The sequence below is a fragment of the Tolypothrix tenuis PCC 7101 genome (assembly GCF_963874875.1).
Classification (GTDB): domain Bacteria; phylum Cyanobacteriota; class Cyanobacteriia; order Cyanobacteriales; family Nostocaceae; genus Aulosira; species Aulosira tenue.
On record NZ_CAWNJS010000001.1, the window covers coordinates 7085323 to 7465283 of the forward strand.

Genomic DNA, 379961 nt, shown 5'->3' on the forward strand with positions numbered 1-379961 from the left:
TTCCCCAGTCCCCAGTCCCCAGTCCCCAGTCCCCAGTCCCCAGTCCCCAGTCCCCATTCCCCCTTCCCCCTCCCTCTCCACCTTTTGCACAACTACTTAAAAAGATGGATCCTATCTCCGCGACAATCGGCTTTATTGTGGGCTTAATTGGCTTTATTGCTAGCACCGTGCAAGTTCTAGATTATATAGACAAACGGCGCGAAAGGCAGCCAGCAATTGCATCAGTAGAGACACCACATCCTATCCGCCAGTTAAAGCCTCAAACTGCACATCGCGTTGATTGGGGTGAAGCGGTTGATGTACTAACATTTTATGGGCGCGCTGAGGAACTTAGTAAGTTAACACAGTGGGTTGTGCAAGAACGCTGTCGTGTGGTAGCGCTGTTGGGAATGGGGGGAATTGGCAAAACTTCTCTGGCTATTAAGCTGGTACAGCAGATTCAGGATGAATTTGATTATGTGATTTGGCGTAGTCTGCAAAATGCACCACCGCTACAAGAAATTTTGGCGGAGTTAATCAAATTTCTTTCGCATCAGCAGCAAATTGATATTCCCAAGGATCATAGTGATGCTATTTCTTTATTAATTGATTATCTGCGCTCATCACGCTGTTTATTAATCTTAGATAACGCCGAATCAATTTTGCAGACTGGTGCTTTAGCATATCGCTCAGGTTATGAAGCTTATGGAGAACTAATCAGACGCATTGGTGGCATATCTCATCAAAGTTGCTTAATTTTAACGAGTAGAGAAAACCCGCCAGAAATCGCCGCCTCATCTGGAGAAAATCTGCCAGTGCGCGCTTTGCAATTAACTGGATTAAAAGCCGTAGATGGCGAAGAAATTTTCCAGACTCAAGGACTTTCAGGTACAGATGCAGAACAAATTAAACTCATCGAATTTTATAAAGGTCATCCTCTAGCGTTAAAAATTATTGCGACAACCATTAAAGAACTATTTGATGGCAGAATTGCCGAATTTTTATCACAAAATACTGTAGTCTTTGGCGGTATCCGCGAACTGTTAAATCAGCAATTTCATCGCCTATCAGATTTGGAAACAGAAGTGATGTATTGGCTGGCGATTAATCGCGAACCTGTAGGAATTGCCGAATTACGAGAAGATATAGTTGCTTTACCATCACAATCAAATTTGATGGAAGCGTTGCAGTCATTAGCTAGACGTTCGCTAATTGAGAAAAGTAACGCCCTATTTACCCTGCAACCTGTGGTGATGGAATATTTAAGCGATCGCCTAATTGCCGAAATGTCAGAAAATCTCATGAGTGGCGAAATTACTTTTGCGAATCGCTATGCTTTAATGAAGGCGACTGCGAAAGATTATATCCGCGAAGCGCAAATTAGATTAATTGTTAAACCTCTAGCAGAAAGACTACTCGATAGGCTGGGAAGTCAGAAAAAACTGGAAGCGCAGCTAAATCAAATTATCGCCACATTACAATCAAAATCTCCTCAGCAACCAGGATATATTGGCGGCAATATTTTAAATTTATTTTGTTACTTAGAAACAGATTTATGTAATTATGACTTTTCGCATTTAGCACTGTGGCAAGCATATCTCAAAGGTGCTAATTTGCAAAAAATAAAATTAAACAATGCTGCCATCGAAAGGTCAGTTTTTACGGATATATTAACCACTATTTTCTCCGTTGCCTTCAGTCCCAATGGTAAAATTATCGCTACAGGAGATGCTAATGGTGAAATCCGCCTCTGGCAAATAGATGATGGTCAACAAATTTTAATTTGTAAAGGTCATACAGGATTTGTACGGTCAGTCGCATTTAGTCCCGACGGTCAGACTTTAGCTAGCGCTAGTGTGGATAAAACCGTTAAACTCTGGTCAATCAGCGATGGTAAATGCATCAAAACTTTACAAGGACATAGCGATCGCATAGAGTCATTAGCAGTCAGTCCCGATGGTCAATTGTTAGTGACTGGCAGTATTGACAAGACTTTGAGAATCTGGTCAGTTAATGATGGTCAATGCTTGCAAGTTCTCTCAGGACATACTCATCACATTTGGTCAGTCGCCTTTAGTCCTGATAACCAAACTGTCGCCAGTGGTAGTTTTGACCAAACCGTGAGACTTTGGTCAGTTAGCGACGGTCATTGTTTGCAAGTCTTCCAGGGACATACTGATGGTTTGCGGTCAGTAGCATTTAGCCCAGATGGTAAACTACTTGCCAGTGGTAGCCATGATGAGACAGTTAGGTTATGGTCGCTGAGTGATGGTCAATGCTTACAAGTTCTAGAGGGACATAGCGACAGAGTTTTATCAGTCGCCTTTAGTCCCGATAGCCAAACTGTCGCTAGTGGTAGTTACGACCAAACTGTGAGACTGTGGTCAGTGAGTGATGGACAACGCTACCAAATTTTTCAAGGACATGGCGATCGCGTTTGGTCAGTGGCATTTAGCCCAGATGGTAAAATTCTCGCTAGTGGTGGTTATGATCAAACGGTGAGATTGTGGTCAGTGAGCGATGGTCATTGCCTGAAAGTTTTTCAAGGATACCTCAATGGTGTAGAGTCAGTAGCCTTTAGTCCCGACGGTCAAACCTTAGCCAGTGGTAGTTTCGACCAAAAAGTCAGGTTGTGGTCGCTGATTAATCACCAATGTCGGACAACTCTCACCGGACATACTCAGCAAGTCAGGTCAGTTGCTTTTAGCCCGAATGGAGAAATTTTAGCTAGTTGCAGCCATGACCGCACAATCAGATTATGGTCGGTGAAAAATTGCGAGTTTCTCCAAATCTTAGCGGAATATACCCATCGAGTCGGGTCAATCGCATTTAGCCCCGATGGTGAAATCTTAGCCAGTGGTAATTATGACAGCACAATCAGGCTATGGTCTCTTAGTACAGGTAAATGTCTGCAAGTTTTACACGAAAACACTAATCAGGTTTGGTCAGTAGCCTTTAGCCCAGATGGACAAATTTTAGCTAGTGCTGGTTATGACCTCACAGTCAGATTATGGTCAATTAACGATGGTACAATATTTAAAATCTTGCAAGGGCATACAGGGCCAGTTGGGCCAGTAGCATTCAGTCCCGATGGGCAAATTTTAGCTAGTGGTGGTAACGACCAAACAGTCAGACTGTGGTCACTCAATGATGGCAAATGTTTGCAAGTTCTCCCAGGACATACAAATTGGATTTGGTCAGTCGCATTTAGTCCCGATGGACAAACCTTAGCCAGTAGCGGCGATGACCAAACAATCAAGCTGTGGTCAGTCAGTGACGGGAAATGCATCCAGACTTTACATGGACATATCAACAGAGTTTGGTCAGTCGCATTTCATCCAGATGGACAAACCTTAGCTAGCGGTAGCGGTGATGGCACAATTAAACTCTGGAATATCAACACAGGCGAATGCTGGGAAAATCTCAGAGTAGAAAGACCTTATGAAGGTATGAATATCGCTGGAGTAACAGGCTTAACCCAAGCGCAGAAAGCCACACTCAAAGCTTTGGGTGCGGTGGAGAAATAATATTAATTGGTAATTGGTAATTGGTAATTGGTAATTGGTAATTGGTAATTGGTAATTGGTAATTGGTCATTGGGTGTTTGTTATTTTCCCTTGTCCCCAGTCCCCAGTCCCCAATCCCCAATCCCCAGTCCCCAATCCCCAGTCCCCAATCCCCAGTCCCCAGTCCCCAGTCCCCAATTTCCTAATCAAAGTTTTCTAACTTTTTGATTTTCCACAGAAATACTAGAGTTATCTTAAGTAGTAAATATAAAAATATTACTTATGCGACTACGTCTAATTACTGTCAGCATTATGCTGGCATTAGCTTACCCTACCTTACTCCTTAACACTTCCAGACAGGTTCTCGCTCAAGCACCAACACCAACTGCAGAAGAAAAGATTACAGAGGCGATTACCCTGAATAATAACGGTGAAGGTATTGTATATAAAGATTTAGTCGGTTTAAGTGACTTGCAAGCTGGGTTAGAACTGTTCCAGCAAGCCTTGGCTATCTTCAAAAAATACAACGCTAAAGCTGGGGAAGCTAACAGTCTTACCAATATTGGCTATGTTTATTTGCGGAAAGGGGAATATTCTAAAGCCTTGGACTTTTTGCAACAATCTTTAGCGATTCGCAAACAAACACGCGATCGCCAAAATGAATGGATACCTCTGTCCTATATTGGTGAAGCATACATCAATCTGGGTCAATATCCAAAAGCATTAGAGGCTTATCAAGCAACCTTAACTATTCTCAAAGAACTCCGCGCTGCTAACCCCAAAGATTCTAGCTACTCTACCAGTCAAAAAGGAATGTTGGCTAATACAGGGGCATTATATTTTAGGATGGGTCAATATCAAAAGGCGCTGGAGCTTTATCAACAAACTTTAGCAATCCAGAAAGCTGATAATGATCGCATTGGTAGCGCAGATACTCTAAATAATATTGGAGTCGTTTACATTAATTTAGGCAACTACACTCAAGCGCTAGATTCCTACCAACAAGCTTTAACCACTGTTCAAGACTTCTGCTATAAAGAAAAATTAACTTGCTATTACGGTAGCGAAGCCGCAATTCTCAATAATCTTTCCAGTGCTTACTTTAATTTAGGGCAATATCAAAAATCCTTAGAGTTAGCGGAAAAATCTGCGAATATTTATAAAAAATTCCGCACTGGGGAATATCAGGGAACTAATAAACAGGATATCCAGTTACTTTATGATGCTTTAGGACAAAATCCCCAAGCTTTACAACAAATTACCAGTCGGGCAGTTGTTGGTGATGCATTTGGTAAGGATTCTTTTCAATTTCAAGGCGAAGCACTTAACCTCAATAACATCGGTCAAATTTACTTTAGCCAAGGTAAATATGACCAAGCACTCAAACTATATCAACAAGCTTTAGATATTTACAAACAAAACAATTATCCCCCAGGTATTGCTGTCACCCAAAATAATATTGGGAATATTTACGCTAATACAGGCAAATATGCCCCAGCCATCGAATCCAATCAACAGGCTTTGACTAATTATAGAGCAGTAGGCGATCGCACTGGTGAAGGGGTGACATTCAGCAATCTGGGACAGATTTACCAAAAACAAAACCAATACGATAAGGCTTTAGGACTTTATCAGCAAGCTTTAGCCATCCATAGGGAAGTTAGCGATAAAGCCAGTGAAACCGCCACCTTGAAATATCTTGGCGATGTACTTGCAAACCAAAATCAACCACAATTAGCGATCGCATTCTACAAACAATCAGTCAATCTTACCGAAACTATTCGCCAAAGTCTGCGTGTCGTCCCTACAGATATCCAAAAATCCTATACCGAAACTGTGGCTGACAGATATCGCCGTTTAGCCGATTTACTACTCAAGCAAAATCGCCCATCGGAAGCACAACAAGTTTTAGATTTATTAAAAATACAGGAAGTTAAAGATTTTATTGGTAATAGCCCACTAAATAACCCAAAAATTGCCAATACTCCGCCCAAAATAGCCAATCCTCAACGCGGAATAGCTAATAACGATTTGCAGACAGCGCAAAACTTACCTTTCAAACCCCAAGAACAAGAAATCTCGCAAAAATATAGTGCTATTCAAGATAAAGTCATTCTTTTAGGTAAAGAACTCACAAGTCTGCGAAAAATTAATCCAAAAGAACGTACATCTGCACAAGAAAAACGGATTGCTGAACTTGTCAAACTTGAGCAGGATAGCAATGCAGAGTTTAATAAGTTTATCAAAAGTCCGGCTGTGGTAGCGCTGGCGCAACAATTATCTGTAACTTCTAACCAAGAAAATCTCAATTTACGACAACTCAATTCCATTCGAGATAACTTACGCCAGTTACATCATAAAGCTGTATTACTGTATCCCTTGGTTTTAGAAGACAGATTAGAGTTAGTGATCGTCACCGCAGATTCTCCACCTATACATCGCACAGTTAAAGTTACACAAGCAGAGTTAAATCAAACAATTCAAGAGTACAGAAAAACAATAGTATTTCCCCGTAGAAGCATTAAAGAACCAGCACTGAAATTGTATAACTGGTTAATTAAGCCGATAGAAAACGACTTAAAGCAAGCCGATGCTAAATCAATTATTTATGCTCCTGATGGACAACTAAGATATATCCCTTTAGCAGCATTATATGATGGTAAAGATTGGCTAGTACAACGTTTTGTGGTTAATAACATCACATCAGCTAGTCTGACCAAATTTGACAACAAACCAGAGAAGAATATCAATGTTTTAGCTGCAGCTTTTACCAAAGGTGATTATACAGTCAAAATCGCCAGTCGCGACGAAGTTTTTAGCGGCTTGCAGTTTGCTAAATTAGAAGTAGAAAACCTAGCTAAGACAATTCCCGGTACTAAGATAGTATTAGATAATCTTTTTAGCCCTGCTACCACAGTCCCACAAATGAACGATTACAAAATTGTGCATTTGGCAACGCATGGACTACTAGTTAAAGGTCATCCCGAAGATTCATTTATTCTCTTTGGTAATGGACAATATGTAACTCTGCGGGATATCGAAAATTGGTCTTTACCCAATGTTGATTTAGTCGTTTTGAGCGCTTGTCAAACAGGCTTGGGCGATAAATTAGGTAATGGTCAAGAAATTCTAGGATTAGGATATCAGATTCAACTCACGGGCGCAAAAGCTTCTATAGCTTCATTATGGTCTGTATCTGATGGTGGTACACAAGCTTTAATGAATGTTTTTTATCAAGTTTTGCGATCGGGTAATCTCACAAAAGCTGAAGCTTTGCAAAAAGCCCAAATTGCCTTAATCACAGGTAATTATGCTGGACTGAATAAAACACCAGAAATAGCTAGCATACGAAATAAAAGTAGTCGTAATTTAAGTGCAGGTTCTGCTAATGAATTCAGCCATCCCTTTTATTGGGCACCCTTTATCTTAATTGGTAATGGACTATAATACTAACCATAGTATGCATCAATAAAGTGTAATAATATCATGCAAGAGTAATTATATAAAAATGCGTTATAATTCCTTTTGAGGAACTTTACAACAATCATGCATTGCTCTAAATTGCAGTATAAAATTTAGGCGATACATGGGGTTATATCATGAAATTTATATTTCAGAATAATCCTTTTTAGGGTAGTAGCCCACCTGACTGTAAATCAGCTAAATTTGTGATAAATGGCTCTATAAAGTGCTATTTTTTACAAAAATTATCTTTGCGATACTAATTCAAATAATGTTGCCGATATACCAATATATTCTAGAGGGCACAGCAATGCTGTCCCCCTAAAATCTTTCACCTTGTTTTTAAAATTGGTATAACTTGTTAACAAATGTATCAGCAAAGAGGTTAATAGCTATTTCCCTAAAAATGTAGAACCAAATTTTTTATGGTGTTTTTTTAGAGTTGCTTTTCTTTAATGCTAGGATCTACGACAATAAATATTTGGAGAAAAGTGCTATAGCTGTGAAACAAAAAGCAAAACCAAGGATCGCTTTGCTTCGTGAAAAGGCAGGGCTAACCCAGCTTGAGTTGTCGCGTCTTGTGGGCGTGACTGAAAGCACTATCCAGAACTGGGAAAGTGGCAGGACTGGAACGGATCATATTGAAAGAATTGTTAGGTTTTGTAAGGCCCTTAATTGCCAAGTAGAAGACCTAATTGAGTATATGAGCGAGTCACCAGAAACACCAGGCACTCCACCAAGTTCGTTAAGTCAAATACACAATCTCTTAGGCACTGAGAACCCTGCCCCTAATCTCAGTCCTGATGCCGAAGTTGCGCCAACGCAACACGCGACAAGTAGCTGAAATCTATCTTCAGCTAACTGAGATACTTCTAGCTGTGTTGGTAAAATTCTCGTACTACATACAGCTATTTACCCTACGCTCAAGCTTTCACTTTGTCATCAAAGCTTGAAAAAAGCGTGGGCGAATTAACCGTAGGGTGGGCACTATTTATCATCAGGGTTTGCACAGAATATCTCACAGTGTCTACCCTACAACCTTATCGGTAGGTTAATTAATTTTGAATTCCCCTTGAGGACTCCTAGAAATTAAATTATCCATTTCTTGGAGCGAAGACCATAATTGTATTCTTCCTCCTCTGCATCCTCTGCTCCCTCTGCTCCCTCTGCTTGCTATAACGATTAATTATTTAATTCCCCTTAGGGATCTGCTGCCACATAGTATCCACAGTCACAAATTGATAACCTTGTTGTAATAATTTGGGAATCAAGATTTGGATGGTAGCAGCAACATCTTGACCGCCATCATAACCATCATGCAAGACAATCAGCGAGCCGTTTTGGACTTGCTGGAGAACCCGTTGCACTACGGTATTAACGCCAGGTCTGACCCAATCTTCTGGGACAACACTCCACATGACTGGGCGATAATTCCACTCAAAAAATAAATTTAAAGTTTGTGGTGTAAAAAAACCATTGGGAGGCCGAACATCCCTGACTTGTTCGGGTGGAAGATTGCACGCACTATAAATTGCAGCTTGGGTTTTAGCCAAACTTTCTCTCAGCGCCGTTGGGGATAGCATGGGGAAAGAACGATGATCATACCCATGCAATCCAATCCAATGTCCGCGATCGCATACTGCTTTAGCTATCTGTGGTGAACGATTGACACAAGCACCTAACCAAAAAAAACTCGCTGGAATCTGATAACGGTCTAAAACTGCCAATACTTCGGGTGTGTATTGGGGATGAGGCCCGTCATCAAACGTGAGTGCGATCGCTTTGCTTTTGCGATCGCCATTCCACAGACATTTAGGAAATGTCGGTTGCAGAAGGCGATAGATAACCGGAAACAAGGGAGCAAATTGCATTGTGATTTATGGGAACTAGTGCTGAGTAAAAAATACTCGTCTCTAGTCCCTAGCCTAGCCCCTATGACTCTCTTGTGAAGAAACCATAGTACAAGTTCAACAGCCTTGTTTGTCCACTACAAATTGACAGACAAGGGTGAACTTAATACCAAGTCTTTCCTTTTATCTTGGCTCATGGCAAAAACGCCGCTACACAGATTGAAAATACTCTATGAGAAGTCAGCTTATAGATTTCTACAAAATTTATAATTCAAAAACCAATGAATATAAGCTTTTCAGCCATTTTCATTCAGGTTTCGGTATATGAGTATGGATGGGCCTGGTAAATGACTTGAACAGAATTAGAAACCCTTGATCTCAACCGATAACCTTTATCAAATTCTGGCGATAACAGGAGTTAGAAGCAGTAAGCGTGGCTTTTTGAGGAGTTGGTGATGCGATTAATACAGGAGCCTGGTTAGTGTACATTCTGAACCTCAGGGTTGAATCAGATTATGTATACACACCTTACGGAGCAAATACTGGACAAATGCTGAGTTGATATATGTATGCACTGTGCTATCTTTACTAAGAGATTTATGTAAAGTATGTGAAGCACGACACCTAATTTGTCTGTAATTTAACTCCCCGAAGACAAAAAAAATTGCTGGATTTTCAAACGGCAGGATGAACATTTTTGTAGGATTCTATCAGTTCTCTACGCCCACTACCGCGATGCGGTACAGGTTTTTCTGGCTGGTTAGGCTTGGGCTTGGGTCTGGCTGAGAGCAACTGTTCTGAGCCAGATGAGGATGGTAACAAACGTGAGAATTGATTGATCGTAGCTTGACAGTTGATAGCGAAGGAAACAGCTACCAAACTGGAGGCTAAAAGTGAAACTACAGCACGCATAGCAGATGTTTATTTTAGAACTCTCTTTTGCACCTTACTTAGTTTTTATTACTGCATCCGGACAATTCCCTAAAACGTGTTTTTTTTTACTGAATAAAAATCAACTTTATTAAATCACAAGATGTTCCACTAGTATCCAATTACCAGCCGAGTTCAAGCGACCGTAAACTGTTACCAATTGCCCATCTAGACAAGCTTTTAGTTGTTCATCAATGTGCGATCGCAAGGTTACAAGCTGCCAAATCTGCTTTTGATGTGTTGTTGGTGTCATAATGCGAAATCTGTAATCTTGCTGATGCTGGCGATGAAATACACCTGTAACGCAATTACTCAACCGTGATAACACTGTATTTACTGACTCGTAATTACACGTAGATGATATTAAGCCAGGACAGTTACCATCAGGCGGATAGCTGGCAGGATTGTGGAGATAATTTATTTGCGACCGTATCCACTGAGGATGAGCCAGTGTTGAATTGAACAACGGGATAATTGCCGTAGGCGATCGCTTGTCTTCTAATAAAGCCATTTGTAGCGCCCTCACTGGTAAATTGCGCGGTTGACAGTTCAACTCAACGCACATAGCCGCAGCCATTCCCGCAGCTTGACCAATACCCATCACCACAGGTTGCAATCGAGTTGCGCCATTCGCAATATGGGAAACGGAAATGTTCTTTTCACAGACTAAAAAGCCGTCTGTAGTGACAGGAACCAGGCTGCTGTAGGGAATTGTGAAGGGTGTCCCTGTCCAACGTCCTCCCCAACGAATCGATTTAGGTTGCAGGGGAAAGTTAAAGCCTGGGTAATGGTGGTCATTAGGATAGTTAGCGATCGCGATTGCATCTATATTTAATGATGCTACTTGACCCCCAGGCACAGGCAAAATATCCAGTTCGGTAATCGTTGTCATTCCCACCAAGCGCCGACTTTCCCGGTAATAGGGATGCAAAGCAAAAGCTGTGGGTGAATGGGGAAACACCTGTTTTGCTAAACCGTAGCGCCTACCAACCTGATTTTGAATGTAATGGGCAAAATTTTGGCTATGCCAGCATGATTCTTGGATATACTCATGTCTACTCGCTTTTGACTCTATTAGCCGTCCTAACCCTTCACCATAGTCATTACCGCATATAGGCCAATTGAGCATCAATAGACCGCCAGGTAAACGCCCATAATTTAAAAATTGTTCTGCACCATAACCATCCCAAGCACCTGCAAATTGCGATGGATCGTAATTCGGCGCTGGGGGAATTTCTGGGGCGATATCTGTCCCAAAATCTTGCATTAGCACCACCCCTGTTGGCGCTTGTATAGGGTATTTTTCTGTTACAGAATTAGGCGACTCTGGGGCGCTAGGTTCTCCCCATTGCGATCGCCATTCCCAACCCCAACGAAAAGGTATTTCAGCCAAAGCCAATAAATCGCCTAATTCTGTCCCATCGAGAGTAATTTTGGCTTTAACAATAAAATCGCTAAACCGAACCCCAGTTACATAACTTCCCTCACGCAATACCTCTAAGGGAACTTCCCCCTCAATCCAATGCAGATTTGCTAATTCCTGCACCCAATCTGCGAAAATCTGCGCCCCAACTCGCGGATCGAAACTAAAAAAGCTTACCCAGCTATGATCTAAACCTTCTGGCTGACGTTGCTGCAATTCTCGTAAAAATTCGCCCCACAACCCCGTCTGAAACGCTTCTAATTCATTTCCGTCAGGAACAGATACCCCGGCTGAGGTTAACATTCCCCCCAACCAAGCAAACTCACTCACCAGGATAGTTTTCGCCCCACGCCGCGCCGCTTGAATCGCTGCTGCTGTACCGCCAACTCCCCCACCCACAACTAAAACATCAGCTTGATATACCTGATTCAGCATCGATCAACCTCACTGGAATATACCCAGTTAGGCTACATCAGATAAGGTAGTTTTAATATTTTTTACCTTTGCAGTATAGATAGGTGCTAGGGATTTGTTTCGTTTATTGCGTTTGTGTATTACAATAAAAACAAAATCTCAGCTAAGGCTCTTTATGAATACTTTCGTATCTAACCTGAGTTCGGGATAAGCTGAAACCCTCATTACACCGTTGCTTGATTCTAGGATATTTCAACGTGCTTGCGTTGTTTCAGACATTTAAGCTTGAATAAACCTCCTTAACCCGAACTGACGTTATCTAACCAGAACCTGCCTATTGATGCCAGTCTGATTAACGAAGCTGAAACTGCAGCAATTCAGAAGCTTGACAACATACTCAATCAGAAAAATAGTCAAGTGAAATTAGTTGCAGACAACGTCGAAGAAATGACTATTCCTGATTCTGTACTTCATGTATTACGTCAAGTGGCGCAAGCAATGGCATCAGGTAAAAATGTATCTATAGTTACATACAATCCCGAACTGACTACACAACAGGCGGCTGATTTGTTAAATGTGTCGCGTCCCCATCTAATTAAATTATTAGAACAGGGTGAACTTCCTTACATTATGGTAGGAACTCATAGAAGAGTGAAATTTGAGGATTTAACAAAATATAAACAGGAAAGGGATAGTAAACGTAGACAATTGCTAGATGAATTAATAGCTGAAAGCCAAGATTTAGGATTTTATGAGTAGGGTATTCTGATGATTTACTGAGTATTATGTATCTTGCTGTGCTGGATTCTTGTGTACTGTTCCCTATGTACTTACGAGACACATTATTGTGTCTGTCTTAGGCTGGGTTATATGTACCATATTGGACGCAAGAAATCCTTGATGGCGCAACTCGTAATCTGGTAAATACAGGTAGACTCACAATTACCCAAGCTATGAGACTAGAAGGGAGAATTAAACAAGCTTTTCCCTCAGCACTAATTGTAGTTCCTGAAAATATTGTTCAATTAATGACAAATCACCCTAACGATCGCCATGTTCTGGCTGCTGCTGTGGTAGCTAAGGCTAATATCATTGTCACCTCAAACTTGAAGCATTTTCAAGATCGGGATTTAGCACCTTGGCAAATCCAAGCCAAATCTCCAGATGAGTTTTTAACTGAATTATATTATCTCTATCCAGAACAAGTGATTGAGGTGTTACAGCTACAGTCTCAAAGTCTCAAAAAGCCACCTATGAGTTTTATTGAGCTTCTAGAATTACTCAGTAGAGAAGCACCAAGATTTACAAGCAATATTAAATCCCAAATTTGATAGGTTAACTTTGACCAGTAAATGTTACATCTAGTAACGTTGAGCGGTGAAAAATCAACGTGAAAGCACAGGTATTTAGAGGCGTAAATCAACTTTCCTACGAAGAAATCCCAGTACCGACTCTGGAACCGGATGAAGTGCTGGTTAAGGTGGGGGTAGTAGGGTTGTGTCAATCAGATATTAAAAAAATTCGTTATCCCTTGTACGAACCCCCGCGCATTTTTGGACATGAAACGGCGGGTACGATCGCATCTGTGGGTGCTGATGTGAAAAATTGGCAAGTAGGACAAAGGGTGGCGGTAATGCACCATATCCCCTGTATGCGTTGCGCTTACTGCCTTAATGAAAATTATTCCATGTGTGATGTTTATAAAAACATCTCGACTACGGCAGGATTTAACGCCAGTGGCGGTGGTTTTGCGGAATATGTCAAAGTACCAGGACATATTGTGCAAAATGGCGGCTTAATTCCCATCCCCGATGATATCAGTTTTGAAGCAGCGAGTTTTGTTGAGCCGACTAATTGCTGTTTAAAAGCAGTCAAAAAAGCGCAAATTGCACCGGGACAAACGGTATTAATCACAGGTGCAGGGCCGATTGGTTTAATGTTTATTATGTTGGTGAAGCATTTCGGTGGGAGGGCGATCGCTACCGATTTACTACCCTCTAGAATTGAAAAGGCTTTAAATGTCGGTGCAGAAGCGGCTTTTGATGCGCGTGATGCCGATTTACCTGCAAAAATTCAAGCTATCACTGGTGGTTTGGGTGTAGATGTTACCTTACTCGCCGTACCTAGCGAAAAAGCCTTCTTTCAAGCTTTAGATTGCACTCGTAAAGGTGGTAAAATTCTGTTTTTTGCGGAATTTCCCGACGAAATCGAAATTCCCGTCAATCCCAATATTTTATATCGCCGCGAAATCGACTTAATGGGCAGTTATAGCTCATCCTACCGCTTACAAAATCTCTCAGCCGATATCGTCTTTAATCGCCGGATTGATGTAGAAGCCTTAATTAGTGATCGCTATCCTCTACAAGATTTATCACAAGCTGTAGAACAAGCGATCGCACCCAAACCAGACACCTATAAAATTTTAATTTATCCCTAATGGTCATTAGTCAGTTGTCAGTTGTCAGTTGCCAGAGGTAACAGTCAACAGTCAACAGTCAACCGTCAACAGTCAACCGTCAACCGTCAACCGTCAACCATCAAAAATGCCCATCACCCTCATAATCGTCGCCCTACTCGCCTTCTATGTCGCCTTTAACCTTGGCGCTAACGATGTTGCTAACGCAATGGGAACTTCTGTTGGTTCTAAGGCTGTAACTTTAAAACAGGCTTTAATAATTGCTGGGGTGTTAGAGTTTGCGGGTGCGGTATTGTTTGGACAAGAGGTAACGGAAACTCTCGCCACAAAAGTGGCTAATCCGGCTTTATTTGCGGCTACACCGCAAGTTTTAGTGCTGGGGATGGTGACGGTGTTATTAGCCTCTGGGGTGTGGCTACAAATCGCCACATCGCGGGGGTTACCTGTATCTTCCTCCCATGCGGTTGTCGGTGCGATCGCAGGTTTTAGTTGGGTAGCTTTGGGAGTCGGTGCAATTGATTGGTCATCCATTGGCTCAATTACCATTGGCTGGATTTTAACGCCATTAATTAGTGGTGCGATCGCGGCTTTATTCTATAGTCAAATCAAGCGCTGGATTTTAGACCAACCAAATCAGCTGGTGCAGTTAAATGAGTGGCTTCCTTGGTTGAGTACTTTACTCATAGGCACATTTGGCGTGATTGTCTTACCATCGCTGACTCAACCTTTAAGCAATTTTTTAATTAATCAAGTTGGCTTAAAACTCCCAGCTTACGATATCCCCATCTTCACTGGTGCAGTAGCCGCAGTTGGACTCACCTTCTATAGCTGGAACCAATTAGAACATAAATCCCCAGTCCCCAGTCCCCAGTCCCCAGTCCCCAATCCCCAATCCCCAATCCCCAGTCCCCAATCCCCAATCCCCAACCCCACCGAACGCTTATTTGCTCGCTTCCAATTACTCAGCGCTTGCTTTGTCGCCTTTGCTCATGGTTCTAATGATGTGGGGAATGCGATCGCTCCTTTAGCTGCGATCGTTTATATTAATCAGACTGGCAGCGTACCGATAAATGATATTACCATCCCCTTATGGATTTTAATCCTTGGTGGTATCGGCATTGTGGGGGGTTTAGCCATCTGGGGTAAAAAAGTCATTGCCACTATTGGCGAAAATATTATTTCTTTGCAACCTAGTAGTGGCTTCTGTGCGGAACTCGCAACTGCCACGACTATATTACTTGCCTCTCGTTTAGGGTTACCTGTATCCACCTCTCACGCTCTTGTGGGTGGTGTAGTTGGCATTGGACTAGTACAAAATATCAAATCGATTCAATTCCAAACCCTCAAAGGAATTGCTGCTGCATGGGTAATTACAGTTCCCGCGAGTGCAGTTCTCAGCGCCGCTATATTTAGTCTTGTCCGGATGATTTTTCTGTGAAAATCACCCTAAATTTTCCTATTAGGCAGTTACAGTTAAATCAGATATCTCTAACTTTTAATTTGTAAATTTTTCGCAACATTTATTTTTAGTAGAATTCCCTATTTTTAGCCTTTTTTTCTAAATTTATACCTAAATTTTTAGGCATCAGGTATAAGGTATTTAATCAAAAAACTGCAAAAATTGGGATAAATATTTGTAATTTTCCTGATTGCAGGCATTCAGAAATAAATCGCGTTATAACCGATGAGATGATATCATTTAATTTTTAATAAATATAGATAAACGCTCCTGCGAGCGAATTTTTGCAGAATGGTGATTAATTCACTAAAATATATTCCAGAGGTCAGCAATAATTTTAATTTACGCCGACAAATAATTTAATCTCATTCAGAAATATAAACTGTCTCGTAAGTTACATTACACCATAATTTAGACATAACTCTAACAGTTTAGCTCGCCTGATGCTAGCCCAGTAGTCCTTCACAATTTTTTGACAATTACTAATCGCACAAAAAGAATATGTATTGATTTGGAGTAAAAATTTTTCTCCCGAAACAATCCTGCTCAAAAGCATGGATGATTGAATTAATACTTCTGTGCGGAAGTCAACAAAAGCCTGCGTGTTGAGTCGCCCAACTTAATCGTGACTTGTGACACTGATGGTTGTGGCTCATAGGATGGCAATTTAATTTACTTCCCAATGTAAAAAAACAGAGGATATTTATACTAGTAATGCTGCAAGAAACACAGTTTATTCAGCTATGAGTAAAATTATTCTCTTTGCCAACTCTGTGTTCAGCATGACAAAATTACGTTGATATGCGTAAGTCCTGTTAAAATTTTTGGTTTATCAAAGAAGGTACAAAAAATTAGTATGAGTGCCAAGCAGTTATGCGGGAAGCAGCTTTATTGTCAAGGTGTTAGAGGTTAAAAGCTCATGGGGCGATTTGAGAAGCAACCAGACAGAGCCAGAGGTGATTTATCCAGAGCAGCCGAAAATGCTCTGTGGGCTGTGGTTGAAGACTTGGAAAATCTTCAACAGCACGTACTGCGATCGTTACAGGAAGAAGTAAAGCGACTTCAGGCGGAGAAAAACCGTTTAGGAGATGACATTCAACGGCTGCAGGAAGAAAAAGAACAGTTACAACAGGTACGCCAAATCACCGAGCAGCAGGTGTTAATCCGTCAGTTAGCAGAAGCTTTGGCGAAACATATCTCTTCTCAACTGCAATCCTCTCTGACAACTTTAGCTAACGAAGCCATAGAAAGTAATTCTTCCCAAAGAGCTGCATTAGGGGCAAGCCAGACAGATAATGGTGAAAAAGTAGAGCAAATGCTTGGCTCTTTGGATGATACTCTCACCATTACTTTTAACTCATTGCAACAAGAGTTAAAGAATTATCAAAGCAATATTTCTCAGCAGTTGTCTCGGATGCAGAATCAACAACAGCAAGGGGAATACATAATAGCAGAGTTAATTAATCGGTTGCAAGGTCTGGAAAAAACCATTGCCAAAACTCCCCTCACAACAGTACAAGTATCACCACCTACTGTTTTGCAACCTGCTCAAGAGCCAGCACCTACAGTATCATTACCTACCATCCTGCAACCTGCTGAAACACCAGTAGCGAAAGTATCACCCCCCACAGTGTTGCAACCTGCCCAAGAACAAAAAAGTTCATGGGAAAGTTATTCACAACCAGCAGGAATCAATAGCCAAGCTGTCGAACCACTTAATACTATCCCTGTAGAGGGTTCACAAAATCAAACTACATCACAGTCAGAGTTTGAGGCGCAACAAGCAGACGCATCTTTAAAAGAAAACGAAAATGAAACGGAACCAATGTCTTTTCGTTCTAGTTACTTCGTTGAAAGCGAAATGACGGCGGAACCCACTGTTCCCTCACCAGAAGCTACACCTCCACCATCAACAAGTAACGCTGATGAGGAGGAAATTTCCGTTTTCTTTAATAGCTTATCGGAAAGAGAAACTCAACCAGAGGAAACACCAGCGCCATTCACCAGCAACTCAGATGAGCCAATTTCTGTGCTTTCTAATAACTTATCAGAGAGCGAAAATCAGCCGGAACCTGTGGTGCGATCGCCCAAGCAGGAAATCAAACCACCATCGCTGAATTTATCTAACTCCTCTAAGTTATCAACCATCCAAATAGGTTTCTTGCTGATAGTATTGTCAGCAGTGGTGTCATCACTTTATAACGTCGCGATTAAAGTGATTTTCCAAGATGGGGCGATATTGGGAGTAGTTGAAGTAAATCGCTTACTTGTGCCAACTTTAGGCAACACACTGTTAATTTTAATGTTGCGCTTGCTGGTGGTTGTACCATTAATGTTACTTTTAGCGCCGATGATGCATCCACCAGTCTGGCAAGACTTGCAAAATTTGTTTGCTTCATTCAAAGGAAACTCTAATCCAGATAATTCCAAAACCAGGAAGGTTTTGCAGTTATCAATTGCTAGCGGATGCTTTTTGTTTTTATCGCAAGTATTGATATATGTTGCTATCGGCCAAGTTACCACAGGGATGGCGATCGCACTTTTCTTTATCTATCCGCTAATTAGCAGTCTTTTGGCTTGGTTACTATTCCGCGATCGCCCTAATGTATTCCGTTATGGGGCAATGGGCGCGCTGTTCTGCGGAGAATTACTAGTGTTAGGTGGTGCTACTAGTTCAACTCTAGGTAATGTTCCCTTGGGAAGTACCACCGCAATTATGTCGGGAATCGCTTTTGCTGTTTACGTCATCCTCACAAGAATCTGCGCTAGTAAAGTGCATCCAGTATCTTTTACCTTAATTAACTTCGCTACCATGTTGCTGTTAAGCTTCATCGGTTTAATGCTGCCATTACCTGGAGACTTAGGTTTAGTATTTAATCCTAATAAGTTGTTAGAAATTATTTTAAGTGCATTTATTTTGGGTGTACTAACTCTCTTTGGTTATGTAGTTAATAATGTTGGTATCCGGCAACTTGGTGCTATCCGTTCTGCAATTATCGGAGCTAGTGTGCCATTCCTTACTGTAATTTTTGCTGGGTTGCTCATTCAAGAAAATTTAGAAGTAGAACAAATTTTGGGAGTGCTATTAGTGACATTTGGAGCAGCAGCTTTTAGTTTTGAGAAAATGCGAAATCAACCAAATTCTGCAAATACTGTAAATTAAATCGTAACTCTATTACTATCTAATTTCTGAAAGTTTCTTCTATATATATTCCCGAATATTAAATACTTCGGGAATTGGAGCTTGGGTTAGGTTTTAAAACTGATACATTTTGAAACCAGAACGCGACAGATGGGTAGGGCACGGCATTCACAATCTTTTGGCGTATCCAATATCTTACTGGTGCCGTGCCCCTACAAAGAATTTATCTATCGCAAAAATTATTTGAATTGGTATTACTTAAAATTATAACCAGGATATAGTTAACGTTGTTTTTTCTATGGATACCTAGCTTTTTTGTCCTTTCCTATGAAATTATTAGGACTTATGCAACTATCAAATGAGATGGCAAGATAGCCTTAGTTACGCAAATATCAACTCAACTTAATTTTACTTTTTGTATAAAAAAATCAAATAATATTTATCAATACAATTAAATTTTCTTACTTAAGATAAGTAAAAATAAATAAAATGCTAGAATCAATGAATAATATTTCCAAGCAAATAAATAAGGAACTGAAAAGCCTGATTATTCGAGCTTTATTTGTTATCTGCCATTTTTAGTAATTTGTCAATTACTAAAGCAGTCAGCAAGAACAAATTTTGCAGCTATGGAGCTAAAGCACTCCAATCTGCAAAATTAAGTAGCTTGATTTTTAAATTTCTTAATCAAAATTGAATTGTCGGTTGCTGATATTGGTTTTTCGATTACAAACCTATCTGCGGTTTCCTGTAGTAGCTAATTATATTGAATTACTGGCTTACAATTTTTTTTGAATTACTTGAATAATTATCTTCCAGTATTAAATTAATTAACTGGAGCGAAATATTATTTAGGCAAGTATAAACGTTTTTATACAGCTTGCTCGGCTGATATTTTCTAAAAACCTAGCTTTGGAATTGCATTAGAAAAATGGAGGACTAAAAAATGATAGTAATATTACGGAGATAAGTTATATAAAATACACAAAATACATCTTTCAAAACTATGTGTCGGAAATTACACCGAATTTCATTATTTTGACTAGCAAGAACTTCATACTTGGAGCATAATAAATAATCTGAGGTGAAAATATTGCCTTCAGTCAGGTGTATACTACTTACTTTCCTACGGCTAATAAATTTGTAAACGTGCTATTTAACTGTCTGTTATATGAGTAACGACATAGATCTGATCAAACGTCTCGGCCCCAGTGCGATGGATCAGATCATGCTTTATCTGGCTTTTAGTGCTATGCGGACTAGTGGGCACAGGCATGGGGCATTTTTAGATGCAGCGGCTACTGCAGCCAAATGTGCAATTTACATGACCTATCTAGAGCAGGGGCAAAACCTGCGGATGACCGGTCATTTACACCACCTAGAGCCGAAGCGGGTCAAAATCATTGTTGAGGAAGTCAGACAAGCCCTGACTGAAGGTAAATTGCTGAAAATGCTAGGTTCTCAAGAGCCTCGCTATTTGATTCAATTGCCTTATGTCTGGATGGAAAAATTTCCTTGGCGACCCGGGAAATCACGCATTCCCGGCACCAGTCTGACAACCGAGGAAAAGAAACAAATCGAGCATAAATTACCGAGTAATCTGCCTGATGCTCAGTTAATTACCTCTTTTGAGTTTCTAGAATTAATTGAATTTTTACACAAGCGATCGCAGGAGGAAATGCCTCCCGAACACCAAATGCCTCTGAGTGAAGCTTTAGCGGAGCATATCAAGCGCCGCCTGCTGTACTCTGGCACGGTGACACGCATTGATTCTCCTTGGGGAATGCCTTTCTACGCACTCACCCGTCCTTTCTATGCGCCTGCTGACGACCAAGAGCGCACCTATATCATGGTCGAAGATACCGCCCGATATTTTCGCTTAATGAAAGATTGGGCAGAAAAGCGACAAAATGCTATGCGCGCTTTGGAAGAACTAGATATTCCACCAGAACGCTTAGAGCAGGCTCTAGAAGAGTTGGATGAAGTGATTCGCGCTTGGGCGGATAGATATCACCAAGAAGGTGGCGTTCCCATGATTTTACAAATGGTGTTTGGGAAAAAAGAAGACTAATTAATTGATGTCAAGAGTTAAACTTTCCAAAACAAATTTTGAATTGGTAAGTTAATCGTCATTTAAATTGCATCATTTTCTTGTTGGTAAGAGCTGCAAACCCTCTCCCTTGCCCCTTGTTTCCCTGCAGACTCAATCTGCTTTCTTATATGCTTAACAGCTTATTATTTGCCTCTGCGGTGAAAGAAATCGTTTCTTTCCCCAGCAGAGGCACAGAAGCATATAGAACTCAATACTTGTCGGTTAAGGGGGAAAGGGGAAGGGGAAAAGGGGCAAGAAAAAACCTTTAACCCTTACCCTTTCTCCTTTTCCCCAAACCAAATTCCGAGTTGAAAATCCTTAACCGAGCAGTATTGATATAGAACTTATAGATGGTAAATGTAGCTATTTTCAATGGGAAATAGCTCTTTTCATTTTTGAAATTTGCCCTGATACACCAGTTACTAGCCAACCATAATTTTTACTTATTCACTGGTTGAGCAGGAATCGGCGTAGTTTCAAACACTGGGTTAAATTGTGTAGTTGGTTGCAGTGGTGATGTCGAGGAAGGTACAAAGCTGCTGACTCTGTCGCTACCACTAATACAAGTATCTAGGGTAGGAACCAGAGCCGATTTAGTTTCAGTTCGTAAGCCTACGACACACTGAGAAAAGCTCACAGGCAACAAACTGCGACCGCAATAATTTAAGATTGCTGGGTTAGCGGCTTCCTTACTTGGATAAAGGCTAATATCAACTACACAGGTAGCCAACTCTTCAGGACGGCGTGCTAACGTACAAGAATTAAGAGCATCTACAGCGCTGATTTGAGTTTGTCTACTAATTTTGACCACACAACGAGACAACTCCCGTGGACGTAGTGCGCCAGCACAAGCTTGTGATGCTGAGTTGACATTAATGTTAAGGCGCAAAAGCTGACCAGCACAGGCACGGTAATCATTATTACTGTAGGTGGCGGCCGCCATAGAGGGAACCATCGTTGCCAACCATCCAGCGATCGCTAAAACTGGCCCTGTCCATCTAATTGTTTTAGTTGACAACATCCTATACTTAGAACCGCCTTTTTTGCTCATAAATTTTTACTCCTGAATATTCCGTTCACCAAACACCCAATGGCTATGCTAACTCAAGAACCGCGCTCAATCCTCCTTAATATAGGGAATTTTACTAGCATAGCCAGGAGATGAGGAGGATGAGTAAGTAGCGGAGGAATTACCCATTACCCACTACCCATTACCCACTACCCATTACCCACTACCCATTACCCATTACCAATAACCTCACCCCGCTACAAGATTTATCTCATGTTGATGTGCTACGATATTTTGATCGAAGATTAAGTAGGTAACATAAAAAGTATTTCTGTGTAGAAATGCTACGTGACTCAATCTAGCGATTGAGTCGCCTACGAAACCGCAAAACAAAAACTCATGTATTCGAGTACCTAGGGGCACTGGGGAATTGACGCTTGGGAACCAATGCCTAGGGCAGGTAGCGTAGTGCTTTGAGAAACAAAGCTCAATTAACTACGGTCGGTTTTACCGACTTAAAGCCTTGGGTGTGGAAAAGATACCTCTGTTCTAATTAGATTCATTCTACTAGAGCCAGGGTTTTCAGCGAACTAAGAATCCCTCGACTTGAGAAACAAATAAGCGATCGCTTTATTTGTTAAGTTGGGGGAATGCCACAATGGTATGTCTAGGTAAAGTTGAAACAGGAATAGATTAAGGAAACACATGTCCCGATATAGAGGGCCTCGCCTCAGAATTGTACGCCGCTTAGGCGATTTACCAGGATTAACTCGTAAAAGCGCTAGACGTGCTTATCCACCTGGTCAGCATGGTCAAAACCGCAAAAAGCGTTCTGAGTATGCTGTCCGGTTAGAAGAAAAGCAAAAACTACGCTTAAACTACGGTCTAACCGAAAAGCAACTGCTACGTTATGTCCGTAAAGCCAGACGAGTTACTGGTTCTACCGGACAAGCGCTGTTGCAACTTCTCGAAATGCGCTTGGATAATACAGTTTTCCGCTTGGGTTTAGCTCCCACTATTCCCGCAGCACGACAACTAGTAAATCACGGCCATATCACTGTCAACGGACGTGTAGTTAATATTGCTAGCTATCAATGCCGTCCTGGTGAAGAAATTGCTGTTCGCAACAAAGAAGCATCCCGTAAGTTGGCAGAAAACAACCTCCAATATCCTGGATTAGCTAACCTACCCAGTCACTTGGAGTTTGATAAAACCAAGCTTGTTGGTAAAGTCAACAGTGTTATTGAAAGAGAATGGGTGGCGCTACAAGTTAACGAACTGCTGGTTGTGGAATACTACTCACGCCAAGCGTAATAGTCATTCGTCCCTTGTCCTTCTTACAAAGTTCTGAGCGGAGGTTTCCTCAGCTCAGACTTTGCGCTTTGTCCTTTGTAAATAACCAAGGACAAATGACTAAGGACAAATGACTACCCGCCAATCTGGGACATAGTACGTGAATATATGCCTGTGGTACCAGATTCGCGCCCTTTAAAGTTGATTTCGGGTTTTATTGCTAATAAATGTCTAACTTGCTCTTGCAATTGTGCGGTGCTGACACCAGACCGGAGAGCAGTTTTTAAATCTAATTGACCAGTTTCATTTAATAAACAGGGACGCAGCCAGCCATCGGCACTTAAACGCATCCGGTTACAGCGATCACAAAAACACTCTGACATCTGACTGATAAATCCCAGTGTTCCTTTGGCTCCCGGAATTTGAAAAATATCGGCTGGCCCGTTACCACGGACTTGAGAATCTGTCAATCCCCAGCGATCGCGGATTTGTTGCCGCAGTTGGGCAGAAGAAACCCATCCGCGATCGCCAAATAATTGCCAATTGCCAATCGGCATAAACTCAATAAACCGCACGTGCCAGTTGCGGTCAAGGGTGAGAGCAGCTAAATCTAGCACTTCATGGTCATTTACCCCAGGAATCACCACTACATTCAGCTTCAAGGGGTCGAAACCGACGCGATGGGCTGCTTGAATCCCTTGCCAAACTTGCTCCCAGCGTCCACGGCCGCGATTGCCAATAATTTGGTCAAAGGTGTCTGGTTCTAGAGAATCGAGGCTAATATTAATGCGTCGCAAACCCGCATCATAGAGATTTTGGGCGATAGGGGCCAGTAAAAACCCGTTGGTTGTCATCGATAAATCTTGAGTTTGGGAAAAAGATGCGATCGCCCTCACCAATTCCACCACATGGGGACGCAATAAAGGTTCCCCACCAGTTAACCGAAAACGAGTAAAGCCTACAGGGATAAATACTTCTGCAATGAGGGTAAGCAGTTCCTCATCAGTTAAAAGTTGTTGTTTGAGAATATAGTCGATTTCTGCGCCTTCTGGCATACAGTATTGACACCGGAAATTGCAGCGATCGATTAAGCTAATCCGGAGGTAGTCTACCTGGTTCATTTTTGAGTGTTTATTTCTATTTTATTTTCCCTAAGGGGGTAGCAAACCTGATAGTAGGTTGGCGATAGGTTACGGATAACCACTTTTCATTATTTCTTTGAGTTTGAGCAAAAAGACTAAGGTGAAAAGGTTAAGGGTGCATTAAACCTTTCCCTTTTACCTAAGCGTATGAAATGCGATCGCCTTCACCCAAAGCGCATAGGCCTAAAGATGGACACAAGCAGCTAGAATTAGATATTCTTTAAGCGTCTTTAGCAATTACTACATTGCTTTGTTATCTCATTACGTTGAATGCCTAAAATCAGATTTTTCCCTCAGTCTCTTGCATCTAGCAAGTTTTCAGTCTAGCGAATTTTCCACAATCAAGGTTGTGAGGGGATAGTAAATGGTAGTAAAAGTACAACATAGAAAAAATTTTAAACAATTTTCTATTGGGCGCTATTTTTCTGTATTTCTGCTTTTTGGGCAAGTTTTGCTACATTTGCTCCAAGGAAAGACTTATCACCGCAAAATTCTGGAACATATGGTAACTGCTGGGCCAGCTTCTCTGTGTCCGGTTCTTCTTGTAAGCGGCTTTGCAGGTATGATTTTCACCATCCAAACAGCCAGAGAATTAGTGCAGTTTGGTGCTGTGAGTGCCGTAGGAGGAGCTTTTGCACTGGCTTTTTGCAGAGAATTGGCTCCCATTTTGTCTGCTAGTATCATCGCCGGACAAGTAGGTTCAGCCTTCGCAGCAGAAATAGGTGCAATGCGAGTCACAGACCAAATTGATGCGCTGCATATGCTGAGAACCGATCCAATTGATTATCTAGTACTTCCTAGAGTCATTGCTTGCTGTTTGATGACACCACTATTAACAATTTTTGGGTTACTGACTGGCATTATTGGTGGAATTTTCGCCGCATCGCAGTTTTATCAGATTGTGCCAGAGACATTTTTAGAGTCAGTCAGAAGTTTTTTAACCCCTGCAGATTTATGGATTGTTTTACTCAAAGGCTTTCTGTTTGGAGCTATAGTTGCTGTCAATGGTTGTAGTTGGGGTTTAACTACTAGAGGTGGAGCAAAAGAAGTCGGAGAATCAGCCACCACAGCAGTTGTAACTACTTGGGTATCAATTTTTATGATGGATTTTTTATTGTCTGTGTTGTTTTTTGAAAAGCCAACTTTTTAAATAATTCGTAATTCGTAATTCGTAATTCGTAATTTGAATGAGTTGCGGATTTATATCCCAACTCATTCAATACCAAAATCTCAAAATTTGGTAATTGGTAATTGGTAATTGGTAATTGGTAATTGGTAATTAGGTGTTTGGTCTTTGGTGTTTGTTATTTCCCCATCTCCCTCATCCCGCAGCTACCAACGGCTTCGGTGTTTCAATTCTCCGCCGTACGGATTGTCCAGTCAGCAATTCTGCTACATCTATACCGTTACCAATTACGCCAGGTACGCTGGGATAGCCTGCACTCGCACCTACTAAGAACAGATTCGGCAATTCTGTTGTATATCCCAGGCGTTCTAAGCCTACTTGTTTGGGTACTAATTTCGCACCGTAAATATTACCCTGGGGTTGTCCGAGATAAAATTCACTGGTGGTAGGTGTACCGTAAATTTTCATCCGAGCATATTTATCTACATCGGGAATTAAATCGCGAACACTGGTCATTACTTGCTGATAAACTTCCCGCTTTTTGGCTTTATAGCCTTTAGGGTCGTGTTTGTGTAGGTATTCAAAAGGTTCATATGGGCAGACTGTAGCAATTTCTAGAATATGATGCCCTGGTGGCCCCATCCCTGCTTCCTGAGACTTCATTGTCGGACAAGAGAGGAAAATCCACGGGTGGCTGAGGTCTCCTGCTAATTGTTGTTGATATTCTCTGTTGAGGTCGCCTGTAGGATAGTACCAGATATTCCAGTTACCAATTCCATAGCGTTCTGGCTCGAAGCGGCTATCTAAACCTAAGTAGATATTAAATGCACTAGCTGAATATTCGTAGTCTGTTAAGCGTTGACGTTCCTTGTGGCTCAAGGCTTCAACATCATGCATCAACTCTACTGTTAATTTCGGGTCTAGGTCGCTGATATAAGCTTGACGCGCGCTATAGGTGATACCATCAGCAATGACGCTGTGGATGGTGTTGTGACTAACTTGAATATGTTCTACAGGCGTTGAGTATTGAATTACGCCTCCACCAGCTGTGATTGCTTCGGTAATGCTATCTACAAAGTGTTTGAAGTGGTGTTTTGGATAGTAGGCTCCCTCGGAATAGTCCCAAACTAAGGAAGTATGGGTAAGTAGAGCAATTTCTTTAGGTGGTAATGCATAATCACCACTTTGTCCTGCTAATACAGCTTGCAGTTTTGGCGACAAGCCAACATAGTTATATAAATCTTGTAGAGTCCAATTCCGCTTCCAAAAAAGATTCCAGTATTTTGGTAACTTCAACCAATCCGACCATTTACGGTCAAACCAACGTACTTCTTGGACTAAGCTGCGAATTTCTTGATGGATTTGTTTAATCTCATCACAGTAGCGGTTAATAGCTCGTTGTTCTTCAGGAAAGCTAGTCAGCAAGGCTTGACGCAGATTTTCCCATCCTAGTGGAATCGCAAAATTCGCTTCTGGTGTAATTACTCGGTCAATACAGTTTGGATCGAGACTGTTAAAGGGTACATCCCGTTCGATGTAATTGAGAAATTGGTTGATAGTCTTACCTGAACCACATTGAGAAATATAATGCACATCCGCGCAAAAGCTGTATTCTCCATAATCAAAGGTATGACAGCAGCCACCTGGTAAGTAATGTTTCTCCAAAACTACTACACGGTATCCTTGCTTGGTTAAACAGGCTGCTGCTGACAGTCCACCTAACCCAGCTCCTAAAATCACATAATCAAAGATTTCCATTTCTGACTCCTCTGGTAATCTTGATATTTCTTGATTTCGGCGATATGGTTTTTGATTGCCGTCTTTCGATGGCAAAAATATTCACATTCTCAGTATTTATTCACCTGGCTGTTAGATTTTCACTGCATCTGCATTGAAGACTGGGTAAAAAATAAAATTAGCGCTGGTGAGGTATTGAGCTTACAAACAAAATTTTTTTAATTGCCTCAGTTAGCGGTAAACAATTGCCAACTGAGCATCAATAAATTGACGGCTTTTGATGAAATCAGGCGGATTGTATTAAACAGCAATTATTAAGCGATCGCAGCAACTATTCTGAGGGTAAGTAGTCTCTTCCAAGTCAGGTAGAAACCTAACCTGAGAAAAACACATAACGTACCCTATGCTTTACCGGGTAAGGGTTACAAGAAAGCTAAAAACTCTCAATTTTCATAGTAGATGCTTAATGTCTTTAGCTTAACAAAAATAGTAAGATTTATTAGTTAAGCTTGATTATTTTTCGTTTTTCTTAACAAAAGTCCGTAAAATTCTCATGTAGTCACGCTGACAATCCGAGAGATAGCTAAATGCAAAAACTGCAAAAAAAGAGCAGATTTCTAATAGCTGAAAATCTAAAAATTTTCCTTTCACTTATAGAAAACTGTGCTAATATAATAGTGGAATTGCAGAGAACCTCTCAAATAGGTGAACGTGGCGACACCCTGATCGCAAGTCTTTGATTAAGACTCATGCCAACCCATAGCTTAGGAAGAAGCGACTACGGGAGGTTTAGGTATAAATGCAAGACCTGTAAACATAAACTCGTTATGGAGGCAATGTTGGATCAAATTGGCTCACAGATATGAGGGGTCTGGTTGCTAATAACTAGACCCCTCTACTTATTGATGGGTATCAGGCTTTAATTACAGCTACAAGTTTGAGGCGTGCTACCTTACGAGCAATACCAGCATTGTGAACAACATTAACAACACAGCTAACATCTTTGTAAGCTTGGGGTGCTTCCTCAGCTAAACCAGACATTGAACCAGCGCGAATATTGATTCCTTCTTTTTCTAGTTTTCCACGCAAGCGATCGCACACAGTACCTTGGCAGCTTGGATAAATACAGCGTATTTTGCACTTTCCAACTCTACAAAAAGCTGGTTTCTGCCAAAAACTCTACAATCGCTGCATTGACTTCCTTTGCAGAACCAATTGCGGCATCATGACGGCAGTTACGCAAAATTTTTAACTTCGCGTTGGGGAGACATCTATACAGTTTCTCTCCATGAGTTACAGGAAACCAATTATCTTGCTCACCCCATAAAACTAGAGTGGGACATTCAATATTACTTAACTTTTTTTGAATTGTACTGAGCATATTTGGTTTCTGGGTTTGCCAATGCTCAATTTCTCTCGCTGCTATTTGTAAGTCTTCTGCAACTTTTACGAGTGTCCCAGGAATTTCAATAAATGGGTAGGATATCCAATAAATATCTTCTTGGGTTAATACTGATGGATCGAATAGTACCTGTCGCCGCTCTATTGCCATAATTTCTCTAAATAGAGGTGCGAAGAAATATGCTAGCCGTAAGCTGTCAATTGTTTGGATAAGTTCTAGCGGTGTTTGTGACAATATCCACATTGCCCAATGTGGCAATTTTTCTGCAAAAATTGGCACATTTACTACTACTAATCGCCCTACTAATTCAGGATATTCTTGAGCCAGAGAAAGAGAAACTAAAGCACCTAAAGATTCTGCTACAATCACTGGCGGTTCATCACATAATTCCTGAATTATGCGTGCTAATTCTAGAACTTGATGACCGTTATCTTCTCTTCTAAATACAGGTTTTTCAGAGAAACCAAAGCCTTTGGCATCAAAACAAATTACCCGGAAATGTTTCGACAATGGGTCTATACTGTAACGCCAATTATAGCTCCAGTTGCCCATACCATGTAATAAAATGAGTGACTTACCTGTACCTTTTTCACCATAAGCAATATGTACAGGATAACCTTTAGTATCAGTAATAATTAACCTTTGTCGCCCTTGAGGAAAAGTAGCCTGCCACCAATCTTTCATTACTGTAATTAATATCTAAATTAGCCACCAGTGATGGCTTGCCACAGCAATCTAATTAGTATCACAGGTAAGACAACTAAGACAATGGCAATCACCAATAATCCAGCTACTAGAGCAAAGATAAATAATCTGTCGGCTTTTTGAGTTTGGCTAGAAAACTTTAAGTTATCTTCTAAAAGCTGAATATTCAGAGTATTTGCTTTCCAAGCAAAATCAAACAAGTCTCCCAACATGGGGAAAGAGCCTACTAACCCATCTACAATGATATTAAAAACCATTCTGCCAATGGTTGCTCTTGGTACGCCTAAGCGTGCGGCTTCCACAACAATGTAACAAGAAAGCATTACACCTAAAAAATCACCGCCAACAGGTAATAATCCTAAAATTGGATCTATCCCAACACCAACCTGTGTACCGGGAATAGTAATAGCATTATCTAAAATTCTACTTAGTTGACGCAACCGCCTTACGGTCGGATCCTTAGCATCAGGTTCAATAATCGGATAGCGAGAAGGTGAATCAGGCATGAGTGCGATCGCTTGATTGAATTTGAATAGTTAAGTATTTTACTGCTGTCTATTAAATAATTAATTTTGTTTAATCAATTTTGACGATTTGCGGAACTGCATATCTTCACCAACTGTAACGTTTAATTGGTCGCCCACCAGTAGCACAACCGCACTCATCCATAACCAAAGCATTAAGACAATCACAGCCCCAACAGCACCATATACTTTATTGTAGTTACCAAAATTAGCTACATAAAGTCGAAATAAAGCCGACAAAACTGCCCAAAAAACAGCTGCTAAACTAGCTCCTGGCATCATTGGCATACCTGGAGTCCAGATACTGGGGCCATAGCGATAGACAAAGCCAAAGGTAAAAGCAACAATACTTAAAGCTAAAGGCCAGCGTAAAAGTTGCCAAATATCAAATAAAAAGATTAAAGCATTATTTTCGCTGACTACCATTGCCAAGAGTAGGTCGCTGATAAAAACTAAAAATGAAGCCAATACTAAAAGCAACATAGTACCGACTGTCAACCCCAGAGAAACCAGCTTGGCTTTCCAAAAAGGACGCATTTTTTCTGGGGGAATTTGATGAATTTGATCTAAGGCTGTCATCGCCGTACTTACCGCACCCGAAGCAGTCCAAATTGCGATCGCAAAACTGATAGAGAACAAGCTACCATTTTTGGAGTGAGCGATTTCTCGAGAAGCAAAATCCCGAATCAGTACCAGCGCTTCTTCCGGTGCAATTTGACTAACTAGCGCTGCCAGTTGTTTAAAAGTATCTTGCAAGGATTCTGCAAATAAGCCAATAGCTGTAAAGAAAGCCAATATTGCTGGAAACAGCGATAACATGGCGTTGAAAGCAATTTCCGAGGACAGTCCTAAAAGTCGCCTTTCGAGTGTCCTAGCAAAAGTTTTCTTCAAGTTACGCCAGGTAAGGTGGCGAAAGAAGCGGATAAACCGAGATTGGTACATGATTGTTGGGGACTGGGGAACTCGGGGCCCCCTCTGGGGATAAGGGGTAATGGGGACTAGGGACTGGGGATTGGGGACTAGGGACTGGCGACAAGGGGAAATAACAAACACCAAACACCCAATTACCAATTACCCATGCCCAATGCCCAATGCCCAATGCCCTATTCCCTTTTATTTTTAACCTTTGACTCTTGACTTTTACGTTTTGCTGATAACTAATAGCTAATGACTATTAACCAATCAACAATCGCTATGAGTCAAGACTTAACAACGCAATGGTTGAGTGAAATCCAATCTCTCAAACAGCAAATGGCAGAACTTCAGCGCGATCGCGATGCAGCCTGGGAAAGTGCCCAAAAATGGCGTAAACTCTATAACACCGAAGCAGAACAACGTCGTACAGATACGCAGTTATCGCAACAGGCGATCGCATCTCTAAAAGCTGAACTACAAAGAGTTCAAGGTTTAGACACAGACGCACTCCCCGATGCTACAGCAGTCACAGCGATCCAACAGGAACTATCACAGATAAAATCGGTAGATGATTTGAAAACGAAATTAGTTACAGTCATTAAAGAACGCGATCGCTTGTTGCAAGCTTTGAAAACTGAGCAAGACAACCACGCTCAAACCCGCAATAATTTAACTACCGCCTTGGGTGATGCGATCGATAGCTGGACTAGGGAACGAGTTACTGAACATGACATACAGGAAAATCTTTCTCTGGAGTCAACAGTAAACAGCTAATAAGCTAAAACACACCAAATTTACATCTTAAATTTAATCAAACTTTTGTGGGGTGGGCCAGCCCGCCTTGATTGTGCGATACACAACCCATGCCAATACTTGTCGGTTAAAGGGAAAAGGGGAATGGGAAAAGGGAAAATAAAAAACCTTTAACCTTTTCCCCAAAACCAATTTTGAGTTCAAAACGCTATCCCTTGTAGTATTGCAACCCATCCCACAAAGGCCCTACCCAGTAGCTGATTTTTAGTTCGTCTGAGTAGGGCACAAATAACCGATGATAATAAAATTAATGTTTTAAGAATTTATACAATCTCAGCTCATGCTACGCCAAATTTCTTTGGGAACCATCGGTTTAACTGTCGGTGCTATCCTAACCATTGTTGGTTTTGTCGCTTACGCGGCTGATAATGCCACACTCAATCTTGTGGGATTTTTTTACGGCTTTCCCTTATTGTTAGGGGGATTAGCGCTCAAAGCCAATGAACTGAAGCCTATACCCTTTAGCGAAACTACTACTCCTGAAGTTTTGGCACTGCGCGAACAACAAGCCACTGTGACTCAAACTAAAATCCGTAAAGATATCACCCGCTATTGCTATGGGCAAAACGCCCATCTCGATAGGGCACTCTCTTTCCTCGGTTTAGGTAAAACAGACGAAGACACACCAATCGTTACAGGATTAAAAGAAAAGACAATCAATGGAGCTTACACTTTAATTTTAGAATTTGATTCGCCACTGCTGCCAATTGATTCTTGGCAGGAAAAACAGGAAAAAATGCTCAAATATTTTGGCCCTGGGGTTGAGATTCAAATTACACAGCCAGAGGAAGATAAAATTGAACTGGCGCTGATTACTACAACTACTAATTCATAATTTCCAGACAAGCTTTACTACATCAAAAATTTAGTGATTTTCAATCAGTGGAAGTTTACAGCTACCACTGATTTTTATTAAAAATATTGTGGCTACAACTTACTTTTCTAAGCGTACTGCATACCACTGTAAATATTTACCAGGGCCTAAATCCAATTCGCAGCTAGTATCGATTAAATACTGGGCTCGTGCCTCCACCCCATCAATTTTCTGCATATCCGGCGGTAAATCCTCAACAGAGATGTTTCGGACAACTAACTTCAATTTTTCTAATAACTCCGATGCAGTTAAAAACTGTTCTGGTTGGTTAGTTTCTAGGACAACATAATTATCCTGTAAATACATTAATGGATTGGGCATTGAGATTACTGGTGTTTGCTGTTAAAGGTTGGTTTTTTGAATAAATGGAATTAAGCCTAATGAGGCTATGAGCTATGTTATTTCATCTTTACTTTTATTTTAATTGAGTAGATTAGTGGCAATATTCAAAAGTGCATCATATTTTCAAAATACAGCAGATAGGAACTTTGTGAGGCACAGATAATTGTAGGGAACATAGCTTTACTCTTACCCTTGTACTTTATGTACCTGGAATCGGCTGTATAATCCTATCTCCTGGCGAATGTGACAAATGCTGCTGATGTGCGATCGCCTATTCTCAATCGCCCAACTATATTTGATTTGTTTGCTCTTAGTTTTTTGCGTATTTACACTTAGATAAAGCAAAATATTGGTAAATATATATATTTTTATAATCCACCTTTTATAGCAATATTACGATAAAAAACTCTGAAGAGATCATCTCAGACCTATAGACTTTGAAAACAGGTATTTTCAGGATTTATCTTGATATTTTTTTTGAAGCATTCTATGGGTTGCCAATAAATGCTGAGTGCTAAAAATTACTGTATAACTAAAAAAGAGGGTGGATATTAGAAGTTTTCCGGAAAATGGCAATTCGACTTCAGGTCTAGGGAAATATAAATAGTACGCCTAATGTGAATTAGAAACGCCTCTTATGCCATAAGGGTTTCAAGATTAGCCCACAATCATCCTTTTGTGGCTAACTACGAAATTATCAGGGTTTCAAGATTTAATTCTCATTACGTCAACAATACATTTCTGACCATGTCCTTATCTGGACAACAGATTGCAATTGCTTTTGTGTTTTTAATAAATTGTCTATGCAACCTAGTAATCTACCATTTGCTTGGCTGAAAATCATTGAACGTTTTACGCACCAACAGCAGCATACCTTGTGGCTGCAAGTATTGGCATTTATATGGAAGCAAGTATCCTTAGCTTCTATGATCACAACCTTTGTTCGTACTCATTTGCCAACTCACTACTTATACCGATTCAGCGAAAATTTGCACTACTGGAAATCTAGCAAGCTGGTACATCAACAAGCAGAACCTTACCTGTTTCTCACAATCCAGTAAAAACCAGAACACTATAAACTTTTGTTTTCTCTAATCTAATGACTACCGCAAAAACTATCGCTGACAGGCGATTCAGTTCAGAGGGGAAGTCTTTTCAAGTTCGCCTTTAGCGATACTTTTATTTTCTGTGGAACGCAACTCATGTCAGGCATAAGCCCATTTCCTCTTTCTAAGCAACCGCCACTAATTTTAGTGGCTGATGATGACAAGACCATGCGAGTGCTGTTGCGTAAAGCTATGGAACAAGAAGGCTATCGAGTGGTTGAAGTCAATGATGGCCAACAGTGTCTAGACGCTTACGATACTATCAAACCAGATATAGTCTTGCTAGATGCAGTCATGCCTGTCATGGATGGCTTTACTTGTTGTAAGCAATTGCTCAAGATTGCTAGAAATAACTTGATGTCAGCACTAGCAAGTTTTGATACAGATTCTGCTCTCGGCAATACGGTTATCTCTAAACTATGGGAGCGAACTCCCATATTGATGATCACCTGTTTAGATGACGAAGATTCTGTCAATCGTGCTTTTGAAGCTGGAGCGATGGATTACATCACTAAACCTATCCACTGGGCAGTTTTACGCCAACGCTTGCGAAGACTATTACAACAAGCACAAGTATACAAACAGTTAGAAGCAGCAAACCAAGCTTTACAGCATATTGCCAACGTTGATGGCTTAACAGGGTTGGCTAATCGTCGCCGTTTTGATGATTATCTTAATACTCAGTGGATTAATTTAGCGCAAGAGGAAGCACCTCTGTCATTAATTTTATGTGATATTGACTTTTTTAAATTTTACAATGATAAATATGGTCACCCAGCTGGAGATGTTTGTTTACAAAAAGTGGGTGCAGTTTTAAGCCATACCGCCCAAAAAAATCATGATTTAGTAGCGCGTTATGGTGGTGAGGAATTTGCTGTAATTATGCCCCATACCCATGCTTTTGGTGCAGTTCATGTGGCTGCTGCAATGCAAGCTGGGGTGAGAAATTTGCAAATAACTCATGCAGGTTCGCAAGTTAGTCAACATGTCACATTAAGTATGGGTGTAGCAACTGTTGTTCCTACTTGGGAATCTTCACCTTCAGATTTAATTGTGACTGCTGATAAGGCACTTTACCAAGCTAAAGCAGAAGGACGAAATCGTATTATTCTCAAGTGATTAATTGATAGAGAGTCTGTCAATCCTAGGCTTTGACTCTAGGATTTTGCTTTTAAATTTTAATTTAAAAATCAAATTTTAATTATCTGTTTTAATGCTGTATATCCATTAACCAATAAATATTTAAAGTTTTTACTTCATTAACTTATTGAGCGGATACCCAAATTGAATATAGACAATCCTAAGTTTCTTCTCCCAGGCCAAGCTTAAAAGGTAGACACTCAATCGCAAATTGAAATTTATATGGCTAAGAGGGATAAACTGGCAAAGTAAAGTGGAACCATGCTCCACCATTAGGGACAGAATCTACCCAAATTTGACCATAATGTGCCCGAATAATCCGTTGGCATAGGCACAAACCAATGCCATAACCTTCTGTACCTTCATCTCGCTGTAACCGGAAGTGGTTTTCAAAAATGCGATCGCGGTTTTCGTAAGGAATCCCTGGGCCAGTATCACCAATACTAATCTGAACTTTTTGGGTAGTGCGATGTAGTCCTGTAACGCTAATTTTGCCACCAGTAGGCGTATATTTAATGGCATTATCTAACAGGTTAATTAACACTTGGTGAATGCGCTCTGGATCGGCATAAACATAAGGCAAGTCTTGAGGAACATCTGTTTCTATCTGTTGGGATTTGGCAGTGTAGCGATCGCGCAATTCTTCTAATACACTGAAACAGAGTTTGCCGATTTCCATTTTTTGGGGTACTATTGGTAACTCTGTATCATTGCCCCTACCTACCTGCAAAAGATCCGTAATCATACGGTCAATTGTTTTAGTTTGAGTCCGGGCTTGCTTGAGTAAGTGCGCCGTCATTGCTGGTTTGAGGCGCTGGAATTGGCCTGTTTCGATATTGTAGTTAGATTGAAGAGTTTCTATGGCGATCGCAGCAGCAGTTAAAGGATTGCGGAGGTCATGGGCCAGTACAGAGATGACCCTGTCTTTAAATTGCAACTGCTCGTGAAGTTTCTCTTGTTCCTGTTTCAAACGAAAAATTTCGTCTGACAAACGTATAAGTTCGGCGGAAACAGCAACGGAACTAATTGTAGATTTGGGTGCTACCGCCCGGCTATTGTCCTCTAGACGTTCTTGTAAATCTTCCTGCAATTTTAAATAGGCATCGACCGAAGCTTGCCAGCGCGGCCACCAATTTTTAAGTTGACCGATGATATTACTACCAGCAATAATTTGCCTGGGTTCCGGGTGGATTTTGACTAAGGCTGGCGTTGCCACTAATTTAAAGTGTTCCGCCAAATAAGGTTGTTGTCCAACATCAATGATTTGAAGTTCAAACTGATACCCAGCCTGCAATTCTTTTAAGTAAGCACGTATTCGCTGTACCTGTTGTCGGGACTTGGGCCGTCCATCAACAAACAGCAACAGCTGGAGTGGAGCCTCAGAATAGATCGGCTGATCTTGGGAAACTGGCATGTAATCGTGTTTCAGCACTGGTAACAACCCGGCGGCGCTTGACAGAAAGTTTAAGATGGACTGACGCTGGTCGATGGTCGTTCTTTCTTTTAAATTTAATATCTATTTTAGATTTTTCCTACACCTATCAGTCCTGCATTTTTCAGATGAGACACATCTTCTTCAGCTTTTTGCTACCTATTTCCTTGGTTTCTGTTCCTGATAGCCTTTCAAACCTTGATTATCGCTCTTTATTATCAGCGAATCAAAACTTGGCAGCAGTCCCGGCAAATGAAAGCTTTTATACTGCAGCCAGCCGAATGGTACAGCAACAGATAGATTTGATTGCCCGCATTGAGCAAGCTATGACTACGCCTGATGCTAATCGGATACGATCTGTTCAAGGGCAGTTAACTGTCTACACCAAGTTTGTAGACGCTTTTCTCAACCGTCAATACAAAAGCCCCAAAACTTTATGTATTTCCAGAGTTGATGTTACGGAGAACTTATCTTTTTTAGCCGAGCCATTAACTGAGTCACAAATAAAAATTTACTGCTCTTTGTATGCTTCTAACCAAGAATTATTAAAACTTACCCCAGTATTAGATCGGTTATTATCCCGACGTGGGGAATTAGCCTTAGTCAGACCGCTACCTTTGGTTTCAGGAGAACGACAATCAGATTCTGTGCTGGCGATCGCGCCGATGCAGCTTCCTAATCTGGACAAGCTAGCGACACCTTTTGCCATCCAAGAACCAAATGTAGTTTCACCTCCACTACCTATTATCGGTAGAACTGCAAAAACTGCAATAGCAGACTATGTACCACTTGCACAACCTGCGATCGCACCTCCTGCTGAAGCGCTGACAATTTTGGCAGATGCGAAGAAATTTTTAACCGCAGCCCAGGTGGAATTCCCTCTAAAAAATCAATTTACCAATCCTCAGGAAACTTCTGCGGTACTTGACCACTTTAGTTACGACATCGATCCCCAAGAACCTCAAATTTACGCTGCCTTTTTGAAATTGCCTCGGACTGGGATTTTCCGCGTTTTACTTGATTCGGCTTACCAGCGTCCGCTTGATACTATCCAGAACCGCTTGGCACCTACTGTCAGTGAACGCTATCCTTTCCCTTTGTTGGGTGATACTCAAGGCGGATTTACTCCCAGTCTAGCACTTCAACTAGTTGGCGATCGCTTTGCCTTAGGACATCAAGGTGTAGATTACAGCTTTATGGTGGATCTGGGCGATATCCCTCTGACTAAGTTAGATTCTCGGTTGCAAACTGTGACCAAACCGACCAGAGAATTTTTCCTCAATTACCAACCGCCTAAGCAATTAGATGACTTACAAGTAGAACGGCGACGCTTTTTAACTGGTAAAGACCAGAACTGGAATTTAAACCAAGTGATTTTGGCGAGCGCTCAAGCTCAATTAAACCATACTTACTTAGTGCGATCGCTACAATTCCAGCTACCAGATATTATTTTGAACAATAGAAAACTTTCACCCCAAGAACGGCAATATTTAGGGCAAGCACCACAACTACATAGCAGTGATATACTTTTAGCCTTTCGTCCTGTTCGTCGTCGTGCTGATGGCAGTTACACTGTGCTGTGGCGAGTTTTAAATCAGTTTCCCTCACCCCAAATTAATGACTTGGACAAATACAGCAGCAATTGATGATAGCTGTTACATTTTGTAATCCTAAAGATTGCCTCAGTATTTTTGCTGGTGACATTGATATTAATAGTGACTAAAAATTTAATCAAAGATATAATTTCTGCTTAAATTTTTGGTCATTAAAATTATGATTAACTTTAGCGTGGCTATATGTACATTTAATGGCGAAAAACGTTTACCAGATGTTTTAGATAAGCTTAAAGATTGTTGTGCATATACCGCGCAATTAGCTCTAGAAACTGAACCAATAATTTGGGAAATTTTAGTTATTGATAACAATAGCAAAGATAATACAGCTAAAGTAGTTCAAGAATATCAAGCCAATTGGCCTGATGCTTACCCACTTAAATATTACTTAGAAACCCAACAAGGATTAAGCTATGCACGAGAGCGTGCTATTCAAGAAGCTGAAGGTACATTAGTTGGGTTTCTCGATGATGATAATTTACCTACTCCTAATTGGGTAGCATCTGCCTATAATTTTGGTAAAAATCACCCTCAAGCTGGAGCTTACGGTGGTCAAATCAAGGCAGATTATGAAGTAATTCCCCCGAATAATTTTGATAGAATAGCTCGTTTTTTAGCTATTGTAGAAGGTAATAAATCTTTTTGCTATAATAACCATCAAAATAATTACACTGTTAGAAAAATGTTACCTCCAGGCGCTGGATTAGTTGTTCGTCAACAAGCCTGGATGGAAAATGTTCCTAAACAACTGTTTTTTTGTGGACGTTCAGATGATTCCTTTGTTACGTCTGAAGATTTAGAAGCCCTAGTACATATTAGAAAAGCTGGCTGGGAAATTTGGTACACACCAGAAATGAAAATATACCATCGTATTCCCAAAGAGCGTCTGGAGAAAGAGTATTTAATTAAATTAATGCGAGGTATTGGTCTAAGTCGTCATCATATTAGAATGTTAGACTTTCCTGCTTGGTTAAAACCATTTGCTCTGCCAATTTATAGCGCTAATGATTTACGTAAGTTGGTTTTTTACTGGATTAAATATCGAAATTTATTGCAAACTGATATTGTAGCAGCCTGTGAAATGGAATTATTAATAGGGATTTTAATGAGTCCTTTTTATAGGAAGAAAGATATGAAATTTATCCAAAATTAATTATTTTTCTAATAACTATTTGTTTACACAGTTTATGAAAACTCATTCTAAAAAAATCAAGGTGATTAAAACATTAGGCAAGAAAGAAATTAGTCAAAATCACCTGGTTAAGCATATTAGTAAAGTCTTAATTATTGCCTATAAAGAATTTACTCAAGATTTAGAAACACTATTAACAACTGAAGGATTTACCTGCGAAGTTCTTAGACAAGAACGCAAACCAGAATATCAAAATTACTCTCGGAGTTATCTGTGTCTTTTAAACCATCGCACAGCTTGGGAAAGAGCGATGCAAGAGACTCAACCAACAATGATTATTGAAGCAGACTTTGTACCAGTAGTTAATTTTGGTAAGCTACCTTTACCCTTTAATCCTCACCAAAATAATGTAGGTATTAGCTGGCTATACACTTGTGCACCACAGATATATTACGTCTCACCTGATGGCTATGCTGAAGGGTTTTCTACTTCAGCAGTTGCATATATTGTAAATTCTGAAAGTGCGCGGTACTTACTAGAACTGGCTGAGGAAATTCGCACCAATGTAGGAGAAACTAACTATTCTAGTTGGGACTCAACTATTGATAGTTTTCTCCGAGGTAAAGGTCTGAAAAACTATATTCCTTGGCGGAACTATGGCGAACATGGAGGTTTACCAAATTTAGAGCATTACAAAAATAATCTCAGTAAAACTCATCGCGCTGATGTCCTCTACGGTAAACTTGCCTTTATGCCCTTGTATGCTGTCAAAGATAGTAAACTCAACTTGTTTAGGGTAAGATTTTGGGCAAGGCTTAAGGGTATTGCCCGTTTGGGAACTGGACGCTTTCTGCGAGTGAAAGTTATCCAAGGTTCTAACTTTCCTCTGCGGCTACTGCGGTTTGCAATTTTGAGACAGTTAAGCTGGAATTTTTAACAAAATTAACAGAGAACAGGGAAATCCCTACCTATGCATCAATAAATCAAATCTTAAAAATCTTCTCCGTGAAATTTCATACTCAAATTTGAACTGGAGTTCACAGTCTGCGCTAGGGTAGGAATTGACACTAGATTTGTGATTTCCTGTGCTGCCCTGTAAAAGTCCGGCTATATTTCTGAGTTTGGCTGTTTTACTCACTTCGTTAACAGCCTGTGCCAACAATCCCACTGCCAAAAACCTTGAGCAATCATTGGCGGCTGATCCTCAGTTGCAAAATAACCCAGTTGTGTTTGGAGAAGCTAAGGATAGCCAACAGCAAGCACAACAGAACGCATCAAAAGTTAAATTGCCAACTGATTTTCCGCAAGATATTCCGTTATATCCTAATGCCAAATTAGAAGCAGTTACACCACCTAGCGCTACAGAAAACAGAACATCTACCCGCTGGCTAAGTTCTGACCCTAGCAATTTTATTGCCAACTTCTACCGCGAACAATTGCAAGCGAATAATTGGCAAATTTCACAGCAACCCGCAGATGATTTGGGAGGTGTTTTTGAGGCGCAGCGCAATAATGTGCAGGTGAAAGTTTCTATTCAAGCTCAATCAGTAACTAACCCTACACCAAATCAGCCGCAAACAGCCACTGAATTACTAATTGAGTATCTTCCTGCAGCTACAGCCACGGCACAACCTACGGCAACTAATAATCCTAGCGATACTAGCACCACAACTTCTAACGATATTCCCCAACCTGGTAATCCAGAATTTATTGGCCCTGTACTATCTGCAAATGTGGCGACACAGCCAGCAAATACATCTAATAGCCAACAGGTGGCGACAGTTACCAGGGAAGCTCAAGAATTTAGCGATTTGAATAAAGTACCCCAAGAACTGCGGCAACACATTCAAGATTTAGCAAAATTAGGAGTTTTATCGCCAGAATCTTCAGTTAATAAGAGCAACTCCAATACGACAAGCAACCTATTTGCGCCTAGTAAAACCATCACTCGTAGGGAATATGCTCGTTGGTTAGTGGCTGCTAATAATGCCATGTATGCTAACAATCCAGCTAAACAGATTCGCTTAGTATCGGAAAGCGCTCAACCTGCTTTTAGTGATGTGTCTGCCAAAGACTCTGATTTTCCTGTGATTCAAGGATTAGCAGAAGCCGGATTAATTCCTAGTTCTTTATCTGGGGATACCACAGCAGTTTTATTCCGTCCTGACGCACCGCTAACAAGGGAGCAGTTGCTACTGTGGAAATTACCTTTAGATACCCGCCAAGCTTTACCATCAGCGAATTTAGAGGTAGTGAGGCAAACTTGGGGTTTCCAAGATGCAGGGAAAATTGACCCGAAAGCTTTAAGAGCAGTAGTTGCTGATTACCAAAATGGCGAACAATCAAATATTCGCCGTGTATTTGGCTATACAACCCTATTCCAGCCGAAAAAGCCTGTAACTCGTGCTGAAGCGGCGGCGGCTTTGTGGTACTTCGGCATTCAGGGTGAAGGAATATCGGCTGTTGATGCTTTGAAGTTAAAGCGTCCCCAAAATTGATACTTGATTGCCGATTCATGTCTTACTTAAGTAAGATGGCTCACTTTACCATGCGGGCTACAAACTGTACTGATATTTGGCATGAAAGTCTAAAAATTTTTTGTAAAAAAAATGTAGTCCGTATATAAAAATTCAGTGAATTTAGGCACTTACAGCATTTTTAGCTTATATTTTGGAAGTAATAAAAATTTTAGATTGTCTCATTAAAAACACGTAAATGAGTTTGAAGATTTGAAGTCAAAGCTGGATTTTTGCCAGACTTCAAACCTATGCCAGTAAATCTATTGAGAAACTTGGCATTTTTTAATTAAGAAGTACCAAATTATAACCAGAGTTGCACGATCATGAAAAAACGCTTTGTCGCAGCAGGCTTTATTATTTTCTCTTTTATGTTGCCGTTGAGAGCAACTGCTGCACAATTTAGTGGGATTTACGTATTTGGGGACAGTCTTTCAGATGCAGGTAATGTCTACAACTCGACTATAGACCCCAATACAGGAGTAGGATTTCCGCCACCGCCTTACGTTGACGGAAACTTTTCCAATGGGCCTATCTGGATAGATCAGCTGGCTAAGAAGCTGCAACTAGATAGTTCTCCGACTCTTGTTACTGATGTTGCCAAGGGTGTTGCGCCGAAAAACGGCATTAACTATGCTTTTGGTGGAGCTACTTCTATAGATAAAAATACTATCTCGCCTTTCCTACCTGGCTTTCAACAGCAGATTGCAGCATTTACAACACCACTTTTGCAAACTAAAAATGCTGACTCAAACGCACTTTATGTATTGTGGACTGGTGCGAATGATTATTTACCGACGAATGCTGATCCCAATTATTTCAAACCTTTTACCGATCCAACAACAACAATTAACAGTTTAAAATTAGCGATCGCATCTCTAGCTGATGTTGGTGCTAAAAATATTCTGGTAGTTAACTTACCAGATTTAGGACAGCTACCTCGCGCTCAAAATTTAGATCCAACTTTCCCTGTTGCTAATGGTACTTCCCAATCCCTGACAGATTTGACTAAAGAGCATAACTCTGATTTATCAGATGCGATCGCTGATTTAAACAAAGTCCTCAATCCTGATGTCAAACTCATCAGTCTGGATGCTAATTCTGTATTTACAGATATTATGAACGATACAAAAAATATGCAGGGTGTCAAATATGGTTTCAAAGAAGTAGCTAAACCTTGCTTAGTTGATCCATCCTGTGCAGCTGACCCAAGCATCCAAAATCAATATTTCTTTTGGGATGGGCTTCATCCCACAACTGCTGCTCATAAAGTCTTAGGAGATTACGCCTTTCAGCAAATTGAAAAATCCATGCAGCCAGTCCCCGAACCCTCTACAGCATTGGGGACTGTGGCTATTGGTGCTTTTGGTGCAGCAGCCTTGCTCAAGCGCAAACGCAAACAATCTCTGCTTAAGACAGTAAGTCTGGTTCCTGCTGGACAATCAACTCATACAAAGGTTGAAAACTAAACCAGCCTAAATCATGCCCGCCTACTTGCTGATGTGCCAAGGTAGCTGACTCTGGTCTAATCAGATGAGGTTTACCAGCAGCCTCAGCGAGTAACTGGGCTTGACAAGAACGCTCCATTGTGATGAACCACCAAGCAGTTTCATCAACTGAATGACCAACTGTTAATAAGCCATGATTCTTCAGAATTATGGCTTTATTTTGGCCTAAAGTTTCGGCTATTCGCTTACCTTCGGCAACTTCGAGAACTACCCCTGTATAGTCATCAAATAGACTATGGTCTTGGTAGAAAGCACAAGCATCTTGGGTTAAGGGGTCAAGCAGACGACCAAGGCTAGACCAACTTTTACCATAGACCGAATGGGCGTGAGCTGCGGCTACTACATCAGGACGCGCTGCATGGATTTGGGAATGAATCGCAAAAGCTGCGCCATTGATGGGGCGATCGCCTTCGACAATTTCGCCTTTCTGGTTTACTAAAATCAGGTCGCTCACGCGCATTAAACCGAAGTGTTTTCCTAAGGGATTAACCCAAAATTGCTCGGGATTTTCTGGATCGCGGACAGTGATATGACCTGCAATACCTTCATCAAATCCAAAGCGGGCGAAGAGGCGGAATGCTGCTGCTAGGCGTTGCTTGCGATGCAGACGTTCTTCTTTTACAGAAGCAAAGGTAGGCTGCTGAAAAAAGTTTGGCTTGGCCCTGGATATTGCTTGCATTTTGACCTTTGAATATGTGATTGTCCGTAAAAATCTTTATACTTAATTGTTAGCTTAAAATCATAGCTCTATGTGGGATTACGAGCATTTATTCAGAATAATTGCAGAATTGGTGATGCATCATTCTCCCAGTGGTGTAGAAACCGAAATTAACCAATTTTTACTGCAAGAATTTGCCAAACTGGGTGTAGAAGTATGGAGCGATCGCGCTGATAATATCATTGCCAAAATTCCTGGTAAAAATCCTGACAGAGCAATTGCGATTACTGCTCATAAAGACGAAATTGGTGCGATTGTCAAAAATATTGGCGATGAAGGACGCGTAGAAGTCCGCAAACTTGGTGGTTCTTACCCGTGGATTTACGGTGAAGGTGTTGTAGATTTATTGGGCGATGCCGATACTATTAGCGGTATTCTCAGCTTTGGTTCTCGTCATGTTTCTCATGAGTCGCCTCAAAAAGTCCAGCAGGAAGATACTAGCATCAAGTGGGAAAATGCTTGGATTGAAACCAAATGTACCACTGCTGAGTTAGAAGCAGCTGGCATTCGTCCCGGAACGCGAATGGTAGTTGGTAAACATCGCAAGCGCCCCATTAGATTAAAGGATCACATCGCCAGTTACACTCTGGATAATAAAGCTTCTGTAGCAATTCTGCTAGCACTAGCGCAACAACTCAAACAACCAGCAGTCGATGTTTATTTAGTCGCCTCAGCCAAAGAAGAAGTAGGCGCGATCGGGGCGCTATTTTTCACCCAAAATCAGGTATTGGATGCTTTGATTGCTTTGGAAATTTGCCCTTTATCTAGCGAATATCCGATTGAGGATGGTAAAAGCCCAGTGATTCTCTCTCAGGATGCCTATGGCATATATGATGAGGCTTTAAATGGGCAACTATGCAATTGTGCCAAGCAGATAGAGATTCCAGTGCAACTCACTATTTTGAGTCAGTTTGGTAGCGATGCTTCAATTGCCATGAAATTTGGTCATGTAGGGCGTGCGGCTTGCTTGGCATTTCCTACCCAAAACACTCATGGCTATGAAATTGCTCATTTAGGCGCGATCGCTAACTGCATATCTTTACTGCAAAACTTTTGTGAAAATTATCCTGCTTGACTATATGGGCGTGAGTGAGTGCGATCGCATAAATTCCACCAATTATGCAATACTCCAAAAGCAACAATTTTTTCGTTTAAAGCAAATACCTGATTTTTTATGATTTTTTACCCTAGGAAGACAGGATAGTTGGACGGTATAAATTTATAGTGAGTACGTCAGTTTCCAGTAGGGTTAACGCATTTTCTTGCCAAACTTGTTTCCATAAAGGATTAGGTTTACTCAATGTCAAAATTGGGTGGAATTATAATCCTTATGTATACAACCTCTAGAGTTGAGATTCGTTAGCCCTGCTGTTTTTGTTTTATTAAAAAAAATATTTTTTTCATTACTTAGCTCGATTTTTATTGTCAATTTAATTAAAAATTAATAAATAGGATAAAACATATTGGTTAACAAAAATGATTTTCTTTATGCTCGTAGTCGCTACTATGGGCAGACTAAGCCTGAAAATCTAGCTTTTAATGCTAATTTGCAAGAATTTAGCCAGCGCATTAACTATATCTCTAATTTAGTCAAAAGTGGAAAAATACCTCCCCATGAAGCTTACCAACATATAAAGGCTCTTTGGAAGATACTAAAGCGTAGTAAAAAACAATTGAACATAGGCAAATAGATTCCAGGGACAGAGAGGTTTTCTGAAGACTTATAGCTGGAATTTGAGAGTTTATGAAACATAAATTTAGATTTTATTGATGTTTATACTTCTATAGGGTAAACATCAAGTCTCACACAAAAATTTAAGCAAAGTTTTTACCCTAATTGGCTACAAGGTTCATTTATGTCACACTTTACTTAATCAAAGCCGATGACGGGATTTGAACCCGTGGCCTGCTGATTACGAATCAGCTGCTCTACCACTGAGCCACATCGGCGTACACAATCCAAGATTATAGCATATTTTTGACTCAATGGTAGAACCAAATCCTAAAAGTCGCCTTAACCCCGAACAATACGCCCGTCTCAAAGCTGAAATGGCAGCGCCTTACCGAGGCTTGCGAAAATTTATCTATGTCGCTTGTGGCGCTTCTGGGATGATTGGCGTTTTCGTATTTTTTTTTAGACTGCTTGCTGGGCGGGATGTCGATAGCAGTTTGCCTAGCCTATTACTGCAAATAGGAATTGTTGCGCTAATGGTATTTCTCTGGCGTTGGGAACAGCAAAAGCAAAAACGCTCTTAAATTTATTAGATGTTCCGAAGTTTCTAGAACATCTATATTTTTGAGATTAGCTTAAAGAAAAATAACAATTTTACTCGCAGAACCTTATTTTCAAGCACTGCTACTTCTTTATATCTCTCTATCATATTTAAGTTAATTAACGATACTTGAAATTTTGAAATATAAAGTCGGAAAAAATAAAAAAAATCTTAGGAAATCGAAAAATACAAAATTTTCTGAGAAACTAAAAATTGTTGAAACGAGGTCAGCCAATATAAAGGCCTTGAATATAAATAAGCGAATGTAAATGAGGGTCAGCTAAATTTTTAGACCCTAGATTTCAGGAAAAACACAAAATTAAAAGCGCTAAGACTAAAAAATTGTTAGTTTGGCGCTTTTAATTTTACAAATCCATAATTATGAGGAAATAAACTCGTAGTCAGGAATAATATCCTCGATTTTGAAGCAAATTTTATGCTGACTACGAACTTATCAAAATTACATTCAAGAAGCAGACTACTAGCGTTTAATCACGTCAGTGATGATACTAGAATAAATTCGGAGTTATGACGAAATTATTGTATCTTTGAGCACTCTCATCAATAACTACGAAGCTAGCAAAATTTTTGCGATCAACAACTAACATTCACCTATGGAACCTGCACTACATAAGAAGATGGAATTGCTGGGGCACGTCCAGCATTGACTAATGCTTGGTAGACAAAAGCAGCAACTTCTGCCCTCGTAGCATCACGATTAGGATTCAGTTGCTTGACTGTGGGATAGTTGATTACCAACTGCTTTGTCGTAGCAGCAGCAACTTGATTCAGTGCATATTTGGGAATCTGAGCCGCATCAGTATAAAAGGTGAGGCTATTTTGATTATCCGCAGTTAACCCAAGACCACTAACTAAAGCAACTAAAGCTTGCACTCGGGGAATTTGCTGCTGTGGTTTAAATGTACCATCAGGATACCCAGAGACAAATTGGCTTTGGTAAGCAGATTGGATAGCAGCGTAAGCCCAAAAATTACTTGGGACATCCTTAAAACTAATCGCTGGGCGTTTAGATGTTGGTGCCAAAGCTTTGGTGACAATAGTAGCGAATTGAGCACGTGTTACCGGATCGTTGGGTTTAAAAGTGCCATCAGGAAAGCCAGCAATAATTTTTTGAGATGACAAAGCTTCGATGTAGGCTTTTGCCCAGTAACCTGTGGGTACATCATTAAAGGCAGTAGCACCGCCAACGTTTGCTGCTACAAAATCTACTGAACCATTAATGCGCTTTTGATCGATATCATTGCCAACAGCGACAATCTGATTTTTAGTGGCATTATTTACGTCATAACGGGTGTTATTGCGGATGAGATTACCACCGGGACTTTCATTTGTACCCAAGTCTGGTGCAGCATTAACAGTTGCTACAACACCATCCCGCTTATTGTTCTGAATAACATTTTTACGTAGTATGGGTTTACCCGTTTCTGAGATAAAAAGACCGTCTTGGTTTTCGATAATTTGGTTTTCTGTAATTAAAGGTGTGGAAGTTCCACCAATTGCCAAACCAAAACCAGTATTCTGAAACAAGTTATTCCGAATTTCGCCTTGGGCAGTTTTAGCTACAGAAACCCCATTACCTGAGTTCTGCACGAAAACATTGTTTTCGATTTTGGGATTTCCTGTCCCCGTGACAAAAACTCCCTCTCTAAGACTTTGAGTAAACGTATTATTTGTGATCAGGGGATTAGTGGATTCAACCCACACACCTGTACCCCGTTGATTGGGGTTGGTCACAGTGACACCTGCGATCGTGGTGCTATTATCCGCCAAAATTGTAATATCTTGTCTGGCAAATGTTTTACTGGTGTAGTAACCTCCACCTGTAATTAATATTCCTTGACCTTTAGTGGCTTCATCACCTCGTAAAGTTACTCCTGGTTTAAGGATGAGTGGAAAAGTTTCTCCACTTTGTTGATTATAAGTACCAGGCGCTAATTGAATGACTGTCCCTGCTTGGGCTTTGGTCAAGGCAAAAGTAATACTTTTCAAAGCAGCAGCTTGTGTTGTACCTGCAGCAGTATTTGAACCAGTTGCTGAGTTTACATAAATTACAGTTGCAGCTGCTGGAGTTTGGGCTGTCAGAGTTGGAGTAATACCTGCTTGCCGAGTGGAATCGGCATTTACCACGCCAGGTAATAGTGTTAAACCACTGGAAACCACTAAAACAGTACTAAGTCCGGCTCTTAATGGTAGATTAGATCTGAGAAGACTGCCAAAAATAGGGCGAAAACCTTTCGCTGGAATAATGTGAAAACCCCGATATTTCATTTTTGATGTCTGTGAAGTGCTGAATGAAGTTACCTTAACAATAAGGTAGTAGGTGACAGCTATTAAGCTGCCAAACCCATGCAAAACTATACCGGATCGTCAGCAATTGATCAGCTAAATTTCACAGATAAATTACAGAACTTATATTATTTATCACTAAAAATTTTTGTAAAGCCACTTTCGAGAACTGATATCACTCAATGGTTGGTAAGTACTCTTAAGTAAGCATAAATACTTAGACAGCGCAGGATGCCGCTACTAATTGTGCAGAAATATCATTTTCACCACAGCCAGGTTTTGGGAAATCAAGAGATATGCGGTATCACTTTCTGAGCTTAGTGCAGATTTTTCTGTTGACAGTTACTACTCCTGTGTGGGCAGCAGAACAAATAGTGTTGAACTACAAAGTTTTTCGAGAATCACTTTCAGTAGAGGAAATTTCGAGATTTGCCCAAACAGGCGAACTTTCTAGTTCCCTTAAAATAAATTTTGCTTTGGCGCGGCAAAACCCCAAAGCAGTACGTCAGTATTTAACGCAACCAGTGAAAGTAAACCCAGTATTTTTAGATAGGGTTTTAAATACGCCCCTTGGTAACGTGATTTTGGATCAAATTAGTCAAGTAATTCACACACCATCCCAAAAGGCAGACAGGCAAGCTTTACGTGCTGCTTTAGTGCTTTCTGCTAGGCAAGATAGCCAGATAACGCTAATCGAAATTTTTAAAAATTATCCTACATCAGAAGTGGAAGTTGACGGGGATCGGTTAGAAAGTGCCTACCGCCAACTCCGGCGCTTGCAGACGAACATAGAAAATTTGATGGGCGTTTAGTAAGCCAGTGTTTCTAAAGTTTCCCGCAAATAGCGTTGTACTTGTTGTTCCAGACGTACTCCATCTAATTGCAAATCGCGCTCTAGTTGCCAGCGTTGGAAACCAGAACTAGCTGCGATCGCGGATTTGAGGCTGTGCCAAATTTCACTATCATCAGTAAATTGGCGATCGCTAGAAGTTGGAATTTGAGCCATAGTTTCTCATTCCTCGGTTTAAACTTCAAAATATACCGCAGGTTTCACTTCATGCAATCCGACTTGTACAGGAGAAAATAGATGATTTTTTCCTAATCTTCATCGGTGTTTTGCTCTAGGTTCTGCTGGGTGTTTGTATTCATACCTAACACGGATTTAAATAACCGGGGCAATATTTGATTAACCCGCACCCCTACAATTGTGTAATCCTGCTGAATCTTATCTAAAGGTAATGGTTCTATGGCTGCAAATTCTGTGTCATTAGTCACCAAAATTCTGGCTACACTCACGGGAATTTGCAAAAACAGATTGCTGGCAAAAAAAGCTAAAGCAGCTAGCAGCAATCCGACGCTGCGCCATTGGGGTAGAAAACTGGCAATGTCGGCTACCAGTGGAGCAGCTTGGTACATTTGCCACAGCACCCCTACTAATAATATTGCTGCCAAAACGGACAGCACGCGATTTAAATTTGTATTAATTAAACAAAGAATTTTGCGTTGCTGCTCAGTCAGATTCTCTGGTTTGAGAGCAACGCCCAAAATCGCAAATATGTAAAATGGCCGACGAAATTGCATCCACAGTAGTGGTAGCACTCCAATCGCGGCCACTAAACATAGCTCCATCCATACAGGCAAGACTGGCTCACCTACAGACAGAAACACTAGGCACAAAAACAAAAAAATCGGCAGCGTCGCCAAACCAGCGACATGAAGCCACAAGATAGGTTCAGAGCGAAATGAGGCCATAGTTACATTTCTCGATTCTGAGTTGTAGGTGCTGAGTTGTAAGTTGTGAGTATTGAGAATGAGAACTCAAAACTCAGAGCTTTTACTTAGAACTCAGCACTAGTAGACTCAGCACTACTTTGTCATGGTCAGGGTGCGACGTTTAGTCACCATTTGGTAGGCTTCGATGATGTCACCTTCAGCCCAATCATGGAATTTATCAATGCCAATACCGCATTCATAACCGGCATTGACTTCGCGGGCATCTTCTTTCATCCGTTTGAGGGAATCCAGAACGCCTTCGTAAATTACCTTACCGCTACGACGTACCCGCACTTTACAGTTACGAATGAGTTTGCCAGATTGTACATAACAACCAGCAACCGCACCGCGACCGACTGGGAATACTGCACGGACTTCGGTTTGACCTAAGGGTTCTTCCACTAATTCGGGTTCCAACAGACCTTCCAAGGCTCCTTGAATATCTTCGAGGAGTTTGTAGATGATGTTGTATTCCCGGACATCTACACCCGCTTCATCAGCAGCTTGTCTGGCTCCACTAGCGTAGGTCGTGTTAAAGCCAATAATGACGGCGTTACTAGCAGCAGCTAAGTCGATATCTGTTTCGGTGATTTCGCCAGCAGTTGCTAACAGCATCCGGATTTGAACTTCGTTTTGGGGGATTTGTCGGAGCGATCCCACAATCGCTTCCACTGAACCTTGTACGTCTGCTTTCAGGATCAAGTTGAGTTCTTTCAACTCGCCTTCTTGTGCTTGAGCTGACAAGGTTGTGAGGGTAACACGTCCCTGTAAGAGTCGGGATTGGCGTTGTTTGTCGGCGCGATCGCTGGCTAGGGCACGTGCTTCTTTTTCGTTCTCGAAGGCCTCAAATTCATCACCTGCGGCTGGCACATCGCTCAACCCTAAGACTTCGACAGCAAAGGAAGGACTAGCAACTTCTACTCTTCTACCTCTGTCATCGACCATAGCCCGCACTTTACCAAATGCCGAGCCAGCTACCAACATATCTCCGACATGCAGGGTGCCATTTTGAATCAGCAAGGTAGCAACTGCGCCCTTGGCTTTATCCAAGTGTGCTTCAATGACAGTTCCTTTTGCCTCTCTGTCTGGGTTGGCAGATAGTTCGGCAACTTCTGCGACCAGCAGAATCATTTCTAGGAGTGTATCGAGGTTTTCTCCCTTGATTGCACTCACAGGAACCATAATTGTTTCACCGCCCCAGTCTTCTGCTGTTAGACCGTAGTTGGTAAGTTCTTGTTTTACCCGCTCTGGCTGTGCGCCTTCTTTGTCAATTTTGTTAATTGCTACAACAATGGGCACTCCCGCAGCCTGAGCGTGGCTAATAGCTTCAATGGTTTGAGGACGTACACCGTCATCAGCAGCTACTACCAAAACGGCAATATCTGTGACTCTTGCTCCTCTAGCCCGCATGGCGGTGAATGCTTCGTGACCGGGGGTATCGAGGAAGACGATTTGCTGTGGCTTACCTTCATGTTCGATATCCACATGGTATGCGCCAATATGCTGAGTGATCCCACCAGCTTCGCCAGCGGCCACTTTGGTTTTGCGGATCGAGTCCAGCAAGGTGGTTTTCCCGTGGTCTACGTGACCCATAATGGTCACTACTGGTGGACGGCGATGGAGATTTTCCATGTCTGCCAGATCCAGCATTTCTGTGACTTTGCGGGCTTCTGCTTCTGGTTCGGCGGTTTCAACTGCTACTTCTAAATCGGTGCAAATTAAGGTAATGGTTGGCACATCCAGATTTTGGGTGATGCTCACTGCCATACCTTTGAGGAACAGGATTTTCACAATCTCTGTATCCGCGATCGCTAAAGCATCAGCCAGTTCCTGCACGGTCATTGGCCCAGTTACCACCAATTTTTCTGGACGTTCCCGCTTAGTCTCTACTTCTTGACGACGATTTTGGTCGCGATTGGTAGCAGCAGACTTTCTCCCTTTAGTGGTGGGGCTAGCAACAGCTATTGCAGGTTGTGGTGTAGGTCGCGTAGCTTTTGGTTTGGGAGGACGAGCAATGGAAAGGCTCACCTGGACTGTAGCTGGAATTTCCAGACCTTCTTCATCCAGTAAATCGTCTTCCTCAAAATCATCATCTAAAAGTGGCTTGACTCGCTTACCTTTAACACCAGCCTTGCCAGACTTTTCTTTGATTTCATCAATTATTTCTTCTTCTTGCCACTTTTTCCCACCCTTGGCTGGACGAGGTGGTGTGGGGCGTTTCAAATCGAGAATGTCAGCAGGAATCGCTTCATCCAGTGTTGTTGTTGCTGCGGCTTTCCCTGCACCACCTTGCATGGGTCTGGGAGGCGTAGCAATGGGCATTGCTGCTACAGGTTCGCTGGAACGAACTGGTCTGCTGGGTCGTTGAGAATCGGAGAATGGTGCTCCACCAGGAGCGCGATTTCCTCTTTGTTCCGGTTTAACTGGGCCAGGTGTAGGACGAGCCTGTTTTTGTGGTGTAGGCTGTACAGTTTGGTCTGTCCCTGGTTTGGCAGCCCTGGGCTTAATTTGCTCCCGTTCTTCTTCGCTGCGTTTGGGGCGTTCGCGTTTGAGAATTGGTTTATCTGCCTGATTCAGTGCCTCGATTGCTGGTGCTTCAGACACCGGCCTGGCTGGTGGCGCAACTAGTTGAGGTTTTTGCGGTTTTTCTGGCCTTGGTTTAGCTGAAACTGGTTTTTCTGGCTTTTCCCCAACTATTTTTTCTTTCGGTTGGGCATTAGGCGTTGTATCCGCATTTTTAACAGCTGGTTGCTGTGGGGTCTCAGATTGATTCCGGGGTACGGGTCGAGTTGGTGCCGTCGGCTGCATGGGTGAGACTGGTGTGGCGAAGGGCTTTGGAGGTGAAGGAGGATTAGCTTCAGACAAAGCAGATGGGGTACTAGTATTAACTGATGCCTCTGGGGCGTTAGAGTTAGGATTTCTCAATATTTTGGGTTTACGAATTTCCAAAATTTCTTGTTTGTGAGGTGGTGGTGCAGGTCGATTGCGAGAGCCAGCTTGTGGCCCATGTGCTTGATGTGTGTTGATGCCTGTGTCTTTTTTAGGAGTTCCATTCGTTGCTGCGAATTTTTCTGCAGCGGAACGGATGCGTTCTGCCTCCGAATCTGAAATTGTACTGCTATGGCTTTTGACCGCGATATCGAGCTGGTCGCATATTGCTAATAGCTCTTTGTTATCCAAATTTAATTCCTTTGATAATTCATAGATTCTAACTTTGCCGTTGTTCATCCACTCTTCCCCTTTAATTTACAGTTTTAGCGGATGGTTGCCTGGTTTGTGACATCTCCATCCTTTGACTACTGTTTTTTGGTTGCCGTTTAGATTTTGTCGGTGCCTCCAATCAGGAAAGAGAGATGTCTCGGTTCATTGCTGGCATCCCCACCAGTAATCATGATGTCTGGGCACCCATAAAAGTTTTTTAAATAAAAAATCTTTATAGGTGTTCTGGATGCCGAGCTGCGCCTGAGCGCTACCAGGTTGCCATTTTGTAGTTTTTTGTTTTGCTGATTCTGAGTCTTCCACAACACAATCGAGTAAAACTTGTTGGGAGTATTACTTCGTCTCTCTTAATTGTAAAAGAGGCGTTTGTCAACTACACCCATTTACTATTTTGACACTAACCCCAGCAATCAACAGAGACTGTGTTACTAGCGCTAGTTCGGCTTCTGGCACAAATACTCTAGGGATTACCGTCACAAATTTCTTAAATTAAAATTTGATTTTGGGTATTGCTATTGGCTAGACGCTGCCACAATGTTTGATACAGTGTTTCTGGCACTGTTGTATGTAGCGATCGCCCTAGTCGATTTTTTTTCTGAGCGGCTTGCAAGCAGCTCGTCTGTGGGCATATATAAGCAGAACGCCCCATGCCCTCATCTAATTGTACCTTTCCCGATGGAAAGACGCGGACAATCCGCCAAAACTCTTCTTTTAAGCCTACTTGGCGGCAACTTACACAACGCCGATAATTCGGTTTCATGAATTTTTTGCTACCTCACCTCAGCAGTTTGGTTTAGCATAGATGCTTTAATTTTCTATCTTTGCTTATCCTAACCCTGAAATACGAAGCAATTATTAATACATCTTATTAAAGTGTTATTGCTTAAATAACTGGATGTTAATAAACTACTCGTCATCGTTATCGTCAAAAGAGTCATCTTCTAATTCTAATTCTTCTTGATTGCTATCTTCTAGTTCTGGTAGATCGGATTCGTCCTCATCTTCATATTCATATTCATCATCTTCCTCTTGCTCTGCTTGGTATTTGGCACGAGCGGCAGCAAATTTAGCATCTTCTGCGGCTTGGTCATATTTAGCTTTATCTTTAATATCAATTTTCCATCCTGTCAAACGGGCTGCTAAACGGACATTTTGCCCTTCTTTACCAATAGCCAAACTCAGTTGATCCTCCGCTACTAGCACATGAGTTTGCCGCGTTTCTGGATCCATGAGGCGGACTTCGTCTACTCGTGCGGGGCTAAGAGCATTGGCAATGTAGGTTGCTGGGTCTGGAGACCAGCGAATCACGTCAATTTTTTCACCGCGTAATTCATTAACTACCACTTGAATCCGCGATCCCCGTGCGCCAATACAAGCGCCGACTGGGTCTACATCACGGTCGAGAGTATCCACAGCAATTTTAGTCCGGGGGCCGACATAACGAGAAGGAGGATTGGCTTCTCGTGCTACCGCTACAATCCGCACAACTTCATCTTCTATTTCTGGTACTTCATTGGCGAATAAATATACTACTAAGCCTGCATCAGCGCGAGAAACTAATAATTGCGGGCCGCGTTGTTGACCTTGAGAAACCTTTTTGAGATATACCTTAAAGGTGGCATTAGCTCGATAGTTATCATTAGGTAGCTGTTCCCGTTTTGGTAATTCCGCTTCTACCTCTGGTTGTCCAAAACCACTGCTAACAGCCAAAATTACTGATTGTCGCTCAAACCGCAAAACTCTGGCTTGTAGTACAGTACTTTCTAAGTCTTGGAATTCTTCTTGTACCATCTGGCGCTGTTGATCCCGCAGTTTTTGAGCGAGTACTTGCTTTGTTTGCATCGCCGCCATCCGGCCAAATTCCCCTTGGTCTGGGGTAACATCGAGGACTACAGAATCTCCCAACTGAGCTTCAGGCGCTACTTGTTGTACTTCGTCTAAAGAGATTTGGTGGTCAGAGTTACTAACTTCTTCGACAATGGTTTTAGTTGAAAGTACCCGGAAACCTTCTTCTTCGATATCGAGTTCTACTTCAAAATTCTCAAAATAATCTTCATCAAATTGTTTGCGCTCCAAATTTTGGGCACGACGATAGCGTTCATAACCTTTGAGCAGAGCTTCTCTAATTGCCGATTGCACAGCCAACCGAGGTAAATTCCGCTCACGACTTATACTTTCAATTAAATCTTTTAATCCAGGTAAAGTAACCATTGACATAAGTAATCTCCTTTAAAAATCAAGGATGGAAAAGGCTAGGGACTAGGACTAAGGGCTAGAAATTAAGGGCTAGGTAGTGAAAACAACACATTAGAGATTAAGGATTAGAGAAAAGTTTTACTCTAGTCCCTAGCCTCTAGCTCCTAGCCTCTAGCCTCTAGCCCCTAGCTCCTAGCTCCTAGCCTCTAACCTCTGGGTTATCGGCGCTCATCCAGCTGCACCTTAGTAATTAAGGCACGGGGAACTTCGACTACACGACCTTTTTGGTTTAAAAAAACCGTTTGTTCATCCCGGCGGATCAACTGACCTGTCCACTCTTGCTGTCCTTCGTAGGGTGGGGAAGTGGAAACGATGATAGGAAATCCTTTAAAAGAAATAAACTCCCTGTCTGTCACCAGTTGTCGCGATATACCGGGACTAGATATTTCCAAGACATAAGCATCTGGAATAATCTCCGCCGCATCTAAAGAAGCTTCTAAAGCTCGACTCATCCGCTCACAATCATCTAAACCAGTATCCTGTTGAGGATTGCGAATGTCTACCCGCAACACTGGTGGACGTTGGTTAGTGTGAAAAACCACACCAACAACTTCCAATCCCAGTTCTTCTGCCACTGGTGTTGCCAAATCAATAATTTGTGGGACTAAAGGATGAGCCATGCGAAAATCCAATAAAAAAAGTGGGCATCGACCCACTTCCTGCGATAGGGATATCTTCCAAGAAGTCTTGTTACGAACCAAATATGGTTCGACCTAATCTGAGTTTAGCGCATTTCTTTTGGAGGGAGTAGGAAGAAATTATTATATGGGCATGGGGCATTGGGCATTGGGCATAGGGAAGTAATAGGTAATTGGTAATTGGTATTGGGTGTTTGTTTCCTTTTACCCCTTTCCCTTTCCCCTTTTCCCCTTTTCCCCAGTCCCCAGTCCCCAGTCCCTCATCTCCCCGACTTTTCCCGGGCTGTTAGCGCACTACTACCTGTGATTGGCTGCAATGGTACTTGTGTGCGTAACTGTCTAGTTTGTTGGAGAATTTGCTCTAGATCTTCTTGAGATAAGCGCTGAACGTAATTCAGTTTGACTTCTTCTAAAAAGTCAGATAGTAAACTCTGAATTTCGGAAAGTACTTGTTTGTTCTGGACTTCTGTACCTAGGGCTTGGCTGAAGCTTTGGACTAACTGACTGGTGAGTTTTGCCCCAACTGGATCTTCTACAGCACTGACTAATACGTTATATAGACTAGTTGTGATTTGATTTACTAGCTGCTCACTAATTTGGGTTTGGGCTTGAGCTATGCCTGGAAGAGTTTGCAGGTTGCGATACATCGGTACTTGCTGTAAGGCAGTGTTGATATTGTGACGCAAAATGGCGTTAATTTCTGGTTGAATTTTGGGCAATACTTGGTAAACAACGGTTTGTACTAACAAACCTGCGATCGCTTCTACTTCATTGACATTATTAATATCTATGTAGGGGCGCAGGCTCTCTTGTTGCATCAGCCAGCGAGTAAATTCCCCACGCTGAATTGATCCCTGAATTTGGTTAATGACTCTCACCACCACAATTTCGGTGATTTCTTCGGCAAAATTGGCGACAATTCCTTGGTTAATTTGCCGCCATACTGGACGTAAATTTACTAACCGCGCTTGATCGAGGCGGATGATAACGGGGATAACTCGCAACCATCGCAAAAACGGCAACAGTAACAATAAATCGTACCAACGCCATAACACAGCATCTAACCAGCTAAAACCGGGATGACTGCGTCTGATATAAAAGCTACGTACTAATAACTCCAGCGCAAATAAACCGATAAAGGGTAAGTCAATTAGCCAAAAATCATCTAGTAATTCGCCATCTTCACCAATGCGGCGATAGTAGTTACCAGCAATTAAAGGGCGAATCTTCTGTTTAAAAAAATTAATTTCTGGGTTCCAGCCCTTTTGCGATAAATATTGCTGGCTCCAAAAAGTTCTAAAAGCTTGCTTGGCAGATTCTTGACCGACGCGATCGCGCATTCGGTTTTTGATTTTTTCTAAGGTACCACTCTTACCAACTGCGGCAAAGGGGTTAGTGTCAACCATTTCCGCGCTGAGACGGCTAATTTCTTCGAGCTTGGTTTGTACTTGAGGTGACTGTAACCCTGTCTGGCTTACCTGTTCCTCTAATGCTGTGACTGCTTGCAGGTAGCTTCTCGTTTCTCGATGGGCTTCAATGCCTTTAATTGGGTCATAAATTTGAGTAATTTGCGGTAATTTTCTGTAGTAAAAATCTCGCCAAGGTACGTAACTCAAATTAAACAAAACTAAGCATAAATTTGCCGTAGCTGTAATTGCCATAACTTTTTCAAAGTAAAGTTGTGGCCGCTGGGAAGATTTGATATTAGCCATTTTTTTAGTGTTGAATTATACAATATTTGGCTATAAGTTTTTAAATTATATAATTTTTGAGCTTTCCTAGATGACAGGACTGGTCGTTAAAAATCATTCCTGAGAATGATGAAAATTTCTTATTAAAGATTAATTAACTTAACCAATTAAAGTATTTTTAATCAAAAATAATTAATAATTAAGAAAACAGATGTTAAAGAAACTTAAAATGCACCTGTTAACCTTTATATTCTGCTGATTTAAACCAAAGGAGTTTTAATTTATGTGGTGTGGCTTTGGAAAATCAAGCGTTACCATTGCGACTGCTTGCCTAATTACAGCGAGTGTGGTGTCTGCAAGCACTTCTTTTGCTGCGCGTCAGCGTAACTATACACCCCAGCAATTTCGTGCTGTGCTTCATGGCTTAGGCTATAAAATCACCGTTAACAATTCACCCTTAACGGATAACGAAGCAAAACAAGCAATCCGTGAATTTCAAAAGGGTTACAAATTAGGCGTAGATGGGGTAGCAGGCCCAAAAACTCAAGATTGGGCTGCACAGATAGTGCAAATTTTACAAGCCAATTTAAATGTAGTAGTTAAACCCAAAACCCCCCTACCCCGGGATCAATTTTATGGGCCTCAGACAGAAGCTGCTGTTAAAGAAGCTCAGAAAAAATTGCAGCTACAAGAAACCGGAATTGCTGATTTAGCCTTCCGCCAAAAGCTGAATACGGAAGCTAAAAATGCTATTGGTAAACCAACAGCTAAACCGACAGCATCACCAACAGCTAAACCAACAGCATCACCAACACCAACAGCATCACCAACCTCTACGCCTACATCGACACCTACACCAACTTCTACAGCAACTCCCACACCAACTTCTACACCTACATCGACACCTACGCCAACATCTACAGCAACTCCCACACCAACTTCTACAGCAACACCTCAATAGATACCCTAAGTGTTACTTAAAGTATGAAGTGTAAAGTCTGAAGTCTGAAATTAACTGGCCCATACAAGTATGGGAAAGACTAAAGATAGTTGCACTGTTTGGGTGCAGCCAAATAATTCACTTTATTCTTTATTTTGCCTGAGTTGGTTCTTCTAAAGGTCTGCCTTTGGGTGTCGGTAACATTGGCCGACGGTCATCGTAAGGCATGGGAATATACTGAACTGTGGGTCTACCTCCTTGTGGTTGAGGATACAGATCCATGAGTTCATAAATAGAATGGGGCAGCCCAACAGTAACGGGTAGCCCCATTTCTGTTGCTTCTTCTACGGTAATGGGATAGTCGTGAGTGACACGTCCAGTTGTTAAAGCTTCAATAATTGGTTCAATATTTTCTGGGCTGACTTTTTGTTTAGGAATACTGTCTTTGAGCAAAGTCCGCACAAAGCGCTGTACCTGTTGAATGGCTTTACCTGCTAAGTCTGCCATGATTAATGTTTGGTCATCAATTTCGCCGATGGGTTTATCTTTTACCACCTTCAAGATACTTGCTGCGGGGAAGTTACCTAATTGGGGATCGACTGGCCCTAAGACAGCATTTGCATCCATAACAATTTCATCAGCAGCCAGCGCCAGCATTGTGCCGCCACTCATGGCATAGTGGGGTACAAAGACGGTAACTTTTGCTGGGTGGCGAATTAATGCTCTAGCAATTTGTTCGGTAGCTAAAACTAAACCGCCGGGAGTGTGCAAGATTAAATCGATGGGAACTTCTGGGGGAGTGAGGCGAATTGCGCGTAGTATTTGTTCTGAGTCTTCAATGGTAATGTAGCGTGATAAGGGTATCCCCAGTAAGCTGATAGACTCTTGACGGTGAATTAATAAAATCACCCGGCTGTTACGTCCTTGCTCAAATTCTTGTAAGGCGCGCAAACGGCGATATTCAATTTGACGCTTTTGCCAGATGGGTTGTAGGGAAGAGAGGAGAAGGAAAATCCAGAATAAATCGCCAATTCCAAATGCCATAGGATTGATTGTCTCAAAATAACTGTTGTCGTCATTAATTGTGACAATTTTCAGGCGATAGCAATTCTATCTACAGGTCTATTAAGTTATTTAAAATCACAATAATTCTTCTAAATCATCAGGATTCACGCCTAATTGCCGCAAACGTTCAGCTAGTTGTGCTGCTTTTGTTTTAGCTTGTTCCGCTTCTTGTTTAGCATCTCTAGCTTCTTGTTCTGCAATCATAGCTCGTTCGGTAGCTGCAGCCGCTTCTTCTGTAGGTTCAGGAATCAATTCTCCTGCTAAAGTGAACCACCTTAACCACAATCTTTCAATATCTCGAAATGAGCCTTGCCATAAGCCTAAACTTAATCCGATTTCTGGCATGAGTAAGCGTCCATCAGTTAAATTCATTGGTTCATAATGACCGCCTACTAACTGAAATGCTTGGAGTTCATCTGTGTAACGACTAAACACAATATAGTAAGGAACTCGCAAAATTCGTTCGTAAACTTCCCATTTAGTAGGAGGTTTATCTGTGAGATTTTGTTTATTACCTAAATCTTCATCTTCTGTTCCTGGGGATAATAATTCCACAATTACAAAAGGATTGGCTGGTTCTTGCCATGTGACATAACTTAAACGTAAATCCTCACCTTGATATTGTTTTTGCACGCCGACAACACCAAACCAATCTGGGCGTTTGTACCATAAAGGATGTTGTAAATCGTAGTAAAGATTGAGGTCAGCAGCGCTGAAAACTAGTTCGGGATTCCAGTTTATTGGTTGAAAAGTTAAGTATAAAAGTAAGGGCTGTAAAAAGTGAAAATAATCTGGCAAACCTGGCTCCTCTAGGTTATCGCTGGGTAAATCATACATTGTGGGTAGGGTTTCCCAAGGAGGAAGGGGCGGGTCGGATTGGGGGATATATTTGGGGAAAGTGGTCATAGTAAAGTTTAAAAATTTTCTTCAAGATTGTTCATAAGCTGTCAAAAATTCTTCCCGCGAGATACCTGCTTGAGTACAGATACTTCTCAACGTTGAACTTTTAATTTGTGGGTGGTTAGGTATAGTTAACGGAGTTCTCGTACCATCTTCATTTTCTCGCACCATGACAATATGTTCTCTTTCTCGGACAATACTAAATCCCAATAACTCTAATGCTTTAATCACCTTATTTTTTGGTGCATCTACGGGGAATTTTGGCATTAAATAGTCACCTCAGCTTCAGCTATAAAAGCCTCTAAAACTGGTGATTCGTCCTCCAAAACATCCTCACCAAATACTTCTATATGGCATTGGATAGCTGATTTAACATCAGCTAAAGCTTCTGCATAAGTGTTACCTTCACCAACAACAACACCTTTAATACCAAGAGGATAGGCAATATAGCCATCAGGATGCTTTTCAACAATAATTTTGATTGGTTTCATTGATTTAGTTAGTCATAGTATGAGTTGGGCTTCGCATTACACAATAATTTGTATATGCCTGTTATTCAAAGATTTGTAATATTTGATTGCTTCATCTTGAGAAAGGCGTTCATCATCTTCCGATTCTGCCATTAGCTTTACCAAGCCGTAGTTTTCTAATATTTCTGCAATTTTTTCACAGCAATAGGTTGCTGATTTTCATCCATGACGTAATTTTTATTGATTTCTAGCATTTTTGTGGTGTGTGATGAATTATTGGCAAGTCTTAATACTATTTTGACGCTATTATTCTACAACTAGCGGCGAAGTGCGATGTCTAGGATGGGCTACGCTTACAGATCTATTAATGCCAAATTTTGATATTTTCGCTACGGCTATTATCTCTATCTTTTGGGATTCATTGCGTCAAACGCCACTGACTTGCAAAGGGGAAATTTTTCCCAGGCTGGTAAGTCTGAGATATCACTTATGTAATGGTATAAAATTTTTTATCTTAATTGGTGATAAACAACTATATTTGACTAAATATCTTGGGGAATACTGAAATTTAGTCCCAATTAAAGTGTATGAAAGATGGCAGACAATCAAGTCAGCGCAAAAATTTCCACAGCAGATAGAGAAGCGGTGATGGAAGCTATTAGTACGATTCGGCAAAAGTTACCGTTTTTGATTGATTTGTCTACTGAGGAACGTAAAGCTTTACCGAAGCTGGGAGATAAGAGTCGGGCGTTTGTCAGTAAGGCGTTGGAAATAGCTGCACAAAATCCTGATTTTTTACCGCGTTCTTTTGATGTGGATGAAATGCGGCGAGATATTGAATTATTTGAGGCTTTGTATCCGATTTTGCTGTCGTTGACGCAATTGCAAGAACTGGTGGATGATACTTCTGTGGCTGTTGGCAGTGAAGCTTATGCCGCGGGTTTGCTGGTATATAACTATGCCAAAGCTAGTGGTAAAGGCGCTGGTTTAGATTCAATGGTTGATGATTTGGGGCGAAGATTTGCCCGAAAAGCGAAAAAAGTGCAACCGCAAACGTCGTACTCTTATGAAATATAAGATTTATCGTTATTTGTGAGGGATAAGAACCCCACCCCCAACCCCCTCCCCGCAAGCGAGGAGGGGGCTATGATATAACTCATGTGGTTAGGAAAGGTTATAACTCGACGTTCCTAGATAAAAACATCAACTTTGAGCTTCTGAACTTGGGTGTTTTAGTTTTCAGGGAAAAACTCCGAGTCAGAAGCTTAAATTTTGCGGTTTGAAATGAGAATGTTCTGATTTGGAACGAGAATGTTTTGGTTTGAAACGAGAACGTTTTCGTTTTAGGTGAGAATGTTCTGGTTTGGAACGAGAACGTTTTGGGTTGAAGTGAGAATGTTTTCGGTTGAAGTTAAAATTTTTGTGTTTAGAACTAAACAGTTGCTCTTTAAAGGAATTATCATGACAAAACAACCATATTGGTAGGGGCACGGCATCCACAGACTATCGGTGATAACGATAAAGTCTCGGTGCCGTGCCCTTACAAGCGGAATAATTTATTTATTGATGTTCCCTAAAGAACCATAGCTAGGGTAAGTTAAGCTAACGCCTGATATTTTTGTAGAGCAATACAGTTTATTTCAGCAACAACCCCTTGAATAAAACTGCGATCGCACCTTAATTATCTGTTTACTGTATTGACGCTGTGATTGTACAACTGGCTGCGATCGCCAAATTTTGATATTTCCGCTAGGGTCTCCCGCAGCTAGCCAATCTTTATCGGGAGTAAAGGCGACGTAATTAACCTGGCCGTCATGACCAGTAAGGGTGGTAATTTTGCTGAATTTTCTTAACTGATGTCAAAAATCTAATCTTGCGGTTCAATTCCCGCCGCCCGCAATTGTGCGGCTAATCTTTCAGTGCGTTGTCGTTCTTTTTGGGCTAATTCTGAACCCCAAAGTAGTAAATTTCCTTGTTCATCCCACCAGCGCAACCAGTTTCCGGTACGATTTTCACGAGTACCTTGCCATACAGCGAGATAAAGATTCATTTGGGCTATCCAGTAACGCTGGTTTTCGTTGGGGTTTTGGACAACGTATCTGCCAGTATTATTATCTAAGCAATAAACTTCTAAATCTCCGCTATCAGGTTCAAAAATAGCGTAGTTTGGAACTTTTAATACGCATTCGTAAAAAAACCATTTACCTGGGGGGTAGGTGGGTTTGATGGAGTATTCCCCACCTTCTGTATCAGAAAGAAATTCTATGACAATTACAGGAATGTCTCCCTGTAGCTGTGGTGTGTAACTGCGGGTGACATCTTCTCTATTAACGCTAATTTTGGGAATATACGCCCAGTCTGGGGCTTTGACGACAATTTTGCCATTTAATGTGGCACAGATACCGTAATTTGTTGGTGTGAGGGCGTTGGGTGGAAGTTTACCAGCAAGTTCTAAACTTTGTGTTAGTGCTGCAGCTAAGGCTGGTTGGTTGATGTTGTCCACTGGATCGTCTGGGAGTTTGTAATCGTCGGGTAGTTTTTCCCAAGTGATTTGATAGTCTTGGGTAAAGGCTGTCATGGCAGGTTTTCCTTTGTTTATTAGGGAAGATTACTCGTCTAGGTCAGGTTCTAAATCTTCTTCTGTCAGTTCTTGATGGGGGATAGCAGCGATAATTGCATCTATTACTTTGGAAACTGGTAAAATTTCGATATTAAGGTCGGGGAATTTTTGCCCTTTGGGGACGATCGCTCTTTTAAATCCCAACTTCGCTGCTTCTTTTAACCGCAGTTCCATCTGAGAAACCGATCGCACTTGTCCCCCTAACCCGACTTCACCAATCAAAACTGTACCTGGATCGACGATGCGATCGCGGAAACTTGCAACAATGGCGATCGCAATTCCTAAATCTACGGCTGGTTCTTCCACATTTAAACCACCAGCCGAAGCGACGTAGGAATCTAGCTTCGACATGGGAATGCCTACGCGTTTTTCTAACACCGCTAAAATTTGCACTAAGCGGTTATAGTCAATCCCGGTAGCGGCGCGTCGGGGGGAAGGGTAGCTAGTGGGGCTTACCAAAGCTTGCAATTCTACAACAATCGGGCGTGTTCCTTCGCAAGCCACAACAATCGCCGTCCCTGGCGCTGGATCGTCACGATTACCTAGAAATAACTCCGAGGGGTTAGGAACTTCACGCAATCCATGAGATACCATCTCAAAAATACCGATTTCGTGAGTTGCACCGAAGCGGTTTTTTACTGTCCGTAATAACCGATGGGATGCAAAGCGATCGCCTTCAAAATACAATACGGTATCTACTAAGTGTTCTAAAACTTTCGGCCCTGCGATCGCACCTTCTTTGGTCACGTGTCCCACAATTAACATTGTGATATCTTCGTGCTTTGCCACTTTCATCAGTGCAGCCGTACATTCCCGCACTTGCGCTACTGAACCAGGAGCAGATGTCAGTGCCGGAAAGAACACTGTTTGAATACTATCAATTACTGCCACATTTGGTTTAAGAGAGTCTATTTCTCGGAGAATTTCTTCTAAATCGGTTTCTGGCAATATATATAAATCTGCACCTATATTGTCAGGGTTTATACTTGTGGTGTCTATGGCAACAGGTATGGCTTCACTTTTAGGATCTATGGGAACAGCTGTTACTTCCTCTACAACTGTATTTTGATCGCCCACTACATTCACACCTTTTGCTACACCCAAGCGTGAAGCTCTTAATTTTACCTGTTGACCTGATTCCTCTCCTGTGACATAAAGAATGCGGTATCTCTGCGCCAATTGATTAGAGACTTGAAGCAGCAAAGTTGATTTACCAATTCCTGGATCGCCACCAATCAACACCATCGAACCAGGGACAACACCACCGCCCAAAACCCGATCTAATTCTCCATAGCCAGATTCCCAGCGCGCAATTTGGCGATCGCTAATTTGATCGAATGTTAAGGAAGAGCGCGGTTTGGCTGGTTTATTATGAGCTTTGCCATTAGTGGATGCTGATTGCCAACCACTAACTCCTCCCCGGCTGGGTATATCCACCGATGATTGGATAGAAATTTGTTCTTCTAAAGAATTGTAAGTGCCGCAAGCGGGACACTTACCAAACCATTGAGAAGATTCTGCTCCACAATCGTTACAAATGTAAAAGGTTTTGGACTTTGCCATTCTTAAATCTTATTAAATAATCTTAATTTTTCCTTAATTCTTGGCGAAAAGAAAAGTTCAATAATAGTAGTAGTTACAGCTTTTTTTCATCTAATTCATGGAATGATATCTTAATATTATGGTATTAAAAATTAATCATGAAAAATTTTAGTTAAGGAGCGTTGAGAAACTTGGAAAGTCATAAAGAAAAAATCCTGGTGGTAGACGACGAAGCCAGCATTCGCCGGATTTTGGAAACGCGCCTTTCCATGATTGGCTACGATGTAGTGACTGCTGGTGATGGAGAAGAAGCTTTGGAAACTTTTCGCAAAGCTGACCCCGACCTGGTAGTTTTGGATGTGATGATGCCAAAACTTGATGGCTACGGTGTTTGCCAAGAACTACGTAAGGAGTCAGATGTCCCTATTATTATGCTAACAGCCTTAGGGGACGTAGCCGATCGCATCACCGGATTAGAGTTAGGCGCTGATGATTATGTAGTCAAGCCGTTTTCGCCAAAGGAACTAGAAGCCCGGATTCGCTCTGTACTCAGACGGGTAGACAAAACCAGTGCTTCGGGAATTCCTAGTTCTGGAGTCATCCACGTTGCTAATATCAAAATTGATACGAATAAGCGACAAGTTTACAAAGGCGATGAGCGCATTCGCTTAACTGGTATGGAATTTAGCTTACTAGAGTTACTCGTTAGCCGCTCTGGAGAAGCTTTTTCCCGTTCGGAAATTTTGCAAGAAGTGTGGGGTTACACGCCAGAACGCCATGTAGATACCCGCGTGGTAGATGTGCATATCTCCCGTTTGCGCGCCAAATTAGAAGACGATCCCAGCAATCCTGAATTGATTCTCACCGCCCGCGGCACTGGTTATTTATTCCAACGGATAATTGAACCTGGCGAAGAATAGGGAAGATGAGGGAGATGAGGGGGATGAGGGAGACAAGGGAAACTTACCTATTGCCTTCTTGCCCAATGCCCCATGCCCAATGCCCCATAGCCAATAACAAATGAATAAACCCGATCCCAATCTAGTTTTACGCCGTCTACCCATAGTAGTTGGCTGTTTAGGCGCTGTACTTTTGCTAATTAACCGCTTGTTAACACCGGAACTGACAGAATCGCAAGCCCGTGGGGATGTACTGGGCGTGATTCTGAGTGCGGTGTTAATTTTAACTGGCTTGATTTGGCAGCAAGTACAACCGCGATCGCCTGATATTGTACAACTGATTGGGGAGGAAGGTTTTGTGTTGACTGCGGATTTACCAGAAGCCGTGAAAACAGAACTAGCTTGGGCATCCCATTTATTATTAACTAACACCGTCACGCGATCGCTCTTAGTTTTTTACCAAGGTAAGGTTCTGTTACGTCGCGGTATTCTGTCGCCTAAATCTGAAGTTGTACCAGGCCCAATTTTAAAAAGGGTATTGGAAACAAAAAAACCAGTTTATTTAGTTGCATTAAAAGTCTATCCCGGCAAAATAGAATTTGATTATTTGCCCGAAAATACTCAAGGGGTAATTTGTCAACCTATTGGTAATCAAGGTGTATTAATTTTAGGAGCAAATGCACCTCGCAGTTACACCAAACAAGATGAAAATTGGATATCTGGAATTGCTGATAAATTAGCTGTAACTCTCAGTTCCTATTTGCAAGTTGAGTCAGAAAGTTAAAACTTTATGCAAATTATCTATTGGTTACTGATTGCAGTGATGGTTGTGGGTGTTATCGGCGCTGTAGTTCCTGCCATCCCTGGAACCAGTTTAATATTAATTGCAATTATTATCTGGGGAGTTGTTAGCAGTTCCTTTGCAGCAATTAAAATACCGCTAATTGTCACGGTTATTGTGTTGCTTCTGAGTATTGGCGTAGATTTTTTAGCAGGTTATATAGGTGCAAAACAAGCTGGCGCTAGTAAGTGGGGACAAATAGGCGCATTTGTGGGTTTGCTATTGGGATTCTTCGGGTTATTACCAGCTTTACCCTTTGGCGGGCCGCTATTAGGTATTTTAATAGGGCCATTATTGGGCGCAATTATTGGTGAATACCTTTACCAACGTCAATTAGGAATAGCAATTAAGGCTGGTATCGGGATTGTCGTTGGTACAGTCGTGGGAAATTTACTGCAAGGAATATTAGCGATCGCTGCAGTGGTAGTTTTTATATTGAACACTTGGCCGCAAGTCTTTGGCAGCTAAGATTTCCTGTAGATTAAGCAAATAAAACTTTCGTAGGGTGGGCATTCATTGTCTACCCTATTTTATTGGTGATCAGAATTCGGTGAATAATACCAATTCAAATAATGTTTGCGACAGATAAATTCTTTGTAGGGGCACGGCACCAATAAGATATTTGATATGCCAAAAGATTGCGGATGCCCTGCCCTAACTATCTGTCGCATTCTTTTTTCAAAATAGTATAACAGGTGGATTTGAGAGAAATTACGATTTTTTAACCATAACAAATTCTTCATTTATAGTTTATAAATTTTTTATACTCAGCTTATACAAAAGACAAAAACAGTTCATCTGGAAAACACAATTCTTACTGAGTTATCTAAGTGCGTATCATCCACAGAATTTGTATAGAAATCTTTAAAAATGAAAACTAGCAGTTTGTTAAACATACTGAAGCCAAACATTTGCTAATCCAGGAAAATTACGTAATTTTAGAGCCTACCAAATGACGTATCTAGTAAATGCCACTATGTAATCAATAAAGTTTATATCAAGATAAATAGGTAGCTCTTGCGTATTAGTGAACAGCTATGTAATTCTGTAAGAGTGATAAATAAATCACTCGCTAAAAACCAACAGGGTCATTGTTCTACCTAATTCATTCAGAAAATAATTCTAATCTAGGTGATAAAGATAGAAGATATTAATGCTCTTTAATTGATGGTTTTCTGCATTCATCACTAGTTTTAGAATTACATCTAATTAATAAACTAATTTTTTTACAGGAACCTTAAATCACAATGTTTGCTATTAAATCTAAAGTCATCAACTCTGCCCTAGCTGCTACTGCTGTACTTCCTTTAGCTATTGCTGGAATAGTAACCTCTGCTAGTTCTGCTCAAGCTTATAGTGGTGGGTTTACATTTGACGGTTCTGGAACTGTAGCTGGTATTAGCAAGACTGGTATCACCTTTAATCCTAATCCTGGAACAATTGCATTAGGAATCAAAACTGGAGATTTTCTTGGAGATTCCACAGGCACCATTTACAGTTTCTTGAATACTAGTTTACCTTCTAAATTTATAGATGTTGGTGCAGCAGATGGCGTTAAACTTCTGAGTTTGACTAGTATTCTTTCTCCAACATTTACATCGGTTTTCGGAGGAACAGACGTTAGCTTTAATTTCACCGGATTGTTTGAAGATGGTAGCCAAGCAGTAGGAAATATTGATTTTACTACTTTACTGAATGCCACAAATGCACAGAATACATATAGTACAGGTGGAACAATTAATGCAAGTTTCAAAGGTGTGACAGTAGCCTCTGTTCCTGAACCAACTACATTACTCGGCTTAGGTGCTGTAGGTTCAGTCATGGCTATGTCTCGCCGTCGCAAAGCTCAAGCTAGTTCTTGAGCATTACCCACAAAATAAAAATTAAATTGTAGACAGAAAAGGAGTATCATTATTAATAGAAATATGTAAAAATACTTTCGATTTTGGTTTTCATTAAGTGTTATAGCTTTGTGTTCGTAGTAATCACTGAAGAAGTTACTACGAATTTTTTTATTAGGCTATTAATGGCAATGCACCTACACAATAAGGGCACAAAAATTTTGTACCCTTAAAAATTTTTATTTCACCCTTCAGACAAGTTTATGCACAATTAAACTGCCTGCAAAGATTTTTTAGCTTCATTGGCGATCGCTTCTACTTCATCATTAGCCATAGTCTCTAATACAGCTTTGGCATCTGCGCCACCCAAGTGACTCATCGCTTGCACAACTCTGTAGCGGACTTGCCAATCGGGATTTTTGGCATAAGGCGCTAAAAGTGGGACTGCATCTGTATTTCCCAATTCGCCAAAGGAACTAATCGCAGCAGTTTGAATTAACTCATTGTCAGAGGTGAGCGCTTGCTGGAGTAATTCAAAGCCTCGCGGATCACCTAACTCTCCCAAAGTAGCGATGATACTAAATTTGACTAGCCATTCAGGAGTTGCATCGTAAAGCTGCTGTAAATCATCAAAAGCTGATGTGAGTTTCAGCGCACCCAAACAATCTGCGGCGGCTGCTTGCACATCAGGCTCAGGGTCTTTCAGTAGTTCGCGTAATATATTCAATGATAATTCTGCATCTTGTGTGCCGAAGGTATCCAGTTGACTCACTGCTGAGTAACGGACACGAGCATTGCTGTCACTAACCGCAGTTTGAATTAATTCAAAAGCGATCGCAGGTTCTAAATCGCGGATTTGATTTACACCTCGCAAGCGATCGCCCAAATTTTCGGAACCGAGCAATTGCTGCACCGACTCAGGAGTAACACTCATTTATTTATCCTAAATTTTCAAAAAGGGTCAAGCGTCGTCAAGACGCAATTAATCGCGTCTGTACTCAAAAGCCAAAAGACTAATTACTTTTGACTTTTGATATTGGACTATTGACATTTAACTATTAACTAATCTTGCTCGGCGGCCATAGCGCGGATAATATCACCACGGGTAAGGATACCAATGACTTGACCTGCACTATCTAAAACTGGTAACCGATGCACACTGCGATCGTGCATAATTCTGGCTGCTTCTTGTAAAGTTTTATCAGGGCTAATAGTGATGGGATTATTGCTCATCACTTCCCCAACAGTTTGTCCCAGCGCTTTATGCAAGTCACGCTCATAATTAGCGGGATTTTGTAAATAGATGACACTATCGAGAAACATGATGTAAGCCGGAGGAGTCACACCTGTTTCTTGCCACATCAAATCAGTTTCTGAGATAATGCCCACCAATTTACCAACATCATCCACTACAGGTAATCCGCTGATGCGTCGTTCTGCAAGAATTTGTATGGCTTCTTTCAGTGGAGTTTCAGATCGGACAACCACCGGTTCACGGCTCATCACGTCGGCAACGGTTTTAGGCATTTGTCTGCTAACACCTTTTATCAAAGTCTCTGGGTTTATTTTAAAAAATTGCGGGTCGTAACCTGATGCAGTTCATACATCGTTACTTGTAATGGGCATTAGGCATGGGGCATTGGGCATTGGGTATAGGTAATTGGTAATTGGTGTTTTTTATTTTCCCCCTGCTCCCTGCTCCCTGCCCCCCTGCTTTTTCCCAGTCCCTAATCCCCAATCCCCACCCCCTGATTCAGTGCAGCGATAATTTGCACATTTGCTTTGGGAAAGGCAAACTGTTCTAAATCTGCTAAATTTACCCAGCGAATTTCATCACATTCTATAGCTTGTGGCACACCTGCTAGATGGCGACAGTGATGCACAGTTAGGGTAACGCGCAACTCTGTATAGGTGTGATCGATAGTAATGAGATGTTCTCCTACTGCAATTTCTATTCCTAGTTCTTCGTAAATTTCGCGTTTAATGCACTCTTCAACGGTTTCGCCAGGCTCAATTTTGCCGCCAGGAAATTCCCACAAACCACCCATTGCTCCTCCTGCACGGCGACGATCAATTAATATTTGGTCTTGCTCATTCCAAATTACAGCGACACCAATAATTTTATGGGGGAGGAGAGAAATAGTTTCACTCATGGTTGATGGGTACAAAATAAACTAGCAAAAAAAGGCAGAATTTCAAATCAATAAGCAAATATATAACTCGGCAAGCTTTTTTAAATGTTTGCCGAGTTTATATTGTATTATGCATTCACAATGTTTTGAATTTATTTGCCCAGATCTGACTAGCTATTCTGATTGTCTCAATTTCTGATTATATGTATGCTACCCCTAATCATAGCTATTATTTCAATCTATGCATAAGGGGTGATTTATCAGCATACTATGTAGATTTCGCAGAGTAATGTTTTTTGCTGATGTTGGCTTATATGAGTCTATATATGAACCCAACAAAATTATTATTCAATTTCGTTATTGTTGGTTTCAGTACCTTGAAGAACCATTTCAAAGTTCAATCTTTGTTCAGCATTACGCAGGAAATAACCACTAATCATGGCAGAGGCGAGAAGCCGTCCTAAACTTTCGCGGCTAGTAGTAATGCTAACGTCAAAGTGTTCTGAAGGTAGGTTACCCAAAAGACCAATAATATTGCGTTCCATTACTTGCAGAACTTCCGGAGAACTGGGTTTGGATAACTGAGAAACTGCCTCTGGACTCAAGGATTTAACATATTGCCAGAGTACATCGGTAGTTTCTGATTCACTGTCAAAAAATTCTGAAACTCGATTAGATGGGTTACTCACGTTGCATCTCCTTGATTAATACTACTAGCTACGGTTTTTATAAAGTTTAAAAATAAGTGCTTATCTCGTATTGACCTCAGCTAGTACTTTGCTGTTCATGTCAATTAATGTAACAAGTTCAATTTGATTAGTGAGTAGGTGTAACCGTACCAAACTCGGCGTGTTTTCTCACCTGATATTGATGATACTGCTAATTTCAAAAGCCAGCAGCTTGCGCCACCTTGATTTCTAATCAATTGTCTTTCGTCCTTTGTAAATAGCTCATACAAAGCACAAAGCCTGAGCGCCTGTATGAGGTGCTCAGAACTCTGTCAAAAAGGACAAAAGACAAATGACTAGCTGGCCAAATATTCATCCATGTTGGCTTTAGACTTGCGTAGTTTAGTGAGTGCTTCCCGCTCAATTTGCCGTACTCGTTCACGACTAATGTTGAGAATTTCACCAATTCTGGCTAAAGTTAGAGCTTGACCATCCATTAAACCAAAGCGCAGGGTAATTACTTCCTTTTGCTGGGGAGTCAGATCCCCCATCAGGCGCTCTAAGTCATTAGACAATGAAGATTGCATGACAAAATCTTCTGGGGAAGCACCTGGATCTTCTAACATTTCTCCCAGTTCGGTGTCGTAATTATCTCCCAACCGCAAATCCAGAGATAAAGGTAGACGAGCCTTTTCCAGGTACTCTCGCACCTGTTTAGGTGTCAATTCCAATTCTTTCGCTAACTCAGATGCAGAAGGAGCGCGTCCCAACCTTTGGGATAATTGCCGCTGTGCTTTTTTAATCTTATTCAGTTTCTCTGTAATGTGGATTGGCAACCGAATAGTACGAGCTTTTTCGGCGATCGCTCTGGTGATAGCTTGGCGTATCCACCAATAGGCATAGGTAGAAAATCTATAACCTTTTGTGGGGTCAAACTTTTCTACACCCCGTTGCATCCCGATACTGCCTTCTTGAATTAAATCTAGGAGATCGACATTGCGCTTAATATATTTTTTGGCAACAGATACAACCAATCGCAAGTTAGCTTCTACCATCTTGCGCTTGGCATATTCGCCTTCAGCGATCACTTCGTTCAACTCTGCCAATTCTAGATTTGTTGCTTTGGCCCACTCTTCTAAAGTTGGTTGATGACCTAACTGGGTGACAAGCTCATCCCTTATTTCATGCAAAGCAGTTGAACGCTGCACCTGTTTGCCATAAAAAATCTCTTCCTCGTGGGTTAAGAGTGGCACACGGCCAATCTCACGCAGGTAAGTCCGCACGAGGTCCGTGGCTGTCTGAGCGGTCTTCATGGCGCTACTCATTGGTAATGTTGGATTTGACGGTATGGTCATTTAGTGATAGATGCTTTGCCAGGGTGCTAACCAGTTTGAATGGGAACCCAGACTATGGTTTGCAATGTCACTGTCCGAAAAATTCGGCTGCTCATATTAATCTATTCAGGTTCTTAACTGCTCTAGACGTTACAGTTATTTACCCAGTTTCACAAGTATCTAGAGTTAGATAAAAGGTATTGAGTAGAACATTTTTTGGTTTTTCTCATGATTAATAATTGTAACATTTATGATAAAAATCTCATACTCTTGAGTTCGGAATTTTAAAGGCTGTTCCCATAGCCGTAACGCTGTCATATAGATGAATCTCGCTTATTAGCTGACTTCATAAATGTCTCTGGAGGAAGAAATTTGTTTCTCATAATTCTTAAAATAAATCAATGATAAGTATAAATAATGTTCTATAACAATTAATTAACTTTTGCTTTTGTTGGGAGGTTGGGGACTGGGGATTGGGGAACTCGGGGCCCCCTCTGGGGATAAGGGGTAATGGGGATTGGGGACTGGGAAAGGAGCAGGGACAGATGAGGGGGATGAGGAAGAAAAACAAATGCTGACTTCTCATTACCCATGCCCAATGCCCAATGCCCCATGCCCGTTCTTTTAACTTTTACCGTTTCCTCAGATTTGGAAAAAGTACCTTTTGCAAGAGATGATGATCAACATTCCTATTGCATCTGGCAGTATTCTTGGATGACTTTTACGTCTAAAGTGGTAGTTTGCAGCGAACGAATGGCGGCAACGGTGGCCTTTGCTCCTGCTATGGTGGTGATGATGGGGATTTTATAAGCCAAGGCTGTGCGACGGATTAACCGCGCATCAGTATGGGCTTCTTCTCCCGATGGGGTGTTGATAATTAGTTGGATTTTTTGGTTTTTGATGGCATCAAGGACATGAGGACGACCTTCATGGAGTTTTAGAACTAACTCAACAGGTAGCCCATGTTCCTGAAGGACTTTACGCGTGCCAAATGTTGCCATCACTGTAAAGCCCAAATCAATAAATTCTTTGACGACGTTTACTGCTGGGGCTTTATCGCGATCGCTCATGGACACAAATACAGTTCCCGACAATGGTAGACGCTCACCCGCAGCGATTTCGGCTTTGGCAAAGGCGCGACCAAAATCGGTGTCAATTCCCATGACTTCACCAGTGGAGCGCATTTCGGGGCCCAAAATCGTATCGGTACCGGGGAATTTATTGAATGGCAATACTGCTTCTTTAACCGCGATATGGGAGGGGATGACTTCCTGAGTGAAGTTTAGCTCCTCTAAGGTTTTGCCTGACATGATTAAGGATGCGAGTTTTGCCAATTGCACACCGGTGGCTTTAGAAACAAAGGGTACAGTCCGAGAGGCGCGGGGGTTGGCTTCTAGAATGTAAATTTGCGGTGAATAGCTACTAGCACCCACAACAGCAAATTGAATATTCATTAGCCCAACTACCGAAAGCGCCTGTGCTAGCTGCACTGTCCAGGTGCGAATTTGATTTAGCACTGCTGGCGGCAGGGAAATGGAAGGTAAAGAGCAAGCTGAATCACCAGAGTGAATCCCCGCTTGTTCAATGTGTTCCATAATACCACCAATTACGACTCGGCCTGTGTGGTCTGCGATCGCATCTACATCAACTTCGATGGCATTTTCCAAAAATTTATCAATCAAAATTGGATGATCGGGTTCTACTTGTACTGCAAAGGTCATATAGCGTTCTAGTTCCGCATCGGAGTAGACAATTTCCATCGCCCTTCCCCCCAACACATAACTAGGACGTACCACTACCGGATAGCCAATGCGTTTGGCGACAATCAGCGCATCTTCATAACTGCGGGCTGTACCATTGGGTGGTTGAGCAATACTCAACAATTGCAGAATTTTCTCAAACCGTTCCCGGTCTTCTGCCATATCGATAGAATCTGGGGATGTACCCCAAATTTTTGTGCTGAGTCCTGAGTTGGGATTGCTGAGTATTTGTTGCAGAGGTACGGCTAACTTCAACGGTGTTTGTCCACCAAACTGCACAATAATGCCTACAGGGTTCTCAGCTTCGATGATGTTGAGCACATCTTCTTTAGTTAATGGCTCAAAGTACAAGCGATCGCTGGTGTCATAATCTGTAGAAACTGTTTCTGGGTTAGAGTTGACCATCATCGTCTCATACCCTGCTTTCTTCAAAGCATAGGCTGCATGACAACAGCAATAATCAAACTCAATTCCTTGCCCGATGCGGTTGGGACCACCACCCAAAATCATCACTTTGGGTTTGTCGGTGGGTAAAACTTCGGTTTCCCCTTCGTAGGTAGAGTAGTAGTAAGGAGTAAAAGCTTCAAATTCAGCAGCGCAGGTGTCTACAGTTTTGTAAACTGGGACGACACCTAACTGTTTGCGGTATGCTCGTACCTCATCTTCGGTGGTTTTGGTAGCAAAGGCAATTTGGTGATCGCTAAATCCATCGCGTTTCACTTCATACATTTGCTCTTTTGTCAACTCTTTTAAAGGAGTGCGTTTGAGGAATTTCTCGACTTCTAACAGTTGTTGCAATTTATCGAGGAACCAGGGGTCAATACCTGTCAGTTCGTAGATTTCTTCATTAGTCAGCCCCAATTGCATCGCATGACGCACGGCAAAAATGCGCTCTGGGTTAGGTGTCCGTAACTGGGCACGAATTTGTTCGCCGCTAGGCAATTTCTCGGCTTTGTCGCAACCCCAACCTGCACGTCCAGTTTCTAGGGAACGCAGGGCTTTTTGGAAAGATTCATTAAATGTCCGAGCAATTGACATTGCTTCCCCCACAGATTTCATCTGCGTTGTCAACACTGGTTCTGAGCCAGGAAACTTCTCAAAGGCAAAGCGGGGAACTTTGGTGACTACATAGTCAATTGTCGGTTCAAAGGATGCGGGAGTTTTCTTGGTGATGTCGTTTTTAATTTCATCCAAGGTATAGCCAACAGCTAACTTCGCCGCCATCTTCGCGATGGGGAAGCCAGTTGCTTTGGAAGCCAAGGCAGAACTCCGGGACACACGGGGGTTCATTTCAATCACCACCACATCCCCAGTTACTGGATTCACCGCAAATTGGATATTAGAACCGCCAGTTTCTACGCCAATTTCGCGGATGATTTTAATTGCCATATCCCGTAGCCGTTGATATTCCTTATCGGTGAGGGTTTGGGCTGGCGCAACGGTAATTGAGTCTCCGGTGTGGATACCCATCGGGTCGAGGTTTTCAATCGAGCAGATAATCACCACGTTATCTGCCAAGTCCCGCATCACTTCTAATTCGTACTCCTTCCAACCAAGTAGGGACTGATCGATGAGAATTTGCGACACAGGGCTAGCATCAATACCCACCTGTGCCATTTCCTCAAATTCTTCCTGGTTGTAAGCAATACCGCCACCCGTACCACCCATAGTGAAAGCAGGACGAATAATTAAAGGATAAGTACCAATGCGGCGAGCGATCGCTTTTGCTTCTTCTAAAGATGAGGCGGTACCACTGGGGCATACCTGCACCCCAATCTTCTCCATTGCATCGTTGAACAGTTTTCTGTCTTCAGCTTTTTCAATAGCTGGGAGTTTCGCACCAATTAACTCAACGCCATACTCGTCTAAAACACCATTTTTCGCCAAAGCCACAGCGATATTCAGGGCAGTTTGTCCTCCCATAGTTGGCAATAAAGCATCGGGACGCTCTTTAGCAATGACTTTTGCGACCATTTCCGGTGTTAGCGGCTCAATATAAGTACGCTCGGCTGTTTCTGGATCGGTCATGATAGTCGCTGGGTTAGAGTTCACTAACACCACTTCATAACCTTCTTCTCGCAAAGCTTTACAGGCTTGAGTTCCAGAGTAGTCGAACTCACAGGCTTGTCCAATCACAATTGGGCCAGAGCCTAACAGCAGTATCTTCCGGAGGTCTTGACGGCGGGGCATAGTCTTAAGGGATGGAGTAAGAGAATACAAATCCTGATTATTTTAAGATTCTTTCTCCCTGGTCACGCTGTTTGTTAGCAAGTTTTCTAAAGTTTGATGACAGAAGGGGATTGGGGATTGGAGGCTGGGGACTAGGGATTGGGGATTGGGGGTTGGGGATTGATATTGCTCTTACTTGGTTAATCTCTGGTTTTTTGTATGTTGAAATTATTGGGAATTATCATTAGTAAATATTGCAAATAATTGGTAATATTTTTTATTGGTAGCGGTAATTGATACGATAATAATGTTAAATTTAAAATCTTTTAGAGAATGCATCTATCTTTAGATAGATTTTATTAAATAACAGTAGTTCTTAATTAGCTAATATCAAAAAAGTACTGTTGATTCTCATCATAGTTTATATAGTTATTCATTTATATAATTAAGATTAAAAATTGCAGAGATTAGTATTTCTATATCTCTGCAAGTTTTTATATTTTTTTAAGACTCACTACTGAGGAATTATTATTCAGTATTAACTGACTTAAACAGACTTATCGAAATTTATTAGGTTCTAGTTCTGAGCAGGTTGAACAAAACCTAAGGTTAAGCTGTCTTTTGCTAGGAAGTGAGACAAGTGATAAGCTCGTTCTTCAGTTTTCAAAAGAATTTTTTCGTAGAGGTAACGGGTACCACGGTCACCTAAACTCTCTGCCTGAGCAGCTTGGCGGCGAATCAAGCCAATAATAGCTTGCTCTGCTGCTAAGTCATTTTCTACCATTTTGCGCGCAGAAAATACCCCATCTGGCTCTTGTGTAAAACAGGTTAATTCTGCCAACTTGCTAAAGGTCGCTACTGGCACACCACCTAGTCCATCCAAGCGCTCTCCAATTTCATGGATATGTTCTTGTATTTCTTTATAGCTATCATTAAAAAATTCATGTAGAGAGTAAAATTCTGCACCCTCAACCACAAAATGATGTTTTTGGTATTGCAAGGAAAGAGCTTGAAAACTTGCTAAAGCAACGTTAAATCCTTCAGTAACTGGTGCAGTTACGCTGTGATCTAATAAAACTGGATTGTCATAAACATGACCAAAGTTTCTTAACACAGTAGTGGTATCAGACATTGTTCTCCTCGCTTTTAATGAGTTAAGGTTTTGAACTTCTGAAGTTTCTACATATTAACACTCTAAAAATTAAAAGCAATTCCAATTTATTTCATAGACTTTTAATTTTTTCATTACTAAAATTATGCAATTTCATTCTTATACTTAAGGGTTGCTCTGCTGAATAGGGGTCGCAGAGACGCGATTAATCGAGTCTGTACAAGAGTCAAGAGTCAACAGTCAAAGGTCAAGAGTCAAAAAAATTTATTTCCCTCATCTCCCTTATCCCAGTCCCCAGTCCCTAATCCCCAATCCCCAACCCCCATTAATAAAAGAACATTGCAAATATTAGAGATTTTTATCTAAAATAAATGAGAATTCTTTGCAGTTACGCTATGCTTATTTATAAAGCTGGACTCCTAGAGAAGGGAAACCTCAAGGAGCAAAACCAGCATAATTACTGCAAAATACTTGCATTTTGAAGGTACATCTCTTGAAATCGTTTAGCTCAGAAGTAGAAACCAGACACACTTTAGAAGTGAATTGGGCGGATCGTTGGCAAGTTTATCAACGCTTACAGGAATTAGATATTCCCTGTTGGTGTGAGTCTAACCAGCCATTGCAAGTTGAAATTACTAATCCTTTAGCAATAATTCAACTTTGGAGTGTCATGCGCCAGTTCAGTGTTTCCCGTCAAGACATAATTTCGAGTTTGGAGAAAAGCTGGCTACGTTTCAATCGCTGAAGCTATCTCGCTAACCAGGTTGTCTTATAAATAACAGGTAAAACCAACATGAGTGGATCGCACGCTACCGAAGTATCAGATTTTTGCCTTGAAGGAAGATTTCTCGATTTTGTCATTAAGGATGGCTATAAGCTCAAAGGCTTGCTTATCGGGACTGCTGAAGGCGAATCTTATGTGAAACTTGCTAAACATTTACAGTATGCTTTTGATTTGCGCTTACCGCCTGGAACTTGGCTGCAAATTGTCGGCACAAAAAAGCATGAAGTAAAAAGTGGCAAAATCACGTTGAAAGCTGAACGTGTAATGGCAGCAATCCCCGAAATCTCTCGAATTCATGACATTACGACATTAACAGCAGCGCCATCTATTAATAAAACTAAAGAGAAATCTCCGAAAAGCACTATTTTGGTTTGTCAAAAATCTGATTGCATGAAACGCGGTGGTAAAGGACTTTGCCAAGCTTTGGAAGCAGCGTTAAGCGATCGCGGTTTGGAAGACCAAGTTACGATTAAAGGTACTGGCTGTATGAAAAACTGCAAAGCCGGGCCTAACCTAGTAATGCCTGATAAAACTCGCTACAGCAGGATTCAAGCCGCACAAGTTCCTGCACTCATGGATAAGCATTTTGCCAAAAATAGCGAAAACCAGCAGCCAGAGCCTCAAAAAGAAATAGTTATACCAGTTGTCACCAATAGTTAATTAAATAGTGACAATTTCATGTGAAAATATAATTAAGAAATTTTTCGTGTTCCCTTTTCTTGATCGACTGTGAGGTTTTGCAAGATTTTTGCAAAATCAGTGTCTCATAAATTCAGATGTTACAGCCTATGTAGTAAGTACTTGAGTGCTTTTTTAGCAGTTCACTGCTTGCTACTTAATGTGTAAGATTGCCTTTGTCAACTTTGAAACTACAGATAACTACTAATGCACACAAGCAATTTATTGTGTGCCTTTTCAGTTAGAGATTATATGTAGGATGCGTTACGCTATCGCTAACGCATCCGCTAAGATTTTTTCAGAAATCAAATCCGATTGAAACTATTTAAGAATAAATTATTATTTTTTTGCTGAATAGTTTGAGAGGAATCAGGCATATAAGCTGAATATCAATCATAAATGATGATTTTCAGCTTACCAGTTTATGTGAACCGCATAATACTTGAGATTATCTGCTTGAATCAAAATTTAACCGTATATTTGCTTGACTACATCGAATCTAAACGACGACGTAATTGACTGCTAAAAGCATCAATTACTGTTACTACTACCAGCAATACCAACATCATGGTTGTAGCTTTGTTGTATTCAAAACCATCAATGTAACTCTTCAACTGAAAGCCAATTCCACCTGCACCCACGACACCTAAAACAGAAGCAGCACGGATATTGTATTCAAACATCCAGAAGGTATAACCTAATGCTAATGGCAGCACTTGGGGCAAAATTCCATATTGGGCAATTTGCAATTTGGATGCACCAATCACTTCTAAAGATTCTAAAGACCGAGGGTCAACGGCTTCAATCGCCTGTTGATAAAATTTAGCAAGGTAGCCGATGGTGTAAATTCCTAATGCTAATGTCCCGGCTGGTGCGCCTAGCCCTGTGGCGGCGACAAAAATTAAACCGAGAATAATAGACGGGACGGAACGCACAGTATTTTGGAGTAAATTCGCTAACCATTGCAACCATTGGGGCGCAACGTTGCTGGCGCTAGCTACTGCAATCGGTAAGGAAATAATTGCACCAATAGTAGTTCCCCAAAGTGACATCTGTACAGTTTCAATCAATGCTTTAACTGCGATATCTAAAACTGTCCAATCTGGGGGGAATAACCTGGAGATAAAATCAGTGATATATGGCCAGCTAGTACTCAGGACTGCATAATCGACTTTTAGCCCTTGTAATGCCCAAATATAGACGACAACAGCTATTAAGGGGATAATCAGCCAACTCACCCAAGAATAGCGCCGGAAAATAGAGGAATTAGATAAGTAATTCATGATTTATGCTGAAACTTGGGAAAATTTTGCTTGTAAGTTGTCGCAAGGGCCGTCATAAACAATGCATCCTGCATCGACAACGATCGCACGTTGGGCATATTCAGCAGCAATGCCCAAATCATGCAACACTGTAACAATGGTCATTCCTTGGGCGTGCAAGTCTGATAAAGTCTGCATTACCTGCTGACAAGCTAAGACATCTAAGCCGGTAATCGGTTCATCGGCTAATAATATTTGTGGTGATTGAATTAAAGCGCGGGCGATCGCAACTCTTTGTTGTTGTCCACCACTAAGTTGACTGGTTTTTTGGTTGGCTAATTCTCTTAAGCCCAACTGATCTAATAATTCTAATGCTAACAAGCGATCGCGGTGGGGAAATCCAAATAAAGTTTGCCAAGTGGTGCGATTACCCAGCCGTCCACATAGAACATTTTCTAGGGCTGATAATTGCTTAATCAATCCACCGCCTTGAAACAACATCCCTACATCTCGGCGAATTGCAGCTAATGTACGCTTACTGAGGGTGACACCATTGATGAGAATTTCTCCCTTCTCTAGGGGAACCAACCCAACAAGCGATCGCAATAAGCTAGACTTACCAGCACCATTGAGTCCCAGCAACACCACAAATTCACCCCGTTGAATTTGGCAATTAATCCCATTCAAAATGGGGCGATTAAGAGATGCAGCATAAGCTGTCTCCAGGTTGCGACACTCAATGATATATTCCTTCATCCCTAGTTCAATTCCACTAAACAGTTAATTGATAGTTTTCAGCTATTAAGAAGGAGAAAAGGAAAAAACCTTTACCCTTTACCCCTTCCCCCTTCATCGCTGACTAACAGCTGAATTATGGTGCAATCCCAACTCTTGTTAACGCATCCCGGACGGGTGCGAGGTGACGATTGTGATCGACTCTCACCAACTCTGTAGAGTTATACAAATTGCGTAATAACGCGTTATTTTGTGATTGATTTAACTTGAGAAGGGCGTTAATAATTTTTTCGCGTTCTGGTGCGGGAACGTCGTCATCAATAGCGATACCGTGGGCGGGTACGCCAGGAATGCGATGCAGTACGCGTAACTTGCTCTTTTCTTCTGGTGTGATATACGGTGTATTAAGTGCGTATTCTGACACTACAGCGACATCAGCTTGACCGCGTACCACCGCTTGCAAGGCTTTGCTGTAATTACCACCGTAGCTAATTTGACCAAAGAAACCATCTAAGCGATCGCTACTTTGGACAAATCCTTGTTTGACTAATTCACCTACAGGGAAAATAAACCCAGAACCCGAAGTAGGCGAAGTAAAAGCCATTCTTTTACCACGCAGTTGTTCTAGAGTCGCTTTGGCGTTATTTCTGCTTTTTAAAGGGCTATTGCTGGGGACAACAAATACTGAACTATAAGTGTGTCTTCCCGAATAATTATCACGTACTTCAGCTAGGTACAAACGAGCATTTGCTAATTGTTCCGCCTTCAACGCTGGACGGCTACTCAAGAAAGCGACATCAGCCCGATTTGCTCTCAAAGCTTCTACTGCAGCAGTATCATCGCCTACTTGCGCTTTAACCGGGATACCTAATTCTTTGGATAAAAATGCTCCCACAGCATTGGCTTTGTTTTGCAAATCTGTAGAATCAGATCTGCTAGGAAAAACTACTGTCAAAGTTTTTAATTTTTGGGCAAGCAAACTAGGTGCTTGTTGCTTAAGAGCAAAATTAGCGCTCGTTGCTTGCATTTCCCCAAACGTGCTAAATGCTAGCCCTGCAAGTGATACCAATGCAGATCCAGCAACCAACAAGCCCTTCTTGCTCACACTCATCGGTAACTCTCCATTAGGAAGTATTCTCAATATTTTTGCAAATAAATTGCAACTACTCCAAGAGTAGAATCTAGGGCTTTTAAGAATAAAAGTCAATACTATGATGTATAGCGTTTAATCAATGAAATCTATAGAGCAAATCTGCAAGTTCAGGAAATATGGTGTATTTACTTTGCTATTTTCAATAAGAATATGTAGAAAGAAAAATAATAGTAAGTCAAAAATTACACTTCTAAAAATAGCTAAATATTAACAGTAAATTTCTGCTCAAATTAACTCAGTGATAGTTACAGAGTTATTAGCATGATTCATATTGTTTATAATATTTTGTTTTATTGGTAACAATTAATGTCAGCAACACCTCATTGGATATACGGTATTTTCCCAGCCTTGTTCCTCATATTGTTCATGGTAGGAATGATTCTGACATTCCGTCATGACTGGAGTCGCCTTGCTGAACTCTATCGCACTTATGAAGAAGCACCACCAAATTTCTGGCGGATGCAAAGTGGTGCTGTAGGTTTGATATATTACAAATCAACTTTAAATGTAGGTGTAAGTCGTCAAGGGCTTTACTTGAGTATTTTTCCTTTATTTAGCTTTGGGTTACCGCCATTACTAATTCCTTGGAATGCAGTTAGGAAAATAGAAGTAGCGAATCAACTGTTTGAGAAAAGGTTGCGTTTGTATCTCAGTTCGCCAGAAATCAAGCTGATTCTAAGGGAAGATGTTTTGGAATCAGCTAAGGAATATTTAGCAGCACAGGGGTTTGAATGGGTTTAGATAAATTCAGCCACAACACCAGGAAAATTTGTAGACTATTGAACTAACTAAACTGCCAAAAATCGTTGAATTACATCTTGGCTGAGTTCATTGGTGGAACCAGAAGCCACAATCCCGCCTTTTTGCATAGCGTAATAGTAATCAGCTTGGCGGACAAAATGTAAGTGTTGTTCTACCAATAAAACAGAAATACCTGTGGTTTCAACAATGCGGCGCACTGCGGCTTCAATTTCTAGGATGATTGAGGGTTGAATACCTTCTGTAGGTTCATCTAAGACAAGTAATCGAGGCTGTCCCATTAAAGCACGTGCGATCGCCAGTTGTTGTTGCTGTCCTCCACTTAAATCACCACCCATCCGCGACAGCATGGTTTTTAAAACTGGAAATAAGCCAAAAATTTCTTCTGGAATTTCAGCTTTTTTGACTGGGTTCTTTCTAGCTTCTAACCCCAGCAGTAAGTTTTCTTTAACTGTTAATCGGGGAATAATTTCTCGTCCTTGGGGAACATAACCAATTCCCATTTTTGCCCTTTGGTCGGGTGATTTAGAATTGATTAAATTCCCTTCTAAATTAATTGTGCCACTCCGAGGTTTGAGTAAACCCATGATAGTTTTAAGTAGAGTTGTTTTACCCACTCCATTGCGTCCAATTAGGCAGATCATTTGCCCAGTTGGTACATTCAAATCTACGTTGCGAAGAATATGGCTTTCGCCGTAGTAAACATTTAGGTTAGAGATGTTTAGCATATTGTAGAGACAGAATTATCGGTTGGAGAGACGCGATTCATCGCGTCTGTACAAGATTCAAAATTTATCTATTTTTCCCAATCACCCATTACTCATTACTCATTACTCAACTTACTCTTGATGACCTAAATAAACTTCAATTACTTTTGGATCATTCTGTACTTCTTCAAAATTGCCTTCACACAATACTGAACCTTCATGTAATACTGTGACTCTGCGGGCAATTTGGCGCACAAATTCCATATCATGTTCAATGACTAAGATTGAATGATTCTGTGCGAGTGTTAACAGTAATTCACCGATATTATAGGTTTCTTCATCTGTTAAACCTGCAACAGGTTCATCAACTAGTAATAAGTCAGGAGACTGGGCTACTAACATCCCAATTTCTAAACGTTGCTTTTCTCCGTGAGATAATAAAGCTGCGGGTATATCTGCTTTGACAGTTAAGCCAATTGTTTCTAATAAACCTTTGATACTATTCTTTTCAGAACTTTCAGCACGCCCAAATAAGGTAGAAAAAACATTTTTATTGCGGTTGCTGGTAATTTCTAAATTTTCTCGTGGGGTTAAATTGAGATATACTCTCGGCGTTTGAAATTTCCGCCCAATTCCTCGCCTAGCAATTTGATGTTCCGGTATAGAACGGAGATTTTTACCTTTAAATAAAACCCGTCCGATAGTGGGTTGGACTTTCCCTGTAATTACATCTAAAAATGTGGTCTTACCAGCACCATTGGGGCCAATTACTACTCGCAATTCCCCTACATCCATACTAAAATTTAACTGGTTGAGTGCTTTAAAGCCATCAAAACTTACAGTTACGTTTTCAGTTTCCAAAATTTTGGCGTTCATGTTGCACTTCCGGGTCTTCTTCTAAGCTGGGATATGTGGAAATTTCTTGAGGAGGTTTGATAAAAGGAATCTTTTGCTGACGCAACCATCCGACTAGTCCATCAGGAAGCACTGTCACCACTATTAAAAATAGTGCGCCTTGGAAAAATAGCCAGATTTCGGCAAATTGTTCGCTTAAAAAAGCACGGGCATAATTAACTAATAAAGTACCAACAATCGCCCCAATTAAAGTAGCCCTTCCCCCCACAGCTACCCAAATTACCATTTCAATGGAAAAGGCAATATCCATTGCTCTAGGTGAAACAGAACCACTTTGTAGAGTGTAAAATGCTCCTGCAATCCCTGCGATCGCACCGGAAACTGCAAACACTAATGTTTTATATTCTGTAGGATCATAGCCAGAAAATCTCACCCGGCTTTCATCGTCGCGAATGGCGATTAATAATTTCCCAAAGCGTCCGCTAGTTAACCAGCGACAAAGTCCGTAGGTAGCTGTGAGAAAGATGACTGTAAGGGTGTAGAAAATAAATTTTGTTTTTGGATCGCTTACTGTCGCACCAAACAAAGTTGTAAAATCTATCAGCCCGTTGGTACCGTTAAAAAATTGTTGTTGACCGTTAAAGAAATTAAAAAAGACAATAATTGCGGCTTGGGTCAAAATTGAAAAATAAACGCCCTTAATCCGATTGCGAAATACTAAATATCCCAACAGTCCCGCCAGCACACCGGGAATTAACACCACCGATACTGCTGCTATGGGAAAAGAATAAAAAGGCTTCCAAAACCAGGGAAGTTCCGTTACACCATACAATCCCATGAAATCAGGTAACTCACCAGATGGAACTTGCAACTTCAGGTACATAGCTATAGCATATCCACCCAAGCCAAAGAAAATCCCATGTCCCAAACTGAGTAACCCAGTATAGCCCCAAATCAAATCAATAGCTAAAGCCACAATCGCCAGGGATAAAAATCGCCCCAGCAAATTCAAGCGAAATTCTGACAACACCACTGGCATAATCAAAATCAGGATAAGTGCGATCGCCACTACTACCCCAACTTCAATTAATATTAACTTTCCTGCCTTTCTTTTCATTTCTTACTTTGCATCCTTAGCGGTTTCTTCCCCAAAAATCCTAAGCATCAACAGTACGCCCTTTTTGCGGAAAAATCCCCGCAGGTTTCCACTGCAAAAACAGAATAATCAGGACAAATACCATCACCTTTGCCATACTTGTAGTGGCAAAAAAAGTAAAAAACTCTGCCAAAGGCTTCACAGGAGTTAATAATAAAGCCAGCGTTCCAGAACCAATTAAAAAGTTAGCTGTACCAATTCCCAAAGCAGCGACAATAGTACCTGCTAAATTACCCACACCACCAACAACCACAACCATAAAGGTGTCGATAATGTAATTTTGTCCAGTATTTGGCCCTACAGAACCTAGTAAGCTAATCGCACAACCAGCCACACCCGCCAAACCAGAACCCAACGCAAAAGTGATCGCATCCACTGTTTGAGTTGGAATACCTAAACAAGCACTCATACTACGATTTTGGGTAACCGACCTAATTCTTAATCCCCACTTAGAACGCTGTAAGAAGAGATAAATTCCCGCTACACAGATGATTGTTAAACCAATAATAAATAACCTAGCAAAAGGTAATTGCACACCAGCAACAGATATCCCAGATTGCAACCATCTTGGTGCTGTGACATCCACATTTTGCGCCCCAAACCAAGGCTGAGTTACTGCTAATTTATAGGTTTGACTTAATAAATTACCCGTAGTGATTGTAATTGCTAGAGATAGCAATAAAATTACCGCCACAACCCAGTTACGCACTCTCTCTAAATTATTGCGGGAATTTAAAAACCATAAACCTCCAAAAAATAATAGAGAAAACAAAACCAAGCAAATTATTAATACCCAATTCACACTGCGGACAAACTGCTGAAATATTAAACTCACTCCCCAAGTTGCCAACAGAGTTTCTAGCGGTCGTCCATAAAGATACCGAATTACGCCTTTTTCTAGAATTAATCCGATAAAAGCTGTGAAAATAAAAGCGATAACTAAAGCCAGAAATATATAAATCTCAAACCAAAACCCGCCCAATTGTTTACAGCCATTTTGCACAACGAATGTGGTATAAGCACCAAACATCATCAATTCGCCATGCGCCATATTAATCACGCCCATCAAGCCAAATATAATGGCTAATCCCAATGCCGCAATTAACAATACAGAACCAATACTAATTCCATTAAATACCGCATCTAAAAAACCTGTTAACACTTTTTTAACCTAATGATGAGGATTTTGTTTGGTATTTGAAAGAGTAAACAGGGAACAGGGAATAAAGCATAATTGAAATTTTGATGTTCCCTAATTATTGAAAGTAGGGTAACCAGTGCCTAAGCTACTCATAATTGGTAATTACCGATTACCGATTACCAATTACCCATTACCTAGCCTTTAGGCTTTTTTGTATTTACCACCCTTAGCTGGATCTGACCAATCACAAGCATATCCCTTAGTTTCTTTCACAAATTGATTCCAAGGAACTGGCTCAACAGGCGCAGGTGTAGCATAGACAATATTAAACAAACCATCGTCTCTCACTTCACCGATTCGCACAATTTTAGATATGTGATGATTGGCGTTGACTGTGACTTTACCTTCTGGCGCATCAATAGTTTGTCCATAAGCCGCAGCACGCACTTTCACTAAGTCAGGACTACCTGCTTTTTCTACTGCTTGCTTCCACAAATAAACAGCAATATATGCAGCTTCCATCGGGTCATTTGTTACCCGTTCTGCACCATATTCTTTCTTAAATGCTTCCACAAATTTCTTATTAGCGGGTGTATCTACAGTTTGGAAGTAATTCCAAGCTGCATAGTGACCTTTGAGATATTCCACACCAATAGCTTTCACTTCTTCTTCGGCAATACTTACCGACATCGAAGGATATTTATCTGGTGTTAAGCCTGCGCCTTTTAATTGCTTAAAGAAAGCTACATTACTATCACCATTTAAAGTGTTGTAAATTACGCCTCCATTAGGCAAAGCTTGCTTAATTTTGGTGATAATTGGTGTAACTTCTGTATTACCTAAAGGTAAGTAATCTTCACCAACTGTTTTACCACCTAGCGCTTCTAATTGCGCTTTAATAATGGTGTTAGCAGTGCGAGGAAAGACGTAGTCTGAACCGACTAAAAAGAATTGTTTACCCTTATTTTTTAACAGCCAATCAACAGAAGGTTCTATTTGTTGATTAGGTGCTGCACCTGTGTAAAAGATGTTTTTAGAACACTCTTGACCTTCGTACTGCACAGGATACCACAGCATGTGGTCTTTACTTTCAAAAACTGGCTTGACATTCTTGCGGCTAGCAGAAGTCCAACAGCCAAAAACTACCGCTACTTTATCTTGATCGATCAGCTTAGTAGCTTTTTCTCTAAAGGTATCCCAGTTAGAAGCACCATCTTCTACTACGGCTTCAATTTGCTTTCCTAAAACACCACCAGCTGCATTGATTTCCTTAATTGCTAATTTTTCAGCATCAACAACGCTTTTTTCACTAATAGCCATTGTTCCACTGAGAGAATGCAAAATACCTACTTTGATAGTGTTACCACTAGTAGCCGCCGCCGGCGCAGCAGTAGGAGATGTAGCTGGAGTATTGGTAGCAGTTGGAGTTTCAGTTGTACAAGCCTTAAGAAAAATTGTGCTACCGAGAGTTGCGGAACCGTATATTAAAAACCTGCGTCGGTTAAATCGTCTACTCATTATCTTTTTTACTTCTCCTCACAAGGATTCAGCTAACTTTTTAGGTAGCTGTAAATATCATTAAATTGTGATATTAGTGCGATATTTAACTTGTAAAAAGTTACGAATTATACAAAATCTTGATTTTGGACAATAAAAATAGAATTGCCAGCGATTAAAGTTAATAAAAATTCATGACTTTTTGTACAATTTCGTAGTAAATAAAAGTCACTTATGCAGGTAAAAAATTTAAATTGTGTTGAATATTTTACAAAGTATGTTTTGCGATGTTGAAGATGTATATTTATTCGCAAAAACATACGTAACTTACCATAAAATACTGGTTGAATTAGATATATTAATTACCGTTAATTTATATGGTACGTTATCGGGAAGTGTAACGTACTAATATCAAAACTCCACTCACAAAAGAATGGAGTTTCGATGAGAAAGAGTGAGGTACAGATAATTCTAAGGGCATAGCAATGCCATGCCCCTACCTGCCTACCTTATTTACCCGAAATACGTTGTAAATCTCAAATTACGGCTATACAGTCAATCTCTACCAATACATCTTTTGGTAACCGTGATACCTCTACACAAGCACGGGCTGGGGCTGTATCTTCGGGAAAATATTTTGCGTAAATTGCATTAACTGCCGCAAAATCATTCATATCTGCGAGAAAGACAGTGGTTTTTACCACATTTGCAAATGTTGCCCCTGCTGCGGTCAAAATAGCTTCTAAATTAGCCATTACCTGCTCAGTTTGCTTTTTCACATCATCAGTATAGACAACCTGACCGATGCGAGGATCGATCGCAATTTGTCCAGCTACAAACACCATTTGACCAGAAGCTGCGATCGCTTGATTATATGGCCCCACCGGTTCAGGTGCATTATCAGTACGAATAACTTGACGTGTCATAAATACTACTTTTTCCCAAGATGCTTTTTGCTTACCGACTTCCACCTCACAGGCGATCGGCTTGTATACTTCTCCATCAGGCATTATCGCATCAGTTAGGTCAGCATCTTTAAAGCTTGCTCCGTAGATATTCGCTCCAGTTAAATTCGCCTTCTTCAAGTTTGCACCATCAAAGTTTGCCATCATCAAGTTTGCATTTACAAAACTAGTTCTTTCTAGATTTGCTCCTTGTAAGACAGCTTTACTGAGATTTGCGTGCCCTAAGTATGCCCCAATCAAATTTGCACTAGCGAAATTAACTCCTGACAAATTACACTTCTCCAAACTCACACCCCGCAGTTTTGCTTTCTGGAGATTGGCATTTTGAAGTGAGGCGTTAGTGAAGTCTGCCTGAGTAAAGTCAGTTTCAGCAAAGTTTACACTAGTCAAATTAGCACTGTTGAGGTTTGTTCGACTTAAGTTTGCTTGATAACCACTGGCTTGACTAAAATTAGCACCGCTCAAGCTGGCTCCACTCAAGTTAGTGCTGCTAAAATCTGCTCTACAGAGAACGGTACTATTAAGGTTTGCCTGGATCAGAATAGCATCACTCAAATCTGCTCCACTTAAGTTTGCATGTCGAAGATTTATTTCACTTAGATCTACACTTTTGAGGTCTAACCCTCTCAAATTTACTTGCTCAAAATTTCTTTGCCCTTCTGCATATTGCTCTAAAAGTTCTTCAACATCCATAATGCGCCTTTAAATACCTATCAATAAGTATAATCTCGATGATTTTCTGTCACAGGTATTTAACTTCTTTCACCTTCTTCGCGCCCTTTGTGCCTTTGTGGTTCGTTCCCTTAACCCAACCTCGGACGTAACCCATAATGCCGATATTGCCAGTAATCGCGCAAAATGCGATCGTGGTCAAAACACAAATTCCCAGGTACAAGCCACGACTCAAAAATGCCGATATTCTTAGCATCATCACCAGCTTTTGGCTGTCCCTTCGCTGTCGCTAAAAATACAATGCTAATAGTATGCTGACGCGGATCGCGGTTGGGGTCAGAATAGACTAAAAACTGCTCAACCAACTCTATTTTTAAACCCGTTTCCTCTTCAGCTTCCCGTCGCGCTGCTGCTTCCACAGATTCACCGTAATCCACAAAACCACCAGGAAGTGCCCAACCTAGTGGCGGATTATGTCTTTCAATTAACACTATAGGTAGATGAGGTTGATCGATTAATTCAATAATTACATCCACAGTCGGAGCGGGATTACGGTAATTCATAGGCAATATTAAGTATTAAGTAGTAATTATGAGCTTTTATAGGGATTTATTACATTCTGTACTTATCCCACTATTGGTAGCTTCTAAACCAGTCCCTACCGTGATAGATTCGATGCGATCCCCTCCTCAAACATCATCAGGTTAAATATGCCTTTTCCCAGATCCAGCGGCATTTTGCTGCATCCAACTTCCTTTCCCAGCCGATTTGGCATTGGGGATTTAGGCTTAGAAGCTTATCGCTTTATCGATTTTCTCAAAGATAGTAACCAACAATACTGGCAAGTTCTACCTTTAGGCCCTACTGGGTACGGCAATTCACCTTATATGTCTTACTCAGCAATGGCGGGGAATCCCTTGCTGATTAGCCCAGAAAAACTGCTCAAGGATGAGCTACTAAAAGAGGAAGACTTTGCTAATTTACCAGGATTTCCGGCAAACAAAGTAGATTTCGAGCAGATTGTACCAATTAAAAATGCCTTACTGCAAAAAGCTTGCGAGAACTTTCACACCAAAGCAACATCAACTCAGCAGAAAAAATTTGCCGAATTTTGCGATCGCAAAGCTTATTGGCTAGATGATTATGCCTTATTTATGGCGCTCAAAGATACTCAAAATGGTGCTAGTTGGCATACCTGGGAACCTGAAGTTGCCAAGCGTCAACCAGAAGCGCTGGATAGGGTAAGGCGACAACTGACTCAGGAGATTTTTTATTATAAATTCATCCAATATGAGTTTTTCCAGCAGTGGTCAGAACTCAAAACCTATGCAAATAAACACGGTATAGATATTATTGGTGATATTCCGATTTACGTTGCTCATGATAGCGCTGATGTCTGGTCAAATCCTGATATCTTTGCTTTAGATGAAGAAACTGGCGAAGCCGCACAAATGGCAGGTGTACCACCAGATTACTTTAGCGCCACAGGTCAATTGTGGGGTAACCCAGTGTATAACTGGGAAGAATTACAAAAGCAAGACTTTAAGTGGTGGTTGCAACGTTTTGAAGCGATGCTAGATTATGTAGATATTATTCGTATTGACCACTTCCGAGGATTTGAAGCTTACTGGTCTGTACCCCAAGGTGAAGAAACTGCCATTAATGGTGAATGGGTAGAAGCACCAGGAGAAGCTTTTTTTGAAACTATTCGCCAAAAATTAGGCAAACTCCCAGTTTTAGCAGAAGATTTAGGCGTGATTACGCCAGAGGTAGAAGCACTACGGGACAAGTTTGAATTTCCGGGAATGAAAGTTTTACAGTTTGCCTTTGGTTCCGATCCTGGTAATCCATTTTTACCCTTCAACTACCCACGTAATGCCGTAGTTTATACCGGAACCCACGATAATGACACCACTGTTGGCTGGTTCAATCAAGCTGGCGACTGGGAAAAGGAAAACTTATTGCTTTATTTAGGTTGTGTCAGTCCTGAAGGTATCCACTGGGATTTAATTAGACTTGCTTTGAGTTCCATTGCCAATCAAGCAATTCTTCCCTTACAGGATATTTTGGGATTGGGCGGAGAAGCGCGGATGAATTTCCCCAGCGTTGCTGAAGGTAACTGGGAGTGGCGCTACCAAGAAAACGCCTTAACTCAAGAATTAAGCCACAAACTAAAACGCCTAACCACCTTGTATGGCCGTGCGCCCAAAGAGTCCAGTGCTAGATAATGTGTGTTGAGTACATAAACCAAAGGGGCGCAAGCAATGCTTGCGCCCCAAAAATAAATTTCAATAAGTTGCTAATTATCATTTTTCAGACTAGTACAGTTCGGCGGAAATAAACCAACCATTCCAAATCAACGAAACCCTTACGGCGTATTCATTTTGAATTTTGAATTTTGAATTTTGAATTCCGCCTTGCGGTACTAGTAATGTTTAATTTGTAATAGGTAAGAGTTAAGAATTTTTTCGCAATTACCAATTACCAATTATCAATTACCAAATCCAAACGTTTTATCTACGTAACTAACAACTTGGGTTAGCAATTTTCAAAACCTAGTTTTAGCCGCAATTTTGATTTCCTCAACCTTTCCTGGCTCTCCCATTTCCTTAGGTTGCTCCTGATTAACGCTCATCAGCACACCACCAGCATTATCAGTTTTCACTGTTAATTGCTCTTGAGCTTTCCAAGTACGATGAGTTCCTTGTGGTAGCGTACCTTCAAATTGTGTTTTGCCATCAGCTACTACACGAATCCAAGATGACGATTTCAAAATTACACCAATCTGCACTGGTTGACCATCTTTAGCACTCAGGAGAGTATTACTAAATGGTTTAATCTCCAGAGGCTTTGTTGATTGAGCCGGTTGTGCGAAAGACTCTTTTTGCGCGTTGGTTTGGTCAGTTTGGCTAGTACTTGCTTGTAAAGCAGCGTTATTCAGTATTTGAGATAAGCCACTCACAGAACAAACAATCACAAATATATAAAGTAAGTAAAGATGCAGAGGACGCAATTGGTTAATGGGCTTATTTGTCCAAGTAGAAGTAGAACTTACCTGTTGATAAACAATCGGAAAAGTGCTAGAAAATTCTACGCCGTTAAAGCCCAATGCATCAGCAAATTGCCTAATCAATCCTTGAATATAAATTGGTTCTGGCAGCTCGTTTAAATTACCTTCTTCAATAGCCTGTAACAGCCGCTTAGGAATTCTAGTCATCACAACTACTTCCTCTAGCGATAAACCCTGTTCTTGACGAGAAGCCCAAAGTTGTGCGCCAATTTCTGCTAACTTTTCAGCTCTTTGTTGCTCTACTGAAAGGGTTTGCGGCTGATTATTCTTTCTTCTGAACCATGTCATGGTTGATTACACTCCTTAACTCAGCTGAATCCTTAATAGGTGTGTGCTTAATTTGCTGTTGCAAAAAGCGCATCTCATCATCTTTTAGGGAACGATAGTTACCCGGTTTTAAATAGGGTTGTTTTGGTCTTTGTAATTGAATCGGGCCAATAGCAGTCCGATGTAGTTCAATCACCGGGTAGCCTAATTGTTCGGCTATACGGCGAATCTGGCGGTTGCGTCCCTCCTTTAACACAATTTCTAATCTACTGTTAGTAGAAAAACTTTCTATTAGGCGTACCTGGGCTGGTCGTGTTTTTCTCCCTTCCAACAACACACCTTGTCGCCATATTTGTAAAACTACTTCCGATGGATGTCCTTTAACCAATACACTATAAGTTTTCGGGACACTATGGCTAGGATGGGTGAGAGAAAATGTCAGTTCGCCATCGTTAGTAAGTAATAATGCTCCTGTAGAATCTGTATCTAAACGCCCTACGGGATGAATACCCGATCCCTGGCGTAATTCTTGTGGTAATAAATCTAAAACAGTTGTTCTTCCCTGAGGGTCGTAGCAAGTGGACACTACTCCCGCAGGTTTGTTCAGCAATAAATAGGTTAGAGCCGGACGTTGTTTAGTAACTACTGGCTTACCATCAACTGTAATTTTGTCAGTTTGGGGGTTAACTTTTTGACCTAAATGTGCCAATACTCCATTTATCCGCACACGCGATCGCCGAATCATTTCTTCAGCTTCACGCCGTGAGGCAATACCCCATTGGGCAAGAATTTTTTGTAACCGTACCTCCATGTGGAATTTGCTTATTCTCTCGCTAACATTTAAATCATAATATTTGCATTTTGTTGTTAATAGCCATAAATGTTACATTTAAGGCTTGTTTAACTTCCGCCAATTGTAGAGTTTTCACCCATAAACACAGGAGTTGAATGCCAGAGCAGAATTCAGACCCCAAAAGTAACGGCAAAATCCGCGTAATTACCAATATGCTGAAAACCGCACTTAAGCTGTGGTTGAAAGCACAGGTAACTCAAGTATCGCAAATTGAAGTGGACATTAGAGCAAGCGATCGCCAACTTCTCTCGGGAAAAATTCCTTGGGTATCGATTTTTGCTAGTCATGCCGTTTACCGAGGTCTCCATATAGGAAAAATTCAACTAGTGGCAGAAAACATACAAGTCAACATCGGCTCAGTCATCAAGGGCAAGCCGCTACGATTGTTAGAGACAGTACCAGTGTTTGGTGAACTGAGTATGGAAGAACAGGATCTCAATCAATCTCTGTCTTCGGAGTTATTAGCAACGGCTTTAAATGATGTACTGGTTAAACTTTTACCAGAACACTGCACAAAAACCAAGTCTACTGCTTGGCAAAAAATTATCCTGGATACCAATCAAATTATACTGAGTGGCATTCTAGCATCCGAAGGGGAATCTACGCCCATCAAGATTTGTCTGGGCTTACAGTTGATCAACGCTCAGGAGTTGCAACTAGCACCAATCCAAATCCAGTACGACATGGTAGTGCAAAACGAAAGTAATCAAGAACACAATTTTGATCTTGGCCCAGAGGTAGATATCCAAGAACTCACGCTGATCCCCGGTAAGTTAGTATGTCGCGGGCGAATTAACGTTAACCCCTGATGATTAATAATCAAAAACTCAAGAGACTTAGTATTTATAATAATTTATAATTCCTATGCCAAAGTTCGTGGAAATCACCGAAATTGGCATCAGTTCTCATCTACGAGATAATACTGAGTGCTGAGTGCTGAGTTCTGAGTATTAGAGCAGAACAGGGGATTTGGAAGCACAGGGCAGAGAAAAAGCAGAAAAATTACCCATTACCTATTACCCATTACCCCTGATTAACTCTCCGTAATTAGCGGTAACAACAAAGTCAGAAAATAATAAACGAGGGGAGCCGTAAAGATATAACTATCTGTACGATCCAAAATCCCACCATGTCCAGGTATCAACTGTCCTGAATCCTTCACTCCAGCATCACGCTTCAGGGCAGATTCAATCAGATCTCCTAACAAACTCGCAATACCAATCAACAGCCCTAATGCTAGACCAGTATAGAGCGCTCTGGGTAAGTGAAGATAATAAGCACCAGCAAGACCGATGGCAACGCTAGCGCTGATTCCAAAGACGGCTCCTTCCACTGTTTTTTTGGGGCTAATATCTGATAAACGAGTTTTGCCGAAGAATTTACCAATAGTGTAAGCACCAATATCAGCTGCCCAAATACAAAAAAAGGTTAGCACTGTTGCTGTCAAACCTTGCGGTAGTAATGCAAGATTTCTTTGGTCTAGAATATCTGTCCAACCTGTAGGCCAATAACCCCCTAAAGGTATATTACTCAGGGCCGCACTACCAAGCGATCGCAACCGTACCCAGTAACTTGGTAAGTAACCTACATAAAATAGCCCCATAATTGACGCTGATATATCAGCAATCGTCGCCATTTTGGGTTGAAACAATAGATAAAAACAAATAAATGTCCCAGCTATTGGCATCACCGCATCAGCTAACCCTCCATCCAAGGTACAAATTGCCAGTAAGATGAGGCTGACAGACATGGTGGTTTTAGCTGCGGGAGCTATGCCTCTGGCTCGCACCAAATTAAAATATTCCTGTTGTCCTAAAAAGACCACAATAGCAATCACAATGGTAAAGTACCAACCCCCCAATAGGGTTGCAAACAGAGCCAGTGCGATCGCCACAATTCCACTAATAATCCGAGACCAAGGCATAGCAATAAAGAATGAAAGAATAAGGATGTACCCCTCCGGGGAAGCAAGCTACGCGTAGCGTCTCCGCAGGAGAAGAATGAAGTTGTAAATATCAGGTTTTATGTATGAATTGCCGCATTTCCAGTAATTTAGGTGTTTACCTTGATTTTTCATACTTTAGCCTTTAGCCCTCATCCTTCGGATTTAGTCTAGTTTCTCACCACTAAGGATAAATATAGGATCTACTGCGGTAAAGGTTTGAGAAAAACCACGCATTTCTAAGCGATTCACCGCAGATTGCACAACTTCAATATTGCGAGCTCTTAATTGCGAAAAACCCTGAGAAATAGCATATAGATTTTCTAGATTAGCAGCTGTGGCAACCACTCTACCTGTAGGTGGTAGATAATTCCACACAGCTTGCAAAATTTCTTGAATGGCCTTTCCCCCTTCAATGCAAACGCGGTGAGGGGTAACTTTAATATCCTGCAAACAATCCGGCGCGCTACCTTCAATCACTTCAACATTTTTGACTTCAAAGCGATCGCAGTTGCGGCGGATGAGGTTAGCTACTTCTTCATCCCGTTCGACAGCGATAATTTTGCCACCAGGACATAAAAGTCCTACCTCTACAGGAATTGTACCTGTACCTGCACCAATATCCCATAACACTGAATCTGGTTGCAGTCGTAGTTGAGCAATCAGCAATAGCCTAACTTCTCGTTGGCTTAAAGGTATTCCCGGTAAGTACTCAAACAACTCATCGGGAATACCAGGGGTAATATAAGGCCATATTTGGGAGGACATAAAATTACATATTTATACTAAAGATATCAGCTTGTCTGTTTTGAGTGGTCGTAGGCTTTAACAAGCTTTAGGCATAGCTTTATCCGTAATCATAATGACTAAAGAAATCTTCAACAGTCGCTACGAAGTTCAGCAGCAATTGGGAAAGAAGTCTGGGCGACGGACAATATTGGCCCGTGACTTGGTAACTGAGGAACTCGTCGTTGTCAAATTACTTTCCTTTAGTGGTGACTTTGAATGGGATGATCTCAAGCTGTTTGAGCGAGAAGCTGAAACTTTAAAATCTTTATCACATCCCTTTATTCCTCGCTATTTAGACTATTTTGAGCTAAATACACCTACTATTAATGGATTTGCTCTAGTACAAACTTATATTTCAGCACAAACTTTAGAGCAATATTTAAAAGCTGGGCAGATATTTACAGAAGCAGAAGTTAAGCAGATAGCTAAAGCGCTTTTAGAAATTCTCTGTTACTTGCATGGACTGCATCCACCCGTAATTCACCGTGATATTAAGCCTAGCAATATTTTATTAGGCGATCGCTCTGGTAATAGCGTCGGTCAAGTTTATTTGGTAGATTTTGGCTCAGTACAAACTGTTTTGGCGACTGAAGGCTCTACTCGTACTATAGTGGGAACCTACGGTTATATGCCACCAGAACAATTTGGTGGACGTACTGTCCCAGCTTCGGATCTTTATAGCTTAGGGGCGACATTAATTTATTTGGTAACAGGTATCCAGCCAGCAGATTTACCCCAAAAGGATTTTCGCATTCAGTTTGAGCAAGCAGTGAATCTCAGTCCCAGCTTCACTAATTGGTTGCGGTGGTTAATTGAACCTAACTTAGAAAAGCGTGCTAGTTCTGCCTTAGAAGCACTCAAAGCCTTAGAAAAACCTGAAATTCCCCATGCTTTAGCTTTAACTACTGCTAAACCGCCTGGGAGCAAAATACAACTAACTAAACATCGAGATGCCTTAGAAATTATCATTCCACCTACTGGCTGGCAACCATCGATGATCTTCTTAGGTACGTTTGCGATCGCCTGGAATTCATTTATTCTCTTTTGGACAATTAACGCACTCGCCGCCCCTTTTCCTGTCAACCTCCCCTTTGCTTTGTTCTCTCTGCCTTTTTGGGGTGCAGGCGGCTTTATGATGTATGGTTTTATATTTAGCATTTGGGGAAGCATCCGCTTATGCCTTGATCGGCAAAAAATTGCTTTAACTTACAATTTATTAGGATTTAAATCCCATCGCCCACAGCCATCACCCAGAGAAAATATTACTAAGTTAGTTTATACGCCGCAGCATTTCACTAAAGACTCAGAAGGTACCCGCACTCAAGTTCCTGCTCAATTAGATATTTGGGCTGGTGTCCAGAAATATCAAATTGGCGGTAACGGTAGTATTAAATCGGATGCGGAACTAGAATGGTTAGCCCATGAATTAAGCGATTGGTTAGGGATAGAAATTAGTAAACAGTAGAAAATTATCCTCTGCTTCAACCCCATCATGCTCATACAAGAACTCGAACAACAACTCCTTCAGCTTTCTCCCAACGAGAAAATGTATATTATCCAAATTTTGGCTCAAAGCCTGACTACAAATAACACTAACCCAGAGTAACCAAGTAAACTCTCAGAATTTTTCCGTCAATCCCCTTTGGCTGAAGTGATTGAAGAAATCGACTTCTAAAACAAATAATCTAAACCTAATTTATGGCTCTACTAAGTGAATTTCCACAAGCGGAGTTAGTACTTTTCCAGTCCAGATATTGTTTAATTTTGTTGATTCATTCCATTGATAAAAATCTTTGATACTTTCATGAGATTCATTATATTTAAACCGAAATTGATATATGCCCGGATATAGTGGACGGAAAATATAAATATCTTCAGATGGAAATGGTATATTCAATGCCAACTTGCGTTCACGCTTTTTCTTTCGGTTTTGTATCCAAAAAAGAAAGCTATCACGAGAAAAAGTTACTGCCTCTCCTGGAATTACTAGTACATAATCAGATTCAATTCGTTTACTGAGTCTTTCAGAGTGTAAATCGGTTAACATGAGTTGATCGTCTGGTGCGATCATTTCTGGAAACATCGAATAAGCATGGGATGGAAAGTATAAGGGTGTTTGTCTATTATTGATAATCCGAATACCAAGCCTTACAAGAGTATAAACACCACGCTTCACTTCTGGGATGGTTAATACTCTATCTGATACTACAGTTTCAAACGTGACGTTATCCACTTCAACAGTCTTAATCTTATTTGATTCAAAAGATGTCATGTTAGCTTTTTAATTCCAGACTGAACTAAAAGCAATTCTATAGTTTTATAAGAATTTATGGTTGTTATATAAATGATAGGAAAAATATATCTTTGGTGTTGTCCATGAATAGTGCAAGTTTATTAGGTGAGATTGAGGCTAAACAATATTTCTTCTCTACCTACCCAACTACTCTAATCTCTTACTACTCTATGATTTAATTAAGTATCCTTGAGAGGAAGCCTATATGTTATTTGGACTAGGATGGCCAGAAGTTGCCATTATTGTGATAGTCGCTGTTGTAATTTTTGGCCCAAAAAAAATTCCCGAATTGGGAAGTGCGCTGGGTAAAACTCTACGGGGTTTTAAGGAGGAAATTAAAGGTTCTAGTGCGGATAATAACTCAGAGCAAGACCAGTAATCTGCAAAATTGGCAGCATGGCAAAGGTCAATGGTAGAGATACGAGCGATCGCATCTCTACTATTGACTAAAGCAGCGTGTTGATAATCGAAGAAGCCACACCATTTTGAGAATCTACAACAGTTGCGGGTGTATTTGATTGCTGTGTTTCTTCTTTGACTACGCCACGTGCGCGAATTAACTTAATAGCACGGCTGACGCTTTCTGGTAAAACCACAACCAGACTATTTTCCGGAGCCATATCTAAGGCTTTATTAATGGCTTGGGTTTCATCCAGAATTGATTCAAAACGACAATTAGGTTTAACTTGGGTAATGCCTTTAGTAATCAACTCTGAGGCGGAACCTCTAGGACGACCTCTAGTGTCATCATCTTCTTTGACAATGATGTAATCAAAAATATCGGCTGCTAACCTGCCCAAGGTAACAAAATCTTCGTCACGGCGATCGCCAGGGCCCCCAACTACGCCAATGCGCTGTCCAGAAGTCCAGTTACGGACGAAAGCACCCACAGCTTCGTAACTAGCTGGGTTGTGAGCATAGTCTACCAAAGCATGATAGTTGCCCAAATTAAATAAATTCATCCGTCCTGGCGTTTGACTCACGGAAGCACGGAATGTCTTTAACCCAGCGCGAATCTGCTCAATGGTGACGTTCTGCACAAAGGCGGCCAAACTAGCTGCTAAGGCGTTAGCAATCATAAATGGCGCACGTCCACCCATTGTCAAGGGAATAGCTTCTGCTCTTTCGATGCGATGTGTCCAATCGCCTTTGACTATTGAGAGATAATTATTTTCATAAACAGCCGCGACTCCACCCTTTTGAATGTGCTTCCGCACCAGTTCTGAGTCGGGGTTCATGGTGAAGTAAGCAATATTCGCTTTGGTTTTTTCTGCCATCGCTGCTACCCGGTGATCGTCGGCATTAAGTACGGCATAACCGTCAGGGAATACAGCTTCTGCGACTACACTCTTGAGGTTAGCTAACTGATCGATGGTATCTATATCACCTATGCCTAAGTGATCGGCAGCAACATTTAATACGACACCAACATTTGCGGCTTCAAAACCCAAGCCAGAACGAAGGATACCACCACGAGCGCTCTCTAATACCGCAACTTCTACAGTAGGGTCTTGCAATATCAAATGAGCACTTTGTGGGCCAGTATTATCACCTGCTTCTACTAAATAATCACCAATATAAGTTCCATCTGTAGTTGTATAACCTACTACTTTTCCTGTTTGCTTATATATATGTGCTAGCAGTCTTGTAGTAGTGGTTTTACCATTAGTGCCCGTAATAGTGAGGATGGGAATGCGGCTAGATTGTTCGTTGGGGAACAGCATATCCATGACTGCGCCAGCAACGTTGCGGGGAATGCCTTGGCTAGGTGCAACGTGCATTCTAAAACCAGGGGCGGCGTTCACTTCCACAATTACGCCATCAACTTCTCTTAAGGGGCGACTAATATCAGTGGTGACAATATCTAGCCCTGCGATATCCAATCCAATAATTTTTACTACCCGTTGTGCCAGCCAAACGGTTTCTGGGTGGATTTCATCGGTACGATCTACAGCACAGCCTCCTGTACTTAAGTTAGCTGTTGCTCTCAGATAACAAATTGTACCTTTGGGAAGCACGCTATTTAGGGTATAACCTTGCCTTTCTAGAAGCTGGTAGCTAGTCCGGTCAAGTTCAATCTTGGTGAGCACATTATCATGTCCCTCGCCGCGATTGGGGTCTTGGTTTGTTTCCTCAATTAGTTCCGCAATGCTAGATCTACCATTACCAACTACATGAGCTGGTACACGTTCGGCAACTGCGACAACCTTGCCATCTACCACTAATACCCGATGATCGCGTCCGACGTAATACCGCTCAACAATAACTGAGCGGGAAACCTGTCTGGCGGCTTCATAGGCTGCCTCTGCTTCTTCCCAGGTTCTAATATCAATGGTGATACCCCGTCCGTGATTACCATCCAAAGGCTTAATAACTATGGGATAACCACCAACATATTCAATAGCTTCTTCCAAATCATCCAAGAAGTTTATGACTGTACCTTTAGGCACTGGTACACCAGCAGCAGCGAGGATGCGTTTGGTAGCTTCTTTATCGCAAGCTAGTTCTACTCCCAAAATGCCCGTGTTGTCGGTCATGGTTGCTTGCATCCGCTTTTGGTTCACGCCATAGCCTAGCTGAATCAAAAAGCGCGCCCCCAGAGACATCCAGGGAATACCTCGTTTTTCTGCTTCTTTGACGATCGCTTCTGTAGAGGGCCCCAAAGACGCATCTCTCCAGAAGTCTTTTAAGTCTTGGATATCTTGCTCTAGCTCTGCTTTGGGATAGCGACCGCGATCTACAATACTTTGGCACAAGCGCACAGCAGCTCGTCCCGCGTAGCGTCCCGCTTCCTCATTAAGGTACTCAATGACTACCTGGTAAATGCCGGGTGTAGCAGTTTCGCGGGTGCGACCAAAGCCTACATGCATTCCAGCTAGTTCTTGCAGTTCTAAAGCTACATGTTCGACGATATGGCCCATCATGGTGCCTTCTCGCACCCGCATTAAAAAACCACCACGACAGCCAGGGGAGCAATAGTGGCCCTCCAGACTTGGCAGCGCCTCAACTAATCCTTCGTAAAAACCAGGGATTTCATTCGAGGGCTTCTCGGCTAGGTTTTCTAAATCGAGTCGCATGACGATCAACTTGTGGCGTCGAATGCTCCAGTAGTTTGGGCCGCGTAAGGTCTGGATCTTGAGGATTCTCATGGGAATAGGTAGATGGAGATTCGGAACCAATATTCTAGTTTCTTACTGAATTTGATCGCTAAACTGTTTATGGTGAACAGTTTTTTCTTTTTAGATAGTATTACTCTGATTTTTCTACAGTAAGAAATAAATCAGCGATCAACTCAGTGTAACCTCAGATACTCTATTCCGTCAGCTGGAGATCCGGTGTACAGCAGGCAATACAGTCCGCTGGTACAGGTGAAAACGATCGCCATAGCTGAGGATATGTAAACGTAAATTATGTATTGTTAGGGGTTCGTTGGCACCTACATGGGGTTCATTGGTATGAGTTACCTCCGTGGGATCAACTATAGTCACACTACCTTTACCCATAACTTGTAACCAACCATCACGTTCAAACACCGCACAAGTGTCTTCATCAATACCAATACCTAGGCGATCGGGGTGAGCAGCGATCGCGCTAATTAAGCGCCCCATGCGATTACGGTTGTGAAAGTGTTGGTCTACAATCACTTCGGGAATAAATCCTAAACCAGTTGCCATATCGACCAGAGAACGGTTTGGGGTTTCTCCACTACCGCCCCCAGCAATCATGTGATGCCCCATCACTGCTGCCCCTGCACTTGTGCCTGCTAAGGTAAGCTGCCCCGATCTGACTCGCTGTCGGACAATGTCCATCACTGGGGTATCTGCCAATACACCACAGAGACGCAATTGATCCCCTCCTGTTAAAAATACTCCACTACAGGCTTCTAAGGATGCTTTGATATGAGATGCTTCGCACTGTTCCCGTTCGCGAATATCTAGAATTTCAACCTTTTCAGCACCCATTTCTTCAAATATACGGATATACCGACCACCAATGATGGCAGGTTCCCGGGAGGCAGATGGAATAATTGTAATATATGCCTTGCTAGCACCAGCACGGCCAAAAAAAGTTCTGAGGATATCGCGGCCATGAACTTTGTCTTCTGCGCCTCCGATAACCAGAACGGCGGTTTTAGTTGCTTGGGGTGTCCTCATTTCCAGCGATTTAGCTTGTAATTGCGGCATTATGTTTCTCCTGTCAACAACTTCAGGAACCATCGCCTGGGAAGGGTTTCCTGGCTTGTGGCGAATGGCGTGTGAATATAACAAGGTTCAGTAGCCTGATGATTTTCACGCTTTGCTTTTTGGGGAGGACACTTTTGTGAAATTTGGATTGGCATAAGCCTTCTTGCCAACTTCTCGCTTGATCCAAACAATGCCTCAGTTCTCCTATATCCCTTATCCTCTAAAGCCAGCGCCTTGTTGTTTACCTGTCCACTTTTGCTAGTTTGGCAAAATAGTGCGAGTAGGGCTAAGTGGGGGCTACGCTGCGCCCTAGAGTCGGGCGAGCAGGTTTTGACAAGCTGTTTTCTGAGGCTGGCTTGATGCATCCTGGAAGTTGTTAACTTGGACAGATTATTAATTTAAATGTAGTTGTGACAATATTTAAACATAAATTAAGTAATTAGAAAAACTTTTGATCTCACGAAAGAGCTTAGTTTTCTGGTACTTTTAGTTACTATTGACAAACCTTATCTCTAGCTTTAGCAGACATTAGCTTCTTGTTGTTCCTCAACATTCAAATTTAAGATTAGTGTTCTTGAATACGAATAACTGTGCGCTTTGATATAGTTACGCTTTTTCCTGACTGTTTTACCTCTGTTTTAAGTTCCGGATTGCTGGCTAAAGCCTTAGCCAAGCAGATTGCTCAAGTCAATCTGATTAATCCTCGGGATTTCACTACTGACAAGCACCGAAAAGTAGATGATGAACCCTATGGCGGGGGTGTGGGGATGCTCATGAAGCCAGAACCCATTTTTGCCGCTGTAGAGTCGCTGCCGATTCTACCGCAAAGAGAGGTAATTTTGATGAGTCCTCAAGGACAAACCATCAATCAACCACTTTTGCGTGAATTAGCCACAAATTATAACCAATTAATTGTAATTTGCGGACATTACGAAGGAGTTGACGATCGCGTTCTCAATTTAGTTACCCGTGAAGTCTCTTTAGGAGATTTTATTCTCACAGGTGGCGAAATTCCGGCAATGGCTTTGCTCAATGGCGTTGTGAGACTTCTACCCGGAACTGTCGGCAAGGTAGAGTCATTGACAGCAGAGAGTTTTGAGGAAGGTTTATTAGATTATCCCCAATACACCCGCCCGGCAAATTTTCGTGGCTGGAAAGTGCCAGATGTCTTACTCTCAGGAAATCATGCTGCAATCGCCAAGTGGCGTTACGAACAACAAATCAAACGTACAAGCGATCGCCGCCCGGATTTACTGGAGAAATGGCAACAACAGCAGGGAAATGGGGAATGGGGAATGGGGAATGGGGATCAGGGAGCAGAAGAAACAGGGGAAAAATAATGGAAAATGCTCAATCACAAACACCAAACACCCAACACCAAATAACAATTAACAAATGACAAACATTCGTATTGGTAACGGCTACGATATTCATCGACTGGTGAGCGATCGCGCTTTGATTTTGGGGGGAGTGAAAATTCCCCATGAACTGGGTTTACTGGGACATAGTGATGCTGATGTCCTCACCCATGCGATTATGGATGCCATGTTGGGGGCATTATCTTTAGGGGATATTGGGCATTATTTTCCGCCTACAGATCCCAAATGGGCGGGAGCAGATAGTTTAGAGCTATTAAATCAAGTACACCAGCTAATTCGCGATCGCAGTTGGCAAATCGGCAATATTGATTCTGTAGTAGTCGCAGAACGTCCAAAATTGAAACCTCATATTGAGACAATGCGCGACAAGTTAGCGGCTGTTTTAGAACTGCAACCAAATCAAGTTGGTATTAAAGCTACTACCAACGAAAAATTAGGCCCAGTAGGGCGTGAAGAAGGTATATGCGCCTATGCTGTTGTGTTGTTAGTAAATGCCAATTAACGGAAATTTATATTTAGGAGTAGTCAATGGCTAGCATAGGGATATGCAAGCAATAACTGCATCAATAAATTATTAATCTATGTTGGGAGATGAGGACAATGGAAGCTGCACAATTTCAAATTCCTAATTATGTTGCTGATATTATTGTCCTCGACAAGGATGAACAAATTGTTTTATTAGTTGAAGTTAAAAGCACAGAAGTAGAAGGAAAAGTTGCCAAACAACAAGCTATTACACAACTAAACTCATATCTGCAAAATGAAATTAAAAGTAATCATTTATTTTTAGTTGATGAAATGTTTCTCATGTTGGTTAATCTCAGAGATATTGATATTTTTAAATGGAATGGTAAAAATTTTTCTGAATCTTTGAGCGCAATTAAAACTGCTAATATACTTAGTCATTACGACCCTGAATTTAGCGACAGAAAAATCTTGGGTCTATATTTAGAAACCCTTGTAGAAGCTTGGTTGAGAGACTTAGCATATCATTGGAAATCAGAAATACCACCAGCATCAGACAATTTGGCAGCAATAGGTTTATTGCAAAAACTACAAGGAGGAACTACTCAGAAAATTTAGTAGTAATAGAATTATTGCAAAAAGCTACAAGTAGTAATTGATCATTCAGGAGGAATTTCTTATTCTTAGGTAAATCTTGATGGTAATACTTTACGTTGAAACTAACTTTTTGATGGCAATTGCAAAAGGGCAAGATTTAGAGGCAGAAAATCTATTATGTTCCTTACCTCCATCCATTCAGATAGTTATCCCAGACTTTTGTTATGTTGAAGCCTTGAATAGATGGGAAACAGAAAAATATTATGTACAAGAATTTGAAAAAAATATTGATAAACAGATAAATAACTCAAAACGCGATTTAACCTCTTCTAATGCTCAAATTTTCTTGGCTCACTTAGAACAGGCACGTATCTGGAATCAATTATTACTTAATGATATTCAAATTCGTCTTTTTAATGCTATAGATATGCTTCTGCAAAAGGCAGAAGTGATAAATTTAAACAATATAATAATTCGTAATATTTCCCAAGCAGTAATTACACAGCCAGAAACATTACTTATTAAACAAGATATTATGGATAACTTAATTTTACAGTGTATTCTTCATCATGCAAATTTGTATCATAGAGAAAACAAGGTATTTTTAAGCGATAAGAGCAAAGACTTTGGTAAACCAGAAATTAGAAATATCTTGCATAATTCTGGAATAAAGTATTTAAATAATACTCAAAAGTTTTTAGATTGGCTCAATTCCCAAAATACTTAGACTTACTATATCAATGATTAAAATTATGCTATTTGCTAAGATATGGTTTCAAATTAAGCGGTTATGGTTACTAATAATAATCGCCATAGTAACAGGCTTGACAGTAGCTGCTTGTAATCCATCTAATTTTAAAACAAATGCGGCTCAAGTTCCTCAGTTAGTAACTAGTATTCTTAGCGATCCTAAAACATTTAACTTTGCTTTAAGTTCCGAGTCACCGAATATTTTTGGACTCACTTATGAAGGTTTAATTACTGAAAGTTACGAGACGGGCAAGGTAGAGCCTGCTTTAGCAGAATCATGGCAAATTTCTGAGGATAAATTAAAAATAGTTTTTACCCTGCGTGATAATCTTAAATGGTCTGATGGACAACCACTAACAGTGGATGATGTAGTGTTTACATATAATGACATTTATCTGAATGAAGCCATTCCTACAGATGCCAGAGATGGCATGAGAATTGGCGAAAGTCGAAAGTTACCAACTGTCAGAAAAATTGATAATCGCCGGGTGGAATTTTCTGTTCCAGAACCATTTGCACCTTTTTTACGTAGCGCTACAGGTTACCCAATTTTACCCGCCCATGCATTGCGAGAATCAGTAACTACGAAAGACCAAGAAGGTAAACCAAAGTTTCTGTCAAAGTGGAGTGTAGATACACCTCCAGATCAATTAATTGTGAACGGGCCTTTTAAGTTAGAAAGATATGATACTAGCCAACGGATAGTTTTTCGACGCAATCCCTATTATTGGCGCAAGGATGCTCAAGGAAAAGCTCAACCTTATATTGAAAGAATTATTTGGCAAATTGTTGAATCCACAGATACATCTTTACTGCAATTCCGTTCTGGTGGGTTAGATACTGTTGGTGTGTCACCAGAATACTTTTCGTTGTTAAAAGTGCAAGAAGACCAGGGTAATTTCAAGATATATAATGGTGGGCCTGGTTCAGGTACAACTTTTGTACTCTTCAACTTAAATAAGGGCTCTAGAGATGGCAAACCTCTTATAGATCCTATTAAATCACGTTGGTTTAATACTGTAGAGTTTCGGCAAGCAGTAGCCTATGCCATTGATCGACAAACAATGATCAACAATACATTTCGTGGCTTAGGTCAACCTCAAGATTCACCTATTTCTGTACAAAGTCCCTATTATCTTTCACCGCAAGAAGGTTTAAAAGTCTATAATTACAATATAGATAAAGCCAAGCAATTGTTACTCAAAGCAGGCTTTAAATACAACGAAAAAAATCAATTAGTTGATTCTCAAGGTAACAATGTACGCTTCACTTTGCTGACGAATGCAGGTAATAAGATTCGCGAAGCAGTGGGGTCGCAAATTAAACGAGATTTGAGCAAAATCGGGATTACAGTAGACTTCACGCCACTAGCATGGAATACATACACAGATAAACTTTCTAATTCATTAGATTGGGAAGCTTCTTTATTAGGTTTAACCGGTGGTTTAGAACCGAATGATGGTGCTAACGTCTGGTCTCCAGAAGGGGGATTACATATGTTTAATCAAAAACCCCAAGCTGGACAAAAACCAATTACAGGTTGGGAAGTAGCACCTTGGGAAGCAGAAATTGGTGAACTTTACATCAAAGCAGCTAGAGAATTAGACGAACCCAAACGCAAAGCAATTTACGCTGATACTCAACGAATTACGCAGGAGAATTTGCCATTTATTTACTTGGTGAATGCCTATTCAATGTCAGCAGTGCGTAATCGCTTTGAAGGTATCAAATACTCTGGACTTGGTGGTGCATTCTGGAACATTCATGAAATCAAAATTGTAGATTAGTCATCGATTATTGGTCATTTGTGATTTGTTTCAAACTAAATGATCAATGACCAATAAAAAGCTTTGCGATGCCTGCGGCGGGCGTAGCCATCGCTCTTAGTGGGGTGCGTTGTTATACAGCGCACCCTAGCTAATGGCAAATGACAAATAACAAAGGACAAAGGAGAACATCACAAATGGCTAATGAGAAAGCTTTGCGATCGCTCTTAGAAGCAGTGGCTCATGGTAACGTTACCCCAGATAGGGCATTAGACTCTCTCAAAGACTTAGCCTATGAACAAGTAGGTGATTTTGCCAAAATCGATCACCATCGCAGCTTAAGAACTGGGTTCCCAGAAGTAATTTGGGGACTAGGCAAAACTCCCGATCAGATTGTTCAAATTATGGAGGTGATGCGTCACCGCAATCCGGTAGTGATGGCTACCCGAATTGAACCAGCAGTTTATGCTGTACTGCAATCGAAAGTTAGAGGTTTGCGATATTACGAAATGGCAAAGATTGCTGCCATTACTCCCGATGAACTCGAACCACAGTTTGAGGGTGTAATTAGTATTTTGTCGGCAGGAACTGCTGATTTACCCATTGCAGAAGAAGCCGCAGTCACAGCCGAACTTGCTGGTTTTCGGGTATTGCGTCTGTGGGACGTTGGCGTTGCAGGGATTCACCGCTTGTTGAATAATCGCCACCTGATTGAGTCAGCATCAGTATTAATTGTTGTCGCGGGTATGGAAGGCGCATTACCCAGCGTGGTTGCAGGTTTAGCCGATTGTCCTGTAATTGCTGTTCCTACCAGCATCGGCTATGGTGCCAGTTTTGGTGGACTAGCACCACTTTTAACAATGCTAAACTCTTGTGCCCCAGGAATCGGCGTAGTCAATATTGATAATGGCTTTGGTGCAGCAGTTTTAGCAGGACAAATTTTGCGAACAGCCAAAAAGTTGAAATTTGAGGGGTAAGTGGCAATTTATGGGGCATTGGGCATTGGTAATTGGTGTTTGGTGTCCGTTATTTGTTCCCCTTTTCCCCCTTCCCCCTTCTCCCTTACCCTTTCCCCTTATCCCCAGTCCCCAGTCCCCAGTCCCCAATCCCTTTCACTGGACATTACCGTAACTAGAGGTTATGACATAAAAGTCTTCTCGATCACACAGTATGAATTACTTCAGTGATTTACTATCTGAGTTATTTTGGCGTTTGCCTGTGAGTTCTACCCTAGCTCAAAACGTTACCGATCCAGATGTTTTGGGACAAATGCAGCATGGATGGAATCACTTTGTCAAGACAGGCCAAATTTGGGCGTTGTTGATTGGTTTGGTCATTGGCTATATGATTCGGAATCTAACTAGTTACGGTTGATTAATCCTCAAGTCCGTACCTAAATTAATCTCAGCACTGAAGCTAGGATTAGTTCAGGGTAGGACTTTTGTGGTTTTAATTAGCACGTAAGTGGTACGTTCCCACCCTTTACGTTTATGACCGAACAACAAACTTGGAGCCAGCGATTTGAATCAGCGTTACATCCAGCGATCGCACGTTTTAATGCCAGTATAAGTTTCGATATTGAGTTAATCGAATACGATATTACTGGCTCTCAAGCTCATGCCAAAATGCTGGCTCATACTGGTATCATTTCCCCAGCAGAAGGAGAGCAACTAGTTGCAGGTTTAGAACAGGTTCGCCAAGAATATCGCCAAGGTAAATTTCAGCCGGGTATTGATGCTGAAGATGTCCACTTTGCTGTGGAACGGCGATTGACAGAAATTGTTGGCGATGTGGGTAAAAAATTACATACTGCGCGATCGCGTAATGACCAAGTTGGCACTGATACTAGGCTCTATCTCCGCGACCAAATCCAACAAATTAAGAGCCAATTACGAGAATTCCAAGCAGTTTTACTAAATATAGCCGAAAAAAACGTTGAAACCCTAATTCCTGGCTATACCCACCTCCAACGCGCCCAACCCCTGAGTTTAGCCCATCATCTCTTGGCATACTTTCAGATGGCGCAACGTGACTGGGAACGTCTAGGAGATGTTGATCGCCGGGTGAATATTTCACCTTTAGGGTGTGGTGCTTTGGCAGGAACTACTTTCCCCATCGATCGCCACTACACAGCGGAACTATTGAATTTTGAGCAGATTTATGATAATAGCCTTGATGGTGTGAGCGATCGCGATTTTGCGATCGAATTTCTCTGTGCTGCCAGTTTAATTATGGTTCACCTCAGCCGCCTTTCAGAAGAGGTGATTCTTTGGTCATCAGAGGAATTTCGTTTTGTTACGCTCAAAGATACCTGTGCTACAGGTTCCAGCATCATGCCCCAAAAGAAAAACCCTGATGTGCCAGAACTTGTCAGAGGAAAAACAGGGCGTGTATTTGGTCACCTGCAAGCGATGTTGGTGATTATGAAGGGGCTACCCTTGGCATATAACAAAGATTTACAAGAAGACAAAGAAGGCCTATTTGATAGCGTCAACACCGTGAAAGCTTGCCTAGACGCGATGACTATTTTACTGCGGGAAGGCTTAGAATTTCGTCCCCAGCGTTTAGCACAAGCAGTCGCAGAAGACTTTTCTAATGCCACAGATGTGGCAGATTACTTAGCTGCAAAAGGTGTACCCTTCCGCGAAGCCTATAACATGGTGGGTAAAGTGGTAAAAACCAGCATTGCCGCAGGTAAACTCCTCAAAGATTTAACTTTAGAAGAATGGCAACAAATCCATCCAGCGTTTGCAGCCGATATCTATGAGGCAATTTCGCCTCGTCAAGTAGTTGCTGCACGTAACAGTTACGGTGGTACAGGCTTTACCCAAGTCCACAAGGCTATCCAAGCTGCCCGCGCGCAAATGGCGGAATAGGGATTGGGGAACTCGGGGCCCCCTCTGGGGATAAGGGGTAATGGGGACTGGGGATTGGGTAATGGGAATTAATACTTGTCGGTTAAGGGCAAAAGGGGAAGGGGAAAAGGCGCAAGAAAAAACCTTTAACCCTTACCCTTTCACCTTTTCCCCAAACTAAATTCCAATGTAAAAAAAATCCAAACACCAAACACCAAACCCCAATAAATAAGGGCGTACATAACTTTGTACGCCCAAAATTACAAAATTCACAGAGCAAGAATATTGTTAGATGACTTACTCAGCATCAATTGCTGCTGCGCCCTCATCTTCCTCACTCTTAGGTGGTCTTTGTTGGAACCTTCTCTGCATTCTTCCTGTAGTAGTTCGTTTACGAAACTTTCTGGCATATGCCTGGTTCCGTAGCGCCTTTTCTTTTTTCGGGTTACGGCGCTTAGCCATGTTCACCTCATTAAATAAACAACAAAAAAAGCCACTAGGCCATATCAGCTACCGTTGTTATTGATATATTTTGAGCCCAGTCTAGCTATTCACAAAGTTTGAACAGCATATGATTATAGCGTATTTAAGATGTTTGAGTCAACTTAAATATTAAATATTTTTTTAATAAATGAGAATTTGCCATTAAATATTTCTTTAGAGGTATGATTAATTGCTTTTACTAAAGTAATATTTCAAAATATTTTTTCTGGCTCAGGGTTTGAGGATTTCAAAATTAAATTTGATTGAACTCTAGAGGCAGGAAAACCAAAGTCTACTTACAATTTTTTCTTTACTTGATAAATATTATTAGTATTTATGAACTAAAATTTAGCAGTACATTTTCCAAAAGCTGATAAAGTTAACTTTTGGAAGACAAAACACAGATATCTATCCTTGTCAAGGGTTTTTGTTTCTGATTTTAAATGATAAATACAGATAAAAACAAAAAGTTAAAACATCTTTTTAATAATTTTTTGTATAAATATACACGTTGATATATTTAAACGTAATGTTACCATTGAGTAAACGCTAGAATAAAATCTCAAACCATAAACATATTTGTATAATACATAACTCAATAAATTGATATTTAAACATCTATGTTAAGTGGTGAGAACTAAATAGCATACAATAAAAACATTTGCAGATTGAACGTTCTTGCTTTGTTTACGATAGCTATCAAGTCCACACGTAACTTATGGCGCATTGGACAAACAGTATTGGGTCTGATATTTCGCCATCCCATTACTGGTACCAGTATCATTCCGATTTTACCTGATGGTCGGATTGTCCTGATTCGGAGAAGTGACAATGGCCGATGGAGTTTGCCTGGAGGTATGGTGGACTGGGGAGAAGATATTCCTAATACAGTTCGCCGAGAATTGCAAGAAGAAACTGGATTGGATTTAGTGAAGATTCGGCGGTTGGTAGGAGTTTATTCTTCGCCAACCAGAGATCCGAGAATTCATTCAATTTGTATTGCTGTGGAAGCAGAAGTACAAGGAAAAATGGAAGTTCAGGATACTTTGGAAGTCACAGATATCCAAGCATTTTCTCCAGACTCTCTACCTTTAGAACCAATGTCTCATGACCATCATCAGCAGTTGCAAGACTATTTGAATGGTTTGACAATAGTGGCATAACGAGATTTTGTTTGTCATTAGTCATTAGTTTTTTGCTAAATTTTGTTCCCTATCACTAATGACTATCAACTATTGGCTAAATTATGCTACAACTTAAAGCGGTTTACACTTGAGTGTAATGAGAATTTCGGTGTTACGGGGACAGTTCTCTGTTCTCAGTTTTTTCATACCAAAATTTAGTTACATCATCGGGTGATAATTGCTATAAATTTTAAAATTTAAGATGGATACGTTATTTCGTAACTCCCGGAGAAAACTCTCGCAAGGATTATTATTTTGGCGAGAAGCAGGTCAAGGTATTCCGGTAATTTTATTACATGGTGCATGGAACGATAGCAGTCAATGGGTGCCATTGATAGATTTGTTATCTGATAATTTCCATTGCTTGGCACCAGATTTACTAGGATTTGGAGAATCAGATAATCCAAATATTCATTACTCTATTGATTTACAAGTAGAATGTTTAGCTGAGTTTTTAACAGCCTTAAAGCTAGAAAAAGTATATTTAGTCGGCCATTCTCTTGGAGGTTGGATTGCTTCTAGCTATGCATTAAAGTATCCAGAACAAGTTCATGGTTTAGTGCTGCTATCACCAGAAGGTGTAAAGATAGAAAGACAAGAAAAGCAATGGCAGAGGATGCAGCGCCTAGCAAAATTACCACCATTTATATTTAAATTATTAAAAGTGCTGAGTCCGTTGATTAAAATTGTGGGCTTGCAGGAAAAAGTTAAACAATATTTGCAGCTACGTAATTTAATGTTGCAATATCCGACAGGTTGCCAATTGTTATTTGAGCGAAAACCCCCAGAGATTGAGGCAGAATTACTGCAAAATCAATTGTCTTTAATTGAATTTCCGGTTTTAATCTTACAAGGTGGAAAAGATACGGCAGAAGCCATTGCTAAAAGTCAAATTTATGCTCAATCGCTGCCTTACTCTGAGTTTAAAATGGTTGCTCATGCTAACAATGATTTACCAGAATCTTGTGTTGGGGTAATAGCTGAAGATATTAGGGAATATATCAAGAAATAAGCTGTTACGCATTTAACTTGCATAATTACCCAGAGTCAAATATAACCCTTTATTCCGCATTTATTAAGTGAGTGTTGCTCAATTAGTCACTGTTTCAATTATTCTCCTGCTTGTAGCCACCGCCGTAGCATTGCTATCGCGTTGGTTACGCGTTTCTTATGTTGCAGGTTTAGTTCTAGCTGGTTTAGCGTTGACAGAACTTTTACCACAGCGCATAGGTTTAAACGATTCCCTGATTTTAAATTTATTTCTACCGATTCTAGTATTCGAGGCAGCCATAAATACTGATATTAGTCGCCTTCGTAGCACTATAAAACCCATTTCTTTATTAGCTGGGCCAGGAATTGTAATTTCTTCTGGTGTGACAGCAGCACTTTTAAAATGGGGATTGGGGCTAAATTGGACAGCTGCACTACTAGCAGGAGTAATTTTGGCAATTACAGACACAGTATCGGTGATTGCTGTATTTAAAGAGGTGCTTGTCCCTTCGCGGTTGTCAACCATTGTTGAGGGTGAGAGTTTATTTAATGATGGTGTAGCCCTAGTTTTATTTAGCTTAATTGTGAAGGCGCATGAGGCTGGTTCAATCACATTTCTTGCAGGACTACAAGAATTATTTGTGGTGGTTGTTGGTGGCAGCTTAGTAGGGTTAGCTGTGGGATATTTAAGTACAGGTTTATTTGTCCGTGCAGACGAACCACTGAGTAGTATTTTGCTCACCGTAGCTGTAGCATTAGGTGCTTTTCAACTAGGGCAATCGTTTAGCGTTTCTGGGGTTGTGGCTGTAGTTGTTGCTGGCTTAATTGTCGGCAGTGTAGGTCTTTCAGATAAAGTATCAGCTTCTACAAGGTTGACCTTACTAAGCTTTTGGGAATCTATAGCTTTTGGTGTTAATAGCTTTATTTTTCTGTTAATTGGTATAGAAGTTAACCTAACAACTCTTTGGCAAATCTTACCTGCTGTACTATTAGCGATCGCAGCTTATCAAATTGCACGCATAGTTTCTGTTTATCCACTCTTAGCTATAGTACGTTGGTTTGACCGTCCAGTTCCTTGGCGCTGGCAACATGTTCTGTTTTTCGGCAATATTAAGGGTTCGCTGTCGATGGCGTTGGCGTTGAGTATCCCCGTCACCATCCCAGGACGAGAACAGCTGATTGCTATAGTCTTTGGCACAGTATTGCTGTCTGTTGTTGGGCAGGGAGTAAGTTTACCGTGGTTAGTAAAGCGGTTACAACTGTCTCAAGTATCAGCAACTCGTCAACAGGTTGAAGAATTACAAGCGCAATTAATTACAGCTAAAGCAGCACAGGATGAATTAGATACTTTATTCAAAACAGGGGTATTACCAAAAGCTGTTCATGAAGAGATGCGTGCAGCTTATCAAGTGCAAGTAGCAAGTGCAGAAAAAACATTACGAGAATTATATAATCGCCGTGCGGATGATTTAGAGGAAAAAACAGGGAACTCTAGTAAACTTGATGCTATTCGCCGTCGATTACTTTTAGCAGAAAAAGCAGCACTCAATCAGGCTATTCGTCAGCGAATTCTCTCAGAAGAAATTGTTTATGAACGATTGAAGAAACTTGATGAGCAATTGCTGCAATTGGAGGATGATTGAGTTTGGTAATGGGTAATTGGTAATGGGTAATTGGTATTTATCAAAGTCTAGTAGGGTGTGTTACGGCTATGAAAGTATTTGGGACTTAGAGACAATTAGATTTATCCGTAACGCACCATCTTGGAGAAAATCATATATTTATTTGGAAGAAGTAACTTGAGAGTTTCTTAAGTTTTTAATTACTTTACCAGAGCTTACGAAAGAAATTCCTTGCTGAAATTCAGTTGCAATCATTACTGCTTCGACTATTGGCTCAGAAATTATTTTTGGAGATACCCACTCTACAATAAAATTTGCTCCTGAACCGCCACTAGTATCTGTTCTATTGACAAAAAAATCTGTAGAACCAAGAGCATTAATTTGTATAGGTTTATCTAAATAGTTTTTAATTAATTTACCATCGGAATCATAGTAACGAACAGCAGTGATAATCATCGGATTATTTAAATCTGTATTCCGAATACTCAAGGTAGCTGCTAAATCTAAAATCTTCCGTTCATCGTTATGATAAATATGGGAATAAATAGGGACATAGATAGTTTGACCCATTGCTATTTTAAAATTTTTATCTAAAGTAACTACTTGTTGAGATGTTTGTGATGAAGTAGTTGTGGATTGCGATTTTGCTTGATTATTTAGTGATGTGCAAGATACTAAAAAAATCAAAGCAAATACTATATAAAAGCGTGGGTAAAGCTTCATTGTAAGGATGAAGGATGAATTAAAAAGAGGAATAGACCGGTTGTAAATAAGCTTGAAATCCTTACCAATGAATGACTAAGGGAAAAGCGCAAAGTCGAGCCAGTCGTGTGGGCGGGTCTCCCGACTTGAACGAACTGGCGTTGAGCGGAGGAAACCTCCGAGCAGAACTTTGTAAGAATGACAGCCTCAGCCAGTTATTTTTAATTTCGCCGTACTACTTACAACCTTCCATAAAGTCTATGACTTGATGTAATGAGCCTGGTTTAGTGACAACTAAAACTGTTGAACCAGGTTCTAAAATTGTACTACCGTTAGGAATTGTTAAATCTTCGAGGGGATGGGCTTGATAGCCAATAATGAGAGAACCTGTAGGAAAGCGAGAATCTTGAGCAATTTCGGCAAGGCTACGATTTGCAACATAGCAATTATTGGGGATGGAAAGTTTTAAAACTTCAATTTGTCCTTGCTCAAAATGCATCATTGATTCTACTAGCGGGTATTCAATAGCATTTACCATTGTGGAAACCGCTAGTTCCACAGTGCTGATAATATGATTAGCCCCCGCTAAACGAAAAGGTTCAGCGAAATCGGAATGACGCATCCGAGTCACAATATGAGGGACACCGTAGTGTTTAGCAAGAGTTACCATCGCTAAGTTCAACGCATCGCTTCGTAGCACAGCAACTAAGGCGTTAGCTTTTCGTATTCCAGCTTCTAATAAAATTTGTGTACTCACGGCGCTACCTTCAAAAGCCATTGCTCCCACCTGTTCGCGTGCATAGCGACAAGCGTTAGGATCAATGTCAATGACAGCTACGGTATGTCCTAGTTCTACCAATTTCTGCGCCAAGCTCAATCCTACTAAACCAGATCCACCAATTAGCACGTACATAGTTGCTATTTGCTACTGTTTGACTCTTACTTTACAGAAAGTCGGCGGGAAATGGGGCATAGGGCATTGATATTCTTTCCCGTCTCCAAATGAGTTTAACAAATGTAGCTTTTAAGGGATTCTGACTATTTTTTCTATGCCCCAAAAAATCAGGTTGGGTTCTACGGTCAAACGAGATGCGATCGCAGGATATAAGGCTTGAAGATAATTTAATAGTATGGTGCGATCGCCTCCTTTAATTGCAATCTTGCCCATCGGAAATAATTGCCACCAATTCTCTATAAAATCTTTTATTCCCGCCAAAATTGTGTAAATCACACCGCTTTGTATGGCTTCTGTGGTATTTAACGCAAACCGTGGCGGCAGAGATGCAATTGCTTGCGTTTCTATTAAAGGTAACTGTCCGGTTTTCTGACCAAGGGAGGTAAATTGCAAGCCTAATCCTGGTAAAATTGCACCCCCCACTAAACATTCGTCAGCATCCGCAGCCGTAAAAGTTAGTGCTGTACCCGCATCAATTACCAGCATCGGAAATCCCCAAGTTTTACCTGCACCCCACAAAGCTAAGGCGCGGTCAATTCCTAATGTGGGATAAAGTCCTTTGAGCGGTATTTGCTCTAAGGTAATTACCCGAACATTGGGGTAAGTTTGCCAAAGTGCTGTTTGACTGGGAACTACAGAGGCGATGGCGAGGGGAAGAGGGCAGGGGGCAGGGGGCAGGGGGCAGGGGGATGAGGGAGATGTGTATTTTTCCTGGTTTGCTTGTTTGTGAATAGGGGGAAGAATCTCTGGTGGTAAATCATTTAGGGTTTGGCATTGTGCTAACTGCTGTATGACTGACTCAGGTAAATAGTCAGTATTCCAAGTAGAGTCAAGCTTTGCACCGAAAAATAATGCCCAATGTAGCCGGGAATTACCAATTTCCAAGGCTAGCCAAATATTATTTTTTTTAATCACTTATTACACCAATATTTATAAAAAAATATATTTCCCAATGCCCCATCCCCCATGCCCAATGCCCAATTTAAATTTCTTAAGTTATCTATAGATTTTTTAATAAAAATTAACATTCGATACGTGTAACAATAGAGTCAGAGGAAAATATACTCATTGTGCTAAGGAAGGGAGTTATGGTAGCGCTCACCGAAAGAACTGAAAAAAGGCTCACCATACAAACTGTCGAGATTGCTCAAGATACTACAGCAATCCGCTCTTTGGATTGGGATCGCGATCGCTTCGATATTGAATTTGGTCTGCAAAATGGTACGACCTATAACTCATTTCTGATTCGCGGTGAGCAGACTGCTTTAGTTGATACTTCCCATGAAAAGTTTCGTCAGCTGTATTTTGACACGCTGACGGGGCTAATTAATCCGAAGGAGATTGATTATTTAATTGTGAGCCACACTGAGCCTGACCATAGCGGCTTGGTGAAAGATTTGCTACAAATGGCTCCTGATATCACTGTAGTCGCCTCGAAAGTGGCGATTCAATTTTTAGAAGACTTAGTACATCAGCCATTTAAACGTCGGATTGTGAAAAATGGCGATCGCTTAGATATTGGTAATGGTCATGAATTTGAATTTGTGATTGCGCCCAATCTTCACTGGCCGGATACGATCTTCAGTTTTGACCACAAAACCCAAATTCTCTACACCTGCGATGCTTTTGGGATGCACTATTGCACCGAAAGCACTTTTGATGATGATTTAAAAGCGATTGAACCAGATTTTAAATATTACTACGAATGCCTAATGGGGCCGAATGCACGCTCAGTGCTGTCAGCGTTGAAGCGGATGGGTGAACTGCCAAATGTTGGCATGATTGCAACTGGTCACGGGCCGTTACTATCTCATCATGTAGAGGAATTAACTCGACGCTACCGCACTTGGAGTCAAACTCAAGCCAAGCCAGAAACTGTAATTGGAATATTTTACGTTTCCGAATATGGCTATAGCGATCGCCTAGCCCAAGCAATTGCTAACGGTATCAGCAAAGCAGGGGTAGCTGTAGAATGGGTAGACTTGGGTTCAGGCATTGATTTACAAGAACTGCGAGAATTGGTAGGTCGTTGTGCGGGATTAGTAGTAGGTGTACCGCCAGCTTCTAGCAGTCCTAACATCCAAGCAGCCTTGAGTACCGTTTTAGGATCTGTCAAAGAAAAACAAGGTATCGGCGTATTTGAAACAGGCGGTGGCGACGACGAACCGATAGATCCGTTATTAAGTAAATTCCGTAACTTAGGATTAACCACAGCTTTCCCAGAAATTCGCATCAAACAAAACCCCACCGAAAACACCTACAAGCAATGCGAAGAAGCCGGGACAGACTTAGCCCAATGGGTAACACGCGATCGCAGTATTAAAACAATGAAAGCTCTGGGTGCTGATTTAGACAAAGCACTCGGTAGACTTAGCGGTGGCTTATATATCATCACTGCCAAAAAAGGCGATGTGAAGAGCGCCATGTTAGCCTCTTGGGTAGCCCAAGCCAGCTTCAAACCTCTAGGATTTTCCATTGCAGTCGCCAAAGACCGGGCGATTGAATCACTGATGCAAGTAGGCGATCGCTTTGTGCTGAACGTCTTAGAAGAAGGTAATTATCAACCACTGATGAAGCACTTTTTAAAACGATTCGCCCCTGGTGCAGATCGTTTTGAAGGTGTCAAAACTCAGCCAGCCGAAAACGGCGCACCCATCCTCACCGATGCATTGGCATATATAGAGTGCGAAGTCAAAAGCCGTATGGATTGCGGCGATCACTGGGCAGTATACAGCACCGTCTACGCCGGACGAGTATCTAACCCAGAAGCCTTAACTGCCGTACATCACCGTAAAGTTGGTAACCATTACTAGGGACTGGGGACTGGGTACTAGGAAGTAGGAACGCAGAGCATAAATAAAAAATTTCTATTACCCATTACCCATTACCCATTACCCATTACCCATTACCCATTACCCAATCCCCAATCCCCATCATGCCTACAAATAAACCCCGTGACGTTCAAGTTTTACCCATAGCTACAGATACAACCGTAATGCGATCGCGCAGTTGGTCAAGGTTAAGGTTTGAAATCGAATATGCTTTGGCTAAGGGTACTACTGCTAATTCTTATGTGATTCAAGGCGATAAACTCGCCCTGATTGACCCACCTGGAGAAACTTTTACAGAAATCTATTTAAAGGCTTTGCAGGAAAGATTTGATGTCGAAGCCATTGAATATGTAATTTTAGGTCACGTCAATCCTAACCGTGCTGCTACTTTAAAAGCTTTGCTGCAAGTTGCACCACAGATTACCTTTGTCTGTTCTAATCCAGGGGCGATCAATTTACGTGGGGCGCTGGAAAATCAAGACCTAAAAATTCTGGTGATGCGGGGCGAAGAAACCCTAAATTTAGGGAAGGGTCACGATTTGCAATTTATTCCTACCCCCAACCCCCGCTATGCAGACCTTCTGTGCACCTATGACCCCCAAACGGAAATTCTCTACACAGATAAGTTTTTTGGGGCGCATATTTGTGGCGATCAAGTCTTTGATGAAGGCTGGGAATCGATTAACGAAGACCGCCGCTATTATTTTGATTGCTTAATGGCTCCCCATGCGCGCCAAGTGGAAACAGCCTTAGATAAACTGGCCGATTTCCCCGCAAGAATTTACGCCACTGGACATGGGCCTTTGGTACGTTATGCGCTGATTGAACTTACCAAAGCTTACCGTGAATGGAGTCAGCAACAAACCACTGCTGACTTGACAGTAGCCTTAATTTATGCATCAGCATATGGGAACACAGCCACCTTAGCCCAAGCGATCGCGCGTGGTATCACCAAAGCTGGTGTCGCTGTTGAATCAATTAATTGCGAATTCACAGATCCAGAAGATATTCGCGCTGCTGTCGAGAAATCTGCTGGCTTTGTCATTGGTTCGCCTACCTTGGGCGGTCATGCACCCACACCCGTGCAAACAGCCTTGGGGATAGTTCTCGCCACCGCTACCACAAATAAACTAGCTGGGGTATTTGGTTCTTTTGGCTGGAGTGGTGAAGCAGTAGATTTAATTGAAGGAAAACTCAAAGACGCTGGTTATCGCTTTGGTTTTGACACCATCCGCGTCAAATTCAAACCCGACGCTGCTACCTTGCAACTGTGTGAAGAAGCCGGAACCGACTTCGCACAAGCATTGAAGAAAGCCAGAAAAGTGCGATCGCAAAGTGTCCCTGCTACCAATGTCGAACAAGCTGTAGGCAGAATAATTGGTTCTTTGTGCGTAGTCACAGCCAAGCAAGACGATATATCTAGTGCCATGTTAGCCTCTTGGGTAGCACAAGCCAGCTTTAATCCTCCAGGTTTAACCATCGCCGTTGCGAAAGACCGCGCTGTCGAAACTTTGACCCACACAGGAAATAAATTTGTCCTGAATATCCTCAAAGAAGGAAATCATTTAGGTTTGATGAAACACTTCCTCAAACCCTTTGGCCCAGCACAAGACCGATTTGAAGGTGTCGCCACCCAAGAAACTGAAAACGGTTCTCCAATTTTGAATGATGCCCTTGCATATTTAGAGTGTTCCGTCAATAATCGGCTAGAATCTGGCGATCATTGGCTCGTTTATGCAACCGTCGAGAATGGCAAAGTCCTCAATCAAGATGGTGTCACAGCAGTGCATCATCGTAAGTCGGGAACCCATTATTAAGTAGAGGGAACAGGGAATTTGAAATTTTGAATTACCCTTCAGGAGTAATACAGTTCAGTTAAGTCATACCATTTTGAAAAAAGAACGCGATAGATGGTTAGGGCACGGCATCCACAATCTTTTGGCATATCAAATATCTTACTGGTGCCGTGCCCCTACCAATAATTTATCTATCGCAAACATTATTTGAATTGGTATCAGTTAAGAAAATTAATTGACAACAAAACCAAAAAACTAGTTACTCAACAAAAAACCGAACAATAATTTTGGAGGGGGTTTGGGGGAGAATCCCCCAATTGAGCTAGCTTTTTCCACAACTGACAAATCAATTAAGTAGCTGGTTGGAATTAAATATAAGATGGACGTAGGTTGGGTTGAGGAACGAAACCCAACACCCGCATGGGTTACGCTATCGCTAACCCATCCTACAAATAATTATGCCTCCCTACTTACTAAACTGAAGGGGTTGACCCTTAATTATCATTCCATCAAAAAAGCTCAAGCATAATCGCTTGAGCTTTCACAATATTGTGATGAAGTTGATATAGCCAATGGGGTAAAAAACACCCCATCGCTTTTGACATCAATAAAACAGCTTAGTAACGGTTGCGTCCACCACCGCCGCCACCGCCGTAACCACCGCGTCCACCGCCGCCGCCAAAAGAACCTTTATTTTCTTTTGGTCTAGCCTTGTTGACTTTTAAGTCACGGCCCATCCATTCAGCACCGTCGAGTGCTTCAATAGCGGCTGTTTCTTCGTCATCTGAACTCATCTCGACAAAAGCAAAGCCGCGTACACGGCCTGTTTCGCGATCTGTGGGAATTTGAACTCGCTTTACAGAACCGTACTCTGCAAAAACCGCAGTTAAAGCGTCTTCTGTAACTTGGTAAGAAAGATTACCTACGTAAATTGACATAAAATGTCTCCAAAATCATAAACGTGTAGAGATTTAGATTTCGGAGAGAGTCTGAAAATACCAAAAGGAAAAAGCCTGTCAATACTAACAAAAACCACTATCACCGAATTAATTCTCATCTTTAATTAATGATATAGCAACTACCTCTTGAAGAGGAACGGTTAAAAAAAACTTTTAAGTAAACGCTTATAAATTAAAGTTAAATTATGAAAGTCCTGAATGCTGGTGAAAATTCAAGGGCCTAGGGTCAAAAGTCTGGTTCTAATTTGGAATTTGGAATTGTTTATCCCCCTTGCCCTGCTTAATCCCCCTATGGAATCATACTTACGCTCTCTACTCTTGTTTCCAAATACTGACCAATCATCAACTGTTCCCCAGCCCGAGAGATGATTGTCTGGCGAGTACGGTATTTACTCCCAATTAGCTTTAACTCTTCTTCAAAAACTGAGCTATTGTACTCTGTTCGCAAACACAGCGTTTTGGGATTGGGGAAATAGAATTCTGCAGTAATTGGTTTTGAGGTCGCAAAACCGCGATCGCGATACAAAATGTTTCCTAAAGCACCAAATAAAGTTGAACCTTGAGATTCTTTTTTACCTGTAACTGAATCTGTACTTTCCCAAATTACTTCAGTACCACAGACTAAACTGACTGCATCTGGTAATTCATGCAACTTAGCTAGTTGTTGTAATTCTGCGCTTCCCTGTTCTAAATACCGAATAGCGATCGCACTAACAATTTCTTTGGTAGTCCCCGATGAGAGGGTGTAATAGCGCCGTTGCGATCGCCATTCACCAACCGATTCCTGAAAAAATTCAGCAATCTCGGATTTTTCAATGGTTTTTATAAGTTTGACTGGTAATGTCACTAGTTGCCTACCTTCAGCACAATGATAGAGATTGTTAGGTTTTGAAACTTGATACATTACGTTTGTACCAAATACCAAATTTCTTTACTATTTTTAATCTAAACTAGATATTAAAAACATTACTGATAGTTTGGCTACAATGCTAAACATCGGCATTTCCAATTGTTTCTGCCCAAGGATAGAAGCAAAAAGTTAATAAAGTATTTTTGTAGTCTGGATCGGTCATATATCTTGCGGCAGATCTTAGTAAGACTAAAAATACGTATACTAAATTTACCCTTGGATTCAGTATGCTCAAATTCCCTGGCTCTGCATCAGCAGACAAGCCTAGGAAATTTTTCGGATTTTTGATTTAAAGAATAATTTCATACAGCTCGCCAGTAGAAGGTTGTTATTCAACGCCCCCTAATGACGAGCAAAATTAATGATTTTGGACGGAAATCAACCGCACAAATTCTCAAAAATGCCAAATACCATCAAAGCATCTCAGTTAATTAACTCTCAGTTACACCACACAAGTAATCAAGAACATAGGCGGAAGTTTCCTCATTTCTGTGGATCTCAGTCTAGTTTATTGATTGCTTGCTTCTTAGGCTTGAGCTTGATGACATTAGGTTGTGGTTCCTCCCCTAAAGAATCAGCCGATGCACAATCTCAAGGGCCAAGTACTGCAAGACAAGGGGGAAGCGCAACACCCGTAGATGTAGCGATCGCCCGCACAGAGAACTTGCAAACAGCACCAGAATATACAGGTACTACCACACCCTTCCGCACAGTCTCACTGCGATCGCAAGTAGAAGGAAGGCTATTAGCTTTAAATCTAGATGTCGGAGATAGAGTCAAGCAAGGACAAAACATTGGACAGTTAGATGATGTCCTCTTGCTCACAGACTTAAAGCAAGCAGAAGCAGAATTAGCATCCCTCAAATCGGAAGTAGCAAGGGCAACAAATCAGGTAAGTAATGCCCGCGCCGACGTAGAAAGGGCGCGCTTAGAATTATTGCAAGCCCAAGCCGACTCACAACGCCAGCAGCAACTAGTTAAACAAGGTGCGATCGCCGAGCAAACTGCCCAACAAGCCCGCACAACAGCCCAAACAGCCGCCCAGTCCCTTCGATCTGCTACCGAGCAAGTGCGTACAGAACAGCAAGCCGTCGCCGCCGCCCAAGGTAGAGTAGTTGCCCAACAAGCAGTAGTCGCCCAAGCTAAAGAACGCAGATCCTACAGCCGTTTGACATCTCCCATTACTGGTGTTGTTACCGAAAAGGTTACAGAACCAGGCAATTTGCTGCAAGCAGGGGGCGAAGTCTTAAAAATTGCCGACTTTAACCAAATCAAAGTTGTAGTTCAAGTTTCCGAATTAGAACTAGCACAAATTCGTATTGGGCAATCTGTGCAAGTCCGCTTAGATGCTTTTCCCAACCAAACATTAACCGGGAGAGTGACACGCATTTCCCCAACCGCCGATGCTACAGCTCGTTTGATACCAGTAGAGGTAGTAATTGCCAACAGGGACGGCAAAATTGGGAGCGGACTGCTAGCACGCGTCAATTTCGCCACCCAAGCCGCACAGCGAGTAGTCGTGCCGCAAACAGCTCTTCAGAAGCAAGCCACAAATTCCGCTTCTTCCCAACCCAAAACCAGTAAACAAGAGTCAGATAAGCAAAGCGGGACTTTGTTCGTAGTCACCAATGTTGAAGGTAAAGCCAAGGTAGCCGCCCGTTCTGTCACCCTGGGCAAAAGAGGTGATGGCAAAGTCGAAATTTTATCAGGATTACAACCAGGCGATCGCTATGTAGTGCGTAGTGGTAAGCCATTAAAAGATGGAGACGCTGTGCGTCTTTCAATTATTTCAGAAAAATCTTAGTCCGCCCCTAGGGGGAATCAACAGTAATTTTTGAAAAATCAATTAGAAAGATGCAGCAGTTAAAAAACGGCAGCGGATTCAGTCTGAGCGCCATCTCCATCCGCCAACACATTGGCACACTCATGCTGACTTTGGCGGTGATAGTAATGGGTGTCTTTTTTATCATTAATCTTCCGGTAGATTTACTACCATCCATCACCTATCCCCGCATTGGGGTGCGAGTACAAGCTCCTGGTGTCTCCCCAGAAGTAGCAGTTGATGAAGTCACCAAACCTCTAGAAGAAGCCTTTTCTGCCACAGAGGGCGTAGTACAGGTTTTTTCCCAAACACGTGAAGGACAAATCAGTATCGATTTGTTCTTCCAACCAGGAGGCAATATTGACCAGGCTTTAAATGATGCGACAGCAGCTTTTAACAGAGCCAGAAGCACCTTACCCGACACCATTGAAGAACCACGTTTATTTAAAGTCGATCCTTCCCAGTTACCTGTTTATGAGTTGGCATTAACCTCACCTTCTTTAGCAGGTGTTGATTTACGGGTTTTTGCCGAAGAAGAACTAGGCCGAGAATTGGGTGTTGTCCCCGGAGTCGCAGGGGTAGATGTATCAGGCGGAGTGCAAGAAGAGGTCAGAATTAATATTGATTTGGATCGCTTGCAAGCCTTGGGTGTAGGTTTAACCGATGTCTTAGATGAACTGAGAGACCGTAACGTCGATGTTTCTGGCGGTCGGATTTTAGGGCGCAATTCCGAACCTTTAACCCGTACTGTGGGGCGTTTTCAAAGTGCTGACGAAATTAGAAATTTATCGTTTGAAGTAGGCTCTACTCCAGCTAATGGCACAGCTACCAGTTCCCCAACTACAGTTCCTCAGCGCCGCGTCTATTTGCGAGATTTTGCCGAAGTCATTGATGGCTCAGAACAACAGCGAGTTTACGTCCTCCTTAACGGGGAAGAAGCTGTAAAAGTCAGTATTCAAAAGCAGCCAGATGCTAACACCATTGATGTTGTAGATGGTGTGAAAAAACGGTTAGAAGAATTGCGAAAATCTGGTGTCATTCCTGAGGGAACAATTTTCACACCAACTTTAGACGAATCTAGATTTATCCGTAATTCCATCTCCAATGTTACCAGTTCGGGATTGGTGGGTACTGCATTAGCTGCGATCGCAGTTTTACTATTTCTGGGTTCCCTCAGACAAACTTTTATCATCGTCGTTGCTATTCCTTTAGCCACTCTCGCGGCGATTATCTTGATGGGAATGTTTAAGTTATCCCTCAACGTTTTTAGTTTGGGTGGTTTGGCGCTGGGTGTAGGTATTGTCGTCGATAACTCCATCGTGATGTTAGAAAACATCGCCGAAGGTGCGGGGATGACTCCAGGTAAAGATACGAAAACCCGCTTGAGTTCTCAGCAACTAATTTCCCAAGCAGAACAAAGTAGCCAAGAAGTAGAATCAGCCTTAATTGCTTCCACCAGTACCAACTTAGTGGCAGTGTTACCGTTTTTGCTAATTGGTGGCTTTATTGCCTTACTCTTTAATGAGTTAATTCTCACCATTAGCTTTTCTGTCGCCGCCTCCATTTTGATTGCAGTCACCGTTGTCCCAATGCTGGCTTCGCGAATGCTAGCTTGGCGATTTTCCAGCCGATTAAGCGAATTTTGGTTTCTGCGGCAGTTTAATCGTCGTTTTGATGCAGCTACGGTTGGATATGGTCGCTTTTTATCAGGGATATTGCGCTGGCGGTTAGTGACAGTCGCCCTAGCTTTGTTGCTATTCGGTGGTGGTAGTTTATGGATGGCTCCCCAAATTCCCCAAGAAATTTTGCCCCGAATTAATACCGGACAAGCAAACTTAAATGCTCAGTTTCCTCCTGGGACTCCCTTAGAAACCAACCAAAAGGTGATGAATGCGGTGAACGAAATTCTCCGCAACCAGCCAGAAACCGAATATGTATTCTCAACAATTGGTGGTGCGCTCTTTGGTAATACTACCAATGCCAACCCCCTCAGAGGTACCAGCAACATTACTCTCAAACCCGGTAGTGATGTAGAAGCTTATACCGAAAGAGTTAGCCAAGAATTTAACAAGCTGAATTTAGCCGGAATCCGCCTGCGCCTTGCACCTGGACAAGTCCGGGGTTTGATTGTCAACAACTCTCCAGTCCGAGGCGCGGATATTGATGTAATTTTACAGGGAAATGATGCAGAAACACTGCAACAAGCTGGTCGTCAAGTATTAGCAGCCTTAGAAGAACAGGCCACCCTAGCTAGATTCCGGCCTGATGCTGATGACCGACAACCAGAAATTCAGATTCGTCCCGACTGGGAACGAGTAGCAGCCGTTGGCTTGACTGCTCAAGAAATCGGGGACACAATTCAAACTGCGATCGAAGGCAGTATTCCCACTCAACTGCAACGTGGTAATCGTTTAGTAGATGTGCGGGTGCAGTTAAATGAAAACTCTGTACAAGCACCTTCACAATTAGAAAGATTACCTTTATTTGTTGAGAACAATCGCCAAGTCCGTTTGAGCGATGTCGCCACAATTATCGAAGCTCAAGCACCAGGAGAAGTGCAACGGATTAATCAACGTCAGGTGTTCTTGATTGCTGGTAATTTGAGTGAAGGTGCAAGCTTGAGTAATGCCTTAGCTCAGGTAAATACAGTTATCAATAGTCTTGATTTACCCGAAGGTGTCAGTATTTTACCAAGTGCAGCTGTTGAATCGAATCAACAACTACAAAACTCACTACAACTGTTAGGGGGATTAGCTACCTTTTTAGTTTTTGTGGTGATGGCGGTGCAATACAATTCCTTGATTGACCCGTTAGTAATTATGTTTACAATTCCTTTAGCATTAGCTGGGGGTATTTTCGGTCTTTACATTACCAAAACCGCTATTGGTGCAACTGTGATTGTTGGTGCTGTGTTGTTGGTAGGTATTGTTGTTAACAACGCCATCATCATGGTAGAACTGGCAAATCAAATTCTAGAACGAGAGAAAGTTGACCGCAAAACAGCCATTTTACAAGCTGCACCGCAACGTTTGCGTCCAGTATTAATGACCACAATTACCACAGTTTTAGGGATGTTTCCCTTGGCTTTGGGAATTGGGGAAGGCTCAGAGTTTTTGCAACCATTAGGCGTAGTAGTGTTTTCAGGTTTGTCCTTAGCAACACTCTTGACCCTATTTATTATTCCCTGCTTTTATACCCTGCTCCACGATATTTTTAGTTGGGGTTGGACAAAGCCAATTTTTATGCAACTGCGTTTATGGAAGAAGAATTTTTCGTGACATAAACCGCAAAACATCTAAGATACAAGGTTAAATTGTTTCAAAATCTTCTAGGGTGGGACGGACAGCCTGCCCTAACTATGCAACTTTAAAGTCCGATTATGCTTTTCCATGCTCCCAAACTTTACTCACATTATTGGCTTCCCGATCATCAATCAATACAAATTTGTTGAGATGGGAATTACGGTAATTTAGACGGCGTGATAAAGTAGCAGTTACTAGAACCCACCAAGCGATAGGAGATAAAATTCCTCCATCTATCATCTTGAGGAGTTCTGTTAACTGCCTACGCTTGAGTGCCACCAATAACCAGTGTAATTTGACATAATTTCGCGTATTCTTAAGACTGGGTAGATAAGAAGAATGTTTATGGTCAACTAAAGCATAAATCTTCTCTTTCATCAAAATATTTGTATCTAACCGCTTCAATAGCGAAAATTTTTGATTATAAGCTCCAGTCCAAATTGTGCGATAGGCTAGGCATTGATTTAAGAAAATAGCATCGCCAAATTGAGCAATGCTAATCCAAGAATCAATATCATCACAGTTAGCATCAAGCTGGGGGTTCCAACCACCAGTTTTCAAGAAAGTATCACGGCAGCAAGCTACTTGCACAGGAGTGCCAAAAGGTACAAGCTCTAAGAGCATACCGTAATGAATATCAGCTTGGGGAATATAAAAGGCTAACCCTGGCCCAACTTTTGGCGTGCGGCTAAGTTCCTGTTCATTGCTATCTACTTGAGAGCCAATACAAGAACAGATAACAGCACTGGAATGGAGAGAAATTGCCTTTGCCATCTCTTCTATACAATTAGGCGCAAGATAGTCGTCATCATCCAAAAACTTAATCCAGTCGCCACTGGCTTTGGTAACTCCCGCATTGACTGTAGCTGCATGGCCTTTATTTACCTCATTGCGATGGTAAATTACCGAATTACCTAAGCTTTTCACATAAACTTCAGTTTCATCAGCAGAACAGTCATCAGCCACCACAACTTCACAGGGAATCGTTTGGTTAAGAGCGGAATTAATAGCTCGTTTAAGTAAGTCTAAGCGATTGTAAGTGCTGATAACGACACTAAATTTCATAGTTAAAACCAATAGAGGTTTACAGTGAAGCCCTGTAATCAGGGCTGTTTTTGAGATGTTGACTCCTGAGAAAAATTTGAGCAATCCAATTTGAAAAATGGTTAATTTGCTTACGCGGGTAAACAAATGTCGTAGATTACACTAGTTATCGCTCGGTGAACATCTGTTTTTACAGCTAGGAATGATTGGAAAAATCAAACTCTCAGCTTTATAGTTCACTTTTTACCTAAAATTTTTTACATTCTTGTGTAACATTTTTTCTCTAACCTAATTAACGCATCAGGAAAATCATCAGCTAAAAACTACTGGACTGTCTGGCTGGAATAGATTTATGATTGATGATCGTGAGTTTTTTAAACCAGACAGTCAATGAACGCTCAAGAGATAATCCGTTCCATTGAAGCGGAACAACTAAAAACGAATCTGCCCGAAATTTATGTGGGCGACACCGTGAAAGTAGGCGTGAAAATTAAAGAAGGCGATAAATATCGCGTGCAACCCTATGAAGGTGTAGTGATTGCTAGACGTAACGGCGGTATTAACGAAACAATTACAGTCCGCCGAGTATTTCAAGGCGTTGGCGTTGAGCGGGTATTCCTCCTGCATTCGCCTCGGATTGAAAGCATCAAAGTAATGCGTCGTGGTAAAGTGCGTCGTGCGAAACTCTACTATCTGCGTCAACGTGTGGGTAAAGCAACCCGGATCAAACAACGCTTCGATCGCGCTCTGTAATTTACAATTACAGGTATGGGAGATGTGTTAAAAAAAAGCGGCATCTGCCGCTCACTTGCCCCAGAGAAATATTTAAGGTAAGATAAGATTCTGAATTGCGTTAGAATAAAAAAGTTCAGCGCAATCACTGAATCGAAGACAGCTTGTGCGCTCTTAGTTCAGTTGGTAGAACGCAGGTCTCCAAAACCTGATGTCGGGGGTTCAAGTCCTCCAGGGCGCGCTTAAAAGCACAAAACAAAGCCCGAAATAACAACACAGCTGCTATAATTAGCGGTTAGTATTGATATTTTCGGGTATAATTATGTTTGCAGCTTTTTTGCTTCCAGATTTAAATTGGGATTGAGTCAAGCTGTAAACCTGAATTACAAAACGGGGGTATGAACGGCTGTGGCCAAAAAAAATGAAGCGGAAATCCCAGAAAACAATAATGAGTCAGCCTTAAATAACTTTTTTCAAGGAACTAAAGAAGAACTGGAGAAAGTAGTCTGGCCCAGTCGCAAACAACTGGTGAGCGAATCAGCAGCTGTTTTGTTAATGGTGACACTCTCCGCATCTTTGATATATTTGGTTGATGGATTGTTTGGGTGGGCAGCAAAACAGGTGTTCTGATGACTTTTGCAACAGACGAACCACGCGACTCCACGTTGCAGTCAGAGGAAGCCGCAGAAGCTGCGCTCAAAGAAGCACGGTGGTATGCGGTGCAAGTAGCCTCAGGCTGTGAAAAGCGCGTTAAAACAAACTTGGAACAGCGCATCCAAACCTTTGATGTAGCTGACAAAATTATCCAAGTCGAAATTCCACACACGCCAGCGGTCAAAATCCGTAAAGATGGCAGTCGCCAGCATACAGAGGAAAAAGTTTTCCCTGGTTATGTGCTGGTGCGGATGGTCATGAATGATGATACGTGGCAGGTAGTACGCAATACATCCCATGTAATTAATTTTGTGGGAGCAGAACAAAAACGTGGCACCGGTAAAGGACGTGGTCACGTTAAGCCAGTACCCCTGGGTCATTCAGAAGTTGAACGTATATTCAAACAGACTAGCGAACAAGAGCCAGTAGTCAAAATTGATATGGCGACTGGTGATAAGATAGTTGTGCTTTCTGGGCCGTTTAAAGACTTTGAAGGTGAGGTAATTGAAGTTTCTCCAGAGCGGAGTAAGCTCAAAGCCTTGCTATCGATTTTTGGACGAGATACACCAGTAGAGTTGGAATTTAATCAGGTAGAAAAACAGAGCTAAATAAAAATGGCAAAGAAAGTAGTGGCGGTCATTAAACTGGCCCTGAATGCTGGAAAAGCCAACCCAGCACCGCCAGTAGGCCCTGCTTTGGGTCAGCATGGCGTTAACATCATGATGTTCTGCAAGGAGTACAACGCCAAAACAGCAGACCAAGCTGGAATGGTAATCCCTGTAGAAATTTCGGTGTATGAAGACCGGAGTTTTACATTTGTACTCAAAACCCCACCTGCATCAGTACTGATTCGCAAGGCAGCAAAGATTGAGCGTGGCTCCAATGAACCCAACAAAAAGAAAGTTGGGAAAATCACCAGAGCACAATTACAAGAAATTGCTCAAACTAAACTACCTGACCTCAACGCCAACGATATAGAAGCGGCGATGAAGATTGTGGAAGGTACTGCCAAGAACATGGGCGTAACTATAGCAGACTAGTCAAGAGTTAAGAGTCAAGAGTCAAAAGTCAAAAGACTCAGTACTCATTACTAAAAATTATCGGGGGAGAGGCGAAGCTTCGGAATTACCCCAGGAGAGAAAAATGGGAAGGAAAATATCACGTCGCTTGCAGGCATTGCAAGCAAAAGTAGAAGATAGAGATTATGCACCCATAGAGGCGCTAAATCTCCTGAAAGAAACAGCAACAGCAAAATTTCCAGAAGCCGCTGAAGCGCATATTCGCTTGGGAATTGACCCCAAGTATACAGACCAACAATTGCGGACAACTGTAGCACTGCCCAAGGGTACAGGACAAGAAGTACGTGTGGCAGTAATTGCTAGAGGTGAAAAAGTCAACGAAGCAAGCAATGCTGGTGCTGATGTTGTTGGTTCAGAAGAGCTAATTGACGAAATCCAAAAAGGTAGAATGGATTTCGATAAGCTAATTGCCACACCAGATGTCATGCCTCAGGTAGCGAAGCTAGGTAAATTGCTTGGGCCTCGGGGTTTAATGCCATCACCTAAAGGTGGAACCGTGACATTTGATATCGCTAGTGCGATCGCAGAATTTAAAGCTGGTAAATTAGAATTCCGTGCTGACAGAACAGGTATCGTCCATGTTATGTTTGGTAAGGCATCCTTCTCGCCAGAAGATTTGTTAATTAACCTTAAGGCGTTACAAGAGACAATTGATCGTAACCGTCCTTCAGGAGCTAAAGGCCGTTATTGGCGCACAGTATACGTATCTTCCACAATGGGCCCATCGATTAAAGTCGATATCAGTGCTCTACGGGATTTGAAACTGAACGAAGCAGCATAAATAGGGTCTAAAAGCTGGCGACTAGAAGATTAAGCCGCCATAGCCAATGACCAATACCCCATCCTCAATTAAATAGACAAAGCCGGAGACAGCAGGAGCCATTGGCTTAATATCCTGCCGAGGTTGAAGCTCTAAATTGCCTGAAGTAAAACCGTTAATGGTGTATTGCTATGGCAGCAAGAGTCTTGCTATGAAACCCCGGCGCTAAGAGCTGGGGTTTGTTGTTTGGGTGGGTTAAAAATGCACAAGTAGGGGAAATTAATGATTTTGCCCTAGGAGGTGAAATAAAGATGGGAAGAACGCTAGAAAACAAACAAGAGATAGTAGCCGATCTCAAAGAAACTTTGAGTGAGTCAACATTGGCACTGGTAATTGATTATCAGGGTTTAACTGTGGCTGAAATCAGCGACCTACGGCGGCGGCTGCGTCCGAGTGGCACCGTCTGTAAGGTGACCAAGAACACCCTGATGGGTATTGCCATTCAAGATCAAGAGCAATGGCAACCACTGTCAGAACTGCTCAAAGGCTCTTCTGCCTTTTTGTTAGTTAAAGACGATTTTTCTTCTGCAATTAAGGCTTACCAAGATTTCCAAAAAGCTACCAAGAAGACAGAACTTCGTGGCGGCGTTATGGAAGGTCGCTTGCTGAGGGAACCTGATGTTAAGGCTCTAGGAGACTTGCCATCTAAGGAACAACTCATGGGTCAAATTGCTGGAGCAATCAACGCTTTGGCTACCAAGATTGCTGTTGGTATCAACGAAGTTCCTGGTTCACTGGCGCGTGCTTTGCAAGCAGTGGCTGATGCAGAAAAAAGCGGTAGCACTGATAGTGCTGGCGAATAGAAAAAAGTCAAACAGTCAATGGTCAACAGTTAATGACTAATGACTAATAACTAATAACTAAATCAAACATCACAGGAGTTATATCCATGTCTGCTACAACCGATAACATTCTGGAACAATTAAAATCCTTGACTTTGCTAGAAGCTGCTGAATTAGTTAAGCAAATTGAAGAAGCTTTTGGCGTAAGTGCAGCTGCTCCTGTTGGCGTAGCGATCGCAGCTCCTGGTGCTGCTCCTGCTGCTGAAGTAGTAGAAGAGAAGACCGAATTCGACGTGATTCTTGAATCAGTTCCTGCTGACAAGAAGATTGCTGTACTGAAGATTGTTCGCGAAATCACTGGCTTAGGTTTGAAAGAAGCCAAAGATTTGGTAGAAGCTGCGCCCAAGCCTGTTAAGGAAGGTATTGCTAAGGAAGCTGCTGAAGATGCTAAGAAGCGCATCGAAGAAGCTGGTGGTACAGTAACAGTGAAGTAAGCTGATACGCACCTATAACAAATATTTTTGCGTTAGGTTTGTCCAAGGTCAAAAGTCAAAAGTCCAAGCTAGGCTTTGACACTGGACTCTTGACAACCTTAGCGCGAAATGTAGAATCTAAATGCGTAATAGCTTAATTAATTTTTCATTACTGTGTTTGAATGAGGAGCCTAAATCAGACTCCTTTTTTTTGGTATTTCTCCACATTTAGCAATTGAGCAAATGATTAGGCGATACTTCCACGCTTACGAGCTTCTTTGTAGGAGGTACCGACATTTTTCAAGCCGGCTTTAATCATTTGTTTTTCTAGGAGAGCAAAGAAACGCGCTTTGTCACCACCACGGACTACAGCCTGATTATGTGCTTCCGCGATCGCCACTGGGTAGCCATAGCCTTTTTGTACCTGTGCTAACATCAATCCTAAAGCTTGGTCAAATATAGCTGTATTTTCTGCTACCCACGCTGGAACTTCTATCCGGGCAATTTCGGTGCCTACATGGATGTAGCAAAAGTAAATTTTTTGGTCTTCATATAAATCTAAAATTCGGGCATTACTGCGCCATAGAGGGCCACGCTGTCCTGGTTTGAGTTGAGTTGCCCAAAGGGATGTATCTCGCAAAGGCTCAAATATTTTACAAGGAATCTTTTCTAACTGGTTAGGGCAATAACTTATACAATCTGGTACGGGATGGGGACAAGCTAACAGGCGCAGAAAGTTCATACCTTCGACATTGCGTGAGGCGCTAAGATAGCCCATCAGCGGAATTTGAGCATCGCGCAGTCTTTGCCAAGCTTCAATGATTGGGGGTAAGATGCGATCGCGCGCATCAATTGGTAATTGTTCCAAAAACCAATAAATTAAGGAACCATCTACCATTGCTAGGCTTGGTGCTTCTCCCTTCACCGCACAAGCCAATTCTGCTAATACTGTGGCTTCACTAGCAGTGCGGCGATAACCCATCCATTCCTCAGTTCTAATTCCCCACTGCCGAGACATATATAAATCTTCTGGGCGGTAAAATACCTCTGGCAAGCTATCTAATATAGGATGGCGATTTTGTCCGTAATGTAAGACGACTCTGCCAATATTGAGCAAATAACAATAAGCAATTTCGTGATGGTTAGGCGCAATTTGCGAACCATCTGTAGCAATAACAGTATGAATTTTTGGGGGAACTGGAATATCAATGCAGGTTTCTAATGGCTCAATAGGAGTAGCATTAGCAAAGAGAATGCGATCGCGCCATTTTTCCTGTCGATCAATTAAATCTTTTTGAAATGCATAAGCTTGTTGCAGATGTTTTTGCGCTAATTCTAAACGCTGACGGCTAGCAGCAGCTTCTACGGTAAGATGCTGACTTAAACCTTGCATTTGTCGCGCTAGTTTTGTCAGATCAAGCATAGGATTTTATTGTAGTTGAGGACTTTGGCAAGAGTAAGTTATTTTTCATAACATTGGATGGGATTTTGAGAATTTAGAAACCCACCCAGACAATAACTAATTTATTAAAGTTCTTCTAAAGAAACTAAAATATTTTTTTGAAAATTTATCAATTACTTTTCCATAAATCATCCAGCAGTCCGCTCCATTGCACCACCAAAACTTACGGCTACATCATAACCAATTCGTATAGTAAATAACCTAGCATTAGGGTTTTTCTGTTTTAGCTTTAATGCTGCTTCTACACCAGTTTGATCAATTTCATATTCACCACTTTCTGCATTAATTACAATCATCTTGCCGATATTGTCACCATACTCAACTTTTTGACGAATATCGTTTTCATAAAAGTCCTTAGCTCTTCGGGCTACTTCTTCTAAAGTCCAGAAAATTGATTGCATAAAAATTACACCTAGATTTGCTATATTTACCAGAAATTGTCAACCTTTTATGCATAATACCCTACAGCAACCTGCACTTTGGCGTTACTGTAGGGTAGCAGAATTAAACTCAAAAATTAGCAATTACGAATTAGTAATTACTTAATGAGATACAGCTATTTTTTCATCAGTTACCTGATTATATTCAGCCACAATTTGGCGGAATAATTCACCTTCAATTGTTTCTTGATCTGATAACAAATCAACAAGACGTTCTAAGGCGATGCGGTTTTCTGTCAGAATTGTTTTTGCTGTTTGATAGCTTTGGCTAATAATGTCTCGCACTTGAGCATCTATTTTGGAGGCTATTTCTTCAGAATACTCTGATTTATTCATCCAATCGCGCCCTAAAAAGACTTCTCCTCCTTGATTTTCTAGGGACAATGGGCCTAAGCTCGACATCCCGAATCTTGTTACCATTTGACGTGCTAAGTTTGTTACTTTTTGCAAGTCATCACCTGCACCTGTGGTAACTTCTGGCTTACCAAAAACAATTTCTTCGGCAGCGCGACCACCTAAAATTGAAGTAATTTTGCCAATAATTTGGGCGCGAGAGATTAAACCCTGTTCTTCGTTGGGAGTGAACCAAGTTAATCCTAATGCTTGTCCACGGGGGATGAGGGTGACTTTTTGTACTGGGTCGTGGTCTTTAATTAAGGTGCCGACTAAAGCGTGTCCTACTTCGTGGTAGGCTATGAGGCGTTTGCTCTTGCTGTCAACCAAAGCTGTGCCTTCCATCCCTGCAACTACTCGGTCTACAGCATCATCAATTTCTAGGATGGTAACAGCTTCCTTTCTACGTCTGGCGGTGAGAATGGCAGCTTCGTTGAGTAAGTTAGCTAAATCTGCGCCTGTAAATCCTGGTGTGCGGCGAGCGATCGCATCTAAGGATACACTAGAATCAATTTTCTTATTGCGGGCATGAACTTTTAAAATTTCCAAGCGCCCTTTCAGATCCGGTGCATCAACCATTACTTGACGGTCAAAGCGTCCGGGACGGAGTAACGCTGCATCAAGGACATCGGGACGGTTGGTAGCAGCAATAATAATGATACCAGTGTTACCTTCAAAACCATCCATTTCGGTGAGCAGTTGATTGAGGGTTTGCTCCCTTTCATCGTTACCGCCACCAATTCCTGCACCTCTTTGTCTACCTACAGCGTCAATTTCATCAATAAAGATGAGACAAGGGGCATTTTCTTTAGCTTTCTTAAATAAGTCGCGAACGCGGGATGCACCTACACCCACAAACATTTCCACAAATTCCGAACCGGAAATGCTAAAGAATGGGACACCTGCTTCCCCTGCGATCGCTTTTGCCAGTAAAGTTTTACCTGTACCAGGAGGGCCAATTAACAGTACGCCTTTAGGAATCCTTGCGCCTACAGCGGTAAATCTTTCTGGTTGTTTGAGGAAAGTGACAACCTCTTGCAGTTCTTCTTTGGCTTCTTCTACCCCAGCTACATCGTCAAATTTTACGCCGGTTTTCGCCTCCATCTGGAAGCGCGCGCGAGATTTACCAAAGTTCATCGCTTGGCTAGAAGCATTAGTTGAGCGTCTGAGGAACAATAGCATTAAAGCCACGAGCGGCAAAATCCACATCAGGTTAATCAATAACCCAACAGCTGCTCTACTGTTAGCAGAGGAAACTTCAGCAAAATCCACATTTTTCTCTTTGAGTTTATTAATTAACTCTGGGTTTTGCTCTAACAGTTTTACCTGAATGGGTGAATCTGATTTTTGCCCAACTAAATAAACCTTGGCTATCTGTTCAGTTTCATCCAGCTCGACTTTTGCAACTTCTCCCCTTTCGGTTTTTTTAATCAACTCCCCATAAGTTAAAGAGTTACGCTCGGCTTTTTGCGCCAAGGCCGGGTTTCCACCTAAAATGCCTGGCAATAATATTAAGCTGGCTGCTACTGCACCAGTCCAAGGAACACGCTTTGCCGTTCGCTGTTTGTTCAATGCCTTTTTCCCTAAATTTGTCATAATAATTACCCTTTTCCTGCTGGCAAAAGCTGAACGCTGATTTTATGCCTATTCTTCTAGAAGAAATTGAAATAACTGGAAATAATTGAATTCTTATCTAGTTTAACTTCCACATAAAACCATTTCCCAAACTCTCTATCAGCTTTCAGGAATACGCTCCTATCTGCAACGGGAAATTCACCTACTAGGGGAATGAACCTGAAAACTGATCTGAAGTTTCCTGGTTTGCTAAGTGCTTACATTCCTCTAAAGGCTGCGTACATAGTAACTATTCTGACAAAATTCTCTCTGAAGTGGGGCTTTTACCCTATTAACATCAAATTTTCTTAGAGATGTAATTTGACATATTACGCAACAAATCGCTAAGATAAACATAATCGTAATGATTCCGCCTTTCAAAAATTTTGCTACTTCTGGTCATCTCTGCTGATAGCAGGATGGTTAAGAGTTTTTGGCATTTCATACTTGGTGTTTGGTAATGGGTAATGGGTAATTGGTAATTGGTAATTGCCCCAATTCCCGGTTCTCTAATTAGTAAATTTATTTAGTCTGTGGGTGGTTTTATGGTAAAAATTGTTGGCATTGGTGGTAGTTTAAGAGCTAACTCTTATACCCAAATTGCTTTACAAGTTGCAGCGCAAAGGGTAGAAGCATTAGGTGCAGAAGTAGAGATTCTTGATTTACGGCAGATGCAGCTACCATTTTGCAATGGTGGTAAAGACTATTCAGATTATCCAGATGTTCAGCGTTTGCGAGACACAGTAACTAATACTGATGGGTTAATTTTGGCTACACCTGAATATCATGGTGGCGTTAGCGGTGTACTAAAAAATACCCTAGATTTGCTCAGTTTTGACGAACTGTCTGGTAAAGTGGCAGGCGTAGTTAGCGTACTAGGTGGACAATCCAATAGCAACGCCCTCAATGAACTCAGGTTAATTTTGCGCTGGGTACATGGTTGGGTAATTCCAGAACAAATTGCGATTGGACAAGCTTGGGGCGCGTTCAATGCTGAAGGTAAGCTGTTAGATGAAAAACTCTCCCAACGCTTCGATCAATTTGCTCAAAGTTTAGTGGATAATACTCGCAAATTGCGGGGAGTACAGTAAAGTCAGCAACTAAAATTTAATTTGCATCATCAGGGTTAATACTACTAGATATTTTGTTTAAACCCTGATGATTCATATAAAAATTAGATTTATTTTAAGTAAGTTTGTTTTAAAACTGCTTCTATAGAATTGAAACGCTGATATTGTTTTATAAGTTCTTGAGCCTTTGTTTCTCCGCTCTCTAAAATATTTTTTAGTGGAGTTAAGAAATTAATATCTGAGTCGTTTTTAAGAGCTGCTGCTGCTGCTTGTAAAATCTTATTGGCATTGTCAAAAATCTCTGCATTACTAAATCCCTGTTTTGCCGAAACTTGGTGTAATTCGGCATCTGGAATAGTGGCTCTACCTGTCAAAGATTCATCTAAAACTAAACCTTTCAGTAAAGCTAATAGAGCTGCGTAAAGTGAAAAATCATCGCAACTATCAAAAGCTTTAAATTCAATTCGACCTACTTCAGCAGGTATGCGCGCTACTTTTGTTAATGAAGGTACACTGGTAATTAATTGTTCTGCTTTTTCTACAAATACTAGTGTAGCTGGTCTTTTACCAGTTCTGACAAAGGTTCTGACCGACAATCCATCCCACAAATTGCCATTATAAAAAGGCGCACTATAGCTAAAAGGAACTATATAAGGGCTGTAATAAGTTAATTTTCTGCCAATATCAATTAGTTTTTCTACAGACAAGTCTGCTATAGAAATATTTAAATCTGGCCCGTAAGTAACCATGTAAATATTAGCAGTATGTTCGTCCGGGTAAGACTGTAGCTGCTGAATTTCATAATCATTTAATGGTGGGTTAGGTTCAAAAATTGTCTTATAAGGATTAAAGCTAGCTAAAACAGGTGTGAAGCCATAATCTGCTGCTACTTCACGCAATAAGTTAAAACTTTCTGTTAATTCATCTATAGCACCTTGAATCTGAGAATGTATAGTTGTTCTAATTTCTATACCTTTAGGTAAGCAATCGATGACTTTATCAGAGTCAGCGAATCTTTCAAATCCCTCAATATACCATCTCTTCTTTTTAATCCCAGCATCACCTACGCGTAGCTGAGAATAATCATTAGGATATGTAGGTAGCCTTTCCACAATTTGATTGAATTCAGCATATTTTGTCTCTGAGAAATCAGCAAACTTTCCTGCTTGGTTCAGAAAAGCAACTTCATGTTCAATCCCGAAAAAAAACATCATTATATTCCTTAAAGATTTGGCGTTCAGCTAAACTTGAGTGCTGAGAGATCGGTGTAAACCTATTTCCACACCTATTGTTGATGAGAATAGAGTTTTGAAATCCTCATCTTTGCTAGCTATATGAGATACTTTTGCAATAGTTAGTGTAACAAATCTGTAATTAATTGCTGCAAAAATATCGGCAGATTGGTTAAATCCGATGATGAATCCGGTGTTGAAGACTCAAAAGCAATCAAGCTTTTTGGAGAGACGACCAGCTTAAATATAAAAATTATCAATACTTTTTTCTAAATGTGTTTGAACAGTGCTAAAGAGAGAAGCACTGTTGCCTATTTTGTTGAGTCATCTCAATTTTTATTAATTAGTTATAATTCCTGTGTCTGTACAAAAGCGCAAAAACGCTTTCTCCCTTGACTCCCTACATCTGTTTGATCTGAATGAAAAATCTTTCACTGAACGCGATATCAAGGGTTGATTTCTGCATTGAGGCTGACAAAAAACCAATTTTTACTGTCTCTAAAGTTAAATATGTAACAGTTTAATTACCTTGAACGTAGCTTAGTATTTAGTGTATGGACTGAGGACAGCTTGAGGCATTGTTTATGAAAAGTGTCGTTCAATCCCCCTACAGTAGTGAACAAGTTGCAGTCTGGCTGCGTGGATTGCTGACTATAGCTTGGGCTGATGGTAACTTTGACCCTCATGAACAGCAGTTAATTGCTAGTATCACAGAGGAAGAATTGGCCCCTGGGATTCAATTTGATTCGCTGGAAGTTATCACTCCAGAGGAATTAGCCAAAACTTTAGGCAAAGGTACTGCAGCAGCAGAGAACTTTTTGCGGACTGCGGTAATGGTAGCGATCGCAGATGGTACATATTCTCCCAGCGAAGACCAAGTTCTGCAAGAGTTATGTCACGCCCTGGGACAGCCAAAGGATTTAATCGAAGCTCTGCGTCATACCCTAGAACATATAGATGATGTAGATCCTGTAGAGAGTTTCCTACAGCGCGAAGCATCTGCGAATCCCTCTTTAACAATTGCGCCCTATGCACCTCCTCAGGATGCACTCACTCCCCTGCGCGATTGGATGGATGGATTAGATATTGAAGATCCTAGAGTTGCTCGCTTCTTATGTAAAATGATTCCTTCACAATGCCCTTTTGAACGGGATGTGAAGCTGTTTGGTCGTAAAATTGTACATATTCCGCCACTATGTAAAATTAATCCTTTGTATGAACAAATGGTAGGATTGCGTTTTCGCGCCCTTTCCTATCTAGCAGATGAATGTGGTGAGGATGTCTCGCCTTATATCTAAGTGCTGAGTGCTGAGTTAAAACGATAGAGTAAAGAGTGAAGGCCAATATTGTTTTGTTTAGCCCATAGATACAAACGCAAGCAAGATTGTGGTCTCAATAAAACTTATAATTTAAAACTCTAACTCAGGACTTGAGACTCAGCACTCCAAAAATATGCAATTTATCGATCAAGCAGTTATCGAAGTAGAAGCTGGTAAAGGCGGCGATGGTATTGTCGCCTTCCGTCGAGAGAAATATGTGCCTGCGGGTGGCCCTTCTGGTGGAAATGGTGGACGTGGTGGTTCAATAATTTTTGTAGCTGTGGAAAATCTGCAAACTTTGCTAGATTTTCGCTACAATCATCGATTTCAGGCAGAAAATGGGGGACGTGGTGGCCCGAATAATTGCACAGGGGCTTCAGGAAAGGATTTAATTATTGAAATTCCTTGTGGTACAGCTATTTATGATGCGACAACAGGTGCTTTATTAGAAGATTTAATTGAGCCTGGACAAAGATTTCGCGTTGCGGAAGGTGGTAAAGGCGGATTAGGAAATCAGCATTTTTTGAGTAACCGCAATCGCGCCCCAGAATATGCACTTCCCGGTTTACCTGGGGAAATGAAGGTTCTACGTTTGGAATTGAAACTTTTGGCTGAGGTAGGAATTATTGGGTTACCAAATGCTGGTAAATCCACTTTAATTTCATCTTTATCAGCTGCACGTCCTAAGATTGCTGATTATCCTTTTACTACCTTGATTCCGAATTTAGGTGTAGTACGTAAACCTTCTGGTGATGGTACAGTTTTTGCCGATATCCCCGGATTAATTGAAGGGGCTTCTCATGGTGCAGGGTTGGGATATGACTTTTTGCGCCATATTGAACGTACAAAAGTTTTGCTGCATTTAATTGATGCTACCAGCGAAGATGTATTGGGTGATTTCAAAACAATTCAGCAAGAATTAAAAGTATACGGACGGGGTTTAGCAGAACGTCCACAAATTTTGGCGCTGAATAAAATTGATGCGGTTGATCGAGAAACTGTAGACTTAGAGGCATTAGCTACTGAGTTAAATCACCTCTCTTATGCCCCAGTTTTCTTAATTTCCGCTGTTACCCGCACTGGTTTGGAACCGATGTTACAAGAAGTTTGGGGAATTCTTGACCAAATGAATGCTGTCGAAGAAGCGGAAGTATTAGGTTAGGTGAAATCCTATGACTATTGCACAGACACAAAAGTATTATTCACCCGAAGAGTATCTCGAATTAGAGGTTAATTCTGAGGAACGCCATGAATATATTGATGGTCAAATTATCCCTATGACAGGCGGAACACCAAATCATAATCAAATTGTCGGTAACTTTTATGCGGCGCTCAATTTTGCACTCAAGCGTCAACCTTATCGAGCTTTTGTAACTGACCAACGTTTATGGATTCCTAATAAGAGAATTCATACTTATCCTGATGTAATGATAGTAAAAACACCTTTGGAGTATCAAGAAGGAAGACGTGATACTCTGATTAATCCCATATTTATTGCTGAGGTGTTATCAAAATCTACTAAAAGTTATGACAGGGATGAAAAGTTTGCTGCTTATCGGACTATTCCTGGTTTTCAAGAGTATGTTTTGATTGACCAATATAGAATGCACGTTGAGCAGTATTTTAAAACAGAAAACAATAAATGGATATTTTCTGAATATGAAGATGGAGATGTAATTCTATCTCTGGCTGCTGTTTCTTTTCAAATTACACTAGCTGATATTTACGATAAAGTTGATTTTAATACTGAGGAAGAGTGAGATTAAATATCGGAATCCGATTTGATTTTTGAAAAAATTTCATTATGATCTGATGCGTTACGCGATCGCTAACGCATCCTACGTGAACTGGTATGAGTGCGATCGCCTCTGTAAAACCCTATTGTGTCGTAAAATCTAGGTGTCTAATTTTACCCACAAATCTGAATTTACAATTCATCATTGATTATTCAGTTATATTGCCTTGTAAGTGGGAATTATAAAAAGGTATTGAATATCACCTAAAGAAAGTTTCAATGATAAATGCGATCGCACCGTTTGCTTATTTTTACAGACTTTACAGTAAGAACAAAAGCAAGCTTTTCCCAAAACGCCATCTGTGGCTAGTATTAGTTGGTGGAATTTTAGCGCTGCTGGTGGTGCTAACGGGAGTTCACCCAGGACTAGCGCAAAACCCAGAACCATCACCAGCAGTAGAAGTAGCGCCAAAACCAGAAGAAGCATCAACAAATGAATTTGTAGTTGCTACAAGGGTGATAGCACCCTTTGTATTTGCGGAGAAAGGTGAACTATCTGGTTTCAGTATTGATTTATGGCGCAGTATTGCAACCAAATTAGGTATCAACTCGAAATTTGTTGAATATCCCAATGTTCAGGATTTGCTTTCTGCTGTTAAGGATGGCAAAGCAAATGCTGGAATTGCAGCTATTTCCATTACAGCAGAACGTCAGCAGAATTTTGATTTCTCTTTACCAATGTTTGCTGCTGGGCTGCAGATAATGGTCAGACCGCCAGAGACAAATGGTGGTGCTTTATCTAATATTTTGCAATTGGTTTTTTCTGCCTCACTTTTGCAAGTAGTTGGCATTGCACTACTGCTGATTGTAGTAGCAGCTCATGTTATTTGGCTGTCCGAACGCAATCACAAAGAAGGCATGATTGATAAATCATACTTCCCTGGTATTTTTAAAGCCTGTTGGTGGGCTGCAGCCACATTAGCAACCCAAGCTGATGAAATGCCTAAAGGAGTAGTAGGACGTTTTATCGCGATTATTTGGATGTTTATCGGTGTGCTGTTTGTTGCCTACTTCACAGCCGCAGCTACTACATCGCTAACTGTACAGCAGCTTCAAGGAGACATCAGAAGTGTAGATGATTTGCCTGGTAAGCTAGTAGCAACAACAGCTGGAAGTACAGCCGCAAAATATCTCAAAGAACATAATATTTCCACCCTAGAAGTTCCGAAAATTGAGGAAGCTTACAATGCTTTGCAAAATAAAAAAGCGGATGCTGTAGTATTTGATGCTCCCGTTCTCCTGTTCTATGCGGCTCATGAAGGTCAAGGTAAAGTAGAAGTTGTTGGTAGTGTCTTCCGTGAAGAAAACTACGGTATTGTCTTACCCAATAACAGTACTTACCGCAAACAAATTAATAGTGCATTGTTAAGTCTCAGAGAAGATGGCACTTATCAATCGCTTTATGATAAGTGGTTTGATGTTAAAAAATCTTAAGTTCTGCCAAACAATCACCATTTGCAGTGATGAATAAATGGAAGGCAATAATATCGCATCTACCTCTCATAGGAATTCTCCAAAATTTCGCAAAAGATTCAAACTCAGAAACCATTTTTAAATATGGCTTTTCTAATTTTGAATTTTGAATTTTGAATTTTGAATTATTATGTGCCTTCCTGTGCAATTTGAGCTTTTGCTTGTTGCCACAAACTTTCCAACTCCTGTAAGCTGTAATCCGAAAGGGGGCGGTTAACAACTGCCTCCATTTTTTGTAACCTTTGGATAAATCGCTGATTTGTACCTTGCAATCCAGCACTAGGATCGAGATTATGCCAACGGGCTAGCTGAATAATTGCAAACAGTAAATCGCCTAATTCTGCTTGTTGTGCTTCTTTTGTTTCTGCTGCTAAAGCCTGTTGAAATTCGCCTAACTCTTCATGAAATTTTTCCCATACTCCATCGATATTTTCCCATTCAAACCCTACAGCCGCAGCTTTTTGGGAAATCTTCATCGCTGCTGTTAATGGGGGAAGGCTACGCCCATAGCGGCTGAGTTTAGTACTAAGTTTTTGATTTTCTGGGGATGGTTCGCCCTTTTCTGCGGCTTTAATTTCTTCCCAATTTTGCCGCACCTCATCGACACTCGCCACTGTCACATCACCAAATACATGGGGATGACGGCGAATCAATTTTTGGGAAATACCTTCAGCAATTTCTTTGAGAGAGAATTGCCCAGCTTCACTTGCAATTTGAGCTTGCAAAACTACTTGTAAGAGTAAATCTCCTAATTCCTCTGCGATCGCATTTTGATCGCCACTCTTAATTGCATCTACCACCTCATAAGCTTCTTCAATTACATAAGGTGTCAAACTTTCCGGCGTTTGTGCCAAATCCCAAGGACAACCACCATCAGGCGATCGCAATTTTGCCACCACATCAATTAATTCTTGTAATGCTGCTAAATTTTCGTTCATAGTAATTTGTTATTGGTTAATGAGCATTGGGCATTGGGCATTATTTATTTCCTCTTGTCCCCTTTCCCCCCTGCTTCCTCTGTCTCCCTGCTCCCTCTACCCCTCTGCTTCCTCTGCTTCCTCTACTCCCCCTGCCCCCTGCCCCCTGCCCCCCTGCCCGATAGGGTTTACGTTTCTTAATTTTGCCACTAGGAAGCAACGCCCGAACACCTTGCCTTTTGACTCGCTTGTATGTGGAATTGCTCCAATCGCTGAGTGTATGGCTCATAGCACCGAGTTCCATGCCTAAGAATAAGGCGAGGAATTCAGTACCGTAACTTGTGAGCGATCGCTCGACTGTTCCACCGACGTTTTGCCAAAGAGAGGCGGTATTTAAGAGCTTTTCGGCAATGGCTACAAATATGATGGTGGCGATCGCTAGCAAGCAGCAGAGATAAACTACTCGTAGCGTCGTGCCAATAATCGGCCCGTGGGATAAAAAAGAGCGATGGCGTAAACTTTTTTGATAAGGTAGCCAAATCCAGCGCAAGAAGCCCCAGCGTTGGTATTGAATAGAGTAAATATCCAAATCTGGGCCGAACATCAGCCCACCAAACAGAAACCCGCCGGAAACGAATAAAGTCACATTGCTACTGCCAGTCTGCCAGAAAGTCACACCCGCAACAATCGGCAGAGCATACAGCGTAATGCTATCGTGGGTTCGACCAGAGGGCATTTAAAAAGTTCTCAAAAATTTTTTCTCAAAAATACTAGCGCGATTCAAAATCTTTTGCTATATTCTATAAATGTGAGTGAAAACGAGCGGGCGGTTAGCTCAGTTGGTAGAGCGCCTGCCTTACAAGCAGGATGTCATCAGTTCGAGTCTGGTACTGCCCATCACTTTAAAAAGACTAGAAGTAAGTTAAAAGCTGCTTCTAGTCTTTTTTAGTTAAGAGAAGATTTGCACAGTGTATGTAGTTAAACATAATTAATTACACAATGTCATTGCGAATGTAGCAAAGCGAAATGAAGCAATCACAGCCCTTGCGATTGCTTTGCTGCGCTCGCAATGACGTAACGAATTTTGTGTGGTTATTTATGTAACTCTCATGGCTACAGATAGACGTTATAACGTTGGTTGAGAAAATACAAGCTTTGGTCATGAAAACTTCCGCTTTGGTGACCAAGACATAAGCGTTGGTCACGAAAGAGCAAACGTTGGTGACCAAAATTATTGTTTGATAAGTAAAACTTTTGTGTTGGTGACCAAGATATAAGCGTTGGTCACGAAAGAGCAAACGTTGGTGACCAAAATTATTGTTTGATAAGTAAAACTTTTGTGTTGGTAACCAAGATATAAGCGTTGGTCACGAAAGAGCAAACGTTGGTGACCAAAATCATTGTTTAATAAGTAAAACTTTTGTGTTGGTGACCAAGACATAAGTGTTGGTCACAAAAGAGCAAACGTTGGTGACCAAAATCATTGTTTGATAAGTAAAACTTTTGTGTTGGTGACTAAAATATAAGCGTTGGTCACAAAACAATAAACGTTGGTGACCAAAATTATTGTTTGATAAGTAAAACTTTTATGTTGGTGACCAAGATATAAGCGTTGGTCACGAAACAAAAAACGTTGGTCACGAAAGCTTGTTTAAGCTCATCCTATACGTAAAAGGGAGTGGGATTTCGCGGGCATGGGACATGGAAAAGGCATCTAAGCTTCGTTGCTGCACTCAAATTTTTGTAAAGAGGATTTTTATAATGCTTTTCATTGTACGCGTAGCAAAATTATGTTGATGCCAAGCTTGATAGAAATCGGTGTAAGGCATATTCTTGGCACATTCCCAGGCTAAATTATAGAATTTATCATCCAATCGCCAATAACTACTTAAAGCTTTAACTGCTGTACACCGATGCTTATTATCTCGTATTATTTTCCCTAAGCTATATGCTGCCTGCCTACGGGTGTCTTTATCCAGATGTTGTGATTGCAGCAGTTGCACTAAAGCGGCGATCACAAATTCATTGCCTGTGCCGATTTTCTCTAACCTATATGCTGCCTGTAAACGGGTATTTTTATCCAGATGTTGTGATTGTAGCACTTGCACCAAAGCGGCGATCACAAATTCATTGCCTGTGCCGATTTTTTCTAAGCTATCTGCTGCCTGCCTACGGGTGTAGTCAGACAGATGTTGTGATTGCAGCAGTTGCACCAAGGCGGCGATCGCAAATTCATTGCCTGGGTCGATTTTCCCTAAGCTTTCTGCTGCCTGCCTACGGGTGTCTTCATCCAGATGTTGTGATTTCAGCAGTTGCACCAAGGCGGCAATCGCAAATTCATTGCCTGTGCCGATTTTTCCTAAGCTATCTGCTGCCTGCCAACGGGTGTAGTCAGACAGATGTTGTGATTGCAGCAGTTGCACCAAGGCGGTGATCGCAACTTGATTGCCTGGGTCGATTTTCCCTAAGCTTTCTGCTGCCTGCCTACGGGTGTCTTTATCCAGATGTTGTGATTGCAGCAGTTGCATCAAGGCGGCGATCGCAAATTCATTGCCTGTGCCGATTTTTCCTAAGCTTTCTGCTGCCTGCATACGGGTGTCTTCATCCAGATGTTGCGATTGCAGCAGTTGCACCAAGGCAGTGATCGCAACTTGATTGCCTGGGTCGATTTTCCCTAAGCTTTCTGCTGCCTGCCAACAGGTGTAGTCAGACAGATGTTGTGATTGCAGCAGTTGCACCAAGACGGTGATCGCAAATTCATTGCCTGTGCCGATTTTCTCTAAGCTTTCTGCTGCTTGCCTACGGGTGTCTTTATCCAGATGTTGTGATTGCAGCAGTTGCACCAAGGCGGCGATTGCAACTTGATTGCCTGTGCCGATTTTCCCTAAGCTTTCTGCTGCTTGCCTACGGGTGTCTTTATCCAGATGTTGTGATTGCAGCAGTTGCACCAAGGCGGCGATTGCAACTTGATTGCCTGTGCCGATTTTCTCTAAGCTATCTGCTGCCTGCCAACGGGTGTAGTCAGACAGATGTTGTGATTGCAGCAGTTGCACCAAGGCGGCGATTGCAACTTGATTGCCTGGGTTGATTTTTCCTAAGCTTTCTGCTGCCTGCATACGGGTGTCTTCATCCAGATGTTGCGATTGCAGCAGTTGCACCAAGGCGGCGATCGCAACTTGATTGCCTGTGCCGATTTTTCCTAAGCTTTCTGCTGCCTGCATACGGGTGTCTTCATCCAGATGTTGTGATTGCAGCAGTTGCACCAAGGCGGCGATCGCAAATTTATTGCCTGTGCTGATTTTCTCTAAGCTATATGCTGCCTGCATACGGGTGTCTTCATCCAGATGTTGCGATTGCAGCAGTTGCACCAAGGCGGCGATCGCTTTTGTCCGGTCTGTTTGCTGTAAAGCTGACTTAGCTTCCTCATTAAGAGAACTTTGACGATCAATTATCCAATTGACGATTTGCGCTATTATTTCATCTGCTCTTAAATAATCTTTAAACTCTGCAATCCCTGCGGCTGCTAGTAAATAAGCGCGATATTTATAAAATTTTTGACATCCATCTTTAAAACTAATTAAAGCATCAATAAACTGTTGCTTTTTCTGTTTGGGTATTTCTTCTTCTCTTCCTAACCAAAGCAATATTGTTTGCTTCCATTGCGGTTCAAAGATGCGATATTTTGCATCTTTAAGTTTAACAGGTTTATTTTTGTGTTTACAGGGTAAAAAAAAGTTCCAGTCATCAATTGCTTTAGCAGCAAAATACTCTTGAAATGAGGCATGAAAAAAGGCGTAAACAGGTTGTCTCTGTTCATCTATCCCTATACTGTTCAGCCAACCCAGATTTAATGCCAAACTCAGCAACGAATTTTCATCCTCAGCATTCCCTAAGAAGCGATTAACAAAATCCTGATGCAAGCGAAACCGAGTTGCTTCTTGGTCTATTGCTGTTTTAGCTAATTCCCCTAGTTGGATATTTAGTTGCTGAATCTGGTCAGGAGTTATCGCAACTTTGTCTTTTTTCCATTTGTAGAAGTCATCAACAAATTGCTGATAGAGTCCGGCTTGAGTATCTGGTAATTTACCATCTCCTGATTGCCAATTTAAACACAGCAGCGTCAACCGCAAAGGATTTTTCACTAAATCTTGAATTCGTTCTTTCCCTGATTCTTTCAAAGCATGGCATAAATGCTTCGCCTTTTCTAGATTAGTAGCGAACCAATTGTGAATAAATCTTTCTACCTGTTGTGGATAAGAAAAATTTAAAGTGCGATAGGTATCAAAATCATCAAGTACATTAATGCTACTATCCCACATATTAACCCGACAGGTCAGCACAATTCGCGCTTGAGAAATTGCGCCTGCTTCACGCAATTGACGTGAAATTTCTATTAGCGGATTACCTGAAGATGCGGACATTTCATCTAACCCATCTAGGAGTAGCCACACATGATTTTGATTAAAAAGAGCAACAAAATCATCTTTTAATTGCTTGGTGGCTTCAGCTTTACCTATTTTCTCAGCTACCTGATTTAACCAAGTCTCCAAAAGATAAGCTTTTAATTCCTTCGCGCGCAAATCTGCCAAAGATACCCAAATGACAATCGACTGCTGAATCTCACGAGATACCCAATCAGCAATCTGCTGTAACAGTGTTGTCTTTCCTGCGCCTGGTTCACCAATAATGGCAATTCGCTTACCTTGACTTTTAGGTGTATTCTTCTGTTTTAAAACTTCTTCCAAAAAAGCATCATGCTCAAAATTTTTGGTGATTTCTGTTTCTTTATAAAGTTCTGAACCCTGTTCTGGAGAAACATCATCGTGACGTTTAGATAGTTTTTTGCGCTCAACTAATCCCAGTGGTACGTAAACATCATCAACTTGCAGCGTTACGCCTTCAGTTAATGTCAAGGGATTTGTAGTCAGCTTGCGCCTGTCTGTCAATATTTCACGACAGATTTCGCGCCATTTATCGGGAGTTAATTTTACCCGATTCTCCCCGTCGGGCGGCTGTAGTCAAAACGAGAAGTTATTAGTTTGGTTATTTATCTGTCCTTGATTTACAACCCCAATTTTTTCTGCTAGCTGTGTCAGATTTTGAATGCTTGGCTGTTGAGACTTGAGAGTATTCTCTATTTCTTGAATTTTTTGAGCAAGTTTTGGTTCTGCTTTGGCTGCTGCTTCTACATCTACAACTGCTTGAGCAATTTCTGGGTCTTGTTCTGCTGCGGCTTTCAGTTCCAGAACTGCTTGTCCATAATCTAATCGTTGCGGTTCATTTCCTTCTAAAGCACTGGTGAGTAATGGCGATTTATTCTTCTGGCGGAGTAATCCTATCAACTTGCGACCTAGCGTCCATGTAGCATCACCAATATTTTCGCCAATTTTTTCTTGTGCTTTAGTCCACAGTGTAGTGGCGATCGCAGTAGCAACAGCTGTCAGTGTTACAGTCACCATAAACTCAAAGTCAATGTAGAAATTACTGATATTTGCTCTATTTTGGTATTATGATAGCAATTTTTACTGACAAGCAACGGATGGTTAATGAAGCCTAATTTGCGATCACTCACCTTTTAACTTAAATAATCAGGGCATAGCACTGCTATGCCCCTACGACAGATGATAGATATGGCAGATGTTAAGGAACTTCCAGAAAATAAATCATCCCATTTTCATATTGGCAGAGTCTTTCTCCTCTGCTTCCTCTGCTTCCTCTGCATACACAGCGTTCGCGTAGCGTCCCGCAGGGATGGAATATTTTTTTAGTTAGAAGTCCTTAAGCTGGCAATACTCTTGCAAAGGTTTGATCGTTATATTGCTTACAGCATTCTGGACGTAAAGGATTCTTAGCAGTGTACACAAAAAACAGAGTAGACCGTGATTGTGTACGAGGTTTACCGTGATGGAAAATAGCTCTAGGATCTGCAATAACTATGCTTCCAGCTTTCCCGGGGCATGATTTCCACAGTGACTTAGGCACGATTTTTTCTATCTCTGCATCATTCAGACCTACTAAACCTTTTGCGGTTTTGGGTACAATCTTAGAGCGAATTTGCAACTGTTGAATTAATGACATTTGAGATTTAGGAATATACTCAAATGGGCCATTTTCTACACTCACATCATTGAGGTAGATAATTACCTTAACCATGCGACGGTCTTCTGCATCTAAATGCCATAATTCTGTAGTTAGTTGCTCATCATTAGCAAAGTCTCGCCGTAAATGTACACCTTGAAAGGCAATAGGTAGACCGATATAGTTCTCGATAATATTCAGTAACCTTTGTTCACTTCCCCAGTTATAAAACTCAGGTAAATCTGTCACAGTAAAAATCTGCGGATAAGCTGGATTTTCTAAGCTACCAAATTTTTGCGTATTCTTGTATTTAGCGGCTAAAGCTAACTCCATATTAGCTAACTGGCTTTCCGCAGATGGAATCAATGCAGATGTTTTGGGAAGTGCTAAATCTTGTAAAGAAGTAGTAACAACTCCTTCTTTACGCAGAGTATCAACAATCAACTTATCTTCTGGAGATAGCTCAGGTAATTTCCTAGCATGGCGCATTAAATCTATTCGGTAACGCAATTCGGAGGGGATTCTGGGAATATATTTATGCAGTTGATTGAACATAGCAAAATATCAACCTTTAAATGTTGAGTAGTAATTGATGGTATTAGTTACAATTTATGCTTATTGGTTTTGGGGCAAAGGTTAAAGGTTAAGGGTTAAAGGCTTTTTTCCCTTTTCCCATTCCCCTTTTTTCCCTTAACCGACAAATATTGAGTTTGTAGCCAGGAGTTTCACTCTTAAATTTGCTGCATGGAAGTGCTTGCTACAAACTCATCAAAACTAATGCGATAGATAACTAAAAAATGACATAATTATTGTTAATTAACCAATTTATTCCTACCATAATGTGACATAATAAAAATTAGACACTTTATGGTCGGTTAAATAGGTAATTGAAGCTGACACGTAAATAATTAATGCCAAAGCTAACGGGTTGTTGTGGTATTTGAAGGGACTGACATCACGAACAGCAGATGAGTACCACTACTGATGCACCGCCAATTTGGTAGATTGCTTTTCAACTATATAACTGGAAGCGAATTATAGAAGATGCTATTAATCATTCTTAATATAATGTGGTGCGTCTGTGTGCATAGCACTTGCTGAGGAATGGGCGATCGCTCATTCCTTCACCAAAATCATGATTATTTGGACAGATAGCTGTTAAACTTGATAGCATCAAATCTGCACTAAATTTGATGCATCATCAATTCTATGCTGAACATTATTCGAGACATTCATTCACTCTCAAGCTTTAAGCGCAATACTCTGGAATTTATTCAACAGATGAAGCAGACAGGAAAACCTGTAGTGTTGACAGTGAATGGCAAAGCTGAAGTTGTGGTACAAGATGCAGATTCTTACCAAAAATTGTTGGATACATTAGAAAGGTTGGAAACTATCGCCGGAATTAAACAGGGACTAGATGATGTAGAGGCTGGTAGAACCAAGAGCCTGAGCGAATTTGAGCAAGAAATGCGTCAAAAGTATGGCATTTCAAGTTAGCCTGACTCAGACAGCAAACTCTGAAATTGAGATTGCTTATTCATGGTTGAGAGAACGTAACCCTGATTATGCCGATCGGTGGTTTCGCGGCTTAATGGATGCGATCGCCACTTTACAAGAAAAACCTCGCCGTTGCATCCTGGCTCCAGAAAACGATGCGTTTGCAGAGGAAATTCGTCAACTTATTTATGGTAAATCCAGAAATAAATACCGTATTTTGTTCACTATTCGCGAAAACACTGTTTTTGTGCTTCACGTGCGTCATAGTTCTCAGGCTCGCTTAGGAGAGGAAATTGACGAGGAAGAGAATTTTTGATTTTGATGAGTCAATAGCAACCTAATACTTGTGTCAGCTTGTGTTTTGCTGAGGGAATGGGCGATCGCATCTTTGTTGAATATTGGAGAGCGATCGCACATTTTTAATCATGGACTTTGCCATCAGGCATAATTGCGCCTTGAAAGTCTACATCTGTGAGAATCGCTCCGGTTAAGTCTGCGCCTTTTAGATTGGCGTTGCGGAGGATGGCGTTACTGAGATTGACATAGCTTAAGTCTGCATTTTGTAAACTAGCTTCAGTCAAATCTGCTGGCATATCTCCCCACTGCACTCTCCGGCTGAGGTTTGCTCGACACAATTTTGCGCCATCTAAGTTTGCATGATGCAATGAAGCGGCTCTCAAGTCGGCGTAGCTTAAGTCTGCTCCCGTTAAAATCGCATATCCTAAATCTGTACGCTGATCGGAACTGGGACGTAAATCGGCTTGAAATAACAGAGAACGAGAAAGTTGGACACCAGTTAAATTAGCGCCACATAAACTAGCTTTGATTAAATTCGCTGCTTCTAAATTAGTTTTAAGTAAGTTTGCACCAGTTAAATCTGCTTCTCTAAGGATTGCACCAGTTAAATCTGCTTCACTTAAGTTTGTTCCCCAGAGGATAGATTCACTTAAATCTGCTTCACGCAGACAACCTTGACTGAAGTTAGTTTTACCGAGCCTAGTCTGACGTAAATCAGCATAGCTAAAATCTGCACCACTGAGGTTGACGTTTGTTAGCTCTGCTTCTTGTAAATTGACTCGCTGAAAATTTCTTTCTCCAGTACCGTAACGCTTAAGAATTTCATCCAAATTCATATCACTCAACTTTTGATTAATAACTAAAGCGCGATCGCCGTTTGAGGCTGGGTTAACTCTGCCATCAGTTCGGCAATAGACATGATTCGCTCAGTGTACCTAACATTCGCGCCAGAAAAAATTAAACCATTCTCTACATCGCCTTGTCCTGCTCTAGCAAGGGCTTGTAGCAAACAATAGGTTTTACCACTATCACGGCACAGACATGATTCTAAACAATTGGCAATACATCGCCGTTCTATTGATGATGCACCAGCGATCGCATTTTCCGCAAATGCATTACGTAAAGCCCGGCTAGGTTTGCCCACGGGACTGGGTACAGTTACAATATCTGCCGCACAAGCCTGGAGATGAAATTCTTTATAACGGCGATCGGCATCACATTCTTCTGTAGTAATAAAGCGCGTACCAATTTGTACACCATCTGCTGCGATCGCTAACATTGCCTCAATATCGCCTCGATCCCAAATTCCCCCTGTGACAATCAACGGTATACTCACACCTAACTGATTTGCAAAATACTCTCGTAATTGTGCAATCACCGACGCAATTGAAAAACCTGGCGGATTAATCTGTTCGCACTGGCTAAAATGTCCGCCTACCTTCTGGCAATTTTCCACAATAAAAGCATCAGGTAAGCGATTGTAACGTTTTTGCCAAACTTGGCAGATGAACTGCGCTGCTTCCACATTAGAAACACTTGGCACCAGCGCTACATCAGGATAATCTGCGGTATACTCTGGTAAATTCAGAGGTAGTCCGGCTCCAGTAATAATTAAATCTGCTCCTTCAGCCGCAGCAGTCTGAGCCAATACTGGAAAATCTTTAGTCGCAACTAAAATATTTACGCCAATTACACCATCTGGACTGATACTGCGTGCCTTAGCTAGTTCATCAATCAAAGCGAGTTTATTCGCTGTAAAAAAGCTACCGCGTTTGCGTTGGTCAAAATCAGGAGAATACAACCCCAGTCCCAGAGAAGCAATTACACCTACTCCGCCTGCATTAGCAACAGCACCAGCCAACTTCGCACCCGCAACACGCACAGCCATTGCACCTTGAACAATAGGATAGCGGGCAATATGTTTACCAATCCGTAGCGGAGGAAGGACATGGGTCATAACAGACTTGTTCATTTATTAACTAAATAGCTGATAAGTAATTTTATCAGTGAGGTGGTCTGTTTGACAGGTTTTAATTGGGCATGGGGCATTGGGTAATTGGATTTGTCGTTGATTCTTTCTCCTCTTCCCCCTGCTCCCTGCCCCCTTGCCTCTTCCCCCTCATCCGCTGCTCCTCCTCCCAGTCTCTAGCCCCTTGAAACCAGGGTTAAATATATACTTGACAACAATATAACTCTATAGTTATATAATATGAATGTTGCAAGTGAACCTTGCACAGAGATATTTAACTAATTCATTCGCACTTATTGAACAATGACTACAACTATACAAAAGCGTACAAGCGCTAATTTGTGGGAGCGATTTTGTAACTGGGTAACCAGTACGGAAAATAGGCTGTATGTGGGTTGGTTTGGAGTAATCTTGATTCCTACAGCTTTGACTGCGGCGATTGTGTTTGTATTGGCGTTTGTAGCAGCACCTCCTGTAGATGTTGATGGGATTCGGGAACCTGTAACGGGTTCGCTGCTTTATGGCAATAACATCATCTCTGCTACTGTAGTTCCCACCTCGGCTGCTATTGGCTTGCACTTCTACCCCATCTGGGAAGCTGCTTCTTTAGATGAATGGCTTTACAATGGCGGCCCTTACGAAATGATTGTGTTCCACTTTTTACTTGCCGTTTATGCCTATATGGGTCGGCAATGGGAACTCAGCTATCGTTTAGGGATGCGTCCTTGGATTCCTGTAGCTTTTTCTGCACCTGCGGCAGCAGCAACAGCTGTATTGTTGATTTATCCCATTGGGCAGGGTAGTTTCTCTGATGGCATGATGCTGGGTATTTCTGGTACCTTCAACTTCATGATTGTGTTCTCACCAGAACATAACATCCTTATGCATCCGTTCCATATGTTAGGGGTTGCAGGTGTTTTTGGAGGCGCTTTATTTTCCGCAATGCATGGTTCTCTAGTGACTTCTAGCATCATTCGAGAAACAACAGAAGTTGAATCTGCAAATACCGGATACAAGTTTGGTCAAGAAGAAGAAACCTACAATATCGTAGCGGCACATGGTTACTTTGGACGGTTAATTTTCCAATATGCCAGCTTTAACAACTCTCGTGCGTTGCATTTCTTCCTCGCTGCTTGGCCTGTAGTCGGTATCTGGTTTGCAGCTTTAGGTGTTAGCACCATGTCATTTAACTTAAATGGTTTCAATTTCAACAGCTCTGTTTTAGATAGCGAAGGAAGAACAATTCCTACCTGGGCTGATCTTCTTAATAGAGCCAATCTAGGGATTGAGGTTATGCATGAACGCAACGCTCACAACTTCCCCTTAGATTTAGCCGCTGGTGAAGCTCAACCAATCGCTCTAGCCGCACCAAGCATCGCCAGCTAGCTTACTTGTAATTGATAGTATCTCCTCTTTTCTCTACTTATCAGCACCCTTGCGCTAAGGGTGCTTTTATTTTTGCTGTAGAAAATATGGGTAAAGGTAAAAAGTAAAAGGAGAATTACCGATATTTCTGGCATTTGTAGAGGGTTGTGTATCATCCGTGCGGTTGTTTTGAAGCAACCAGAGAATAGGGAACAAAGAATAGAAAATAGGGAACAAAAAAGCTAATCCTGTGCTGCTAGTCCGAGGCTGTCAAAAACCAGCTGTATTGCCCCTTATACCTTTGAGGCTTTCCACCTGTTGTAGAATGCGTTCACTAATACGATCGCACGCTAAATCACAGAGTTCAAAAATCATCAGATCTGCAATCTCGTAATAAGCACTGGTACCTTTAGGCTGACGAGATAAAATCCCTGCCTGAGTTAACACTTTGAGATGCTTAGACAAATTTGCCTGTCCCAAGCCAGTTGCTTCTGCAATTTCCATCACATTCATCGGCCCTGACTTTAAACAAGTTAAAATGTGTAACCGACTCACCTCTGATAGCACCTTGAAATAATCAGCAACCGCTGCAATCACAGCTGGTTCAGCCTCGGATGGCTTTGTTTCTAACATATGGAGATTTAATGTTTAGCATAAGAAGGGTGTCTTACTTAATAAGTATATTGACATTATTATGCGTTTAGCTTCATCGTCTCTCTATAGGTAGAGGAAAAGGCTATTCCTCTGGCAGAAGTCTTGCAGCAAATCACTAATTAGGTTAAAGGGCATGGGGCATAGGGCATAGGAAATTAGACAACCCTGCCCCTTTGCCTTGTCACGCAGTGCAACGCACCCTACGTTGATAAAAAAGCCTTCACTGATTAGTGAAGGCTGTGTTTTTGGCAGTAAGAAAACTATTTCACTCAAAAGGCGATCGCCTGATGCTCAGTGGCTAACCAAAACATTTCAGCGATTAATATCTTGTTGAGGAACCAGAACCTGTGACTTGATTAGGATCTGCATAAGCTTTGGGTCTTTCGCGCTTACGAGCTAAACCAGCTAAACCAGCTAACCCTAGTAAACCTAACCAACCCCAATCCGAACCGCCGCGATCGCCTCTGACATCGCTAGTTCCTTGGAATGAAGGGTTGGTTGTGGTGCCTGTGCCTGTTCCTGTAGTTCCTGTACCTGTTGTACCTGTACCATCAGTACCTGTGGTGCCAGTGCCATCAGTGCCAAGACCTGTTGAGCCAGTACCATCAGTAGCCGTGCCTGTACCTGTAGTTCCAGCACCTGTACTACCAGTACCCGTAGAACCTGTACCTGTAGTTCCTGTACCAGTTCCTGTGCTATTAATGCCGCTACCTGTGGAACCTGTGCCTGTACTATCAGTGCCAGTACCGGAAGTACCTAAACCAGTGCCGTTACCTGTAGTGCCTGTGCCTGTACCAGTACCTAAACCAGAACCGCTGCCTGTAGTGCCTGTGCCTGTACCTGTACCTAAACCAGTGCCGTTACCTGTAGTGCCAGTGCCTGTGCCAGAAGTACCCAAGCCAGAACCGCTACCTGTAGTGCCTGTACCTGTACCGGAAGTACCCAAGCCAGAACCGCTACCTGTAGTGCCTGTACCGGAAGTACCTAAACCAGAACCACTACCTGTGGTACCTGTGCCTGTACCGGAAGTACCTAAACCAGAACCGCTACCTGTGGTGCCTGTGCCACTTCCAGTGCCTGTACCACTTCCAGTGCCTGTACCTGTACCTGCACTACCACCTGAAGAACTGCCACCACCAGAAGAGCCACTTTGGGCTGAGGCAGACATACTTAAGGGTACAGCAGTAAAACTGAGAGCAAACACACCAGCCAAAACAACTTTAGATAAATTCCAACGCCTCATGATTATGGTTCCTTAATTTAATTGAGATTTTTGTGCTTGATAGATTGTCAAAATGCTGTTGCCAATGAATGTGTTACTCAATTCAGTCTTTTGAAACACGACAGATTGAGGAACCCATCAACTAATGGTGAAAGGTTTCAAAACATCCGGTAGATAAGATTGAAAGAAAGCCTGGGCAGTTTTCAGCGATAGTTAAAGAACAAGAAAGTTCTCATTATTTTCATAAGGATTTTTATCTTCTGAAAAAAGTTCTGCTTTTAGTATGATCCTGGGACTTGACTTAAGGCTGCAACATTAAAAGAACAATATTTTGTACCCTCGTAAAAACCCCCACGACGGTTTGCTATCCGTCAAGGTAACTTTGATTAAGAATAACTGCTGTCGTTTGCCTAAACGTCTATCAGAAGATTAAAATCACTTCTATCAAAAGTATTAGCCTATCCTTGCTCATAAAAGGTTTTTGTTTAAAATCAATGGTTTATGATTCTTCGAGTATTTATGATAGTTTCCATAGCCAAAAGATTGATTTTCTTAAAAAGACAATATCTATAAAATTTGACAGTTTAATATTTTTTAAATTACATCTTTAGAAATATTGTCAAAATAGCAAAGATACTATTAATTTAAGCTCTTTGTTAATGACTAATATTTCTAACTAAAGATACTCATATTTTTAGCGATCGTGATTTTAATATACAAATATGACAATAGTTACCAGGAATCGTCTGCACCAATCGGTAATAGCGCCTGAGAGTTTAGCTCAAAAACGTCTTGCAGATGAGCGAATGCAAGATGTGAAGCTATTACTACAAAATTTAGCTCATAGTGAAGAAGCGACTATTAAGCTAATTATTGATTGTCTTTATGATATTGGCTCAGTTAACTTAATTAATCAAAAGCTGCGATCGCGTATTTTAAACCGCACAGTGAAATCAATTGCCAGAATGTCTAAACCAGTGTTTAGAATTTTTGCATGGCATTGGTTTCAAAAGAACTGTCCGCAATTAATTGCTGATTGGCTAAAAATCAAGGTTGCTTTTGAAGATCCCACAGAATTACCTCAAGAAATCGCTGTAGCAGCTTCAGAAGTTAAACCTTACTCTCAGTTAGAAGTAGACAAGATGAGCCGAGAGATTAAAACTTTGCGTCAGCAAGTCCGATGGCTAGCTGGGGTTTCTGTGGCTGCGCTTTCGGCTTTGGGAGTAACAGTGACTATATTAAACCGCACTCCAGAAGCACCATTACAAAGTACACAGCAAATACAATCGATACTGCATCACTAGTTGCAAATGTGCGTGCATCTAGCTGGAGTTAGGAGGAAAAAACTTATGAAAGCAGTCTTAATGACAGCCGCAGGTAGTCCTGACGTATTAAAAGTGCAGGAAATTACAAATCCTGGTGTTCCTGTAGGAGATACGGAACTTTTAGTACGCTTGGTAGCGGCTGGTATAAATCCCATCGATACAAAACTTCGTCAACGAGGTACTTTCTACCCCGAACAAATGCCTGCTGTTTTAGGATGTGATGGTGCAGGTGTAGTGGAAGCAGTAGGTGCTGGAGTGCAGCGCTTTCGCCCAGGTGATGCGGTGTATTTTTGCTATGGCGGCTTAGGCGCACACCAAGGCAATTATGCTGAATTTACTGTTGTCGATGAGCGCTTTGTCGCCCATAAACCAAATTCTATATCTTTTGCTGAAGCAGCCGCCGCACCTTTAGTATTGATTACCGCTTGGGAAGCTTTATATGAACGGGGACGGCTAGAACCCAAGGATAATGTTTTAATTCATGCTGGTGCTGGTGGAGTTGGTCATGTGGCAATTCAACTAGCTAAACTCAAAGGTGCGAATGTCGCTACTACAGTTAGTTCTCAAGATAAGGCGAACTTTGTCAAAGAACTGGGTGCTGATGAAGTCATTTTTTACAAGCAAACTGACTTTGTGCAAGCCGCTTTAGATTGGACGAATGGCGAAGGGGTAGACTTGGCTTTTGATACTGTCGGTGGTGAAACATTTGGTAAAACTTTCCCCGCCGTGCGGATTTATGGCGATATTGTGTCAATTTTGGAACCCGATCCCAAAACTGTTTGGAAAGTAGCCAGAAACCGCAACCTCCGTATTGGTTTGGAATTGATGTTAACACCGATGGTACAAGGCTTAGTAGAAAGTCTTCAGCACCATGCAGAAATTCTCGAACAATGTGCCACTTGGATCGATCAAGGGAAGTTAAAAATCCATGTTAGTCACAAATTTCCTTTAGAAGAAGCAGCAAAAGCTCACCAATTACTTGAAAGTGGTTCTATCACAGGTAAAATTGTTCTGCTGATTAGCGATGAATAGTAAACAACAGTTTGAGTAAATTCTTTTGGAAACGCAAAGGTTCGCAAAGGAAAGCGCAAAGGCTTGCAGAGAAGCTACTCTGTGTAACTTTGCGTTTTACCTCTGCGTTTCTCTGCGTTTTATTAATTATCTTCTGCTTTTCTCTCCCAGCTTCCGCAGTTCAAACCTCTCTACAACGTACACCCTTAACTCTGGAACTTTTACAAGAAAGGGTACGTACACCCATACTGCGGGAAGGTAATTTAACAATAGATTTGCGGCAGATGGTGATTGATTTACGCCCAGAAAATGCCAACTTCCGCGATACTTTTTATCAATTGCTGCGGAAAGAATTACAAAAAACTGGCGCGAAACCTTTGGGTTTAGATCTGAGCTATTCTCTCATTCAAGGGGATTTTATGGGTAGCGAGTTGGGTTTAAGAACTCCCCTTTACGCCCAAGAAATCGCCCCAATTTTTACCCGAACTGAACAAGAACAATTAGAAAATTTGCGCCTTGTTTGCTTACAATCATTAGCAGTTTCCTTACCCAACGCTAAAGACTGTCGATCGCTATTAGGAACGCAGCCAGATACATCTAGTGAAATTACTGTATTTCGTGGCTCTTTGACACTAGTAAATACTCGCTTTAATGGCGAAGTATGGTTTCCTAATATTTTCTTTCTACAGTCTGTAGATGCCCAAGGCGCAACATTTATCCAGCCTACCAATTGGACAGAAACCAGATTCAGCCGTGCTGTCAGCTTTACTAGTGCTACCTTTCGGCAATTCAGTAACTTTCAAGAAAGTATTTTTTTTAACAAAGCTAATTTTAAACAAACTCAATTTCAGGAACCTGTTGACTTTCAAAACAGTATCTTTGAAGATATCGCCAACTTTACTCAAGCTAATTTTAAGCAGTTAGCTAAATTTAGTAATGTGCAATGGTTAGGAAATGCTGATTTTTCCGATGTGCATTTTTTCAATCAAGCACAATTTACTAAAGCTAATTTCGATCAGTTTTTGTTGTTGACAGCAGCAACTTTTGATCAAGCAGTGATTTTTCGCGAAGCACAGTTCGATCAACCTGTGAGTCTTCAAGGCGCTAGCATTCTTAATCTGGCAGATTTTAGCGATGCGAACTTTGCCAAAGCAGCTTTTTTAGGCGTATCTGGTCTGACTTTTAATTCTAATCAAGCGAAAATATTAGGTAATTCTGGCGAAATTGGTAAGAGATTTTGCGTCACTACCTTACAAGGAAATCAAAATGTCTTGCGGAATTTGGGGCAAAATTTTCGTCAGCAACAGCAAATAGCCGATGCAAATCAGCTGGAGTTTACAAAACAGCGATTGCGGCTAATGGAGTTAACTCGGCGTTTGGTAGGGACAAATATTAATAGTGCTACCGTCACCAGGTTGAATAAATTAGGTTTTTCAGCAACTCAAGCAGAAGCGATCGCACAACGTCGTCAAGTAAAACCATTCCGCAATAGTAGCGAATTACTAACTTTAGCAGATATTGATTTAGAAACCTACAGCCAATTGCGCGATCGCCTAATTGTCAGCGAACCTTTATCAATAGGTGTGTGGTTACTCCAAGCTTGGAGTTGGCTAGCTTTGAGTGTACTGCTGTTATTAAGTGGTTATGGTACAAATATTTGGCTAGTTTTTGGCGTTGGTGGTGTGGCGATCGCTTTTTTCGGCTTACTATTTTGGCTAGTGGATCGCTATCGGCGTTTGCGTCCCGTACCGATTATTCCCACTTATTATGAAACCATATCTATATTAATTAGTTTTAGCTGCTTAGAATTTTTAAGTTTATTAGCCATTTTCCGGAGTGCAGAACAACCTTGGCTAACCCTGGGGTGTCTGTTGATTATTATTGTCCCAGTACCGACAATTTTATTAACTAGACTTTACCAGCAAGGTCGTTATCACGATTTATTAGAGGTTTCCTACTTCACAGAAGACGGTACCTTTCGCCAGCTACGATTACTCATTGGACGCTTACCTGTAATTCCCCGAAATCCTACCTTTCGCGAACGCTATATGCATTTATTGTGGGATCGGCGTTGGAACTGGCTTAATTATTATGACTTTAGCCTGAATAACTTAGTCAGGTTAGGATTTAACGATATTCGGATGCGAGATGAACATCTACCCAGCATTATCGCCACATTAGGCTGGTATGAGTGGAGTCTGGGTTTACTATATATCACCTTAGTTTTGTGGACACTCTCCCGCACCATCCCCGGATTGAATTTGTTGATCTATCTCAAGTAAACTATCTATCACAAGCTTGATGAAATTAACCGCAGATAAACGCCGATACACGCGGATAAAAGAGATTTTTATTAATGCACCAAATTAGCTGTGTTAAGTAAGTCGGTGAGAATCAACTTAACTATGTAACAGAATATAAAATCGGCATAACCCTTGCGATTGCTACCCTTTGCTACGCAACGCTAACGCGAACGGGAACGCTTCTCCTGCAAAGACGCTACGCGAACGCGAACATTCCACTTCGTTTCATTCGCAATGGCATAGCGTGAATTATTTAAACCGTTCTACTCATACCACATTTACCACATTGAAAAAGGAATCCGACAGATGGATTGACAGAACTATTGTATAAAGAAATACAGTTCAGTTAAGAAAATTAATTGATAACAAAACCAAAAAACTAGTTACTCAACAAAAAAACAGAACAATAATTTTGGAGGGGGTTTGGGGGACGCAACCGTCACCCAATCGGGGGTTTGGGGGAGAATCCCCCAATTCTTCTGGCTTCTTTAATAAGTGACAAATCATCGCTAATGAGCTTAACCCAAGCGTATTGTTATATAAAGACTAATTCTCAATCTAAAATCCAAAATCGTATTAGTCCACTACTCTTGCTTACCCAATTACGAATTACAAATTATTCATCCTGTGTCTATACTGTGACAAAAAAATTGCTCATAAAAAAATCAGTTAAAGGTAGAAACCCTACCTCTAACCGAGTTGAAAGCATTTTGTAACCAAATACCATGTCCAATATCACACAGGGTTTTGACGTGAGTATTACAAAAGCGTGACAAAGATGCGTCCGTCACAAAGCTATCATTTGTCGCTAGTTAGTGACTCTATATTTGAGAGGTTGTAGCCCAGAGAAGAAAAATGCTGGCAGAAACTCCAGGTACAGTAGTAATTACAGGCGCATCCACAGGAATTGGCGAAGCGTCTGCTTTACTCTTAGATAAATTAGGCTTTTGTGTGTTTGCTGGTGTACGTCAAGAAGTTGATGCTGAAAAACTTAGGCGCAAAGCCTCACCCAGACTCACCCCAATTTTTTTGGATGTTACAGATAATGATGCGATCGCATTAGCAGTTGAAACCGTCACCAAAGCCAGCAATGGAAAGCTAGCAGGTTTAGTCAATAATGCGGGAATTGCAATTCCTGGCCCTTTAGAACTGCTACCAATTAGCGAATTTGAACATCAAATGCGAGTTAATGTCACCGGACAACTTGCAGTTACCCAAGCATTTCTGGGTTTACTCCGCCAAGGTCAAGGGCGAATTGTCAATATGGGTTCGATTTGTGGCAAAAGTGCTGCTCCCTTTCTCGGTGCTTATAATGCTTCTAAATTCGCCCTAGAAGCAATTACTGAAGTAATGCGGCTGGAATTACGACCTTGGGGAATCTCCGTCTCAATTATTCGACCAGGTACAATTGCTACACCAATTTGGGATAAATCTTTAACACAAGCTGACATCGATAGAGATAATCTTCCTGAATTCGCGCAAAATCTCTACGGACAAGCAATGAATACAGTCCGCAAACAAGTCGGGATTATGGCTAGCAAGGGAATTGCAGCGGATCTTGTCGCTCAGGCTGTTGTCCATGCATTAACTGCAAAACAGCCCAAAACGAGCTATCTCGTAGGACAAGACGCAAAAATTGCTTCATTGCTTAAGTATCTTTTACCCGGTCAAGTCTATGACCGTTTGGTTTTAGCTTCTATGGGTTTGTAAGTCTTGCTAACTCACCTTTGCTTCCAAAGACTTAAGCAACTCAGTATTCACACCAGATTCACGTGTCAGCGCAATTTTGCCAGTCCGGGCGATTTCCCTCAGACCAAATTTTTGTAACACTTGCACAATCGCCACTATTTTACCGGGATCGCCTACTACTTCCAGCGTGAGAGAATCTTCTGCGACATCTACCACTCGCGCTCGGAAAATCTGAGATAGTTCGATGACTTCAGAACGGTTGCTGCTAGTAGCATTCACCTTGATGAGCATCAATTCTCTTTCTACACAGGGAGTTTCGGTAATGTCCTGCACTTTGAGAACATTAACTAGCTTATAGAGTTGCTTGGTGATTTGTTCGATCACGCGATCGTCACCAGGTACAACCATCGTAATTCGGGATACTCCTCCCTGTTCAGCTGGCCCTACAGCCAAGCTTTCGATATTAAAGCCGCGACGCGCAAATAAACTCGAAATGCGGGAAAGAACCCCCGCCTCATCTTCTACCAAAACTGAAAGGGTATGTTTCATCTTTGCCAAAACAGGCTCAGGCATCATTTTACTAATACAAACATTAGCTAATAATTGCCCTACAAGTATTGCCTACTAAATTTATAAGGAAATCTGTTTTCTAATTTTAAACTCAAGGCTGCACTGATTACACTTTCTGATAGAACTTAAATTTCTGTACAAATCATCCTGTAAGCAGAAACCCCTGAGCATCGATATCTTTTTACTGGCAGATGTGGAGTATCTGTAAAAATTTTATCCTCAAATTGTACAGACCTCTTACAGGAGAAAAAATATTATGGGTTGGTTAAAAAGACTATTTGGTTTAGAAAAACCGCAAAATGCACAAGTAAATCCTGCTCCCCAAGCAGTACCACAATCTTCTAACGCTACCTTTGCTCCTGAGACTAGCGCTGCGTCTGCTTCTACTCAAACCATCCCCGCAGAACGGTTAGGTTTAAACGGAGAATACGACCAAAGTGGATTAGCCAAGCGCGTAGCATTAGCATTTGACCAAGACCAACAACTTGATGATGTTGATACTCTCTGGGTTGCTCAGACAGGCGGTACTGTAGTCCTCAAAGGTAAAGTTCCCAGCCAAGAGATTCTCAATCGTATGGTTTCTGTAGCGCGTTCAGTCAATGGTGCTACAGGTGTTGAGACTAACCAAGTAACGATAGGTTAAACTGTTAACCATTTAACTTGCACATTGAGGCTGCAGGGGGGCAGGGAGCAGGGGGCAAGGGAGAGGGTTTCCAGCTTTTACCAGCATGAAAATGATGCAATTTAAATGACGATTAGCTTAATAAAGCAGTTCCGTTTCTACGGTACTGAAAATCAAGACTGAAGTCTTGATTAATGACATCAATGATACCCATCAAAATTGTTGAGTTTCTGGGATAGATTCTGGATTTGGGATGATAACAGGCTGTTGGTTATCCTCAAGACACCGATTAATCCAATCTAAAATTACTTGGTTGACTTGCTCTGGTGATTCATCGTGGGGACAATGACCTACATCTTCTAAATTAAGCAGTTGCAATTTCTCATTGTATTGAGCAAATTGGCTACCGAGTATAGGAGGAACAAAGCGGTCTTTTTGTCCCCAAATCAACAGCATGGGAATTTTTAGGGTTGGTAATACTTTTTTGACACTAGGACTAAAGTTAACGCCCATAGTGGCTTTGAACAGAGCACTAAAAGCACGCGCTGAACCTCGGTCTTGAGGAGGGCCTGCTAAAATTTCTATCAGTTCATCAGTAATGGCTTCTGGGTTAGCATAAGCCAGACTCGCCCAACGACGTAGTACACTCGGTTGTCGTACAAAATTAAACACAGGTTTAAGTATCATTGGGGAGGCGACTATCTTTTTAACTGTCGTAATCAGCGGCATTAAAATTGGTCGCAGTGCAGCTGGAATAGCTTCTTGCTCTAATGAAGGATCGGGCAAGCTCATCATGACTATACCCTTTACCATTTCCGGGTGAGCAGCAGCGGCGGCTAAGGAAATCAGTGAACCAGTTGAATTACCAATTAAGATAACGGGTTGACGAATAAATGCCTTCCAAAAATCGTAAACCTGCTCTACCCACAATTCTATGCTGTAGTTAGCCGCAGCTTTTTCCGAAGCGCCAAAACCCAGCATATCCAGCGCATAGACTGTTTGGTGTGCTGCTAAAACCTCTAAATTATGCCGCCAATGACCAATAGAAGCACCAAACCCATGCAGTAAAATCAGGGGCGTTGTATTTTGGTGATTTTGGGCAGAACGGATGTAAGTATAGCGAGTTTGCCAACCTCGCCAAATCCAGTCTCTTTGATTACCAACCCGTTGCTGCCAATGTAATCCAGTGGTCACATATTCCTCCCATATCTCAAGAGCAAAACCCTCTCAACTTCCATATTAAGAGGGCGAAGAGAGCGATCGCATTTCTTGACAAATTACCCTGTTCCCTAACTTAACGATTAATTTCGCAATTCCTGCAAAAATTGCTATAAATTCAGGATTACTCCTGCAAACAGAGTAAAATCAAGAATGTCCCAAGCTCACGGCTTGACGTTCTGCCGAATTGTAAATTATTGTATAAAATATTACATTTTATTGGCGAAAAACTATTTTATGTGTAAACTTGCTATTCTGGAAATACACTTGTAAAACTCTATGTCAACCAAGTGTTAAATACTTGTTACAATACTTAACGTTTCGCTAGGTTGTGTAATTTAGATTAACGATTTTAGAGAAATTCTCTCAGAATGAGTAGAATGACAAATACAGAATCAGACACAACCATTTTATAGATTAGTTAATCTAGAACTATGGCTGATTTTTCAGTCCTCAGTAGTTTTTATATTTTAACTCTGAGGCGATACCAACCAAAACCTAGGCCAATCAAGACCAAGCCAAATTCTTAAATAAAGAGCTCCCACAAATCATAATGCCTGTGATTGAGAAAAAAAGAACTCGCGATCTGCCCCAAATTAACGAACGTATTCGATTTCCGAAAATTCGCGTTATTGATACTGACGGTAGCCAATTGGGAATTATCACTCCCTCAGAAGCACTACAGCTAGCCGAAGAAAAAGAGTTGGATCTCGTGCTGCTTAGTGACAAGGCTGACCCGCCAGTTTGTCGGATTATGGACTATGGGAAATACAAGTTTGAACAAGAGAAGAAGGCGCGGGAAGCCCGGAAGAAGCAGCACACGGCTGATGTCAAGGAAGTCAAGATGCGCTACAAAATAGAAGAACACGACTACAACGTGCGTGTCAAGCAAGCCGAGCGCTTTTTGAAAGATGGAGACAAAGTCAAAGCTACTGTTATGTTCCGGGGTCGAGAAATTCAACACAGTGACTTAGCAGAAGAATTGCTCAAGCGAATGGCTACTGATTTAGAGCCGTTTGGAGAAGTGCAGCAAGCACCGAAAAAAGAAGGCAGAAATATGATGATGCTGATTTCTCCTAAAAAGTAATCTTCCAGCTGTTTTATCCAAAAGTATAAATTACAACTGAAGATTTCACCTCGACAGATAAGTCGGTAAAATTTATCCAAAGATGATAGTCCTGAATACTGAGTGGGAAAACTAATACTCAGTCGTTCAGGACTTTTGCCATTTCTAGGTAAGTTCTGTTGGTCAGGGATTGGTGACTGGGGATGGGAGATGAGGTAGATAAGGGGGATGAGGTAGATAGGGGAGAAAAAATAGACAAATTCCCATTACCAATTACCCATTACCAATTACCCAACACGCGATAAAACTACCAGAAAGTAAAACTAAATGGAACAGAAAAATAACTGGTTGCCTACAAATAGAGGCACTGTGGCACGGCTGCTACAGTGGTTGAATCTCCGGCCTGAGGAAAGCGAACGGACATGGATGATGTTTGCTTTTTATACAACTGTATCTGTAGGTTTACGGTGGGCCGAAGATAGTACAGTAGCGCTATTTTTAGATGAATATGGAGCCGATCCGCTGCCTTTGATGTATATTGCTAGCGCGGTAATCGGTTTTGGGCTGGTTGTTTTATATTCTTGGCTACAAAAGATATTTCCCTTGCGCTGGGTAATTGTAGCGATCGCACCTTGCATGGTTACGCCATTAGTTTTATTAGTATTTTTACATTGGGAAATACATATTTCCTATTTAACGGTAGTTATTGTATTTTTAATGCGTTTATGGGTAGACGCACTTTATGTAGTCAATGACCTAAATACTTCTATAGTCGCTAATCAACTATTTAATATTCGCGAGATTAAACGCACCTATCCCCTGGTAAGCAGTGGTTTGTTAGTAGCTGATGTGATTAGCGGTTTTAGTTTGCCGTGGCTACTGCAATATGCCAAGCTCAGTAAAGTGATTGTGATTGCTTGTGCAGTAATTATTGTCGGCTCAGTTATTCTTTTATATTTAAGTCATCACTATCGCACTTCCTTTCCCGACGCACCACAGCGACTACAGGCTCCAGAAGAAGCTTCTAGACACCATCGCCTCAAAGAACCACTTAAAGTTTATATTTGGCAATTATTTGCTTTTGTTGGTCTGTTGCAAATCCTGGGATTGTTAATCGATTTTCAATATCTGCGCGAACTGAAATCTAATTTTGACGAGAAAGAACTGGCAAGTTTCTTGGGTTTATTTGGCGGGATGGTAGGACTGTGTGAGTTGATGACACAGTGGTTTATTTCCAGCCGCTTAATCGAAAGGATTGGAGTATTTTTTGCTGCGGCGTTGTTACCAATTACGGTAGGTTGTTTCATACCTGTTGGGATTGCTTTATTCAATTTATTTCCCACAATGCAATTCTCCAGCTTTTTCTGGGGGTTAATCATTCTCAAATTCTGCGATGAACTGTTGCGCTACACCTTTATTATGAGTAGCGGCCCAGCACTGTACCAACCAATCCCCGAACGCATTCGCAACAGAACGCAGATATTATCAGGAGGAACAGCAGATGCGATCGCTACAGGTTTGGCTGGTGTAATCATTTTTGTGACATTATTATTCTCCGCGCAGTATGTCCCCCAAGAGTTACAAAAGTGGGTATTTATTGCCGAAACAGTAATCGTAGCTGCTATCTGTTTAAAAGTAGTGATGTTACTGCGATCGCACTATGTTGATTTATTAGTTTTGAGTGCAGATCGGGGAGAGCTAAGTGCCACAAATGTCGGTTTACGGGTACTACAACAAGGTGTAGTCAAAGCTTTAGAAGAAAAAGGCAGTTTAGCAGATAAACGCTCTTGTATTGAACTTTTAACCCAAATTGACCTCCAGGGTGCAGTCGAAGTTTTAGCACCTCTGCTCATCAAGTTACCTTCAGATTTGCAATGTCAAAGTTTGGAAGTCATGCTGATGGCTGAGGCCAATCCTAAATATTTACCTGATGTAAAGCCTTTATTAGAATATTCCGAACAGCGTGTTACCCCAGAAGTATTTGCTTTAGCTCTGCGCTACGTTTGGCTGGCTGAACCACATCCTAATTTAGCTGCATTAGAAGACTACCTCAATCCCCGGCAACACTCGCTCATTCGTGCTACAGCCGCCGCTTTACTTTTGCGTCAAGGAACACCAATGCAAAAGGTAGCAGCTACCACAACTATGCGGAGGATGCTCACGCATAAACTAGAACGGGAACGGGTGAATGGAGTTAAAGCCTTAAGAGAAGCAGTTTATTTGCAAGCATTGCGGATTCATATCCCAAATTTATTACAGGATGAATCTTTACGGGTACGCTGTGCTGTTTTAGAAATGATTGCCTCTACTCGCTTAGAAGAATACTATTCAGCACTATTAGCCGCACTGTACTATAAATCCACCCGCAACACAGCAATGAGTGCCCTAGTGAAACTAGAAAATGAAGCCCTAGAAATGCTGTTGCAGTTGGCTACTAATAATTACAAACCAGAAATAGTGAGGATGTACGCTTGGCGTACTATTGGTCAAATAGGCACTGCAGAAGCCGTAGATTGTTTATGGCAAAACTTAGAACAATCTTGGGGTGCTACTAGATATCATATTCTGCGTAGCTTATTGAAAATACATAAACAACCAGAGATTCAGAGTTTAGAAGATAGATTTTATGAAGGTAGAGTAGGAATTTTTATTGAACAGGAATTAAAATTTTTAGGCGAAATCTATGCAGCTTTTATAGACTTTACTAAACAACAAACTAGTACAGATGAGCAGTCACAAGTAGTTTTTGACTTACTGCAACGCTCCCTAGCCGAGTTAGAAATAGATGTGAGAGAAAGAATCGTACTGTTATTAAAGCTGCTCTATTCCCCAGATAAAATGCAAGCCGCAGCCTTTAATCTCCGGTCTGATTCGGGCACGAATTTAGCACGAGGCTTAGAAATTTTAGACCATACGATAAATTTACCTTGTAAAACATTGTTGCTGAATATGTTAGATCGGCGATCGCCTGAAGAAAAACTCTATCTGTTGGGTGCAGCCGGGTTAGGAGAATATGAAAAAATGCCAATTAGCGATCGCCTGCGGCGCTTGTTGATGTTGTCTAATTTCCTTTCTGACTGGTGTTTAGCTTGCTGTTTTCACTTTGCTAAAGTTAGCCATATCCGCCTGACAATCCCCGAAATCATGATTTCTCTGCGCCATCCCACAGGCTTTGTCAGGGAAGCTGCAATTACCTATCTCAGCGTAGTTTCACGTCGTGTAGTTGTAGAACTACTTCCCCAACTACAAAAAGACAAACATCCCCTGGTAGTGGCTCAAGTTAAAAATTTGATGGCGAAATATCAGCTGCAAAATCCTAAAATTACGCAGGAGGTATAGGTGGGGATTGGGGAACTCGGGGCCCCCTCTGGGGATAAGGGGTAATGGGGACTGGGGACTGGGTAATGGGTAATGGGAAAAAATAATCCTTGACTTTTGACTCTTGACTCTTGAGTAAAGACGCGATGAATCGCGTCTCTACAAGTCTGAAAATACTTTTATTTTGCTTGGCTTTCTTCTGCACGAACTTCTTCTACCTGACCAACTTCAAAAATTAGGGTGAAGGATTGACCCATTTCGCGCTCGATAAAGTTTTCTAATAACTTCACTTGTCTAGGTGTGACTGGTTCTTGCGATCGCACAATTAAACGAACTTCTGGCGGATTTGCTAGCCAGTTGGTATTACTGTTAATTAAGCGTAAGCGTTGAAAGGTAACAGTTCGATTCAATAATGCTCTGCGTAAGCTCATTTCCAATTGCCCTTGTCGTACAAGTCGAGCAAAGCTGACACCTAAAGGAATGACCAAGACTGCGGTTAAAGCTAATGTCCAAATGAGAGGACGACGGGCACGGGAGAAAGATGTGTATCCTGCTACCAAGAATGTCAGCATACAGGATAAAGTAATCCCTAATAAGTTGGTGAGGTAAAGCAGGGTTGCGCCTATACTCAGTGACCAGTTGCCTTGCGCCAAGCCTAAACCAATCACACAGATAGGCGGCATCAGTGCGACTGCGATCGCAGTTCCCGCCACACTACCAGAAATTTTCGGCTCAACTTTGGCGTAGCCACTGATACCACCTGCGGCTACAGCAATGCCTAAATCTAATAATGTGGGTTCAGAACGAGCTAGCACTTCACTACCATAGCTGGGTATAGGTACAAGCATTCCCAAGCTGTAAGCCATGACCACCGCTAGGAACGTACCCACCACGACGGCTATTATCCCTTTGCGGAAGAGAATCACATTACCTTCTAAAGCGCCAAAAGCTAATCCCCGAATCGGTAACATCAGGGGCGCAATAATCATCGCACCGATAATGACAGCAGTACTATTGGACAATAAACCAAAAGTAGCGATCGCACAGGAACCCACAATCAAAGTTAGGTAGGATGCGTCTAAGGTTGATTCCGCCAGCAAATCCGTTTGAATTTTTTGAAGTTCCTCTGGTTGAGATCCTCGGCGACGAAAATTTTTAAAGCGGTCTCGAATGTTATTACCCAAGACCATCCTCCTTAAGTTATTAACTTTTAGTCATTGGTTCATTAAAATCCCATATTTGGCTGATGTCATCTAGAAATAGTCAGATGCAGAGTAAGTTTAAGTAAAGAACTTGTGCCTATGCTTCAAGAAGCTTTACAGAAGGGTGACTGAAAAGTATTTGGTGTTGAATGTCTAGCCTTTTTACCAATTACCAATTACCAATTACCAATTACCAAATTTCCAAAAAAACCCAACAAAGCAATTTTGGTTTTGTTGGGTTTAATAATTTATCGCAGAGAAATTACCCGCGATTGAGTTGTTAAATTTTCAGTTGCTGTTAAAACTTCTTGCCTTGCCCATTTATCTGCTGCCAAAATGTCATCTAAAGAGGGATTTTTACAGTTATCATTTTGATGGCGATCGCACACCGATTCAATACAACGGGGAATATCTAAAAAGCGAATTTTTTCTTCTAAAAATAAAGCCACAGCTTGCTCGTTGGCAGCGTTTAACACAGCCGGCATGGAACCGCCAGCGCGACCTGCTGCATAAGCTAAACGCATACAAGGATACTTTTGATGGTCTGGTTCGCGGAAGGTTAAGTTTCCAGCTTTCACCAAATCCAATCTTTCCCAATCTGTGTAAATGCGATCGGGCCAAGATAAAGCATACAGTAGGGGTAAGCGCATATCTGGCCAGCCAAGTTGAGCTAACACTGAAGTATCTTGTAGTTCAATGAGCGAGTGAATAATACTTTGGGGATGAATAACAATCTCAATTTGGTCATAATCCATACCAAAGAGAAAATGAGCTTCAATGACTTCCAAACCCTTATTCATCAAAGTCGCAGAATCGACTGTGATTTTCCGCCCCATCGACCAGTTAGGATGTTTGAGAGCATCGGCAACGGTGACTTCTGCTAACTTTTCTACTTCCCAATCTCGGAAAGCACCACCCGAAGCAGTGAGTAAAATTTTTCTTAAGCCGCCTTTAGGTACACCTTGGAGACATTGAAAAATTGCGGAATGTTCGGAATCAGCAGGTAGCAATTTTACGCCATGCTTTTCTACTAAAGGCAGAACTACAGGCCCACCAGCAATGAGAGTTTCTTTATTTGCTAAGGCAATATCTTTACCTGCTTCAATCGCCGCAATTGTTGGTAGCAAACCTGCACAACCAACAATACCAGTCACAACAGTTTCGGCATCACCATAACGCGCAACTTCTATAACTCCAGCTTCGCCACCTAGAAGAATGGGTTGCGGATCAAGGTCTTTGATTGCTGCTTGCAGCGCTGGCAATTTTTCTTCTACACAAATAGCTGCTATCTGCGGTCGAAACTGCCGAATCTGAGCAGCTAACATTTCTACATTGCTTCCCGCTGCCAATCCTACAATCCGAAACTGATCTGGGTACTGGGAGACAATATCTAAAGTCTGAGTACCAATAGAGCCAGTGGAACCAACAAGAGTAATAGCTTTCACAATTGTTTAAGGATTTACAAACAATTCTCACTATAAATTGCTGAGGACTCTTAATCACAGTCATTGGCATAATCAATGCAACTCAAGATAGAGAACTACTCTTGATTAAGAAGTCATACTGCTATCAGCCCTATTGATATCTGAACCAGGAGGACAAAAGTTTCTTGTTCAACAAATAAGCGATCGCTTTGGCAAGCAGAGGAAGCAGAGGAAGCAGAGGAGGAAGAATACAATTATGGGCTTCGCTCTAAATAAATGGATAATTTAATTTCTGGAAGTCCCTTAGCAGGGAGCAGAGAGGATCAAGAAATATCATTTGAATAAATTCCCTGATTGATTCACTGCCACTTTTGAATTCAAAATTCGGAAATATACTTGACCCGGAAATTTTGACTTTTAACTCTTGAGTACAGACGTGATTCATTCTGTGCAACTCTAGACTTATGTACAGCCCTCTCTAGTTGATTCTTCCTGAGCATTGCTCAAAACAGTGTATATAAATACTATAAATTTAATCATAATTGCCTAGAATTTGTGCAATTAGTAACCGACAGATAGTACTGATTAGGAAAGGCTAATAACATTACAAGCCTTTTTCTTTTACAGTTGATTAATTGAGTGAGTGGATGAGTGTGAGGTGTTGAATGATACTTAGAAATTTTAGAATGGTAGCCATAGTTCAAAGGATGCATCAAGGAGTCGGTTGAAAAACTCAAGTCTATGGCTAAAGTTCAAATATTTATAGCAAAATCTTTATGGAAAAATGAACTCATTTTTCCGGCAGCAGTCTGGGGTTTCAGCCGAATTTTCATCTTTATGGCCATGCTGCTGCTAGCCCCACATTTATCAGATCCAACGGACAGAACAACTCCTAACTTTGGTTGGGAAGTTGTGAATGCCTGGGATAGCGTACATTATCGCTCAATAGTCACGTCTGGCTATGAGTTTGTGGATGATGGTAACCAACATAATTTGGCTTTCTTTCCCCTATTTCCCCTAAGTATCTGGCTGTTAATGAAGCTGGGCTTATCGTTTGAATTGGCAGGAACGCTAATCAATAACATCGCATTTTGCGCCGCCCTGTACTGTGTTTACTTTTGGGTGAAGCAGCATTGTGGAATCATCGCCGCGCAGTGGGTGACTACTGTGATGGCGTGGTGTCCCCAAGCTATGTTTACCGGAGTCGTCTATACAGAGGGGCTGTATTTATTGTTGAGTACTGCGGCTTTGCGGGCTTTTGATCTACAGCAATATCGCTGGACAGCTTTGTGGGGCGCACTAGCCACAGCCACACGCCCAACGGGGATGGCGCTGATTCCAGCATTAGCGATCGCATCTTGGAAACAACGTAGACCTGCGATCGCTTATATCGCTTCTTTTGCCACTGCTATTGGTATCCTGTTATTCAGCCTTTTTTGCTGGATTAAATTTGGTCATCCATTAGCCTTTATTCAAGCGCAACGCGGCTGGCGACCTTCCCTTGGGTTTGATGGGCAAGGTTGGTGGCACATGGTGATGGAAATTGCGATCGGAACATCCAATTGGCAGGATGCTTGGGTAAAAAATCCTTGGCATCCTCTGTTGTTTAGCATCATACTTGTCAGCGCGTATCCTTTATGGCGCTTCCGCAAATACTTAATTGAGACCAAGGTATTTTATGGATTGTATGCTTTAGCTGGAATATTTTTCTTTCTGGTTAACGAACAATTCATTAATAATTTCCTGAACCTGTTTACAGTATTGGGTGGCGGCTTCATTTTGTGGCGATTACGTAAGCAACTCACCCCAGTAACCACAATCTATGGCTTTTGCGGTATAGGTTTACTGTTAGCTTCTGGGGGTACGCTCTCACTGAGCCGTCTTGCTTATGGTATTGTGCCTTTAAGCGTGGGCGTAGGTGTTTTGCTATCTCGGCATTATCGCTGGGGTTATTTAACCTTGGGCTTGTTTGCTGTCTTACTTGCCAGGCTAGCTGTAGGCTTTGCCAAGCAAATTTGGGTAGGGTAAATATTGACGATTTTAGGGTACAGCAATGCTGTACCCTATTGATTTGGCAGCAGATGCTTAGGCGTAAACAATTGTAGACATCGCCTCTACAGCATCCGAATTTTTGCAGAAAAAGAATAGAAAGATTTTATAATTTCTGAAGAATAGATAATCATTTATGGCGAAAACTTCAGAGCAGACATTTTTTAAATTTATCAAATCTCCGCTCAATTACCCCGTTAGCGTATATTTGGGTCTTGGTATTATTTTCGCTGTATTCATTCGGTGGCTTTGTATTCCCAATAAATCAGTTGATTATAAATATTTTTTAGCGCCTTGGTATGATTTCATCGCTTCCCACGGTGGATTTAGCGCTTTAAAATATGGTTTTGCTGACTATACACCACCCTATCTCTACTGGATTTTGATTGCAGCAACGCTGCTTTCTGGATTGCCAAAAATATTGGGAATTAAGCTTTTTGCCATGTCTATGGATTTTGTTTGTGCCTTTTTCACTTACAAAATCGTTAAATTAAAATATCCAGCCGGAAGAATGGCAATATTTGCTTTTTTAGCAGTTATTTTAAGCCCTACAGTTATTTACAATAGTTCCCTTTGGGGTCAATGTGACGTTATCTATACAACAGGATTAGTTGCTTGTGTTTACTTTTTATCTATTTACAAGCAAATTCCAGCTTTAATCAGTTTCGGTGTAGCAGTTTCTTTTAAATTACAAGCTATGTTTTTAGCACCTTTGCTATTAATTATGGTGCTGAAAAAAAGAATATCTTGGTATTTTCTGCCTATAGTACCCTTAGTATATGTAATTTTAATGCTACCAGCTTGGTTTGCAGGCAGACCCATGCCCGATTTGCTGTTAGTCTACTTTAACCAAGCTAATAAATATAAGGAACTAGCGAAAGGCTCACCGAATTTATATCAATGGATTCCCAATGATTTTTACAATATTGTAGTGCCGATAGGTTTAGCTTTAACAGTAGCAGCTATGTTGCTATTAGCCTATCTTGTTGTTTTCAAAAATCGGCTAGAAATTACTCAAGACAGACTGATTCATTTGGCAACTATATCAGTTTTGTTTATGCCCTATATTCTGCCTAAAATGCACGAAAGATATTTTTATCCTGCTGATATCTTATCAATTATCTTTGCATTTTACTTTCCCCAGTATCGTTGGGTAGCTATATCAGTACAACTGGCTTCATTTTTTGGTTATCTAGGAACTCCAATATATATCAAACTATTTGCTTTTCCTTTAGGTTTTACGCTTTGGTTTATTGTGCGTCATTGTGATATGATTTATCCGAAATTGAAAGCTAAAATTTCCTAGAGAATCCTCATAAATAAATTCTAGTGAAGAAAAATTTTCCTAAATTGAATACTATTGGTGCAATTATTTTGATTAGCACCATCATCTTATTTATCTCTAGTACCCTCAGACATGAATTATTTAACTCATCTGGGGATTTAGCGTTTTTTGATCAAGCAATTTACTTAATTAGTCAGGGAAAAACACCAATTTCTTCAATAATTGGTTTTCATGCTTTAGCAGATCATGCTGCTTGGATTTTATATTTTTTGGCTTTATTATACAAAATTTACCCTAGCGTTTATTGGCTGTTTGCAGTACAATCTTTCGCTTTAGCGTTAGGTGCTTTACCTACATACGTACTAGCGCTACAAGCAGGTTTAGAAAAAACTCAAGCAGTCGTCATGATGGCTGTTTACCTACTATATCCAGTAGTATATAACAGCAATTTGGCTGATTTTCACCCAGATGTAATTGCTGTTCCTGCAATTTTAACAGCAATTTTCGCAGCTAGAACCAAAAGAATAATTTGGTTTTGCATTAGTATTATTTTGGTTTTGGGTTGTAAAGCCGTACTTTCCTTAACTGTAGCGGCGATGGGGGTGTGGTTACTATTTTTTGAAAAGCAGCGACTATATGGTGCGATCGCAATTTTTAGCGGTACAGCTTGGTTTCTGATTGCGAATGAGTTGATTATCCCGTTTTTCGGTGGCGAAGCAGCATTACTCAACCGCCATCTTTATCGCTATAGCTATTTAGGAAACTCATTCTCGGAAACAGTAAAAATTTTACTATCCCACCCAGAAGTTATATTTAAAAATATTTTTTCATCTATAAATTTAGAATATTTAGTTAGTTTAATAGCGCCTATATTATGGGGTTTCAAACCTCAATATATGTTACCTGTAATAGGTGCAATTCCTTGTATAGCCTTGAATATACTTGCCGATCATCCCTCACAGAAAAATTTGGTTTTGCATTACTCCTTAGCAGCATTACCATTTTTAATGGTAGCGATAATTGCCTGCCTTGCAAGTGGTAAAGCCTGGATCAAGCAAAATCGAGTAATTATTGTATGGTCTTTAGTGGGGTTTTTAGTATTAGGAAAATGGGGATTATTTTCATCCAGATATCTCAGAAATATAGATAATTGGCAAGCCACGAAAGATGCGATCGCTTTAATTAAAACTCCAGATAGCGTTTTCACAACAGATGTAATTACGCCACATTTAACCCATAGAGAATTAATCAGTTTTAAATACAATCCCAAAGAATTAAATAATTATCATTATATATTGCTGAATCTGCGTCATCCTGGTTGGGCAGCAAGCGCAGAAGATTATCAAAATTTATACAATCAGTTGCAAACTCAGCCAGAATTCAAATTGCAATATCAGCGTGATGATGTGTATTTATTTAGTAAAAATAAATTACTGTAGGGTGTGTTACGGCTGTGCAAAAATTTTGGAATTCATGAGAGTGAGAATTAGCCGTAACGCACCATCTTTCTACAATTTAAAGTTCACTTTATAAATCATCTCTTATGGTGAAATCAAAGTAAATCCTTCAGCCTCGCCTTTAACTTTACTATTACTAATATCTATTTTCTGCATAGCATCTTTATCTAACAGTAAATAAGACTTTTTAGCTAACATTTGTTGTAAAACAGGCAAAGGTGCAGCAGTAACTTTACAATCACTATAAAAATCTACACTAGGACGACCATAAGCAAAAGAAGTGTAAATTTGCGTTCCGACTGGTACATTTGCTCGAATTAATGCGCCTACTGGCTTGGCGGGGAAAGTTTCATTTAACTCCCAAACCCAAGATTGTGAACTCATTAACAAGGCTAAAACTAAATACATCCCAGCAAATAATACTGGAATAAACTTACGATTCTGCTCTTTAATCAACCATGCTGTCATACCCATAGTGATTGCTAAAACAATACTCATGATGATTAAACTAGGCTGTGGATCGGCAATTAAAAAGTAAGCGCAACCTCCACAACCAACCACGGATAAGGCAGCAAATAATACAGTTAAGGCTTTCGCTTTTAACTTATTTTGTTGCCACATTTCGGTTAAGTTAACACCTATTGCTAAAGCTAAAAAAGGATAGATCGGCATTACATACCAAGGGAGTTTTGTTCTCATCAAGGAAATAATCCCTAAATAGACAATTGTACCGATGAGAATTAAACAACCCCAAGCAGTTTGGCGTTTTTTCCAGCTTAAATATAAACCTCCTGGCAAAAACAACAGCCAGGGAAAACCATATTTGAGAATCTCAAGTAAATAATACCAAGGCGGGCCAGTATTTCCTTCTACTGCTGTTCCCAGCCTATCTAAAGCTTGGGCTTGAAAATGCACTTGTAAGAATGCATCACCATAATGTTTATATTGGGCAACATACCATGCGATCGCAGGTGCATTACCTAATAGCATTCCTACCCATAAATAAGGATTTTTTAATAAAGTGAATTGCCTATTTAATAGGATGAATAAAGCAGCAATTCCTCCCAAAACTACAACTAACATTCCCTTAGTGAGAGTAATTAGCCCTAAGCAAAAACCTACACCCAAAGCATACTTTTGATGATGACGCGCCTTCAATAAACAAAACAGCAATAATAGAAAAAACGAAATTGTCATTCCATCTAACATTGCTAATCTACCGTGACGCACCACAGGTAGCATAGTTAAGTAAACTAAAGCAGAAAACAGCGCTGGTAAAGTTTCTAAAAAAACCAAACGCCCTACTATGTAAAGTAAAGGTACTCCCAAGGCTGTTAACAACGCACCAGGAAACCTAGTAGTAAATTCTTGCACTCCTCCGATGTGGTAATACAGTGCAATTAACCACTGCATTAAAGGTGGTTTCAATAAAAATGGTTCTCCTTGAAGAGTAGGGTAAAGCCAATTTCCATTGCGATAAATTTCTCTTGCGACAATCGCATAAGTCCCTTCATCCCAGTCTCGTAAGGGTAAATTTCCCAAAAATATCAGCCACAAAACTAGGGAAGCTGCTAATAAAGCTAATAACCATTCTTTGTCTGTGAATGGACGCATATTTTAAAAGTGAATTAACGGCAAAAATTTCATGATATTTGTGACTGTTTTTAGAGTCTTTAATTCGGGTACATCTGGTTTGAGTTTTTCTGCGATCGCTAATTTTGGTTCTGCTTGTCTAGGTTGAAAATTATATAAATAAACAAACGCTAAGTAAAGCCATGCATAAGGATTTTTGGCATCATATTTAGTTATTTCTGTTAAATTTTGAATTAATTCTGGAACTTGGCGCTGTAAAAGTTGCGATAAAGCTAGAGTATAACGCCAATTGAGGTTATTAGGTTCCTTCTGTAAATAATAATTAGCCGCGAATTCAATTTGATTTAAATAATCTTTGTTAGCATCATATTGGTTAAAATTACCAACTTGTACAAATATATTATCTAGCTTACCCTGCTGAAATTCTCCGGCTAATTGCGACATTCGAGAAACTAAGTCTAATGCTGGTGATTTTGCTATATTTCCTGTATTTGTCACATCTACACTAGCGTTAGGAACATTTAAAGGCGTAACTTTGCTGTTTCTTCTATCCAAAGACATGGCTGATAGTTGATATTTCCCGATTGGTAGCGTTTTTGGGATAAATGTAGACAGATTTTCCGTGACTTGAAAACTACCTTGGGGATGGCATTTCAGTCCACAATATAAATTACCTAAAGCAATGCCATGATCATGATACCAAGCCGATTGTTCATTTTGCCATTTTAAAAGTAATAAGCCATTTTGCAAATCATCCCATGAACCCGTTATTTGATAAGTAATAGAATTATTTTTACCCACAATTAACTGATTAGCTGCTATTACTTGCTTTAAACTAATGGCAACATTACTATCATTTAATTTTTCAACCACCACAGCCGGATTTACACGCTGATATATTCGTAATTTATCAGCATTAAGCAATCCCCATTCACCTTGTAATTTTAAATCAGCAGAGGATTCAACTAAAGATTTTAATTTGCGCTTAGTTTCCCCTCTTTCACCAGGTTCATCTGGTTCATGATCTCTAGTCACATACCAAGAAAAATTTTCTAAATCTTGCTCTACTTGAGATAAATTAGTAGTTAATTTCCTACCAGAGACGCGAAAATCAGCTAATGTACCAAAGTAATCTAATGTAAACTCATTAACTTGAGGAGTAGAAACCGGAATTACTCCTAAAGTTGTCCTTAAATAGGGATTAGTTTGGTTAATTTTATCGATTAATTGTGTTAAAGGATATTTTTTACCTTCATCATTAGGTAAATGCTTTCCTCCCCATGCTTGAATTAGGGGTAATGGAAATAAATTATTGAGTAAAACTATGCCACTTAGCCCAATAGCCGTAAATCTGATTCTATCAAACCATCTATTCTCAATTAAATGAAATAAATAAGCCGAAATCAAACTAATAACAGGAAAGACTGGCAAAATAAATCTAATATCTTTATTTGTGCCTAGGGAACAGAATATATAACTACTGAATAAAAAGATTAATAACCAATTTAAACCAGGTTGATGCCATATAGCTTTAATTGCTTCCTTTTTAAATTTATTTTTAATTAGATAAACCAATAAAATACCAATGCTAGTAAATAATATTGGTATTCCAATACTTTCAGGCAGCATATTTGGATAAACTAACCATCCAGCAAGAGTTGTGGCTGGTGGATCGCCTTCGGCTTTGCCAACATTGTTAGCATTTAATGCAGAGGTAATAATCGTTAACCAATTTAAGCCGTACCAAAAACCACAAATTAACCAAGCTACAGTTAAAGCTAAACCTGTTTGTAGAAGTTTAATATATTGGCGTTTTCTAATAAAGCTAATAAATAGCCAGATACTAGGTAATAAAATAAAAATAAATCCTGTTGGTTTAGCCAGCATAATCAACCCTACTCCTAATCCTAGGCTCAGGGTTAACATTAAAGAATAAAAACCTGTAAAACTATCTTTCCAAACAGTTAAAATTGTAAAAGTAAAGATAACAACTGCCGTTAAACCATAATCTAATAAATAATCTGTCCGCATAATTCCTAAAATAGGAAATAACAGACAAAATATGCTGGCGGTTATACCCACCTGACAACTTTTAAATAAATATTTGCCTAAATGATATACGGATACAATAATTATTGCAGTAAATAATAAATTCACTAAAGTAGCCTGATCGTATCCTTTACCAAATAAGAAGAAAAAAGGTACAGTACAAATATAAACAAAAGGTGCGCGGTAACTCTGACTGCGCTGCCATAAAGATAACCACCAATCACCAGAGAAAAGATTAAAATCTTGAAAAACTCGATAATGGTGTAATGCCATTGTTAAATGGGCACTTTGATCGTAAGCAGGTATCGATTCATCTAAGAGAAACCATGTCCTATCTATAATTAAGGCAATCAACCAAATTATGAATAATATGAAGTAATCTTTATTGACTCTAGAAAAATTGGGAGAAGTCATATTTTATTAAACAAATTTAACCAAAGGATGATTTTGTGCCCACAAACTCTCAATGCTTACATAGTTCAAACTATGAATTTATATGTTCAATTGCCCATCATCATCTTGACGTACGATTTCTAGAAACAGATTCTTAGTCAAGAATTTAGTCTGATTCCTATAGCCCTATGCTGTATATTAGTGCTGACTACTAACTCATCAATACTGTTGTTGAGCATTAACTGCTGGTATTTTTCCTCTGGAAGGTATTTTAGTACTGAAGTGACACCTGAGTGGCGATCGCATCTCATTCATCATTCCTATTCTCAGCAGTCGTGATCGGAGTATACACTGCTGAGTTTTATTTTTTACTCTAAATGTTTTCCTTAAGCAATACTGCTAACTTGGCTTTAATACTGTTTACATAGGTGCTATACTTTGTGTCATTATTAATGCCCAGCCTCAACTTTTAGTTTCAGTACTCAGCCGCAATCTGTTAGGTAAGAGGAAACTTGATCTATGCAATCAGCATCAATTTTAGGTTACGCTGTATAATCTAAAACTATCTATTTTATAAAAATACTTTAAAACTGCTGATGACAGCCATCACAGTAGAAATTATATTTAAATGAAATCAAAGTTATGATATGATTACAGCCATCTCTTTCAGCTTTTTAAGTAAAACTACGGTAATATATAGCTTTTAAATTATAGGAATATATACGTCAATTCTTAAACTTGTGCATTGATAAAGTGTGGAAATGTTTGCTGATTTTAACTATTTACCATTAGCAACAATTCTTTAGATACTTACTCTTGAAAGTATCCGGATCAAAATCCCTAACTAAGATCCAAATAAAATTTTATTTGATGTCATTAGTAAAGAGTATCTAGCTTAACGACTAAGTTTATTTAAGCAATGAGAAACTATATTCGATTGAATGTAGTCTGTTTATTTAATGGCATCAAACAGCAACAGTCAGAGAGTTGACAATTTAACTTTTTTTTAAAAAGAAAAAAATCACTCTCAGCAGTACAATATACCTGATAAACTATGAAACTGAATAATCCTTTCAATGCGAGGAGCGTATATGTAGCCTTCTATATAGGCTAATTGGGAAGTCAACCTCTTGCATAAAAGCAAAACAAAGCTTATTACTAAGAGGTAAAGAGTGTGCAAATTAATCAACTCATAAGACAATGTAGCTGAGTCAAATCAGTAATCCTGCTAGCATAAACCTTATAAAAGTGCAGTCAATCATCGGATTGTACTGTTTCTTAGATTTAACTATTGATATTTACAAGTGCAAATCCCAATCTTTGCGGTTTTGGGCTTGGGCATTCCACACTACCAAATACCCTATAGATAGGTTCTCATAAAGCCAGATTATCTGGGTTTCAGTGAAGCTTGTTATATCTATATGACCGATTGATAAATTATCTGTTAATCTTGATTCAAATTTCAGGATTACCAGTAGTTATATTTGTATCTAAGTATCTAGAGAAAATGTGTTATAACTTACCGTCAGGTACTTAACTGATGGTTCGTCCCTTGAAGGAGCTATATTAAGTGGAAAACAGTAAGTCGTTTTTTTGGCCACAAGGAATATTGATTGCATTAGTTGGCTTAGTTGGGACTTTCAGTCTGGGCTTGATGATGCTTGTCAAACCAAATGCTTCTGATGCTCAAGGTCAGCCTAGTATAAGTGAAACTACTATATCTGCTCAAGCAGGAACTCAACAGCGGATAGAAAGTTTAAAGGCGACAATGCTGACAAGCTGGCAACAACAAGCCCAAGCTAAGGGTATGGCTTATCCTTTACCAGCAAGTGTTGTAGGGGCGACCATCAAAGCAGCAAAACTCACTCAAGGACAAAAAGTCATTGCACTGACTTTTGATGACGGCCCTTGGCCTGAGAGTACTGCACAAGTATTAGATATTCTCAAAAAAAATGATATCAAAGCAACGTTTTTTGTCGTAGGACAGAATGTCAAGAATTTTCCCGACATTTTAAAGCGGGTAGCAGCGGAAGGTCATACTGTTGCTAACCATACGTGGCATCACTGGTATCATTTTATGAATGCACAAACAGCTGCTTATGAAGTTGACAACACAACAGACATAATTTTTAAAACGACGGGTGTAAAAACAAATCTGTTTAGACCACCAGGAGGCATGATGCATAATGGCGTAGCTAATTATGCGAAGAATAGTAAGTATGCAGTTATTATGTGGTCTTCAGACTCTATGGACTACTCCCGTCCAAGTGTGCCACGGTTAATCAATAATGTTTTTAGGGAAGCAAAACCAGGCGGAATCGTGTTGATGCATGATGGTGGTGGCAATCGTTCCCAAACAGTAGAAGCTTTACCAACTATTATTGCCAGATTTAAGAAAGAAGGTTACAGTTTTGTGACTATTCCAGAACTTTTAGAAATGCAAGATAAAGACCAAAAGTTAATTGCCAATAAAAAGTAAGAGTTAATTACTAATAATTTACTATTTAAGTTAACTGAATAGTTAAACTACCCCACCTTAGCTTTAGGTATTGGCGTTAGCCTTTCAAAGCTTAGGTGGGGTTTTGTTATGACCTATGAAAAAGGGCATGGGGCATAGGGCATGGGAAATATAGATTTTCATGCTTGAAAAAAAAGAGGGCGGGCTTTTCGGCCCACCCCACAAGAAGAAGTTAGATTTTGATGATGTTAGGAAATCCCTAACAATTCAACTCAAATACTAAACTGTACTCAACTGTTTTATTTGGGGATTTGCTTCCGCACTATCAGCTTCTGAAGGTGGAACTAATTGCCAGAATTTAGGTAAGAATTCTTGCCAGTTTTGCAGAATTAACTTCGCTTTTGGTGAACCAGTGCGATCGCAATGGGTTTGAATTAATTCTTGCAGTTGTTTCTCCCCGGCTTCTGTGACTATTCGCTGAATTTTGACAATATCCTTATTGACTAATTCCGGGAAAGAACCATCTTCATCCAAGAAGTAAGCTAATCCGCCAGTCATCCCCGCAGCGACGTTGCGTCCGACTTTACCCAGGACGACAATCACACCACCAGTCATATATTCACAGCAGTGATCGCCTGCGCCTTCAATGACTGCTAAACCTTTGGAGTTACGTACAGCAAAGCGTTCTCCCGCTAAACCGTTGGCAAATAGCACCCCACCAGTAGCACCGTAGAGGCAGGTATTGCCGACAATCACGTTTTGTGCAGGGTTATAAGTAGCATTAGCGGGAGGTTTGATGATGATTTCACCACCATGCATTCCTTTACCGACATAATCGTTAGCTTCTCCTTCTAGGCGGAGAATCATTCCGGGGAGGTTGAAGGCTCCAAAACTTTGCCCTACACTACCTTGGAAGTTGAGATGAATTTGTCCTGCGAAGCCACTATCGCCATATTCAGAAGCGATCGCACCTGCTAACCTCGCACCGACTGTTCTATCGGTGTTCACGATTTTCACGGTTTTAGCGATGGTAGATTGGTGGCGAATTGCCGCTTTAATATCTGGATCGGCCAGCAATTCATCATCGACAACCGGGCCGTTGCTGTGAACTTCTTCATGCACTAACCAGCTACGGTCATGTTTGGTATCTGGTAACTGCAGTAAGCAGTTGAGGTTGAGTGATTGGGTTTTGGCGAGTTTGATATCCTCGCGCTGTTTGAGCAAATCTGCGCGTCCAATTACTTCCGATAGCGAACGGTAGCCTAGTTTCGCCAACAGACTCCGCACTTCTTCTGCAATAAAGTAGAAGAAGTTAACCACGTGTTCTGGCATACCGGAGAACCGCTTGCGAAGTTCTTCTTTTTGGGAAGCAACACCGACAGGACAGTTATTGGTATGGCAAATCCGCGCCATAATACAGCCTTCAGCAATCATAGCGATGGAACCAAAGCCAAATTCTTCGCCACCCATCAATGCACCGATTAGCACATCCCAGCCACTCTTGAGACCGCCATCTACACGCAAAATGACGCGATCGCGCAGGCTATTTTGCATCAGGACGCGATGCACTTCACTTAATCCCAGTTCCCACGGTGAACCTGCGTGTTTAATCGAACTTAGCGGTGAGGCACCTGTACCGCCGTCATGTCCAGAGATTTGGATGATATCAGCGTTAGCTTTCGCTACCCCAGCCGCAATGGTACCAATACCAATTTCTGCCACTAATTTCACAGATACCTGTGCTTTCGGGTTAATTTGATGCAGGTCAAAAATTAGCTGGGCGAGGTCTTCAATGGAATAGATGTCATGGTGTGGTGGTGGGGAAATTAATGTGACACCAGGCTTGGAACGCCGCAACATCGCAATGTAAGGACTGACTTTCGGCCCTGGTAATTGTCCGCCTTCCCCAGGCTTGGCACCTTGAGCAATTTTAATTTCAATTTGTTTGGCGCTAGCTAAGTAACCAGGTGTGACACCAAATCTGCCCGATGCAACTTGCTTAATGGCGCTGGAAGCGGTGTCACCATTCCGCAACCCTTTTAAATGAGGCAGAGTAGCTGATTGGCCAGATTCATCAACATCATCTAAAACTTTGTAGCGGACTGGATCTTCGCCACCTTCCCCAGAGTTGGATTTACCGCCAATCCGGTTCATGGCGATCGCTAAAGTTTCGTGGGCTTCTCTGGACAACGCACCTAAAGACATCCCACCTGTGCAGAAGCGTTTGACAATCTCGCTAATTGATTCGACTTCTTCTAAAGGAATGGAAGCGCGATCGCTTTGGAAATCTAACAAGTCGCGCAAGGCGGTGACTGGGCGATTTTGCAGGTGTTGTTTGTAAACTTCGTAGTGGTCGTATTGCTTGCCATCTACAGCTTTATGCAATGCTTTAGCTAGTTCGGGGCTATTCATGTGGTATTCGCCACCACGACGGTACTGCACAAAGCCCAAGTTTTCTAACTTCTTAATTGTGAGTTCGGGGAAAGCTTTGTGATGGAAGGAGAGAATTTCCTGGGCTAACTCGCTGACAGTCAACCCACCAATGCGGGAAGCTGTGCCTTTAAATCCTAGTGCTAATAAATCTGCACCAATCCCAATAGCTTCAAATATTTGCGCTGCTTGATAGCTAGAAAGCAGCGAAATTCCCATTTTTGAGAGAATTTTCAGCAATCCAGAGGCGATGGCTTTGCGATAATTAGCGATCGCTTGGTCTAGGGTAATGCTAGCAATTTGACCACGAGCCATAAACTGTTGGGTTTTCGGATCGCCCCACCAATCGCGCACAGTATCTAAAGCCATATAAGGACAAACTGCACCAGCACCATAGCCAATCAAACAGCCAAAGTGATGCGTACTCCAACATTGAGCAGTATCAACAATCAGGGATGCTTTCATCCGCAACCCTTCACGGATCAGGTGATGGTGTACTGCACCTACAGCCAACAATGGTGGAATATAGCTATATTCGGTTCCTAGAGGAGAGCGATCGCTCAATATCAAAATCTTCGCACCCGCGCGCACCGATTCCGCAGCTTTGGCTTGTAAAGCCTCGACTGCTGCTTTTAAGCCTTCTGGCCCTGCGGCAATTTCAAATAAAGTTGACAATTGAGCAGTTGTAAAGCCAGAGAGTTTAATTGCTTCTAATTCTGCTTCGGTCAGGACTGGCGAATCCAGTTTGATTCTCTTAGCATATTCTGGCTTGACTTCTAATAAGTTACCCCGTTCGCCTAGTTCGACCTTCAGAGACATAACTAGCTTTTCTCTGAGGGGGTCAATAGCTGGGTTGGTGACTTGAGCAAAGCGCTGTTTGAAATAGTCATACAGCAAGTGGGGTTTTTCGGACAGCACTGCTAAGGGAATATCATCACCCATACAGAAAGTTGGCTCTGAACCTTGCATAGCCATTGGCTGAATCACCATTTCCACATCTTCTGTGGTGTAACCAAAGGCTACTTGATGTTGCAGCAAGGTTTGTCTGTCAATTTTTTCTGTGGGTATGTGTCCGTTGTTAGTTGCAGCATACCCGTTGCTGTTGGTTGCGCCATTGCCATTACCATTGCTGGCTGCAGAATTATCAGCTACCAACGATTTCAGGTCTTGGCGATACTTTTGCAACCATTCCCCATAGGGGTGTTGCTTCGCAATCCGCTGTTTAATCTCCCAATTTTTCAGCACTTCATTGGTAGTTAAATCCACGGCAATCATTTGCCCTGGGCCCAGTCTACCTTTTTCCACGATGTTAGCTTCTGGTAAGTCTACTACACCAGCTTCGGAAGCGACGACAATGTAGTCGTCTTTGGTGATTGCATAGCGAGCTGGTCTGAGACCGTTACGATCTAATGTGGCACCAACTTTTTGCCCATCACTAAATACTAAAAGTGCTGGCCCGTCCCAAGCTTCTTGCAAGCCGCTGTAGTACTCGTAGAAATCGGTAATCTCAGGATAATTCTGTAATGAAGGCTGATTTTGGTAAGCTTCTGGAACCAGCATCATCAAGCCTTCTAAGGGACTGCGTCCAGAACGCACCAATAGTTCTAAGACGTTATCTAAAGTGGCAGAGTCGCTATTGTCAATATGAACTAAGGGCTTGAATTCCTCAATGCGATCGCCCCAAACTGGATGCGCTAAACTCGCTTCTCGCGCCATCATCCAGTTAATATTACCCAACAAAGTATTGATTTCACCGTTATGTCCCAACAACCGCATTGGTTGCGCTAAGGGCCACTTGGGCATAGTGTTGGTGCTAAATCGGCGGTGATAAACAGCAAAGGCACTTTTGTAAGCTGGATTTTTTAAATCGAGATAAAACTCTCCCAACACTGCGGAACGCACCATGCCTTTATAAACAATTGTCCGGCTCGACAGCGAGCAAACATAAAAGTCATCGGAAATACTTTTCGCGGCTTTAAAAATGCGACGACGGGTAATATAAAGTGCCCTTTCTAGTTCTTCGCCACTTTTGTTGGCAGCAGCTAGAAAAATCTGCTCAATTTGAGGTTGATTTTCTTTTGCTTGTATCCCTAATGAATCAGGTTGTACTGGAACTACGCGCCAGCCCAATACAGCGAATTTTTCCTCAGCCGCAATTTCCTCAACCATTGCTCGGGATTTGGCGGCTGCTTGGGGGTCTTGGGGTAAAAAGATCATCCCCACAGCCAAATTGCCTGTAGATGAAGATTCTATCCCCCTTTGGATATACTCTTGCTGGAACAACTCCCAAGGTATAGCGGTCAATATACCTGCACCATCCCCGGAATCTTGATCGGCACTACAACCACCCCGATGTTCTAAGCAAGTTAAGGCTGTTAAGGCTTTGGCAATAATTTCGTGGCTCGCAGAATTTTGGCGATGGGCAATGAATCCCACACCACAGGCATCTCTTTCCTCAACTAACCACCTTTGACCCTGATAACTATCTTTTTCCGTATCTGCAAATGACATGTTCTGCACTTGATTCCTTGGTGTATTATTCATAGCCTAATCCTGAAATGCTGAGTTACTAATTTTGCCGCCGCCAATGAGAAAATTTCTAAGATTTAGCAGTGGAGAATATAAACATTCACCGAAATTTAGGGAAAAAAAATTTTAACTTCGGTCAGTTGTTGTTGTTCTCCCGTGTTAAAATAATCGCGTTATTTTTTTATGTGTTTATGCTGAGTTAGACAAATTACTTTTGCCCTAAATGTCTTTATATTTATATCCTGCGTGAAGCTAAGTAGTTTCTCAATTCTTGCTTTTCCAGATGATGGCTATTTTTCAAGTAAAGCTAGTAATAGCTCACCTGAAACGAAAATCAATCTGATCGCTTCACTAAATTTTGTTGCCGAAATTACCTGATTGCGGTAACAAAATCAGCCTATTACACTATATGCCCATTTGACAATTCCTAAATATTTCCGTTGTTATCTAGATTTTGGTTAATTATCGATTGCCACTTGCGTTACTACTAGCTATACCTCACTTAAGTAGCAACAGTAGCAAACATCGGTGAGGAGGGAATATTTTAATCCAGCGCTAATCTCTAAAACTACCGTTTTAGACTACTGGAAGTGCCAGTTAAAACACTTAATTGCAGTGGTTGTTTAGTCAAAAATGCCCTTTTGTGTCTGCAAGAGACAACAAGCCATCATATATATTATCACGTTTTTTCAAAGCTTTGATCGTTATTGTTTTAGATTTCTGCATCATCAGTCAACATCAATTTTGGGTGATAGCTTTCACAAGTACCAGCAAATCATGTTAAAAATGCCGCATAATTATCGACACAAATGCCATACTGCTGTGTCTAAAAGAAGTCATAGCAGGTTGGTTTTGGCTCCGATTTCGCCAATAATCGCTACAGCGCTGTGTTTATATACTACCAGTGTTACAAGGGCCCAACAGTTACCCCCAACAAATATTTCCACACCATCAATCAAGCCCCAGTCTACTCAAGCTCCCTTTTCTAGAGTAATCGCCTCTGGCAATCAAATATTGCTCAATGGTCGTACTTTATCAGGAGCTTGGTTGCAGCGACCAGGAACTGGCGATCAACTGACAACTCATCTGAGTGATGGCGTACTTAGGCAATTAATTGGCGTAGATTTGTTGAGCAGCAACAATCCAGCTAGACAACCCATAAATTGGTTTTCGTCTAGTACAGCACCATTAATTTTAGATGCTTGGTTGCAAAGAGGATATCGTTATTTAGATATTACTAATTTTGCTCAAACAGCCGGATGGCAGATACAAGCCAATGGCAACATTTTAGCAATTTCTACACCTGCTGCGAATGTCACAGAAATCTCACAAAATCAAGAAAGTTTTGGCGATCGCGTCATTATCAATTTAGACAGACCAACTCCTTGGCAAGTTACACAAGAATTACCAGCTAAAAGTCCGCAAGATCCTGACACGGCAACAGCTAAAGCTCCTAAAATTCCTCATAGAATCTGGAAAATTACTATCGATGGCATTGCTGATCCAGCTTTAATCCAAAGGTATACTCCCTTACCACCAGCACCAATACCAAATCTGCTCAAACAATTATTACCCACCCCTACATCAGAAGCATTGATCAAGCAAGTAGAAGTAGCGAACAACCAAACGGTAATTAGTTTGAGCATTCCATTTGGATTGTCTCCCCGAATTAATACTGTTACTAATCCCAACCGCTTAATTATCGAAGTTCGACCCGATGCTTTAGTAGAAAAGAATATTACTTGGGCTAGGGGATTGAACTGGCGGCAGCAGTTAGTTAATTTAGGCACAGAACGCTTTCCAGTTGTTTGGTTAGAAATTAATCCCCGTGCTTTTGGGCTAACGCTCAAACCTATTCGCGGTAATGTTAATGGTGCGGTAGGGACTGCACCGTTAATGCAAATGGCACCTAAATTCTCAGCAGCAGCAGCAATTAATGGTGGTTATTTTAACCGCAATAATCGCTTACCTTTAGGTGCTATTCGCCAAAATGGTCAGTGGATATCAGGCCCGATATTAAACCGAGGTGCGATCGCTTGGAATGACTCCGGCGAATTTTATTTTGATCGCCTCACCTTACAGGAAACTTTAATTGCTCCCAATAATTTGCGATCGCCAATTCTGTTTGTTAATAGTGCTTATGTTCAGAGTGGTGTTGCTCGTTATACGCCAACGTGGGGTCAAACCTACACTCCCCTCACAGATAACGAAATCATCTTGACTGTTCAGAAAGACCAAGTTACCAATCAATTACCAGGTGGTAAAGCTGGGCAAACTAACTTTCCTATTCCTCCAGATGGCTATCTTGTAACTTTACGAGGTAATGCTGTGAATACTGCTGCTCAACTACCCGTTGGTAGCGCAGTTAGTATTACAAGTGGCACAGTTCCTAATGAATTTAATCGTTATGCCAATATCATCGGTGCGGGGCCACTACTAATCAAAAACCGTCAAATTGTCCTCGATGCTAAGAGCGAAAAATTCAGTGATGCTTTTATTGCCGAAAAAGCCATTCGTAGTGCTATTTGCACAAATGCCACAGGTAGTTTGATGATTGCTGCTGTACATAACCGTGCTGGCGGCCCTGGCCCTACCTTAGCGGAACACGCAAGGCTAATGCAACTTCTAGGTTGTGTAGATGCACTCAATTTAGATGGTGGTAGTTCTACCAGTCTCTACTTAGGAGGGCAATTAATTGATCGTTCTCCAAGTACTGCTGCACGTGTCCACAACGGCATAGGTATTTTCTTGGAACAAAAGTGATTTAGGGCATGGGGCATGGGGCATGGGGCATGGGGCATGGGGCATTGTTATTGATTATTTCTTATTTCTGCCAATTACCGATTACCAATTACCAATTACCCAATCCTCAATCCCTTCATAAAGTTAAGAAAAAGCTGCCCTTGTGTTTGATGAAGAATTGGTATAGACGCTGTAGTTTTAGTGTCAGTCTTTTACATCCTCAAGATTGCTTTTGTTATCGTTGGCAAGGTGCGACAAGATTCTCGATTTTCGCAACTGCACGGTAACGCCAGAATTCTCATCAATGGTTCCTAGAGTACAGACGGTTTGTTATGTCTTTAAATGAGGTAACTATGGTTCAAATTTCAGAAACAACACAAACTAACACTCTGCCCTTACCTCCAGCGATCACTTCCAGAGGCGTTGCAGCAACTGAATTACGCCCTTGGGGTTCTTTTACAGTTTTAGAAGAGGGGCGGGGATATAAAATTAAACGCATTGAAGTAAAGCCTGGACATCGCCTCAGCCTGCAAATGCATCATCACCGTAGCGAACACTGGATTGTTGTGTCTGGTACAGCTAGGGTAGTTTGTGGTGATAAAGAAGTTTTGTTAAGCAATAATCAGTCTACTTATGTACCTCAATGTACAGCCCACCGCCTAGAAAATCCTGGCGTAATTCCCTTAGTGCTGATTGAAGTACAGAATGGTGAATACTTAGGTGAAGACGATATTATCCGCTATCAAGATGATTATGCCCGCACTGGCGATCAAAGCCGTTAAAATGCGATCGCTCATTTAGCCTTATTTTTGCCTTATAAGTTTTCTATACTCATCCCACCTTCTATGCGGTGGGATTTTTTATGATTTGGTGTTTGGTAATTGGTAATGGGTAATGGGTAATTGGTAACGGAAATTTCTCCTCTGCTTCCTCATCTCCCTAATCCCCAATCCCCAATCCCTAATCCCCAATCCCCAATCCCCATTCTGTAATACTGTAAATATGGAGTTGGAAATTTGTACAATAAATTCCATGATGCAATTGAGTCCAGCTGCTGCTAGTGAAATTAAGCGATTAAAGTTGAAGCAGCCGCAAAACGTTTTATTCCGTTTAGCAATTAAACCTGGAGGTTGTTCTGGGTGGTTTTATGATGTGTCTTTTGATGAGACAGTAAAGGTTGGCGATCGCGTATTTGACCTGAATGGCATCCAATTAGTTGTAGATGCAGATAGTTTAAAATACGTTGATGCATTAACAGTTGATTATTCAGAAGATCTGATGGGTGGTGGCTTTCGCTTCCAAAATCCCCAAGCAAGTTCTATTTGTGGCTGTGGTAATTCTTTTAACTTGAATCAAGATTCATTGGGCAATCATCAGTAGTAAAAACCACTATTCCTGAGCAACTGACCCAAATCACAAATAATAATTGACATGAAACCTTGAAAAAAGTTATAATTAGGATTTGTTAAAACTTAGACACTAAGCAGCTTACGCGCTGTAACTCATGCCAACAATACAGCAGCTCATCCGTAATGAACGCGAACAAGCGCGTCAGAAAACCAAATCTCCGGCTCTGAAGCAATGCCCACAACGTCGGGGTGTTTGTACCAGAGTATACACAACTACGCCTAAAAAGCCTAACTCAGCACTGCGGAAAGTGGCAAGAGTCAGGCTGACTTCTGGATTTGAAGTAACAGCTTACATTCCAGGTATTGGCCACAACTTGCAAGAACACTCAGTTGTGATGATTCGTGGCGGTCGGGTTAAAGACCTTCCTGGCGTGAGATACCACATCATTCGTGGAACTTTAGATACAGCGGGAGTCAAAGACCGTAAACAAGGCCGTTCCAAGTATGGAACCAAACGTCCCAAAGAAGCGAAAAAATAGGGAATAGGCGGTTAATCGCATGAATCACGATTAATCGTCTAGCCTAGAATAGCTGAGGGAGAAAAAACTGGCATTTGCGATCGCAGCATTAGTTATAGTTCTTGTGTCTGTATCAACAAATCAAGTCCTGCACTAAGCGAGCAAGTGTAGGATATTTTGATCCAAATCGTATTTGAGTGACAGCAACGCTTTAATCTAGATATTAAGGTTTATTAATGTTGTCCCCTTGTTTGTCTGATAGCAGGTAACAAGTAAAGTTAAGTTTGCCTGGCTGCATCTGTAAGATGAAAAAATGAGGAAGTTGGAGCGGCGTTTCCTACCGCTTTTAGTTTCCGGTGTCTGATAGCATATAATTTCGTTGCCAAAACCGAATTAAGGGTGAAGTATGTCACGTCGTGGTGTTAGTCAAAGGCGACCAGTTCCGCCTGACTCAGTTTATAATAGCCGCCTAGTTAGCATGATCATGCGGCGAGTAATGCGTCATGGTAAAAAATCACTGGCGGCACGCATTGTTTATGATGCACTCAAAACTATCGAGGAACGCACTGGTAATCCTGCTCTAGAGACCTTTGAAAGAGCAGTGCGGAATGCAACGCCTCTAGTAGAAGTAAAAGCTCGCCGAGTTGGTGGAGCAACTTACCAAGTACCAATGGAAGTGCGTTCAGAACGGGGTACTACCCTAGCGCTACGTTGGCTGGTACAATTTTCTCGTTCTAGAGCCGGACGGACAATGGCAGGCAAATTAGCTAATGAGCTAATGGATGCTGCTAATGAAACCGGCAATGCCATTCGTAAGCGGGAAGAAACACACCGCATGGCAGAAGCCAACAAAGCCTTTGCTCACTATCGTTACTAAGTCGAGAAGCGGTATATCGTGCATTAAAGAGCGATATATCGCTGATTTTCAAAAAAGACGGTTTTCCGTAAAAGTATAGAATCTTAACAAAGAGTAATATACAAGATATCATGAGGCAAAAACTATAGGAGGCTACTGTGGCACGTACGATCCCGCTAGAGAGAGTACGCAATATCGGTATTGCGGCGCATATAGATGCGGGCAAGACAACAACAACAGAGAGAATATTGTTTTACTCTGGGATAATTCATAAGATTGGCGAAGTCCATGAAGGAACAGCCGTCACAGACTGGATGGAGCAAGAGCGGGAGAGAGGAATCACCATCACCGCGGCTGCTATTAGTACCAGCTGGAAAGATCATCAAATAAACATTATCGATACTCCAGGTCACGTTGACTTCACTATTGAAGTTGAGCGCTCCATGCGTGTGTTGGATGGTGTAATCGCCGTGTTCTGTTCTGTAGGTGGCGTACAACCCCAATCAGAGACAGTATGGCGACAAGCAGACCGCTATAAAGTGCCTCGGATAGCCTTTATCAACAAGATGGATCGTACAGGCGCGAACTTCTACAGAGTTCACGAACAAATGCGCGATCGCTTGCGAGCAAATGCTATTGCCATTCAACTGCCAATTGGTAGCGAAACAGAATTTAAAGGCATCGTTGACCTGGTACGGATGCGTGCCTATATTTACAACAACGATCAAGGAACAGATATTCAGGAAACTGAAATTCCTGCCGACTTGCAAGAGCAAGCAGCAGAACACCGCACCAAACTCATCGAAGCAGTAGCAGAAACTGATGACGATCTGATGACTAAGTACTTCGAGGGCGAAGAACTTACAGAAGCGGAAATTCAGGCTGCTCTACGGAAAGGAACAATTGCAGGTACGATTGTGCCAGTGCTTTGCGGTTCAGCATTTAAAAACAAAGGCGTACAGCTAATGCTGGATGCAGTTGTAGATTACTTGCCAGCGCCAATTGATGTACCAGCCATTCAAGGTACATTGCCTAACGGTGATACCGTTGAACGTCGGGCTGATGATAACGAACCTTTATCAGCGCTGGCATTCAAGATTATGGCTGACCCATACGGTCGCTTAACCTTTGTACGCGTTTATTCTGGTGTCCTGAAGAAGGGTAGCTACATTCTCAACGCTACTAAAGGTAAGAAAGAACGTATCTCTCGCCTAGTTATTTTGAAAGCCGATGAACGACAAGATGTCGAAGAAATGCGGGCTGGGGATCTAGGCGCAGCGTTGGGTTTGAAAGATACCTTAACAGGTGACACCATTACTGATGAAGGATCACCAGTAATTCTGGAATCTCTATTCATTCCTGAGCCTGTGATCTCGGTGGCGGTTGAACCCAAAACCAAGAACGACATGGATAAACTATCCAAGGCACTGCAATCTCTCTCAGAAGAAGACCCGACCTTCCGTGTCCACGTCGATCCTGAAACCAACCAAACAGTGATTGCAGGGATGGGAGAGCTACACCTGGAAATTCTCGTAGACCGGATGTTACGCGAATTTAAAGTGGAAGCAAATGTGGGTGCACCCCAAGTAGCTTACCGCGAAACAATTCGTAAACCAGTCACTAGAGTCGAAGGTAAATTTATTCGCCAAAGTGGTGGTAAAGGTCAATACGGTCACGTTGTGATCGATTTAGAACCTGGTGAACCTGGTAGCGGCTTTGAATTTGTTTCTAAGATTGTTGGTGGTTCCGTACCCAAAGAGTACGTTGGCCCCGCAGAACAAGGAATGAAAGAATGCTGCGAATCTGGTATTTTAGCTGGCTATCCACTCATTGATGTGAAAGCTACTTTGGTTGATGGCTCTTACCATGATGTAGACTCTTCAGAAATGGCTTTCAAAATCGCCGGCTCTATGGCGATGAAAGAAGCGGCTCACAAAGCTGCGCCCGTTCTTTTAGAGCCTATGATGAAAGTCGAGGTTGAAGTTCCAGAAAACTTCCTTGGCGATGTCATGGGTGACCTCAATTCCCGTCGTGGGCAAATTGAGGGTATGGGATCTGAGCAAGGTCTTGCTAAAGTGACTGCTAAAGTCCCATTGGCAGAAATGTTTGGCTACGCCACCGATATCCGGTCGAAGACTCAGGGTCGGGGCATCTTCTCAATGGAGTTTAGCCACTACGACGAAGTGCCTCGCAACGTGGCTGAGGCAATCATTGCAAAAAGCAAAGGGAACGCTTAATTAAAAAAGGAAACGAGCATTCATGGCACGCGCAAAGTTTGAAAGGAAGAAACCCCACGTTAACATCGGTACTGTTGGACACGTTGACCACGGTAAAACAACATTAACAGCAGCCATCACCATGACCTTGGCAGCTCTTGGCCAAGCTGTAGCTAAAGGCTACGACCAAATCGACAACGCACCAGAAGAAAAGGCGCGGGGTATTACTATCAATACCGCTCACGTTGAATATGAAACCGAAAATCGCCACTATGCTCACGTAGACTGTCCAGGTCACGCTGACTATGTGAAAAACATGATCACTGGTGCAGCCCAAATGGACGGAGCGATTTTAGTAGTAGCTGCTACCGATGGACCCATGCCCCAAACCCGCGAACACATCCTGCTAGCAAAACAGGTAGGCGTTCCCAGCTTGGTTGTCTTCTTGAACAAAGAAGACTTAATGGATGACCCAGAACTGCTAGAACTAGTAGAACTAGAACTCAGAGAACTGCTTTCTAGCTACGATTTCCCTGGCGATGACATTCCCATCATCAAAGGATCTGGTCTACAAGCACTGGAAGCAATGACTGCTAACCCCAAGACCCAACGTGGTGAGAATAAGTGGGTAGATAAAATCTATGAACTGATGGATGCTGTAGACTCCTACATCCCCACTCCAGAGCGGGCTGTTGACCAACCCTTCTTGATGGCTGTAGAAGACGTATTCTCCATCACTGGTCGTGGTACTGTCGCTACCGGTCGGATTGAACGCGGTAAAGTTAAGGTTGGTGATGTGGTAGAGTTAGTGGGCATTAGAGACACCCGCAACACCACTGTTACCGGGATCGAAATGTTCAAGAAGAGCCTGGATGAAGGTCTAGCGGGTGATAACGCAGGTGTACTACTGCGTGGTATCCAAAAGACAGATATTGAACGGGGTATGGTACTAGCTAAACCCGGTTCCATTACGCCTCACACTCAATTTGAAGGTGAAGTGTACGTTCTGACAGAAAAAGAAGGCGGTCGGAAAACCCCATTTTTCTCTGGCTACCGTCCCCAGTTTTATGTACGGACAACAGATGTAACTGGCACCATCCAAGCTTTCACCGCAGATGATGGCGGCGCAGCAGAAATGGTAATGCCAGGCGATCGCATCAAGATGACTGTAGAATTGATCAACCCGATCGCAATTGAGCAAGGAATGCGCTTTGCGATTCGTGAAGGTGGTCGTACCATCGGTGCTGGTGTCGTTTCTAAGATCATCAAATAGCACCTTTTCACTTAATTCAAAAGGAGCAGAGATGCCAAACTCTCTGCTCCTTTCTCTTCCTTCCATTTAAGAGATTATCAATTGGGAATTAGGCATTAGGGATGGAAATTTTATCTCTATTACCAACTTCTCAGTCCCCAATCTCTAACCTCTGAAAGTCCCTTAAATAATCAGAACCAAGAAAACTAAAGATGGCAACTCTACAGCAGCAGAAAATTAGAATCCGCTTACAAGCTTTTGATCGTCGTTTATTGGATACATCTTGCGAGAAGATTGTAGACACCGCTAACCGCACTAACGCCACAGCTATTGGGCCTATTCCTTTACCAACAAAACGTAAGATTTATTGTGTATTGCGATCGCCTCACGTAGATAAAGATTCCCGCGAACACTTTGAAACTCGCACCCATCGCCGGATTATTGACATTTATCAACCTTCTTCTAAAACTATTGATGCTCTGATGAAGCTAGATCTGCCATCTGGTGTGGACATCGAAGTAAAACTTTAATTTTATAAATCCATAGTCCAAAGTCAAACAATTTTGGATTTTAGATTTGTTCCGCCACGCCACTTCTCTTAAGTCGAGTCAGTCGCTTGTGGAAGTTCCCGCCCTTGTGCGGATTGGCGTGGGAAACTCAACCAAGAGAGTGGCTCCAAAAGAGGCAGGGATTTTATCAGAAACAATCCAAAATCCCAAATTTAAAATCTAAAATTGGCACGGTCAAATGCATAATCACTATTGACCTTCGACTCTTGATCGTCACTTTTGTATTAATACTTACACAGCCCTGAAGAAATATCTCTCAGGGCTTTTTCTGAGCTTGAAAACAAATGATAGAATGTAAACATTGTACGGGAGAAACAGAGACTCATAAATTTTAACGATTAAATTTATACCAGAGTAACTATGACATCCTCTTCTAGAATTGCAGTTCGCGAACTACCTCTGTTCCCGTTACCTGAAGTAGTTCTTTTTCCTGGCAGACCATTACCCCTGCATATTTTTGAATTTCGCTACCGAATCATGATGAATACGATTCTTGAAAGCGATCGCAGGTTTGGGGTTTTGATGGTCGATCCAGTCAAAGGTACCATTGCTAATGTTGGTTGCTGTGCAGAGATTATTCATTACCAGCGACTGCCAGACGACCGGATGAAAATGTTAACTTTAGGTCAGCAAAGATTTCGTGTTTTAGAATATGTTCGCGAAAAACCCTACCGGGTGGCTTTGGTTGAGTGGTTTGAAGACCAAACACCAACAAAAGATTTGCGACCTTTAGCTTCAGAGGTAGAACAACTGCTACGAGATGTTGTGCGTCTTTCAGCGAAGTTAACTGAACAAAATATTGAACTACCAGAAGATGTACCCGATCTGCCTACCGAGTTATCTTATTGGGTAGCAAGTAACCTTTATGGGGTAGCCGCAGAACAGCAGTCATTGCTAGAAATGCGTGATACAGCGGCTCGGTTGGAAAGAGAATCGGAAATTTTGACTTCTACTCGCAATCACTTGGCAGCTCGTACAGTTCTCAAAGACACTTTTAATCAAAAATTATAAGTTAATCAATGGATTCTACTGACTTTAGAGTTGTAATCGGTAGGATACTGTAGCTACCAAAAATTTTTAAAATTTCTGTGTAGGTGCTAAGTTCTGCCAAAGCAGATTGCATTTTGGGTGAATTGCGGTCTGCTTCTAAATCCATAAAAAATAAATATTCCCCCAAAGAGCGCTTTGTTGGGCGAGATTCAATGCGGCTGAGGTTAATTTCTCGTTGAGCAAATATTTGCAGGGGTTTGACAAGTGCGCCTGGGAGATTAGCGGGTAAGCTGAAAGCTAAGGAAGTATGGGTATTTGTTGTGGAATATTTCTGTGGCGAAATCTCAGTTTGAGCTTGGCTAGTTACCCAAAAGCGCGTGCAGTTTTCTGGATAGTCGTTGATACCAGTGGCTAGTATTGGCAGATTGTAGAGTTCAGCTGCTCTCATAGATGCGATCGCCGCAGCTGTTAAATCTTGCGTTAGTAGTTGTAATGCTTCGGTAGTGGAATTGCTGGGAATTATCTGTACTGTTGGGAGAAATTGCCCTAACCAGCTTTGACATTGAGCCAACGCCTGTGGGTGAGAATAAACAGTTTTTATCTGCTCTAAACTTGTAGCACAGGAAATTAAAGTATGGGCGATAGGTAATACCAAAGCTAGCTGAATTTGCAAACTATCCAATAGCCACAATGTATCCATTGTCATGGTGACACTGCCTTCTATGGAATTTTCCACTGGCACAACTGCCAACTGCGTTTCTCCTTTAGCAACAGCTTGGAGTGATTGAGCAATGCTGGGATAAGGACGTAAAGTAGCTGCAACTCCTGTTGTTTGAGCCAGCCAATTGAGATAAAAAACAGCTGCTTGCTCTGCATAAGTACCGGGAGGCCCTAAATGTGCGATCGCTAGTGTCATCTTTTTAGCCTTGAGGTGCAAGTTTGATTTGTTTACAGATAGGTAAACTACACATTCTTAACAGCCATTTTCTGAAATAAATTCTGCTGATTAATCTGTATTTTAATTCCTCAGAGAATTGCTCAAAATTTTATTATTGGCAGATTTTTAGTTGCATATAATATTTAATTTGTCAATGATTAATTTTGATGATTACTAATATATTTCTCTAACTAAAGATAGTCATCAAATTATTAACTTTATTATTCATAATGTATAGTTTATGAGTCACAATAGTTTTTATAATCAATAAAGCTGAGACTTTATCTCAAAATCAATCTAATATATTAAAAAATATTAAAATTAAACAACATATATATTCATTTACTCATGGCTACCCGGTTTACGGCTTCTCAATCAGTTGAAATTGCTGTTCCAAAGCAGCCTATTCCTATTCAGCACTACTTGCGTCAACCACAACGTTTGGTTCATGCTTTAGTTGACAATAATCGCATTCAGCAAATTTCAGAAGAAGTATTTCGGTTGAAAATGCGTCCTCTGACTTTTATGTCACTTAGTTTGCAACCAACTGTAGACATGAGAGTCTGGGCAGAATCTAATGGCACTATTTGTTTGCGATCTGTAGGTTGTGAAATTCTTGGTGTTGAGTATATTAATCAACGTTTTGCTTTGAATTTAAAAGGATACTTATCACCATCACAACTCAGTACAGGTACACACCTGCAAGGCAAAGCTGATTTAGAAGTGCAGGTAGAGCTACCACCACCATTTTGCTTTACTCCCAAAACAATTTTAGAAACCACTGGTAATGGTTTACTTAAGAGTGTGCTATTGACGGTAAAACAGAGGCTACTACATCAGCTGTTAGCCGATTATCGTCGCTGGGTAATTTCTCAAACGAATGTCCAAAAGCTGAACGAAGATAGCGCAGAATTGCCCATGTTGAACATCGAGTAAATTTACTCTTAATGGGCTTTAACCAGACTAAATCACACTAGCTACTATAGAAGTCTCTGCGTTTAATTTCACCTCAACTTTGAATTTGACAAGAACGAAAGGATCTACGGTGCAACGGTGAAGGGCCGTATTTTTGCAGAGCTAGTAAATGCTTTTGACTACCATAGCCCTTGTTACTTGTTAAGTCGTACATGGGATACTTGGATGCCAAGCGCACTACTAGCTCGTCACGCCAAACTTTAGCCACAATACTCGCGGCGGCAATATTGAGCGATCGCTCGTCTCCTTTGACTATTGTTTGTTGGGGTAATAACAAGTCTTTGACTGACTGATTCCCATCTATTAAGCACAGTGCAGGCTGTACTTTCAGTTTGAGTACAGCCCGCTTCATTGCTAACAGTGTTGCCTGCAAAATGTTGATTTGGTCAATTTCCGCAGTGGAAGCGAAGCCAATTTTCCAGTCTATGGCTAATGCACAAATTTGCTGTGCTAGTTCCTTTCTGCGAGAGCTAGACAGCTTTTTACTATCTTTGATTTTAGCTGCCATCAATTCTGGCCAAGCACACTCTGGTAGCATAACGGCGGCTGCTACTACAGGGCCAAACAAAGCACCTCGTCCTACTTCATCCACACCAGCCATGCCCGCAGTACCCGCTAAGGTTGACAATTCTAACCACAGCAGTTCACTTTGAGGTATCGCAGAATTATGATTGGCGGCAGTTTGCTCTGGCTCTACCATCATCGCAGTTAGCTGTCTTCATTGTTGTCATCGATGGCCGAGGAGCGACGACGACGGCGACGGCTAGCAGCAGTACTATTAGATTCCGTGGCTTCAGGTTCTTCTGCGATCGCAGTAAATCCTGGTGATTCAATAACTGGTTGGGGTGATGGTTTTGGCTCTACTTCAAGTTGTGATGTCGGTACTTTGATGGTGCTGACAGCAGTGCTGACTTTTTCAGTAGGGGTAGAATCAGAGGTAGATTCTGTAGTGGGAAGTTGTCCTGGTTGCACAATATTGATAATTACTGATTTCGGATTTTTCACTTCCCGATCCAGCTTCACCAAGGGAGAAACACCCATCAAAGCAAAAACATCTTGTTCTTCATGGGTCATTTCTACAGTTCTAATTTCCGGTGGTTCTACCACTGGTTTGATTGGTTCTACTTTGGTAACTTTAGCCCGTTCTCCTCGATCACTCCAACCTTGTTTATTCAAGCTTGGTGGTGGTATCTCTGGTGCTGGCGCTAGTTCATTATCAGCATCTAAGTCTAAGTCGGGGTCGTTGACAAAAGCGAGTGGATTGTTGACAATCCGACCTTCATCTTTGCCATTGGGCGCACCAATCCCAATGCGACTACGACGGGTGCGGGTACGGCGCTTGTTATGATCGCTCAGTTCTTGATAGCTGGGATGATTGATTAAGTTGAGGGCACCCAAGTCAGAATCGTTATCAAATGTATCGCCAAATCCATCGTAGGTTTCCCGTGGATCGGGAATGCGGGCCACTGGCTGACGAGGTTCTCTGGCTTCCCGTGGTTCTCTCGCCTCTCTTGGTTCCCTATTCGGCAGAGGGATAAAGCGTTCTGGTACTTCTGTGGGTATGGTGGGCAATCTACCTTCTAGTTCTCCCGGTAGACGCACAGTATGCCCTAAACCTCCACAGGTCGGGCAAGTTTCACCAAATAATTCGTAAATATTTTGACCTTGGCGCTTACGGGTGAGTTCTACTAAACCCAGTTCAGTGAGTTGAGCAATTTGGGGACGAGCTTTGTCTGCTTTCAGGGCTTTGTTAAAATGCTCCAGTACTTGCAGTTGATCGCGTCGTGATTCCATGTCAATGAAATCAACCACAATTACCCCAGCAATATTCCGCAGACGCATCTGCCGGGCAATTTCTGTAGCGGCTTCGCAGTTAGTCCACAGTACTGTTTCTCTGGCTGTTGCGGAACGTGTAAAGGAGCCGGAGTTAACATCTATGACTGTTAAGGCTTCGGTTGGCTCAATGATGATATAGCCACCAGAAGGTAAGTCTACTCTTGGTTTGAGGGCTTCTCGAATCGCGGCGTTAATTCGGAAGTATTCTAAAATTGGTGAGCGATCGCGGTGATGGTCAATTAACAATCCCTGCGGTGTTTGACCCCCACTCCAGTTTTGTAAATACTGCTTGACGCGCTTCAAACCAGTACTAGAATCGACTACAATGCGATTCACATCCGCACCGTACATATCTCGCAGCACGCGTTGGATAAAGTCATCATCTCGATTCAGCAATGCTGGAGCGCGGGTGGATTGGGCTTCTTGTTGAATGGCTTCCCACTGCTTCTGCAATACTTCTAAATCTTCGATAATTGCTTCTTCTGGCTTACCTTCGGCCTCTGTGCGTACCAGTAAACCCATACCTGCGGGTTTGATCAAAATTGCTAATGCCCGCAGACGGTTACGCTCGCTTTCACTTTTAATCCGCCGAGATAAATTTACACCTCTACCATAGGGCATCAGGACTACGTAGCGTCCAGGCATGGTGATGTTACCTGTGAGCCTTGGCCCTTTTGTCCCCGTTGGCTCTTTCATTACCTGCACCAACACTTTTTGTTGTGGTGCTAATAATTCTGTGATTGCGGCGGCTGTGCGTTTCAGCTTTAATGGCCCTAAGTCAGTGACATGAATAAAGCCGTTACGCTCTGGATCGCCAATATTGACAAAAGCTGCGTCAATACCTGGTAGTACATTTTCTACCACTCCTAAGTAAATATCACCAATTTGGTGATGACCCGTGGCTACAACAAGTTCTTGTATTTGATCTTCCGAAAATACAGCAGCAATTTGATGCTGTTCCGCGATGATAATTTGCTTTGGCATTCAATTCCCTCAAAAATTCGTTGCACCGATGGGTAAAGGAGGTTTTTTTAGCCTCTCTCCCCTGCAAGCCCCAAAAGGTGCAGCTGATAATAATAATTGTGAATTTAAGCTCCCAGTTAAAGAGCTATGGATACTGTGATTGCGTTTACACGCCTGATTATTCCAGAAAGGCTGCATATGTTTAAGCAATTTCATCAACCATCTATGGTTGATTTTTGATGCTATACCTTCACCATTGAAAGATTAGGTATTCAGCAGTTGTTTAAAAAGCATAGAGGAAGAGTTGCCGACGGAGCCTATTGTGAGTTACTGATTCACACGGTAGCTATAGAGAGAGTGTGTTCTTTAACCTGCCTCAGTTTATCCGGGATAAAATCCTAGAAGTTGCACTCTCATATCTTTGCTTTTGCTCCCTGAGTATCAGGGTTGTGAACCAGCTGATTCAATGCAGCGCCAGAAAATTTCTCTTCACCCCATTCTAACGCAACCTTGCCAAAAATCAATTCCCACGATGTATGATGTCAGGGCAACTACTAGCCAGTTGCCCTTGACGGATTATATACCCAAAACGAGCCGATTGCGCTGGATATGCCAGAGATGAAATTCTGTGTTAGCTACATTTTCTAGCATAAACAGGATTTGTTCTGGACGCAACAGCACTCCATCGGGGCGACAGATACCTAGATAACGCAAGGTAACTGTAGGCTCTGGCTGATTAGTGTTAGTTACGACTAATTCTAGTTCCAACAAGCGATCGCGCAGATTTACTATTTGGTGTTTACCAGACTTGGTAATTTGTTCCCAGAGAATTTCTGTTTTGGTTTGAATTTGCTCAATCCAGCTTTGCCATTGTGTAGGTGTGGCTTCCCCGGTGACAGAAACAGTAATTAAATATTCTGCTGCTTCTATAATTTGGCTAGCTGCTGGAGCTTTTAAATCCAATTCCTTGACATCATATATAGGTATATCTGGGGGTAACTCCTTCGCTAAATTTGCTTGGAATGCCTTGACATCTACTGGCACAGTTAGCTCAAAATCCACAATTTCACCTGTGCTTGTAGCTCCTAAAGCTAAAGCATTAGCCACAGAAATCCGGGGATGAGGATGAAAACCACCAGTAAAAGAGACTGGTAAGCTGGCTCTTCGCACTACTCTATCGAATAGACGCATCAAATCTAAATGGCTGACTAAAGCCATGTCTTTCTGCTTACCGAACCAGACTCGCACGCGTTGGACTCTAGCGGTATTTGGTACAAATTCCCCAGCAAATTCTGGGACTGCTGGTGGCTCAATGACAATATTATGTCCAAAATCGGTGCCACAGACACCACAGTGAGAACACCCGTCAAAAGAGCAATCAGGAACGATTGCGGCTTCTAAGGCCCGTTGCAGGTCTTCTTTGAGCCACTTTTTGTCAATTCCTGTATCAACGTGCTCCCAGGGGAGAGGAGCATCAAGGGAAGGAGACAATCCCACTTCACTGCTTTGCTCCTGGGTGGTGGCAAATAAATTCCATTCACCCTGTTCCACTTGACGGTATTTCCAGTCTAAACCTGCTTGCGCGATCGCGCTTCCCCAAGCTGCAAACGCTTTGTCCATACTTTCATACCAGGAATCCATACCTGCACCCAATTCCCACGCTCGGCGGAGAACTTTTCCTAAACTGCGATCGCCTCTCCCTATAAAGTCTTCCATTGCCGACAGCCGCACATCAGTAAAATTTACTTTTACTCCTCTAATGCGGCGGAATTCTTGTCTGAGTAATTTTTGCTTACGTTGAAATTCAGCGGTAGAAACTGAATGCCATTGGAATGGTGTATGGGGCTTAGGGGTAAAGTTAGAAATTGTCAAGTTAAAATTTAACGGTCTTCTGCCCTGACCGCGACATTCCCTTTGTAACCAACTCACCGTTTCGGCAATACCAATCACATCGGCATCTGTCTCACCTGGTAAGCCGATCATAAAATACAACTTGATTTTATCCCAGCCTTGCTCCCAAGCTGTTTTTACACCCCTAAGCAGTTCTTCATTGGTCAAACCTTTATTGACAATGTCCCGCATTCTCTGGGTGCCGGCTTCTGGAGCAAAAGTTAGCCCTGATTGTCTGGTTCCGCCTAGAATATTGGCAATATTTTCATCAAATCTATCTACTCGTTGGCTAGGGAGAGACAGAGTAATATTTTCATTTTTTAAACGATTTTTAATTTCCATCCCTACTGCTGGTAGGGATAAATAATCTGAACAACTCAGGGATAGGAGGGAAAACTCATTGTAACCAGTCGCCCGCATTCCCTGTTCAATGGCTTCTACTACCTTGTCTGGTGCTACGTCCCGCGCTGGCCGGGTAAGCATTCCTGGTTGACAAAAGCGACAACCGCGAGTGCAACCACGGCGAATTTCAATTGTTAAGCGATCATGTACTGTCTCAACATAGGGTACTAGCCCTATGGAATAAGCAGGTATGGGTGTAGCCACCCGTCTGAGAATTCGCTTGGGGAAATGATCTGCTACAGGATGGACTGAACCATCCGCCGCCATTTGGTAAAACTGCGGGACATATACCCCTGGGATTTGAGCTAAGTCCAGCAGTAATTCTCTGCGGCTCAAAAGAGCTTGTTTACCTTCTTCCAAGACTAAACCAATTTCTGGCAGTAGTTCCTCGCCATCGCCCAGGGCAATAAAGTCGAAGAAGTCTGTGTAAGGTTCTGGATTAGAGGTTGCTGTTTGTCCTCCCGCGAAAATCAGGGGGTAATTACCTGCTGCGCGTTCTTCCCAGGTGAGGGGTATACCTGCCAAATCCAACATTTCTAAAATATTGGTGGCTCCCAGTTCGTAACTCAGACTAAACCCTAAAACGTCAAATTCTGTCAGCGATCGCTTCGACTCTACTGCAAACAATGGTGTGTTTGTTGCTCTGAGTTTAGCTGACAGATCGGTCCCAGGGAGGTATGCGCGATCGCATAACTGCCTCGGCTGGGCATTGAGGATGTTATAGAGAATGATATGTCCTAAGTTGGAGGCTCCGACTTCATATACTTCTGGGTAAGTGAGCACCCAACGTATTGATGCCGTGTCCCAAGGTTTATGTACTGCTAAACGCTCATTACCTAAGTAACGCGCTGGTTTTAAAATATCCGGTGTGATTAACTTTTCAACTGCAACAGCCACTGTGCTATCTTCTAGCTACCTTAATTACAGCTACTCACCTCCAACATTAGCATTGATTAGGTCTTTCTACAGAATTGTTTATCGCAACTTACAATTCCGTTACAAAGTTGTCTGCCCACCTCACCCTCAACAGCAGCATTGCTTAAATATTGTGAAGTCAAGCTGCTGCACATTAGGGCGACCTTAAACGATTTCAAATACTTGATCGAGCTGTGTTAATTCAAAAATAATTCTAATTGACGGAGACACAGAGCCAAGTTGGAGACTTCGTCCTAAACTCCCAGCCAGTTTCAGCGCAGATACTAATGCCATCAACCCTGCACTGTCTAATGATTCTACTGCTGCCAAATCCACTAACAAGATAGAAGTATCATCTTGTGTCAACGCTGTAGTTAGATCCCGCTTAAATTCTAAAGCGTTAGCGGCATTAAGGCAGCCTTGAGGACGAATCAATGTAACTTTTGGACATTTAAGTACCGCTTGCATAATGAAATCCTAATTTAAAGTTATTGAACCTTAAAGCTTAGATGTATTTGAACATAAACTTTTTTTCATAACATCGACCATTTGTCTTATGTTTCTTTGCTAAATCTTTATAGGTCTTCTACCTCTATTTAAAGATTGTTGTAATTATTAGTTAAAATGTATGTATATATACTTTTTTTTCATCCAAGTTCAAAAACAATCAACATAGCAATTCCAAGAGCAAAATCAATCTCCGTAGCTATGCTGAGACTGTTGATTTTATCTATAGCTAAGGATGATGTATATTAACGTTTGGTCACTAGTAAAAGTCCCCAGTCTTCACTCTGTTAGCCGCAGATACTAGCTTTCATCTTTTCCTACTTTTACCAGGTCTTTGTGATCTAGATCACACAAAATTAGGCATCTGGATCACTTTTTATACCAAACTTTATCTTGGATAATTAACAGCAAATACAAATTGGCTAAGTCTTTATGAGAACTAGACATGCTATTCGTCAATTGGTAGAAAAAGCCCTTTATATTAAAAAATTAACTCCTGAAATTGAAGATGAAATCAATTCAGAATTAACAGAAATGGGTTACATATCTGACGTTGATTATGAAGCTTTGGAGTTATTAATGGCAGAGATGGATGCAGGCCGAATTAAATTAGTTCCTAGCTTAGGTTAGTAACAACAATCGCTGAGAATTGCTGCTTTTGCCTCTATCTAGAGCTATATAAATTAAGAATATTTCCGAGAATTGTAAGACTGCAGCCTTGACAAATAGTACAGCTTGGTAAAATCAAAGCTACCTTAACCTACCTAGGGAAACGTTTAAGCGCGAATGGTCAGCATATCCACGGCTACGAATTGCTGAAGCAGCTTGATTTTTTAACTTTTGATGTTGGTCTGTCACCGCAGCGATACCAGCATAACGCCCTTAGCTTGACGTTATTTTTGCGTGAGTTGAAGATTTCTTTACCTACTCTGGCGTAAACTGTGCTAATGAGCATCAAAAATTTGCATTAATAGTAAGTCGCCATGCAGTTCGCTAAACGCCTAGAAAAAATTCCTCCCTATCTGTTCGCTGAAATTAACCGCAAACGGCATGAACTCGAAGCTAAGGGAGTTGATATCATCAATTTGGCGATAGGCGATCCAGATAAGCCAACTCCGGCTCATATTCTCCAAGCAATGCATGAGGCGATAGATGACGCTGCTACCCATAACTATCCACCGTATCAAGGTACTCAAGAATTTCGGGAAGCAGCCGCTAAATGGATGGAACGTCGGTTTGGTGTGACCGACTTAAATCCAAATACAGAGGTTGTGTGTTCGATTGGTTCTAAAGAAGCGATTCACAACACCTTTTTAGCTTTTGTCGAAGCAGGAGACTATACCCTCATACCCGATCCTGGTTACCCTGTGTACCGAACTGCAACATTATTTGCTGGTGGTGAGCCTTATACAATGCCTCTGAAGGCAGAAAATAAATTTTTGCCTGACTTGAATATGATTCCAGAGAAAATTGCCCATAAGACGAAACTGTTATGGATAAATTATCCTAATAATCCGACAGGGGCAATAGCAACACTAGATTTTTTCGCAGAATTAGTAGCTTTCTGCAAGCAGTACGATATTTTGCTCTGCCATGACAACGCTTACTCAGAAATGGCATACGATGGCTACAAACCGCCCAGTGTGCTACAGGTTCCAGGAGCTAAAGATGTAGCCATCGAGTTTCACAGTCTGTCTAAGTCCTACAACATGACAGGCTGGCGGATTGGTTTTGCGGTTGGTAATCCGATTGGGATTAAAGGCTTAACCCAGGTGAAAAGCAACGTCGATTCTGGGGTATTTAAAGCAATTCAACAAAGTGGGATCGCAGCCTATTCTACCAATGAAGCAGAATTACAATCTCTCATCTCCGTTTACCAAAATCGCCGAGACATTATTGTCAAAGGGTTGCAATCTCTAGGCTGGCCAATTGAGCCTCCACAAGCAACTCTTTACGTCTGGGTTTCAGTTCCCCCAGGATATACATCCACAGAGTTTGTCACCCTGTTACTTGACAAATGCGGCATTCTTGTGCCTCCTGGTAACGGTTATGGCGCATCTGGAGAAGGCTTTTTCCGGATAGCCTTAACCATACCCGATGAGCGAATGCATGAAGCAATTCAACGCTTAAAGGATGCGGGGATTAGATATGAAGCATAAGGGTATTGGTAATGGGTAATTGGTAATTGGTAATTGGTGTTGGGTGTTTGGGGTTTGCCATTAAGTATTTCTCCCCTGCTCCCTGCCCCCTTACCTCATCTTCCTCATCTCTCTACCCCTTAGCCCCTTCCTGCCATACTAAGTGAATAAACTGATGCAGTTGCTGCTTGGCTAGTGCGTCAGGTTCTGTTTTGGGTTCTTTCGCTAAAACCTGACTTAATACCGTAATAACTTCTGTGTCTAAGGCTGGTTGAAATAAATTTACAGGCCATAGCAAATCAGATGCATCCCGTAAGTCAGTGATTTGCGGCGGTTCTGTAAAAAAATCGACCAGCACTAAAGGACGTACCCAGCACAACTGGCGCGAAACCACGACTTGAATGACTTCTGCATATAAATTCTTGTCGCCATGTTTTAACGAAACAATTTGTCCTGATTGAAATTCCAGGCTTATCTCCATAATCAAGCAGCTTAAAGCAGCAGGAATAATATTGTAGTTTTCTTCATGGTAAAACTGAGATGGCGCTACAGCTGCAACCTGAAGGTAACACCATGACAGCTACAATTTTTTAGACCTCGATTTCGCAATCAAACTCAGTCTGAATATAAATGTTATAAAATAGGTGAATAACTGTTAAGCGATCGCAAGACAGATACTCTGTTGTAGTAAATCAACCAAGAAAGAGCAAGAGCCGTGTCAGTCGAAACCATTGAGAAGCGTTCCACAACCCGCAAGCTCGCGCCTCAGTATCGCGTTTTGCTCCATAATGACGACTACAACTCTATGGAGTACGTGGTACAGGTACTAATGACCACAGTGCCGAGCATCACCCAGCCCCAGGCTATTAGCATTATGATGGAAGCCCACACTAACGGGCTAGCTTTAGTGATTACTTGCGCTCAGGAACATGCTGAGTTCTACTGTGAAACTTTGAAAAGTCACGGTTTGAGTAGCACTATTGAACCTGATGAATAATCATACGTCATCAATTATGAGTCTCAATTTACAATGTTGACTTGTAACTGTTGACTGATTTTACATGAAAATTAACCTGCTGGATTTAGCTCAACGCCCTGCCCCTATAAGGCTGGGTTGTTTTATTTTGGCTTTGTTATTGCTATGGTTGCCTGTTGCTGCGCCAATATACTTACTAGTGCATGATTCCAATTTAGTAAGTATATTAACAATGGTATTGCTATATGTAGAATTTATTTTGCTACTGCGGTTATGGGGTAAGTATGTTGATCAAGAACCTCAAATACTACGGCATTATGGCTTAGAAATTTCTCGTCAGAACGGTGTAGATTTGCTGCGTGGTTTGGCTATTGGATTAATTACTGTATTGATAGTATTTGGATTGCAAGGTGCTTTTGGTTGGTTAGTGTGGCAACAACCGCAAGTTTTCTTATTAAAAATTGTTTTAGAAGGTTTAATTGTTGGTTTTGGTGTAGGTTTTGCTGAGGAATTATTATTCCGAGGTTGGTTGTTGAATGAATTGGAACGTAATTACAGCCCAACTATTTCTTTATGGATAGATGCAATTGTATTTGCGGGATTGCACTTTATTAAACCTTTAGCGGCAATTATTCATACACTACCGCAATTTCCAGCTTTAGTATTATTAGGATTAACGCAAGTATGGGGTAAGCGCTGGCGTAGAGGCAGACTTGGCTTACCAATTGGATTACATGGTGGTTTAGTTTGGGGCTATTACATTATTAATATTGGGCGATTAATCAAATATTCTGGGCAAGTTCCTGATTGGGTTACAGGTGTGAATAATAATCCTTTACAAGGTGCAATGGGGGTATTATTTATGACTATATTAGCTTTGTGGATGCGAGGCAGGAACATGAAGCATTAAGCTGTATACAGAGGACAAGGTAACTCTATTGGCAAAAATGTGTTTGATATTAAAACACTATAGCTGTGATGGTTTGATTCACAATTATCCAAGAGAAGACATCATGATAGAGCCACTAATTTTACAAAAATTAGAAGAACTCCCTGAGTCTCTTCAGACAGAAGTATTGCATTACATTGAGTTTTTAATAGAGAAGCACACTCAAAAATCTATCCAAGAACAGCCAACAACAAAACGTCGTGTTGCAGGCACAATGAAAGAAATGTTTGTTTTACCACTACCTGATGATTTTGATGAGCCGCTTGAGGATATGAAAGAATATATGGAATGAATAAATTACTATTAGATACTCATGCTTTAATCTGGTTTGTTTCTAATGATACAAACTTGCCAGTTGCCACTAAAGAAAAAATTGAATCTGCGAAAACTGTTTTTTTCAGCATTGCCAGTCTTTGGGAGATGGCAATCAAGTTCAACATTGGCAAACTAACCTTACAAGGAGTTTTTGAAGATATTGAACCACAACTGATAGCTGCGGGTATCACAATTCTTCCTATTACATTTGCTGATACTGTTCAATTCCGTTATTTACCCTTGCATCATCGAGATCCGTTTGATCGGATTTTGGTCGCGCAGGCAATGAATAATTGCCTTGTTTTGATTAGTCGCGATCCAGCTTTTGATGCCTATTCTATTCAGCGGGTATGGTTATGAAATAGTTATATGGCGAGTTGTATTTCATGTGTGAGTTTTTCAGGTAAATTTGGTTTCTTTACCTGAAAAGATTGCTCACTTAACCGTTTCAACAACCGTTCCTACTACACAAGCCCTATCTAAATTCACACCGTTTAAATTCGCACCTTCTAACTCAGCACATAATAAATTTGCACCAGTAAAATTGGCTCCAGCTAAGTTTGCTCCACGCAAATCGGCTTCTTCGAGATTGGCTTCGCTTAACAACGCCCCTTGCAAATCAGCACGGGTTAAGTCTGCACCTTTGAGATTTGCTCCTGTGAGGTTAGCACCGCGCAAGTCAGCACTGCGTAAATCAACGCCTTGTAAATTGACGTTCATCAAATTTGCGCCACTCAAAAAAGCGCCTGTCAATGACACATCACTGAGCGTCGCACCCATAAAGTTAGCACCGCGCAAATTGCTACCACGCAAGTCAGCACCAGTTAAATCGGCTTGCATCAAGTTTGCTCCCATAAGGTTTGCCCGTAAGTCGGTGGCTTGAAGGTTGGCTCCCATCAAATTTGCGCCTTCTAAATGTCCACCTTCAAATTTGGAACCAGTGAAATTGGCACCTACAAGGGTAGCGCCTGCAAGATTTATCCGGCTTAAATCAAGTTGGGAGAGTTCCTCGTCTTCTAAATTGGCTCCTGGGAGTTGTTTGAGAGTTCCTAATTTAATAGCTTCAATATTCATTGTGGGTAACTACCAATCTCCTCACTATTCTTGCTGTGACTATCCCAACGGGAATCAATTAGCCACATTCCAGCACTGACTTTGGTTTCTATTAAAGGTAAGTCTAATCCTTGTTGCAAACCCATGACTAACAACGCTAGGGTATCTACAAGTTTAGGATCAAAGCGGGTTGATTGTTGTTTGCACTCATCTAAAGCTTGGGTAAAAATTTCCTCTCGGCTGATTTGGGGAGATTTTTTCTGATTAACTCGCCATTGAAAGTCTGCAACTAAGGCTAAAATGCGCGATTCTAGGGGAATTTCATCTCCAGCTAACCCGGCTGGCTCTCCTGAACCATCCCACCACTCGGTTTGATGCGTAATAATTTGAGCAACGGCTCGCAACCTGGGCATGGTTCGCAATACTTGTGCGCCTGGTACTAGGGGACAGCTTAAGGGACGATTGGAGTCTTCTTCGTGGTAACGTCTAGAACTACCAGGCACCAGAACGCTTTCTGCTTTTTGTAAAGGATCTATGCGATGCAGTAAAGCGGCTAGGCGCAATCTTTTAATTTGCCATGCAGGGAGATTTAATAATTGTCCTACTGTTTCGGACAGGGCTACGACTTCCGCCGCGGCCATTGGGTTATTAATATCTGCCAAATCTATTAATTGCGCCATCCGCAAGAATGCTTGGATCTCGTTAGAAACCAAGTTGTTGTCTAGTACTTGCTGACGTAGCGCTGTGGGAACGGGTAAATTTTCCTGCCCAGTCTGGAGGTAATCAACGACAAGGGAAACAACTGCACTCAAATCTTCTGGCGTGACAAGACTAGGCTTAATGGCATCTTTATAGGCAGTTAACTTGTCTGCTAGTTCTGGGTTTAATGGTTTAATATGAGCGATCGCTAATTCTGCTGTTTCTCTAACTAACTCTGGCTCAAATGTCCATAAGCCATAGAATTTACGCTCTAAGTCTGATCCAGGTAGCCCACCACTGCCATAATCAGCTTCCGATAATTCTTGACAAATTACCATTGCTGTGTAGTTAGGTGACAAGATAATTAAATGCCACTCTTGAGCTACAGGGTCGGTTGGCTCTAAAGCTACTATCTCTACATTGGGTAGTTTGCTGGTAGTATGTTCCGCAAAACCAGCATCGGGGGCAGCCATAATGACAATTTGGCCGCTTTTTTGGGCGATGTCTGCGTATCTTTCTGCTTCTTGGAGATACCATTTACCTCGTTGGAAGGCAGTAATCACTAAGGGTTGACCATCGTCTTTGAGAATATGGTCTTCCAAGGCATGACACAAGGCAACTAGGGTATTTTTGTAATACACTCCGAAGCGAATTGGTCTAACGCTACGGCGATGATTACTTTCTAATTGTTGGAGTATGGAGCCTTCTAACATGGGGTTTGTTTAAATCAACCGCGAAGGTGGGCGTAAGATAAAAAATTTTAATTTTGGCTATAACTTTTTCAGTTTACTTTTTGCTGTATGAATTACGCTACAGACCAAAAGTCTGAATATTTATACAAAAGTGAGCTTACGTAAATTGGGGATGGGGCAATGGGCATTGGGCATGGGGCATGGGAAAGGCAGATGTTCTTGTTTGGTTGTGGGTTGGTTTTGAAGATGCAAGTCTCAAATTTGGAGTAGGCAAAAAGCCTACCCCAGATGCTTAATTAAACACCTACCAATTGTTTGTCGTTTTTCTCCATTGGCGCAGATAGTGCTGCTTCTAAATCAGCACAACCCAATTTTTCTTCCAAGATTTTCATGACTTCACGTCCAAAATCGTTGGGGTTTTGTTGCCAAGCTTGCAAGCAGACTTCACCAAAAAATGAACCCAAGGGTTCTGGATTCCACAGGAGTTTTTTGGCTGTCCACGGCATTAAGCTCATAGGATTATACCCAGGTTTGAGAATACCTTGTTTGAAAGCATATTCTTCTAAGTGGGTGTGGGGTTGCAATCCAATAAAGAAAATGGCTGGTTCAACTTTATCTGCGCCAAAAATGCGTTCGAGTTCGCGGTGATAGGCTATGGTTTGACGGATGGTTTCGGGACGTTCATCAATAACATTAAAGGAATAGTTGACAGAAACTAAGTCATTGAAACCAGCAGCTTTTAAATCGCGACAGTTTTGCAAGACTGTACGCAGGTTGTAACCCATTCGCATTTTTCGCACGAGTTCTTGAGAACCACTGGTAATTCCAATTTCAAAGTAATTCATCCCAGTTTTCGCCATCAATTCACACAGTTCGGGTGTGAGATTGTCGGCTCTGATGTATGCTGCCCAGTGAATATCTGTCATCCCAGAATCGACGATTTTTTGTAACAATTCTGCTGCATCATCGATAAATTTTCTGGCGGGGATGAATTGGGCATCGGTAAACCAGAAGTTACGAATACCGCGATCGTATAATTGACGCATCTCCGCTACTACTTCATCGGCTGGGTTAATGCGTACCTGTTTACCTTCAACTACGGTGTAGACACAATAACAGCAGTTATGAGGACATCCGCGTTTGGTTTGGACACCAATATAAAAGTCTTGCCCTTGGAGATAATAGTTAAATTCTGGCCAGATGCTTTCGATATAGTCGTAGTTACAAGCAGTCTTTTCTAAAGGTGTAGGTTGTTCGTGAATTAAGCGCTGTCTGGGTTGGGCTTCTCCTACTACATAGCAGCGTTCATCACGAAACTCTTTACCACTTAAAAATTTAGTTAAGAGGGTTTCTCCTTCACCTACAGAAATAATTGTGCCTGCAGGTAAGCTTTTACCCAACTGTTCGTAAAATACGCTAACTGCACCACCACCAACAACTGCACGCGCCGTTTTCGCATACTTCTGGGCGCGTTTTAAGCCACGTTTAATTAATCCCAGATTGCGCCATAACTCTACATAGTAAGCAATGAAAATTCGCAAGCCACCCAAAGCCCCGCGTAATTTTATCAGCGGATTCTTCGCGTAGTAGAATTCAAAAGCGTTTTGTAACGGGTTGCCACCACGACCGCCAACTGGCGCATATATTTGGATATCTCGCCAAGAAAATACTAGCAGTGTGGGCTTAAATTCATCGATACAGCGCTCTAGGGCTTGAGCATAGTCTAGAGGTGGTACGCATCCCAAATCAAAGATACGCTGCTCAATATTAGGAAACTGTTTGTGGACATGATCGCTAAGGTAGACAACCCCAATGGGAAAGATGGGGTTACAGGGAAGGCGAACGTAAAGAATTCGATTTTCCATTGTGCTTGCGTTAACTGCCATCTTGCCGTTTCTGTGGGGAAAGTGAGTGAAAAAACATCCAGTTGTTAACTGTATGTATTGATTTAGGCTGCTTTATTCGAGCGCGATCGCACTTAACATTTAAGCTATGTCTCGCTCAAAGCGAATTCCCTACTGGTAACTTTTGAAATAGCAAAAATTGCTCGGCATACCAGTAGGTATGATAGCCATAGGTTTGGTTTATGAAGATTTTTTGCTTATAGCTTTACCATAACATTGAGTCTATTCCTTAAGCGATGATCCTCATCTATAACTCTGGGAATTAGTCGCTCAAAAAAATTTACTTGTAATCCAGCCTAGCGATCGCGGGATCATTGTCATCTTCTAAACTCAATTTCTGCGATTAAAGAAGTTATATAACAACTTGTTTATCAAGGAATGCATATACAAGATCTTCCTTTATAGTGTATAATTATAGAAAAATTAGATATATTTACAAAAGTTTCACAACTTATACATATCTTTAGATAGAAATATTGCAGAAATGTGCAGTTGGTAGTCGGAGTTACAGCTTATGGGGATCGCCCAGTGTTACTTTTACTTATGTAATGTAAAATTGTGGCGTAAAGCTCCTCAGCAGTTATGGCTCAAATATTAGATCCACTACCACCTGAGCAATCAGGAACTGTTCTCTGCTGCTACGTAAATGCCACGAGCAAAATCCAGGTTGCCCGCATCTCCAACATTCCTAATTGGTATTTTGAAAGGGTTGTTTTTCCTGGACAACGGCTCGTGTTTGAAGCCCCCAAAGAAGCTCAAATGGAAATTCATACGGGGATGATGGCAAGCGCAATATTATCGGATACTATTCCGTGTGTTCGCCTTGCAATTAATGAGGATGGTACTTATGAATTGGGTAGCAGCTCATCAGTAGCAATAGACTCTATCAATAAAACACCAATAGTGCAGCCAATTAATACAAAAACTGACGATACAACAAAACCTTTAACAATCGCTGGTTTAGCTTCCGTTGATTAAAAAAATTTTCTCAAAATTAGGGGTTGCTGAAGCCAGCAGCCTTTTTTGTTGAGTAGTGGTTTGGTATTTGGTTAGAGAAAAGTTTTAACAAGTATTAGGAAATAAATTTGAGAAAATTTACACATTACATAGTGTATTTTTTTGTCCCCTTTGCCTTCTTTCTCCTATTCAATCTTCAGTACCTCATCCCCAATCCCCAGTCCTCAATACCCACTACCCAGCCCCCATGACCCTTTCTCTTCTACAATCAATGTATGAATTTGCCTTCTTTTCTTTGGTTGTGGAAAATAGCGGCTTGGTCAATGGGGTTATCCTTGCTAGCATACGTGATGTTAGCGACCACCGGCTTTTGGATGTTTAAAGCGAGAAGTTCGCAAAATCCCCCTAATTTACCTTTCTTAAATAGAGGAAATTTGGGGATGCGATCGCTCCACTATACAATCGGCATTAGTATGGTCGGTTTGGTGCTACTACTACTGGCAATTGGTATTATTGGCACATTGGGCCATTTCGGTTCACTAGGACATTCATCTCACTTGGCTGCTGGGTTGGTAGTAGTAGCTTTAGTTTTGCTATCTGCTTTTAGTGCTACCCAAATCAGTCCCGAAAGACCTTGGGTTAGAACTTTACACGTAGGCACAAATATTATTCTGTTTATAGGTTTTGCTTGGGTATCACTCACAGGTTGGAGTGTCGTGCAAAAGTATTTACCTTAATTCTTGAGCTTATTAGTATATAAGTACTATTAAGGATGCGATCGCAAAAGTAAGCCTAGAAATTAGGAAGCACTTTAGCCCTGAAGAGAGCGCTAAAGTGCTTACTATATTTATGAGCAATGTTACGAAGAAAGCTCTTTAACCCAAACGGAAATTAACGGCTGGCTCAGTCCTTAGTTAGGATGAAATAAAAGTAACCGATTGTAATTGAGCCGTGACTGCAAACTTAGTTAACACCTCACCTTCTGTTTTCCGTCTCTCACCGTTGATTAGAATAACGCTGCTGAGTTTATACTTAGCACTCACAGTTCCATTACCATTTTTAGCGCAGGTAACAGCAGCACCTACACCACCAGCTTTATTGTGGCTAGGAATTGGGATTGGTTTTATTGCTTTGTATGCAGTATTAACAGAACGAGTCATTTTAGATGACCAAGGAATTCAAGTGACTTATTCTGTCTGGGTACCGCGATTTTTTCGGAAAGGTTGGTTATTAAACTGGTCTGATGTCAAAGAATTAAAACCTCGTACCACAGGCCAAGGAGGCATAGTATATTATTTTCTCAGCCAGTCAGGACAAGCTTATTTATTACCAGTGCGTGTAGCTGGATTTGCCAAGCTGGTAAGACAAGTACAAGAAAAAACGGGTATAGATACTACAGATGTTCGCCCGTTAGCCCAGCCTTGGATGTATATAATTTTGTTAGGTTTCACGTTATTATTACTGTTGGTAGATAGCTGGACTATCACCACAGCCTTAAATCAATAATTACTAATTCGTAATTCGTAGTTCGTAATTAACAAGGCATAGCAAATCAGGGTATTGAAGGAAAAAATAAATATTTATTTCTTCTTTCAAGTCCAGTAAGATTAACTACGAATTATCAATTACGAATTATATTGACCCTTTCCCCAGCAACTTGAATTTGGATAATGTCACCCCTAAAGCCGCACTCAGGTTAGAGCAAGTCAATCTATTTACAAAGCTCAAAACCCAAATTTCCAGCAATCATCAAGGATACCCAATATTGCAGGATATGGGTTTTGAGGTACTCGCTGGAGAACGGATTGCGATTGTCGGCCCATCAGGCGGAGGTAAAACAGCCTTACTCAAGCTGATAAACCGCCTGATTGAGCCAACTAATGGCAAAATATTTCTGGAAAATCAGGAATATCGCCAAATTCCTATACTCCAGTTACGCCAGGTAGTGACACTGGTATTGCAAGAGTCTAAGCTTTTAGGGATGACAGTTGAGCAAGCTTTAGCTTATCCACTAGTTTTGCGTGGTTTATCCAAACAGACAATTCAGCAACGAGTAAGTCATTGGATAGAACAACTGCGTATCCCTAGTGACTGGTTGGGAAGGACTGAAGTGCAACTTTCTGCTGGACAACGACAGCTAGTAGCGATCGCACGTGCTTTAGTTATCCAACCAAAAATCTTATTATTAGATGAGCCAACCTCTGCCTTGGATGTTGGGACAGCGTCTCATGTTATAGAAAATTTAACCCAGCTGGCTACCACTGATCACATCACAATTTTGATGGTAAATCACCAGCTAGAACTAGCACAGGAATTTTGCACCCGACTTTTACACCTACAACAAGGTCGGTTGTTGGCAAATCAACCAGGGTCTGAAATAGACTGGTTCAACTTACGCACCAGCTTGATGCACGCAGAAGCTCAAGCCTCTGAAGAATGGGGTTGATTAAGAGTCCAGAGTCAAAAGTCAAAAGTCAAAAATATAGGAAATTTCTTAATTTTGAATTTTGAATTTCCTGTCTGCGCTGATTCAGCTATACACGTTGAGTACTAAGGGTTGAACGCTGATTGCTAAATCTCTCTTTAGCCAACTTTGCTGGTGAGTTGGGAATATTGGAATTCAAAATTTCCATGTTAAATCGGTATCCCACATTGCGGATGGTTTGAATTAAACTAGGTTGGCGAGGATCTAGTTCAACTTTTTTCCGCAGCGATAAAACATGAGTATCAATAGTTCGGGGATTGTCAATAGCGTCAGGCCAAGCACGACGTAGTAACTCGGATCTAGAAAGAGGTACTCCTCCCGCTTGGGCTAAAACGTATAATAAACTAAATTCTTGGGGCGTTAAGTCAATAAACTCCCCTTGAAATCTCACCCGGCGTTGCACTAAGTCAATTTGTAGCGAACCGTAATCCAGATAAGCTGGTGCTACTGGTGTGCGGTTGCGGCGAATTAGTGCTTCTACTCTGGCGAGAAACTCTTGCATTCCAAAAGGTTTACTCAGGTAATCATCTGCTCCCGCCTTCAAACCAGCGACAATATCAGATTCATTACTACGAGCAGATAGCATTAAAATTAAAGGTTGTTGCTGACGATGCAACCAACGGCAAAACTCAATGCCATCACCATCGGGTAAATCAGCATCTAGAATTACCAGTGTTGGTTGTTGGTTTAAAAACACTTCCCTTGCTTGATAAATGCTGGCGGCTTGGTGTACTCGATATTCCAACTGTTGTAAGTGCCAACCTAGCAACGACCTGAGATGGGGATTCCCCTCAACGATTTCAATACAAACCGAACCCACGGTGGCAAGACCCCTTAGCGTTGATGAATTTCAAAGTAACAAGCCCAGTCTCAAGGTTTTGTAGTCTTTGTTACTCCTATTACTATTCTCTTTATATTTCCTTATAGAAATAGTGGCTAGAAGTTTAACTTATGCTTTAGCCCCAGCCAATTAGTAATTTTCTTAAATTTTTGTTATAATTATTTAAATTAGTGCTAGATGAACATCCAAGCTCCTACAACGCAGTAATGCAGCACAACTAAATCACCAAAAAGCCAACCCTTAGCTATTTATGTTTCTTATATTTCAGCTTGATGGTGAAAACAGATTGCACCTTGCATCAGTTTAGTGTTGACTTACACAGATAAAGCTGAGATGTTACTAAAAGTAAATTATAAAAATAGCTTACCAAATAATCTTATTCTCGATTTTCTGGAATAGGATCTAAATACGTTGTAGCTGCTGGAGGGTAATGCCCAAAACAGAGATATTGATTTTGACTCAATGCCAGGGGGAAAGTGACACTTCACATTTCCGCGTGAATCATTTACAATTCTCATTCCAAAGAGATTAATTCAGCAGTTATGCTCCAAGACACACAAACCATCCGCTATTACCAAAGACTGACCGACGCCTTCGTCGAGCTATGGAATCGTGGTTATCGCATGGATGATATGCGGATGTATTTGGATGGATATCTCGCCGCTCTGCGGCATGGCAACGCGATCGAGCCTTATCTGATTCATCGTTTAGAAGAGGAAGCAAGCCGCTACCTTTACGACGCATCAAACTTTGCAATGACTCAACCAGAACCGGAACCACAACACGATTACTACTAATGCTGCGCCCCGTTTTTGAGCATAACCACTAATCAACGCAGATGATTATAACATATTACCTGCTTTGATCAAGGGGTTAAGTGGTGTGAAATACTGGAGAAATTTTTTTGATAAAAACTATCCCCTTAGTGATATTTTAGATTTCCCTATATCACTGAGGGGATTTTTAAGTGGGGACTGGGGACTGGGGACTGGGGATGCGAGGGATGAGGAAGCAAAGGAGCAATCGGTTTTACCCATGACCAATTACCCAATTTGCTAAGAAATGTAAATTGATGGGTTGACTGCATAAAATCTTGATGAAGCGTTGATAGGTTAGTGCAGCTTTAGTAGGACGACCTTATGTGACAGCCGTAGAATTAACTTTCGAGCAAGCAATGCTGGTATTAGACAGAGTGTTGCAGACAAAGCATTTAAGTAACATTCAAGAGTTAGTATTGCGATTGTGCTGGAAAGGATATACCTATGCAGAAATTGCTGAAAGCTCAGGTTATGACGATGATTACATCCGAGATGTAGGCTTTCGGTTATGGCAGACACTTTCAAAAGCACTGGGAGAAAACATCGCTAAAAGTAACGTTAAAACAGTGCTGCGAAGGTATTATGCCAACCTTGTACCAGCAGAATCAGCAGGATCTAGCATTACAGCATTTCCCAATGCAAAACCCCAGCGCCGTCAAGATTGGGGAGAAGCGATAGATGTTTCAATTTTTTATGGACGCAAAGCAGAACAAGCATTACTGGAAAAGTGGATTATCCAAGAAAAATGCCGCTTAGTAATGCTGCTAGGAATGGGGGGAATAGGTAAAACAGCTTTGTCTGTGAAGGTAGCAGAACAGTTACAGAGTAAGTTTGATTTTTTAATTTGGCGTAGTCTTCGCAATCGTCCACCAATTTCTGCTCTTCTGGCGGATTTAATTCTGTTTCTCTCGCAAGAGACAGAAGAAAATTTACCAGAGACCACAGATGGTCAAATCTCCTGCTTAATCAAGTATTTACGCTCCCAACGCTGCTTGATTTTGCTGGATAATATTGAATCGATTTTTCGAGAAGGGGAAACAGCAGGACATTATTCCCCTGGATATGAGGGATATGGTCAACTTTTGCGGCGTGTAGGAGACGAATTACATCAAAGTTGCTTGATATTTACTACTAGAGAGACTCCTAGCGGATTTACAGCAAGGGAAGGTGAAACTTTGCCAGTGCGATCGCTTCAATTAACTGGATTACCACAATTAGAATCGCAGCAAATCCTCTCCAGTAAAGGATTAGCCAATTCAGCAGCCGAAACTAAGCAGCTAATTCAGTCTTATACAGGTAATCCTTTAGCATTGAAAATTGCTGCAACGACTATCCAGAGCTTATTTGATGGCGATATTTCCCAATTTTTACAGCAAGGGCCAGTTGTTTTCGGTGATATTTGGGTAATTTTAGAGCAACAGTTTCACCGCCTGTCTGCTAACGAAAAGCAAGTCATGTACTCCCTAGCACTCAAACAAACCTGGGTAACGCTAACGGAATTACAACAAGATGTTGTACCGCAAATCTCTGAAGGAGAATTATTAGAAGCACTTTTGTCTTTACAAAGGCGATCGCTTCTCGAACAGCAATCAGGACGCTATAGTCAACAACCTGTAGTTATGGAATACGTAACTGACAACCTGATGGGGCAGGTTTGCTGTGTGCTAAGTTGAAATTGCTTCCTGACTTAGCACTCGTTATGGTGATTGCAAAATGCCCGAATGGAAACTAGTAACAGAATTTACATTTGATAGCGCTCACTACATCAAAGATTACGATGGCCCTTGTGGCCGGATGCATGGGCATACCTATAAAGTCAGAATGGAGGCAAAATCATCACAACTTCACTCCTCGGAATTTTGTCCACATCCGGTTATGGTGGCTGACTTTAGAACTTTGCGTTGGGCGAAACAAGATGTAACTAAAGGAGGACTCGACCACTGCGTGCTTAATGAAGTCTTACCTCCAGAATATGAAACTACTGCTGAGATGATTGCCAAGTATATTTATGACCGAACTAAGCAGCAGTTACCGCCAAATGTAGAACTCAAAGTAAGGGTTTCAGAAACAGCGAATAGCTGGGTTGAGTATCATGAGTAATCTTCGCTAAAGTTTGCTTTGGTTAACCTTTCAGCTTCCCGATGTTAATTCGGGGAGCTATTTTTTATATGTGATTGAAGATATCCACTATTTACTTACAGGTGTCCTGTACAAATTTAATCAATAAAGGTATAACTATATACTAACAACAATGAGTTTTTGATTTCAAAACCACTATGGCAAAATACCAGCCTTTGTTTACCACCCTTGCTTTATGCTCTCTCTCCCTTACTACTCTGACTAGCAGTAGCTTGGCTCAAAATAAAGCTGCAAACCAAGCTAACTTACAAGCACAGGCTAATACTTCTACTTCTACTTCTGTTTCTACTTGCCCGTTACCCACAGACATTGCTGTAACATTTTTAAAATCTGAATGTCAAGAAGTGGAACTCACAGAAGCTAAAACTTACTACCGTTACTTCAGTAGTGATAGTAATAAATTTGGTAGATATCTCACCACCAATCTTTACAACAATAATGTAGAAGTAATTAGAAAATTAGCCTTAAAACAAGAATGGGGCAACCAAGCGAAAATAATGTTAACAGTCACTGTCCCTGCAGGAACAAAAGTTTATCAAGGAATAGTCGCGCCTCAAGAACCATCACAATGTTATCCAGGTGGCGGACAGCAAATATTTATTCAGAATTCCAAAGATCCAAATTTAACATGGTCTGAAGGAACCCCATTGCAAGTAGCAGAATTTAAGTGTCCCTTACAGACTTCTAATTAAAAAAATATTCCATCCCTGCGGGACGCTACGCGTTAAGCGTAGCTATGCCGTAGGCTTTACGCTATGTCAGCAGAGGAGAAAGAATTTGTTCCTCTGAAAGTGGGATAATTTATTTTCTGGAACTCCCTTATCAAGGGCGCTAAATTCATTACTGCCAGATAAAATTTGTACAAAGTTGCGATCGCAATTTTGAATATTGGTTCCCAGCATCCAAAAACTGGATTTCTCAGGAACGGCGATCGCAACATTATTTACCAATATCTCTAATTAAAAAAGATGGAAGCAAAAAAAGTAGAATTTCTGAAGCTGATTGATCGAGCGCTGGATGTAGGAAACACAATGCTTGATACTGGATATCCCTCTTCAGATAGATTAAATAACTTAATCAATCAACTAAAGCAAATTAAAGCTGCAACGATTAGCGATCGCCTTGAACCTTCAGGTGGAACTGTCACATTAGGCTTGGCGCGGGAAGTTGCTGATTGGATTGAGAATTTAGATTCACCCTTATTAAAAGCTGTAGGCGCAATAGAGATTTATTACCAGCAGCAATTATAAAGTCGAAAATTATACCAATTCTTATGTAATTGTGTTTGGTTGTAGGCAATTGCACTAACTTTTGTTTTTTCAAACAACACTAGTATAATTAAGCATATATACTGTATAATATTAGTCAAATCTTCAAAAGAATTTGTCAATTTAAATAACTGATTCTGAACGTTTATAAAGAAATAAATCAGTTTATTAAGGTTTTAATAATACTTATCTCAGCTTCGACATTCATTCCGTTATTTGCTGCTGGAATTGTGTAATCTGAAAACAGCTAAAGCTAATAATGAAATTGAGGTCTGATGACTCCTACGATTATGCGTCAGCTATGGTCTGTGGTTGAAACCGCGCAAACCAAGACCCTATTACAGCTAGACGATGCTACTTTGGTGCAATGGTTAGTCAAACAAACCAACACCCAAGCATTGTTAGAACCGAAAGAAACGGATTTTCTGTGTGATTACATACAATCTCGTTTGTCTTTGATTCGCGATTTAGCTTATGAACGACAGTGTTAAGAGGAGAGCGATCGCAATATCTTAGTCCTCAATGTGATGTGAGGGCAGTAAATTTAGGCTATGGCTATTGATGTTGTCGGGGTAAATAGCCTTCTACCAAGCAATCAGAACCAACTACACGCCAGCGAACATTTTCTAAAGTTAAAGCTTCAGTCATCGTGGTAAAACCCAAATCGCCTACAGGTGTGGGAGCATGACTACCACCAATGATTTTCGGAGCGATAAAGGCAAGAATTTTTTGCACCGCTCTTTGTGCGATCGCACTTGCAGCTAAAGTACCACCACATTCCCACAGAACGCTACAAAAACCCCGCTCATACAAGTGCCCCATGACATTATCTGGTGTGAGTGACGTGAACTCCACCACTTCCACACCCTTTTGCCGTAACATTTCTTGAATATTCGGATTAGCGCCTACCTCCGTTAACACTAAAGTAGGAGCTTCCTCTGTTTCCCACAGGTGAGCATTTTCTGGCAAGTCGAGATGGCGACTCATCACTACCCGCAAGGGATTATGGGCTCCTACCTGATGGCTAGTTAAGTAAGGATTATCCTGTCGCACAGTATTACCGCCCACAATCACAGCATCACAAGCAGCCCGTAGTTGATGAACTTCACCGCGGGCTGCTTGATTTGTTACCCAAGCACTATGACCAGATGTGGTAGCAATTTTGCCATCCAAAGTCATGGCATACTTCAAAATACCTAAAGGGCGTTTGTAAAGAATACGATGGACAAAAGCTTCATTGAGTTGCTGACAGGCTGCTTCTTCCACGCCCACTAAAACTTCTATTCCTGCAGCACGTAACCGCGCAATCCCGCCACCTGCTACCAGTGGGTTTGGATCTACCATCCCCACAACCACTTTTGATACTCCCGCATTGATCAAACCTTCCGAGCAAGGGGGAGTGCGCCCGTAATGGTTGCAAGGTTCGAGGCTGACATAGACTGTAGCACCGCGAGCGCTTTCTCCCGCTGCTCTCAACGCAAAAACTTCCGCATGAGGTTCACCAGCACGGGGATGAAACCCTTCGCCCACAATTTCCCCATCCTTAACAACCACTGCACCCACTAATGGATTTGGGGAAGTGCGTCCCAAAGCGCGACGGGCGAGTTCCAAACACCGCCGCATCATCAGGGAATCAAAATCACTCCCTACCTTGTTCCCAGCTGAATCAACTGGAAGTGTATTTTCTGGAGTGTAGTTAGGTAGAGATGCATCTGCTTGAGCGACCACAGGGGAATTATCCATAATTTTGGGGAACACTCTCAATATTTTCCACGCTAGCTGCTCTTTTGCGCGAGATTTTCACAGTAATATTCAGGTTTTACTTTTGGTGATCTTAACTTACTGGGGCATGGGGCTAGGGATGGGGTTCTAAAGATAAAGCAACACCAAACAATCAATTATCCCGCCTGTAGGGGCACGGCACCGATAAGACATCTGTTGTACCGAAAATTATTGGATGCCGTGCCCTTACGATTTTGGTATTTTCTTCATGGGAAGTCTTCAAAGGTGCATCATTTGAGTTCTAAACGAGAACTTTGAAGCAAAAAGCACAAACTTTGCACATCAAAACAAGAATGTTCCAGTTCCAAACAAGAACGTTGCACTTCAGAACGAGAATCTTCGAGTTCTAAACGAGAAAGTTGAACCTAAAAGCACGAACGTTGCACTTGAAAACAAGAATGTTCTAGCTCAAAACAAGAACATTGCACTTCCAAGCCTAAATGTTGCTGAAAAATCAAAAGGACACAACATTGTTGTGCCCTCAGCTTGATTTATTTAATTGCAAAATAGTGTTTTCCCTAATCTTAGCTACACCCAAAAACTAATGGGCGCAGCAAATTTAAGATTGCTCTAATAATTTCATTTCTTGCCACCAACGATTCAGGGGATAGTAAACTACTGGAGCCCAAAGACTGCTGAGGATAGCAGAAGCTAAAGCAACGCGCTGATAATAAGTCCAGATGTATTCAGTTTTGCGATCGCCCATTAAACTCAACTCCAATCCAAAAATTGTCTCAGCAACAACTGCCATTACAAAGACAATCAAGGCAATAGAAATAAAGTCTTCTTCAATAAAACGCTGTTTCTGAAGCAAACCAGTCAACATTCCTACTATCCCCAGCGATAAGGCATGAGTGGGGTTAGGCGATGTCATACCATCCTGAAGTAAGCCCAAAACTATACCAGCAAACGCCCCAGACCAAACTGTGCGTTTCACACTCCAAGCCACCACCCAAATTAACAACCAGTTCGGCCCAATCCCTAATAGTTCCATCCCTGGTAAACGGGCTGGTAACAACAGCAAACATAACAACACAGATCCCACTGTCACAGCCCAATCGACAAACTGACGTGTGCGGGGATTCCAACGTGCGAGTGGCGGGATTTTAAATTTGGCTCTCCGCGCTGACGGTTTTGACTTATTTGGACGGCGACCAGTAAATGCAGGCATCTTCATGGTGGTGCAACAGTTATGGGGAGGGTAAGAATTAATTACTAATTCGTAATTTCTAATTCGTAATGAGGATTTACGCAACAAAATTATAGAGTTTGCGTTTTTGACATCTGGGCAGTTTTCGACCTGAGTGCAACGTGGGTTACTATTTAACCCACTCATATTGCAGTTGGTGTAAATAATCGTTTGAAACTATCTCTAATTACAAACTACGAATTACGAATTACGAATTACGAATTACAAACTGATTAATTAGATTTTGGCGGTTCTGGGTTGGTCGGCTGAGGATTTTCTGTTGCTGGGATGGGATTTTCGGGTTTTGGATATACAGATACCCAATCGAGCGATCGAATTGGTGGGAAAAGTTCAACTTTTGCAACTGAAGCCGGAAGTTTCTTTAAATCTAAAGATTTAATTCTGCCAACTGCGACACCAGCAGGGAACTTTTGACTATAAGTGGAGGTAGAAACATAATCGCCTACCTTCACATTCGGAACTTTTTCATAAAATTCCAGCACTGCTTCCGCTGAAGAATCTCCGCGCAAAACTCCTTTGGCTGAGGTACGACCGATGGTGACACCCACTTGGCTTTTTAAGTCACTAATTAATAAAACGCGACTGGTGTTAGGAGTGACGCTTTCTACCAAACCTACCAATCCGCCTTCTGCCCTCACAATATAACCTTCTTGAATTCCCCCATTTGAGCCGCGATTCAAGGTAATTTGCTGCCACCAATGGTCAGCGCTGCGTCCAACTACACGCGCTGTAATTGGGCGAGAAGTAGCTGGCTCCTTCTCTACGTATCCCAACAAATTTTGTAACTTTTTATTTTGACTTTCTAAATCAGCAATACGCGTTTGCAACTCCAGTGTCCGCGCATCTTTCAAGCGTTCTTCTGGAGTAGGCCCCGTCTGCAACATTTGCAAAGGACGAGTAATCGTTTGATACATCTCCAGTAGTAGCGCTCCTTGGGTTTGACGTAAAATCCAAGCGCTACTTAAGACCAGAGCGATTAATCCAATTTGTAGACCTTTGCGTTCCCACCAACGACGTAAGATAACCATCTATCCATACCCGATTTTTATATCTTTGAATATTGTGAAGAATTTTGGGTTCTATTTATAGGAAACCCAATATCAGATAGTGAATTCTACGTATTTAGAACTCAATATCTGATATTTTTTATTACATATTGCGAGAACGACCGCTAAATACCCGTTCCAGCTGTTTGAAGTTTTCCAACACACGACCCGTTCCCAAAACCACACAACATAAAGGATCGGCAGCAATATGTGTGACGATACCTGTTTCATGGCTAATGAGAGTATCTAATCCTTTCAGTAAAGCACCACCACCAGCAAGCATAATTCCTCGATCAATAATGTCAGCTGCTAGTTCCGGAGGTGTCCGTTCTAATGTCCGCTTCACCGCTTCAATAATTACTGATAGCGGTTCCAACATACTTTCACGAATTTCTGGGCCTTTAATAGTCACAGTTCGAGGCAAACCAGACAGTAAATGTAAGCCTCGGACTTCCATAATCGCATCATGATCATCATTGGTGGGATAAGCAGAACCGATGCGAATTTTTATGTCTTCCGCAGTACGTTCTCCAATCACCAAATTATGAACTTTCTTCATATATTGCAGGATGGAGTCTGTTAGTTCATCACCTGCAATGCGAACAGATTCACTAATAACTGTACCTTGAAGACTAAGTACTGCTACTTCTGTAGTACCGCCACCAATATCAATAATCATGTTGCCAGTTGGTTCAGCAACTGGGAGTCCTGCACCAATAGCCGCAGCGACTGGTTCATCAATTAAATAAACTTCTCTAGCGCCAGCTTGGGTAGCTGCATCCATCACTGCTCGTCTTTCTACACCCGTCACACCGCTGGGAATACCAATGACAATCCGGGGTAAAATCAACGATCTGCCTTCATTAACGCGTTGAATAAAGCTTTTCAACATCAGCTCGGCTGTATCAAAGTCAGCGATTACACCATCCCGCAAAGGGCGGAGCGCAATCACATTTCCTGGTGTACGACCGAGCATTTTTTTAGCTTCTTCGCCTACAGCCAGTGCAATCTTTTCGTTTTGATCGATTGCTACTACCGAAGGCTCTTGGAGTACAATACCTTTACCAGATACATAAACGAGGGTATTAGCAGTACCGAGGTCGATACCCATATCCCACGATGAGCGAAAGTTCCTGAAAAGACCCACGCGTCCTACGCCCCCTATTTGCAATACTTGATGATTAAAATGGTTAAGTTAATCGTGCTGGATTCTATTATGTTTTTGATCCTGAGTCCAGTAAAGCAGGCTATTTTTTTCAATAACTTTTGGCAATCTTTACGACAACTCAGTCGTTCTATTTTTCGATATTCTGTGATTGACTCAGTATATCCGTAAACTTTTCTACAATCTTCTGAGTAATTTGTATCATTTTTAGACGCAACTATATTGCTAATTCTTTAACATATTTTCAACACTTTCACAATTCGCTATGATGGAATTCAGAATAAATAAGTACGTATGTACTGAAAGGTAACGCACATGAGCATAAATGTTGTCACCCTCATTGGTCGTGTAGGCACCGACCCAGATATAAAATATTTCGAGTCTGGTAGTGTCAAGTGTAAATTAACTTTAGCTGTGAATCGGCGCACTAGAGATGGAGAACATACCGACTGGTTTAATTTGGAACTATGGGGAAAAACTGCCGAGGTAGCAGGTAACTATGTGCGTAAAGGCAGACAAATTGCTATTAAAGGCTCCTTAAAGTTTGACACATGGAGCGATCGCCAAACCGGAGCCACCCGTTCATCACCAGTTATACAAGTAGACCAACTAGATTTATTAGGTTCCAAGCGAGATGGAGATGGGGATATGTCAGATTCATCCCCAGAACATTTTTAAATCAGACTTAAAAAAGTCCAATGTCAAAAGTCCAGTGTCAATATAATTTGACACTGGACTTTTGAGTGTTGACTCTTGACTAATAACTAATTTGCAATGTCACTGATGCTTCTACTTGCTGTTCGCCACCAATGACGGGAGTTGCAGCATCAGCTTGAGCTAGTTTCGCAGACTCAGCACGGTATAAAACGGGTAATGGTGGGGGCGCACTCGCACCGTTAACTTGAATGCTTACTATTTCTTTAGATGTCAAACCCAAGGAACCGAAAACTGCTTGTGCTTGTGCTTGCGCGTCTTGGGTAGCTTCTTTGAGTGCTTGCTTTTGAGCAGCTGCGATCGCTTCATCAGTCGCCACAAAACTAATACCATTAATTTGTGTAGCACCAGCTTTTACAGCTTCATCCAATAAGGGGCCAGCTTTTTCGATTGCAATCCGAAAACTAACGGTATTGCTAGCAGCATACCCAGTAATTCGCTGCACGTTATTGGTATAACTATAAACTGGATTCAAACGAATACCTGTGGTTTGTAATTTCTCTACATTCCGGCTCTTGAGTAGCGCCACTACAGCTGCTGAACGCTGGGCTGCTTCTTGCTGTACATCCTGGGCTGTTTTACCCTGAATTTCTACCCCTAAGTTAACTAAAGATAAGGTAGTAGGAATTGATTCCATACCACGACCACTCACAGTCAGTGTACGCCACAATTTTTCTTTTTCTTGGGCTAACCCTGGCTGTATAAAAGTTACACAGACAAGCAAAGCTAAAGGTAGGGTTTTACAAAAATTGCCAACATTAAACCGTGAACCGGATGATAAAGCGGCTCTCAACATAAAATTTGCACTCCTCAAAAAAGTTATCTCGGATATTTGTCATAGAGCATATCTAACAATCAAGATTTAACGGTTAACTGTGCATAGTCAACCGCCACCACTAAGTTTTCACAATTCTTATGGGATTGAATAGATACGATTTGTATGTTTATACTTTGACACTGTTACAGTCAAAAACGGAAATGGTTTCATTTTTTGAAACTAAAAAAATTACACCTAACCAATAATTCATTGATGGTACAAGCCGCCGTTTTGCTGTGGAATCAATATAAAATCTTCAAGCCCCTGTTTCGCTACGGGGTCAATCCAAAATCTAAAATCTAAAATCTAAAATTGTTTGACTGTGGAGATTTTGATGGCGTATTGGCTGCTGAAAACTGAACCCGATAATTATTCCTACTCTGATTTAGCAACAGAAGGCAGTACAGTTTGGGATGGAGTCAACAATCCTCTAGCGTTGAAACATCTGCGAACAATGGTGATTGGTGACTTGGCTTTGATTTACCATACAGGTAGAGAACGGCAGGTTGTAGGTGTAGCAGAGATAGTCAGTCAACCTTACGCTGATCCAGCATTAAATGATGCCAAACGTGCAGTTGTAGATGTAAGGGCAGTCAACAATGTCAAACAGCCCGTTACCTTAGCCCAAATCAAGCAAGACAGCTTTTTTATAGACTTTGACTTACTAAGACTCCCTAGATTATCTGTCGTCCCAGTTTCGGAATCCTATTGGCAACGCTTAATGCAGTTAGCAGACAGCAAAATTTAACACTCTTGTGAAAAGTTACGTAAGAATAAGGTTTCTATTCACATCTTGCGTAACTAAATATTATTTCCTCTCCCCCTGCTTTCTGCCTTAATCTCAAGAGATAGCGGCAGCCTTCTCGTGGAAACAGGTAAAAATTAAAGAGAAAGATTTTTGCAGAACCAATGCAGTTTTTAAATGCAATCAGCTCCTCTGTTCCCCTGTTGGCCAGCGCCACAGAAACAGTAGACAGTTCAATGGTAATGGCAGCAGTGCTGCTGAGTTTAGTGGTAATTTACTTCGCTAGCAAAGTTGGCGGAGAGTTATCTAACAGGGTTGGTTTACCCCCAGTTTTAGGCGAACTCGTAGGCGGTGTTGTCGTCGGTATCTCTGTGTTGCACCTTTTAGTATTTCCTGAAGGTGGTACAGATAGTTCTAGTTCTTTAATTATTGCCTTCCTACAATCTACTGCTGGGTTAACTCCACAAGCTGCTGATGGTGTGTTTGCAGCACACTCAGAAGTGATTTCTGTCTTAGCAGAACTAGGTGTAATTGTTCTGCTATTTGAAATTGGTTTGGAGTCGAACTTAAAAGACTTAATGGCGGTTGGTATCCAAGCCACGATTGTTGCAGTCGTCGGGGTAGTAGCACCTTTTGCGGCTGGTACTGTGGGGTTGATGACTTTGTTTGGTATTGATGCTGTTCCAGCAATTTTTGCTGGCGCAGCGTTGACTGCTACAAGTATTGGGATTACGTCCAAGGTACTTTCAGAAATTGGGCGACTCAATTCTAAAGAAGGGCAGATTATTCTGGGTGCGGCTGTAATTGATGACGTACTAGGAATTATTGTCTTGGCAGTGGTTGCTAGCTTGGCTAAAGATGGTGAAGTAGATGTCACTAAAGTCATTTTTCTAATTATCAGTGCAACTGCTTTCCTGCTGGGTGCAATTTTGCTAGGCAATTTTTTCAATAGTTCTTTTGTAAGAATTGTCAACCGTCTCAAAACGCGGGGTGAATTGGTAATTCCAGCATTCATCTTTGCCTTTGTCATGGCATATCTCGCTGCTGTAATCCAATTAGAAGCAATTTTGGGAGCTTTTGCGGCTGGTTTAGTCTTGGAAGAGACAGATAAGCGTAAAGAATTGCAAAAGCAAGTCATTCCCATTGCCGATATGTTAGTGCCAATTTTCTTTGTCACTGTCGGTGCAAAAACTGATTTGGGTGTATTAAACCCTGCTATTCCCACTAATCGGGAAGGTTTAATCATGGCTAGTTTCCTGATTATCGTAGCCATTATTGGAAAAGTAATTACAGGCTTAACAGTGTTTGGTCAGCCAGAAATCAACCGTTTAGCCATTGGTGTGGGGATGATTCCCAGAGGCGAAGTAGGATTAGTATTTGCTGGTGTTGGTGCTGCTAGTGGGGCACTCTCCAAACCACTGGGAGCAGCAATTATCATGATGGTAATTTTGACAACCTTTTTAGCGCCACCGTTGTTACGGTTTGTCTTTCCAGATCCAGCTAGCAAAACAACAGATACAGAGAAATTGGTATTAGATGGTGCTGGTGCTACATCCTTAACCATCGAACAACCTCAGTTGATCACCGCACAATCGCCAGATGTCGCTAATTTAGAATCGGCTCCGGATTCTTCAGAGAGTTAATTGGATTCTTAAGTAGAAACACCCTGTTGATTATCTACTGAGGTAGATTAAGACTGTGTTCTGAGTTGTAATGATTCAGAACTCAGTCAGCTTAAATGCGATCGCTCTTGGTGTTGGCTACGTAGCATTCCGTGATCTATAGTTCTCAATGTACTTGAGTATTTTCCTATAGTCATGGGAAACTTATAGCTTTGAGTGTCCGTCCCGTAAGATTGTTAATTTGGTTTTTTCTCATTCAGACCAGTATTTGTCCTCTGATCGGTTGCTAGCTTTTCCCTGTTTTACTATCTTTCGTTGGTTATTTTTTCAGCAGTGAAGAAGTAAGTAGTAGTCATGAACGGCATACACCAAGTATGAGCAAGGGAATAGAGACTAGTATTTTTTACTGAGACTCTGTACTCACAACTTTTGCTAGCGATCGCATAACTTGAACTCAATTACCTGACTAATTCAAGTTTTACTGACTGGGATTTACTGCTTAAAGTCAATTCTGGTGATTTTTTGTGGTTGTGGTCTGATGCGATCGCTAGCAAAATCAAAGCCTGTAGCAAATTTGATGCTCTTAAGTTTAGGTCTTAATAGCAATGTTCAAGCTCAAATAGGCATAAAAATTCATTTTAGGTGATGCAAGTGTGACAATTTACCAATATGTTGAAATATTAACTACTCCCATGAATGTGAATCAGCAGAAATGACTTTGAATCTAAATTGGTTAATATCTGGTACGTTAGGAACTGTTTTGTTGCTAGCATCACCAACGTTGGCAGCGAGGCTAGATTCTTGGCGTTTTGATGCCAATCAAAACCAGCTAGAAATCAATACGATGGGTGCTGTGCAACCGAAGGCACAATTACTTTTCAACCCTACTCGTCTAGTAATTGATCTACCACAAACTGTATTTGGCCGTCCCCAAGTCACGCAAAATTTTGGCGGAGCAGTTCGCTCAATTCGTGTGGGACAGTTTGACCAAGAAACAACCCGCATCGTTGTCGAAATCAACCCAGGCTATACTATAGACCCCAAGCGGGTGCAATTTACGCCGATTAATGACAGCCGTTGGCTTGTAAAATTACCCGATCCAGAAGTGGTGAAAATACCATCTGGTGATCGCAATGTTTACAATGCACCTGCAACAGATGTTACATCCAAACCTGAGTTACCCCCGTTGGTGAACACCACAGCCGGAGTGACTCAAATTCAGAGATTACGAGTCACGGGTGATGGATTTTTTATCTTGACTAGTGGTGGTAACCCGAAGATAGAAGTTAACCGGACTGAGGACAAAAAGTTAATTAATGTCGATATCTCTGGCGCTGCTTTATCACCAAGGTTTGACCAACAGGATATCTTAATTAACCGCTATGGCGTGAATCGGATTCAATTCAGGCAATTACAAAATCAACCGCCTGTAGTGCGGATGACAATGCGGGTAGAGAGTAATAGCCCTGATTGGCGGGCTATTAATGGCAGAGTTGGTGAGTTAGTTGTTTTGCCCAATAATAGTGGCGTGGCATCAAGCGAAGATGATAATCGTCCGCCTGTAACATCTTCTACCAACTCCCCAGCCAATATTCAATCTGTAGAATTAGCGGGGAATGGCACACAATTGCTGATTCGTGCTGACCAAGCTGTATCTGCAACAGGTGGTTGGGATAGATCTTCTGGTTTGTTTCGCATTACAATTCCCAATGCTAAGGTATCTCCCACAGTTAAAGGGCCGGCTTTAGATGCTACTAGTTCCGTTTTGCGGGTAAGACTCCAACCCCAAGAACCAAATACAGTAGTTGTCTTAGTTCAGCCAGCATCCGGAGTGCAAATTGGCGAACTCAACCAAGTTGGTAGTCAGCTAATAGCGCTACAATTACAACGCTTTTCTCAAGTTAGACCACCTCTCGATTTACCACCGCGATCGCCTTCAGATCTGCCAGATAGCAATCCTCCTCTACCTGGTTCAGGTTCCACAATTCCTAATGGGCGAATGGTAGTGCTAATTGACCCCGGACATGGGGGTAAAGATCCAGGAGCCATTGGGATTGGTGGAGTGCGTGAGAAGGATATCATCTTACCTATTGGCGTAAGAGTGGCACAGATATTGCAGCAAAATGGCGTGCAAGTAATTATGAGTCGTAATTCTGACTATTTTGTCACCTTGGAAGGGCGAGTTGTGATGGCAGCCAGAGCAAGAGCTGATGTCTTTGTCAGTATTCATGCTAATTCAGCAGGTGCAGGTCGTCCTGATGTGAATGGATTAGAAACGTATTATTACGACAGTGGTCTCAGTTTAGCTCGCATTGTTCATAGCAACATTCTCCAAAGTTTAAATGTCAGAGACCGCGGAGTGCGACGAGCTAGATTTTATGTCCTCAGAAAAAGTTCTATGCCTTCTATTTTGGTAGAAACTGGCTATTTAACTGGTCAAGTGGATGTTGCCAACCTCCAAAGCTCAAATTATCAAAATCAAATGGCGGAAGCGATCGCTCGCGGTATCCTCCAGTATCTTAAACAAAGATAATCAAGCAGCAAAAGTTGAGTAATTTCACTAGATAGCCCAGATTGTTCGCCAAGATAAGCACTTATATAATCTATTACCGGATCAAAGATGAATATACTCATTTTCCATTTTCAAAACAGCAAATAACAGTAACATCCCATAATTCTCGATGAAAATCTTTTTCCTCATCTACAATCAACAATCAGCAATATTTTTCAGACAACGCCAACTTCCTTATAAAGGCAATTAATCTCATCTGTACAGTTCGACACACCCATCTATAAAATATTTTTCTAAATATTAAAGAGTGGCTGTCACCAGCCTCGGTACACAAGTTAAGAGTAGTTGGATTTTTACACTAGGTGCATTAATTACTAGCAATCAAACAGTTAACTCAAGGATAAGGTGTCCAGCGTCAAGTATGAAGCACAGACATGATACATAAATCGCCTATTTCAAAACAAGATACTGACTTATAGCGCAGTTAATCCTCGCAATATCTCTTTCTTGTTTGACCTAATTCAATTTACTTACTCTGGACAAATTTCGGTTTTTTCATGCTTTATCCTTTATTTTTCATACTTGAATGGTGAGTTTAATTCTAATTATCTTTTTTTGGTGTACCCTAATGCTTTGGAGGTGGAATTTTGCTGCATTAACAGCATGGCCAATTTGCAGAGATATGCTAAAATTTCACGCCATTAAGTATGTTGTTAATGCCATGCCAGTGCAAAAGGTTTTTGCTGCATTAAAGCTAATGTTTGGGCGGTGACGGTGTGAGGATTTATCAATATTTTGAAAGCTTAACGGCTCCCATGAATGCGAATCAGGAGAAAGGACTGTGAAATTACACTGGTTACTACCCGGTACTTTTGGAACCATCTTCATACTGTCGTCGCCAGCTTTTGCAGCGAGACTAGAATCTTGGCGTTTTGATGCCAATCAAAATCAGTTAGAAATCAACACCGCCGGTGGCGTACAACCAAAGGCGCAACTCATTTTCAACCCTACTCGTTTGGTAATTGATTTACCACAAACAGTATTTGGTCGCCCTCAGGTGACGCAACCAGTAGGCGGTGGAATTCGTTCAGTGCGTGTGGGACAGTTTGATCCAGAAACAACTCGCATTGTGGTCGAACTGAACCCTGGTTACACCATAGACCCCCAACAAATAAAATTTACAGGTATCACTGCTAGTCGTTGGTCAGTGAAGTTACCTAATCCCAAAATGGAGCAGGTGTCTGCGTCTAATAATCTTCCAGAGCAACAAACACCAGTTCCTCGAACTATCACTCCTGCTCAAAGACCTGCTAGCCAATTACCACCGAGAAATATTTACAACGTAGTAAGAACCGCCCCGGTTACCCCCATCGATAATCGCACTGCGGTTAACTCTAGTTCAGGCGCAACTCAAATTCAGAAATTACAACCCACAGGTGATGGATTTTTCATCCGTACCAGTGGCGGTAACCCCAAGATTCAGGTCAATCGCACTGAAGATAGAAAGACAATTAATATTGATATTGCTGGGGCTGCTTTGGCACCCACATTTGAGCAGCAGGATGTCTCAATTAACCGCTATGGCGTAAATCGCATTCAATTTAGCCAATTACAATCACAACCGCCTGTAGTGCGGATGACAATGCGGGTAGATAGCAATAGTCCCGATTGGCGAGCCAGTAATAGCAGTGTGGGCGGCTTTGTACTTTTACCCAATAGTGGTGGGGTGAGATTACCTGCTGGGAATAACAATGCCAATGTTGTCATCCCCAGTACCAATTCTCCAGCGACAATTCAATCTGTAGAATTAGCTGGAAATGGTACGCAATTACTAATTCGTGGTGACCAAGCTTTATCTGCTACAGGTGGTTGGGATAGAGCCTCTGGCTTGTTCCGCATTACCATTCCTAATGCTAAGTTAGCTCCTAGGGTGAACGGGCCCGACTTAAACGCCAGTAGCCCGATTCTGCGAGTGAAACTACAACCCCAAGAACCAAATACAGTAGTTGTCTATGTTCAACCAGCCGCAGGCGTACAAATTGGTGAACTTAACCAAATTGGTAATCAGTTAGTAGCATTACAACTACAACGCTCTCGAGCAATTACATCGCCCAGAATACCCCCTGTAGCTTTACCACCCTTACCACTACCTAACCAAGGGCAATTACCAGACCCAGCCGATAATCCCCGAACTATACCGCAGCCAACACCACGTCCCACAGTTCCTAGAGGCAAATTACTAGTAGTGATTGACCCCGGACATGGTGGGAAAGATTCTGGTGCACCTGGCTTAGGTGGATTGCTAGAAAAAGATGTTGTTTTACCAATTGGTAAAAGAATAGCTACAATTTTGCAGCAAAATGGCGTACAAGCAGTACTGACTAGGGATGCTGACTTCTTTGTAGAACTTCAAGGACGGGTAGATATCGCAGACCGAGTAAATGCGACTTTATTTGTCAGCGTTCACGCTAACTCAGTTGATAGCCGTCCTGATGTGAATGGATTAGAAGTATATTATTATGACAGCGGTTATGGTCTAGCCGAAACTGTCCGCAAGTCGATTCTCCAGAATATTGGCACTATCAAAGACCGCGGCACGCGTAAAGCTCGATTTTACGTCCTCAGAAAGAGTTCTATGCCATCAATTTTGGTAGAAACTGGCTATATGACTGGTCGAGAAGACAATCCAAGACTAGGTAACCCAGATTACCAAAATCGAATGGCAGAAGCGATCGCTAATGGCATTCTCAAGTACTTACAAAGAAGGTAAAAATGTAGTAGAACTTACTAGTTAAAGAGGTGATATCAGACTTCTTTTGCGTACAGGATTTATGAGTCTTAACACATTGGCTACTAAATCCTGTATCTTAAATCAAAAAACCTCAACCCATATCTGCCCGTGTACTCATCTTCCATCTTTGAAGGCAATCTTTATAATTTTTCCGATCAGGAACCGCAACGCTCGCCCATAGGTATCTTTGATAGTGGCGTGGGTGGTTTAACGGTATTACGACAAGTTTATCGGCAACTTCCTAACGAATCTGTTATTTATTTTGGCGATACAGCACGACTGCCCTATGGCATTCGTTCACAAGCAGAAATTCTACAATATGTGCGCGAAATTTTGACCTGGATGCAACAGCAACAGGTCAAAATGGTAATCATGGCTTGTAACACCAGTTCGGCTTTAGCTTTAGATATTGTCCGCGCAGAATTTAATCTGCCAATTCTGGGCGTTATTCTCCCAGGTGCTAGAGCCGCAGTGCAACAAGGCAAGCGGATTGGTGTGATTGCTACCCCCGCCACGGCTAAAAGTAATGCTTATAAACAAGCTATACTAGAGATTGATCCCAATGTCCAAGTCTGGCAAGTTGGTTGCCCAGAATTTGTGCCTCTAATTGAGCAAAACCGGATTCATGACCCCTACACAACTGAAGTGGCTCGCTCATATTTAGAACCCTTAATCAAGCAGGAAATCGATACTTTAGTTTACGGCTGTACCCATTATCCTCACCTTGCCCCTGTCCTGCGATCGCTTCTTCCTGCTCATGTGAAGCTAGTTGATCCAGCAGTAAGTGTTGTCACCGCTTGTATCCAAGATTTAGACTTATTAGGTTTAAGGAATACACATCCCCCACTACCCACACGCTTTGCGGTTAGCGGCTGTGCCCAACAGTTTGCCCAATCAGGATTGCAGTGGTTAGGCTATACTCCATTAGTTGAGGAAGTTAGCTTCAGTGAAGCTAAAGCTTCTCACTTATAAAAAACTTTTTTTGATGAAGTAGTTATGAGTCAAGAGTCTAAAGTCCAGAACAATTTCCCGAACCCTTGACCCTTGAACGCCACTTGCTCAACTTGGGGAAACACCATCGCTTTTAGCGTCTCCCCTTGGGAGAAGACCGCAGTGGCTCCCCTTGACTACTGACTATTAACAACTTCAGTCACCTTTGGTGCTACTGATCGCTCTTGTGTATGTTTCTGCTGCCCTGCCAAAGTTACATTTGTAGCATCACTGTTTTTTCCTGTTCGCTTTGCTAGTGCCAAGAGTAGATAAACGGTGAACAAATATCCAGCAGCTAAAATAAAAATCATCATAGGCATATTTCCGTAAATCATTGTTCTACCAGCACCTTTCTCAAACGAATATGCACTTTCAATACATAAGTAAAACTTCTACCACCCAAGAGGATTCTTGATGGCTGTAGTTTGCTATGCTAGACTACTCCGTAGGGATAAATTCTCTACGGAAAACGGATTTAGTATTTAACTTAATTTTTCACGGACTATACATTCCAGAGCAGTTAAATTGCCAAACGGCAAGCCCTAACTACTCTCTTCAGCAGTCTACCTAGTCCGTGTTATTGCTGCTCACACCGCTTTTACAGGAGTTACGCCAAAGCTCAATGTCAAGTAAAACCGAGCTGTTCCCTGTAGGGATGGCGTATAACTCCAAACCAAGAGGCTGTAAGCCGCGGCTATTAAATCAGGAATTACTCCCTTGACTCAACCGCGACAATCTATTGACTCACAACTCCTAAAGAGTATAATTACCTAAAGGTAATTTACTTTTGGCTAGTGAATATCTGAAAAATTTAAAATCCCTAGATCTTAGCGTAACACAAGGTTCCCGACTTTTAAGCCAACTTTGTGGCTAAATTTTAAAATTTCTCAATGGCTTAAACAAGTGAGAAAAATTTAGCTTAACAACTAACAACGTAAGTATTGAATTATACCGAATAAATTATAAATAGCAGAATCGATTTGTTGTCATAAAAGTAACTCAGTAAGTAAAATTTAAATAATAAATTTTTTGAATAAAGAAATATAGCTCCCCAAAATTGTTTTTAGGCAGACCTTTTTAAAAGTATTAAAAATAGCAATTACTACGAAATAATACGGCAGTACTTAAGTAATTCCTATTATTTACCAGTAAAGATATAGTGAACTCATCTGAAGAGTCTAGAAACTTGATAGATTTCAAGTTTGTCTTGAAAAAGTTAAGATGCAGATAATTATAATTCTTTGCTGTAGCCGAAGATACATTTTGCTCAATAATTTCAGATGAACTTCAAGAGCCTTAGTCACTCATGAGTAATTCCTGATTTACCAAAGGTTAATGCCAATGCTTCAACTTGTCCCAGGGAAGAGGGTTCTAACTGACGAACTAACACTTTTGCTATGGGGACTAGGGACGAGTATCTCCTTAAAAGGGGCTAAAAGACAATAGACTTCGATGTCTTAGAGAAAAATTCTCAGAATTTTGTGGTTGCTGATGACAGTTAATTTTGCGCTGTCCGCTATTTTAATCAACATGAAAAAACCAATAAATTAGGAATATCAAGACTTTCGCCTATTACTGAAGAGTCCTGAGTGAGGTATTCCCGGATCAAAAGTTTGCGCTGGCCCTGGGTTATCTTAAAATGAGTATAGGATATGTAAACTTTCGTAACCTAAGCCAGAGTCCGCCCATCCATGACCCCAGCCACCTCCCTGTTTACCCCTGTGGAAGCAGACCTGCGAATACTAGCAGATAATCTCAAACAGCTAGTTGGAAATCGCCACCCCATACTTTATGCAGCAGCCGAACACCTATTTGGTGCTGGGGGAAAGCGCATTAGACCAGCTATAGTTCTGCTGATTGCGCGAGCGACCATGTTAGAACAAGACATTACATCCCGTCACCGACGTTTAGCTGAGATTACAGAAATGATCCACACAGCAAGCTTGGTGCACGATGATGTGGTGGATGAATCTCAAATGCGACGCGGTGTCTCGACTGTTCATAGTTTGTTCGGGAACCGCATAGCCGTATTAGCAGGAGACTTTCTCTTTGCCCAATCCTCCTGGTATTTAGCCAACTTGGACAATTTAGAAGTCGTGAAACTGCTTTCTGAAGTGATTATGGATTTGGCGGCTGGAGAAATCCAGCAGGGACTAAATCGCTTTGATACTAATATCTCGATAGAAACTTACTTAAACAAGAGCTATTACAAAACTGCTTCATTAATTGCCAACAGCTCAAAAGCAGCTGGCATACTCAGTGATGTATCCCCAGAAACTGCCGAGCATTTGTATAACTATGGTCGCCATCTGGGTCTAGCATTCCAGATTGTGGATGATATTTTCGATTTCACGAGTTCGGTAGAGACTTTGGGTAAACCAGTGGGTTCTGATCTCAAGAGTGGAAATCTCACTGCACCAGTTTTATTCGCTCTAGCGGAAAAACCTTATTTAGAAGTATTGATTGAGAGAGAGTTTGCTCAAGAAGGAGATTTAGAGCAAGCGCTGAGACTGATTCAAGAAAGCCAAGGAATACAGCAGGCGCGAGAATTAGCAGATCACCATGCAAAACTCGCAACTGAACATATTGCAGTTCTACCACCCTCAGAATCGCGTCAAGCCTTAATTAACATGGCTAACTATGTACTGAGTAGGCTGTATTAGGGATTAGGGGCTAGAAACTGGGTAGTATATGAAAATACCCAATGCCCCATTCCCTTCAAGCAATATCAGGTGGTACTTGTCTTGGCGATCGCTTTTTTTGCAGTTGTTGCTGAATCCGGTTTTGTAAATCAGATCGCCGCACTTCGACAGCGTTTGTACTCATGTCAGAAGTTTCAAAAAATACTATACTATCTACGGTTTCTAGTGCCACCAGTTGGAACAAAATATGAGTTACAGGAATTTCTGTAGCTATTACTTGCTCCTCAATCCCCGCAGATGAGGCTAGGGAGGCATCTTTTAAGGTAGGAAATGCGTAAATAACACGTTTTTCTAATCTTGGGTTTGCCCGATTGCTCAATGTAGTTAAAACCCACTCAGACTCCACACTTTGGAGAATATAATACTGAGAGTGACTTAACTGATGAGCGATCGCCTTTAAAGCGGGGGCAATTGCTGTAACAAGTTGTGGTGTTATACCATCGTGAGGTGCATTATCAATCAACAATTGAATTTGTGCTTCTAAATCCATAATGACTTGTCCACGGCTCCTGGGTAATGGCCATAACATCAAAACAGAGTATGATCAACCCAACCAAGTTGGGAATAATAAATTAAACCAAATCTTGAATGCAGGATTGGTCTGCGTTTAGCTTATACGCAAAATCATCAAGCCAACACCCACGGTCGTACAGGTTGTGTTTAAGTATGTTAGGGTCTTTTAAAAACAGAGACTATGAATTCAGCCGCAACCGCAACTATTCAGGGAGAAGATTCTATCGGCGTGGAGGTGATATTTCAACTCCTATTCAAGGAGCTTAAACAGTCAACCAAAGCTTCGGAGCGGAATTGCCATGATGTGGCAACACGAATTGCCGCCGAAGTATACCGCATTTGCACCGAGAGTAAACGTATTCAAGCTTCCGGTGCTATAGAAAATTCAGCAATGACTCTAGCTAAACACCGACTGCAACAGTGTATTAGATACTATCAGTTGGGTTCAAATCGGGGCAGGGTCGAACTACATAGCACTTTGAGTGCCATCATTTATCGCTATATTAACCCGCCTCAGAAGCAATTGAGTTATCAAGGGCGATTAACTATCATTGAAGATTTCCTACAGAGCTTTTATTTGGAGGCTTTGAACGCTTTCCGCCGCGAAAATCAATTGGGTAGTGCCTATCGCCCCCAAACACTATTGGAATTGGCAGAGTATATGGCATTTACCGAGCGCTATGGTAAGCGACGGATACCTTTGCCAGGACGACAACAGCAGCTAATTATTCTCCGAGCGCAAACCTTCTCGCAACAGCAACCTCCAGAAACAAGTGTAGATATAGAACAAGCCTCAGAAGGTAGTGCTAACGAGGCTGATGGTTCTTGGGAAGAACCAGCAGTACAACAATTGCGTTCGGCAATGGCTACGCAAGCAGAACCAGAACCAGAAGAAGACACATTACGCTCTGTTGTCATTACGGAATTATTAAATTATCTGGAACAACGCCAACAAAACGACTGTGCTGATTACTTCAGTCTCCGCCTTCAGGATCTTTCAGCACAGGAAATAGAGTCGATTTTGGGCTTAACCCCTCGCCAGAGGGATTACTTACAACAACGGTTTAAATATCATTTAATTCGGTTTGCCTTGTTGCATCGTTGGGAATTGGTTCATGAATGGTTAGAAGCTTCATTGCCGACGAATTTAGGTTTGACTCCCCAGCAATGGCAAGCATATACAGCAGAGCTAGATGAAAAACAGCGGTCTCTACTAGATATGAAGCAACAAGGAGAACCTGATGAAAAAATTGCCAAAACCTTAGGTTTATCTATGGCTCAACTACAAAAACGCTGGTTTAAAATTCTTGAACAAGCTTGGGAAATTCGTAACTCTTTAGTGTCCGGATCAGGTGCATCTACTCATGAATAGTGACTCAGAATCCTTTCATCACCAATTACTTAGTTTGGTGTTGGCAGAAGATGTCACCACCACTGAGTTCTCCTCGGTAGATTGTCAGGAAATTAACGGGGTGGAAAACCCACTTAAGCAAACTACCGGTTTTGAAGGTGGGAGGCAAGAGTTGGGTGGGACACCCCAAACCTTTCAATTGGGAGAAATTCCTACTGTGCAAGAACGTTTTCAAGCCGTCATTAAACATCGGTTACAACTTCAAATTCAAAACCGTCCTCCCTTATTCCCTTGGGAAACACAATTAGTAGACTACCCGGATTACGCCGACGAACCATCGGTAGCTTTTGTTCCTACTTGGGGTTGGATAGCACAACAGTCAAGGCTGAATTTGCCAGTTACTCTGCCGGAAAGCATTTTCCGTCAGTTGTTAGCAAAATGTCAAGTATTACTGACATCTTCCCTACCTTTGGGGGCAAAATTAGTTCAGGCTGTAGAAGAGTTATTCCCTAGCGATACTCAAACCCTAAACAACCTTAACAGCATTGCTGGATTAGTTCTGAGAAGTCCTTCTCGATCTGTAGAAGCGCTGGAGACAATGCCTAATCTTCAGAACGATTACTCAGATTTAAAAGAATCTCAACAAATGGCGTTGTCGTTACTCACAGTTAAGCAACTACTAGAGACTTTAACTATACCCATCTCACTCACTAATCCAGTGGTAGAAAGAGAATGGCTGACTAATGTCGGTGTTCTGAAGCTGAAAATTGAATACCAATCCCAGAAAAGTAAACTGCGCGTTCAGGGTGAGTTACCCACAAGAGGTATTTTCCAACTTCAAGGTAATGGTACCCAAGCCGTAGCGCATTCTTCTAGCGTGGGAAGCCTGATTGTAGAATTACCTTGCCAGCACATTAACCAAACTTATACCTTAGAAGTGGATTTCCCAGAAATCGACCAACAGCCACTTTTGTTTGTGATTAATCCAACATAAGTGAAATGGTAATGAATAGCACCCTAGTTTGATAAACGTCAATAGATAATTGCAGATTATCCTGGTTTTGAAACTTATCTTTTTTTTCAACAAGCGGTATTGAGGGAGCCTACGCAAACATATATTGATTGGTAGAACCTAGCACAAGACGCGTAGATTCACAGAGATGCTATTTATATTTTGCTACCACTTTACTTAGGAAATTCCCATTCGCTAAAGGCATTTCCATAGAGTAGGGTAGGGTAGTAGCTGGAGGCAGGTTAGTTAATTTCCATACCCAGCATAGTGTCTTAGCGTCTACATCATCGCTTGGCTCGTACTTTAAATGTTTAATTTATCCAGGATCAATCGGTTTTGGCGTCTACCTGTAGGACATGACGATTGGCGGCAAAATCAGCAGAAGTCGCCTTTGATAGAAGTGGAAGATTCAATTGCCTTACGGGTGCTAGTGTTAGCTTTGGTAATTACGGGAATTAAGGCAACGGATATTGCTGCCCAGACTAATTTTAGTCTTTGGGCTATTCCTGTAAGTGTTATGGGTGCAATTTGGAGTTACCGTAGTCGCCGCAATGCCAATATTACAGTCAAGTTCTGCATTGCCATAGGAATGTTAGTAGCACTGGGTGCTTTCTTTGGGCGGTTATTAGGGGAATTAAATGATACGCGGTTGGGTTTAGCAGAGTTGCTGATTCAACTTCAAATACTCCACAGCTTTGATACGCCCCGTCGGAAAGATTTGGGCTATTCAATTGTCATTGGGCTAATTTTACTAGGGGTGGCAGCAACCCTGAGTCAGACTTTAGCATTTGCGCCTGTGCTGTTGTTATTTCTAGCGATCGCACTGCCAACTTTAGTCCAAGATTATCGCTCCAGACTGGGCTTGGAGAAACTCAACCTCAAATCAGCAAAGGTAAAAGAGAAAAAATTATCTTCTCTTTTACCTTTTTATTTTTTACTATTTACATTAATTGTGGCTCTAGGGCTGGCGATTTTTGCGGTTTTACCGAGATTTCCTGGTTATCAATTACGTACTTTTCCCGTTAGTTCCTCTATTCCGATTAAAGGTAATTTTACAGGTCGGAGCATTATTAATCCTGGTTATGTCCGCCAAGGTAATAACAAAAATCCAGGCGATGGTAACAATGGTGATGGGAATGGGCAAGGCGCAAACGGCCAACCAGGCAAAATAGATGATAATTTTTATTACGGCTTTAATAGCCAAATGAACCAAAACCTGCGGGGCGCAATGAAGCCCAAGGTAGTGATGCGGGTGCGATCGCAGGCTGAGGGTTTTTGGCGGGTATTAGCATTTGATCGCTATACAGGTAAAGGCTGGGAAGTATCTCGGAATGAAGATGTTACTACCCTGCGGCGATCGCCTTGGTCTTACCAAATTTTTTTACCGCGGCCAATTATTGGTGGCAAAACTCAAGAGATAGTACAAACTTATACAGTTGTATCAGATTTACCTAACTTAATCCCTGCACTGAGTTATCCCAAAGAAATTTACTTCCCCACATCGATCATCGCTGTCGATAAAGAAAATGGCTTGCGATCGCCTGTGGCATTATCAGAGGATCTCACCTATACAGTCATTTCAGAAGTCCCATACCGCGATCGCACTAACTTAGGACAAGCCTCTACTAAATATCCCCAAAGTATCAAAAATTATTATCTGCAAATTCCCCCAGAAATTGCCGAAAAAGTTAAACAACGCACAGAAGAAATACTCGCTAACTACAATCACGAACGGGTAGGTAAGTCAAATAAAACCTTAGATTCTGCCTATGAAAAAACTCTTTACCTAGCCCAGTACTTAAAACAAAACTATTCTATTCCCGATGATCCTTTAGGGCTACCTTATTTAGGTGATAAGGAAGACTTGGTGGATACTTTCTTGTTTAAGTATCAAGGAGGCTACCCAGACCACTTCTCTACAGTACTCACAATCATGCTGCGTTCTATAGGCATTCCCGCACGCTTGGTAGCAGGATTTAGCCCAGGACAATTCAATCCGTTTACGGGGATGTATGTTGTCCGGAATACAGATGCCTATGCCATAACAGAAGTTTACTTTCCTAAATATGGCTGGTTTGCCTTCGATCCAATTCCCAACCATCCTCTGCTACCCCCATCAATAGAAGATACTCAGACTTTTAGCGTACTCAATCAACTGTGGCGCTGGGTGGCTGGCTGGTTACCTTCCCCTGTTAAAGGCTGGCTGGATTATCTATTTGGGACAATATTTATCTCTTTGAGTAAAGCGATCGCTTGGTTTTTTGCTTTATTCTCTCAAGGTTGGCTAGGTGTATTGACTGGCTTAATCTTGTCCACCACAACCGCTTTCTTTACTTGGCTGGGTTGGGTACAGTGGCGCGAGTGGCTAAACCGCCGATGGTTAAAGAGATTATCACCAATGGAAAGCCTTTATCAACAAATGCTGCAATGGACAGCAAAACAAGGTTTAGGCAAGCATCCTGCACAAACACCCTTAGAGTATGCCAGAGTCGCTTACCAGCATCATTCACCAAGTAATGCCCAGATAATTGATGAAATTTGTCAAGCCTATGTAAAGTGGCGTTATGGTAGCCATACTCCTAATTTGCCGCAGCTACGACAACGATGGCAAGAAGTAACAACTACCACCACTAAACCGAATTTAAAAAACCGATGACTTAGGTTCTCTATCTGATAGATTTAGCAACTTGAAGTAAGGGAATTATGATTTATCCCTTACTTTTTTGTTTTTTTACCCTTATCCCAGTGGGAAAATCGAATGCGACAAATATGTCGGTAAGTGACTAAAGACAATTAATTACACAAGTTGCTTTTGTGTCCTCTGTTTGCAGCAATGAATTTAATTCTGAGGAATTATCAGCACATCATTACGCGCTTCTACTGATAATCAATGCGTAACAAAAATTTTTTAGGGGATATGCGCTGATAAATGTTGCGTATCAATCCGTAATGACGAAAATCTCAAATAATCCATGTTTGAGGGTTTTAACCTGTTGCCAAATTGTCGAGAATTGGTATTAATAGGTTTATGTATTAAAAAAGACCTGTAAGTATAATTTGTCTAAGGTTTATTTCGCATATATCTTTAGGATGATTTTCAGGTAAATAAGTGTAGAAATCGCTAAAGATAGCAATTTTTATATAAAAACTAGGAATAACGTTAATTTAAGCGTTGTAACTCGAATTTTTTAGGGATAACATGGAAATAATTATGTACTGACTGCTCACAGACCATTTGGTATCCGTTTATTTATGGAAATTCAATTAATTAATATAGGTTTTGGCAACATCGTATCTGCTAACCGCGTAGTTGCCATTGTTAGTCCAGAGTCTGCACCGATTAAGCGGATCATCACTGATGCCCGCGATAGAGGTCAACTGATTGACGCAACCTATGGTCGGAGGACGAGAGCTGTGATTATTACCGATTCCAGCCACGTCATTTTGTCAGCGATTCAACCAGAAACTGTAGCGAATCGCTTCGTAATTTCCCGCGAACATCAAAATGTAGAAAATTAAATCAGGGTGGGCTATTAGCCCTACCCTATTTGCACCACATCGGCAGTACTATGTGAATTAGACGATATTTTATGTGACCCCTGTTACTAATTTCTTAGTCGAAAGTTACAAGTTAACCAATACTAGACTAAGAAATCCCGTCTATCGATTAATTCACAGGTTTAGCGGATGATGCAAGTTCTACCCATCCAGAGTGCTGCTACTACTAAAGAATGCCTGCCTCATGGCCGGCTGATTGTTTTAACTGGTCCCAGTGGAGTTGGCAAAGGTACTTTAATGCGTGTACTTTTGCAACGTCATCCGGAACTCTATTATTCTGTATCCATGACGACTCGTTCTCCTCGTTCTGGGGAAATCAACGGCAAAAATTATTATTTTGTGAGCCGTAGCAAGTTTGAACAATTAGTGGCCCAAGGCGAATTCTTGGAATGGGCAGAATTTGCTGGTAATTACTACGGAACACCCCGTGAAGTTGTGCTTAACCAGGTCAATTCTGGAAAGTTAGTGGTACTAGAAATTGAGTTGGAAGGAGCAAGACAAATTCGTGCTTCTTTCCCTAGTGCCCATAGCATTTTTATATTGCCACCTTCCTTCGAGGAACTGGAAAAGCGGATACGCGGTCGCGCCCAAGATTCTGAAGAAGCGATCGCTCGTCGTCTGCGCCGCGCTCAAGAAGAAATTCAAGCAGCAGATGAATTTGATGTTCAAATCGTTAATGACGATTTTGAAACCGCTTTAAATGCGTTAGAAGCAGAATTATTCGGGTAATTTGGCATTTTTATTCCCAGCTTGAGCGCTTTCATAATTCACTAGATAAAAGGACAGATAAAACAGCCGGGCTGTTTTATCTGTCCTTGTTGGCTTTATTACAGTTAGTCGGCGCTTGATTGTTCATCCCACTTCAGGATGGGATGAACAGCCAGCAAAATACTTGGGGCATAAAGAACAGGGCATTGATATTTGTCTCATATCTCATACCCCATACCCTATGCCCTATGTTCGCTCTCATCCACCACAGCAATTGGTGGGATGAAAACAGATAAATTTAACCTACTAGGCCTTGAATGAGTGCCAAATTAATTGTTAAGAAGTAAGCAACTACTGCACCACCAATACCACCAATTAAGAAAGCACTGGCAAAGTTATTCCAGCCTTCATTGCTAGTAAAAGCATCTGGAGGATTACCAGCGGTAACGCTAGCAAGTGCTTTGGGAGGATTGCTGTGGGAATACAAAGACAAAGCAGCGGTCAGAAGTACAACCAAGCCAACTGCTCCAAGTAAGCCAGCTAAGTCAGCACTGGGTGTATTCCGCAGTGGGCCTAATTTAGCAAAGGGCCCAAATAACCAGTAACCATGAGCCATACCAACTTCTAGCCCACGTCTAAAAGGAGTAAGCCCAGGACGATATGCGGGTAAGTTACCAATAAACCACTTCACTAAGGGAGAAGAATTAACTGGTGTTTCGAGGTTACCTATTTGTGGATCGCGTCCTGCGGGAAAAACAACCTCACGATTTCTAGGATCGCTGGGATTATTTTTGGATGCATCTACTGCTTGCATATTTTATGTTGCCTCTAAATTTAGAATTGTGGCAGTTTCATATTAATAATAATTGTATCTAACGGTGATTTTTGGCAGATAAGTTTAGAAAAATTAATTTAGCTAATTTCAATAAATGAAACTCGCAACCTGTTGACAGCATTACGAGTTTCATTTATTGATAACGCCTATTATAGTTATATTTTCACCCCATGAGGTTGAAGTATATAACTACAGGATATAAGACAGAAGACAACAAATTCAAATTTGAAAAGATGTCTTCTAATTATGGTAATGGGTGGAAAAGTAAGTCTGGGAAAAAGCGGTTAAATTCAATCAAAATCCCGGCTGTAATTGTTAACCAAATGGTAGCTGCTACAGGTGCCGTGGAAATAAACTTAATCAAATATGATGAGCTATCGCCTTTGTCTGCCATGAATTTAGCCTCCAAAACAAGTTAATTAATGGTGATGAATTAGCGTGGGGAAATGGGGATTTCTGTATCCTTAGCGGTTAATTCACCTGAGAGTAATTCTTTGATAGCAGAGGCAGGCCAAGCAAAGCCTGTTGCTATAATTGGTAGCGCCAAACCGAGGTCGATTTGGATTTCTTTTTGTTCAGTATCAGAAGCCTTTTTGATGGCTTGTAGATAAGTACGACCTACCCAACCAATCCAACCAGCAATGTAAAGGAAGAGAATGCTGGGGATTAAAAAGTCACCTGCTTTATCGAGACGACCATCCACAATCAAGTGGGGGTAACCCTCAGGTCCGCACAATTCTTGAGCATAACGCTCAAACCGTTTTTGGCCTGATTGGGGATCGGCGGTAGTATTCCGGGCATTTTTTGCTAGCTCTTGAAAAGCGGGAGTGTCTGCACATGGTTTCAGATCAGCCCCCAGTGCCTTCGCAGGTGGGGCAAAATTGAACCAAAGACAAATCGCTAAAGCCAAAGCAAACAATCGTCGCATGGAGTTGTTTCCTTTTATTACAAAACAAAAAGTTTTTTGTACAAAACGAAGCGGCTTGTACAGTGTTTATTTAGATAACTAGCAAGTCATCATACTCTTGCCGGGGAACCGAGTAAAGTTTAAGTAAATAAAAGTTAAAGCTTCTCAACTAAGTTTCTATTGAGTTCTGAGTTCAGCGTGCCAACTGCCGAGTAAAATTTCGTAATATTTGAGCATATTCAAGGCTGCTCACTGAACGCCAAAACCCAGGACTTTAGACTCCCCATTCAATACTCATAATTCTTGTGTAGCAATGGCAACCGTTTTAGCAATCGAAACTAGCTGTGATGAAACTGCCGTAGCAATTGTTAACAATCGTCAGGTTTGTAGCAGCATCATAGCTTCTCAAATTCCCATCCATCAGCAGTATGGCGGAGTAGTACCAGAGGTAGCATCTCGCCAGCACTTAGAAACGATCAATTGGGCGATCGCTCAAGCTTTAGAGCAAAGCCAATTAAGCTGGGAGCAAATTGATGGCATAGCTGCCACCTGCGCCCCTGGACTTGTCGGCGCGCTGTTGGTAGGGTTAACTGCTGCCAAAACTTTAGCAATCATCCAAAAAAAGCCATTCTTGGGAATTCACCATCTCGAAGGCCACATTTACGCAACTTACTTGAGTGAGCCAACTTTAAATCCCCCTTTCCTTAGCTTACTCGTTTCGGGAGGACATACAAGCTTGATTTATGTCAAGGATTGTGGTAAATACGAAACCCTAGGAGAAACCCGTGATGATGCGGCGGGAGAGGCTTTTGACAAAATAGCGCGGCTGTTAAAGCTGGGTTATCCAGGAGGGCCAGTAATCGATCAATTGGCACAAACAGGCAATCCCCAAGCTTTTGCTTTGCCAGAAGGCAAAGTTTCCCTCCCTGGTGGGGGATATCATCGCTATGACGGCAGTTTTAGTGGCTTGAAGACAGCTGTACTGCGGTTAGTGCAGCAACTAGAGAAGAATAATACTCCCATCCCCATACCCGATGTTGCAGCCAGCTTTCAAGAAACTGTAGCGCGATCGCTTACCAAAAGAGCGATCGCCTGTGCCTTAGATTATGGACTCAGTACAATTGCTGTGGGTGGAGGTGTAGCAGCTAACAGCGGACTGAGAAAAAATTTACAAGCTGCTGCTGCCGAGCATAACTTGCGCGTCCTCTTTCCGCCGTTAAAATTTTGTACAGATAACGCTGCCATGATTGCCTGTGCCGCCGCCGAACATTTATCGCGAGGGCATACCTCTCCTCTGACGCTGGGCGTGGAATCTAGGTTATCGCTGGCTCAGGTGATGAATTTATATCAACAAGGTTAGTGGGCATAGGGCATAGGGCATAGGGCATGGGGCATCGGTTATTACTTTCCTGCTCCCTCTGCTTCCTCTCCTCCCTCATCCCTAGGCTTCAACAATTGAGCTGATATGACTCGCCACCGCCTCTGGCTGTTCTAACATTGCCAAATGACCGCAATCAGGAATTTCTATCACATTGTCGCCAGAGTATTGGAATAGCCTATGAAAGCTAGCTAGGTGACGAACATACTTGGGTTCCATCACTTTGTCGTTGGTTCCCGTTAAGAAATAAACTGGCTGCTTCAGTTGGGAAACTAATTGTGGTAGGCGGTTAACTTCTTCTTCGGTTGTCGAATCTAACAGCGATCCCAAAGCTGCTTCTGGATCGGCTACGACAAAATCAATCACTCGCTGACGTGCCCAATAACGCTCTAAAGGACGCGCTACACTGGCTCTGGTAAACAGCAAATCAATCAAAGGTATTTGTGATAGCCAGCGCGGACGTATCTGTAAAAATCGCTGCCCTGCCGAACGAAACTGCTCAAAGGATTCCTTCAGATAAATACCACCACCGGCATTGATACAGATGACTCCCTGAATACAATCAGGCATTTGTGCTGCTGCCCAAAGAGCGATCGTCCCACCTAAAGAGTGGCCGATCAGCCAAGCACTAGTGATATTTAGCTGCTGCAACAGCACTGCTAAATCTTGAGCATAGGCAGATGGAGTATATAGAGGATCGAAGCTGGAGCCAACTGGACTACTGGGAGTGGGAGGTAGATTTACAGAAATTTGCTCTCGGTTAAAATCCGTTTCTGGCTGGGACCGTGACTCACCAAAACCCCGTAAATCGTAAGACAAGCACTGAAAATCTAATGACAGCCGCGAAATAACAGGCTGCCAGTATCCACGGCTATTTAGCCAACCGTGGATAAAAACTAAAGTATGAGGGCAAGAGGTAGGAGCTGTTAATTCGTATGCGTGGGGAACACCCAAGATTTCGATGGTTGCCATACTTAATATCGTACCTTTAAGGGCGGGTACGACTAAATACGCAATATTACAGGATGAAGGCTAAACGGCAAAGGTGGAAAAATTTTCTCCTGCTTAATTAATAATTCTTAATTTATTTACCTAATAGCCTGTGCCGCACTCCTTCAGCAATTTTGTGTCCTAAATATTCGGGAATCAAGCTTTCGTTGGGCCCCAGCAAATACAGAATCAGCCTTGTACGTCCACGCCAAACTAGTAAGTTGGCGTTGACTACCAACAGGTCTTCCTGCCAGATGGCGTACATGACTTTGTAGAATAATCCTGGCTGATTATCAGCCTCAATAACTAGGGCCGGGAGATGAAAGACCGGATCGACATAGAATTCTGTCTGTACTAAATCTAAGCCGCTATCGAGATTGAATTCTACAGCCAGCATTTCTTCTACCTCAAACCGTCCTCCTAATGCCTCACGAATTGCTCGACAGACATTATCAGCGGTTTTTTCGGTCAAAGCTTTGCTACCGCGAGACACTAGCAGTTTGATAAAAACTAGCATTGGCGCTCGAATTTGACCGTATAAGCTCAAACCATGAATTGTTAGCCCATAAGCCGCCAGCACGCCAAAAATATCGCTGAGGAGAAAAGACTGGTTACGGTAGGCAAAATGTAGGGCACTTTTACTACCTTCCGGTTTTAACTCGATTACGGCGCGTCTGGTTTTATAGAGACGGTAGGCTAATCGTAAGTTTTGTAGTTGAATTTCACTGCTAACAAACTGTTCATAAAACTGGGGAAACGCTCGATTAAAGCGCTTTAGAAGTTCCAGTGTGGAAGATTTTAAACCAGAAGCCATCTTTGGTGTAAGACTCGCAAGATAAGTCAACAAGAGACTGGGGACTAGAAACTGGGGCTAGGAAATTAGAGATTAACAATGGGCACTAAGGACTGGGTAACTCCACGAATAAATGCGCTGGATAGAAATCAGTACGCCTCAGGTGTTGCAGTATACGGTTACCTATAATTTTTCTCCATATATATAAAGATAGGCGCTGGCGACTAATTATTTCCCTATTTCTCATACTCAGTCATTAATCCTTATATAAAATTCACTCTACTTATCTTTCCCTTTTGGTGAATTTCTCCTAGCTTTGCAACAAAATGCTAAAGTTGAAAATGATTGGTGCGAAACACGCCCTAGCAGAGTGTTGCCATTGAGCATCCGCAAAACACCAAAACAACCTTGAGTGTGAGGGATACTAGATGGTACTGGCTTTGTGAAACGTGAATCACCACTTTTTATAGTGGTAACCAATTCAGTTATACTACCCGAACCGCGTTGGCATGGGTTTTTGGAAAACTTGGTTTAGTACTTCTGAATCTACTGCGGCAAGCAGAACAGGTGCCTTTGAAGAGATGAGTGCGGATGTGATGGGCAACTCTAGCCCCAGTAGCGATCGCATTGTCTTTAGCACAGAGCGAGAGATTGACTTGTATGAACTCGAAGAACTCTGTGATGCCGTTGGTTGGTCGCGTCGTCCGTTGCGAAAAGTTAAAAAAGCTATTGAGCATAGTTTTCTCGTCGCCACAATGTGGCAAGTACGTGGAAACCAAAGGCGGCTCATTGGTTTTGCTCGCGCTACTTCCGATCATGCTTTTAATGCCACAATCTGGGATGTGGTAGTTCACCCAGACTTTCAAGGGAAAGGACTGGGGAAAGCGTTGATGAAATATGTCCTCAAAAAACTCAGAAGCGAAGAGATTAGCAATGTGACTCTCTTTGCTGACCCCCATGTAGTCGATTTTTATCGGACTATGGGTTTTATGGCTGACCCAGAAGGTATAAAAGGTATGTTCTGGTATCCTCATTAAATCTTTGAGAGAAATCACCAACTTGCGACTTTAATTTAGTTAATATAGGCAAAATCTCCTAAAAATTAGTTTTAAAAGGTTTATTTGAGATGCCAGCAACTACCTTGATGGTTAACCTTGGTTGGCGTTAATTATTTATGGGTGCTAAAAGCTGATAAAATCTAGACTATTGGCAGATGCAGAAAAAAAGTTAGCCAATATCTGCTAAGTCTGATATAATTAGCATAGTGCTTTGCTCGGCTACCGAATTGATTAGTAACTTTGGTAGTTGTTCAATGCTCAAGCTATTTTTCCGGAATGCGATCGCGCAACTGAAAGATAGATTGATTAACGGGATGTAGCGCAGCTTGGTAGCGCGCCTGCTTTGGGAGCAGGATGCCGCAGGTTCAAATCCTGTCATCCCGATTCAGATAATCATTAAAAAAACCGTAGTTCTATAAATTGAGCTACGGTTTTTTAATTATTGAATAAAAAAAATCGATAGTTAATGGGAGGGTTTGTTTTGTCCAATATATGTGCTGCTAAATTAGATATTTTTTCGGAGAAGTGTAATTTAGCTTTGCTGCTCTTAGGCTATTGTGTAAGCGATTGTAGACTAAATTGTCAGTTTAGCAGCTAGTTATCTAGAGCCTGAATATTATACATAGCTAGATAAATTTCAGTAGATTTGAAATTAAAGGCAATTGGAACGATTCACTATATAATGTCGTCATTTATAGCAGGGTAAAGAAAATCAAATGACATTTAGCGCTGAAATAATTTGAGCAATTTATCCAGTCTGGATCGCACCATATAATAAGCATCTACGGCATTTTCTCCCCAAGAGCAAAAATAGCCTAGTTAACATTGAGTAAGCAGCATTTAAGCATCATCAATAGGTGAAGGCGATCCTGTAGCAATCCTAAATTATTGGAGAATATTACTTTTTGAGGGTTGTCTATTTACATGCAATAGATAGCAGCAATTTTTCACATTTTTAAGGGATTGCTATATAACTAAAACAAGTTGGTTTTGCAAATCCAACTGTTTGCTTGAAAGAATTAAATTGTTGACACGAGGAGTAGTCATGAAATCATTGGTTCGCTGGGGCGCAACATTAGGTCTAGTTGGCAGTACACTCCTAGGATCAGTCTTTGCAGGCAATATACCAGTGCTGGCATTGTCTGAACAGCAAATAAAAGACAAGTTAGATTCCGTACCTGTTTATTTGGTGACGAATGAAAAAGGTTTACCCCTCAGTCGTCCCTTACCAGAAAATCAAAACGGGCAAAAAGCTGGTGGCTCAGTGACAGGAGTTTATTTGAGCCGACAAGAAGCCCAAAAATTTATCAACGATTTGCGAAATACCAAAGAAAAAGATCCGAAAATTCAAGAAATGCTTAAAAGTCTCCAGGTGACAGCAGTGCCTCTGGGGGTAATTTATCAGCAATTACAACAAAGTAAAAACCAACCCAACCGTCTTTTATTTGCCTTTAAACCTGTAGATCAGGAAATTCAAGGGGCCGTGGACTTGCTACGCCAAAGTGGTCAAAAGGTAGATCAGTTTAAGAGCGTGCCTGTTTTCGCGGTAAGATTTGCACCGGATCAAGGATATGTACCTATTAAACTGACTGCTAACGAACAGCAGTTGATTCCTTTGTTTTTAAGTAAGCAAGACGCACAGGGTTTATTAAACCAAGTTAAGCCAAAATATCCCAAAGCGGATATTCAGGTAATTGATGTAGACGGAGTCATTAAAACATTACAGGATAAAAACGATCCTTGGCTGAATCAAGTTGTTTTAGTGCCATCTCCAGAATCTAGAGAATATATCAAGACTCTGCCTAGAGATAATAATGCCAATGCACCCAAGGCTCCCGCGCGGAATAATACACAAGCTCCCAAGCCTCGATAACCTGAAAGCATGACGGATACACAGCCAAAAGTAATTTCTGGTTTACAACTTTGGCAGTGGCGACAGAAAGCAATTCAAGCTGCGATCGCCACAGATGTTTCAGTAGCGGAAGTTGATTGGCTACTACAAGAGATAGCTGGTTTAGATCGCTTGGCACTCCGTTTGGAATCGTACAAAAATTGGCCTCAAATTCAACTGGAGTTGTCTTTAGAAGATTTGGATCGATTGTGGCAAAGGCGGTTACACGATCGCTTGCCAGTACAGTACATCGCAGGAGTTACACCTTGGCGACAGTTTAAAATTGCCGTATCGAGCGCAGTTTTGATTCCCCGGCCAGAAACGGAATGCTTAATTGATTTAGCTGTAACAGCAGCTGCAACTGCTGGCACTATCCCATCATTAACAAAAGGAAATTGGGTGGACTTAGGTACTGGTAGTGGAGCGATCGCTCTCGGACTAGCAAGTGTCTTTCCAGAGTCAACCATTCACGCCGTTGATTACAGTCCTGAAGCTTTGGCGATCGCAGCGGCAAATGCCCAAAAGTTGGGATTTGCCAACAAAATTAGGTTTTATCAAGGTTCCTGGTGGGAGCCACTAACACCGATGAAAGGTCAGTTTAGTGGGATGGTATCGAATCCGCCTTATATTCCTACCAGTGCCTTACCTACCCTACAACCAGAAGTAATTCGCCATGAACCACATTTAGCTTTAGATGGTGGTGGTGATGGCTTAGATTGCATCCGCCATTTAATTGAAATCTCTCCTAGCTATTTACGGCCTGGTGGCGTATGGCTAATTGAGATGATGGCAGGACAAGCTGATAGCGTGCGAGAAATTTTGCAAAATCACGGTAGCTATAGAAATATTCAAATTCATTCTGATTTAGAGGGAATTGAACGTTTTGCCTTAGCTTATCTAAAGGATGAAGGGTAAAAGGCGGAAAATTGGAGGTTTTAGCCTCTAATTACTTTGTCAAGTTTTGGGTTAAAGGGAAAAGGGTAAGGGGGAAAGGTAAAGAACAGCCTTGAACCCTTTCCCTTTTAGCTTTCATGGAATCCAATTCTGAGTTTGCGACACATCAATAATATTCTCGAGGGCAAGGCAGTGCCCATACGTGTCAACTTAACGTGAAACCCGCTTGGTTGCAAGGTTTCGCCCTCACCCCCAGCCCCTCTCCCACTAGGAGAGGGGAGCAAGAGATCAATTCCCTTTCTCCCTGGGGGAGAAGGGGTTAGGGGATGAGGGCGAGGGTTTTTGTACAACACGCGCCGTATATAGCTTATAGCTTCAGTTGACACCAATGGGCAGTGCCTTACCCCTACTGTCGCATTTTTTTCAAATTGGTATAAAAATGCAAGCATTTGTACCATAGCCTCATAATATTTAGGAGTTTTCTTCATACTTCCGATGACACAAGTTTCCTTGGCAGAACTGGTAGCTGGCGCACGTGCTGGCAATTTAGTTAGCTTTCCTACAGATACGGTTCCCGCATTGGCAACGTTACCAGAAAAAGCGGCTTTAATATTTGCAGCTAAACAGCGCAATCAAGATAAACCGTTGATTTTGATGGCGGCTAGCGGAACAGATTTGTGGCCTTATGTCCAGGGAAGCGATCGCGAATATCAAATATGGCAAGAATTAACAGCTAAATATTGGCCTGGGGGCCTAACTTTGGTTTTACCTGCATCAGCTTTAGTACCAAAGGAGATGAACCCTACAGACCCTACCACAATCGGAATTAGAGTACCAGCAAGTGCGATCGCTCAACAAATTTTGGCGCAAACAGGCCCTATGGCTACCACCAGCGCTAATCTTTCTGGACAGCCACCTTTGCAGACGATGGCAGAAATTGATGCTCAGTTTCCTGAAGCTTTGACTTTAATCACCACAGAATCTCAAACGGAAGTGTCAGCAATAGGTGTACCTTCGACAGTGGCTAAATGGACGGGGACGAGTTGGCAAATTTTGCGACAAGGTACGATCAAGTTATAGCTATATCAACAAATTAGCTATCTCTTTATACTTGTAGGGAAAAGGGTAAGGGTGAAAGGGAAAGAAAAAACCTTTACCCTTTTCCCTTTCTCCTGCGGAGATGCTATGCGAACACCTTTTCGCCAAATTCAATTTGTATTACTTCTAGGTACAGTCTGGTTTAAATCAACAACTGCCATAACTTTTTAGGGTATGGTATCTTTATTTACCATTATTGGTTTGTCTAAGTTTTTCTCACTTCTGCAAAACATCGGCAATTTTACCGTTATAAATCATGAGAAGTCGGAACTTGATTTTGAGCCTTGGCGATCAATAAATAAAGCTGAATAACTGCTGAATATTATGGATTGGATTAATTGGGTATATTTAGGATCGGGGCTGGCATTGGGTATAAGTTTACGGTGGTTATTTCCCAAATCTAACAACACTAGAACTAGCAATCAGCTAGTAGAAACAACACAGCCACAGCATTTTCCACAGCTACAGCAAACACAACTCGCATACGAAATGGCAAAGGAGATGAGCCAGTTTAAAGCGGGTTTTTTAGCGCGGACTACCCATGAATTGCGATCGCCTCTTAATGGGTTAATTGGTTTACATCAATTAATTTTGTCAGATTTATGCGAAAATCCAGAAGAAGAGCGAGAATTTGTTGCTCAAGCTCACGAAAGAGCGCTTAAGTTGCTCAAATTGATGGATGAAGTTCTCAATGTTGCCAGAGTTGAGCATGGAACCAATAAATTAGATATTCAACCTCTATCACTTAAAGAAGTTTTACAAGAAGTTGATAAATTAATTTATATGCTGGCGGCGAATCGTAACTTTAAGTTGCAAGTGTCGCCGCCAGATCTAGGAATTTATGTTTTGGCAGATCCTCGGTGGCTACGGCAGGTTTTAATTAGCTTAGTAGACACCAGTATTTCTCAAATGGAAGAAGGCGGTATCTCCATTTCTAGCGCTCTTTCACCTAATAAGAATTCTGTATATATTTGGCTAGATGTGCCAATTCATACTCTACCTGGGAGCGAGTCTATAGATTTTATTAAATCGATAGATTTTTTGGACTCGCCAGACACAGCTATTTTGGACAAAACAGAGAACTCTACATTAACTCCAGGAATGAGGCTATTACTCAATCAAACCTTGTTGGAAGAGATGGGAGGAAAGTTGGAAATTGTGCCATTTCCAACCAATCAAGCAGAAATTCCAGAAATCACTAGGTTGCAGGTATCTATCCCCCTCGTAATTCCTGAAGCTGAATTTCCTCAGCCGGTAGAGGCTCAAGGTTAGCTTGGTTATATAACACCATAGTGGTAGTTGTATTCCGCTGAAAACCAATCTTTTCGTAGAAACCTTGCTGGTGAGTAGTCATGAGATAAACACGCTCAACCTGCATCCGAGGATGACTCAAGACTGTTTCTACTAATTTGCTGCCTAATCCTGTACCACGATAGTCTGGATGAATGACAACATCCCAAATTGTGGCGCGATAAATTCCATCGGAAGTGGCGCGAGCAAAGCCAATCAGTCGGTTTCCATCACATACAGAAATTACTGGTTCGCTGTTGCTAATCGCTATACTCAAATCTTCAATACTACGTTCTCTAGCCCAAAAGGCGCAGATATTAAATAGCTGTTGCAGTTGTTCTAGATCAATTTCAGACTTGCGCTCGCTAAATTGAATTTGAGGATAGTTCATGTACAACACCCGATTTAGCAGTATTTTGACTACCGATTATTTCAATTTTTACAGATTTTGCCACAGATGAATCTGCTATTTTTTACGCTATCATCTCTAGCGATCGCACCCATGTTTTTCATTGGTGCAGCCTCGAATCAGCAATGCAAAAAATAGCTTTTTTGATTTTAATGTAGAAACTTCAAACTAGCACAAGATAAGACCTGCAATCATAATATTGCCGCAAATTATGAAATTTTCGGTTCAATCTTGATGAGAGTTTTTTCTGATTAGTTGATGTGCGATATCTTACAGTTTTTATCTAGCAGATAATAGCGAAATAATGCCGTATTTTAAGGAACTATTCAATTTGTTGCCTGAGAGATGGTGTCAAAATCATTATTCCTCGGATAATCTCTTCCGGTGTGGCTATACCATCGATAATCTTTTGATTGCTAGTCATGACTTCCAAAGCCAAGTGAGTAGTAATTCCCTTGGCTTCTAAGCGCTTCAAATCCAAGATGTCAATTCCTGCAGCTAATCCATCTAAATATTCCTCTACACTCACTCCTAAATTTTCAATTTCTGGCATAGATATAATTTTTTATTTTTTGTTTGATAGAAAAAATACAGCTAGGAACGCTATTAATTTATCGAATAGAAACAAAGTAAACTCAAATTAATTTCAATCCTAGACTTACACTGATGGTAATTAATTTAGAATCAGTAAATTTTAAATTTTCGGTAGAGGCTTACTCATCTTGCTCAAGAATTTTTAATGTTTAATTTCTCGCTGAGGCTGACAAACCCACTTCCATAAAGGATGACTTTTTCCCTGCTGACGGATGCGAAAAACTTGCTTTTCTAAACGTTGCTTTTCTGGTTCTGGGAGGCCTACTAAGATATTACGACTTTGCCAAATTAAAACCGAAGCTGTCGTGGCAATACAAAATGCTAAACCAATTGTAGCCAGTGGATGATATACAAGACCGTATCGCACTGCTACCCAGGTAAAGTATTGTCTCCAAAGTGCAATTTCTGATTGTAAATTCCACAAGGAAATAGGTGCGATCGTGAGCCATAAACAAGCCACAAATAACCACCTTCCGTATACCGTCAGCTGATGTAGTCTTTGGACTTGTTGCCCAAAAACTGGGTCAGAATTATCAAAATGATTGCCACTCATTGATGGCTGTTCCGAGTGTTCCATATCCTGTAAAACTGCAAGGTTTGGGTTATACCAAATTGGAATTTAGAATTTGATATTTTTGATTACTCACACTGATTTTGACTGTGTTCCACTAAATTTTAAATTTTTAATCTTCAGTGATATGCATTAATCTCAAATCTCAAATCTAAATCCAAAATTGTTCGACCCAGTTATGAACATAAACCAGCTTAACTCTATTAAGAACTGGCGGAGGTATCAGTAGCATTAGCAGTTGCTACTGCTACTGATTGACCTGTACGTTCTCGCCACCAAGCTAATAGAGTACTAGCAATAAAAATGCTCGAATAAGCTCCCATTGTGAAGCCAATAATTAAAGCTAGGGAGAAATTTCTTAAAGTTTCTCCGCCAAATAGAAAGATAGCAAGTAATGTCAACAATACAGTTAAGGTGGTATTGAGTGACCTGGTTAAAGTTTGATTAACCGCATCATCGACAATCTCAGCAATTGGTCTATCTGGATGAACTTTGATAGTTTCGCGAATGCGATCGTAAATTACGACTGTGTCATTCACAGAGAAACCTGTAATTGTCAGCAAGGCGACGATGAATAAGCTATCTGCTTCAATGCCTAATAGCAAACCCAATATCGAAAAAGACCCAACGGTAATTAAAATATCGTGGAATAGAGCAACGATCGCAAAAATGGCATAGTCCCATTGGAAGCGGAAGGCCATGTAAATGGTGATTCCCACAAAAGACACAACCAAAGCCAGAATCCCAGAGCGAAATAACTCTTGTCCCAAAGTCGGCCCAACAGAGTCAATTTGATTTTTTTGCGGATCAAATTCACCAACTTTTTCGCTTAAGGTATTGCGTAATTTGGTACGCTGATCGGCATCAAGGTTTTTTGTCCGAATTAAGATACCGTTCTCACCAACAATTTGGATACTGCTATCACCTAGCCCTTGTGCTTTAGCGACATCCCGCACCACGCCAATGTCAATTGGTTTATCGCAGTTATTTGGTTTTGTACAGTCGCGTTCAAATTGTAACCGCGTACCACCAACGAAATCCAAACCAGGACGTAGGGGTGCATGGATATTAGGATTTTGCCAAGAAATCACCATTGAGATGATACCGCTGAGGATAAAGACAGCGGAAATAGCCCACCATAGCGATCGCGATTTATTAACAGTCAGTTTCATTGTGCGACCTCTACCTTATTCGCAACTGGTACGTTAGGACAGTAAAGTTCTGTCTTCCGTAAAGATTGAATGGAAATTGCCAAAAACAACAATGTGCGACTACAGGTAATTGCAGTAAACATACTTACTGCTACCCCTAAAGCTAGAGTCAAGGCAAAGCCTTTTACTAACCCAGAACCTAGCCAAAACAGAGCAGCACAAGCAATCCATGTTGTGACGTTGCTATCTAAAATACTCGAAAATGCTCGGTAAAAACCAGATTCTACAGAACGATACAATGATTTACCTGCACGTAGTTCTTCTCTGGTACGCTCAAAAATCAGTACGTTGGCATCAACAGCCATCCCAATACTGAGGATAAAACCGGCAATTCCCGGCAAGGTCAAGGTTACACCCAGCAACGCAAAACACGCCCAAGTCAACAAAGAGTAAATTACTAATGAAATATCCGCAATTAGCCCTGGTAGTCGATAGTACACAACCATAAATATGAGTACTAAAGCCAAACCACCAATCCCAGCATAGATGCTGCTTTGAATACTATCTTTACCTAAGGTTGCACCTACTGTCCTTCTCTCGGCAATTTCTACTGGTACGGGTAATGCGCCACCACGTAGCTGTACGCCTAAGTCATTGGCTTGTTGAGCAGTAAACCTACCTGTAATGACCGCAGAACCACCAGTAATCCCTGTATTAGCGAATTCCGGGCCGACACTAGGAGAACTAATCAATTCATTATCGAGAAAAATGCCAATACCGCGCCCTGTTCCAGCAAGGCTTTTGGTTAATTCAGCAAACAGTTCGCCACCTTTTGGTTTGAAGCGGAGAGCAACATTCCAGTTGTTACCTTGGGTGGGTTCGCCATAGGCATTTTCCAGATATTGACCACCCAGAGGTGGATCTGTACTTTCAAACAATTCTGCGATCGCTTGATTATTTTTCTGTAACTCTTCTTGATTTTTAGCGATCGCCGCCGTATCTTTACTAGTTCTCAATTCCTGTTGCTTGGCTTTTAATTCTGCTCTAGATGCTTGATAAGCAAACAGTTGAGGTTCTGTCCCAGATTTTTGTTTGCGAAATTCTAACTGTGCTGTACCACCAAGAACTCGTTCTGCTTGTTCTGGATCGTTAACTCCTGGCAGTTGTACTAGAATCTTATCTGCACCGACAGTTTGAATTACTGGTTCAGAAACGCCAAGGCCGTTAATCCGTCCCTCAACAACTTTCTTCACCCCTTCCAATTCTTTTTCGGTGATTTGCTTAATTTCTGCTGTAGGCTTCACCTGAATTGTAAGCTGTGAGCCACCCCGTAAATCTAATCCAAGAGGAATAGGGATTGTGAAAATCACCGCAAAAGCGGCGATAATCAACACTACAATTAAAGCTAATAGCGATCGCTGTCTCTGCATACCATAACCATCACTCGCAACTGACAAAGGCTATAATAGCGCTCTTTTTAATAGTTATGAGTTATTGGTTATTAGTAAGAATTGTTACTGGAATTGGGCATGGGGCATTGGGCATAGGGCATTGGGAATGGGTAATGGGTAATTGCGGTTTGTTCCCTTTCCCCTTTTCACTTTCCCCTTTTACCTTTCCCCTTTCCCCTTTTCCCCAGCCCCCAATCCCCAACCTAAACTCGCATAGCCACCATTTTTTCTACGGCTTCTACAATTTGTTCTGGCTGAACAATGGTTAGACGCTCTAGATTACCGTTGTATGGTGTGGGAATATCTTGAGATGAAAGGCGTAGTACAGGTGCATCCAATTCATCAAACAAGCGGTCATTAATAGAAGCGATGACTTCTGCGCCAATACCTGCTGTTCGCATCGCTTCTTCTACGACAATCACGCGATGGGTTTTGCGAATAGATGCACCGATGGTATCAAAATCTAAAGGCTTCAGTGATATTAAATCAATGACTTCTGGGTCGTAACCTTTTTTTTCTAAAGTTTTCACGGCTTGTAATACATGATGGCGCATCCGTGAATAAGTAAGAATTGTGACATCTTTACCACGACGCACAACTTCGGCTTTATCTAAAGGAAGTAAATATTCTTCTGATGGCAGGTCTTCTTTTAAGTTGTAAAGCAGAACATGTTCAAAGAACAGTACTGGGTTATCATCGCGAATTGCTGATTTCAGAAGTCCTTTAGCGTTATAAGGTGTAGAACACGCAACAATTTTTAATCCGGGAACAGCTTGAAAGTAAGTTTCTAAACGTTGGGAATGTTCTGCACCTAGCTGTCTACCAACACCACCAGGGCCACGAATTACCATTGGAATTTTAAAATTCCCGCCGGAAGTATAGCGTAACATCCCAGCGTTATTAGAGATTTGGTTAAAGGCTAGCAGCAAAAAACCCATATTCATGCCTTCGATGATGGGTCTTAACCCAGTCATCGCAGCTCCCACAGCCAAGCCAGTAAAGCTATTTTCGGCGATAGGGGTGTCAAGAACTCTTAGATCACCATACTTTTTGTAAAGGTCTTTGGTAACTTTGTAGGAACCACCATAGTGTCCGACATCTTCCCCAAGAACAAATACATTAGAATCACGCGCCATTTCTTCGTCAATGGCTTCACGGAGGGCGTTGAAGAAAAGAGTTTCTGCCATTTAAACCTTGTATTCACAATTATTGTTTTAGAATCTTATCGCGCCACCGTTGGCAAATACCGTGAGCGATCGCACTACTTGGAAATTTTGGCATAAGGCATAGGGCATTGGGTATGGGGCATCAAAATTTAGACAGGTATTATATCTCCCTGTCTCCCCTAGGTTGAAAGTGCTGAGTGCTGAGTTCTGAGGAGCCACTGCGTTGCGGGGGTTCCCCCCGTTGTAGCAAGTGGCGTTTCTGAGTAAAAATCCCCACCTCGACTTTCATGCAAGGCTTGTGAAAATTTTTTCATTGGGACTGCTTCCTTCTCCCCAGTCCCTAATCCCCAGTCCCCAGCCACCAGTCCCCAGTCCCTAAGTACTACAAACTGGCAAGCGAATCAGTGACTTGAGCTACCACTGCGTCTGGAAAGCGTTTTGGTCTTCCTGGTTTGCGTTTATGTCTCTGGTTTATGGACTTTTCACTAGCTGCTGCCAATTCTTCAGGTGTGCATTTAAACAAACGCAAAGCATCTAAATATTTCTTTGGTGTCATTGTGGGTTCAGTCCGCCCAGCTTCCCAGTTGCGAACACTGGTTTCACTGATTGCAAGCCTGAAGGCAACCTCAGCACGGCTAAGACCAGCACGTTCTCTCAGGACTTGCATATCCATAATCCCATGCTCCTATTGAATAATTTACATTTTGTTTATTAAATCAATTGACATAAAATATCAATTGTTAGCAATTTATTAACTATATACTTTATAAGCGATCGCCTACCCCTCTGGCAAACGCCGCAACGCTTGATTTCTGTAATATCCCGTAAGAAAGTTTAGATAGAAATTTTAAATATCCGTATAGTTTCGTATAAATATCTACGAGTTGTGATGCGTAAAGCCCCCGTATTTTTAATCGGGGTATATAAGCGAACAGGACAAATTTATTTGTCCTGTTCGCTTACAAAGCGTAAATACGATTTATAATATTAAAGGAGGTGATGAACAAGTGTTTAACCTGACATACGAATTTAAGTTAAAGCCCACCCATGCACAAAGCCAAATATTTGAAGACTGGCTAGAAATTAATCGTCGTGTCTATAACTATGCTTTGGCTGAACGCAAGGACTGGTATTTATCACGTAGTTGTCAGATCAACGCTTGTTCACTTAAGCACGAATATATTATCCCTGCCGACACACCCCGCCCAACCTACGCCAGCCAGTGCAAAGCGTTAACTGCTGCCAAAAAAGAGTTTCCTGAGCTTAAAAAAGTACAGTCTCAAGTTTTGCAGCAAACATTAAAGCGTCTAGAAGTTGCATTTGTGGCTATGTGGGAGAGAAATCACGGTTTCCCCCGATTCAAAAAATCGGGACGAATGCGGTCTTTTGTCTTTCCGCAAATGCAAGGTGAAAGACTTAAACCAGGGATGGTTAATTTGCCTGTGATTGGATGGGTTAAATTCCGACAATCAAGGGGAATACCTGACAGTGGCGTAGTCAAGCAATCTCGTGTGGTGAAGCGTGTTTCTGGTTGGTATGTGATGCTAACCGTTCAATGGGATGTATCTGTACCTCAAAGTCTGCCACACGGGGAAGGAGTAGGAATTGATGTAGGGTTAACAAGTTTTATTGCCACTTCTAACGGGCTAACCGTCAAGCCTCCAAGGTTTTTTGGAGATGCCGAACGCAAGCTGAAATTACTGCAACAGCGTGTCTCAAAAAAACGTATTGGCTCGAAAAATTGGCACAAAGCTCAAAAGAAAGTGGCGAAACTACATGAGTACGTTGCTAACTGTCGTCAAGACTGGCACAGAAAATTATCTCACCAAATCTGCGACGATACCGGAATGGTGTTTGTCGAGGATTTAAACTTGGTTGGACTATCCCGTGGGATGTTGGGTAAGCATTGTTTAGATGCTGGGTTTGCTCAATTCTTCAACATCTTAGAGCAAACTTGTTTTAAGCGTGGTGTCTATTTCCAGAAAGTAGACAGCCGTAAAACTAGCCAAATTTGCCCTAACTGTGGTGTCGAGACAGGTACTAAAGAGTTATCACAACGTACTCATGTTTGTTCAAATTGCGGCTATACAACCGATAGAGATGTAGCAGCCGCACAGGTAACTCTGATAAGAGGACTTGCAGCCGTAGGGCATACGGTCAAGATGCTTGCTGAGGGTAAATTCGTTGGAATCCCTGTGAAGCAAGAATCCCCGAATTTCTAATTCGGGGAGTGTCAATTTAACCAGCGCGCCGCATCTTTGGCATGGTAAGTCAAAATTAAATCAGCACCAGCACGTTTAAAGCCAGTTAAAGTTTCCATCACTACACGCTGTTCATCAATCCAACCATTGAGAGCAGCGGCTTTAATCATGGAATATTCACCGGAAACATTATAAGCCGCAACGGGAAGGTTACTAGCTTCCTTAACGCGCCAAATAATATCCATGTATGCTAAGGCTGGCTTCACCATCAGCATATCAGCGCCTTCTGCGATATCAAGTTCAATTTCTTTAATCGCTTCGCGGGAGTTACCAGGATCCATTTGGTAAGTTCTTCTATCCCCAAATTGCGGTGTAGAATCAGCCGCATCTCGGAATGGGCCGTAATAAGCCGAAGCATACTTAGCCGCGTAAGACAAAATCGGTGTATCTTGAAATCCCGCTTCATCTAAACCCGCACGAATTGCTTGCACAAAGCCATCCATCATTCCTGAAGGAGCAATAATATCAGCACCAGCTTTGGCTTGGGATACTGCTGTTTTTTTCAGTAATTCTAAAGTTGGGTCATTTAAAACTCTTCCCGTTAAATCACCTACTTGTAAGTAACCGCAATGACCATGACTTGTATATTCACACAGACAAGTATCAGCCACCACAATTAAATCTGGTACTGCTTCCTTCACCGCAGTAGCTGCTTTTTGTACAATACCGCAATCATGCCAAGCGCCAGTAGCATCTACATCTTTATCGGCAGGAATACCAAATAGAATGATGGCGGGAATTCCTAAGTCATAAACTTCCTTTGCCTCTTCCACAATTTTGTCTACCGACAGCTGGTAAACGCCAGGCATGGATTTGACTTCGTTAGCAATTCCCTCACCTGGTACCGCAAAAAGTGGGTAAATCAAATCACTTGTTGATAAAACAGTTTCTCGTACCATCCGGCGCAGTTGGGGATGTGTACGCAGACGGCGGGGGCGGTGAGTTGGAAACATAAAGTTTTATGAAGAATTACAACGCAAATGGACACAATAGAAAGCGTCACAAAAGCAAGGAAAAACCTTACTTAGTTAGGACAGACTACCAGCAGTGCTTAACTGTCCTTTGCCCTACTGTTGATGAAGCTGTGGGGCAATTTCGTATTGTACAGCGTGATAGACATCACTTAGACGCACTGCAAAAAAAACCTGATAAAAAATCCCCCAAAATTAATTGCAGCAATTTGGTAATGAGTAGTGCAGAAACTAATGTTTCTCAACTATAAATATTATCAATTACCTAATGACTGCTGCGGAATTACCAAGTACCATAATTAGCGCGAAACAACCTCTGCAACTGAATGCCTAATGGTATGGTGAATCTGGGTTGCTAAATACCAGCGCTATTGCCCAAAACTATAATTAGCCCCAGTTTAGTAGATACCCTTTACCTCTGAGGGGAACAATCTCAAGCTTACTTAAAGTAGTACTGCAATCTATTCTTCCATAAAGCCATACATTAAAGAAGAAATTAATAGATTCTTTGGCATTTTTTGTGAATACTATTTGCAGACTGCGATTGAAAAAATAAAAATTTTTATTAATTAGTTGTGTACAAATTGACGCTTTTACCCTTTGAGTTTTAGAAATATCAGGCACAAATCAAAAAACATAAATGACACAAAAAATGCATCCTTCCCTAGATACATAGTTGATCGTTGGTGATTTTTATCGAGGATGTGTGTTTGATATGCAAAAAATCACCCTTCACCTCTATTGCTGTTACTTCCAAATTCTCTTTACCCGATCGCAGGTAGTTCGCGATTTACGACTTGATCGCGTGCATCGTTGTTCTAAGATGAAAAGACTCACCAATCTTGAAAAAAAATTAAGTTAAGTTAACTAAAGAGCAAACAATTACACTTATGTCAACTGAACTCAACTCAGATCTGCATCAGGCTGTTGAACTTCGCCGCAACTTTGCGATTATTTCACACCCGGACGCAGGTAAAACTACACTGACTGAAAAACTTCTGTTATACGGAGGTGCGATTCACGAAGCAGGGGCAGTCAAAGCCCGGCGGGCGCAGCGTAAAGCCACCTCAGACTGGATGGCGATGGAACAGCAACGGGGTATTTCTATCACATCTACAGTATTGCAGTTTGAATATCGTAGCTGTTATATCAACTTATTAGATACCCCTGGACACCAAGATTTCAGTGAAGATACGTACCGGACTTTAGCTGCTGCCGATAATGCAGTGATGCTGATTGATGTGGCAAAAGGTTTGGAACCCCAAACTCGCAAATTATTTGAAGTTTGTAAGTTGCGCGGTATCCCCATCTTTACCTTTGTAAATAAACTCGACCGTCCTGGGCGCGAACCCCTGGAATTATTAGACGAAATCGAACAAGAACTGGGATTGCAAACCTATGCAGTCAACTGGCCGATTGGCATGGGCGATCGCTTTAAAGGTGTATTTGACCGTCAAAATCAACAAATTCACTTATTTGAACGTAGTGCCCACGGTAGTAGAGAAGCGAAAGACACGATAGTCGATTTGGGCGATGCCAAAATTGAGGAACTGCTAGAGCAGGATCTCTATTACCAACTGAAAAACGATTTAGAACTCTTAGAAGGAGTCGGGCCGGAACTAGATTTAGATTTGGTGCATCAAGGAAAAATGACACCAGTATTCTTCGGTAGTGCCATGACCAACTTCGGGGTGGAGCTGTTCTTGAAGCACTTCTTGGATTATGCCTTGAAACCAGGAACTCACAATAGTAGCGTTGGTGAAGTTCCCCCTACATACCCAGAGTTTTCTGGCTTTGTCTTTAAACTCCAGGCTAACATGGACCCGAAGCACCGCGATCGCGTGGCATTTATCCGCGTCTGCACGGGTAAGTTTGAAAAAGATATGACGGTCACTCACGCCCGCACAGGCAAAATCGTCCGTCTGTCTCGCCCACAAAAACTTTTCGCCCAAGAGAGAGAATCAATTGATGTTGCTTATCCAGGCGATGTCATCGGTTTAAATAATCCTGGGGTTTTTGCGATCGGTGACACTATTTACACTGGGCAAAAGCTTGAATATGAAGGAATTCCATATTTTTCACCAGAATTGTTTGCGACTTTAAGGAACCCCAACCCTTCCAAGTTTAAGCAATTTCAAAAAGGGATTTCGGAATTACGGGAAGAAGGTGCAGTACAAATTATGTACTCCACTGACGAAGCCAAACGCGATCCAATTTTAGCGGCGGTGGGTCAGTTGCAGTTCGAGGTAGTGCAGTTCCGCTTACAAAACGAGTATGGTGTAGAAACCATATTAGACTTGCTACCCTATAGCGTCGCCCGTTGGGTTGAAGGCGGTTGGGAAGCATTGAATGAGGTGGGACGAATATTCAATACCACCACAGTCAAAGACAACATGGGACGGCCAGTATTGCTGTTCCGTAATGAATGGAATTGCCAACAGTTACAGGGAGATCATCCCAAGTTAAAATTAAGCGCGATCGCTCCGGTGTATTCTACTCAGCAATCAGTGGAGGGATAATTCCGGACGCAAGCTATTAGCTGGGGAATCTAAACATTATGCGCTTGAGCATAAACGTGGATCAGTTAGAACAGATGGGAGTGCCAGAAATTCTATGCCTTCACATGCCGAATCGTCTTTGGAGGCTGGTTTAGTTGCTCTAAAACAGGGAAATTATCCCACAGCGATCGCTCACCTGGAACCTGTGGCCAATAGCCAGAAAGATGGCAAAACTGGCTTACAGGCGCAGGTGGGCTTGGTTATGGCTTATGCACGTAGTGGCCAAGTCCCCAAAGCGATCGCTGTGTGTAACAATCTGATTGTGAGTCCAAATCCGCAGGTTCAAGAGTGGGCAGAACGCGCTCTTGAACATTTAAAAAAGCACCAACAACGTAAAAAGACTTCATCCAAAAATTCTGCAACTGGATTTGTTGCTTTTGATAATGCTCATAAACCAGATGCTGCGCCTGTAAATACTGCATCACCACAGCAGACCAAAAATTCAGGGGTGAAAGCCACGAATAATGCGGGCACTACATCAACTTTACCAGCCAGTAGTATTAAAAATACCAATGTAGACACCATGATGGGAGGCAATTATATTGGTTCTCTCCATCGCCCACAACCTAAATTATTCACTATCTATTGGCGACACGCAGGCCGGGCAAAAGTTTGGCAACCCCTACATAAGCTAAATTTAATTCCTTTAAAATTACTGGCTACTGGCACATTTTTCGCTCTATTTTGGGTGATGCGAGAAATGCTGAAGCTGGTAATGGGTTTAATAAATCAGATTTTAGTTAAACTACCTTATTTAGAGCCTTGGCAATTGTTATATCGCGATCCAACAGTAGTTGTCATGGCGGTATTAGTAATTGCACTGGCTTTATCACCTTGGTTGCTAGATCGGTTACTCACAAATTTTTATGGACAGCAAGAATTACCCAAAGAGCAATTAAATAATCGCAGTCGGGAAGCAATTCGGGTATTACAACGTTCTTGTCAACAGAAAGGCTGGCCATTTCCTAAACTGCGAATTTTGCCAATGGCTGCCCCTATTGCTCTCACCTATGGTAATTTAGCTCGCAATGCCCGGATAGTGATCAGTCAAGGGCTATTAGATCAACTAGCTGATGATGAAATCGCCGTTATTTACGCCACGCAGTTAGGGCATATCATTCACAAAGATTTTATGGTGATGTCTCTGATATTGTTGGTGAGCGTGATTGTTCACAGAATATATCAGAGTATATCGGAGTGGGGCAACAGCATCTCATCGGCATTTGGGCGCTGGCCTGCTAGAGTCTTAGCTAGTCTTACCTATGGCGTTTGGTGCTTACTGACTGGGATAGCTTTATGGTTGTCGAAGTTGCGGCTTTATTATAGCGATCGCGCCGCCTCGGAAATTACTGGTAATCCCAATGCTTTAACCCGCGCCTTATTGAAAATTGCCATTGGTGTAGCTGGTGATATTTCCCAAAAAGAACAAACTAGTTGGCAGTTAGAAAGCTTGAATCTGGTAGCACCTGTGAGTTATCAGCAAAGTATTTCTTTAGGTAGTCTAGCTGGTCAAGTTCCTTTTACATCATTATTGATGTGGGATAATTTTAATCCCCATCGTCACTGGTTCACTATTAATAATAGTCATCCTTTAATAGGCGATCGCATTCAACGCCTGAGTAAAATTGCCCGTCACTGGCATTTAGAACCAGAACTACATCTGATCAACGAGCAATCCCTCAGACCGAAAAAGCATCCTTTCTTCTTACAAATTGCTCCTTGGTTGGGTATTCCCTTCGGTTTTTTGTTTGCAGGCTTAATCTGGTTAGTTTGGCAGATAGCATTTGCACTCAAAATTTTAAACCTCAAATGGATCTATGAAGATTGGTCTTTTGTCTCAGGTTGCTTATTGATTGGCTTTAGCATCGGTATGGTGATCCGCATGAATTCTTTCTTCCCGGATATCCAACCTCAAGCTTTACAAACTGATGATCGTCTACCCAGCCTGTTAGCTAACCCCTCAGCTATCCCCATCGATAGTATCAATGTGTGCCTTGCAGGTAAGCTCTTAGGCCGTCCAGGAATCAGCAATTCTCTTGCACAAGACTTAATTTTGCAAACCAACACCGGGTTAGTGAAATTGCACCACATCCCCTGGCTGGGACAATCCATAAATCCTCAAGACTTCATTGGTAGACAAATTACAGTTACAGGCTGGTTCCGGCGCGGCGCAACCCCCTGGATTGATATCCAAACTATGCAAACCCAAAACGGTCAAACCGTTAATAGCGCTCATCCCATTTGGTCTACAGTCATCGCAGTAGCCGCCCAAGCATGGGGCGCTTTTATTTTCCTTAGAGGCTAGGAGCCAGAGACGGGGAAGCAGAGGGGACAAATGCCCCATGTCCCATGCCCAAAAATGTTACAAAAATTTGCAATTCTCACCAGCAGGTGTTACATTTATTTACATAAACATTTCTAATCCACATAACTCGGCACTCCAGCTTAGTTATTCATCACCAACGCTTGCGCCAATCTATCTTTGTTATTCTCCCAACACAGCAGTAAATCAACCAGCCATCGGCTGGTTTTTGTTTCCTAATATTTACCTGTTGAGAAAAAATTGTATTTTATGTTACGATTCGATTACACGAATATGCCAGAAATGTGTGCGCTGAACTAGCTACGTAGAAAATACCGTGATAATGTAAGGGATGGTGTTTAATTCTGCGAACAGGGGCACAAGAAAACGTTTACTTTAGCAGACAGTAAACTATTAAATTTACAATTCTTATAACTAAGGTGGTATTTAATTGAGCTTCGTTTGCTCTTTGGCATTAAACAAGCTTGACCCCGACGAAAAATTGTATTGTATAGGTTGACAGTTTTGAGTAAAAAAATTGGTTTATGGCAGTCTTGGGAAATAGCATATATTTGAAAGCCAAAGCCAAGTGATTGTTTTCTCATTTTGCCTTGTTCATTCAACTCTGGAGGTATAGTTCATGTCTGTTCGCCTATATATAGGCAATTTGCCAAAAGAAGAAATAGATCGTCAAGAACTACAAGCAGTTTTTGCGGCTGAAGGTGATGCTGTCACCACAAAATTAATTAAAGACCGAAAAACAGGCAAATGCCGTGGCTTCGGCTTTCTCACAGTGAATAATGATGAACAAGCAGATCAAATTATTGAAAAGTATAATGGTCAATTGTTCAAAGACACTGCCATCAAGTTAGAGAAGGCATTACCACGCACTAAGGGCGATGAAGGTGACGAGCAAGCACCCAAAGCTCCACAAAGTGCTGGTAGCAGTAATCCTGTTCCTGTTACCCAAAAAGAAGGTAACCGTCGCGACAAATCTTCTAAGAAGTCTCGACGTGGTGGTGCTGCTAGTGGCGGACGCGAAACGACTACAACATCTGACTCAGATGCTATTCGTCCAGATCCCCGTTGGGCTTCTGAATTAGAAAAGCTGAAGCAGATGCTAGCTGCACAAACTACAAATTAATCTTGATGCGAAAGCAATTAAAAATTAAAAATCAGAATTTTTTTTGATTTTTAATTTTTAATTTTTTACTTACTGGAAACCCAGGACAGGAAATTTACAAGACCATATAGCAAGTTGTCTGTAAAGCAACTAAATTTACCTTTTCTAGAATATAGTTGAGGTTTTTGTTATTGGTATGTATATTTTTGTATGGAGTCCAGTTTTGTTTTAAATGAGTATTAAATGTTTTTATCTCCTGTTAATTATTAATTATTGGGAATTATCTGATCACAAGTGTAAAAGCTGAGAATACTAAATTTTTGGACTTTTGTACAAACGCGATTAATCGTTTCTCTGCAACTTTTGACTGCCAAAGCCTCCGTACTAGTCCCTATTTTCAATCCAGTCTCCATCCGCACCATTACAGAAAACGAATCAATTTTTGTGTTCCCACTGTTGATAATTTTGTGATAATAAATCATAAAAAATCATAAAAACTACTGTGGCATTGGGAATAATATCCTTAGCAGACCATCCTCAGAGATTTTTTTGCAATGCCGAGTAGGAAACTAAGGCATTGAACAGCAAAAGTGAATACCTGAGTTATGGATAAGGTGGGGAAAAAATTGTGTGAAAATTCTTTTAATAGAAGATGACAAGCAGACAAATTTAGTCTTAGCGAAAGCTCTTTCGACTCTCAATTACCAAATAGAGACCACTAACGATGGTGAAACTGGGTTAGAGTTAGCGAAGGCATTTGATTATGACTTGCTGATTTTGGATGTGATGCTACCAAAATTGGACGGGATTAGTCTTTGTCGCCAACTCCGCTTGGAAGGATCTGAAGTACCCATTCTGATGCTGACTGCTAAGGACGATATTAGTATGCGCGTCATGGGTTTAGAGGCGGGTGCAGATGATTATATTAACAAACCGTTTGAGCTATCAGAGCTAATCGCTAGAATTCGAGCTTTAATGCGACGAGGCAAGACAATTATTGCTAAGGTGCTAGTCTGGGAGAGTTTAGAGCTTGATATTAACATCAAAGAAGTCACCTATGCTGGCAAGCGTCTACACCTTACCCCTAAAGAGTATGGTCTGTTAGAACTTTTTTTGCAAAATCCGCGCCGCATATTTAGTAGAAGTGTTTTATTAGATAGAATTTGGTCTGCTGATGAGTTTCCTGGAGAAGAAGCGGTGACAACCCAAATTAAGGGTTTGCGCCAGAAGCTAAAAGCAGCAGGAATGACTGCAGATTTCATAGAAACAGTATATGGTTTAGGTTATCGGCTGAAAGAACCGGAAAATCTGCCGCAAAAGCCAAATCTTCCCAGTAAGAATTTGTCAGAGAAAGAGCAAGCCGAAGCCAAAGTCATGGCTGTAGTGGCAAATATGCGGGAAGAGTTTCTCAAAAGTTTTAGCGAAAAGTTTGACTTATTAGAACAAGCGATCGCCCAATTATCAAGTGTAACTCCAGATAAGCGGATATTAAAACAAGCGCAGGCAGAAGCTCACCGTTTAGCTGGTTCTTTAGGATGTTACGGTTTTCTAGAAGGTTCCAAAATAGCGCGTGAAATAGAACAGCTGCTAGAACGATATACTGTTCCCTACCAGAGAATAGCTTTGCAGTTGGTAGAGTTACTGAAATTACTCAAACAAACATTGCAGCAACAGCCATCTTCACCAGTGAACCCTGCTAATGCTCAAATTACATCATCAGCACACCTGCTGATTGTGGATGACGATACGACGCTGACGGAACGTATTAAACTAGAAGCTATATCCTGGGGTTTTAATGTAGATTTAGCAGTAGATATCAAAACAGCGAGAACCATACTTTCCTTAAATTCAGTCGAAGTTATCTTACTGGATTTGTCATTTCCTGCTAAAGAAGAGAATGGTTTAACTTTTCTCGCGGAACTAAGCCAGACGCATCCAGAGATTCCTGTTTTAGTCTTGACTACTAATAATCAATTACAAAACAGGATAGAAGCTGCTCGTTTAGGCGCACAAAGCTTTTTAAATAAAACCATGTCTGCTGTGGAGGTTTTAAGCGCTATTAATATAGTGCTTAATCAACAAACTGCTACAGATGCAAAAGTTTTAGTTGTAGATGACGATCCGCTCATACTCAAAAAGGTGACTACTTTGCTCTCACCTTGGGGATTACAAGTTACACCATTACAAGAGTCCCAAAGATTTTGGGAAGTATTAGAATCCACTAAACCCGATCTTTTAATTTTAGACATTGAGATGCCAGATTTTAATGGTATAGAATTATGCCAAATAATCCGGAACGATCATTTTTGGCATCGCTTACCAATTTTGTTTCTCTCTGCCCATTTTGAACCGGAAATACTTTATCAAGTTTATTTAGTTGGAGCCGACGACTACATCAGAAAACCAATTGTAGAACCTGAATTAATTGCTCGGATTTTGAATCGGCTAGAACGGACACATCTGAGCAAAAAATTGTTACATAAATATTACCAGTAGCCAGGGTGATGCTATGTCAAAAAAACGCATTTTAGTCATTGATGATGAAAAAAATCTCTGTACAGTGATTAAAGCTTGTTTAGAAAATATTGGACGTTGGCAAGTCCTAGTGGCACAATCTGGTACTGAAGGTCTAGCTGTAGCTAAAAGTGAACATCCAGATGCAATTTTGTTAGATGTTATGATGCCAGATATCAATGGAATGTTGCTTTTTCAAAGGCTACAAGAAAATTTAACCACTAATAATATACCCGTAATTTTACTAACAGCTAAAGTACAAACAGTAGATTTAAAGGAATTTTCCCAATTGTCAATTGCAGGAGTGATTTCTAAACCGTTTGATCCTTTGCGTTTATCAGAATTGGTTGCAAACACTCTGGGGTGGCAATTTTAGGGCTACAAGTCTGAATTCGTCCTGCAAATATGCAACGCCGGAAATTGAAATAATTAATCTGCAAATTAAATGTGTTTTAGCTTAACAGTAAAATAGAGAACAGAGAACAAGGTCTTTGAATTGTAGAGAATTTTGGTAAAAATTCCGTCGAGGTTCTTCACTCGCGCTATCAATGAGAGCTAGGCAATTATATGATGAGTTATGCACCAAGCTTTAGCCCCTAGCCCTATTCGCTAGTTGCTAGTATGTATTTTCCAGAGATGCTACTCGTGAGAATGCGATTTATTTTTTATTTTTCACCAAATAAAATACCTCATAATTTCCTCATATTTATTTTTTAGTCTAGTTGGTAAGTTTAGCTAGAAAAAGGTAAATAATGGGAAGATAAAAGAATAGTTTGGCTGACTATTTATCTTCTTTGTGGCTGGTTAAAGATCAGCCGATACGCGCTTAGATAATCTATTCTTCGATTCAAATTTTCCTTGCTTTAGAGGAGTCAGTACCCATAGCGATCGCATCGCAACTTCTACCCCTATGGGGAAGCAAGCTAGGCGTTGCATCACCTATGGGAGAGGTGGCTGGTGTTTTAATGTCCAATCTAGTGTTTGGATGAGGACTCTTAACAACTCAATGGCGAAATCTAGGATTAACTGTGTAATCGCGTATCTATGGTATTTCGATACTGAAAATTAGCATCTGTAAATATGTCCAGAAAACGTATTCTTTTGATTGATGATGAAAAATCTCTGTCCACAGTGATTCAAGCCTGTCTTGAAAACTTAGCCGATTGGACAGTACTAAAAGCTGAATCTGGTAGGGAAGGCTTACTGAAAGCCCAAACTGAAAAGCTAAATGCTATTTTGCTTGATGTTATGATGCCAGATTTAGATGGATTTACTGTGTTACAAGAGTTAAAAAAGAATCCTGTAACTCAAAGTATTCCAGTTATGTTGATCACTGCTAAAGTGGAACCTACTAAGCATGAACAATATGCCCAGTTAGGAATTGCAGGTGTGATTAATAAACCTTTTGATCCTTTACGGCTGGCGGAACAGGTAGCAGGTATTTTGGGTTGGAATTAAGAGGATTTTGGATTTGAGATTAAATATCCTAATCATTAAATACTTCTATAAATTTCCCACAATACTACCTATTTGAATTCAGCATTAGATGAGCGATATTGTAATATACCAGCTAATCCCTACGGGGAATTCAAAATTCAAAATTAAGGAAATTCAGGGAGAAAATTTTAATTATGAGCAAAAATATAAATTGAGAATAAGATGTGTTCATACTGAAGATATGGTACCTGTAATTGTTGATTTTGCATCGGTGCAGTGCTTGGCGACAACACATCTTAAATGTATTTATTAATATATAGGTTATACTTCTGGTTTAGGAATTGTGAAATAAAAAATACTCCCTTCACCTAAAACACTTTCTGCCCAAATTGTGCCACCATGTTGTTGTACAATACCACGACAAATAGCTAATCCTAAACCTGTGCCACCTTTTTGGCGGGAATCGCTGGCATCAACTTGTTGAAAGCGGCCAAAAATAGTGTCTAACATATCATGAGGTATGCCTCGACCTTGGTCTTGAACTTTAAATACAGTGCGATCGCTCAAATCTTCGACACTCAGCGTGACTGTACTATTAGCTGGGGAAAATTTGATGGCATTGCCAATTAAGTTCAGCAGGGTTTGCATAATGCGATCGGGGTCTACGCATATCTGAATAGAGGTTAGCCACATCTCTAATGCCACATTATTAGCTGTAGCTAAAGGCTGTAAAGCTTCTACAGATTGGCGTATCAGTGTAGCAGCATCACACCGCTGCTTAACAAGAGAAAATTTGTTAGATTCTAAATGTTCTAAATCTAAAATATCATTTACTAAACGTACTAAACGTTCCGTATCGCTGTAAGCAATATCTAACATTTGTTGAGCAGTTGCTGGTTGCGTTTGCAATACTCCCGAAGAGAGCAAACCTAAAGCACCGCGAATAGATGCTAAAGGTGTTCGCAATTCATGGCTCACAATTGAGATAAATTCATTTTTCATTTTCTCAATTGCTCGACTTTCAGTAATATCTTCGATTGTGCCAACATACCCTATAATTTCATGAGGAGAAGAGATAATGGGGACAATAGTGATGCGTAAAAAGCGCAATGTAGAATCAGAGCGAATGTAACGTACCTCTGTACAAAACTCCTGACTTGCTGTTGCTAACTCCTGCCACTGTGACCAGAATACTGCTAAATCTTCTGGATGAATATACTGTAACCAGTGGTCACCAAATGATTCTTCTAAACTTAATCCGCAAATTGCTTGAAAGCGGGGATTTGTATAGATATTTGTGCCCAGAGTATCGCTTCTAAAAATACCCACAGGTGCAGAATCGCTGAGAGTCCGAAATAAAGTTTCGCTTTGCCGCATGGCTTCTTCAGCTAGTTTCAGACTGCTAACATCAATGCTGACACCAATAACCACCCAAGTATCAGTTTCTTCTTGGCGAACAGAAGAATAAGTGGTGGAAATCCAGCGAACAACACCATCTTTGTGACGGAATCTATACTCTATAGAGTTAGTACCTTCAGCAATACTTCGCTGAAACCGAGCATACATAACTTGTTTTCGGTCTTCTGGAAGTACCCGTGAAATCCACAGCTTTTTATCTGCTAAAATTTCTGCAGGAGAATAACCAAAAATTATTTCGCTAGCAGCAGACTGATATTCATATTCCCATTCTTGATTAGCAGAGATCCGAAAGCTAAATATAGAAGCACTAGCTGTAGAGAGAATATTTTGCAATCGTTTTTCCGAAGCTTGCAGTGCTAGTTCTAAGCGTTTGCGATCGCTAATATCAATGCTTACTCCCGTGACAATCCAACAATCAGCCGCTTCGTCTCGATGGGAGGAGTAAGTTGCAGAAATCCACCGCAGAGACCCATCTTTGTGATGAAACCGATACTCAATAGTACTAGTGCGTTCCCGCAATATTTCCTCAAACAGTGGATATAAAACTTGTTCTCTATCTTCTGCAAATACCTGTGACATCCACATCTGTTTGTCAGATACAATTTCTGCCGGAGTATAGCCAAACAAAGCTTCACTACCTATAGACTGATATTCATATTCCCAGTCGTAATTTGCAAAGACACGAAAACTGACAATGGAAGCGTTTGCTGTAGTGAGAATATTATTTAATCGGCTCTCGGAAGCTTGCAGCGCTAGTTCTAAAAGTTTGCGATCGCTAATATTGGTGCTGCTACCAACGATCCGATATACACATGAATTTTCGTCAACTAAAGGAGTTAAACTAGTGATCCACCAAGTATCTTGTCCGGAGATTGGTAAACATTCCTCATAGGTAACAGTCTCTCTGGCAGCCACACAGGCTTGATAATGCTGGCGCACTAATAATGCAACTTCTGGTGGTAGTAACTTATCTAAAGTTTTGCCTTGGATGTCTGAAGCACTAATCCCTGTTAACCGTTCATAGGCTGGGTTGATATCCACAAAGCGAATTTCACCATCTGCCAAAACATCCACTACAAAAATACATTGTTCAACACCGTTATAAATACTGCTTAAAAATTCTTCCTTTTTCTGTAAGCTTTGTTGTGCTAAGAAACTTTCTGTAATATCTTGAGCGGTTCCATAAAGCCGAATTACTTGCCCATCAGTATTAAAATCGGCGTGTCCTGTGCCTTCAATGTAGCGGATAGAGCCATCAGGACGGGGATTGCGTTTTAGTATGAGCTTATATGATTCACCAGTGGTAATTGTGGTTTCAACGGCTTTGTGTAACCTTTCTGCATCTTGTGGCTGATAAATTTGCAGGTTTTCATCATAGCTAGGTTCTAGTAGTGCTGGATCTCGGTTTAAAATATGGAAAAGCTCTTCCGTCCAAGTAATTTTTTGTGTAGCTAAATCATATTCCCAGTTGCCGATTTGAGCTACCCGTTGAGCTTCTGTAAGTAGAGCCGTACTTTTACGTAGTCTTTCTTCTATTAATTTCTGTTCGGTAATATCTAGTCGAATACCATCCCAACAAATCCGCCCATCATCTAAACGCCGAGGGGTTGAGCAGAGACGTATCCAACGAATATCTTTCTGCGGGGTATATTCTCGCACCTGAACATCAAAGACTGACATTGTTTGGGCAGATTCCTCTTGTTTCTGGCTGACGTAAAGCTGATACTCTGGTAGCAAGTTGTTATAAAGTAAGCTGGAATCTGCTAAAACGGCTGTGGGATGGAATCCATTTGTAGTTTCCACACCAGCACTAATATAGTAGAAGCGATAACTACCATCCCTTTCGCGGATGATTTGGTAAATATAACTATGGGGAATGTTATCTCCAATAGCTCTTAAAAAAGATTCCCGTTCATGTAAAGCTTGTTCGGCGCGTTTGCGATTGCTCACATCACGGTGAATTCCCGCCATCCGTAAAGCTTGAGCATTTTTATCTCGACTCACAACTTTGCCATAGTTAGCAATCCATTTCCACCCTTCCGATTTAGTTCGCATTCGATATTCAAAAGTGTAGGGAATGGAACTATCCATCAGGTGAGATTGTAATACATCCATTACCCAAGGACGGTCTTCTGGATGTAGCAATTGCTCCCAAGTAGTGACATCACCAGCTAGTTCATCAGCGGCATAGCCCAGCATTTCACACCAAAGAGGGCTGAGATAAAGATATCCTGTAATAATGTTCCAATCCCAAACCCCTTCTCCAGATGCTTCTAAGGCTAGCTGCAAGCGTTCTTCACTGGTGCGTAAGGCTTCTTCGGTTTGTTTGCGCTGAGTGATATCTGTTTTAACACTCATTACCTGCCAGCATTGGCTACTTTCATCCCACTCAGAACTAAAAGTATCGCAAATCCAGCAAATTGAGCCATCTTTGTGGCTGAAGGGATACTCGATGGTAAAAATTTCCTCACTCGTAATTGCATCTTGTATGTGATGCAAAATTACATCCTTGTCGTCTGGTAATAGCCTAGAAGCCCAAAGGTGAGGATCTGCTAAGAATTCATCAGGAGAATATCCTAAAATGCTTTGACAGCTAGGAGAGATATATTCACAGCGGAATTCTGGCGCGGATAGTAGCCGAATTCTACTAATAATTGTTCTCGTGCTGCTCAGAATGACATCAAGCTGAGTTTGGTAATTTGGTTGAGTTTGTGCAACTTGTTCACGATGCTCAATTTCTTGAAGCAATGCTGCTTGCATATTCGCAAGTGCGATCGCACCTACTAATTTTCCCTCTTTGTCTAAAACTGGTAGGTAGGAAATCTGCTGCTGTTTCAGCAGTTGCAATATCTTAAATACATTGCCTAACTCAGATTCCTGAATAGTAATGACGTTTGCAGTCATCACATCTGATAAAGTCGCCACACTCAAATTCACACCAGATGCGATCGCCTTGATTAAATCTCCTTGAGTAAAAATTCCCAGCAGCTGGTTTTGCTCCACAACCAAGACATAGCTACTGTTTTCTTGGTTCATAACTTGAACTGCCAACTCAACTGATGTATTCAGCGCTAGCGTTAGCGGACACTTTTGCAGAAATTGAGTTTGGGAGAGTGGCTGCATAAACTTGAGATGACAATTTATCTTACCTATGTCTTATTACAGATAACTGCGATCGCACAACAGCTCAAGACTAGGCTAGATATTTCTCTACTTTACTCGCAATTTCTGGTTTTTGGCTTGCTTAATAGCTTCTTATAGGTACCGCTACACTCATGATTAATCAACAAGTGAATCCTATTGCTGAGTTGTGGAATTGCTCAAATCACCCGTAAACAAATTTTCTGCGGCTTTTGCTCAAGAAGTTTGAAATATAAGTATATCCTATAGCTTCTATAAGCTTTTTTTGTTCTTAATATTTAGCAACATGAACCTTTGCTATAAGCTGCAAATTGTTGATGTTTGTAAATGCTGTATCTTATGTAACAAAAAAATATGTATCTTTTTAAGAGTATAAGAAAATACAATGTATTTATTTTGGTATATTCTCTGAGGGAAAACACTAAAGTAATAAAATTATTGATTAATCAGACTTTTGGCAGCTAAAATCAAATATTTATATATAGTTAACAAGCGTTTAATACATATTTAAGTCCGTATTAAAACTGAAGCAAAATAGCTAAAAATGATGCGCTGACAATAAAGTATTAGCCGTCAAAAAGTTTTAATAACCTATATACATCCTACTGTATGCTCTTGTAGCAAAAATTTTTTAGAAATTCCTCTATCCTCAGCATTAGATATAAATATACCAATGCAAAGATAAAAAGATTAAATATAAATACGGTGCCGAAAAGCATATTTCCCGTAGTAGATGCATAAAAAGAATTGACCTATTAAATTAAAATCAAGTTTAATCAAAAGTTATCAAATCTTTTCAGTAAAAGTGCTAGGCGCAATCTTGGATCTGCCTGCAACTTTTTAACAATCAGCACAACAACAAACTATGAACGCTACCACGGAACAACGCATCGCTTTAATTTCAGTCCACGGAGACCCCGCGATTGAAATAGGGAAGGAAGAAGCCGGCGGTCAGAATGTTTACGTCCGCAACGTAGGTGAAGCACTAGCGCGGCTAGGATGGCAGGTTGATATGTTTACCCGCCAAGTGAGTGCGGAGCAAGAGACAATTGTGCAGCACAGTCCCAACTGTCGCACCATTCGCTTTCAAGCTGGGCCTTTAGAGTTTGTGCCAAGAGATAATCTTTTTGTTTATTTACCAGAATTTATTGAAAAGTTCCGCCAATTCCAGCAAGAAAACGGTATTACCTATCATTTAGTTCATACCAACTACTGGCTTTCTAGCTGGGTGGGAATGCAAATAAAGAAAATCCAAGGAAGCAAACAGGTTCATACATACCACTCTTTAGGAGCAGTCAAATACAACACCATAGACAATATTCCAGCAATTGCTAGTAAACGATTAGCAGTAGAAAAAGAAGTATTAGAGACAGCAGAAACAATTGTGGCGACGAGTCCCCAAGAAAAGCAACATATGCGATCGCTCGTTTCCACCAAAGGTAATATTGATATCATTCCCTGCGGTACAGATATTCGGCAATTTGGCTCTATAGATAGAGAAGCAGCGCGAGCTAAGTTAGGAATTGCACCAGATGCGAAAGTAGTATTGTACGTTGGACGGTTTGACCCTCGTAAAGGTATAGAAACCGTAGTTCGTGCCGTTGGAGCCTCGAAATTGCGTGGTTCGGAAAATCTTCAATTGATTATTGGTGGTGGTAGCACCCCAGGTAACAGCGACGGGATAGAACGCGATCGCATTGAAGGCATTATCAATGAACTGGGTATGAACGACATGACCACCCTACCCGGTCGCCTCTGTCAAACTGTCCTACCTACTTACTACGCTGCGGCTGATGTTTGCGTTGTTCCTAGCCACTACGAACCCTTTGGACTCGTAGCAATTGAAGCTATGGCTAGCGGTACACCAGTCATCGCCAGCGATGTGGGAGGATTACAATTTACTGTAGTTTCCGAAAAAACTGGGATATTAGCGCCACCCCGAGACGTACCAGCCTTTACAGATGCGATTGACCGCATTCTGATGAATCCCGAATGGCGAGAACAGTTAGGGAAAGCTGCTAGGGAACGTGTCATCAGCAAGTTTAGTTGGGATGGTGTTGCATCTCAGTTGAGTGAACTGTACACCCAGCTGTTAGAACTGCCTGTAGTTCCAGACTTAGTACCAGCTTTAGTGTCTAGTTTGGAAAAATCTGTCGCGCAACCTGCGGCGCAAGTTAGTAAAGAACCAGCTTTGCAAAGATAAGCAGCAAGGGTCAAAGGTCAAGGGTCAAAGGTTGTAGAGACGCGATTAATCGCGTCTCTACAAGGGTTAAGGGTATGGACTTTGGACTTTTGACTCTTGACTATTGGCATTTAAGACTATACTTAGCATCGATAGTATGAACGCCAATGGCTAACTAATTGTTGTGCAACCAGTTGATTTTAGTACCCTCACCGCTGCTTGTAGCGAACTTCGCACTTACTGGTTACCATCCAGAACAGAGCAGGTTTTCCAGCGCGATCGCTATACTATTTCTATTGCCTTGCGTACCCTCAAACAGCGGGGTTGGCTAGAAATTTCTTGGCATCCCCAAGCTGCACGCATCTGCATTGGTAATCCGCCGCCACGAGTGCCAGATACTTTTACTTTTAGCCAACAACTTATACACCAATTGGGTGGTTTGGCATTAGTAGGTATTGAAGCGATCGCACCTTGGGAGCGTGTTATCGATTTCCAATTTGCTCGTCGTCCCCAAGAAAGCGCATTATATCACGTTTACGTGGAAATTATGGGGAAATACAGCAATGTCATCCTCACCGATGCTAACAATTTAATTATCACTGCCGCCCATCAAGTTAGTCAGCAACAATCTAGCGTCCGTCCTATCCAAACCGGACAAACTTATGAAACTCCGCCGAAACTCACTGGCCCAGTTCCTAGTGTGAGTGAATCTGCACAACGTTGGCAAGAACGAGTGAGTTTAGTACCAGGAGCTATTAAGCGTCAGTTGCTCAAAAGTTATAGTGGTTTAAGTGCATCGCTGGTAGAATCAATGGTGCGATCGGCAAATATACAACCAGAAACAACCACCGATAGCCTCACGCCAGAAGATTGGCAAAGATTGTTTCAACAATGGCAAGTATGGCTAGAAGCATTACAAGCCGAGAAGTTTCAGCCTGCTTGGATGGATGATGGATACACCGTCATGGGTTGGGGTGGAGTAACACCAGCAAAAGATACACAAGAACTACTCAACCGTTACTATACCGACCAACTCAACGAACAAGTATTTGCTCAACTCCGCCATCAGTTGAGCCAAAAATTAAATAATATCTTGGCTAAATTAAGGCTAAAAGCCAACACCTTTGCAGAACGCTTGCAACAATCAGATAGAGCCGATGAATATCGCCACAAAGCCGATTTGTTGATGGCTAACTTACACAATTGGGAAGCAGGGATGAAAGAAATTACCCTTCCTGATTTTGAAACTAACTTACCAATAGCGATCGCTCTGCAACCAGATAAAAATGCGGTGCAAAATGCTCAAAACCTTTACAAACAGCACCAAAAGCTGAAACGCGCACGTGCTGCAGTAGAACCACTACTTGCAGAAGTGAACACAGAAATAGAATACTTAGAGCAAGTAGAAGCTGCGATCGCTCAGATAGAAAAATATCAAACACCTGAAGATTTACAAGCGCTCGAAGAAATCCGCGATGAGCTAATTGGACAACGATATTTAGAAGATCCAGAATACCGCAACCGTACTACCAATGAAGATAGTAGCAGCAACTTTCATCGCTATCGGACTCCCAGCGGCTTTGAAGTCTTAATTGGTCGCAACAATCGCCAGAATGACCAATTAACTTTTCGGGTAGCTGGAGATTATGACTTGTGGTTCCACGCACAAGAAATTCCTGGTAGTCATGTCTTACTGCGCTTAGAACCAGGTGCAGTTCCCGAAGAAGCCGATTTGAAATTTACTGCAAACCTCGCTTCTTACTATAGCCGCGCTCGCCAAAGTGACCAAGTGCCCGTAGTATACACTCAGCCAAAGTATGTCTACAAACCCAAAGGAGCGAAACCGGGAATTGCTATTTACAAGCAAGAGCGTATTCTGTGGGGACAACCACAATTAATAGTAAAAGGTCAAACTTTGTAACTTTTGACTATTGAGTCATCTGTCTTTCGATAGAGATATCGAATTCTTCTCAAAGATAGAGGTCATCAAACCTTAACAGTATCTTTTTTTGGTAAATTTTTCTGAAAAAACTGTGTTGACTGCTACAATATTGTTAAGAAAAGTTGCCCGTTGCATTTTGGGAACGCGCAACAGGGTTTTAACTCTAATGAGAAGACAACGCGGAAAATATTTTTTAGACCAGCTGTGGGAGGCTGGTCATTTTTTTTAAGTAGATAAAGTATCTAATTAGTGATTTTAATGGCAGTGTTCTAAGTATTTTAGAGAAGGTCTTTCTAAAGCTGATATTTCATTCAGAAATAATTCAAACTATTGACCAAGTATAAATTTATGCCTAGCTTTAAAAATAATGTGACAGATGAATAGCAGCACAATAATGTAGTGCTTTGAGAAATAATTTATTTGTAGCAGAAACTATTTGAATTAGTATTATATAGGACAAATTTTTCAGTAATTACCCTCTTTTTTACTGAGTAGTACTGTAAAATCCAGTAGAGAATTTTAACTATCTTTTCTCCTAGAGGTTAAGCTTAATTAAATTTACGGTCAAATATTTGATAGTAGCTAAATATTGATACTAAACTCTAACAAAACAGCTATATAAATACCGAAAAAATACTGAAAATTAGCCTTCTGAAACCCTTTATTTTCAAGCGCTTCATCCCATCTTTAGGCTAAGTAACTGAGATATAAATTTAGGTAAAAATTGTGTTAATCTAACTACTCAGATTCCTACTTGATATGCCACGCTAGGCTTATGCAAGCAACTACGGGAATCAATCAATGTCTACTCTACAAAAGCTATCATTAGCCTTGGTTGGAACAGCAGCAATGTTGATGAGTGCTAATCCAGCTAGTGCTGTTAGTCTAATAAAAGGAGGCTCTGAGGTTGTAGCTGGACAAGGTCAAAAGACTAATATTCAGGGCGCTATCACTATCGATTTTAATGACGGTATAGCACCTACTTCTGGACTTGTTACTTACTCCGGAGCCAATGGAATTAGTAATGGAATTGTACAAGGCAGTGTAAGTGGTCAGTATGCTACACCTTTTGAAGACACCAGCAAGTATCTGACGATTTCTCCGACAGGTGACAAAGTTAATGGTAGCAATTTTCAAGGAAATGCTGGTGATGTAACTATTAAATTTGCTCAAGCTCTTGATTACTTTGGCTTCTACTGGGGGTCAATAGACGACTACAACTTTGTAGATGTATATAGTCAAGGTGCTTTGGTCAAAACATTTAGTGGTAAAGATGTTCCAGGTGCTCCAGCCAATGGCGCACAGACTACCCTTACAAACAATGTTTACGTTAATTTGTTAGCTGATACCAGTAAAGGAGAAACTTTTGACAAGCTTGTTTTGAGATCAACAGGTCGTGCATTTGAAACTGATAACCATAGCTACAGAGTAGCTACTGTTCCTGAACCTAGTTCAATGTTAGGCTTGCTAGCTTTTGGTGCTTTAAGTGCTGGATCTTTAGTTAAACGCAAATCCAAGATAGCTTAAAAGCTTTTGTACATATAGTTTTCAACGCTTCAAAAACCTTGCTTTAATATCGAAACATTATTTTCCTGCATTGAGTGCAATCAGTAAGAAAAGACGTTCAGTGAGACATTTGTTCAGGTAGAAGACAAACAACGGTGTAGATAAACGCTCCAATCCGGCAGAAATGCTGGATTTTTTACTTTATCTGGGTGTCTTCACATCCCCTGTGTTATTGATGAGGCGAAAGCTTGTAGTCACAAAATTATACTAATTCAAATAATGTTTGCGATACATCAACATATCTTATACCATTTCTCTAAATTCAGGCTACAGATAATTCTCCCCCTGCTCCCTGCCCCCCTGCTGCCTATGTGTAGCGATATTTTGGAGAATTGGTATTAGAGGGCACGGGGTGAGACACCCATCCCACAAGAGTTTTTTTCATGCACTATTTTAGTCTTGCCAGTCCACTACGGCGACTAATAATTGTGCCTTATGGAAAAATCATTATTAAAATCTTAACCATAAGGCATATATCCAAGGTGCAAAAGTTATAAGAAAGTTTGATCTAAATAGCACCAACGCCAGTTTTCACCGCGTTCAAATGACTGTACCAATGGATGATTAGTTGCATGAAAATGTTTGGTGGCGTGTTTGTTTTTTGAGGAATCACAGCAGCCGACATGGCCGCAAGTGAGGCACATACGTAAATGCACCCAGCGATCGCCTGTTTTCAGACATTCTTCACATCCTTGGGCACTGGGGGTGACGCTTTGAATTTGCTCGAGATGATTGCAGCGTGAACTCATAAATACCTCGGATTTACATGAGATGGGCAAGCAGATTGAAAAGGTAATCGCCTATGGCAGACAGAAGGTGTTCAAATTAGCTATATATAGCTTTCTTAGAAATCATTTTCATACTCCTTAATCTCGGGTTAAGGATTTGATTATTTTGGTTATGGTTGTGAAAGATATATACAGCTGATGAGCCAAACTATTTTGCACAATCTGAATGATTATGATTTTATCGATTAATGGTATATTCCAAAATTTATGATAAAAATCGTAAAATACTTTAATGTGAATTATATTTCATATACAAAAAGTATATAATCATCCGATTTGATTTCTGAAAAAATATCAGGACAAAGATGCGTTACGCTAACGCTAACGCATCCTACATAAGTTGTAAAAATCAAATATGAGTTTTATAGAAGCATGGTATACCTAGAATTTTGTATATTAAAAGATTCTGCAATCTGTAAAAATATAATTAAAGCTACTTGAGAATTAGCCAGGGCTTTAGTGCTATAAATAATGACTATTCCTCAATACAAACTGATTTAGCTATTCAATATGATTAAACTCGACCAATTTTTAAAGTTAATAGGTATAGCCTCTACAGGAGGACAAGCAAAACTGATAATTCTTGATGGTGAGGTAAAAGTTAATGGCATAGTTGAAACCCGGCGAGGAAGAAAATTATTCTCAGGCGATCAAGTGACGGTAGAAGGGCAAACTTTTCTGGTTGGAGATGTAATTAATGAGTATTGACACTCCCCCGACTGTTTAAATTTCGCTTCGCTTATTTAAACAAAAAGTCGGGGGATTCTTAAGAGTCCACAAATGAACTCGTAATGGCGTAGTCAACGCGCCTCTACTGACTCCACTGAGGTTAATCCCCAATGTTGCCGCTACTTTAGAAACAATATTCGCTGCTCCATTGGTATCTGCATTGATATACCAATTGTTTGCAGTACGGAATAATCCGCGTTTTACTCGCTTACCTGATGACTTCCACCCTTCGGGTTTTTCACCATATTTTGGGAGACTATCGCCATCAACAAATGAGGCAGCAGAAGTATTAGCTTCTTCGGTTTCAACAAAATCAATGCCATATTGTTGGCAAAGTTGAATAATACGTTCTTTGAGCTTGGCTGTAGGAATTTGAACAAATTTCTGATTAGCTTTACGTCCCATATTTGCATTGTCTTTTTGTCCTTGATTCCAACCAAAGACAATTCGACCAATGCTATTTTCTAGGCAGTGACTAATCACTAATCTTGCTGCTTTGTTTACAGCATCTCTCATTTGGCGGTTACGTTTTTCTGTGATTGCAGCTAGTTGCTTAGACCAGAAACCTTGCTCTTTATTCTCTTTTAGACTGGCAACTCGCTTGTTATACCATTGGTTGAGAGACTTAAGGTGCTTCCCATCAACAATGAAGCTTGTGCCAATATTACTAACGCAAGTCAACCAGTTGTCAATGCCATGATCAATCCCTAATACCTTATTTGCAGACAGTTGAGATTTGATATCCTCAACAAGAGGCAGGGGGCAGGGGGAAAAGGAGCAGGGGGAAATGACCCCTGACTCCTGCCGTGGAGCGGAGCGGAACATGGGTCTGATTCCCCCACTTCTATCAAGTTGCTCTCGTTCAGGTGGGGTCGAATCCCCATCTGAACTATCCCCCTTGCTCCCTGCTAAGAGCCCCTTTTCCTCTTTTTCAACGGGATAAACAAATTCGGCATAAAAACATCTATTTCTGGGTAATATCCTGAGTTCTTTGATATCTTCCCACTTTAAATTTGATGGCATTGGTAAATAAATTGCATCAATGCCAAACCAAGTTTTTACTTGATTCCCTAACGGTATTCTAATTCCATCGTCTGTTAGTTTTAACCAACGCTTAGGGTAAGTGACCGTGAATAATCCAGTTTTTCGATATTTTGGTAACGATGGTTTGTCTTGAAGTTCTCCGCGTTTCCAAAGTTTTGTTAATTCTTGGAATGACTTAAAAGCTTCTGCGACGTTATTACAAGTTTGCTGTGCTGAAGATACATACATCGCTCCAAAATGTTTATTCTTAGAGCGAACCATTTCAGCACATATTTCAGCCCGTTTAATTACTCTGCTAGTTTTAAAATAGATTTGTCTAGCGTAGTAAACAGAGCAGTTCCAAACTTTGTTTGATTCTGTGCATAGGTATTCAATAATAGCCTGAACATCAGGCGGAGCATGAATTAGCGTCTGTTGACATCCATACATAATTTTGTCGATATCTTTATACTAAACGACAGTATATCACAAGATAATGAGATTAAACATGATGATTGAAAAATGGCGAGACTTCATGCGTAAACAGACTTTTGAGTATCAGCACTATAATCACTCTGTAGGTTTGGCTATTGTTCATTTCGTTTTCATCCCGAAGCGTCGTAAACCAGTCTTGAAAGGTGAAATCAGAAATCGCCTTTATCAAATATGGCAAGAATTAGCTGCGGAGAAAAAATGGAACATCCGAGCTTTAGAAATTGCTCCAGACCATATCCACTTGTTTGTTGAGATTAACCCAACAGATCCAATTCATTTAGTTGTTAAAGCTTTTAAAGGAAGGTCTTCAAATTATCTACGCAAAGAGTTTCCTGAACTACTGAAACTACCTAGCTTATGGAGTAAAAGTTACTTTTTCAGCACGGCAGGTAATGTTAGTGCTGAAACCATCCAGAAGTATATTGAAGACCCACATCATTACTAGGCGACTAAAGTCGCACGGGTCGCTTTTCCGCCTCGCTCTGAAGAGACGAGGCGGAAAAGCTTCCCGCTATTTTCGGGTGTTATGAATTGGGTAATAGGTAATAGGTAATAGGTAATAGGTAATTGGTAATGGGTAATTGAGGAGTAGAGAGATAAAAAGTAATTAATGACGAATATTAAATGCCCAATACCCAATTCCCCAAGCCCAATTCTCTATACAATCCAATCTACTGCCTGTGCTTCAGTAATATCAGGCACATCTAAGCGGTTTTTCAAGCGATAAAGTACTTTTTCTGGAACTTTGGCAGTGCGATCGCAGTTTCTCCGCAATAGTTCTTGCCAAGGTGTTTCTAAGTAAACAATGCGAATTCGACCTTGATAATTAGCAAACATTCGTATGAGCATTCCCCGTAATTGGCGGCTCAGGTTAGTGGCATTCCATACAAAAGATTGTCCATTTCGCATATATTCTTTAGCTAAGGCTTTAGCTGCATTTGCTACTACACCTTGGTCGTCTTCTGGGTCAATTCCCATTTGCTGACGCAGTTTATCTAGAGAAATTACCTGCCAATCGGGGAGATTTTCTTTGATCCAAGTATCTTTTCCTGAACCTGGTAATCCTGACATCATCACCACCTGAAAGCGCGTGTCGTCGTATGCTTCATAGTTTGGGTTACCATTTTCCTTTTGAAAATAAATAAACCGACTGTGCGCTGATGGGAATTGTCTTGGTTGGTCAAAGCAGTGATTTTCTTGGCAAAATTCGCGAAAGAAGTTTATACGTTCGAGTAATTGCGCTTGGTCATTGCAGTATCGCCCGCGCACATCTGCTTCTGCAAGTGTCGCCAGCATATCACAACGAATGATTTGGCTAGCTTTGATCACTGCCCGTTCTGGGTTGGACTTATCCCAAAACCATAGGGGTAAACTACCATATTTCACCAAAGAAGCGATCGCCTCCCGTTGTTTAAATGGTACTTGCAAATCCCAAAGAATCTGCTGTGTCATTTTTGTACCTTGGACTACGTGACCTTTCGAGGATATAGCACCATCGTCTGCTATTTCAGTAGCCGCAGGTTTTGCCACATCATGCAGTAAAGCGGCTGCAAATAAGACAGATTGCTCTTTGGTTGTTAATGCTCGCCATTGAGGTAAAGCAACTAAAGCTTCACATACTAATTTAGTATGAATAAGAACATCGCCTTCGGCATGATAGCGCGGATCTTGGGGACAATCCGCAAGCGATCGCAACCAATCAAATTCTGCTTCCAGCGCCGACCAATTAATCGACCAATCAGTTTCGCTGGGACAATAAGGAAAAGACCAATCTTGACTAGAGGAATTCATAAGTTTTACGCTTTGAATGATGAAGGGGATGAGGGGGAAATGCCCAATGCCCAATGCCCCATGCCCAATGACCAATTACCCAAACAAATCTGCATCAGAACGCAACACATTAGGTATGATTGGGCGATTGAGCCAATGCCCATCGGATTGTTGAATGGTGGTTAAAAAGCTAGAACGCACGTATTTATAACGCGCAATTACTGTATCTCCTGGTTCAACTTTGATATATAAACCTTCCATCAACGAACTTTGGTCAGTTTGTTTGAGGGAACGTTCCACATCAAGTCCTCTTTCCTGACAAATTTGGCGGAAAGTTTGCAAATGTGCGGGGGTTTGATAATGTGACTCACCCACCAAACCAATCATTTGCTTGTAGGATAGGAGCTTACCGGAAAACAGTACAGGTACAGAACATAAAGGTAATCCAGCTAGTAACTGCTGACGGCTTTTAGTACTGAGAAATACTTGCTTTTCTAAATCCAGTACGTCGTACTCTAAAAAGTAGTGTGGTAAGGCATCATAAAATACTGTGTGCTTCGCATACAGCCATTCTCCAAAGAGAATATAGCGACTTCCCAATACCTGCCAAAAAGCTAAAGCGTGAGTATGCGCCCACTGTTTAAACAAATTGAAGTGCTTTTCTCGCGCCCCACCTGTTAAATAGTGTCCTCGACTTTGCAGTCTGATTTGACCATCAGCAGCAAAACTAATAGCTGCATTAGCACCATCAACTTTTTCTTCAACAACTACATACTGTTCTTTGAGTGCATCAAAGGGAATACTCTCTAGGTCTTCATCCCCAGGTTGTAACCGCGAACCCTGAATGTGATGGGTACGCGGATATTTATAGATTTGTTCCATGACTTTTCTACCTTGGTGATAACAATCAAATAATTGCGTGACGAATTGACACGAATAAGCAATTTTTCTCAAGAGGAGAATCAGGAATTGCTAGCATTCGCCATTGAAGTGAATTTGATTGAGATCAGGGACTACATATTCTTTTACCGTAGTTTTCCAAGAGTAGTGATTTTATAATACATATACTCCACAGGCTAGGGCAATGTTTCCGGAAGCGAGCATTTAGAACCCCGACTTTTTCAAAAAATCGGGGTTATGGGATGTAAGTTTTGCTGAAGTGAGTGGTATTTAAACTTATATATACTGATAGGTTAGCGAAACAAAATCATACCAATTCAAATAATGTTTGCGACAGATAAATTCTTTATAAGGGCACGGCATCTTCAATCTTTTGGCATATCAAATATCTTACTGGTGCCGTGCCCCTACTCATCTGTCGCGTTCTTTTTTCAAAATGGTATCAGATTGCGATCGCATATTGATTTTTATGATTTAAAAATATAAATAATACTAAAAAGCACAGTTTTTTTGAAAGATAACTTTGAGAGTTTTAATAATTGATAGTATTCTTGCAATAGATGAGATTATCCACCTGGATAACCAAGTGGATATGATGGGGGATGGAGAAGGGGGAATGGGTAATTGGTAATTGGTAATTGGTAGTTAGGAACTACTTTACTTGCGGGTATATCGATGTTTTACGCCAATGGGGAAATATTCTGGATCGCCAGTAGGCGTTAATGCAACCTGTGGCATTTGGTATTCTTTGGGAACGTAGTTAGCAAACTCGCTGTTGAGGCGGAGAAGTTCAGAGAGAATTGAGGATGCGATCGCATCTCTTTTATCAACGCTGGCCTCTACTCCCGGTGCTAACTCTACAACCACAGATAATAAGCGGTTCTGGTCTGCGTCTTCTTTGACCTGCAACACAAATTTACCTGTTACCCATTGGGGAATTGGCGATCGCTCTAGACCAACTGTGACATTTTCCGGATAGATATTGGCACCAAAGTAAGAAACTGTAAAATTAGACCTTCCAAAAACATAAACAAAAGGTAAGGGGTGAATTCCTCTCGTTGGCTGAATGTCGGTAGCTAGGCTTTCATCTTGCAATGGATCGAATCCCCATTCTGCCAAAAACTTCAGCATGGCATCATAACTCATGATGCCGCCTGTATCTAAGATGTTATAACGCACTAAAGGAATGCCATTGTCTCCAGAAAATAGCAATGTGCCATTCTCAACTTCAAAAAATCGGCTGATGGGGTCATACTGTACTAGCGTTGGTAATCGAGATTCCCCAAATAATGCTTTGGCTGCATCGGGATGTTGTGCTAAAAAACGACGAATGCAGATACTCAAAGGTGTTTCATTTCCTAATACACCTGCATCAGCAGTTCCGTAAAGTGATGCAAAATCATAGCAGGGATTTTGTGAACCTATGCGTTCCCCAACTAAACTGCGCCATTCTTCACTAAATACCTCTCCCGCCATCACCAACTTAATATGATATTGCTGCCACTGTACGCCACGGGCAATGCCTGTATCAATCACATCTTTCAAAAATGGTGGATATCCTAACAAGACAACTTGCTCAAATCCCGAACCAAGCTCCTGTACAACCCGCAAGATTTCATCTTTATTATTACCAGGAGTAATCATCGTCACAGGGTAACCTTTGCTGGCGAGGTAACGACAGCAATTTGTCGTGAACATTCCCCCTACCCATGTACCCAAAGTAAAGCAAACCACTGCTAAGGTACGTTTGGTATCTGCAGAAAAACTATCGTGAAAAATTTGCTCAAAGCGGGTGGCGATTTGCAATTCATCAGTGAAGAAGCGCGGCCAAAATGTCGGTTTACCAGTGGAACCAGAAGAAGCAGCAATCATGTCACATTCTGACAATTGGCCGTAACGACACAAATCAGTTAAAGGATAACGCTGAATGTAATTTTCCTTGGCGATCGCAGGTAATTTTTGGAAATCCGCTAAACTCTGGATAGTCGCCGCATCAATATTTTCTGCCGCTAGAAAAGCTTTGTATGCTGGTACATTAGCAGCCACATCATGAAATAAAGCTAAAGCTGCTGCTTCGGCTGAAGTTGCGAGATGTTGTTGTAATAGTGTTTCTAGGGGAGTAGATAAAAAATCTTGAAAGGCTGTGATTGCTTTTTGGGACTTGTGCATGGGTTGGGGATTGGGGATTGGGGATTGGGGATTGGGGATTGGGGGCTGGGGATTGGGGAACTCGGGGCCCCCTCTGGGGATAAGGGGCAATGGGGACTGGGGACTGGGGAAATGATATGTGACAGACGCGATTCATCGCGTCTCTACAATTGTTGACTCTTATTTAATTACGAATTACGAATTACGAATTACGAATTAGAGAACGGAAGGTAAAAAATGAGATTGATTTTATATACGAAACCAGGATGTCATTTATGCGAGGGTTTGCAGGAAAAGCTGGAAAAAGTCCAAAATATTAGTTTTGAGTTAGAACTGCGGGATATTACGACTCGTGATGATTGGTTTTTAGCTTATCAGTATGAGGTTCCGGTTTTATATTTCTCTGAAAGTAAAGCTACAGGCGACACAGGAGAAAACTTAATAGAAAAACCTTTGCCACGCCCTTCTCCTCGTGCTAGTGTGCAGCAGTTGGAGCAGATGCTGCATAAGTATTTGTCCAATTAGTACAATAATGCACAATAAACGCAAGATATAGTGTGTGACGAGGTTCACAAGATGAAACTGCGGGAATTACTAGCAGCAATAGACAGTGTAGAGCAATTGCCAAACCATCCGGCTTTGGAGGATGCAGAAGTCAAAGGCTTGAAAACAAATTCTCATGCTTGCGGTTCGGGAGATTTGTTTATTGGAATGCCAGGAACTAGGGTAGATGGTGGAGAATTTTGGCAAAGTGCGATCGCATTGGGTGCTGTAGGTGCAATTGTCTCTTCTCAAGCTGTGCAAAAAAATCCTCCCACACCAGAGGCTTTTGTCGTTAGTGCTAGTAACATGACGAAAGCTTGTGCCCAATTAGCCAGCGCTTTTTATGGTTATCCTGGGCAAAAACTCAAACTTGTGGGTGTGACTGGTACTAATGGTAAAACTACAACTACTCACCTGATTGAATATTTTTTAGGTAAGGCAAACCTACCAACAGCCTTGATGGGTACTCTCTACACTCGCTGGCCGGGTTTTGCGGAAACTGCTGTTCACACTACGCCGTTTGCTGTGGAACTGCAACAGCAACTAGCAGCAGCCGTAGATGCTGGTTGTGAGTTTGGGGTGATGGAAGTCAGTTCCCATGCTTTAGCCCAAGGTCGAGTTTTGGGTTGTGAGTTTGAGGTGGGGGTATTTAGCAATCTCACCCAAGACCACTTAGATTATCACCGCGATATGGAAGATTATTTCGCGGCGAAGGCATTATTGTTTAGTCCCGATTATCTTAAAGGAAGGGCGATAATTAATGCTGACGATGCTTATGGTCAAAGATTAATTGCTTCTTTGGGTGCAGAAAAAGTTTGGAGTTACAGCGTTAATCATAATAATGCTGATTTGTGGATGAGCGATTTGAATTACGAACCGAATGGTGTTAGCGGTACATTGCATACACCAAAGGGGAATGTAGCTTTTCGCTCACCTTTAGTTGGTCAATATAATTTAGAAAATCTGTTAGCAGCAGTAGGTGCAGTTTTACATTTGGGTTTAGAGTTAGACTTTGTTGCGGCTGCAATTCCTGATTTTCCTGGCGTTCCCGGACGGATGGAAAGAGTGCAGATTGCTGCTCATCAAGACATTAGCGTGATTGTCGATTATGCCCATACGCCAGATAGTTTAGAGAATTTACTCAAAGCGGCGCGTCCGTTTATTCCTGGTAAAATGATTTGCGTATTTGGTTGTGGAGGCGATCGCGATCGCACTAAGCGTCCGAAAATGGGTAAAATTGCTGCTGAATTAGCAGATGTAGCTGTAGTAACTTCCGATAATCCCCGCACCGAAGACCCAGAAAAGATTTTGCAAGATATTCTGGCAGGAATTCCCGCAACTTTAAATCCTACAGTCATAGGCGATCGCGCTACCGCTATTCGCACAGCAATTTTACAAGCGCAACCAGGCGATGGTGTCTTACTTGCAGGTAAAGGTCACGAAGATTACCAAATTCTTGGTACAGAAAAAATCCACTTTGATGACCGAGAACACGCACGCGAAGCTTTACAAGCAAGACTGAAGATATAAAACCGCCGCTTTCTATAAATTTAAATTCCCTGCATTTCTTTTCCCAGAGTGCAGGGGTGCAGAGGAAGCAAGGCAATACTTAGCGGTTAAGGGCAAAAGGGGAAGGGGAAAAGGGGCAAGAAAAAACCTTTAACCCCCTTTAACCTTTTCCCAAAACCAAATTCCGAATTGAAAATCTTGAAGCTTACTGATGGAATAATTTAATTTCTGGAAGTCCTATATAAGAGAAATAAATCATTCAAAATGATGTCCCGTTTCCTATTTCCTCTGAAAAACACCAAACAGCAAACACCTTTGACCCATATCTAATTAATAAAAATATAATTAATGATAAAACTCATCAATTCGCAATGTATTTTTACCCATATATACTTGCTACATCATAGGGTAAATGATACACTCCATTAGTTTTACAATTTATATTCCATATTTCTTGATAAATATTAAATTTTGTAGATTTTTTGTAAAAAAGGTAAATATTAGGGTGAAAAGCAAAGGCAGAATTATTTATGTCCTTTATCCTTCCTCATTTTTCCTTCTTGTGCTTGACTCATGAATGATTTTCTGGCTCAGGATCTGTCTGTTTATCATTTGGTTGCGGGAGTGCAAACGCCTCCCCTAGCATTGCCTCTCAGTCCGGCGGCTCTGTTATCACTAGTTAGGTCACAAATTGACTTGCTGATTGAACAGAAAATTGCCGCGACTTTATGGGTAAAGCTACCACCTGGAAAAATTTGGTATTCAGAATTAGAGCGTTATCAATCTGCAGTTGATGTGCCTGTTGTGATTTATAACTGTCAGATGGAAGAGAGGCGGAAAGGGGAAGAGAGAAGAAATAGATTTCTGAGTCCAGTACTGAATAATCAAGTTATTAAGTTATTACCAAATAGGCAACTACAAAGGGAATACTTTTTTATAATTTTGTCGCCACAGTTTTGCAGTTTAATTTTGGCTTATCGACCGATCAAAAGACGCAGAAACCCAATATTAAAAAAGGTAACAGCTAATAAATCTACACCTTTACTAGCGATAAATACTGTTGAAGGTAGAGTAGTTCAGCAAGTATTAGATGGCATTAAAAAAGCCAGCACAGCAGAATCATCGCCAATTGTGCCGACTGATTTTCTTTGCCCTAGTATGCCTGAATCTACACTCATGAATCAGCTTTTGGTTAAGCAAATTCAGCGCCAAGATGAAATTAACCTACAACAAATTAAAAAGCGCACTGCCAAGTTGCAACAGCAAAATCAAAAACTATTCAACAGAGGAAAAGCCAAAGATGACTACCTGAGCAATGTGTGTCAAGAGTTGCGTACACCTTTGACTCACATGAAGACGGCGCTATCATTGTTAAATTCTCCTACCCTCAAACCACCTCAGCGGCAACGCTATTTACAAATGTTAAATAGCCAGTGCGATCGCCAAAATTCTTTAATTAATGGTTTAGTAGATTTAGTCAATTTGGAGCGTAATTTGCAGGATACAACCCTAGAAGCGGTTAGTCTTGCAGATATTGTGCCTGGTATAGTCAGTACATACCAGCCCGTAGCTCAAGAAAAAGGCATCATGCTAGCCTATACAGTACCCACAGAACTACCTTATGTGTGGTGTGTAGCTGGGGGATTGCGGCTAATCGTAATTAATCTTCTACATAACAGTATTAAATTTACCCCGAGTGGCGGTCAAGTGTGGGTGCGATCGCGTGTGCAAGGCAATTTTGTACAATTAGAATTTCGCGACACAGGTATTGGCATAGCCGAAACCGAAATTTCCAAAATCTTTGACAGCTTTTACCGCGTGCGTTCTGGGACAATAGATGAATCTAGCGGCCCTGGTTTGGGACTAACAATTGTACAGCAGTTACTTTGGCGTTGCGGTGGCTCAATTACCGTCAGAAGCAAACCTGCTGAAGGCTCAACGTTTACAGTGAGTTTAGCGCGTGTTCAAGATCAACCAGTCATTTAATTTTGGAATTAAAAATCTCAACTCATGCCTGATGTGAATTAGATACACATCTTATTCCATAAGGGTTTCAAGATTTGTTAAAAATCTTTGTTTTGGCAGTATCTACAAAATTACAAGGGTTTAAAGATTTAATTCAAATTAAACATAACTCTAAAATCCAAAATCTAAAATCTAAAATTCCTATTACCATTGCTTAGTGCTAACTTCCAAAGGTAAGAAAATAGTCATCACTTCGCCATAGTGTGGACGCTGACGCACTATGAGTTTGCCACCAATGGCTTGAAACAAATGTTTGGTTGCCGCAATATTGAGACTAATTGTACCGGTTTCCGGTTGGAACATCAGCAATTGACCCAAGGCTTTGCGAATCGGTGGGGTTGTTGGTGTCGGCGCTTTAGTCGTATCTTGGCACTGAAATTGCGGCGACAATTGTAATTTCAATTGATCACCAGCAGGAATCACTTGCACTTGAATATGACTACCAGCAGGTAAGCTGCGAGTAAAATTCTCAATTAAGTTAGTTAATACCCTGTCTAACATTGTTGGGTTACTAACTACTGTTGGTAGTTGTTGGGGTAACACCACATCCAAAGTTAAGTTGCGTCGAGTTGCAGCTTGTTCCCAACGAGGAATACTCTGCTGCAAAACTTGATCAAGAGACATCGGTGTGAGTTGAGTGTGGTTAGATTTCACCGAGTTAGATGTCTCTAGTTCTGCGGCTTTAAACAGCAACTCCATCCTGTCAATTTGTTCAGTACACTCATGATCAATCACTTCTAAGCGACTGATGACATTCGCAGGTAAGTCTCGCCGCTTTAATAATAAGCGAGTCATGGTGCGAATAGTGGTTAACGGAGTACGAACTTCATGAGCAAATGCTTGCAGTAATTCCACATCCGGACGAGTAGGCGAAGATGCGGGGGTGGGTGTTGGCACTGAAGTCGGAATATTCTCTTTATATTGTTCTGGTTCTGCGAATTCTTGCAGTAAAAACTGGCTAAACTGCATGACAGTACGGTAATCTGGAGGCACGACAGCATACTTTTGTACTAATGCATCCAAATCGGCGTAAAACTCAGGGTTAGTTAGCATTACCCTCGCACCAACAGCTAGCCAAGCTTGCTGTACTACCTCTGGTTCAAAGGAAAATAAAAATGTTTTTTGGCCGTTCTTTTGTTCAGCCAAAACTAGTACTAATCTAAATTTATCTGTAAAAACTAAGCAGAATTGTTCTGTCCCTAGAGGATCGGCAGGCAATAAGCGTAGTACTGATTTATGTGAAGCAGCGTCCTCTACCGTTTCTAGAGGGATCGGCATTTCAAATGGCATCAACGCCAAGGGATTAAATGGCTGGGCTGTAAAAGTTACAGTTTGTAAGCTTTGAGTGAGTGATGGTTGGCTAAACAGAGGTGCTGGTGCAGCTAAAACTAATCCTTGGGTTGTATCAGGTGCAGCAGAAGTTAAAGAATTGATCAGCAGATGTTCTGTTGCTGCCAAGCTGATACGCCACTGCCATTCTGCTTTGGCTGATGAACACTCAGTCAGCGGTGACTGATTCTCAGCTAAAATTTCCTTCAGACTTGGCAATATCCATTCGTACACAGGTTTTCACCCCTTGATTGGAAAGCGACTAATAACAGCTAGGTTAAGCATTTCATTACTTACTTACGAGGTTATAGCCATTTGCGTATTGGTGACAGTCGTAGAACCGAACAATATAGGCGCGATTTCCCCTTTGATGGAGATTAACTCACTAAGAGCGATCGCCAGATTAATGGAAATCACTAATGAAATATTATTAAATTTTGGGCAATTTTTTGCCAAAGCTATTTAGATCTGATAACATCTATCTTCTAATGAGAGACTGAATCAAGCCTACCTTGGAGGAAAGCTACTGGGTATTTAGATTGTGACTATGTAAAACCATCAAGTGTATGCAAAGTCTGACTCATTAGTAGCCGTAACTGAAATTAAATTGGTACTTCTATCGTTGGCTAAAATAGCCTAGCCTTTAGAAGTTTCCTGGGTTTCAGATTTTAATCACCTGTGTGCTGAAATTAGCATTTGCGTAAGTTCAAATTTAATTGTTTTTTAAGATTTGCTCCTCAACATAACACACACCTTAATTAATCGCTTCAAGTAGTCAATTCGGAGATTGATATGAAAAAGCTCATACCCTTGTTAGTCAGCAGTATTCTGGTAATTGGTAGTTTTGGTTGCCAAGATGCAACTAAAAATGCGTCAGAAACTCCCACCACCAATGAAGCCACCAAAACTGCCAAAGAAGCATCCGCCAACACTAAAACTACAGCCAAAGAAGCAGCCGCAAACACCAAAACTACTGCTAAATCTACTACCGAAACTAGCAAAACTCCAGCCAAAGAAGCAGCTGCAAATACCAAAACTACTGCTAAATCTACTACCGAAACTAGCAAAACTCCAGCTAAAGAAGCAGCTGCAAATACCAAAACTACTGCAACTGAAACTGCTACTAAAAGTTTAATTCTCAGCAAGTTAACCGAAAAAATTCCTGGTAGCAAGTTAGCAGTTGAAGACAAAGACGGCGTTGTTACAGTCACAGGGACAGTTCCCACCACGGCTGATATCAAGAAGATTGAGCCATTAGTCAAAGAACAAAAAGGTGTTAAAAGCGTAAAAGTAGAAGCAAAAGCTGCAAAAGCTCAGTAAAAGCTGAGATAGTTTTCCATTAATAGTCTGATAATTCTTAACAGGACTTATAAAAATGTAAGTCCTGTTTTTCATGACAAATTACATACTTTATTGATAAAAATCCGATTTGATTTCTGAAAAATCCCAATCCCATGTAAAATGCGTCACGCTGAAGCTAATACCATTTTGAAAAAAGAACGCGACAGATGGGTAGGGCACGGCACCAGTAAGATATTTGATATACCAAAAGATTGTCGATGCCCATTGGTGTCAACTTAAGCTAAAAGCTATATAGGGCGGGCGTTGTACAAATACCTCGCGCCCTCATCCCCTAACCCCTTCTCCCTGAGGGAGAAGGGGAATTGAATCTCTTGCTCCCCTCTCCCTGAGGGAGAGGGGCACAGGGTGAGGGCGAAACCTTGCAACCAAGAGGGTTTCACGTTAAGTTGACACCACTGGTCGATGCCGTGCCCCTACAAAGAATTTATCTGCCGCAAACATTATTTGAACTGGTATAACGCACCTAAACTTAGTAGCCTTGAAAACCTACATCACAATATTTGGAATAAATATCATTTTTTAATTCTTTTTATTTCATAATAATTTCTCAATCAATATTATTCGTTACCAATTTGTAAATTTGTATTCTCTAAGATAAATAAATGCAATTCTATAAATTGGGGACATACCATGCCAAAACGCCTGATATCAGAGTTAAATAATTGGTTACAACGAGATAGAATTGTACGGAATTTAGAAATATTTCAAGACTTTATTATTATCTCACTCTGTCTGGGCTTATTTTGTGTAATGTTGATCCGTCTGACATATATGTTTACTTCTTTTTTACGTCCATTAGATTTACGGGAAGTAACATCTGATATTTTGTTTATTTTAATTCTGGTAGAGTTATTCCGCTTGTTAATCGATTACCTACAAGCACAACGCATATCTGTAGGTGCAGCAGTAGAAATTACTATTGTTTCAGCTTTGCGAGAGGTAATTTTACGTGGTGTGCTAGAAATACCCCGCGATCAACTACTAGGGATTTCTATATTTTTAGTAGTTTTAGCAGGGATTTTAGTTGCTTTACCTTGGATGACTCGCTTTTTTGAACATGACAAAACCACTACTCCTGACATTGCTGAAACAATCACACAGTTATTGACTGAAAAATCTGAGTTGTAAGTCATTGGTAATTGGCTATTTTTTCCTGTAAGAATCTAGCCAATCTTTAACTTTTTTAGTCCTGTTTGTACCTGATAGGTTGTTCAGCCAATACCAACTACTTGCAAATAAAGTTGGTATAATGATCCAGATTGTGCGATCGCCCTTAGGATTATATCCTGCAATTCAAGTCTAATAGCTAGGAGAAAGGCAAAGAAAAACCCTTTCTCCGGTATCTAAAACCATATTTTGAGTTCAAATTGCTATCCCTTGTTATAGGAGGACTAATAAAGGCAAATTTTTATAGCTTTTTAGTGAGTTTTTGTTTCTCGGATGTTAGCAGGGAAACTCTCTAGAAAGTAGTTGTCGTTAACTATTTACATCAGAAAATATCAAAATTTTTTGTCAGTTCGCTAGTAATAGGTTAATAAAAGATAAAAATCGGATTAAAAATGTAAACTTGATCCACAATACAAGCAAAGGAAACTTAAATTTTATGCAAGTTTGATGATTTTTATGAAGTTTTAAGAGTTATTATCGATCGCAGGAATTAACTTGAAAAACTTGCAAAAACCAAATCAATTTAGTGAACTACCCTCCAGTTTACAGTTCAAAACAAAACTGTCCCATTCATTTGGTTGGCAAAACGGGACAAGCAGTTCAGATTTCAATTCATTCTCCTAGTCGGTATATCTGTGCCAACTGCGAACGGATATTACCAGATTGGAAGCAGCAGTCAACTTTATGGGTAGTGATTGTTTTACAACAATCACAGTATCAATTACAGGAAACTACACCTCTTATAGAGGAAGAGAAAGAACGCTTACGAGAAAAGTTTATGCGGTTTGGTTTTGATTTAGCTTTTAATCTACGCGATCGCAGCTATTTCACAGACCTCATAGATCCTCGTACAGGCTATCCGCTACTTTCTCATCCTGGAATTGTTCCTCATGACGACACAGCAGTTGTCAAAGCTTTGCTAAATTACCCAGTCATCAAAAACAAATGCTGTGTACTAGTACATCCAGAATGGGGGACAGCAGTCTATCCCAGCATCTTGATTTCCGAAGCTCCGCCAATCATGATTGAATGGGTGACTAAAAGCATAGCGCCCATGCATGGATGGCAAGAAATCAGCTAGATCATCAGTAACTACGAATAGAAATGATGGACAAACAGGGCACTAGCATCGCCGTAAAAAATGTAAGAGTCAAAAATCACAACTCAAATAAAATTTTGATTTTTGACTCTTGCCCCATAGCTATGCTATAAGCTCAATTCGCTTAACTATATTTATAGTAATGTTTGTAGCCTTTGTACTTAGTCTTATCTCCGTTAGCAACGATGCCTAAAATATTGACGGGAGAGAGTTTTAGACTATCTTGAGCTTGCATTAGCCCCGATTTATCTGTTTTGTCTAACCTTACTACCATCACTACCCCATCAGTGTAGGGTGCTATCATTCTCGCATCAACTAGTCCTACTATCGGCGGCATATCATAAATAACTAAGTCAAAAGTTCTATTGAAATAGCCCATTAGTTGCTTCATTTTTTCTGAAGAAAGCAACCTTGCAGGATCGGGTGGTATCGGCCCAGAGGTAATCACAGATAAGTTGTTCATCGTTGGCATTTGCCTGATTACCTGTCCTATGGGGATATTCGTGGAAATTAAACTGCTTAACCCCCACAGGTTACTGAGATCGGCTAATTCATGAACTTGGGGGCGGCGTAAATCAGCATCTACAAGTAGTACTTTTTTGCCCATTGCTGCTGCTATTTGGGCTAGTTGGAATGAAACTGTAGATTTGCCGTCTCCAGGTAATGCTGAACTAATAACTAAAGAGTGAATTGTTTGATCGGAACTAAGTAGTTGAATATTTGAATACAGTACCTGTAAAGATTCCCAAAATCTGCCTTGACCGTAATAGCGATCGCTAGCCGAGCGCCGTTGTAATATATGAGACATTTTGGGCATTTTGCGGGAAACCTTTTTCGGTAAGATTTTTTCCAAAACCTTGTTCTCAGAATTGTGATATCGACTATCTTGGATTTTTCGATCAAAAGGCAAAGTTCCCAGCAAAGGTAGTTTGATTTTTTCCTTGAGACTGTCAGCAGTATGGTATGTATTATCTACCTTTTCTAGTAGCAAGCTAATGCCAACACCTAAAAGTAAGCTAGCAATAAAACCTAAAGTTAAGCTACGTTGAATATTAGCAGATATTGGTTGTTCAGGCTCAAATGCTCCTTGAATCAACTCCCAAGGTAGTTCTGTCTGAGCTACCTGAATTTGTAGCGTTTCCCGAGTAGTTAAAAACCGATTCAGGCTCTCGGTGGCAATTTGTAGCTCTCGCTGCAGTTCTGTATATCTTCGCGATAAAACTGGTAATAGTTTAACTTCTCGATCAACTTGAATTTCTGCTTTTTTTAATTCTTGGCTTTGTACTTCTAAAGTCTGAACTTGAGTAGCTATCTCAGCAAATTTAACTCCTAAAGTTCTCTTGGCTTCTTCCTCTAATAATGGCAATAACTTTTCTTTCTTCTGCTTTAAACTTTGTATAGGTGGGCTATCTTCTTGAAAACGAGTTTGTTCTCCAGCTATTTGAGCATCTAATTGACGTATCTGAGTAATTAATTGTTGATATACAGATGTATTGCTGATCGCTGCCAGTTCTCCTTGTTCTCCTTTCATACTGGCAAAACTGGCACGAGACATAGCTAATTGTTGATCAATTGCTAATCTTTGGGTTTTCAATACTTGCACTTGACTGGCAATTTGTGTTGCCTGAGCATCTGGACTAATAAAATCATACCTTTGGCGGAACAATTGCAGCTCTTTCTGCAAACTATCTACTCTATTTTTAATACTTGGTAGTTGTTTCTCAACAAACTGTACACCTTGCCTTAACTTGGTTTGGCGCTTTTGCAGACTATATTCTAAATAAGATTTAGCAATGATATCTAGAACTACTTTAATTTGCCGAGGATCTTCACTTTTGAATCGTACCTCTATAATTTTTGTCTGTCCTAAACGACGAATTGTTAACAATGCCATTAGAGAATCATAATTTATATTTGGATAAATTTTCTGTATCTCTTTGACAATGTTGATCATCAATTCTGGGCTTTTAAGAACCTGTATTTGGCTTTCATAATCTAAACTCCCAGATTTACCTGAGTTGGTAGTATCAATGGTGAGTTGTGACAAAGATTTCTCTTCATTTACAGGTTCTACTAAAAGTCGAAAATTACTTTCATAGATAGGTTTTTGCTTTAATGTAGAGTAGCCTACAGCAGCCATGACAACAGTTGCTACCCCTACAATAATCAACATACGTCGCTGTACAACACTGAGGAATTGCCGTAAATCCCAATCATTACTATCCTTGTCAAACCATGCCGTAATCTGAGGTGAAAATGCTTGGTGTATCGCACTTCCATTGCGTTCGTAACTTGAAGGCTTAGTTAAATTGTTCTCCATCATTTATTTATCTTGTGTAATCAGCTAGATAAAATTGGTCATTGCTGCTTGTAGTAAAGGTAAGATACACTCTTGTACTTGTTAAGTAAAATATATAAGTGAAAAACTAAATATTAGACTTAAAGTAAATCCCATATTATTAAGTTTTGAGTTGGCATTTATGTTCTTTGCCCTATCAACGCTCAAAAAAATAATTTATATAGCTGTTTTAGACTCCTAACGACAACTAGTCAATGTTTTAGAGGAGAATATCTAAAACAGTATTTATACTTAAAACCACCTCAACCAAAATTTAGATGCTATAACAAAAGACGGTTAAAATTGCTTGGGGCTGTCTCCTCTTAGTTCTGATGAGCTTAGTTAACTACTTTGTCAGCATATGTATCTTTACGTAAGTTAAAAATTAGCCTAGTAGTAATATGGACAGTGCTATACTGAGGCAAGTATATTCTGGCTTTCCAATCTCAACCTGAGTATACATATAATTTTAAAGTATAAAATATGATACATTACTTAGCTAAGAATTGAGATATAAATATCTAGCCCTCTCCTTCCTTTAGATAGCCAGTCTCGGAATTCTTCACTATGTTTAGACAAAAGCCTTTACAGGTTTACCTGGTTCTAGGCAGATTTTGCTCGCCTCGTGCTTCAAAAACACAACTAAAACCCCGACTACAAATTATTCAACCCTCAATGACATAGAGCTTAGGGACTTCCAAATCAAAAAATAATCAATCGCTTTGGTAAGCAGAGGAGGAAGAAGAATACAATTATGGTCTTCCCTCCGAAAAATGGATAATTTAATTTCTGGAAGTCCCTTAGGCGTATTTCCAAAAATCAAACAGGAGTTTTATAGGATATTTTATTGCGGGATTGATTGTCACTAGTCTGCTGGATAGCCTAAGATATCTCTACTAACTCTGCTCTTACAAGCATATTAAGTTTTTTCTGGCATAATCGTCTGCCAATAACACTTGCCAATAACACTTAATCGGAGTTTTTCACAAAAGTCAAGGGTCAAAAAATTTTAGCTTTAGGTGGGTATTATAACTTTATCCAATCTCCCCACACAGCTTTAAATATTTGGGTAGGCTACATTCAAAATTTTTCGACTCGTTACGATTTGCCTATTACCTATTCGTCAAGAATTTTATAGTCATGGTTCAAATCCTTTAGCTCAGATAAAACTAAAAAATCTCTGGTCTTGATTTAATTATTTTGGTTAAAGTACCACTGTGGATTTCACTGCTAGCAGTAATACTTAAAATATATTATACTAATGATTTTATTAAAAAATCAGTATAAATACTTTGGTGTATCATGGGTATATATGATTTAAAATTGTTCACCGATAACCGACGTAAAATTTAAAAATAATTTGTTACCAAAAAAATATTCCAATCATTGCGGTTATTTCACTTAGGCTGGATTCACTATCGAGTTGGTGAATTTTGCAACAACTGCTGACTGCAATTTTTTTATTAATTAAACAAGCAATTTATCTGGTGCGAAATCTAGCTAATGCATAATACCTTGGCTCTGGATCATAGCAAAGGTAGAAAGTATCCTGATTAAACTCTTTCACAAAAAACCGCAATAAAGATTCAAAAAAATTATGTTTTTTCCCTAATTTATACAAACATCGTTTATAAAAGAATTTAACTGCAAGTATAGAGCGACTAAGGCAACCGATTGCTGCGATCGCTTTCTAGGTTATTTCTTGGTCTAGGAATCTTTTAAAAGGACGATATAGCCAATGACATTCAGTGAATGGCTGAAGAAATCGTTGCTAACCATCTCGACAAACAAAGGTACTCAGAATCAGCAATTTTTTACTCCTGATAGAGACTTGTTGTTAAGTGATAAAGTTAACTTCGATCATATAAAAGAGCAGAATGAGGAGGACTTTAACAAGTTTGTACTGCCTGCAATAGTCCCTAGTCAGTCTCTATCTATAAATCCAACTTGGTATGAGCAACCGCTAAAATTATCTGTGATTACTGAGTTTTTCCCCCCAGACTACGCGGCTACAGGACAGTTAATCGAGGAACTGGTAAGACAGTTAGGTAAACAAGGAGTAAACATTGAAGTGTTTACAGGTCAGCCTGGGTATGCGTTTGGAACATCCTATGCCCCTGCCATAGAACAAGTAGGTCGAGTTAGAATTAAGCGATCGCGCACTGCTCAACTTTGGTCACGTCGAGTTCGCGGTAAAGCGGTCAACGGTATCTTGTTTACCTTACGTGCTGTGCTGCATCTAGTTAGATGTTGCCGTCGCCATGATGTAGTGTTGTTAACCTCAGCCCCGCCATTTTTACCAATAGTAGGATATCTGGCTCACCTGTTTTTTAAGCTTTCTTATGTCTGCTTAATTTATGATATTTATCCCGATATTGCGATCGCCTTAGGTGTAATCCCCAAAAATCATTGGCTAGCAAGATTTTGGCAAGCCATCAATAAAAAGGTTTGGCAGAAAGCTAAAGGAATAGTGGTGCTGAGTCCAGCCATGAAGCAGCGAGTAGTGGCAGCTTGTCCAGAGGTGGCAGATAAGGTATCTGTAATTCACAGTTGGGGAGATCCTGACTTGATCGTGCCAATTGTCAAAAAAGATAACTGGTTTGCAACGAAATATAACTTAGTTCATAAATTTACTGTTCTTTATTCGGGTAACATGGGTCGGTGTCATGATATGGACACCATATTGGCAGCAGCCAAACAACTGCAAGATGAGCCGATTCAGTTCGTTTGTATTGGAGGTGGCGCAAAACACGACAGTGTAATCCAAGCAGTCAATCGTCTTGGGTTAAGTAATTTTTTGTTTTTACCCTATCAAGATAAAGAAGTACTACCTTACTCTCTAACAGCTTGCGATCTCTCCTTAGTTAGTGTAGAAGCTGGTATGGAAAGCTTAGTTGCACCCAGTAAACTTTACCCAGCATTAGCAACAGGGCGACCTATTGCTGCAATTTGTTCAGAGTATTCTTACTTAAGGCAAATCATCGCAGATGCCCAATGTGGTGCTAGTTTCGAGAATGGTGACAGTTATGGATTAGTTGAATTTATTCGCTTATTAAATAGTGACAAACAATTAGCAGAACGCATGGGCATGGCATCTCGTCAGTATTTGCAGTCGCATTTTACGCCCGAGATTATCGCTAAACAATATTTAAGAGTTCTACGACAAGCTGTTTCTTAACGTTTTTGAGTATTATTACGCAACATAATTCCCAAAAACGTATTAAATTACTTTCATCTTCGGCTTGACAATCGTAATTTGCGGCTATATAAACAAAGTGCATCTATCATTTAGGAACGCTGAATCTAAAAGTTATGTTTTGCAAACTAGCAAATGCAGACTTCCTTAAGTAGGATTACGGAAACCTGCTACTAAAGAAGAGATAGTGAAGCATTTTCCTTAGAACTTGCACTGGTTCACAAGTTTTTCTTCTAAAAATTCAATAACTCACTGTTGATTAAGAAGTGGGCTTTGATGGTCTTTATGATCTCAGTCCCTTCAACGCAACCTTCTTGTGGATTTGTTTGATGTCTACTGATATGGAGGGCCGAAGTGCAGAAAAGGTGTGATCGAAATCGAAAACGTTCTAAAAGACGAGCTATATATTGTCCAGAACATGGGTGCTATTTAAATAGCATGAGTCAAAAATATGGGTTGTTTGCAGAGCGAGCTGGACAGCTACAACAACGAGGGATAAAGCGATTAGATGCCTTGATGTTAGTTGCAGCCAAGACTGCAATTCCTTTAGACGGTGAGTGGTTAGAAGCTTTTTGGTGTGATGAGTGCCAACAAACTAAGTGGTACCACGTTTGTAAGGGCGACTCCACTTATGAATTATCAGTAGCACCGCCAGAACTTTGGCAACAAGCCACAGGGGTAATTAATCCACACAGGAATCCTTCGGTGGGGGAGTTCACTAGTAGAAATGCTCGGATGCTTCGCTACAGAACCATTGAAAATTTTAGGTTTATGTACTAATGCAAACACTCAAACATCTGTCGTTTTGAGCGAAGCAGAAGCTTAAAGATAATTGGCTTCGATCAAAATGACACCTGAAAACGCAAAATAAACAATGCTTTACTGGAAAAAATAGAGCATTTATAAGTTTGAGTCGAATCTTTAGAGATTTGGAACCGCATTTATTGTAAAAAGTGGAGTATTCATAAGTTTGAGTCGAATCTTTAGAGATTTGGATTAATTTTTGTTATGAAGAGTGGAGCATTTATAAGTTTGAGTCGAATATTTGCAGCTTTGAATCAGTTTTTATGGTAAAAAATCGTGTGTTTACAAGTTTTGTCGCATTTGTGACCACAAAAAACCATTAAGTTGGGAAATTTACGCAAATAACCAGAAAATTTGATCGCTGATGATTCCCAATTAACACTAGTTCCGTATTGGTTAAGCATAAGTTAACTTATGTGTAGCCTTTCAAACATGGACATACTGCTATGGGAAGACCAAAGCGTACTTCGGTAATTTTAGAAAAAGCCCAGCGTCGGATAGCTGGTTTAAAGACAATTGATGGCTCACTAGATTTGGGAAATGGGCTTACGGTTGAAATATTTTTAGAATTAATTGAAGATACACGCAGAAAATTAGAGGCTCATAATATTGCTTTGTCAGCGGCCGATCAAACAGGTACTTTGGTTTCACAAGCAGAGCGATCGCTTGCCGATTTATCAGAGCGAATGTTAACTGGGGTAGCTTCTAAATATGGTAAACGTAGCGATGAATATGAGATGGCTGGGGGTGCGCGCAAGCGTACTGGTAAGCGGAATGCTCGCAAAGTAAGCACATCTACACCCACAGAAAGTCCGGCGACAATCTAAGATATCTCGACGACTTGATAATTCATCAATTATTATTATTCAACCCACCATAGGGACACAAAAATTTGTGTCCCTATTAGATTAAGAGCGATGGTTTAGATCCACATAATTTTTAATTTTTTAAATTTTGCAATTGCCTTGAGAGAATTACAATAAAATCCCCAAATGCTTGTAGGGGCGCAGTATTGCTCATTGATGTCAACTCGTGAAACCCGCTTAGTTGCAAGGTTTTGCCCTCACCCCCAGCCCCTCTCCCACCAGGAGAGGGGAGCAAGAGATTTAGTTCCCCTTCTCCTGCGGGAGAAGGGGTTAGGGGATGAGGGCGCGAGGTATTTGTACAACACTCGCCGTATATAGCTTTTAGCTTAAGTTGACACGTATGAGTATTGCTGTGCCCTTTGTGCTGTAAATGTGGAACCGCCGATCAATTTTGATGAGGTGAGACAAATTAATGAAAAAAGCGCTTATTTGTGGAATATCTGGACAAGACGGAGCCTATCTAGCGCAGTTACTTCTCAATCAAGGCTACTCAGTCTGCGGTACTTCGCGAGATGCTCAGATTTCTTCATTTCAAAATTTGATTCACTTAGGTATCAGAGAGCAAGTCAAGCTAGAGTCAATGGCTTTAACTGACTTTCGCAGCGTCTTACAGGTACTGACAAAAATCCAACCAGATGAAATCTACAACTTAGCAGGGCAAAGTTCAGTTGGTCTATCTTTTGGACAACCAGTAGAAACCTTAGAAAGTATAGCCACAGGTACGCTCAACTTGTTAGAAGCAGTTCGCTTTTTAGGTAAACGGATTAAGCTCTACAATGCTGGTTCTAGCGAGTGTTTTGGTGATACTGGCTCCATAGCAGCTGATGAAAATACTCCCTTTCGTCCCAGAAGTCCTTATGCTGTAGCAAAAGCCACTGCATTTTGGGAAGTTGCTAACTACCGAGAAGCTTATGGTTTATTTGCCTGTTCGGGAATTTTGTTCAATCATGAATCTCCCCTACGTCCAGAAAGATTTGTGACTCAAAAAATTGTGGCTACTGCTTGTCGGATTGCTCAAGGTAGTACTGAGCAACTTTATTTGGGAAATATGCAGATTCAACGTGACTGGGGTTGGGCACCAGAATATATAGAAGCAATGTATTTAATGTTGCAACAACAACACCCTGATGATTATGTGATTGCTACTGGAGAAAGTACTTCTCTAGAAGATTTTGTCGCCGCAGCCTTTGCATCAGTCAACTTAGATTGGCAAGAACATACTGTTATAGATAATAGTCTCCTGCGACCTACAGATTTAGCAGTGGGTAGAGGTAATCCAGCCAAGGCTGCAAACAACCTGGGATGGCAAGCGAAATACAAGATGAAAGATGTAGTGCAGATGATGGTGGAAGCAAGGTTAGCTAAGTCATGACAATGAAAGACAACATTCATCAGCCCAGTTTAGTAATTGAAGCTGGACGCACAGAACAGCAATATTGGAAAGACTTGTGGCGCTATCGGGAGTTATTTTACTTCTTAGCATGGCGAGACATTTTAGTGAGATACAAACAAACAGCGATTGGGATTGCTTGGGCACTCATTCGTCCGTTTCTCACAATGGTGGTGTTTACAGTCGTGTTTGGACAGTTGGCAAAGTTACCTTCTCAAGGTGCGCCTTATCCAATCCTAGTTTTTTCCGCCATGTTGCCTTGGCAGTTCTTCTCTAATGCTCTCTCAGAGTGCAGTAATAGCGTAGTTAGTAATGGCAACTTAATTTCCAAAGTCTATTTCCCGCGATTAATCGTACCTGTAAGTGCGATCGCAGTCAGCTTTGTAGACTTTCTAATTTCTGGGATGATCTTGTTGGGATTAATGGCTTGGTATAACTTTGTTCCTACCTGGCGAATTCTCACACTACCATTATTTATTTGTATTGCCTTTGCTGCTTCAATGGGTGCTGGGTTATGGCTGGCTTCTTTAAATGTGAAGTATCGCGACTTCCGTTTTATTGTGCCGTTTATTATGCAATTTGGTTTATATATATCGCCAGTCGGATTCAGCAGTAGCATTGTGCCAGAACAGTGGCGGTTTATTTATTCCTTAAACCCAATGGTCGGAGTAATTGATGGTTTTCGTTGGGCAATTTTAGGTGGTGACGCACAGTTATATATATCTGGATTTACTTTATCTTTGGGATTAGTAATATTACTATTTGTTAGTGGTATTTGGTATTTTCGTATGACAGAAAAGACATTTGCAGATGTAATCTAAATTTTTAGATCTTTGCTTGATCTTCAAGTTAAGGTTTGCCTGAGATAGGCATTAGAATTACTTACTTGTAAGTTTTACATTCTCTAAATTAAGAATTACAGAAGTCATTGTAATTAATTAAACGATAGTACTTGTATTAATTAATCGTAACACCATTGTGACAACCTAAAAAAACTAATGTCTGACACTGTTATTCAAGTTAAAAACTTAAGTAAGAAATATATTATTGGGCATCAGCAGCAAGAACATTACACTGCATTGCGAGATGTTATTGCTCATGGGACTAAAAACTTAATTAAATCATTCAAAAATCAAAATTCTAATGTTAACAATTATCAAGAAGATTTTTGGGCACTCCAAGATGTTTCGTTTGAAATTAAGCAGGGAGACAGAGTTGGAATTATTGGGCGTAATGGAGCAGGTAAATCAACACTGCTAAAAATTCTCAGTCGGATTACAGAACCGACAAAAGGACGCATTAATATTAAGGGACGAGTCGCAAGTTTATTAGAAGTGGGCACAGGTTTTCATCCAGAGTTGACCGGAAGAGAAAATATCTTTCTCAATGGCGCTATTTTGGGAATGAGTAAAGTAGAAATTCAACGCAAGTTTGATGAAATTGTTGCTTTTGCTGAGGTTGAAAAATTTCTAGATACGCCAGTTAAGCGATATTCATCAGGAATGTATGTACGTTTAGCGTTTGCAGTGGCGGCGCATTTAGAGCCAGAGATTTTAGTAGTAGATGAAGTGCTAGCAGTAGGGGATGCTCAGTTTCAGAAAAAGTGTTTGGGTAAAATGGAAGATGTCGCAGAAAATCAAGGACGGACAGTTTTGTTTGTCAGCCATAATATGAATGCCTTGAGTACATTATGTCAGTCTGCGATCTTAATTGAAAAGGGACAGATAAAATACCAAGGTAATGTATTTGATGCCATTGAGAAATATTTAGTTTCATACTCTGTAGATGATAGTAAAGAAATCTCACAATACAGACTAAATAAGAATTTAAAAGATATTTATTTTAAATCAGTTGAAATGATATCTGGTAATACGCAAGTTCTTTTTAAGGAAACAATAGGTTTTGAAATTTCAATTTTAGCGGAAAAGAAAATTGAAAATATTTCAATTGGAGGCACTATATTTAATAGTATGGGTAATCCTATAGGAGCATTTGTTAGTAATGTAGTCGCTGTTGAACCAAAAAAAATAACTACGATTAAACTAGAAATAGCAAAATTGAATTTGTCTCCAGGAATGTATTACATGGGATTTAGTATAGGAGAAGGTAATTTTATGAATACTAGTAGGATTGATTATGACATTATAATTGGTTACCCTAGATTTGAAATACTGCCATTTAATGAGCAAGAAAATATAGGTGTTTGGAATCCCGCTTGGGGAAACATTGTACTCAATGAATGCTTGGTAGAAACTTTAGCTTTTATTCAATAGAATTTTTACTCTTTAAGTTACTTAATTGTTATGAATGTTATAAATCTATATACAGATAAATCTAAAGAATATTACTCAAATACCAGACAAGATATTTTCTCCTTTGTTCCGTCTGAAATTAAACATGTTTTAGATGTTGGTTGTGGTTCAGGATATTTTGGAAAATTTTTGAAAGAGCGCCTGGGATGTACTGTATGGGGTGTAGAACCTGACGTTGATTCTGCATTAGAAGCCAAACAAAATATTGATAATGTTCTAAATTGCCCATTTGATAGACATATAGCTCTACAATCTCAAAAATTTGATTGTATATTTTTTAATGATGTACTGGAACATTTAATTGATCCATACCAAACACTTAAATATGCTCAAGAACTATTATTACCTAATGGATATATTATTAGTTCGATTCCAAACATTTTACACTTTTTTACGATATATAATATTCTGAAAACACAAGATTGGAAGTACGAAGACGCTGGAATCTTAGATAAAACTCACATTCGTTTTTTCACTAAAAAAAGTATTATAAGACTTCATGAAGACTGTGGATTAAAAATAATTAATATTCAAGGTATTAATGCAACTTACGGCAAAAAATATAATATTCTTAATTTTTTGCTAAGAAATGCGATAAAAGACATGAGGTATATTCAATTTGTAACTGTAGCAAAAAAATGAATAGGAGTTATTTATATGACTAAATATGATATAGATATTATTATTTTAAGTTACGCTAAAAACGATGCTCTTAAAGAGATTACTATTCAGGGAGTAAATTCATTAATAAATAGTGAAGACCCTGAAACAATAAATTTTAAAATTTTAGTAATAGAATCTAATAAGAGTTTAAAACCATATCAATATGAACATACTCTGACTGTCTATCCTGAAGAAAAATTTGGATTTCATCGTTATCTAAATCTTGGTATTCAAAGCACTAACAGCCCTTTCGTTTGTCTTTGTAACAATGATTTAATTTTTGAAAAAAATTGGGCTAGTGAAATATTGAAGGAAATGGACAAAGACCCTTTGCTATTAAGTGCTAGTCCATACTGTCCTGAATTTCACCTTAAAAGAGGGTTTCAAAAAAACCATTCACCGATTATAGGTTATAACAACGGTATATTAGTTGGGTGGTGTATCTTTGTTAAAAGAGAAATATTCGACACAATAGGAAAACTCGACGAAAATTTAGAATTTTGGTATTGCGACCTAGATTATGCACAGACCTTACAGCAATACAATATTAAACATTGTTTAATATCTTCTTCTTTTGTAATGCACTTAATGAATAAAACTTTAGAAGAAACTGAACAGAAAGAGGTGGAAAAACTTACAAATTTTCAATATCTTTATTACGATTATAAATGGAATCATAAATCAAAATTTAAATTGATTTTAAATTATTGGATATTAATATTAAAATTATGGCTCAAAAAGAATGCCACTAATTGTATAAGTCTGGTTAAAACATTTATATTAAAATTTATTACTAGAATACATACTGCTCTATCTAATTCTAGATTTGCAACTATTTTAGCTTTAAAAATAAAAAATCAAACTGAACTCGTTATTCGACAACGTTACTCAGCTAATTCTTGTAATCCTGAACTAAATGGAGAATATTTCTTATTGGAACATACTGCTCCATTTTGCCACTCCTTTGTTGATGTTGGTGCAAATATTGGAGATTGGACAGAAAAATTCCTAAAATTAGGCAGTGAAAATACTAACGTTATTGGCTTGATTTTTGAGCCTGCAATTGAGGCATATGAATCACTTCGATTGAGATTTTTGGAGAATTCAAACACTCAAATATGTAATCTTGCATTATCAGACTGTGCTGGTATGTCTGATTTTTATGAGCAGCCAAATAAAGGTCAAATGTCTTCCTTGATACAAAATTTTACAGAAACCTATAGTGGTCAAATCAGTTTTAAAAGAAGAGTTGTAATTTCAACGCTTGACAGAGAAATTCATTCTATAGGTTGGAAGCAAATTGATTTTTTAAAAATTGATACAGAGGGTTATGACTTAAAGGTAATACAAGGAGCGAGATTATTGCTTGAGGCTAATTATATAGGTATCATTCAGTTTGAATATAATCAGCCTTGGCTACATACAAGTAGCAGCCTGAGAGAAGCATATCAAATCCTAGAATCTTGTGGTTATGAAGTATTTTGCTTAAAGCCGAATGGGTTATTTGTGTATGATATTGAAACTTTCGGGGATTATTACAGTTATTCTAACTTTGTAGCTGTAGCTAAAAGTCACAAAGCAATCTTAAGTCCTTTAATTAAAGGAGTAATATAATCAATATCTTAACTATATTTATAAAATAAATTCAAAATATATTAATTCTATTTGTAAAAATTATAACTTAAAGTTTAAGCTTGGCATATAGATTAATATGCGCTCATTTTTTCGGTTATTAATTCCAACATTGAAAAACAGATATATGAAGTAACGTATGGAATAAGAATAAATTCCCTGTATTGCCTTGGTAAATATCTTCAAAATCTGAACATTATTCTACATAACTAAGATTAAAGGAAAAATCAAAATGAATCTTACTAATGATATAAAAAGCACTTTGAGAAGGACATTATATAATTTATTTCCTTCATTGCAACAGTATAATTTCTACCTTGGTAAATGGCGTTATGCCAAAAAACTTAAATCTCAAAGAAATAAAACTTTAAAGAGATTTCATCAGCATAAAGGTTTATTAGTTAATATTGGATGCGGTTCTCAAGGTAGAGACGGTTGGATTAACATAGACTTTGCTGAATATAAAGGTATTAATTGCACATTTGATTGTAGTAAAGATCTTCCCTTTGAAGATAATTCTGTTAAAGCAATTTTTACAGAGCATTTTCTTGAGCATCTTGATTATGAAAAAGAAGCACAATTGCTCTTAGCTGATTGTTTTCGGGTTCTAGAGACTGGAGGCGTTATTCGCATTGTAGTTCCTGATGCTGAAAAATTCTTAATTGCTTACAATTCTCCAGGATGGGAAGCATTAAGCGTAACTAGACCTCTTACTTCTGATTTTATAGATTGCCATTTAGGAATTAAATACAATACTAAAATGGAGTTAGTTAATGTTGTTTTTCACCAATTTGGTGAGCATAAATTTGCCTATGATTATGAAACTTTAAAATTTTGTTTAGAAAAAACTGGATTTTCACAAGTCAAAAAAATGTCTTTTGGTGAAAGTCGCATGAAAGAGCTAGCAATTGATCTTAAAGTTAGAGAATCAGAAAGTTTATATGTCGAAGCTATTAAATGAATTTATTGTAATTAAAGATAAATTAATATGAGATCAGTTTTCACTATAGCAATCGGTAGTAAATCTTATTTAGATTATGCATTTACCTTAGCCAGATCTTTTATACAACATCATCAAGATAGCTCAATCAAATTTTTTATTATAACTGATTTAAAATGTGAAAAGCCTAGAGGTTTAGAATCCATTGAAATAGTTAAAATTGATAAAAATTCAATTGCTGAGGGTATATCATCCAAATTATATTTAGATAAATTAGCTCCTACAGCACAATCTATATTTATTGATTCAGACTGTTTATGCTTTAGGAATCTGGAACCAATTTTTGAAAAATTTGCAGGTAATACGGTATCTGTAGTAGGTTTTCCTATTTTTTGTGGAGAATGGTGTGGCGCTTTAGCAGAAGATATATGTAAGAAATTTAATATTAATCATATTCCTAGATTTAATGGAGGTATTTACTACATAGAACCAGGCGAAAAAGCTACAATTATTTACAATACGGCAAGAAGCTTAGAGCCATACTATGATCAGTTAGGTTTTAGTAGACATCGTGGATGGTGTAATGAAGAGCCTCTTCTCTCCATCGCGATCGCTACAAATGGAGGACAATGTATCCTTGATGATGGAAATATTCTCAGTGATTTAGCTTCTTGCCCTGAAACAGCAAAATTGAATGTTGTTGTTGGTCAATCTAAATTATATAACCCACCACAACCACACATAAGGAATAAATGGTGGTATGACTTCTCAGAGTATAGTCCAGCTGTTATTCACTTTTCAGGTGGAGCTAGTACTACATACCCATACGTTAAGGAAAAATTTAGGCTACTCCTTGTCAATAAATTTACTTTCGCTGAATGGTTCGCAGATATATTATGTATCTGTTTGTTTTCGCTTCCGTTTCAGCTAAATAAAGTTATTAAGCAGATACTCAGACCAGTTTATAGATTCTTATTTGGTATCAGAAAAATCTCAAATTTAGGTCGCACTTTTAAAAGTCTAGAAACTTAAATTATTTAATTTTTTTTAAGAATCTAAATAAATAAATTATTTTATATCATATCACTTTATGAGTTTAAATAAATTAAAAACTCAGAATATAATGCCATTCCATGAAAAAAGAAATAAAAATTAAGTTTATTAATGGAATAACTTATGAAGCAGGAATACAAGAAATTCTCAACTGTGTTGCTGATAAGTATAGCTTTGTTAAAACGGAAAAACCAGATTTTATTATTTTTGGTCCATACGGAAATGATATTCCTCCAAAGGGTGAATATATTAGAATTGGCTATTATTGCGAAAATATGACACCCGATATGAATTTGTGTGATTGGGCTTTCGGAGTGCCTTATGAGGAGGAAATCAACAATCCTAGATATATGCGTATCCAGTGGCATGGATTTGATCCTAATGTACTGGTCAAAACAAATTTAGATTTAGACGCTCAAATTGCTCAAAAAACAAAGTTTTGTAATTTTATTTATAGTAATAAGGTTCCATTACGTGAACAATTTTATAGAGCATTATCTAAATATAAGCCTGTAGATGCTCCAGGTAAGTCAATGAATAATATGCCTGGAATTGACTCTACAATACAACAAACTTCTAAATGGAAACGGAAGCGAGACTTTTTAAGTCAGTATAAGTTCACTATAGCATTTGAAAATTACTCTTACCCTGGCTACAACACAGAAAAACTATTAGATCCAATGGTAGTAAATAGTTTACCTATTTACTGGGGTAATCCTTATATTGGTCGGCATTTTAATACTAATAGTTTTGTGAATACCCATGATTATTTTAAAGAGAATAGATGCCCACTTCTAAAGTTTGTAGAATTAAATTCTAATGCAGACTTTAAAGATATGCGTCCCTTAACTTTTATTAAGCCAGGAGATAAAATCAAAAGAAAATTCAAAAGTATAAGTAGAGAAATTAAAATAAAAATACTATACAGTTCTTTTGATGAAATTATTGAGAAAATTATTGAAATTGATCGGGACGATACATTATATGCAAAGTATCTATCGGAACCTTGGTTTTATCAAAATAAACCACCTTCCAATGAATCTGTAGTTAATAGGTGGCAAGAAATATTTGGTTAGAATAGAGGTCAAAGTATGCCTGACAGCTTAGTTTCGATTTTAATTCCTTGCTATAATGCTGAGGATTGGATTGCAGAAACCTTAGAATCGATCTTAGCACAAACTTGGACACAAAAAGAAATTATTGTTGTTGATGATAGCTCTTCTGATAAAAGTCTTGAAATTGCAAAAAGCTTTACTTCGCCTTTGATAAAAATCATTAGCCAAGAAAAACGTGGAGCAAGTGCTGCCAGAAATCGTGCTTTTCAGGAAGCGCAGGGAGACTATATTCAGTATCTAGATGCAGATGACCTTTTAGCACCAGATAAAATTGAGCTACAGATGCAAGTTCTTCTACGTGAAGAAAATACTAACTATATTGTCGCAGGAGAGTGGGCAAGGTTTTACAGCTTACCGACAGAAGCCAACTTTATTGCAGAGCCAGTTTGGAATGATTTGTCACCTTTGGACTGGCTAATTTGCTCTTGGACAGGAGGAGGAATGATGCCTCTCCACGCATGGTTAACTCCTCGTGCGATCGCTGAAGCAGCAGGTTCTTGGAATGACAGTTTATCTCTCAACGACGATGGAGAATATTTCTTCCGTGTAGTACTAGCTAGCAAAGGAGTTAAGTTTTGCTCTGGTGCAAAAAGTTATTATCGCTCTGGTATTTCAGGTAGTCTAAGTAGCAAAACTTCTAGAGACGCTTTTAAATCTGCTTTTCAATCTATACAACTTTGTTCAAACTACTTACTAGCTCTAGAAAATAGCTCACGTGTACGTAACGCTTGTGCCACAGCTTTTCAAGGGTTTATATATGCTGCTTACCCCGATGTTCCTGACCTAGTACGCGATGCAGAAGCTAAAGTTAATTCCTTAGGGGGTTGTAATTTAATTTGTGGTGGTGGTTTATTATTTCAACTATTTGCAAATACTTTAGGGTGGAAGTTAGCAAAACGAATTCACAGAATTGCTCATCATCAAAAAAATACTTTGTAAGTTGTTTTTGAGCCACAATAATTGGCCTATTTGTTTGAGTATTGACTCTTTTAAAAAAAATAGCTTAGGTTGAATAAATATATTTATGCAATTATGGAATCCGCAATACAAAACCTTAGATCATTGGCGTGGTATTGCAGCCTTATGGGTGATGCTTTTTCACAGTTTTGGCACTACTTATGATAAATCTCTTCACCCAATGGTCGAGATACTGAAATCAATTGCATCCTCTGGGTGGTTGGGAGTTCACCTTTTTTTTGTGATTAGTGGTTACTGCATAGCGGCTAGCGTTTATAATTTATCTGGGAAAAAAGATAGTAGTTGGAAATTTATTAAAAATAGGTTTTGGCGCTTGTTACCTACTTACTGGGTTGCATTTTTAGTTACTATAGCTATAAATTTAATATCATCTCCTTTTAATAAAACAAATTTTTTAGATAATTTTCCCTCAAATTGGCAGTCATGGATGGGAAATGTATTTTTAATACAACCTTATTTGCAAGTACCATTTTATGTTGTAGTTTACTGGTCACTTGTTGTAGAAATAGGTTTTTATATAATTTGTGCATGTTTTTTAGCCATTAGGAATCAAGTCCACACAGATAAAATAATTATTCTTCTCGCATTGGCTTTAGCTTTAATTTCTTTTGTTATAAATTATGATTCTAGATTAGGATTTATTATTTATTGGCCTGAATTTTTTTGTGGTATGCTACTATTTAATGCTTTATTATCAAAATATAAAAATCATCGATATCAACATAATTTATATTTGTCTTTAATGACTGGCATGGTAATTATAGGCTTATTTTTGACAATAAAATTACATAATTATCAACTTTTATTTAGTAGTATTTTTTCAATAATACTTTATTTTCAGTACTTTATAGACAATAAGATTTCTTCTATATATATCATTAAATGGTTGAAAGTTATTGGTTTAATGTCATATTCTTTTTACTTATTACATCTTCCTTTTGGAGGAAGAGTTATTAGCCTAGGTATAAGATTTATTACTGTGCAAAGTTCAACATTTTTTTTGGTTCAGATATTTAGTTGGATTGTAGCAATTAGTGCTAGTTATATCTTTTATCGCTTAGTTGAAAAACCTTTAAATGAATGGCGACATCGACAGCAAGTAGTTACTAACTAAATAACTAAGTTAAATGAATATTTTATCTACAGTAAACAATATAAATTCAGAGCCAGCATTATTTGTCTCTGAGCAGAAGTACTTGAAAGATACTCCAGGTGGAGTACAAATATGTACACGAGAGTATATAAATACTTTAATAACTGTTGGCTTTGCTATTTCATTTCTTAGTTATAGTACTGAAACTAAGATTTTAACTCGTATAAAACGTAAGCTACAACCAAGACCATATGTCAATCGGTTACCTGTAGATTTAGCCGAAAAAGTGGTTTATGCTGCTAAAAAAAATAATATAAAATGGATTTTTCTGAATCAAGTAGATACTGCTCCCATAGCACAAACTATTCGAGAAAGTCTTGGAGATCAATGTAAGATAATTTTGCTCTCTCATGGTTTAGAAAGTACTGATATCTTTCATAATATTCGTACAAAATACGGGGACAGTAATTTCAGTAAATTTTCGTCAACTGATTTACGGGTATTAGCTCAAAGCCTAGTAGCAGAATGTATACATCGTCAGTACATTGATTATGTCTTTTGTCTTTCTTCCTTTGAAGCAGAAATTGAGCATTGGTTAGGAGCAAAAAATGTAACTTGGTTACCACGAACAATTCCTATCAATCCTCTAACATGGAGTCCCCACTCTTCACGACTTGGCTTTGTTGGTACAATCGATCATTCTCCCAACAGAGAAGGTTTGATTTTATTTCTGGAAGCATTAGAGAAAATAGTGCCTACTAATGTGCGCTTGAGACTTGTAGGTGGGCCTGAGAATGCTAGTAAGTTTATTAGTCAACGCTTCTCCTTTGTAGAATATTTAGGGCAACTTTCTAATGAAGAATTAGAAGCAGAAGCAAGTACTTGGAGTTGCTTTGTTCATCCACTTTTTTGCTATTCACGAGGTTGTAGTACAAAGTTAGCGATTGCTCTTGGTTGGCAAATTCCTGTGATTACTACTCAACCAGGCTGTCGTGGTTACAGTTGGAATCAGGGAATTCTTCCTTTAGCGAAAACACCAGATATTTTAGCTCAGTTAGCTATAAATATGTTAGATAGTGAAACAGCTAATGCTACTCGGCAAGAAATTTTTAATATTGTTAAATCCTGTCCAACTTTAAAGAACATTGCAGAACAAGTTAATTCTTGTCTATCTATTTTGTGAACCATAAACAGAATAGCAAACAATTATTTATTTTGAAAAAAGCATTATCTACAAGCTGGTTTAAGCATCACTGCAACTAATACAGTAGGACAGTAAAAAATTTTGTCTCAATATCCTGAAGTTGGCCAATTAATTCCTTGGTTAGGCAAACACTTAGTAATTAAACGACAATTTTAATTAAATTTATGTTTTTTAAAAAAAATCTTAGACAGTATTTAGCACAGAAATTACATATTCCTGAAATACCAGTTGCTGTTGAAAGGCTTAGTAAAGTTGGTTTTAAACCTAAACATATTTTTGATGTTGGAGCTTATCAAGGCGAATTTGCCAAGTTATGCCTTCAAAGCTTTCCAAACGCCAAAATTACCTGTTTTGAAGTTTTAGAAAATCGCGTACACCAGTTGCAGCAATTAACTTCTCAAAATCCTGCAGTACAAGTAATTCCAGTTTTATTGGGAGCAGAAGCTCAGGAAAAAGTACAGTTTAATGAGGCTGAAACAGCGTCTTCAGTACTTATTGAGCACTTTCCACAGAACTTTCCAGTCAAGTTCTATCCCATGACGACTATAGATGCTATTGTCCATGAACACTTCAATGGAATTTCCCCTGAGTTACTAAAGCTAGATGTTCAAGGTTATGAACTAGAGGTTCTCAAAGGAGCAGAAAAATCTCTTTCGCTCATGAAGATGGTTTTAGCTGAGGTGAATCTCATTGATATTCATCAAAATGCAGCTTTATTGGCAGAATTAGTTGGCTGGCTCAATGAACGGAATTGGGTTGCCTACGATATCTGTGGTCTTACTCGCCGACCTCTAGATCAATCTCTATGGCAAGCAGATTTCATTTTTGTTCCACGCAATAGTCCACTTAGAAACGATAAACGTTGGGCAGCCTGAAATGCGTATTTTACTAACTGCTGACCCTGAACTCCCAGTTCCACCACAGCTTTATGGTGGTATTGAACGTATAGTTGATTTGTTAGTCACTGGGTTACAATCCCGTGGTCACAACGTTGGACTTGTTGCTCACCCTGAATCAAGATCAAGAGCAAATCAGTTTTTTCCTTGGCGGGGAAAGCGATCGCACAACAAATTTGATGTCGTAAAGAACACAATCACCTTATGGTCAGCGGTGCAACAATTTCAACCTGATGTTGTTCACAGTTTTTCTCGCGTCTTTTATTTGCTACCTTTGCTAAGCTCTCGTCTACCCAAGGTCATGTCTTATCAGCGATATCCCAGCCATCGCACTACTAGCTGGGGTATAAAAGTTGCACAAGATTCTCTTACTTTTACTGGTTGCAGTGATTATATCTGTCATGTTGGGCAAACAGGTGGAGGAGTATGGCATACCATTCACAATTGTGTAGATTTAGAGAAATACACTTTTCAACCAACTGTTGCAGCAGATGCTCCGTTAGTTTTTCTGAGTCGAGTAGAACGAATTAAAGGAGCACATACTGCGATCGCTATTGCCCGTAAAACAGGACGAACATTAATTATTGCTGGTAATCACAGTACAGATGGAGAAGCAGGTCAATACTGGCAAGAAGAAATTGTTCCTCATCTTGGTAAGGATGGAATTGAGTACATCGGGTCTATTAACGATGCTCAGAAAAATGAGCTACTAGGTCAAGCTGCTGCCATGATTGTGCCAATAGAGTGGGAAGAACCTTTTGGTATTGTTTTCGCTGAAGCTTTGGCTTGTGGTACTCCTGTTATCTCTTCTCCAAGAGGTGCACTACCAGAAATTGTGCGTCATGGTATTGATGGCTATCTAATTAATAGCATTGAAGAAGGTGTTGTTGCGGTTCAGCAATTGCCAATTATTGAGCGCTATAAATGTCGTCAGCGTGCTGAAAATTGTTTTTCCTCTGATGTAATTTTAAACCAGTATGAGAGTCTATATCAACTCTTGACACACAACAATTCTAATTGAACTATTGTTGTTATTGACTATGCTGAGTATGTATTAATTACAAAAAATACTTCTTCCTGACACCACATTGACTTCTCTCAAAATTTACTGACTATGAATTCAAAAAGCATAAACTTAGCATCTTCTTTAGTATCAGTTCAATGTCCAGTTTGTGGAACACTTTGCTCTGAGCCTCCCCTCTATCGTTACACTGCTTCGGAAGCAGCAACTTATTTTTGCCCAATTACTCGTAGTTCTGACCGCCACAACCGACTAAAAGCATCTATCAGCAACCTGTGGCAAGGAGAAGAATGCATAATTTTACAATGTAGAGAGTGTAAATTTGCTTTTGGGTATCCATTTGTGGGTGGTGATGAAGAATTTTACAGTGTCCTCCATGAGCAAAAAGGATACCCAACTTGGCGATGGGACTACGATATAGCTATTCAAGAAGCTCTCATACCGATTGGCAAAGGTCGGATTCTTGAAATAGGTGCAGGTGCAGGAATGTTTCTAAATAACCTCGGGTCAGAGTGGCAACGCTATGCAGTAGAAGCTAGTGAGTTAACAAGAGAACCATTAGAAAAGTCTGGAATCAAAATTTTTCGTGATTTGTCAACAGTTGTCAAATCTGAATCTGGAACATTCCAGGTTGTTGTTTTATTTCAAGTACTTGAGCATATTGCAGAATTTCGCTCAGTGCTAACTCAATGTCGACAGCTTTTATGTGAAGGTGGAAAACTTGTTATTACAGTACCAAATGGTGAAGCAATGATCCGTCAGGAAAAATTAACAGGCTGTCCCGATATGCCACCAAATCATGTGAATAAGTGGACACCAGATAGCTTGTCACTAGTATTAAAGGATGTAGGATTTAAAGCCAATCCAGCAATTTTTGAGCCTCCTTCATGGCAGAATTTAGCAACTTCCCTATATTTAAGAGTAATCGCTGATGCTACAGATTCACGCTCAATAGCAGCACAAGTGTACCGGATCTCAAATAAGCGATTGCGATCTCCACTTTTAAGATTACTAGGATTGCCCGCACTCATACGTTTGCTTCCCTATGTTAAACAACTTACACAGGGTGGTGCTTTTGCGATAGTTAGTGTTGCTCAGTGATCTTGACTATTACAGAGTTAAACTACATCTCTTGTGTAAAAAATATCAAGATAAACTTTTCTTGTAATTGCTCAACTATAATGCATGTTCTTACTGTCCTTTGTAAAGATGGCTGGATGCCTGCAAATCTTTCAGAAGGTTGGCGGCGTTTGGGCTGCTCAGTAGAAGAGTTTTTCTACGGTACTCACATGGGTAAATCATGGAGTAATCAAGGTTTGGAAAATAACCATCAGATTAATACTCAACTATTAACAACTGCAAAACGTTTAAAAGCAGAAGGACGACTCGATCTAATCTTTGCTGTTATCTATGATGATGTTCTAGAAGTTGAGACAGCCAAGCAGCTACGCGCTCTTGATGTTCCTATGGTCAATTATCACGTAGATTTATTAGGACAGTGGTATCGTATTCTTCGCATAGGCAAATATTTTGATCGCGTAGCATGTGCCCAAATGGAATACTGGAAAGGTCTGCGTCGTGCTGGGATACGTCCTTACTATATGCCAATGGCAGCAAATCCACCAGTATCTACGACTCAGACCCCAACAAAAAATATCCCATTTGCAGGAGTTCTTTATCTTGGTTCTCCTTGGCTTTTTCGGCGGCAAATGCTTGCTGATTTAGCTAAACAAAATATTCCATTGCAGATTTATGGACATAACTGGCTGCGTACTAGTCCTGACCCAGACAATGCACAACCTTATCGCAAAAATCTTCATGACTTGCATTACTACCTTTTGCCTCGCATACAGCAAGAAGGTTGGGGAAGATTTTGGGAGACTGTGAAACACCGGCTTCGTCCAACTTCATCACTAGCAGTGAGTTCTCATGAAGTGCCCACTCAATGTATTAAAGGTTCTTATAGTAATTCTGACTTTGTTCCACTAGTTCAAGGAGCAGCAATCAATCTAGGTTTCACCCATTTTATGGGTATACCGGGAACATCTAGAGAACGTCGGCAGGTGCGACTGCGGGAATTTGAGATTCCGATAAATGGGGGATTTTATTTAACTCAAGATTGCCCTCAGTTAAGAGAGTTATTTCAAATTGGGGAAAATGTTGCAGCTTGGGATAATTTATCTGATTTGCACGACAAAATATCCTATTACCTGAATCATCCTGCTGAACGCAAAAGGATTGCTGAAGCTGCACAAGCTTATTGTCTACAACACCACACTTGGACACATCGATTTAGTAGACTGCTGCAGGAATTAAAGTTATCCACTCTGGACATAGCTGAAAAAACTTTTATCTAAAGGTGGCATTATGGAATTTTCTAACTGGCTTGAGATGCGTCTAGGGTTGTTATCTCATCCTCAATTTTACAACAATCCTGTTGTGGCTATATGGCGACGTCTACTATGGAAATTAATAGCTCAAAAGAAATCTCTGCTCAATTTTAATACAGAGTATGGCTTTAAACTAGAAGGTCAACCACGAGATATAGGTGTAGGCTCTCTTTTCTATCGGGGTCAGTATGAATGGGGTGAGTTACGCTTATGGCATCGTTTACTAACTCAACCCAATATGACGATTGTTGACATAGGTGCTAACTTTGGGCTTTACAGTCTTGCAACTGCAGCATACTGCCGCAATCACAAACTCATTGGAGTAAAAATATTTGGCTTTGAACCGAATCCAAAAGAATGCTCTAAATTTCAAAGAAATGTAGTCCTTAATAATTATTCAGAAATTCAAGTTCTGCAATTAGCACTTAGCAGCTATACAGGTATTTGTAAGATGGCTATTCCACCTGAGGGCTTAGGTGTTTTTGGTCACTTATTAACCAACAATGATGGCATCAGTACTAAAGATGAAATGGTGGAAGTACAAACTATAGGCCTTGATAATTGGTGCAAGAACCAAGGAATTGAGCACATAGATCTTATGAAAGTAGATGTAGAAGGTCATGAATTAGAAGTTTTGCGTGGTGCTAAAAATTTGCTTGCTTGTCAAGCAATCCGTGCTTTATTGATGGAGATTGGTCATGGTCAATGGCGTGAAGCTCTAGATTTACTTCGCTCGTATAATTATTCTGTCAAGTTAATTTCCCGTAATGGTTCCTTATTAAACTTTAATGAAAGTAGTCTAAAAGGTTGGGATAACGTTATTGCATATCCTAAAACTTCAGAGCTAAATTTTTAATTTTATATATTTTGCTTATTAAGTAATAAATTACAGCGGTTTTGAGATAAGTGAGGTACACCAATTTTAGGGAGGCTTTGTAAACTTTAAATTTTATTCAGTTGCCGTATCTCATCAACATCGAATCTGCTGTATATTTTAATGATTAAAATAAACTTAAATTATTACTTTGGCAAGTATTGAAAAACCATATTTACAGTCATCATTACCAACAGAGAATAAAGCCTTATCTTAATGCCAAAGAGAGACACTACGTGGTAGCGTTGCGTAGTAAAGAGAAACAATTCCAGCCCTTGCCATTGTCTCATTGAGCTACCCTACGTTTAATCACTTTTTTACAGTAATCTTGAGTATGGGATTAATTTCAGATATTGCTTGGAAAAAGAGTAATTCTAATAATGATAGGATTGCTCCAGTAGATGGTTTACGTGCTGTAGCTGTATTTGGAGTTGTTTGGGCACATATTTGGCTTTTTTGTAAAAATCCGGCTTTGTCATTAGCAAAAGTATTTTCTCTAAATTTAGATTTAAACCGAGCTATTGCTGTGCTGGGTACAGGAGTAGATTTATTCTTTGTACTCAGCGGATTTTGTATGTATTTAATGTACGCACGCAAGCAAAACAAGTTTGAATGGAAAAGTTACCTATATTTCCTAAAAAAACGCTGGTTAAGAATTGCACCAGCTTTTTATATAGCTGCTTTTGTTTGTGCGCTTCGCTATCCCTTTATTGGTCAACCTTTACCATTTTTAGATTTACTAGCTCATGCTAGCTTTACTCACCTTTGGGTTCCTAATACAGTTGGATTAGCTGCACCTTTTTGGTCACTAGCAACAGAGTGGCATTTTTATTTGATTCTGCCATTATTTATTTGGGCTGCTTCCCGATTTGGATTTTGGAGTATAACTGCGATCGCTATTTTGGGTTCTATAATCTTTCGCCTTTGGATGTTCACCAGTGGGTATGAAGTTGGAGCCTTTTGGAACGCTCAAATACCTAGCCGTTTAGTTGAGTTTACTTGGGGTATGTGCATCGCTAAGTTATACACTGTGCAAAAGCTACCTCCAAAACTATTATGTGCAGAAAAGGGTTTTCTACTCGGCTTTACGATTACCTATTTTGGTAGAATACTGATGGTTACAGAAGTAGTTAACTTAGCTGGGTCTTTAGGTTACATTTGTAAAACTCTGGCTGAACCAATTTTAACTCTAGGTTATAGCCTAATTCTTTGGAACGTTATTTCGAGTGAGTCTCTATTTCAGAATCTATTAAGCCATAAGGTATTGCAAGCCATCGGTCGTTGGTCTTATAGTCTATATCTTTGGCATTGGTGGCCATGTTTATGGATTGCAGAGCATTTAGTGCATAAGTTTGGTTCGTCACCTATAATCCAAAACGTCTCTCTCGTACTTTCATTGATTGTGCTTATTCCTTTATCTTGGGTCTCTTACTCCCTATTAGAAGCACCTTATTTTCATTGGCAACAGTCTCGAAAGTCCGCATGAAAAGAGTCCTAATTATCACGCCCAACTGGCCTCCCATTTCTTGTCCGGACATGCATCGTGTTCGGATGTCTTTATCTTTTTTTAATGAATTTGCATGGGAACCGTTAATTCTTAAGATTAATCCAAATGAACAAGAAGGAATTAAGGATGAAGCTTTAGAAAAGTCTATTCCTCACGGTACAAAGATATGGCAGGCTGGGTGCTTATATAAATCTTGGACACGCTGGTTTGGCGTAAATAGTGTTGGATTACGTAGTTTGTTCCATGTGGCACAACTCGGTAGGAAAATTATTGAAACTGCCAAGCCAGACTTAATTTATTTTTCTACAACCATGTTTATGATGATGCCTTTAGGAAGATACTGGTACATCAAACACGGTATACCATACATCATTGATTTCCAAGACCCTTGGTTGAGTAATTACTATTTTCATCTCAATTCTGCTAAACCCCCAGGTGGTTATTTTAAATACTGGGTTTCACAATTAATAGCAAAACATCTTGAATCATTTACTTTGCATAATGTTAGCCATATTATTAGCGTTTCACCTGAGTATCCCAAAACTTTAATTCAACGCTATCCGTGGATAAATGAGGATAAATGTACAGTCTTACCGTTTGGCGCTCCTGAAAAAGACTTTGAGCAACTCCCTACATTAAAGATTCAGCAAAGAATCTTTAATCCTAATGATGGTAACCGCCATTGGGTTTATGTAGGTCGAGGTGGTAATGATATGGCTTTAGCACTAAAAAGCCTATTTTTAGGTATCCAATCTGCACGTCTTCAAAATCCCGAACCGTGGCAATCTGTTAAATTACACTTTGTTGGTACGAGCTATGCTTCTGATAATCGAGCAGTGAAAACTGTAGAACCAATCGCTCAGGAATTAGGTGTTGCCGATCTGGTAGAAGAACATCTTCACCGCATTCCTTACTTTGAAGCTTTGCAAACTCTGGTAGATAGCGATGCTATTTTGCTGATTGGCTCCCAAGATCCTAGTTATACTGCTTCCAAGCTTTACCCGTGTATTTTAGCAAAAAAGCCAATTTTCGCCATTTTCCATCAACAGAGTTCTGTGGTCGAAATTTTAAATCAATGCCATGCAGGTCGAGTCGTAACTTTTAGAGAAAGCGATCACCCCAATGAGTTGTTGCCTAGAATTATACCTCAACTTCAATGGCTCCTATCTATGCCTAAAGGCTATCAGCCAGATACAGACTGGAAAGCGTTTCAACCTTATACCGCAAAAGAAATGACTCGTCGGCAATGTGCTGTTTTTGATCAAGTCCTCATGGCTACAAGCCAAGATAAATTGCTATGACCAATGATTCAGAATTCCTTAACTTATCTGTACTACAATCTTCAATTATTTTTGATCATCGTAGACAAAAAAGGTTACTTCGAGGATTTTGGGTCATTGCTTTTGCCCTATTTACCTTTGAGCTATTTTTTACCAACACTGAATCGTTAGTAAGTATTTTTGGGGCAATTTTAATTACTGCTGCTGCGCTTTTTCCCACATATCTTTGGTGTTCGAGAAAAGCGCTGGGTATGCCAATTTTTCCCTTATTCGCATTAACTTATGTTTGGACTCACGCTCTACCATTAGTAAGCAATCACCCAATAGTTGTAGAGTACTCACCAGAAAGCCATTTATTTGCTAGCTTAACAGTAACAGGATTTTTAGGCTTAGGAACATTTATCTGGTTTCAATTTGTTAAATCCACTCCCTCTCCACCCGAATCATACTTGGCATTGAATGGTGCTAGTGGATATCAGTTCTTCTTACTTGCTCTAGCAGCTAATATTTTCTTTAATACTTATTTTCTAGCAGGTTGGATATTTCTTGATGCTGGCATATTTGCAATTATTTGTAATGTTACTTTAGCATTATCATCATTAGCAACTTTTGTACTTGCTTATCGTTTAGGTAGTCAAGAATTATCAGGAGCACGTGCGAGATGGTTTATATTGCTGCTAGTTATATCAATAGTTGTCAATGCGGCAAGTTTATTGTTAGTAGGGGCAGCTTCTATCTTTTTAATTGCTATATTTGCTTTTACTATTGGTAGAAAAAAACTACCTATATTAGTCATTATTATTTCCCTTATTTGCTTTTGTTTCCTGAACTATGGCAAAGGTGAGATGAGAGCAAAATATTGGTTCGGAGGTGAGTATAGCTCTTATATACAACCTTGGGAATATCCAGCTTGGTATAGTGAATGGGCAGGGTATAGCTTGAATTACCTTTTGAGAAATAAGAATAGTAACGATGTGCCATCTTCTCAAGAAACTGAAGAAAGAAGCTCATTTTTGGAACGATCTAGCGTAATTCAAATGTTGCTTTTGGCACAAATCAAAAGTCCGCAAGAAATTCCATATCTCTATGGAGCTACTTATGCAATTTTACCGCAGTTACTAGTGCCTAGAATTTTTGCTCCTCAAAAAATTGCTAGTCATGAAGGCACTTACTTACTCAACATTCACTACGGATTACAAACTCGTGAAACTACTGGTACAACTACAATTGCTTGGGGACTATTAGCAGAATCTTATGCCAACTTTGGTTTAATAGGTTGTGGGGGGCTTGCTGTTATATTAGGGTCAATTTATGGACAAAGCACTCGCTGGAGTCTTAATGCCCCAGTTCTCTCAGCCAAGTATCTATTTGCTATATTAATGATGACTTTCTCATTTCAAACTGAATTTAGTGCTGGGGTATATGTGGCTGCTTTATTTCAAGGTACTGTAGCGCTTGGTAGCGTTATAGTACTTTTAATGCGAACCTACAAAGTACCACCAATGCAAAATTAAAATAATGCAGTAATTAGGAAAAACAAAAATAAAATATTTTACTATTTATTAATAGAAAAAACATATTAATATATTATCAAAAATAGACATACCTAAATTGGGTGTTTTATTAAGAATGCAAATATGCAAAAGCTAGCAATTATTGCCTCGCATCCAATTCAGTACTATGCACCTTGGTTTCAATATCTAAGTAGTACTACAACATTAGCTGTAAAAGTTTTCTATCTCTGGGATTCTGGCATTACACAGAAAGTTGATGTAGGTTTTGGTAAAGCTTTCCAATGGGATATTCCACTCTTAACTGGCTATGATTATGAGTTTGTAGCTAATATTAGCCCTGATGCTGGTACTCATCACTTTTGGGGACTGCAAAATCCATCTTTGATTTCCCAAATTAATAACTACCAACCCGATGCTGTTCTATTAATGAGCTATAACTACGCCAGCATTTATCACTTTCTTTTATGTTGGAATTATCATCAAATTCCATTACTATTTCGAGGAGATTCTCATAGATTGCTATCTTCTATCGGTATCAAAGCATGGGTACGCCGACAAATTATTACAAAAATCTATCAACGATTTGCAGCCTGTCTTTATGTAGGCAAAGCTAACTATGAATACTTTCGATATTATGGTGTAGCTGCTAAACGCCTATTCTTCTCACCTCATGCAATAGACAACGATCGCTTCTTTGCCCAAGCTGAAATAGCTAAAGAACAGGCGAACTCTTGGAAGCAAGAAATAGGTATTCCTAAAGACCATGCAATTATTTTATTTGCAGGTAAATTTGAAGCTAAGAAACGTCCCCTAGATTTGCTTCAGGCATTCTTGCAAGCAAAGCTTCATCGAGTATCGCTGCTATTTGTAGGAGCGGGAATTTTAGAAAATGATTTAAAATCCCAAGCAGCAGGATATGCAAATATCTATTTTGCTCCTTTTCAAAATCAATCTTTAATGGCCCGTACCTATGCAATTGCTGATGTAGTAGTGTTACCTAGTTATGGAAATTATGAAACTTGGGGATTAGCAATTAATGAAGCAATGTGTTTAAGCCGCCCAGTTATTGTTAGTAATCATGTTGGTTGTGCTCAAGACTTGGTTCATCCTGGTAAAAATGGTTTAATTTTTCCCGCGGGTGATGTCTTAGCATTAACTCATATTTTGCAAGAAGCATTCTCTAATTTAGAACGTTTACATAATTGGGGACAAGAAAGCCGAAATATTATACTTGAGTATAGTTATCGTCAATCTACTCAAGGAGTAACTCAAGCCTTGGATAGTATCATGAATGGTCAAACAAAATTCACCTAAGTTTTATTCATGAAAAGTATCTATATAACCATAAAAATATTTGATTTAAATGCGACATAACCCTGAACTAAAAAATTTTCATTTATGGTTTCCTAATATATTTGAATTTAAAGGCGGTATCCAAGTCTATTCAGCATTTTTTTTACAAGCATTGCAAAGCATTTATCCTGAAAGCCAGTACAATATTTTTATTAAGCAGGATGTAAAAGGCTCTTCAGATATTACCTATTTATCAAGCACTAAATTTTACTTTACAGGAGCATATTCAAATAAAATTCGTACATTAGCATTTGCTACTAAAATTCTCAGTCAAGGTCTAGTGCAGTATCCTGACTTAGTAATTGCTGCTCATATTAATTTTTCAATTGCTGCGTATTTACTCAAAGTTTTAGCAGGTATACCTTACTGGATTAATGTTTATGGATTAGAAGTATGGGAGCTTAAAAATCCAATTTTAAAAAAAGCGTTACAGAATGCGGATCGGATTTTATCTATTAGTGGTTATACACGCGATCGCCTAATTAAAGAGCAAAATATTGATGCAGACAAAATTTCACTTCTACCTTGTACCTTTGATGCCAGCAATTTCAAAATTGCTTCTAAGCCTACTTATTTATTAGATAAATATCAACTAACCCCAGAACAACCAGTAATATTAACTGTTGCCAGGTTGGCTGAGAGCGAACGTTATAAAGGTTATGACCAAATTTTGCAGGCTTTATCCCAAATTCGTGAAATTATTCCTGATGTTCACTACATTATAGTAGGCAAAGGTAAAGACCAGCCCAGAATCGAAAAAGTGATTGCAAATTTAGGTATAAAAGATTGTGTCACCTTAGCTGGATTTGTTCCTGATGAAGAGCTTTGTGATTATTATAATCTTTGTGATGTTTTTGCTATGCCTAGTAAAAGGGAAGGGTTTGGCATTGTCTATTTAGAAGCTCTAGCTTGTGGCAAACCTGTTTTAGCTGGTAACCAAGATGGTGCAATTGATGCTCTATGTCATGGTGAACTTGGTGCATTGGTCAATCCTGATGATGTAGGAGAAATCGCCAAAACATTAATTCAAATTCTACAGGGTACCTATCACAATCATTTAATATATCAGCCAGAAAATTTACGTCAAAAAGTAATTGATACCTTTGGATTTGAGCGGTTCCAAAGAACTCTGGATAAACATTTAAATCATCATTTAAAATCCACAATCAACAACTAAATTTTTATATGTGTGGAATTGGCGGCATTCTGACAATTAATCAGTATCATAGTACTTTAGAAAAGATAATTAAGAGAATAGAAACTAATCTCAAGCATCGTGGGCCAGATGATCATGGTATTTATATATCTAAAGACAGACAAGCTGCTTTCGCCCATACTCGTTTAGCAATTCTCGACCTGAGCTCTGCTGGACATCAACCGATGTCCACTGCCGATCAACGATATTGGATAACTTTCAACGGTGAAATTTATAACTTTCAACAACTAAGGCAGAATTTGATTGCTCAAGGTGAACAGTTCCATTCTCAAACGGATACAGAAGTTATCCTTAAACTTTATCAAAGAATGGGTTCTGATTGTGTCCAACATTTACGCGGCATGTTCGCCTTTGCGATTTGGGATGACTGGGAAAAAACCTGTTTTTTAGCTCGCGATCCTTTAGGAATTAAACCTCTTTACTACTGGCGCTCTGGTTCAACTTTAGTTTTTGCTTCAGAACTCAGAGCAGTTTTAGCATCTGGGCTACCTACTGTTCAAATGAGTGTACAAGGGTTATATGGTTATCTTGTTAGTGGTTCAGTGCCAGAACCATATACCCTCATTGAAGATGTTCATTGTTTAGATGCTGGTAACTGGCTATATTGGCAAGGTCAAAAAATTACCAAAAAGCAGTACTGGCAGATCAACTTTACACCTCAAAAAATTTCAGCGACAGATGCTCAAGAAATAGTTCGTGCTGCTTTAATTGATTCTATTAAACATCATTTTATTAGTGATGTGCCTGTAGGTATTTTTCTCAGTGGCGGTATTGATTCAACAACAGTTCTAGCACTAGCAAACCAGTCCCAAAATCAACATTTATCTACATACTCAATAGCTTTTGACGAAGGTCAATGGAATGAAGGAGGGATTGCTCAAGAAGTTGCAAAATTCTTTGGTGCCAAACATACAGAATATAAAATTACAGCATCATCTGCTAAAACTTTATTGCCTAATTTCTTAGCAGCTATTGATCAACCTAGTGTTGATGGATTTAATACTTTTTGTATATCTAAAATTGCCCATGAAAATGGTATGAAAGTAGTACTATCTGGACTGGGTGGAGACGAAGTTTTTGGTGGATATCATTCATTTCAAAAAATTCCCCGCATGGTGAACTGGGGTAAGCAGCTAAGATTATTACCTCTTGTTGGAGCTAGCATAGGTATGGGTTTAGCGCATTGGGGAAGTTCACCTAAAATGAAACGATTAGGTGATTTTCTAGAGCAAGAACCGACATTATCAGATGCTTATCGCACGTTTCGAGGCATTTTTTCCAATAAAGAAGCTTGTGCAATTATTGAACAATATGTAGGTGACAAGATTTTTGTGAAAGATAGCCCCTCTAAGATCAGTTTTCCAGCAAAAGTGTCTACACCAGAAGATGAAGTCAGCTTGCTAGAATTGAGTTGCTATATGCGAAATCAATTACTCCGAGACAGTGATGTTATGAGTATGAGATGGGGATTAGAATTGCGGGTACCTTTAGTAGATACAGCTTTGCTAGAGGCAGTAGCACCTATACCTAGTAATATCCGTTTAGCTTATGGTAAACAACTCTTAGTTCAAGCTGTACCAGAATTACCTGATTGGGTGACTAAGCGTCGTAAACAAGGATTTTCTTTTCCCTTTGAACAATGGATGTTAGGTGAATTTGGTGAATATTTCGCTAACTTAAATCTTCTCAAAAATATCCCTCTTGAACCTTGGTATCGTCGCTGGAGTTTAGTAATACTTAAGTTGTGGTGGGAAAAGTTTCAGCATGAAGTCAATTAAAGTATATTAAGCATTCTGATACTAGATTTTTTTTGTAACCTGATACTAATATTTATTTTTCAAAAAAACTAATAATGTCAACAAATGCAACATTGGTTGATCAGATTTCTGTTTGCCAAGTAGTAGCTAGTATTAATGAAAATGTTGGTGGGCCTGCTTATTCAGTTACTAATTTAGCTCAAGCATTATATCAACATAATATTAATTCCCATTTATTCACGCTTGATTATCAATGTCACGGTAAACAAATTTTAACTACTGAAGTTCAAGTTCATAGTCAAAAAGCTTCTAAAGTCGCAAAATATTTTAGAGGGTTTCAACCTCAAGCCAGCAATTACTTATTCAATTTAGCAGCAAAAGATTTAGATATAATCCATAATCATGGTTTATGGATGTTTCCTAATCTTTATGCACGACAAGCAGCAGTTATTAATAAGATTAATTTAGTCATTTCTCCTAGAGGAATGCTTGAACCTTGGTCATTAAATAATAGCTGGTATAAAAAATGGTTAGCATGGATTTTATACGAAAAAGAAAATTTAAACTGTGCTACAGCTTTCCATGCCACTTCTGCGGAAGAGGTAAATTCTATTCGTAAATTAGGATATCGACAACCCATTGCTCTCATCCCTAATGGGATTAACATTCCTAGTTTAGAAGAGGAATTTAGCAGACAAATATTAATTGATATATTCCCGAAATTAGCTGATAAAAAATGGTTACTTTTTTTATCAAGGGTACACCCTAAAAAAGGTTTAAACCATTTAATAGATGTTTGGCAATCTCTTGTTAATCAATTTCCTGATTGGCATCTAATTATTGCTGGGCCAGACTTGATTGGCTACCAAGAAAAGTTAGAATTACAAGTAGAACAGTTAAATTTGAAAAAAAAAGTCACTTTTACTGGGATGCTATCAGGACAACATAAATTCTCTGCACTCAGTAATGCTGACGTATTCGTTTTACCAACGCATTCAGAAAATTTTGGGATTGCAGTAGCAGAATCTTTAGCTTATGGTGTGCCTGTCATTACTACAAAAGGTGCCCCTTGGGAAGATTTACAGCATTATGGATGCGGTTGGTGGATTGAGGATAATCAACAAGCACTAAAGGTTGCCTTAGTAGATGCAATGCAGATGTCTGAAAGGCAACGGCAAGTGATGGGTTTGAAAGGGCGAGATTTAGTACAAGCTAAATACTCTTGGAATTCAATTGCTCAAGAAATGGCAAATGTATACCAATGGATTCTTGGTGGTGGTGAACCACCAACTTGCGTTCAACTTTACAATTCTTAGGAATACAAAACTGTGATCATTAATATTGCTACAGGCCCCTGGCTGCCTGTTCCAGCGGTACAAGGAGGCGCTATTCCTCGTCTGTGGCAAGGTTTAGCAGAAGAATTTGCTGCTAGAGGCCATCAAGTAAGCATTCTCTGCCGTTCTTATCCAAGTCAGCCTCAAACGGAGGTAATTAATGGTGTGCAATACATTCGACATGGAGGATTTCCACAAAGCACTAATATTACCCTAGACTTACTTAAAGACTTCTTTTATAGCTTGTTGACCTTTCCTAGATTACCTCATGCCGATATTTTAGTTATCAATGATTTTTGGCTACCTATATTTGCATGTTTACGTCCTCAAGCAGGTAAGGTTGTAATTAATGCTAACCGCTTTCCTAAAGGACAGTATTGGTTATATGCAGGAACCAGTTTTTTTGCAGTTGCATCACAAGCTATTCAAGAAGCTATTGCTAAAGAATATCCTGCAGCTATATCTCGGATGGGAATTATCCCCAATCCTATTGATACTCGCATATTTTCACCAAGTACTCAGCCAAAATTAGCTCGAAAAGAAAAGCTCATTTTATATGTAGGTAGAATTCATCCAGAGAAGGGAGTACATCTTCTATTAGATGCGTTTTCAATTTTATCAGAGCAATTTTCTGAAGTCAGATTGAGGATTATTGGCCCTGTAAAAGAAAATCAAGGTGGTGGTGGCGATAATTATTTAAGTATTCTTAAATCAAAAGCTAATAATTTAAATGTTGAATTTTTGGAGCCTATTTTTGATGTTGGTAAACTAGCTGAAGCTTATCGAGACGCTGATATTTTTTGCTATCCTTCATTGGCCGAAAAAGGTGAATCTTTTGGAGTTGCTCCACTAGAGGCAATGGCATCGGGTCTGGTTCCTGTCGTATCAGACTTAGCTTGCTTTAGGGATTTTATTGAAGATGGCAAAACTGGTTACTTTTTTAATCATCGGACTGTTGATGCCGCTAAGAATCTATCAGATACATTATTTTCAGCAATAATTGATTCTGATAATAGCACTATGAGTAGGCAAGCTACTCAAAAAGCTCAAGAATTTAATTATGAGCAAGTTACCCAAAAATATCTTGCTGATTTTGAGCAAATATTAAATGTTAAAAATAGCAGGTTATAATATGCAAAAGAAAACTATACAAAGTTTTTATGAAAATATATATACAGATTATCTCTTGGAGGGATTAAGTGAATTTGATAGTTACGAAAGAAACCATGTTTTACGTCGGATTTATCAACAGTCAAATGGGGAAAGATTGTTAGATTTAGGCGCAGGGCATGGAAATATTAGTAAGTTTTTTCTCGATCAGGGTTATGAGGTTTATGGTATTGAATGGACTACAGCAGGAGCCAAGAAGCTCTGTAAAATTGGAGTTCAAGCCATTCAGCATGATATAGAAGATATTCCCTACCAATATGCGGATAATTTTTTTGATGAGGTGTTTTGGGGAGATAATATAGAACATCTCTTCTTTCCTGAAGTAGTGGCTAAGGAAATATACAGAATTCTCAAACCTGGTGGCAGACTAGTTTTAAGTACACCTAATCATGGTTGGATTATCAATCGGCTTTACTATCTATTCAAGGGAGTTCCTAGAAGAACAGAGGGACATAAAATCCCAATTTGGGAATGGCAGCATATTCGATATTTTAATAAAGTTGAAATTAAACGTTTTTTAAATTATTGCGGTTTTAGGAATAACTTTGGTTTTTATGGTGCTGAACGTAGGCAACCATTTGCAGCTTTAAGTAGATATTTTCCTTCAATCATGGGATCTGTCATGGTTGTTGAAGTTCGTAAATAGTAGATATGCTAAATGAAGTAACTCCTCTTATTCTTACGTATAACGAAGCTCCTAATATTTCTCGTACGCTTCAAAGCTTAAATTGGGCAAAGACTATTGTTGTTATCGATAGTTACAGCACAGATGCTACTTTGGAAATTTTATCTTCTTACCATCAAGTAAAAGTTTTTCAAAGAAAATTTGATTCTTTTGCTGCTCAGTGTAATTTTGGACTAGAAAAAGTTGCATCTGAATGGATACTATCATTAGATGCTGATTATGTCATAAGTGATGAGTTAATTAATGAAATTCATTCATTATCCGCAGAGCCTAATATAGATAGTTATAAAGTCAGATTCAAGTATTGCATCTTTGGTAAGCCCTTGCATGGTACATTACTGCCACCAAGAGAAGTTTTATATAAAAAAGCAAAAGCAATTTATCAAGATGACGGTCACGCTCATCGTGTCAGCATAGAGGGAAATTCTTCACTACTTTCTGGCTACATATATCATGACGATCGCAAACCTCTGAGTCGTTGGCTATGGGCGCAGGATCGCTACATGGTAATAGAAGCAAAGAAATTGCTGGAGACACCAAGCAACGAACTCAGTTTGGGCGATCGCATTCGTAAACAGAAGATACTCGCCCCCATCATCATATTTTTCTACTGCCTGATTATCAAAGGTGGGATTCTGGATGGCTGGCGAGGTTTTTACTATGCGTTTCAGCGTGTGTTAGCAGAATTACTATTGGCTATTAATATTATTGAAGCTGAAAAAGGAAAAGTTAATTCTTCTGCACCTAGTAATACATCGGTGATAGATAGAGCTGATGGTGCTACTAGTCAATATCAATCTCTGAGTAATAGCGATCGCTATCTAGTCTTAACTAATCAATCTATGCATCTAGATAACTATAGCTTGGGCAACTATAATCCAGGCGCACCCTACTGGAAACAAGTTTTGTGGCACTTCCTCGGTTCACCTATAGTTGAGAGTAATTGGTTGCCATTTTCAACTCTCAAGGTGTTGGTAATTCGTGGGTTTGGGGCTAGTATTGGTAAAAAAGTCCGTATTAAACCAGGAGTGCGGGTAAAGTTTCCTTGGCGTTTAACTGTTGGTGATTTTGTTTGGATTGGAGAAGATACTTGGATTGATAACCTTGCACCTGTGGTAATTGAAAATCATGTATGTTTATCGCAAGGTGTTTATCTCTGCACTGGTAATCATGATTGGTACCATCCAGATTTTAAACTGATTCCTGCAGCTATCCATATTCAAGAGAGTAGTTGGATTGCAGCTAAGTCGGTAATTGGCCCGGGAGTGACAGTAGGAAAGGGAGCAGTCTTAGCATTAGGAAGTGTGACAGGACGCTCCTTAGAACCAATGACAATTTATGCTGGTAACCCAGCGCAACCTGTCAAGAGCAGAATTCAGGAAAAAGTAGAAGATGTACTTCAGATTTCCCCAGCAGATGAATTCATTCATACCCGTCACATTCTTGATGAGAATTTGGCTGGGGATTGGGGGTTGAAAACTGGGGAATAAGGATTGGGCAGTAGAATCATCATTTTAGGATAGGCACTGCCAAATAGTGCTTAAATTGCATAATGATGGCAGGCAAGATGCCCACCCCACAAGATTTATAAATATTTTTAGATATGCAAATTAGATTTGGTAGAGCTTAGTAGCTACAGTCTACTCAATCTAACTAATCTGCTATTTTAAGCAACTTAAGTGAACTTATGCTGGTAACCTAGACCTTCATTTTTGGGCGAGTTAATTATAATAGCTCGCTCGCTAAAAAATGCAATTAATTTTGCTATTTAAACATTTTTAAATAAACTTAATTTTTTATTAACAATTTCGGTAATCAAACTCAACAACTGTTATCTTTTCTGGCACAAGTCGCTGTGAGTTTGTAAAGGATAATTGATAACTGTTGTCAAAGTTATGCATAGAGAGGGAAACTAAGAATACAACACAGCAATTATTCTTATGCATACTCTTTCTAACTCTCACTTCAAGCAGTCCTTTTGGCGGCCTGCTGTCTTATTGACTCTGGGCTTTTGGCTAAGTGCTAGCTTACTTTTAGATTGGGTAATTATGCCTAGCCTTTATATTTCTGGCATGATGACCCAGGCAAGTTTTTCTACAGTTGGCTATGCGATTTTTTGGAATTTTAATCGCGTGGAATTATTGTCAGCGGCTGTAGTATTAACTGGTGTACTAACTTTGAGCAAAACCCAAGCTAACTGGCGGCGTAATGGTATTGTTTTGTCTATCATTCTGCTAGCTATAGCTTTGCTAGATACCTATTTTTTAACTCCACAGATGAGTGCGATCGCAATTCATCTCAATGTGTTTGATGCTGAGACTACTATTCCCACATCAATGAATTTGCTTCATGGCAGTTATTGGGTATTGGAATTAGTGAAGTTAATCGCAGGCGGTGCGCTATTAAATTGTTGCTGGAAACAAGAAGCGTAGAGAGGCAAGGGGGCAGGGGGCAGGGAGCAGGGGGAAAAATTTTAGAATTACTCTGTCTGCATTCATGCTTTCAATTCTCTACATTAATATTGATTTCAAGATGCAAAATACGAGAGTTAATGCGTCTTTTCCTTGAAAAATTAAGATGGCTGCTTATTGCAGCCATTTATTATCTAAGCTTTTCTCCCTTGCTCCCTGTACTTTGTTTTCCACTAAAAATTATGCAGGGTAGTACTGGTTCTTAGCCATTTGTCATTACTATAAACAAAGGACAAATGACTAAGGACAAGTGACAAATAATGATCAAAATCCTTCATCTTTCCGATATCCACATGGGGAGTGGTTTCTCCCACGGACGAATTAATCCAGCGACAGGATTAAATACGCGGCTGGAGGATTTTATCAATACATTATCTATTTGTATTGACAGAGCATTAGAAGATAATGTTGATTTAGTGATTTTTGGCGGTGATGCTTTTCCTGATGCTACGCCACCGCCGTATGTGCAAGAAGCTTTTGCTAGTCAATTCCGCCGTTTGGTGGATGGAAATATTCCGACAGTGTTGTTAGTGGGAAACCATGATCAACATTCCCAAGGGCTGGGCGGAGCGAGTTTGTGTATTTACCGCACCTTGGGAGTGCGGGGGTTTGTGGTGGGAGATACGGTCACGACTCATCGCATCCAAACTCGTAGTGGTAAAGTTCAAGTTATTACCCTCCCTTGGCTGACGCGTTCGACGTTGATGACTCGCCAAGAAACTGAAAGTTTATCACTTGCAGAAGTGAATCAGCTATTAACTGAACGTCTGCAACTAGTTTTAGAATCAGAAATTCGCCGTCTCGATCCACAAGTGCCCACTGTGCTTTTAGCACATTTAATGGCTGATAATGCTTCTTTGGGAGCCGAACGGTTTTTAGCAGTAGGTAAAGGCTTTACTTTACCGCTATCTTTATTGACACGTCCCTGTTTTGATTATGTAGCTTTGGGACATGTTCACCGTCATCAAAATTTAAATAAATCTAATGACCCGCCAGTGATTTATCCAGGAAGCATTGAGCGGGTAGATTTTAGTGAAGAAAAAGAAGATAAAGGTTATGTGCTCATAGAATTAGAGAAAGGTCAGGCGAATTGGGAATTTTGCCCTTTACCTGTGAGAACTTTCCGCACAATTGAAGTCGATATCTCGAAAGCAGACGATCCACAAGCCGCTATATTGAAAGCGATCGCAAAACATGATATTCAAGATGCTGTCATCCGTTTAATCTATAAACTGCGTTCCGAACAGCTAGATTTAATTGATAACTCCTCCCTCCATGATGCGTTAAGTTCTGCTCACACCTACACAATTCATCCAGAATTGCTCAGTCAGTTAGCTAGACCCCGCATACCCGAACTAACTGCCAGTAGTAGCATCGATCCAATGGAAGCATTAAAAACTTACTTGAGTAATCGCGAAGACCTCAAAGACATAGCAGCCTCAATGGTAGAAGCTGCACAGAGGTTACTCGCGGATGATGTGGAAGTCTGGCTGGAAGGGGCTGGGAGGGATTAGGGGGTAAGAGGCAAGGGGGCAGGGAGCAGGGAGCAGGGGAGAAAAGCAATTACCAATTACCAATTACCCATTACCAAACACCAATGCCCCATGCCCAATGCCCATTATCATCCGTTAGATACTGACTCATTGGCTGCGAAAGTTAGTTAAATTGAAGAAGCGCCAAGACTTGAGCAATAGAGTTAATGACTACAATCGAGTACCAAAATTTAACTAATCTAGAGGATTTACACAAAACTTCTCAGCCTGAGTTAGGACTAGTTTGCATTACTGTTGGTCAGCAAGTGCGCTTTCGGACTATGACGCGCACTCGCTATTTAAAGCTTGATTTAGAACAAAGGGAAAGCGTTTTGCGAGAATTGTATTTGCATAACTTGCAACGCTTAAATGATGCGCTATCTTTTTGTCAGCAGCACCAGATTCGGCTATATCGGATGTCCTCGGCTTTGTTTCCCCTTAGTGATATGGAAGATGAGATTGGGGCAAATATTTTAGAGGAAATGAATGCTGATTTAGGGAAAATTGGTCAGCGATCGCAGTCTTTAGGTATCAGAATCGTACTACATCCAGATCAATTTGTAGTGCTGAGTTCTGATTCCTCTGAAGTATTAAAAACAAGTATCAAAATTTTAGAACGACAAGCCCGCACTTTTGACTTGTTAGGTCTACCGCGATCGCCTTGGTCTTTAATGAATATTCATGGCGGTAAATCTCAACGGACTGCACAACTGGTAAAAGTAATTGCGGATTTACCGGAAGCGATTAAAAGCCGCTTGACTTTTGAAAATGACGAATACGCCTATAGTGGTAGTGAAATTTTAGCAGTCTGTCAGCAAGCTGGTGTGCCGATGGTGTTTGATGCCCATCACCATATTTGCCACGAAAATTTAGACAGCTATGATGATACGAGTGTAGCTGAGATGTTTTACGCCGCTAGGGAAACTTGGAAACATCCAGATTGGCAATTAGTGCATATTTCTAATGGTGAGACGGCTTTCCGCGATCGCAAACACAGTGATATGATTACCGCCATGCCGAGCGTTTATTATCAAGCACCGTGGATTGAAGTTGAAGCCAAACGCAAAGAAGAAGCGATCGCACATTTGCGCTCGTGGTGGCTCATAGAGAATAATCACAAGTAAGTAGTTTGTTGTGATGGGCATTTCTGGAAGTGAGGAACCTCAGAATTTGTTGCGGTGAAGGAGAAAGGAAAAAGGGTAAAGGATGAATTAACACCTTTCACCTTTTCCCCTTACCCTTTCCCCAACTGTCTAGAAAGACCTCTGCCAATAAATGCCCTGTCTTTGGCGCGAGATAATAAATTAAGATATGGCGATCGCAATCGATTTTGGTACTAGTAACACAGTCATTGCTCGTTGGAACCCTGTTACCCAACAGCCAGAAACCCTCAATCTCCCTGGTTTATCAATTCAACAAAGTCTGAATCCGCCACTGATTCCCAGTTTGGTTTATGTTGAAGACGCAACACAAGGTAAAGTTTTAGTAGGGCAACAAGTGCGCGATCGCGGTTTCGATCTCAAGGGCGAGGCGCGATTTTTCCGCAGCTTCAAGCGGGGAATTGGTGCGGATATTCAAGGTTTCTTACCCGAACTCGATGGGCAAATTGTTACCTTTGAGCAAGTAGGTAAATGGTTTCTCACTCAGGTGATTGCACAGTTAGCACCCCAAGAAGGCGGCTTAGATTCTCTGGTGTTAACTGTACCTGTAGATAGTTTTGAAACTTATCGCCACTGGTTAGGACAAGTTTGTCAAGCGCTTCCTGTGGAACAAGTGCGGATGCTGGATGAACCGACAGCTGCAGCTTTAGGTTATGGCTTGGCTAATCAAGAAATTCTGTTGGTGATTGACTTTGGCGGCGGAACTTTGGATTTATCCCTGGTGCGCTTGGATCAAAGCGTGCAAGCAAATACTAAACCTGTGGGTTTTCTGCTGAAGTGGGGTAATAAATCTTTAGCGGAAAACTCCAAGCAGAAAGTTAAAACTGCGCGTGTATTGGCGAAGGCTGGGCAAAATTTAGGCGGTACTGATATCGATACTTGGATAGTCGATTACTTTGCCAAAACTCAAGGATTGGCGGTAAGTCCCTTGACAACGCGCCTCGCAGAACGAGTCAAAATTCAACTTTCCACGCAGAACCAAGGGAGTGAAGTTTATTTTGACGATGAATCATTTGAAAGCTATGAACTCGAACTCAACCGTGAAACTTTAGAGAATATCCTCAAAGAACACGCCTTTTTTGAGCGTTTGGATGATTCCATGACGAGTTTGCTACAGCAAGCAAGACGACAGGGAATAGAACTTGCAGATATTAATGCTGTGTTGTTAGTTGGTGGTACAGTACAACTACCAGCAGTGCAGACATGGGTAAAACAGTATTTTGACTCAGAAAAGATTCGTTGCGAACGTCCCTTTGAAGCGATCGCCCAAGGTGCATTACAAATTACTCAAGGGATAGAAATCAAAGACTTTCTCTACCATAGTTACGGTGTGCGCTATTGGGATCGGCGTAATCAGCGCCACAGTTGGCATCCGATTATTAAGGCTGGGCAAGCTTACCCGATGAATCAGCCAGTAGAATTAGTCTTAGGCGCATCCTTAGAAAATCAGCCCAGCATTGAGTTAATTATGGGCGAATTGGGCGCAGAGTCAGGCGGAACCGAAGTTTATTTCGATGGCGATCGCTTAATTACCCGTCGTTTAGATAGTGGCGCAACCACCGTCAAACCCCTCAACGATAAAGAAGGGGCCAGAACTATCGCCCAACTAACGCCCCCAGGATTTCCCGGAAGCGATCGCATCAAGATTCAATTTCAAGTTGACGATCAGCGCTTTTTACGGATCACAGTTGAGGATTTATTAACTAATGACACGGTCTTAGAAAATCAACTCGTGGCACAGTTAAGTTAAATATTAGGGTTTCTGTTTGGTTTTGCAAAGATACTGAGTGCGTTGTGCGGCGCGACAACGCACCTCCAGGTGCAACAATTCCAAATGCCGTATCTTCAGCAAGAATACACCCTACCGCTACTAAACTTTGCACTTCGGTAGGATAAAAAATCCTATCAGGAAACGTAGTATTATTTGAGATTGCTAGAATGATTTTTTGGTGATTGTCGAATCCAAAATCTAAAATGGTAATCGCTCATGTCCCGTTCTGCTCCCTATCAGCCTTTGTTATTAAAGATACTTCATGGTGTCAGTGGAATTTTAGCGATCGCCGCCATGATCACAGGCTTTTTCGTTTACAATAGCTTCGATGGCAGATTTGGCAAAATCCCCATCCCGCGGATTGAGGGAATTATCGATATTCACGGCACATTTGCAGTCTTTTTCTTTGTTCTTTTCCCGGTGTTTGCCCTCTATAGTTTTCATGCAGGTAACAAAAGGCTATTACAAAAAGATTCATTGTCGAATTTAGCCCAGCTTGGTAAACCAATTTGGTGGGTAAGTTTGCAAAGAATTGCTAATACGCTGATGCTCATTGCTGCGGGTTTAGCTGTGTTATCTGGCAGAATGATGCAAGAAGAATGGTTACCCACAGGAGAATTAAATCATAGTTGGTACTATCTACATCTTATTGCTTGGGCAATTATAGTTTGTTGTTTAGCGATTCACCTTTTAATGTCTGCTAAAGTCGGTGGTGCGCCGTTGTTACTTTCCATATTTTCGGCTCATATCCGCCCAGAAGACAATCCGAAACAATGGTCTACACGCTTGCGTAATTGGTTGAGTAATTTATCTAATAATTTGGGAGGAATTCAGAATTTAATCCAGAATAATTTACCTCTAGCAATCATAGAAATAATTGTCATGGCGGGTATTTTAGCAGCGCTAATATTACCGCTAATTTTCTCTGCTGGAGAGTCAACATAATTCAAAATTAATCATGAGAAACCATACATGAAAAAATGGAAGATAATTGGCTAAATCTGCAAAGAGAAGCTGAAAAAAGAGCAAAATATTTAAGTATCAATTTACTTTCAGGGAAGGAATACCGAGTTCTCCCTAACAATCCTATTGATATTAAAATTGGGGTGCGAAATAGTAATCCAAAACCTGTTGAGGTAATACTGCGTTTTGTCGGATTAGATGCATCTTGGCTAAAAGGAAGTAGAGAAAGAAAGTTGGTGGTACCTGCTAGCGCGCAAGCAGAAATAATTTTTCAATGTCAACCTCCACCTGTAAAAGATGCGCCTAGTGAAGAATATCCCTTTACTATAGAAGCAATTACTCCAGAGGGCTACTCTCTCAGTGTTCAAGGTTATATAGAAGTTTTGCCTGTAGGTTTTGTCAAATTTGCTGTTATACCACAAAAATTGCAAATTCCTCACACAGGAAAATGGGTTCCTAATTGGAAATCTCATACTGGCAGTTTTGAACTAATCTTTAATAATCTCAGTAATTTACAGCAATCAGTATATATTCAAGTTCAAGGACAAAACACTCGCAGATTTAGCTTTCAGCTATTGCCAGAAAATTTAGATTTAACAATCCAACAAATTACCACAGCGCTATTAGAAATTAAAGCGAAACGCCGTTGGATAGGATGGTCAAAAAGATTAAAATTTACAGTTAGAAGCCGCTTATTAAATCAGCGATTGCAGGATATAGAACCTACTAGTCAAGATTTAGAACTGTTGATTTTACCAATCATTCCTGTATGGTTACAACTGTTTTCTCTGGCTGTAATTGTAGGATTGATATCTGCATTTTTATCATTAGTATTAAATACAGAAACGCCTGCACATACGGAAATGGTGAATGCAGTACGTTTTAATAATAATGCTGACTTAGTTGTTAGTGGTGCTGAGGATGGCACAATTAAATTTTGGAGGGTTGATGGTGAGAGTTTACATCAACTCAATCAGCCAGAAACAGAAGATAATAGTGAACCTGTATTAGCATTAGAATTTGCTTCTCCAGAAAATCAGTTAGTTGCGGCTGGGTTGGATAACGGAGTAACTCAACTGTGGAATATCAAACAGCGTAAAAACATCAATGAATTGTCAATTCAGGAAATAGTTGACAATAAGGACAGAGTTTTTGCTTTAGCATTTACGAAAGATAATCATTATTTAATAGCTGGGCATGGCAGTGGTAATATAGTCATCTGGGTAAACAACTCTGCAAAAGACACATGGCGATTACAACCAGAAAGAGTTATTAGCTTAGGTAGCAATTATGAAGCTTGGTCAATGGCTTTAAGTGAGGATGAAAATACTCTGGCTATTACTGGCAATAAAAAGTTGTTGACTTTACTAGATTTTAAGAAAATTAATCGTCAACCGCAAAGTCGGACATCTTTAACTAAAGAATATTTAACTCGATCAAATATCATTAAAGCGGAATTCTCCATCCAACCTACAAACAGCGTATTAAGAAATAATGACCGAATTTTGAACCTCAATTTTTTACCAGGTTCTTCGCAACTGTTAGCAACAGCTGATTCTGATGGGTTTGTAACCATATTAGATTACCAATGTCAAAGCCAAACTGCTGCAAATAAATCAGAACAGTCAATTAATCAAAACTGTATAGTTGATCAATGGGCAGCAACAGCAAAAAGACCAATACGGAGTTTATCATTTCTTGAAGGTGGTACTCTTGCTGGGCCATTAGGCACTCGTCAACTGGTAATTAGCGATGACGAACGAGTCACAGTTTGGCAACTCACCCCATCAGGAAGGCGAGAGAACACCACGCTTCCAGGTAAAGAAATTTTCACTAGTCCTAATGCAATTAACAGCATTGATATTAATAGCCAGGGAACAAAAATTGTCAGTGGCGGAGAAGAATGTCACCAACAAGGCTATGACATGAAACATTGTTGGGGTTGGCTAACTTTGCGCCGCTTGCAAGGAAAATAGGAAATAAGGGGAATATTTGTCAATCATGGGGAAGTAAAAATGGCCAGCATACCCACTGAAATCAATCTTGATGCTTATTTTCAGCGAATTGGCTATAACGGCGATCGCACTCCCACACTTAAGACTTTACAGGCAATTCACTTACATCATACAAAAGCGATCGCCTTCGAGAACCTCAATTCATTTCTCCAACAGCCTGTGCTTCTGGATATAGCATCCTTACAGCAAAAGCTAATCTACGAAAATCGCGGTGGCTATTGTTTTGAGCAAAACTCCTTACTGCGCTCAGTTTTAATCTCTCTCGGGTTTCAGGTAAAGAATCTAGCAGCGCGTGTACTTTGGAACCTTCCAGAAGGGACTATTACACCTCGCAGCCATATGTTGCTTTTAGTGAATATTGATACTGAGCAATATATTGTAGATGTGGGATTTGGCGGATTAACGCTCACTGTACCGTTGTCTTTTACACCAAACATTGAACAGAATACAACCCATGAACAGTTTCGCTTGCTCTGGGTTGACCAAACTTATACCATGCAAGCATACATCGCCCAGGAGTGGACAAGCCTTTACCGTTTTGATTTGCAAGAGCAACACCTACCTGACTATCAGGTAAGTAATTGGTATGTTTCTACACATCCTAATTCCCTATTTGTTACCACACTCATTGCAGCTAGGCCGGATGTAAATTGTCGTTATGCATTGCGAAATAACCAGCTAACAACACATTATTTAGATGGAAGCAAAGAACAGCGTCTACTGACTAGAATCAAAGACTTGCGTACTGTTCTGGAGGATATATTTCTTTTAGAATTATCTGCGATCGCGGGTCTTGACGATGCTTTACAACTGCTAACAGAGCAACCTAATTGATGCTCAATACTTGTCGGTGAAGGGGAAAAAGGGGAATGGGAAAAGGGAAATAACAAACCTTGAATACCAATTTAATGTGAAATTGTACCTAAATTCCCCTTCAAAAGCTGCATGATATCAGGAAATTCCAACTAAAAAATTGGTACTACTCTTTAGTTGAAACGTTGCCTTTAATTAAACGATGAAGCAAACGGCAGGGCCAAATGCAGGCTCCACAAAGACTGATTGAGGCAATGGCAGCAAAGATCCGCCATTTCTCCTGAAGAGGATTAGTAGACTCTGATAGTTGCTGTTCCCTATCTTTGGTTAGTTCCGCCAAAGAATCAGATAGCTCGCCAGCAGTACTTACCCCTTCAATTACCGCTCCCATTAGATAAGCTGCAAGGGCAATACTTAGCCAGTGATTTATCATATTGTCTGGGTGAACTTTTTGTATTATTGATTGTCTTGTCCTAAAGGTAACCTGCTTTCAGCAGTATCTCGAATTAAAGGCAATTTAGATTTTATGTAATTATCTAGGCTATTATCTGCCTGTTCATCAATTTCCTGTTTGGCTTTTAATTGCTGAAGCAGCAATTGTACTAAAGCCACATCATCAAACTGCAGTAAGGTGTTGACGTTGGTAGACTCAATTACAGCCCAAAGTTGTCGCATCATTTTGGCAGTGATCATGAGTCTCTAACCTCTTAAGCTTTTCTTTATATTTACACAGTTTTCTTGTTTGTGCCTAATTTTTGTGGAAGAATTAATCAATCAACAAAATTACAACTAAATAAAGCAATTCAGTAGCTGGAAAATATTTACAGTTCTTGCAAATGAAGCGTACCCCTGCGGGTTATCCGTACTCCTGTGGAGAAGCAAGCTACCCGTAGCGTTCCTTAGGGAAAAGTAAACTTCATTGGTAATGAAATACTGTAATTAATTCTGTCCAAGTACTTATACCAGTCTGAAAAAACAATGCAACAAATACATGAGCTATGGACGCAAAGCTTTGCACCCATACACATGATTTATATGTAGCAAGATTTTTTCAATTGGTATTACCAGTCAGAGCCATAGCCCCAACAAAAAGGCGGGTGTGACTCTGACTGCTTGGGTGAGTTAGAAGCGACGCTGCTGAAATGCTAATTAACTTTCACATCTAACAAACCCAAACAAAAATGGTTAAAAATTTTTCCAGTAATTCACAATTTTTTACTGATAAATCTAGTCCGAGCAGCCGGATCATAGAACCAAGCTCTAAATTCTATTCTATCTTCTCTAAACAAGAAGTTTTAGAATTAATTCAGGCATTAGAGATGAGAAGAGAAATCCCTTTAAAGTATTCTTATAAAGGTAGAGGTGCAAAAATCTGGAATAATTATTATCAAAAATATATTACTCCTCAATGGTATCGCACATCCAACGTAGAAATTGATTTATTAAATGATAACTTTGAGTATGTTAATGGTAGTTATCAAAATTGTAATCAAGTCAATATTATAGATGTGGGTGCAGGTAATTCTTACCCTGCCAAAAAATTAATTTCTTGTCTTGCCAAATTAAACAAGATTAATCAATATATTGCTTTGGATATTAGTAATGAACTCTTAGAGGTATCAAAAGCAAACTTTACTAAATGGTTTCCATTCATAAAGTTTGATAGTGCCACAGTTGATATAGAAACTAGCACTATTCCTCTAGAGCTTTGGCAAAGCTCCAATTCTCAGGATGATATAGCCAATATATTTCTACATCTAGGTGTGACCATTGGCAATCATCAAAATAGGATTAGGGCACTACAAAACTTCAGAAAGAGCATGAGTAAAAATGATTTGCTTGTGTTCACTAACGAAATTGGCTCTAATTCTCAATGGGACGGTAAAGCTCGAGGTGGGTGTAAATATCATGTAGAAGAGCTATATGCATGGATTAAAAATAAGGTAGGAATTAAGGCAGAAGATTGCGAACTTATCAGAAAATATGATGTAAAAACAGATAGTATAACTGCCAATATAAAATTTAATCGCAATTACACTGTAACTTTTAACGAATTGGGCATAGATAAAAATTTTGTAGTTTTAAAAGATGAAGAAATTACAATTTGGCGACATCACAAGTATGAAATGCCTGAACTTCTCAAAGAACTAGAAGAGGCAGGATTACAAATAGTTCACTATAGCTGTAATAAATATTTTTCACATATTATGGTGATTTGTCAGGTTGCTGAGAATTAGACTCTGCATAAATAATTCAAGATGTTGTTTGGCAAGTGAACCTAAAAGTATTAATGCAGCAAAGCTGGAGCCTCAAGCAATTATATTAATAATGAGCTAACCAAGAGGCAAAGCTGTGAGCCGTATTATTTTCACTACTATTGGTTCTTTTGGTGATTTACATCCCAAAATTGCGATCGCACTTGAATTACGAAAGCGGGGTCATGATGTCATATTTGCAACCCATAAAGAATATCAAGGTAAAATAGCCGCCTTGGGATTCGACTTTCATCGCATCCGTCCTGATAACACTGCTCTGAGCGATCCTCAAGAAATGGCGCGGATGATGGATTTAAAAACGGGTACAGAATATGTCATCAAAAATTGGGTGCTTGCTAGTTTACGTGAAACCTACACCGATTTAATGGAAATTGTCAAAGATGCTGACTTGATCGTTACAGGTGAAGGCGTTGTAGCAGCTCGATTAGTTGCGGAGAAATTAGAAATTCCGTGGGCGTTTGCTGTTCTGCAACCCGCTTCATTTCTCTCTATTTATGACCCATCAGTTATTCCTATATTTCCATTTCTAGCCAAACTGCGCGGGTTTGGTTCTATTCTCAACCGCGGCATTATTAAATTATCAAAAGTAGTTGCTCAATCTTGGGCAGAACCAATTCATCAACTGCGGCGCGAACTAGGTTTATCAGCACTCGTTGGCAATCCCTTTATTGATGATAAATATTCACCCTACCTAGTGCTGGCAATGTTCTCCTCAACATTTGCCAAATCTCAACCTGATTGGCCAGCAAATACAGTGATTACAGGCTTTACGTTTTATGATGGCTCTGGAGATGGAGCAGAACTCACGCCAGAACTCCAGCAATTTTTAGATGCAGGAGAACCACCGATTGTTTTCACTCTCGGTTCAGCAGTGGTAATGTCTCCAGGTAGCTTTTACGAAGAAAGTATTCAAGCTGCAAAGCTGTTAAACCGCCGTGCAGTTTTGCTAATTGGTAAGAATACGGCTCCCAAAAATCTTTCAGAAAGCATTATTGCTGTGAGTTATGCGCCATACTCGCAAATTTTTCCTCGCGCTTGTGCAGTTGTGCATCAAGGTGGTATTGGAACAACAGCTCAAGCCTTACGAGCTGGTATTCCAACGCTGGTGATGCCCTATAGTCACGATCAACCAGATAACGCGGCAAGAGTTGAACGCTTGGGAACTTCATGTACTATTAGCCCTAGGCATTATTCAGCAGTACGAGCAGCTAAAAAATTACGCCAATTATTAGAAAATCTCAAATATACAGCTAGAGCAGCAGAAATTAAAAGCATTATCCAATCAGAAAATGGAGTTGCTGTGGCGTGTGATGCCATTGAAACACTGCTTCAGGCAAACTCAATTTCAGCATGAGCGATCGCAATTCCCTATAGTGTGGATCAATACTACTCAGTTAAGCGTTTTGAACTTCAAATTGGTTTTGGGGAAAAGGTTAAAGGTTTGTTATTCCCCTTTTTCCCCTTAACCAACAGTATTGGAGTGTGGATTACCCTACTTTAACTATCGGCACACACACCAACATTAATATTGCAAGTTTTGTAACGAAAAAGTTATCTTTATTTACATAAAGTTACTTTACTGCCAACAGAGGTTTGAGATGACTATCTTAATTGCATTATTGGTTGTAGGTTGGGTAGCAGCTTCCGTTGTAGGCTCTCTAGCTTATTTCTTGGGAGAACAAAGCAAGCCTATCCACGAACGTAACTGGCGTTCTGATGCCTTTGAAAGATTGGCGAAGTCGATTACTGGTAAAGAAATAGACTATAGTGAACGCACTCCAGCCTATGCAATGGATGCCTATGCTAGCCGCAATCTACCTTTCTAACAATGAAGGTGGCTCGCCAGAATGTTAAAACCCACAAGCCCCAGTACCTATAAGCGGGGCTTTGCTTTACAAAAACTTCAATTAATTGACGTTATATGAAGAATATGTTAAATATATTAATATAAGCTTACAAAGCTAAGAAATCTAAATATTTGAACAACGACAACTAGGAAGAAAATCTGACATTTGGGTAATTTTAGGTTTTTCTTCATCAACCTCGGCACGTGCAGCCGAGGTTTTATTTATATGGGGCATAGGGCATTGGTAATTTTCCTCTGCTGCCTCTGCTTGCCAAAGCGATTTATTATTTTTTTATGTGGAAGTTTCTTACCTGTTAGGTCAATGCTAGTAAAGGGCAATATAAACCCATAACCAGTAATTTGACTTGTATTGCTCTATGAGGAGTTTCTTTGATGATTCTGCAATTGATTCGTCAATTCAGCCATCTAAACGACATATTTTTATCAAAAACTCACGCAATGTGATGGAAGTGCTAGTGGTAGCAGAGGTTGAGACTCAAATTCAAGCTTTACCTGCTAAAACTGCTAGATATATCAACCCATCTGAGGTGACGGCTTACGCATTAAATCGGTTGCCTGCATTTTATGCCACTAGCAAAAGAGGTTGGCAAAGGCAATTACATCGCGGTAAAACAGAATTTCATCAGAAAATTACCACGGCTGTACGTCAGGGAATTATTGCTGTACAACAAGATCCTCTACGTGCAGAGGATTTTCTAGATTTTCAAGAAGAAAATCCAGCACAGGCTAATTTGCAAGCACTGCAAGTCTTGCTGCAAGAGCCAAATTTGTCTTGGGATAACTTAGCTGATGTAGTTGAAAAAACATTAATGAATACATTGCGAGGCAAGATTACCTGGCGTAAACCGGCTGGGTTAGATAATGAAATCTTTGATTGGGAAAAACATCCGCATAATCAAAGAGGATAACAAAAATCAAAGAATGCGGTAAATAGATTAAGTAGGGGTGCAAAGTTTTGCACCCTTAAATATCAGTCAGATCTTGCTAAAAAGTTGTGAATTTGGATTACGGAAATTTTGATAATTAATCTCTTCTACATTTAAATTGCATAATTTTGGCTGGCTATATGTCTAATACCACCAGATAAAAAGACATCTTCAATATGCAATAAAATGAACTTTGGTTTGGATAAAAGGTAGGATTGTAAGGGTTAATGGTTTTTTCGTGCCCCTTTTACCTTTACCCTTTTGCCCTTACCCCACAAGTATTGAAAGTGGTTTGGCTTAGTAAACCAAAAATGTGCTTATGGAAGGCTAAAGTTATCAGGGCAAATTTATGCACATTAATATATATTTATTGCTTGGTCATAAATATTGGAAAAAAATACACACGCGTGTAATTGTCGTCATCCTTGGTATATTGTTAGGGCTATTTTTAACTCTATTACCTGTTGCTGCTCATAATTATTCACAGCCATTGATAGAGCAAAAATTATCAAATGCAGCACAACAAGAACAACAAGGTAGGCAATATTACGAAGCTGGGCAGTTTGGAGAAGCCATCAAAATTTGGCAGCAGGTTTTACAGATTTATCAGGCACAAAATGATGAGCTAAACCAAGCTAGAGTTCTTAATAACCTATCATTAAGTTATCAACAATTAGGACAGTGGTTGGAAGCTAAACAAGCAATTTCTAGTAGTTTGAAATTATTGGATGTAAAAAGCGATCGCACTAAAGAAAAGTTAAATGTCCTCGCGCAAGCTTTGAATACCCAAGGCAGTTTAGAGTTAGCAATTGGGAAATCCGAAACAGCCCTAGCAATTTGGCAACAAGCAACTGCTACCTATACCAAGGCAGATAATGAGATAGGGGTAATTCGGAGTTTAATTAACCAATCTCAGGCTTTAAAGACTTTAGGCTTATATCGTCGCGCCTTATCTACCCTGATTCAGGTAAACGACATCCTCCAAAAACAACCTGATTCTGCAATCAAAACTGCTGGATTACGCAGCTTGGGTTCTAGCCTACGTTTAGTTGGGAATTTGACACAAGCACAGCAGGTTTTGCAACAAAGTTTAGCGATCGCAAAAAAATTACAGTCTCCTTTAGATATTAGTGCGGCGTTCATCGATTTGGGAAATGTTGCCCGGGCAAACCAAGATGCTGACTCAGCTTTGGGTTTCTATCAACAAGCGACTGCGATCGCACCATCACCAATCCTGAAAATGCGATCGCAATTGAATCAACTGAGCGTTTTAATTGAGCAGAAAAAATGGAATTTGGCGCAAACACTCTGGAGTCAAATTCAACCACAACTCGCTAATTTACCTCCCAGCCGTGCGTCGATTTATGCTCAACTGAACTTAGCGCAAAGTTTAATTCGCCTCCAACAGGCAAATCTTCCAGATGCTCCCACAATGGAAAGCATTGGTAAATTGCTGGCAAATAATTTGCAACAAGCAAAAACTTTGGGAGACAAACAAGCAGAAGCCTACGCATTAGGTAGACTAGGTAAGCTTTACGAATATACTCAACAATGGCAAATTGCTCAAGAACTTACCCAACAAGCGCTTGTACTGGCACAAGCTATTAATACACCAGAAATTGCTTATCGTTGGCAATGGCAATTAGGGCGGCTTTTGAAAAAACAAGGAGATGAAACCGGAGCGATCGCAGCCTACACTCAAGCTGTGAGTACTCTTCAATCTTTGCGAAGCGATTTGGTGGCGATTGATCCAGATGTGCAATTTAGTTTTCGGGAAAGTGTAGAGCCAGTCTACCGAGAACTAGTCAGCTTACTTCTCAAACCAGGAAACTTTCAATCTAGTCAAAACACTCTCATTCCAGCGCGTCAACTGATTGATTCTTTACACTCTCAACCTAATCAAAAAGATATCATTCAAGCGCGTCAAGTGATTGAGTCTTTACAGTTGGCAGAACTCGATGACTTTTTGCGCGAAGCTTGTTTAGATAAAAAATATGCTCAAATCGATCAGTTAGATCCCCAAGCCGCAATCATCTATCCGATTATTTTGGCAGATAGATTAGAAGTGATTCTCAGCTTGCCAAAACAGCCACTACAACACTATGCCACTGTTTTGCCCGAGGAGCAGCTGGAAACTATTGTAGAAAAACTCCGGAAAAAATTAGTTATTCGTTCCAAGCAAGACTTTCTGCCATTATCTCAACAACTTTATGATTGGTTGATTCGTCCAGCAGAAGCCGAACTAGTCAAAAGTGGCATTAAAACTTTAGTTTTTGTGCCAGATGGCGTTTTCCGAAATATTCCCTTAGCGGCTTTGCACGACGGGAAGCAATTTGTCATTGAAAAATACAGTGTGGCTTTGACACCCAGTTTACAATTACTACCTCCCAAGCGGTTGCAACAGCGCAACTTTAAAGTCTTGGGGGCTGGGTTAACTGAAGCTAGACAAGGCTTTTCTCCCTTAGAGTATGTAGAAGAAGAATTAAAGAAAATCAAATCCGAAGTACCCAGCACTGTGCTGTTAAATGAGGAATTCACCAGCAAAAATCTCAAAACCTATTTAAAATCCACTTTCTTTCCCATTGTTCATATTGCCACCCACGGTAAATTTAGCTCAAAGGCAATAGAAACCTTTATTTTGGCGTGGGATGAACAAATCAAAATTAATGAATTAGATAATTTACTCCAAATACCCGAACAGAAAAAACGAGAATCTGTAGAACTGTTGGTTCTCAGCGCTTGCGAAACCGCAACAGGCGATAAGCGTGCAGCTTTAGGTTTAGCAGGGATAGCAGTCAGAGCCGGAGCTAACAGCACTTTAGCAACATTATGGGCTGTTAACGATGAAGCCACAGCCAATTTGATGCGTTATTTTTACAAGTATCTGAGCAACACTCAAGAAGGTAAAGCCGAAGCCTTACGTCGTTCTCAGTTAGCTCTTTTAAAAGATCCGCTATATGAGCATCCAGTCTACTGGGCACCCTATATTTTAGTAGGAAACTGGCTTTAGGAAGGAGGCAAGGGGGCACAAGGGAGCAAGGGGAGATGAGGGAGAAAATCTAATTACCCATTACCAATTACCCATTCCCCATGCCCAATGCCCATTTTCAAGTTAGAGGTAAGAACCTGGAACTTAATTCTTAAACCTGTAAGTTAAAATAGTAGCAATTAGTTATGCTTGAAGCCCAATGAATATCAACATTGATATACCTGATGAGGTGCGCGTTTATCTTGAGGCACAAGTAATGACAGGTGCTTATAACAGCATTGGCGAATATTTTTTAGATTTAGTGCAGCAAGACCAAAAACGCAAGGCACAAGCAAAATTGGCAGATCTTTTACTTGAAGGTATTGATTCTCAAGGACAGGAAGTCACGCCGGAATATTGGCAAAATTTGCGTTCTACTGTTTTAGGTGAGAACGGTATAGATAATCCGAACGACGCATGAACTATCGGTTAATTGTCAAAGATCGAGCAACGCAAGATTTGCGACAGTTGGCAAATTATATATTGGTCAATGGTAATGCTGATGTAGCTGTTAAATTTTTAAATGCTGCGGAAGTAACTTTTGAACAGTTGGCAAAAACCCCTGGTATGGGAAAATTAATACAGTTGGTGGTGTCAAGATTGGGTGAAATCAGACAATGGCGCATCAAAGATTTTAATGATTATCTAATTTTCTATCGTATTCAAGATACAACTGTTGAGATCCTGCGGGTATTTCATGGAGCAAGAGATTTAGCAGATGTACTTAGCGAGTTAGACGAAGAATTTTAACCCAAAATCAAAACCTCCTGCATACCAATGCCCCATGCCCAATGCCCAATGCCCTAAAATAATAAACAGCATTTAGTTTGGCATCTATCTGCCGTTTTTATACCAATGACTGAGCAACGTGATGCTGATTCATTGTCAGCAGATTCTCAGCAGTTAAGTGAAAGCAATAGCACAGAGTCGCAAAATCTACCTGCGGTGCAACCTGCTGATGATTCTTGGAAAAACCGGATTGCTAATGTTTGGCGCAAAGCAACACCGCGCCTAGACAAACTAGTACCCGTAGATGATTTAGCACAGAAGGTTGTGCAATGGTTTAGTGTTAGCGAAACCCAGATTGCGGAAATTTTAGAGACAGTTCGCGCCGAATTGCCAACTACAGAAGCTTTGTTAATTGGTAAACCCCAAGCGGGTAAAAGTTCCATAGTGCGGGGTTTAACAGGGGTTTCGGCAGAAATCGTTGGGCAAGGATTTCGCCCTCACACCCAACATACTGAGCGTTACGCCTATCCTTCCGATGATTTACCATTGCTAATTTTCACGGATACGGTAGGACTGGGGGATGTCAAACAAGATACTCAGGCGATTATTCGCGAATTAATTGGCGATTTAGAAAAATCTAGCCGCAGCGCCAGAGTGTTGATTTTGACGGTGAAAATTAACGATTTTGCTACGGATACATTACGTCAAATTGCCCAAGATTTGCGTCAGCAGTATCCAGATATTCCTTGTTTGTTAGCGGTGACTTGTTTGCATGAGGTTTATCCGCCGGAAATCGCTGATCATCCAGATTACCCGCCAAATTATGAGGAAATTAATCGCGCCTTTGAAGCAATTCAAGAGGATTTTGCCAAGGTGTGCGATCGCTCTGTCCTCATTGACTTTACTTTAGAAGAAGACGGTTACAATCCTGTATTCTATGGCTTAGAAGCTTTGCGAGATAACCTAGCCGAACTACTTCCCGAAGCTGAAGCCAAAGCAATTTATCAATTATTGGATCGAGAAGAGGCTGGTAAGCAATTAGGAAATCTTTACCGCGATACAGGACGGCGTTACATTTTACCCTTTGCAATTATGGCAGCAACCCTCGCAGCCGTACCATTACCGTTTGCAACTATGCCCGTGCTGACGGCGTTACAAGTATCTATGGTAACTGCCCTAGGTAACTTATACGGTCAAACTTTGACCCCATCCCAAGCAGGGGGAGTTGTAAGTGCGATCGCAGGTGGTTTTCTCGCCCAAGCCATAGCAAGAGAACTGATCAAATTTATCCCCGGTTTCGGTAGCGTCATTGCTGCATCCTGGGCTGCTGCATACACTTGGTCACTTGGCGAAACAGCCTGTGTCTACTTTGGTGACTTAATGGGTGGGAAAAAACCCGATCCCAAGAAGATTCAATCTGTCATGCAAGAAGCTTTCAAAGCAGCACAAGAACGGTTTAAGGGAATTCGTAATTCGTAATTCGTAATTCGTAATTAAAAGTCAAAAGTCCCAGCTTATAAATTATTCTCTCTTCCCATTACCCATTACCCATTACCCATTACCCAATCCTATTACGTCGTCTGAAAAATATTTTGCACCATTTTTTTATCTGATTTAGCGGCAGCTTGATCGAGTGCAGCTACCTCGCCAGAATCTAACAACCAACCCAAAGCGCCAATATTATCTTGCGCTTGTTGTAGATTCTTTGCGCCTGGAATTGGGATAGTTCCTTTGCTAATACACCAGTTAATTGCTACTTGTGACATTGTTTTATTTCTTGACTCTGCCACTTCTTTTAAACAAGCTAAAAGCGGGTCAATTCCTGGTAATAATTGTCTGAATAATAAACCACGAATACCTTTAGGGAACGGGCCTGTTTTAGAATATTTTCCTGTTAATAATCCCAATCCTAAAGGACTATAAGCAATTAATTTGATGCCCAAATCATCGCAAACTTGCTTCAGTTGGAGTTGCGTTACTGGATATGTGGAGAGTAGGGAGTATTGAACTTGCAGAGTTGCGATCGCAATTCCTCGTTCGGTAAATTTTTGATGCACGCGTTGCAGACGCTTTGGCCCGTAATTAGATAATCCTACGGCTTTGACTAATCTTTGCTCATAAAGGTCAGCTAATCCATCTAAAAGCCTTTCTTCTTGCCAAGGTGCATAGTTTGCTGTAGGCCAATGCATCTGTACTAAGTCTACATTTCTTCCTAGCCTTTGGGCAGAAGCTTTGCCAGCTTGTACCATTGACTGACGCGTCCATCTCCAGGGATAAGCAGCCAGCTTGGTAGCAATGCAAATCTTTTCGGCGTTGATACCCTGATATTCTCGAGCAAATTTGCCTAGCAGTATTTCACTGCGTCCCTTGAGTTTTCCAGTTCCGTAAGAATCACCTGTATCAAATAAGGTTACACCGTTGCTAACACAAAGGTTAAAAACGGCTTGCAACTGCTCATCCATACTTTGATCGTATCCCCAGAGCAGCTGGTTTCCCCATGCCCAAGTTCCACAACCCATTGTTGGGAGTGATAATTCCTGGTTAATGTGCATATTGACTCACTGTAGATTTCCTGATTCTCTGCAAACAAGGTTGCTCAAAGTTCATTATCAGATAATTTCGGAACGCAATACCTCAGTTAAGGATTTTCAACTCGGAATTTGGTTTGGGGAAAAGGTGAAAGGGGAAGGGTTAAAGGTTTTTTCTTGCCCCTTTAACCCTTCCCCTTTTCCCCTTAACCGACAAATATTGAGTCTCTAACACCTAAGCTAGTTTATGATTCTTTATAATATTTTTCAGTAAAATTACTATTGAATCTTGACATCTTTAAACCACGCTTATTCTGCATAAAGTTTCTCAAAATAATTTAAATAGCACTTTCCAATCTTCCTTAGTAAGAGTTAATTTTATAACTACATTATTTGAAAATTCAGGAGAAATCCGGGAAATGAAAACCAAAAAACATAACTCTACCAAGCATCTAAAAGATAACAAAATTATGCAGTTATCACACTTTACTGAATTAAGCGACTCAGAACTGGAAATAGTAGTAGGTGGCTGGGGAGATCCTCTACAACCACCACCACCTGGCGGTACTGGCGGTGGTTGTACTGGTTTTAGAGTCCTGGGTAGCATTTAATGCCTGACTAACCCTTAATAAATAAGGTGTCTGTTGCCTAAAAATAACTTGGTTCTTAGCTAAATAAGGATTTATTCAAGGTGCAATTATCAAACATAAACCCCCGTCCACACAATGGTTGCGGGGGTTTTAGTTTGTTCAAAAATAGTTATGGGAAAGGTAAGGGTGAAAAGTTTTGTGAACCTTTGAATACAGACGCGATGAATCGCGTCTCTACAAGTTTTGACTTTCGCGCAGCAGTGCTAGTATCATCCTCCAAAGGTAATTTGGTGCATGACAATGCGGAAGTTAAATAAACAAGCACTAATTTGGCTATGTGCAGGAATTATTATTTTGGGTTTGATGGGATGCGATCGCCTTTTCCCTCCCTCTGGAGATGCTGTTGAGCGTATCAGCGATGGTGATACCCTAACGGTGAAAGACCCTAATGGTAACAAATTCAGCGTCCGCTTTGCTTGCATGGATGCGCCAGAAGTACCACATACTAATAAAGAAAAGCAAAGTAAACGCGCCAGCGATCGCAATCAATTTACTTGGGGTGCAAAAGCCCAGGAACGCTTACAGCAGTTAGTTAAGCAAGGAGGCGATCGCGTAACTTTGAATATTACCGATAGCGATCGCTATGGTAGAAAGGTAGCGGAAGTTCGCTTAAAAGATGGTACGTTTGTGCAGCAAGTTTTACTGCGGGAAGGACTGGCGAAGGTGTATCGTCCTTATTTAAATAAATGTCCCAGTAAAGACTTAGTGCAACAAGCCGAAGCCGAAGCGCAGCAACAAAAGCGCGGGATTTGGGGCGATGCGAAGTTTGTTAATCCTTGGGAATATCGGAGTTTAAGTAAGCTGTAATTTGTAGTTCGTAATTAAGAAACAATACTGTTTGGTTAAGGGTTTTCAACTCTTAATTTGGTTTGGGGAAAAGGTAAAAGGGTAAAGGTTAAAGGTTTTTTATTGTTCCTTTTCCCTTCTCCTTTTTTCCTTAATTAATAAGTATTGAATTAAGAATGCAGTGCAACGCACCATCTAGGATTTAAAAAGGTGCGTTAGCCTCCGGCATAATAAACCCTATTAGCGTGTCTAGCCTTAAATGTTGCAATATAATTTTCTTGTGGGGTGGACAAGATGTCATTGGTGTCAACTTAACGTGAAACCCTCTTAGTTGCAAGGTTTCGCCCTCACCCCCAGCCCCTCTCCCTGTGGGAGAGGGGAGCAAGAGATTTAGTTCCCCTTCTCCCGGGGGAGAAGGGGTTAGGGGATGAGGGCGCGAGGTATTTGTACAAAGCCCGCCCTATATAGCTTTTAGCTTAAGTTGACACCAATGGTGAGACACGCATCCCACAAGAGTTTGACTAATGGGTAATTAATATCATAATTAGCAAAATTATTCTTAAGGGCAAGGCAGTACCTTACCCTTACATATTTGTTGATTTATTGTTTAAAATTGGTCAGCTATTCCATATTTAAATTGCATAATTTTCACAGGCAAGATGTCCAGCCTATAATATTTATCGATATTCTAGAGATGCAAAATAGATGTGGTTTCAATACTGCTCGGTTAAGGATTTTAAACTCTTAATTTGGTTGGGGAAAAGGTTAAAGGGTCAGGGTTAAAGGTTTTTTCTTGCCCCTTTTCCCCTTCCCCTTTTCCCCTTAACCGACAAGTATTGGATGTGGTTTAGCTGATAAATTCCGCGCAGCTATATTAGGCAGTTACTACATTATCATTTGCGTTTTTTTCTGCACTATTTTTTAAGCGGGTTAATCTGCTTTTGCGAATGCGATCGCTTTCTTTAACGCCACCTGCAAGCTCATATTCACTACTGTCTTTGCCGTATTTCAAACCAACACCCACCAGCATTTTATCTGAAATCAGGCTTAAGCTTTTTTCTATCTCGTCTAGTCTTGTTCTAGAAGAGTCAATTACAGCCATAGCATCGTTATATTCATTCAGCATCGTTTGAAATTGCTGGATTAATTGAGTTAGGTTTTGCAAGTTGCAGTTATCATCAAAAGTTATATTGGGATCGAAAACTTTGATTCTGGTGACTCTGAATTGAGCTTTTTCAAGAATCCGGGATGTACGTTGCTTACGAGCCATATTCTACTCCTTCACTAGCTCTTAAAGGCTAGTTTGGCTCAATTAGGTTACATTCCGGTTCAGCAAAAATCGCAGTCTTTTTACAGAATTTTTAATGTATACCAGTGATTTTTCTGAATTTAATCACTCAGGGCTGATTTTCAGAGAAATAATGTGTTTAAGTTTCATGTAGGGTTAAGTGCGATCGCTTCAACAATAAGCCTTAATGGTCAAGGTTTAAGGCTTAATGGTCAAGGTTTAAGGCTTAATGGTCGAGGTTTAAGGCTTAATGCTCAAGGTTTAAGGCTTAATGGTCAAGGTTTAAGGCTTAATGGTCGAGGTTTAAGGCTTAATGCTCAAGGTTTAAGGCTTAATGGTCAAGGTTTAAGGCTTAATGCTCAAGGTTTAAGGCTTAATGGTCAAGGTTTAAGGCTTAATGGTCAAGGTTTAAGGCTTAATGGTCGAGGTTTAAGGCTTAATGGTCGAGGTTTAAGGCTTAATCTTGTAAGGTTGATGACAAAAGTTGATTGGCGATCGCACTTTACAATAGTTTTCGCATATTTGAACCACATCTATCGTAGGGGCACGGCACCGATCAGTGGTGTCAACTTAACGTGAAACCCTCTTGGTTGCAAGGTTTCGCCCTCACCCCCAGCCCCTCTCCCTCAGGGAGAGGGGAGCAAGAGATTCAATTCCCCTTCTCCCTGAGGGAGAAGGGGTTAGGGGATGAGGGCGCGAGGTATTTGTACAACGCCCGCCCTATATAGCTTTTAGCTTAAGTTGACACCAATGGGCACCAATAAGGGACTTCCAACTAAAAAAATATCCCGTCGCTGAGTAGGCAGGGGGGCAGGGAGCAGGGAGCAGGGGGAGAAAGAAAAATATTATCTAAGTAAATTGGATAATTTATTTTCTGGAAGTCCCTAAGATATGTGTATCCCCGAAAGTCTGTGGATGGCGTGCCCCGAAAAATTTATTCAGGCGAACTAGAATTTTCCCTAATTCTATATTTTATACAGGATAAAACCAAGCGATTTCGTACATTAAACCTCGTGCAAGAGGTGGGGCAAGGGTAAAATACAAAACCTTTTCCCCTTCCCCCTTCCCCCTTCCCCTTTTCCCCACTATTGATTCACTCCCAAGTTGAGACATCGCGTAGTAAATCGGGAATTTGCTCTTGCGATTGAGGGAACTCTAGCAATGTTTCTCGATAACCTAAATAGCCAGACTCCGCAAAAGATAACAGCATTCTTGTCAGCGCTATCCACACTTCTGGCTCATATTCCCAATCACGATAACGCCCAGATTTACCAGCAATTGAACGTAGTGCCCAGAAATAAGAATTTCTCACCACAGAACCCCCTTTTTTAAACTCTGGTAAGTCCTCGCGGTTGATGATTAGCACCTGATTTTCAATTTTGGCTCTCATCTGATATCAGGAAATCTGAAAAAATAAATTCTCTCATATATTGTAGGATGCGTTAACGCAGTGTAACGCATCGTATTTAATATTCGGTGACTATTCAAAAAATAAATTTTCTCATATATTGTAGGATGCGTTAACGCAGTGTAACGCATCGTATTTAATGTTTGGCGACTATTCAAAAAATAAATTTTCTCATATATTGTAGGATGCGTTAACGCAGTGTAACGCATCGTATTTCATGTTCGGTGACTATTCAAAAAATAAATTTTCTCATATATTGTAGGATGCGTTAACGCAGTGTAACGCATCGTATTTCATGTTCGGTGACTATTCAAAAATATATTCGCTCAACGCATCATATTTGATGATATTGGTGATGCGTTAGGCTAACGCCTAACACATCCTACAATTCTACAATTCTGAAGATAAACCTAGGCGGAAGGTAAAGCCAGGACTATAGATACGATTAACTCGTTCGTATTGTTCACCTAATAAGTTTTCTAGGTAAACTATTAAGCCTAAACTTCTCGTCAATGGAATGCGTCCACTCAAATCTAAGTTGAGAAAAGAAGGAGCAAAATCTGTAGGTCGGTCGCCAGTTCTATTAAAAAGAGAGCGACGCGCGCCACTGTTGTAGGTAACATACAAATTAGCTTGCCAACCTGAATTTTGATAACCTATACCTGTTTGCAATACAGAATAGGGAATTAAACCTAACTGTAAACCTCTTTCATCTCCGGTTTTAATTTGGGCATCTGTATAGGTATAGTTGACAAAAGTTGACCAATTACGGGCAAATTTTAATTGCAAAGCTGCTTCTAAACCATTGGTATCGACTAAGCCAATGTTTTGCCATTTTCCAGCGATGACTCCTAGGCGATTGTCTAAACTACTGCCAAAGTAGGTAAATTGTCCAGTCAAATTTTCTGAGAAGTTGATATCAACTCCCGCAGTCCAAGAAGAACCTGTTTCTGGTTTTAAATCAGGGTTAGGTTCCCAACCATGAACTGTATCGTAAACATATAACTGATCTAAACCTGGATTACGCTGTCCTCCTGTCCAGCTACCCCGTACAGCAATGCTGGGTGCAACAGCATAACGCAACCCCACGCTAGGATTTAAATAATCCCCAAACTGGCTATCAAAGTTTTGTCTTAGCCCTAAATCTATCAGGAAATTATCGCTGATATTCAATGTATTGACGGCAAATAAGGCTGTGGTAAAAACACTTCTATCTTCGGTTTCATTGGTTGCAATTCTATTAGGACTGCTACTTAAAACATCACCAGTTAAGTCAGTATTTTTTAAATCTAAACCCCAACGCAATTGATTATTTGGGGTCATTCTCCATTGATGATCCAGTCTCGCTGTGAATTGTTGTGTGTCTAAAACACCTGTACGATAAAATTCTCTACCTTGAAAAACTGTAGGGCCGTAGGTACTGAAATAATCTTGGTTATAACCAAATGTGGTAGTTAAAATCGAATTTTCACCATTTCCTAGACGAGTTTTCCAAGATAAGCCAGCGTTAAATCCATCATGATCTAATCGGTCTCTTTGGAGAGGAAAACCAAAATAAGTTAAGCCGCGACGACTGCTTAATTTAGTAATATCGAAATTCAGAGAATTTTTTTTATCTAAATCTACACCAACACTGCCAAAGTAAGTACTTGTAGCTGTATCAGCATTAAAGAAAAATCCTTGGGAATCGCGATTGGCTGCGCCTACAGGAATGCGGTAACGGTTATCTGTAAAATATCTCTCAAAGCTGAAGTTATATTTGACAGCACCAGTCGAGCCAGCATAAGTAAATTGTTGATTGTTTTGGCTTAAAGAGCCAAATTCTACACTACTGGTTAATTTGGGTTGACTATAACCTTCTTTGGTGATGATATTAACTACTCCACCAAAGGCTGATGAACCATATAAAGCCGATGCAGCACCACTGTAGAGTTCTACTCGCTCAATCGCTTCTACAGGAATACTATTTAAATCTGTGCCACCATGATATGTATTGATATTGGTGTTAATTGCTCTGCCGTTAATCAAAAATACAGATTGATTAATAGAAGCGCCACGGTAATATGTACCTGTGTGAATATCTGCACCATGACCTGCATCATTGATAGCAAATCCTGGCATTCTTTTTAAAACATCAGCCAGACTATTAGCACCTTGCTTTTTAATTTCTTCCTGCTCAATTACATAAGTTGGAGTTGATTGCGGTAGAGTATCTTCTGCTCCAATTACTTCTATGTTGATATCTGCTTCATCGTTAGAATTGGAGTTTGTTGTGGGATTATCTGCTGGTTGAGTTTCGGAATTTTCTGTGTCGGTTGCTGGTGCTTGCGTTAATAATTCAGCATTTGTAGAGGGTAACTCAATTTCACTGATATCGATAATTTGGGTAATTACTGCAGGCAATTTCTCAGCATTTTCCTGCTTGATTTCAGCCTCAGATGCAAAGCCAGCAGCATCTAACAGTACAGTTTGCACAATAACTGGCAGCAACAAAAGACATTTATTCACGTTATTCTCTCACACCCGTAAAAACACTCACTAAGTATATTTTTTGGGTGCTTGCTAATAAATGTCAAAAGACAAGCTGTCATAGTTAGTTATTTAAGTAATTTGTCAGAGTTATCTAGGATTGATATTTAATTGGGAAAAATATCTACGTTAAAAATGATGCGTTACGCTATCGCTAACGCATCCTACGTGAATTTCAAAAATCAAATATGAGTCATCTAAGAAAATTTTTTTGTTCTATTGATTTGAGATATCAATAATTGATTTTTTTGGTTTCATGTCCCAAAATTTTCAGACAAAATGTTATTTTAATGAGAGAAAGGTACTATATTTTATATCTTTTTTGACTAATTAATTTAATTTATATCTGAAGATAGATGTTGAATAGAAAATAAAATTTTTAAAAAGATTAAGGTTTTAATTGTTGCTGTTAATGTGTAATTTACAATTTTATTGTGAGCTTAAGTCCTGAGAATTATCCCGAAAATGCTGCGATCGCACCTTTTGAGGTGGACTTGACGAATTGCGATCGCGAACCAATTCACATTCCTGGCTCAATTCAGCCGCATGGGCTGCTATTGGCGTTGACTGAACCGGAACTCACCATTGTGCAGGTGAGCCGAAATACTGATGAAATATTGGGCGTTGCGGCAACTGAGTTAATCAATCAACCCATCAGTCGTTTGCTAGATACACAGCAAATAGATTTTTTACGCAATTGTTTAATTAAAGAAGATTTGACACTCGTTAACCCCATCGAACTGACAATTGCTGTGGGGGAAGCGCGGGCTTTTGATGGAATTATCCATCGCTCAGATAGTCTGCTGATACTGGAATTAGAACCTGTACTACATCAAAAGAACTATACATTCTTCAATTTTTACCATTTAGTGAAAGCCGCATTATCTAAAGTTCAAAATGCCAGTACTTTAGATGAATTATGCCAGATCATCGTCAAACACGTGCGCCAAATTAACGGTTTTGATCGCGTCATGATCTACCGCTTTGATGAAAACTGGCATGGTACAGTCATTGCTGAAGAAAAAGCAGCCCATCTCAGCCCTTACCTGAATTTGCGCTATCCGGCTTCCGACATTCCTAAACAAGCCAGACAACTCTACAGAGACAACTGGTTACGGCTAATTCCGGATGTGGACTATCAACCAGTAGCTTTGCTCCCCCACCACAACCCTGTAACTAACCAAACCACAGATTTAAGCCACTCAGTACTCCGCAGCGTTTCGCCGTTACACATTGAATATTTACATAACATGGGTGTGAAAGCATCAATGTCGATTTCCCTCCTCAAAAATCAAAAACTCTGGGGATTGATTGCTTGTCACCACGAATCGCCCAAGTATGTACCCTATGAAATTCGTAGCGCTTGCGAATTTCTGGGGCAAATGACTTCTCTAGAACTAGCTGCGAAAGAAAACAGCGAGAATGCTGAACATAAGATGCAGTTAAAAGCCGTACAGTCCAAGCTAGTAGAATACATGGCGGCGGAGGCAAATTTTGTTGACGGATTGATCACTCAAGAACCCAATTTACTAGATTTGGTAAATGCTACAGGGGCGGCTGTTTGTATTAACGGCGAGTACCAAACCTTGGGGAGAACGCCACAGCATCGAGAAATTGAGCAATTAATTAACTGGCTGAGTCAGCATATCCAAGAAGATGTTTTTCATACCAATTCCCTATCTCAGTTGCTGCCAAAGGCTAGCGAGTGGAAAGATGTTGCTAGTGGGTTAATGGCGCTGTCAATTTCTCAAAGCCAGAACAGCTATTTACTTTGGTTTCGCCCAGAGGTATTGCAAACTGTAGATTGGGCAGGGAATCCTCATAAGCCTGTAGAACTAGCAGATGATGGCAGTTTACGGCTATCCCCCCGCAAATCTTTTGATTTGTGGAAAGAAACATTGCAACAACAATCTCTACCCTGGGAAAACTATGAAATAGAAGCCGTATGGAATTTTCGGAGTGCAATTGTGGGTGTGGTGTTGCGGAAAGCCGATGAACTAGCAAAGATGAATGTAGAACTTCAGCGCAGCAATGATGAATTAGATGCCTTTGCTTATATTGCCTCCCATGACTTGAAGGAACCACTGCGCGGTATTCATCATTACTCCAGCTTTCTTATAGAAGACTACGGCAATAGATTAGATGACGAAGGCATAGCAAGGCTAAGAACGCTGATTAGACTCACACAGCGCATGGAAAATTTAATCGATTCGCTGTTGCACTTCTCGCGCTTAGGGCGAGTAGAACTAGATATTCAGCCCACAGACTTAAACGATTTAGTGCAGCGAGTTATAGATGTGCTGAGTGCCAGAATTCAAGAAACAGGGGCAACAATTTGCATTCCGCGTCCTTTGCCCACAATTATGTGCGATCGCGTCCAGGTGAGCGCCATCTTTACAAATCTCATTGCTAATGGCATTAAATATAACGACAAGCCAGAAATTTGCGTAGAAATCGGCTATCTAGAACCAATGATCCTCTACGTGCGCGACAACGGCATTGGCATTCGCGATCGCCATTTTGAATCGATTTTCCGCATCTTTAAACGGCTACATGGCCCTACGCAATATGGCGGTGGTACAGGCGCAGGTCTGACCATCGCCAAAAAAGTCGTGGAAAGGCATGGTGGTAAGATTTGGGTTGAATCCACTTATGGGGAAGGAAGTACTTTCTATTTCACATTGCAGGAGGTCAAATAATCAAATGGTAGGAAACGCTACTCAACCGTTGCTAGTAGTTGAAGACAGTGATGAAGACTTTAGCACTTTTCAGCGATTGTTGCAGCGAGAAGGCGTGGTCAATCCCATATATCGCTGTATCACGGGCGATCAAGCCTTGGACTTTCTCTATCAAACCGGATCTTACGGCGACCCGGATATTGCACCCCGTCCCTCAGTGATTTTACTTGACCTGAATTTACCAGGAACTGATGGGCGGGAAGTTTTGCAAGAAATTAAACAAGACGAAGTGTTAAAGAAAATTCCTGTTGTCATCATGACCACCTCTTCTAATCCTAAAGATATAGAAATTTGTTACTCTTACTCTATAAGTAGTTATATTGTTAAGCCCCTAGAGATAGATCGTCTCACCGAGACGGTTCAGACATTCATCAAATATTGGTTGGATATTGTTGTACTCCCTGAGACGGGTTAAGTAAGGCGTAACTATGCTCCAGCATACTGTTTTGATTGTTGATGACTGCCCTGAAGACCGGGAAATTTATCGTCGCTATTTAGCGAGCGATCGCCTACACAGCTATACCATCCTAGAAGAAGAGTTAGGAGAACCAGCACTAGCTTTATGCCAGAAGATTCAACCAGATGCCATCTTACTGGACTTTTTGTTACCAGACCTTGATGGATTGGAATTTTTAGCAGAATTAAAGCAGTCTCTCACCAATCCACCACCTGTAATTATGGTCACAGGGCATGGCAATGAAACAGTAGCAGTGCAGGCATTGAAAAATGGTGCCCAAGACTATCTAATTAAAGGCAAAACCACATCAGACAGTCTGCAATTAGCAATGCGGTGTGTGATTGAAAATACGCAACTCCGTCAGCAACTCTACTACAGTCAAGCGCAATTCTGCGCTTCTACCGAAAATATGCTCGATTGCTTTGGCATTTACTCTGCCATTCGCGATGCAGCCGGGAAAATTGTGGATTTTCGCATCGAGTATGTCAATGCAGCAGCCTGTGAAGCTATTCAGAAGACTGCAGTAGAGCAAATTGGGCAGAAGTTGTGTGAAACTTTACCAGCCAATCGCCCATCTGGACTGTTTGCAGATTATTGCCAAGTAGTACAAACAGGCAACCCGCTACGTAAGGAATCCTTAATTTACAACGATGTTGATGGACAGCAGGAGTTAACAAAAGCTTTTGATATTCACATCAGCAAATGGCAAGATGGCTTTGTCGCCTCTTGGCGAGATATTACAGAACGCAAACAAGCAGAAATTCATCACCGTCAATTACTCCTACAGGAACAAGCAGCGCGGATGGAAGCAGAAGCCGCTAGCCAAGCTAAAGATGAATTTATTACTATCATTTCCCATGATTTGCGCTCTCCTGTGAATAGCATTCTCGGCTGGACAAAACTTTTACAAAGCGGCAATCTGGATGCAGTCACTACTAGCCGCGCCTTAGATGCGATCGAAAGAGGTGCGACATCTCAAGCTAGATTAATTGAAGATTTGCTGGATATTTCCCGCGTGATTCGGGGTAAGCTGGAACTTAAAATTGGTACAGTTGATTTAATTAGCATCATAGAATCAGCTATCACCACCGCCCATCCCTCAGCTGTAGCGAAAAATATTAGCCTCAATTCTGTACTACCCCAAGATATTACTCAGATATGTGGCGATCCTCAAAGATTCCAACAAGTGCTGGGAAATTTGCTGTCTAACGCCATTAAATTTACTCCCAATCAAGGGCAAATAGAAATCAAGCTAGAGCAAACCAAAACAGAAATTCAAATTACTGTCAGCGATACTGGACGTGGTATTAGTACTGAATTTTTGCCTCATATCTTTGAGCGTTATCGCCAAGAATCCAGCAGTCATCAAACAGTCGGTTTGGGATTAGGGCTGGCAATCTCTCGCCACATTGTAGAACTTCATGGAGGCACAATCAGCGCTACTAGCTCTGGTGAAGGTCAGGGTGCAACTTTTATGATTCAGTTACCCATTTTTCGTAGGTTTCAACAGGTTTAGGGATTGGGGATTGGGGATTGGGGATTGGGGATTGGGGATTGGGGATTGGGGATTGGGGATTGGGGATTGGGGATTGGGAAAAGGGGA

At 40.8% G+C, this 379961-nt stretch carries 317 protein-coding genes, 4 tRNA genes, 2 pseudogenes and 1 other annotated feature; of the genes and pseudogenes, 197 read left to right on the forward strand and 126 right to left on the reverse strand.

Features of this window, described 5'->3' with window-relative positions:
* Positions 1-104 precede the first annotated feature (104 nt).
* From AACU25_RS27885 to AACU25_RS27895, 3 genes are all read left to right on the forward strand, one after another.
* The gene (locus AACU25_RS27885) at positions 105-3506 is read left to right on the forward strand and encodes a WD40 domain-containing protein (protein WP_096581243.1); all 3402 of its coding nucleotides are present in this window, start codon (positions 105-107) and stop codon (positions 3504-3506) included.
* Between the two features lie 261 nt (positions 3507-3767).
* Complete coding sequence (locus tag AACU25_RS27890) at positions 3768-6932, forward strand: CHAT domain-containing protein (protein WP_096581245.1); 3165 nt, start codon at positions 3768-3770, stop codon at positions 6930-6932.
* Between the two features lie 517 nt (positions 6933-7449).
* Positions 7450-7791, forward strand: a complete 342-nt coding sequence (locus AACU25_RS27895; RefSeq protein WP_096584164.1) for a helix-turn-helix domain-containing protein — start codon at positions 7450-7452, stop codon at positions 7789-7791.
* 346 nt (positions 7792-8137) lie between these two features.
* Here the strand turns inward: AACU25_RS27895 and AACU25_RS27900 are convergent, their stop codons facing one another.
* The 3 genes from AACU25_RS27900 to AACU25_RS27910 form a co-directional block, all read right to left on the reverse strand.
* Positions 8138-8818, reverse strand: a complete 681-nt coding sequence (locus tag AACU25_RS27900; protein ID WP_096581247.1) for a polysaccharide deacetylase family protein — start codon at positions 8816-8818, stop codon at positions 8138-8140.
* Between the two features lie 654 nt (positions 8819-9472).
* Positions 9473-9709 carry a heterocyst-inhibiting protein PatX gene (patX, locus tag AACU25_RS27905; protein ID WP_045868315.1) on the reverse strand — a complete coding sequence of 79 codons (237 nt, stop codon included), beginning with the start codon at positions 9707-9709 and terminating at the stop codon, positions 9473-9475.
* 109 nt (positions 9710-9818) lie between these two features.
* On the reverse strand, positions 9819-11585 hold the full coding sequence (locus AACU25_RS27910; RefSeq protein WP_096581249.1) for an FAD-dependent oxidoreductase: 1767 nt from the start codon (positions 11583-11585) through the stop codon (positions 9819-9821).
* Positions 11586-11981: 396 nt separating this feature from the next.
* On the opposite strand from AACU25_RS27910, the gene AACU25_RS27915 reads away from it, so the two are divergent.
* From AACU25_RS27915 to hetR, 6 genes are all read left to right on the forward strand, one after another.
* Entirely contained in the window at positions 11982-12323 is a 342-nt protein-coding gene (locus AACU25_RS27915; protein WP_321206687.1) for a helix-turn-helix domain-containing protein, read from the forward strand.
* A gap of 194 nt (positions 12324-12517) precedes the next feature.
* Positions 12518-12895, forward strand: coding sequence for a VapC50 family PIN domain-containing toxin (locus AACU25_RS27920; RefSeq protein WP_199347300.1), 378 nt, complete (start codon positions 12518-12520; stop codon positions 12893-12895).
* A gap of 59 nt (positions 12896-12954) precedes the next feature.
* Positions 12955-14001 carry a zinc-dependent dehydrogenase gene (locus AACU25_RS27925; protein ID WP_096581251.1) on the forward strand — a complete coding sequence of 349 codons (1047 nt, stop codon included), beginning with the start codon at positions 12955-12957 and terminating at the stop codon, positions 13999-14001.
* 106 nt (positions 14002-14107) lie between these two features.
* A complete protein-coding gene (locus AACU25_RS27930; RefSeq protein WP_096581253.1) occupies positions 14108-15418 on the forward strand; it encodes an inorganic phosphate transporter in 1311 nt (436 codons plus the stop codon).
* Positions 15419-16358: 940 nt separating this feature from the next.
* Complete coding sequence (locus tag AACU25_RS27935) at positions 16359-18602, forward strand: DMT family transporter (RefSeq protein ID WP_096581255.1); 2244 nt, start codon at positions 16359-16361, stop codon at positions 18600-18602.
* 1150 nt (positions 18603-19752) lie between these two features.
* The gene (gene hetR, locus AACU25_RS27940) at positions 19753-20652 is read left to right on the forward strand and encodes a heterocyst differentiation master regulator HetR (RefSeq protein ID WP_045868309.1); all 900 of its coding nucleotides are present in this window, start codon (positions 19753-19755) and stop codon (positions 20650-20652) included.
* Positions 20653-21112: 460 nt separating this feature from the next.
* Here hetR and AACU25_RS27945 read toward each other — a convergent pair whose 3' ends face one another.
* Positions 21113-21724: a hypothetical protein gene (locus AACU25_RS27945; RefSeq protein WP_096581257.1), complete on the reverse strand. Its 612-nt coding sequence runs from the start codon at positions 21722-21724 to the stop codon at positions 21113-21115.
* A gap of 663 nt (positions 21725-22387) precedes the next feature.
* On the opposite strand from AACU25_RS27945, the gene rpsD reads away from it, so the two are divergent.
* Positions 22388-22996, forward strand: coding sequence for a 30S ribosomal protein S4 (gene rpsD / locus AACU25_RS27950; RefSeq protein WP_096581259.1), 609 nt, complete (start codon positions 22388-22390; stop codon positions 22994-22996).
* 113 nt (positions 22997-23109) lie between these two features.
* On the opposite strand, the gene moaA is transcribed toward rpsD, so the two are convergent.
* On the reverse strand, positions 23110-24096 hold the full coding sequence (moaA, locus tag AACU25_RS27955) for a GTP 3',8-cyclase MoaA (protein ID WP_096581261.1): 987 nt from the start codon (positions 24094-24096) through the stop codon (positions 23110-23112).
* 385 nt (positions 24097-24481) lie between these two features.
* Between moaA and AACU25_RS27960 the strand changes: the two genes are divergently transcribed.
* The gene (locus tag AACU25_RS27960; protein WP_096581263.1) at positions 24482-25267 is read left to right on the forward strand and encodes an MlaE family ABC transporter permease; all 786 of its coding nucleotides are present in this window, start codon (positions 24482-24484) and stop codon (positions 25265-25267) included.
* A 171-nt stretch (positions 25268-25438) separates the two neighbouring features.
* Here the strand turns inward: AACU25_RS27960 and AACU25_RS27965 are convergent, their stop codons facing one another.
* The 5 genes from AACU25_RS27965 to AACU25_RS27985 form a co-directional block, all read right to left on the reverse strand.
* Positions 25439-27001 carry a phytoene desaturase family protein gene (locus AACU25_RS27965; RefSeq protein WP_096581265.1) on the reverse strand — a complete coding sequence of 521 codons (1563 nt, stop codon included), beginning with the start codon at positions 26999-27001 and terminating at the stop codon, positions 25439-25441.
* Between the two features lie 891 nt (positions 27002-27892).
* Positions 27893-28081, reverse strand: a complete 189-nt coding sequence (locus tag AACU25_RS27970; protein WP_199347299.1) for an RtcB family protein — start codon at positions 28079-28081, stop codon at positions 27893-27895.
* 49 nt (positions 28082-28130) lie between these two features.
* Positions 28131-29066 (reverse strand): alpha/beta fold hydrolase, encoded by a 936-nt coding sequence (locus tag AACU25_RS27975; protein ID WP_096581269.1) that lies wholly within the window; start codon positions 29064-29066, stop codon positions 28131-28133.
* Positions 29067-29086: 20 nt separating this feature from the next.
* A complete protein-coding gene (locus AACU25_RS27980; RefSeq protein WP_096581271.1) occupies positions 29087-29593 on the reverse strand; it encodes a DUF4112 domain-containing protein in 507 nt (168 codons plus the stop codon).
* A gap of 60 nt (positions 29594-29653) precedes the next feature.
* Positions 29654-30553 (reverse strand): YihY/virulence factor BrkB family protein, encoded by a 900-nt coding sequence (locus AACU25_RS27985; protein ID WP_096581273.1) that lies wholly within the window; start codon positions 30551-30553, stop codon positions 29654-29656.
* Positions 30554-30805: 252 nt separating this feature from the next.
* Here AACU25_RS27985 and AACU25_RS27990 point away from each other — a divergent pair, with 252 nt between their 5' ends.
* Both AACU25_RS27990 and AACU25_RS27995 read left to right on the forward strand, forming a co-directional pair.
* Complete coding sequence (locus AACU25_RS27990) at positions 30806-31300, forward strand: hypothetical protein (RefSeq protein ID WP_096584169.1); 495 nt, start codon at positions 30806-30808, stop codon at positions 31298-31300.
* Between the two features lie 319 nt (positions 31301-31619).
* Positions 31620-32174, forward strand: a complete 555-nt coding sequence (locus tag AACU25_RS27995; RefSeq protein WP_096581277.1) for a DUF2854 domain-containing protein — start codon at positions 31620-31622, stop codon at positions 32172-32174.
* Between the two features lie 99 nt (positions 32175-32273).
* Here AACU25_RS27995 and AACU25_RS28000 read toward each other — a convergent pair whose 3' ends face one another.
* On the reverse strand, positions 32274-32534 hold the full coding sequence (locus tag AACU25_RS28000; protein WP_096581279.1) for a CRR7 family NDH-1 assembly protein: 261 nt from the start codon (positions 32532-32534) through the stop codon (positions 32274-32276).
* A gap of 824 nt (positions 32535-33358) precedes the next feature.
* Between AACU25_RS28000 and AACU25_RS28005 the strand changes: the two genes are divergently transcribed.
* Complete coding sequence (locus AACU25_RS28005; RefSeq protein WP_096581281.1) at positions 33359-33616, forward strand: hypothetical protein; 258 nt, start codon at positions 33359-33361, stop codon at positions 33614-33616.
* Between the two features lie 141 nt (positions 33617-33757).
* The gene (locus AACU25_RS28010; protein WP_096581283.1) at positions 33758-34780 is read left to right on the forward strand and encodes a response regulator; all 1023 of its coding nucleotides are present in this window, start codon (positions 33758-33760) and stop codon (positions 34778-34780) included.
* A 247-nt stretch (positions 34781-35027) separates the two neighbouring features.
* On the opposite strand, the gene AACU25_RS28015 is transcribed toward AACU25_RS28010, so the two are convergent.
* Positions 35028-36233 carry a histidine kinase gene (locus AACU25_RS28015; RefSeq protein ID WP_190445754.1) on the reverse strand — a complete coding sequence of 402 codons (1206 nt, stop codon included), beginning with the start codon at positions 36231-36233 and terminating at the stop codon, positions 35028-35030.
* A gap of 128 nt (positions 36234-36361) precedes the next feature.
* On the opposite strand from AACU25_RS28015, the gene AACU25_RS28020 reads away from it, so the two are divergent.
* The 5 genes from AACU25_RS28020 to AACU25_RS28040 all read left to right on the forward strand — a co-directional run bounded on the left by AACU25_RS28020 (position 36362) and on the right by AACU25_RS28040 (position 42963).
* Positions 36362-37879, forward strand: coding sequence for a hypothetical protein (locus AACU25_RS28020; protein ID WP_096581287.1), 1518 nt, complete (start codon positions 36362-36364; stop codon positions 37877-37879).
* 127 nt (positions 37880-38006) lie between these two features.
* Positions 38007-38999 (forward strand): hormogonium polysaccharide biosynthesis glycosyltransferase HpsE, encoded by a 993-nt coding sequence (hpsE, locus tag AACU25_RS28025; RefSeq protein WP_096584171.1) that lies wholly within the window; start codon positions 38007-38009, stop codon positions 38997-38999.
* A gap of 34 nt (positions 39000-39033) precedes the next feature.
* A complete protein-coding gene (locus tag AACU25_RS28030) occupies positions 39034-39915 on the forward strand; it encodes an LPS biosynthesis glycosyltransferase (protein WP_199347298.1) in 882 nt (293 codons plus the stop codon).
* 148 nt (positions 39916-40063) lie between these two features.
* Positions 40064-41476, forward strand: a complete 1413-nt coding sequence (locus AACU25_RS28035; protein ID WP_096581289.1) for an S-layer homology domain-containing protein — start codon at positions 40064-40066, stop codon at positions 41474-41476.
* Positions 41477-41820: 344 nt separating this feature from the next.
* Complete coding sequence (locus AACU25_RS28040) at positions 41821-42963, forward strand: PEP-CTERM sorting domain-containing protein (protein ID WP_096581291.1); 1143 nt, start codon at positions 41821-41823, stop codon at positions 42961-42963.
* Here the strand turns inward: AACU25_RS28040 and AACU25_RS28045 are convergent.
* Complete coding sequence (locus AACU25_RS28045; protein WP_096581293.1) at positions 42905-43681, reverse strand: class II aldolase/adducin family protein; 777 nt, start codon at positions 43679-43681, stop codon at positions 42905-42907. The genes AACU25_RS28040 and AACU25_RS28045 overlap by 59 nt on opposite strands.
* 70 nt (positions 43682-43751) lie before the next feature.
* On the opposite strand from AACU25_RS28045, the gene AACU25_RS28050 reads away from it, so the two are divergent.
* Together AACU25_RS28050 and AACU25_RS28055 are read left to right on the forward strand one after the other, a co-directional pair.
* On the forward strand, positions 43752-44795 hold the full coding sequence (locus AACU25_RS28050; protein ID WP_096581295.1) for a M42 family metallopeptidase: 1044 nt from the start codon (positions 43752-43754) through the stop codon (positions 44793-44795).
* A gap of 388 nt (positions 44796-45183) precedes the next feature.
* The gene (locus AACU25_RS28055; RefSeq protein WP_096581297.1) at positions 45184-45411 is read left to right on the forward strand and encodes a DUF7219 family protein; all 228 of its coding nucleotides are present in this window, start codon (positions 45184-45186) and stop codon (positions 45409-45411) included.
* 187 nt (positions 45412-45598) lie between these two features.
* Here the strand turns inward: AACU25_RS28055 and AACU25_RS28060 are convergent.
* Positions 45599-45670: transfer RNA gene (locus AACU25_RS28060), tRNA-Thr, on the reverse strand.
* Positions 45671-45706: 36 nt separating this feature from the next.
* Here AACU25_RS28060 and AACU25_RS28065 point away from each other — a divergent pair.
* Entirely contained in the window at positions 45707-45976 is a 270-nt protein-coding gene (locus AACU25_RS28065) for a DUF3493 domain-containing protein (RefSeq protein WP_096581299.1), read from the forward strand.
* A gap of 629 nt (positions 45977-46605) precedes the next feature.
* Here the strand turns inward: AACU25_RS28065 and AACU25_RS28070 are convergent.
* Entirely contained in the window at positions 46606-48282 is a 1677-nt protein-coding gene (locus AACU25_RS28070; RefSeq protein ID WP_096581301.1) for a DUF1565 domain-containing protein, read from the reverse strand.
* Between the two features lie 314 nt (positions 48283-48596).
* Here AACU25_RS28070 and AACU25_RS28075 point away from each other — a divergent pair, with 314 nt between their 5' ends.
* Entirely contained in the window at positions 48597-49112 is a 516-nt protein-coding gene (locus AACU25_RS28075) for an alpha/beta hydrolase (RefSeq protein ID WP_096581303.1), read from the forward strand.
* Here the strand turns inward: AACU25_RS28075 and AACU25_RS28080 are convergent.
* From AACU25_RS28080 to AACU25_RS28110, 7 genes are all read right to left on the reverse strand, one after another.
* Entirely contained in the window at positions 49109-49306 is a 198-nt protein-coding gene (locus tag AACU25_RS28080) for a hypothetical protein (RefSeq protein ID WP_096581305.1), read from the reverse strand. The two genes, AACU25_RS28075 and AACU25_RS28080, sit on opposite strands and share 4 nt — an antisense overlap.
* Positions 49307-49398: 92 nt before the next feature.
* A complete protein-coding gene (locus AACU25_RS28085; protein WP_096581307.1) occupies positions 49399-50052 on the reverse strand; it encodes a low-complexity tail membrane protein in 654 nt (217 codons plus the stop codon).
* A gap of 114 nt (positions 50053-50166) precedes the next feature.
* Positions 50167-53301 carry a translation initiation factor IF-2 gene (gene infB / locus AACU25_RS28090; RefSeq protein ID WP_096581309.1) on the reverse strand — a complete coding sequence of 1045 codons (3135 nt, stop codon included), beginning with the start codon at positions 53299-53301 and terminating at the stop codon, positions 50167-50169.
* Positions 53302-53776: 475 nt separating this feature from the next.
* Positions 53777-54052, reverse strand: a complete 276-nt coding sequence (locus AACU25_RS28095) for a YlxR family protein (RefSeq protein ID WP_096581311.1) — start codon at positions 54050-54052, stop codon at positions 53777-53779.
* A 146-nt stretch (positions 54053-54198) separates the two neighbouring features.
* Positions 54199-55509 (reverse strand): transcription termination factor NusA, encoded by a 1311-nt coding sequence (gene nusA / locus AACU25_RS28100; RefSeq protein ID WP_096581313.1) that lies wholly within the window; start codon positions 55507-55509, stop codon positions 54199-54201.
* Positions 55510-55706: 197 nt separating this feature from the next.
* Positions 55707-56168 carry a ribosome maturation factor RimP gene (gene rimP, locus AACU25_RS28105; protein WP_096584177.1) on the reverse strand — a complete coding sequence of 154 codons (462 nt, stop codon included), beginning with the start codon at positions 56166-56168 and terminating at the stop codon, positions 55707-55709.
* A 278-nt stretch (positions 56169-56446) separates the two neighbouring features.
* The gene (locus AACU25_RS28110; protein ID WP_190445753.1) at positions 56447-57898 is read right to left on the reverse strand and encodes a hypothetical protein; all 1452 of its coding nucleotides are present in this window, start codon (positions 57896-57898) and stop codon (positions 56447-56449) included.
* Between the two features lie 262 nt (positions 57899-58160).
* Between AACU25_RS28110 and AACU25_RS28115 the strand changes: the two genes are divergently transcribed.
* Positions 58161-58838: a peptidoglycan-binding domain-containing protein gene (locus AACU25_RS28115; protein WP_096581315.1), complete on the forward strand. Its 678-nt coding sequence runs from the start codon at positions 58161-58163 to the stop codon at positions 58836-58838.
* A 129-nt stretch (positions 58839-58967) separates the two neighbouring features.
* Here AACU25_RS28115 and AACU25_RS28120 read toward each other — a convergent pair whose 3' ends face one another.
* The 5 genes from AACU25_RS28120 to AACU25_RS37010 all read right to left on the reverse strand — a co-directional run bounded on the left by AACU25_RS28120 (position 58968) and on the right by AACU25_RS37010 (position 61405).
* Complete coding sequence (locus AACU25_RS28120; protein ID WP_096581317.1) at positions 58968-59861, reverse strand: SDH family Clp fold serine proteinase; 894 nt, start codon at positions 59859-59861, stop codon at positions 58968-58970.
* Between the two features lie 96 nt (positions 59862-59957).
* Positions 59958-60788, reverse strand: coding sequence for a Uma2 family endonuclease (locus AACU25_RS28125; RefSeq protein ID WP_096581319.1), 831 nt, complete (start codon positions 60786-60788; stop codon positions 59958-59960).
* 21 nt (positions 60789-60809) lie between these two features.
* Positions 60810-61049, reverse strand: coding sequence for a type II toxin-antitoxin system HicA family toxin (locus AACU25_RS28130; protein WP_096581321.1), 240 nt, complete (start codon positions 61047-61049; stop codon positions 60810-60812).
* Positions 61049-61273: a type II toxin-antitoxin system HicB family antitoxin gene (locus tag AACU25_RS28135; protein ID WP_096581323.1), complete on the reverse strand. Its 225-nt coding sequence runs from the start codon at positions 61271-61273 to the stop codon at positions 61049-61051. Before AACU25_RS28135 ends, AACU25_RS28130 begins: the two co-directional genes overlap by 1 nt.
* A 36-nt stretch (positions 61274-61309) precedes the next feature.
* Positions 61310-61405, reverse strand: a complete 96-nt coding sequence (locus tag AACU25_RS37010) for a hypothetical protein (protein WP_321206686.1) — start codon at positions 61403-61405, stop codon at positions 61310-61312.
* Between the two features lie 441 nt (positions 61406-61846).
* Between AACU25_RS37010 and AACU25_RS28140 the strand changes: the two genes are divergently transcribed.
* Positions 61847-62329 carry a hypothetical protein gene (locus tag AACU25_RS28140; RefSeq protein ID WP_096581325.1) on the forward strand — a complete coding sequence of 161 codons (483 nt, stop codon included), beginning with the start codon at positions 61847-61849 and terminating at the stop codon, positions 62327-62329.
* 563 nt (positions 62330-62892) lie between these two features.
* Here AACU25_RS28140 and AACU25_RS28145 read toward each other — a convergent pair.
* The 3 genes from AACU25_RS28145 to radA are packed head-to-tail and all read right to left on the reverse strand — an operon-like array spanning position 62893 to position 65435.
* Positions 62893-63087, reverse strand: coding sequence for a hypothetical protein (locus tag AACU25_RS28145; protein WP_096584182.1), 195 nt, complete (start codon positions 63085-63087; stop codon positions 62893-62895).
* Between the two features lie 32 nt (positions 63088-63119).
* Positions 63120-63830, reverse strand: a complete 711-nt coding sequence (locus tag AACU25_RS28150) for a Uma2 family endonuclease (RefSeq protein ID WP_096581327.1) — start codon at positions 63828-63830, stop codon at positions 63120-63122.
* Positions 63831-63860: 30 nt separating this feature from the next.
* Positions 63861-65435: a DNA repair protein RadA gene (gene radA, locus AACU25_RS28155; protein WP_096581329.1), complete on the reverse strand. Its 1575-nt coding sequence runs from the start codon at positions 65433-65435 to the stop codon at positions 63861-63863.
* 170 nt (positions 65436-65605) lie between these two features.
* On the opposite strand from radA, the gene rpaB reads away from it, so the two are divergent.
* From rpaB to AACU25_RS28175, 4 genes are all read left to right on the forward strand, one after another.
* The gene (gene rpaB, locus AACU25_RS28160; protein ID WP_045868271.1) at positions 65606-66334 is read left to right on the forward strand and encodes a response regulator transcription factor RpaB; all 729 of its coding nucleotides are present in this window, start codon (positions 65606-65608) and stop codon (positions 66332-66334) included.
* Between the two features lie 100 nt (positions 66335-66434).
* The gene (locus tag AACU25_RS28165) at positions 66435-67097 is read left to right on the forward strand and encodes a cofactor assembly of complex C subunit B (protein ID WP_096581331.1); all 663 of its coding nucleotides are present in this window, start codon (positions 66435-66437) and stop codon (positions 67095-67097) included.
* 6 nt (positions 67098-67103) lie between these two features.
* The gene (locus AACU25_RS28170; protein WP_096581333.1) at positions 67104-67622 is read left to right on the forward strand and encodes a DUF456 domain-containing protein; all 519 of its coding nucleotides are present in this window, start codon (positions 67104-67106) and stop codon (positions 67620-67622) included.
* 779 nt (positions 67623-68401) lie between these two features.
* On the forward strand, positions 68402-69016 hold the full coding sequence (locus tag AACU25_RS28175) for a PEP-CTERM sorting domain-containing protein (protein ID WP_096581335.1): 615 nt from the start codon (positions 68402-68404) through the stop codon (positions 69014-69016).
* A gap of 250 nt (positions 69017-69266) precedes the next feature.
* Here the strand turns inward: AACU25_RS28175 and nblB are convergent, their stop codons facing one another.
* The 7 genes from nblB to dpsA form a co-directional block, all read right to left on the reverse strand.
* Complete coding sequence (nblB, locus tag AACU25_RS28180; protein WP_096581337.1) at positions 69267-69929, reverse strand: phycobilisome degradation protein NblB; 663 nt, start codon at positions 69927-69929, stop codon at positions 69267-69269.
* A gap of 128 nt (positions 69930-70057) precedes the next feature.
* A complete protein-coding gene (locus AACU25_RS28185) occupies positions 70058-70522 on the reverse strand; it encodes a CBS domain-containing protein (RefSeq protein WP_190445752.1) in 465 nt (154 codons plus the stop codon).
* Between the two features lie 200 nt (positions 70523-70722).
* The gene (gene mutT, locus AACU25_RS28190) at positions 70723-71148 is read right to left on the reverse strand and encodes an 8-oxo-dGTP diphosphatase MutT (RefSeq protein WP_096581339.1); all 426 of its coding nucleotides are present in this window, start codon (positions 71146-71148) and stop codon (positions 70723-70725) included.
* A gap of 323 nt (positions 71149-71471) precedes the next feature.
* Positions 71472-71816 carry a DUF760 domain-containing protein gene (locus AACU25_RS28195; protein ID WP_096581341.1) on the reverse strand — a complete coding sequence of 115 codons (345 nt, stop codon included), beginning with the start codon at positions 71814-71816 and terminating at the stop codon, positions 71472-71474.
* A 335-nt stretch (positions 71817-72151) separates the two neighbouring features.
* The gene (locus AACU25_RS28200; RefSeq protein WP_096581343.1) at positions 72152-73108 is read right to left on the reverse strand and encodes an RNA polymerase sigma factor, RpoD/SigA family; all 957 of its coding nucleotides are present in this window, start codon (positions 73106-73108) and stop codon (positions 72152-72154) included.
* Between the two features lie 710 nt (positions 73109-73818).
* Positions 73819-77079 carry a carbamoyl-phosphate synthase large subunit gene (gene carB, locus AACU25_RS28205; protein WP_096581345.1) on the reverse strand — a complete coding sequence of 1087 codons (3261 nt, stop codon included), beginning with the start codon at positions 77077-77079 and terminating at the stop codon, positions 73819-73821.
* A 556-nt stretch (positions 77080-77635) separates the two neighbouring features.
* Positions 77636-78190, reverse strand: coding sequence for a DNA starvation/stress protection protein DpsA (gene dpsA / locus AACU25_RS28210; protein WP_096581347.1), 555 nt, complete (start codon positions 78188-78190; stop codon positions 77636-77638).
* A 472-nt stretch (positions 78191-78662) separates the two neighbouring features.
* Here dpsA and AACU25_RS28215 point away from each other — a divergent pair, with 472 nt between their 5' ends.
* Both AACU25_RS28215 and AACU25_RS28220 read left to right on the forward strand, forming a co-directional pair.
* The gene (locus AACU25_RS28215) at positions 78663-78914 is read left to right on the forward strand and encodes an Asr1405/Asl0597 family protein (RefSeq protein WP_096584188.1); all 252 of its coding nucleotides are present in this window, start codon (positions 78663-78665) and stop codon (positions 78912-78914) included.
* Positions 78915-78962: 48 nt separating this feature from the next.
* Positions 78963-79613: a (2Fe-2S) ferredoxin domain-containing protein gene (locus AACU25_RS28220; protein WP_096581349.1), complete on the forward strand. Its 651-nt coding sequence runs from the start codon at positions 78963-78965 to the stop codon at positions 79611-79613.
* A 506-nt stretch (positions 79614-80119) separates the two neighbouring features.
* On the opposite strand, the gene phnE is transcribed toward AACU25_RS28220, so the two are convergent.
* The 3 genes from phnE to AACU25_RS28235 all read right to left on the reverse strand — a co-directional run bounded on the left by phnE (position 80120) and on the right by AACU25_RS28235 (position 82739).
* A complete protein-coding gene (gene phnE / locus AACU25_RS28225; protein WP_096581351.1) occupies positions 80120-80914 on the reverse strand; it encodes a phosphonate ABC transporter, permease protein PhnE in 795 nt (264 codons plus the stop codon).
* Between the two features lie 3 nt (positions 80915-80917).
* The gene (locus AACU25_RS28230; protein WP_096581353.1) at positions 80918-81649 is read right to left on the reverse strand and encodes a phosphonate ABC transporter ATP-binding protein; all 732 of its coding nucleotides are present in this window, start codon (positions 81647-81649) and stop codon (positions 80918-80920) included.
* Between the two features lie 115 nt (positions 81650-81764).
* A complete protein-coding gene (locus AACU25_RS28235; RefSeq protein ID WP_096581355.1) occupies positions 81765-82739 on the reverse strand; it encodes a phosphate/phosphite/phosphonate ABC transporter substrate-binding protein in 975 nt (324 codons plus the stop codon).
* A 348-nt stretch (positions 82740-83087) separates the two neighbouring features.
* Here AACU25_RS28235 and AACU25_RS28240 point away from each other — a divergent pair, with 348 nt between their 5' ends.
* Positions 83088-83522: a hypothetical protein gene (locus tag AACU25_RS28240; protein WP_096581357.1), complete on the forward strand. Its 435-nt coding sequence runs from the start codon at positions 83088-83090 to the stop codon at positions 83520-83522.
* Positions 83523-83569: 47 nt separating this feature from the next.
* On the opposite strand, the gene urtE is transcribed toward AACU25_RS28240, so the two are convergent.
* From urtE to AACU25_RS28275, 7 genes are all read right to left on the reverse strand, one after another.
* Positions 83570-84268, reverse strand: coding sequence for an urea ABC transporter ATP-binding subunit UrtE (gene urtE / locus AACU25_RS28245; protein ID WP_096581359.1), 699 nt, complete (start codon positions 84266-84268; stop codon positions 83570-83572).
* A 111-nt stretch (positions 84269-84379) separates the two neighbouring features.
* A complete protein-coding gene (urtD, locus tag AACU25_RS28250) occupies positions 84380-85123 on the reverse strand; it encodes an urea ABC transporter ATP-binding protein UrtD (protein ID WP_096581361.1) in 744 nt (247 codons plus the stop codon).
* Positions 85098-86219: an urea ABC transporter permease subunit UrtC gene (urtC, locus tag AACU25_RS28255; protein ID WP_096581363.1), complete on the reverse strand. Its 1122-nt coding sequence runs from the start codon at positions 86217-86219 to the stop codon at positions 85098-85100. The genes urtD and urtC overlap by 26 nt, the downstream gene beginning before the upstream one ends.
* Before the next feature lie 40 nt (positions 86220-86259).
* A complete protein-coding gene (locus AACU25_RS28260) occupies positions 86260-87420 on the reverse strand; it encodes an ABC transporter permease subunit (protein ID WP_096581365.1) in 1161 nt (386 codons plus the stop codon).
* Between the two features lie 180 nt (positions 87421-87600).
* Positions 87601-88917, reverse strand: a complete 1317-nt coding sequence (urtA, locus tag AACU25_RS28265) for an urea ABC transporter substrate-binding protein (protein ID WP_096581367.1) — start codon at positions 88915-88917, stop codon at positions 87601-87603.
* A gap of 515 nt (positions 88918-89432) precedes the next feature.
* Positions 89433-90554: a Rid family detoxifying hydrolase gene (locus tag AACU25_RS28270; RefSeq protein WP_096581369.1), complete on the reverse strand. Its 1122-nt coding sequence runs from the start codon at positions 90552-90554 to the stop codon at positions 89433-89435.
* Between the two features lie 110 nt (positions 90555-90664).
* Positions 90665-91096, reverse strand: coding sequence for an NUDIX domain-containing protein (locus tag AACU25_RS28275; protein ID WP_096581371.1), 432 nt, complete (start codon positions 91094-91096; stop codon positions 90665-90667).
* A 147-nt stretch (positions 91097-91243) separates the two neighbouring features.
* On the opposite strand from AACU25_RS28275, the gene malQ reads away from it, so the two are divergent.
* Complete coding sequence (gene malQ, locus AACU25_RS28280) at positions 91244-92761, forward strand: 4-alpha-glucanotransferase (RefSeq protein ID WP_096581373.1); 1518 nt, start codon at positions 91244-91246, stop codon at positions 92759-92761.
* Between the two features lie 320 nt (positions 92762-93081).
* On the opposite strand, the gene AACU25_RS28285 is transcribed toward malQ, so the two are convergent.
* Positions 93082-93891 (reverse strand): helix-turn-helix domain-containing protein, encoded by an 810-nt coding sequence (locus tag AACU25_RS28285; protein WP_096581375.1) that lies wholly within the window; start codon positions 93889-93891, stop codon positions 93082-93084.
* Entirely contained in the window at positions 93866-94681 is an 816-nt protein-coding gene (locus tag AACU25_RS28290; RefSeq protein ID WP_096581377.1) for a pseudouridine synthase, read from the reverse strand. The genes AACU25_RS28285 and AACU25_RS28290 overlap by 26 nt, the downstream gene beginning before the upstream one ends.
* A 137-nt stretch (positions 94682-94818) precedes the next feature.
* Between AACU25_RS28290 and AACU25_RS28295 the strand changes: the two genes are divergently transcribed.
* Positions 94819-95532, forward strand: a complete 714-nt coding sequence (locus AACU25_RS28295; protein WP_096581379.1) for an LmeA family phospholipid-binding protein — start codon at positions 94819-94821, stop codon at positions 95530-95532.
* A gap of 224 nt (positions 95533-95756) precedes the next feature.
* Here the strand turns inward: AACU25_RS28295 and AACU25_RS28300 are convergent, their stop codons facing one another.
* Positions 95757-96647, reverse strand: a complete 891-nt coding sequence (locus AACU25_RS28300) for a phosphatidate cytidylyltransferase (RefSeq protein WP_096581381.1) — start codon at positions 96645-96647, stop codon at positions 95757-95759.
* Between the two features lie 183 nt (positions 96648-96830).
* Positions 96831-97433, reverse strand: coding sequence for a precorrin-6Y C5,15-methyltransferase subunit CbiT (gene cbiT, locus AACU25_RS28305; protein ID WP_096581383.1), 603 nt, complete (start codon positions 97431-97433; stop codon positions 96831-96833).
* A gap of 94 nt (positions 97434-97527) precedes the next feature.
* Between cbiT and AACU25_RS28310 the strand changes: the two genes are divergently transcribed.
* Complete coding sequence (locus AACU25_RS28310) at positions 97528-98919, forward strand: serine/threonine protein kinase (protein ID WP_096581385.1); 1392 nt, start codon at positions 97528-97530, stop codon at positions 98917-98919.
* Positions 98920-99150: 231 nt separating this feature from the next.
* On the opposite strand, the gene AACU25_RS28315 is transcribed toward AACU25_RS28310, so the two are convergent.
* Positions 99151-99726, reverse strand: a complete 576-nt coding sequence (locus AACU25_RS28315) for a hypothetical protein (protein WP_096581387.1) — start codon at positions 99724-99726, stop codon at positions 99151-99153.
* Positions 99727-99952: 226 nt separating this feature from the next.
* Here AACU25_RS28315 and tatA point away from each other — a divergent pair, with 226 nt between their 5' ends.
* Complete coding sequence (tatA, locus tag AACU25_RS28320; protein ID WP_096581389.1) at positions 99953-100126, forward strand: twin-arginine translocase TatA/TatE family subunit; 174 nt, start codon at positions 99953-99955, stop codon at positions 100124-100126.
* A gap of 67 nt (positions 100127-100193) precedes the next feature.
* On the opposite strand, the gene cphA is transcribed toward tatA, so the two are convergent.
* Positions 100194-102896, reverse strand: coding sequence for a cyanophycin synthetase (gene cphA / locus AACU25_RS28325; protein ID WP_096581391.1), 2703 nt, complete (start codon positions 102894-102896; stop codon positions 100194-100196).
* Between the two features lie 171 nt (positions 102897-103067).
* Positions 103068-103931, reverse strand: coding sequence for a cyanophycinase (locus AACU25_RS28330; RefSeq protein WP_045868234.1), 864 nt, complete (start codon positions 103929-103931; stop codon positions 103068-103070).
* Between the two features lie 590 nt (positions 103932-104521).
* Here AACU25_RS28330 and trmD point away from each other — a divergent pair.
* From trmD to argH, 8 genes are all read left to right on the forward strand, one after another.
* Positions 104522-105271, forward strand: a complete 750-nt coding sequence (gene trmD / locus AACU25_RS28335; RefSeq protein ID WP_096581395.1) for a tRNA (guanosine(37)-N1)-methyltransferase TrmD — start codon at positions 104522-104524, stop codon at positions 105269-105271.
* Between the two features lie 55 nt (positions 105272-105326).
* Positions 105327-105812: a 2-C-methyl-D-erythritol 2,4-cyclodiphosphate synthase gene (gene ispF / locus AACU25_RS28340; RefSeq protein WP_096581397.1), complete on the forward strand. Its 486-nt coding sequence runs from the start codon at positions 105327-105329 to the stop codon at positions 105810-105812.
* A gap of 98 nt (positions 105813-105910) precedes the next feature.
* Positions 105911-106393 carry a type I restriction enzyme HsdR N-terminal domain-containing protein gene (locus tag AACU25_RS28345; protein ID WP_096581399.1) on the forward strand — a complete coding sequence of 161 codons (483 nt, stop codon included), beginning with the start codon at positions 105911-105913 and terminating at the stop codon, positions 106391-106393.
* A 79-nt stretch (positions 106394-106472) separates the two neighbouring features.
* A complete protein-coding gene (locus AACU25_RS28350; protein WP_096581401.1) occupies positions 106473-107099 on the forward strand; it encodes a PIN domain-containing protein in 627 nt (208 codons plus the stop codon).
* Positions 107100-107124: 25 nt separating this feature from the next.
* Positions 107125-108909: an ABC transporter substrate-binding protein gene (locus tag AACU25_RS28355; RefSeq protein ID WP_096584191.1), complete on the forward strand. Its 1785-nt coding sequence runs from the start codon at positions 107125-107127 to the stop codon at positions 108907-108909.
* Positions 108910-109085: 176 nt separating this feature from the next.
* Positions 109086-109865, forward strand: a complete 780-nt coding sequence (gene larB, locus AACU25_RS28360) for a nickel pincer cofactor biosynthesis protein LarB (RefSeq protein ID WP_096581403.1) — start codon at positions 109086-109088, stop codon at positions 109863-109865.
* A 193-nt stretch (positions 109866-110058) separates the two neighbouring features.
* A complete protein-coding gene (locus AACU25_RS28365; protein WP_045868230.1) occupies positions 110059-110262 on the forward strand; it encodes a hypothetical protein in 204 nt (67 codons plus the stop codon).
* A gap of 116 nt (positions 110263-110378) precedes the next feature.
* On the forward strand, positions 110379-111764 hold the full coding sequence (gene argH / locus AACU25_RS28370; protein WP_096581405.1) for an argininosuccinate lyase: 1386 nt from the start codon (positions 110379-110381) through the stop codon (positions 111762-111764).
* A gap of 276 nt (positions 111765-112040) precedes the next feature.
* Here the strand turns inward: argH and AACU25_RS28375 are convergent, their stop codons facing one another.
* Positions 112041-112205 (reverse strand): hypothetical protein, encoded by a 165-nt coding sequence (locus AACU25_RS28375; RefSeq protein WP_009457656.1) that lies wholly within the window; start codon positions 112203-112205, stop codon positions 112041-112043.
* Between the two features lie 689 nt (positions 112206-112894).
* Between AACU25_RS28375 and AACU25_RS28380 the strand changes: the two genes are divergently transcribed.
* The 3 genes from AACU25_RS28380 to AACU25_RS28390 all read left to right on the forward strand — a co-directional run bounded on the left by AACU25_RS28380 (position 112895) and on the right by AACU25_RS28390 (position 116043).
* Entirely contained in the window at positions 112895-113389 is a 495-nt protein-coding gene (locus AACU25_RS28380) for an NUDIX domain-containing protein (RefSeq protein WP_096581407.1), read from the forward strand.
* A gap of 223 nt (positions 113390-113612) precedes the next feature.
* On the forward strand, positions 113613-114422 hold the full coding sequence (locus AACU25_RS28385) for an alpha/beta fold hydrolase (protein WP_096581409.1): 810 nt from the start codon (positions 113613-113615) through the stop codon (positions 114420-114422).
* A gap of 67 nt (positions 114423-114489) precedes the next feature.
* Positions 114490-116043, forward strand: coding sequence for a Na+/H+ antiporter (locus AACU25_RS28390; protein WP_096581411.1), 1554 nt, complete (start codon positions 114490-114492; stop codon positions 116041-116043).
* Positions 116044-116181: 138 nt separating this feature from the next.
* On the opposite strand, the gene AACU25_RS28395 is transcribed toward AACU25_RS28390, so the two are convergent.
* The 3 genes from AACU25_RS28395 to AACU25_RS28405 form a co-directional block, all read right to left on the reverse strand.
* On the reverse strand, positions 116182-116745 hold the full coding sequence (locus tag AACU25_RS28395) for a DUF3124 domain-containing protein (RefSeq protein WP_096581413.1): 564 nt from the start codon (positions 116743-116745) through the stop codon (positions 116182-116184).
* A gap of 214 nt (positions 116746-116959) precedes the next feature.
* Entirely contained in the window at positions 116960-117637 is a 678-nt protein-coding gene (locus AACU25_RS28400) for a potassium channel family protein (RefSeq protein WP_045868224.1), read from the reverse strand.
* A gap of 111 nt (positions 117638-117748) precedes the next feature.
* Positions 117749-118594 (reverse strand): pantothenate kinase, encoded by an 846-nt coding sequence (locus AACU25_RS28405; RefSeq protein ID WP_321206685.1) that lies wholly within the window; start codon positions 118592-118594, stop codon positions 117749-117751.
* Between the two features lie 173 nt (positions 118595-118767).
* Between AACU25_RS28405 and AACU25_RS28410 the strand changes: the two genes are divergently transcribed.
* A complete protein-coding gene (locus tag AACU25_RS28410; protein ID WP_096581415.1) occupies positions 118768-120492 on the forward strand; it encodes a diflavin flavoprotein in 1725 nt (574 codons plus the stop codon).
* Positions 120493-120614: 122 nt separating this feature from the next.
* Positions 120615-122327: a diflavin flavoprotein gene (locus tag AACU25_RS28415; protein ID WP_096581416.1), complete on the forward strand. Its 1713-nt coding sequence runs from the start codon at positions 120615-120617 to the stop codon at positions 122325-122327.
* A 596-nt stretch (positions 122328-122923) separates the two neighbouring features.
* On the opposite strand, the gene AACU25_RS28420 is transcribed toward AACU25_RS28415, so the two are convergent.
* Entirely contained in the window at positions 122924-123244 is a 321-nt protein-coding gene (locus tag AACU25_RS28420; protein ID WP_096581418.1) for an RNA recognition motif domain-containing protein, read from the reverse strand.
* Between the two features lie 310 nt (positions 123245-123554).
* The gene (locus tag AACU25_RS28425; protein ID WP_199347297.1) at positions 123555-124169 is read right to left on the reverse strand and encodes a phycobiliprotein lyase; all 615 of its coding nucleotides are present in this window, start codon (positions 124167-124169) and stop codon (positions 123555-123557) included.
* Positions 124170-124536: 367 nt separating this feature from the next.
* Here AACU25_RS28425 and AACU25_RS28430 point away from each other — a divergent pair, with 367 nt between their 5' ends.
* Both AACU25_RS28430 and AACU25_RS28435 read left to right on the forward strand, forming a co-directional pair.
* Positions 124537-125979, forward strand: coding sequence for an efflux RND transporter periplasmic adaptor subunit (locus tag AACU25_RS28430; protein WP_096581420.1), 1443 nt, complete (start codon positions 124537-124539; stop codon positions 125977-125979).
* A 50-nt stretch (positions 125980-126029) separates the two neighbouring features.
* A complete protein-coding gene (locus tag AACU25_RS28435) occupies positions 126030-129275 on the forward strand; it encodes an efflux RND transporter permease subunit (protein ID WP_096581422.1) in 3246 nt (1081 codons plus the stop codon).
* A gap of 99 nt (positions 129276-129374) precedes the next feature.
* Here AACU25_RS28435 and AACU25_RS28440 read toward each other — a convergent pair whose 3' ends face one another.
* On the reverse strand, positions 129375-130364 hold the full coding sequence (locus AACU25_RS28440; RefSeq protein ID WP_096584200.1) for a glycosyltransferase family 2 protein: 990 nt from the start codon (positions 130362-130364) through the stop codon (positions 129375-129377).
* A 369-nt stretch (positions 130365-130733) separates the two neighbouring features.
* Here AACU25_RS28440 and rplS point away from each other — a divergent pair, with 369 nt between their 5' ends.
* The 8 genes from rplS (at position 130734) to rplL (ending at position 134904) form a co-directional block, all read left to right on the forward strand.
* Entirely contained in the window at positions 130734-131096 is a 363-nt protein-coding gene (gene rplS / locus AACU25_RS28445; RefSeq protein WP_096581424.1) for a 50S ribosomal protein L19, read from the forward strand.
* Between the two features lie 147 nt (positions 131097-131243).
* Positions 131244-131316: transfer RNA gene (locus tag AACU25_RS28450), tRNA-Trp, on the forward strand.
* 167 nt (positions 131317-131483) lie between these two features.
* Positions 131484-131705 carry a preprotein translocase subunit SecE gene (gene secE, locus AACU25_RS28455; RefSeq protein ID WP_096581426.1) on the forward strand — a complete coding sequence of 74 codons (222 nt, stop codon included), beginning with the start codon at positions 131484-131486 and terminating at the stop codon, positions 131703-131705.
* Entirely contained in the window at positions 131705-132337 is a 633-nt protein-coding gene (gene nusG, locus AACU25_RS28460; protein WP_096581428.1) for a transcription termination/antitermination protein NusG, read from the forward strand. The genes secE and nusG overlap by 1 nt, the downstream gene beginning before the upstream one ends.
* Positions 132338-132343: 6 nt before the next feature.
* Positions 132344-132769, forward strand: coding sequence for a 50S ribosomal protein L11 (rplK, locus tag AACU25_RS28465; protein ID WP_096581430.1), 426 nt, complete (start codon positions 132344-132346; stop codon positions 132767-132769).
* A gap of 103 nt (positions 132770-132872) precedes the next feature.
* On the forward strand, positions 132873-133589 hold the full coding sequence (gene rplA, locus AACU25_RS28470) for a 50S ribosomal protein L1 (RefSeq protein ID WP_096581432.1): 717 nt from the start codon (positions 132873-132875) through the stop codon (positions 133587-133589).
* Between the two features lie 64 nt (positions 133590-133653).
* Positions 133654-133821: a sequence feature (ribosomal protein L10 leader region), on the forward strand.
* 58 nt (positions 133822-133879) lie between these two features.
* Complete coding sequence (gene rplJ / locus AACU25_RS28475) at positions 133880-134431, forward strand: 50S ribosomal protein L10 (RefSeq protein ID WP_096584203.1); 552 nt, start codon at positions 133880-133882, stop codon at positions 134429-134431.
* Positions 134432-134517: 86 nt separating this feature from the next.
* Positions 134518-134904 (forward strand): 50S ribosomal protein L7/L12, encoded by a 387-nt coding sequence (gene rplL / locus AACU25_RS28480; protein WP_045868210.1) that lies wholly within the window; start codon positions 134518-134520, stop codon positions 134902-134904.
* A gap of 226 nt (positions 134905-135130) precedes the next feature.
* Here the strand turns inward: rplL and AACU25_RS28485 are convergent, their stop codons facing one another.
* The 3 genes from AACU25_RS28485 to ftsH form a co-directional block, all read right to left on the reverse strand.
* The gene (locus AACU25_RS28485; RefSeq protein ID WP_096581434.1) at positions 135131-136306 is read right to left on the reverse strand and encodes a DNA double-strand break repair nuclease NurA; all 1176 of its coding nucleotides are present in this window, start codon (positions 136304-136306) and stop codon (positions 135131-135133) included.
* Positions 136307-136473: 167 nt separating this feature from the next.
* Positions 136474-136746 (reverse strand): hypothetical protein, encoded by a 273-nt coding sequence (locus AACU25_RS28490; RefSeq protein WP_096581436.1) that lies wholly within the window; start codon positions 136744-136746, stop codon positions 136474-136476.
* A 141-nt stretch (positions 136747-136887) separates the two neighbouring features.
* A complete protein-coding gene (ftsH, locus tag AACU25_RS28495) occupies positions 136888-138774 on the reverse strand; it encodes an ATP-dependent zinc metalloprotease FtsH (protein WP_096581438.1) in 1887 nt (628 codons plus the stop codon).
* 563 nt (positions 138775-139337) lie between these two features.
* Between ftsH and AACU25_RS28500 the strand changes: the two genes are divergently transcribed.
* Positions 139338-139883, forward strand: coding sequence for an NADPH-dependent FMN reductase (locus AACU25_RS28500; RefSeq protein WP_096581440.1), 546 nt, complete (start codon positions 139338-139340; stop codon positions 139881-139883).
* 89 nt (positions 139884-139972) lie between these two features.
* Here AACU25_RS28500 and AACU25_RS28505 read toward each other — a convergent pair whose 3' ends face one another.
* Positions 139973-141073, reverse strand: coding sequence for a glutamate-cysteine ligase family protein (locus AACU25_RS28505; protein ID WP_190445756.1), 1101 nt, complete (start codon positions 141071-141073; stop codon positions 139973-139975).
* 605 nt (positions 141074-141678) lie between these two features.
* On the opposite strand from AACU25_RS28505, the gene AACU25_RS28510 reads away from it, so the two are divergent.
* The 4 genes from AACU25_RS28510 (at position 141679) to AACU25_RS28525 (ending at position 145642) form a co-directional block, all read left to right on the forward strand.
* The gene (locus tag AACU25_RS28510; RefSeq protein WP_045868202.1) at positions 141679-142392 is read left to right on the forward strand and encodes a Mo-dependent nitrogenase C-terminal domain-containing protein; all 714 of its coding nucleotides are present in this window, start codon (positions 141679-141681) and stop codon (positions 142390-142392) included.
* Positions 142393-142546: 154 nt separating this feature from the next.
* Positions 142547-143575: a GTPase ObgE gene (gene obgE / locus AACU25_RS28515; protein WP_096581444.1), complete on the forward strand. Its 1029-nt coding sequence runs from the start codon at positions 142547-142549 to the stop codon at positions 143573-143575.
* 10 nt (positions 143576-143585) lie between these two features.
* Positions 143586-144173, forward strand: a complete 588-nt coding sequence (locus tag AACU25_RS28520) for a Uma2 family endonuclease (RefSeq protein ID WP_096581446.1) — start codon at positions 143586-143588, stop codon at positions 144171-144173.
* A gap of 254 nt (positions 144174-144427) precedes the next feature.
* Positions 144428-145642, forward strand: a complete 1215-nt coding sequence (locus AACU25_RS28525; protein ID WP_096581448.1) for a transporter substrate-binding domain-containing protein — start codon at positions 144428-144430, stop codon at positions 145640-145642.
* A gap of 167 nt (positions 145643-145809) precedes the next feature.
* On the opposite strand, the gene mazG is transcribed toward AACU25_RS28525, so the two are convergent.
* Together mazG and AACU25_RS28535 are read right to left on the reverse strand one after the other, a co-directional pair.
* Positions 145810-146619: a nucleoside triphosphate pyrophosphohydrolase gene (mazG, locus tag AACU25_RS28530; protein WP_096581452.1), complete on the reverse strand. Its 810-nt coding sequence runs from the start codon at positions 146617-146619 to the stop codon at positions 145810-145812.
* Between the two features lie 40 nt (positions 146620-146659).
* Positions 146660-147334 carry a metal-binding protein gene (locus AACU25_RS28535; RefSeq protein WP_096581454.1) on the reverse strand — a complete coding sequence of 225 codons (675 nt, stop codon included), beginning with the start codon at positions 147332-147334 and terminating at the stop codon, positions 146660-146662.
* Between the two features lie 88 nt (positions 147335-147422).
* Here AACU25_RS28535 and AACU25_RS28540 point away from each other — a divergent pair.
* Positions 147423-147495: transfer RNA gene (locus AACU25_RS28540), tRNA-Val, on the forward strand.
* 836 nt (positions 147496-148331) lie between these two features.
* Here the strand turns inward: AACU25_RS28540 and AACU25_RS28545 are convergent.
* From AACU25_RS28545 to AACU25_RS28555, 3 genes are all read right to left on the reverse strand, one after another.
* Positions 148332-151544 carry a HEAT repeat domain-containing protein gene (locus AACU25_RS28545; RefSeq protein ID WP_339382078.1) on the reverse strand — a complete coding sequence of 1071 codons (3213 nt, stop codon included), beginning with the start codon at positions 151542-151544 and terminating at the stop codon, positions 148332-148334.
* Positions 151545-151616: 72 nt separating this feature from the next.
* Positions 151617-152057 (reverse strand): hypothetical protein, encoded by a 441-nt coding sequence (locus tag AACU25_RS28550; RefSeq protein ID WP_096581460.1) that lies wholly within the window; start codon positions 152055-152057, stop codon positions 151617-151619.
* Positions 152058-152376: 319 nt separating this feature from the next.
* A complete protein-coding gene (locus AACU25_RS28555) occupies positions 152377-153231 on the reverse strand; it encodes a phytanoyl-CoA dioxygenase family protein (RefSeq protein WP_096581462.1) in 855 nt (284 codons plus the stop codon).
* Positions 153232-153885: 654 nt separating this feature from the next.
* Between AACU25_RS28555 and AACU25_RS28560 the strand changes: the two genes are divergently transcribed.
* Positions 153886-154176, forward strand: coding sequence for a type II toxin-antitoxin system Phd/YefM family antitoxin (locus AACU25_RS28560; RefSeq protein WP_096581464.1), 291 nt, complete (start codon positions 153886-153888; stop codon positions 154174-154176).
* Positions 154160-154492, forward strand: coding sequence for a type II toxin-antitoxin system RelE/ParE family toxin (locus AACU25_RS28565; protein WP_096581466.1), 333 nt, complete (start codon positions 154160-154162; stop codon positions 154490-154492). Before AACU25_RS28560 ends, AACU25_RS28565 begins: the two co-directional genes overlap by 17 nt.
* Positions 154493-154595: 103 nt before the next feature.
* Here AACU25_RS28565 and hetL read toward each other — a convergent pair whose 3' ends face one another.
* Together hetL and AACU25_RS28575 are read right to left on the reverse strand one after the other, a co-directional pair.
* Positions 154596-155309 (reverse strand): heterocyst differentiation pentapeptide repeat protein HetL, encoded by a 714-nt coding sequence (hetL, locus tag AACU25_RS28570; RefSeq protein WP_096581468.1) that lies wholly within the window; start codon positions 155307-155309, stop codon positions 154596-154598.
* A 23-nt stretch (positions 155310-155332) separates the two neighbouring features.
* Positions 155333-156430, reverse strand: a complete 1098-nt coding sequence (locus AACU25_RS28575) for an NAD(P)H-dependent flavin oxidoreductase (protein WP_190445751.1) — start codon at positions 156428-156430, stop codon at positions 155333-155335.
* A gap of 315 nt (positions 156431-156745) precedes the next feature.
* On the opposite strand from AACU25_RS28575, the gene psbA reads away from it, so the two are divergent.
* Complete coding sequence (psbA, locus tag AACU25_RS28580) at positions 156746-157828, forward strand: photosystem II q(b) protein (RefSeq protein WP_096581472.1); 1083 nt, start codon at positions 156746-156748, stop codon at positions 157826-157828.
* Positions 157829-158077: 249 nt separating this feature from the next.
* Here the strand turns inward: psbA and AACU25_RS28585 are convergent, their stop codons facing one another.
* Together AACU25_RS28585 and AACU25_RS28590 are read right to left on the reverse strand one after the other, a co-directional pair.
* Positions 158078-158440, reverse strand: a complete 363-nt coding sequence (locus AACU25_RS28585) for an ArsR/SmtB family transcription factor (RefSeq protein WP_096581474.1) — start codon at positions 158438-158440, stop codon at positions 158078-158080.
* A 340-nt stretch (positions 158441-158780) separates the two neighbouring features.
* Complete coding sequence (locus tag AACU25_RS28590; protein WP_096581476.1) at positions 158781-159704, reverse strand: WGxxGxxG-CTERM domain-containing protein; 924 nt, start codon at positions 159702-159704, stop codon at positions 158781-158783.
* A gap of 701 nt (positions 159705-160405) precedes the next feature.
* Between AACU25_RS28590 and AACU25_RS28595 the strand changes: the two genes are divergently transcribed.
* The 4 genes from AACU25_RS28595 (at position 160406) to AACU25_RS28610 (ending at position 166032) form a co-directional block, all read left to right on the forward strand.
* On the forward strand, positions 160406-160987 hold the full coding sequence (locus tag AACU25_RS28595) for a hypothetical protein (protein ID WP_096581478.1): 582 nt from the start codon (positions 160406-160408) through the stop codon (positions 160985-160987).
* A gap of 45 nt (positions 160988-161032) precedes the next feature.
* Positions 161033-162040: a zinc-dependent alcohol dehydrogenase family protein gene (locus tag AACU25_RS28600; protein WP_096581480.1), complete on the forward strand. Its 1008-nt coding sequence runs from the start codon at positions 161033-161035 to the stop codon at positions 162038-162040.
* Between the two features lie 263 nt (positions 162041-162303).
* Positions 162304-164301 carry a pentapeptide repeat-containing protein gene (locus AACU25_RS28605; protein WP_422641121.1) on the forward strand — a complete coding sequence of 666 codons (1998 nt, stop codon included), beginning with the start codon at positions 162304-162306 and terminating at the stop codon, positions 164299-164301.
* An 876-nt stretch (positions 164302-165177) separates the two neighbouring features.
* Positions 165178-166032, forward strand: a complete 855-nt coding sequence (locus tag AACU25_RS28610; RefSeq protein WP_096581484.1) for an SDR family oxidoreductase — start codon at positions 165178-165180, stop codon at positions 166030-166032.
* Positions 166033-166038: 6 nt separating this feature from the next.
* Here the strand turns inward: AACU25_RS28610 and ilvN are convergent, their stop codons facing one another.
* Entirely contained in the window at positions 166039-166560 is a 522-nt protein-coding gene (ilvN, locus tag AACU25_RS28615) for an acetolactate synthase small subunit (RefSeq protein WP_045868883.1), read from the reverse strand.
* 277 nt (positions 166561-166837) lie between these two features.
* Here ilvN and AACU25_RS28620 point away from each other — a divergent pair, with 277 nt between their 5' ends.
* A complete protein-coding gene (locus AACU25_RS28620) occupies positions 166838-167224 on the forward strand; it encodes a BON domain-containing protein (protein WP_096581486.1) in 387 nt (128 codons plus the stop codon).
* Positions 167225-167416: 192 nt separating this feature from the next.
* On the opposite strand, the gene AACU25_RS28625 is transcribed toward AACU25_RS28620, so the two are convergent.
* Entirely contained in the window at positions 167417-168397 is a 981-nt protein-coding gene (locus AACU25_RS28625; protein ID WP_096581488.1) for an alpha/beta fold hydrolase, read from the reverse strand.
* A gap of 577 nt (positions 168398-168974) precedes the next feature.
* Between AACU25_RS28625 and infC the strand changes: the two genes are divergently transcribed.
* The gene (gene infC / locus AACU25_RS28630) at positions 168975-169508 is read left to right on the forward strand and encodes a translation initiation factor IF-3 (protein ID WP_045868186.1); all 534 of its coding nucleotides are present in this window, start codon (positions 168975-168977) and stop codon (positions 169506-169508) included.
* A 306-nt stretch (positions 169509-169814) separates the two neighbouring features.
* Complete coding sequence (locus tag AACU25_RS28635; protein ID WP_096581490.1) at positions 169815-172826, forward strand: MFS transporter; 3012 nt, start codon at positions 169815-169817, stop codon at positions 172824-172826.
* A 158-nt stretch (positions 172827-172984) separates the two neighbouring features.
* Here the strand turns inward: AACU25_RS28635 and AACU25_RS28640 are convergent, their stop codons facing one another.
* Both AACU25_RS28640 and dxr read right to left on the reverse strand, forming a co-directional pair.
* Positions 172985-173995 carry a DUF389 domain-containing protein gene (locus AACU25_RS28640; protein ID WP_199347345.1) on the reverse strand — a complete coding sequence of 337 codons (1011 nt, stop codon included), beginning with the start codon at positions 173993-173995 and terminating at the stop codon, positions 172985-172987.
* Positions 173996-174255: 260 nt separating this feature from the next.
* Positions 174256-175452 (reverse strand): 1-deoxy-D-xylulose-5-phosphate reductoisomerase, encoded by a 1197-nt coding sequence (dxr, locus tag AACU25_RS28645; RefSeq protein WP_096581491.1) that lies wholly within the window; start codon positions 175450-175452, stop codon positions 174256-174258.
* Positions 175453-176172: 720 nt separating this feature from the next.
* Here dxr and AACU25_RS28650 point away from each other — a divergent pair.
* The 3 genes from AACU25_RS28650 (at position 176173) to AACU25_RS28660 (ending at position 180204) form a co-directional block, all read left to right on the forward strand.
* Positions 176173-177459 carry a mannosyltransferase family protein gene (locus AACU25_RS28650; protein ID WP_096581493.1) on the forward strand — a complete coding sequence of 429 codons (1287 nt, stop codon included), beginning with the start codon at positions 176173-176175 and terminating at the stop codon, positions 177457-177459.
* 157 nt (positions 177460-177616) lie between these two features.
* Positions 177617-178786, forward strand: a complete 1170-nt coding sequence (locus AACU25_RS28655; RefSeq protein WP_096581495.1) for a hypothetical protein — start codon at positions 177617-177619, stop codon at positions 178784-178786.
* A 23-nt stretch (positions 178787-178809) separates the two neighbouring features.
* A complete protein-coding gene (locus AACU25_RS28660; protein WP_096581497.1) occupies positions 178810-180204 on the forward strand; it encodes a DUF2079 domain-containing protein in 1395 nt (464 codons plus the stop codon).
* 102 nt (positions 180205-180306) lie between these two features.
* On the opposite strand, the gene AACU25_RS28665 is transcribed toward AACU25_RS28660, so the two are convergent.
* Both AACU25_RS28665 and AACU25_RS28670 read right to left on the reverse strand, forming a co-directional pair.
* Positions 180307-181836: an ArnT family glycosyltransferase gene (locus tag AACU25_RS28665; protein ID WP_096581499.1), complete on the reverse strand. Its 1530-nt coding sequence runs from the start codon at positions 181834-181836 to the stop codon at positions 180307-180309.
* Positions 181837-181839: 3 nt separating this feature from the next.
* Positions 181840-184278: a hypothetical protein gene (locus AACU25_RS28670; protein ID WP_096581501.1), complete on the reverse strand. Its 2439-nt coding sequence runs from the start codon at positions 184276-184278 to the stop codon at positions 181840-181842.
* A 1549-nt stretch (positions 184279-185827) separates the two neighbouring features.
* On the opposite strand from AACU25_RS28670, the gene AACU25_RS28675 reads away from it, so the two are divergent.
* Entirely contained in the window at positions 185828-186736 is a 909-nt protein-coding gene (locus tag AACU25_RS28675; RefSeq protein WP_045868176.1) for a polysaccharide deacetylase family protein, read from the forward strand.
* A 258-nt stretch (positions 186737-186994) separates the two neighbouring features.
* Here the strand turns inward: AACU25_RS28675 and gltB are convergent, their stop codons facing one another.
* Positions 186995-191689: a glutamate synthase large subunit gene (gene gltB, locus AACU25_RS28680; RefSeq protein WP_096581503.1), complete on the reverse strand. Its 4695-nt coding sequence runs from the start codon at positions 191687-191689 to the stop codon at positions 186995-186997.
* A 762-nt stretch (positions 191690-192451) separates the two neighbouring features.
* On the opposite strand from gltB, the gene AACU25_RS28685 reads away from it, so the two are divergent.
* The 9 genes from AACU25_RS28685 to AACU25_RS28725 all read left to right on the forward strand — a co-directional run bounded on the left by AACU25_RS28685 (position 192452) and on the right by AACU25_RS28725 (position 202187).
* Positions 192452-194437, forward strand: coding sequence for a phosphodiester glycosidase family protein (locus AACU25_RS28685; RefSeq protein WP_190445801.1), 1986 nt, complete (start codon positions 192452-192454; stop codon positions 194435-194437).
* Positions 194438-194769: 332 nt separating this feature from the next.
* Positions 194770-195198: a phosphomannose isomerase type II C-terminal cupin domain gene (locus AACU25_RS28690; protein WP_096581505.1), complete on the forward strand. Its 429-nt coding sequence runs from the start codon at positions 194770-194772 to the stop codon at positions 195196-195198.
* 250 nt (positions 195199-195448) lie between these two features.
* On the forward strand, positions 195449-195796 hold the full coding sequence (locus tag AACU25_RS28695; RefSeq protein WP_096581507.1) for an iron-sulfur cluster assembly accessory protein: 348 nt from the start codon (positions 195449-195451) through the stop codon (positions 195794-195796).
* 124 nt (positions 195797-195920) lie between these two features.
* Positions 195921-196304 carry a 30S ribosomal protein S12 gene (gene rpsL / locus AACU25_RS28700; RefSeq protein WP_012410236.1) on the forward strand — a complete coding sequence of 128 codons (384 nt, stop codon included), beginning with the start codon at positions 195921-195923 and terminating at the stop codon, positions 196302-196304.
* A 385-nt stretch (positions 196305-196689) separates the two neighbouring features.
* On the forward strand, positions 196690-197160 hold the full coding sequence (rpsG, locus tag AACU25_RS28705; RefSeq protein ID WP_045868171.1) for a 30S ribosomal protein S7: 471 nt from the start codon (positions 196690-196692) through the stop codon (positions 197158-197160).
* A 137-nt stretch (positions 197161-197297) separates the two neighbouring features.
* Positions 197298-199376 carry an elongation factor G gene (gene fusA, locus AACU25_RS28710; RefSeq protein WP_096581509.1) on the forward strand — a complete coding sequence of 693 codons (2079 nt, stop codon included), beginning with the start codon at positions 197298-197300 and terminating at the stop codon, positions 199374-199376.
* A gap of 22 nt (positions 199377-199398) precedes the next feature.
* Entirely contained in the window at positions 199399-200628 is a 1230-nt protein-coding gene (tuf, locus tag AACU25_RS28715; protein WP_096581511.1) for an elongation factor Tu, read from the forward strand.
* Positions 200629-200819: 191 nt separating this feature from the next.
* Positions 200820-201137, forward strand: a complete 318-nt coding sequence (gene rpsJ, locus AACU25_RS28720; RefSeq protein ID WP_010998474.1) for a 30S ribosomal protein S10 — start codon at positions 200820-200822, stop codon at positions 201135-201137.
* A gap of 399 nt (positions 201138-201536) precedes the next feature.
* Positions 201537-202187 carry an LON peptidase substrate-binding domain-containing protein gene (locus AACU25_RS28725; RefSeq protein ID WP_096581513.1) on the forward strand — a complete coding sequence of 217 codons (651 nt, stop codon included), beginning with the start codon at positions 201537-201539 and terminating at the stop codon, positions 202185-202187.
* A 1-nt stretch (position 202188) separates the two neighbouring features.
* Here AACU25_RS28725 and pheA read toward each other — a convergent pair whose 3' ends face one another.
* Complete coding sequence (gene pheA, locus AACU25_RS28730) at positions 202189-203082, reverse strand: prephenate dehydratase (RefSeq protein ID WP_096581515.1); 894 nt, start codon at positions 203080-203082, stop codon at positions 202189-202191.
* 369 nt (positions 203083-203451) lie between these two features.
* On the opposite strand from pheA, the gene AACU25_RS28735 reads away from it, so the two are divergent.
* The gene (locus tag AACU25_RS28735) at positions 203452-204039 is read left to right on the forward strand and encodes a DUF1997 domain-containing protein (protein WP_096581517.1); all 588 of its coding nucleotides are present in this window, start codon (positions 203452-203454) and stop codon (positions 204037-204039) included.
* A 73-nt stretch (positions 204040-204112) separates the two neighbouring features.
* On the opposite strand, the gene AACU25_RS28740 is transcribed toward AACU25_RS28735, so the two are convergent.
* From AACU25_RS28740 to AACU25_RS28755, 4 genes are all read right to left on the reverse strand, one after another.
* A complete protein-coding gene (locus AACU25_RS28740; RefSeq protein ID WP_096581519.1) occupies positions 204113-204778 on the reverse strand; it encodes a ribonuclease HII in 666 nt (221 codons plus the stop codon).
* A gap of 8 nt (positions 204779-204786) precedes the next feature.
* Positions 204787-206898 carry a ribonuclease E gene (gene rne / locus AACU25_RS28745; protein ID WP_096581521.1) on the reverse strand — a complete coding sequence of 704 codons (2112 nt, stop codon included), beginning with the start codon at positions 206896-206898 and terminating at the stop codon, positions 204787-204789.
* A 555-nt stretch (positions 206899-207453) separates the two neighbouring features.
* Positions 207454-210066 (reverse strand): TIGR03960 family B12-binding radical SAM protein, encoded by a 2613-nt coding sequence (locus tag AACU25_RS28750; protein WP_096581522.1) that lies wholly within the window; start codon positions 210064-210066, stop codon positions 207454-207456.
* 183 nt (positions 210067-210249) lie between these two features.
* Positions 210250-210552: an STAS domain-containing protein gene (locus AACU25_RS28755; RefSeq protein ID WP_096581524.1), complete on the reverse strand. Its 303-nt coding sequence runs from the start codon at positions 210550-210552 to the stop codon at positions 210250-210252.
* Between the two features lie 471 nt (positions 210553-211023).
* Between AACU25_RS28755 and AACU25_RS28760 the strand changes: the two genes are divergently transcribed.
* Together AACU25_RS28760 and AACU25_RS28765 are read left to right on the forward strand one after the other, a co-directional pair.
* A complete protein-coding gene (locus tag AACU25_RS28760; protein WP_096581526.1) occupies positions 211024-211221 on the forward strand; it encodes a hypothetical protein in 198 nt (65 codons plus the stop codon).
* Positions 211222-211574: 353 nt separating this feature from the next.
* Positions 211575-212750 (forward strand): pyridoxal phosphate-dependent aminotransferase, encoded by a 1176-nt coding sequence (locus AACU25_RS28765; protein WP_096581528.1) that lies wholly within the window; start codon positions 211575-211577, stop codon positions 212748-212750.
* Between the two features lie 112 nt (positions 212751-212862).
* On the opposite strand, the gene AACU25_RS28770 is transcribed toward AACU25_RS28765, so the two are convergent.
* Positions 212863-213210 (reverse strand): hypothetical protein, encoded by a 348-nt coding sequence (locus AACU25_RS28770; protein ID WP_190445800.1) that lies wholly within the window; start codon positions 213208-213210, stop codon positions 212863-212865.
* A 234-nt stretch (positions 213211-213444) separates the two neighbouring features.
* Between AACU25_RS28770 and clpS the strand changes: the two genes are divergently transcribed.
* From clpS to AACU25_RS28790, 4 genes are all read left to right on the forward strand, one after another.
* Entirely contained in the window at positions 213445-213726 is a 282-nt protein-coding gene (clpS, locus tag AACU25_RS28775) for an ATP-dependent Clp protease adapter ClpS (protein WP_045868159.1), read from the forward strand.
* 64 nt (positions 213727-213790) lie between these two features.
* A complete protein-coding gene (locus AACU25_RS28780; protein WP_096581530.1) occupies positions 213791-214615 on the forward strand; it encodes a CPBP family intramembrane glutamic endopeptidase in 825 nt (274 codons plus the stop codon).
* Positions 214616-214718: 103 nt separating this feature from the next.
* Complete coding sequence (gene vapB, locus AACU25_RS28785; protein ID WP_096584213.1) at positions 214719-214946, forward strand: type II toxin-antitoxin system VapB family antitoxin; 228 nt, start codon at positions 214719-214721, stop codon at positions 214944-214946.
* Positions 214943-215329 carry a type II toxin-antitoxin system VapC family toxin gene (locus tag AACU25_RS28790; RefSeq protein ID WP_096581532.1) on the forward strand — a complete coding sequence of 129 codons (387 nt, stop codon included), beginning with the start codon at positions 214943-214945 and terminating at the stop codon, positions 215327-215329. The genes vapB and AACU25_RS28790 overlap by 4 nt, the downstream gene beginning before the upstream one ends.
* A 75-nt stretch (positions 215330-215404) precedes the next feature.
* Here the strand turns inward: AACU25_RS28790 and AACU25_RS28795 are convergent, their stop codons facing one another.
* The 3 genes from AACU25_RS28795 to AACU25_RS28805 all read right to left on the reverse strand — a co-directional run bounded on the left by AACU25_RS28795 (position 215405) and on the right by AACU25_RS28805 (position 219299).
* The gene (locus AACU25_RS28795) at positions 215405-216043 is read right to left on the reverse strand and encodes a pentapeptide repeat-containing protein (protein WP_096581534.1); all 639 of its coding nucleotides are present in this window, start codon (positions 216041-216043) and stop codon (positions 215405-215407) included.
* Positions 216040-217434, reverse strand: coding sequence for a DICT sensory domain-containing protein (locus tag AACU25_RS28800; protein ID WP_096581536.1), 1395 nt, complete (start codon positions 217432-217434; stop codon positions 216040-216042). Before AACU25_RS28800 ends, AACU25_RS28795 begins: the two co-directional genes overlap by 4 nt.
* A gap of 275 nt (positions 217435-217709) precedes the next feature.
* Positions 217710-219299: a photosystem II high light acclimation radical SAM protein gene (locus AACU25_RS28805; RefSeq protein ID WP_096581538.1), complete on the reverse strand. Its 1590-nt coding sequence runs from the start codon at positions 219297-219299 to the stop codon at positions 217710-217712.
* A gap of 600 nt (positions 219300-219899) precedes the next feature.
* On the opposite strand from AACU25_RS28805, the gene AACU25_RS28810 reads away from it, so the two are divergent.
* The 4 genes from AACU25_RS28810 (at position 219900) to AACU25_RS28825 (ending at position 222720) form a co-directional block, all read left to right on the forward strand.
* Positions 219900-220295, forward strand: a complete 396-nt coding sequence (locus AACU25_RS28810; RefSeq protein WP_096581540.1) for a DUF1830 domain-containing protein — start codon at positions 219900-219902, stop codon at positions 220293-220295.
* 254 nt (positions 220296-220549) lie between these two features.
* Positions 220550-221011, forward strand: a complete 462-nt coding sequence (locus AACU25_RS28815) for a DUF4079 family protein (RefSeq protein WP_096581542.1) — start codon at positions 220550-220552, stop codon at positions 221009-221011.
* 214 nt (positions 221012-221225) lie between these two features.
* Positions 221226-221780, forward strand: a complete 555-nt coding sequence (locus AACU25_RS28820; protein WP_096581544.1) for a hypothetical protein — start codon at positions 221226-221228, stop codon at positions 221778-221780.
* Positions 221781-221937: 157 nt separating this feature from the next.
* Entirely contained in the window at positions 221938-222720 is a 783-nt protein-coding gene (locus AACU25_RS28825) for an ABC transporter ATP-binding protein (protein ID WP_096581546.1), read from the forward strand.
* 88 nt (positions 222721-222808) lie between these two features.
* On the opposite strand, the gene AACU25_RS28830 is transcribed toward AACU25_RS28825, so the two are convergent.
* Entirely contained in the window at positions 222809-223579 is a 771-nt protein-coding gene (locus tag AACU25_RS28830) for a response regulator transcription factor (RefSeq protein ID WP_045868149.1), read from the reverse strand.
* A gap of 563 nt (positions 223580-224142) precedes the next feature.
* On the opposite strand from AACU25_RS28830, the gene AACU25_RS28835 reads away from it, so the two are divergent.
* The 4 genes from AACU25_RS28835 to AACU25_RS28850 all read left to right on the forward strand — a co-directional run bounded on the left by AACU25_RS28835 (position 224143) and on the right by AACU25_RS28850 (position 227249).
* Positions 224143-224397, forward strand: coding sequence for a DUF6761 family protein (locus AACU25_RS28835; RefSeq protein WP_045868148.1), 255 nt, complete (start codon positions 224143-224145; stop codon positions 224395-224397).
* 344 nt (positions 224398-224741) lie between these two features.
* A complete protein-coding gene (locus AACU25_RS28840; RefSeq protein ID WP_096581548.1) occupies positions 224742-226091 on the forward strand; it encodes a helix-turn-helix domain-containing protein in 1350 nt (449 codons plus the stop codon).
* Positions 226092-226131: 40 nt separating this feature from the next.
* Positions 226132-226518, forward strand: coding sequence for a 6-pyruvoyl trahydropterin synthase family protein (locus AACU25_RS28845; protein ID WP_096581550.1), 387 nt, complete (start codon positions 226132-226134; stop codon positions 226516-226518).
* Positions 226519-226694: 176 nt separating this feature from the next.
* Positions 226695-227249, forward strand: a complete 555-nt coding sequence (locus AACU25_RS28850) for a hypothetical protein (RefSeq protein ID WP_096581552.1) — start codon at positions 226695-226697, stop codon at positions 227247-227249.
* 66 nt (positions 227250-227315) lie between these two features.
* Here the strand turns inward: AACU25_RS28850 and AACU25_RS28855 are convergent, their stop codons facing one another.
* Entirely contained in the window at positions 227316-227507 is a 192-nt protein-coding gene (locus AACU25_RS28855) for a hypothetical protein (RefSeq protein ID WP_190445799.1), read from the reverse strand.
* 18 nt (positions 227508-227525) lie between these two features.
* Between AACU25_RS28855 and AACU25_RS28860 the strand changes: the two genes are divergently transcribed.
* Both AACU25_RS28860 and AACU25_RS28865 read left to right on the forward strand, forming a co-directional pair.
* Positions 227526-227807 (forward strand): hypothetical protein, encoded by a 282-nt coding sequence (locus AACU25_RS28860; RefSeq protein ID WP_096581554.1) that lies wholly within the window; start codon positions 227526-227528, stop codon positions 227805-227807.
* A gap of 293 nt (positions 227808-228100) precedes the next feature.
* A complete protein-coding gene (locus tag AACU25_RS28865) occupies positions 228101-228316 on the forward strand; it encodes a hypothetical protein (RefSeq protein WP_096581556.1) in 216 nt (71 codons plus the stop codon).
* Positions 228317-228380: 64 nt separating this feature from the next.
* Here the strand turns inward: AACU25_RS28865 and ribD are convergent, their stop codons facing one another.
* The 4 genes from ribD to AACU25_RS28885 form a co-directional block, all read right to left on the reverse strand.
* A complete protein-coding gene (ribD, locus tag AACU25_RS28870) occupies positions 228381-229568 on the reverse strand; it encodes a bifunctional diaminohydroxyphosphoribosylaminopyrimidine deaminase/5-amino-6-(5-phosphoribosylamino)uracil reductase RibD (RefSeq protein ID WP_096581558.1) in 1188 nt (395 codons plus the stop codon).
* A gap of 598 nt (positions 229569-230166) precedes the next feature.
* A complete protein-coding gene (gene mreD / locus AACU25_RS28875) occupies positions 230167-230784 on the reverse strand; it encodes a rod shape-determining protein MreD (RefSeq protein WP_096584216.1) in 618 nt (205 codons plus the stop codon).
* A gap of 245 nt (positions 230785-231029) precedes the next feature.
* Positions 231030-231845 carry a rod shape-determining protein MreC gene (gene mreC, locus AACU25_RS28880; RefSeq protein ID WP_096581560.1) on the reverse strand — a complete coding sequence of 272 codons (816 nt, stop codon included), beginning with the start codon at positions 231843-231845 and terminating at the stop codon, positions 231030-231032.
* A gap of 121 nt (positions 231846-231966) precedes the next feature.
* Entirely contained in the window at positions 231967-232974 is a 1008-nt protein-coding gene (locus tag AACU25_RS28885; RefSeq protein WP_045868139.1) for a rod shape-determining protein, read from the reverse strand.
* 369 nt (positions 232975-233343) lie between these two features.
* Here AACU25_RS28885 and AACU25_RS28890 point away from each other — a divergent pair, with 369 nt between their 5' ends.
* A complete protein-coding gene (locus AACU25_RS28890) occupies positions 233344-233706 on the forward strand; it encodes a single-stranded DNA-binding protein (protein ID WP_096581562.1) in 363 nt (120 codons plus the stop codon).
* A gap of 79 nt (positions 233707-233785) precedes the next feature.
* Here AACU25_RS28890 and AACU25_RS28895 read toward each other — a convergent pair whose 3' ends face one another.
* The gene (locus tag AACU25_RS28895; protein ID WP_096581564.1) at positions 233786-234538 is read right to left on the reverse strand and encodes an SIMPL domain-containing protein; all 753 of its coding nucleotides are present in this window, start codon (positions 234536-234538) and stop codon (positions 233786-233788) included.
* A 355-nt stretch (positions 234539-234893) separates the two neighbouring features.
* Between AACU25_RS28895 and AACU25_RS28900 the strand changes: the two genes are divergently transcribed.
* From AACU25_RS28900 to murI, 5 genes are all read left to right on the forward strand, one after another.
* Positions 234894-235307 carry an EVE domain-containing protein gene (locus AACU25_RS28900; protein ID WP_096581566.1) on the forward strand — a complete coding sequence of 138 codons (414 nt, stop codon included), beginning with the start codon at positions 234894-234896 and terminating at the stop codon, positions 235305-235307.
* Between the two features lie 161 nt (positions 235308-235468).
* Positions 235469-236947 carry a cation:proton antiporter gene (locus AACU25_RS28905; protein ID WP_096581568.1) on the forward strand — a complete coding sequence of 493 codons (1479 nt, stop codon included), beginning with the start codon at positions 235469-235471 and terminating at the stop codon, positions 236945-236947.
* A 697-nt stretch (positions 236948-237644) separates the two neighbouring features.
* Positions 237645-239459, forward strand: coding sequence for an N-acetylmuramoyl-L-alanine amidase (locus AACU25_RS28910; RefSeq protein ID WP_096584219.1), 1815 nt, complete (start codon positions 237645-237647; stop codon positions 239457-239459).
* Positions 239460-240279: 820 nt separating this feature from the next.
* Entirely contained in the window at positions 240280-242208 is a 1929-nt protein-coding gene (locus tag AACU25_RS28915; RefSeq protein ID WP_096581570.1) for an N-acetylmuramoyl-L-alanine amidase, read from the forward strand.
* A gap of 129 nt (positions 242209-242337) precedes the next feature.
* On the forward strand, positions 242338-243201 hold the full coding sequence (gene murI / locus AACU25_RS28920) for a glutamate racemase (protein ID WP_096581572.1): 864 nt from the start codon (positions 242338-242340) through the stop codon (positions 243199-243201).
* A gap of 155 nt (positions 243202-243356) precedes the next feature.
* Here murI and AACU25_RS28925 read toward each other — a convergent pair whose 3' ends face one another.
* Positions 243357-243554: a hypothetical protein gene (locus AACU25_RS28925; RefSeq protein ID WP_096581574.1), complete on the reverse strand. Its 198-nt coding sequence runs from the start codon at positions 243552-243554 to the stop codon at positions 243357-243359.
* 1356 nt (positions 243555-244910) lie between these two features.
* On the opposite strand from AACU25_RS28925, the gene sds reads away from it, so the two are divergent.
* Positions 244911-245882: a solanesyl diphosphate synthase gene (sds, locus tag AACU25_RS28930; protein ID WP_096581576.1), complete on the forward strand. Its 972-nt coding sequence runs from the start codon at positions 244911-244913 to the stop codon at positions 245880-245882.
* 55 nt (positions 245883-245937) lie between these two features.
* Here the strand turns inward: sds and AACU25_RS28935 are convergent, their stop codons facing one another.
* Positions 245938-246411: a hypothetical protein gene (locus AACU25_RS28935; protein WP_096581578.1), complete on the reverse strand. Its 474-nt coding sequence runs from the start codon at positions 246409-246411 to the stop codon at positions 245938-245940.
* Positions 246412-246615: 204 nt separating this feature from the next.
* Between AACU25_RS28935 and hetZ the strand changes: the two genes are divergently transcribed.
* From hetZ to gmk, 5 genes are all read left to right on the forward strand, one after another.
* Entirely contained in the window at positions 246616-247806 is a 1191-nt protein-coding gene (gene hetZ, locus AACU25_RS28940; RefSeq protein ID WP_045868128.1) for a heterocyst differentiation protein HetZ, read from the forward strand.
* Positions 247799-248779 (forward strand): PatU, encoded by a 981-nt coding sequence (locus AACU25_RS28945; protein ID WP_096581580.1) that lies wholly within the window; start codon positions 247799-247801, stop codon positions 248777-248779. Before hetZ ends, AACU25_RS28945 begins: the two co-directional genes overlap by 8 nt.
* 325 nt (positions 248780-249104) lie before the next feature.
* Positions 249105-251453: a transglutaminase TgpA family protein gene (locus AACU25_RS28950; protein WP_190445798.1), complete on the forward strand. Its 2349-nt coding sequence runs from the start codon at positions 249105-249107 to the stop codon at positions 251451-251453.
* A 596-nt stretch (positions 251454-252049) separates the two neighbouring features.
* Positions 252050-252316 carry an extracellular matrix/biofilm regulator RemA gene (gene remA, locus AACU25_RS28955; protein ID WP_045868126.1) on the forward strand — a complete coding sequence of 89 codons (267 nt, stop codon included), beginning with the start codon at positions 252050-252052 and terminating at the stop codon, positions 252314-252316.
* Between the two features lie 168 nt (positions 252317-252484).
* On the forward strand, positions 252485-253084 hold the full coding sequence (gmk, locus tag AACU25_RS28960) for a guanylate kinase (RefSeq protein ID WP_096581582.1): 600 nt from the start codon (positions 252485-252487) through the stop codon (positions 253082-253084).
* A 277-nt stretch (positions 253085-253361) separates the two neighbouring features.
* Here gmk and AACU25_RS28965 read toward each other — a convergent pair whose 3' ends face one another.
* From AACU25_RS28965 to AACU25_RS28975, 3 genes are all read right to left on the reverse strand, one after another.
* Positions 253362-253877, reverse strand: coding sequence for a photosystem I reaction center protein subunit XI (locus tag AACU25_RS28965; RefSeq protein WP_096581584.1), 516 nt, complete (start codon positions 253875-253877; stop codon positions 253362-253364).
* Between the two features lie 265 nt (positions 253878-254142).
* The gene (psaJ, locus tag AACU25_RS28970; protein WP_045868123.1) at positions 254143-254292 is read right to left on the reverse strand and encodes a photosystem I reaction center subunit IX; all 150 of its coding nucleotides are present in this window, start codon (positions 254290-254292) and stop codon (positions 254143-254145) included.
* 39 nt (positions 254293-254331) lie between these two features.
* On the reverse strand, positions 254332-254826 hold the full coding sequence (locus tag AACU25_RS28975) for a photosystem I reaction center subunit III (protein ID WP_045868122.1): 495 nt from the start codon (positions 254824-254826) through the stop codon (positions 254332-254334).
* Between the two features lie 292 nt (positions 254827-255118).
* On the opposite strand from AACU25_RS28975, the gene tsaD reads away from it, so the two are divergent.
* Positions 255119-256165 carry a tRNA (adenosine(37)-N6)-threonylcarbamoyltransferase complex transferase subunit TsaD gene (gene tsaD, locus AACU25_RS28980; protein ID WP_096581586.1) on the forward strand — a complete coding sequence of 349 codons (1047 nt, stop codon included), beginning with the start codon at positions 255119-255121 and terminating at the stop codon, positions 256163-256165.
* A gap of 81 nt (positions 256166-256246) precedes the next feature.
* Here the strand turns inward: tsaD and AACU25_RS28985 are convergent, their stop codons facing one another.
* Together AACU25_RS28985 and AACU25_RS28990 are read right to left on the reverse strand one after the other, a co-directional pair.
* The gene (locus AACU25_RS28985; protein ID WP_096581588.1) at positions 256247-257155 is read right to left on the reverse strand and encodes an alpha/beta fold hydrolase; all 909 of its coding nucleotides are present in this window, start codon (positions 257153-257155) and stop codon (positions 256247-256249) included.
* 112 nt (positions 257156-257267) lie between these two features.
* On the reverse strand, positions 257268-257987 hold the full coding sequence (locus AACU25_RS28990) for a hypothetical protein (RefSeq protein ID WP_045868119.1): 720 nt from the start codon (positions 257985-257987) through the stop codon (positions 257268-257270).
* Positions 257988-258475: 488 nt separating this feature from the next.
* Between AACU25_RS28990 and AACU25_RS28995 the strand changes: the two genes are divergently transcribed.
* From AACU25_RS28995 to AACU25_RS29020, 6 genes are all read left to right on the forward strand, one after another.
* Positions 258476-259003, forward strand: coding sequence for a GNAT family N-acetyltransferase (locus AACU25_RS28995; RefSeq protein WP_096581590.1), 528 nt, complete (start codon positions 258476-258478; stop codon positions 259001-259003).
* 331 nt (positions 259004-259334) lie between these two features.
* Positions 259335-259408, forward strand: a tRNA-Pro gene (locus AACU25_RS29000).
* A gap of 661 nt (positions 259409-260069) precedes the next feature.
* Positions 260070-260897, forward strand: coding sequence for a Tic22 family protein (locus AACU25_RS29005; RefSeq protein ID WP_096581592.1), 828 nt, complete (start codon positions 260070-260072; stop codon positions 260895-260897).
* Between the two features lie 9 nt (positions 260898-260906).
* On the forward strand, positions 260907-261830 hold the full coding sequence (gene prmC, locus AACU25_RS29010; protein ID WP_096581594.1) for a peptide chain release factor N(5)-glutamine methyltransferase: 924 nt from the start codon (positions 260907-260909) through the stop codon (positions 261828-261830).
* Between the two features lie 474 nt (positions 261831-262304).
* On the forward strand, positions 262305-262889 hold the full coding sequence (locus AACU25_RS29015) for an L-threonylcarbamoyladenylate synthase (RefSeq protein ID WP_096581598.1): 585 nt from the start codon (positions 262305-262307) through the stop codon (positions 262887-262889).
* Positions 262890-263231: 342 nt separating this feature from the next.
* Entirely contained in the window at positions 263232-264179 is a 948-nt protein-coding gene (locus tag AACU25_RS29020; RefSeq protein WP_096581600.1) for a sensor histidine kinase, read from the forward strand.
* Here AACU25_RS29020 and AACU25_RS29025 read toward each other — a convergent pair.
* From AACU25_RS29025 to AACU25_RS29055, 7 genes are all read right to left on the reverse strand, one after another.
* On the reverse strand, positions 264121-264588 hold the full coding sequence (locus AACU25_RS29025) for a GNAT family N-acetyltransferase (RefSeq protein ID WP_096581602.1): 468 nt from the start codon (positions 264586-264588) through the stop codon (positions 264121-264123). The genes AACU25_RS29020 and AACU25_RS29025 overlap by 59 nt on opposite strands.
* 340 nt (positions 264589-264928) lie before the next feature.
* Entirely contained in the window at positions 264929-265159 is a 231-nt protein-coding gene (locus tag AACU25_RS29030) for a hypothetical protein (RefSeq protein ID WP_096581604.1), read from the reverse strand.
* 183 nt (positions 265160-265342) lie between these two features.
* Positions 265343-265777, reverse strand: coding sequence for a hypothetical protein (locus AACU25_RS29035; RefSeq protein WP_190445797.1), 435 nt, complete (start codon positions 265775-265777; stop codon positions 265343-265345).
* A gap of 197 nt (positions 265778-265974) precedes the next feature.
* Complete coding sequence (gene secF, locus AACU25_RS29040; RefSeq protein ID WP_096581608.1) at positions 265975-266943, reverse strand: protein translocase subunit SecF; 969 nt, start codon at positions 266941-266943, stop codon at positions 265975-265977.
* Positions 266940-268352, reverse strand: coding sequence for a protein translocase subunit SecD (gene secD, locus AACU25_RS29045; RefSeq protein WP_096581610.1), 1413 nt, complete (start codon positions 268350-268352; stop codon positions 266940-266942). Before secD ends, secF begins: the two co-directional genes overlap by 4 nt.
* Before the next feature lie 224 nt (positions 268353-268576).
* On the reverse strand, positions 268577-269560 hold the full coding sequence (locus AACU25_RS29050) for an alpha-ketoacid dehydrogenase subunit beta (protein WP_096581612.1): 984 nt from the start codon (positions 269558-269560) through the stop codon (positions 268577-268579).
* A 361-nt stretch (positions 269561-269921) separates the two neighbouring features.
* Positions 269922-270212 carry a helix-turn-helix domain-containing protein gene (locus AACU25_RS29055; RefSeq protein ID WP_045868108.1) on the reverse strand — a complete coding sequence of 97 codons (291 nt, stop codon included), beginning with the start codon at positions 270210-270212 and terminating at the stop codon, positions 269922-269924.
* A 334-nt stretch (positions 270213-270546) separates the two neighbouring features.
* Here AACU25_RS29055 and AACU25_RS29060 point away from each other — a divergent pair, with 334 nt between their 5' ends.
* Entirely contained in the window at positions 270547-271761 is a 1215-nt protein-coding gene (locus AACU25_RS29060; RefSeq protein ID WP_096581614.1) for an RNA-guided endonuclease InsQ/TnpB family protein, read from the forward strand.
* A gap of 11 nt (positions 271762-271772) precedes the next feature.
* Here the strand turns inward: AACU25_RS29060 and hemB are convergent, their stop codons facing one another.
* A complete protein-coding gene (hemB, locus tag AACU25_RS29065; protein ID WP_096581616.1) occupies positions 271773-272753 on the reverse strand; it encodes a porphobilinogen synthase in 981 nt (326 codons plus the stop codon).
* 8 nt (positions 272754-272761) lie between these two features.
* Between hemB and AACU25_RS29070 the strand changes: the two genes are divergently transcribed.
* The 7 genes from AACU25_RS29070 to AACU25_RS29100 all read left to right on the forward strand — a co-directional run bounded on the left by AACU25_RS29070 (position 272762) and on the right by AACU25_RS29100 (position 282726).
* Positions 272762-273022, forward strand: a complete 261-nt coding sequence (locus AACU25_RS29070; protein ID WP_096581618.1) for a hypothetical protein — start codon at positions 272762-272764, stop codon at positions 273020-273022.
* A 639-nt stretch (positions 273023-273661) separates the two neighbouring features.
* Positions 273662-275290 (forward strand): peptide chain release factor 3, encoded by a 1629-nt coding sequence (gene prfC / locus AACU25_RS29075; RefSeq protein ID WP_096581620.1) that lies wholly within the window; start codon positions 273662-273664, stop codon positions 275288-275290.
* Positions 275291-275384: 94 nt separating this feature from the next.
* Positions 275385-277634: a zinc metalloprotease HtpX gene (locus tag AACU25_RS29080; protein WP_096581622.1), complete on the forward strand. Its 2250-nt coding sequence runs from the start codon at positions 275385-275387 to the stop codon at positions 277632-277634.
* Positions 277635-278271: 637 nt separating this feature from the next.
* Complete coding sequence (locus AACU25_RS29085; RefSeq protein ID WP_096581624.1) at positions 278272-278775, forward strand: RNA recognition motif domain-containing protein; 504 nt, start codon at positions 278272-278274, stop codon at positions 278773-278775.
* Between the two features lie 609 nt (positions 278776-279384).
* Complete coding sequence (locus AACU25_RS29090; RefSeq protein ID WP_096581626.1) at positions 279385-281250, forward strand: response regulator; 1866 nt, start codon at positions 279385-279387, stop codon at positions 281248-281250.
* A gap of 13 nt (positions 281251-281263) precedes the next feature.
* Complete coding sequence (locus AACU25_RS29095; RefSeq protein ID WP_096581628.1) at positions 281264-281644, forward strand: response regulator; 381 nt, start codon at positions 281264-281266, stop codon at positions 281642-281644.
* Positions 281645-282348: 704 nt separating this feature from the next.
* Positions 282349-282726 (forward strand): response regulator, encoded by a 378-nt coding sequence (locus AACU25_RS29100; protein ID WP_045868100.1) that lies wholly within the window; start codon positions 282349-282351, stop codon positions 282724-282726.
* 300 nt (positions 282727-283026) lie between these two features.
* Here the strand turns inward: AACU25_RS29100 and AACU25_RS29105 are convergent, their stop codons facing one another.
* Positions 283027-287247, reverse strand: coding sequence for a PAS domain-containing protein (locus AACU25_RS29105; RefSeq protein ID WP_096581632.1), 4221 nt, complete (start codon positions 287245-287247; stop codon positions 283027-283029).
* Positions 287248-287256: 9 nt separating this feature from the next.
* On the opposite strand from AACU25_RS29105, the gene AACU25_RS29110 reads away from it, so the two are divergent.
* The 4 genes from AACU25_RS29110 to AACU25_RS29125 all read left to right on the forward strand — a co-directional run bounded on the left by AACU25_RS29110 (position 287257) and on the right by AACU25_RS29125 (position 292916).
* On the forward strand, positions 287257-287385 hold the full coding sequence (locus AACU25_RS29110) for a hypothetical protein (protein ID WP_321206737.1): 129 nt from the start codon (positions 287257-287259) through the stop codon (positions 287383-287385).
* 745 nt (positions 287386-288130) lie between these two features.
* The gene (locus AACU25_RS29115) at positions 288131-289468 is read left to right on the forward strand and encodes a glycosyltransferase family 4 protein (protein ID WP_096581634.1); all 1338 of its coding nucleotides are present in this window, start codon (positions 288131-288133) and stop codon (positions 289466-289468) included.
* A gap of 163 nt (positions 289469-289631) precedes the next feature.
* The gene (locus AACU25_RS29120; protein ID WP_096581636.1) at positions 289632-291368 is read left to right on the forward strand and encodes an Rqc2 family fibronectin-binding protein; all 1737 of its coding nucleotides are present in this window, start codon (positions 289632-289634) and stop codon (positions 291366-291368) included.
* 822 nt (positions 291369-292190) lie between these two features.
* Entirely contained in the window at positions 292191-292916 is a 726-nt protein-coding gene (locus AACU25_RS29125; protein WP_096581638.1) for an Npun_F0296 family exosortase-dependent surface protein, read from the forward strand.
* A 530-nt stretch (positions 292917-293446) separates the two neighbouring features.
* On the opposite strand, the gene AACU25_RS29130 is transcribed toward AACU25_RS29125, so the two are convergent.
* Entirely contained in the window at positions 293447-293704 is a 258-nt protein-coding gene (locus AACU25_RS29130; RefSeq protein ID WP_096581640.1) for a ubiquitin carboxyl-terminal hydrolase 14, read from the reverse strand.
* 549 nt (positions 293705-294253) lie between these two features.
* On the opposite strand from AACU25_RS29130, the gene AACU25_RS29135 reads away from it, so the two are divergent.
* Positions 294254-294451 carry an RNA-binding S4 domain-containing protein gene (locus AACU25_RS29135; protein ID WP_096581642.1) on the forward strand — a complete coding sequence of 66 codons (198 nt, stop codon included), beginning with the start codon at positions 294254-294256 and terminating at the stop codon, positions 294449-294451.
* Positions 294452-294466: 15 nt separating this feature from the next.
* Here the strand turns inward: AACU25_RS29135 and AACU25_RS29140 are convergent, their stop codons facing one another.
* Complete coding sequence (locus AACU25_RS29140; protein WP_339382015.1) at positions 294467-295495, reverse strand: RNA-guided endonuclease InsQ/TnpB family protein; 1029 nt, start codon at positions 295493-295495, stop codon at positions 294467-294469.
* Positions 295496-296030: 535 nt separating this feature from the next.
* Between AACU25_RS29140 and tnpA the strand changes: the two genes are divergently transcribed.
* Positions 296031-296435, forward strand: a complete 405-nt coding sequence (gene tnpA / locus AACU25_RS29145) for an IS200/IS605 family transposase (RefSeq protein WP_096583666.1) — start codon at positions 296031-296033, stop codon at positions 296433-296435.
* A 212-nt stretch (positions 296436-296647) separates the two neighbouring features.
* Here tnpA and AACU25_RS29150 read toward each other — a convergent pair whose 3' ends face one another.
* The 3 genes from AACU25_RS29150 to AACU25_RS29160 all read right to left on the reverse strand — a co-directional run bounded on the left by AACU25_RS29150 (position 296648) and on the right by AACU25_RS29160 (position 300829).
* Positions 296648-297781 carry an AAA family ATPase gene (locus tag AACU25_RS29150; RefSeq protein WP_096584225.1) on the reverse strand — a complete coding sequence of 378 codons (1134 nt, stop codon included), beginning with the start codon at positions 297779-297781 and terminating at the stop codon, positions 296648-296650.
* Positions 297782-297856: 75 nt separating this feature from the next.
* The gene (locus tag AACU25_RS29155) at positions 297857-298642 is read right to left on the reverse strand and encodes an RNA ligase family protein (RefSeq protein WP_096581644.1); all 786 of its coding nucleotides are present in this window, start codon (positions 298640-298642) and stop codon (positions 297857-297859) included.
* 675 nt (positions 298643-299317) lie between these two features.
* Positions 299318-300829 carry a phenylacetate--CoA ligase family protein gene (locus AACU25_RS29160; protein ID WP_096581646.1) on the reverse strand — a complete coding sequence of 504 codons (1512 nt, stop codon included), beginning with the start codon at positions 300827-300829 and terminating at the stop codon, positions 299318-299320.
* Between the two features lie 216 nt (positions 300830-301045).
* Here AACU25_RS29160 and AACU25_RS29165 point away from each other — a divergent pair, with 216 nt between their 5' ends.
* The 3 genes from AACU25_RS29165 to AACU25_RS29175 all read left to right on the forward strand — a co-directional run bounded on the left by AACU25_RS29165 (position 301046) and on the right by AACU25_RS29175 (position 304846).
* On the forward strand, positions 301046-301333 hold the full coding sequence (locus AACU25_RS29165) for a glutaredoxin family protein (RefSeq protein WP_096581648.1): 288 nt from the start codon (positions 301046-301048) through the stop codon (positions 301331-301333).
* A gap of 51 nt (positions 301334-301384) precedes the next feature.
* Positions 301385-302881, forward strand: a complete 1497-nt coding sequence (locus AACU25_RS29170; protein WP_096581650.1) for a UDP-N-acetylmuramoyl-L-alanyl-D-glutamate--2,6-diaminopimelate ligase — start codon at positions 301385-301387, stop codon at positions 302879-302881.
* 552 nt (positions 302882-303433) lie between these two features.
* Positions 303434-304846: a DICT sensory domain-containing protein gene (locus tag AACU25_RS29175; protein ID WP_096581652.1), complete on the forward strand. Its 1413-nt coding sequence runs from the start codon at positions 303434-303436 to the stop codon at positions 304844-304846.
* A 183-nt stretch (positions 304847-305029) separates the two neighbouring features.
* On the opposite strand, the gene AACU25_RS29180 is transcribed toward AACU25_RS29175, so the two are convergent.
* Positions 305030-306448 (reverse strand): sensor histidine kinase, encoded by a 1419-nt coding sequence (locus AACU25_RS29180; RefSeq protein WP_096581653.1) that lies wholly within the window; start codon positions 306446-306448, stop codon positions 305030-305032.
* Between the two features lie 91 nt (positions 306449-306539).
* On the opposite strand from AACU25_RS29180, the gene AACU25_RS29185 reads away from it, so the two are divergent.
* The 4 genes from AACU25_RS29185 to AACU25_RS29200 all read left to right on the forward strand — a co-directional run bounded on the left by AACU25_RS29185 (position 306540) and on the right by AACU25_RS29200 (position 309824).
* The gene (locus AACU25_RS29185) at positions 306540-306680 is read left to right on the forward strand and encodes a hypothetical protein (protein WP_190446140.1); all 141 of its coding nucleotides are present in this window, start codon (positions 306540-306542) and stop codon (positions 306678-306680) included.
* Between the two features lie 326 nt (positions 306681-307006).
* A complete protein-coding gene (locus AACU25_RS29190) occupies positions 307007-307534 on the forward strand; it encodes a BON domain-containing protein (protein WP_096581655.1) in 528 nt (175 codons plus the stop codon).
* Positions 307535-308206: 672 nt separating this feature from the next.
* Positions 308207-308704: a phosphate-starvation-inducible PsiE family protein gene (locus AACU25_RS29195; RefSeq protein WP_096581657.1), complete on the forward strand. Its 498-nt coding sequence runs from the start codon at positions 308207-308209 to the stop codon at positions 308702-308704.
* Positions 308705-309269: 565 nt separating this feature from the next.
* A complete protein-coding gene (locus AACU25_RS29200; protein WP_096581659.1) occupies positions 309270-309824 on the forward strand; it encodes a methylmalonic aciduria and homocystinuria type D protein in 555 nt (184 codons plus the stop codon).
* 142 nt (positions 309825-309966) lie between these two features.
* On the opposite strand, the gene AACU25_RS29205 is transcribed toward AACU25_RS29200, so the two are convergent.
* On the reverse strand, positions 309967-312162 hold the full coding sequence (locus tag AACU25_RS29205; protein WP_096581661.1) for a GumC family protein: 2196 nt from the start codon (positions 312160-312162) through the stop codon (positions 309967-309969).
* A gap of 1756 nt (positions 312163-313918) precedes the next feature.
* On the opposite strand from AACU25_RS29205, the gene AACU25_RS29210 reads away from it, so the two are divergent.
* The 37 genes and pseudogenes from AACU25_RS29210 (at position 313919) to AACU25_RS29390 (ending at position 357169) form a co-directional block, all read left to right on the forward strand.
* Entirely contained in the window at positions 313919-315358 is a 1440-nt protein-coding gene (locus AACU25_RS29210; protein ID WP_321206913.1) for a glycosyltransferase family 4 protein, read from the forward strand.
* Positions 315359-315730: 372 nt separating this feature from the next.
* Positions 315731-316156, forward strand: a complete 426-nt coding sequence (locus tag AACU25_RS29215) for a hypothetical protein (RefSeq protein ID WP_096581663.1) — start codon at positions 315731-315733, stop codon at positions 316154-316156.
* Positions 316157-316626: 470 nt separating this feature from the next.
* Complete coding sequence (locus tag AACU25_RS29220) at positions 316627-317007, forward strand: hypothetical protein (RefSeq protein ID WP_045867979.1); 381 nt, start codon at positions 316627-316629, stop codon at positions 317005-317007.
* 451 nt (positions 317008-317458) lie between these two features.
* Complete coding sequence (locus AACU25_RS29225; RefSeq protein ID WP_096581665.1) at positions 317459-318418, forward strand: GDP-mannose 4,6-dehydratase; 960 nt, start codon at positions 317459-317461, stop codon at positions 318416-318418.
* Between the two features lie 2 nt (positions 318419-318420).
* On the forward strand, positions 318421-319257 hold the full coding sequence (locus AACU25_RS29230) for an ABC transporter permease (protein ID WP_096584229.1): 837 nt from the start codon (positions 318421-318423) through the stop codon (positions 319255-319257).
* Positions 319258-319434: 177 nt separating this feature from the next.
* Positions 319435-320709, forward strand: a complete 1275-nt coding sequence (locus AACU25_RS29235) for an ABC transporter ATP-binding protein (protein WP_096581667.1) — start codon at positions 319435-319437, stop codon at positions 320707-320709.
* A 30-nt stretch (positions 320710-320739) separates the two neighbouring features.
* Positions 320740-321390 carry a class I SAM-dependent methyltransferase gene (locus tag AACU25_RS29240; protein ID WP_096581669.1) on the forward strand — a complete coding sequence of 217 codons (651 nt, stop codon included), beginning with the start codon at positions 320740-320742 and terminating at the stop codon, positions 321388-321390.
* Between the two features lie 15 nt (positions 321391-321405).
* On the forward strand, positions 321406-323025 hold the full coding sequence (locus AACU25_RS29245; protein WP_096716308.1) for an FkbM family methyltransferase: 1620 nt from the start codon (positions 321406-321408) through the stop codon (positions 323023-323025).
* A 250-nt stretch (positions 323026-323275) separates the two neighbouring features.
* Complete coding sequence (locus tag AACU25_RS29250; RefSeq protein ID WP_096581671.1) at positions 323276-324004, forward strand: class I SAM-dependent methyltransferase; 729 nt, start codon at positions 323276-323278, stop codon at positions 324002-324004.
* 27 nt (positions 324005-324031) lie between these two features.
* A complete protein-coding gene (locus AACU25_RS29255; protein ID WP_096581673.1) occupies positions 324032-325015 on the forward strand; it encodes a hypothetical protein in 984 nt (327 codons plus the stop codon).
* 101 nt (positions 325016-325116) lie between these two features.
* Positions 325117-326112: a glycosyltransferase family 10 domain-containing protein gene (locus AACU25_RS29260; RefSeq protein WP_096581674.1), complete on the forward strand. Its 996-nt coding sequence runs from the start codon at positions 325117-325119 to the stop codon at positions 326110-326112.
* Positions 326113-326127: 15 nt separating this feature from the next.
* Positions 326128-327090 carry a glycosyltransferase family 2 protein gene (locus AACU25_RS29265; RefSeq protein WP_096581676.1) on the forward strand — a complete coding sequence of 321 codons (963 nt, stop codon included), beginning with the start codon at positions 326128-326130 and terminating at the stop codon, positions 327088-327090.
* An 85-nt stretch (positions 327091-327175) separates the two neighbouring features.
* Positions 327176-328243, forward strand: coding sequence for an acyltransferase family protein (locus AACU25_RS29270; protein WP_096581678.1), 1068 nt, complete (start codon positions 327176-327178; stop codon positions 328241-328243).
* A gap of 13 nt (positions 328244-328256) precedes the next feature.
* Entirely contained in the window at positions 328257-329405 is a 1149-nt protein-coding gene (locus AACU25_RS29275; protein ID WP_096581680.1) for a glycosyltransferase, read from the forward strand.
* A gap of 185 nt (positions 329406-329590) precedes the next feature.
* Positions 329591-330301, forward strand: coding sequence for an FkbM family methyltransferase (locus tag AACU25_RS29280; RefSeq protein WP_096581682.1), 711 nt, complete (start codon positions 329591-329593; stop codon positions 330299-330301).
* Between the two features lies 1 nt (position 330302).
* Positions 330303-331343, forward strand: a complete 1041-nt coding sequence (locus tag AACU25_RS29285) for a glycosyltransferase (protein ID WP_096581684.1) — start codon at positions 330303-330305, stop codon at positions 331341-331343.
* A 93-nt stretch (positions 331344-331436) separates the two neighbouring features.
* Entirely contained in the window at positions 331437-332444 is a 1008-nt protein-coding gene (locus tag AACU25_RS29290) for a class I SAM-dependent methyltransferase (RefSeq protein ID WP_096581686.1), read from the forward strand.
* Between the two features lie 116 nt (positions 332445-332560).
* Positions 332561-333700: a glycosyltransferase family protein gene (locus AACU25_RS29295; protein ID WP_190445733.1), complete on the forward strand. Its 1140-nt coding sequence runs from the start codon at positions 332561-332563 to the stop codon at positions 333698-333700.
* Positions 333701-333710: 10 nt separating this feature from the next.
* Positions 333711-334589 (forward strand): FkbM family methyltransferase, encoded by an 879-nt coding sequence (locus AACU25_RS29300; protein ID WP_096581690.1) that lies wholly within the window; start codon positions 333711-333713, stop codon positions 334587-334589.
* A 352-nt stretch (positions 334590-334941) separates the two neighbouring features.
* Positions 334942-336093 carry an acyltransferase family protein gene (locus tag AACU25_RS29305; RefSeq protein WP_096581692.1) on the forward strand — a complete coding sequence of 384 codons (1152 nt, stop codon included), beginning with the start codon at positions 334942-334944 and terminating at the stop codon, positions 336091-336093.
* A gap of 65 nt (positions 336094-336158) precedes the next feature.
* Entirely contained in the window at positions 336159-337415 is a 1257-nt protein-coding gene (locus tag AACU25_RS29310) for a glycosyltransferase family protein (RefSeq protein ID WP_321206675.1), read from the forward strand.
* Positions 337412-338908 (forward strand): hypothetical protein, encoded by a 1497-nt coding sequence (locus tag AACU25_RS29315; protein WP_199347270.1) that lies wholly within the window; start codon positions 337412-337414, stop codon positions 338906-338908. Before AACU25_RS29310 ends, AACU25_RS29315 begins: the two co-directional genes overlap by 4 nt.
* 123 nt (positions 338909-339031) lie before the next feature.
* Positions 339032-340222 (forward strand): glycosyltransferase family 4 protein, encoded by a 1191-nt coding sequence (locus AACU25_RS29320; protein WP_096581696.1) that lies wholly within the window; start codon positions 339032-339034, stop codon positions 340220-340222.
* Positions 340223-340271: 49 nt separating this feature from the next.
* A complete protein-coding gene (locus AACU25_RS29325) occupies positions 340272-341438 on the forward strand; it encodes a glycosyltransferase (RefSeq protein WP_096581698.1) in 1167 nt (388 codons plus the stop codon).
* Positions 341439-341446: 8 nt separating this feature from the next.
* Positions 341447-343255 carry an asparagine synthase (glutamine-hydrolyzing) gene (gene asnB / locus AACU25_RS29330; protein WP_096581700.1) on the forward strand — a complete coding sequence of 603 codons (1809 nt, stop codon included), beginning with the start codon at positions 341447-341449 and terminating at the stop codon, positions 343253-343255.
* Positions 343256-343329: 74 nt separating this feature from the next.
* Entirely contained in the window at positions 343330-344550 is a 1221-nt protein-coding gene (locus AACU25_RS29335) for a glycosyltransferase (RefSeq protein WP_096581702.1), read from the forward strand.
* 12 nt (positions 344551-344562) lie between these two features.
* Entirely contained in the window at positions 344563-345699 is a 1137-nt protein-coding gene (locus tag AACU25_RS29340; RefSeq protein WP_096581704.1) for a glycosyltransferase family 4 protein, read from the forward strand.
* Entirely contained in the window at positions 345677-346384 is a 708-nt protein-coding gene (locus AACU25_RS29345; protein WP_096581706.1) for a class I SAM-dependent methyltransferase, read from the forward strand. Before AACU25_RS29340 ends, AACU25_RS29345 begins: the two co-directional genes overlap by 23 nt.
* A 5-nt stretch (positions 346385-346389) precedes the next feature.
* Positions 346390-347145 (forward strand): annotated as a pseudogene (locus AACU25_RS29350) (glycosyltransferase family 2 protein); the annotation flags it as partial.
* Between the two features lie 120 nt (positions 347146-347265).
* Positions 347266-347796 (forward strand): annotated as a pseudogene (locus AACU25_RS29355) (WcaF family extracellular polysaccharide biosynthesis acetyltransferase); the annotation flags it as partial.
* A gap of 567 nt (positions 347797-348363) precedes the next feature.
* Positions 348364-348855, forward strand: a complete 492-nt coding sequence (locus AACU25_RS29360) for a DUF4149 domain-containing protein (protein WP_096581708.1) — start codon at positions 348364-348366, stop codon at positions 348853-348855.
* Positions 348856-349154: 299 nt separating this feature from the next.
* On the forward strand, positions 349155-350408 hold the full coding sequence (sbcD, locus tag AACU25_RS29365) for an exonuclease subunit SbcD (RefSeq protein ID WP_096581710.1): 1254 nt from the start codon (positions 349155-349157) through the stop codon (positions 350406-350408).
* Positions 350409-350593: 185 nt separating this feature from the next.
* On the forward strand, positions 350594-351550 hold the full coding sequence (gene uvsE / locus AACU25_RS29370) for a UV DNA damage repair endonuclease UvsE (protein ID WP_096581712.1): 957 nt from the start codon (positions 350594-350596) through the stop codon (positions 351548-351550).
* A gap of 187 nt (positions 351551-351737) precedes the next feature.
* The gene (locus tag AACU25_RS29375) at positions 351738-353336 is read left to right on the forward strand and encodes an Hsp70 family protein (protein WP_096581714.1); all 1599 of its coding nucleotides are present in this window, start codon (positions 351738-351740) and stop codon (positions 353334-353336) included.
* Positions 353337-353573: 237 nt separating this feature from the next.
* Positions 353574-354302 (forward strand): cytochrome b/b6 domain-containing protein, encoded by a 729-nt coding sequence (locus AACU25_RS29380; protein ID WP_096581716.1) that lies wholly within the window; start codon positions 353574-353576, stop codon positions 354300-354302.
* A gap of 35 nt (positions 354303-354337) precedes the next feature.
* Positions 354338-356296, forward strand: coding sequence for a WD40 repeat domain-containing protein (locus tag AACU25_RS29385; RefSeq protein WP_096581718.1), 1959 nt, complete (start codon positions 354338-354340; stop codon positions 356294-356296).
* A gap of 39 nt (positions 356297-356335) precedes the next feature.
* Positions 356336-357169: an arylamine N-acetyltransferase family protein gene (locus AACU25_RS29390; RefSeq protein WP_096581720.1), complete on the forward strand. Its 834-nt coding sequence runs from the start codon at positions 356336-356338 to the stop codon at positions 357167-357169.
* 145 nt (positions 357170-357314) lie between these two features.
* Here the strand turns inward: AACU25_RS29390 and AACU25_RS29395 are convergent, their stop codons facing one another.
* Positions 357315-357581 (reverse strand): hypothetical protein, encoded by a 267-nt coding sequence (locus AACU25_RS29395; RefSeq protein ID WP_190445732.1) that lies wholly within the window; start codon positions 357579-357581, stop codon positions 357315-357317.
* A gap of 23 nt (positions 357582-357604) precedes the next feature.
* Entirely contained in the window at positions 357605-357841 is a 237-nt protein-coding gene (locus tag AACU25_RS29400) for a hypothetical protein (RefSeq protein WP_096581722.1), read from the reverse strand.
* A 488-nt stretch (positions 357842-358329) separates the two neighbouring features.
* On the opposite strand from AACU25_RS29400, the gene AACU25_RS29405 reads away from it, so the two are divergent.
* The 8 genes from AACU25_RS29405 to AACU25_RS29440 all read left to right on the forward strand — a co-directional run bounded on the left by AACU25_RS29405 (position 358330) and on the right by AACU25_RS29440 (position 367453).
* Positions 358330-359385, forward strand: a complete 1056-nt coding sequence (locus tag AACU25_RS29405) for an L-histidine N(alpha)-methyltransferase (protein ID WP_096581724.1) — start codon at positions 358330-358332, stop codon at positions 359383-359385.
* A gap of 115 nt (positions 359386-359500) precedes the next feature.
* Positions 359501-360778 carry a glycosyltransferase gene (locus AACU25_RS29410; RefSeq protein WP_096581726.1) on the forward strand — a complete coding sequence of 426 codons (1278 nt, stop codon included), beginning with the start codon at positions 359501-359503 and terminating at the stop codon, positions 360776-360778.
* A gap of 244 nt (positions 360779-361022) precedes the next feature.
* Entirely contained in the window at positions 361023-361250 is a 228-nt protein-coding gene (locus AACU25_RS29415; protein WP_096581728.1) for a photosystem II protein, Psb35-related, read from the forward strand.
* Positions 361251-361647: 397 nt separating this feature from the next.
* Complete coding sequence (locus tag AACU25_RS29420; RefSeq protein WP_096581730.1) at positions 361648-362199, forward strand: late competence development ComFB family protein; 552 nt, start codon at positions 361648-361650, stop codon at positions 362197-362199.
* 367 nt (positions 362200-362566) lie between these two features.
* Entirely contained in the window at positions 362567-365227 is a 2661-nt protein-coding gene (locus tag AACU25_RS29425) for a CHAT domain-containing protein (RefSeq protein ID WP_096581732.1), read from the forward strand.
* 178 nt (positions 365228-365405) lie between these two features.
* Positions 365406-365666, forward strand: a complete 261-nt coding sequence (locus AACU25_RS29430; RefSeq protein WP_096581734.1) for a ribbon-helix-helix domain-containing protein — start codon at positions 365406-365408, stop codon at positions 365664-365666.
* Positions 365663-365995, forward strand: coding sequence for a type II toxin-antitoxin system RelE/ParE family toxin (locus AACU25_RS29435; protein ID WP_096581736.1), 333 nt, complete (start codon positions 365663-365665; stop codon positions 365993-365995). The genes AACU25_RS29430 and AACU25_RS29435 overlap by 4 nt, the downstream gene beginning before the upstream one ends.
* A gap of 105 nt (positions 365996-366100) precedes the next feature.
* Complete coding sequence (locus AACU25_RS29440) at positions 366101-367453, forward strand: GTPase family protein (RefSeq protein WP_096581738.1); 1353 nt, start codon at positions 366101-366103, stop codon at positions 367451-367453.
* A 92-nt stretch (positions 367454-367545) separates the two neighbouring features.
* Here the strand turns inward: AACU25_RS29440 and AACU25_RS29445 are convergent, their stop codons facing one another.
* Positions 367546-368526, reverse strand: a complete 981-nt coding sequence (locus AACU25_RS29445) for an aldo/keto reductase (RefSeq protein WP_096581740.1) — start codon at positions 368524-368526, stop codon at positions 367546-367548.
* Positions 368527-368921: 395 nt separating this feature from the next.
* Here AACU25_RS29445 and AACU25_RS29450 point away from each other — a divergent pair, with 395 nt between their 5' ends.
* Together AACU25_RS29450 and AACU25_RS29455 are read left to right on the forward strand one after the other, a co-directional pair.
* A complete protein-coding gene (locus AACU25_RS29450; RefSeq protein ID WP_096581742.1) occupies positions 368922-369113 on the forward strand; it encodes a hypothetical protein in 192 nt (63 codons plus the stop codon).
* A gap of 279 nt (positions 369114-369392) precedes the next feature.
* On the forward strand, positions 369393-369959 hold the full coding sequence (locus AACU25_RS29455) for a thermonuclease family protein (protein ID WP_096584241.1): 567 nt from the start codon (positions 369393-369395) through the stop codon (positions 369957-369959).
* 853 nt (positions 369960-370812) lie between these two features.
* Here the strand turns inward: AACU25_RS29455 and AACU25_RS29460 are convergent.
* A complete protein-coding gene (locus AACU25_RS29460; protein ID WP_096581746.1) occupies positions 370813-371208 on the reverse strand; it encodes a hypothetical protein in 396 nt (131 codons plus the stop codon).
* 153 nt (positions 371209-371361) lie between these two features.
* Between AACU25_RS29460 and AACU25_RS29465 the strand changes: the two genes are divergently transcribed.
* Complete coding sequence (locus tag AACU25_RS29465) at positions 371362-371805, forward strand: hypothetical protein (protein WP_096581748.1); 444 nt, start codon at positions 371362-371364, stop codon at positions 371803-371805.
* 514 nt (positions 371806-372319) lie between these two features.
* Here the strand turns inward: AACU25_RS29465 and AACU25_RS29470 are convergent.
* Positions 372320-372616 (reverse strand): hypothetical protein, encoded by a 297-nt coding sequence (locus tag AACU25_RS29470; RefSeq protein WP_096581750.1) that lies wholly within the window; start codon positions 372614-372616, stop codon positions 372320-372322.
* 408 nt (positions 372617-373024) lie between these two features.
* Complete coding sequence (locus AACU25_RS29475) at positions 373025-375142, reverse strand: TonB-dependent receptor plug domain-containing protein (RefSeq protein WP_096581752.1); 2118 nt, start codon at positions 375140-375142, stop codon at positions 373025-373027.
* Positions 375143-375597: 455 nt separating this feature from the next.
* Between AACU25_RS29475 and AACU25_RS29480 the strand changes: the two genes are divergently transcribed.
* From AACU25_RS29480 to AACU25_RS29490, 3 genes are read left to right on the forward strand one after another with little or no spacing between them, the layout of a single operon-like run.
* Entirely contained in the window at positions 375598-377862 is a 2265-nt protein-coding gene (locus AACU25_RS29480; protein ID WP_321206918.1) for an ATP-binding protein, read from the forward strand.
* Between the two features lie 4 nt (positions 377863-377866).
* Positions 377867-378316, forward strand: coding sequence for a response regulator (locus AACU25_RS29485; protein WP_096581754.1), 450 nt, complete (start codon positions 377867-377869; stop codon positions 378314-378316).
* A 13-nt stretch (positions 378317-378329) separates the two neighbouring features.
* Complete coding sequence (locus tag AACU25_RS29490; RefSeq protein ID WP_096581756.1) at positions 378330-379874, forward strand: hybrid sensor histidine kinase/response regulator; 1545 nt, start codon at positions 378330-378332, stop codon at positions 379872-379874.
* Positions 379875-379961: the final 87 nt, after the last annotated feature.

Bases quoted from the DNA above. Each gene is read 5' to 3' on its own strand.
- AACU25_RS27885 (WP_096581243.1), top strand. From the start codon at position 105: ATGGATCCTATCTCCGCGACAATCGGCTTTATTGTGGGCTTAATTGGC.
- AACU25_RS27890 (WP_096581245.1), top strand. From the start codon at position 3,768: ATGCGACTACGTCTAATTACTGTCAGCATTATGCTGGCATTAGCTTAC.
- AACU25_RS27900 (WP_096581247.1), bottom strand. From the start codon at position 8,818: ATGCAATTTGCTCCCTTGTTTCCGGTTATCTATCGCCTTCTGCAACCG.
- patX (WP_045868315.1), bottom strand. From the start codon at position 9,709: ATGCGTGCTGTAGTTTCACTTTTAGCCTCCAGTTTGGTAGCTGTTTCC.
- AACU25_RS27910 (WP_096581249.1), bottom strand. From the start codon at position 11,585: ATGCTGAATCAGGTATATCAAGCTGATGTTTTAGTTGTGGGTGGGGGA.
- AACU25_RS27920 (WP_199347300.1), top strand. From the start codon at position 12,518: ATGAGACTAGAAGGGAGAATTAAACAAGCTTTTCCCTCAGCACTAATT.
- AACU25_RS27930 (WP_096581253.1), top strand. From the start codon at position 14,108: ATGCCCATCACCCTCATAATCGTCGCCCTACTCGCCTTCTATGTCGCC.
- AACU25_RS27935 (WP_096581255.1), top strand. From the start codon at position 16,359: ATGGGGCGATTTGAGAAGCAACCAGACAGAGCCAGAGGTGATTTATCC.
- hetR (WP_045868309.1), top strand. From the start codon at position 19,753: ATGAGTAACGACATAGATCTGATCAAACGTCTCGGCCCCAGTGCGATG.
- AACU25_RS27945 (WP_096581257.1), bottom strand. From the start codon at position 21,724: ATGAGCAAAAAAGGCGGTTCTAAGTATAGGATGTTGTCAACTAAAACA.
- rpsD (WP_096581259.1), top strand. From the start codon at position 22,388: ATGTCCCGATATAGAGGGCCTCGCCTCAGAATTGTACGCCGCTTAGGC.
- moaA (WP_096581261.1), bottom strand. From the start codon at position 24,096: ATGAACCAGGTAGACTACCTCCGGATTAGCTTAATCGATCGCTGCAAT.
- AACU25_RS27960 (WP_096581263.1), top strand. From the start codon at position 24,482: ATGGTAGTAAAAGTACAACATAGAAAAAATTTTAAACAATTTTCTATT.
- AACU25_RS27965 (WP_096581265.1), bottom strand. From the start codon at position 27,001: ATGGAAATCTTTGATTATGTGATTTTAGGAGCTGGGTTAGGTGGACTG.
- AACU25_RS27975 (WP_096581269.1), bottom strand. From the start codon at position 29,066: ATGAAAGATTGGTGGCAGGCTACTTTTCCTCAAGGGCGACAAAGGTTA.
- AACU25_RS27980 (WP_096581271.1), bottom strand. From the start codon at position 29,593: ATGCCTGATTCACCTTCTCGCTATCCGATTATTGAACCTGATGCTAAG.
- AACU25_RS27985 (WP_096581273.1), bottom strand. From the start codon at position 30,553: ATGTACCAATCTCGGTTTATCCGCTTCTTTCGCCACCTTACCTGGCGT.
- AACU25_RS27990 (WP_096584169.1), top strand. From the start codon at position 30,806: ATGAGTCAAGACTTAACAACGCAATGGTTGAGTGAAATCCAATCTCTC.
- AACU25_RS27995 (WP_096581277.1), top strand. From the start codon at position 31,620: ATGCTACGCCAAATTTCTTTGGGAACCATCGGTTTAACTGTCGGTGCT.
- AACU25_RS28000 (WP_096581279.1), bottom strand. From the start codon at position 32,534: ATGCCCAATCCATTAATGTATTTACAGGATAATTATGTTGTCCTAGAA.
- AACU25_RS28005 (WP_096581281.1), top strand. From the start codon at position 33,359: ATGCAACCTAGTAATCTACCATTTGCTTGGCTGAAAATCATTGAACGT.
- AACU25_RS28010 (WP_096581283.1), top strand. From the start codon at position 33,758: ATGTCAGGCATAAGCCCATTTCCTCTTTCTAAGCAACCGCCACTAATT.
- AACU25_RS28020 (WP_096581287.1), top strand. From the start codon at position 36,362: ATGAGACACATCTTCTTCAGCTTTTTGCTACCTATTTCCTTGGTTTCT.
- hpsE (WP_096584171.1), top strand. From the start codon at position 38,007: ATGATTAACTTTAGCGTGGCTATATGTACATTTAATGGCGAAAAACGT.
- AACU25_RS28030 (WP_199347298.1), top strand. From the start codon at position 39,034: ATGAAAACTCATTCTAAAAAAATCAAGGTGATTAAAACATTAGGCAAG.
- AACU25_RS28040 (WP_096581291.1), top strand. From the start codon at position 41,821: ATGAAAAAACGCTTTGTCGCAGCAGGCTTTATTATTTTCTCTTTTATG.
- AACU25_RS28045 (WP_096581293.1), bottom strand. From the start codon at position 43,681: ATGCAAGCAATATCCAGGGCCAAGCCAAACTTTTTTCAGCAGCCTACC.
- AACU25_RS28050 (WP_096581295.1), top strand. From the start codon at position 43,752: ATGTGGGATTACGAGCATTTATTCAGAATAATTGCAGAATTGGTGATG.
- AACU25_RS28065 (WP_096581299.1), top strand. From the start codon at position 45,707: ATGGTAGAACCAAATCCTAAAAGTCGCCTTAACCCCGAACAATACGCC.
- AACU25_RS28070 (WP_096581301.1), bottom strand. From the start codon at position 48,282: ATGAAATATCGGGGTTTTCACATTATTCCAGCGAAAGGTTTTCGCCCT.
- AACU25_RS28075 (WP_096581303.1), top strand. From the start codon at position 48,597: ATGCGGTATCACTTTCTGAGCTTAGTGCAGATTTTTCTGTTGACAGTT.
- AACU25_RS28080 (WP_096581305.1), bottom strand. From the start codon at position 49,306: ATGGCTCAAATTCCAACTTCTAGCGATCGCCAATTTACTGATGATAGT.
- AACU25_RS28085 (WP_096581307.1), bottom strand. From the start codon at position 50,052: ATGGCCTCATTTCGCTCTGAACCTATCTTGTGGCTTCATGTCGCTGGT.
- infB (WP_096581309.1), bottom strand. From the start codon at position 53,301: ATGAACAACGGCAAAGTTAGAATCTATGAATTATCAAAGGAATTAAAT.
- AACU25_RS28095 (WP_096581311.1), bottom strand. From the start codon at position 54,052: ATGAAACCGAATTATCGGCGTTGTGTAAGTTGCCGCCAAGTAGGCTTA.
- nusA (WP_096581313.1), bottom strand. From the start codon at position 55,509: ATGTCAATGGTTACTTTACCTGGATTAAAAGATTTAATTGAAAGTATA.
- rimP (WP_096584177.1), bottom strand. From the start codon at position 56,168: ATGGCTCATCCTTTAGTCCCACAAATTATTGATTTGGCAACACCAGTG.
- AACU25_RS28110 (WP_190445753.1), bottom strand. From the start codon at position 57,898: ATGGCTAATATCAAATCTTCCCAGCGGCCACAACTTTACTTTGAAAAA.
- AACU25_RS28115 (WP_096581315.1), top strand. From the start codon at position 58,161: ATGTGGTGTGGCTTTGGAAAATCAAGCGTTACCATTGCGACTGCTTGC.
- AACU25_RS28120 (WP_096581317.1), bottom strand. From the start codon at position 59,861: ATGGCATTTGGAATTGGCGATTTATTCTGGATTTTCCTTCTCCTCTCT.
- AACU25_RS28125 (WP_096581319.1), bottom strand. From the start codon at position 60,788: ATGACCACTTTCCCCAAATATATCCCCCAATCCGACCCGCCCCTTCCT.
- AACU25_RS28130 (WP_096581321.1), bottom strand. From the start codon at position 61,049: ATGCCAAAATTCCCCGTAGATGCACCAAAAAATAAGGTGATTAAAGCA.
- AACU25_RS28135 (WP_096581323.1), bottom strand. From the start codon at position 61,273: ATGAAACCAATCAAAATTATTGTTGAAAAGCATCCTGATGGCTATATT.
- AACU25_RS37010 (WP_321206686.1), bottom strand. From the start codon at position 61,405: ATGGCAGAATCGGAAGATGATGAACGCCTTTCTCAAGATGAAGCAATC.
- AACU25_RS28140 (WP_096581325.1), top strand. From the start codon at position 61,847: ATGGCAGACAATCAAGTCAGCGCAAAAATTTCCACAGCAGATAGAGAA.
- AACU25_RS28150 (WP_096581327.1), bottom strand. From the start codon at position 63,830: ATGACAGCCTTTACCCAAGACTATCAAATCACTTGGGAAAAACTACCC.
- radA (WP_096581329.1), bottom strand. From the start codon at position 65,435: ATGGCAAAGTCCAAAACCTTTTACATTTGTAACGATTGTGGAGCAGAA.
- AACU25_RS28165 (WP_096581331.1), top strand. From the start codon at position 66,435: ATGAATAAACCCGATCCCAATCTAGTTTTACGCCGTCTACCCATAGTA.
- AACU25_RS28170 (WP_096581333.1), top strand. From the start codon at position 67,104: ATGCAAATTATCTATTGGTTACTGATTGCAGTGATGGTTGTGGGTGTT.
- AACU25_RS28175 (WP_096581335.1), top strand. From the start codon at position 68,402: ATGTTTGCTATTAAATCTAAAGTCATCAACTCTGCCCTAGCTGCTACT.
- nblB (WP_096581337.1), bottom strand. From the start codon at position 69,929: ATGAGTGTTACTCCTGAGTCGGTGCAGCAATTGCTCGGTTCCGAAAAT.
- AACU25_RS28185 (WP_190445752.1), bottom strand. From the start codon at position 70,522: ATGCCTAAAACCGTTGCCGACGTGATGAGCCGTGAACCGGTGGTTGTC.
- mutT (WP_096581339.1), bottom strand. From the start codon at position 71,148: ATGAGTGAAACTATTTCTCTCCTCCCCCATAAAATTATTGGTGTCGCT.
- AACU25_RS28200 (WP_096581343.1), bottom strand. From the start codon at position 73,108: ATGAAGACCGCTCAGACAGCCACGGACCTCGTGCGGACTTACCTGCGT.
- carB (WP_096581345.1), bottom strand. From the start codon at position 77,079: ATGCCCCGCCGTCAAGACCTCCGGAAGATACTGCTGTTAGGCTCTGGC.
- dpsA (WP_096581347.1), bottom strand. From the start codon at position 78,190: ATGTCTGATACCACTACTGTGTTAAGAAACTTTGGTCATGTTTATGAC.
- AACU25_RS28220 (WP_096581349.1), top strand. From the start codon at position 78,963: ATGAGTGGATCGCACGCTACCGAAGTATCAGATTTTTGCCTTGAAGGA.
- phnE (WP_096581351.1), bottom strand. From the start codon at position 80,914: ATGAATTACTTATCTAATTCCTCTATTTTCCGGCGCTATTCTTGGGTG.
- AACU25_RS28230 (WP_096581353.1), bottom strand. From the start codon at position 81,649: ATGAAGGAATATATCATTGAGTGTCGCAACCTGGAGACAGCTTATGCT.
- AACU25_RS28235 (WP_096581355.1), bottom strand. From the start codon at position 82,739: ATGAGTGTGAGCAAGAAGGGCTTGTTGGTTGCTGGATCTGCATTGGTA.
- AACU25_RS28240 (WP_096581357.1), top strand. From the start codon at position 83,088: ATGTCAGCAACACCTCATTGGATATACGGTATTTTCCCAGCCTTGTTC.
- urtE (WP_096581359.1), bottom strand. From the start codon at position 84,268: ATGCTAAACATCTCTAACCTAAATGTTTACTACGGCGAAAGCCATATT.
- urtD (WP_096581361.1), bottom strand. From the start codon at position 85,123: ATGAACGCCAAAATTTTGGAAACTGAAAACGTAACTGTAAGTTTTGAT.
- urtC (WP_096581363.1), bottom strand. From the start codon at position 86,219: ATGAAAAGAAAGGCAGGAAAGTTAATATTAATTGAAGTTGGGGTAGTA.
- urtA (WP_096581367.1), bottom strand. From the start codon at position 88,917: ATGAGTAGACGATTTAACCGACGCAGGTTTTTAATATACGGTTCCGCA.
- AACU25_RS28270 (WP_096581369.1), bottom strand. From the start codon at position 90,554: ATGGATGTTGAAGAACTTTTAGAGCAATATGCAGAAGGGCAAAGAAAT.
- AACU25_RS28275 (WP_096581371.1), bottom strand. From the start codon at position 91,096: ATGAATTACCGTAATCCCGCTCCGACTGTGGATGTAATTATTGAATTA.
- malQ (WP_096581373.1), top strand. From the start codon at position 91,244: ATGCCTTTTCCCAGATCCAGCGGCATTTTGCTGCATCCAACTTCCTTT.
- AACU25_RS28285 (WP_096581375.1), bottom strand. From the start codon at position 93,891: ATGACATGGTTCAGAAGAAAGAATAATCAGCCGCAAACCCTTTCAGTA.
- AACU25_RS28290 (WP_096581377.1), bottom strand. From the start codon at position 94,681: ATGGAGGTACGGTTACAAAAAATTCTTGCCCAATGGGGTATTGCCTCA.
- AACU25_RS28295 (WP_096581379.1), top strand. From the start codon at position 94,819: ATGCCAGAGCAGAATTCAGACCCCAAAAGTAACGGCAAAATCCGCGTA.
- AACU25_RS28300 (WP_096581381.1), bottom strand. From the start codon at position 96,647: ATGCCTTGGTCTCGGATTATTAGTGGAATTGTGGCGATCGCACTGGCT.
- cbiT (WP_096581383.1), bottom strand. From the start codon at position 97,433: ATGTCCTCCCAAATATGGCCTTATATTACCCCTGGTATTCCCGATGAG.
- AACU25_RS28310 (WP_096581385.1), top strand. From the start codon at position 97,528: ATGACTAAAGAAATCTTCAACAGTCGCTACGAAGTTCAGCAGCAATTG.
- AACU25_RS28315 (WP_096581387.1), bottom strand. From the start codon at position 99,726: ATGACATCTTTTGAATCAAATAAGATTAAGACTGTTGAAGTGGATAAC.
- tatA (WP_096581389.1), top strand. From the start codon at position 99,953: ATGTTATTTGGACTAGGATGGCCAGAAGTTGCCATTATTGTGATAGTC.
- cphA (WP_096581391.1), bottom strand. From the start codon at position 102,896: ATGAGAATCCTCAAGATCCAGACCTTACGCGGCCCAAACTACTGGAGC.
- AACU25_RS28330 (WP_045868234.1), bottom strand. From the start codon at position 103,931: ATGCCGCAATTACAAGCTAAATCGCTGGAAATGAGGACACCCCAAGCA.
- ispF (WP_096581397.1), top strand. From the start codon at position 105,327: ATGACAAACATTCGTATTGGTAACGGCTACGATATTCATCGACTGGTG.
- AACU25_RS28345 (WP_096581399.1), top strand. From the start codon at position 105,911: ATGGAAGCTGCACAATTTCAAATTCCTAATTATGTTGCTGATATTATT.
- AACU25_RS28350 (WP_096581401.1), top strand. From the start codon at position 106,473: ATGGTAATACTTTACGTTGAAACTAACTTTTTGATGGCAATTGCAAAA.
- AACU25_RS28355 (WP_096584191.1), top strand. From the start codon at position 107,125: ATGCTATTTGCTAAGATATGGTTTCAAATTAAGCGGTTATGGTTACTA.
- larB (WP_096581403.1), top strand. From the start codon at position 109,086: ATGGCTAATGAGAAAGCTTTGCGATCGCTCTTAGAAGCAGTGGCTCAT.
- AACU25_RS28365 (WP_045868230.1), top strand. From the start codon at position 110,059: ATGAATTACTTCAGTGATTTACTATCTGAGTTATTTTGGCGTTTGCCT.
- argH (WP_096581405.1), top strand. From the start codon at position 110,379: ATGACCGAACAACAAACTTGGAGCCAGCGATTTGAATCAGCGTTACAT.
- AACU25_RS28375 (WP_009457656.1), bottom strand. From the start codon at position 112,205: ATGGCTAAGCGCCGTAACCCGAAAAAAGAAAAGGCGCTACGGAACCAG.
- AACU25_RS28385 (WP_096581409.1), top strand. From the start codon at position 113,613: ATGGATACGTTATTTCGTAACTCCCGGAGAAAACTCTCGCAAGGATTA.
- AACU25_RS28395 (WP_096581413.1), bottom strand. From the start codon at position 116,745: ATGAAGCTTTACCCACGCTTTTATATAGTATTTGCTTTGATTTTTTTA.
- AACU25_RS28400 (WP_045868224.1), bottom strand. From the start codon at position 117,637: ATGTACGTGCTAATTGGTGGATCTGGTTTAGTAGGATTGAGCTTGGCG.
- AACU25_RS28410 (WP_096581415.1), top strand. From the start codon at position 118,768: ATGGTAGCGCTCACCGAAAGAACTGAAAAAAGGCTCACCATACAAACT.
- AACU25_RS28415 (WP_096581416.1), top strand. From the start codon at position 120,615: ATGCCTACAAATAAACCCCGTGACGTTCAAGTTTTACCCATAGCTACA.
- AACU25_RS28420 (WP_096581418.1), bottom strand. From the start codon at position 123,244: ATGTCAATTTACGTAGGTAATCTTTCTTACCAAGTTACAGAAGACGCT.
- AACU25_RS28425 (WP_199347297.1), bottom strand. From the start codon at position 124,169: ATGTATCAAGTTTCAAAACCTAACAATCTCTATCATTGTGCTGAAGGT.
- AACU25_RS28430 (WP_096581420.1), top strand. From the start codon at position 124,537: ATGATTTTGGACGGAAATCAACCGCACAAATTCTCAAAAATGCCAAAT.
- AACU25_RS28435 (WP_096581422.1), top strand. From the start codon at position 126,030: ATGCAGCAGTTAAAAAACGGCAGCGGATTCAGTCTGAGCGCCATCTCC.
- AACU25_RS28440 (WP_096584200.1), bottom strand. From the start codon at position 130,364: ATGAAATTTAGTGTCGTTATCAGCACTTACAATCGCTTAGACTTACTT.
- rplS (WP_096581424.1), top strand. From the start codon at position 130,734: ATGAACGCTCAAGAGATAATCCGTTCCATTGAAGCGGAACAACTAAAA.
- nusG (WP_096581428.1), top strand. From the start codon at position 131,705: ATGACTTTTGCAACAGACGAACCACGCGACTCCACGTTGCAGTCAGAG.
- rplK (WP_096581430.1), top strand. From the start codon at position 132,344: ATGGCAAAGAAAGTAGTGGCGGTCATTAAACTGGCCCTGAATGCTGGA.
- rplA (WP_096581432.1), top strand. From the start codon at position 132,873: ATGGGAAGGAAAATATCACGTCGCTTGCAGGCATTGCAAGCAAAAGTA.
- rplJ (WP_096584203.1), top strand. From the start codon at position 133,880: ATGGGAAGAACGCTAGAAAACAAACAAGAGATAGTAGCCGATCTCAAA.
- rplL (WP_045868210.1), top strand. From the start codon at position 134,518: ATGTCTGCTACAACCGATAACATTCTGGAACAATTAAAATCCTTGACT.
- AACU25_RS28485 (WP_096581434.1), bottom strand. From the start codon at position 136,306: ATGCTTGATCTGACAAAACTAGCGCGACAAATGCAAGGTTTAAGTCAG.
- AACU25_RS28490 (WP_096581436.1), bottom strand. From the start codon at position 136,746: ATGCAATCAATTTTCTGGACTTTAGAAGAAGTAGCCCGAAGAGCTAAG.
- ftsH (WP_096581438.1), bottom strand. From the start codon at position 138,774: ATGACAAATTTAGGGAAAAAGGCATTGAACAAACAGCGAACGGCAAAG.
- AACU25_RS28500 (WP_096581440.1), top strand. From the start codon at position 139,338: ATGGTAAAAATTGTTGGCATTGGTGGTAGTTTAAGAGCTAACTCTTAT.
- AACU25_RS28505 (WP_190445756.1), bottom strand. From the start codon at position 141,073: ATGTTTTTTTTCGGGATTGAACATGAAGTTGCTTTTCTGAACCAAGCA.
- AACU25_RS28510 (WP_045868202.1), top strand. From the start codon at position 141,679: ATGAAAAGTGTCGTTCAATCCCCCTACAGTAGTGAACAAGTTGCAGTC.
- obgE (WP_096581444.1), top strand. From the start codon at position 142,547: ATGCAATTTATCGATCAAGCAGTTATCGAAGTAGAAGCTGGTAAAGGC.
- AACU25_RS28520 (WP_096581446.1), top strand. From the start codon at position 143,586: ATGACTATTGCACAGACACAAAAGTATTATTCACCCGAAGAGTATCTC.
- AACU25_RS28525 (WP_096581448.1), top strand. From the start codon at position 144,428: ATGATAAATGCGATCGCACCGTTTGCTTATTTTTACAGACTTTACAGT.
- mazG (WP_096581452.1), bottom strand. From the start codon at position 146,619: ATGAACGAAAATTTAGCAGCATTACAAGAATTAATTGATGTGGTGGCA.
- AACU25_RS28535 (WP_096581454.1), bottom strand. From the start codon at position 147,334: ATGCCCTCTGGTCGAACCCACGATAGCATTACGCTGTATGCTCTGCCG.
- AACU25_RS28550 (WP_096581460.1), bottom strand. From the start codon at position 152,057: ATGGTGACTGTAACACTGACAGCTGTTGCTACTGCGATCGCCACTACA.
- AACU25_RS28555 (WP_096581462.1), bottom strand. From the start codon at position 153,231: ATGTTCAATCAACTGCATAAATATATTCCCAGAATCCCCTCCGAATTG.
- AACU25_RS28560 (WP_096581464.1), top strand. From the start codon at position 153,886: ATGCTGAACATTATTCGAGACATTCATTCACTCTCAAGCTTTAAGCGC.
- AACU25_RS28565 (WP_096581466.1), top strand. From the start codon at position 154,160: ATGGCATTTCAAGTTAGCCTGACTCAGACAGCAAACTCTGAAATTGAG.
- hetL (WP_096581468.1), bottom strand. From the start codon at position 155,309: ATGAATTTGGATGAAATTCTTAAGCGTTACGGTACTGGAGAAAGAAAT.
- AACU25_RS28575 (WP_190445751.1), bottom strand. From the start codon at position 156,430: ATGACCCATGTCCTTCCTCCGCTACGGATTGGTAAACATATTGCCCGC.
- psbA (WP_096581472.1), top strand. From the start codon at position 156,746: ATGACTACAACTATACAAAAGCGTACAAGCGCTAATTTGTGGGAGCGA.
- AACU25_RS28585 (WP_096581474.1), bottom strand. From the start codon at position 158,440: ATGTTAGAAACAAAGCCATCCGAGGCTGAACCAGCTGTGATTGCAGCG.
- AACU25_RS28590 (WP_096581476.1), bottom strand. From the start codon at position 159,704: ATGAGGCGTTGGAATTTATCTAAAGTTGTTTTGGCTGGTGTGTTTGCT.
- AACU25_RS28595 (WP_096581478.1), top strand. From the start codon at position 160,406: ATGACAATAGTTACCAGGAATCGTCTGCACCAATCGGTAATAGCGCCT.
- AACU25_RS28600 (WP_096581480.1), top strand. From the start codon at position 161,033: ATGAAAGCAGTCTTAATGACAGCCGCAGGTAGTCCTGACGTATTAAAA.
- AACU25_RS28605 (WP_422641121.1), top strand. From the start codon at position 162,304: ATGGTGATTGATTTACGCCCAGAAAATGCCAACTTCCGCGATACTTTT.
- AACU25_RS28610 (WP_096581484.1), top strand. From the start codon at position 165,178: ATGCTGGCAGAAACTCCAGGTACAGTAGTAATTACAGGCGCATCCACA.
- ilvN (WP_045868883.1), bottom strand. From the start codon at position 166,560: ATGAAACATACCCTTTCAGTTTTGGTAGAAGATGAGGCGGGGGTTCTT.
- AACU25_RS28620 (WP_096581486.1), top strand. From the start codon at position 166,838: ATGGGTTGGTTAAAAAGACTATTTGGTTTAGAAAAACCGCAAAATGCA.
- infC (WP_045868186.1), top strand. From the start codon at position 168,975: ATGCCTGTGATTGAGAAAAAAAGAACTCGCGATCTGCCCCAAATTAAC.
- AACU25_RS28635 (WP_096581490.1), top strand. From the start codon at position 169,815: ATGGAACAGAAAAATAACTGGTTGCCTACAAATAGAGGCACTGTGGCA.
- AACU25_RS28640 (WP_199347345.1), bottom strand. From the start codon at position 173,995: ATGGTCTTGGGTAATAACATTCGAGACCGCTTTAAAAATTTTCGTCGC.
- AACU25_RS28650 (WP_096581493.1), top strand. From the start codon at position 176,173: ATGGCTAAAGTTCAAATATTTATAGCAAAATCTTTATGGAAAAATGAA.
- AACU25_RS28655 (WP_096581495.1), top strand. From the start codon at position 177,617: ATGGCGAAAACTTCAGAGCAGACATTTTTTAAATTTATCAAATCTCCG.
- AACU25_RS28665 (WP_096581499.1), bottom strand. From the start codon at position 181,836: ATGCGTCCATTCACAGACAAAGAATGGTTATTAGCTTTATTAGCAGCT.
- AACU25_RS28670 (WP_096581501.1), bottom strand. From the start codon at position 184,278: ATGACTTCTCCCAATTTTTCTAGAGTCAATAAAGATTACTTCATATTA.
- gltB (WP_096581503.1), bottom strand. From the start codon at position 191,689: ATGAATAATACACCAAGGAATCAAGTGCAGAACATGTCATTTGCAGAT.
- AACU25_RS28685 (WP_190445801.1), top strand. From the start codon at position 192,452: ATGTTAAAAATGCCGCATAATTATCGACACAAATGCCATACTGCTGTG.
- AACU25_RS28690 (WP_096581505.1), top strand. From the start codon at position 194,770: ATGGTTCAAATTTCAGAAACAACACAAACTAACACTCTGCCCTTACCT.
- AACU25_RS28695 (WP_096581507.1), top strand. From the start codon at position 195,449: ATGATGCAATTGAGTCCAGCTGCTGCTAGTGAAATTAAGCGATTAAAG.
- rpsL (WP_012410236.1), top strand. From the start codon at position 195,921: ATGCCAACAATACAGCAGCTCATCCGTAATGAACGCGAACAAGCGCGT.
- rpsG (WP_045868171.1), top strand. From the start codon at position 196,690: ATGTCACGTCGTGGTGTTAGTCAAAGGCGACCAGTTCCGCCTGACTCA.
- tuf (WP_096581511.1), top strand. From the start codon at position 199,399: ATGGCACGCGCAAAGTTTGAAAGGAAGAAACCCCACGTTAACATCGGT.
- rpsJ (WP_010998474.1), top strand. From the start codon at position 200,820: ATGGCAACTCTACAGCAGCAGAAAATTAGAATCCGCTTACAAGCTTTT.
- AACU25_RS28725 (WP_096581513.1), top strand. From the start codon at position 201,537: ATGACATCCTCTTCTAGAATTGCAGTTCGCGAACTACCTCTGTTCCCG.
- pheA (WP_096581515.1), bottom strand. From the start codon at position 203,082: ATGACACTAGCGATCGCACATTTAGGGCCTCCCGGTACTTATGCAGAG.
- AACU25_RS28735 (WP_096581517.1), top strand. From the start codon at position 203,452: ATGGCTACCCGGTTTACGGCTTCTCAATCAGTTGAAATTGCTGTTCCA.
- AACU25_RS28740 (WP_096581519.1), bottom strand. From the start codon at position 204,778: ATGGTAGAGCCAGAGCAAACTGCCGCCAATCATAATTCTGCGATACCT.
- rne (WP_096581521.1), bottom strand. From the start codon at position 206,898: ATGCCAAAGCAAATTATCATCGCGGAACAGCATCAAATTGCTGCTGTA.
- AACU25_RS28755 (WP_096581524.1), bottom strand. From the start codon at position 210,552: ATGCAAGCGGTACTTAAATGTCCAAAAGTTACATTGATTCGTCCTCAA.
- AACU25_RS28760 (WP_096581526.1), top strand. From the start codon at position 211,024: ATGAGAACTAGACATGCTATTCGTCAATTGGTAGAAAAAGCCCTTTAT.
- AACU25_RS28765 (WP_096581528.1), top strand. From the start codon at position 211,575: ATGCAGTTCGCTAAACGCCTAGAAAAAATTCCTCCCTATCTGTTCGCT.
- AACU25_RS28770 (WP_190445800.1), bottom strand. From the start codon at position 213,210: ATGGAGATAAGCCTGGAATTTCAATCAGGACAAATTGTTTCGTTAAAA.
- AACU25_RS28780 (WP_096581530.1), top strand. From the start codon at position 213,791: ATGAAAATTAACCTGCTGGATTTAGCTCAACGCCCTGCCCCTATAAGG.
- vapB (WP_096584213.1), top strand. From the start codon at position 214,719: ATGATAGAGCCACTAATTTTACAAAAATTAGAAGAACTCCCTGAGTCT.
- AACU25_RS28790 (WP_096581532.1), top strand. From the start codon at position 214,943: ATGAATAAATTACTATTAGATACTCATGCTTTAATCTGGTTTGTTTCT.
- AACU25_RS28795 (WP_096581534.1), bottom strand. From the start codon at position 216,043: ATGAATATTGAAGCTATTAAATTAGGAACTCTCAAACAACTCCCAGGA.
- AACU25_RS28800 (WP_096581536.1), bottom strand. From the start codon at position 217,434: ATGTTAGAAGGCTCCATACTCCAACAATTAGAAAGTAATCATCGCCGT.
- AACU25_RS28805 (WP_096581538.1), bottom strand. From the start codon at position 219,299: ATGGCAGTTAACGCAAGCACAATGGAAAATCGAATTCTTTACGTTCGC.
- AACU25_RS28810 (WP_096581540.1), top strand. From the start codon at position 219,900: ATGGCTCAAATATTAGATCCACTACCACCTGAGCAATCAGGAACTGTT.
- AACU25_RS28815 (WP_096581542.1), top strand. From the start codon at position 220,550: ATGAATTTGCCTTCTTTTCTTTGGTTGTGGAAAATAGCGGCTTGGTCA.
- AACU25_RS28835 (WP_045868148.1), top strand. From the start codon at position 224,143: ATGCTCCAAGACACACAAACCATCCGCTATTACCAAAGACTGACCGAC.
- AACU25_RS28845 (WP_096581550.1), top strand. From the start codon at position 226,132: ATGCCCGAATGGAAACTAGTAACAGAATTTACATTTGATAGCGCTCAC.
- AACU25_RS28850 (WP_096581552.1), top strand. From the start codon at position 226,695: ATGGCAAAATACCAGCCTTTGTTTACCACCCTTGCTTTATGCTCTCTC.
- AACU25_RS28860 (WP_096581554.1), top strand. From the start codon at position 227,526: ATGGAAGCAAAAAAAGTAGAATTTCTGAAGCTGATTGATCGAGCGCTG.
- AACU25_RS28865 (WP_096581556.1), top strand. From the start codon at position 228,101: ATGACTCCTACGATTATGCGTCAGCTATGGTCTGTGGTTGAAACCGCG.
- ribD (WP_096581558.1), bottom strand. From the start codon at position 229,568: ATGGATAATTCCCCTGTGGTCGCTCAAGCAGATGCATCTCTACCTAAC.
- mreD (WP_096584216.1), bottom strand. From the start codon at position 230,784: ATGAAGATGCCTGCATTTACTGGTCGCCGTCCAAATAAGTCAAAACCG.
- mreC (WP_096581560.1), bottom strand. From the start codon at position 231,845: ATGGTTATCTTACGTCGTTGGTGGGAACGCAAAGGTCTACAAATTGGA.
- AACU25_RS28885 (WP_045868139.1), bottom strand. From the start codon at position 232,974: ATGGGTATCGACCTCGGTACTGCTAATACCCTCGTTTATGTATCTGGT.
- AACU25_RS28890 (WP_096581562.1), top strand. From the start codon at position 233,344: ATGAGCATAAATGTTGTCACCCTCATTGGTCGTGTAGGCACCGACCCA.
- AACU25_RS28895 (WP_096581564.1), bottom strand. From the start codon at position 234,538: ATGTTGAGAGCCGCTTTATCATCCGGTTCACGGTTTAATGTTGGCAAT.
- AACU25_RS28900 (WP_096581566.1), top strand. From the start codon at position 234,894: ATGGCGTATTGGCTGCTGAAAACTGAACCCGATAATTATTCCTACTCT.
- AACU25_RS28905 (WP_096581568.1), top strand. From the start codon at position 235,469: ATGCAGTTTTTAAATGCAATCAGCTCCTCTGTTCCCCTGTTGGCCAGC.
- AACU25_RS28925 (WP_096581574.1), bottom strand. From the start codon at position 243,554: ATGATTTACGGAAATATGCCTATGATGATTTTTATTTTAGCTGCTGGA.
- sds (WP_096581576.1), top strand. From the start codon at position 244,911: ATGACCCCAGCCACCTCCCTGTTTACCCCTGTGGAAGCAGACCTGCGA.
- AACU25_RS28935 (WP_096581578.1), bottom strand. From the start codon at position 246,411: ATGGATTTAGAAGCACAAATTCAATTGTTGATTGATAATGCACCTCAC.
- hetZ (WP_045868128.1), top strand. From the start codon at position 246,616: ATGAATTCAGCCGCAACCGCAACTATTCAGGGAGAAGATTCTATCGGC.
- AACU25_RS28945 (WP_096581580.1), top strand. From the start codon at position 247,799: ATGAATAGTGACTCAGAATCCTTTCATCACCAATTACTTAGTTTGGTG.
- AACU25_RS28950 (WP_190445798.1), top strand. From the start codon at position 249,105: ATGTTTAATTTATCCAGGATCAATCGGTTTTGGCGTCTACCTGTAGGA.
- remA (WP_045868126.1), top strand. From the start codon at position 252,050: ATGGAAATTCAATTAATTAATATAGGTTTTGGCAACATCGTATCTGCT.
- gmk (WP_096581582.1), top strand. From the start codon at position 252,485: ATGATGCAAGTTCTACCCATCCAGAGTGCTGCTACTACTAAAGAATGC.
- AACU25_RS28965 (WP_096581584.1), bottom strand. From the start codon at position 253,877: ATGCAAGCAGTAGATGCATCCAAAAATAATCCCAGCGATCCTAGAAAT.
- psaJ (WP_045868123.1), bottom strand. From the start codon at position 254,292: ATGGCAGACAAAGGCGATAGCTCATCATATTTGATTAAGTTTATTTCC.
- AACU25_RS28975 (WP_045868122.1), bottom strand. From the start codon at position 254,826: ATGCGACGATTGTTTGCTTTGGCTTTAGCGATTTGTCTTTGGTTCAAT.
- tsaD (WP_096581586.1), top strand. From the start codon at position 255,119: ATGGCAACCGTTTTAGCAATCGAAACTAGCTGTGATGAAACTGCCGTA.
- AACU25_RS28985 (WP_096581588.1), bottom strand. From the start codon at position 257,155: ATGGCAACCATCGAAATCTTGGGTGTTCCCCACGCATACGAATTAACA.
- AACU25_RS28990 (WP_045868119.1), bottom strand. From the start codon at position 257,987: ATGGCTTCTGGTTTAAAATCTTCCACACTGGAACTTCTAAAGCGCTTT.
- AACU25_RS28995 (WP_096581590.1), top strand. From the start codon at position 258,476: ATGGGTTTTTGGAAAACTTGGTTTAGTACTTCTGAATCTACTGCGGCA.
- AACU25_RS29005 (WP_096581592.1), top strand. From the start codon at position 260,070: ATGAAATCATTGGTTCGCTGGGGCGCAACATTAGGTCTAGTTGGCAGT.
- prmC (WP_096581594.1), top strand. From the start codon at position 260,907: ATGACGGATACACAGCCAAAAGTAATTTCTGGTTTACAACTTTGGCAG.
- AACU25_RS29015 (WP_096581598.1), top strand. From the start codon at position 262,305: ATGACACAAGTTTCCTTGGCAGAACTGGTAGCTGGCGCACGTGCTGGC.
- AACU25_RS29020 (WP_096581600.1), top strand. From the start codon at position 263,232: ATGGATTGGATTAATTGGGTATATTTAGGATCGGGGCTGGCATTGGGT.
- AACU25_RS29025 (WP_096581602.1), bottom strand. From the start codon at position 264,588: ATGAACTATCCTCAAATTCAATTTAGCGAGCGCAAGTCTGAAATTGAT.
- AACU25_RS29030 (WP_096581604.1), bottom strand. From the start codon at position 265,159: ATGCCAGAAATTGAAAATTTAGGAGTGAGTGTAGAGGAATATTTAGAT.
- AACU25_RS29035 (WP_190445797.1), bottom strand. From the start codon at position 265,777: ATGGAACACTCGGAACAGCCATCAATGAGTGGCAATCATTTTGATAAT.
- secF (WP_096581608.1), bottom strand. From the start codon at position 266,943: ATGAAACTGACTGTTAATAAATCGCGATCGCTATGGTGGGCTATTTCC.
- secD (WP_096581610.1), bottom strand. From the start codon at position 268,352: ATGCAGAGACAGCGATCGCTATTAGCTTTAATTGTAGTGTTGATTATC.
- AACU25_RS29050 (WP_096581612.1), bottom strand. From the start codon at position 269,560: ATGGCAGAAACTCTTTTCTTCAACGCCCTCCGTGAAGCCATTGACGAA.
- AACU25_RS29055 (WP_045868108.1), bottom strand. From the start codon at position 270,212: ATGGATATGCAAGTCCTGAGAGAACGTGCTGGTCTTAGCCGTGCTGAG.
- hemB (WP_096581616.1), bottom strand. From the start codon at position 272,753: ATGTTTCCAACTCACCGCCCCCGCCGTCTGCGTACACATCCCCAACTG.
- AACU25_RS29070 (WP_096581618.1), top strand. From the start codon at position 272,762: ATGAAGAATTACAACGCAAATGGACACAATAGAAAGCGTCACAAAAGC.
- prfC (WP_096581620.1), top strand. From the start codon at position 273,662: ATGTCAACTGAACTCAACTCAGATCTGCATCAGGCTGTTGAACTTCGC.
- AACU25_RS29080 (WP_096581622.1), top strand. From the start codon at position 275,385: ATGCCTTCACATGCCGAATCGTCTTTGGAGGCTGGTTTAGTTGCTCTA.
- AACU25_RS29085 (WP_096581624.1), top strand. From the start codon at position 278,272: ATGTCTGTTCGCCTATATATAGGCAATTTGCCAAAAGAAGAAATAGAT.
- AACU25_RS29095 (WP_096581628.1), top strand. From the start codon at position 281,264: ATGTCAAAAAAACGCATTTTAGTCATTGATGATGAAAAAAATCTCTGT.
- AACU25_RS29100 (WP_045868100.1), top strand. From the start codon at position 282,349: ATGTCCAGAAAACGTATTCTTTTGATTGATGATGAAAAATCTCTGTCC.
- AACU25_RS29105 (WP_096581632.1), bottom strand. From the start codon at position 287,247: ATGCAGCCACTCTCCCAAACTCAATTTCTGCAAAAGTGTCCGCTAACG.
- AACU25_RS29110 (WP_321206737.1), top strand. From the start codon at position 287,257: ATGACAATTTATCTTACCTATGTCTTATTACAGATAACTGCGATCGCA.
- AACU25_RS29115 (WP_096581634.1), top strand. From the start codon at position 288,131: ATGAACGCTACCACGGAACAACGCATCGCTTTAATTTCAGTCCACGGA.
- AACU25_RS29125 (WP_096581638.1), top strand. From the start codon at position 292,191: ATGTCTACTCTACAAAAGCTATCATTAGCCTTGGTTGGAACAGCAGCA.
- AACU25_RS29130 (WP_096581640.1), bottom strand. From the start codon at position 293,704: ATGAGTTCACGCTGCAATCATCTCGAGCAAATTCAAAGCGTCACCCCC.
- AACU25_RS29135 (WP_096581642.1), top strand. From the start codon at position 294,254: ATGATTAAACTCGACCAATTTTTAAAGTTAATAGGTATAGCCTCTACA.
- AACU25_RS29140 (WP_339382015.1), bottom strand. From the start codon at position 295,495: ATGCCATCAAATTTAAAGTGGGAAGATATCAAAGAACTCAGGATATTA.
- tnpA (WP_096583666.1), top strand. From the start codon at position 296,031: ATGCGTAAACAGACTTTTGAGTATCAGCACTATAATCACTCTGTAGGT.
- AACU25_RS29150 (WP_096584225.1), bottom strand. From the start codon at position 297,781: ATGAATTCCTCTAGTCAAGATTGGTCTTTTCCTTATTGTCCCAGCGAA.
- AACU25_RS29155 (WP_096581644.1), bottom strand. From the start codon at position 298,642: ATGGAACAAATCTATAAATATCCGCGTACCCATCACATTCAGGGTTCG.
- AACU25_RS29160 (WP_096581646.1), bottom strand. From the start codon at position 300,829: ATGCACAAGTCCCAAAAAGCAATCACAGCCTTTCAAGATTTTTTATCT.
- AACU25_RS29165 (WP_096581648.1), top strand. From the start codon at position 301,046: ATGAGATTGATTTTATATACGAAACCAGGATGTCATTTATGCGAGGGT.
- AACU25_RS29170 (WP_096581650.1), top strand. From the start codon at position 301,385: ATGAAACTGCGGGAATTACTAGCAGCAATAGACAGTGTAGAGCAATTG.
- AACU25_RS29175 (WP_096581652.1), top strand. From the start codon at position 303,434: ATGAATGATTTTCTGGCTCAGGATCTGTCTGTTTATCATTTGGTTGCG.
- AACU25_RS29190 (WP_096581655.1), top strand. From the start codon at position 307,007: ATGAAAAAGCTCATACCCTTGTTAGTCAGCAGTATTCTGGTAATTGGT.
- AACU25_RS29195 (WP_096581657.1), top strand. From the start codon at position 308,207: ATGCCAAAACGCCTGATATCAGAGTTAAATAATTGGTTACAACGAGAT.
- AACU25_RS29205 (WP_096581661.1), bottom strand. From the start codon at position 312,162: ATGGAGAACAATTTAACTAAGCCTTCAAGTTACGAACGCAATGGAAGT.
- AACU25_RS29210 (WP_321206913.1), top strand. From the start codon at position 313,919: ATGACATTCAGTGAATGGCTGAAGAAATCGTTGCTAACCATCTCGACA.
- AACU25_RS29220 (WP_045867979.1), top strand. From the start codon at position 316,627: ATGGGAAGACCAAAGCGTACTTCGGTAATTTTAGAAAAAGCCCAGCGT.
- AACU25_RS29225 (WP_096581665.1), top strand. From the start codon at position 317,459: ATGAAAAAAGCGCTTATTTGTGGAATATCTGGACAAGACGGAGCCTAT.
- AACU25_RS29230 (WP_096584229.1), top strand. From the start codon at position 318,421: ATGAAAGACAACATTCATCAGCCCAGTTTAGTAATTGAAGCTGGACGC.
- AACU25_RS29235 (WP_096581667.1), top strand. From the start codon at position 319,435: ATGTCTGACACTGTTATTCAAGTTAAAAACTTAAGTAAGAAATATATT.
- AACU25_RS29240 (WP_096581669.1), top strand. From the start codon at position 320,740: ATGAATGTTATAAATCTATATACAGATAAATCTAAAGAATATTACTCA.
- AACU25_RS29245 (WP_096716308.1), top strand. From the start codon at position 321,406: ATGACTAAATATGATATAGATATTATTATTTTAAGTTACGCTAAAAAC.
- AACU25_RS29250 (WP_096581671.1), top strand. From the start codon at position 323,276: ATGAATCTTACTAATGATATAAAAAGCACTTTGAGAAGGACATTATAT.
- AACU25_RS29255 (WP_096581673.1), top strand. From the start codon at position 324,032: ATGAGATCAGTTTTCACTATAGCAATCGGTAGTAAATCTTATTTAGAT.
- AACU25_RS29260 (WP_096581674.1), top strand. From the start codon at position 325,117: ATGAAAAAAGAAATAAAAATTAAGTTTATTAATGGAATAACTTATGAA.
- AACU25_RS29265 (WP_096581676.1), top strand. From the start codon at position 326,128: ATGCCTGACAGCTTAGTTTCGATTTTAATTCCTTGCTATAATGCTGAG.
- AACU25_RS29270 (WP_096581678.1), top strand. From the start codon at position 327,176: ATGCAATTATGGAATCCGCAATACAAAACCTTAGATCATTGGCGTGGT.
- AACU25_RS29275 (WP_096581680.1), top strand. From the start codon at position 328,257: ATGAATATTTTATCTACAGTAAACAATATAAATTCAGAGCCAGCATTA.
- AACU25_RS29280 (WP_096581682.1), top strand. From the start codon at position 329,591: ATGTTTTTTAAAAAAAATCTTAGACAGTATTTAGCACAGAAATTACAT.
- AACU25_RS29285 (WP_096581684.1), top strand. From the start codon at position 330,303: ATGCGTATTTTACTAACTGCTGACCCTGAACTCCCAGTTCCACCACAG.
- AACU25_RS29290 (WP_096581686.1), top strand. From the start codon at position 331,437: ATGAATTCAAAAAGCATAAACTTAGCATCTTCTTTAGTATCAGTTCAA.
- AACU25_RS29295 (WP_190445733.1), top strand. From the start codon at position 332,561: ATGCCTGCAAATCTTTCAGAAGGTTGGCGGCGTTTGGGCTGCTCAGTA.
- AACU25_RS29300 (WP_096581690.1), top strand. From the start codon at position 333,711: ATGGAATTTTCTAACTGGCTTGAGATGCGTCTAGGGTTGTTATCTCAT.
- AACU25_RS29305 (WP_096581692.1), top strand. From the start codon at position 334,942: ATGGGATTAATTTCAGATATTGCTTGGAAAAAGAGTAATTCTAATAAT.
- AACU25_RS29310 (WP_321206675.1), top strand. From the start codon at position 336,159: ATGTCTTTATCTTTTTTTAATGAATTTGCATGGGAACCGTTAATTCTT.
- AACU25_RS29315 (WP_199347270.1), top strand. From the start codon at position 337,412: ATGACCAATGATTCAGAATTCCTTAACTTATCTGTACTACAATCTTCA.
- AACU25_RS29320 (WP_096581696.1), top strand. From the start codon at position 339,032: ATGCAAAAGCTAGCAATTATTGCCTCGCATCCAATTCAGTACTATGCA.
- AACU25_RS29325 (WP_096581698.1), top strand. From the start codon at position 340,272: ATGCGACATAACCCTGAACTAAAAAATTTTCATTTATGGTTTCCTAAT.
- asnB (WP_096581700.1), top strand. From the start codon at position 341,447: ATGTGTGGAATTGGCGGCATTCTGACAATTAATCAGTATCATAGTACT.
- AACU25_RS29335 (WP_096581702.1), top strand. From the start codon at position 343,330: ATGTCAACAAATGCAACATTGGTTGATCAGATTTCTGTTTGCCAAGTA.
- AACU25_RS29345 (WP_096581706.1), top strand. From the start codon at position 345,677: ATGTTAAAAATAGCAGGTTATAATATGCAAAAGAAAACTATACAAAGT.
- AACU25_RS29360 (WP_096581708.1), top strand. From the start codon at position 348,364: ATGCATACTCTTTCTAACTCTCACTTCAAGCAGTCCTTTTGGCGGCCT.
- sbcD (WP_096581710.1), top strand. From the start codon at position 349,155: ATGATCAAAATCCTTCATCTTTCCGATATCCACATGGGGAGTGGTTTC.
- uvsE (WP_096581712.1), top strand. From the start codon at position 350,594: ATGACTACAATCGAGTACCAAAATTTAACTAATCTAGAGGATTTACAC.
- AACU25_RS29375 (WP_096581714.1), top strand. From the start codon at position 351,738: ATGGCGATCGCAATCGATTTTGGTACTAGTAACACAGTCATTGCTCGT.
- AACU25_RS29380 (WP_096581716.1), top strand. From the start codon at position 353,574: ATGTCCCGTTCTGCTCCCTATCAGCCTTTGTTATTAAAGATACTTCAT.
- AACU25_RS29385 (WP_096581718.1), top strand. From the start codon at position 354,338: ATGGAAGATAATTGGCTAAATCTGCAAAGAGAAGCTGAAAAAAGAGCA.
- AACU25_RS29390 (WP_096581720.1), top strand. From the start codon at position 356,336: ATGGCCAGCATACCCACTGAAATCAATCTTGATGCTTATTTTCAGCGA.
- AACU25_RS29395 (WP_190445732.1), bottom strand. From the start codon at position 357,581: ATGATAAATCACTGGCTAAGTATTGCCCTTGCAGCTTATCTAATGGGA.
- AACU25_RS29400 (WP_096581722.1), bottom strand. From the start codon at position 357,841: ATGATCACTGCCAAAATGATGCGACAACTTTGGGCTGTAATTGAGTCT.
- AACU25_RS29405 (WP_096581724.1), top strand. From the start codon at position 358,330: ATGGTTAAAAATTTTTCCAGTAATTCACAATTTTTTACTGATAAATCT.
- AACU25_RS29415 (WP_096581728.1), top strand. From the start codon at position 361,023: ATGACTATCTTAATTGCATTATTGGTTGTAGGTTGGGTAGCAGCTTCC.
- AACU25_RS29420 (WP_096581730.1), top strand. From the start codon at position 361,648: ATGAGGAGTTTCTTTGATGATTCTGCAATTGATTCGTCAATTCAGCCA.
- AACU25_RS29425 (WP_096581732.1), top strand. From the start codon at position 362,567: ATGCACATTAATATATATTTATTGCTTGGTCATAAATATTGGAAAAAA.
- AACU25_RS29430 (WP_096581734.1), top strand. From the start codon at position 365,406: ATGAATATCAACATTGATATACCTGATGAGGTGCGCGTTTATCTTGAG.
- AACU25_RS29435 (WP_096581736.1), top strand. From the start codon at position 365,663: ATGAACTATCGGTTAATTGTCAAAGATCGAGCAACGCAAGATTTGCGA.
- AACU25_RS29440 (WP_096581738.1), top strand. From the start codon at position 366,101: ATGACTGAGCAACGTGATGCTGATTCATTGTCAGCAGATTCTCAGCAG.
- AACU25_RS29445 (WP_096581740.1), bottom strand. From the start codon at position 368,526: ATGCACATTAACCAGGAATTATCACTCCCAACAATGGGTTGTGGAACT.
- AACU25_RS29450 (WP_096581742.1), top strand. From the start codon at position 368,922: ATGAAAACCAAAAAACATAACTCTACCAAGCATCTAAAAGATAACAAA.
- AACU25_RS29455 (WP_096584241.1), top strand. From the start codon at position 369,393: ATGCGGAAGTTAAATAAACAAGCACTAATTTGGCTATGTGCAGGAATT.
- AACU25_RS29460 (WP_096581746.1), bottom strand. From the start codon at position 371,208: ATGGCTCGTAAGCAACGTACATCCCGGATTCTTGAAAAAGCTCAATTC.
- AACU25_RS29470 (WP_096581750.1), bottom strand. From the start codon at position 372,616: ATGAGAGCCAAAATTGAAAATCAGGTGCTAATCATCAACCGCGAGGAC.
- AACU25_RS29485 (WP_096581754.1), top strand. From the start codon at position 377,867: ATGGTAGGAAACGCTACTCAACCGTTGCTAGTAGTTGAAGACAGTGAT.
- AACU25_RS29490 (WP_096581756.1), top strand. From the start codon at position 378,330: ATGCTCCAGCATACTGTTTTGATTGTTGATGACTGCCCTGAAGACCGG.